At 52.5% G+C, this 461,373-nt stretch carries 379 protein-coding genes, 9 pseudogenes, 1 riboswitch and 2 other annotated features (1 of these 391 only partly in view); of the genes and pseudogenes, 169 read left to right on the forward strand and 219 right to left on the reverse strand.

What is annotated here, in order from left to right; all coding sequences use genetic code 11:
• Positions 1-7: 7 nt before the first annotated feature.
• The 3 genes and pseudogenes from SK3146_RS00005 to SK3146_RS00015 form a co-directional block, all read left to right on the forward strand.
• Positions 8-124, forward strand: a pseudogene (locus SK3146_RS00005) (low molecular weight protein-tyrosine-phosphatase); the annotation flags it as partial.
• Positions 125-295: 171 nt separating this feature from the next.
• A complete protein-coding gene (locus SK3146_RS00010; protein ID WP_249863127.1) occupies positions 296-550 on the forward strand; it encodes a YkgJ family cysteine cluster protein in 255 nt (84 codons plus the stop codon).
• A gap of 159 nt (positions 551-709) precedes the next feature.
• Complete coding sequence (locus SK3146_RS00015) at positions 710-1,384, forward strand: HAD family hydrolase (protein ID WP_249863128.1); 675 nt, start codon at positions 710-712, stop codon at positions 1,382-1,384.
• 86 nt (positions 1,385-1,470) lie between these two features.
• On the opposite strand, the gene SK3146_RS00020 is transcribed toward SK3146_RS00015, so the two are convergent.
• Positions 1,471-2,610: an AI-2E family transporter gene (locus SK3146_RS00020; RefSeq protein ID WP_249863129.1), complete on the reverse strand. Its 1,140-nt coding sequence runs from the start codon at positions 2,608-2,610 to the stop codon at positions 1,471-1,473.
• A 72-nt stretch (positions 2,611-2,682) separates the two neighbouring features.
• On the opposite strand from SK3146_RS00020, the gene SK3146_RS00025 reads away from it, so the two are divergent.
• The 7 genes from SK3146_RS00025 to SK3146_RS00055 all read left to right on the forward strand — a co-directional run bounded on the left by SK3146_RS00025 (position 2,683) and on the right by SK3146_RS00055 (position 15,868).
• A complete protein-coding gene (locus SK3146_RS00025; protein WP_249863130.1) occupies positions 2,683-2,853 on the forward strand; it encodes a hypothetical protein in 171 nt (56 codons plus the stop codon).
• Positions 2,837-5,221: a helix-turn-helix domain-containing protein gene (locus SK3146_RS00030; protein WP_249863131.1), complete on the forward strand. Its 2,385-nt coding sequence runs from the start codon at positions 2,837-2,839 to the stop codon at positions 5,219-5,221. Before SK3146_RS00025 ends, SK3146_RS00030 begins: the two co-directional genes overlap by 17 nt.
• 273 nt (positions 5,222-5,494) lie before the next feature.
• Positions 5,495-7,111: a type 2 periplasmic-binding domain-containing protein gene (locus SK3146_RS00035; protein WP_249863132.1), complete on the forward strand. Its 1,617-nt coding sequence runs from the start codon at positions 5,495-5,497 to the stop codon at positions 7,109-7,111.
• A gap of 86 nt (positions 7,112-7,197) precedes the next feature.
• Positions 7,198-8,130, forward strand: coding sequence for an ABC transporter permease (locus SK3146_RS00040; protein ID WP_249863133.1), 933 nt, complete (start codon positions 7,198-7,200; stop codon positions 8,128-8,130).
• Between the two features lie 12 nt (positions 8,131-8,142).
• Positions 8,143-9,018 (forward strand): carbohydrate ABC transporter permease, encoded by an 876-nt coding sequence (locus SK3146_RS00045; RefSeq protein WP_249863134.1) that lies wholly within the window; start codon positions 8,143-8,145, stop codon positions 9,016-9,018.
• Positions 9,019-9,030: 12 nt separating this feature from the next.
• On the forward strand, positions 9,031-12,138 hold the full coding sequence (locus SK3146_RS00050; RefSeq protein ID WP_249863135.1) for a glycosyl hydrolase family 95 catalytic domain-containing protein: 3,108 nt from the start codon (positions 9,031-9,033) through the stop codon (positions 12,136-12,138).
• A 163-nt stretch (positions 12,139-12,301) separates the two neighbouring features.
• Positions 12,302-15,868, forward strand: a complete 3,567-nt coding sequence (locus tag SK3146_RS00055) for an OmpL47-type beta-barrel domain-containing protein (RefSeq protein ID WP_249863136.1) — start codon at positions 12,302-12,304, stop codon at positions 15,866-15,868.
• A gap of 72 nt (positions 15,869-15,940) precedes the next feature.
• Here SK3146_RS00055 and SK3146_RS35225 read toward each other — a convergent pair whose 3' ends face one another.
• Positions 15,941-16,126, reverse strand: coding sequence for a putative quinol monooxygenase (locus SK3146_RS35225; RefSeq protein ID WP_434006925.1), 186 nt, complete (start codon positions 16,124-16,126; stop codon positions 15,941-15,943).
• Positions 16,127-16,303: 177 nt separating this feature from the next.
• On the opposite strand from SK3146_RS35225, the gene SK3146_RS00065 reads away from it, so the two are divergent.
• The 16 genes and pseudogenes from SK3146_RS00065 (at position 16,304) to SK3146_RS00130 (ending at position 35,182) form a co-directional block, all read left to right on the forward strand.
• Positions 16,304-17,206 carry a LysR family transcriptional regulator gene (locus tag SK3146_RS00065; protein ID WP_249863138.1) on the forward strand — a complete coding sequence of 301 codons (903 nt, stop codon included), beginning with the start codon at positions 16,304-16,306 and terminating at the stop codon, positions 17,204-17,206.
• Positions 17,207-17,501: 295 nt separating this feature from the next.
• The gene (locus tag SK3146_RS00070; RefSeq protein WP_249863139.1) at positions 17,502-18,251 is read left to right on the forward strand and encodes an SDR family NAD(P)-dependent oxidoreductase; all 750 of its coding nucleotides are present in this window, start codon (positions 17,502-17,504) and stop codon (positions 18,249-18,251) included.
• A 210-nt stretch (positions 18,252-18,461) separates the two neighbouring features.
• On the forward strand, positions 18,462-20,474 hold the full coding sequence (locus tag SK3146_RS00075; protein WP_249863140.1) for a preprotein translocase subunit SecA: 2,013 nt from the start codon (positions 18,462-18,464) through the stop codon (positions 20,472-20,474).
• Between the two features lie 209 nt (positions 20,475-20,683).
• Positions 20,684-20,989 carry a hypothetical protein gene (locus SK3146_RS00080; RefSeq protein ID WP_249863141.1) on the forward strand — a complete coding sequence of 102 codons (306 nt, stop codon included), beginning with the start codon at positions 20,684-20,686 and terminating at the stop codon, positions 20,987-20,989.
• A gap of 32 nt (positions 20,990-21,021) precedes the next feature.
• Positions 21,022-22,401 (forward strand): DUF1254 domain-containing protein, encoded by a 1,380-nt coding sequence (locus tag SK3146_RS00085; RefSeq protein WP_249863142.1) that lies wholly within the window; start codon positions 21,022-21,024, stop codon positions 22,399-22,401.
• A 92-nt stretch (positions 22,402-22,493) separates the two neighbouring features.
• Positions 22,494-24,995 (forward strand): WG repeat-containing protein, encoded by a 2,502-nt coding sequence (locus tag SK3146_RS00090; RefSeq protein ID WP_349655181.1) that lies wholly within the window; start codon positions 22,494-22,496, stop codon positions 24,993-24,995.
• A gap of 159 nt (positions 24,996-25,154) precedes the next feature.
• A complete protein-coding gene (locus SK3146_RS00095) occupies positions 25,155-26,726 on the forward strand; it encodes an FAD-dependent oxidoreductase (RefSeq protein ID WP_249863143.1) in 1,572 nt (523 codons plus the stop codon).
• 116 nt (positions 26,727-26,842) lie between these two features.
• Complete coding sequence (locus SK3146_RS00100; RefSeq protein ID WP_249863144.1) at positions 26,843-27,235, forward strand: acyl-CoA thioesterase; 393 nt, start codon at positions 26,843-26,845, stop codon at positions 27,233-27,235.
• A 173-nt stretch (positions 27,236-27,408) separates the two neighbouring features.
• Positions 27,409-28,059 carry an AraC family transcriptional regulator gene (locus tag SK3146_RS35100; protein WP_349655182.1) on the forward strand — a complete coding sequence of 217 codons (651 nt, stop codon included), beginning with the start codon at positions 27,409-27,411 and terminating at the stop codon, positions 28,057-28,059.
• Entirely contained in the window at positions 27,987-28,433 is a 447-nt protein-coding gene (locus tag SK3146_RS35105; protein WP_349655183.1) for a helix-turn-helix transcriptional regulator, read from the forward strand. Before SK3146_RS35100 ends, SK3146_RS35105 begins: the two co-directional genes overlap by 73 nt.
• Before the next feature lie 184 nt (positions 28,434-28,617).
• Positions 28,618-29,595: an ABC transporter substrate-binding protein gene (locus SK3146_RS00110; protein WP_249863145.1), complete on the forward strand. Its 978-nt coding sequence runs from the start codon at positions 28,618-28,620 to the stop codon at positions 29,593-29,595.
• A 19-nt stretch (positions 29,596-29,614) separates the two neighbouring features.
• Positions 29,615-30,478, forward strand: coding sequence for a helix-turn-helix domain-containing protein (locus SK3146_RS00115; RefSeq protein ID WP_249863146.1), 864 nt, complete (start codon positions 29,615-29,617; stop codon positions 30,476-30,478).
• Between the two features lie 45 nt (positions 30,479-30,523).
• Positions 30,524-30,619 (forward strand): helix-turn-helix transcriptional regulator, encoded by a 96-nt coding sequence (locus tag SK3146_RS35230; protein ID WP_434006850.1) that lies wholly within the window; start codon positions 30,524-30,526, stop codon positions 30,617-30,619.
• 307 nt (positions 30,620-30,926) lie between these two features.
• Positions 30,927-32,726, forward strand: a pseudogene (locus SK3146_RS00120) (ABC transporter ATP-binding protein); the annotation flags it as partial.
• Between the two features lie 11 nt (positions 32,727-32,737).
• On the forward strand, positions 32,738-34,501 hold the full coding sequence (locus tag SK3146_RS00125) for an ABC transporter ATP-binding protein (protein ID WP_249863147.1): 1,764 nt from the start codon (positions 32,738-32,740) through the stop codon (positions 34,499-34,501).
• A gap of 156 nt (positions 34,502-34,657) precedes the next feature.
• On the forward strand, positions 34,658-35,182 hold the full coding sequence (locus SK3146_RS00130) for a hypothetical protein (protein ID WP_249863148.1): 525 nt from the start codon (positions 34,658-34,660) through the stop codon (positions 35,180-35,182).
• A 29-nt stretch (positions 35,183-35,211) separates the two neighbouring features.
• Here SK3146_RS00130 and SK3146_RS00135 read toward each other — a convergent pair whose 3' ends face one another.
• Positions 35,212-36,513, reverse strand: a complete 1,302-nt coding sequence (locus SK3146_RS00135; RefSeq protein ID WP_249863149.1) for a helix-turn-helix domain-containing protein — start codon at positions 36,511-36,513, stop codon at positions 35,212-35,214.
• 137 nt (positions 36,514-36,650) lie between these two features.
• Between SK3146_RS00135 and uidA the strand changes: the two genes are divergently transcribed.
• Positions 36,651-38,447: a beta-glucuronidase gene (gene uidA, locus SK3146_RS00140; protein WP_249863150.1), complete on the forward strand. Its 1,797-nt coding sequence runs from the start codon at positions 36,651-36,653 to the stop codon at positions 38,445-38,447.
• Between the two features lie 89 nt (positions 38,448-38,536).
• A complete protein-coding gene (locus SK3146_RS00145) occupies positions 38,537-39,949 on the forward strand; it encodes an MFS transporter (protein WP_249863151.1) in 1,413 nt (470 codons plus the stop codon).
• Between the two features lie 82 nt (positions 39,950-40,031).
• Here SK3146_RS00145 and SK3146_RS00150 read toward each other — a convergent pair whose 3' ends face one another.
• Both SK3146_RS00150 and SK3146_RS00155 read right to left on the reverse strand, forming a co-directional pair.
• On the reverse strand, positions 40,032-41,711 hold the full coding sequence (locus tag SK3146_RS00150; protein WP_249863152.1) for an ABC1 kinase family protein: 1,680 nt from the start codon (positions 41,709-41,711) through the stop codon (positions 40,032-40,034).
• Complete coding sequence (locus SK3146_RS00155; protein WP_249863153.1) at positions 41,708-42,055, reverse strand: phasin family protein; 348 nt, start codon at positions 42,053-42,055, stop codon at positions 41,708-41,710. The genes SK3146_RS00150 and SK3146_RS00155 overlap by 4 nt, the downstream gene beginning before the upstream one ends.
• A 339-nt stretch (positions 42,056-42,394) precedes the next feature.
• Here SK3146_RS00155 and SK3146_RS00160 point away from each other — a divergent pair, with 339 nt between their 5' ends.
• The 4 genes from SK3146_RS00160 (at position 42,395) to SK3146_RS00175 (ending at position 46,416) form a co-directional block, all read left to right on the forward strand.
• Positions 42,395-42,778 (forward strand): GIY-YIG nuclease family protein, encoded by a 384-nt coding sequence (locus SK3146_RS00160; protein WP_249863154.1) that lies wholly within the window; start codon positions 42,395-42,397, stop codon positions 42,776-42,778.
• Between the two features lie 52 nt (positions 42,779-42,830).
• Positions 42,831-44,210, forward strand: a complete 1,380-nt coding sequence (locus SK3146_RS00165; protein ID WP_249866534.1) for an MATE family efflux transporter — start codon at positions 42,831-42,833, stop codon at positions 44,208-44,210.
• 27 nt (positions 44,211-44,237) lie between these two features.
• Entirely contained in the window at positions 44,238-45,143 is a 906-nt protein-coding gene (locus SK3146_RS00170; RefSeq protein ID WP_249863155.1) for an NAD(P)/FAD-dependent oxidoreductase, read from the forward strand.
• A gap of 361 nt (positions 45,144-45,504) precedes the next feature.
• On the forward strand, positions 45,505-46,416 hold the full coding sequence (locus SK3146_RS00175) for an ATP-dependent DNA ligase (RefSeq protein WP_249863156.1): 912 nt from the start codon (positions 45,505-45,507) through the stop codon (positions 46,414-46,416).
• Between the two features lie 56 nt (positions 46,417-46,472).
• On the opposite strand, the gene SK3146_RS00180 is transcribed toward SK3146_RS00175, so the two are convergent.
• From SK3146_RS00180 to SK3146_RS00205, 6 genes are all read right to left on the reverse strand, one after another.
• Positions 46,473-47,624 (reverse strand): Ger(x)C family spore germination protein, encoded by a 1,152-nt coding sequence (locus SK3146_RS00180; protein WP_249863157.1) that lies wholly within the window; start codon positions 47,622-47,624, stop codon positions 46,473-46,475.
• On the reverse strand, positions 47,621-49,099 hold the full coding sequence (locus SK3146_RS00185) for a spore germination protein (protein WP_249863158.1): 1,479 nt from the start codon (positions 49,097-49,099) through the stop codon (positions 47,621-47,623). The genes SK3146_RS00180 and SK3146_RS00185 overlap by 4 nt, the downstream gene beginning before the upstream one ends.
• A 2-nt stretch (positions 49,100-49,101) precedes the next feature.
• The gene (locus SK3146_RS00190; RefSeq protein ID WP_249863159.1) at positions 49,102-50,196 is read right to left on the reverse strand and encodes a GerAB/ArcD/ProY family transporter; all 1,095 of its coding nucleotides are present in this window, start codon (positions 50,194-50,196) and stop codon (positions 49,102-49,104) included.
• A 205-nt stretch (positions 50,197-50,401) separates the two neighbouring features.
• Positions 50,402-51,091, reverse strand: a complete 690-nt coding sequence (locus tag SK3146_RS00195) for an AIM24 family protein (protein WP_249863160.1) — start codon at positions 51,089-51,091, stop codon at positions 50,402-50,404.
• Positions 51,088-51,507: a hypothetical protein gene (locus tag SK3146_RS00200; RefSeq protein ID WP_249863161.1), complete on the reverse strand. Its 420-nt coding sequence runs from the start codon at positions 51,505-51,507 to the stop codon at positions 51,088-51,090. Before SK3146_RS00200 ends, SK3146_RS00195 begins: the two co-directional genes overlap by 4 nt.
• Before the next feature lie 109 nt (positions 51,508-51,616).
• The gene (locus SK3146_RS00205; protein ID WP_249863162.1) at positions 51,617-52,381 is read right to left on the reverse strand and encodes a sulfite exporter TauE/SafE family protein; all 765 of its coding nucleotides are present in this window, start codon (positions 52,379-52,381) and stop codon (positions 51,617-51,619) included.
• A gap of 147 nt (positions 52,382-52,528) precedes the next feature.
• On the opposite strand from SK3146_RS00205, the gene SK3146_RS00210 reads away from it, so the two are divergent.
• From SK3146_RS00210 to abc-f, 6 genes are all read left to right on the forward strand, one after another.
• Positions 52,529-53,443 carry a LysR family transcriptional regulator gene (locus SK3146_RS00210; protein ID WP_249863163.1) on the forward strand — a complete coding sequence of 305 codons (915 nt, stop codon included), beginning with the start codon at positions 52,529-52,531 and terminating at the stop codon, positions 53,441-53,443.
• Positions 53,444-53,571: 128 nt separating this feature from the next.
• Positions 53,572-55,134, forward strand: coding sequence for a hypothetical protein (locus SK3146_RS00215; protein WP_249863164.1), 1,563 nt, complete (start codon positions 53,572-53,574; stop codon positions 55,132-55,134).
• Between the two features lie 162 nt (positions 55,135-55,296).
• A complete protein-coding gene (locus SK3146_RS00220; RefSeq protein WP_249863165.1) occupies positions 55,297-55,731 on the forward strand; it encodes an NUDIX hydrolase in 435 nt (144 codons plus the stop codon).
• A 71-nt stretch (positions 55,732-55,802) separates the two neighbouring features.
• Complete coding sequence (locus SK3146_RS00225) at positions 55,803-56,630, forward strand: sugar phosphate isomerase/epimerase family protein (RefSeq protein WP_249863166.1); 828 nt, start codon at positions 55,803-55,805, stop codon at positions 56,628-56,630.
• A 100-nt stretch (positions 56,631-56,730) separates the two neighbouring features.
• The gene (locus tag SK3146_RS00230; RefSeq protein ID WP_249863167.1) at positions 56,731-56,883 is read left to right on the forward strand and encodes a hypothetical protein; all 153 of its coding nucleotides are present in this window, start codon (positions 56,731-56,733) and stop codon (positions 56,881-56,883) included.
• A 215-nt stretch (positions 56,884-57,098) separates the two neighbouring features.
• Positions 57,099-58,985 (forward strand): ribosomal protection-like ABC-F family protein, encoded by a 1,887-nt coding sequence (gene abc-f, locus SK3146_RS00235; RefSeq protein WP_249863168.1) that lies wholly within the window; start codon positions 57,099-57,101, stop codon positions 58,983-58,985.
• Positions 58,986-59,139: 154 nt separating this feature from the next.
• On the opposite strand, the gene SK3146_RS00240 is transcribed toward abc-f, so the two are convergent.
• Positions 59,140-59,970: a polysaccharide deacetylase family protein gene (locus tag SK3146_RS00240; protein WP_249863169.1), complete on the reverse strand. Its 831-nt coding sequence runs from the start codon at positions 59,968-59,970 to the stop codon at positions 59,140-59,142.
• Between the two features lie 140 nt (positions 59,971-60,110).
• On the opposite strand from SK3146_RS00240, the gene SK3146_RS00245 reads away from it, so the two are divergent.
• Positions 60,111-60,785 carry a YoaK family protein gene (locus SK3146_RS00245; RefSeq protein ID WP_249866535.1) on the forward strand — a complete coding sequence of 225 codons (675 nt, stop codon included), beginning with the start codon at positions 60,111-60,113 and terminating at the stop codon, positions 60,783-60,785.
• A gap of 64 nt (positions 60,786-60,849) precedes the next feature.
• On the opposite strand, the gene SK3146_RS00250 is transcribed toward SK3146_RS00245, so the two are convergent.
• Both SK3146_RS00250 and SK3146_RS00255 read right to left on the reverse strand, forming a co-directional pair.
• Positions 60,850-61,563: a response regulator transcription factor gene (locus SK3146_RS00250; protein WP_249863170.1), complete on the reverse strand. Its 714-nt coding sequence runs from the start codon at positions 61,561-61,563 to the stop codon at positions 60,850-60,852.
• A 91-nt stretch (positions 61,564-61,654) separates the two neighbouring features.
• Positions 61,655-61,909 (reverse strand): hypothetical protein, encoded by a 255-nt coding sequence (locus SK3146_RS00255; RefSeq protein WP_249863171.1) that lies wholly within the window; start codon positions 61,907-61,909, stop codon positions 61,655-61,657.
• Here SK3146_RS00255 and SK3146_RS00260 point away from each other — a divergent pair.
• The gene (locus SK3146_RS00260; protein ID WP_249863172.1) at positions 61,902-62,135 is read left to right on the forward strand and encodes a hypothetical protein; all 234 of its coding nucleotides are present in this window, start codon (positions 61,902-61,904) and stop codon (positions 62,133-62,135) included. The two genes, SK3146_RS00255 and SK3146_RS00260, sit on opposite strands and share 8 nt — an antisense overlap.
• A gap of 195 nt (positions 62,136-62,330) precedes the next feature.
• Here the strand turns inward: SK3146_RS00260 and SK3146_RS00265 are convergent, their stop codons facing one another.
• From SK3146_RS00265 to SK3146_RS00275, 3 genes are all read right to left on the reverse strand, one after another.
• Positions 62,331-63,278 (reverse strand): helix-turn-helix transcriptional regulator, encoded by a 948-nt coding sequence (locus SK3146_RS00265; protein WP_249863173.1) that lies wholly within the window; start codon positions 63,276-63,278, stop codon positions 62,331-62,333.
• A 21-nt stretch (positions 63,279-63,299) separates the two neighbouring features.
• Positions 63,300-64,337, reverse strand: coding sequence for a HoxN/HupN/NixA family nickel/cobalt transporter (locus tag SK3146_RS00270; protein ID WP_249863174.1), 1,038 nt, complete (start codon positions 64,335-64,337; stop codon positions 63,300-63,302).
• A gap of 297 nt (positions 64,338-64,634) precedes the next feature.
• Positions 64,635-65,138, reverse strand: a complete 504-nt coding sequence (locus tag SK3146_RS00275) for a GAF domain-containing protein (protein ID WP_249863175.1) — start codon at positions 65,136-65,138, stop codon at positions 64,635-64,637.
• Positions 65,139-65,335: 197 nt separating this feature from the next.
• On the opposite strand from SK3146_RS00275, the gene SK3146_RS00280 reads away from it, so the two are divergent.
• From SK3146_RS00280 to SK3146_RS00365, 19 genes are all read left to right on the forward strand, one after another.
• Positions 65,336-66,172: an amino acid ABC transporter substrate-binding protein gene (locus SK3146_RS00280; protein WP_249863176.1), complete on the forward strand. Its 837-nt coding sequence runs from the start codon at positions 65,336-65,338 to the stop codon at positions 66,170-66,172.
• Positions 66,173-66,184: 12 nt separating this feature from the next.
• Positions 66,185-66,853, forward strand: a complete 669-nt coding sequence (locus SK3146_RS00285) for an amino acid ABC transporter permease (protein WP_249863177.1) — start codon at positions 66,185-66,187, stop codon at positions 66,851-66,853.
• Between the two features lie 14 nt (positions 66,854-66,867).
• Positions 66,868-67,617, forward strand: a complete 750-nt coding sequence (locus tag SK3146_RS00290; RefSeq protein WP_249863178.1) for an amino acid ABC transporter ATP-binding protein — start codon at positions 66,868-66,870, stop codon at positions 67,615-67,617.
• A gap of 296 nt (positions 67,618-67,913) precedes the next feature.
• Complete coding sequence (locus SK3146_RS00295; protein WP_249863179.1) at positions 67,914-68,414, forward strand: hypothetical protein; 501 nt, start codon at positions 67,914-67,916, stop codon at positions 68,412-68,414.
• Positions 68,415-68,494: 80 nt separating this feature from the next.
• The gene (locus tag SK3146_RS00300) at positions 68,495-69,796 is read left to right on the forward strand and encodes an IS1380 family transposase (protein ID WP_249860363.1); all 1,302 of its coding nucleotides are present in this window, start codon (positions 68,495-68,497) and stop codon (positions 69,794-69,796) included.
• A 195-nt stretch (positions 69,797-69,991) separates the two neighbouring features.
• A complete protein-coding gene (locus tag SK3146_RS00305; RefSeq protein WP_249863180.1) occupies positions 69,992-70,810 on the forward strand; it encodes an extracellular solute-binding protein in 819 nt (272 codons plus the stop codon).
• A 173-nt stretch (positions 70,811-70,983) separates the two neighbouring features.
• Positions 70,984-71,820 (forward strand): prohibitin family protein, encoded by an 837-nt coding sequence (locus SK3146_RS00310; RefSeq protein WP_249863181.1) that lies wholly within the window; start codon positions 70,984-70,986, stop codon positions 71,818-71,820.
• Between the two features lie 323 nt (positions 71,821-72,143).
• Entirely contained in the window at positions 72,144-73,340 is a 1,197-nt protein-coding gene (locus SK3146_RS00315; RefSeq protein WP_249863182.1) for a GTP-binding protein, read from the forward strand.
• A gap of 24 nt (positions 73,341-73,364) precedes the next feature.
• Entirely contained in the window at positions 73,365-73,514 is a 150-nt protein-coding gene (rpmG, locus tag SK3146_RS00320) for a 50S ribosomal protein L33 (RefSeq protein WP_249863183.1), read from the forward strand.
• Positions 73,515-74,093: 579 nt separating this feature from the next.
• A complete protein-coding gene (locus SK3146_RS00325; RefSeq protein ID WP_249866536.1) occupies positions 74,094-75,212 on the forward strand; it encodes a slipin family protein in 1,119 nt (372 codons plus the stop codon).
• 351 nt (positions 75,213-75,563) lie between these two features.
• Positions 75,564-77,741, forward strand: coding sequence for a helix-turn-helix domain-containing protein (locus tag SK3146_RS00330; protein WP_249863184.1), 2,178 nt, complete (start codon positions 75,564-75,566; stop codon positions 77,739-77,741).
• Between the two features lie 417 nt (positions 77,742-78,158).
• A complete protein-coding gene (locus SK3146_RS00335; protein ID WP_249866537.1) occupies positions 78,159-79,058 on the forward strand; it encodes an ABC transporter permease in 900 nt (299 codons plus the stop codon).
• 5 nt (positions 79,059-79,063) lie between these two features.
• Positions 79,064-79,987: a carbohydrate ABC transporter permease gene (locus SK3146_RS00340; RefSeq protein ID WP_249863185.1), complete on the forward strand. Its 924-nt coding sequence runs from the start codon at positions 79,064-79,066 to the stop codon at positions 79,985-79,987.
• A gap of 48 nt (positions 79,988-80,035) precedes the next feature.
• On the forward strand, positions 80,036-81,766 hold the full coding sequence (locus SK3146_RS00345; protein ID WP_249863186.1) for an ABC transporter substrate-binding protein: 1,731 nt from the start codon (positions 80,036-80,038) through the stop codon (positions 81,764-81,766).
• A gap of 25 nt (positions 81,767-81,791) precedes the next feature.
• On the forward strand, positions 81,792-83,903 hold the full coding sequence (locus SK3146_RS00350) for a DUF5703 domain-containing protein (protein WP_249863187.1): 2,112 nt from the start codon (positions 81,792-81,794) through the stop codon (positions 83,901-83,903).
• Positions 83,900-84,133 (forward strand): hypothetical protein, encoded by a 234-nt coding sequence (locus SK3146_RS00355; protein ID WP_249863188.1) that lies wholly within the window; start codon positions 83,900-83,902, stop codon positions 84,131-84,133. Before SK3146_RS00350 ends, SK3146_RS00355 begins: the two co-directional genes overlap by 4 nt.
• 180 nt (positions 84,134-84,313) lie before the next feature.
• A complete protein-coding gene (locus SK3146_RS00360; protein ID WP_249863189.1) occupies positions 84,314-85,267 on the forward strand; it encodes a D-2-hydroxyacid dehydrogenase in 954 nt (317 codons plus the stop codon).
• Between the two features lie 239 nt (positions 85,268-85,506).
• Positions 85,507-85,638: a hypothetical protein gene (locus SK3146_RS34955; RefSeq protein WP_283942801.1), complete on the forward strand. Its 132-nt coding sequence runs from the start codon at positions 85,507-85,509 to the stop codon at positions 85,636-85,638.
• A gap of 174 nt (positions 85,639-85,812) precedes the next feature.
• Positions 85,813-86,931: an N-acetylmuramoyl-L-alanine amidase family protein gene (locus SK3146_RS00365; protein ID WP_249863190.1), complete on the forward strand. Its 1,119-nt coding sequence runs from the start codon at positions 85,813-85,815 to the stop codon at positions 86,929-86,931.
• Positions 86,932-87,011: 80 nt separating this feature from the next.
• Here the strand turns inward: SK3146_RS00365 and SK3146_RS00370 are convergent, their stop codons facing one another.
• Complete coding sequence (locus tag SK3146_RS00370) at positions 87,012-89,114, reverse strand: LTA synthase family protein (protein ID WP_249863191.1); 2,103 nt, start codon at positions 89,112-89,114, stop codon at positions 87,012-87,014.
• A gap of 205 nt (positions 89,115-89,319) precedes the next feature.
• Positions 89,320-89,418, forward strand: a riboswitch (TPP riboswitch).
• Between the two features lie 137 nt (positions 89,419-89,555).
• Between SK3146_RS00370 and SK3146_RS00375 the strand changes: the two genes are divergently transcribed.
• From SK3146_RS00375 to SK3146_RS00395, 5 genes are all read left to right on the forward strand, one after another.
• A complete protein-coding gene (locus SK3146_RS00375; RefSeq protein ID WP_249863192.1) occupies positions 89,556-90,830 on the forward strand; it encodes an acetylornithine deacetylase in 1,275 nt (424 codons plus the stop codon).
• A gap of 13 nt (positions 90,831-90,843) precedes the next feature.
• Positions 90,844-91,512 (forward strand): thiaminase II, encoded by a 669-nt coding sequence (gene tenA / locus SK3146_RS00380; RefSeq protein WP_249863193.1) that lies wholly within the window; start codon positions 90,844-90,846, stop codon positions 91,510-91,512.
• 278 nt (positions 91,513-91,790) lie between these two features.
• Entirely contained in the window at positions 91,791-92,534 is a 744-nt protein-coding gene (locus tag SK3146_RS00385; protein ID WP_249866130.1) for an AzlC family ABC transporter permease, read from the forward strand.
• Entirely contained in the window at positions 92,525-92,851 is a 327-nt protein-coding gene (locus SK3146_RS00390; RefSeq protein ID WP_249863194.1) for an AzlD domain-containing protein, read from the forward strand. Before SK3146_RS00385 ends, SK3146_RS00390 begins: the two co-directional genes overlap by 10 nt.
• A 129-nt stretch (positions 92,852-92,980) precedes the next feature.
• Positions 92,981-93,967, forward strand: a complete 987-nt coding sequence (locus SK3146_RS00395) for a cation diffusion facilitator family transporter (RefSeq protein WP_249863195.1) — start codon at positions 92,981-92,983, stop codon at positions 93,965-93,967.
• 107 nt (positions 93,968-94,074) lie between these two features.
• Here the strand turns inward: SK3146_RS00395 and SK3146_RS00400 are convergent, their stop codons facing one another.
• Both SK3146_RS00400 and SK3146_RS00405 read right to left on the reverse strand, forming a co-directional pair.
• Entirely contained in the window at positions 94,075-95,331 is a 1,257-nt protein-coding gene (locus SK3146_RS00400; protein ID WP_249863196.1) for a sensor histidine kinase, read from the reverse strand.
• On the reverse strand, positions 95,331-96,008 hold the full coding sequence (locus tag SK3146_RS00405) for a response regulator transcription factor (protein ID WP_249863197.1): 678 nt from the start codon (positions 96,006-96,008) through the stop codon (positions 95,331-95,333). Before SK3146_RS00405 ends, SK3146_RS00400 begins: the two co-directional genes overlap by 1 nt.
• A 232-nt stretch (positions 96,009-96,240) precedes the next feature.
• Between SK3146_RS00405 and SK3146_RS00410 the strand changes: the two genes are divergently transcribed.
• The 6 genes from SK3146_RS00410 to SK3146_RS00435 all read left to right on the forward strand — a co-directional run bounded on the left by SK3146_RS00410 (position 96,241) and on the right by SK3146_RS00435 (position 101,673).
• On the forward strand, positions 96,241-96,981 hold the full coding sequence (locus tag SK3146_RS00410) for a polyphosphate polymerase domain-containing protein (RefSeq protein WP_249863198.1): 741 nt from the start codon (positions 96,241-96,243) through the stop codon (positions 96,979-96,981).
• On the forward strand, positions 96,978-97,655 hold the full coding sequence (locus tag SK3146_RS00415; RefSeq protein WP_249863199.1) for a DUF4956 domain-containing protein: 678 nt from the start codon (positions 96,978-96,980) through the stop codon (positions 97,653-97,655). The genes SK3146_RS00410 and SK3146_RS00415 overlap by 4 nt, the downstream gene beginning before the upstream one ends.
• Positions 97,656-97,677: 22 nt before the next feature.
• Positions 97,678-99,696 (forward strand): carbohydrate-binding domain-containing protein, encoded by a 2,019-nt coding sequence (locus SK3146_RS00420; RefSeq protein ID WP_249863200.1) that lies wholly within the window; start codon positions 97,678-97,680, stop codon positions 99,694-99,696.
• A gap of 50 nt (positions 99,697-99,746) precedes the next feature.
• Positions 99,747-100,241, forward strand: coding sequence for a PepSY-associated TM helix domain-containing protein (locus SK3146_RS00425; RefSeq protein ID WP_249863201.1), 495 nt, complete (start codon positions 99,747-99,749; stop codon positions 100,239-100,241).
• Positions 100,242-100,328: 87 nt separating this feature from the next.
• Entirely contained in the window at positions 100,329-100,655 is a 327-nt protein-coding gene (locus SK3146_RS00430) for an antibiotic biosynthesis monooxygenase (RefSeq protein WP_249863202.1), read from the forward strand.
• A gap of 103 nt (positions 100,656-100,758) precedes the next feature.
• Positions 100,759-101,673, forward strand: coding sequence for a phosphotransferase family protein (locus tag SK3146_RS00435; RefSeq protein ID WP_249863203.1), 915 nt, complete (start codon positions 100,759-100,761; stop codon positions 101,671-101,673).
• Positions 101,674-101,805: 132 nt separating this feature from the next.
• On the opposite strand, the gene SK3146_RS00440 is transcribed toward SK3146_RS00435, so the two are convergent.
• Complete coding sequence (locus SK3146_RS00440) at positions 101,806-102,888, reverse strand: ParB/RepB/Spo0J family partition protein (RefSeq protein WP_249863204.1); 1,083 nt, start codon at positions 102,886-102,888, stop codon at positions 101,806-101,808.
• 254 nt (positions 102,889-103,142) lie between these two features.
• On the opposite strand from SK3146_RS00440, the gene SK3146_RS00445 reads away from it, so the two are divergent.
• The 9 genes from SK3146_RS00445 to SK3146_RS00485 all read left to right on the forward strand — a co-directional run bounded on the left by SK3146_RS00445 (position 103,143) and on the right by SK3146_RS00485 (position 114,946).
• Entirely contained in the window at positions 103,143-103,940 is a 798-nt protein-coding gene (locus SK3146_RS00445) for a squalene/phytoene synthase family protein (protein ID WP_249866131.1), read from the forward strand.
• A 163-nt stretch (positions 103,941-104,103) separates the two neighbouring features.
• On the forward strand, positions 104,104-105,135 hold the full coding sequence (locus SK3146_RS00450) for a response regulator (RefSeq protein WP_249863205.1): 1,032 nt from the start codon (positions 104,104-104,106) through the stop codon (positions 105,133-105,135).
• Positions 105,132-106,916, forward strand: coding sequence for a sensor histidine kinase (locus tag SK3146_RS00455; RefSeq protein ID WP_249863206.1), 1,785 nt, complete (start codon positions 105,132-105,134; stop codon positions 106,914-106,916). Before SK3146_RS00450 ends, SK3146_RS00455 begins: the two co-directional genes overlap by 4 nt.
• A gap of 172 nt (positions 106,917-107,088) precedes the next feature.
• Positions 107,089-108,444 (forward strand): IS4 family transposase, encoded by a 1,356-nt coding sequence (locus SK3146_RS00460; RefSeq protein WP_249866132.1) that lies wholly within the window; start codon positions 107,089-107,091, stop codon positions 108,442-108,444.
• A gap of 81 nt (positions 108,445-108,525) precedes the next feature.
• The gene (locus SK3146_RS00465; protein WP_249863207.1) at positions 108,526-110,022 is read left to right on the forward strand and encodes an extracellular solute-binding protein; all 1,497 of its coding nucleotides are present in this window, start codon (positions 108,526-108,528) and stop codon (positions 110,020-110,022) included.
• A 51-nt stretch (positions 110,023-110,073) separates the two neighbouring features.
• The gene (locus SK3146_RS00470; protein WP_249863208.1) at positions 110,074-110,991 is read left to right on the forward strand and encodes an ABC transporter permease; all 918 of its coding nucleotides are present in this window, start codon (positions 110,074-110,076) and stop codon (positions 110,989-110,991) included.
• A gap of 1 nt (position 110,992) precedes the next feature.
• The gene (locus SK3146_RS00475) at positions 110,993-111,862 is read left to right on the forward strand and encodes a carbohydrate ABC transporter permease (RefSeq protein ID WP_249863209.1); all 870 of its coding nucleotides are present in this window, start codon (positions 110,993-110,995) and stop codon (positions 111,860-111,862) included.
• A 28-nt stretch (positions 111,863-111,890) separates the two neighbouring features.
• Positions 111,891-113,375 (forward strand): sulfatase, encoded by a 1,485-nt coding sequence (locus tag SK3146_RS00480; RefSeq protein WP_249863210.1) that lies wholly within the window; start codon positions 111,891-111,893, stop codon positions 113,373-113,375.
• A gap of 26 nt (positions 113,376-113,401) precedes the next feature.
• A complete protein-coding gene (locus SK3146_RS00485; RefSeq protein WP_249863211.1) occupies positions 113,402-114,946 on the forward strand; it encodes a sulfatase family protein in 1,545 nt (514 codons plus the stop codon).
• 109 nt (positions 114,947-115,055) lie between these two features.
• Here SK3146_RS00485 and SK3146_RS00490 read toward each other — a convergent pair whose 3' ends face one another.
• Both SK3146_RS00490 and SK3146_RS00495 read right to left on the reverse strand, forming a co-directional pair.
• Positions 115,056-116,057 carry a hydroxyacid dehydrogenase gene (locus tag SK3146_RS00490; protein ID WP_249863212.1) on the reverse strand — a complete coding sequence of 334 codons (1,002 nt, stop codon included), beginning with the start codon at positions 116,055-116,057 and terminating at the stop codon, positions 115,056-115,058.
• A 368-nt stretch (positions 116,058-116,425) separates the two neighbouring features.
• Positions 116,426-116,737, reverse strand: coding sequence for a hypothetical protein (locus SK3146_RS00495; RefSeq protein WP_249863213.1), 312 nt, complete (start codon positions 116,735-116,737; stop codon positions 116,426-116,428).
• 151 nt (positions 116,738-116,888) lie between these two features.
• Here SK3146_RS00495 and SK3146_RS00500 point away from each other — a divergent pair, with 151 nt between their 5' ends.
• On the forward strand, positions 116,889-118,580 hold the full coding sequence (locus SK3146_RS00500; RefSeq protein ID WP_249863214.1) for a M3 family oligoendopeptidase: 1,692 nt from the start codon (positions 116,889-116,891) through the stop codon (positions 118,578-118,580).
• Between the two features lie 81 nt (positions 118,581-118,661).
• On the opposite strand, the gene SK3146_RS00505 is transcribed toward SK3146_RS00500, so the two are convergent.
• Entirely contained in the window at positions 118,662-119,162 is a 501-nt protein-coding gene (locus tag SK3146_RS00505) for a metal-dependent hydrolase (RefSeq protein WP_249863215.1), read from the reverse strand.
• A 495-nt stretch (positions 119,163-119,657) separates the two neighbouring features.
• Here SK3146_RS00505 and SK3146_RS00510 point away from each other — a divergent pair, with 495 nt between their 5' ends.
• The 3 genes from SK3146_RS00510 (at position 119,658) to SK3146_RS00520 (ending at position 123,797) form a co-directional block, all read left to right on the forward strand.
• On the forward strand, positions 119,658-121,421 hold the full coding sequence (locus SK3146_RS00510; protein WP_249863216.1) for an ABC transporter ATP-binding protein: 1,764 nt from the start codon (positions 119,658-119,660) through the stop codon (positions 121,419-121,421).
• 128 nt (positions 121,422-121,549) lie between these two features.
• Complete coding sequence (locus SK3146_RS00515) at positions 121,550-123,502, forward strand: ABC transporter ATP-binding protein (protein ID WP_249866133.1); 1,953 nt, start codon at positions 121,550-121,552, stop codon at positions 123,500-123,502.
• 85 nt (positions 123,503-123,587) lie between these two features.
• Entirely contained in the window at positions 123,588-123,797 is a 210-nt protein-coding gene (locus SK3146_RS00520) for a CLC_0170 family protein (protein ID WP_249863217.1), read from the forward strand.
• On the opposite strand, the gene SK3146_RS00525 is transcribed toward SK3146_RS00520, so the two are convergent.
• From SK3146_RS00525 to SK3146_RS00550, 5 genes and pseudogenes are all read right to left on the reverse strand, one after another.
• Complete coding sequence (locus SK3146_RS00525; protein WP_249863218.1) at positions 123,790-124,944, reverse strand: Ger(x)C family spore germination protein; 1,155 nt, start codon at positions 124,942-124,944, stop codon at positions 123,790-123,792. The genes SK3146_RS00520 and SK3146_RS00525 overlap by 8 nt on opposite strands.
• Positions 124,941-126,032, reverse strand: a complete 1,092-nt coding sequence (locus SK3146_RS00530) for a GerAB/ArcD/ProY family transporter (protein ID WP_249863219.1) — start codon at positions 126,030-126,032, stop codon at positions 124,941-124,943. Before SK3146_RS00530 ends, SK3146_RS00525 begins: the two co-directional genes overlap by 4 nt.
• Before the next feature lie 2 nt (positions 126,033-126,034).
• A pseudogene (locus SK3146_RS00540) lies at positions 126,035-127,443 on the reverse strand (spore germination protein).
• Positions 127,444-128,034: 591 nt separating this feature from the next.
• Positions 128,035-128,712: a class I SAM-dependent methyltransferase gene (locus SK3146_RS00545; protein WP_249863222.1), complete on the reverse strand. Its 678-nt coding sequence runs from the start codon at positions 128,710-128,712 to the stop codon at positions 128,035-128,037.
• A gap of 186 nt (positions 128,713-128,898) precedes the next feature.
• Positions 128,899-129,120 (reverse strand): hypothetical protein, encoded by a 222-nt coding sequence (locus tag SK3146_RS00550; RefSeq protein ID WP_249863223.1) that lies wholly within the window; start codon positions 129,118-129,120, stop codon positions 128,899-128,901.
• Positions 129,121-129,314: 194 nt separating this feature from the next.
• On the opposite strand from SK3146_RS00550, the gene SK3146_RS00555 reads away from it, so the two are divergent.
• The 3 genes from SK3146_RS00555 (at position 129,315) to SK3146_RS00565 (ending at position 132,246) form a co-directional block, all read left to right on the forward strand.
• Positions 129,315-130,376, forward strand: coding sequence for an FUSC family protein (locus SK3146_RS00555; protein ID WP_249863224.1), 1,062 nt, complete (start codon positions 129,315-129,317; stop codon positions 130,374-130,376).
• An 82-nt stretch (positions 130,377-130,458) separates the two neighbouring features.
• On the forward strand, positions 130,459-131,271 hold the full coding sequence (speD, locus tag SK3146_RS00560) for an adenosylmethionine decarboxylase (RefSeq protein ID WP_249863225.1): 813 nt from the start codon (positions 130,459-130,461) through the stop codon (positions 131,269-131,271).
• A 171-nt stretch (positions 131,272-131,442) separates the two neighbouring features.
• Complete coding sequence (locus SK3146_RS00565; RefSeq protein WP_249863226.1) at positions 131,443-132,246, forward strand: AAC(3) family N-acetyltransferase; 804 nt, start codon at positions 131,443-131,445, stop codon at positions 132,244-132,246.
• Between the two features lie 85 nt (positions 132,247-132,331).
• Here the strand turns inward: SK3146_RS00565 and SK3146_RS00570 are convergent, their stop codons facing one another.
• Positions 132,332-132,508, reverse strand: coding sequence for a YjfB family protein (locus SK3146_RS00570; RefSeq protein ID WP_249863227.1), 177 nt, complete (start codon positions 132,506-132,508; stop codon positions 132,332-132,334).
• Positions 132,509-132,790: 282 nt separating this feature from the next.
• Between SK3146_RS00570 and SK3146_RS00575 the strand changes: the two genes are divergently transcribed.
• From SK3146_RS00575 to SK3146_RS00595, 5 genes are all read left to right on the forward strand, one after another.
• Positions 132,791-135,139 carry an ATP-dependent DNA helicase gene (locus SK3146_RS00575; protein ID WP_249866134.1) on the forward strand — a complete coding sequence of 783 codons (2,349 nt, stop codon included), beginning with the start codon at positions 132,791-132,793 and terminating at the stop codon, positions 135,137-135,139.
• A gap of 174 nt (positions 135,140-135,313) precedes the next feature.
• Positions 135,314-136,789: an amidase family protein gene (locus SK3146_RS00580; RefSeq protein WP_249863228.1), complete on the forward strand. Its 1,476-nt coding sequence runs from the start codon at positions 135,314-135,316 to the stop codon at positions 136,787-136,789.
• A gap of 126 nt (positions 136,790-136,915) precedes the next feature.
• Complete coding sequence (gene spoIIP, locus SK3146_RS00585; RefSeq protein ID WP_249863229.1) at positions 136,916-138,226, forward strand: stage II sporulation protein P; 1,311 nt, start codon at positions 136,916-136,918, stop codon at positions 138,224-138,226.
• 18 nt (positions 138,227-138,244) lie between these two features.
• Complete coding sequence (locus SK3146_RS00590) at positions 138,245-138,961, forward strand: GNAT family N-acetyltransferase (protein ID WP_249863230.1); 717 nt, start codon at positions 138,245-138,247, stop codon at positions 138,959-138,961.
• Positions 138,962-139,522: 561 nt separating this feature from the next.
• On the forward strand, positions 139,523-140,392 hold the full coding sequence (locus tag SK3146_RS00595) for a tyrosine-type recombinase/integrase (RefSeq protein ID WP_249863231.1): 870 nt from the start codon (positions 139,523-139,525) through the stop codon (positions 140,390-140,392).
• A gap of 31 nt (positions 140,393-140,423) precedes the next feature.
• Here the strand turns inward: SK3146_RS00595 and SK3146_RS00600 are convergent, their stop codons facing one another.
• The gene (locus SK3146_RS00600; protein WP_249863232.1) at positions 140,424-141,971 is read right to left on the reverse strand and encodes a sensor domain-containing diguanylate cyclase; all 1,548 of its coding nucleotides are present in this window, start codon (positions 141,969-141,971) and stop codon (positions 140,424-140,426) included.
• A 302-nt stretch (positions 141,972-142,273) separates the two neighbouring features.
• Between SK3146_RS00600 and SK3146_RS00605 the strand changes: the two genes are divergently transcribed.
• The gene (locus tag SK3146_RS00605; protein WP_249863233.1) at positions 142,274-142,522 is read left to right on the forward strand and encodes a hypothetical protein; all 249 of its coding nucleotides are present in this window, start codon (positions 142,274-142,276) and stop codon (positions 142,520-142,522) included.
• Between the two features lie 219 nt (positions 142,523-142,741).
• Here SK3146_RS00605 and SK3146_RS00610 read toward each other — a convergent pair whose 3' ends face one another.
• From SK3146_RS00610 to SK3146_RS00620, 3 genes are all read right to left on the reverse strand, one after another.
• Entirely contained in the window at positions 142,742-143,035 is a 294-nt protein-coding gene (locus tag SK3146_RS00610; protein WP_249863234.1) for a hypothetical protein, read from the reverse strand.
• Positions 143,036-143,112: 77 nt separating this feature from the next.
• Positions 143,113-143,289, reverse strand: coding sequence for a hypothetical protein (locus tag SK3146_RS00615; RefSeq protein WP_249863235.1), 177 nt, complete (start codon positions 143,287-143,289; stop codon positions 143,113-143,115).
• Between the two features lie 81 nt (positions 143,290-143,370).
• Complete coding sequence (locus SK3146_RS00620) at positions 143,371-145,014, reverse strand: S-layer homology domain-containing protein (RefSeq protein ID WP_249863236.1); 1,644 nt, start codon at positions 145,012-145,014, stop codon at positions 143,371-143,373.
• A 265-nt stretch (positions 145,015-145,279) separates the two neighbouring features.
• Here SK3146_RS00620 and SK3146_RS00625 point away from each other — a divergent pair, with 265 nt between their 5' ends.
• Positions 145,280-148,513: a DEAD/DEAH box helicase gene (locus tag SK3146_RS00625; RefSeq protein ID WP_249863237.1), complete on the forward strand. Its 3,234-nt coding sequence runs from the start codon at positions 145,280-145,282 to the stop codon at positions 148,511-148,513.
• Between the two features lie 8 nt (positions 148,514-148,521).
• On the opposite strand, the gene SK3146_RS00630 is transcribed toward SK3146_RS00625, so the two are convergent.
• Positions 148,522-149,415 (reverse strand): cation diffusion facilitator family transporter, encoded by an 894-nt coding sequence (locus tag SK3146_RS00630; RefSeq protein ID WP_375295489.1) that lies wholly within the window; start codon positions 149,413-149,415, stop codon positions 148,522-148,524.
• Positions 149,416-149,701: 286 nt separating this feature from the next.
• On the opposite strand from SK3146_RS00630, the pseudogene SK3146_RS00635 reads away from it, so the two are divergent.
• The 6 genes and pseudogenes from SK3146_RS00635 to SK3146_RS00660 all read left to right on the forward strand — a co-directional run bounded on the left by SK3146_RS00635 (position 149,702) and on the right by SK3146_RS00660 (position 156,883).
• A pseudogene (locus SK3146_RS00635) lies at positions 149,702-151,272 on the forward strand (glutamate synthase-related protein).
• A 234-nt stretch (positions 151,273-151,506) separates the two neighbouring features.
• On the forward strand, positions 151,507-152,934 hold the full coding sequence (locus tag SK3146_RS00640; protein ID WP_249863239.1) for a S1C family serine protease: 1,428 nt from the start codon (positions 151,507-151,509) through the stop codon (positions 152,932-152,934).
• 198 nt (positions 152,935-153,132) lie between these two features.
• Positions 153,133-153,708 (forward strand): PadR family transcriptional regulator, encoded by a 576-nt coding sequence (locus tag SK3146_RS00645; RefSeq protein WP_249863240.1) that lies wholly within the window; start codon positions 153,133-153,135, stop codon positions 153,706-153,708.
• A 76-nt stretch (positions 153,709-153,784) separates the two neighbouring features.
• Positions 153,785-154,996, forward strand: a complete 1,212-nt coding sequence (locus SK3146_RS00650) for a macrolide family glycosyltransferase (protein WP_249863241.1) — start codon at positions 153,785-153,787, stop codon at positions 154,994-154,996.
• Positions 154,997-155,025: 29 nt separating this feature from the next.
• A complete protein-coding gene (locus SK3146_RS00655) occupies positions 155,026-155,283 on the forward strand; it encodes a VOC family protein (protein ID WP_249863242.1) in 258 nt (85 codons plus the stop codon).
• Between the two features lie 487 nt (positions 155,284-155,770).
• A complete protein-coding gene (locus SK3146_RS00660; RefSeq protein ID WP_249863243.1) occupies positions 155,771-156,883 on the forward strand; it encodes a glycosyltransferase in 1,113 nt (370 codons plus the stop codon).
• Between the two features lie 67 nt (positions 156,884-156,950).
• Here the strand turns inward: SK3146_RS00660 and SK3146_RS00665 are convergent, their stop codons facing one another.
• Positions 156,951-158,279, reverse strand: coding sequence for an IS3 family transposase (locus SK3146_RS00665; RefSeq protein WP_249863244.1), 1,329 nt, complete (start codon positions 158,277-158,279; stop codon positions 156,951-156,953).
• 265 nt (positions 158,280-158,544) lie between these two features.
• Between SK3146_RS00665 and SK3146_RS00670 the strand changes: the two genes are divergently transcribed.
• The gene (locus SK3146_RS00670) at positions 158,545-159,192 is read left to right on the forward strand and encodes a hypothetical protein (protein ID WP_249863245.1); all 648 of its coding nucleotides are present in this window, start codon (positions 158,545-158,547) and stop codon (positions 159,190-159,192) included.
• Between the two features lie 104 nt (positions 159,193-159,296).
• Here the strand turns inward: SK3146_RS00670 and SK3146_RS00675 are convergent, their stop codons facing one another.
• Positions 159,297-159,968, reverse strand: a complete 672-nt coding sequence (locus tag SK3146_RS00675) for a glycosyltransferase family 2 protein (protein ID WP_249863246.1) — start codon at positions 159,966-159,968, stop codon at positions 159,297-159,299.
• Positions 159,969-160,189: 221 nt separating this feature from the next.
• On the opposite strand from SK3146_RS00675, the gene SK3146_RS00680 reads away from it, so the two are divergent.
• The 12 genes from SK3146_RS00680 (at position 160,190) to SK3146_RS00735 (ending at position 171,974) form a co-directional block, all read left to right on the forward strand.
• Positions 160,190-161,185 (forward strand): CgeB family protein, encoded by a 996-nt coding sequence (locus tag SK3146_RS00680; RefSeq protein ID WP_249863247.1) that lies wholly within the window; start codon positions 160,190-160,192, stop codon positions 161,183-161,185.
• A gap of 154 nt (positions 161,186-161,339) precedes the next feature.
• Positions 161,340-162,317 (forward strand): phosphotransferase family protein, encoded by a 978-nt coding sequence (locus tag SK3146_RS00685; RefSeq protein ID WP_249863248.1) that lies wholly within the window; start codon positions 161,340-161,342, stop codon positions 162,315-162,317.
• Positions 162,318-162,646: 329 nt separating this feature from the next.
• The gene (locus SK3146_RS00690) at positions 162,647-163,672 is read left to right on the forward strand and encodes a molybdopterin-binding protein (RefSeq protein WP_249863249.1); all 1,026 of its coding nucleotides are present in this window, start codon (positions 162,647-162,649) and stop codon (positions 163,670-163,672) included.
• Entirely contained in the window at positions 163,638-164,663 is a 1,026-nt protein-coding gene (gene moaA, locus SK3146_RS00695; protein WP_249863250.1) for a GTP 3',8-cyclase MoaA, read from the forward strand. Before SK3146_RS00690 ends, moaA begins: the two co-directional genes overlap by 35 nt.
• A gap of 353 nt (positions 164,664-165,016) precedes the next feature.
• Complete coding sequence (locus SK3146_RS00700) at positions 165,017-166,057, forward strand: hypothetical protein (protein WP_249863251.1); 1,041 nt, start codon at positions 165,017-165,019, stop codon at positions 166,055-166,057.
• Positions 166,044-168,215: a molybdopterin oxidoreductase family protein gene (locus SK3146_RS00705; protein ID WP_249863252.1), complete on the forward strand. Its 2,172-nt coding sequence runs from the start codon at positions 166,044-166,046 to the stop codon at positions 168,213-168,215. Before SK3146_RS00700 ends, SK3146_RS00705 begins: the two co-directional genes overlap by 14 nt.
• The gene (locus SK3146_RS00710; RefSeq protein ID WP_249863253.1) at positions 168,212-168,775 is read left to right on the forward strand and encodes a 4Fe-4S dicluster domain-containing protein; all 564 of its coding nucleotides are present in this window, start codon (positions 168,212-168,214) and stop codon (positions 168,773-168,775) included. The genes SK3146_RS00705 and SK3146_RS00710 overlap by 4 nt, the downstream gene beginning before the upstream one ends.
• A gap of 27 nt (positions 168,776-168,802) precedes the next feature.
• Complete coding sequence (locus SK3146_RS00715; protein WP_249863254.1) at positions 168,803-169,339, forward strand: Rieske 2Fe-2S domain-containing protein; 537 nt, start codon at positions 168,803-168,805, stop codon at positions 169,337-169,339.
• Between the two features lie 183 nt (positions 169,340-169,522).
• Positions 169,523-171,037 carry an MFS transporter gene (locus tag SK3146_RS00720; RefSeq protein WP_249866135.1) on the forward strand — a complete coding sequence of 505 codons (1,515 nt, stop codon included), beginning with the start codon at positions 169,523-169,525 and terminating at the stop codon, positions 171,035-171,037.
• A gap of 2 nt (positions 171,038-171,039) precedes the next feature.
• A complete protein-coding gene (locus SK3146_RS00725; RefSeq protein WP_249863255.1) occupies positions 171,040-171,372 on the forward strand; it encodes a hypothetical protein in 333 nt (110 codons plus the stop codon).
• Between the two features lie 7 nt (positions 171,373-171,379).
• Positions 171,380-171,670, forward strand: a complete 291-nt coding sequence (locus SK3146_RS00730) for a hypothetical protein (protein WP_249863256.1) — start codon at positions 171,380-171,382, stop codon at positions 171,668-171,670.
• A 76-nt stretch (positions 171,671-171,746) separates the two neighbouring features.
• On the forward strand, positions 171,747-171,974 hold the full coding sequence (locus tag SK3146_RS00735; RefSeq protein ID WP_249863257.1) for a hypothetical protein: 228 nt from the start codon (positions 171,747-171,749) through the stop codon (positions 171,972-171,974).
• A gap of 79 nt (positions 171,975-172,053) precedes the next feature.
• On the opposite strand, the gene SK3146_RS00740 is transcribed toward SK3146_RS00735, so the two are convergent.
• Entirely contained in the window at positions 172,054-173,046 is a 993-nt protein-coding gene (locus tag SK3146_RS00740) for an acyltransferase family protein (RefSeq protein ID WP_249863258.1), read from the reverse strand.
• A 237-nt stretch (positions 173,047-173,283) separates the two neighbouring features.
• Here SK3146_RS00740 and nirB point away from each other — a divergent pair, with 237 nt between their 5' ends.
• Positions 173,284-175,734 carry a nitrite reductase large subunit NirB gene (gene nirB, locus SK3146_RS00745; RefSeq protein WP_249863259.1) on the forward strand — a complete coding sequence of 817 codons (2,451 nt, stop codon included), beginning with the start codon at positions 173,284-173,286 and terminating at the stop codon, positions 175,732-175,734.
• Positions 175,735-175,755: 21 nt separating this feature from the next.
• Positions 175,756-176,106, forward strand: a complete 351-nt coding sequence (gene nirD / locus SK3146_RS00750; RefSeq protein WP_249863260.1) for a nitrite reductase small subunit NirD — start codon at positions 175,756-175,758, stop codon at positions 176,104-176,106.
• A 209-nt stretch (positions 176,107-176,315) separates the two neighbouring features.
• Here the strand turns inward: nirD and SK3146_RS00755 are convergent, their stop codons facing one another.
• Complete coding sequence (locus tag SK3146_RS00755; RefSeq protein WP_249863261.1) at positions 176,316-176,663, reverse strand: ADP-ribosylglycohydrolase family protein; 348 nt, start codon at positions 176,661-176,663, stop codon at positions 176,316-176,318.
• Positions 176,664-176,740: 77 nt separating this feature from the next.
• On the opposite strand from SK3146_RS00755, the gene SK3146_RS00760 reads away from it, so the two are divergent.
• Both SK3146_RS00760 and SK3146_RS00765 read left to right on the forward strand, forming a co-directional pair.
• Positions 176,741-177,277 (forward strand): DUF6431 domain-containing protein, encoded by a 537-nt coding sequence (locus tag SK3146_RS00760; RefSeq protein WP_249866136.1) that lies wholly within the window; start codon positions 176,741-176,743, stop codon positions 177,275-177,277.
• A gap of 37 nt (positions 177,278-177,314) precedes the next feature.
• Complete coding sequence (locus tag SK3146_RS00765; RefSeq protein WP_249863262.1) at positions 177,315-177,719, forward strand: helix-turn-helix domain-containing protein; 405 nt, start codon at positions 177,315-177,317, stop codon at positions 177,717-177,719.
• Here SK3146_RS00765 and SK3146_RS00770 read toward each other — a convergent pair.
• From SK3146_RS00770 to SK3146_RS00800, 7 genes are all read right to left on the reverse strand, one after another.
• Entirely contained in the window at positions 177,641-178,060 is a 420-nt protein-coding gene (locus SK3146_RS00770) for a GNAT family N-acetyltransferase (protein ID WP_249863263.1), read from the reverse strand. The two genes, SK3146_RS00765 and SK3146_RS00770, sit on opposite strands and share 79 nt — an antisense overlap.
• 123 nt (positions 178,061-178,183) lie before the next feature.
• A complete protein-coding gene (locus tag SK3146_RS00775; RefSeq protein ID WP_249863264.1) occupies positions 178,184-179,299 on the reverse strand; it encodes a hypothetical protein in 1,116 nt (371 codons plus the stop codon).
• 318 nt (positions 179,300-179,617) lie between these two features.
• The gene (locus SK3146_RS00780) at positions 179,618-181,243 is read right to left on the reverse strand and encodes an extracellular solute-binding protein (RefSeq protein ID WP_249863265.1); all 1,626 of its coding nucleotides are present in this window, start codon (positions 181,241-181,243) and stop codon (positions 179,618-179,620) included.
• An 89-nt stretch (positions 181,244-181,332) separates the two neighbouring features.
• The gene (locus SK3146_RS00785; RefSeq protein ID WP_249863266.1) at positions 181,333-182,193 is read right to left on the reverse strand and encodes a carbohydrate ABC transporter permease; all 861 of its coding nucleotides are present in this window, start codon (positions 182,191-182,193) and stop codon (positions 181,333-181,335) included.
• Between the two features lie 13 nt (positions 182,194-182,206).
• Entirely contained in the window at positions 182,207-183,175 is a 969-nt protein-coding gene (locus tag SK3146_RS00790; RefSeq protein WP_249863267.1) for an ABC transporter permease, read from the reverse strand.
• Between the two features lie 123 nt (positions 183,176-183,298).
• Positions 183,299-184,411: a mannonate dehydratase gene (gene uxuA, locus SK3146_RS00795; RefSeq protein WP_249863268.1), complete on the reverse strand. Its 1,113-nt coding sequence runs from the start codon at positions 184,409-184,411 to the stop codon at positions 183,299-183,301.
• A 27-nt stretch (positions 184,412-184,438) separates the two neighbouring features.
• Positions 184,439-185,125 carry a GntR family transcriptional regulator gene (locus SK3146_RS00800; protein ID WP_249863269.1) on the reverse strand — a complete coding sequence of 229 codons (687 nt, stop codon included), beginning with the start codon at positions 185,123-185,125 and terminating at the stop codon, positions 184,439-184,441.
• Positions 185,126-185,374: 249 nt separating this feature from the next.
• Here SK3146_RS00800 and SK3146_RS00805 point away from each other — a divergent pair, with 249 nt between their 5' ends.
• The gene (locus SK3146_RS00805) at positions 185,375-186,274 is read left to right on the forward strand and encodes a helix-turn-helix domain-containing protein (RefSeq protein WP_249863270.1); all 900 of its coding nucleotides are present in this window, start codon (positions 185,375-185,377) and stop codon (positions 186,272-186,274) included.
• A 179-nt stretch (positions 186,275-186,453) separates the two neighbouring features.
• Here SK3146_RS00805 and SK3146_RS00810 read toward each other — a convergent pair whose 3' ends face one another.
• From SK3146_RS00810 to SK3146_RS00820, 3 genes are all read right to left on the reverse strand, one after another.
• Positions 186,454-187,194: a GNAT family N-acetyltransferase gene (locus SK3146_RS00810; RefSeq protein WP_249863271.1), complete on the reverse strand. Its 741-nt coding sequence runs from the start codon at positions 187,192-187,194 to the stop codon at positions 186,454-186,456.
• A gap of 40 nt (positions 187,195-187,234) precedes the next feature.
• Positions 187,235-188,314 (reverse strand): sensor histidine kinase, encoded by a 1,080-nt coding sequence (locus tag SK3146_RS00815; protein ID WP_249863272.1) that lies wholly within the window; start codon positions 188,312-188,314, stop codon positions 187,235-187,237.
• 160 nt (positions 188,315-188,474) lie between these two features.
• A complete protein-coding gene (locus SK3146_RS00820) occupies positions 188,475-189,146 on the reverse strand; it encodes a response regulator transcription factor (RefSeq protein ID WP_249863273.1) in 672 nt (223 codons plus the stop codon).
• Between the two features lie 140 nt (positions 189,147-189,286).
• On the opposite strand from SK3146_RS00820, the gene SK3146_RS00825 reads away from it, so the two are divergent.
• The 4 genes from SK3146_RS00825 (at position 189,287) to SK3146_RS00840 (ending at position 192,697) form a co-directional block, all read left to right on the forward strand.
• The gene (locus tag SK3146_RS00825; protein ID WP_249863274.1) at positions 189,287-189,709 is read left to right on the forward strand and encodes an FMN-binding protein; all 423 of its coding nucleotides are present in this window, start codon (positions 189,287-189,289) and stop codon (positions 189,707-189,709) included.
• Between the two features lie 26 nt (positions 189,710-189,735).
• Complete coding sequence (locus SK3146_RS00830) at positions 189,736-190,623, forward strand: FAD:protein FMN transferase (RefSeq protein ID WP_249863275.1); 888 nt, start codon at positions 189,736-189,738, stop codon at positions 190,621-190,623.
• Complete coding sequence (locus tag SK3146_RS00835) at positions 190,624-191,436, forward strand: RnfABCDGE type electron transport complex subunit D (RefSeq protein ID WP_249863276.1); 813 nt, start codon at positions 190,624-190,626, stop codon at positions 191,434-191,436. It begins immediately after the preceding gene.
• 70 nt (positions 191,437-191,506) lie between these two features.
• Positions 191,507-192,697: a chromate transporter gene (locus SK3146_RS00840; RefSeq protein ID WP_249863277.1), complete on the forward strand. Its 1,191-nt coding sequence runs from the start codon at positions 191,507-191,509 to the stop codon at positions 192,695-192,697.
• Positions 192,698-192,755: 58 nt separating this feature from the next.
• Here SK3146_RS00840 and SK3146_RS00845 read toward each other — a convergent pair whose 3' ends face one another.
• From SK3146_RS00845 to SK3146_RS00905, 13 genes and pseudogenes are all read right to left on the reverse strand, one after another.
• Entirely contained in the window at positions 192,756-193,274 is a 519-nt protein-coding gene (locus tag SK3146_RS00845) for a manganese efflux pump MntP (protein WP_249863278.1), read from the reverse strand.
• A gap of 293 nt (positions 193,275-193,567) precedes the next feature.
• Positions 193,568-196,684, reverse strand: a complete 3,117-nt coding sequence (locus SK3146_RS00850) for an ATP-binding response regulator (RefSeq protein ID WP_249863279.1) — start codon at positions 196,682-196,684, stop codon at positions 193,568-193,570.
• A gap of 118 nt (positions 196,685-196,802) precedes the next feature.
• A pseudogene (locus SK3146_RS00855) lies at positions 196,803-197,113 on the reverse strand (MFS transporter); the annotation flags it as partial.
• 136 nt (positions 197,114-197,249) lie between these two features.
• Complete coding sequence (locus SK3146_RS00860; RefSeq protein WP_249863280.1) at positions 197,250-197,708, reverse strand: DUF2269 family protein; 459 nt, start codon at positions 197,706-197,708, stop codon at positions 197,250-197,252.
• A 14-nt stretch (positions 197,709-197,722) separates the two neighbouring features.
• On the reverse strand, positions 197,723-198,451 hold the full coding sequence (locus SK3146_RS00865; RefSeq protein WP_249863281.1) for an NAD(P)-dependent oxidoreductase: 729 nt from the start codon (positions 198,449-198,451) through the stop codon (positions 197,723-197,725).
• A gap of 254 nt (positions 198,452-198,705) precedes the next feature.
• Positions 198,706-199,038, reverse strand: a complete 333-nt coding sequence (locus SK3146_RS00870; protein ID WP_249863282.1) for a winged helix-turn-helix transcriptional regulator — start codon at positions 199,036-199,038, stop codon at positions 198,706-198,708.
• 19 nt (positions 199,039-199,057) lie between these two features.
• Positions 199,058-199,804, reverse strand: a complete 747-nt coding sequence (locus tag SK3146_RS00875; RefSeq protein WP_249863283.1) for an alpha/beta fold hydrolase — start codon at positions 199,802-199,804, stop codon at positions 199,058-199,060.
• 113 nt (positions 199,805-199,917) lie between these two features.
• Positions 199,918-200,364 (reverse strand): pyridoxamine 5'-phosphate oxidase family protein, encoded by a 447-nt coding sequence (locus SK3146_RS00880; RefSeq protein ID WP_249863284.1) that lies wholly within the window; start codon positions 200,362-200,364, stop codon positions 199,918-199,920.
• A 4-nt stretch (positions 200,365-200,368) separates the two neighbouring features.
• Entirely contained in the window at positions 200,369-200,809 is a 441-nt protein-coding gene (locus SK3146_RS00885) for a MarR family transcriptional regulator (RefSeq protein WP_249863285.1), read from the reverse strand.
• A 125-nt stretch (positions 200,810-200,934) separates the two neighbouring features.
• Positions 200,935-201,411: an arsenate reductase (thioredoxin) gene (gene arsC, locus SK3146_RS00890; protein ID WP_249863286.1), complete on the reverse strand. Its 477-nt coding sequence runs from the start codon at positions 201,409-201,411 to the stop codon at positions 200,935-200,937.
• Between the two features lie 29 nt (positions 201,412-201,440).
• Positions 201,441-202,745, reverse strand: coding sequence for an arsenic transporter (locus SK3146_RS00895; RefSeq protein ID WP_249863287.1), 1,305 nt, complete (start codon positions 202,743-202,745; stop codon positions 201,441-201,443).
• Between the two features lie 13 nt (positions 202,746-202,758).
• Positions 202,759-203,073: an ArsR/SmtB family transcription factor gene (locus SK3146_RS00900; protein WP_249863288.1), complete on the reverse strand. Its 315-nt coding sequence runs from the start codon at positions 203,071-203,073 to the stop codon at positions 202,759-202,761.
• A gap of 170 nt (positions 203,074-203,243) precedes the next feature.
• Positions 203,244-203,687 carry a cell wall hydrolase gene (locus tag SK3146_RS00905; RefSeq protein ID WP_249863289.1) on the reverse strand — a complete coding sequence of 148 codons (444 nt, stop codon included), beginning with the start codon at positions 203,685-203,687 and terminating at the stop codon, positions 203,244-203,246.
• Positions 203,688-204,096: 409 nt separating this feature from the next.
• On the opposite strand from SK3146_RS00905, the gene SK3146_RS00910 reads away from it, so the two are divergent.
• The 3 genes from SK3146_RS00910 (at position 204,097) to map (ending at position 207,058) form a co-directional block, all read left to right on the forward strand.
• On the forward strand, positions 204,097-205,341 hold the full coding sequence (locus tag SK3146_RS00910; RefSeq protein ID WP_249860219.1) for an IS110 family RNA-guided transposase: 1,245 nt from the start codon (positions 204,097-204,099) through the stop codon (positions 205,339-205,341).
• A gap of 362 nt (positions 205,342-205,703) precedes the next feature.
• Positions 205,704-206,303, forward strand: a complete 600-nt coding sequence (locus SK3146_RS00915) for a TetR/AcrR family transcriptional regulator (RefSeq protein WP_249863290.1) — start codon at positions 205,704-205,706, stop codon at positions 206,301-206,303.
• Between the two features lie 8 nt (positions 206,304-206,311).
• Positions 206,312-207,058, forward strand: coding sequence for a type I methionyl aminopeptidase (map, locus tag SK3146_RS00920; RefSeq protein ID WP_249863291.1), 747 nt, complete (start codon positions 206,312-206,314; stop codon positions 207,056-207,058).
• 117 nt (positions 207,059-207,175) lie between these two features.
• Here the strand turns inward: map and SK3146_RS00925 are convergent, their stop codons facing one another.
• Complete coding sequence (locus tag SK3146_RS00925; protein ID WP_249863292.1) at positions 207,176-207,514, reverse strand: hypothetical protein; 339 nt, start codon at positions 207,512-207,514, stop codon at positions 207,176-207,178.
• Between the two features lie 180 nt (positions 207,515-207,694).
• Between SK3146_RS00925 and SK3146_RS00930 the strand changes: the two genes are divergently transcribed.
• Together SK3146_RS00930 and SK3146_RS00935 are read left to right on the forward strand one after the other, a co-directional pair.
• Positions 207,695-208,555, forward strand: coding sequence for an AraC family transcriptional regulator (locus tag SK3146_RS00930; RefSeq protein WP_249863293.1), 861 nt, complete (start codon positions 207,695-207,697; stop codon positions 208,553-208,555).
• A 153-nt stretch (positions 208,556-208,708) separates the two neighbouring features.
• Complete coding sequence (locus tag SK3146_RS00935; protein WP_434006851.1) at positions 208,709-209,050, forward strand: CBS domain-containing protein; 342 nt, start codon at positions 208,709-208,711, stop codon at positions 209,048-209,050.
• Positions 209,051-209,132: 82 nt separating this feature from the next.
• On the opposite strand, the gene SK3146_RS00940 is transcribed toward SK3146_RS00935, so the two are convergent.
• Entirely contained in the window at positions 209,133-209,324 is a 192-nt protein-coding gene (locus tag SK3146_RS00940; RefSeq protein WP_249863295.1) for a hypothetical protein, read from the reverse strand.
• A 260-nt stretch (positions 209,325-209,584) separates the two neighbouring features.
• Here SK3146_RS00940 and SK3146_RS00945 point away from each other — a divergent pair, with 260 nt between their 5' ends.
• From SK3146_RS00945 to SK3146_RS00960, 4 genes are read left to right on the forward strand one after another with little or no spacing between them, the layout of a single operon-like run.
• A complete protein-coding gene (locus SK3146_RS00945; protein WP_249863296.1) occupies positions 209,585-211,114 on the forward strand; it encodes a spore germination protein in 1,530 nt (509 codons plus the stop codon).
• Positions 211,107-212,312, forward strand: coding sequence for a Ger(x)C family spore germination protein (locus SK3146_RS00950; protein ID WP_249863297.1), 1,206 nt, complete (start codon positions 211,107-211,109; stop codon positions 212,310-212,312). The genes SK3146_RS00945 and SK3146_RS00950 overlap by 8 nt, the downstream gene beginning before the upstream one ends.
• A gap of 2 nt (positions 212,313-212,314) precedes the next feature.
• The gene (locus SK3146_RS00955; RefSeq protein WP_249863298.1) at positions 212,315-212,548 is read left to right on the forward strand and encodes a hypothetical protein; all 234 of its coding nucleotides are present in this window, start codon (positions 212,315-212,317) and stop codon (positions 212,546-212,548) included.
• The gene (locus SK3146_RS00960) at positions 212,545-213,654 is read left to right on the forward strand and encodes a GerAB/ArcD/ProY family transporter (protein WP_249863299.1); all 1,110 of its coding nucleotides are present in this window, start codon (positions 212,545-212,547) and stop codon (positions 213,652-213,654) included. Before SK3146_RS00955 ends, SK3146_RS00960 begins: the two co-directional genes overlap by 4 nt.
• A gap of 73 nt (positions 213,655-213,727) precedes the next feature.
• On the opposite strand, the gene SK3146_RS00965 is transcribed toward SK3146_RS00960, so the two are convergent.
• From SK3146_RS00965 to SK3146_RS00985, 5 genes are all read right to left on the reverse strand, one after another.
• Positions 213,728-215,281: a SagB family peptide dehydrogenase gene (locus SK3146_RS00965; protein WP_249863300.1), complete on the reverse strand. Its 1,554-nt coding sequence runs from the start codon at positions 215,279-215,281 to the stop codon at positions 213,728-213,730.
• A gap of 53 nt (positions 215,282-215,334) precedes the next feature.
• Positions 215,335-217,278, reverse strand: a complete 1,944-nt coding sequence (locus SK3146_RS00970; protein ID WP_249863301.1) for a TOMM precursor leader peptide-binding protein — start codon at positions 217,276-217,278, stop codon at positions 215,335-215,337.
• On the reverse strand, positions 217,275-219,206 hold the full coding sequence (locus SK3146_RS00975; RefSeq protein WP_249863302.1) for a putative thiazole-containing bacteriocin maturation protein: 1,932 nt from the start codon (positions 219,204-219,206) through the stop codon (positions 217,275-217,277). Before SK3146_RS00975 ends, SK3146_RS00970 begins: the two co-directional genes overlap by 4 nt.
• 175 nt (positions 219,207-219,381) lie before the next feature.
• A complete protein-coding gene (locus SK3146_RS00980) occupies positions 219,382-219,660 on the reverse strand; it encodes a heterocycloanthracin/sonorensin family bacteriocin (protein WP_249863303.1) in 279 nt (92 codons plus the stop codon).
• 373 nt (positions 219,661-220,033) lie between these two features.
• Positions 220,034-221,446 carry a sulfatase family protein gene (locus SK3146_RS00985; RefSeq protein WP_249863304.1) on the reverse strand — a complete coding sequence of 471 codons (1,413 nt, stop codon included), beginning with the start codon at positions 221,444-221,446 and terminating at the stop codon, positions 220,034-220,036.
• Positions 221,447-221,637: 191 nt separating this feature from the next.
• Between SK3146_RS00985 and SK3146_RS00990 the strand changes: the two genes are divergently transcribed.
• Positions 221,638-222,459, forward strand: a complete 822-nt coding sequence (locus tag SK3146_RS00990) for an AraC family transcriptional regulator (protein WP_249863305.1) — start codon at positions 221,638-221,640, stop codon at positions 222,457-222,459.
• Between the two features lie 36 nt (positions 222,460-222,495).
• Here SK3146_RS00990 and SK3146_RS00995 read toward each other — a convergent pair whose 3' ends face one another.
• Positions 222,496-223,239, reverse strand: a complete 744-nt coding sequence (locus SK3146_RS00995) for a class I SAM-dependent methyltransferase (protein WP_249863306.1) — start codon at positions 223,237-223,239, stop codon at positions 222,496-222,498.
• A gap of 409 nt (positions 223,240-223,648) precedes the next feature.
• Here SK3146_RS00995 and SK3146_RS01000 point away from each other — a divergent pair, with 409 nt between their 5' ends.
• Entirely contained in the window at positions 223,649-224,893 is a 1,245-nt protein-coding gene (locus tag SK3146_RS01000) for an IS110 family RNA-guided transposase (protein ID WP_249860219.1), read from the forward strand.
• A 203-nt stretch (positions 224,894-225,096) separates the two neighbouring features.
• Here the strand turns inward: SK3146_RS01000 and SK3146_RS01005 are convergent, their stop codons facing one another.
• A complete protein-coding gene (locus SK3146_RS01005; RefSeq protein ID WP_249863307.1) occupies positions 225,097-225,591 on the reverse strand; it encodes a MarR family transcriptional regulator in 495 nt (164 codons plus the stop codon).
• 164 nt (positions 225,592-225,755) lie between these two features.
• Between SK3146_RS01005 and SK3146_RS01010 the strand changes: the two genes are divergently transcribed.
• Complete coding sequence (locus SK3146_RS01010; RefSeq protein ID WP_249863308.1) at positions 225,756-226,499, forward strand: NADPH-dependent oxidoreductase; 744 nt, start codon at positions 225,756-225,758, stop codon at positions 226,497-226,499.
• Between the two features lie 450 nt (positions 226,500-226,949).
• On the opposite strand, the gene SK3146_RS01015 is transcribed toward SK3146_RS01010, so the two are convergent.
• The 3 genes from SK3146_RS01015 to SK3146_RS01025 all read right to left on the reverse strand — a co-directional run bounded on the left by SK3146_RS01015 (position 226,950) and on the right by SK3146_RS01025 (position 234,420).
• Positions 226,950-228,323, reverse strand: a complete 1,374-nt coding sequence (locus SK3146_RS01015) for a UDP-N-acetylmuramoyl-tripeptide--D-alanyl-D-alanine ligase (RefSeq protein ID WP_249863309.1) — start codon at positions 228,321-228,323, stop codon at positions 226,950-226,952.
• Between the two features lie 127 nt (positions 228,324-228,450).
• A complete protein-coding gene (locus SK3146_RS01020) occupies positions 228,451-229,596 on the reverse strand; it encodes a winged helix DNA-binding domain-containing protein (RefSeq protein ID WP_249863310.1) in 1,146 nt (381 codons plus the stop codon).
• 402 nt (positions 229,597-229,998) lie between these two features.
• Positions 229,999-234,420 carry an Ig-like domain-containing protein gene (locus SK3146_RS01025; protein ID WP_249863311.1) on the reverse strand — a complete coding sequence of 1,474 codons (4,422 nt, stop codon included), beginning with the start codon at positions 234,418-234,420 and terminating at the stop codon, positions 229,999-230,001.
• A gap of 208 nt (positions 234,421-234,628) precedes the next feature.
• On the opposite strand from SK3146_RS01025, the gene SK3146_RS01030 reads away from it, so the two are divergent.
• Positions 234,629-235,612 (forward strand): ATP-binding protein, encoded by a 984-nt coding sequence (locus SK3146_RS01030; RefSeq protein ID WP_249863312.1) that lies wholly within the window; start codon positions 234,629-234,631, stop codon positions 235,610-235,612.
• 66 nt (positions 235,613-235,678) lie between these two features.
• Entirely contained in the window at positions 235,679-236,677 is a 999-nt protein-coding gene (locus SK3146_RS01035) for a hypothetical protein (RefSeq protein WP_249863313.1), read from the forward strand.
• 98 nt (positions 236,678-236,775) lie between these two features.
• Here SK3146_RS01035 and SK3146_RS01040 read toward each other — a convergent pair whose 3' ends face one another.
• The 4 genes from SK3146_RS01040 to SK3146_RS01055 all read right to left on the reverse strand — a co-directional run bounded on the left by SK3146_RS01040 (position 236,776) and on the right by SK3146_RS01055 (position 241,697).
• Positions 236,776-237,693 (reverse strand): aminoglycoside phosphotransferase family protein, encoded by a 918-nt coding sequence (locus tag SK3146_RS01040; protein ID WP_249863314.1) that lies wholly within the window; start codon positions 237,691-237,693, stop codon positions 236,776-236,778.
• A 200-nt stretch (positions 237,694-237,893) separates the two neighbouring features.
• Positions 237,894-238,469, reverse strand: coding sequence for a dihydrofolate reductase family protein (locus SK3146_RS01045; RefSeq protein ID WP_249863315.1), 576 nt, complete (start codon positions 238,467-238,469; stop codon positions 237,894-237,896).
• A gap of 345 nt (positions 238,470-238,814) precedes the next feature.
• The gene (gene larA / locus SK3146_RS01050) at positions 238,815-240,083 is read right to left on the reverse strand and encodes a nickel-dependent lactate racemase (protein ID WP_249863316.1); all 1,269 of its coding nucleotides are present in this window, start codon (positions 240,081-240,083) and stop codon (positions 238,815-238,817) included.
• Positions 240,084-240,476: 393 nt separating this feature from the next.
• Complete coding sequence (locus tag SK3146_RS01055) at positions 240,477-241,697, reverse strand: cytochrome P450 (RefSeq protein ID WP_249863317.1); 1,221 nt, start codon at positions 241,695-241,697, stop codon at positions 240,477-240,479.
• 399 nt (positions 241,698-242,096) lie between these two features.
• Between SK3146_RS01055 and SK3146_RS01060 the strand changes: the two genes are divergently transcribed.
• Positions 242,097-242,750 carry a TetR/AcrR family transcriptional regulator gene (locus SK3146_RS01060; RefSeq protein ID WP_249863318.1) on the forward strand — a complete coding sequence of 218 codons (654 nt, stop codon included), beginning with the start codon at positions 242,097-242,099 and terminating at the stop codon, positions 242,748-242,750.
• Between the two features lie 63 nt (positions 242,751-242,813).
• On the opposite strand, the gene SK3146_RS01065 is transcribed toward SK3146_RS01060, so the two are convergent.
• Genes SK3146_RS01065 through SK3146_RS01075 form a run of 3 tightly spaced genes read right to left on the reverse strand, consistent with a single transcriptional unit; the run spans position 242,814 to position 245,736 of the window.
• Positions 242,814-243,968 carry an HlyD family secretion protein gene (locus SK3146_RS01065; RefSeq protein WP_249863319.1) on the reverse strand — a complete coding sequence of 385 codons (1,155 nt, stop codon included), beginning with the start codon at positions 243,966-243,968 and terminating at the stop codon, positions 242,814-242,816.
• A gap of 14 nt (positions 243,969-243,982) precedes the next feature.
• A complete protein-coding gene (locus SK3146_RS01070) occupies positions 243,983-244,999 on the reverse strand; it encodes an ABC transporter permease (protein ID WP_249863320.1) in 1,017 nt (338 codons plus the stop codon).
• The gene (locus SK3146_RS01075) at positions 244,996-245,736 is read right to left on the reverse strand and encodes an ABC transporter ATP-binding protein (protein ID WP_249863321.1); all 741 of its coding nucleotides are present in this window, start codon (positions 245,734-245,736) and stop codon (positions 244,996-244,998) included. Before SK3146_RS01075 ends, SK3146_RS01070 begins: the two co-directional genes overlap by 4 nt.
• Positions 245,737-245,980: 244 nt before the next feature.
• Between SK3146_RS01075 and SK3146_RS01080 the strand changes: the two genes are divergently transcribed.
• Positions 245,981-247,282, forward strand: a complete 1,302-nt coding sequence (locus SK3146_RS01080) for an IS1380 family transposase (protein WP_249860363.1) — start codon at positions 245,981-245,983, stop codon at positions 247,280-247,282.
• 251 nt (positions 247,283-247,533) lie between these two features.
• Positions 247,534-248,112: a TetR/AcrR family transcriptional regulator gene (locus SK3146_RS01085; RefSeq protein WP_249863322.1), complete on the forward strand. Its 579-nt coding sequence runs from the start codon at positions 247,534-247,536 to the stop codon at positions 248,110-248,112.
• Here SK3146_RS01085 and SK3146_RS01090 read toward each other — a convergent pair.
• A complete protein-coding gene (locus SK3146_RS01090; RefSeq protein WP_249863323.1) occupies positions 248,090-249,031 on the reverse strand; it encodes an NADP-dependent oxidoreductase in 942 nt (313 codons plus the stop codon). The genes SK3146_RS01085 and SK3146_RS01090 overlap by 23 nt on opposite strands.
• Before the next feature lie 235 nt (positions 249,032-249,266).
• Between SK3146_RS01090 and SK3146_RS01095 the strand changes: the two genes are divergently transcribed.
• Genes SK3146_RS01095 through SK3146_RS01105 form a run of 3 tightly spaced genes read left to right on the forward strand, consistent with a single transcriptional unit; the run spans position 249,267 to position 253,795 of the window.
• A complete protein-coding gene (locus SK3146_RS01095; protein WP_249863324.1) occupies positions 249,267-249,917 on the forward strand; it encodes a TetR/AcrR family transcriptional regulator in 651 nt (216 codons plus the stop codon).
• 31 nt (positions 249,918-249,948) lie between these two features.
• Positions 249,949-251,133: a YhgE/Pip domain-containing protein gene (locus SK3146_RS01100; RefSeq protein ID WP_249866137.1), complete on the forward strand. Its 1,185-nt coding sequence runs from the start codon at positions 249,949-249,951 to the stop codon at positions 251,131-251,133.
• A gap of 40 nt (positions 251,134-251,173) precedes the next feature.
• The gene (locus SK3146_RS01105; RefSeq protein ID WP_249863325.1) at positions 251,174-253,795 is read left to right on the forward strand and encodes a phosphoenolpyruvate synthase; all 2,622 of its coding nucleotides are present in this window, start codon (positions 251,174-251,176) and stop codon (positions 253,793-253,795) included.
• Positions 253,796-253,867: 72 nt separating this feature from the next.
• Here the strand turns inward: SK3146_RS01105 and SK3146_RS01110 are convergent, their stop codons facing one another.
• The 6 genes from SK3146_RS01110 to SK3146_RS01135 all read right to left on the reverse strand — a co-directional run bounded on the left by SK3146_RS01110 (position 253,868) and on the right by SK3146_RS01135 (position 262,929).
• Positions 253,868-255,295, reverse strand: a complete 1,428-nt coding sequence (locus SK3146_RS01110) for a sulfatase family protein (RefSeq protein ID WP_249863326.1) — start codon at positions 255,293-255,295, stop codon at positions 253,868-253,870.
• Positions 255,296-255,300: 5 nt separating this feature from the next.
• Entirely contained in the window at positions 255,301-256,827 is a 1,527-nt protein-coding gene (locus SK3146_RS01115) for an extracellular solute-binding protein (protein WP_249863327.1), read from the reverse strand.
• Positions 256,828-256,866: 39 nt separating this feature from the next.
• Complete coding sequence (locus SK3146_RS01120) at positions 256,867-257,745, reverse strand: carbohydrate ABC transporter permease (RefSeq protein ID WP_249863328.1); 879 nt, start codon at positions 257,743-257,745, stop codon at positions 256,867-256,869.
• Positions 257,745-258,338 (reverse strand): ABC transporter permease subunit, encoded by a 594-nt coding sequence (locus SK3146_RS35235; RefSeq protein WP_249863329.1) that lies wholly within the window; start codon positions 258,336-258,338, stop codon positions 257,745-257,747. Before SK3146_RS35235 ends, SK3146_RS01120 begins: the two co-directional genes overlap by 1 nt.
• 458 nt (positions 258,339-258,796) lie before the next feature.
• Positions 258,797-260,299 carry a response regulator gene (locus SK3146_RS01130; protein WP_249863330.1) on the reverse strand — a complete coding sequence of 501 codons (1,503 nt, stop codon included), beginning with the start codon at positions 260,297-260,299 and terminating at the stop codon, positions 258,797-258,799.
• Positions 260,296-262,929, reverse strand: a complete 2,634-nt coding sequence (locus SK3146_RS01135) for a cache domain-containing sensor histidine kinase (RefSeq protein WP_249863331.1) — start codon at positions 262,927-262,929, stop codon at positions 260,296-260,298. Before SK3146_RS01135 ends, SK3146_RS01130 begins: the two co-directional genes overlap by 4 nt.
• A gap of 217 nt (positions 262,930-263,146) precedes the next feature.
• Here SK3146_RS01135 and SK3146_RS01140 point away from each other — a divergent pair, with 217 nt between their 5' ends.
• Positions 263,147-263,887, forward strand: a complete 741-nt coding sequence (locus SK3146_RS01140) for an AraC family transcriptional regulator (RefSeq protein ID WP_249863332.1) — start codon at positions 263,147-263,149, stop codon at positions 263,885-263,887.
• Positions 263,888-263,943: 56 nt separating this feature from the next.
• On the opposite strand, the gene ppsA is transcribed toward SK3146_RS01140, so the two are convergent.
• The 4 genes and pseudogenes from ppsA to SK3146_RS01160 all read right to left on the reverse strand — a co-directional run bounded on the left by ppsA (position 263,944) and on the right by SK3146_RS01160 (position 270,921).
• Complete coding sequence (gene ppsA / locus SK3146_RS01145; protein WP_249863333.1) at positions 263,944-266,538, reverse strand: phosphoenolpyruvate synthase; 2,595 nt, start codon at positions 266,536-266,538, stop codon at positions 263,944-263,946.
• A 214-nt stretch (positions 266,539-266,752) separates the two neighbouring features.
• The gene (locus SK3146_RS01150) at positions 266,753-267,355 is read right to left on the reverse strand and encodes a nucleotidyltransferase domain-containing protein (protein WP_249863334.1); all 603 of its coding nucleotides are present in this window, start codon (positions 267,353-267,355) and stop codon (positions 266,753-266,755) included.
• A 103-nt stretch (positions 267,356-267,458) separates the two neighbouring features.
• Positions 267,459-269,389, reverse strand: a pseudogene (locus tag SK3146_RS01155) (TOMM precursor leader peptide-binding protein).
• Complete coding sequence (locus SK3146_RS01160) at positions 269,386-270,921, reverse strand: hypothetical protein (RefSeq protein WP_249863335.1); 1,536 nt, start codon at positions 270,919-270,921, stop codon at positions 269,386-269,388. The pseudogene SK3146_RS01155 and the gene SK3146_RS01160 overlap by 4 nt, the downstream one beginning before the upstream one ends.
• A gap of 274 nt (positions 270,922-271,195) precedes the next feature.
• On the opposite strand from SK3146_RS01160, the gene SK3146_RS01165 reads away from it, so the two are divergent.
• Positions 271,196-271,309 carry a YjcZ family sporulation protein gene (locus tag SK3146_RS01165; protein WP_249863336.1) on the forward strand — a complete coding sequence of 38 codons (114 nt, stop codon included), beginning with the start codon at positions 271,196-271,198 and terminating at the stop codon, positions 271,307-271,309.
• A gap of 48 nt (positions 271,310-271,357) precedes the next feature.
• Here SK3146_RS01165 and SK3146_RS01170 read toward each other — a convergent pair whose 3' ends face one another.
• From SK3146_RS01170 to SK3146_RS01200, 7 genes are all read right to left on the reverse strand, one after another.
• The gene (locus tag SK3146_RS01170; protein WP_249863337.1) at positions 271,358-272,041 is read right to left on the reverse strand and encodes a class I SAM-dependent methyltransferase; all 684 of its coding nucleotides are present in this window, start codon (positions 272,039-272,041) and stop codon (positions 271,358-271,360) included.
• Positions 272,028-272,861 carry a nickel import ATP-binding protein NikE gene (gene nikE, locus SK3146_RS01175; RefSeq protein ID WP_249863338.1) on the reverse strand — a complete coding sequence of 278 codons (834 nt, stop codon included), beginning with the start codon at positions 272,859-272,861 and terminating at the stop codon, positions 272,028-272,030. Before nikE ends, SK3146_RS01170 begins: the two co-directional genes overlap by 14 nt.
• 43 nt (positions 272,862-272,904) lie before the next feature.
• A complete protein-coding gene (locus SK3146_RS01180; protein ID WP_249863339.1) occupies positions 272,905-273,705 on the reverse strand; it encodes an ABC transporter ATP-binding protein in 801 nt (266 codons plus the stop codon).
• Positions 273,706-273,710: 5 nt separating this feature from the next.
• A complete protein-coding gene (gene nikC / locus SK3146_RS01185) occupies positions 273,711-274,538 on the reverse strand; it encodes a nickel ABC transporter permease subunit NikC (RefSeq protein ID WP_249863340.1) in 828 nt (275 codons plus the stop codon).
• A 16-nt stretch (positions 274,539-274,554) separates the two neighbouring features.
• Positions 274,555-275,493 carry a nickel ABC transporter permease gene (gene nikB, locus SK3146_RS01190; protein WP_249863341.1) on the reverse strand — a complete coding sequence of 313 codons (939 nt, stop codon included), beginning with the start codon at positions 275,491-275,493 and terminating at the stop codon, positions 274,555-274,557.
• Positions 275,494-275,510: 17 nt separating this feature from the next.
• Positions 275,511-277,142, reverse strand: a complete 1,632-nt coding sequence (gene nikA, locus SK3146_RS01195) for a nickel ABC transporter substrate-binding protein (RefSeq protein ID WP_249863342.1) — start codon at positions 277,140-277,142, stop codon at positions 275,511-275,513.
• A gap of 173 nt (positions 277,143-277,315) precedes the next feature.
• Positions 277,316-278,092, reverse strand: a complete 777-nt coding sequence (locus SK3146_RS01200) for an SDR family oxidoreductase (protein WP_249866138.1) — start codon at positions 278,090-278,092, stop codon at positions 277,316-277,318.
• Positions 278,093-278,284: 192 nt separating this feature from the next.
• On the opposite strand from SK3146_RS01200, the gene SK3146_RS01205 reads away from it, so the two are divergent.
• Together SK3146_RS01205 and SK3146_RS01210 are read left to right on the forward strand one after the other, a co-directional pair.
• Positions 278,285-278,668: a MerR family transcriptional regulator gene (locus SK3146_RS01205; protein WP_249863343.1), complete on the forward strand. Its 384-nt coding sequence runs from the start codon at positions 278,285-278,287 to the stop codon at positions 278,666-278,668.
• Entirely contained in the window at positions 278,665-279,429 is a 765-nt protein-coding gene (locus SK3146_RS01210) for an SDR family oxidoreductase (protein ID WP_249863344.1), read from the forward strand. Before SK3146_RS01205 ends, SK3146_RS01210 begins: the two co-directional genes overlap by 4 nt.
• On the opposite strand, the gene SK3146_RS01215 is transcribed toward SK3146_RS01210, so the two are convergent.
• The 8 genes from SK3146_RS01215 to SK3146_RS01250 all read right to left on the reverse strand — a co-directional run bounded on the left by SK3146_RS01215 (position 279,426) and on the right by SK3146_RS01250 (position 289,250).
• Positions 279,426-280,883: a sulfatase gene (locus tag SK3146_RS01215; protein ID WP_249863345.1), complete on the reverse strand. Its 1,458-nt coding sequence runs from the start codon at positions 280,881-280,883 to the stop codon at positions 279,426-279,428. The genes SK3146_RS01210 and SK3146_RS01215 overlap by 4 nt on opposite strands.
• A gap of 57 nt (positions 280,884-280,940) precedes the next feature.
• Positions 280,941-282,620, reverse strand: coding sequence for a type 2 periplasmic-binding domain-containing protein (locus SK3146_RS01220; RefSeq protein WP_249863346.1), 1,680 nt, complete (start codon positions 282,618-282,620; stop codon positions 280,941-280,943).
• A 43-nt stretch (positions 282,621-282,663) separates the two neighbouring features.
• Positions 282,664-283,545: a carbohydrate ABC transporter permease gene (locus tag SK3146_RS01225; protein ID WP_249866139.1), complete on the reverse strand. Its 882-nt coding sequence runs from the start codon at positions 283,543-283,545 to the stop codon at positions 282,664-282,666.
• A gap of 16 nt (positions 283,546-283,561) precedes the next feature.
• The gene (locus tag SK3146_RS01230) at positions 283,562-284,512 is read right to left on the reverse strand and encodes an ABC transporter permease (RefSeq protein WP_249866140.1); all 951 of its coding nucleotides are present in this window, start codon (positions 284,510-284,512) and stop codon (positions 283,562-283,564) included.
• A gap of 191 nt (positions 284,513-284,703) precedes the next feature.
• Positions 284,704-286,206, reverse strand: a complete 1,503-nt coding sequence (locus SK3146_RS01235; protein ID WP_249863347.1) for a response regulator transcription factor — start codon at positions 286,204-286,206, stop codon at positions 284,704-284,706.
• Positions 286,203-288,056: a sensor histidine kinase gene (locus SK3146_RS01240; protein ID WP_249863348.1), complete on the reverse strand. Its 1,854-nt coding sequence runs from the start codon at positions 288,054-288,056 to the stop codon at positions 286,203-286,205. The genes SK3146_RS01235 and SK3146_RS01240 overlap by 4 nt, the downstream gene beginning before the upstream one ends.
• Positions 288,057-288,256: 200 nt before the next feature.
• The gene (locus SK3146_RS01245) at positions 288,257-288,688 is read right to left on the reverse strand and encodes a universal stress protein (RefSeq protein ID WP_249863349.1); all 432 of its coding nucleotides are present in this window, start codon (positions 288,686-288,688) and stop codon (positions 288,257-288,259) included.
• A gap of 148 nt (positions 288,689-288,836) precedes the next feature.
• Positions 288,837-289,250, reverse strand: coding sequence for a winged helix-turn-helix transcriptional regulator (locus SK3146_RS01250; RefSeq protein WP_249863350.1), 414 nt, complete (start codon positions 289,248-289,250; stop codon positions 288,837-288,839).
• Positions 289,251-289,381: 131 nt separating this feature from the next.
• On the opposite strand from SK3146_RS01250, the gene SK3146_RS01255 reads away from it, so the two are divergent.
• Positions 289,382-289,801, forward strand: a complete 420-nt coding sequence (locus SK3146_RS01255) for a cupin domain-containing protein (RefSeq protein ID WP_249863351.1) — start codon at positions 289,382-289,384, stop codon at positions 289,799-289,801.
• 121 nt (positions 289,802-289,922) lie between these two features.
• Here the strand turns inward: SK3146_RS01255 and SK3146_RS01260 are convergent, their stop codons facing one another.
• The 5 genes from SK3146_RS01260 to SK3146_RS01280 all read right to left on the reverse strand — a co-directional run bounded on the left by SK3146_RS01260 (position 289,923) and on the right by SK3146_RS01280 (position 296,555).
• Positions 289,923-290,264, reverse strand: coding sequence for a DUF1801 domain-containing protein (locus tag SK3146_RS01260; RefSeq protein WP_249863352.1), 342 nt, complete (start codon positions 290,262-290,264; stop codon positions 289,923-289,925).
• Between the two features lie 266 nt (positions 290,265-290,530).
• On the reverse strand, positions 290,531-291,409 hold the full coding sequence (locus SK3146_RS01265) for a carbohydrate ABC transporter permease (protein WP_249863353.1): 879 nt from the start codon (positions 291,407-291,409) through the stop codon (positions 290,531-290,533).
• Positions 291,410-291,423: 14 nt separating this feature from the next.
• Positions 291,424-292,395 carry an ABC transporter permease gene (locus SK3146_RS01270; RefSeq protein WP_249863354.1) on the reverse strand — a complete coding sequence of 324 codons (972 nt, stop codon included), beginning with the start codon at positions 292,393-292,395 and terminating at the stop codon, positions 291,424-291,426.
• 108 nt (positions 292,396-292,503) lie between these two features.
• The gene (locus SK3146_RS01275; RefSeq protein ID WP_249863355.1) at positions 292,504-294,159 is read right to left on the reverse strand and encodes an extracellular solute-binding protein; all 1,656 of its coding nucleotides are present in this window, start codon (positions 294,157-294,159) and stop codon (positions 292,504-292,506) included.
• 128 nt (positions 294,160-294,287) lie between these two features.
• A complete protein-coding gene (locus SK3146_RS01280; RefSeq protein ID WP_249863356.1) occupies positions 294,288-296,555 on the reverse strand; it encodes a helix-turn-helix domain-containing protein in 2,268 nt (755 codons plus the stop codon).
• Between the two features lie 196 nt (positions 296,556-296,751).
• On the opposite strand from SK3146_RS01280, the gene SK3146_RS01285 reads away from it, so the two are divergent.
• From SK3146_RS01285 to SK3146_RS01295, 3 genes are all read left to right on the forward strand, one after another.
• On the forward strand, positions 296,752-299,637 hold the full coding sequence (locus tag SK3146_RS01285; protein WP_249863357.1) for a galactose-binding domain-containing protein: 2,886 nt from the start codon (positions 296,752-296,754) through the stop codon (positions 299,635-299,637).
• 216 nt (positions 299,638-299,853) lie between these two features.
• Positions 299,854-300,279, forward strand: a complete 426-nt coding sequence (locus SK3146_RS01290) for a MarR family winged helix-turn-helix transcriptional regulator (RefSeq protein ID WP_249863358.1) — start codon at positions 299,854-299,856, stop codon at positions 300,277-300,279.
• A 63-nt stretch (positions 300,280-300,342) separates the two neighbouring features.
• Positions 300,343-301,539 carry an MFS transporter gene (locus SK3146_RS01295; RefSeq protein WP_249863359.1) on the forward strand — a complete coding sequence of 399 codons (1,197 nt, stop codon included), beginning with the start codon at positions 300,343-300,345 and terminating at the stop codon, positions 301,537-301,539.
• 51 nt (positions 301,540-301,590) lie between these two features.
• Here SK3146_RS01295 and SK3146_RS01300 read toward each other — a convergent pair whose 3' ends face one another.
• From SK3146_RS01300 to SK3146_RS01385, 18 genes are all read right to left on the reverse strand, one after another.
• Positions 301,591-303,846, reverse strand: coding sequence for an ATP-binding cassette domain-containing protein (locus tag SK3146_RS01300; protein ID WP_249863360.1), 2,256 nt, complete (start codon positions 303,844-303,846; stop codon positions 301,591-301,593).
• A gap of 221 nt (positions 303,847-304,067) precedes the next feature.
• On the reverse strand, positions 304,068-304,490 hold the full coding sequence (locus SK3146_RS01305) for an SRPBCC family protein (RefSeq protein WP_249863361.1): 423 nt from the start codon (positions 304,488-304,490) through the stop codon (positions 304,068-304,070).
• Positions 304,487-304,816, reverse strand: a complete 330-nt coding sequence (locus SK3146_RS01310; RefSeq protein WP_249863362.1) for an ArsR/SmtB family transcription factor — start codon at positions 304,814-304,816, stop codon at positions 304,487-304,489. Before SK3146_RS01310 ends, SK3146_RS01305 begins: the two co-directional genes overlap by 4 nt.
• 264 nt (positions 304,817-305,080) lie before the next feature.
• The gene (locus tag SK3146_RS01315; protein WP_249863363.1) at positions 305,081-306,013 is read right to left on the reverse strand and encodes an NAD-dependent epimerase/dehydratase family protein; all 933 of its coding nucleotides are present in this window, start codon (positions 306,011-306,013) and stop codon (positions 305,081-305,083) included.
• Between the two features lie 42 nt (positions 306,014-306,055).
• Complete coding sequence (locus SK3146_RS01320) at positions 306,056-306,937, reverse strand: sugar phosphate isomerase/epimerase family protein (protein WP_249863364.1); 882 nt, start codon at positions 306,935-306,937, stop codon at positions 306,056-306,058.
• On the reverse strand, positions 306,934-307,884 hold the full coding sequence (locus tag SK3146_RS01325; RefSeq protein ID WP_249863365.1) for a sugar phosphate isomerase/epimerase family protein: 951 nt from the start codon (positions 307,882-307,884) through the stop codon (positions 306,934-306,936). Before SK3146_RS01325 ends, SK3146_RS01320 begins: the two co-directional genes overlap by 4 nt.
• 28 nt (positions 307,885-307,912) lie before the next feature.
• On the reverse strand, positions 307,913-309,565 hold the full coding sequence (locus SK3146_RS01330; RefSeq protein WP_249863366.1) for an extracellular solute-binding protein: 1,653 nt from the start codon (positions 309,563-309,565) through the stop codon (positions 307,913-307,915).
• A gap of 87 nt (positions 309,566-309,652) precedes the next feature.
• Positions 309,653-310,549, reverse strand: coding sequence for a carbohydrate ABC transporter permease (locus SK3146_RS01335; RefSeq protein ID WP_249863367.1), 897 nt, complete (start codon positions 310,547-310,549; stop codon positions 309,653-309,655).
• A gap of 12 nt (positions 310,550-310,561) precedes the next feature.
• Positions 310,562-311,533 (reverse strand): ABC transporter permease, encoded by a 972-nt coding sequence (locus tag SK3146_RS01340; RefSeq protein ID WP_249863368.1) that lies wholly within the window; start codon positions 311,531-311,533, stop codon positions 310,562-310,564.
• A 51-nt stretch (positions 311,534-311,584) separates the two neighbouring features.
• On the reverse strand, positions 311,585-312,913 hold the full coding sequence (locus SK3146_RS01345) for an ABC transporter substrate-binding protein (protein WP_249863369.1): 1,329 nt from the start codon (positions 312,911-312,913) through the stop codon (positions 311,585-311,587).
• A 64-nt stretch (positions 312,914-312,977) separates the two neighbouring features.
• The gene (locus tag SK3146_RS01350) at positions 312,978-314,780 is read right to left on the reverse strand and encodes a sensor histidine kinase (protein WP_249863370.1); all 1,803 of its coding nucleotides are present in this window, start codon (positions 314,778-314,780) and stop codon (positions 312,978-312,980) included.
• A complete protein-coding gene (locus SK3146_RS01355; protein WP_249863371.1) occupies positions 314,780-315,601 on the reverse strand; it encodes a response regulator transcription factor in 822 nt (273 codons plus the stop codon). The genes SK3146_RS01350 and SK3146_RS01355 overlap by 1 nt, the downstream gene beginning before the upstream one ends.
• 417 nt (positions 315,602-316,018) lie before the next feature.
• Entirely contained in the window at positions 316,019-317,389 is a 1,371-nt protein-coding gene (gene gdhA / locus SK3146_RS01360) for an NADP-specific glutamate dehydrogenase (RefSeq protein ID WP_249863372.1), read from the reverse strand.
• Positions 317,390-317,611: 222 nt separating this feature from the next.
• Positions 317,612-318,505, reverse strand: a complete 894-nt coding sequence (locus SK3146_RS01365; RefSeq protein ID WP_249863373.1) for an ROK family protein — start codon at positions 318,503-318,505, stop codon at positions 317,612-317,614.
• A gap of 518 nt (positions 318,506-319,023) precedes the next feature.
• Positions 319,024-320,178: a serine hydrolase domain-containing protein gene (locus SK3146_RS01370; protein ID WP_249863374.1), complete on the reverse strand. Its 1,155-nt coding sequence runs from the start codon at positions 320,176-320,178 to the stop codon at positions 319,024-319,026.
• A 202-nt stretch (positions 320,179-320,380) separates the two neighbouring features.
• The gene (locus tag SK3146_RS01375; RefSeq protein ID WP_249863375.1) at positions 320,381-321,652 is read right to left on the reverse strand and encodes an FAD-binding protein; all 1,272 of its coding nucleotides are present in this window, start codon (positions 321,650-321,652) and stop codon (positions 320,381-320,383) included.
• 291 nt (positions 321,653-321,943) lie between these two features.
• Positions 321,944-323,383 (reverse strand): LamG-like jellyroll fold domain-containing protein, encoded by a 1,440-nt coding sequence (locus SK3146_RS01380; protein WP_249863376.1) that lies wholly within the window; start codon positions 323,381-323,383, stop codon positions 321,944-321,946.
• Positions 323,384-323,414: 31 nt separating this feature from the next.
• A complete protein-coding gene (locus SK3146_RS01385) occupies positions 323,415-324,698 on the reverse strand; it encodes an ABC transporter substrate-binding protein (protein WP_249863377.1) in 1,284 nt (427 codons plus the stop codon).
• Between the two features lie 185 nt (positions 324,699-324,883).
• Here SK3146_RS01385 and SK3146_RS01390 point away from each other — a divergent pair, with 185 nt between their 5' ends.
• The gene (locus SK3146_RS01390; protein WP_249863378.1) at positions 324,884-325,726 is read left to right on the forward strand and encodes an AraC family transcriptional regulator; all 843 of its coding nucleotides are present in this window, start codon (positions 324,884-324,886) and stop codon (positions 325,724-325,726) included.
• A gap of 189 nt (positions 325,727-325,915) precedes the next feature.
• On the opposite strand, the gene SK3146_RS01395 is transcribed toward SK3146_RS01390, so the two are convergent.
• The 27 genes and pseudogenes from SK3146_RS01395 to SK3146_RS01525 all read right to left on the reverse strand — a co-directional run.
• On the reverse strand, positions 325,916-327,670 hold the full coding sequence (locus SK3146_RS01395) for a glycoside hydrolase family 2 protein (RefSeq protein WP_249863379.1): 1,755 nt from the start codon (positions 327,668-327,670) through the stop codon (positions 325,916-325,918).
• 162 nt (positions 327,671-327,832) lie between these two features.
• Positions 327,833-328,627, reverse strand: coding sequence for a DUF817 domain-containing protein (locus SK3146_RS01400; protein ID WP_249863380.1), 795 nt, complete (start codon positions 328,625-328,627; stop codon positions 327,833-327,835).
• Between the two features lie 209 nt (positions 328,628-328,836).
• On the reverse strand, positions 328,837-330,036 hold the full coding sequence (locus tag SK3146_RS01405) for an MFS transporter (RefSeq protein ID WP_249866141.1): 1,200 nt from the start codon (positions 330,034-330,036) through the stop codon (positions 328,837-328,839).
• 199 nt (positions 330,037-330,235) lie between these two features.
• The gene (locus tag SK3146_RS01410; protein WP_249863381.1) at positions 330,236-331,576 is read right to left on the reverse strand and encodes an ABC transporter substrate-binding protein; all 1,341 of its coding nucleotides are present in this window, start codon (positions 331,574-331,576) and stop codon (positions 330,236-330,238) included.
• A gap of 44 nt (positions 331,577-331,620) precedes the next feature.
• A complete protein-coding gene (locus SK3146_RS01415) occupies positions 331,621-332,781 on the reverse strand; it encodes an efflux RND transporter periplasmic adaptor subunit (RefSeq protein ID WP_249863382.1) in 1,161 nt (386 codons plus the stop codon).
• 33 nt (positions 332,782-332,814) lie between these two features.
• The gene (locus SK3146_RS01420) at positions 332,815-333,708 is read right to left on the reverse strand and encodes a carbohydrate ABC transporter permease (protein ID WP_249863383.1); all 894 of its coding nucleotides are present in this window, start codon (positions 333,706-333,708) and stop codon (positions 332,815-332,817) included.
• A 19-nt stretch (positions 333,709-333,727) separates the two neighbouring features.
• Positions 333,728-334,600, reverse strand: coding sequence for a carbohydrate ABC transporter permease (locus SK3146_RS01425; protein ID WP_249866142.1), 873 nt, complete (start codon positions 334,598-334,600; stop codon positions 333,728-333,730).
• 149 nt (positions 334,601-334,749) lie between these two features.
• The gene (locus SK3146_RS01430; RefSeq protein WP_249863384.1) at positions 334,750-335,856 is read right to left on the reverse strand and encodes a sensor histidine kinase; all 1,107 of its coding nucleotides are present in this window, start codon (positions 335,854-335,856) and stop codon (positions 334,750-334,752) included.
• Positions 335,849-336,544 (reverse strand): response regulator transcription factor, encoded by a 696-nt coding sequence (locus SK3146_RS01435; RefSeq protein ID WP_249863385.1) that lies wholly within the window; start codon positions 336,542-336,544, stop codon positions 335,849-335,851. The genes SK3146_RS01430 and SK3146_RS01435 overlap by 8 nt, the downstream gene beginning before the upstream one ends.
• An 87-nt stretch (positions 336,545-336,631) precedes the next feature.
• Positions 336,632-337,498 (reverse strand): VanY-A/VanY-F/VanY-M family D-Ala-D-Ala carboxypeptidase, encoded by an 867-nt coding sequence (gene vanY, locus SK3146_RS01440; RefSeq protein ID WP_249866143.1) that lies wholly within the window; start codon positions 337,496-337,498, stop codon positions 336,632-336,634.
• Positions 337,499-337,762: 264 nt separating this feature from the next.
• Positions 337,763-338,449, reverse strand: coding sequence for a TetR/AcrR family transcriptional regulator (locus SK3146_RS01445; protein ID WP_249863386.1), 687 nt, complete (start codon positions 338,447-338,449; stop codon positions 337,763-337,765).
• Positions 338,450-338,456: 7 nt separating this feature from the next.
• The gene (locus SK3146_RS01450; protein ID WP_249866144.1) at positions 338,457-339,662 is read right to left on the reverse strand and encodes an FAD-dependent oxidoreductase; all 1,206 of its coding nucleotides are present in this window, start codon (positions 339,660-339,662) and stop codon (positions 338,457-338,459) included.
• A 240-nt stretch (positions 339,663-339,902) separates the two neighbouring features.
• The gene (locus SK3146_RS01455) at positions 339,903-341,408 is read right to left on the reverse strand and encodes a sulfatase-like hydrolase/transferase (RefSeq protein ID WP_249863387.1); all 1,506 of its coding nucleotides are present in this window, start codon (positions 341,406-341,408) and stop codon (positions 339,903-339,905) included.
• Between the two features lie 72 nt (positions 341,409-341,480).
• A complete protein-coding gene (locus SK3146_RS01460; protein WP_249863388.1) occupies positions 341,481-342,383 on the reverse strand; it encodes a carbohydrate ABC transporter permease in 903 nt (300 codons plus the stop codon).
• Positions 342,384-342,394: 11 nt separating this feature from the next.
• Positions 342,395-343,342, reverse strand: coding sequence for an ABC transporter permease (locus SK3146_RS01465; RefSeq protein ID WP_249863389.1), 948 nt, complete (start codon positions 343,340-343,342; stop codon positions 342,395-342,397).
• Between the two features lie 14 nt (positions 343,343-343,356).
• Positions 343,357-344,949 carry an extracellular solute-binding protein gene (locus tag SK3146_RS01470; RefSeq protein ID WP_249863390.1) on the reverse strand — a complete coding sequence of 531 codons (1,593 nt, stop codon included), beginning with the start codon at positions 344,947-344,949 and terminating at the stop codon, positions 343,357-343,359.
• Positions 344,950-345,060: 111 nt separating this feature from the next.
• Positions 345,061-346,665, reverse strand: a complete 1,605-nt coding sequence (locus SK3146_RS01475; RefSeq protein ID WP_249863391.1) for a response regulator transcription factor — start codon at positions 346,663-346,665, stop codon at positions 345,061-345,063.
• Entirely contained in the window at positions 346,640-348,391 is a 1,752-nt protein-coding gene (locus SK3146_RS01480) for a sensor histidine kinase (protein WP_249866145.1), read from the reverse strand. The genes SK3146_RS01475 and SK3146_RS01480 overlap by 26 nt, the downstream gene beginning before the upstream one ends.
• Positions 348,392-348,448: 57 nt before the next feature.
• Positions 348,449-348,685, reverse strand: coding sequence for a hypothetical protein (locus SK3146_RS01485; RefSeq protein ID WP_249863392.1), 237 nt, complete (start codon positions 348,683-348,685; stop codon positions 348,449-348,451).
• Between the two features lie 260 nt (positions 348,686-348,945).
• Entirely contained in the window at positions 348,946-350,472 is a 1,527-nt protein-coding gene (locus SK3146_RS01490) for a hypothetical protein (protein ID WP_249863393.1), read from the reverse strand.
• Positions 350,473-350,504: 32 nt separating this feature from the next.
• Positions 350,505-352,064 (reverse strand): leucine-rich repeat domain-containing protein, encoded by a 1,560-nt coding sequence (locus SK3146_RS01495; RefSeq protein ID WP_249863394.1) that lies wholly within the window; start codon positions 352,062-352,064, stop codon positions 350,505-350,507.
• 162 nt (positions 352,065-352,226) lie between these two features.
• Entirely contained in the window at positions 352,227-352,658 is a 432-nt protein-coding gene (locus tag SK3146_RS01500; protein WP_249863395.1) for an immunity 22 family protein, read from the reverse strand.
• 70 nt (positions 352,659-352,728) lie between these two features.
• Positions 352,729-354,393: a DUF6138 family protein gene (locus SK3146_RS01505; protein WP_249863396.1), complete on the reverse strand. Its 1,665-nt coding sequence runs from the start codon at positions 354,391-354,393 to the stop codon at positions 352,729-352,731.
• A 382-nt stretch (positions 354,394-354,775) separates the two neighbouring features.
• Entirely contained in the window at positions 354,776-356,305 is a 1,530-nt protein-coding gene (gene ahpF, locus SK3146_RS01510) for an alkyl hydroperoxide reductase subunit F (RefSeq protein ID WP_249863397.1), read from the reverse strand.
• A gap of 13 nt (positions 356,306-356,318) precedes the next feature.
• A complete protein-coding gene (gene ahpC / locus SK3146_RS01515) occupies positions 356,319-356,882 on the reverse strand; it encodes an alkyl hydroperoxide reductase subunit C (RefSeq protein WP_249863398.1) in 564 nt (187 codons plus the stop codon).
• 575 nt (positions 356,883-357,457) lie between these two features.
• Positions 357,458-358,828 carry an MBL fold metallo-hydrolase gene (locus SK3146_RS01520; protein WP_249863399.1) on the reverse strand — a complete coding sequence of 457 codons (1,371 nt, stop codon included), beginning with the start codon at positions 358,826-358,828 and terminating at the stop codon, positions 357,458-357,460.
• A pseudogene (locus SK3146_RS01525) lies at positions 358,828-359,727 on the reverse strand (ABC transporter permease); the annotation flags it as partial. The pseudogene SK3146_RS01525 and the gene SK3146_RS01520, both read right to left, overlap by 1 nt.
• 85 nt (positions 359,728-359,812) lie before the next feature.
• On the opposite strand from SK3146_RS01525, the gene SK3146_RS01530 reads away from it, so the two are divergent.
• Complete coding sequence (locus SK3146_RS01530) at positions 359,813-361,300, forward strand: IS1182 family transposase (protein WP_249861671.1); 1,488 nt, start codon at positions 359,813-359,815, stop codon at positions 361,298-361,300.
• A 117-nt stretch (positions 361,301-361,417) separates the two neighbouring features.
• Here the strand turns inward: SK3146_RS01530 and SK3146_RS01535 are convergent.
• The 3 genes and pseudogenes from SK3146_RS01535 to SK3146_RS01545 form a co-directional block, all read right to left on the reverse strand.
• Positions 361,418-362,200 (reverse strand): annotated as a pseudogene (locus SK3146_RS01535) (ABC transporter permease); the annotation flags it as partial.
• Between the two features lie 9 nt (positions 362,201-362,209).
• A complete protein-coding gene (locus SK3146_RS01540; RefSeq protein ID WP_249863400.1) occupies positions 362,210-363,307 on the reverse strand; it encodes an ABC transporter substrate-binding protein in 1,098 nt (365 codons plus the stop codon).
• A 19-nt stretch (positions 363,308-363,326) separates the two neighbouring features.
• Positions 363,327-364,301 (reverse strand): ABC transporter ATP-binding protein, encoded by a 975-nt coding sequence (locus SK3146_RS01545; protein WP_249863401.1) that lies wholly within the window; start codon positions 364,299-364,301, stop codon positions 363,327-363,329.
• 184 nt (positions 364,302-364,485) lie between these two features.
• On the opposite strand from SK3146_RS01545, the gene SK3146_RS01550 reads away from it, so the two are divergent.
• Entirely contained in the window at positions 364,486-365,382 is an 897-nt protein-coding gene (locus tag SK3146_RS01550; protein WP_249863402.1) for a LysR substrate-binding domain-containing protein, read from the forward strand.
• Positions 365,383-365,556: 174 nt separating this feature from the next.
• Positions 365,557-366,666 carry a glycoside hydrolase family 88/105 protein gene (locus SK3146_RS01555; protein WP_249863403.1) on the forward strand — a complete coding sequence of 370 codons (1,110 nt, stop codon included), beginning with the start codon at positions 365,557-365,559 and terminating at the stop codon, positions 366,664-366,666.
• A 172-nt stretch (positions 366,667-366,838) separates the two neighbouring features.
• Here the strand turns inward: SK3146_RS01555 and SK3146_RS01560 are convergent, their stop codons facing one another.
• The 3 genes from SK3146_RS01560 to SK3146_RS01570 form a co-directional block, all read right to left on the reverse strand.
• Complete coding sequence (locus SK3146_RS01560; RefSeq protein ID WP_249863404.1) at positions 366,839-370,117, reverse strand: glycosyl hydrolase; 3,279 nt, start codon at positions 370,115-370,117, stop codon at positions 366,839-366,841.
• A 27-nt stretch (positions 370,118-370,144) separates the two neighbouring features.
• Complete coding sequence (locus SK3146_RS01565) at positions 370,145-371,119, reverse strand: aldo/keto reductase (RefSeq protein ID WP_249863405.1); 975 nt, start codon at positions 371,117-371,119, stop codon at positions 370,145-370,147.
• Positions 371,120-371,213: 94 nt separating this feature from the next.
• Entirely contained in the window at positions 371,214-372,299 is a 1,086-nt protein-coding gene (locus tag SK3146_RS01570) for a Gfo/Idh/MocA family protein (RefSeq protein ID WP_249863406.1), read from the reverse strand.
• Between the two features lie 241 nt (positions 372,300-372,540).
• On the opposite strand from SK3146_RS01570, the gene SK3146_RS01575 reads away from it, so the two are divergent.
• Complete coding sequence (locus SK3146_RS01575; RefSeq protein ID WP_249863407.1) at positions 372,541-373,470, forward strand: aldo/keto reductase; 930 nt, start codon at positions 372,541-372,543, stop codon at positions 373,468-373,470.
• Between the two features lie 82 nt (positions 373,471-373,552).
• Here SK3146_RS01575 and SK3146_RS01580 read toward each other — a convergent pair whose 3' ends face one another.
• The gene (locus SK3146_RS01580) at positions 373,553-375,610 is read right to left on the reverse strand and encodes a methyl-accepting chemotaxis protein (protein WP_249863408.1); all 2,058 of its coding nucleotides are present in this window, start codon (positions 375,608-375,610) and stop codon (positions 373,553-373,555) included.
• A gap of 184 nt (positions 375,611-375,794) precedes the next feature.
• Here SK3146_RS01580 and SK3146_RS01585 point away from each other — a divergent pair, with 184 nt between their 5' ends.
• The gene (locus SK3146_RS01585; protein WP_434006852.1) at positions 375,795-376,328 is read left to right on the forward strand and encodes a cupin domain-containing protein; all 534 of its coding nucleotides are present in this window, start codon (positions 375,795-375,797) and stop codon (positions 376,326-376,328) included.
• Positions 376,329-376,615: 287 nt separating this feature from the next.
• Here SK3146_RS01585 and SK3146_RS01590 read toward each other — a convergent pair whose 3' ends face one another.
• The 9 genes from SK3146_RS01590 to SK3146_RS01630 all read right to left on the reverse strand — a co-directional run bounded on the left by SK3146_RS01590 (position 376,616) and on the right by SK3146_RS01630 (position 388,222).
• Complete coding sequence (locus tag SK3146_RS01590; RefSeq protein ID WP_249863410.1) at positions 376,616-377,788, reverse strand: MFS transporter; 1,173 nt, start codon at positions 377,786-377,788, stop codon at positions 376,616-376,618.
• Between the two features lie 291 nt (positions 377,789-378,079).
• The gene (locus SK3146_RS01595; RefSeq protein WP_249863411.1) at positions 378,080-378,541 is read right to left on the reverse strand and encodes a sulfatase/phosphatase domain-containing protein; all 462 of its coding nucleotides are present in this window, start codon (positions 378,539-378,541) and stop codon (positions 378,080-378,082) included.
• Positions 378,520-379,437, reverse strand: coding sequence for a sulfatase-like hydrolase/transferase (locus tag SK3146_RS01600; protein ID WP_249863412.1), 918 nt, complete (start codon positions 379,435-379,437; stop codon positions 378,520-378,522). The genes SK3146_RS01595 and SK3146_RS01600 overlap by 22 nt, the downstream gene beginning before the upstream one ends.
• Positions 379,438-379,486: 49 nt before the next feature.
• On the reverse strand, positions 379,487-380,368 hold the full coding sequence (locus tag SK3146_RS01605; RefSeq protein WP_249863413.1) for a carbohydrate ABC transporter permease: 882 nt from the start codon (positions 380,366-380,368) through the stop codon (positions 379,487-379,489).
• 11 nt (positions 380,369-380,379) lie between these two features.
• Positions 380,380-381,270, reverse strand: coding sequence for a carbohydrate ABC transporter permease (locus SK3146_RS01610; RefSeq protein ID WP_249863414.1), 891 nt, complete (start codon positions 381,268-381,270; stop codon positions 380,380-380,382).
• Positions 381,271-381,334: 64 nt separating this feature from the next.
• Complete coding sequence (locus SK3146_RS01615) at positions 381,335-382,660, reverse strand: ABC transporter substrate-binding protein (RefSeq protein ID WP_249863415.1); 1,326 nt, start codon at positions 382,658-382,660, stop codon at positions 381,335-381,337.
• 179 nt (positions 382,661-382,839) lie between these two features.
• Positions 382,840-384,462 (reverse strand): response regulator, encoded by a 1,623-nt coding sequence (locus tag SK3146_RS01620; RefSeq protein ID WP_249863416.1) that lies wholly within the window; start codon positions 384,460-384,462, stop codon positions 382,840-382,842.
• Entirely contained in the window at positions 384,459-386,249 is a 1,791-nt protein-coding gene (locus SK3146_RS01625; protein ID WP_249863417.1) for a cache domain-containing sensor histidine kinase, read from the reverse strand. The genes SK3146_RS01620 and SK3146_RS01625 overlap by 4 nt, the downstream gene beginning before the upstream one ends.
• A 203-nt stretch (positions 386,250-386,452) precedes the next feature.
• Positions 386,453-388,222, reverse strand: a complete 1,770-nt coding sequence (locus SK3146_RS01630) for a glycoside hydrolase family 2 protein (protein WP_249863418.1) — start codon at positions 388,220-388,222, stop codon at positions 386,453-386,455.
• A gap of 148 nt (positions 388,223-388,370) precedes the next feature.
• On the opposite strand from SK3146_RS01630, the gene SK3146_RS01635 reads away from it, so the two are divergent.
• A complete protein-coding gene (locus tag SK3146_RS01635) occupies positions 388,371-389,276 on the forward strand; it encodes an ArsR/SmtB family transcription factor (protein ID WP_249863419.1) in 906 nt (301 codons plus the stop codon).
• A gap of 53 nt (positions 389,277-389,329) precedes the next feature.
• Here SK3146_RS01635 and SK3146_RS01640 read toward each other — a convergent pair whose 3' ends face one another.
• From SK3146_RS01640 to SK3146_RS01680, 9 genes are all read right to left on the reverse strand, one after another.
• A complete protein-coding gene (locus SK3146_RS01640; RefSeq protein ID WP_249863420.1) occupies positions 389,330-391,270 on the reverse strand; it encodes an alpha-L-arabinofuranosidase C-terminal domain-containing protein in 1,941 nt (646 codons plus the stop codon).
• A 78-nt stretch (positions 391,271-391,348) separates the two neighbouring features.
• On the reverse strand, positions 391,349-392,869 hold the full coding sequence (locus SK3146_RS01645) for a sulfatase family protein (protein WP_249863421.1): 1,521 nt from the start codon (positions 392,867-392,869) through the stop codon (positions 391,349-391,351).
• A gap of 32 nt (positions 392,870-392,901) precedes the next feature.
• The gene (locus SK3146_RS01650) at positions 392,902-393,801 is read right to left on the reverse strand and encodes a carbohydrate ABC transporter permease (RefSeq protein WP_249863422.1); all 900 of its coding nucleotides are present in this window, start codon (positions 393,799-393,801) and stop codon (positions 392,902-392,904) included.
• Positions 393,802-393,811: 10 nt separating this feature from the next.
• Positions 393,812-394,765 carry an ABC transporter permease gene (locus SK3146_RS01655; RefSeq protein WP_249866146.1) on the reverse strand — a complete coding sequence of 318 codons (954 nt, stop codon included), beginning with the start codon at positions 394,763-394,765 and terminating at the stop codon, positions 393,812-393,814.
• Positions 394,766-394,879: 114 nt separating this feature from the next.
• A complete protein-coding gene (locus SK3146_RS01660; protein WP_249863423.1) occupies positions 394,880-396,475 on the reverse strand; it encodes an extracellular solute-binding protein in 1,596 nt (531 codons plus the stop codon).
• Between the two features lie 123 nt (positions 396,476-396,598).
• On the reverse strand, positions 396,599-398,221 hold the full coding sequence (locus SK3146_RS01665) for a response regulator transcription factor (RefSeq protein ID WP_249863424.1): 1,623 nt from the start codon (positions 398,219-398,221) through the stop codon (positions 396,599-396,601).
• Positions 398,214-400,013 (reverse strand): sensor histidine kinase, encoded by a 1,800-nt coding sequence (locus SK3146_RS01670; protein ID WP_249863425.1) that lies wholly within the window; start codon positions 400,011-400,013, stop codon positions 398,214-398,216. The genes SK3146_RS01665 and SK3146_RS01670 overlap by 8 nt, the downstream gene beginning before the upstream one ends.
• A 194-nt stretch (positions 400,014-400,207) precedes the next feature.
• Positions 400,208-401,695, reverse strand: coding sequence for an IS1182 family transposase (locus tag SK3146_RS01675; RefSeq protein WP_249861671.1), 1,488 nt, complete (start codon positions 401,693-401,695; stop codon positions 400,208-400,210).
• A gap of 212 nt (positions 401,696-401,907) precedes the next feature.
• Entirely contained in the window at positions 401,908-402,762 is an 855-nt protein-coding gene (locus SK3146_RS01680) for an AraC family transcriptional regulator (protein WP_249866147.1), read from the reverse strand.
• 112 nt (positions 402,763-402,874) lie between these two features.
• Between SK3146_RS01680 and SK3146_RS01685 the strand changes: the two genes are divergently transcribed.
• Positions 402,875-404,410, forward strand: a complete 1,536-nt coding sequence (locus SK3146_RS01685; RefSeq protein ID WP_249863426.1) for a sulfatase family protein — start codon at positions 402,875-402,877, stop codon at positions 404,408-404,410.
• Between the two features lie 247 nt (positions 404,411-404,657).
• Here SK3146_RS01685 and SK3146_RS01690 read toward each other — a convergent pair whose 3' ends face one another.
• Positions 404,658-405,863, reverse strand: a complete 1,206-nt coding sequence (locus SK3146_RS01690; protein WP_249863427.1) for a multidrug efflux MFS transporter — start codon at positions 405,861-405,863, stop codon at positions 404,658-404,660.
• Between the two features lie 81 nt (positions 405,864-405,944).
• Positions 405,945-406,505, reverse strand: coding sequence for a cysteine hydrolase family protein (locus tag SK3146_RS01695; RefSeq protein WP_249863428.1), 561 nt, complete (start codon positions 406,503-406,505; stop codon positions 405,945-405,947).
• 107 nt (positions 406,506-406,612) lie between these two features.
• On the opposite strand from SK3146_RS01695, the gene SK3146_RS01700 reads away from it, so the two are divergent.
• Positions 406,613-407,221 (forward strand): TetR/AcrR family transcriptional regulator, encoded by a 609-nt coding sequence (locus SK3146_RS01700; RefSeq protein ID WP_249863429.1) that lies wholly within the window; start codon positions 406,613-406,615, stop codon positions 407,219-407,221.
• 278 nt (positions 407,222-407,499) lie between these two features.
• Here SK3146_RS01700 and SK3146_RS01705 read toward each other — a convergent pair whose 3' ends face one another.
• The 18 genes from SK3146_RS01705 to SK3146_RS01790 form a co-directional block, all read right to left on the reverse strand.
• Positions 407,500-408,114 (reverse strand): DUF2812 domain-containing protein, encoded by a 615-nt coding sequence (locus SK3146_RS01705; protein WP_249863430.1) that lies wholly within the window; start codon positions 408,112-408,114, stop codon positions 407,500-407,502.
• A gap of 16 nt (positions 408,115-408,130) precedes the next feature.
• The gene (locus SK3146_RS01710; RefSeq protein WP_249863431.1) at positions 408,131-408,442 is read right to left on the reverse strand and encodes a PadR family transcriptional regulator; all 312 of its coding nucleotides are present in this window, start codon (positions 408,440-408,442) and stop codon (positions 408,131-408,133) included.
• Between the two features lie 207 nt (positions 408,443-408,649).
• A complete protein-coding gene (locus tag SK3146_RS01715) occupies positions 408,650-409,489 on the reverse strand; it encodes an amidohydrolase family protein (protein WP_249863432.1) in 840 nt (279 codons plus the stop codon).
• An 18-nt stretch (positions 409,490-409,507) separates the two neighbouring features.
• Positions 409,508-410,410, reverse strand: coding sequence for an aldo/keto reductase (locus tag SK3146_RS01720; RefSeq protein WP_249863433.1), 903 nt, complete (start codon positions 410,408-410,410; stop codon positions 409,508-409,510).
• Between the two features lie 103 nt (positions 410,411-410,513).
• On the reverse strand, positions 410,514-412,505 hold the full coding sequence (locus SK3146_RS01725) for a DUF8034 domain-containing protein (RefSeq protein WP_249863434.1): 1,992 nt from the start codon (positions 412,503-412,505) through the stop codon (positions 410,514-410,516).
• Entirely contained in the window at positions 412,502-414,376 is a 1,875-nt protein-coding gene (locus SK3146_RS01730; protein ID WP_249863435.1) for a heparinase II/III family protein, read from the reverse strand. Before SK3146_RS01730 ends, SK3146_RS01725 begins: the two co-directional genes overlap by 4 nt.
• A gap of 72 nt (positions 414,377-414,448) precedes the next feature.
• Positions 414,449-415,960 (reverse strand): ABC transporter substrate-binding protein, encoded by a 1,512-nt coding sequence (locus SK3146_RS01735; RefSeq protein WP_249863436.1) that lies wholly within the window; start codon positions 415,958-415,960, stop codon positions 414,449-414,451.
• Positions 415,961-416,010: 50 nt separating this feature from the next.
• Positions 416,011-416,913, reverse strand: coding sequence for a carbohydrate ABC transporter permease (locus tag SK3146_RS01740; protein ID WP_249863437.1), 903 nt, complete (start codon positions 416,911-416,913; stop codon positions 416,011-416,013).
• A 15-nt stretch (positions 416,914-416,928) separates the two neighbouring features.
• Complete coding sequence (locus SK3146_RS01745) at positions 416,929-417,930, reverse strand: ABC transporter permease (protein WP_349655185.1); 1,002 nt, start codon at positions 417,928-417,930, stop codon at positions 416,929-416,931.
• Positions 417,931-418,201: 271 nt separating this feature from the next.
• Positions 418,202-420,532 (reverse strand): AraC family transcriptional regulator, encoded by a 2,331-nt coding sequence (locus SK3146_RS01750; RefSeq protein WP_249863438.1) that lies wholly within the window; start codon positions 420,530-420,532, stop codon positions 418,202-418,204.
• Between the two features lie 146 nt (positions 420,533-420,678).
• Complete coding sequence (locus SK3146_RS01755; RefSeq protein WP_249863439.1) at positions 420,679-421,191, reverse strand: hypothetical protein; 513 nt, start codon at positions 421,189-421,191, stop codon at positions 420,679-420,681.
• Positions 421,192-421,451: 260 nt separating this feature from the next.
• A complete protein-coding gene (locus SK3146_RS01760) occupies positions 421,452-422,000 on the reverse strand; it encodes a GNAT family N-acetyltransferase (RefSeq protein ID WP_249863440.1) in 549 nt (182 codons plus the stop codon).
• Between the two features lie 165 nt (positions 422,001-422,165).
• Positions 422,166-423,662 (reverse strand): copper amine oxidase N-terminal domain-containing protein, encoded by a 1,497-nt coding sequence (locus SK3146_RS01765; RefSeq protein WP_249863441.1) that lies wholly within the window; start codon positions 423,660-423,662, stop codon positions 422,166-422,168.
• Positions 423,663-423,744: 82 nt separating this feature from the next.
• The gene (locus SK3146_RS01770; protein ID WP_249863442.1) at positions 423,745-424,839 is read right to left on the reverse strand and encodes a Ger(x)C family spore germination protein; all 1,095 of its coding nucleotides are present in this window, start codon (positions 424,837-424,839) and stop codon (positions 423,745-423,747) included.
• Entirely contained in the window at positions 424,836-425,942 is a 1,107-nt protein-coding gene (locus SK3146_RS01775) for a GerAB/ArcD/ProY family transporter (protein WP_249863443.1), read from the reverse strand. The genes SK3146_RS01770 and SK3146_RS01775 overlap by 4 nt, the downstream gene beginning before the upstream one ends.
• 27 nt (positions 425,943-425,969) lie before the next feature.
• The gene (locus tag SK3146_RS01780; RefSeq protein WP_249863444.1) at positions 425,970-427,361 is read right to left on the reverse strand and encodes a spore germination protein; all 1,392 of its coding nucleotides are present in this window, start codon (positions 427,359-427,361) and stop codon (positions 425,970-425,972) included.
• 124 nt (positions 427,362-427,485) lie between these two features.
• On the reverse strand, positions 427,486-429,144 hold the full coding sequence (leuA, locus tag SK3146_RS01785; protein ID WP_249863445.1) for a 2-isopropylmalate synthase: 1,659 nt from the start codon (positions 429,142-429,144) through the stop codon (positions 427,486-427,488).
• Positions 429,145-429,221: 77 nt separating this feature from the next.
• Positions 429,222-429,480 (reverse strand) — a binding site (T-box leader).
• Positions 429,481-429,600: 120 nt separating this feature from the next.
• Positions 429,601-430,317, reverse strand: coding sequence for a GntR family transcriptional regulator (locus SK3146_RS01790; protein WP_249863446.1), 717 nt, complete (start codon positions 430,315-430,317; stop codon positions 429,601-429,603).
• Positions 430,318-430,580: 263 nt separating this feature from the next.
• Here SK3146_RS01790 and SK3146_RS01795 point away from each other — a divergent pair, with 263 nt between their 5' ends.
• The 7 genes from SK3146_RS01795 (at position 430,581) to SK3146_RS01825 (ending at position 436,932) form a co-directional block, all read left to right on the forward strand.
• Positions 430,581-431,558: an SIS domain-containing protein gene (locus SK3146_RS01795; protein WP_249863447.1), complete on the forward strand. Its 978-nt coding sequence runs from the start codon at positions 430,581-430,583 to the stop codon at positions 431,556-431,558.
• Positions 431,559-431,739: 181 nt separating this feature from the next.
• Entirely contained in the window at positions 431,740-433,044 is a 1,305-nt protein-coding gene (locus tag SK3146_RS01800) for an ABC transporter substrate-binding protein (protein ID WP_249863448.1), read from the forward strand.
• Between the two features lie 125 nt (positions 433,045-433,169).
• A complete protein-coding gene (locus tag SK3146_RS01805) occupies positions 433,170-434,036 on the forward strand; it encodes a carbohydrate ABC transporter permease (protein ID WP_434006881.1) in 867 nt (288 codons plus the stop codon).
• Between the two features lie 3 nt (positions 434,037-434,039).
• Positions 434,040-434,867: a carbohydrate ABC transporter permease gene (locus tag SK3146_RS01810; RefSeq protein WP_249863450.1), complete on the forward strand. Its 828-nt coding sequence runs from the start codon at positions 434,040-434,042 to the stop codon at positions 434,865-434,867.
• A 29-nt stretch (positions 434,868-434,896) separates the two neighbouring features.
• Positions 434,897-435,727, forward strand: a complete 831-nt coding sequence (locus SK3146_RS01815) for a PfkB family carbohydrate kinase (protein WP_249863451.1) — start codon at positions 434,897-434,899, stop codon at positions 435,725-435,727.
• Between the two features lie 237 nt (positions 435,728-435,964).
• The gene (locus tag SK3146_RS01820) at positions 435,965-436,330 is read left to right on the forward strand and encodes a c-type cytochrome (protein WP_249863452.1); all 366 of its coding nucleotides are present in this window, start codon (positions 435,965-435,967) and stop codon (positions 436,328-436,330) included.
• A complete protein-coding gene (locus tag SK3146_RS01825; protein ID WP_249863453.1) occupies positions 436,327-436,932 on the forward strand; it encodes an SCO family protein in 606 nt (201 codons plus the stop codon). The genes SK3146_RS01820 and SK3146_RS01825 overlap by 4 nt, the downstream gene beginning before the upstream one ends.
• A gap of 1 nt (position 436,933) precedes the next feature.
• On the opposite strand, the gene SK3146_RS01830 is transcribed toward SK3146_RS01825, so the two are convergent.
• The 8 genes from SK3146_RS01830 to SK3146_RS01865 form a co-directional block, all read right to left on the reverse strand.
• A complete protein-coding gene (locus tag SK3146_RS01830; protein WP_249863454.1) occupies positions 436,934-437,785 on the reverse strand; it encodes a cytochrome c oxidase assembly protein in 852 nt (283 codons plus the stop codon).
• A gap of 18 nt (positions 437,786-437,803) precedes the next feature.
• Positions 437,804-438,472: a response regulator gene (locus tag SK3146_RS01835; RefSeq protein WP_249863455.1), complete on the reverse strand. Its 669-nt coding sequence runs from the start codon at positions 438,470-438,472 to the stop codon at positions 437,804-437,806.
• Positions 438,473-438,536: 64 nt separating this feature from the next.
• Complete coding sequence (locus SK3146_RS01840; RefSeq protein WP_249863456.1) at positions 438,537-439,094, reverse strand: redoxin domain-containing protein; 558 nt, start codon at positions 439,092-439,094, stop codon at positions 438,537-438,539.
• A gap of 28 nt (positions 439,095-439,122) precedes the next feature.
• Entirely contained in the window at positions 439,123-439,860 is a 738-nt protein-coding gene (locus tag SK3146_RS01845; protein WP_249863457.1) for an ABC transporter ATP-binding protein, read from the reverse strand.
• Positions 439,853-440,671: an ABC transporter permease gene (locus SK3146_RS01850; protein ID WP_249863458.1), complete on the reverse strand. Its 819-nt coding sequence runs from the start codon at positions 440,669-440,671 to the stop codon at positions 439,853-439,855. Before SK3146_RS01850 ends, SK3146_RS01845 begins: the two co-directional genes overlap by 8 nt.
• 2 nt (positions 440,672-440,673) lie before the next feature.
• A complete protein-coding gene (locus SK3146_RS01855; protein WP_249863459.1) occupies positions 440,674-441,228 on the reverse strand; it encodes a nitrous oxide reductase accessory protein NosL in 555 nt (184 codons plus the stop codon).
• On the reverse strand, positions 441,225-442,592 hold the full coding sequence (locus SK3146_RS01860; protein ID WP_249863460.1) for a right-handed parallel beta-helix repeat-containing protein: 1,368 nt from the start codon (positions 442,590-442,592) through the stop codon (positions 441,225-441,227). Before SK3146_RS01860 ends, SK3146_RS01855 begins: the two co-directional genes overlap by 4 nt.
• Positions 442,589-442,969 (reverse strand): FixH family protein, encoded by a 381-nt coding sequence (locus SK3146_RS01865; RefSeq protein ID WP_249863461.1) that lies wholly within the window; start codon positions 442,967-442,969, stop codon positions 442,589-442,591. Before SK3146_RS01865 ends, SK3146_RS01860 begins: the two co-directional genes overlap by 4 nt.
• Positions 442,970-443,224: 255 nt before the next feature.
• On the opposite strand from SK3146_RS01865, the gene SK3146_RS01870 reads away from it, so the two are divergent.
• Genes SK3146_RS01870 through SK3146_RS01875 form a run of 3 tightly spaced genes read left to right on the forward strand, consistent with a single transcriptional unit; the run spans position 443,225 to position 445,085 of the window.
• A complete protein-coding gene (locus SK3146_RS01870; protein ID WP_249863462.1) occupies positions 443,225-443,698 on the forward strand; it encodes a MarR family transcriptional regulator in 474 nt (157 codons plus the stop codon).
• A complete protein-coding gene (locus SK3146_RS34960; RefSeq protein WP_283942802.1) occupies positions 443,699-443,830 on the forward strand; it encodes a hypothetical protein in 132 nt (43 codons plus the stop codon).
• A 19-nt stretch (positions 443,831-443,849) separates the two neighbouring features.
• On the forward strand, positions 443,850-445,085 hold the full coding sequence (locus SK3146_RS01875; RefSeq protein ID WP_249863463.1) for an MFS transporter: 1,236 nt from the start codon (positions 443,850-443,852) through the stop codon (positions 445,083-445,085).
• 111 nt (positions 445,086-445,196) lie between these two features.
• On the opposite strand, the gene SK3146_RS01880 is transcribed toward SK3146_RS01875, so the two are convergent.
• Genes SK3146_RS01880 through SK3146_RS01890 form a run of 3 tightly spaced genes read right to left on the reverse strand, consistent with a single transcriptional unit; the run spans position 445,197 to position 448,862 of the window.
• Entirely contained in the window at positions 445,197-446,342 is a 1,146-nt protein-coding gene (locus SK3146_RS01880; protein WP_249863464.1) for a Ger(x)C family spore germination protein, read from the reverse strand.
• Positions 446,339-447,784, reverse strand: a complete 1,446-nt coding sequence (locus tag SK3146_RS01885; RefSeq protein WP_249863465.1) for a spore germination protein — start codon at positions 447,782-447,784, stop codon at positions 446,339-446,341. The genes SK3146_RS01880 and SK3146_RS01885 overlap by 4 nt, the downstream gene beginning before the upstream one ends.
• Entirely contained in the window at positions 447,777-448,862 is a 1,086-nt protein-coding gene (locus SK3146_RS01890) for a GerAB/ArcD/ProY family transporter (protein ID WP_249863466.1), read from the reverse strand. The genes SK3146_RS01885 and SK3146_RS01890 overlap by 8 nt, the downstream gene beginning before the upstream one ends.
• A gap of 237 nt (positions 448,863-449,099) precedes the next feature.
• Here SK3146_RS01890 and SK3146_RS01895 point away from each other — a divergent pair, with 237 nt between their 5' ends.
• On the forward strand, positions 449,100-450,938 hold the full coding sequence (locus SK3146_RS01895) for a cation:proton antiporter family protein (RefSeq protein ID WP_249863467.1): 1,839 nt from the start codon (positions 449,100-449,102) through the stop codon (positions 450,936-450,938).
• A gap of 263 nt (positions 450,939-451,201) precedes the next feature.
• Here the strand turns inward: SK3146_RS01895 and SK3146_RS01900 are convergent, their stop codons facing one another.
• From SK3146_RS01900 to SK3146_RS01925, 6 genes and pseudogenes are all read right to left on the reverse strand, one after another.
• Positions 451,202-454,237 (reverse strand): family 43 glycosylhydrolase, encoded by a 3,036-nt coding sequence (locus SK3146_RS01900; protein ID WP_249863468.1) that lies wholly within the window; start codon positions 454,235-454,237, stop codon positions 451,202-451,204.
• A 348-nt stretch (positions 454,238-454,585) separates the two neighbouring features.
• Positions 454,586-456,000: pseudogene (locus SK3146_RS01905) on the reverse strand (arsenic transporter).
• Positions 456,001-456,099: 99 nt separating this feature from the next.
• Positions 456,100-457,185 carry an aspartate-semialdehyde dehydrogenase gene (asd, locus tag SK3146_RS01910; protein ID WP_249863469.1) on the reverse strand — a complete coding sequence of 362 codons (1,086 nt, stop codon included), beginning with the start codon at positions 457,183-457,185 and terminating at the stop codon, positions 456,100-456,102.
• Positions 457,186-457,309: 124 nt separating this feature from the next.
• Positions 457,310-457,575: a binding site (T-box leader), on the reverse strand.
• Positions 457,576-457,678: 103 nt separating this feature from the next.
• Positions 457,679-459,415, reverse strand: coding sequence for an ABC transporter ATP-binding protein (locus SK3146_RS01915; RefSeq protein WP_249863470.1), 1,737 nt, complete (start codon positions 459,413-459,415; stop codon positions 457,679-457,681).
• 127 nt (positions 459,416-459,542) lie between these two features.
• On the reverse strand, positions 459,543-460,247 hold the full coding sequence (lepB, locus tag SK3146_RS01920; RefSeq protein ID WP_249863471.1) for a signal peptidase I: 705 nt from the start codon (positions 460,245-460,247) through the stop codon (positions 459,543-459,545).
• A gap of 202 nt (positions 460,248-460,449) precedes the next feature.
• Positions 460,450-461,373 carry the 3' portion of a protein adenylyltransferase SelO gene (locus tag SK3146_RS01925; protein WP_249866149.1) on the reverse strand. It continues 552 nt past the right edge of the window, so the window shows 924 of its 1,476 coding nt (coding positions 553-1,476); the start codon falls outside the window, past its right edge; it ends in the stop codon at positions 460,450-460,452.

Raw genomic sequence — 461,373 nt, forward strand, 5'->3', positions numbered from 1 at the left:
GCCTAGCGGGCGAAGCGATGTGCCCGATCCGTATTATACCGGGAATTTTGAAGAAGTATTCGAGCTGGTCAGCGCCGGCTGCGATAACCTGCTCGCCTTTATCCGCGAGCAGGAGAGCATTTAATAACCGTTTTTTCAAGCTTAATCGTTCTTCCCTGCGGGAAGAGCGGTTAAGCTTTTTCTTGCTGGGCAGGCTGCCCGCTTGACTTACCGGACGAACAATGGCTTAATGATACCAACGCCAGCGCAGTAACGCTGCGAAAGCCGATATTGAGAACAAGGGAGCGAACCGACCATGGAATGCCGTTTGGGGTGTGCCGCATGCTGTATTGCCGTATCGATTTCATCGCCGATTCCCGGCATGCCGAAAGGCAAGCCTGCCGGGGTACGCTGCATCCAGCTGACGGACGATAATCGATGCACGCTGTTCGGTAAGCCGGAGCGTCCGGCGGTTTGCGGCAGCCTGCAGCCGTCGCCGGACATGTGCGGGCAGACGAATGAAGAAGCTTACCGCTATCTGGCCGAGCTGGAAGAGCGGACGCGCCCGTAAACCGGCTGGTGGTTTCATCGGCCATACAACAGACTGAAAGCCGTTTGTTTCGCGACACCGTTCTTTACAGATGATGGAAAGGGGGATATAATAATCCGTATACTGCGATATTTTAACTAATTAAAGCAGTAATTTGATAATGTGATAAAGGGTGATAGGATGATTCGGGCCGTATTATTTGACTTCGACGGACTAATTCGCGATACGGAAACGAAGGAGTACGAATCGTTTCGGATGTTGTATCGGGCCTATGGAGCCGAGCTGCCGTTGGAACGATACCTCGTGCGGATCGGAGGAGAAGCGAATTCGTTTAATCCTTACGACCATTTATTGCAAGGAATGGGCAGCCGGACCGGGCTTGATCTGGAGACGGCCAGGCGAGAGCGCAGGAGCTACTACGATCAGCTGATGGAGCATGAATTTGCCCGCCCCGGCGTTGAGGAATATTTGAGCGCGGCCAAGCGGCTCGGGCTGCTCACGGGGCTTGTATCCAGCGCTCCGCTGGATTGGGTCATGCCCAATCTGGAGCAGCTGAAGCTCACGGAGCAGTTCGACTGTATCCTCACCCACGAAGACGCCGTCCGCGTGAAGCCGGACCCCGAGCTGTATATCAAGGCGCTGGCGTGGCTGAATATCGGCTCGGCGGAAGCCGTTGCCTTTGAGGATTCGCCGAATGGAGCGGCAGCGGCGAAATCGGCCGGACTTTATACCGTCATTGTGCCCAACGATTTGACGCGGCCATTGCACTTCGCGGCGTACGATATGCGGCTGAATTCTATGCTCGATCTGAGCCTTGATCAATTGATCGGCCGTTTGCATCATGCAGTCGGGTAGAGCGTTACCGCTATGGCCGCCGAACGATTCGGCCTTCGCAGCAGCCGCGCTTCGCAAGCGGTTAGCCGCAGGCGTTTGCTGCGGAGTTACTTCGGAGCTTCATATAGACCGGAGCGCGATTTGAACCAGAGAAACAAATGGGTGACGATAACCTTAAGCACGGCATAGCCGGGTACGGCAAGAATAATTCCGGCGATCCCGAACAAGTTCCCGGCCGTCAATATGACGAAGATAATCGTCACAGGATGAATATGTAGTGTTTTGCCCATAATTTGCGGCGAGATGAATTTGCCTTCGATCAGTTGAACGATCGTCCAGATGGCGATCATTTTGAGCAGCATAACCGGCGAAGTGACGCTGGCTACAATGAGCGCAGGCGTAATGGCGATTGCGGGCCCGAGGTACGGCACGATGCTGGTGCAGGCGGCCATTACCGCAAGCACAAGAGAGTAGTCGAGTCCGATCACTTGGTAACCGATGAACAGCAGGAAGCCGATGCAGAAGCTGACGATAATTTGTCCGCGTATGTAGGAGCTGATCTGATGGCTCATTTCTTTCATAACCCGGAACGTTTGATCGCGAATGACGATCGGCACGAATTGCAAGATGTACGGGGGAAGCCGTTTGCCGTCAATGAGCAGGTAGAACAAGATGAACGGCACGGTGACAATAGCCAGAATCGTTTCGGTCAGCGCCCCGAGAAATCCGCTCAAGCTCGACCACGTATGATTCAGCATAGAGCTGGCCCGCTGCGAGATCGAATTAATAAGATCGTCGGAGTTATAATTGATCGCTTGCGCAAGCTGATTGATCAGCTTCATACCCATAAGCTGCTCGAATTGAAGCTTGATAACCTCGCTGTAAGCCGGCAAATTTTCCACGAGGCTTAAGATTTGCTGGCGGATCAGAGGAATGACCGTGACGATAATTAAAGCGAGAATGCCCAGAATCAGCAAATACAGCACGATAATCGAATAGACGCGGCGAACTTTTTTGCTCTCCAGGTAAGCGACGACCGGATTCAGCAAATAGTACATAATTCCGCTCAAAATAATCGGCAGCAGGACGGTTTTAACCAAAACAAGAAAAGGTCTGAATATAAAGTTAACTTTTGTCAGCACCAAAATATTTAGGCCGATCAACAGCAGGATCAGCAGAAAAAATACGAATTGGTTGCGAAACATCAACGACTTGAACCGCTCCGCCCAAACCCCTGAATTTCTCATGACAGTTCCTCTCCCTGTTCTCCGCTTATTTTTCCAGTATTGACAAGAACGGCGGCAAATAACAATGTATGCATGAAAAAGCGAATCCATATCCTGGCATTTACAGAATTTTTTTATGATGATAAGATTTTGATAGCACTTTTATTGGAAAATGGGAACCGCCGGGGCGAAGGCCGCAGCTTGCGCAAACGGCGAAACGGAACTTCAGGATTGGACGTGAAAGGCTTTGAAATTACGGCTTAATGTACGCATGTTTGGCAATCGCAGAAACGCGCTTAAGACACTGATCGTCTCCAACCTGTTTATTCTGCTTATTCCGATGGCTATGGGGCTGTTTTTATATGCGAAGGTGGAGGAGAGTCTGGAAAAGAGCACGAACCGCTCCAATGCGGCCATGCTGGAGCAGCTGAGGCTTTTGCTCGACAACAAACTGTCGGAAGTGGATAATCTAACGCGCCAAGTCGTGTTCGATCCCAAGCTGGATTATATGCTGAAAATTTCCGATCATGCAAGCAGCGCCGACGATTACCAGTTTGTCGAGTTCATGCGGGATAAAATGACGCGTTACCGGAGCATGACCAGCAGCTTTATTTTCGATTATTTCGTCTATTTCGCGCGAAGCGATAAAATTGTCAAGGCCGATTTGCTCACCGATTCGCACACGTTTTATTCGACTTATTACACGTTTCAAGGGCAGCCGTACGAGCAGTGGAAGCAGGGGCTTCTGACAGGCTTACATAAAGTGTCCTACTTGCCGGTCGCTTCTCTGGCCCGGGGATTGAATCCGATGGCAAGCATCGAAACGTTTCCGAAGGAAGCCATCGTATATGTGAAGACGCTTCCAGTCAGCTCGCCGGCCGATCACCTCGGCAATTTCGTCGTTTTGATCGATGTCGATCAAATCAAGGGGATGTTCGCCCAGCTGGAATCGGCCAGTCACAGCGCCATCTATATTATCGACAACGACGGCCAAACGATCATGAGCACGAGCGCAACGCCGTTTCCGGGAGAGCTGCTGAAGCGGATGGAGCATACCGACGCGCCGTTCGGCTACAAGCTCGGAGGCGTCGATCAGATGGTATCGTTCGTGTCCTCGCAAAAAGCGGGCTTCAAATATGTATCGATCACGCCGAACGATGTGTTCATGCAGCAGGTCAATCAAATTCAAACATGGTCTCTCGGCTTGTTCATCTTGTGCTTGATCGCCGGTCTGCTAGCTGTAATCGCCGGGGTATACCGCAGCTATAAGCCGCTGCAAAAAACGGTGAACGCGATAATGCGCGGCAAACGTATGAGCGGACGGCCTTCCTTCGACGAGTACGAATTTATCAGGCAGACGTTCGAAGGCTCGATTCATGAAGAAAACCATTTGCGCAGCACGCTGACCAAGCAAACGCCGTTCATTCGGGCGAACTATTTATCCCGTCTTCTGCACGGGCACATGGATGTGGACGTATCTGAGGAGAACGAAGATTCGTTGCGATTTATGGATCTGGCGTTAATCAGCGACCGGTTCGCCGTAGTGCTGATTCAAATCGAGGATATTCAGCACTTGTCCGAAGACAGCGAGCAGCAGTGGGCGCTGGCGAGATTTATCGTATCCAATATAAGCGTCGACTTGATCATGCCGCCCCACAAAGGGTTTCCCGTCGAGTTGGACCGGGAACGGCTGGCGCTTCTCATTAATTTGCAGCCGGAACCGGAGGAGAAGGCGGAGACCGACATTCGGGATATCGTCCAGTCGCTATATGACCTCGTTTCGCAAAGGTTCAAAATCGGCATCACCGTCGCCGCCGGAGGTATTCACCAAGGACCCAAAGCGATCCGTGATTCCTATCCGGAGGCGCTTGCGGCTCTGGAATACCGATTGATCTTAGGGAAGAACGCGATCATTCATTTTCAGGATATCGCCGGCACCAAGCAGCATTATTATTATCCGCTTGAAATGGAAGTCCAGCTGACCAACTTCGTGCGCAGCGGCGATGCCGATAATGTCGGAAAACTGCTCGATAAAATATACTCGATGAACTTCGATTCCGGCGGCTTTACGCCGGAGCTCGGCAAATGTTTATTTTTCAATGTGATAAGCACGTTTCTGAAAATCGTCAACTCGACGAATACGAATCAGCAGGAAGTGCTCGGGGAGGATTTCGACCCGATCAAAGCGGTGTTCAGTCACTCGACGGCGGAAGGGATGCAGCTGAAAACGAAGGAGCTGTATGAAACGCTCACCCGCACGTTCAATGTCGAACGATCCGATCATCGCACGCAATTGCTCCAGGACATGGTCGCTTTCATCGATCGCGCTCTTGACGATCCGAATCTCGGCCTTGCGATGATCGCGGATCGTTTCCATATGACGCCGCAATATATTTCGACGTTTTTTAAGAAAAATCAAGGGCAAACGCTGCTCGACTATATCACGAACAACAGAATCAAGGCCTCGAAGAGGCTAATGGACAATCGTGACCTGACGATCGCGCAAATCGCGCAGCTGATCGGTTATAACAACGACGTTGTCTTCATCCGCGCGTTCAAGAAGCTGGAAGGAGTTACGCCCGGGAAATACCGGGAAACGATCGCCCCGGACACGGCCGTGCCGGACGAATAGAGGCAGTCTCCATGAGGCTGCCTTTTTTCTTGCCTCTTATGCGGAGGCTTGCATCGGAGAAGCGCTCTGAAGCGGGGGGGGTTCCCGGGCGCCGTCTACCGACGATTTTTAATGTCGGACCGATTTTTTTTATGCAAAACCGGATTTCTTACGAAAGTACAACGCAGATGAAAAGGAGAGAGTAGGCAGTACCGGCTTTCGGAGCTTACACTTGGAATCGAAAGCTGCAACGACAAGTTTCGGTTTCAGCCATTTTACGAGGGAGGCAAAGCAATGAACCAAAAAATGAAACAGGCAAGCTTGATCCTGTCGGTTTCCGCGCTCGCCGTTGCGGTTGCCGCATGTAGCGGACAAAGCGGAGAAACGCCGCAAACATCGGCACAGGACGGCAAGGAATCGCAGCCGCCGAAGCTGACTCATCTGACCTATTGGGTGGCGAATCACCCGGCGGCCGCAGCGCAGATGAAGACCTATGCGGATATGGAAATGTATAAGGAGCTGGAGAAAATAACCGGAGTGAAGGTCGAATTCCAGCATCCTCCGCTCGATACCGCGCAGGCGAAGGAGCAGTTTAACCTGATGATCGCCTCAAGCGAGCTGCCGGATGTGATCGAATACGCATGGACCGATTACCCGGGCGGTCCGGAGAAAGCGATTCAGGATAACAAAATCGTGAAGCTCAACGAGCTCATCGATACGTATGCGCCGAACCTGAAGAAGCTGCTTGCCGATCATCCCGATTGGAAGAAGCAGATTACGACGGATAACGGAAGCCTCTACGCGTTCCCGTTTTTGCGAGGCGACGATAAGGTTCGAGTGTTTTTCGGCCCTGCGATTCGTCAGGACTGGCTCGACAAGCTCGGCTTGAAGATGCCGACGACGATCGACGAATGGTACAGCGTGTTGAAAGCGTTTAAAGAGAAAGACCCGAACGGCAACGGCAAAGCGGATGAAATTCCGATCAACCTCGATAAAGATTTGCTCAACACCGATGCGCCTTTCCTCGGAGCATGGGGCATTAATAACAGCTTTTACCAGGATAACGGCAAGGTGAAGTTCGGCCCGATTCAGCCGGAATTCAAGGATTTTCTCGCTACGATGAACAAATGGTACAAGGAAGGGCTGCTCGATAAAGATTTCGCGGCGCCGAACGCCAAGCTGCTCGATAACAAAATGACGACGAATGTGCTCGGCGCGACGGCCGCGTTCAACGGCGGGGGCATCGGCAAATATGCCGGCCTGATGAAGGATAAAGATCCGAGCTTTAATCTGGTTGCCGCTCCTTATCCTGTTCTCAAGCCCGGAGACAAAGCGATTTGGGGTCAAAAGGACTTCGCCTTCAACGGTGTCGGCGCGGCTATTACGACAAGCGACAAAAACCCGGTCGAAACGGTTAAATGGCTGGATTACGCTTACGGAGACAAGGGCGAGCAGCTGTTCAACTACGGTATCGAGGGCGAAAGCTATACGATGCAGGACGGCAAAGCCGTATTAAAGCCTGAAGTATTGAACCCGCCGAACGGCATCAGCTCTCAGCAAGCGATCGCCAAATATACCCGTGCGACTTGGAGCGCGCCGTTCGTGCTCAGCGACAATTTCCAAGTGCAATATCTTGCGCTTCCGCAGCAGAAGGACGCGCTGTCCGTTTGGGCCAAACCGACCGCCGAACGCAAGATGCCGCTCGTGACCCCGACGCAGGACGAGAGCAGCAAATTCGCCTCTATCATGACGGATATCAATACGTACAAGGATGAAATGCTGCTCAAATTCATTATGGGCGTGGAGCCGATCGACAACTTTGACCAGTACGTCAAAAAAATCCAAAGCATGGGCATTAACGACGCCATTCAAATTCAGCAAACGGCGCTCGAGCGCTTCAACAAACGCTAAACAGGAGGGCGAGGCCGGGAGAGAGCGCACATATGTCTGCTTTCCCCGGCAAGGCCCATTCCGGACGGAAAGGATTGGGAGCAACGATGGCGAGAGGCAACGGCAACCCGGCAGTACTGCAAACGATACGCGCCGATTGGAAGCGGCATTGGAACATTTATTTGATGGCGCTTCCTGTCATCGCTTATTATGTCATATTTCATTATGGGCCGATGTACGGCCTGCAAATCGCTTTTAAAGACTTCCAGCCGGCAAAAGGGATTTGGGGAAGCCCGTGGGCCGGATTCAAGCATTTTGAAAGCTTCTTCAACGGAATTTATTTCGGACGGCTCCTCAAGAATACGGTATTGATCAACTTGTATGAGCTGCTGTTCGGCTTTCCGGCGGCCATCGTGCTCGCGCTGCTGCTTAATGAAATCCGCAGCAGCATGTTTAAACGGCTCGTACAGACCGTCTCCTATTTGCCTCACTTCATCTCGATCGTCGTAGTGGCCGGAATGATGATCGATTTCTTGGGCCGCACGGGCCTTATTAACCAACTGCTCGCCTCCTTCGGCATAGAGCCGATCGACTTCCTGAAAGAAGCGGGCTGGTTCCGGTTTTTGTTCGTATCATCGGGTATTTGGCAGGGCATCGGCTGGGGCTCGATCATTTATCTCGCGGCTATCTCCGCTATCGATCCGACGCTGTATGAAGCCGCCCGGATCGACGGGGCGGGCCGTTGGAAGCAGACGCTGCATGTCACGATTCCCGGCATTATGCCGACGATTGCCATCTTGTTCATTTTGCAGATGGGCAGCATGCTGTCGGTCGGCAGCGAGAAGGTGCTGCTGCTTTATAATCCGCTCACGTATTCGACGGCGGACGTCATCTCGACGTATGTATACCGCAAAGGGGTGCTGGAGGCGAGCTACAGCTTTACGGCGGCCGTCGGCCTGTTCAACTCGGTCGTCAGCTTTATTCTGATCGTGGCGGCCAATAGTGTTACCAGGCGGCTCAGCGAGAACAAACTTTGGTGAGGAGCTACGTTTATGAAACCAACCGCGGGGGAAAGAGCGTTCGGCTATTTGAACGCGCTCCTAATGATCGGTTTATGTATAGTCACACTCTATCCGTTCTTATACGTTTTGTTTGCATCGCTTAGCGAAGCGACGTCCTTTCTGCAAAATCGCGGGCTGCTGCTCGGCCCGGCCGGTTTTGATCTCAGCGCTTACCAGGCGGTGTTTCGCAATCCGATGATCATAAAAGGCTACGAAAATACGCTTCTATACGTCGTGCTGGGGACGGCAATCAATCTTGTCATGACGGCGATCGGAGCTTATGTGGTGTCCAGGCCGAACTTATATTTCAAAGATGCCATTATGTTCTTCATTGTAATAACGATGGTATTTAGCGGGGGGTTAATTCCGAGTTATCTGCTGGTCAATCAACTCGGCATGATGAACACGATGTGGGCGCTTCTTATTCCCGGCGCGATCAATACGTTCAATATGATCATTATGCGAACCTCGTTCCAAAGCGTTCCTGTCAGCCTGGAGGAATCGGCGAGAATGGACGGCGCCAGCGATTGGACGATTTTATTCCGCATCGTCATTCCGCTGTCGATGCCCGTCATCGCCGTTATGATTTTGTGGTATGCGGTAGGCCACTGGAACTCTTATTTCAGTGCGCTCGTTTATTTGCGCAATAGCGAGAAGTACCCGCTCCAGCTCGTGCTCCGCGATATATTGATTGCCAACAGCACCGATTCGATGATGGTCGGCTCGGCCAGCGACGACAAGTATGCCATCGGGGAGACGATCAAATACGCGACGATCATCGTGTCGACGCTGCCGATCATTTGCCTGTATCCGTTCCTGCAAAAATATTTTGTCAAAGGCGTCATGATCGGGGCGATTAAAGGGTAGGAGGAGCTTAGTGTGACAATCGTTACGTACGACAACGCGCCGAGCGGCTGGAATGAAGCTTTGCCGCTCGGCAACGGACATTTTGGCGGGATGATTTATTTCGAAGACCATAAGCTGACGTTCGCGCTCAATCATTACGAGGTGTATTACCGCAAGCTTCATCGGTACAGCAAAAAATATGCGCACGGGGAAGAACCCGATTACGGCAGCCAATATGGCCGTACCTTCGAACAGCTTAAGCGGAGGGCGGAGGAGCTGTACCGCGATCCGGGAGAGGAGCCGATCTTTCTGTACGGGGACGCCTTGTCGGACAGCAGCATGCACCGCCAATACGGCAAGCCGCCCGGAGGCGTCTCCCATTATCCGACCGGCGAAATCCGTCTGCATCCGTCGGCGGAGCTGGAGGAGCCGGATTCGTACGCTTTGCAGCTTGATACGGAGCGAGCGGACGTGCGCTTCATTATGGAGAAGCAGGGCAAGAAGCTGGAGGTTAGCACGATCGTTGCGCAGGATAACGATATCGTCGTGACCGAAATCAGACAAACTGCCTGTACGCTAGCAGACACGGTCGTTCTGACGATTCCGGCGCGGCGGTATGCGGACATGAGCGTGACCTATCATTCGTATGACGAGTCGGCCTTTTACTACACAGGCTCCTTCTATCCCGACGGGGAGGACCGGGACCGCTACGGACCGTTCTCGTTCATCGTGATGATGAAGCTGATCGGAGCGAAGGGAAGCCCGGAATGCGCAGCGGACGGCATCCGTATACAATTCCGTGAAGCAGGGGAACGCATAACGCTGCTTACCGCGGTGGTGACGGAGGAGCAGGCGGACGATCTGCTGCATACCGCATTGCAGCGGTTGAATCGGGCCGCCGGGCGGGTTGCGGACATGAAGGCGCATCATCGGGAGTACTGGCGGAGCTTCCGGCGGCGTTCGTCTGTGGAACTGCCCGACAAGCTGCTGGAGGACTTATGGCATATCAATCTGTACGCGATCGCCTGCAGCAGCGGCAACGGAGGCGCGATGCGCGAGCAGGCATGCGGACTAAACGGGTTGTGGGACATCAAGCAGCCGACCAAATGGGGCAGCATGTGGTATTGGGACGTCAACATTCAAGCCGCTTTTTGGCCGCTGTATACGGCCAATCATTTGGAAATCGCGGAAGCGTTCCATGAAGGGCTGTTTACTTATGCGGACAATGCCGAGCGGATGGCGAAGCAGTTTTACGGACTGGACGGCTTGGCCGGGGATTACCCGCATGCGCTGTATTTCAGCATATGGCCGTGGTGCGCGCAGTTGGTATGGGATTATTACCGTTACAGCATGGACGAGAGCTTTTTGCGGGAGAAGGCATACCCGCTGTTCGCGCGGATTGCGCGGTTTTTCGAAGGCTATCTGCAATATGACGCCGGGAGGGACCGGTATGATGTGTTCCCGGATATTTCACCGGAGCAGGGACCGCTCACGCGCAACTCGACATGTACGCTGTCGTCGGTCAAGTATTTGCTGCATATGGCGGCTGAGGCGAACGAGCGGCTCGGTGAGGCGGCGGAAGACCGGCGCCGATGGAAGGCGATCGCCGAGCGGCTCGCCCCTTATCCGACCGCCGTTTCCGCGCGTTACGGCGACGTGCTGCTCGACTCCGAGTGGGCGCCGGCCGACTTGCATCTGCGCCATCCGTCGCTGCTTATGCCGATTTATCCGATCGGGGAAATCAATCGTTACAGCGCGCCGGCGCTTCGGCAGCGGGCGGCCAATACGCTTCGCTATGCTGAGGAAAACACGGAGTTCGGCATGTTCCAATTCGGCTGGCTATCCTGCGCCGCCTCGCGTCTGGGCAAAGGAGATACCGCGCTTAGACTGCTGTACGAGCAAGGCATCGACCTGTCGCTGAGATGCAACGGATTGTTCGCGGAGGAGACGGAGCGCTGGATGAATTATTGCAACATCACGAATGAACCGCTGTACCATCCGCACATGATGGAGGCTTCCGGCGAAATCGTCGCCGCCGTAAACGAGATGCTGTTGCAAAGCGTCGGCGGCGTGATCGAGGCGTTTCCGGCAGTTCCGAAAGGCGTGATCGAGCGGGAACGCACAGCCGGCCTGTACGATCATCATGCCGGGGAGAAGTCGCGTGCTTACGGACCGTGGACAGATTGCGCCTTCAGGGGATTATTGGCCGTCGGAGGGTTCGAGGTTAGCGCCCGGATGACAGACGGACGAACGGCCTGGGTTGGAATACGCAGCCGAGCCGGCGGCGAAGTCGTGCTCCGAAGCCCGTTCGGCGAAGAAGAGGACGTCATCGTTATGCGTCTGAACGGGATGACGCGAGCGGCGGCGGAGCATGTCCGCAAAGACGGATGCCTGCGCTTCGATACGGTTCGGGACGGCGAGTATTTGGTTTATTCTCGGGCGAATGCAGTCCTGTTCGACGAGCCGTTGGCGCGAACGGATAACGGCGCCGCCGCAGCAGTAGGCAGCCGCCCGCGCGTCTGCGAGGCGCACACGGGCCGGAGAGTGTTTCTCGGCAAAGACCGGGACACGCATCACTATCGGGTGCTCGATCATTTCACGTTCGATTATTATGCCGGAAACGCCCGCGTGTCGAAGCTCGCCGCCTATCGGCTCGACTTTGGCCTCAAGCTTGTCAAAGATTATAACCGGGCGTTGCCGCGTCAAATTCACGTGGAAGGCGTGCCCGGTCAAACGTTTCGTAAAATAACTGCGGAAACCGTCTTTACGCCCCGCAGCGGCATCGGCTGGGAAAGCGCGGATAAGATCACGGCGACGGACCGCGGAGAACCGGATTTGCTTCGCCGGGATTTCATCGGCGGAACGGTCGAAGCGGCATTAATAATCGAGCTGCCGAAGGGCAGATATGATCTGCTGATCGTGTCCGGGGACAACGCCGAGCCGTCTTATACGATGGCGGAGATCCCGGGGCAGATGGTTTGGAAGCCGGACAAAGCGTTGAAAGCGGGCGAGTATGCGACGGATATGCTGCCTCTTACGCAGCGGAATGACGGTTTTGCGGTGATACGGTTCCGATCATGCGAGGGTTTGCCATGGAGGGTAAACGTGCTCGTCATCAACAGGAATTATCCTTATTTGTGATTTGAAGCGCCGAAAGGAGGTGATGCGGAAGGACTCAAGCAAACAGGGCATAGCCGGCCGTGTCTGGACAGAGACATTTGGAGCCGAATTATGCTCCGCCGGAGGAACGAAACGAAGGACGACGAAGGCGCCTTCGACAATGACTGTACGAGGAGGTAATCGTATGCGTATTCCGAAACAACTGAAATTGGCGGCACGATGGGCGCTTGCCGCATTCCTAGCGGTTCCGGCGGCGGGAGGGCTGCCCGCCGCTTATGCGGCGGCGGAGAAATTTCCGACTTACGTGCAGCAAGCGACAGTTCCCGGTCTCGCTTCAGGGAAAGCCGATATTGCGGGCTCGGCTTTCGTCGACAAGGACGGAGAGTTTCATTGGATGTACTCGGTAGCGAATTACGAGCAATCGGATAGCGGGGGTTCCTGGATCAAATCCAACACCCATACGGACTTGGGAGCATTGAATACCGATTGGGGCGCTGCCACAACCTATAATTCCTACTGGAACAGACCGGGAACGATCAATTACAAACTCGACGAAACATACGGCATTCCGACCCCTTATCAGGATGACCATAACGACGGGATCGGCGTCTGGATCGACCCGGATACGGGGTATTGGTATGCGCTGACCAACGATGAATACCAGTTCAACCCGTTTGCCGCGGGCAATCCGACGACGAACGAGAGAATTGCCTCGGGCCTCCATAACAACCGCGTCTTGGCCGCCTACTCGACCGATAAAGGCAGCACCTGGAAGCTGATCGGCCAGGTCGCCACTTCGCCGTGGAACGACGGCAACGAAGCGGCCACCGCGAGTAATTTTCCGGGCTCAACCTGGTCTTACGGCGTAGCGGGCACCCGCTTTTTCGTCGACAACGTCAACGGGTACTTCTATGTTCTCTACAATAACCATATCAACTGGAAACCGGGCTACAGCAATATTCTGACCTATTTCAGCCTCGCCCGTTCTCCGATAAGCGCCAAGATGGCCGAAGGCTCATGGGATGTATGGTATAACGGGACATGGACCCGCTCCGCGCTGAAAGGGTACGCAGGATGGATCGGAAGCCCGATGGGCGCCGGCAGCGACCATAATCTTACAGTCAACTATATACCGGAGACCGACAGTCTTACGCTTACGGGGACCGGAATGGACGGCTCGCCTCTTGACATCAGCTACGAAAAAATTCCGAGCGGCGGAGTCTTTACGTTCAAAGATGCCGCAGGCAGCGCGTATACGGCCAATACCGTCAGCGGCACGATAAAAAATGCGAACGGAGACAGCGTTCCTTCCGTTTCTTACTCCGACCCCGCTCTGGACGCTGCCGTGACCGTGTCCGTCGACGGCGGCAAAATAAGCATCAAGCAAGAAAACAACTCGACCGGCTACCTGGCTTCCGTAACGCCCGGCGGCAGCACCCCGATATTTAAAAATACGGCGACCCAAAGGCTGTTCGTTCCGGTCAACACGCAATACGAGAACGCTTTTTCCTTTAACGTATACAGCGGCAAATACCGCTCCGTCGGCTATGACGGATACGTATACGAGACCGACGATTTGGGCGCTCCGGATACGTTCAAAATCGTAGGCAAACTTCCCGCGACCGTAGGCAGCTACTTGTCACAAATCGACACGGGCAGCTTGACCAATCAGCAAGTCAGCGGTTACTCGTTCAGGACGATCTCCGATCTGTCCGGCAAACAAATCAATTATTCCATCGCCGATCCCGGCCCCGGACAGACGTACTACTCGGCTTACAATCCGCCGAAGGACCAGGATGGCGCCGCTATTACTCCGTCTGCCGCCTACACGCTTTCGATTGGCGGACATGCGCTCAAGGACGGTTTGTCCGACCGGTGGCAATTCATTCCCGTCCCCGATGAATTCGACCCTTCCAAGCCTAGCGGGTTTTACAGGTTGCAGAACGTCGATACGGGAATGGTTCTGAAGGTGTCCGGGACTTCGGCGGCTACGACGCGGGCGATGGGAGCGGCAGTTATTTCCGGCGCGCCGGACGCGGATGCCGATCCAGGCGCCAACGGGGGCAACGGAGCGGCAGCCGGCAGCGATCAGTGGTATCTTCTTCCAGTCGGCAACGCCGCTCCGGCCTATCTTACGCCTGCGTCTTCTTCTTCCGTGATTGCTGCGGCCACGAACACAAGCTTGAGCGGGATTGCCCAATACAGGCTGGTCAATCGCGCAAGCGCGTTGGGCGTCGAATTTGTCGCGGGTCAAGCCGCTCTGCAGGGCATGAAGTTCGGCGCCGGCAATCCTCAGGTCGTTACGATCGCTCCGGCGGCATCGAATTTGCCGTCCGCGCCGACCGGTTTGACGGCGGCGCCGGCGAGCATGTCGCAGATTAATGTTAGCTGGAACGCGTCGGCGGGAGCCGCGGGCTATGACTTATTGGTTGACGGAGCGGTAGTCGGCGGCGTAAGTAGCCCCTATGCGCATATGGGGCTTGCGGCCAACTCCGCCCACACGTATCAGGTAAGGGCCACAAACAGCGCCGGGGCGGGCATATGGAGTGTGCCGGTCAGCGCGGCGACCCGGTCGGGTATCGTATCGCAGGGCAAGACGGCTACGGCCAGCTCGGTGCAAGCGGGCAATGCTGTCAGCAACGCCAACGACGGCAATGCCGCTACCCGATGGGCCGCGGTTACGAACAGCTATCCTCAATGGTGGAAGGTCGACCTCGGCAGCAGCATGAATATAACGAAGCTCGAAAGCTACTGGTATAACAGCACGACTTACCCTAGGTCGTACCGGTATATTATCGAGGGCAGCAACGACGATGCGACCTATACGACCATTCTGGACAGGACGGGGAATACGACCCAGGGCTTGACGACAGATAGCTTTGACGAGACTTACCGGTATGTCAGAGTGACCGTAACCGGCTCCAGCTACAGCGGAGGAAGCGCTTCCTGCTATGAGTTTATCGTCTATGGAGACGAAGGACGGCAAGATCTTACGGCTCCGCAAACGACGGCGGTTATCGCGCCAAGCGGCTCCGAAGGGTTGAACGGCTGGTATGTGAAGCCCGTAACGGTCAGCCTTCAGGCCGAGGATGATTTATCGGGGGTGCAATCCACCGAATATACGATCAACAATGAAGCGGAATGGACCGCTTACCGCGATCCGCTTACATTCAGTCAGGACGGTACGTATCACGTATTTTACAAATCTTCCGATGCCGCGGGCAATGCGGAAGCGGTCAAGGAGTTGACGGTCAACCTCGACACTGCGCCGCCGAACATCGATATCGCTTCGACCGTTACAGACTCGGTGTACGTTAGCGACGCCTCGGCGGCAACGTTTCAGGTCAGCGTGCAGGACAATTTGTCCGGCGTACAAGAAAACGGCGCCCTGATTCAACTGGACGGCCGAAATGTTCAGAGTCTGGATAATATAGAGATGTTCGCGCTTCCGCTAGGAGAGCACCTGTTTACCGTCCACGCGGCCGATTCTGCCGGCAATGAAAGCATCAAAAGCGTAAGCTTCAAAACCGCCGCAAGCCGGGAGTCGATTCAAGCCCTCATAGGCAAGTTCGTCGATAAAGGCTGGATCAAAGCGAACGGAACTTCGGACAGCTTAAGCCATAAGCTGGATCGGGATGATTTGAGCGGCTTTATCCAATTTGTGAAAGCTCAGCAAGGAAAGCATATATCGAGCGAGGCCGCTTCCTATCTGATTCGCGACGCAGAAGCTTTACTCCATGAGATGAATTAACGTACGGGGAATATCCGCCTGCCGCCACGTGCGGCGGGCGGATCGAACCGGAGCCCGGCTTGCGGAAACTATTTAATGTCGGACCACATGAAAAATTTCGGGTTGGAAGGGCCCCGCCAGATCGGCTTGAACCGATTGGACAAAACCGGTAAAATGCGAGCTTCGGGCATGGCGTTCCAGCGCCGCCGAATCGGCCCATGTTTCTACAAAAAGAACGGCGTTCTCCTGATCGACGGCTTCAAACAGCCGATATCCGATATTGCCTTCCTCTTGACGGGAGCATGAATGACGACCATAGTTTAAGTCTCCTCTCTGAAATGCCGAATGAACGAACTGCGTATAACGTTCTTGCTATCAGTGTACAACTGATTTATAGTGAAGTGACAGTTAAACCTGCTGATCGTATATTAAGCTAGGCTAAAGGGTGAGGCTAGAATGCACTTGGAACAGCTGGAATGTATAGTGGAAGTGGCCAAGACGGGCTCCTTGACCGGGGCGGCGAACAATCTTCACGTGACGTTATCGGCAGTCAGCCAGTCGATCTCGAATCTGGAGGCCGAGCTGGGAGTTGCCCTGTTTACCAGATCCCGCCTGGGAGCGGCTCCTACGGCCGAAGGAGAAGTTATTATCGGCAAGGCGCTTGAGGTGCTCGGCAAGCTTCAAGAGCTGAAAGAAGAGGCTGTCAGCTATTCGAACGTGCAGCGCGGGGAGCTTCGTCTGGCTACGATTCCGGGGCCGCTGACGTTGTATATGAACGCGATAATCGGCTACAAAAAGGATTACCCGCACGTGCGGCTGGAGCTTTTCGAGAAAGGCACGCAAGAGATTATCGACGATATTCGCCATAACAAGCTGGATATGGGGCTTATTATTATGTTCGAGGAGCACGGGGAGAAGCACGCCGGGTTAACGATCGATCCGCTTCTGGAAGGCAGAATGGTTGCGTGCGTCAGCCGCAAATCCGCGCTTGCCCTAAATAAAAGCATCTCTCCCGAAGAATTGAGCAAGCATCCGCTGGTGCTGTATAACGACGATTATTTAAAGTGGTACATGGAACGCATCGAGCAGCGTTACGGACCGGTGCAAATCCTGTTTTCGACCAATAATAAAGACGCCATCCGTATTGCGGTACAGGGCGGCGCGGCGATTACCGTCGGGATCGATTTCTCATTTTATAATCAGCCGGAGCATCTGCGGGACGATTTCGTCATCATCGAGCTGGAACCGACGCTTCAAGTGCCGATTCATTTAAGCTGGGTCGGAGCCAAGGACAAGCGGTTGTCCAACACGGCCAAAATTTTCGTCAACAAATTAAAGCACGAACTGCAGAAGCTGTAATCGCGCTGATTCATAGAATCCCCGGCCGCCGCTGCCGTTATTCGTTTACGAACAGATCCGCCGAGGGTCTGTTTTTTTTGTTGTTTAGGAAATGATGCGCAGCAATATCCTGTGGGTATCCGGGGGCTCCCCCGAAAGTAATTGGAATAAGCTTCAGAGCATCACGTCACGTTTGGGGGATTTGTTCACTTAAATATAACTTAATGAATATTAACTAAGCATAAATTTACTTAAATTGTGATCAGGGATACAATGTAGCCATAATCACATAACGATTTGAAGGAGGCGTCGCAGCATGGCAACGCAGCGTGTAGCGGTAATTACAGGGGGAGCCAGCGGGATCGGGCGGCAAGCTTGTCTGACCTTCGCGCGAAAAGGAGACCGAGTCGTCGTAGCCGATTATAATGAAGCCGGCGGAGCGGAGACGGCGGAAATGATCAAGCAGGCAGGCGGAGAAGCTCTATTCGTTCAAGTGGACGTATCGAAGCAGGAGAGCGTGGAGGCCCTCGTTCAGCAAGCCGTCGCCGCATACGGCCGTATCGACGTCATGTTCAACAATGCCGGGATCGGCGGAGCGGGCCCTGTCTTGGAGCAAAATATGGATTTGTACCACCGCACGATCAATGTCAATCAGCATGGAGTAGCCTACGGCATTATAGCGGCGGGCAAAGCGATGAAGGAGCTGGGTATCCGCGGGGTCATTATTAACACGGCGTCGGTATTCGGGTTTCTGGCGTCGCCGGGAACCTTCGCTTATCATGCGACCAAAGGCGCTGTCATCATGATGAGCAAGTCGGCCGCGCTGGAATTGGCTCCATACGGCATCCGCGTCGTAGCGGTAGCTCCGGGCGCCGTAGATACGCCGATCATTCAAGGATTCAAGGATAAGGGCATGCTTGAAAGCATGAAGCAAAAAGTGATGGGCGGCGAGCTGACCCGGCCGGAAACCGTAGCTAATACCGTCTACCTGATCTCAATGGACGAAGCGGAAGCGATTAACGGAAGCGTCGTTATGGCTGACCAAGGCTACGCTTCGTTCAAATAATCGCAAGGTAAATCCCCGCGAACCCAAGGTTTAACGAAACAGCAAAACAAGAATGGCGGCCGCCTCAGATTATAGGTCTGAGAAGCGGCCGCCATTTCGTTATCCGCTCGCTTCTCTAGTTTCAGAATTTGTTTAGAAACGGTTGTTATAATGAAAAGCAGACCGCAATATCAGGCAGATCAATAAGTAGAAAGTAGAGATGGTTTTTTCATGCGAGCATGGGTTAGACAGACAGCGGGGTTAAAAAAGGAAAAAATCGACGATCATCTGGACCGGATTCACGAGCAGCAGCTTCGTTTGAAAATCGTCAACGACAGAGGATTGTCTCAGCTCGTGACCGGTCTCAGGGCCGTGCTTCCCGACAGCAGGGCTGTGTTGGAGAACAAATACGTTCTGTTCGCTTCGATCCAGGAAGCGATGCGCAGAGTATGGCAAACCGAGCTGCAGGAGCAGCAGCTGGCCGCAGGCTGGATGCTGTCCCTGGGTTACTGCGCCGAGCTTCCCGCGGGAATGAACAGAGCGCTCACGGCGACCCTTCCCGCTTCATGGTATTCTTTGTTGAACTGCGGCGTCCATGTCATGTCGGAAAGCGAGTGCGCGGCAAAGCGGGATTATGCTCAGGCGAGCCCGGTTTATGAACTGCTCGGGTTGACGGCGGGTCTGAACGGCAAGGAGCTGTCCCCGGCGGATAAGAAGAACGCATACAGGCAAAGCATGACGTACGGAGACTGGCGCCAGTTCGGACTTGATTATTTGCGCGATCATCTGTCGCTTACGCTGCTCGGGCGCGTGCAGCGGCCGCCCGCTTTTGCGATTATTCACGAAGCGGACGCGGTTCTGCTCGACGAGGCGCTCACGCCCGTTACGGTCACGGAGGCGTCCCCGGAGGAAAGCCCGTCCGCGATCCGGGCGGAAATGACCGCTTATCAATATATTACGCAGTATAAAAAGGCGACCGGACTGACAGGGCCGCTCGGAGAGGGAACGGAAGAGATCAGCGGCTGGTACAAGCTGAGCTGCGTCGCCATTCCGTCCGAGTCCGGCTGCAGGATGGAGGAAGATCCCGAGCGGATCTTCGTGACTGCGCAGGAGAAGCGCTCCGCGCTTGTGGAGGAAGTCGCCGGGCGCCACGCCAGCGGACAGCCGGTGCTGATCGGGATCGCTACGCTGAGCGAAGCGGTGCTGCTGGCTGAGCGGCTGCGAGAAGCGGAGCTCCCGTTCGCAGCGCTCTATCCTTCCGGCGCTGCCGATAATGCGGCATGGCTTAAGACTGCCGTCAGGGAGGGCGCGATTACGCTGGCAGCCAGCGAGGCGGTCGGAGGTATCGCCGCGGCCCCGGAGGAGGAAGCGGACGCCCCGGCGGGCGGTTTATTCGTCATAGCCGCTGAAATGCATGCAAGCGCCAGAACGCTGCAGAGGCTGAAGTCCTGTTCGGGTGGACCGGATACTCCCGGGCGATTCTGCAAGTTTCTGTCGCTCGAAGACGCGCTGATCGAAGAGCGGGCCGAGGAGGAAAGAGAGATGTACAAGCAATCGCGCAAACCGATCCGCAAAGCGGAGAAGGAAATCCGGCAATTATTCGACCGGCTTCATGCCAGTTTGCATCATGCTTCCGGGCGTTCGCGCAGCCGTCAAATATGGTTCGACGAAGTGGTCCGTGAGCAGATGCAGACCGTCTACTCCGTTCGCGACGAGCTGTGGCTCAAGGAGCGAGTGCTTCCGTTGCTCGACCGGTATGTTCAGTTCGGCATATCGGAGATGAAGCGGCTCGGTTCCCATTCCGTTCAGAAGGATTTGGAGCATCTGCGCAAGCTGGTTGAACGGAGCGGTTCGCCTACCCCCGAAGATCGAAGAGGGGCGCTGCACGGGGTACCGGGCCTCTTGCAGATATGGGGAGACATCTGGCATGCGGTGACCGCCGATCCCGCCGCCGCAGAGCGTCTTCCCCTGTGGCGGCAGACGTATATGGACATGCTCGACCGCTATTGGGCCGAGCATCTCGATCAAATGAAGGATGTGCGGTGGAGCGTTGAGCAGCATGTGTACGGCAAGGAAGACCCTGCGGCTGTTTTCCAGCATGCTGCCTACACGTTGTTTCAGCAGATGGAGACGGCTCGCCGCAAGTGCTTCATCACCTGGCTGCTGCGCGAGGAGCTGCCTTCTTTTCTGCTCTCCGCGAAGTCGGAGGAGCCTGTGCCTGCGCTGGAACGCTCCCGCCGCTAAAAAAACGGCGATAAAGCAAAATCGCTAAGCGAGCACAAGCTGGTGAAGAGCAACCGTTCGCCGTATGGGTATAAGTCAGTGTCCAGCCTCCTGCGCATTAGGCGGTCTTATGCGGTTCAAATGACGCTTCGCCAACTCACCAACCCATTTCAACCGGCGTATGATGAGAAGGAACCATCGAGGTCATTTTGAATCAAAGGAGAGTCGCTATGAACGTACGTCTCATTCTGTTCACCCTTGCTCCCGGCAGCAAAGAGTCGGCGGAGAAGCTGTTCGACGAATTGAACGTCATTTCGCGCAAGCAAAAAGGATTCCGGGGCAACGTCTATTTTTCCGACGATTCCAAAGGGGAGTATGGAGCCATTAATTATTGGAATTCCGCCATGGACGCCGATGCCGCCAGCTTGATTCTCGGTCCGATGTTCGAGCAAAAGGTCGAGCCGGCGGTTCAAGAGACGCCCGTCGTCAAAATATTCGAGGTGTACGATCCGCTGGAAAAAAATCCGGTGAATTGATCCGGACGAAGAGCGGAGGCGAATGCACAAGTATGTTGACGAACTGGCAAAGACAAGTTGCGGCAGCCCATCCGGCGCCGCCGGCGCACCCCCAGGATGAAGCGCTGTCCCAGGAATCGCTGGATTCGATGGCCGTGGACGCATATATTTACGGCTTCCCGCCGGTGCTCATGGACGTGACGCGAAGAGCGGGAGCGGTCAGTACGGCAGAGAAAAATCGGTTTGTTCACCAAAAGGAACCGGCTTCCCCTAAATTTACGCAAGTGGTGCGGCCCAATGTCGATACGCTGTATTCGTCCGCCTGGCTGGAACTGGAGGGAGGGCCGATGCTGCTGCACGTCCCGAATATGAAGGGTCGTTATTACATGCTGTCGATGCTCGACGCCTGGTCGAATGTGTTCGCTTCGATAGGCTCCCGCACGACGGGCGGCGGGGAGCAGTACTTCGTCATAGCGGGACCGGGAGGGAAGGATCGGCTTCCGCCGAATATTCCCGTCATCCAGGCGCCGACCGGGACCGTCTGGATCATCGGGCGCATCCAGACGAACGGTCCGCAAGATGCCCCGGAGGTTCACGCGCTGCAGCAGCAGCTTGATATCGTCCGGCTGCAGCATTCCGCGATCTCGCATCCTGCGACCGAGGGGCATATGATTATAAGCCGTCATCCGCCCAAAGAGCTGGTGGCATCGATGGATGCCGCATCGTTTTTCAACCTGATGATGTCCGTTATGGATCGAAATCCCCCGTATCCGGCTATTCAGACGGCACAGATGACATCGAAGCTGGCGGCGCTGGGGCTTGTTCCTTCGCCCGATTTTCACATGAGCCGTCTTGACCCGGCAAGGCAGCAGGCGCTGCGCCGCGCGGCGGAGAAAGCGCCCGAAGCGTTGGAGGAAGCGGCCCGCAAATGGGTGAAGCAGAGTCAGACCGGCGGCTGGAGCATGCCGCTGAGCGCTATAGGCACTTACGGAACGGATTATTTGGCCCGGGCGGTGGCGGCGGATCAGATTTTCGGCGCGAACGTGCCGCAGGATGCGGTATACGCTTTCAGTTTTATCGACGGCAGCGGCAATCCGCTCAACGGAAACAACCAATATACGATGCGCTTCGAAAGCGCAGAGCTCCCTCCGGTATCCGCCTTCTGGTCGCTAACCCTATATAACGAGCAGGGCTTTCTCGTCAAAAACGGCATCGGGCGCTACGCCTTGAGCCCGCATCTCGGCAGCCTCCGGTACAATACGGACGGGGCGCTTGAGCTGTACATCCAACATGCGGAGCCTGAAGCGGATATGAAATCCAACTGGCTGCCTGCGCCTAAGGGGCCGTTCAATTTGCTGCTGCGCCTTTATTGGCCGCAAGCTTCGGTATTAAGCGGACAATGGCATGCGCCGCCGGTTTCCCGCAGCTTTTAGAAGTTTGGGCCCGCTTGTCGCCGCTCCAATGCATATATCCCCCATACCCGCATACTATTAGCAGAAATACGGGAAATTTGCAGAGGGGTGCCATGATGAACGCGAACGAGAAGCAAATCGAACAGCTCGTCAGAGCGTACTTGCCGCAAGGCGCCGAGCTTGTGACGACCCAACGCTCCTATCCTCTTCCTGCGATATGCGCTGCGGATTTGGACGGAGACAAGATGCAGGAAATATCCGCGGTATACCGTCTGGATCATGAACTGCATCTTTTGGCGTTGAAATATTTGGGTTACGGCTGGGGAGCGGCCGACGACGTCGCTCTTCCGTACAGCCGGGTCAGCGTTCTGACCGCCGCTCCGGTGCTGAGTCTGGACCGAAGCAATTTGATCGTCGGCTGGCAGGAAGAGCCCGATTCGGATCTATCCAGGCTTTCCGTCTACGAATGGACGGAGGAAGGGCTGAAGGATACCGCCGGCAAAGACGTCTATTTCAGCTTCATGGAAGTGATGACGACGCCCGAGAGGGACGGACAGCCCTCGCTTGCTGATTTGGCGCTCTGGATACGCGACAGCGAGGAAGCGTACAGAGTGGATATCATTCGGTGGAGGCGGGGACAGCGGATATCGGCGGTGGACAAATACCCGCTTTATTATCCGAAGGTTGTCCGCTATTACGAACAATTGGTCCGCAAGCAGCCGGATCATCCGCTGTATTGGTATTACTTGGCGGAAGCCCAGCACTGGACCGGAATGACCGAGGCGGCCCTCGTCTCGGCAGATCGCGCTTATCGGCTGGGAGGTGCGGCCGTCGCCGGAGAAAAACTGCAGCAGCTTGACCGGGATATCCGGCTTCAGCTGGAAGCGTACAGGCAGACTCGGCGGATCGAACGGTTTCCGGTTTCGTACAAGACGATTCACGGGACGAAATGGGGATATATCGACGGTCTGGGGGCTACTGCGATTCCGGTGCAGTACGACTATGCCTCCGATTTTCAAGAGAACGGCTTGGGACGCGTGCAGATGCGCGGCCATAGCGGGGTTATCAATGCTGCCGGGCAATACGTCGTGCAGCCGATCTACGATTCGATCGGCGAGTTCTCCGAAGGACGGTCGGTTGTCATCGACAGCCAGGGCTTCAAGCTGATGGACGAATCCGGGCGCATCGTCACGAAGAAGGCTTACTCATATATCGCCTCGATGCAGAACGGCCGGGCGATGTTTACGCATGTGCCGCAGGCGGGCGTCGAGGCAAGTACATACGGTTATTTGGATGCCCAAGGCAATGAAGTAATTCCCGCGCAGTTTCAGGATGCGGGGGATTTCTACCGCAACAAGGCGGTCGTCAAAATCCGCGATAACGAGTATGCCTTGATCGGGCTGAACGGCAACCGGATTGCGACGTATCCTTACGCATTCGTCGGAGGGCTGGGGGACGGCCTGCTTCCGTTTCAGCAGACGGTCAACGGCAAATACGGCTATATCGACGAGCAGGGCCGGGTCGTCCTCCAGCCGGCTTATACCGGAGCGCTGCCATTCCAGGAAGGGCGCGCGGTCGTCAATACGGGGGAGAACTACACCGCCCGCTACGGCGTGATCGATAAGCAAGGGCGCTTTGTCGTCCAGCCCGGCTACAACGACATTCGTCAGCCCGGCGAGGGGAGGCTGGCGCTCGGCAAGGCGATCGATCCCAACCGGACTTTTATTGGTTCGATCTATGCAATGGCCGATTTGAACGGCCGGATGCTGACCGACTTCCGTTACTACGACGTGGAAGATTATCATCAAGGACTTGCTTCCGTATACGACCGGAACCAGACGTTCTTCATCGACCGCAGCGGACATGCGGCGCAGGGCTACCCGCGCCTGAACGGCAGCGGCACCGTCTCGCTTCAGGACGATCTGATCCAGGCGAACGTAGACCGCAGATTGTCGTACTTGAACCGCGCGGGGCAAGTGATTTGGCGGACGAATACCGTTATTCCGTTAAGGGAGCCTTACCGGGTACGGGAGGAGAAGTATAAACCGAATAAAGATTATCTGGTTTATTACCCTCAGGTGGAAGGAATGGGCGATCAGCATGCCCAGCAGAAGGTTAACGCGAGACTGAAGCAGCTGGCTCAGGTGAAGCCGGTTCCTGCGCATACGCAGCTGGATGCTTCTTTTAACGGCGATTTCGATGTGGCGTTCTTCCGCAAAAATCTGCTCGTGCTTGAGATCAACGGCTACAATTTCCCGTTTGGGGCCGCCCACGGCATGCCGACAAAAGTATATTCGCATATCAATCTGACCGACGGCGCGATATACGATTTGAAAGATTTGTTCAAACCGGGCAGTCCGTATGTGGAGGTGCTCAGCGGAATCGTCGGCAGGCAGATTAAGGAAGACCCGCAGTACTCCTATGTATTTCCCGATACGTATAAAGGCATCAAACCGGATCAGCCGTTTTATGTCACCGAGCACGCTCTGCATCTTTACTTCCAGCCTTATGATATCGCTCCGTATGTCGCCGGCTTCCCGACGTTCACGATTCCGTTCAGCGAGATTATGGATATGATCGCGGTTAACGGCTCCTTCTGGAGATCGTTCCACTGAAGCACTTCAAGTCCGGGGAGCACGGCGCGGCGGCCGCAGAGCCCCGGATTTGGCTTCGAATTCATCCGGACTTCGGACTTGTGCAACCTTTACCCGACTGCTTGCGTCTAAAAATAAGGAAGGATGAAATAACCAAAATTGGGATAAGGAGGAGTTGTGATGAACAGTGAAGTACATGTCGACATCGCGATCATCGGAGGCGGCGTCGGCGGCTGCGCGGCCGCTTTAGCGGCCTGCAGCATGGGCAAGAGGGTGTATCTGACCGAGGAATATCATTGGATCGGCGGTCAGTTCACGAGCCAGGCCGTACCGCCGGACGAGCATAAATGGATCGAGCAGTTCGGCTGCACCCGAAGCTACCGGTTGTTTCGCGAGCATGTGAGAAGCTATTATCGACAATATTTTCCCTTGTCCGATTCCGGCCGGGCAGCCTTCTATCTGAACCCCGGCAACGGGGGAGTCAGCCGGCTTTGCGCCGAACCCCGCATTATGTTGGCCGTGCTGCAGCTTATGCTCATTCCTTACCTTAACAACGGCTTGCTGACGATTCAAACCTTAAGTAAAATCGTCAAAGCCGAGACCGACGGCGACGCTATCCGGTCCGTGACGGTCCGCAGCGGCTGCGGCGACAAGCTGACGATCCATGCGCCGTATTTCCTGGACGCGACGGAATGCGGCGACATGCTTCCGCTCGCCGGGGTCGAGTATGTCACGGGGGCGGAAGCGAAGATCCAGACCGGCGAGCCGCATGCGTTGGACGGGAAACCCGATCCCCGGGATATTCAGGGGTTCACGTACTGCTTCGCGATGGATTATTTCGAAGGAGAAAACCATACGATAGACAAGCCCAGAGATTATCATTTCTGGCGAACGCACCAGCCCGACATATGGCCGAATCCGCAGCTGAGCTGGATATCGCCCGATCCCCGGACCTTGGAGCCGACCGAAGAAACGCTGTTTCCGGGCACGGATAAATATCCGCTGTTCAATTATCGGCGTGTAACGGATAAAAGCAATTTTGTTTCCGGAACGTACTTATCGGATATTACGCTGGTCAACTGGGCGCAGAACGATTATTTTCGCGGCAACATTTACGATGTGCCGGCAGAAGAGAGGAAGAAGCATCTGGAGGCGGCCAAGCAGCTGAGCTATTCGCTGCTGTACTGGCTTCAGACCGAGGCTCCGCGGCCGGACGGGAAGCTCGGTTATCCCGGGCTGCGGCTGCGGCCCGATGTCGTGGGCAGCGAGGACGGGATGGCTCAGGCCCCGTACATTCGAGAATCAAGACGCATCCAGGCGGAATTCACCGTACTGGAGCAGCATGTAAGCACGGAGGCCCGCGGCGAGCTTGGAGCCGAGCCGTTCCACGATACGGTCGGCATCGGCTGCTATCGGATCGATCTGCATCCGAGCATGAGCGGACGCAGCTTCCTCGATATTTCGTCCGTACCGTTCCAGATACCGCTCGGCAGCCTCATTCCGAAAAGAGTGGACAACCTGCTGGCGGCATGCAAAAATATCGGGACGACCCACATCACGAACGGCTGCTACAGGCTCCATCCCGTGGAGTGGAATATCGGCGAAGCGGCCGGTTATACGGCGGCCTATTGCCTGGATAACGGATACACGCCGCGAGAGGTGCGCGCGGACTCCGGCAAATTGGAGGGGCTGCAGCAGCTGTTGACGGCCAAAGGAATCGAGCTTGCGTGGCCCAAGGTCGGACCGGTGTGAGGGAGGCTTTCGGCTGCGACTTTCCGTTTCGGCTCCGTTCGCAGTACAATAAGACAGGTAGGCGGCCGAACGGTCGAATACTACTCAACTATCAAGTCTCGAAGGAGCAGAGAGCGATGAAGGTCAGTCTGGAAATCATAGTCCGCTCTACGGAAATCGATGTAAACGGACATGTCAACAACGCCAAGTATTTGGAATATTTGGAGTGGGGGCGCGAGGAATGGTACGATACGGCCGGGCTGCATTATGAGGTGCTTAAGGAGCTCGGCGTTCAGACGGTGACGGTCAATATTAATATCAATTACCGCAAAGAATGCAGGCAAGGGGACAAACTGACTATCGTTACGGTTCCCGAGAAAATAGGAAGGACGAGCTTCGTCCTGAAGCAGGAGCTTTATAATCAGCATCAGGAGCTGTGCGCGGATGCCGCCGTGACGATAGTGACGATCGGGGTCGAATCGCGCAAAAGCAGCGAGGTTCCGGAAGGGCTGCGCAAGCTTTTCGCTTAGAAAGTCAGACGGAAAGGCACTGAAAAGACATCGTTCGATCAAGCTGAAGTTCAGCTTGCGAAGATGTCTTTTTTACCGTTAAGGCAAATCGATTTCTAGTCAAACCGAAATGGATTCGATATAATGAAAAAGAATGAGAATCATTCTCAAATAAAAACCTGGAGTGAACCCTATTGGAGCAAACTGCGGATTTTCATCATAATTTTAACCGCTTTTTTGACAGCCTCGGGCTGCAGCGCCGTCATACCGGCCGCACGGAAACGATGCCGATTGCCCCGAAACTCGGAGAGGGGGCGATATACCGCTATGTGCCCCGCTGCGATATGGAGCTGATCGTCTCCGATTATACGTTGCATCAGGACCATACGCTTCAGCTCCAGACGGATTCGCCCATGGTCGAGCTGAGCTATTGCTTTCAAGGGGAGCGGACCGCCCATATTACCGGAGAGCGCTACGAATATGCGCAGGACAGCTGCATACTGCAATTTGTCGATTCCGCCGAGGCACGCTTCGAATTTGGCGCCGGCGTCCCGTTTTCGATGGTAGGAATCGGCATTCCGGCTGCGACCTTCCATCATTTTATCGATGGAGCGGACCGAGGCAGGACGCTCGATTTCGGGCGAATTACGGGTGGCGGCTCGTACAGGATGTTCAGCGGGCCGATCGAGCCAACGCCTGCGGTCGTGCTCAGACGGCTGCTGCAAGCGGTGAGCGCGGGGAGACTCGGAACCTCGAACTGGAGATCCGCATATTGGAGCTGTTATCGTCGGCGTTCGGCCGCTTTTTGTTCGACGGCAAAGAGGAGGCGCAAGCCGCGGGTCTGACCAAGACCGATATGGCAAAAATCCGGCAAGCCCGCGACATTTTGCTGCGCCGCATGACCGAACCCCCGAAGCTGCTTGAGCTTGCCCGCATGATCGGCATGAACGATTTCAAGCTGAAAGCCGGCTTCAAAGAGATGTTCGGCACGACCTTGTTCGGTTATTTACGGGAAAAACGGCTGGAAAAAGCTTATTATTTGCTGCAGCAAGAATCGATGAGCGTAACCGAAGCGTGCTGCGAGGTAGGGTATTCCAATCCGAGCTATTTTGCCGAGGCATTCCGGGAAAAGTATGGAATCAACCCTGGCGCTTTCGTCCGGCGGCGTCACTGCGGCGAAGGCTCTCCAAGCAGACCGGATTTTCCTTCCGTACGATAAGCGCGGCTCCGTATAACCGTCACGGCTCTCCCTCCAGCGGTAGAACGCTTCAGGCGCAACGTAGTAAGCTAATAAAGCCGTCTTGAATGAGAACTATTCTCGATTGCGGCGTTTCGCTTGCTGTGAACCGGGCGCGAACCCGCTGCAACAGCGGTGATAACATACAGAAGGAGCTGCGTGAACAATGCGGGGGAAAAGAACGAAATGGAGCGGCTTGACGGCGGTTATAATCGCCGCAGGTTTGGCGGCAGGCTGCGACGGAAGCGGCGTCCGCGATACGGGGGCCATGGCCGATCGGGAGGTCTCGGCGCCGAATTCGGAAGCGTCTGCCGATTCTTTTGCAAGGACTATTCACCATCTGAACGGAGATACGAAGATCGCCCAAAGACCGGTCAACATCGCCGTGCCTTACGTCGGCTTCGTCGATTATTTGGCGGTGCTTGATACGTACCCGGTCGCGGCGCAGGGAATGACGGCCGTAAGCCGTAACTTTCCCAATCTGAACAAACGGCTGGCCGGCCATTCCATTATGGATCTCGGTATGGAGGTCGATATGGAGAAGCTGCTGGCATCGCAGCCGGATATCATTATAGCCGCCGACGATATGTCGGACAAGTACGAGCAGCTGAGCCGGATCGCGCCTACGGTCGTACTGCCGCAGGCGGGAGAATGGCGGGAGACATTGAAGCAGATCGCCCGAGTGATCGGTCAAGAAGCCAAGGCCGACGACGTGCTTGCCGAATTCGACCGCAAGTCGGAGCAGTATAGAGCGAAGCTCGCTTTCCGCAGCGACCAGTCGGTGCTGTTCGTCATGTACAACGGCAAAGAGCAGTTCGTCAGCTGGCCCGAGGAGCGTTTCGAGCCTTTTTACCGCGGGCTTGGATTGAAACCGGTTCCCGGCGCTGCGAAGGGCGGGACGTTATCCCTCGAAAGCTTGTCTTCGCTCCGGCCCGACCATCTGTTCGTCATTAACAATTGGTCGAATCCGATCCAAGGCGGCGTCAAGGAGGCGCTAAAGGACAACAAAGTATGGAACAGCATCGAGGCGGTTAAAAACGACCGAGTCTATTATTTGAGCGATCCGTCGATCGCAGGTCCTATGGCACTGGCCAAAATCGACGGGATCGAAGAAATCGTAAACGCTATGGGAAAACCGGATTAAAGACAGGAGGCGAAAAGCCATGAGCGCCGCAGTAACTCATTCCATCTACGATAGCTATTTCGACGCATTGTCGCTGCCCCGTTTGTCGGACGAGGCGATGCAGCGGATAGCCGTCGGCACCCGTGTCGGCGAAGGCTATATGAATTGGCAGGTGACGCGTTCGGGGCTGATCGTCATAGAATCGGACTGCCGTTTTAGCAGCGACCGCACGATAGAGCTGCAATCGGACGCCTCTATGATGGAGCTGAGCTTTTGCATGCAGGGAGAAGGGGAGTTCGAGGTTTCGGGAGCGAGGCACGATATTCGGCCGGGCAGCTGTTCTCTTCATTTGATGAGCAATTTCGAAGCTTCTTTTCTGTACAAAAAAGGAAAGGCCGTTCAAAGCTTGGCCATCGGCATCCCGGTGCCGCTGTTCGACGACTACATGAAGCAGGCGGTTTCCGGATTTCCCGGCCCCAGGGGACAAGTTTCCTTTGCCGGGCTGCTCGGCTCCTCCGCTTTCCGAACTTTTCGGACCGCGCTTGGGGAGCGGACGCTGGCCATCCTTCGTCAGCTTAAGGATTGCCCCTATTCGAATGCGATGCGCAGCATGTATGTCGAGAGCAAAGCTTTGGAGCTGCTTGCTTTCTATTTGCAAGCTTTTTTATTCGAGCGTCCCGCGGATTCTCCTTCCTCGCGCCAAGCGGCATTATCGAAAAGCGACAGGGAAAAGGTGCGGCAGGCGAAGGAGACGCTGATCGGCAGGATGGCGCATCCTCCTTCGCTTATCGAGCTGTCGCGTATGGTCGGTCTGAACGATTACAAGCTGAAGATCGGCTTCAAGGAAGAGTATGGAAAAAGCGCCTTCGCCTATTTGCGCGACAAACGATTGGAAAAGGCCTGAGATCTTCTGCTCTCCGGGCGTCTTCGCGTCAGCGAAGCGGCAGGTATGGTAGGATACACCAATTTTAGTCATTTTGCCGAAATATTCCGCGAACGGTACGGGATCAATCCTTCCGATCTGGTCCGCGGTTATTACGAGTAATCTCATAAATGATCCGTCAAACCGCAATGCGATCTGCCGCGCGGTAGCGGCTTCCCCGTCAGATCAAGTATGCTCTGTTATGTTCAAATGAGAACCATTATCGATCGAACGAGAGGGGATACCATGTGCAGCTTGGAACATGCTGGAAGGTTTGTTCGGCCGTCGTGCTGCTCGTTTCATTGTTCGGCTGCGCGCCGAAAGGAGGCGGGAGGGGGTGACGCTCCGCTGATGCGAACCGTCATCGATGCCAAAGGTCGTGTGGAAATACCGCTCCAACGGATGCGAGGATAAGAAGGGGATGATGCAGATGAACCATCGAAAGACGGGGATGGCCAGACTTCTGGATATTGCAGGAGAACGACGGGGGCTGCTGATCTGCTCCGGCATACTCTCTGCCCTAAGCGCGCTGCTGATGCTACTGCCGTACGTTTCCGTTTATTTTATCTTGAAGGAGCTGCTGGAGCATGCCGCCCGGCCGGAGGCTGCGGACGGAGAGCGGATGATCCGCTGGGGCGTCGCCGCTTTGCTTTCTTTGATCGGAAGCTTGCTCATGATGTACGGGGGCGGCCTATCGGCGCATATCGCGGCGTTCCGGATATTGTTCGGGCTTCGCGTCAAGCTGGCGGCCCACATTGGACGTCTGCCGCTCGGCTGGCTGAACGGGACGTCGACGGGCGCCGTCAAGAAGACGCTGGAGCATAACGTCGAGAAGGTAGAAACCTTCGTAGCCCATCAGCTGCCCGACCTGATTCACGCCATAGTTACCACGGTCGTCATGATCGGCGTGATGCTGTACTTGAACGTCTGGCTGGCGCTGGCGTGCATTTTGCCGATCGTTCTCGGGTTCGGCATTCAGATGCGGTTGATGTCGGGGGAGAAGACGAAGGAAAACTTAAAGCGGTATTACGATTCGCTGGAGAGAATGAACGGTTCGGCGGTGCAGTACGTCAGAGGGATGCCGGCGGTCAAAGTATTCGGACAGACGGTCCATTCCTTCCGCAAATTTTATGCCGATATGATCAGTTACCGCGATTATTGCCTGAAGTACACCGATCAATTTCAAAACGGTTACCTGCTGTTTAAGGTCACACTCGGTTCTTTCGCCGCTTTCGTTCTTCCTGTCGGCGTATATTTGCTGAGCAGGGAGCCGGGCAACATCGCTTTTGCTTCGGTGCTGCTGTTCTTTCTCGTCATGAGCCCGGGCATATCGGCTCCGATGTTCAAATTGATGTATATGGCCTCTTCCCTGCGCGACATTAACGAAGGGGTGGAGCGGATCGACCGGATATTGGCGGTCGAGCCCGTCAAGGAACCGGAGCAGCCGGCCGTTCCCGAAGCTTACGATGTATCGTTCGACAATGTTTCCTTCAGCTATGCGACGGAAGGAGCCGGCTCCGCCTCGCGTACCGAGGCGCTCTCCGGAATCGCGTTTACCGCTGAGCAGGGCAAGGTAACGGCGCTGGCAGGGCCGTCCGGCTCCGGCAAATCGACGGCGGCCAATCTGATTCCGCGGTTCTGGGACGTGGAGAAGGGGGCGATCCGGATCGGAGGCGTTGATATTAGGGACATGGAGACGAAGGCGCTGATGAACACCGTAGCTTTTGTTTTTCAAGAGACGTTTCTGTTCTACGATACGATCTATAACAATATCGCGGCGGGACGGCCGGATGCCCGCGCGGAGGACGTGATTGCGGCGGCCAAGGCGGCTCAATGCCACGACTTCATCAGCAAGCTGCCTCATGGCTATCAGACGCTGATAGGCGAGGGGGGCGTCTACTTGTCGGGCGGCGAGGAGCAGCGGCTGGCCGTAGCTCGGGCGATCCTGAAGAACGCTCCCGTGCTCGTGCTCGATGAAGCGACGGCCTTCGCCGATCCGGAGAACGAGCGGGAAATGCAGCTGGCGCTTAAAGAATTAATGCAAGACAAGACCGTCATCGTCATCGCTCACCGGCTGTCGACGATTCGGGATGCCGATCAGATTTTAGTGCTGAGCGAAGGGAAGCTGGCGGAGAGAGGCACGCACCCGCAGCTGGTCGCTGCCGAAGGTTTGTATTCCCGAATGTGGCATGCGTACACGGATGCGGCAGAGTGGCAGATTGAAGCCGGAGGTGTCCGGCAATGAGCATGCTGCACTTCATTACGGCGGGCAACCCCCGCAAGCTGATCAAGCCGGTGCTGTATACGCTGCTTGCCAACATAGCGGGCATATTGCCGTTCGCACTGCTGGTGGCGGCGGCGAGACTGATCTTCGCCCCCTTCATGCATCCGGGAGAGCCGCTGCAAACTGCGGCGCTATGGTGGCTGTGCGCGGGCATGGTTCTCGCGCTGCTCCTGCTGTACGGGGCGGAGATTCCCGCCTACCGGTCGCAATTCCGCGAAGCCTACGGCGCCGCCGCGGAGGGGCGCACCAATTTGGCCGAGCATCTGCGGAGGCTGCCGCTCGGCTATTTGAACAAGCGAGATCCCGGCGACCTCGCCAATATGATGATGGGCGACTTCACCATGGTCGAACACGGCATCTCTCATCTGGTGCCGCAGATGATCGGCGCGCTGGTGCTGCCTGTCCTGGCCTTCGCGGGACTGGCGTTCATGGATTGGCGAATGGCGATAGCCATGTTCGCCGCGCTGCCGGTCTCGGCCCTTCTGCTCGCATTCACCTCGCGCTTTCAAAGGCAGCTCGGCGCCCGCCACATGCGCGCCAAGATCGATGCGGCCAACCGGCTGCAGGAATATTTGAACGGCATCCGTGTGATCAAAGCTTATAATATGACCGGGGACAGCTTCGTCCGGCTGGAGATGTCCTTCAAGGAACTGATGCGCCACAGCATCCGGATTGAAGGATTGCTCGGCCCGATTGTGCTGAGCGCTATCGCCTGCCTCAGGGCCGGGCTGACGGTGATGGCGCTGACCGGCGTTCACCTGCTGATGGGCGGGAGTCTGAACTTGACGGTGTTCGTCACGTTCCTGATCATCGGGACGCGGGTATTCGACCCGCTCACGACGGCGCTCGTCAACTATGTCGAGTTTCGCTATCATGAGCAGGCGGGCGAGCGGATCGTCCGTTTGCTCGAACAGCCGGTTATGTCCGGAGAACGGACGCCTCCTTCGAACAAGCATGATGTAGAGCTTCAAAGCGTGACGTTCGGCTATAACGAGAACGTAACTTTACGCAGCGTTAGCGCGCGGATGCCTGAGGGATCGCTTACGGCATTGGTCGGGCCGTCGGGCAGCGGGAAGAGCACGCTGCTGCGGCTTATCGCCCGGTTCTACGATCCTGCGGAGGGAGAAGTGCTGATGGGCGGCGAGAAGGTCAGAGACATGGAGCCGGAAGCGCTATTGAGAAATATATCGATGGTATTCCAGGACGTTTACTTGTTCCAAGATACGATCGGCAACAATATCCGGTTCGGCAAAAGCGATGCAACCCGCGAGGAGCTGGAGGAGGCCGCGAAGCAGGCTTGCTGCCACGAATTTATTATGCGGCTGCCCCAAGGCTACGATACGCCCGTAGGAGAGGGCGGCAGCACGTTATCCGGCGGCGAAAAGCAGCGGATTTCCATCGCCCGCGCCATTCTAAAAGATGCGCCGATCGTCCTGCTGGACGAGGCTACGGCGTCCCTCGACCCTGAGAATGAGGCTGAGATTCAAAAGGCTATCGACCGGTTGATTAAGGGAAGGACCGTCATTGTCATTGCCCATAGGCTGAAGACGATCAAAAAAGCCGACAACATCATCGTGATGGATCAGGGCCGCATCGCCCAGCAAGGCCGGCATGAAGAACTGCTGCTTCAAGACGGTTTGTATGCAAGGCTGTGGCGGCTGCAGCAAGAGACGGGAGGCTGGAGCCTCGCCTCGGAGACGGCCGTGTCCCCGCGCAGGTAGCCCGACAATCGCGCGACAGACGCCGTCTTCCATGAGCTTCCAATTCGCTTTGATTGCGATTGGAAGCTTTTTTTCAAAAAAAATGACAATGTGTACAAGAAGTCCTCATATATTTTTAACCATGAAAGCAGATTCCAAGGAATGGATGTGACCAAGATGAGTGATTTCCCATTCACAGAGCAGGTTGAACGCGGAGTAGGACATTGGGGCGGCCACGGCACTGGAACTACTGGGGGCAGTCATGGAACCGGCCAAGGCGGCAGTCAAGGCGGAGGCTGGGGACAGCATCATCCTAGCGGAGGTTGGGGACAACAGCATCATCCCGGTTGGGGTGGAGGCTGGGGACAGCAGCACCCCGGTTGGGGCGGAGGCTGGGGACAGCAGCAGCCCGGTTGGGGCGGAGGCTGGTGGCAGCACCCCGGCTGGGGCGGAGGCTGGGGACAGCAGCAGCCCGGTTGGGGCGGAGGCTGGGGACAGCAGCAGCCCGGTTGGGGCGGAGGCTGGTGGCAGCACCCCGGCTGGGGCGGAGGCTGGGGACAGCAGCCCGGTTGGGGCGGAGGCTGGGGACAGCAGCCCGGCTGGGGCGGAGGCTGGGGACAGCAGCCCGGCTGGGGCGGAGGCTGGGGACAGCAGCCCGGTTGGGGAGGAAGCTGGGGACAGCAAACTGAGAGGGAAGAATAATTATCGGCAAACCGCGAATGGGAGGGCCTTCAAGGCTCTCCCTTTTTGTTCTTTTCCGAATTTCGGAATTCGGTTGGAGATATTCCTTCCTGCTTTTTAAACACGCGCGAGAAATAGCTCGCGTCCTCGAAGCCCACCTGCCATGCGATATCGTCAATAGAGCAAACCTCGGTCTTGAGCAAAAATTTGGCCTCGTTCAGCCGCAGCCGATGCTGGAATTCGGTTAAGGTCAGACCGGTCTCCCGCTTGAATATCCGCGAAAGATGAGAGGGGTGAACTTCGCAAGCATCCGCCAGCCGCCGCAGCTGCAGCGGCTTGTTATAATAGACGGCCAGATGCTGGACCGCGGTTTGCACCGTAGGGGAATACCGGGCCGTCGAGTGGGTTTGAACCAGATCGCAGTATTCGTCCAGCATTTGCCGGTTCAGCAGCTCCAGCACGGCGATCTTGTCGGCGCTCTCAATCCGGATGGCGAAATATTCGGAGGTCAGATGCAAATACAAGGAAGGGACTCCGCCTTTCTCCGCTGCGATTCGCAGTAAAGTGTTGTTGACGATGCTCGTATTTTTCAGGGCCCGTACAGGTTGTCCGGGAAAACGTTCGGAGAAGTCGAACAGATGACGGCTGCGTTCGATAATACGCTGCGCCTCCGCTTTATGACCCGATGCTACCGCATGGCTCAGCTTTTTCTGAATCCGGTAGCGCAGCCCGATCAGCTCCACTTGGTTATCGTCAGGCTCATGCAGCCGCGAAGCGCGACGGGCCCCTCCGCCGCTGGCCGCAGCGCTCCCCGGTGCCTCGACGACGTGCAGGGGCGCGTGCTCTATAGCATCCAACCGGTACAGCAGATTGGCCACCGTCTGAATTTGGGACGAGCTCATGATCTTCATATTTTGCATCAGTTTGTTCAAAACGATGGCGTTGGTGCGGTCGATGGCGCCGCCTTCGGCTGTTATTTTATCAGGAAGCTGTCTGAGGAACGGCCCGACGACTATAAGCGAGCTTTCGGCTTCGCATGGGCGAAGCGGAGCTGCAATGTACGTCAGTCCAAGCGATCCGGCATACAGAGAACAGCGCGAGGGTCCGCCTTGCGCAAGCGCAAGCTGCGCGTCGTCTCTTAAAGCGCGGTAACATTCCTCCTGTTGCTCAAGCAAAAAGTCGGGAAGCTCGATTCGCTCCAAATGAAATTGGACGGCGCCTTGCAGCGAGAGGACGCTCGTATTCATATCCGTCAGCCGGAATACCGTCATTCCGGCCAGCGACAATCGGGCTTCATGCCGGACGGTTTCATCCTCCCGTTCTTCCGAAGCTTCCGTCATTTTATGATTCATCCTATTTGCTCCTCTCGATCGGCATATTAGAAAGGATCAATATCATCCTATTATTGCAATTATAGTCCTAACGGATGTTTCCCAGGTTCAACTATAATACAAAAAGTAAGCACTTTCAAATAAGGAGTGGTGAGCTCATGTTATATCCGATCGTAACGGAGTCCCGCGCGGTTATCGACTTAAGCGGGATTTGGAACTTCAAGCTGGACGACGGCAAAGGATTCGAACACAAATGGTACGAAGCTAAGCTGGACAATCCGATTCGTATGGCGGTGCCTTCCTCTTATAACGATTTGGCCGTAGGCAAGGAAATCCGCGATCATGTCGGCTGGGTATGGTACGAGCGGGAATTCGCGGTCCCGGCGATGATTTCCTCCGAGCGCGTTGTACTGCGATTCGGCTCGGCGACGCATACGGCCAAGGTGTATGTGAACGGAATATTGGCGGCTGAGCATAAAGGCGGCTTTACCCCTTTCGAATGCGAGATCAATTCGCTGCTGGCTGCCGGCAAAAACCGGCTTACCGTCGCCGTCAACAACGTTTTGGACGAGAGCACGCTGCCGATCGGCATCTATTCGGAGAAGGAAGTGCCTGGACTCGGCAAAGTGGTTAAAAACTCGCCTAATTTTGATTTCTTCAACTATGCGGGTCTGCACCGGCCCGTTAAAATTTATACGACGCCGCGAACCTATGTCCGCGATATTACCGTTGTGACGCGTTACGAAGGAGATACCGGGTTCGCCGATTACGAGCTGGCTATCGAAGGCGACGCCGAAGCGCGGGTAAGCGTTCTGGACGAGAACGGCGCCAAGGCGGCGGACTTCAGCAGGGGAGCGCAGGGCACGGTCGAAATTGCCGGCGTCAAGCTGTGGGAACCGCAGGAAAGTTATTTATATACGCTAAAAGTCGAGCTGATGAAGGAGGAGCGTATCCTCGACGTATACGAGCAGCCCTTCGGCGTCCGTACCGTCGAAGTGAAGGATAGACAGTTTCTGATTAACGGCAAGCCGTTTTATTTCAAAGGCTTCGGCAAGCATGAAGACGCTCCTGTGCACGGGAGGGGAATGGACGAAGCGGTGAACGTCAAAGATTTCCAGTTGATGAAATGGCTTGGAGCGAATTCCTTCCGGACGTCTCATTATCCGTATTCGGAAGAGCTGATGCGGCTGGCTGACAAGGAAGGGATTGTCGTTATCGATGAGACGCCGGCCGTCGGCCTGCATTTGAGCTTTATGACCATGTTCACCGGAGGAGAACGGCGCAGCACCTGGTCGAATGTAACGACCTTGGAGCATCACAAAGATGTGATTAGGGAACTGATTGCCAGGGATAAAAATCATCCGTGCGTGGTGATGTGGTCGCTGGCGAACGAGGCGGCTACGGAGGAAGAAGGAGCTTACGATTATTTTGCGCCGCTCGCCGATTTGGCCAAAGAGCTCGATCCGCAAAAAAGACCTATTACGATCGTCACCCACCAAATGGCGACGCCGGAGAAATGTCAGGTCTCCGACCTCGTCGACGTGCTTGCCTTGAACCGGTACTACGGCTGGTATTTCGAACCGGGCAGCCTGGATACGGCCAAAGCTTATTTGCGTCAAGAACTGCAGGGCTGGCAAAGCCGCTGCCCCGGCAAACCGGTTATTTTCACCGAGTACGGCGCGGACACGATCGCCGGTTTCCACGACGTCGATTCCGTCATGTTTACCGAGGAATATCAGGCCGAATATTTGCAGGCGAATCATCAGGTATTCGACGAATTCGAGCATGTGATCGGCGAGCAGGTATGGAATTTTGCCGATTTTCAGACGAGTCAGGGAATCATGAGGGTTCAGGGGAATAAAAAGGGGATTTTTACCCGCGAACGCAAACCGAAATATGCGGCTTACGAGCTGCGCAGCAGATGGTCGTCGATTCCCAATTACTACTATAAATAAGCAGTTCCATTGCGGGGAGCCTAAGCCATATCTAAAAGTATGGTTCCCCGCAAAAACTCTATACTAATCCGACACGGGGGAACACACATATGAAAACACAGATGGAGTCGAATCGCCCGCAAGCTATATCACGGCAGCGGCGCCCGTTCGGCATGCGGGATAAGATCGGATATATGTTCGGGGATATGGGCAACGATATGTTTTTTGCTTTTATCGGCGGGTATTTAATGCTGTTTTATACCGATGTAGCCGGTATTGCAGGGGCGACCGCGGGGATCATTCTTCTTGTGGCCCGGGTGCTGGACGCGTTGTTCGATGTAGGCTGGGGCGCCTTCGTCGATTCGCGAAAGCCGGGACCCCGGGGGAAGTTCAGACCTTATTTGCTCTACAGCGCCCTGCCGGTTACGGCGCTTGGCGTACTGACGTTCATAGCGCTGCCGCACTTAAGCGCGGGATGGAGGCTTGCCTATGCGGCGGTCACCTATATCGTATGGGGCTTCGCTTACTCGACGATCAATATACCGTACGGCTCGCTCGCTTCGGTCATCACCTCCGACCCGGTGGAACGGACTTCGCTGTCCACCTTCAGGATGCTCGGCGCCTGCATCGCCAATTTGATTATTTTGGCGGCCGCTCCGGCTATCTTGTTCAGCCACGGGAAGACGCCTACCGCAGGAGGTTTTGTAACCGCTGCCGTTTTATTTGCCGTCATGGCGATTGTTTTTTATTTCTCCGCTTATGCTTTGACGACGGAACGGGTGCAGCCGCGCAAAACGACCTCTCATGAACAAGCAAGCTTAAGAAGCATCGTCAAAAGCTTTATGCGAAACCGCTCTCTGCTCGGACTGATGCTCGCTTCCTTCGGACTGCTGGTATCCTCGATGCTGACCTCCGCACTGCTGCCTTATTTGTTTAAAGATTATTTTCATAAGCCGGGTCTGATCTCGCTGGCCGGTTTCATGACGATGGGGGCCATGCTGGTCGTTATGCCGGTCTTATCGCCTCTGGTTAAGCGGTTCGGCAAAAAGGAATCCTCAATAGGAGGGCTTTCGATTGCCGTTATTGTAAACGCTTTTTTATTTATGCTGCCTATTTCTAATCCTTATGTGTATATTGCGCTCAGCTTCGTCTCGGGGATGGGAATGGCCTTCATGAACGTAATCGTCTGGGCCATGGTGTCGGATTGCATCGATTATCACGAGTATTTAACCGGCAAGAGAGAAGAGGGGACGGTTTACGCGGTGTATTCGTTAATGCGTAAAATCGGCCAAGCGGCGGCCGGAGGATTGGGAGGAGGATGTTTGGCGCTGATCGGATACGTGTCCGGAGCCGATGCGCAATCGGCGGAAGTAGCCAGAGGAATAAAAAGCGCGATTACGCTCGTGCCTGCGCTGGGCTCCTTGTTGTCGCTGGCCGCGATGCTCTTTATTTATCATTTGACGAAAAGCCGGGTAGCGGAATTAAATAAGCAGTTGACCAAACAAAGAGAAGCGCTGCGGTAGCGGCTTATATGAAATGAAAGCAGAACCGGGAGAGGGGCTGGATAGGGGGAGCGAAGCTCCCTGCCTTTTCCCTCTCTATGCATCAAAAACGGCCCGATTTGAAGATCGCATAGATCAGCCACAAAAACATCAGCGCCGCAATGCTGAATCCGATCTCGATAACCGGGAAATCCCATAGCAGCGTAGATTGCCGTCCAAGCGACGAGCCTATGATCAAACCGACCATAATAATGCTGAAGGCAAGCAGGACGATGCTGAAGGACAGCCGGTTGCTGATACGGTCAAGCTTAATCATCAGAGCGTCCAGCTCGGAGATCGAAATGTCGAGGTGAAGCTTGCCCTTCTTAACCATCCGAAGCAGATCGCGCAGCTTCGACGGCATGTCGGTCAACAATTCCGCGTATTGCCCGAGCTGCTGCCATACGTTCTCGGCCACATTGCCAGGGCTGAACCGCTCCGCGAACAGCTTGCGGCCGAACGGCTCGGCGATACTGACGACGCTGAAGGAAGGATCAAGCGAAGTAACTACGCCCTCCATCGTCAGCAGGGTTTTGCCGAGCAGCGTCAAATCCGAAGGAATGCGGATTCGATGCTCGTAGGCGACGCTGAGCAGATCGCTCACGGCTTCGCCGAGACTTAGTCTGCTCAGCGGCACATCGTAATATTTCTCCCGCAGCTCGTCGATATCCGCACGCAAGCTGTCCATGTCTACTTCCTCCGGGATGATGCCGATGCCGTCGATCGCCTTGATAACGCCTTCCGTGCTGTTGCGCCGCAGGGCGATGACGAGCGAGGCAAAATGGTATTTGATCATCGGCGTCAGCCGGCCGACCATTCCAAAGTCGATAAGCCCGATCACTTCCCCGGGCAGCACCATAATATTCCCCGGATGCGGGTCCGCATGAAAATATCCGTCGACGAAAATTTGCTGAAACAGCGTCCGCGCTATCCGCTCCGAGATCGTCTTGCGATCGTAACCGTGCTTCTCCAGCTGCTCCGTCTCCGTTATTTTGACCCCTTCAAGGTAATCCATCGTCAGAACGTTCCTGCTCGTAAAGTCCCAGTAAATATTCGGAAACCGGACATGCGGGTTCCGCTCCGCAGCCTTGCCCATCCGCTGGGCATTGCGGCCCTCATTCGTATAATCCAGCTCGGCCCGCAGCGATTGAGACAATTCGTACACCATATCCCGCACCTGATATTTGGCGGCCCATTCGATACGATGCTCGGCGAGCCGGGCGAGATCCTCCAATATTTCCAGGTCCGTCTCCACGACGGAGCGGATGTTCGGTCGCTGAATTTTGACGGCGACTTTCTCCCCGCTGTGCAGCCGGGCAAGGTGAACTTGTCCGATTGAAGCGGCAGCCATCGGCGTCTCCGCGAATTCGGCGAACAGCTTATCGAGCGGATCGCCGAATTCGTTCTCAAGCACCTCGCGCGCCTGCTCGAACGGGAAGGGAGGGACCTGATCCTGCAGCTTGATCAGCTCGGCGATAATGTCCGCGGGAATCAGGTCCGGGCGCGTGCTGGCGATTTGGCCGATTTTGATAAACGTGGGACCAAGCTCCTCCAGCGACATGCGGACCCGCTCGCCGATAGAGCGGGAGCGGGTATCGCGCCTTTCCTTGAGCCCGATGCGGGTTCCTGAAAGAAGATCGGGAAGTCCGAGATCCTTGATCAGGAAGCCGAAGCCGTTTCTGCCGAACGCCTTGGCGATGTCGTGGTATCGCTGCAGATGCCGGAATTTACGACCCAGACTCATAGCTCGGACGGAGGAGGAAGCTGTCCCGGACCTTTGGTCTGCCCTTCCAGCTCGGCCACTCTTCTTTCGAGCTCGCCTATACGCTGCGTCAGCCGGACATAGTCGTCTTTGGTCGTCAGATTCATCTCGTGCAGCGCCTGCCGGATATATCCGCGAACCTTCGTTTCCAGGGAAGATTGCGCTTCCTGGCCTTTACGGACCAGCTCATCGACGAATTGCTGGGATTCCGCTTTGTTCAGCTCTCCTTTTTTCACAAGCTCGTCAACGAATTTCTCCGCTTGCTCTTTGCTTGCTACGGCAAATCCGAGTCCAAGGGAAACCGCTTTTCCAAACAGATCTTTCATCCCAAATCCCTCCTGCGAATTGTATGTATAGGTTGATTTTACCACAGTGAAATCGAAACGCCAAAGGCGATCCCGGGCATCCGGCGAAGAGCCCGAAAATAAGCTTGCTCCGATATTGGGCGGGGAGCGCTGCCGGATGGATGCCTGCGGCAAATCCCCGGCGGGACCGGCGGAGGAAAAATGCATAAATGAGAAAAATGTTGTAAAATTATAAACAAAAATATATAATGTCTAGGTAATTATAGACGTATGTCGAAAATGGTTGTGATGAATTGCGCGGCTGCATGACCATGAGTACACGCGAGCTGTAATAATGCCAGGAACCGGGAGGGGACCGCAATGGATCAAAAGAAAAAGAAAGAGCTGGCCAATCAATATGTCCAGACACATCGTCAAATGGGCGTCTACCAATTAAAAAATAAGGCAAACGGCAAAATATGGCTCGGCAGCAGCATGGATTTAAACGGCATGAACAACCGGCTGCAGTTTCAACTGAATATGAACACCCACGTTAACAAAGCGCTTCAGGAAGACTGGAAGCGTTACGGAGCGGAGCAGTTTTCCTTCGAGATTGTGGAGCAAATCAAACCGCGCGAGGAATTTGTGCAAAGTCCGGACGAATTGGAGAAATATAAAGAAGAACTCGCCTGTATGGAACAGCTGTGGTTTGAAGAGCTTCAGCCTTACGGGGAACGGGGCTACAATAAAAGGCCGGTAAAATAATGAAAAACGGCAAACAGAAAAGGAGCTTTTGAAAGTGAACTCGGATCAAGCGATGAAGCAGCCGCAGGACGCGGGGAAACCCGCACCGTCCTTATGGCGTTCCATATCGATATTTTTAATCCCTTTGATGCTCAGCAATGTGATGCAGTCCATCGGGCAGTTGGCCGGCAGCATTATTGTCGGCCGCTGGCTGGGCGTGGACGCGCTTGCAGCAATTTCGGCGTTTTTTCCGTTATTTTTTCTGCTTATTTCCTTCTGCATCGGCATAGGGTCTGGCAGCTCGATTTTGATCGGCCAGGCGTATGGAGCCGGGAACATGGAGCGGATGAAAGCGATCGTCGGGACGACGCTGACCTTCACTTTTATCGTCGGCGTCGTGCTGGCTATCCTCGGCGGCGTATTTACCTGGGATGTGCTGCGTCTCGTCGGGACGCCTGACAATATTATCGCGGTTAGCGTACATTATGCACGGATATTGCTCTTGTCCTTACCGGTGATGTTCTTATATTTCGTGTACACGACCTTCATGCGCGGAACAGGGGATTCCAAATCGCCGTTTTATTTTTTGATCGTCAGTACGGTTCTCAATTTGGCGCTGCTGCCTATCCTGATCTTCGGCTGGCTGGGACTGCCCAAACTCGGCATCTACGGCTCCGCCTATGCGACCGTGGTATCCACGCTGCTCACTTTCGTCGTCATGCTCGTCTATTTAAGCAAAACCGGGCATCCGCTGCAGTTCGACGCCTCGGTCCGCAAGTATCTCCGTATGGACGGCGCTCTGCTGAAGCTATTATTGCGTCTAGGGATTCCTTCCAGCGTCAATATGGTGTTGGTTTCCTTATCCGAGATCGCCGTTATATCGCTGGTTAACGGATACGGGTCGGATGCGACCGCAGCATACGGAGCCGTCAATCAGGTTGCCAGCTACGTGCAGATGCCGGCGATCAGCCTCGGAATTACGGTATCCATATTCGCCGCGCAGGCTATAGGAGCGAACCGGACGGATCGGTTGAAGCAGGTAATTAAGGTCGGCATTCTGCTGAATTATCTCATCGGCGGCGCGGTTATTTTCCTCGTTTACGTATTTTCGCAAACCATTTTGTCCTGGTTTTTGACCAGCGAGCATACAATGGAAATAGCGCATCATTTGCTGATGATCACGTTATGGAGTTACCTCGTTTTTGGCCATGCCCAAATTATTACCGCGACGATGCGAGCCAGCGGCACGGTGCTGTGGCCGACGCTGATCAGCATCGTATCGATCTGGCTGGTCGAGGTGCCGGTCGCCTTTTATTTATCCCGTTACACGGGACTTGGCATACAGGGGATATGGATCGGTTATCCCGCGGCATTTATCGTCAGTCTTATCCTCCAGTACGCATACTATTTGACTGTATGGAAGAAGAAGCGGATTTCAAGATTGATCGAATAGACGGGGGGCAAAGGGGAGAAACGCTGTATGCTGCTCGATTGCGTTATTGTCGGCGGAGGCCCCGCCGGCTTGAATGCCGCTCTTGTGTTGGGAAGGGCGCGTCGAAACGTCTTGCTGTTCGATAATAACAAGCCGCGCAACGCGGTGACTCATGAATCGCACGGATTTCTGACCCGGGACGGCGTCAAGCCGGAGCAATTTCGTAGAATCGCTCACGAGGAAATTATGAAATATCCGTCCGTGCGCATGAAACAGGCGACCGTAACGGACATTCGGCATCATGGCGGCGGGTTTGAAATTACGGCGCAGTCCGGAGAGCGCGCAGCCGCCCGCAAGCTGATATTGGCTACAGGGCTTAGAGAGGAATTTCCGCCTATTGCCGGCTTTACCCAGTTCTATGGCCGCAGCCTGTTTAATTGTCCTTATTGCGACGGCTGGGAGCTTCGGGATAGGCCGCTTGTCGTCGTATCCGAGGGCGCCAATCTGTTTCACAGCGCCATGCTGATTTATAATTGGAGCCGCAATCTTCTCTTGTGTACGAACGGCCGCGCCGTGCTTTCTTTCGATCAGAAGCAGGCTTTGGAACGGAAAGGGCTGCTGGTGATCGAGCAGCCGATCGCCGCCTTTGAAGGGACGGACGGCCAACTGGAGAAGGTGCGGTTCCAGGACGGCAGCGCCGTGGCAAGAGCGGGCGGCTTCGTCACGCCCCATTGGATTCAAGCCGCTCCTTTCGGCGCCAGACTCGGCTGCGCTACGAGCGAGCTGGGCGGCTTCGTCACCGACGCCTTCGGCCGCACCAACGTAAAAGGCGTGTACGCCGCAGGAGATACTTCTGTCGTCGCGCCGTCGCAGCTGGTCATTGCCGCGGCGGAAGGCAGCCGGGCTGCGATCGGTGTGAACGGGGACCTGTCGTTCGAGGAATATACCTATTAATTAAAGTACTGGATTTTACAAGTCTGAAGCGTTTGCCGCTTGAGGCTTTTTTTGTTGTTTAGGAAATGATGCGCAGCCATTTCCTGTGGATATCCGTGGGCTCCCCCCTAAAGTAATGTCTACCCATAGAAGATCCCAGCGGAATGGTTAGACGCCGATCCAGCTTAGGCTGGATGCGGACGGAATAAGCTTCTGAGCATCACGTCACTTTTGGGGGATTTGTCCCCGGTTTCCGCATGCCGAAACCGGTGAGGGAAGCGGATGGGCGTGGCAGCGCTTCAATCGTTGCCAACCGCCGTTTTCAAAGCGCGGGGTTAAGATCATGAACTTTTTGGAAAAATGAAAGGGGGAGGTGATAACTGTGCTGTTATTCGCGCCGCTCAAGCCTATGACCGCCGGAAGAGTGCCGGAGCCGTTCGATGACGAGAATACGATTTTCGAGCCCAAATGGGACGGGCAGCGAATACTGCTGCATAAGCAGGGGAAGCGTATCGAAGCTTTTACCCGCAGAGGAATGAATGTCACCGCGAAATTTCCCGAGCTGCAGGAAGCGTGCGCATCCATCCAATCGGATACGGCGATTGTGGACTGCGAAGGCATCGTGATGAGAGGAGAACGGGCGGTCTTCGACGATTTCACCTACAGGCTGCGGATCAGTCAAGCCGCCAAAATCCGTACGGCAGTTCTTACTCACCCGGTAACATTCGTAGCATTCGATCTGCTTATGTCTGCCCGCGAGCATTTGAACGAACCGTTAACGGAGCGCAAACGGCGTCTCGGCGATATCATTAAGTCTAGCGGCTTGCTGATGCCGACATTGTCAGTACCTGTCAGAGGAAAAGCCTTATTCGAGCTGACGGAACGCCAGGGGATGGCGGGTATTGTCGCCAAACGGATGAGTTCGCGGTATCGTCTCGGGACGAAGAGCGAGGACTGGCTTCAGATCAACCATGTCCGAACGATCGACGTCATGATCCTGGGATACAGAACGAGCCCGTTCACGCTTGTCGCCGGGCTGAATTTCCGCACGGTGTCCAATAAGCCGGTCGGCCTTGTGGAACAGGAGATCGACGCGGAGGACAGGCAGAAGTTTTTGGAGCTGGCGGCCTCGCTCCATACGCACCGCGACGCCTTGACCCAGTGGATAGAGCCTTGTATCTGCTGCCGGATTCAATATGCGGAGAGAACGGACGCCCATCAGTTGATCGGAACCGTATTCCAGCAATTTCTGTGGAATAAGCCGGCTTCGGAATGTGTGTGGCAGCCGCGATGAGCCGCGGCGCATGTTCCATGCACAACCGCCGCGGCTCATGCGGTTTTTTGTCATTGTTAATTTTGCCTTCCCTTGTATTTGCCCGTATGAAGCAGCTCTACCTGGACGTGAATTTGCTTCAAGGAGTCCTCCTCCAGGATAAATTCCCGGCTCTGGTGCAGCTCATGCCATTTATCGGGATACTCGCGGTACAGCGATTGATCAAGCTTTAGCACGTCGGACCGGATTTGCAGTCCCTTTTTATAGGTGTATCGGATTTGCTGTTCGACGACCTTGGACGCTTGCTTCTCGATTTCCTTCTCCGGTATTTCCTTGGCGAGCTCGTCCAAATAGGCTTCGATTTTCAATCGGATGTTGTAATACGGCTTGCCGTTTTCGAACACCGGTTTAATTTTGGCGGTAGGATGGAGAAGAACGACGGCCGCGCTGGGATTGCGCTCGTTCGGAATCATTATAGGGGAGCGTTCCAGCTTTCGTTGCAGCCACCGGTATCCTTGGAGATCGCTCTCCGATAACCAGCCTATCATCTGCTGTTTCCGAAAAAAATAAGCCCCGTTAATTTTCAGCATCGACTTGACCTTATAGTCTTCTCTCCAGCCTTCTTTATCGATAGTCAGGGAGGGAAGCATCGCCGGATTGCCGGCTTCGTTGTATTGGGCGATAAGCTTGAAGCCGTACACAGGCAAAATATAGGAGCGCTGAGAAAAAATTTGAGCCGGCGTATACATGATCGTATCCAGCGGGGAAAGGTTCAAGATCGATTTCTGGGCAAAAATGTCCTGCAGCGGCTCCTTCGTTCCGTAAAGCAAAATGTTATATCTGATTTCGCGGTACCGGTTGAGCATGTCATAGGCTTCTTTCATCCGATCTCCGCGGTGAAGGATGTTTTCGGTGCACACGATCGCCTTGACATGACCCCAGAAAACCCGGATTTGCGAGGTGGCGTAAATGGCGTTGAACGATTCCGTCACGGTCTTGCCTTCTCCCCGGCCGATCCACACCGGTATCACGTTGCCGATCTGGGAATTTTCCGTTTTGGCGACGTTGGAAAAGTTCAGCACTTGCACGTAGGTGATATACTTGCCATCTTGATAGTCCAGCCCGAGCGCCGTCACATAGGCCATATTTTGAATATCCTTGGAATTCCAGCATCCTGTCAGAGAGAGTACGCACAGCAGACATCCAAGCAGCAGTTTCAGTTTGCTCACTTATGTTCCTCTCCTTGATGATCGGAGTCCTGCGTGTCCAAGGTTTGCGGCCTGGTGCGCATATGATTCCACGGTACCCTCATAAAGGCTTTGAACAAATCCTTGACATGCAGCGGCGATATCGGCGCGAGATAGGGAACGCCGAACGACTGCAGCTTGGACAAGTAAAACATCAACAGGATGATGCTGAGGATCAATCCGAACATGCCCAGCACCGAAGCGATGATAAACGATCCGATACGGATAATTCCCACCATCGTGCTCAGCGTCTGATTGACCAAGGTCGATCCGGATACGGCCGTAATCGCGCCGACAACAACGACCGAAGGCGAGACCAAGCCCGCTCTGATAGCGGCGTCCCCGATAACCAACCCGCCGACGACGGTAAGGATTTGGCCGATGGAGCTGGGGAGCCGTACGCCCGCTTCGCGGAATATTTCGAGCAGCAGCAGAAGGACGATCATTTCCATTTGTGCGGAGAATGGCAGCCCCAGACGCGTTACGGAAATGGTGGCCATCAGTCGGAACGGAACCTGATCTTGATGAAAGGCGGCTATAGCCACCCAAAATCCGGGCAAAAAAATCGACAGCCAGAAGCAGAACAGCCGGATGAGCCGCGCGAAGGAAATATACTGGAAGCTGAAATGAATGTCCTCCGGCGATTTCATGATGAGAGAGAAGGAAGCCGGGCCGATAAGAACGAACGGGTTGCCGTCGACGACGATAACGAATCTTCCCGCCAGCAGGGCGCTTACGACGTAATCCGGCCTCCCGGTGAAATCAAGCAGAGGCAGCAGCGAATATTTCACATCGGCCAGCTTGTCCTCCAACTGACCGATGCTGTATATACCGTCGACATCGATCTTATCCAGCCGTTTGCGCACCTCGCCCAGCACTTGCGGCGAGATAATATCGTAGATGTATAGCAACCCGACTTTGGTTCGCGTCCTTCGGCCCATGATCCTCGTCTCGTAATGAAGACAATTGCTGCGGATCCGCTTGCGAATGAGCGCGACATTGGTCGTAATATCCTCGACGAAGCCGTCCTTCGGCCCCTTGATCGATATTTCCGTCGTCGATTCCTCCGGCGTTCGTCCCGGCGGGTTGCAGATGTTGAGCTTGTATAAGGACCGGGTATGCTGGAAAAAAAGCAGAAGGTCTCCCTGGAAAACCGCGTCCGTCAATTGTTCTTCGTTCATATTGCGATCGAGCGCGATTAAGGGCAAAGAGCCGTAAAAGTCCCCGCTGTGCATGGAGTTGAAGCTGGAGGAGCGATAGTAGGAAAGCAGCTCCGGGAGCACGGTTTTGCCGATCTGGACCGCATCGCACAGTCCCTCGGCATAGATCATCATCATACGCGAGCCTTCACTTGGGTCCACCTGATGGATCTGGACCTGGACATCGGCCGAATCGGCGAATAGATCGCGCAAGGCTTGCTCCGTCCATGCGGAAGAAGCTTCTGAATTTTGCGGCATCCTCATGTGCGATTCTCCTTTACTCCTTTGCTGAGCAATGCTATGACCGCCCATATAATGGTGATAACGAGTATGACGGACAGGGAGCCGGGGAAATAGAAATGATACATCCACATGTAAAAATCGTTTTGATTCAACGGGACGAGCGACATTAGAATGTAGCAGAGAGAAACTCCCATGATGAAGCGGTTGCGTGTCTTGGGCTTTTTAAGCGGCATCAGATCGGCCAGCAGGAAGAGGGCGAGACTGATTCGTACGCAAGCGCCCGAAAGCCATTGATAGACGGACAGGAAATCGACATGCTCGAAATAATTGCCCAATTTCACAAGACGCCATTGCTCATAAGGAGAGATCATCTGCTTGGCGGCCTCGACGGGACCGAATTCGGTAATGCCTCCAACGAGGGGGCCGAGCATTATATATACCATCAGGAAAGCGAGAATCAGAAACTTCCATGTCTTTACTGCGCTCTTCAACTGATGCTGCATAACGAGAATGACGATCAGCTCGGCAAAGCCCCCTCCAGCGAACAGCATGCCGTCCATAACCGGCTTCCAGCCGAATTCCAGGATAGGCTTCAGCAGATTGTAGTCCTTCTCGGGGGAGTTGGAGACGGCGACGAATATGCCGAGCAGCACGACGGTAGGCAGCAGTATTCCTGAGCCTATGGCAATCGCCCGGATGCCGATCGTCGCAGGGTACATACAGACGAGCACCAGCGAGGCGTTCAGAACGATTTTGGGAGTTGCGGGCAAATAGTTGGTAATGGTCCAAATGGTCGTATGTACAGCGGTCAGTCCGCCGATTATAAACAGCTGCAGGGCGATGGGAATAATCAATATCCACGAAATAAAAGAGTTGGTTTGCCGGGCAAGCCAGGGTTGGAGCTTCTGCTGCCCGGATTTTTTGGCGATATAGGTGACCAGCAAACACCAGGGAAAGAACAGGAATGCAGTGACGATTACGCTGATCCAGGCGTCACGGCCGGAAGCGTCCAAAATCATCGGATTCACGATGACGTGATTCGTCAGCCCGTTCATAAGCATCAGGATCATAGCTGCTTGTAAGAAAGTAATTTTGCCGTTGTTAGCATTCATATCCGTTTCCCGCCCGCAGAGTCTTGTACTGCTCCGTATGTCCGAAATTCCAGCAGTCATTTCGAGTAAAATCGTTCCAGTTCACCCGTACCTTATAGTGTCCAGTTGGCACGGGGGTATTCAGGGAAGGAAGGGAGCGATGCGGAAAAAGCCGCGCAGAGACTGGCTCTGCGCGGCTAATCGTCATATGTCCGTTAGACGGAGTTTACTTGATAAAGACGCTGCCGAAGGGGATCACTTCCCGCAAAATGCGTTTCACCACATTATCGTCCTGCAGACGATCGATCAGCTCGGCATCCCTGTGGCCCGTCTGAATGAGAACCGGTCCGCTGCCGGTCAGCCGCCACTGCACGTTCATATGCTGGCTGGCCAAGGGATTGCCATAAACGGACAACTCAATCGAGGCGGCTTGCGGATAAGCGACCAAGGCGCTTTTGTCTACGAATATCGGCTTATCGGGATGCAGCTGAAGCACGGCCAGATCGCCCGCGGTCAAAATTCCGATGCTGCCGATGCCTGAGAAGCGAATGCGCACGAGATCCTTCGTAATCCAGGCGGTGCGCATTTTTTGAACGACGCTTTTGGTTGCCAGCGATTCGGAGAAATACATGATGTTTCGCAGATCGAACAGCAGCTCTTCCCGATCCGCAATATCGACGGTAGTTAGCGAACAGCCCGGCGGGAGCCCCAGAATCATATCGCACGGGCCTTGCAGCAAAGAACGAATCCATCTCTTTTTATGATAGGCGCTCGATAAGTTCATAAGCTGATCCTGCCGCTGATGCGGCATTCCCCGATAAGCGAGGATAGACTTGGGATGCAGCACGATCAGCGATTCGTCGGACTCCAGAGCGAGGCTGACATGGCCGAGAGGCGGGGGAGCGGACACTCTCATGATCCGAACATCCCTCCGTTATGCTGCTTTTGCTTGCGCCATGCGCTATAACGCCATAAGCGGATCGACAGGATGTAGGCGGCAATCAGACCGGCGACAATGGCCGCCGCACCGACGGCATTGCGCTTGAGCGATGCGCGTTCTTCGCTCATCTGCTCCAATTGCTTCGTCAATTCCGAATTTTTCAATGCGAGCTCTTCGGAATACCGCTGCATGTCCAGCAGCTTCTGCTGCTGCTCACTCAGCTTTTGGGCGGCCTCATCGTATTGATCTTGAAGCTCGTTCAGCTTATCAGGCATGTTATAAATATCTTTCACTTTGTCGAAAATACCGGCTTGGACAGGGCTCGCCGCACAAAATCCGAGAGAATACACGAGGAAACCGATCCCGCATAGGAAAGGAAACAGCTTACGCATAGGTCCCTCCTTATGAATTAGATGAATAACACTATTTTACAGCATTCTTCGACAAAGCGCCATGCTTGTCCCAGGACCGCTCTGCAAAAAAAAGGAAGGGACGAGTCCTTCAAGAGCGTATCATGAGCAGCAAAGCGCCGATGGAAGGCATGGCGATCATAGCGGTCTTCAGCACGCCGAGCGGAACGCGGCTCGTGAATTTGGCGCCGATGTATGAGCCTATCATCGATCCGACCACAACCTGAATCAGCAGCGGAATATCCAGGTAGCCCATCTGATAGTACCCGGCGCCTCCGGCCAGCGCGATCGGTATAATGACCAGCATGGTCGTGCCCGCCGCTTGCCGGATGGAGAGGCCGAGCAGAATGATCATTCCGATCTGGATAAAAGGCGTCGAACCGATTCCGAAAAAGCCCGACATCGCGCCGGTAACGGCTCCGATGGCCGCCGATGCAAGCCAGAAGCGGACACCCGATTCCCGGAGAGGCCGTCCGCCGTTTTGGGATGCGCGGCTCGTCATCGTCATGCGAATCCAGAGCAATAGCGACGAGAGAAACAGCATCCCCGCGGTCATCCACATCAGATGCTCGGCAGGGACGTAGGCGGAATAGCCCGAGCTGATCCATGCTCCCGCGGCTCCCGTAATGCCGATAACGATACCCGGCTTCACAGCAACATTCCCTTCGCGGTAGTGACTGAATGCGCCGGATAACGTCGTAAACACCATCGCGGCGAGCGACGTGCCGAGAGCCGTATGAATCGAAAAGCCGAAAGCGGTGCTGAGCATCGCTATAATAAAACCGGAGCCGCCCGCTCCGACAAATCCGAGCAGAAGTCCGACGACAAGCATGGACAATATAATTGAAATTCCCATCCCAGCGTTCCTCCAAACCGTGTAACGTGTTGTCATATCCTCCCACTATTAAATCACGTCTGATAATGATGCGTCTAATGTATTAAACTCAATATAATCATGATATTATGTAATGACTATATTGCGGGATAAGGAAGTGCAAATGCCGTGGAATGGCAGCAGATCGAATATTTTCAAGTTGTCGCGCAAATGCAGCATTTTACGAGGGCGGCGGAGCGGCTAGCCGTGTCCCAATCGACTCTAAGTCGTTCGATTGCCAAGCTGGAGGAGGAGCTTGGGGTGCCTCTATTTGAGCGCGTCGGCAGGGGCGTGACGCTCAATCCGTACGGGGAGCTGTTTTATAAACGAACGTCGCGCGTACTGCAGGACCTGGAAGAAGCCAAGCAGGAGATATGGGATTTGCTCAAACCGGATTACGGAACGCTGTCTTTCGCTTTTTTGAAATCGCTGGGCGGATTTGAAGTTCCGCAGCTCGTCAGCCGCTTTCTCGCCGAGCATCCTCACGTTCAATTTCAGCTGTATCAAAAATCGTCCAGCGAAATGATGGAGCAGCTGCTCAGCGGCGAGATCGATTACTGCTTGTCTTCCATGACGGAGGAACGCCCCGACATTGAATGGGAATACCTGTGGAGCGAGGAGCTGTACGTCTATGTCGCAAGGAGCCATCCTCTGGCGCTGCGCGAAAGCATCGCTCTTCATGAAATTGCCGGCGAACGCATCGTCGCCCTGAAGAAAGGATACGGGACGAGGACGATTTTCGAGGAGCTATTCAGGGAAGCCGGTTTGCCGCCGAATATTACGTTCGAGGGAGAGGACCCCGTTACGGTCATCGGGTTTGTTGCCGCGGGACTCGGCGTAGCCTTGCTGCCGCAGCTCAAGCGGGTCGATACGTCCGAGGTCGTCTTGCTGCAGGTGAAGGAACCGGCTTGCCGGAGAAGCATCGGCATCGCCTGGAACGCGAGGAAGTATTTAAGTCCTGTAGCCAAGCAGTTTTACGGGTTTCTGGTCGGGTATTACCGGGAAGGCGGCGGGGCGGGCTTGGGCCGAAAAGAAACTTTTTAGCAAGGAACGGCGTCTATAGTTTGGCAGTGATACCTCCTGCGCGAGCTTGACCGCCGTCTCGCCGTACCGCAATGACCGGCCGCCGGAGATTCGTGCAAGTTCAAAATACATATGGAGGATGTGAGAGAGTGAAACGATGGTTATCCGCATGGCTTGTATGCATGATGCTTCTGCCGTTATTTCCGGCAAATTCCCATGCGGCCGCAGGGGAAGTGCAGGTTCGCATCGCCGCTTTCCCGATTCAGGTCAACGGGCAGCTTATTAACAACCGGCAGTCGGAATATCCGTTCCTGGTCTATAACGACGTTACCTACGTCCCGCTCAACTGGGATACGGTTCAGGAGCTGGAGCTTCGTCTTGACTGGAGCCCAGAGGAAGGGTTGCAGCTGTATAGAAGCTGCTGCACGAACAGGGAGTGGGAGATTTCCGCTCTGGATAAGGCCCCTTATAAACCTGTTCTGACGGCGAGCAACGCGCTGAATCGTTCTTATACCGCCAATGTCAGCACTTATCCGATCCAGGTTTATGGACAACAGGTTAACAATGCGGAGGCGCCGTACCCTTTCCTGGAGTTTCGCAATATTACTTACTTGCCGCTGACTTGGGATTATGCGCACCGCCGGCTGATGATGGATTTGCAGTGGAGCGCAGAGGGCGGCTTGGCCGTGTGGAGCGGGCAGGATCAGGTATTAGGGCAAATCCGGTACGACGATGACGAGGCGCTGTACATAGACGCTCAGGCTGCGGAAGATTCGCCGCTAGCGATGGTGAAGGTCGCCAAGTCGATGAGCGAGGCGCCAGTCTGGCTGAGCCCGGAGCAGGCGGATGCGATCCGGCGGCAGGCCGAAGAAGCTGCCGGGCAGCGCAGTCGCGGAGGCAAGGAAGTGCCTGTTGAGCGTGACGGGGATATGCTGGCGTATCAAGGAATGCCTCTCGCGAAGCTGCGCGATACGGAGACAGGGGAGCTGGGAGGAACTCAGCTTGAGGCGAAAGGGTATTTGTACGAAATTGACGACAAGCGCCGGCTTCTCGGCGTCTATACCTATTACCCGATCGCCAAGATCGGGCCGGCGCCGGGAGCCCGTTACCAATTGTTTTCGATCATCAACGGCAAAGCGAGTGCGATTGAGCAGTTTCCTTTTTTACCGGAGCTGGTGTCCCTGAACCCGGACGGCACCGTCTGGATAGCGCGGGATCGGCTGCCGTTCAGAGATTTATACTATGCCGGTTCCGGCCTGCTGGCCCTTATGGACCGGGAGGGCGAGGTAAGAGTGGCCAATGATGTCTGGAACGAGCAGGATGTGTCTCCTCTCGGACTAGACAGCCCGTCGGCGGAGCCGGTGGACGGCAGCGGCAAGCTGCTGGTTCGCTTGTACGGCAAACCGCTTAATACGGAGCAGGAAGCGGCTATGAGGAACGGGAATTATCCGGTCGACCCGACTTCGGGGAGACATCCGTTAGAGCTTCCGGCCGCAGCGGGGGAAACGGACGGATTGTATGAAGCGGGAGCGGACTTCACGCTAAAGAAATTGTCGGCGGCGCCCGATTCCAGCGATGATCTGCACATGTATAAAGACAAGCAAGGCGATCTGTATACGATCGGCCGATACAGCAATGCGCTGACGAATTGGAGCCGCAACGAGCAGCGGACGTGGACCGATCTGGAGCTTTTGCAGAGTACGACGAAATAACCGCCTTTCTGGGAAAGCCTGAGCGATCAGGCTTTTTTTGTATTGGAAGCCCGCTAAAGCAGTCGTCTCCCGGCTTTACGAATTTCCAAAGTAAAATAAAGGAAAACGAAGCTGCGCACCGAATACGTAAATAAAATATCGTATTGGAGGGGAGGAACGGAGTTGAAAAGAATCGATGTCGCTTCCGCGCAAGTGTTCAACGATAAGGGGCAGCTGCTGCTGGTAAAAAATGTTCGCGGAGCTTCGTCGTACTGGGGGCTTCCCGGCGGCGCGGTGGAGGCGGGAGAAACGCTGGAGCAAGCCTGTATCCGCGAGGTTCAGGAGGAGACGGGCTACACGGTCGGGCTGGTTGGCTTAAGCTCGCTAAGGGAGATGTTCTTTACGGAAGCGGGGCATCATGCTCTTATTGCGACGTTCTTTGCCGAAATCGTCGGCGGTTCGCTTCAGATCCAGGACCCCGACGGCGATATAGCGGAAGTCAGATGGGTCGATCTTCCGACCGCACGGGAGCTTATGCCGGAATTTGCGGAGCGGTTGAGGCTGAGCGAGGCTGACGGCAAGACTCCGGCTTTTTACTCGTTCGAGGGCGCGCTATAAACCGGGCGCCGCGGAACGGTTACATGAATGCGGCGAGGCGATATTGATCCTATTTGGGGGAGGCGTGGACGATGTCATATTTATCTGTCAGTACGTGGAGCTTGCATCGGCTGCTTGGTCCGCTTCGGTGGACGGTTTGGGATGAGGAGGCGGGATCGCATCGTACCCGCGAGCAGGAACAGCCGCAGGTTCTGACTTTGCTGGAGCTGCCGGCCGAAGCGGGGGCGAGGGGTTATAAAGCGGTCGAGATTTGTCATTTTCATTTCCCTTCGACGGATAGCGCTTACCTGCAGCTGCTGCGCAATCGGTTCGAAACGGCCGGAGTGTCGTTCGATACGCTGCTGCTCGATTACGGAGATTTATCGACGCGGGACGAGAAGAGACGCGAAGCGGATTATCGCCTCGTTCAAGAATGGATCGAAGTGGCTGCTCAAGCCGGCGCGAAGCAGATTCGCGTCATCGCCGGGGATGCTTCGCCCGAGGATAAGGAAGCGCTGTATCGTTCGGCGGCGAGCTTGTCGGAGCTGCACGAGTATGCGGCCAAACGCGGTGTAAGCGTCATAACGGAAAACTTCAAGCCGCTCATGTCCCGCGCGGACAACTGCCTGGAGCTTCTGGATCGGACGAATCATCAGGTTCGCATGATTACGGATTTCGGCAATTTCGCAGCTCCCGCCAAATACGGCGAGTTCGCATTGACGCTGCCTCACAGCCTCTCGGTCCATGCGAAGGCGCATTACGACGAGGCGGGCATGCCGGACGAGCCGGAATTTCGCCGCTGCCTGGATACGCTGCATGCGGCCGGCTATAACGGTTCCGTCGTACTGATCTATGACGGTCCGGGCGATATGTGGGAAGGACTCGCGCGGATTCAGAGAATCGTCGAGCCTTATTTGTAGCTTCTGAATATGGCGGTTGTGGAATCCTTTTCCATATGCTATAGTACTATTTATACGTCATTCCACATTTCAATCGTTTATCGATAAAGGAGGTGTCAACATGCTGCAAGTTGCCTTAAGTAGTCAGTGGTCCCATTATTGGGTGCATCTAACTACGATCGTATTTCGCTCCGCCATCGGCGGGAGAGGTCTGTCTTTTTACGGCGACTGCAGCATTTTGACCCATATAGAGCGTACGGTGAGACCGGTATAATCCATGCCGGCCACGGTAAGGTTTCTACGGCTAACGAAAGCCGCGGGTAAAAGGTTGCCTTTTGCCCTGCGGCTTTTTTGTCGTTGTCGGGAAACGAGGGACGGCGCTGTCTTACCGGTAACCGGGGACATGCCGATCGTAAACCCGTACGCCCATTATCGACCTATCGAATGAAAGAGAGAGTGATGACCATGATCATCTGCGCTTTAGATAAAATGAACAAAGGCTGGGGAGGAGCCCCGGTCCTTCAAAATTTGACGGTAGAAATTCACGAAGGCGACCGAATTGGATTGGTAGGGCCTAACGGCTGCGGCAAAACGACGGTGTTAAAGCTCATAGCCGGTCTGGAACCGCCGGATAGCGGCGCCATTCATTGCAGGAAGGGAGCCCGTACGGCGCTGCTGGCGCAAATACCGGACTACGGTGCGGACACGACGGCGGAAGAAGTGCTTCAGAAAGCATTCGCAGACCTGCTGCTAATGCGCGAGCGGATGACGGAGCTGGAAGCCGGAATGGCCGATGCCGCATTTACGGACAGAAGGCTGAAGGAGTACGGTGAGCTGCAGGACCGGTTTGCCGAGATGGGCGGGTATGAGATGGAGGCCCGAATGCTGCGGGTGGCCGGCGGTCTCGGCTTGACGGCTTTACTTGGGCAACCGTTCAGCAGCTTAAGCGGCGGGGAGCGCACGAAGGTATGTTTGGCCAATATTTTGCTGAGGGAGCCGGACCTGCTGCTCCTGGATGAGCCGACCAATCATCTCGATCTTCAAGCGCTTGAATGGCTGGAGGGCCATTTGCGGGATTACCGGGGGAGCGTGGTGATCGTGTCCCATGATCGTTACTTCCTCGACCGTGTCGCCGGCAAAATCATCGATTTGGAAGGCGGCTCAGGCGAAGTGTATCACGGGAACTATTCTTACTTCGTAGTGGAGAAGGAGCGCCGGCTGCTGGCGGAATTCGCGGCTTTTCAAGAGCAGCAGAAGAAGATCAGGAAGATGGAGGAAGCGATAAAGCGATTGCGGATATGGGCGGCGCAGGCGGATAACCCGAAGATGTTCAAGCGGGCGGCAGCGATGCAAAAAGCGCTGGACAGGATGGATAAGCTCGACCGCCCCATGCTTGAGCGCAAGAAGATCGGGCTGTCTTTCCAGGCGGGAGAACGCAGCGGGAACGACGTGATCACGCTTAAAGACGTGAAAATGTCCGTAAGAGCGGGGCAGGCGCCGGGTTCAAGCGAGGCAGCCGCATCTCGGGTGTTGTATTCCTCGGTGAATATGCTGGTCCGCTATCGCGAATTTGCTGCGATTGTAGGCGATAACGGAAGCGGCAAATCGACGCTGCTCAAGATGATTGCCGAAGGGCTCGCGCCGGATCAAGGCACCGTACAATTAGGAAGTCAGGTCAAGCTCGGCTATTTGGCCCAGCAGGACGGATTCGTGAATGACGAGATGACGATCTTGGACGCCTTCCGCGACGCCGTGATGGTAGAAGAAGGGGAGGCGCGCCATCTGCTTGCCAAGTTTCTCTTTTACGGTGCGGCCGTTTTCCGTAAGGTCAAAGCTCTGAGCGGCGGCGAGAGGATGAGATTGCGGCTCGCTCAGCTGATGTATCAGGACGTCAACGTGCTGATGCTGGACGAACCGACCAACCATCTGGATATTGACGCCAGAGAGGCGCTCGAAGATACGCTCGCTCAATTCGAGGGGACGATCCTCTGCGTGTCGCACGACCGCTATTTGCTAAACAAGCTGTTCCCGATTACGTATTGGATCGAGCGGGGGGAGCTTGCGCGCTATGAAGGGTTTTACGATGAAGCCAGGAAGAAACGCGACGAGCTTCGGTCCTCCGCTACGATCGGGCGCGCCGAACCGGCCAAGCCTGCGCGAAAGCAAGAGATCGCCACCGCCGCAGCGGAGAGCATCCGCCAGACGGAGAAACAGTTAGCCAAGCTGGAAGCGGAAATTGCAGCGGTGGAACGCAAAATTGCGGTGCTGGATAGCGTGATGCTGCAAGAGAACATTCCGGAAAAGTTGACGGAGATGTACAACGAGAAGCTGCTGCTAGAGGCGGAACGGGAAATATTGTATCAACGAATGGAATAAATGTGGTAAAATCAGGGAGGCAGGGGATGAGAGGCATTGGAAAAAATTTGAATCGGATGACACAGACGAAGGCTGCTTCCAAGGGAACTTGGAGTGGCATAAGCCCGGGGCGCAGCAGGCCTTCGTCTGGTCATTCGGATAATCGTGGTTCGGTTTAAGGAACAAGGTTGGAGACAGTCACCATTTCATACCCGTGCTCCTTTAAATAATGGATAAGCTGAGGGAGCGCTTTGACGGTATTGCTCAAGTTGCCGTTTTTCCCGCCGGCGGAATGCTGCAAAATGATCGCGCCGGGCTTGAGCTCTTTTTTGAACGTCTCCATAATTTTCTCGCTGGTGTAGCCCTGCCAGTCTCTTGTGTCCACCGACCAGAATATAAGCTTGTGATTGGATTCGGCGTGATCGACGACTTGCTTGGATATCGCTCCGTAGGGAGGGCGCAGCAGCGTTGAAGGCCGACCGGTAAAGCCTTGAATGACGGCATCCGTTTTATCTATTTCATCCTTTAATTGCTGTTCGTCCATCTTGGTCAGATCCTGATGATCCCAGGAATGGTTGCCGACTTCATGGCCGTTTTCCACGATGCGCTTCATGACATCCTTGTGTGCGGACGCATGTTCTCCGGTGACGAAGAAGGTCGCGACGACTTGTTCCCTTTTCAAAATGTCGAGAATTTGGTTCGTAAATTTGGCGTCGGGTCCGTCGTCGAAGGTGAGCGCTACTTTTTTCTCGGAACGCGGTCCCGAATAGATGACATGCTCCTTGACGTTAAAGGCTGCGGCAGCCGGTTCTTGGCCGGAAGCGAGCGGTACTGCCGGATTGCCGCCGATATTGCTTCCGTTGGCATTAGCGGAGACAGGGTTGATTACGGTTGAAACGGGCGCCGTCTGATCGGTTCCCTGGGCTGAATCCTGCGCTGCGGGTTTCGCTCCGCATCCGGCCACTACCATAATGATGAGTGCGAGTGCAAACATTTTCCGATACATGTCGATCCTTCTTTCTACATTTCGTATCATCATTATAATAGATTCATAGATTTTTGTCGTTCGAAAAGAGAAAATGTCGAAAATAAAATAGCGGGAAAAGGAGTGGATGCGCCGTGACCCCGGCTACTTGTCGGAATGTGATGATCATTCTGCTTTGTTTAACCTCCGGCATTGTCGATGTGATCGGATACTTAAGCCTCGGGCATGTATTTACGGCCAATATGACGGGGAATATCGTATTGCTCGGACTGGCCATAGGCCATGAGGAGGGATTTGCCGTGCTTCGGTCGCTTGCGGCGCTGCTGGGCTTTATTGCAGGCACGGCCGCGGCCGCCGTTATCGTGGGAAGAAACAAGACCAAATCGTTTTGGCCCCGGGAGGTCACGCTCGCGCTTGGCATCGAAGGGCTGATATTGCTCGGATTCGCGCTGCTGTCAAGAGCGGAGGCTTCCGATACGATGGTGTATGCGCTCATTATTCTGCTGAGCGTAGCGATGGGAATGCAGACTACCGCCGCACGTCGTCTGGGAATTGCCGGCATCTCGACGACGGTGTTAACGAATAACTTGGCCAATGTAGTCGAGGATGTCATGAGCAAGGCAAGAGCATGGCTGCGCAAAGATAAGGCTTCCGGCTTCAGCCTCGATTCGGCGCTAAGACTGCTGGCTATCGTCATTTATGGCTTGGGCGCGATCGTCGGCTCCATTGCGGAAACCTCGCATCCGCTTGCGATCATCTGGGTTCCTATCCTGATTGTGGCGGGTATCGTAGCCGTGTCCGCTTCATTGTTCCGCAGCGCGGAAACCTCTTCGTGAATCGGTAAAATGGCAAAGAAGCTTCCTGGCGCCGCCGGGAGGCTTCTTTCATCTTTCAGCCTGTTCAATAACACTGTGCGTCAAACCGGTACCCAATCCCCCACACGGTATGGATAAATGAAGGGGACGAAGGCGCGGCGATATTTATTTTTTCCCGGATTCGTTTGACATGCGTGTCCACCGTCCGGTAATCCCCGTATGTCTCGTGATTCCAAATTTCTTTAAACAACGTTTCACGGGATAACGATCTGCCTTCATTCCTTGCGAAAAAACGAAGCAGCTCATACTCTTTAAGCGTTAACGGGACAGTATGTCCATCTACCGTTACTCGCCGGGCGTCATGATCGATCACGAGCCGGGGGTAAATGAAGCGGTCCGCCGAGGCCCGTTCCCGGACGGAATGACCGTTTTTCGTGCGCTTCAAAATCGCGTGGATTCGGCACAGAAGCTCTCTCGGGCTGAACGGCTTGGAGACGTAATCGTCGGCCCCGGCCTCAAATCCTTGCAGCCGGTCCGTTTCCTCTCCCCTCGAGGTAAGCATAATGACAGGCGTCGATTTCATGCTTTTGAGCATTTGGCATACATCCAATCCGCTTAAGCCAGGCATCATCCAATCGAGCAGCACCACATCGTAATCTTGGGTCAAAGCCAGATTCAAGGCTTGCTGCCCGTCCCCAGTCTCTTCTACGGCTGCGCCGTCCTTCTCCAAATACATACGAACCAGCCGGGCGATGCGCTCTTCATCGTCGGCGACCAATACGGTGTAGGATCGGTCCATGCTGCGTAATCCCTCCTTCACCTCTAATTGTAGGCCTGGAGAGGAGGGATTGTCATGACTGCCTGGTGTCATTTTACCGTCAGTTTCGTGGCTAAACGATGGCTCCTTTGTGACGAACAGATGAAGTCCGGGGCGCCAGCACTTCGATCCTGGCTAGATTCTCATGCTGTCTGATGCGAACTTGACGGAAGCCCAGCTGAATCAGGAAATCTTTGGCCTGAGCGATCATTGACAGCTTCGCCGCCGTGATCGCTTCTCCGTACGGAATGCACAAACCATTTTCTAAACCGAGCTGGCCGAGATGCTGCAAATTATGAAGTATAACGAGCAGGGAAAACTTGTACATAGCGGATTTTACTGCGGCGATGACCGACGGCGGAGAACTTATTATTATCGGCCCGGGGCTTAAACGCTTCGGGGAGCAGGACAGCGTAGACCGAATCATCCGCAAGTACGGATATGCGGGTACTTCTCGCGTGCTGGAGCAGTGGAGGGAGAACGAAGACTTGCAGGATTCGACTCATGCTACGGTTCATCTGATTCACGGCGATAAAGCTCTTTCCTCCGGATAAACTGAAAAACGGTTTTAACGTATTGGATAACGGGGAAGAGATTTATTTATTCTATCCCTTCAATAATTAGTTTGAAAAATGCCGCTGCATACAACGGCTCCCGATTCATCGAAGGTTTATGCCAGACGCCGACATGTCCATCTCTTTTAACCCTCTTGCCTCCGATTATATAAAAACGCTACTGACAACAGCGTGTCAGTAGCGTTTCAACATATTTTCGGCTTCTTCACGAATGCGATTTCGCAACGATTCTGGCTCTAATACGGTTACATCCGCTCCCCAGCCAAGTACCCAGGACAGCAATTCTTCCTGCCGACGAACGCGCAAGATCGCATGCAGCCCATCCGGCTGTTCTGTCATGCTTTCCATATAATGATAGTTGGATTCCTTTACCTTATCCGCTATGTCATCGTTAAATCGAAGGCGAACTTGCAAGTTCCGATCATCTGGGGGCGCGTACTCTCTTAGATTAAAATGAGAGGGCAGCTCGAACCGGTCTTCCGAATCGATAAGCTCCGTCATACGGGACAAGCGGAAATGGCGAATGCTTTGGCGCAGATCGCAATGGGCCACGAGCATCCACGACCCTTGAACGAGCGCCAGCCCGTAGGGAGCAACGGTACGAGCGCTATGGCGTTGGCCGTTGGAATCCGCATGTCGTTTTGTATAATGAAAGCTGATCTTTCGCTGGTCCAATATCGCCTTCCGGATCGTTCCGAGATGCTCCGTTTCTTTGGTCGGTGCGATCCGTTTATCGGACGGGAGCAGGCGCATCGATTTGCTTACGCGAGCGGTTTCATTGCGGACGTTCTCCGGCAGAATGGCTTCGATCTTACTGCGAGCGGCTTGAGCCTTGACACGATAGTCATGATCAAATCGCTGTTCGATAAAATCGGTGCCGATAAGTAAAGTCACGGCTTCTTCTACCGTGAAGCTGATTGGCGGCAGGAAATAGCCTTCCATCAAGGAATATCCCGTTCCGGGCGTTCCTACGATCGGTACGCCCGCTTCGCTTAATGCCTGAATGTCACGGTAGATGGTCCGCACGCTGGTTTCGAATAGGTTCGCCAAATCTTCGGCTTTTACTACATCTCTGCGCTGCAGCTCCAGCACGACGGCTAACATACGGTCGGATTTATTCATTGGCGCTCCCCTTACAACCTATCATGGTGTGGCTTGATCGCTACGCGTGTAACGCTGCTCAACCTTCATCACCTTCCAGACGGTTACGGAAACGATCCACGCCAGAAGGAACAGGGCGACCAGCAAATAGCCGAAGTCCCCGAAATCCAGCTCGTTGATCCATAAGAAGAAAGACCCTTCCAATTGCAGCTTGTCGCTCAATACTTGGATCAGCTCGACCATGCCTATGATTAACGCCGCTATGACGGACACGGTGGTTACGGTGACATTGTAATACAGCTTTTTGATCGGCGAAGTAAAAGCCCAGCGGTACGCCTTGGTCATGAACATGCCGTCCGCAGTGTCCATCAGGCTCATCCCGGCGGCGAACAGAAGCGGCAGCGCAATAATTCCGAACACGGGAATAGACGTTTTGGCCGCGCTGGCGGAAATGGCGAGCAGCCCGATTTCCGTCGCCGTATCGAAGCCGAGACCGAATAAGAAGCCTAGCGGATACACATGCCAACTGCGGTTAATAAGCCGGAACATGGGCTTCAGCAGGCGCGAGAAAAGTCCGCGGGAGTCCAGCATGTCTTCGAGCTGCTCGTTATGGATTCCGGTCGAGCGCAGCTTGCGGAATACTTGATACAAATTGAGCAGAATAACCAGATTGATCAAGCCGATGATGACGAGAAAAGCCCCGGACACCGTCGTGCCGATGATGCCTCCGACCTCCTGCATGACCGGCATTCGGTCCTGCAGCCATTTGATGGACAGCGCAATCGCCAGCACCATCAGGAACACGACGGAGGAATGCCCCAGCGAGAAATAAAATCCGACACCTAGCGGATTTCGCTTTTGCTGGATAAGCTTGCGCACCGTATTGTCGATAGCGGCGATATGGTCGACGTCGAAAGCATGGCGCAAACCGAAAGTATAGGCTAATAATCCGAGGCTCCAGAAAGCCGGGTCCGTTCGGGCCGCCGACACCAATCCGACGATGCCTACGGCATGGAGGACTAGGATGACGGCGAAATAACCGCCCCAGGATGATCTGATGGCCCAAAGGTTCTTAAACATACTTGCTCCTCCTTCATTGCAGCACCGTTTGTGACTTTAATGATGTAAACTATTATCACACGTGTTACTTCCATAACAAATAGTAGCACAAATTCCGGAAATGTATAGTCCTTTTACGAAAAAAAACTCAACGGAGGAGCGGAGGAGGATTGCGCCTGTATTCAGGCAGTTGTGCGATAGAAGAGGGGAGATTCGGCGGCGTACCGAGACGTCGATGGGCCGCCGGTTAGGCGCGCATGCAATAAGCCAAGTCGGCTCCTATCAAGACAAGAAGGACTTGGCTTATGGTCGTTTCATTTATAACGGCGGCGTTTTTTCGAGCTGCAAATGCGCGGCCAGCTCCTCGGCGAACGCTTCAAGACCGCGCTGATCCGCTTCGTCGAACCGGCTCGGCAGCGGACTGTCAATATCCAGTACGCCCAGCAGCTGTCCCTGCTTAATAATCGGAACGACGATTTCGGAACGCGATGCGGCATCGCAGGCGATGTGCCCTGGAAATGCATGCACATCGTCCACGCGCATCGTCTCCATCCGCTGGGCCGACGTTCCGCAGACGCCTTTTCCGAGCGGAATCCGGACGCAGGCAGGGAGGCCTTGAAACGGGCCTAACACGAGCTCCTGATGCTTTAATATGTAGAAACCTACCCAGTTTACATCGCTAAGAAATTGATGAAGCAGCGCCGAAGCGTTGGCCAGATTGGCGATCCGGTCGGTTTCTCCTTCCAGTAAAGCGGCAAGCTGCCGCACCACCGATTCGTAGCGTGCTTCCTTCGTGCCTGTATAGCTTTCAGCCTTAAACATGATGCATCCCTCCGATAGATCCGTAAACCGTTTCTGAAGTCAGCTATTATATACGCCAGAACGGAATGTGACTTTACTATAGGATTGGCGGCGTTGGTTTGTCAAGAAATGCAGCGCTCATAAATAATATTCGGCAGAACAAGCCAATAATAGGAATTAGAACTGGAAAATGGATTTCTACGGAGGTTGAACAAAGAATGAGACAACGGCTTTGCTTGATTATCGGCTTGACGCTCGCATTGGGGCTGCTTGGCGCCTGCGGCAAAAAGGAAGCGATCCCGCCCGAAGCGGCGCCGACCCCGTCGCCGTCCGGCGGCGCCTCGGCAAGCCAAGGCGCATTGGCCGCCATCAAGAGCAGCGGGAAAATCCGTTTCGGAACGGAGGGCACTTATTCGCCGTTCAGCTTCCACGATAAGGACGGCAAGCTGACGGGCTTCGATGTGGAAGTCGCTCAGGAGGTGGCATCGCGGCTCGGCGTTCAGCCGGAATTTATTGAAACCAAATGGGACGGCATGGTCGCCGGGCTGGATGCCAAACGATTTGACGCCATTGTGAATGAAGTATCGATCAATGAGGATCGTAAAGCCAAATACGACTTTTCCGACCCGTATATCGTATCCAAAGCCGTTCTGATCGTGAAGGCGGACAACCAGAGCATCACGAAGCTGGCCGATTTGAAAGGGAAGAAGTCGGGGCAGTCGCTGACCAGTAATTTGCGCGCCATTGCGGAATCGAACGGCGCTTCCATTGTCCAAGTGGACGGCTTCAACCAAGCGGTCGATCTGCTGCTGTCGAACCGGATCGATGCGACGGTTAACGACAGCTTGTCTTATCTCGATTTGAAGAAGCAGAAGCCGGATGTGCAGATCAAGGTCGTCGATGAAACGAAGGACGCTTCCGAGAGCGCCATAATGTTCAATAAAGGCAATGAGGATTTGGTCGGGGCGGTCAATAAAGCGTTGGCGGATATGAAAAGCGACGGCGCTTATTTGAACATATCGCAAAAATATTTCGGGCAAGACGTTTCCAAGTAGAGGAAGACGAAGATGAGCGACAGATCCGTTCACATCGTTCTCGATTCGTTTCTTCCGCTGCTGCAGGCCGGCATCGCCTACACGGTTCCGCTCACGCTGATTTCGTTTGCGCTCGGCATCGCGCTGGCGTTCGTCACTGCGCTCGTCCGGATTATCGGAAAGGGGCCGCTGGACTGGCTGGCGCGGTTTTATGTGTGGATCATAAGGGGGACGCCTTTATTGGTCCAGCTTTTCATCATATTTTACGGCTTGCCGTCCATCGGTCTCACGATTGATGCGTTCACAGCGGCGGTCATCGGATTTTCGATCAGCGTAGGGGCATACGGCTCGGAAATTTTCCGGGCGGCGATCCGCTCGATTCAGAAGGGGCAATGGGAGGCCGCCTATTCCATCGGAATGACCCGCTGGCAGGCGCTGCGCAGAGTGATCGTGCCCCAAGCGATCCGGGTGTCGATTCCGCCGCTGTCCAATTCATTCATCAGCCTGGTCAAGGATACGTCTCTCGCCGCTACCGTGACCGTAACGGAGCTGTTCCAGAAAGCGCAGCAAATTACGGCGGTCGTCTACGAGCCGCTCCTGCTGTACTCCGAAGCGGCGGTCGTCTACCTTCTTTTCAGTACGATTTTATCGGCATTGCAAAGCAGGCTGGAGAAGCGCTACGACCGATTCGTCGCCCATTAGAAGGGAAGTCAACTATGATTGAGATCGTTAATCTAACCAAGTCGTTCGGCTCGTCCGAAGTGATCCGCGGCGTCGATTTGTCTGTGAAGCAAGGGGAGGTGCTCGTCATTATCGGCCCTTCCGGTTCCGGGAAATCGACGCTGCTGCGCTGTATCAATGTACTGGAAATTCCTACCGGCGGCAGGTTGACCGTAGGAGGAAGCTCTCTTGAATTTCAGGAGCGCAGGAAGCCGAAGCCGTCGCAATTATTGGAGATTCGCAGAAAAACCGGCATGGTCTTTCAAGCCTATCATTTATTCCCCCATCGGACGGTTTTGCAAAATGTGATGGAAGGCCCGGTTACCGTGCAGAAGAAAAAGAAGGGCGAGGCGCGCGCCGCGGCAATGACTTTATTGCAAAAGGTAGGGCTGGAGCAAAAAGCGGACAGCTATCCGCACAGTTTGTCCGGCGGACAGCAGCAGCGGGTCAGTATTGCCAGAGCTATGGCGATGGACCCGGATGTGCTGTTGTTCGACGAGCCGACATCGGCGCTTGATCCCGAACTGGTCGGGGAAGTGCTCAAGGTCATCAAGCAGTTGGCCGTCGAAGGGATGACGATGGTTATCGTCACTCATGAGATGAAGTTCGCCAGAGAAGTGGCGGATCGGGTGATCCTGCTCGCCGACGGCGTTATTGTAGAAGAAGGCCCGCCGGAGCAATTGTTCAGCCGGCCGAAGCACGAAAGAACCGTGCAATTTTTGTCTTTAACGTACAGGGAGATGTAATTGGCCCAACAACCCAAAGAATCTGACTTTAACTTGTGAAGAATGGCGGTAAGAGATAGGCGACGATGTCAGTTTGTTGAGCGATTGTTTAGTAAAAAACATTTGAATCTATAATTGACTCCTTGCTGTGCCGGATGCTATGCTTGGGCTGCATAGGTGCAGCGGACGTTCGGTAATAAGATCCGTTGTTTTGTAAGCGATTACCTATGCGCTGATCCGGAAGTTCCGATTACTAAACTTTGTATTTTGTTTAGCAGCTTCGACGGTTACAGCTTCTATTCAAAAGGAGGGTTTACATGAGGAAGTATTGGTTGAGTTCTTTAGGGTTATGCTTGCTCGCGGGATCGATGACGAGCGCCTGCTCGCAGCAGGACGGAGAATCGTCCGCCGTTGCGAAGACGGAAGCGGATCAGCCGGTGGAGCTGTTCTTTTATTCGGGAGGCGGGGATACGATGGAGGCGTTCGATGCCCGCTTCGGGGATGCCATTCGCCGGAAGTTCCCCGGCTATGACATTAAGTACATACCTGTTGACCCTAACAATCGGATTCAGCAGCTGGTTACGGCAGGACAGCGGATTGATCTGTACTATGGTTCGATCGGCGTATTCAATGAATCGATCACCGCGGGATTACAGCTGGATTTGACCGATCTTCTCAAAAAGCATAATGTGGATTTGAACGCTCTGGAGCCAACGCTGCTTGAAGCGGCCAAGACGGTTTCGGACGGCAAGCTGTACGGGCTTCCGGTGTTTAACAATATGATGGTAACCCTGAATTTCGAAAGTACGATCGTCTAAAAATATAAAAAGGGCTCCAAATCTTTGGTAGAATGGTGTTTGCGAAGACAACATCACCCAAAGAGAGGAGCACCCTTTAGATGAAGTCTACCACAGACGTCAGCAAAATCAAGAGTGAATTTTCGCTACAAAACGCCACGAGTTTCGGAGGCGTCAAAATCTTCCTGGCCTATCTTGAAAAAATCAAGCTCGCCGAGGCCATGCAGGACCTCTCCGGTGGTAAAGCGCACAACGCCATTTTCCCTGTTCATCGCATCCTGCTCTATCTCATCATTGGTTGGACGCTCGGTTGCGAGCGAATGTTTCATTTCCGCAAACTGCAGCACGATGCGCTGCTCCGTCGCTTTCTTGGCGGTCGCCTACCGCATCATAGCTTGCTGTATAAGGAGCTTGGGAGACTTGGCCGGTCGTGTCCATCACTGCCGGATGAACTGCGGAAGCTGAATCAAGGGATCATCGCACCTTGCTTGCCCCATGGCCTTATTCTCGATCTGGATTCCACGGTGGAAACGGTCTACGGCGATCAAGCCGGCGCGGCCAAGGGCACGAATCCGCACAAGCCCGGACGAAAAAGTTACCATCCACTGCTGGCCTTTGAAGGAAAATCCCGCTTGAATCTGAATGCCGTCCTGCGGCCAGGTAACACGCACTCTTCTACGAACGCCGCTGACTTTCTAAAACAAACTTTCGATCTGCTCGGCGAACGCAAAGTGAAGTATGCCCGATTTGACAAGGGCTTCGGCGGCGAAGACTTCTACCGACTTTGGGAAAGCAACAACATTGGCTATGTCGGCAAACTCAAGTGGACAAAGCGTCTGGCTAAAGAAGTTCGGGCCTGCCGCTATTGGACTCGCTATGTCGACGAAGAGTGGATCATCGAAGGCATTACCCTAATCTACAAAGCGACGTCTTGGACAAAGTCTCGGTGTATAGCGATTATTCGCAAAACCCAGGTGTTCGAACACGGCCAAGGGCGCATTGTGTTCGATGAGGACTGGCAGTATGAAGCCCTTGTAACCAATCTGGAATGGGCACCGATTGATTTGTGGCGCTTCTACAACCAGCGCTGCTGTATGGAAAACTACATTAAGGAAGCGAAGAACGGCTTTTCCATGGACCGCATCGCCACCAGCGAATTTGAAGCCAACACGCTCGACCTCCTGATTAAGCTGCTGTCCTACAACTTGTTCGAACGCTTCAAAAGCGATTGCTGCGAACCGGTACATCAGCGCTATACGATTGCCAGATTCCGCTTGGAGTTTTTTCATTGCGCAGCAACGCTCGTTCGGCACAGTCGATCAGTTGTGCTCAAGCTGATCAAGGATTTTGGCAACCAACACGCTTGGAAGCGTATCGAAGCTAAAGTGGTTCAATTAGAATGACACTTCCCAACATTTCACATGGAAAACGAAAGTGCCTCTTCACTGGGGAGGGGGCACTTATCCTCATGTGGCTAAGTCGTTCAAATCCCGCTGGCACTATCTCCATTTTTTTACTTTCAGTGAACCGCTCATCGAAATTTTCCGCCGCATTCTTATGCGCTTTCGAAATTCAGGGTAACTTATTATAATAAAGCGTTGTTCCAGCGGTTCGGCGTTCCTTTTCCTACAGACGGCATGACATGGCAGCAGACGCTGGAGCTTGCCCGAAAGCTGACGCGCAATGACGGCGGCAAGCAGTATACGGGGCTTGTCGTATCCCCGACCCATGTGCTGCGGATGAACCAGTTTTCGCTGCCGTACGTTGATCCCAAGAACGAGAGAGCGACGATTAACAGCGATTTGTGGAAAAAAATGTATGAAACTTACTACACGGAGCCGGCAAGAGATCAGGTATACAAGGATCGAATTGCGGCCTTAAATAATAAACTCCCTTACAAGGACGATTTTTTGAAGGAACAGAGCCTTGCCATGTTCGTCTATTTATCCGATCTGCAGTCCATTTTGCCTGCGGAGATGGCTAATCTGGATTGGGATATCGTATCGATGCCTGTGTTCGAGGAGCAGCCGGAGGTCGGATCGCAGCCTTATCCTACATTAATGAGCGTAACGAATATGGCGAAAAATAAGGACGCGGCGATGGAGGTTTTGAAATTCCTGGTATCGGAGGAGTATCAGACCTATGCGGCGCAAAACGCCACCGTCCCCGTCCTGCAAAGCGCCGCCGTGCAAAATGCGCTGGGTCAAAGCGCGGCCTTTAAAGATAAAAATCTTAAAGCGATTTTCTACAATAAGCTTGCTCCGTTATCGGCCAAAAGCAAGTACGATAATGCCGTCGAGAAGGCTTATACGAAGCCGCTGGTGGACATTTCGACCGGTAAGCTCGATTTGAATTCGGCGCTGCGAACCGCGGAAGAGGAAGCTAATCTTGCCATTGCTCAAGAAAAGGCGAAGTAGCGGCGCTTGAAAAAACAGGAACAACACCCGATTCGTTTCGCGCAGGCGAAGCCGACGGGTGTTGTTTATCGTTGCGTGCCCAAAAGATCGCTGGCAAGAAGCGGGAAATTGAAACATAACCTGAACATAAGCGTATTACCAAGTAACGACATAACCCAAGGGAGGTTGACTTCATGGATGCAGAAGTAAGCAAAAGCCCGAAACGAACGAATATCAGCTTCGTTATTTCCAGCCTGCTGATAGCTTTTATCGTCGTCGTCGCCGGTTTGAATAGCTTTGCTTCCGTACAATACGGACATGTGGGACTGTACAAAACGTTCGGCAAGCTCAACGACGAGATTCTCGGACCGGGCATACATCTGAAGATGCCGTTCGTACAGACGGTCATTCAAGTCAATACGCAGGTCACGAAAGCGGAAACCGATACCTCGGCCTCATCCAAAGATTTGCAGCCCGTATCGACTCATGTCGCGGTAAACTATTCGGTGAATAAGGAAGCGGCGTTTAATCTGATGAACAATATCGGCGGTTCCTTCGATACGGTCATTATTTCTCCGGCCATTCAGGAAATCGTCAAAGAAGTGACGGCCCGATACCCGGCCGAAGATTTGATCGCCAAGCGCGACGTCGTCGCAGGGGAAATCAGCGACCATTTGACTAAGCGGCTTGCCAAGTACGATCTCATCGTCAACGACATCAACATCGTCAATTTCAAATTTTCCGATGCGTTCAATCAATCGATCGAAGCGAAGCAGGTTGCCCAGCAGCAGGCGCTTAAGGCGGAGAACGACCTGAAGCGGATCGAGATCGAAGCGAAGCAGAAGGTGGCTCAAGCACAGGCGGAGGCCGAAGCCTTGAAGCTGAAGAAGCAGGAGATTACGCCGGATCTGGTCCAATTGAAGCAGATCGAGGTTCAGGAGAAGGCGCTTGAGAAGTGGGACGGCCGCCTCCCGACCGTAACCGGCGGAGCGACGCCGTTCATAGACCTGGATTCTCTTGGGAATAAATAGGAGGGCGGCGGAATTCGGGCAAATCCCGCCGCCATCGGCAGCTTCAATGCAATGACGCCTCTGAAGCGCAGGCGTGAGGCTGCTCCGTCATCAATATTCGGCGGAGCAGCTTTTTCATTGTTAAGCTTCAGAGCATCACGTCGCTTTTGGGGAATTGTTCAGTCCGGCCGACAGGCGACGGCATGCAGCAATCGGTGAATGCCAAGCGGCGAATTTTTCCCGGTAAAGCCGAGGCTTTTTAATCATGCAGAGAGGGGACTTTTCAAATGAGCAGGATTCTGTTATTATTTAATAGTAATAATTACTATTAGAGAGGTGCGTAAATGGCAACGCAAGCGCTAAGCGACAAAATTCCCGTAACGGTATTGAGCGGTTACTTGGGCGCAGGCAAGACGACGGTTTTGAATCATGTGCTTCATAACCGTCAAGGGCTTAAGGTGGCGGTTATCGTGAACGATCTGAGCGAGGTCAATATCGACGCCGGGTTAGTACGCGACGGGGGAGGACTCAGCCGGACGGAAGAGAAGCTGGTGGAGATGTCGAACGGCTGCATTTGCTGCACGCTGCGCGACGATCTGCTGGAGGAAGTCGAACGGCTGGCCAAGGAAAAGCGGTTTGATTATATTTTGATCGAATCGACCGGAATCGGCGAGCCGCTGCCCGTCGCCCAGACGTTTACGTATGTGGATGAAGAGAACGGGATCGACTTATCCCGACTAACCCGGCTCGATTGTATGGTCACAGTCGTCGACGCCTATCATTTCTGGCATGATTACCTCACCCGCGAAAGCTTGAAGGACCGCGGGCAGGAAGCGGGAGAAGGCGATACGCGAAGCGTCGTTCACCTGCTGATCGATCAGATCGAATTTTGCGATGTGCTGATCGTCAACAAATGCGACATGGTGTCCGAGGAGGAGCTGGAAAAGCTGGAGACGGCGCTGCGCGGGCTGCAGCCTAAGGCCAAGCTAATCCGTGCCGTGAACGGAAACGTCGATCCGAAGGAGATACTGAACACGCGCCGCTTCAACTTCGAGGAAGCAAGCCGCTCGGCCGGCTGGATTCAGGAGCTGCAGAAGGAACATACCCCGGAGACCGAGGAATACGGCATCGCCTCCTTCGTCTATACGCGCAAAATCCCGTTCCATCCGAAGCGGCTGCTGAAATGGCTTTCGCGATGGCCCGCGTCCGTCGTTCGTTCCAAAGGCTTGATGTGGATTGCGACGCGCAACAAGACCGCCATTTCTTTCAGCCAAGCCGGCGTATCCCGGCAGCTGGCGCCCGCCGGTGTGTGGGTAGCGGCGTTAACCGAGAAGGAGAGGCGCGCCTATTTCGGCAGAGAGGTTCCCAAATCGGCGGATTGGGACGAGACGTGGGGCGATCGGGTGACGAAGCTGGTTTTTATCGGGGTGAATATGAACCGGGACGACATCATCCGGACGTTGGACGAGGCGCTGCTGACGCCGGAGGAGATGAACGGCAATTGGAGCAAGCTTGAAGATCCGCTCCCGGCCTTTCGTTAATTACATAAAAGGAGATGAATGATCATGAGAGTAACTGTAACGCTGGCTTGCACGGAAACGGGAGACCGCAATTATACGACGACGAAGAATAAGAAGACGCATCCGAGCCGATTGGAATTGAAGAAATACTGCCCGCGCTTGAAACGGCACACTTTGCATCGGGAAACCCGCTAATATCGATATACAACGCAACGAATCCGCTTTTGTGCCAAAAGCGGATTTTTTTGCGCGTCAAGGACCGGCACATTGTAATACTTCCGCCATGTTCGTCAAGCCCCGCATCGGCGATAATAGCATTTGTAAGCAACGGCGAAGGCCATGTTCTTACAATTTGAAGTGCGAGGGGCAGAGGCACCAGGGCTTGGATTTCAGACAATCCGGCAGTGCTTGCGTCAGGTTGACGCCGGTATGCTGTGCGCTCTTGCCGCCGTGCTTCCTGCTGATGAAGGGGTTCAACTCTTATTGAAAACGTTAAACAGTGACCGGCACAGGGAATCTCTCATGGCTTAGACAGCATACTGCGTGTAAGGCTATGCAATCCGTGGATACCGGATCGGGGACCGTGCGGACGGCGGATGATCGGCGGCAGGCTGGCGGCAGCGGGAGCAAGTTCGGCCCGCTCGCCCGGCCTCCATGCATCCGGTTGCTCAAAGCCCAGGCGTCCCCGTCCTTAAACGGGATTCCGCCCGAACGCGCGGTGAGATTCCTATGTTCAGGTCGACTAAGGAGGATGTCATGAATTTGAAAAAATGGATGTGGACGACGATAACGGTTCAAAACGACGAACGCGGTTTGCTGTTTCGCGACGGAAGCTATATTAAGCCACTAATGCCCGGTACCTACCGGCTGTCGCCTTTTTCCAAAGAGCGGGTAACGATTCTCGGCGTAACGAAGCCGTTCGCCGTTCCGGGCAAGGATGTGCGGCTGTTTCTGCACGACAGCCTTCTGCTGGAGGAGCTGGATATCGTCCAAGTAGCCGATCATGAATATGTGCTTCATTACGAGGACGGCAATTTCGCCGGTCTGCTGACGGCGGGCACTTACGCGTTCTGGAATGTGCTGAGGAAGCATGAGTATATTCGCGTCGATACGCGTGCGCCCGAGCTGCCGGATACGATAGAAGCATCGATTTTGCCGAAGCTGTCCGCTTACTATCAAGTGTTCGAGGTCGCAAGCCACGAGACGGGCGCCTTATTTTATAACAACCGGATGATACGGGAGCTTGCGCCAGGCAAATATTATTTCTGGAAAGGGCCGGTATCCGTGCAGGTTCAGACCGTCGACCTCCGCCAGCAGCAGATGGATATGACCGGACAGGAGATAATGACCGAGGATAAAGTGACCTTGCGGCTTAATTTCGTATGCCAATACCGGATCGTAGATCCGCTGCGCGTGCTGCAGATCAAGTCGTTTCAGGAACAGCTGTACATTCAGCTGCAGCTGATTTTGCGCGAATATGTAGGCAGCTTGAAGCTGGACGATCTGCTGAAGATGAAGCAGGAGATCGCCGCTTACGTGCTGACGCGTTTGAACGGCAAGAGCGAGGAGTACGGAGTCCAGTTTATGTCCGCCGGGCTTAAGGATATTGTGCTTCCCGGTGATATTAAGGATATTTTGAACACGGTGCTTCTGGCGGAGAAGAAAGCGCAGGCGAACCTGATTACGCGCCGGGAGGAGATCGCTTCTACCCGCAGCCTGCTGAATACGGCGAAGCTGATGGACGAGAATCAGACGCTGTTTAGGCTGAAGGAGCTTGAATTTCTGGAAAAAATTTGCGACAAGATCGGGAGCATTTCGCTGACGGGGGGAGGCAACTTACTGGAGCAATTAAACTCGCTGCTGGGTGAAAAGACCCCTGGAAAAGGCGCATGAAAAACGCCGGGCGACGGTTTTTCAAAGATGTCCGGACCGCGTTAAAAAGGATCGAGAGCCGTAGACGGCCGTCTATGGCTTTTTGGCATGGAGAACAAGCTGCGGCGCATCAGGGAAGAAACGCTATTTCTTTTCACCGTTCGCCAAAAAACAAGCCGCAATTCGACTGACTTTTACATAACGTTTTTTTATGATGAAATGTAAGCGCAATCTATGCAGGGTCGGGTGATCGAATTGAATGTCAAAAAGCTGCTGCTAATGCCCTCCGGGGTATTTAGGCGATTTCTTGTATCCTATGTTTTGATTCTTCTCATTCCTTTGTGCACGGGGCTCATCTCGTACTTGACTTCGGTGAATATCATCAAAGCGAATGCGTTCGAAGCGTCGGACATGATGCTGAACCAGAGCAAGGATGTGCTCGAGCATCGGATGAAGGAAGTGGAGGCGTTCGCCAGGCAGGTTGCGTTGAACCAAAATTTGAATTACTTGCTGAGCGAGACGAGCCCGGACCCGGCGCAGCAAAACATTTACGGCATGTGGAAGGCGTGGAGGGACCTTGCGCCCTACAGCTTGACCAATAATTTCATGCTGGACTTCTACATCTATTTAAACGATTCGAAAATTATCGTCTCCGCGGACGGCGCCTACGTTCGTCCGGACGATTATTATGAGCTGCACCGGCTGGACGGCTGGACGTTCGAGCGGTGGCGCGATACGTATTTGCAAAAGGCGCAAAATCGGACCGTGCTGCCTTCGCACGCATACAGCCGCGCCGGGCGCGATATGCATGTCATTACTTATTTGCAATCGCTGACGCTTGAAAGCGCGGCGTCGACGAAAGGCACGCTGGTCGTTCATATCGACGAGAATCAGATCAACAGCCTGCTGCGCAGCATTACGGATCAATACGGCGGCTGGGCGTATATCGTCGACCGCGACGGCCGGAGCATCACATCGCTGGGGCTGGATGCTGCGCAATCGGAGCGCCCGAAGTATGCGAGCGGGCAATATATCGAGCGCGATCATCTGATCATCGCCGCCTTATCCGATTATAACGGCTGGACGTATGTCGTCGGCTTGCCGCAGCATATCGTGATGAAAAAAGCGATCTATATCGAGAAGATTACGCTGCTGCTCGTCGTCCCGACGCTGCTCTTCGGCCTGTTGATCGCCTTGTTGTTTGCGTACCGCAACAGCGCGCCGATCATCGCCCTGTTTTCGTCGATCCGCGAGCATATAGGCCAGGGCGCTTATTACGGCAAGAACGAGTACGACTCGCTGCAGGGCAATATATTCAGCCTGATTTCCCAGACGAAAGCGATGCAGGATGAGCTGCAGCAGCACTTGCCTTTGCTGAGAGAGGCCAGCTTGAAGAGGCTGGTGCGCGGGGAGTTCGCCTCGGTGCAAGAGGCGTCGGCGGCGATGACGCAGACCGGTGTCGAGCTTCAGGGCGAATTCGGTTATGTGTGCATCGTCCGCATCCAAGGCTACGAGCGGGTGGACAGCGCGGAGACGATGAAGGAGCTGCACGGGGCGCGGCTGCTGATCCGGCGCATGCTGCTGCAGCTTGGCCGCAATGAAACGGTCGTTACGGATTTGGATTCGGATAAGCTGGCCGTGCTGCTGACGTATCCGCAGGAGCCGGACGAGCGGACGGCCGGGCGGGTGGAAAGCCTGTTCGATTCGCTCGCCCGGACGTTAAAGGCCGAGTTTCGCATCTGCGCAGCCGTCTCGATCGGGGGGATGTTCCGGCGGTTGGCTGACATTAGCCGTTCCTACGACGAAGCCAGAGAGACGCTGGACTGTGCGGTATTCGCCGAAGGGGGGAGTACGAGGTGGTTCCGGCAGATGATTCCGAACGCGAATACCTACTATTATCCGATCGATCTGGAGCTGCGGCTTATGAATGCCGTCAAGGCAGGGGAAGAGAGCGAGGTCGAAAGATTGCTGGAGCAAATGTTTACGCAAAATTTCGGCGAGCGCAGCTTGTCCGCGGAGATGGCGCAGCAGCTTGTGTACGAGCTGCAGGGAACATTGTTCAAGCTGCTGGAGCAGCCGGTGCAGCGCAGCGGCCCGGAAGCGGAACAGCTGAAGGCGAAGATCGAAAGCGTCCATCATACGGCTCATATGGAGCAGCGCAAGGAGCGCTTGCAGCAGCTGTTCCTTGAGTTATGCCATCAAGTCATTCGGCGGAAAACCGACGGGGAGGAAGAGCTGCAGCATAACATCATGGAGTTTCTGCACAGTCATTACGACGACGCCGATTTGAACTTGTCCCGGATCGCCGACCGGCTCGGGGTTCCGGAGAAAACCGTCTCCCAGGTATTCAAGGAACAGACGGGGGAGAATCTTTCGGACTATTTGGAGAGCATTCGCATGAAAACGGCGGGGGATTTGCTGCTTGGCAGCGAGCTGACGATCGACGAAATCGCCGCCAAGGTCGGGTACAACTCCGCGCACGCCTTCCGCAGAGCGTTCAAGCGCGTTTCGGGAGTGTCTCCAAGCATGTATCGCAGTTCGCTGGGGTAAGGGGGCGAGCAGCGTCTCGGCTTGTCCGCTTATCTGATATCCGCCCGTAGAAGCTCTACCGATAGCGGCGGCCCGAAGGCTGCCGCGGACGACGTCGAAGTCAACAATAGCGGCCGATTGCGCGGAAAACCGCGCCCGTCAGCCCATTGCCGGCAGGAGCGGTTCGCCATGAACGGCTCCTTTCGCTTGGTCCGGCACGCCTGTTGTACCCTCAGGACGCAAGTGTACCCTGCGCCGCAGAGAAGCTGTACCCTACGGCCTCAAGTGTACCTTTACAGCCCGAAGCCGCCTGTGGTTTGCTTAGAGCAGTCAGCCGGCGCCGCCGGGAACATAAAATGAAAGCGTTTTAAGGAGGGGTGATGATTGGATGATTCGGTATTAGTCAATAAGAAGCCGGCTTCGCTCGTCAGGCGTAAAATCGTCTGGAAGCAGATCAGAAGGCACTGGCAGTTTTACCTGCTTATTCTGCTTCCCCTGCTCTATTTGATCACATTCAAGTACGTGCCGATGTTCGGAGCGCTGATCGCCTTCAAGGAGTACAACGTCATCAAAGGCATATTGGGCAGCCCTTGGGCGGGGATGAAATATTTCGAGCTGTTTTTCAAAAACCCCCAATTTTGGACGCTGATCAAAAATACGCTGGCCATCAGCTTCTACGGGCTCGCCGTAGGCTTTCCCGCGCCGATTATTCTCGCGCTTGCGCTAAACGAAATTCGCGGCGGCCTGTTCAAGCGCACCGTGCAGATGGTCACCTATGCGCCGTACTTCATTTCCACGGTCGTCATGGTATCGATGATCATTTTGCTGCTGTCCCCGAGACTTGGCGTCGTCAATCATCTCCTCGGCCTCGCGGGAATCGGCGAGATTAACTTTCTGGGCGATCCCGGCTTGTTCCGCTCGATCTTCGTCTGGTCGGACGTATGGCAGCATACGGGGTATGCGGCGGTTATTTATTTGGCGGCGCTGGCCGGGGTAGACCCGACGCTCTATGAAGCGGCCAAGGTCGACGGAGCGTCCCGATTGCAAAAAATAGGGCATGTCGATCTTCCCGGCATTCTCCCGACGGCGGTCATCCTGCTTATTCTTAACGTAGGCAACATCATGTCGCTCGGCTTCGAGAAAATCTACTTGATGCAAAATCCGCTCAACCTGATGACCTCGGAGATTATCGCGACTTATGTGTACAAGATCGGACTGCTGAACGCCAACTTCAGCTTCGCGTCGGCCGTCGGGTTGTTCAATTCGGTCGTCAATCTGCTGCTGCTCGTCACGGTTAACGCTGTCGCCAAGCGAATCAGCTCGTCCAGCTTATGGTGAAATACATGTACCCGGGGAGGTGGGGCCAAGTGAAGTCCGCCGGAACGTCCATCCGCGAGCCTATGGGGGATCGCCTGCTGTTAGTTGCCATTTACGCCTTTCTGGCCGTTTGTCTGCTCTGCGTGCTGTACCCGCTCGTCTATATCGTAAGCGCTTCCTTCAGCAGTCCGTTGGCCGTCTCGTCGGGACGAGTGTGGCTGCTGCCCGTCGAGCCTACGCTGCGCGGCTATCAGGCCGCCTTAGGCAACAGCCAAGTCGTGGTTGGCTATGCGAATTCGGCGTTCTATGCGTTGTTCGGCACGCTGATCAGCACGACGCTGACCGTTATGATGGCTTATCCGTTGTCGCGCAAATCGTTCTACGGGCGCAGCGTGCTGACCTTTCTGCTCATTTTCACGATGCTGTTCTCCGGGGGATTAATCCCGCTCTACCTGGTCGTCAAAAATCTCGGGCTGGTCGACAGCCGCTGGGCGCTGCTGCTTCCCCAGGCTATGGCGGTGTGGCAGGTTATCATTGCCCGCACCTTCTTCCAGCAGAACATTCCCGACGAGCTCGTCGAAGCGAGCGAGATGGACGGATGCAGCGACTTCCGGTTCATGCTGCAGGTCGTGCTGCCGCTGTCGAAGCCGATTGTCGCCGTTCTGGTGCTGATGTATGCGATCGGGCAGTGGAACGCCTACTTCGATGCGCTCATTTATTTGAAATCGCAAAGCTTATTCCCGCTCCAGCTGGTGCTTCGAAATATACTGATTCTCAATACATCCGGGGGCGGCAACATGGATGCCGCAGAAATGCTGCGGCGTCAGGAGCTCGCCGATCTGCTGAAGTATTCCTTGATTGTCGTCGCCAGCCTGCCGGTTCTGGTCATTTACCCGTTCGTTCAGCGCTATTTCGTCCAAGGGATGCTGATCGGCTCGGTCAAAGGCTAGACATGCCGCAATATCGTGAAGGTTTAACCGAAAAAGGAGGAGTACACGATGGATCAAGCTCACGTTACGCATTCGATCCCCGCTGCCGCCATGCGGCGCGAGGCGTCGCCCGAAACCCGCGCTCCGCACAGGCGCAGAGGCAGAAGAACGGCTCTTGCTTTAGCCGCTTTGTCAATGTCGATGTCCGGGCTGCTCGCCGCCTGCACCGGCGGGGAGAGCCCCGCCGCGCCAAACCAGAGGGACGGGGGAGCAGCCGGAGGCCCTGTGCAGCTCAGCGTCTTTTCCCCGCAGGATGCGAACACCGATCTGAAGACGAATACCTACTCCAAGCTGCTGGAGCAGAAGCTGAACATTCAGTTCAACTGGCAGGTGGTGCCCTATGACGCCGCCAAAGAGAAAAGGCAAATCGCGCTTTCCAGCGGCGATTACCCGGACGTCTTTCTGATGATTCCTTGGGTCGATCAGTTTTCGCAGACCGATATGCTTCGCTACGGCAAACAGGGCGTGCTGCTGCCGCTCAACGACCTGATCGACAAATATGCGCCGAACGTGAAGAAGATGATGCAGGATAAGCCGTATTTTAAAAGCTCGATAACCGCTCCCGACGGCAATATATACGGCCTGACACAGGTGGTGGAATGCTATCACTGTTCGTATCCGAGCAAGCTGTGGCTGAATACCAAATGGCTCAAGCAGCTCGGGCTGGAGATGCCGAAGACGACGGACGATTTCCGTAAGGTGCTCCAGGCGTTCAAGACGAAGGACCCTAACGGAAACGGCAAAGCCGACGAAATTCCGCTCAGCGGCGCCAACAACGCGAGCGGCGGGCGGCATGTGCTGCCTTTCCTGATGAACGCTTTTATTTATGATGACGATACGACGTATTTCATCATGAAGGACGGCAAGGTAGATATGGCGGCGAATAAGCCGGAATGGAAGCAAGGGCTTGCTTACGCTCGTTCGCTCGTCAAGGACGGCTTGATCGATACGGGAGCGTTTACCCAAAACAGCGATGCTTACAAGCAGCTCGGCGACAAGGCCGACGCCCAGCTCCTCGGAGCCGGCGCGGCGATGCATCCCGGCATTTTCGTCACGACGGGCACGGAGCGGGATAAGGACTACAATCCGCTGCCGCCGCTCACCGGCCCCGGAGGGGCGCATAATACGCTGTGGAGATACGGCGACGTCGCCGGGGCGACCTTCGCGATTACGAATAAGGCAAGCGAGGACAAACAGATTGCCGCGATGAAGCTGATCGATTATCTATTCTCCGAGGAAGGGACGACGCTCGGGTACTTCGGCGAGAAAGGAGTCAGCTGGAAGGATGCGGGGCCGGACGACGAAGGGCTGGGCGTGAAGGGCAAAATTACGCCGATTGCGCAGGCGCCGAATTCGCCGCCGCTGAACAACAAGTGGGGAGCGCTGGCCCAGTATTACAATACGGCGGAATACCGCGCCACCTGGACGGCGGCCAAAGATATTTACACTGCGGAAGGCTACGAGCGGCGGTTGTTCGAAGCGACGAAGCTCTATGAGGGCAACCAGCCGAAGGAAGTATACCCTTACTGGTCGGTGTGGGTGGATACGGCGGTAGCGGATGAAGCGGCGATGCTGCGGCAGAACATAACGGACTATATCGAGCAAAATATGCTTCAATTCGTTACCGGCACGAAGGATCTGGACAAAGATTGGGACGCCTACGTGAGCGGCTTCAACAACTTGAATTTGCCGCGGTATTTGCAAATTTATCAGGAAGCGTACGCTAAATCGATGAAATAGTCTTAATAAAAAGGAGGGAAGCGAAGTGGCGCAATGGCTGGAGCAATGCCATATCGCATGGGATACTCCGAGCAGACACTCGGGCGAGAGCATGCCGGTGGGCGGTCACGATATCGGTTTGAACGTATGGGTAGAAGGGGAGGAGCTGCTCTTTTATATGGACCGCAGCGGCAGCTTTGATGAAAACAACCAGATGCTGAAGCTCGGGAGAGTGCGGCTGCGGCTGCATCCGAGCCCGTTCGGAGAAGGCTGCGGCTTTCGCCAGGAGCTGAAGCTCAGAGAAGGATACGCGGAAATTACCGGCACGGCGGCGGACGGCGGGCAAACCCGCATTGAAGTGTGGGTGGACGTTCACCAGCCGGTCGTCCACGTCGAGGTATACGGGGATCAGCCGACGCTGCTGGAAGCCGTGTATGAGAACTGGCGGCTCCAGGAGCGCGAGGTGCCGAAGGACCGGCGCATGTCGGCGCTCAGCACCGTCGGTTATCCGGGGACGGTTACGACGAAGCCGGATCAGGTCGCATTTGACGGAGAGGGCGTCTTGTTCTTCCATCGGAACCGCTCGGAGGAGCTGTTCTTCGATAAGGTGGTGCGGCTGGAAGGTCTCGGAGAGGTGGAGCGGCAGCTGTGGAATCCGCAGAAAAATTTGACCTTCGGCGGCATGATGACGGGAAGCGGCTGCAAGCCCTCAGGCGTCGAGGAGGGCAGCTATATCCGGACGCCGTATCGCGGGTGGAGGCTGGAGAGCAAGCGGGCTGAGAACAATCACCGGGTGGCGGTATACTTGCATACTTCGCAGGCGGACAGCGAAGAGGAGTGGAGGCGGGGGCTGGATCGCTTGATCCGCCATGCGGAGAAGGACATAGTCCGGGCCAAGGCCGATTCCCGCGAATGGTGGAGAGCCTACTGGGAGCGCAGCTACATCCATATCCGCCCGGAGCGGCCCGACGCGGACGATCCGGTATGGCAGGCGGGGCGGAATTATCAGTTGTTCCGCTACATGCTGGGCTGCAACGCCTTCGGAACGTATCCGACCAAATTCAACGGCGGGTTGTTTACCGTCGATCCCTGCTTCGTTCTAAGCGGCGACGACAGCTGGCAGAGCGAGTCGGCGGATTTCCGCCGGTGGGGCGGCGGCAGCTTCACGGCGCAAAATCAGCGGCTCGTCTATTGGCCGATGCTGAAGAGCGGCGACGGCGATCTGATGAAGCCGCAGTTCGACTTCTATCTCCGGGCGCTGCCCAATGCGGAGCTTAGGACCAAGGTGTATTGGGGACACGAGGGCTGCTCGTTCACCGAGCAGTTGGAGAACTTCGGCCTGCCCATCGGTTGGGGATGGGGGTGGCCGGACAGCCACGACCGGATTCATTGCCGGAAGCCGTTCATGGACCCGACCGAACAAGTAGCTCCATGGATCAAATATTTGTATTTGAATCAGCTGGAGTTTTCCTTCATGATCATGAAATTCCGCGAATATTCCGGCGCGGATATTCGCGAGTACATGCCGTTGATCGAAAGCTCCATCCGGTTCTTCGACGAGCATTACCAATATATGTATTCGCTTGAAACGACCCGCAGGCTCGATGAGCAAGGTAAGCTCGTCCTGTTCCCGTCCACCGCTTGCGAGACGTATAAGCTGGCGCTGAATCCGGCGGATCTGGTTGCCGCCTTGACCGCCGCCGTAAGCGCCGTGCTGGAGCTTCCCGGGGAATGGCTCGACGGGAGCGAGCGCGGCGGTTCCCGAACCTACTACCGCGAATTGCTGCAGCGGCTCCCGGAGCTGCCGTACCGGTACATCGACGGCCGCAAGACGATTGCTCCCGCGCAGAGCTGGAACGGAATCCTGAACGTCGAGATTCCGCAGCTGTATCCCGTCTTTCCTTACGAGCTGTACGGAATCGGCAGAGAGAAGCTGCAGGTGGCTATCGACACCTGGCGGTACGGCGTCGATACGCCGGAGCAGAAAAACCATGTCAGCTGGCATCAGGATAATATTTTTTGCGCGAGAATGGGCTTGACCGAAGAAGCGGCCGCCATTACCGTGAATAAGCTCGAAGACGGTCCGCTGCGCTTCCCGGCCTTCTGGGGCCGGGCCATGACTGGCTGCCCGACCATAACTGGGGCGGCAGCGGCATGATCGGATTGCAGGACATGCTGCTGCAAACCTCGGGGGAAACGATCTATTTGCTGCCGGCTTGGCCGCGGGAGTGGGATGTCGACTTCAAGCTCCATGCCCCGGGGCAAACGGTCGTTCAAGGGCAAGTGCGCGGTGGAAAGCTCATCGGCTTGTCGGTGACGCCGGAATCGCGAAGCGGCGACGTCGTGAATATGTGGGAGACGGAGGGCGGTGCGGACGCCGCGGGTTAGAACTTAACATCACATAGGGATCGAACCGGCAATCGCCGCGTTTCTTGCTTGAACAGCAGGAGGCGCGGCGATATTTGCTTTGCCGGACGTTTTACACTTCGGGCGGAAATAAGGTACAATGGGCTTCGTATTGTACAAACGTACACAGTAACCTGCATAAGATCGGGAGGCATCGCAATTGTGAACGGGAACATTCCGAATATTTTGGTCTACCATACGAGCGAAGCGGACAAATATGCCGATTTTCTTAGAGAACGCGGCGTCGCTTCCGTGCAAACCGCATCGACGCCGGAGGAGGCGATGGAGCGGCTGCCGGGCACCGACTGCATCATGGCATGGCGCTTTCCGACGGAGCTTCTGTCGAGGCCGGAGGCCGCTGCCGTGCGCTGGATACAGTCGATTGGAGCGGGCATCGAGGATCTCATGTCCGATCCCGCGATACCGCGCCATATCGCGATCACGAGGATTGTCGATCAATTCGGCGGCTTGATCGCGGAATACGTATTCGCCTATTTGCTTCTGATCGGCAAAGAGCTGCCGCGCATGATGAAGGCGCAGTCCGAGCGCCGGTGGTCGCCTTTTCGCGTCGATGCCCTGCAGGGCAAAGTGATCGGCGTCGCGGGGCTCGGCTCCATCGGCTCGGAAATCGTGCGCAAAGCACGCGCCTTCGACATGACCGTCTACGGGCTGAGTTTTAGCGGCGCACGGTCATCTCTTGTGGACCGGCATTTTGACGGGGCGCAGTGGTTGGCTTTCGTTAAGGAACTCGATTATTTGGTGCTTACGCTGCCGTTGACGGAGCAGACGAGACATGCGGTCGATCGCCGCATTTTGCATGCCATGAAGCCGGAGGCAAGTCTGGTCAACGTCGGTCGCGGGCCGCTCGTCTCCGAGCCGGATCTTATAGAAGCGATGACGGAAGGACGGCTTCGCGCCGCCGTGCTGGATGTGTTTGACCGGGAACCGCTCGCCCCGGACCATTCGTTCTGGGGATTGCCTAACGTCTATGTCACTCCGCATTTGTCGGGCCAAAGCAAGTTTGACGCAGTCGGGCAATTTTTTATGGACAACTTGCGGCTATTTGCGGCCGGCGAGCCGCTTCGGGGAATCGTAAACCGGGAGCGGGGCTATTGAGCTAGAGTCTGAGGGAGACAGAAGCGCCGACAGGCCGATGATCGGGTGATCCGGCCGCGGCTTGTCCGCCGCTGGCAGCGCAGGGAACGGGCTGAGGCTTCGCCTTCGTACCAAAGCAAAGTTTGCCGACAGGTTTGTTTATCGATTTCCGGGCAATGCCAGTTCAAGTTTACATAATTATAATTATGTAAAATTGAATCCCCCCTGGAAGTGTGGTGAAAAAAGAGCGGAGGGGCCATTTGAATCCGGAGAAGCGTCAGCGTTCGCCTAAGAAAAACGGATTGGAGGATCAAATGGGCGCCGCCGCAGACTTTTTTTCCATCACGTTTCTCGGTAAACGGGGAGGACAGCGTCCGGAATATCCTCAGTGAGCTTGGGGCAGCCTCCGCCTCTAGTTAATTAGCCCTAGTAGAACGCTGGAGGTCCTATGCTGTCAAATAAGATCAAAACGATGCGAAAATGAGAAAATATACACTTTAGATGGAAGGTTGTTCCTGCTATAGTATACATAATGCGACATCGAATCCAATGAATGAGGTACATGGATGAAACGAACATTTCTCAAGGCAGCCATAATAACCATTTTGGCGATGAATTGGATCGGTACGGTTCCGGCGCAAGCCCAGCCGAATCTTGCCGGCAGCGCAAAAGTGGCTGCAACTACGCTAAATGTCCGCAGTCAGCCCGATGCCGGCTCCAAGGTCGTCGGAACCTTATCGAACAATACGGTCGTCGCCATATCCGATGAAGCCTACGGCTGGATCAAAGTGAAATCCGGCAATATGAGCGGATGGGTAGCAGGTCAATATTTAATTAAGCAGACGGGAAGCACGGCGGCCAATTCAAGCGGTAAATCCGGCTCCGTCACAACGGCCTCGGGCAGCTCCGGCAACGCCAATGTCCTTGTCGACTCCCTGTATATGCGCAAAGGTCCGGGTACGGAGCATACGGCGCTGGGCGTCTTGTCTCAGGGCGACAAGCTGCAGGTGATGGAACGCAATCAGGATTGGGTTAAGGTGAAGGCCGCGAACGGCCTGAACGGCTGGGTATTCGGCAAATACATAGGAAGTCAGCCCGCCAAGACGGCGGCGCAGCAGCTGGGGTCTTCTTCGAAAGGGCTGCAGGGCAAAGTCATCGTTATCGACCCCGGACACGGGGGCAACGATAACGGCGTGATCGGCAAGAAATATGCGTCCAGCGAAAAAACGCTGAACCTCAAGACGTCGCTTTACTTGGCGGACAAGCTGAGGTCGGCGGGGGCGCAAGCGATTTTAACGCGCACGAGCGACAAGGAGAAGCCTGAACTAAGCAAACGGGTCGTCATTAGCGAATCCAAGCATGCCGACGCTTTTATAAGCATTCATTATAATTCTTCTCCGAAACCGGTCAGCGGAACGTTAACCTTCTACTACTCGAAAACAAAGGATATGCCGCTGGCGAGAAAGATCGAGTCTCGGCTGGATCAGTCGCTGGAATTAAAAAGCAACGGCATCTCCTTCGGCGATTATCATGTGCTTAGGGAAAACGCCCGGCCGTCGGCGCTCGTCGAGCTCGGGTTTCTATCGAACGCCAAGGATGAGGGCATCGTCCGCACCTCGGCCTATCAGCAAAAAGCCGCGGAGGCCATCGTGAGCGGGCTGAAGGATTATTTTAACAGCATGTAAAATACGAAGCAAACAAATAAGCCGCGCCTTGGGGATTCCCTAAGACTGCGGCTTATTGCGTTATACTGGCGCGGCCGCCGTTACTTGTTCAATGCAGCCGACTGCGAGAATTGAAATTCGTTGGACTTGGCAATGACCTTATCTCTGGAGTCCTTCACGATCACTTGGACTTTGGCGGGAAGCTGCTTCTGCTTATCGGGCTTCAGCAGGGCGATAACCTCTCCGGTGTTCACCCACTCCGTTTCCGCAGGCTGCCCGTTAATTTGCACGATGCTGTTGTAAGGGAGATAATGGCCCGAAATTTTGAGCGCCGTTCCTTCCTCCGCCGACTCCTTCTGAACTCCGTCAATGGACATCGGGCCCAGGCCGAGCACATAATGCTCGTCTTTGATCTCGTTCTTCATTTCCCCGTAGCCGTATTGTTCCCCGAAAATAATGTCATACTGCAGTTTCTCGTATGTTTTCAGCGCTTCCTTGTCGATATGCATCTGATCGTATAAATTTTCCGGCGGCAGCACGGGCATACTTTTATAAAGCTGAGCCAAATAATCCGTATAATAAGTGCCGGGTCTTTGCGCCAATTGAAGCAAATAAGGAGTCATGAACGAAGGGCTCATATGAATATTGTCCTTATGCTCGGGCAAGTAATTATTCCAAATCAGGACGGGCACGCGATACATTTTGTCCAAAAATTGCGGATCGTTTTCCTGTAAATAACCGCTGTCCTTATAAGCCTTGTAGTTGTCGCCGAGACTCGGCAGATGATCGCCGAAAAACAGCAAAATCGTCGGCTCTTTAGTCGTTTCGTAGTGCGTCACCAGAAGCTTCAGCATATCGTCGGCCCCGACCAAGCCTTGAGCGTACGTTTCGAGCAGCCCTTGCGATTCGCCGCTGACGCCGGATACCTGGATCGTATTCTCTTTGAACTTGCCCGGATAGTAGTGATAATGATTTTGCATCGTATTGGCAAAAACAAAATCGGGGCCGTTCGTCGATTCGCTGGCGTCGATAATTTGCTTCGCCACCTCCCGGTCGGCCAAGTACGGTCCGTCGTATTCAGGCTTGAAAAATTCCTGGGAGATGAATTTCGAGAAACCGAAGTTCTCGTAAACTTTCTTACTATTATAAAACCAGCTGTGAAACGGGTTGATCGCCGTCGAATGATACCCCTGCCTTGTTAAAATGCTGGCTATCGAATCGATCGGCTTATTGACGTATTGATTGTACGGGATGGAGCCCTGCGGCAGAAAGCGCATGGAATTGCCCGTCAGCACTTCGAACTCGACATTGGCGGTTCCGCCTCCGAATTGCGGAGACAGGAAGGTGCCGCTCGTATATTTCTTTACCAGCTCGTGATAGAACGGGAGCGGGTCGCGGCTAAACGTAATGCCCTTAATTTGCGTTGCGTCCCAGAACGATTCGCTCAGCACGATGATGACGTTCGGCTTGACGGCGCCAGGCGCCGGCACCTCGGGTACCGTAGAAGCGGCGGCGGAGCGGATCGCCTCCTTATTATACCCGTCAGGCTGACTCATGAATAAAAACTTCAAATTCATCATCGTCGTCAGCAGAAAGCCGTTCGTCTTGACGTTTTCGGTCTGGTCCCAAGCGATGTTTTGGATATGAACCCAGTTTTTCATCGATGCCGTGCTGTCGGAATAAATGTTGGAAAGCAGAAACAGCGCGATGATTCCGACGCCGAGCCGGTGCTTCCAATTCAGCCGGACCGCGATGCGCGGCAGCTTGTAGAGAAGCAGCAGGCTGATGACAATGAAAGCGATAATTCCGGAAATGACGGTGAAGTTCAGCAGACCCGTCACATATTGCGCCATATCCTTCGTTTCGCTGGTGAGCAGCAGGTCCCAAGGCAGGAACGGAACGCCCAGAATATCCAGTTTGACCCCGCTAATGAGACCGAAGATCAGACAGACCGCCGAGACGAGCCAGAACGATAGCCGTATCCGTCCGGTCACGGCCGCAAGCAGAAACATAAAGCCGAGAACAAGCAATGTGTTCAATAAGAGCTCGGGCATCGCATGAAACGTCCATTTGAACGTATCTCCCCATTGCCCACGGCTCAGCAGCTCTACCAAAAATACAATCCAGATGGACCACAAGAGCAGCGGCAGCCGCCGCAGCGCTCTCCATCCGTGATTTTGAATTGCCAGCTGCAATTCCCCCATGAGATCACCACATCTTAATATGAATTTAGTGTAAAGCTGTCAAACGCCTATCATAGTATAGCATACCTATGAAGCCCGGTGAATAAGCAGCGAATTAGGCAAACGCTGGTCGTATGCGGAAGCCGGTAGAGAAGGGCCGGGCCGCGTTATCGGTTGAGTCCGCAGGACAGGTGTGGTACTATTTAATGGAAAGAAATATAGCAAACTTAAACACTAGGGGTGCGTTAAGCTGAGAGAGGCGGGAGCCTCAACCCTTACACCTGATCTAGGTAATGCTAGCGAAGGGAAGTGGACGATGCCCGGGACTTCATACATGCGCAGGCAGACCGCTTCGACAGGAAGCGGTTTTTTGTTTTATCCGGATAGGGTTCGCGGCTTCCTTCCCGAGAGCGGCGGGGGGACGTTGCTCTGGTGTTCAAAAACGAAAGGAGACAAATACGGATGAGCGAACCGTTGGAATCGTTATTAAAGCAGGTGGAAGCAAGGGCGGAGGAGCTGGTCGGGCTGGCTTCGCGATTGATCCGCTTCCAAACCCCGGCGCCGCCGGCAAGAAATACGGCGGAGGCTCAGAGCTTTATCGCATCGTTTCTCGAAGAAAAGGGCTTCGCCATTGACCGCTGGGACGTCTATCCGGGCGATCCCAATGTGGTAGGCGTTCTGCGGGGGCAAGATCCGGCACGGTACAAAAGCTTGATTATTAACGGTCATGTCGACGTTGCGGAGGTTAGCCAAGGCGAGGCTTGGGATACCGATCCGTTCGATCCGTTCGTGAAGGACGGATCGCTGGTCGGGCGCGGTGCGGCGGATATGAAGGGCGGTTTGGCCGGCGCGCTGTTCGCCGTCCAACTGCTGCACGAGGCAGGAATCCGGCTCCCGGGAGACGTGCTGTTCCAATCCGTCATCGGGGAGGAAGTAGGGGAGGCGGGAACGCTCCAGTGCTGCAAGCGCGGGTACAGCGCGGATTTCGCCGTTGTGGTCGATACGAGCGACCTGCATATTCAAGGTCAGGGCGGCGTCATCACGGGCTGGGTAACGGTGAAAAGCAAGGAAACCTATCACGATGCGACCCGCAGAAATATGATCCATGCCGGAGGCGGCCTTCACGGGGCGAGCGCCATTGAGAAGATGATGAAGATTATTCAGGGCTTGCAGGAGCTGGAGCGGCATTGGGCGGTGACCAAAAGCTATCCCGGATTTGCGCCGGGGACGAATACGATCAATCCGGCGGTGATCGAGGGAGGCAGACACGCCGCGTTCATCGCCGACGAATGCCGGCTTTGGATTACGGTGCATTTTTACCCCAATGAAACATACGAAGGGGTGGCGCGCGAGATTGAGGACTGGCTGGGCCGGGTTTCCCAGGCCGATCCGTGGCTTAAGGACAACCCTCCGCAATTTCGCTGGGGCGGCGCTTCCATGATCGAGGACCGCGGCGAGATATTCCCTTCGCTGCAGGTCGACCCGCAGCATGAGGCCGTCCGCCTGCTCGGCGGCGCCCATGAGAGCGTACTTCTGGAACCGGCTATCGTGGACGTATCCCCGACGGTTACCGACGGCGGCTGGTTCTCCGACGCCGGCATTCCGGCCGCGATCTACGGTCCCGGCAATTTGCGCAACGCCCACTCCGTCAATGAGCGGGTTTCCGTGGAGCAATTGGTACGGTTTACTCAGGTGATGCTGAAGTTTATATACGAATGGAGCCATACGCTCAAATAAGGAGGAACGAACGATGACATTTTCCGAATATTTAATGGAGAAGCTGCAGCCTGTCTGGCGCAAAAATCACTCTCATCCGTTTGTCCGGGAGATGGGCAGCGGAGAGCTGGAGCTTGCGAAATTCCGGTTTTACATGATTCAGGACTATTTGTATTTGATCGATTATGCCAAGCTGTTCGCTCTGGGCGCCGTCAAGGCGGGGGATTTGAAAACGATGGGCGAGTTCGCGGGACTGCTGCACTCGACGATGAACGAAGAGATGTCGCTGCATCGCGCCTATGCCGCCCGGTTCGGCATATCCGAAAATGAGCTGGAGCAAGCCGAGCCGTCGCCGGTTACGCTCGCTTACACGCACTATATGCTGCATGCCGCCCAGAACGGCTCGCTGGCCGAACTGGTTGCCGCTCTGCTGCCGTGCATGTGGAGCTACTGGGAAATCGGCAAGGAATTAGCGCGGATTCCCGGGGCCGCGGATCATGAATATTACGGAGAGTGGATTCGGATGTACAGCTCGGAGGAGTTCGGTTCGCTCGCCAAGTGGTGCATCGGGCTCTTGGATCAGCTGGCCGAAGGGAAACCGCAGCGGGAGCTCGACCGGCTTGAAGAGATTTTCCTGCATACGACGCAATTCGAGTATTTGTTCTGGGACATGGCTTACCGCGAGGAGCTGTGGCCCGAATAAGCCGCTTGTCCGGCAAGGAAGCGAGAAGCGAGTAATCGGAACGACAATGCATGACCGTTTCATCTGCAGGACCGCGCCTTCGTCGGCATGGCGATGAAAACGCGCGACCCCGCCCTCGTATGGGCAGCGGTCGAATATATTCGACAAGACATGATGTTCGCTGAGATCGCGAAACAGCTGGGCCCGGATAAAGTCGAGGCGCTGTGGAGAAGCAGGCCGGACTCGTATCATGTCGTCACAGGAAGAAGATTTACATAGGAGAGATCGGTATGAATCCAATGACGAAGCCCGAACATCTAAGAATAGAGCCACTGGCGGCTTCGGGCCGGGCGGAAGAAGAAAGCTTCCTTCAGGGCGTGAAGGACTGCATTCCGACGCTGCTCGGCTATTTGAGCATCGGGCTGGCCGCCGGAGTGGTGGAGAAGACCGCCGGGCTCAGCATTGCCGAGATTGCGCTGATGAGCATATTGGTCTATGCCGGGGCCGCCCAATTCATCGCATCCGGCATGATTGCCGCAGGCACATCCAGCACGGCTATCATCGTTACGATATTTCTGGTGAACCTTCGCCATCTGCTGCTCAGTGCGGCTTTATCGCCGTACTTCCGGCATCTGTCCCCGGCGAAAAACATGCTGCTGGGCACTCTTTTGACCGACGAGACCTTCGGCGTGGCGATCAGCCGGGCGGCGGCCAAGCATCGGCTCAGCGAGAAATGGATGCACGGCTTGAACGTGACGGCGTACTTGAACTGGATCGCCGCCAATATCGCCGGCGCCTTCTTCGGGCAGTGGATCACGAACCCCGAGCAATTCGGGCTCGACTTCGCTCTTCCGGCCATGTTCATCGGACTGCTGGTGCTGTCCGTCGCCGCCCGCAAACGGTTCGCGCTCGATACGTTCGTTGCGGCCGCGGCCGTCCTCGTCGCCATAGCCGTGAGCTGCTATATTTCGGACAGTCTCGGCATTATTATTGCTGCCGTGATTGCATCGACGATAGGTATGGTGTTGGATAAATGGAAATAAAATGGTATATTTTGATCGTTATTATAGGGTCGGCCGTTGTGACGTTCCTCCCGCGGGTCATCCCGCTGATGGTGCTCAGCCGTCTGCAGTTGCCCGAATGGGGGATGCGCTGGCTCAAATACGTTCCTATTTCCGTTATGGCCGCGCTTGTCGGCCAGGAATTGCTGATGAAGGAAGGGGATTTAATTCCATGGACCCGCAATATCGAATTGCTGGCGGCGCTGCCGACTTTCCTCGTCGCCGTGTTCACCCGCAGCTTGCTAGGGACCGTTGTGACGGGCATCGCGGCGATGTTCGTTTTGCGGTGGCTGTTCTGACCGTTTAGGCGGTCGCCAGGCTCCGTTTTTAGCCTGAATTTTTTGAAACCGATCGTTTGGGCGGCCGTATAGTTTGAAGAATCCTTTTTTTATTTAAAACCATACATTAATAGGAGTGATTTTTCTTACATGGACCCCGAGCCCGAACGAAATACGTTTAGAAGTTTGATCCGAAAAGGAAATATGTCGTCCGCGACCGCGGCGGCAGGCAACACCTTTATCGCCCTTATTAAAGGGGCGGCGGCTGTCATGACAGGCAATGGCGCGATGTTCGCTTCGACGATGCACTCGGTAGCGGACGCCGTCAATCAAATGTTCGTCTTCGCCGGAAGCGTGCTTGCAGAGAAAAAGCCGACGAAGCGATTCCCGGCCGGTTTCGGCCGCGTCATCAATTTGTTCTGTATGGTCGCTGTAATCGTCGTCACGATTATGGCGTACGAGACGATCAAGGAAGGAATTCATCTGATCCAGCATCCTATCCATTCATCCGGCTTCTGGCTCAATATAATCGTATTGGCGGTTTCTATTCTTATAGACGGCTTCGTGCTTGTCAAAGCGATGAAAGAAGTCGTCCGCGAATCCCGCAGCGATGCGAAAGGGTTGGCAGTCGTATCCGCCGCGTTCCGCAATGTGAAGCGGGCGGCGCCTCCGACACGTCTTGTCTTCTATGAAGATCTGGTGGCAACCATAGGCGGTTTGCTTGCTCTTCTCGCCGTTATCGTCACCTCGCTTAGCAGCTTTGCCGTCTTGGACGGCGTCGTCACGGTTGCGATCGGCTGCTTGATGGTGCTAATCGCCTTTCGCGTAGGCTATGACAATATGGCGGGTCTGATCGGCGTAGCTGCTCCTCTCGAAGTAGAGGAGAGGGTCGCGGGTATCATATTAGCCGAAAGCTTCGTGACCGACATCTACCAGCTGAGGGTGCTTCAGGAAGGACGCTATTATCACGTGGAAGGCTTGATCGAGCTGCAGCGCGGCTTAACGCTGGCCGATGCGGACGATATCAAATTTAAAGTGAGAGACCAACTGCTTCAGGACCCGGATATTACCGATGTCACTTTGGGAATACTGGAAGACAACGGGGTAAGAAACTGGGTTCCGGCCGAAAGCAGCTAATATAATAAGGCATGGCCAAAAAAAAACGTTTCAGGCTTATCGCTTGAAACGGTTTTTCGTTGTTGCCGCTGCTTGCTGCCGCCGCCGATGTGTGAAAAAGCAAGAAGCTAGCGCTCGTTCAGCTGAACTTCAAACGTCGTCGTCCCGTTCGGAACGCTTTTTGCGGAAATTTTGCCTTGATGCTGCACGACAATGGATTTCGCAATGGCAAGCCCTAAGCCATAGCCGCCGTTTTGCCGCGAGCGCGAAGGATCGGCCCGGTAGAAACGGTCGAAAATTTTATCCAGATGCTCCGCCGGTATGCCCGGTCCTGTATTGCTTACCGTCAATCGTACATGGTTTTGATGCTTTTTCAACGCAAGAACGATAGAGCCCTTAGGATTGGAATATTTAATGGCGTTGTCCAGCAGGATCATCGCCACTTGTTTCATCTGTTCGCTGCTGCCGGTGACGGTTAGCTCAGGCTCAATGTCGTAATCCAGCGCAAGATCCTTCTCGAATATGACGGCCTCCATGGTCAGAATGACACTCTCTACGGCTTCGCTCAGATCGAAGGGGACGTAAAGCATCCGCGGCTTGGCGTCATCCATTTCGGTGAGATAGAGCAAATCCCTCGTCAAAGTCTTCATGCGCTCCGTCTCCGCCTTAATATGATGCAGCCATTTGGCCTGCCCGTTGACGGTGTCCTCGCCATTGGCCAGTAGAACGTCGGCATTAGTATTAATGACGGCCAGAGGCGTCCTCAGCTCGTGAGAAGCGTCGGCGATAAAACGCTTTTGCTTCTCAAAGGCTTCTTTGACCGGCTCGATAGACCGGTCGGCGAAATAGCGGCTGGTCAAATAAATGATCCCCAGCATGAAAAGCGCGACGGCGGAGAAGGTGTACACGAGATTGGTTAGAATCGTTTGCCGGTCGGTGACGTCCATATATACGATGAAATACCCCGATTGATTATTGATGACACTGTAGGCCCAGCGGGTTCCGTTGAGGGTGAACTGGCTGATTTTTTCGGGATGCTCGGCAGCCTTCTTCACCGCGGCGGCATAAAAGTCGCTGCTCATATCGAACCGCGAGTTCGTTTCGGTTATACTCCATTGCTTGTCGGTTTGCAGCGAGAAGGAGACGGAACGCATATGATCCTCCCCCGGCATATCCCCGCCCCTCGGTCCTGCGGGTCCGCCTTTTTTGCCTATGGGTCCGTCCTTTTTATTCGACGCATCCGCCGTGTGCTGAAGATCCATCATAATATCTTTGCGCACGTTTTGATACGTAATCGTATAGATGATGGTGAAAGCGCCGAGCATGATGATCGAAATGATGACCATATTCATCAAAAGAAGCCGGTTGCGCAGTTTGTCGAACATCAGGAGGATACCTCCAGTACGTAGCCGACGCCCCGAATCGTGCTGATCTTGACCGAGGAATGCAGGAAAGCCAGCTTCTTTCTTAGAAACGAAATGTACACTTCTACGTTATTGTGCTCGGCGTCCGAGTCAAATCCCCACAGCTTCTCGATCATTTGCTCCTTGGAAGTTACCGATTGCTTTCTCGTCATCAAGAGCTCGAGCAATTCGCTTTCTTTCAGAATCAGCTTCAGTTCCTTGCCTTTGCACGTAAGCTTCAGCGTTGAGGTATTCAGCTCAAGATCTTCGAATCGCAGCCCGTCCTCGGGCACGATCTCTCCCTTGCGTCTGAGCGCCGCCCTAATGCGCGCCAGAAGCTCATCGGTAGAGAAGGGCTTGGCTACATAATCGTCTGCGCCGTAGTCGAGCCCCGCGATTCGGTCCGGAATCTCCCCTTTGGCCGTAAGCAGAATGACCGGCGTGTGGATGCCTTGCGCGCGAATCGTCTTCAAGATCGTCATTCCGTCCATGCCGGGAAGCATGATATCCAGCAGAAGCAGGTCATAGATGCCGCTCAGCGCGTTATCCAATCCCTCCTGGCCGTCATGAACGGCGTCGACGGAATAGTGCTGCTTCTTCAAAATTTGCGAGAGCGCCTCCGCCAAATTGATCTCGTCCTCCACAATTAATATTCTCATGGCTGCAACTCCCTTCGCGTCTTTATATTTCTATTATGGCAGGAGAACCTTTAATCAACCTTAAGCCGCTCCCGGTTCGGTTCGTCTGCTTCGGTTATAACATAAAACCCCATGCGGTTTCCAAAAAATTTTCGGCTCGTGAAGGAATTTAAGATTCGTTAAAGGTTCGCCTCCTAAGATACAGACATGCGAAATACGAGACAGTCGCTAACAGAGAAAGGAGCGTTGAACGATGGCGATCGAAGTGTTCAACCGATACGAGAACAAATACTTGATGGATACCGAAGCGTTTCACCGGCTCTACAGCAGCCTGATGGAATATATGGAGCCGGATGCGTACAACAAGGACGACAAGTTTTATTCCATCAGCAATCTGTACTACGATACCGAGTACCACAGCTTGGTGCGCAACAGTCTCTCGAAGCCGAAGTACAGAGAGAAGCTGCGGATCAGAGCTTACGGCGTCCCCGCTCCGGATGCCAAAGTCTATCTGGAGCTGAAGAAAAAGGTGTTCGGTCTTGTCAACAAGCGGCGCACCGCGATCCGGCTTCAGGAAGCATACGAATTTGTCCGGACCGGGCAGCCACCGGCATACCGGGAAGGAATGAACCGGCAAGTGATCCGGGAGATCGGATACTTCCTGTCAAGATACGAGCTGCAGCCGATGACGTATTTGGCGTACGACCGGATCGCGATGTTTTGCAAGGGGAACCGGGATTTGAGGATCACGTTCGACACGAACATCCGGACGAGGCGTTACGATTTGTCGCTGGAGTGCGGCGATTACGGCGAGCAGCTGCTGGAGCGCGGCCAGTGGCTGATGGAAGTGAAGGCGGAGAAGACGATTCCGGTTTGGTTGTCCAAGCTGCTGTCGGCTCATCAGATGTATCGAACGAGCTTCTCCAAGTATGGCAACGAGTATAAAAAATCGATCCGTTACGCGGAACCAGTAAAGGAGCAGGTGTTTCTATGATCGAGTCTATCTTCAATTCAAGCGCAACCGTCTCGCAATTAACGATGTCCCAGGCGTTGCTTACCTTCGCGGTCGCTATCCTTCTCGGCGGTATGATCAGCTGGACCTATATGAAGACGCAAACCTCGCCTTCGCCGAGCTTCACGCTCACGATGACGATTTTACCGGTAATTGTCGCCGTTATTATTTTGCTGATCGGCAGCAATATTGCGCGCGCCTTCAGTCTTGCCGGCGCCTTCTCGATCATCCGGTTCCGCAGCGCCCCCGGCGATTCGAAGGATATCTCATACGTCCTGTTCTCGATGGCGTCGGGCCTTGCCTGCGGCGTCGGGGCTTACGGCTACGCAGCGCTGTTCACCGTGCTCTTGTGCGCATTGATGTTTATTCTAAGAGCCGTCAAGTTCGGCGTCAGCAAGGAGTCTATGAAGACGCTGAAGGTCACTATCCCGGAGAGTCTCGGTTACGAGGAAGCGTTCGACGACATTTTTCGGAAGTTTAACATCGATTACGAATTGAAAAAAGTACGGACCACCGAGCTCGGCAGCCTGTACGAAGTCATTTATGCCGTGAAGCTCGGCCCGAATACGGATCAGAAGGAACTGCTCGACGCCGTCCGTACGCGGAACGGCAATCTCGATATTACGCTGACTATGAATCCTGCTTTGCAGGAATAACCCAAAGAGGAGCTGATTGCTTATGAAACGTTACAGTAAAACCAAAAGGATCGCCGCCGCATTGCTGGCTCTTATCCTTGTCGCAGGATGCAGCGCAAATACACCCGATATAGCCGCCACAACCGCCGCTTCGTCTTCCGCCTCCGCCGCGGTTCAGTCCGGCGGCTCCGCTTCGGCGGCCGCCGTACAGCTGGCGGATGCGAGCGCTTCGGAGTCGGCGGGCTTCGACGAAGACGACGCGCTGACAAGCTGGAGCGAGGACAGCTCGACCGCGATTGCGTTGAACGGCTCCGGCGCAAACGTAGAAGGGGCGGGAGCTAAGGCCGAAGGGAATGTCGTAACCATTACGGAGGCCGGCACTTATGTAGCGAAGGGCGCGCTCGACGGCCAGATTGTCGTTAATGCGCCGAAGGATGCGGTCGTGCACCTGGTGCTGAACGGAGCCCAGATTCATAACAATGACGGCCCGGCCGTTCATGTGAAAGCGGCGGATAAAACGATCGTCACATTGCCGGAAGGCACGGACAATACGTTAACGGACGGCGCGGTTTACGCGGATACGTCGGACGACGCGCCGACGGCGGCGCTGTATAGCAAAGGCGATCTGACAATCAACGGCGGCGGCAAGCTGTCCGTTCAAGGCAATGCCAACGACGGCATCACCAGCAAGGACGATTTGAAAATTATGGGCGGCACGATCAGCGTGAAAGCCGCGGACGACGGCCTGATCGGCCGCGATCTGTTCGCCGTACAAGACGGCTCGATCACGATTGAAGCGGGCGGTGACGGCGTAAAGACGACGAATGATACCGGTGAGGACAAAGGGAAAGTCGCCATTGCCGGAGGGACGTTGAACATTACTTCCGCGAACGACGGCATTCAGTCGGCGGCTTCCCTGATTATCGACGGTGGAATGTTCCATATCGTCTCAGGCGGCGGCAGCGCAGCCTCCATCAAGACGCATCAGGATCAAAACCAAGGTCCGCGAGGCTTCAACAGGCAAGCGGCGGAGCAGAGCCAGAGCGCGGCCGCGGCGCAGACGCAGCAGAACGATAGCGATTCCTCCAGCGCCAAAGCGTTAAAGGCTGCAGGCGATATGGCGATCTCGGGCGGAGAGTTCGAGATCGATGCGGCGGACGACGCCATTCACAGCAATGCCAATATCGCTATCCTCGGAGGGACGTACAGGCTGGCATCCGGAGACGATGGAATCCACGCCGACACCTCCATCTCCATCTCGGACGGGACGATCGATATCAGCAAGAGCTACGAGGGGATTGAAAGTATGAATATCGCGATTTCGGGAGGCACGATTCATCTTGTCGCCAGCGACGACGGCTTGAACGGCGGCGGCGGCAGCAGCGGCAGCGACGCGTCCAAAGGAGGGGCCGGCTCCGCGAACGGTATGCTGACGATCAGCGGCGGCTATGTGTATGTCGATGCGGAAGGCGACGGGCTCGACTCCAACGGCTCGATAGCGATGTCCGGCGGCACCGTCATTGTGAACGGCCCGACACGCGACGGCAACGGAGCATTGGATTACGACGGCACCTTCGATCTGTCGGGCGGCACACTCATCGCCGCCGGAAGCTCGGGCATGGCCCAAGCGCCGTCCGAGACTTCGCCGCAGCGCTCCTTCCTGATGACCTTCCCGAGTACTTTGGAAGGCGGCACACTGGTGACGATCACGGACGGATCGGGGGCGGAGGTCGCAGCATTCGCGCCGGCGAAAGCTTTCAGCAGCATCGTCGTATCCGGGGCGAATTTGAAAGCCGGAGAAGAGTATACTATCTCCACCGGCGGCGCGTCCTCCGGCACGGTGCAAGACGGCATGTACCAGGGAGGAACGGTTAGCGGAAGCGCCAAGGTCGTCACCTTCAAGCTGGGCGACACAGTTACTTATGTCAACGAATCGGGTGTTACTACCGCGAATACCGGCATGGGTCCCGGCGGAGGTCGAGGGCCGGGAGGCGCAGGCGGCCAAGGACGCCCGGCGGGAGGCGGCAGAGAGGCTGGACAGCCTGGACAGCCTGCCAAATGATTGGAATTCTTAAAATATAGAGCGCCTGCGCTCGCAAGGAGAAATGGGCTATGAGAAAATATCGCCAGCTTCATTTATGGATCGGATTGCTTACCTCTGTACTTATTTTGATCGAAGCCGTAACCGGCTTGCTTCTGTCGGAACCGGCGCTTATGGGGCAGGGACAATCGTCCCGCACGGAAATGAGAGTGCCTGCGCAAAACTCCGGCGCCGCGGCAGCATCCCTCCCAAGCGGCGTCTCCGCCGACGCTGCGGGTGCGGTTCAGGTTCAAGGAGGAGACAATATGAAAGGGGCCGCGTCCAGCGGCGGCGGACAGCAAGGGAAGCCCGCGGGCGGTTTCGGGCAGCAGGGAAATTCATTCGTCGGATTCATTCACGGTCTGCATGAAGGACGAGTCGGATCTGTCAATGTCAAATGGCTTGCCGACGTTACGGCCGTCGGATTAATTATATTAACCGTCACCGGCATTTCGCTGTCGCTTCAGACGTTAAGAGCGCAAAGAAGAAGCAGGATTAAAAGAGCGGCTGAAAGCCTCCATCGATAAAATGTCATATTGACCAAATACGATATATCGTTATAAAATAGCGATATATCGTATTATTTTTTTCATACACTAAGAGGAGGTCTTCCTATGTTAATTCAAACCAGAACGATCGTTGTGCAAAAAGGTAGCGCAGATTTGGTCGTTGAACGCTTTACCAAAGAAAGTCCGATGGATGCTATGGAGGGATTGATCGACAAAACCGTCATGGTCAACCGTAAAAAGCAGGACGAGACGGAAGAAGTCGTCGTAATGATTCGCTGGAGATCGGTAGAGGACTGGAAAAATTGGGAGAAGAGCGACGTTCATATTCAAGGGCACCGGCAAAACCACGGCAAACCGAAGCCGGAGTACGTGATCAGCACCACCGTGAATATGTACGAAGTGAAGGCGGTAAAAGAAGGCTCGGGCAAGTAAGTCTCCGCCCCTCTGCATACTTCGGCTGCCGTAACGGCTGCCGGCGGGCGTTACGCAAAATAACGCACTTGAAGGAATAATCCGTCATAAGGGAGGAAGAGCGATGCGCAAGGATAAGGATAGAGATATTGCGGCAGACCCGGTGCTCAGTAACGAGATCGTTCTCGGCTTGGTGCAGAAACACGTTCCGGAGGCCCGGGAAGTCAGACAGGTTGATGAAACGGGAAATCGAGCCCGCACTTATATGATCGATGAGGACATTGTGCTAAAAACGCAGCGCCCGTCCAAAATACGTCCTCAAACCAGCTTACATAAAGAGGTCTTCTTTCTTCTTCAGCTGCAGGCGGATGAACGGATACGGGTTCCCCGGGTACTGGGCTACGGAACGGAGGACGGCGTCGAATACACCGTTATGACGCGAATGCCGGGGGTCGCGGCGCGCTGGCTTGATCTCCAAGGCGAGGAACGGAGCCGGGTGATGCGCGATTTGGGACAAATGCTGCGGTATATTCATCAGCTGGACCAAGCACCGTTTAAAGAAAGCCCGTTCTTTCAGGGAAGTCTTCGCGAAACCGATATCAAGAGCTCGATTGAGCAGCAGCTCGCCGCCGCGGTGGAGCGTTTGGGGGACAGACCGCCCGGCTGGACGCTGACGATCACGGTGGAGCAAGCGGCCGGTCAAATTCTCGATTCTCTCCCGTCCCATGCGGAGACGGTTGCGCTTCACGCCAATCCGGGACCGTCGCATACGTTTGTTTATCCGGAAAGTAAAGCGTTCTCCGGATTGATCGATTTTGGCGACGCCTACATCAGCCATCCCGCATTTGATTTGGTATCGTGGGGTTCGAGCGAAGATCAACGGCATATTTTTGAAGGGTATACTTTGGAAGTGCCTGCAAGCGGCGAGTTCCGGGCCGTGTGGCGAGCTGCGGCAATGCTTCGCCTGCTGCGGTCGGCCGGTCGGAATGGAGCGGCGGCATTTCATGAAGACTTGACGCATTGGCTGAGCCAACGTTAAGGGGTTCATTCATCCGGCTTGGACAACAAAGGGGTTTCTGCAAGTCCTAAGAAGACTTGACAGATACCCCTTCTTCTCCGTGATAAAACCCCGGCATCGAAGCTTTGCGGCGGAAGACGGCCGCTCTAAGCTTTACTCCTGCAGTCCGGCGGCGACCGGAGCGGAGGAGTAAAGCTCCTTGACTTGCCTCCATTCCTTGAGCTGCTTCTCCAGCGTGTCGATCAGCGTGTGCACATCGCCCAATAGCCGCTCCTGCGCCTCCGGAGGAAGCTGTGTCCAATCCGCAGGAAGCGGGGTGTTGGCCGGCAAGGCGGTCAGCAAGGACCGCAGCTTGCTTTCGAGAGGAGACGGAGAAGCCGAAGCTATCTCGGACGATCTGATCGAAGCGGCGGTTGCAGTCGCTGCAGCCGCCGGGGGCGTTGCCGGCAGCTCGGAGTTCTGTGCCTCTTCCGTTTTCTCCTTCTTGGCCGCGGCAGCTTTCGGCTGAGACGGCTTGGTCCGCTCGGCTTTATTCTGCTCGAAGACCGACCACGTTTCGATCAGCTCCGGTCCCGATTTATACAGCAGCTTATCCTTCGTGCTGGAGGAGATGCTCTTGTCCTTGAAAAGGCGGGCGATTTTCTTGACGTCGCTGACGGGAAGCTCGTCGCGGGCGATAATTTTGGCGAGCGGATCGCGATGCTCCAGCGGCAAATCCTTGATCGGCAGCAGCTGCTCCTCGGTTAGAGCATCCTTGCGGATTTCCGTACCGCCTACGATCATTTTTTTCACGGCATTGCCGAATTTGAGCAGTTCGCATTTATTCTTGATATAAGACTCGGGTTTGCCGAGCTTGCTGGACAAATATTTGACAGAGCTACTGAATTTCGGGTCGTTCATCAGCTTGTGGAACGCCTCGGCTTCTTCAATCGGAGAGAAGCCTTCCCGCGTCAAATTTTCCGCAATTTGCTCCAAATAAATATCCAGCTCGTTGGTAACGGCGGATACGATACACGGGATGGAGGCGCGGCCCAGAGCTTTGCAGGCTTTGTAGCGGCGATTGCCGTAAATGATTTTGTACCGCCCGCCGTCGAGCGCCCTGACTTTTATCGGGGACAGCAGACCCAGCTCCTCGATGCTATTCATTAATTCCTGCAGCGATTCTTCGGCAAACTGATATCTGGGCTGTTCCTTATCTTCATCGATCAAATCCGTTGCAATATTAATAATTTCCATATGTATTCTCCTATCCTTGATTCTTGGCTCCACGCTTCCGGCGGAGGAAGTATAAGTTTATTATATAACACGATCGCATCGGTGGAAATGATTGCTTCCCGCAAGGGCCCGCAGCAGAAAATAAAAATGACCGTATATTTGCCTCCATAAAGAAGAAAAGCTATGATATAAAGAGGTCATAGTTGCTATCTTACGACATTTAACATTATCGGAGGTCATCGGTGAACAGGACGAAAGATTTAACGAAGGATTCCATGGATATGTTGGCATCAACTAGCAGAACGTTTTATATTCCGATCAGCCGCTTGGTTTCCGGTTTGAAGGAGGCCGTCGCTTCGGCTTATTTATGTATGCGGGCGATCGATGAAATAGAAGACCATCCGGAGCTGGCGTCCGATCTTAAGGTGAAGCTGCTGCTCGGCGTCGGCCGCATCCTGCGGGAGACTGAACGCGAAGCGCAATTGCAAGCGCTTTTTGCTCCGTACGGGGACACGCTGCCTGAGGTTACGCTGCGGTTGAACGATTGGGTTGCGATCTGCCCCAAATCGATTGCGGACACCGTTCTGCAAAGTACGGCCGTCATGTCCGAAGGCATGGCCGAATGGGTCGAGAAACGATGGGCGATCCGGACGGAAGAGGATTTGGACCGCTATACGTATTGCGTGGCGGGAGCGGTAGGGGAATTGCTTTCCGATCTGTGGATGTGGTACGACGGAACGCAAACCGATCGCGTCAAAGCCGTAGCGTTTGGCCGCGGGCTTCAAGCCGTCAATATTTTAAGCAATCGGATGGACGATTCCACAAGGGGAGTCAGCTTCTTCCCGGAGCATTGGGGCATGGAAGAGATGATTCAATATACGCGCAAAAATTTGCAGTTGGCCGACGAATATATCGCCGACCTGAAGCGCGGCCCCGTGCTGAACTTCTGCAGCATTCCGCTGGCGCTGGCGCACGGCACGCTGAAGGCGATCACCGCCGGCAAAAGCAAGCTGAACCGGGCGGCCGTTCTGGAAATCGTAAGCCGGGTGGTAACCGGCAAAATCACGCTGTAACGCTAAAGCGAAGCGCCCTTCCTGAAAAGACGTACCGATCCGGCAAGATGCCGATGACGGAAGTCTCGCGGGAGGGCGCTGTTTTGTCGTCTTCCGTTATGGAAGCCGAATGAAAAATCCGGTTCAAATCGGACGGACGATATGATAGACTTCACCTTATCGAATGATTAAATGGGGTGAATCCATGTACCATGTGCTGGTAGCGGAAGACGAAGTTTGGATTCGGAACGCGATTGTGGAGATGATCGAGCGTTTCGATCTCGGCTTTAAGGTGGTAGCTCAAGCGAGCGACGGTATGGAGGCTTGGAACTTGATTAACCAGTGTTGGCCTAACGTTGTCATTACGGACATCGTGATGCCGCAACTGGACGGGCTGTCGCTGCTGCAAAAATGCGACGAATATCATATATCCATGGTTCCGATCGTGATCAGCGGCTATGAAAATTTCAAATATGCCCAGCAAGCGATGCGATACGGCGCGACGGAATATTTACTGAAGCCGGTGCCGGCCGAGGACTTGAAACGGGCGTTGACGCGTTCCGTGGAACGGCTGCAGCAGTTTCATTCCAACCATGAGCCGCTGCATAAAATTCAGCATTTTATTGAAACGATGGAAATGATGAACCATCAGCAGCTGGTGAAGGATGCGGTGCAGCTCATCTTATATATCGGAAAAATGAAAGCGGATACAAGAGTGAAGTCGGGGCTGTACCGCATTTTTGCCAACAAATTGAACGATCAGCTCGACAGCGTCATCCGTAATTACCGGAAATTGCCGCTGGACAACGATAAGGACGCAGAGGCGATCCAAAGCTACTTTGTAAAGCTGCTGGAAGAGTGGTCGCGCCATCAGCACCGGGATGAGCAGAAAAACCGCGCGCTGCTGAAAAAAGTCAACGAATACGTGCAGAAAAATTATCATAAGGACATTACGCTATCGCAAATTGCCGACTATACCGATCTGAGTATTTCCAGATTTTGTGTGCTGTTTAAAATGAACAGCGGCGATTCCTTCATCAATTATGTAAATATGTTCCGCATCGAGAAGGCCAAGCATTTACTGCTGGATACGGATCTTAAAGTATACGAAGTCGCGGATATGGTCGGCTTCTCGTCGCTGCCGTATTTCAACCGCCTCTTCAAAAGCGTCGCGAATCAAACGCCGAACGAATACAGAAGGAGCTTAGGGCTATGAAGCTTCCACGGCTGCAGGTCAATTCCATCAAGCACAGAATGATTATTTTATTTTTGGCGCTAAGCTTATTGTCTATCGGATTAATTACCTTATTTTCCCATTATTACTACAGCAAGGCGGTCAAGGAAGATTTCAAGCTGATTACGACCGAAGCGACGAACCGGTTGAACCATCATATGGAGTTTTATTTTAAACAAATGAAAAATTCGACGAATACGCTGATCAACACCGCTTTGACTCAGCAATGGCTCAGGCAGGAATACGTCCCCGGGCCGGAGGACATCAATGAAATTGAAATGGAGATGAAGACGTACGTCTCCTTCAACTTCCCGGAAATCGTCAACATGTATTTGGTGTCCAACGACAAACGGGTTCTTCCTTTGTTTAACAATAAAAGCCGTAACCAGACGTATGCCAACGAGTCATGGTATTCGGCCGTGCCGTTGACCGCGGTCACCGTGCTGCCTACGCAGCGGCTGGACGGTACCGGGCCTCTCGTATTAAGCATGGTCATTCCCATCTACAGTACGATCAATCTAGAGATAATAGGCAACCTGGTCGTTCAGTTCTCGCTGTCGGAGATTGAAGCGACCTTCGCCAAGTCGAAGCTCGGCAAGACGGGCTTCTTCTTTATCCTCTCCGGCGATAACACGTTCGTCTATCATCCGAACAAAGAGTGGATCGGCAAGCGGATCACGGATACGCCCCTTAAGGAGCTGGATTGGGAGGGGGCCGCAGAGAAAAATATGTACGATGTGAACGGCACCGCGTATCTGGTCTCTTACGGCGTATCAAGCGATACGGGCTGGAAGATCGTTTCGATCGTGCCGTATGCGGAGATGGCCCACAGCCTGCAATCGGCCGTTCAATCGACGCTGATTACGTTCGTCGTCATCTCGCTTCTCATTATGATCGTCATTCCTCTGCTGCTGCGCCAATTTATTCATCCGATCAAGCAGCTCAAGTCGCTGATGGAGGCGGTGGCGATGGGGAACTTGAGCGTCAGAGCGCATAAAGTGTCGACCATTAACGAATTTCAAATCTTGAATTACAGCTTCAATAAAATGGTCAAGCAGCTGATCATCTTAATGGATGAAGTATCGTATTACAAGGTCAAGGAAGTGGAGCTGCAATTGAAGCAGAGCGAAGCGACGATACGCGCGCTGCAAAACCAGATTAATCCGCATTTGCTCTACAACACGCTGGATATTATTAAAAGCATCGCTTTTCTGGAGGACGTCCCTCTGATCGAGAAAATCACCCAAAATTTGGCCGACGTCTACCGCTATGCGTCGAAATGGTCTTACGACGAAGTAACGCTGGAGGAAGAACTAAGCTCGTTGACCAAATATTTGGACATCATTCATATCCGTTATCCGAAGAAATTCGAGAGCGGCGTCCGCGTCAACGAAAAGCTGCTGAGCTGCCCGATCATCAAGCTGAGCATTCAACCCGTCGTCGAAAATGCGGTCAAATACGCGGTCGAACCGAAGGGAGGCGAAGCGGCGATCATCGTAACGGCGTATAAGGAGCGGCAAGATTTAATTATCGAGATTGCCGACAACGGCCCCGGCATATCGGACGAGAAGCTGGCAAGTCTGGAAGAGCAATTCGCCAGCCAATCGTCGAATGAAGAAACGCTGATGAGCGGGACGATCGGCCTGGCCAACGTACATGCGCGCTTATCGCTGAAATACGGGCAAGGCTACGGCGTCTTCGTGCATAGTTTCCCCGGACGCGGCAGCGTCATCAGCATCCGCATTCCGTATCGCGGCCCGTAAAAAAATCCGATTATAAATAACTCAAGTTTCGCACCTTGAAAAACACGCTTAGATACTGCTGCTACTGAAAATCTTTTGAAAAATTAGCAAGCTTGACAGAAAAACACCCTTCATGTTTGGTAAAATGGAAATTGTCCAGATAACCATTCCAAACCGAAGGGTGCGTAACCTTATGTTACACCACAACTCCCAGTCTGAAAAGGGTGAAGAACGTTTTTCTGCCCTGTTTTCCACTTTGAAAGTAGGACACTTTCTCCGTCAAGCTGGCATTCGTAAATCGTTTGGCTTTCCGGCTTTTACTGTCTTCCAGCTTATCTTTACGTTAATTTTCCAGCAACGAAGTTGGTCCCGTTTACTCCAAAGCAACCGTTCTTCACTGCCGGGTAAAGATGTTGTCTATCGTTTTTTGAATCATCCCGGTTTTGCTTGGAGACGGTTCTTTCATAGCTTTAGCCTGAAAATCATTGAACACTTTGAATCCCTTACTTCCTCTTCACGAGTTCGTGCGTTCATCGTTGACGACTCCGTCCTGAAGCGGAATCGTTGTAAAAAGGCTGAACTGTTGGCACGGGTTCATGACCACACGACAGGTCGTTTCGTACGCGGGTACAACATGCTGACTCTCGGCTGGTCGGATGGTTTTAGTTTTGCTCCCATCGATTTTGTCATGCTCAGTTCAGCTAAAATAGCCAACCGTTTCTGCGAAATGAAGGAATCGTTGTCCAAACGTACGCAAGGCTACAAGCGGCGTCTTGAGGCGTTTTCTCGCAAGCCCGATGCGGTCGTAGCTATGCTGGACCGTGCGATTCAGGCTGGCTTTGCAGCCGATTTCGTCTTGATGGATAGCTGGTTCACCCAAGCTCCCTTGCTACGCAGCTTGATGGCTAAAGGCTTGCACGTCATTGGGATGATCAAAGACATGAAGCAGCGCTACCGATTAGACGACAAGCGAATGACTCTGAAAGAACTCTATGTGAAGCTTTCACGATCCTCCAAAACGGAGATCTTGGGATCGGTTCTTACCCGAACCGATTGTGGGTTGCCTATCAAGTTAGTTTTCGTCCAAAACCGGAATTGCCGTAGAGAATGGCTCGCTATTTTGAGCACAGATATCGAACTCGCAGATGCCGAAATTGTCCGTATTTATGGCATCCGCTGGAGCATTGAAACCTTCTTCAAGTTCACCAAATCTTATTTGAAGCTGGGAACCGAGTTCCAGGGTCGCTCTTTTGACATGTTGATCAGCCACACCACCCTTGTTTTCACTCGTTACCTGGTGATGGAATGGGAGCGACGCGAGCATCAGGATCAACGTTCTTTGGGCGGGTTGTTTTTTCTGTTTTCGGATGAAGTCCGTGATCTGGATTTGAAAGCCGCGTTACAACAAATCGTCAGCTTTTTCATTGAGCTTACTCAAACGAAGACCAAACAGGGGAAGTCGGCCATTTTAAGTCAAGTCCAGCAATGGATTTCAGGTTTACCCAGCTACATCAAGGCTTTAATGCCAAATTTGAGCTGCGAAACTTGAGTAAATAAAAAGATTGTGTAAGGAAAAAAAGTCCGGCTGGCTGTATTGTTAGTGGTGAAAGAAGACAAAGGGGGATTAGCCATGAAGACATGGACGCCATTATTGCTTGCCGGGGCGCTTGCGGCGGGAGCGGCCGGCTGCTCGCAAGGAAACAGCGCATCCGGCGATGCGCCGAGCGGAAGCAAAGAACCGCTGACGATCAATATGATGACGACGAGCTACGCCGGGGGCGGCTGGCCGGAAGATCATCCGATTATTAAGGAAATCGACAAGAAGCTGAATATTAATTTGAAGGTGCAGTGGGTTCCTTCAGACACCTACTCCCAGAAGCTGAACGTGATGGCGGCTTCCAACGATTTTCCCGACGTATTCTACGTTCCGGAGGCGGAGTTCAACAAGTGGCGGGATAAGGGCGTCTTTATGGACGTGAAGCCTGAGCTCGGCAACTATGCGAATTTGACGAAGTACATTCCGGCCGACGCGATGGCTAAGATGAATCCGAAAGACAAATATTACGGGTTTCCTTATTATGTAACCGATACGCGGGATACATTAGCGATTCGCAAAGACTGGCTCGATAAGCTGGGGCTGAAGATGCCGACGACGACGGATGAATTTTACGAGGTGGCCAAGGCGTTCGCAACGAAAGATCCGGACGGCAACGGCCAGGCGGATACGCCGGGATTCTCGTTCGGCATCGTCAATAACAAGTTCTCGCAAATCGAACCGATTATGGGCGCCTTCGGGCTGGGCAATGATTGGGCCGAGATCAACGGCCAACTGGTGCCGATGCAGGTGCAGACGGAGGAATTGAAGCAGTTCGCCGCTTTCATGCAAAAAGCTTACGCCGAAGGCGTCATGGACAAGGATTTTCCGGCCAATAAGCTGAAGGACAGCGTAGCCAAGCTGGAAGCGGGCAAAACGGGCATCGCGATGATCGTAACCAACGAATTTTTTAACGGGACGCTGCCGACGCTGAAGAAGCTGACCCCGAGCGCCGAGCTCGTGCAGCTGCTTCCTCCCAAAGGCCCGTCGGGAAAGCAGACGAGTCAGACGCTGCAGATGACCAATAAGATCGTCATCAACGCCAAAATCGACGCGGCCAAAAAGCAGCGTATTTTGCAAATGCTGGACTATATGCTGTCCGACGAGGGCTACGATCTGATCAAGAACGGGATCGAAGGCGTGCATTATACGAAGAGCGGCGACGGCAAGTTCCAGAAGCTGGAGGCGTTCGATAAAGACCGTCCGCAGCTGTTGTCCACTTGGTTTTTCCGCAGATTTGATCCGGGCATTCAAATTCGCAAGTGGGACGATCAGGAAGTCGCGCAAAAAATTAAAACGATTATCGACGCCAACGAGAAGTTCCGCTGGACCAATCCCGCCGAAGGGTTCTTTAGCGAAACGATGACCAAAAAAGGTGCGAATCTGCAGCAAAAGTGGATGGAAACGATGACCAAGGTCATTGTCGGCCAAGCTCCGCTTGCGGCGATCGACGATGCGGCGGCCGCCTGGAAGCGGGATGGCGGCGACGAGATTATTAAGGAAATCAACGCGCAATACCAGACGCTGAAATAACCGGTTGCGCGATGCTACAGGGCAGGCGGCGTGCCAAGCCCGCCGGCCCTTATGAACGAGGGAGTGATCGACATGCAGAAGGCCGTCAAACAGGGAATCCCTTTATATATTATGATTTTGCCCGACCTGCTCTATTTTCTTCTGTTTCGTTATGCGCCGATGGGGGGCATCATTCTGGCTTTTAAAGACTTTGATCCTTTCGAAGGCATATGGGCGAGCCCATGGGTTGGTTTCAAGCATTTCCAGGTTTTGTTTAGCGAGCCCGACTTTTGGCGGCTGCTTACCAATACGCTGATGTTAAGCGCTCTCAATTTATTTCTGTATTTTCCCGTGCCGATTGTTATTGCCGTGTTATTGAACGAAGCCCGGATCAAATGGTTTGCCAAAACCGTTCAGACGGTCGTCTACATCCCGCATTTCGTATCATGGGTAGTCGTCGTCGGCATTACGGTCGTGCTGTTCGCTTCGCAAGACGGCGGCGTCAACAAGCTGCTCGCCGAATACGGATGGTCCCGCATCGATCTGCTGACCGATCCGGGCTACTTCAGAGCTCTGTATGTGCTGCAAAGCATTTGGAAGGAGACGGGCTGGGGAACGATCATCTTCCTGGCGGCGCTGGCTTCGATAGACCCTACCTTATATGAAGCGGCCGTTATGGACGGGGCGGGAAGATGGAGACAGATGTGGCATATTACGCTGCCCGCGCTCAGGACGATTGCCGTGCTGCTGTTCATTCTCAGACTCGGACAGGTGATGGATTCCGGCTTCGAGCATATTTACTTGCTGCAAAATTCGCTGAACCTGGCCGTATCGGACGTATTCGACACGTATGTGTACCGCCAGGGCGTTCTTCAAGGGGAATACAGCTTCACTACGGCGATCGGGCTGTTCAAATCGATTGTCGGGTTAATCTTCGTACTTGCGGCCAACAAGCTGGCCAAACGATTCGGCGAGGAGGGCGTCTACTGACATGAATAAACTAGTGGCCGGAAAACGCGACATATTGTTCAATCTGCTCATCTACGGGCTGCTTGCCTTTTCGCTGCTCGTTGTCCTTTTACCGTTTCTTTACGTGCTGTTCAGCTCGTTTTCCACGAAGGCGGAATATTTATCGCGAGGATTTTATTTGTTCCCCCGGGAATGGACGTTCAACTCGTATGGGTATTTGACCAATAATAAAGGCTTCTTATCGTCCTATGCAAATACGCTGTACATTACGGCCGTCGGCACCGCGATCAATGTTTTCGTCACTTGCTTAATGGCCTACGGCTTGTCCAAAAGCTGGCTGAGAGGAAGAAGCTGGCTCAACTTTATGGTGCTGTTCACGATGATTTTTAACGGAGGGATGATTCCTACGTATCTCGTATTGAAGGAGCTTTCGCTGATCAACACCTACTGGGCGCTGTTTCTGAGCGGGGCGGTCGCTCCGTTCGTGCTCATCATCATGAGAAGCTTCTTCTCCACCATCCCGGCGGAGCTGGAAGAGTCGGCGCGCATCGACGGATGCAGCGAATGGCGGCTGTTATTCAGCATCGTCATCCCGCTGTCGCTTCCATCGATCGTCACGGTGACGCTGCTCTACGGGGTCGCCCATTGGAACGCTTATTTCCAGGCGATCTTATACTTGAACGATTCCGCCAAATGGCCGGTGCAGGTGTTTTTGCGCCAGCTGCTGCTGGAAACCGACTCTTCGATGGAGCTGAATATCGGCGACTACGAGTATGGACCTCCCGTCCGCATGGCCGCCGTGATCGCAACGGCGCTGCCGCTGCTGCTATGCTACCCGTTTCTGCAGAAATATTTTAACAAAGGCATGTTCGTCGGTTCGGTCAAAGGATAAAGCTTGGGGAGAAAGGGGCGCATTAGCGATGAAAGCGATCGTTATATTAATGGATACGTTAAACCGGCAATTGCTTGAGATGTATGACCCGGCGAGTTGGGTACGGACGCCGAACTTGTCGAGACTGGCGGAGAAATGCGCGGTCTTCGACCAGCATTGGTCCGGCTCTCTGCCGTGCATGCCGGCGCGTAGGGATATGTTCACAGGGCGGCTCGGGTTTCTGGAACGCGGCTGGGGCGGTCTGGAGCCGTTCGATGTGACGCTGCCGCAGGTACTGAAGCGCCATCGCATATTTTCCCATATAGTGACCGATCACTACCATTATTTTAAAACGGGCGGGGAAAATTACTGCCAAGCCTTCAGCAGCTGGGATTTGCACCGGGGGCAGGAGAGCGATCCCTGGGTTTCCCGGGTTCGCGATCCGGCATCCCTGCAAGAGCCGCACTATGGCAGAGTGGAGCCGCAATACGAGAAAAACCGCGCCGCCTTTCGGCGCGAGGAGGATTATCCGGGGCCGAGAACGATGAGCGCGGCATGTTGCTGGCTGGAAGATAATAAAGAGGCGGAGTCGTTCTTCCTGATGGTGGAAGCCTTCGATCCGCACGAGCCGTTCGATTGCCCGCAGCATTATTTGGCGATGTACGGCGACGACTATACGGGTCCAAGGATGGAGTGGCCCAAGTATTCCAGAGTAAGCGAGCCGCCGGAAGCGATAGAGCATCTGCGGAAGCGTTATGCGGCCAATCTGACGATGATCGATCATTGGCTCGGGAAACTGCTCGACACGATGGATCATAACGGCCTGTGGGACGATACGCTGCTGATTATGACGACGGATCACGGCTTTCTGTTAGGCGAACATGACTGGACGGGCAAAAATATCATGCATGTGTACAACGAAATCGCCCATCTGCCGCTGATGGTTCACGTGCCGGGAACGGCTGTCGCCGGCACGCGGATTTCGGCGATAACGCAAAACATCGATATAATGCCGACGATCCTCGATTATTTCGGCATCGATATTCCGCCGTCGACAAGAGGGAAGTCCTGGCTGCCGCTGCTTGACGGCACCGCGCAGAAGCTGCGCGATTGCGCACTCTACGGCATGTTCGGCATGACGGTGAATATAACGGACGGCGCCTACACCTATCTGCGCGCTCCCGTCCGCGAGGATAACGTCCCGTGCTATGCGTATACGGCCATGCCGACGACGTTCGGTTCGTTTCTCGGCGCTTCCGTCCCTGAGCAGATCGAGACCGGCAGATTTCTGTCTTACACGGCGTTTCCGGTTTACCGGATTCCCGTCAGCCAAGCGGGCGTTCCCTTCAAGATGGCGCAGCACGGGCAGCGCTCTCTGCTCTATTCTATGGAAGCCGATTACCGTCAAGCCGCGCCCGTCGAGGACGAAGGGCTGATCCGCTCGTATACGGAGCTGCTGATTCGCGCCATGGAGCTCGAACAAGCTCCCGAAGAGCAGTATGAGCGACTCGGATTGAAGCCGGGGAACCGGTAAAAAACGATGAATACGGAGGATGAACGATGAGAATGTTATTTCTGGATTTGGATTCCACCAGCCCCGACCATTTGGGATGTTACGGTTATCATCGCAATACGTCGCCTAACATTGACAAAATTGCGGCCGAGGGTATCCGCTTTACGAATTATTACACTTCCGACGCGCCCTGCGCCCCGTCGAGAACGGCGCTGATGACCGGACAGTTCGGCATCCGCAACGGCCTGGTCGGCCACGGCGGCACCGCCGGCGACATGAAGCTGGAAGGGGAGAAGCGCGAGCTGATGGGCAGGCTGACGCGAGGCGGCGCCCTGCCTTCGTATTTGAATTTGGCGGGCAATCTGAACACGGTGCTGATCAGCCCGTTCGCCCAGCGCCATTCGACCTTTCACTTCTATGCGGGCTTTAACGAAATTATCAATACCGGCAAATACGGCAATGAATCCGCCGAGCATGTAACGCCTGTGGCGCTGGACTGGATCGAGCGCAACGCGAAGAAGGACGACTGGTTCCTCTATATCAACTATTGGGACCCGCATACGCCTTACCGCGTGCCGATGGAGTACGGCAATCCGTTCGAGCACGACCCGCTGCCGGAATGGCTGACCGAAGAGGTGCTGGAAAGCCATAAGCAGATGGTCGGCTCGCACTGCGTGCATGAGCTAAATATCGATTTCGTCAATAAAACGTACGATAACCGGACGCATCCGAACTTCCCGCGCCATCCCGGCGACATTCGGGATATGGACGGGCTCCGGAGAATGATCGACGGCTACGACTGCGGAATCCGCTATATGGACGAGCATCTCGGACGATTGTTCGCCTCGTTGGAGCGGCAGGGCGTGATGGACGAGCTGATCATTATTATTTCGGCGGATCACGGCGAAAATATGGGGCAGCTCGGCATCTACGGCGAGCATGCGACCGCCGATCAAGGCACTTGCCGCCTGCCGATGATTATCCGCTGGCCGGGAATGAAGCAGGGCGTCGTCAACGACGATCTCCATCTGCATCTGGATTTGCTGCCGACGCTGGCCGAGATGATCGGCGGACCGTTGCTGCCGGACTGGGACGGCGTGAGCTATGCGCCGGTTCTCAAGGAAGGAGCGAGCTGCGGGCGCGATTACGCCGTCGTATCGCAATGCGCTCACGTCGCCCAGCGAAGCGTCCGCTTCGGCGACTGGTTGTATATCCGCACGTACCATGACGGGTTCCATTTGTTTGACGAGGAGATGCTCTATAACCTGGTCTCCGATCCCAAGGAGCGGCGTAACGTCGCCGCCGACAACCGCGCCGTCTGCATGGAGGCCGTCTATTATTTGAATCAATGGCATGACGAGATGATGCGCCGTTCCGGCGACGACCGCGACCCGCTCTGGACCGTCATGAAGGAGGGAGGCCCGTTCCATGCGAGGGGCTACCTGAAGGAATACGCCAAGCGGCTGAAAGACACAGGCAGAGGAGAAGCCGCCGATGAGCTGATCCGCCGCCATCCGCGCGAATTTCCGCAGCAAGCTCATCCGGCCGCCGTCATGCTTCAGCAGTGGCTGTCGAAGAACATGCAAGGATAAGCCGGCGTCTCGCATTTCGCCGCTTCTCGAAGAAGAAGGACGGAGCGATACGCACCGTGAATGAGAACAGGCCGCCTGCGGGCGGCCTGTCTGTCGTATCCGAGGCGGACTACGCCATCGTTTCCAGCATTTTCAGCGATACCTGGTACTGCAAAGCCTCCTCGTGCAGATAGCGGCGGAATTCATCGATGACATACTCGGCCATTCGCGCCGCCTCCACCGGATTGCTCCCGGCGATATGCGGCGTCAGAATGACGTTATCGAGCTGCAGCAGCTCGCTGTCCTCGGGGACCGGCTCGGGATAAGTCACATCGAGAACCGCCGTTCTCGTAGGTACGGCGCGCAGCGCTTCAATCAAGTCCCGCTCCACGAACTGTCGGCCCCGGCCGGTATTAATGAGAGTCGCGTAAGGAAGCATCCGGCTGAAATGCTCCTTGTTCACCAAGCCCACCGTTGCCGGGAGGTTGGCCAAATGGTTCGAAATGGTGTGGCATTGCGAGAAAAGCTCGATCAGACCGGCTTTCTTTACCTGCATTTGTTCGGCGGCCGCATCGGGCAAATAGGGGTCGAACACATAGATGTCCAGCTGATACGGCTTCAGCAGCTCAATGACCTTTTTGCCGATCATGCCGGCTCCGAGAATGCCGACCTTGGCGTTATAATTGCCGGGGAACGCCCTTGCGTGCCGTGCGGCCGCTTGGCGCCGCTCCTTGCACAGCAGCGCGCTCTGGTAGAAGCCTTTGTTCGCCAGCACAATCTGAGCTGCGGTGTATTCCGCCACCGGAACCGCGTTGGCCGCCCAGGCGCTCACCACGATGACGTCGTTGTACAAGAACGGCTTGGCGAAGTTCTGGACGCTGCCTGCAGCATAAAAAAGCGCTCTCAAATTAGGGAGAAAGCGCTTAATTTCCTCTTCGGTCAGCGCAGGCATTCCCCAAGTGGAGAAGAGAATCTCGGCGGTCTGAAGGAAGGGGGCGTGCTGCTGCAGACGGTCTTTGTTCACAATTTCCGGATACACATCGGCAAGCGTTTCCAATTCCTGACGAAGTTGAGGCTGATACACATTGCGGATCCGCTCAGGATCTCCCAAAAATACGGCTCGTTTTTTCATATAACCCACCACCCCGGCGATTGTTAGGTTCACAGAGCATCGGTCTTAGCTGCCTTATTGCCTTCATTATACGATACTTTGCCGCCTGCGGGTGTAAAAAAGATGCGATCGGGGCAACGCTCCGTCTGCTATCCGGTATTTACAAGCTAAACGGCCCCCGCATTCGCTTTTCCCGGATCACCGATCCGTAACCGGCCGCCGCTTGCCTCCGACTTCATCTTGTTACGGGTTCACCGTTCAAGAAATCGGAGGCAGCAGCGATCGGAGGACGTTTCCCGTTTCCGTATGTGCAATCGTCTCATTTCGCTACGCGTTGCTTTTAAAGGAGCAGTAAATGCGGGCGTCCGGCGTTATGCGGCCAAACGGATTCAGGAGGAGCTCATTTCCTGCGAAGAATCGCTGCCTTCCTGCCCGCCCCCGGATTGAGGTTGGGATTGGCTGGCCGATTGCTCGGCTTGCTTCACCAAATCCTGAGCCTCCTGAAGCTGCTGCTGGGCATCTTGCAGCTGATTGGCGGCAGCGGTCGTTTGAACCTGCTGAGCGATTTGCTTGGTTTCCTCCGCCGTTTTTTGCGCTTCTTGAGCCGCTTGTTGAACTTGCTGCAGCAGATCCCCCTGATTACCGCCTTGATTGCCGCTTTGATTACCGTTTTGATTTCCGTTTTGGTTTTGTTGTGCCAAAGGTGAAACCTCCCTGGGTAATAAGTAAATTCCTTCCTCAGTATGCCCCAAACCAAATCGATTCATGAACTGAAAATGATTGGACTTCCTGCGCCCGTTTCCTGATATACTAATTACGAGGACTGAAATTTATAGGGAGAGAAGGCTGCCGATGAAGTTTCAAGATTATGTCTATGAACGCCCCGACATGGAGCAATTCCGTCGCGAGTTCACCTCGCTGCTGGACCGGTTTGCTTCCGCAGCTACGCTGGAGGAGCAGGACGCGGCGATGGAAGCGATCAATGCGGCCCGAACGAAGGTTTCTTCGATGCTCGCCATCGCCCGCATCCGTTACTCGATCAATACCGCGGATGCAGGCTACAAAGCGGAGCAGGATTATATCGACGAGCAATCGCCCGTCTATCAAGGGCTTATTACAGATTATTACAAGGCGCTGGCCGGATCGCCGTTCCGTAAGGAACTGGAAGACAAGTGGGGGAGGCAGCTATTCGCTGCGGCGGAGCTGTCCGTCAAAACCTTTTCGCCGGAAATCGTCGGCGATCTTAAGGAAGAAAACAAAAAAACAAGCGAATACATAAAGCTCGTAGCTTCTGCCAAAATCGAATTTGACGGGCAGGAGAGGACGTTATCCCAGCTCGCCCCCTATATGCAGTCGACCGACCGTCAGACCCGCAAGCGGGCGACGGATGCGCGTTACTCCTTTTTCGAAGCGAACGAGCATACGATCGACGCCATCTACGATCATCTCGTCCATCTGCGGACGCGCATCGCCCGCAAGCTCGGCTACCGCAGCTTCGTCGAGCTCGCTTACGACCGGATGGACCGGACCGATTACGGCCCGCGTCAAGTCGCCGAATTCCGCAAGCAGGTAATCGAGCATATCGTCCCGGCGGCCTCGGAGCTGAGCGAGCGGCGGCGCGTTCGTCTCGGTCTGGACTCGCTGAAATATTACGACGGTTTGTCGTATTTGACCGGCAATCCGAAGCCGAAGGGCGGGCCGGAATGGATCGTCGGCAAAGCGAAGACGATGTATACGGAGATGTCCCCCGAGACGGATGAATTTTTCCGTTTTATGCTGGATAACGGCCTGATGGATCTGGAGAGTAAGCCGGGCAAGCGCGTAGGCGGGTACTGCTCTTATATTTCTGCTTATAAAGCTCCGTTCATCTTCTCCAATTTCAACGGCACTTCGCATGATGTCGACGTACTGACCCACGAGGCGGGGCATGCGTTCCAAGCTTATATGAGCCGGGGGTTTGCGGTACCGGAATACATTCATCCGACGCTAGACGCCTGTGAAATTCATTCGATGAGCATGGAGTTTTTCGCTTGGCCCTGGATCGATTCCTTCTTCGAGGAAGATACGGATAAATATAAGTTTTCGCATCTTAGCGGAGCGATAACATTTATCCCGTACGGCGTGGCCGTCGACGAATTCCAGCACCGGATTTATGAAGAGCCCGATATGACTCCGTCCGAACGCAAGCAGGTATGGCGCGAGATCGAGCGCAAATATATACCGACCCGCATTTACGACGACATGCCGTTCCTGGAACGGGGCGGCTTCTGGCATCAGCAGCAGCATATTTTCAAAAGCCCGTTCTATTATATCGACTACACGCTTGCGCAGATTTGCGCGCTGCAGTATTGGAAGTACGCCCGGGACGACCGCGCGGCCGCATGGGCGAGCTATCTGAAGCTTTGCCGGGCCGGAGGCAGCGGATCGTTCACCGAGCTCGTGAAGCTCGCCGGTCTGCGTTCTCCGTTCGAGGACGGCTGCGTATCCGCCATTATCGGAGATATTCGCGGCTGGCTTAACGCCATCGACGATAAGAAGCTGTAGCCGTACGCTTCACACAAAAAAGCACCGCGTTCACAGGGGATGTCCCGGGAATGCGGTGCTTGTCTTGCCGCTTTTATGCAATCATCCGGCGGCCATCGCATAGCGAACGAGCAGCCAAACGCCTATACATACAAGCGCGATGTGAAAGGCGTCTTCGGCCTTGGAGCCCGTATCGATTGCGAGAAATTTGGGCAGCAGCCGGAATTTCCGGCGGATCGGCCACAGCAGCGCGACACCCTGCTCATTGAGCAGGTCGATCAGCGGATGCGAAGCGTAAGCCCATACAAACGTCCAGCCGTATAACGGGGGAAGCGGACTTAACGCGGCCGCGATCAGTGCGGTGAATAGGATGGAATGCGTCATCGTGCGATGATGAATGCGCAGCAGCTTCAGCAAAGCCGATAGCGGAAAAAACAATTTGGCCATCACCGAGCCCGGCTTGTCGATATCCGCAAGCGGCCCGGCAAAACAGCCGAGCAGAACGGCTCCGGCCGTCTCCCAGGACCAAATGGGTACCTGAAAATGCTGCAGCACGAGCTCTGCCGCCACGACTCCCGCCAATCCATGCGTTCGTTGAAGCATAATCCTCTAACCTCCGATTGCTCTAAGTTGCCTTCACCCAAAAACGTACATACGTTCGCATTCGGGCGATTTAATCAGATTACCATAAATCCGGGATCGCTGCATCGTTCCAAAGGCTTAAGTTTTATAGGCGGAAGGGAAATTTGATTATAATCAAATAATCGACTGTAATTCATTGACAGCGCGGGCGGAGGCGTGCTAACGTTCTGATGTACCCCAATCGTCCGACCGGACCGGAAAGGAGAGCAAACGTATGCTTACTATGGAATTCGTTCAAGCGCCGCAGCTTGCCATACGTTTTTCAAAAGTTTGTCATTGCTCCTGCATCCGGATAACGGATTGGAGAGCGCGTTAGGCGCTTCCAGGCTGCCGTATATCGTGGCGCAGGACACTTGCCCCCAAGTGGCGTGCGCTTATAGTGACCCTATAGAAGCACATCGCCCCCGGGCTGTGTGTTTTTTTATTTTATATAGCATAGAGAGGAGAGAGGGAAGCATGTTAACCGTTATGCGCAAGCTGAGCTGGTTTTTCCGAGAGGAGTGGAAGCGGTATTCGCTTGCCGTCGTTTTGCTTGTCGCGGCGGGCATTCTGGAAATATTTCCGCCGATGCTGGTAGGCCGCTCCATCGATGCGATCGCCTTGGGACACTTAACCTTCGGTTACGTGGCGAAAACGATTGCCGCTCTGGCTGCGATTACCGTGACCGTCTATTTTATATCGTACTTATGGGGATACAGGCTGTTCGGAGGCGCTTTCGTCATGGAGCGCACGATGCGCAGCCGGCTGATGCGTCACTTTTTAAACATGACGCCTTCCTTTTATGAGAAAAATCGGACCGGAGATTTGATGGCGAGGGCAACGAACGATTTGCAGGCCGTGGCGCAAACCGCCGGCTTCGGCATATTGACGCTGCTCGATTCCACTTTGTGGATGGCGACGCTGCTCGTTACGATGATTTTCTTCGTGTCGTGGAAGCTGACGCTTGCGGCGATCGTGCCGCTGCCGGTAATGGCCGTGCTTGTCAGCTATTACGGTAATTGGATTCATAAGCGCTATATGGCCGCTCAGGACGCATTCGGCGATATGAACGAGGGAGTGCTGGAGACGATCTCCGGCATCCGGGTCATCCGCGCCTATACCCAGGAGCGATCCGCCGAGCGCCAATTCGCCGAGGTGACGCAGGATGTGCTGGATAAAAATCTGGCCGTCGTGCGCATCGATTCGCTGTTCGAGCCGACGATCAAAATTTTGGTCGGGTTAAGCTACATCATCGGCCTAAGCTACGGCGCTTATCTCGTATTTCATAATGAATTGACGATCGGCGGACTCGTTTCGTTCAACGTCTATCTCGGAATGATGATTTGGCCGATGTTTGCGATCGGAGAGTTAATTAACATCATGCAGCGGGGCAACGCCTCTCTGGACCGGGTCAACGAGACGCTGCAATACGCTCCGGACGTCCCTGAACCCGAGCAAGCCGCAGATCCCGCGCTGCCGGGGAGCATTGAATTCAGGAACTTGACGTTCCGTTACCCGTCTTCGGCGGTAGACAATCTGAAGGAAGTGACGTTCAGGCTCGAATCCGGCAAAACGCTGGGCATCGTCGGCCGGACCGGATCGGGGAAGTCGACGCTGATCAAGCAGCTGCTGCGCGAATATCCGGCAGGCCGGGGAGAGGTGACGCTGTCAGGCGCTCCCATCGAGGAGATTAATATGGACCGGCTAAAATCATGGCTCGGGTATGTGCCGCAGGAAGCGTTCCTGTTCTCCCAGACGATTCGCGACAATATCCGTTTCAGCAATGAACGCGCTTCGGACGAAGAATTGGAGCAAGCGGTGCGCTTATCCGCATTTCATAAAGATTTGACAATGCTGCCGGACGGCATGAATACGCTGGTCGGCGAAAAGGGGGTCGCCCTCTCGGGAGGCCAGAAGCAGCGAGTATCGATGGCGCGGGCGCTGATTGCCGATCCGCACATCCTGCTGCTTGACGATTCCATGTCCGCCGTCGATGCCCGCACGGAAGCCGAAATTATCGCCAACATTTATAAGGCGCGCGTCGGCAAAACTACCGTCATCGCCACTCACCGTCTGTCGGCCGTGCAGCATGCCGATCTGATTCTCGTGCTGGATGAAGGGGCCGTTGTGGAGCGGGGGACCCATGAAGAGCTGCTGCGCGCCGGAGGCTGGTACCGAGAGCAGTTCGTCCGCCAGCAGCTGGAGGCGCAGCGAACGGAAGGAGATGTGCAGAGCCTATGAGCGAATATGAAGAAGAATACGGCAATGAGCTCGGCCTCGATCAGGCTCCGGGGAGCAAAGAACGGATTATTAAGCGGCTGATCGGTTATGCGGCCCGGTTCAAGCGGCTGTTTCTGGTCGCGCTGCTAATGCTGGCGATAGCCGTATGCACGGATCTTGCCGGCCCGCTGATCGCCAAACGAATTATCGACGTCCATATTTCCGGCATCGAGAAGCCGTGGTACGAAACGAGCGATAGCGGGAGCTATTCCGTTCTCTACGATGGCAAGCGGTATAAAAGAGAAGATCACTGGGCTCCCGGAGAAACGCGGGGCGGCGAAGTCCGCGTGCTTCAGATCGACCGCGCCTATTATTTCATCGCATCGCCCGTCGCCTGGGACGGGGAACGCACCGTGAAGGACGGCAGCGTTATAATCGCCAAGGGCGGGCAAACGGCGTCCTACCCGAGCAAGCAGTTGAATCTGGAAGAGCTGTTCGGCTTCTATAAGCCGGAGCTGGACGGAATGCTTAAGCTGTGCCTGTATTATTTGGGGCTTGTCGCCGTGTCGGCCGTATTCACCTACGGACAGCATTACTATTTGCAGTCGACCGCCAACCGGATCATCCGCTTGATGCGGACGGACGTATTCGCTCAGCTGAACCGTTTGCCGATCCGCTATTTCGACAACTTGCCGGCCGGCAAGGTCGTATCCAGAGTCACGAACGATACGGAGACGATCCGCGATCTGTACGTCAACGTGCTGGCCAATTTTTTCACCGGGACGATTCACATGCTTGGCATTTTTATCGCTTTATTCGTGCTGGACGCCAGACTCGCAGCGATCTGCCTGTTCATTATTCCGGCATTGGCCGGATGGATCTATGTTTACGGACGGATCGCCAAAAAGTATAATCGGATGATCCGCAAAACGGTCAGCGATATTAACGGCATGATCAACGAATCGATTCAGGGCATGACGATCATCAAAGCATTCCGCAAAGAAAAGCGGGTGCAGGAGCAATTCGAAGTGCACAATACGCATTTGTTCGCTTACCAGAACAAGCTGCTGAGCCTGAACTCATGGACCGGGTACAATCTGGTCGGGGTGATCCGCAATACGGCTCTGGCCGCGCTGATCTGGTACTTCGGCGGAGCCTCCTTAAGCGGGGGAGAGGGCATGGTGACGCTCGGAGTACTGTACGCTTTCGTCGATTATCTCAACAGGCTGTTCCAGCCGATGGTGAATATCGTCAACCAGCTTCCTAATCTGGAGCGTGCGCTCGTATCCGCCGAGCGGGTATTCGCGCTGGTCGACCAGGAAGGCGAAGACGTGTCGGACCGGCGCATAGCGCGCTACAAGGGCGATGTCCGCTTCGAAGACGTCTTCTTCTCGTACAAGGACAACGAGCCGGTGCTCAAGGGAGTGTCGTTCGCCGCGCGTCAGGGGCAGACGGTAGCTCTCGTCGGCCATACCGGCTCCGGCAAGAGCTCGATTCTCAATCTGCTGTTCCGCTTCTATGATCCGGACCGCGGGCGCATTACGATCGACGGCACGGATACGCGGACATTGCCGCGGCAAACGATACGGCAGCATATGGGCATCGTTTTGCAGGACCCGTTCCTGTTTACCGGCACGATCGGCTCCAATGTTTCGTTAGGCGATCCTGCGATCAGCCGGGAGCGGATCGAGAAGGTGCTGGCCGACGTAGGCGCAGGCGCTATGCTCAAAGACTTGCCCCTCGGTATCGACGAACCGGTTATTGAGAAGGGCAGCACGCTGTCCGCAGGCCAGCGGCAATTAATCTCGTTCGCGCGGGCGTTGGCCTACGATCCGGCGATTCTCATTCTGGATGAGGCGACGTCGAATATCGATACGGAGACGGAAGCGGTCATTCAGCAGGCGCTCGATGTCGTGAAGCAGGGGAGGACGACGTTCGTGATCGCCCACCGCCTGTCGACGGTGAAGAACGCCGATCTGATTCTGGTGCTGGACCGCGGAGAAATCGTCGAGAGGGGCACCCACGAACAACTGATGAAGCTGGAGGGCAAGTACCGGCAAATGTACGAAATTCAGCTGGGCAAGGTTGCCGCTGGCCAATAGAAAGACGAGGCGGGGTGTAAGCCCGCTTCGGGAGGGGAAAGCTATAAGCATATCAAGCTATGCACTGCGAAGGAAGGAACAACGGATGACCATTGTCATAGGTTTCGTAGAATCGCTTTCCTCTTATTATCTCGTCGCATTGTTTGTTGGTATTGGTCTGTTTCTTAGATTGCGTTATTACATTAGCTACAAGGACCGCAAGCTATCCAAGGACGCCGCTTTCGCCAAATACGGCGGGTACTGCTGCATTCTGCTGTCCTGCGTCGTCCTGGTCGCTCATTTCATTATTATTTGACGTGCCCGATGCGGCGGATGGAGGTATCTACATGGATATCGACTTCCGCCGTTTTGAATATGTCATCCCACTCCTTCTCATACCGCTTCCAATACGCGTGTTCATGGCGCCGCATTTGTTCCCCGAAGCCGAATATGTCCAGACCGAATGGCTTTTGCATTTTCCGTACGATTCGCTGCGTATCCTTTTTTATTTGCAGGTTCAGCATCTTCTCGATTTTCTTTATTTCATCGTTCGTCGGGTTCGAAGTCAAACCGTCTTCGCCTACATGCCCTTCCGAACGGATTAGCACGTTGAAGTAGGGTTTGCCGTTTCTGACGCCGGGCTTAATGATAGACCGCATATTTTTCACTTCATACGTCGTATGATTGACCGGATGCTCCAGCTTGCTGTTCTCCCCGCTGTTAACGACCACATAATTGCCCGCCTGAACCGACCCGACAACCCAGCGGTAGCCTCTGATGTCCGAATCTTCCAGCCAGCCGACGAATTTATCCTTGTTTAAAACGGCTCCGCCGGCCATTTTCACTTGATTCTTATGCGGCTCCACTCTTGTCAGCACACTGTTACGATTGGCGCGGTAATTGGAGGAAAAGGTGCCGATGGTGGAGTGACGCGGCATTTTCGCCGTTTTCAAAATCGATTCCTTGGTCAATCGGCTAAGATACATTCCTGTTACCGGTATCAGCTTGTGATGAACTTTCAGAACGTCCTTCGCTTTTCCTTCAGTAATGATTAAGGAGGTTTTGCGGCGGAGCTCATGATCGCGAAGAAACAGGTCCATAGGCCGTTCCACTCCTTCTTTGGCCAGTTCCTCGCTAATAATGACCACCTGCAAATGCTCGTAGAACGGAACCCTCGCTACTCTAGTAGCCAAGGTTCGCATACAGTCGAACAGGGAGGGTCCCGTTACGCTGACATTCCAGACGGGCTGCACATTGTTCGAAGGCGTCTTGCCGGATAATGCTTTGGGTTCGGCCAACTGGACGGTAAGATCGTAATCCGAGAGACCTTGATGCCGGGTCTTGCCCTTATCGACGGAAACGGCGAGGACGAAGATCCGCTCCTCAATCTCCAGACGATCCCAGCAGCCGGTCAGCAAGAACAGCAGCAGCACGGCGGCTCCCGCCCGTATAAAACGATTCACAGCCTTCGCCTCCTTTTGTTCCAGGCATAACCCAGCCATAGGCCGATAGGAGAGAGGATATTAAGGAGCATTCCGCTCATTCCGACGATCTGGCTCCATGCGTCCACCTGCAATACGTTACGCGGCAAGACCGCGAGCAAGAATACGAAAGGAATGAACAGTAAAGAGACGACGCGGTGCTCTTGCAGCCCTAATAATCGGGCCGCGACGAAGCTCGCGCTGTAATGGTACAGCACCATCGTCGTAAGCGCAAACGGAATCCAGCTGAGCATCATAACCGACTCCAGCCGTTCGACGAAAGAGCCGGGGAGCTCGATATTTTTGGCGATGGCCAGCGTCGGATAATTCACATAAGCGACTTCCTTGGCTCCTAATACGCTTACACAGGTGATCATAATGAACACATAGATAACAACGACCACACTAAAAGAGACGATAATCGTTTTCCCCGCCTGCTTGGGGTTTTTCATGAACGGCAGAAGAAACAGGCTCACCTCGAACCCGAGAAAGGAAAAGAAGGTGGTCGGCAGACTCCTCAGCACAGGCTCGATTCCTTCTCCTAATACCGGCAGATTGTTGCCCAAATCCGAATCGCTGTAAGTGAGAAACAGTACCGTTATAAGCAGCATGACGGCAATCGGCTGAACGAATTGATTGAAGCGGGCGATCGGATTGATGCCGTGCTGGATCACATATATGCTGGTCAGGAAGGTGCTTAAGATGATGACTTCCACCGGCGTATTATCGAGCAGAAACAGCTTGGTTACATCGGCGGATATTCGTACTACGATGCTGACGAATGCGAGAAAATAAACAATGAAAAGTATGCACAGCAGCTTGCCGAAAATATTTCCGATAAGCAGAGGCCCGTATTCGATCAAGCTTTTCTCCGGGAATCGTCCGCCGAGCTTGGCCATAAGCAGAGCGGAACCGGCAGCCAACATACCGCCCAAAATAATGGCGATCCATCCGTCGACCCCCGCTTTACTGGATACCGCCTGCGGGAGGGATAAGATGCCTACGCCGACCATGATGGAGAACAGCAGACAACCCATTTGCGAGCTTGTAATTTTATCTTTGATGACCATGGCTACCACCCTTTTTTACGCTTATCTTTCAATAAGCGCTTATTTTTCAAAGGCTGAAGAACCGATGGACGAGTGTCCAGCAGGGGAAGCGGAGCCCGAATTACGGTATCCTTCCAATCTTTCCCATGATAAGGGGCGAAAGGGGAGAAGTAATTGATGCCGAATGACTTTAGCGAAACGAGATGGGCCACGATAATGAGCACGCCCAGAATCAGGCCGAGCAAGCCTAGCACGCCGACAAGGATCATTAGCGGAAAGCGCAGCAGCCGGATGGCAATGGCCCCGTTATAGGCGGGAATCAGGAAGGAGCAGATGGCCGTGAGCGCAACGACGATCACCATGATCGGGCTTACGATTCCCGCTTCAACGGCGGCTTGGCCGATCACAAGGCCCCGACGATACCGATCGTCTGGCCGATAAAGCGCGGCAGGCGCAGTCCCGCTTCGCGCAGCATTTCCAAAGTCGTCTCCATCAGCAGTGCTTCCACAATGGTAGGGAACGGTACTTCGGCGCGCGTCGCCGCGATGGACAGCGTAAGCTGGGTCGGTACCATGCCGGGATGGTAGGATAACAGAGCGATATATAATGACGGCAGTACCAGAGCGATGACGGCGGCAACCATGCGGATGAAGCGAATCGCCGTACCGACCATCCAGCGCTCCGAGTAGTCGTCCATTGCTTGAAACAGCATGGCGAACGTGACCGGGACGAGCAGCACGATGGGGGTGCCGTCCACAACGATGGCGATGCGCCCTTCCGACAAGGCGGAGACGGCCCGCGCCGGCTGCTCGGTATATTGGACCTGAGGGAATGGAGAGTACCAGCTGTCCTCAATCCACTGCTCGATCGTCCCGCTGTCCAGCACTTCGTCAATTTGGATGGAATCGACCCGCTGCTTGACTTCCTCCAAGATGTCCGGATTCACGACGCCGTCGATGTATACCAAAGCGACCTGCGTTTTGGTGCGAGTACCGATCTTGGAGATGCGAACCTGCAGGCTGATATCGGGATACCGCCTCCGGATAAGCGACAGATTGGTCGCGATGGATTCGACGAATCCGTCCCGCGGGCCGCGAACCGTGTTTTCGCTGCTGGGTTCTTCGATGGAACGTTTCTCCAGACCCTTGCCCGGCAGCGTGTAGGCCAGCTCATTTCGCTGTGTTATAACCAGAGCATTCCCGTAAAATATGGCCTCGATCGCTTCTTCCAGCTGCTCAAAACGATACGATGGCAAGGTGTTGAACGTCGCCTCATGAAACAAAGAAGGAATGATTTGCTCTTGCACGTATCCGTCATCGACGAGACCGGCGATATATACGATGACCAAGGTTTCGTTATTGGCTACCATAGAACGAAAGTTCACATCGGAGTTTTGCGCAAGCCTGTTACGCAATTTTACTTCCCACTTCATGCCTCATCCCCCATAAATTATGATGGGGTTTAGTATGGCGAATGCCATTTCGTTTTATGTAGACAATCGCGATGAACAATTCCGCGGCCCGGATGCATATCTTAGAAGCTCCCGGACATAATAACTTCAGCGGTGAAAAGAGAGGTGTGGTTCCGTTGGGCGATCTGACGAGAAATACCGGTGATGGTTTAGAATCTAGATAGAAGCGAGGGGATGTGCCGCAGAGACGTTATTGTAGTACCCCATACTGCATTAGTGTTGTTTGTGGATAAACCTAAGGTTCAAAAGAGGTTCAAGACATAACCAAAAATCAATTCACCGCAAAAAGGACTCCTAGCGAGTCCTTTTTTCATTGTTTAGGAAATTGATGCGCAGCCATATCCTGTGGAAATCCGGGGTTCCCCCCCGAAAGTAATGTCTACCCCTAGAACGATCCTAGCGGAATGGTTAGACGCCGATCCAGCTTAGGCTGGATGCAGACGGAATAAGCTTCAGCGCATCACGTCACTACCCTGGAAATTACTCTTGGTACCCCATTTCCATTGTCTGTGGTGCCGCGTAGCGGCATGGATGGCTTTTGAGGGATTTGTTCTACGATCGGCCGGGCTGCCAATGAATCAGCGCGACGTCGTGAACCATGCCGTTTTTGCGCTGGACCGGAAATAACTCGCAGCGGTGCTCCAAACCAAGCTCCGTCAATATATCGCTTAGTACCGACGCCCGCGTGCGTTCTTCGGTCCGTCCCTCCAGCGTAACTGCGAGCGGTCCTGCGAACGGCCTGCCAACGCTTTGTACGAGAAATACGCGGCGGCTTGCCGTACGGTTCATTCGGAGCAGGCTGTCTTTCATATCGCGAATGCGGTACATCGCGTTGGCGGCAAAGACGATATCCGCGGAAGCACCCTGCAGCTCTTCCCATTTCTCCGCATACACATGCGGAAGAGGGTAGGGGAGGCGGGCCCAGTTATTCTTGAACACGGCGTACATCGCAGCGGACGGCTCGACAATGGAGATGCTGCCGACATGGGGGGCCATCAGCCGGGTAAATCCTCCCGTGCCCGCCCCGATCTCCAGGAGGTGGTCGCCAGGCGACAAATGTTCGAATACGGCGTTCATTAATGGCTCCGTATAGGGAGCAAGCGGATGACGCTCATCGAAGGAAGCCGCATTATCCAGCCAAAACCGCTCTTCTGCCGTGTCGTCTCCGGTACGCCGATCGGTAAAAAAGGCCTGCTCCCAGGCAAGCATCCAAAATTCGGATGGCTTCAAATGTTCGAACGGATTATTCACTGGCGTCACTCTTTCTTAAAATAAAATAATCGTTGAAAATAAGGCATATTTCTGCCGGTTCATAACGGTTTCGGCTTGACCCCATATTATACAGGGCTCGGGCCGCCGAAGCAATCGTGGCGCTCCAAACGTCCGCATCGGCGTGCGCATATTTAAAATAAATCTTTATTTTTCTTGTAAAAAATCCATCCCGCAATAACCATCCCTATCATTAATACATGAACTCCGATCAGCATTGTCCATATTCCAAACGGACTTCCCATGGCTCTCATCCTTTTCTTGATCTGTCAAATGTGATTCTGCAAAGAACGTTTCAATAATGTATAGCATAATGGCGCCGCTGTAACCATCCAATTGTCCGCCTAACGCACCATCCAATTTCCCCATATACCGCGAAGCCCTTCCGCAACCGCTATTTGCGCGGATTGCACGAAGCTGCTGTCACAAAACCGATATTTTTTTGGCCTGCGTCTTGAGCCGGGCAAATCTTCGTTGATCGAATCGATTAAACTTTCTTTTTGCATCCGGGGGCGGTCCCGTGTAAGATAGGACATGAAAACAATGAGAAAAGGAGGGGCCTTGTGGTTTTTGGAGCCCGCGTCTGGAAGACAGGAATAGCAGTAACCTTGGCATTATACATCAGCGCTTTTTTGAATTTTACCCCTCCGGTCATCGCGGCGGTGGCGGCGATCTTTGCGATGCAGCCTTCCATTTACCGCTCTTGGCGTTATTTTCTGGAACAGCTGCAGACGAATGTGCTCGGAGCGGTCTTGGCGCTGCTGGCGGGCATGTTCTTCTCGAACAATGTGATAGCGATCGGCATCGTCTGCATTCTCGTCATCATCATCTGCTTAAGAATGGGCATGGAGCAAACGATCGGTTTGACGCTGGTTACCGTCGTGGCGGTGATGGAGGCGTCGGCCGAATGGCAGTTCGCCGTCAACCGTTTCTTGTTGAGCTTGATCGGCATCGGCTGCGCTTTCCTCATCAACATCTTGTTTTTCCCGCCGAAGCCGAAGGAGCAGCTCGGAATGCAGATTCACTCCGTATTCAGCCGAATGTCGCTGCTCTTGCGCACCGTCATCTCCGACGAAATGAAAGAAACCGTGTTTCGCGTGGAGAAGAAGGCGCTGCAAACCGCGCTGCAGACATTGTCGGAGAAATACAAGCTGATGGAGGAAGAGGTGCGCAAGGTACGGAAGGCCGGCTTCAGCCGAATTCGCCATCTGGTCATTTACAAGCAGATGCTGCACGCTCTGTATAAAGGAATGCAAGTGCTGGACGCTGTGGAGGAGCATTATTTTCAGGCGACCCGCAGCTCGCAAACCGACGATTATTTCGATCAGCATCTGGAGAGGCTGATTAAATTCCATGAGCATGTGCTGCTGAAATTTGAAGATAAGCTGAAGGCGGATAGTTCCGATGGCCTCGGTATCGAAGCGGAAAACGAGCGTTTTATGACGACGCTTATCGACCGCTATAACGAGAAACCAAGCGGAATGTTGCGGCTCTCCGTCGTTGCGGCGGCGATGTTCGACTACGGGCACCAGGTGGCCCGGCTGGATAAGCTCGTAGACCACTATCATCGCGGGGAAGAGAAGGAGCCGCTTGACGCTCTCATGAAGAAGCTGGGATGGAAGTAGCGGCGGAGGCGGAAATGCCCCGGCAAGAATCAAGACGGCGGAAGAAGGAAAGATTAGTAACGGAACCAGGAGGAGGATGCTTATGAAACTGACGCCGGAACAGCGTATTACCCTGCACGGGTTTAACAATTTGACCAAGTCGCTGAGCTTTAATATGTACGACATATGCTATACCAAGACCAAGCAAGAGCGGGAAGCCTATATCGAATATATCGACGAGCAGTATAACGCCGACCGGCTGACCAAGATTCTCAAGCATGTATCGGATATTATCGGCGCCCATGTGCTCAATGTTGCCAAGCAGGATTACGAGCCGCAAGGGTCGAGCGTAACGATGCTCGTGTCGGAAGGACCCGTCGCCGGGGCTCCGACCGAATCGTTCGAGGAATCGCCGGGTCCGCTTCCCGACTCCGTCGTTATGCATCTGGATAAAAGCCATATTACGGTTCATACGTATCCCGAATATCATCCGGACGAAGGGATCAGCACGTTTCGCGCGGATATCGACGTATCGACCTGCGGGGAAATCTCTCCCCTCAAGGCGTTGAATTACATGATCCGTTCCTTCGATACGGACATCATGACGATGGATTACCGGGTCCGCGGCTTCACAAGGGATATTAGCGGTCATAAGCTTTTCATCGATCATGAGATCAGCTCGATCCAAAATTACATACCGGCAGAAATCAAAGACCTGTACGATATGATCGATGTGAATGTATATCAGGAAAATATTTTTCATACGAAATGCAAGCTTCGCGAGTTCGATCTGAACAATTACTTGTTCGGATATACGAAGGACAAGCTGAGCGCCAAAGAACAGAAGGATATTACCGAAAGCCTCAAGTGGGAAATGGACGAAATATTTTACGGAAAAAATATTGTCTATTCCTGATGACGGCGATCACAAGCGAGCCTTCGGGGTATGGCCTTAAGCCGTGCCTGCCGGGGCTTTTTTTTGTCCCGTCAGGAAGATCCGGCCAAAATGATTGTCGTACGAATCCGACTTGTCTGCTAGAATAGAGCTTGCAGCAGTCACTTAAGTATATTGGCAGGAGGTTTCGTTTTGCATACCAAGCTTAGTTTGATTCGGCAATTGGAACAACTGGGACTGAACCCGAAGGGGACGGTTCTGATGCACTCGTCCATGAAAAGCATCGGGGAAGTCGACGGAGCAGCAGATACGGTGCTGGATGCGCTCTCCGAGTATATGAAGGAAGGTCTTCTCGTTCTTCCGACCCATACGTGGTCTTATATTCGCGCGGATAATCCGAAGTTTTACGTCGAATCCTCGCCTTCGTGCGTGGGCATTTTGCCGGAGCTGTTCCGCCGGCGCGAGGGCGTGATCCGGTCGCTGCATCCGACGCATTCCGTCGCCGCGTTGGGAACGGATGCGGCCGAATTTACGGCAGGGGACGAGCGGTTCGATACGCCTTGCCACCGCGGCTCGGCTTGGGGCAAGCTGCTGGACCGGCGGGCCCAAATTTTGCTGGTGGGCGTGGATTTGCGCAGAAACACGTTCATTCACGGAATCGAGGAATGGCTGGACATTCCGGGAAGGCTAACCGACGGTCACGAGGAGCTGTTTACCGTGCTTCCGGACGGCACGCAGATTCGGGTTCCTTCCCGGCGGCACTGCGGTTTATCCTGGTCCATGCATTTTTGGAAAGTCGAGAAGGTGCTGGAGCGGGGAGGCGCGATTGCTCAGGGCAAGTTCGGGGACGCCAAGGCTTGGGTATGCGATACCGTGCGGATGTACGAGATTTTATCCGTTATGCTGAGCGCTGACCCGGATCTGTTCTCGGATAACGAGCCGCTGACGGAAGCGCAGGCCGGAATTATTAATGGCGTTAACAAAGAATATGTTTAATGTGATTAACTATTATGTTTAATGCCATTAACTAATTGCTTGAAACAAACTCTTCTGATCCGGTCAGAAGAGTTTGCCGTGTTTCTTAGATTTTGATATCCAGCCGTTGTCCCAGATGAGGCTGAGCGCTCTGCTGCATCGCCTGGATCAAACCTTCGCTTTGCTGTACAGCGCCTTCTTGAGCTATTTTCAATACGCTGATCCCGACGGATTGGGCGAGCTTGGCTTGCGACATATTCATAGAAAGCATGGCAATATCCATAGTAGTACACCTCCAATCCTATGTACTATATCGGCGCGTATCATCCGGATTGTTAGGTTCAGGAATCCGGACCGCCTGCCAAAGGGGTCCGGTTTTTTGATGGAGAAAATGAATCCCGAAATTAGTTTACATAATAAATATTATGTAAACTAATAAGCGTACTTTTTTTATTTTCTAATTTATCCCAAAGTTTACCTTTCTTTATAGCTTGTGATATAATAGGAACATATGTTTGATATTATGGGGTGTGAAACTTCAACTAAGCCGTAAAGCAGGTGCATGATGACTTATATCGTTAAAGTATCCGTAAGATCTTTAGTAGAATATGCGCACCGTGCCGGGAGTATCGACGCAGAGTTTCGGACTAACGTATCTTTGCAGGAAGGAACCAAGGCGCATCAGCAGATTCAGAAATCGTACGCCGAGCATGACCTGAAGGAAGTTCATCTGGCAGGCATACTGCGCTGCGGCGAGCTGGAGCTGCATATGGAGGGCCGATGCGACGGGATTCTGCAGGATTCGGACGGGGTGACGATAGATGAAATCAAGTCTACGGCGGGCAGCCTTGAACGCATTGACGAAAATACATCTCCTGTTCATTGGTCGCAGGCTTATTGCTACGCCTACCTGTATGTTAAGCGGGAGGGATTGCAGCGGCTAAGCGTGCGTCTTACTTATGTTCAGGTCGATACCGGACAGCAAAAACGGTTCCTGAAAACCGTATCGGCAGCGGAGCTTGAGTCTATCATGCAGTCGCTGGCTGCCAAGTACGCACCTTACGCCAAGCTGCAGCTAGAGCATGAGGAGAGACGAAACCGCAGCATACGCGAGCTGTCGTTCCCGTTCGACGAATATCGCCAAGGACAGAGAAAATTGGCCGGAGCCGTCTACCAGGCGATTATCGAGCGGCAAAAGCTATTCGTTAAAGCGCCGACGGGAACGGGAAAGACGATATCGACCTTATTCCCGGCGGTTAAAGCGATCGGGGAGGGCAAGCTTCTGCGCGTGTTTTATTTAACAGCTAAGACAATTGCGCGGACAGCGGCTGAACAAGCCGTCGGCTTCATGCAATCGAGGGGGCTGCATCTGCGCTGCGCAACGCTCACCGCCAAGGAGAAAATTTGTTTCAAAGAAGAAACCCGCTGCCGGAAAGAGTATTGCGAGTACGCAAACGGATATTACGACCGGATTAATGCGGCCGTCCTGGATCTGTTGAACAATGAAACGATGTTAACGCGCGGCACGTTCGAGACGTATGCCCGCAAGCATACGGTATGTCCTTTTGAATTTTCGCTCGACGTTTCGTACATAGCGGATGCGATCGTTTGCGATTACAATTATGTGTTTGATCCGCGCACTTCGCTCAAGCGGCTGTACGAGGAGCAGAAGAAGCAGACGGTTCTTCTGGTCGACGAGGCGCATAATTTGGTCGACCGCGGCAGGGAGATGTTCTCGGCCGAGCTCGGCAAGGCTTCTTTCCTGCAGCTGAAGAAGGAGTACAAGGGGCGCAGCCGTTCCGTCGCCGACGCGGCCAAAGCCGTGAACGATTATTTCATCGGCTGGCGCAAAGCGCATGCCGAACGCAAGACATTCGTTCAGCCTGCCTTGCCGGAACAGCTGCTTCCTCTGGTGGAAGCGTTCGCTGCCGCTGCGGAGGAGGAGCTGGCTTCCGCCGAGTCCGCAATTCCGGCCGGCCCTTCTTCCGGCGGGGAAGCGCAGCGGGTGCTTCTGGAGACGTATTTCGCCGCGCAAAGCTTTATTCGCATCGCCGGTTATTATAACGATGCTTATGTCACCTACGGAGAGACGACCGGAAGCGATGTGCGGATCAAGCTGTTTTGTCTCGATCCGTCGGCGCTGCTGAACCAAATAAGCAAAGGCTACGGCTCTCAGGTATTCTTTTCGGCGACACTTTCGCCGTTATCCTATTACCGCGATATGCTGGGCGGGACAACGGAAGACTACGCGTTGACGCTTCCGTCTCCTTTTCGCAAGGAACAGCTCGACGTGCTGCTGCTCCCGCTGTCCACCCGCTATCGCGACCGGGAGCTGACCAAAGGCCGGATTGCCGACGGGATTCATCGGCTGCTGCGGGAGAAGGAAGGCAATTATTTGCTTTTCTTCCCGTCCTACGAATATATGAACGAAGTATACGAACGGTTTATGGAGCGCAGTCCTTGTGCGGAGGTGCTTGTCCAGCAGCCGGTTATGGCGGAGGAGGAGAGGGAAGCGTTTCTGGAAGCGTTCCAGCCGAGACGTGACCGGCGGTGCGTAGGATTCGCCGTCATGGGAGGGATTTTCTCCGAAGGGATCGATTTGACGGGCGAGCGGTTGACGGGAACCGTTGTGGTCGGAGTCGGCCTGCCTCAGGTCGGGCTGGAGCGGGACATCATCAAAGACTATTTTGACGCAAAAGGACGCAACGGCTTTGACTACGCCTATGTGTATCCGGGAATCAACAAAGTGCTGCAGGCCGGCGGCCGGTTGATCCGAACGGAAGCCGATCGCGGAACGCTGCTGCTCGTCGATGACCGCTTCGCCCAGGCGAAGTACGGACAGTTGCTGCCGGAAGAGTGGAAGCCGCTGCGGCTTATGGAGCTTACAGGCGAGCAGCGGGAAACGGCGCGGTGACGCTGTAAAGTCTGGTTGAATCCTTAGGGCGGCGGCTTATTTCTCCCAACAAACGGGGTTATTAGCCTCTACGGTTCGTTTAGACAAAATACGGTTATAGTCAAACTCTCCGTGTCGGGCCGCGAACGGATTATGATAAGCTAGCCTTAACATATAAAAAAAGGGGAGCGTTCAGTGACCATCGAACTTCGAAAGTGGATTATTGAAGCGGATATAACAGCAATGCAGGACGCCATGGAGGCAGGGAGCCTGACTTCGGAGCAACTGGTTCAAGCTTATCTGGAGCGTATCGAGCAATACGATTCAAAATTGAATTCCATATTGGAAGTCAACCCGGACGCAATCCGGATCGCAAGAGAGTTAGACCGGGAACGTCGAGAGCAAGGCAGCCGAGGCAAACTGCACGGGATTCCGATCCTGCTTAAGGATAATATCGATACGCGCGACAGCCTGCATACGAGCGGAGGCTCCGTCGCTTTGGCCGGATCGATCGCCGAAGCGGATTCCTTCGTTGCTGCGAAGCTGCGCTCGGCCGGCGTCGTTATTCTGGGTAAGGCGAATATGGTGGAATGGTCCAATTTCATGTCCAGCACGATGCCGGCGGGCTACAGCTCCCGGGGAGGAACGGTTCTGAATCCGTACGGGCCCGGCGAGCTGTTCGTAAACGGCTCCAGTTCCGGCTCGGCCGCCGCGGTTGCGGCCAATTTGGCGGCGGCGGCAATCGGAACGGAGACGGCAGGGTCCATTGTAGGTCCGGCCTGTTCAAACTTTCTCGTCGGGATCAAACCTACCGTTGGACTCGTTAGCCGTTCGGGAGTAATTCCTATCTCTTGGAGCCAAGATACGCCGGGGCCTTTGGCGAGAACGGTGGCCGACGCCGCAATTTTGCTGGGTGCATTAACCGGGATCGATCCCGACGATTCCGCTACGTTAGCGAGCGAGAATCGTTCTTTTGCCGACTACACCCCGTTTTTGGATCGCGGCTTTATCAAGCGTGCCAGAATCGGCGTGCCCAGACATTATTACAAGCATTTGGATGCTGAACGGCTTGCTATCATGGAAGAAGCTATCGCACTGTTGAAAAGCAGCGGCGCTGTCATCGTGGACCCTGTCGAGCTCTATGTGGAGCAGCAGGATTGGAACAACGATGCGATCTGCTATGAATTCAAGCACGGGCTGAACCGGTATTTGTCCCGGCTTCCGGCTTCGGCTCCGATTCATTCCTTAAAGGAATTGATCGAGTTCAATCTTGATCATGCCGAGGCCGCTTTGCGTTACGGACAGGACACCCTAATCCGATCCGAGGAAAACGGGCTTACGGAGCAAGTCTACCGTCAGAAGAAACAACAATACGATGAGCCGGCGCATACGCAGGGCATCGATTACGTCATTGATCAATATGAATTGGACGCCTTGCTGCTGCCCGGAGACGTAGACGGGATGTATGTTGCGGCGCGTTTAGGCTATCCGTTGATTTGTGTTCCCGCCGGCTATTCGGCTCACGGGGTGATCGACCGGGACGGCGACTCGACCAAAGGGCCGTTCGGCGTCGTCTTCTCGGGCAAGGCGTTCAGCGAACAGACGCTGATCCGAATCGCGTACGGCTTCGAACAAGCTGCACAGCGCAGGTTTCCGCCTCCGCTAGATTAATCGCGTGTCGTTTCCTGTTTGTATTCTCGTCAGCACGAATGTCGCATTTCCTGGTAGAGGAAGGAAATTCGTCCGCCTATGTCGAATGGTATATATTATATTATTGACATAGGAGTTGTAGAGCCATTGTTACGTTATAAAATGATAAGCGCGGCCGCAAGCTCTTTTTTGCTTATCGGCGCGCTTCATGCGCCCGCTGCTTTCGGTCAGGAGGCGGCAGAGGGACAATCCGCAGGAGTTCGGATTTATAACGTCCAGCCCCATTCGGAAGCAGATGCGGTCGCAGCAACGTATGCCAGGAGTACGGTGGACCGGTTGAACGTTCGCACCGAAGCGGATCTGTCTTCGCCGGTCATCAGGATGATCGGGAAATCGGATCGGTACGAAATTTTAGGCGAGCAGGGCGATTGGGTACATATCAGGCTGACGGACAAGCAGGACGGCTGGATTTTCCGGGAATATATCGAGTTGGAGAGCGTCGCCCCTCCCAAGGCCGAAGCGGATGCGCCGAAGCCCGAGGCGGAACGGCCGGATGAGCCTGATGCGGCTGATCTCAATCAGGCAACCGTTGTTCATATGGACGATATTACGAATTTGCGCAGCGGGCCGGGCATCGAGTACGATGTCATCGGCAAAGCGAAGCCCGGCGATTCCTACCCGATCCTCGATACCAAAGGAGATTGGTACGTCGTATCGCTTCCCGACAATAGCAAGGCCCATGTCGCAAGCTGGGTCGTGCAAACCGATGCTGCGAGCCAGCATTCGAATCCGGCATCATCGCTTCCTAATGGAATTGCGCCTGAATTATATATTTATCATACTCATAATCAGGAATCATGGAGCAATGTCGCTAGTCTGAGGGCCGGCACATCGGTCGACGATCCGAAAGTCAACATTACGCTGGTCGGAGATCGATTGGCGCAGCAGTTGCAGGCAAGCGGGATACCGGCGCTTGCCGGGGATGTGAATGTGGCGGAGAAGCTGAAGCAGCAGAAATTGAATTTCTCCGAATCGTACACCGTATCTCGTCAAGCCGTCGACAAAGCGATTCAAACGTATCCTTCGCTTTCGTATTTCTTCGATATTCACCGCGACGCCGACGTGCCGAGGGAAAAAACGACGGCAAGCGTTAATGGAAAATCGTATGCGCGCGTGCTGTTTGTCGTCGGTACGGCCCATGCCGGTTACAAGGAAAATAAGGCGTTCGCCGAGGCGCTCAATAAGCTTCTGGACAAGAAGTATCCCGGATTATCGCGGGGGATTCTCACGAAAAGCGAGCATCAAGGAAACGGGGAATATAATCAATCCGTCTCTCCGGGCAGCTTGTTGATGGAAATAGGAGGCACGAATAATACGCTGCAGGAAAGCTTGAATACGGCGGAAGCGCTGGCCGACGTATTTGCGGAATATTACCGTTCGGTCCAAACAAAACCTTAAAGCGATGGGGGGGCGGCAATGAACGAGCAGAATGAAACGCTATCGGCTGCTCATCAGCTGATGGAGCTCCATGTCGAAGCTTTGTTTACGTATGACGAGCGGCTGCGGCTGCATACGATCAATGAACCATGGCCCGGGAGCGGTCCGGCTCCCCGCTTTTTCTTAGGCAGGACGATAGCGGGGACGTCTCTCTGCCGGATTCGCCATGATGTCGACGATCATCTCGCGGAGCAACTGGAGCTGTGGTCCGCCGAGGAATCGATGGGGATGGACGTGGAGCGGAAGCCGCGGCATTTTGAGAACTATCGGCAGCTCTTCCAAGGGCAACGGTTTACGATGGGGCCCTGCTTTCTTGTTCGGGAAGAAGTCTCGCCGGCTGCGGACGCGGTTATCGTTACCCGCGACAACGCGGAACTGCTGCGCGGAGGCTTCGAATGGCTGCTCTCGGAAATCGACTATGCGCAGCCGTGCGCAGCAATCGTACGCGATAACCGCGCCGTATCGGTCTGCCGAAGCGTGCGTATCACCTCCCGGGCTCATGAAGCCGGGCTTGAAACTCTCGAAGCTTACCGGGGCAGAGGACTGGCTTCCGAAGCCGTGGCCGGATGGGCGAAGGCTGTGCGGAATAAGGGCTGTCTTCCACTGTACAGTACGTCCTGGGAAAATCGATCTTCCCGCAGAGTGGCGAGCAAATTATCTTTAGCGTTATACGGAGCTCATTTCTCGATCATTTGATCGTTCGAAGAGATTGCGGGGGATTAGCATAAAAACAGTTTACATAATTAATATTATGTAAACTTTTTTCTCGCTGTTTAGGAAAATATGCGCAGCAATATCCTGAGGAAATCCGTGGGCTCCCCCGAAAGTAAAGTCTACCCATAGAACGATCCCAGAGGAATGGTTAGACGCCGATCCAGCTTAGGCTGGATGCGGACGGAATAAGCTTCAGAGCATCACGTCACTTTTGGGGATTTGTTCAAGAAGAAGCGGGCACAATTACACATCCTATTCCAATGCTTCCCAATGATCGCTTCGGCTGATATAATAATAAGCGTAATTTATGTTGGATATTTGTGACGAAGGACAGCTGAAATAGCCGTGTCCCTCAAAATGGAAAAAAAGGACATAATAGCAAGTCGACGGCGGCAAAATCATCGATTTTGCTCCTTTTTTTCAGCTAAATAAATTACGCTAAATACATATTTAACGTAATTTCAGATATAAAGGACGGAGAGAGTGCGAATGCAGCCCAAGATAGCTACCGAAGATGAATGTTTGGACCTGTTTGACATATGGATGAAGGATCAGGGATTCACTCCTCGCACGCAAAAAGCGTATCTCGGCGATGTCCGGCTGTTTTTGGCCTCAGTGTATCCGAAATCGCTTGATGAGCTGGAGGCGCTGGATGTGATGCGGTTTTTGACCAAGGTGCGCCAAGGAGGAGCGGGGGACTCGACAAGGAATCGGTATTTGTCTTCCATCCGCACTTTTTTCACTGCGCTGATCGAGCATAAATATGCGCAGCACAATCCTGCGCTTCATCTCAAAAAGTCGAAGGTGGAGAAAAATCCGCTGCCCTCGTATTTGAATGAATCGTTATTGACGGCATTTCTGGAGTCAATCGAAGGCAAATACCAAATCCGCAATGTCGCGATGTTTCTTCTGATGAGCTATGCGGGATTGCGGGTAAGCGAGCTGCATCAGCTGAATGTAACGGATTATCAGAGGCAGAACAAGCTGCTGCAGGTGTACGGGAAAGGGCGTAAATGGAGGACGGTGCCATTGCCGGACTCTCTGACGCACATTCTGGATATGGCGTTGAACGAGCGGATTGCTCCGCGGAAGCCGTCGGAGCAGGCTTTCTTCGTATCCCAGTTCGGACGGCGCATTTCAGCGCGGATGATTCAGAAAATAGCCGAGGCGCATTTTGCCGAGTTAAAGGAGAAGTACAGCGAACTGCGCGGCCAAGCGCTGTCTAGCCATAAGCTGCGCCACACGTTTGCGACGATGCAGGTTATAGCGGGGACTGATATACGTACGCTGCAGGAGCTGCTCGGCCATTCGAGCATTCAAACGACGCAAATTTATACGCATGTCGGGGACAAGCAGAAGCAAGAAGCCATGAACCGGGTGGTGCCGTACTTGCCGAAGGCCGTGAAGCGATAGGATGATGAACAGGGGAGGGGCGAAAAACGGACTAACAACGCAAAAGCCCCTGAGCGGCCGGCGCATGCCGGGGCAGAGGGGCGTGGGAAGGGAAACAGGAGATGCCGAGCGATACGGTAACAGGACGATCGATAGGCGCCTTGCTTTGCTCTATCGTTGTGCGAATGCGCTCGGCGCAAATGCCGGCATCCGTCAAGCTCGAATGAGGGAGCAGCACGACGAATTCCTCGCCTCCGAAACGACAGCAAATGTCTACGTTTCTTACGGATTGGCCGACCATCCGCGCTACATGCTTCAGAACCTCGTCTCCCGTTTGATGGCCGTACGAATCGTTGATCGTTTTGAAGCGGTCGATGTCCAATAAAACGAGACAGAACGGGCATTGCTCGGAAGTCCACTGCTGCAAGATCGCTTCGAGCGTTCTCCGGTTCGTCAGCCCTGTCAGCGCGTCGGTCATGGCGGCATGCGTGAGCTGATCGGTTTGCTTTTGTAAATCCTGGAACGTGCTCGCCACAGCCCGTGCCAGCAAATCGGCCTCGCGGTTCCAATGTCCCGTCAAATCGGGGATCGGCGTTCGGACGCCCCGCCCTAGCCGGTTGACAAGATCGGCCAGGGAGACGAAGGGACCGGCCAGCTTGCGAGCGAGCCATATTGCAGCGGCCAGCAGCAGTACAAATGGTGCCAGCGTATACAGTACGATCGAACGGATCAGCCGGTGCAGCTGCTCGTACACGACGCTGATCGGAGAGTTGACGATCACTCCCCAGCCGACTTCCGTGACCGGCGAATAGCCGGCGAGCAGCGGAACGCCCAGCGTATTGACGACGAGCTCATGCCCGCTTTGTCCGCGAAGAACTTTCTGGACGACCGAATTGGCGCCTACATCTTCCCCTAAACGGCCGGGGATCGGGTGAAATAACAGTTGCCCCGTCGTGTCGACGACATAAAAATAAGAGCCGGATTCATCGATATCGTTTTTGCCGAAGATCATATTGAGTACATTGTTATCGCCAAGATAGAGCGTGCCGCCGACAAAACCGCGGTAATCCCCGTTCTCGTCGTACAGCGGCTCGCTCATTAACACGATGAGGCGGCCGGTTGGGGAAGTGAACGGCTTGGAAATATACGATTTTTGCGAATCCAGCGCTTCCCGGGTCACGGGCGATGCGATCGGCTGACCGGCCGCTGCGATGCTTGCAGGCGCGATGCTGCGGAACATTCCGTCCTGATCTACGACCATAATAGAGTTGAAATAGCTGCTGTTATGACGAAGCAGGTCCAGCTGCTTCTGCACCTCCGTCTCGCTCATATGGCAGTTTTCCGATAAATAGGCGGCGGTATATTGGAGACTGCTGCGCATCGATTTGAACAGGGAATCCATCGTCTGACTCATTTTTTCGGCGGTTGAATAATTCAACGCTAGCGTCGTTGTAAAGAGCGATTGCTTATTGGATTGATATGAGGCAATGAGCAGGATCGTTAAAGTCAATAAAACCGAGACGGAAACCAGCCCGGTTAACAGCGTGGCAAGGCTAATTTGCTTCTTCCCGGTTGGTAGGTCGTTATGAAGTTTAGACATGGCGGACCCTCTTTTTATCTATAAAATCATCTTTGTCGATACATTTCGACATAATTCCCTAAAATCCTCTTCAGTCTCTTTGAGAATTGGTTTTTTTGCTAAATACTTGAAAAAATAAATATTAGTATCATTGAATATTAATATCATTAATTAAAAGAAATGAAAAGGATGCCCTTTATTTGCATTTGAGCCCAAAAGGTACTAATTTAAATATAGACGGGGCAGGATAGTGAGAGTGCGGCGGGGTGCCGCAGAGAGACTGGAATGCGCCGGCATGATTATACGACGAGGAGGTTGATCCGATGGATTCCAAACAATTGGAGGAACAACTGGCCAAAAATTTGACCGAAGGTGAGATGGAGCAAACCGATACGGAAGAAGCGGCGCGCAAGCGTTTGCCGATCAAAACCGAGATTCGCATTCAGGCCCAGATTGATCCGATCATGGAAGAAACCCGCAAATACCGGCAAATGGCCGAAGAGGTTGACGATCGTTACGCCAAGTACGACCGCACGCTTGAGAACCGTGAATCGGAGAAAAAAGATTCGTGAAAAACAAGGTCTCGCTCGAGGTCAGGCAGAAGCTAATGCGGATGGAGTAAATCTGCGTTAGCTTTTTTTCATTAGGACGGGAGTGGAAAAAGCCTATTTTATAGTTTACATAAAATATATTATGTAAATATAAATAATAAGAAGCTGCAAGGAGAACCGGCAGGAGAGGGCGGGAGAGAGACGCCGCAGCATCTTCTCCCTGCCGGGGTTTCCAACCGGTTATTTCACATAGTACGCTCCGATAGGGAGAGCGGTGGCGGAGTTAACGACAACCAGACCCACGCCTCCGGGAATAAAAGCGGCTTTGGAATCTTTGGTTACGAGATAATAACCGGGCACATAGATGCCGTTCACATTCGTCTGCGGTACCGATCCTACGAAGATGATATCCGGTTTGTCCGGCGCTGCGCCCGATGTCGTCGAAGCGGAGGCTGGCGCGGCACCTGCAGCTGCCGGAACCATCAAAGCTGCGGCCATAGCCAATACGGATACTTTGGTTTTGAACATGTTCATCCGTCATCACTCCTCATGCTTTGGAATTGGAAGTAACGCTGCCATCCCTTAGTAAACGTATGTGATACCTCCGCAATCTATTCATCCGATGTCAGATTATCTGTAATTTTGCGTTTAGGGCCACCGCCGATGACGTCGGCTCGTGCGACGATACCGGACTCCAAATCGCCCTTGGACGCGTAAGCGATGCCTTCAAGCTGCTTCTCTAGCGTTTGTAGCGCCAGCGCTCTGCGGACCGATAGCTGCTCCCTCACCTGCTTCAGATGCTCTTCGTATAAACCCGAATAAAAACACCCCGGAACGATCCCGTTCCGGGGTGCTGGCGTACATCAGCGTTATGATTTTTTACGGACGGTGACGTAAACGGAAGCTTCCTTGCCGTTCGGCAGGGCGGCCGTCAGCAAGAAGGAGGTAATGTCTCCGGTAATTTGCACGATACCCGCGCTGTTCACCGTCACGGTCCCGCTGCCGTCGTCGCTTGCGCCTCGGACGATATCCTTCGGATTAAAGAAGACGTTCAAAGCAAAGTTATAGCTTTGCACTTCGCCCCGTTTGTATTCGATACCGAAGTTGTCGGTTACTTTCATGTCCATCTTCTCGTAAGCGTTAAACGAGCCCGAATAAACGCCATTCGTTACCGTCGTATCGCAAGTGATGCCCGTGTCTCTTACTTCGATCAGCTGCGCGGCGACCGCTTCATGCTTGACCGTAACGGGGATCGTGAGCTGCTTCATATCTCCGTTCAGAGCTTCGTAGATGACGTTGACCGTGGCCGTCCCCGCTTGGTTTCCGAGGATAAACCCTTTATGGTTGGCGGAAACGCCCGTTTTCACGACGCTCGGATTGGAGGAGCTGACGGATTGCACGATGCCCGATGTCGCCACTTCTTCTCCGGCAGAGTTGGTGACGGTAATTTCAATTTCCTTGGCAAATTTGCTGAATATCGGATCTTCCGCTTCGGCTCTCGAAGCGTTGCCGTACGTTCCGCTGGCTCCTCCGGTCAGCCCGCTGTCGATAACATCGCTCAGTTCAAAGGAGCTGTCGGTCGTGTAGTTGTACTTGCCGATCGCTACCGTAGCGCCTATGTTCAAGGTGCCGGTTACCGATTGCGCTGCGGAGCCGTTCGGGCCGCTCAATGTGACGAGATAGCTTCCGGTAGCTAGCTTCTCGTCGGATAGCAGCGTTAGCGTAGCGGATGTTTTATCGTCGGACCAGATGGTACTCGTGTCGATGACTTTGCCGTTTCTGCTCAGCGTCAGCACGGGTTTGGCCGTATCGATCGCGCGGCTCAGTTTCACCTCGACGGTCTGGTCTCCGGATGCCTGCACGGAGGATATGGAGACGGGTTCCTGCGCTTGTCCCTGCTCCTTCTCCGGATGGGCGGCCTGCCAGGCGGCATAAGCGGCTTGCACGAGATCTGCGCGCGTTGCAGGAGCGTCCCCGGCCTTGCCGGAAGGATGGATGCCAAGCCCGGTTGCCTGCTTGACCGCATCTTCATACCAAGGCGTTGCCGATACATTGACCGTTTTGCCGAGTCCTTTGACGAGCACGGCGTCGAGCTGACCGATCGTAACCGGGTCGCCCGGGGCGAAGGTCGTGTCCGTCATTCCGTCGATCATACCGGCTTTCTTGGCCGCCTCGATATAAGGAATGGCCCAGCCGTTAGCCGGATCGTCGGATGTGACGTCGGCAAAGCCGGAAGTTTGAAGCGAAGCGTCCGCCTGAAGGCCGAACACTAAAGAAGCTACCTTGGCGAACTGAGCCCGGGTCATGTTCTGCGCAATGCCGAAGCTGTCGTCGGATACGCCTTCGAAAATGCCTTTGGCCAGCAAGCTGTCAATTTGCGTTTGCAGCTCGGGCGACAAATTCGTCAAATCTTGGTAATCGGCCGCCGTTTTGGGCGATTCCGCCAGTGCGGACGGCGCTATCATCGATAGAGCCAGAGCTGTGGCGGCGATGAGCGATATGCTTTTATTCATAGGTTCGGTTCCCCCAAGAAAAATGGATTTCATCGTAAACTATCCTATAACGATTATAGATAGATTCTTCTAAATGATACTATTAGTCCGTTGAAATGCCAAGTCTAATGAATAGGCGTAAAATTTAACAGCGCTAAAGATCAAGGCGGTCTGTCCGGGCCGCCCTCGGAACATTTGTTCTTTTTTACCGTGATCTGGTATGATTAAAGGTACAGACGAGCGATCCTAAGCGATTGCAAAAGGAAATATGGAAAGGAGCCGGGGCATGGATGTTGCATTGACCGCCAAGGTCATTAAATCGTTATGCGGCCAGCTTGCTTACGAGAAGGGCGAGGCGTTATGGAGGTCCGGCAAAGTGTCGGTTACTCATTACGACCCTATCGGCATGAAGTACGAGGCGAGCGTCATTGCCGACCGCAAGAGCCGGTACGACGTCACCGCGTCCTTTGATACCGGCGGAAACATCAGTGCGGAGTGCGCCTGTCCGAGGCTCTCTTCCTACGATAAATATTGCAAGCATATTGCCGCGTCGCTGCTCGCCGTCCACCGGCTGCAGCAGGAGTTCGCGGGGAACCGCCAGGAAGATGCGAAGCTGACGAGAGGCATGCTGCGCCTGTTCGGCGAGCGGACGATTCGCACAAGCCCGAGCCGGGTTGTGCCGGAAGCGAGAAGCCTGCTCGAGGTCGAGGTTATATGTCGGCTGCTTCCTTACGGTTATCGCAAACATATGTTTGGAGTGGAGCTGAAAATCGGCCCCAAGCGGCTGTATATCGTGCAGCAGATTCGAGATTTTTTGGAGCGGGTGGATCGCGGGGAAGCTTATGCTTTGACCAAGCAGTTTACGTACGATCCCGTGCTGCACTATTTCCAGAAGGAGAACGACGATCTTTTGCGTCAATGCATCCGGCTGTATCGCAACGAGCAAATGTACCGGGAAAGCGCCCGGACGTTTTCAACGGCAGCCGCCCCTGTAGGCGGAGAACGGATACTGCTCATCCCTCCTTACGGATGGGATTCGCTGCTTCCGCTGCTGCTCCAAGCCCCTTCTGTCCGGCTTGAACTCGGAGAAGCCTTCTACGATAAACTGGAAGCGGCGGAGGGGCCGCTCCCGCTTCGCTTTGCCTTCGACACGGCGGGCAGCCGAAGCTACCGGCTAGAGGTCGACGGGCTGGAGCGGATGGTCGTTCTGGATGCGTACGGCGCCGTTTTGGCAGGCGGCAAGCTGCTCAAGGTGCCGCATGAGGAGGCCAAGCGCCTTGCGGAGCTGAAACTGATGCTCGAAGGAGCGGAGGGACGGCAAGTGACCATTTCCCGGGATGAGATGGAGCCGTTCATGGAAAAGGTTGTGCCCGGACTGATGAAGCTGGGCAGCGTTCATCTATCCGAGGCCGTATCGGAGAGAATGTCGAAATACCCGCTGAAGGCGAGGCTGTACTTGGACCGGGTGCGGGACCGTCTGCTCGCGGGGCTTGAATTTCAATACGGCGATGTGATCATTAATCCGCTCGCCGGAGGCGGACGGGATCGAAAAAGCACGGAACGTATTCTGGTTCGGGACGGAGAGCAGGAACGGCGCATTCTGGAGCTGATGGAGCAAAGCGCCTTCGTCAGAACGGAGGAAGGCTACTTCCTGGACGAAGAAGACGGCGAATACGAGTTTCTGTACCGCATCGTCCCTGAGCTGGAGAAGCTGGTAACGATCTATGCGACCTCCAGCGTAAAACCGCGGCTGGCCGCCGGGCCCATTGCTCCGAAAATCACGGTGGAGGTTGATGAGAGGACGGATTGGCTGGATTTCCGCTTCGATATCGCCGGGATTCCCGAAGCGGAAATCCGCAAGGTGCTTCAGTCGCTTTCGGAGAAGCGCAAGTATCACCGGATGCCGGGAGGCGCTTTCGTGCCGCTGGAGAGCGAAGCGTTTCAGGAGATCGTCCGATTTATTAACGAGATCGGCATCCGAATTAACGATCTGCCGGGGACGCAGTTTCGGCTGCCCGCCGCGCAAGCCGCGCGTCTGCTCGATTCGCCTTCACACGGCCATGCGGTCAGGCTGGGCAAATCGCTGCGCCGCCTGCTTGAGCATATCCGGAATCCGGACGATCTCGAATTCCCGGTGCCCGCCTCGCTGTCGCCCGTGCTTCGCGATTATCAGAAATACGGATTCGGCTGGCTCAAGACGCTGGCGCATTACCATTTTGGCGGGATTCTTGCGGATGATATGGGACTCGGCAAGACGGTGCAAAGCATCGCCTTCCTCGTATCCTCGCTGGCGGACATCCGCGAAATGCAGCTGCCGGCGCTGATCGTATGTCCCGCTTCGCTGATGTACAATTGGCAGCAGGAGATCGCCCGGTTCGCTCCGGAGCTGAAGGCGGAGATCGTCGACGGCTCGCGGTCGGAACGCAGTCAAACGCTGAAGCGGCTAACCGAAGCGGACGTGTTGATCACCTCCTACCCGCTGCTTCGCCGAGATGTGCTTCTGTATGCGCAGTATGCATTCCATACGCTGATTTTGGACGAGGCGCAAGCGTTCAAAAATCATGCGACTCAAACGGCCCAAGCCGTAAAGACGCTGCAAGCCAGACACCGGTTCGCGCTGACCGGGACGCCGATAGAGAATCGGCTCGACGAATTATGGTCGATTTTCCACGTTGTCTTTCCGGAGCTGTTTCCGGGCAGGCAGGCGTTCGGCGAATTGACGCGCGAAGCCGTCGCGAGAAGAGCAAGGCCGTTTCTGCTCCGCAGGCTGAAAAGCGACGTGCTGAAGGAATTGCCGGAGAAGATCGAGACGCTGCATCCGTCCGAGCTGCTGCCGGAGCAGAAGAAGCTGTACGCCGCCTATCTCGCCGAGCTGCGCCAGGAGACGCTGAAGCATTTGAACGCGGACAGCTTCAACAAGAACAGGATCAAAATATTGGCTGGCTTGACGCGGCTTAGGCAGCTGTGCTGCCACCCGGCTTTGTTCGTCGAAGATTACGCGGGCGGCTCGGCGAAGTTCGAACAGCTGCTGGAGATTATCGAGGAATGCCGGGGGGCGGGCAAGAGGATGCTCGTCTTCTCCCAGTTTACCGAGATGCTTGGGCTGATAAGCAGGGAGCTCTCCGACCAGGGAATCCCCTACTTCTATCTGGACGGACATACGCCGGCGGCCGACCGCGTGGCGCAGTGCACCCGGTTTAACGAGGGGGAGCGGGACGTGTTTCTCGTTTCCTTGAAGGCCGGCGGCACCGGTCTCAATCTGACCGGAGCCGATACCGTCATACTCTACGATCTATGGTGGAATCCTGCGGTGGAGCAGCAGGCGGCCGACAGGGCCTACCGCATCGGACAGAAAAAAGTGGTTCAGGTGATTCGGCTATTGGCCCAGGGGACGATCGAGGATAAAATCTACGAGCTTCAGCATAAAAAGAAGCATTTGATCGACGAAGTGCTTCAGCCGGGGGAGACAGCCACGTCCGCTTTAAGCGAACAAGATATTCGCGACATATTGATGATCTGATTCATGCTCTATTCTCCGGGGTACCACGGATTAATATGAATCAAGACCTCGCCCACGTCGGAATGGCGGGACATGATCGTTTGCTTGATCCGGCGGGAGATGTCGTGTCCTTGCTGAATCGTCATATGGCCGGGAATGCTGAGCCGGATGTCGACCAATATGTAATGGCCGTGTTCGCGCGCGCGAATCCGATCGATGCGCTTCACTTCGGGAGCCGTCCATACCAGAGCCGTATATTCGCTTAGCTTCTCCTGGTCGACGGCTTTTTCCATCAGGACATCGAACGCTTCCTGGCCCATATGGTAGGCAAGTCTGAGCACAAGCACCGAGACGATGATCCCGGCTACCGGATCTCCGTAAGCGAGCATATGCCATCCGTAAGCCTCCCCGATCAGGGAAAGGCCGATGCCGAGAACGGCGGCGATCGAGGCATAGACGTCGGCGAGATGATCGTATGCGGTAGCGAGCAGCCCTTTGCTGTTCATCTTTTTGCCGATGCGAACGGTGTAAATATAGAGCGCCTGCTTCCAGACGAGCGATACGAAGGCCGCGCCCAAGGCGACGAAGCTGGCCTGATGCGGCTCCTCGAAGAACGCGTTGACCGCTTCGTATGCGATATACAGCGCCGCGATGGTCAGAATGACCGAGACGACGGCTGCGCTCAGCACCTCGGCTTTGCCGTGCCCGTACGGATGGTCTTCATCGGCGGGCCGCTTGGAAATATGCATTGAGGTTAACGATGCCGCGGTAGCTATGACGTCGCCGGCATTATGAATGCCGTCGGCCAGCAGCACCTGGCTGTGAAATAGAAAGCCGACGGCGATTTTAAGTACCGTCAGCGCGACGTTGCTGATCAAGCTTACCCATGCCGCCATCATGGAAGAACGGTTATCCGAATTCATCATTTATGACCCCCGCCAGAACTTTTTCCCCAAGGAAACAAAAACCCTTGACCCGCTCCGGTCAAGGGAATGCTATTATGCAGTATGGACAATCCGCTCATTATTATCACCACTTGTCAAAAAATAACATGGTTTATTATAGCATTAGGCTGCATCGGATGCAAAGGGAATGGATCTTTGCTTTGCCGGCAGTGTGCATCCTGCATTGGAGAAGGGCATGTCTTCAGGCAAATTGTGGTATGATAGTATTGTTTTTTAATACACTGCCGCTGAAGGAGGCCGCACTATGGTGCCTGTCATTTTACTTATCATTTTGCTCGTTATCGTCGTCGTTCCGCTGCTTGTTTTTTTCGGTTACATGTACGCTTTGTCCAAAAAGCCCAAACATTCCATTATCCGCTCGCATCCGTTTCTCGGGTGGCTGCGATATTTGCTTGAGAAGCTCGGACCGGAGTTTCGCCAATACTGGTTCGACAACGATACGGAAGGCAAGCCGTTCTCGAGAGCCGATTTTATCGGTCTGGTCTATGCGGCGAAATATCGGACGGATCTGATTTCGTTCGGGGCAGACGAGATTACGAGAAGCCCGGCTTCTATTTATCCAATGCCATGTTCCCGAAATTAACGAGCGAGCTTAAGGTCGATAATGAGGCGCCGGTGCCCGGGAAAAAATATGTTATCACCGACGAAGGATTGTTTACTAGAAAGGAAAAGCTGGTCGAGGAGCGGGTCAAGCCTTGGCTGCTGCATGACGAGGATGCGATCGTCGTTGGCGAGGGACGTAAGTTTCCTTGGCGGCTTAAGGGCATGTTCGGCGCTTCGGCCACCTCCTTCGGAGCCGTCGGCGAGCGCTATATTCAATCGACGGGAAGCGGCGCCTGTATGGCGGGCGGGTCGTGGATCAATACGGGCGAAGGCGGGGTTGCGGATGTGCACCTTGCGTCGGGCGCCGAGGTGATCTCGCAGATCGGTCCCGGTCTGTTCGGCTTCCGCGATGAGGAGGGCCGTTTTTCCATCGAGGAATACAAGCGCAAAGCCGCTCATCCGAATATTAAAGCGTTCGAGCTGAAATTTCATCAAGGCGCCAAAATTCGCGGCGGCCATCTCGAAGGCGCTAAGGTGACGGCACCGGTCGCAGCGGCACGCCTAGTCCCGATAGGGAAGACAGTCAACTCCCCGAACCGCTTCGAATTTCTCACCAATCCGGAAGAAGCGCTGCGCTTCATCGCTACCTTGCAGGAAGAGGGCGGCAAGCCGGTGGGAGTGAAGATCGTCGTCGGCGATCCGAAACGGTTGGAGCCGTTTTTCCGGGCGATGCTCGAGCTGGACATTTACCCGGATTTCATTACCGTCGACGGCTCCGAAGGCGGTTCCGGGGCGACGTTTAAAGCGATGGCGGACGGCATGGGGCTGCCGCTCTTTACCGCCTTGCTGATTCTCGACGATACGGCAAGAAAATTCGGCGTGCGGGACCGGTTCCGCATTTTTGCTTCCGGCAAGCTCGTTACTCCGGATAAAGTGGCGATCGCGCTTGCGCTCGGTGCGGATTGCGTCAACTCGGCCCGCGGCTTTATGATGGCCAACGGCTGCATTATGGCGATGCAGTGTCATACCGGCAAATGCCCGACCGGGATTACGACGACGGATTCCAAATTCCAGGAAGCGCTGGTGCCGGAAGAGAAACAGTGGCGCGTAATGAACTATATTTTGCAAATGAGGGAAGGCTTGTTTTCGCTGGCGGCCGCTTGCGGTCTGGAAAGTCCTCGCGGGCTAAGACGGGAGCATGTCGTGTTTACAAATGAAAGCGGGCAAAGCATCCGCATTGCCGATTTGTTTCCTTATCCGAACCTAGATTAACCAACATCATATTTTCCAGGACGAGTCGCCTTTCTGCATCAGAAGCGGCTCGTCCTTTTTGGCGCGTCCCGATGAAACCTTAAATGAACCTTAGTTTTTGCGCCCAAATCTTTTAGATTGCTTTTATACTATTTTAAAGTGATTTTAAGGTTGAAGCCTCATGATTAAAGCATGAACAACAGCAATAATAACATCGCTAATCCAACCAATTTCATTCATAGGAGGGCTTTTATTATGGATAACAACAACAATAAAAATCAATATGATGGTTATAAAACTGATGCCGAGCGTGAAGAGACTGCACAACATCGGATGGACGATGAAATCGAGGTCGTTTCGACGCCTCCAAGACGAAGCGGGTCGTTCTTCAAATATTCCGGCAGAGTATCTCTGAACACACCTGAGAACATGGATATGAAGAAGGGCAGTTCCATGAAAAGCACGTTTGCCGCTTTTATGGCCGGGGCTTTGGTAGTAGGGAGCCTGATGTTTGCTTCGGACAAATACAATTTGTTTACGGGTCCGCAGCTCGCGGCGGCACCGCAAACATCCTCGGTTTCCGGCAATAACGGCGCCAAAACCGCATCGTTGAACAACGTAGTGTCATCGACCAAAAGCGTTGCGGATATCGCTAAGGAGGCAGGACCGGCTGTCGTGAAAATCGAAACGAAAGTAAAGAGCAGCAAAAACGGCAATTCAATGTACAACGATCCGTTTTTCCAACAGTTTTTCGGTAATCAAGGCCGGGGAAGCGGGAAAGGCTCCACGCAAAATCAGGATGACGGAGCTTTGCAATCGAGCGGATTGGGCTCCGGATTTATTTTCCAATCGTCCGGTTACATTCTAACCAACGAACACGTCATTGACGGCGCCGACGAAATCGATGTTACCGTTCAAGGATACGATACGCCTTTTAAAGCCACGCTACTCGGTAACAGCTACGATCTGGACTTGGCCGTGCTGAAAATAGAAGGGGACAAAGACTTCCCGACGCTGCCTATCGGCGATTCCGATAATACGCAAGTGGGCGACTGGGTTGTCGCCATCGGTAACCCGTACGATTTCGACTACACCGTAACCTCCGGCGTGATCAGCGCCAAGGAGCGTCCGATCAGTATCCCGGATGACAAGGGGACAAGAGAATACAAACATCTGTTCCAAACCGATGCGGCTATTAACCCGGGGAACTCCGGCGGTCCGCTGCTGAACATGAACGGCGAAGTGATCGGGATCAATACGGCGGTAAGCTCCGAAGCGCAAGGTATCGGGTTCGCCATTCCTACAAGCACGATCAGCTCAGTGCTGGAAAATCTGAAAAACAACGTTGAAATTCCGAAGGAACCGTCTCCGTACATTGGTGTTAGTGTTGCCAATATTACCGAAGATATGTTAGGCGATCTGAACTTAAGCAGCACTAAAGGCGCGGTTGTCGCCGATATTCAACCTAAAACGCCGGCCTTTGAAGCCGGGTTGCGCGAATATGACGCCATTGTCGCCGTAGACGGCGCAGAAATCTCCACGGCGGACGAATTAACCAAAAAAATTCAGGCGCTAAAAGTCGGCGACAAAGTGAAGCTGACGATTGTGCGCAACGGCAATAAACAAGACATTACAGTCACCGTCGGCGACCGCAACGCGGCGCAATCGACTTCGAAAAAATAATAGATTCCGTGTTACAGCGGGCATGGTTGGGTCTTTCGTAAAGACGCAGCCATGTCCGTTTTTTTATGATCCCGCCAAAACTAACGATTGCGATTTCCAGCAGCTTCTATTGAGATTTATATATCGAAAAAATATATTGAATAAATATATCTTTTTGATATAATATAAATGAATCAACCTTTAAGGGAGGACTTATGCTTGACCGAATTATTTATACTCGGCGAATTGACGGGTGCTCCGATGCATGGCTATTTGCTGCATACGATCTTGAACGGAGCTATTGGACCTACGCGAAAAATCAGCTGGGGGGTGCTTTATCCGCTCATTCATAGCCTGCTTGCAGATGGGCTGATCGAGCAGGTCCCCGATGAACAACAGGAGGGTTCCCGGCAAGGAAGAGGAAAGAAGAAAAAAATGTACAGAATAACCGAGGATGGTAAGCGTCGTTTTTTTCGTCTGATGGAAGAACCGATTCCATACTCGCCGGACTATGATCTGCACTTTTACGCCAAGCTTTCGAATTTTGACATTATCAGCAGAGAATTGCAATTTCTGATTTTGCACCAGTACAAGGATTACTTGCGGTTTGAGCTTCGCCATGAGGAAGAACGGGTGGAGTATATAAGCAAAGACGAAATGATGCCCGATGAGGAACGACAGTACAATCTGATCTGGTTCCGGCATCGGTTGGACAAGCTTCGTTTGGACGAGGCTTGGATTTTGCAGTTAATTCATAATCTTCAAATGAATGGAGAAGGGACGGTGTATGAGTAAGTTTGCGATTGCCGAAGTAACGGCCGCTAGCGGCGGACGCTTGGAACGGTGTACTTAATAATATGAGGTGATGATTATGGCGCGTGTATTACTGATCAACGGAGGTTCCGAAGGACATATCAATCCAACGCTTGGCGTTGTTCAAGAACTGATCCGTCGCGGCGAACAGGTGGTTTACTTTACAGCGGATCAGTATCGTGATCGCGTAGAGTCAACGGGCGCAGAGGTGATCACGTTCGATAGCGGCAAATTTGTGGAGGCGTTCCTGGCCGGAGGAAGAAATCCTTGGGCAAGGGCGGGCGGACTTTTGCGGACTGCCGACATTATCATTCCCAGTGTCCTCGATCAAATCAAAGGAAAGCATTTTGACTACATCATTCATGATTCGATGTTCGGCTGTGGACGCTTGCTTGCGCAAATACTCGACTTGCCGGCAATCAATTCATACACAAGCTTTGCACTTCAGCAAAACAGCTTTGACATGATGCACGATCACCTCTTGCGCCAGTTTCCGGCCGACGTGAACGAACAAGCGCAGCAGGAGTTTCAACGCCTTGTCAGTCAAGTGGAAGCGAAATACGATGTACGAGTGGGCTCCGCTTACGAGGTATCCTGTAATCCTGCGCCGTTGAGCCTTGTCTACACGTCGAAAAGCTTTCAGCCCGATGGTGAAAGTTTCGACGAGACGTTCAAGTTTGTTGGACCGTCTGTAGTGCCGCGTTCGCACAGTCATTTTGATTTCTCTCATGTGGACACGGATCGATTGGTTTACATTTCTTTCGGTACCGTTATCAATCAAGCGGCGGAATTTTACAAGCTCTGTTTTGCGGCGTTTGCCGAAACGAAGTACACCGTGATTGTATCCGTAGGCAGACAAACCCAGATTGCGGAATTGGGAGACATTCCCGATAATTTTATCGTTCGTAACTATGTACCGCAACTCGAAGTATTGCAACGCGCCAAATTGTTTATCACGCACGGCGGCATGAACAGCGCCAGCGAAGGATTATATTATGGGGTGCCGCTGATTGTGCTTCCCCAAGGCGCAGACCAGCCTATGGTGGCGCGGCGTGTGGCTGAAATCGGTGCAGGCATCCACCTGAAGCAAGAAGGGTTAACCGCTCGGGATCTTCGAGAGGCGGCGGAACATGTGTTCGAGGATGCATCGATTCGAGAGGCTTGTGTTGAAATTGGCGATTCGTTCCGAACTGCGGGCGGGTATCATCGAGCCGTGGAGGAGATCTTCGCATATAAACGAAATCTAGGATTGGGAGACAATTTTACGTAGAGACGCTCGGATTACAATTACAACACCAAGTGGAAGGGCATTTTGCGCAAGTTGCGGCACCGGGACTGACAATCGGGCTCTTGCATCCCTCGGGTGAACAAGGTATTCAACCCGGAAAATCAGAGAGCATTTCTATTGGATTTGAAGTACAGGAATTAGAGCCGGCGATCGATGTGCTGAAATCTCGCGGCGTTGAATTCCAGCATATTACTGAAAACAATGGAACCCGGCTGGCACACTTCAATGATCCTGATGGAAATCCTCTTTATTTGATTTGCACTCGTTAAGCCGCGCGCATATTATCATGGTAGCAAGCAAACAAAAACCGATTATCCTGCCTCGGAGTAGGAAAGTCGGTTTTTTGCCTTTTGACCAACCTATGGTAACAAATGTGCATTAATAGGTTAGTCAAAGTTTTTTCCAAAAAAACAAGCGAATATACCTTACCCAAACGTCCCTCTGCACATAGCATTATCTATAAGGGAATACGAAGCGTTGCTTTGTGCTCAAGACCGCTTGCTTCCGTTCGGTGCACAGCATACGTGAATTCAGATAAGGAGATGGTCGAAGGTGGCTTTGAAACGAGCGGGGAAATCGAAACCGGAAAAGAAGAAATCCCTCAGGAAAGAGCCCTTAAAAGTTATCATTCAGGGTCCTTTAGTACCGCAGGATAAAAGAAAGCATGAATTTCATTTCAATTGCCCGCTCCATCCCAGAATCGGAAAAACCGCTCACCCTTATAAGCAAAAAGAGACCGCCGACGCCCGAGTTCTGATGGTTCTGGATCAATTTAATATCGGAGGTACGGAAACCCACTGTTTATCGCTCGCGCGAGAGCTGATAAAGAAAGGAATCTATGTTGCGGTTGCCGGCAAAAACGGGCGCATGCTGGAGACGTTTTTAGCGCTGGGCTGTCCGGTGTACGAAATCGATTTCGTAACCGATTCCTACAGATCGAACGAAGAGAACAAGGATGAAATTATCCGACAAGTAAAAAAAATTATACAAAACGAAAATATATCCGTTGTTCACGGTCATCAGGTTCCTTCCGGAAGTTTCGCAGCTAAGGCGGCAAGCCAGGTGAAGGTACCTTTTGTCTATACGGTACACGGTCTTTATTACGGCAACGACTTACTGCCTGTTCTTGATATGGCTTCGGTTGTCATTACCGTTACGCCTCCCGTTCAGCAATTCGTCAAAAATTATTATAACTCCCCGATATTGATTCCGAACGGTATCAATCCCACGGAGTATGCGAACCGCCCATCGCTCAAATCCGACTTTAGAGCCAGATACGGTATACCGGAGGATGCGCCTCTCGTGCTTTACGTAGGACGTTTAACATGGGAAAAGGCGGATATTTGCTTAAATATTGTCGAAGCATGCCAGCAGTTGAGAGAACAAGCGTTTGCTTCTCTGCGCCTTATGATTGTGGGAGCGGGGAGTGAAGCGGGCAAAATCGAAGCGTTGGTCGAACAAACCAACGCCGCGGCAGATGAACCGTTCATTCATTTACTTGGCGATTCATTGAATATGTGCGCTCTTTATTCCAGCAGCGATTGCGTGATCGGCACGGGCCGGGTTGCAGTAGAGGCGTTGGCTTGTAAAACGCCGGTTATCGCAGTAGGCACGCACGGTTATTTCGGCATCGTACAGCCGGAAAATTACGAGTCCGCCTGGCGGCTTTGGTTCGGAGATCACAAATCTAAGCACCCGTTATCGCAATGGATGCTGAAGGAGCATTTAAACGAGGTACTGAATTTGGCTCCCCAAACCAGGGAAGAGTGGGGCTGGGTTGGCCGCAAATATATCGAAAGTTATTATCATATTGAAGCTGCGGCTTCGAGCACATTGAATGTATACGATCAATTGCTTGCTAGCAAATAAAAAAGAGGGCGCCTGTAAGATTTTTTTTAAACTGGACCCTTAGTCAAGGACACTTTTAAAAAAAGAGTTAGGCCGCACTTAAGAGATGATTTCTGTATTGTACAGGAGTCATCTTTTTTAACCCCCACTGGTATCTGTAATGGTTATAGTAATGAATATAGCGCTTAATTTCTTGCTCTAGTTCAGAAAAGGATTTGCAATCGCGACTCTTCACATGGTCTTTCATATGGCCGAAGAAAGACTCCTGAGGGGCATTGTCCCAGCAGTTCCCCCGTCTAGACATAGATTGTCCTAACCCGTTATCTTTCAAAAGCTTCTGATAGACAGGACTCGTGTAGTGGCAGCCTTGATCCGAATGAATGAAAGCGTCCTGATGTAACTTCAACCGTCTTTGCCTCATCAGTGATTTGATCGTGTCTGTTGCAAGAGGGAGGTGGAGGGTCGTGGACAAGTTATGAGTGAGAAGCTCGCCTGTAGAAGCATCTAGAATGGTTGACAAATAAGCCGTCTGGGAATGGCCATATGGCAAGTACGTAATATCTGTTAGCAGAGCGAGACCTGGCGTACCTTTCTTAAAGTCTCTCTGTAACGTATTCTCAAGCGTGCGGTGTTCTTGCGTGGCTTTTGCCATCTTTCGGTAAGGATTAGCCTTTCGATGTGGACATACGAGGTTAAACTTGCGCATTAATCTTCGAATTCGTTTCAGGTTATACACGATATGGAATTCATTTTCTAACGTCATCTTAATGGAGCGAGAACCCTTCTTGAAGCCTCTTCGATGAAATGCCTTCTTAATCAAAGCACCGGCCTGCTCATCCGCTTTGATGCGTGCGAGCCGTTTGTCCGAGCTTTGAAGGTAGTTGTAGTACCCGGAACGAGACACACCAAGTAATTGACAGAAGTAACGCGTCATCCGTTCTAGGCCTTGCTTTACTGCATTTTGAATAAGCTCGAAACAGTCACTCTTGGGTAGGTTTTGTCCGTTTGCTAACAGCCTCCTTTCGTTCTTGTCTAACTTTTTTACGTATGCCAATTGAGCCTCCAAAAGTTTAATCTTCGCTTCCTGCTTCGCGATCATCTCTTCCTGGGATAAGGGGCGTTGTGAGGGGCGTAATGCTGCTTCTTTACGTGAGTCCGCTAGCCCCGTGATTCCGTCCTTCTCGTAAGCTTTCTTCCAACGATCCGCGCACTGCTCCACTCGCTTTATCCCGAGCATCTCCACATCAAACCCACTCGCCTCGAAAATCTCTCTAGGTGTTCGACCCGACATATATTGATCGATGAATAGACGTTTGAATTCATCGGCATAAGTAATCGATTTTTCGCTCACCCGCAAAACGTGCGGATTTAGCGCTAGTCGTTCACGTTCATATTTATTAAAATGCTTTTTGCTCATTTTGTTCGCCTCCACTGTTGTCTCCAGTATACAAAAAGGTACCCACACACTAAACACTTTTTTTGAAGTGTCCAGTGTATGGGTACCAGTTTATTTAAAGGGGCCCTCTTTTCCCGTATTATGCTGTATCTCGTTAAGAGCCTGAATATAAGAATATACGAGTAACTAGCGTCATTCATCCAAGCTATTGCTATAGAGAAAGAATACTATGAAAGTATAATCACGGAACCAGCGTGATAATAAACAAAGGAGTGTGGTATTAGATATGCCGCTATCAAGATTAGCTTCCCTTACCAGCAATTCCGGTACGACCTGGTACTCGACGGCAAGCAGGACAGATGCGATTACTGCAGCCATCACGGGAACTGCAACCGCAACCAGCGGACTGGCTACGAATATCGGTCAAGCCGGCGCATTCTGGCCGAACCTGGAGTATTATGCCGCGGAAGGTTTGGCTAACCCAGAATATGTATGGAACGATGCGTCTCCTGCGGCATCGGAAACCGTCTATTTTGCTCAAGCCTATCAGTACACGGATCTCATCGTCGCCGGTATTACCCGTCTGGCCGTGGCCGATACATTCACGGATAATGCCCATACGCTATTTATTGAAGAATATTTGAACATTCCTCTTGTCGGGATTACGCTTGAAACCTCCGTTACGCCTGCCGGAGGCGCGCCGGACGGCAGCCTGAGCGATGCGGGACAGGCTGACTCTCCGCCGTTCGGATGGCAGAATATATCTAAGTTTTCCGGTATTTACGTCCCGACACTTCCGGTTACTATTCCTGCACTTACCACTTACTTCTTCGTCGTATCTTATGAAGTAGTGAACTACTCGACGAACGGTGACGTAAATCCGGCCGGTCTTCAATTCATCGTCGAGCTCTACAATGATCTGGTCGAAGTCTAATTCTAAAGGTTCAACCCGGTTTCATCTATGATGCCGAAAGGGCCCTTCCTCAGCCATACTGCATGTGGCTGTTGGAATGGCCCTTATTTTCTTTCTTTTGGCGGCTAAGGATAAAATAGTCTCGAATGCTGCTTGGGATGCAGCCGGTAGAAATATAGCGGTTCCCGCAAATTGTCCATTTGAATTCCGGCAGCTGCGCACTTGGCGAAAAATTCGAAGTCTTCCGCCCCCGGGATTTTGCGAGTATGACCTCCGATCCGGTCAAACGTGCTTCCTCGGAGCATGACCGTCGGATTCGAAATACAATGAAGCCCCTCATCATACTTTTGCGGAATATCGCTTCCGTAAGCCAGCCACTGAGGGATAACGGTTTTATGGTAATTCTGGTCCTCGAAGGCAATGTAATTGGTGCCGACCAATCCGAACTCCGGATGCTCGCTCAGAAATTGCACCTGCTTCTCCAGCCGTTCGGGATGGGAAATATCGTCGCAGTCGTGAATAGCGATAAACTCGCCGCGAGCGAGAAACATGCCGATCGTATAACTGCCGGCTGTTCCAACATTGCTCGGAAGAGGGAGGAAAACGACTCTCGCCAATCGCTCCGTCTCGGAGCGGTAGTCATGAAGCCAGGAGTTTATCGTGTCCACCGTCGAATCGGAAGAAGCGTCATCCACTAAAATCCATTCCATTTGCGTATAGGTCTGCTTAAGTAAGCCGTCCAGGCAGCTCCTTATGAACGCAGATGCGTTATAGCACGGGACCACCACGCTAACCATGCCGTTTACTCTGTTCAAATGTCATTGTCATCTCCTTTTCCAATGAGAGTTAAACTTGTTCGTTATACTATATGATGCTCGGGAAGGTTCAGTCAGAGGCATCTGGTTATGGCCCGGCAAAAGATAGGGGATTTGTTCCGTATCAATCGTATAGGATTTCTTCCCAAATCAACATATGATGAACTAACACTTGGAAATGAGTAGGAAAGGAAGATGCTCAGATGAAGGCTCCGCTGCACGTTCACTTCATAACCTCCGGCGTGGGCTCGCCTTATCCGCCTCTGGAATCGGCGATCATTCATGCGCTGCGGGAGCAAGTACAGCAGGTAACGGTTGCGCATCCCAAAGAGGAATTGCCGGCTGGAAGCGGGAAGCCTGATCTGCTGCTTGTATTTCATGCGTTGTTTATGCCGAGACATCGGCTTTCCCAATTGAAACGAGCGGCTGCCCAAACAGCCGTCTGGTTTACAGACGACCCGTATTACTCCGATTGGTCGAAAGAAATCGCGGTCCATTTCGATTTTGTTTTTACGCAGGATCGCAATTCGGTACAGCGGTATGAGCGGCTTGGGTGCAAGCGCGTGTATCATTTGCCTTTAGCGGCGGACACGAGCGTGTTTCATCCCGTGAAGGTGCCGGATTCCTATGCCTCCGATCTTTGTTTCATCGGCAGCGCCTTTTGGAACCGGGTGCGTTTCTTCGAGCAAATAATAGCCAGGCTTGAGGATAAAAAGGTTACGATTCTGGGGCTTTGGTGGGATCGATTGAAAGCGCCAGAAGGCTCACATGTCATGCTAAGCCGCTCTCACGGGGACGAGGGATGGATATCGTCTGAGGAAGCGGTGCGCTATTACAATGGCGCAAAGATCGTTTTAAATATTCACCGGTCGATCGACGATCCGTTTAATCAGAACAGCTCCGCGCTGGATGCGCATTCCATCAACAATCGGACATTTGAAATCGCTGCCTGCGGAGCGTTCCAATTGCTCGATATCCGCAAGGATCTTGGGGAGTACTATACTCCGGGGAAGGACATCATTCCGTTCGCCTCTGTGGAGGAGTGTGTCCGGCTGATTAACCTGTATTTGAGCAAGGACCGGAAACGCCGGGCTATTGCGGAGCGGGCGCGGAGGCGCACCTTGTCCGAACATACGTACGGGAAGCGGATAGAAGCCTTGTTGAAGGCTATCGGCCTGGCCGCTGGAGAAGGAACGTGACGTGATGATGAGATTGTATAATAAGGGGCAAGCCGCTTAGAACGCGGCTTTTTCTATTGGCATAAAATTTTGTTATAGACAAAGTATCAAAGGCTTTTTGGCAGCCGTTTATGTATGATGATTGTAAATCCAAATTCAGGAAGGAAACAGGCTATTGAAAAAAAATGATGCGCCGCCTATTGATCTGGTCGAACAAATCGCAAGCGAAAGTCTCAATAAGACAGTAAAAACGATAGAACGAGAATTAAGGGGAGTTTCTACCTATGTTTATCGCGTGCAACTCGAAGATCGTACCGTTTATCTCCGAATTCTCCCGGAGGAAGACTGTAGTTTTGCGGTGGAAGTGCAGGTGCATTCTTTACTGAGGGAAAAGGGAGTCCTTGTTCCCGAGGTCATCTTCTTCGCTCCCCATCAACATATCTCAGGGATGTCATTCATGATCGTCGGTGAAATCCCCGGAGAAAACGTTATCAATTGCGGCTCGAAAGACATTTATCATGGCATACTCGTTCAGGCGGGAAAACAAATTGCGGTTATCAATCAAGTAAGCGTGGACGGTTTTGGTTTCGTTAAGAGGGGGAGGGAAGAAGATGCGCGGCCCTTGCAGGGGCCAAAGAAATCGATGCATGATTACCTCTATGAAGTTCTTGAGGAAGGGCTCGTATTATTATCGGAGAATGGATTCAGTCGGAGGGATGTCTTCCAAATCAGCAGCCTATTCGATGCGGGAGCTGATTTGATGGGAAGGCACGGTTCTTGTTTAGCTCACGGCGATTTTGACGATGATCATATTTTCCATTATAACGGAACATTTACGGGGATTATTGACTTTGGCGAAATCCAGGGAAGCAGTCCGCTGTATGATTTGGGGCATTTCAAATTGCATGATGGACAGTATAATCAGATTACTCAGGGATTCCCTTCCTTGGCAATGGGGTATAACGAAGTGGTAGAGCTTTCGGATGATGACTATACCGAAATTGACCTTTGGGCATTGTGGATCGGCGTCGGAAGGCTAGCGCGGAAATACAAGTACAATCGTCGAAATAGCAAGGGGAATTGGGGCCGTTATCATGACCATCTGTTGAAAACGGTAAAGATTGAAATGGAACTGCTCGCTAACAAAATATAGCAGGTGAATGACGACGATGTGGAGATTCGCTGCGGCCGCGGCGTCTTTGTCAGCAGGAACAATTCCCCTGATGCATACGCTATGATGAACTTTGTAATGGCTTGCGGTAAAAAACCACTTTGAAACTAATGATCACAAAACTCAAAAGATTTCCTTAGCGACATACCGGTTTAATGCAGGGATTCGTTATAAAAAGATAGACGATTAGGGAATAATTCGGTTATCTAATAAACTAAATATTCGCGGCAGTGACGAGGATCACATCTCTATCCGTTGCAAAGCTTTATGATTCAATCAACGACATCGGGCTTACGAAAGGATCTATACCTATGATAAACAGAAGCGGCAGGTTTGCCCGAAGGGCGGTCAAGGTGGATCAGGCTCAGCATATGATCATGCAGCATGTACAGAGGCTAGGCAGCGAGTATGTGCCTCTGGAATCATGTCTGCTTCGAAGAACCTCGGAAGCGTTGTATGCGAAGGAATGCATGCCGCATTTTCGCAGATCGGGGCTGGACGGGTATGCGGTTATGAGTGCAGACGCTGCAAGCGCAGCTCCGCAGCAGCCCGCGCGGCTGCGGGTAATAGATGAAGTTCCTGCCGGGAGCGTTTCGGATAAGCAGGTCGAATCCGGGACGGCCATTCGCGTAATGACGGGCTCGGCTGTGCCCGAAGGGGCTACTGCTGTGGTGATGTTTGAGCAGACTGAAGAATTTCAAGAGGATGGACAAGTTTTTATCCATATTAAACATAACGTTTCTTTTGGACAAAACATTGCCAACATTGGCGACGAGGTAGCGATCGGCCAACTGCTTATGGGGGCCGGCACCCGCATCGGGCCAGGACAGATTGCGCTGCTTGCTTCGCTGGGCCATGACAAAGTCCCTGTCATACGCCGGCCGCGTGTCGGCGTATTAACGACGGGAAGCGAGCTGAGCGATGTCGGTCAGCCGCTTCTGCCCGGGAAAATCCGCAACAGCAACGCCTATATGCTCGCGGCTCAAATCGGGCAGTACGGCGGACTTGCCGTTCATTATGGAACTGCCCCGGACCGCATCGATCAAGTTGCCCGCATCATTCGGGAGGCTGTACAGGAATGCGACATGCTGCTTGTCAGCGGCGGCGTGTCGGTCGGCGATTATGATGTTATGGCCGAATTTTTTACGGTTGGCAGCGGCAGCGGCGAATTGGAGCTGCTCTTCAATGCGAACTGTCAGATCCGAATCCCCTCAGGCTCCAAGGGAGTAAGCGCCGGCCAACAGGTGGGGGTTATCCCGCTTCCCTATGAAACGACGATATACGGAAAGGGAGGAGCCATCGATGGAACCGCGAGACTACCCGACTGCACCGGTTGACGCTCTCGGAAGGCCGCTTCGGGACTTGCGCATATCCATAACGGATAGGTGTAATTTTCGCTGCCGTTATTGTATGCCGGAAGAGATATTTGGAGCGGACTTTCGCTTTCTGTCTGAGGAGAAGCTGCTCAGCCTGCCGGAATTGGTAAGGCTGACGCAAATATTTGTCTCGCTGGGCGTCGAGAAAATCCGCATTACAGGCGGCGAGCCGCTGTTAAGAAAAAATATCGGCGACATCATCTCCCGAATCCGCAGTATCGAGGGCGTTAAGGACATTGCTGTTACAACTAATGGATCGCTGCTTAAGCAGAAAGCGCAGCAATTAAGGGAAGCGGGACTGGAACGCATCACCGTGAGCCTGGACAGCCTGAACGACGAACGATTCGGCAGGATGAACGGAAGGGGATTCCCGGTCCGGACCGTGCTTGAGGGCATCGATGCCGCGGCTTCAGCCGGGTTATCCGTAAAGATCAATATGGTCGTTCAAAAAGGCGTTAACGATCAAGACATCATTCCTATGGCCCGGTACTTCCGCGAGCGCGGGCACACGCTAAGATTCGTCGAATTTATGGACGTTGGGAACAGCAGCGGCTGGAATCTGCAGCAGGTCGTGCCCAGCAAGCGGATTATCGAAATCATTCATGCCGACATGCCGCTTGAACCGGTGGCGCCGAACTATTATGGCGAGGTCGCGACGCGTTACCGCTACCAAGGAACACATACGGAGATCGGCTTGATTTCTTCGGTAACGCAAGCTTTTTGCGGCAGCTGCACGCGGGCCCGTCTATCTGCGGAGGGGCATTTGTATACGTGCTTGTTTGCTTCGGATAAAACGGATTTGCTGAGTGTAATGCGGGCCGGCGCCAGCGATGATGAAGTAAGGCAGCGGATCGTTCAAGTATGGAGCGAACGTCAGGACCGTTACTCGGAAACGAGACTCGCGCAGACATCTCCTAGGCGCATGGTAGAGATGTCCCATATCGGCGGATAGAAATAAGGTTTTCAATAGCAATTCCAGCAGAGCCTCTGGCGAGTGTTGAAGCCGGGGGCTTGTTTTTTTGCTGCCGATTTGTGAAAACAAATGAGATTGATTTTCAAAATGTGAGGGGGATCACAATCCCCTTGGATTCGCTGAGGTATATTGAATAATGACATGGGCCTGATCGCTCGCGTATTCGCCTGGTAGCTGCTTCCAGTGACTTCGGCGAGAGGGCCGGGGCAGCTGGTCATTTGCTGAGTCTTTTCGATATTAAAGGGCTCACAATGACTTTTATCACGGAGGACGGACGGCCGCTCATGGTTTAATACAAACATCAGGTCAATAAGCGAGGGAGCAATGATAACATGGATCGAGCATTCGCATCAAAATTTGCCAAATGTGTGTTCCTCACCGTATGCGGTTTAATTATTCTGATGGGCATTGGATCAAGAATGTTCACACACGTGGATTTGGCTTTGTATGGGTACATGGTAGGTACCGTTGTTTTCGTCGGAGGTTTCTTTTATCGATTTATTGCATGGGGAGAGCGGCCGCCGACCAAAATCATTTTGAAAAAAGGCATCAAGCTGCTGTTCCGCAAAAGCACGCCGCAGACTGCAACGGAGCATCTGATTACTTACCGGTTTATATGGAACCGAGGCTGGTACCGTTGGACGCAGCACGTGCTGCTGGGCTGGGGCTGTATACTGTCCGCCTTCGTAACCTTTCCCCTCGTATTCGGCTGGATGTACTTCACGATGAGCGAGAACGGAACGTACACCGTAGTCGGCTTCGGGATCGACATTATGAAGATTAAAGCGGACGGCATGCTCGGATTTCTGTTCTACAACGCTTTGAACATTACGGCGTTCATGGTCATAGGCGGCGTATGCATGGCTTTGTACCGCAGAATCAAACATATGCAGGCCCGCGCCGAGCAGACCTTGATTTACGATTTTCTACCGCTGTATATGCTGCTTTTTGTAAGTATCACGGGGCTGCTGCTCACATTCTGCAATATTTTCCTTCACGGGTACGGACATTCGGTTGTGACGCTGATTCATCAATGGTCCGTGATCGTAACGCTGATCTATATACCTTTCGGAAAATTGGCGCATATCCCGTTCCGTCCGATGAGCGTATTTGCCCGAAACTATCGCGAGCATTACGCCGAGCAGGCAACCAAAAGCTGCAAGGTATGCGGAAACGGCTTCGTATCGGAGGAGCAGTCCAATGATGTTATCGCTGTGCTGAAAGTAAACGAGATCGAATTCAAAACCGAAGAGGGCTACCACTTGGCCGAGCTGTGTCTGCCATGCCGCCGTAAATATAGAATGTCTCGTTTTACCGGAATACCTACGCATCAGATTCACGTGAAGGAGGCTAACCAGAATGCCAAAGGATAAGTTTTTTAAAGTCATTGCCAATAAACAGCACCCGAACGAAGAGCTGGTGCCGACACATTGCTCCTACTGCGGCATGCAGTGCGGCATGAACCTTCGAGTCGATAAATCGACCAACAAGATTATCGGCGTTGAGCCGCGATACGACTGGCCTGTTACACTCGGCAAGATGTGTCCGAAGGGCGTAACGGCTTACCAGCAGACGAACCATGATGACCGGCTGCTGCGACCGCTGATCCGTGACGACGCAAGTCTCAAAGGAACGAAGGAAGGCTTTCGTGAAGCCAGCTGGGATGAAGCTTATGCGTTAATCGTGAACAAATTCCAAGAGCTTCAAGGGAAATACGGTAAAGATTCGCTATCCGTATTCAGCGGTGTCTCGATGACCAATGAAAAATGCTATCTGACAGGGAAATTCGCCCGGGTTGCTCTGCAAACCCGCTACATCGACTATAACGGCCGGTTCTGTATGTCAAGCGCAGCCGCAGGTTTTCTTCGCAGCTTCGGAGTAGACAGAGGCTCGACGCTCCCTTGGACGGATCTGCATGAAACAGATTGCTTGTTCATCGCCGGAAGCAATACGGCCGAATGCCACCCGACCTCCATGTTCCGGGTATGGGAAGTACAGAACCGCGGCGGCTATCTGATCGTAGCCGATCCCCGCGAGACGCCGATTGCCCGCCGCGCGGACGTTCATCTGGATCTGCGTCCCGGCACAGACTTAGCGCTGGCTAACTGCATGCTCCACCTGCTCATTCAAAACGGTCACGTTGACACTGAATTTGTGCGTAATCACACCAACGGCTTCGAAGAAATGCAAGAGGTCGTGAAAAAATTCACTCCTGCATATACCAGCGAAATCACGGGAGTCGCGCCTGAGAAGCTCATTCGGGCAGCCGAAATTTACGGCAAAGCGCCGAACGCCGTCGTCATGTTTGCCCGCGGGATTGAGCAGCAGCACAAGGGAGCGGACAACGTTTCGGCCTACACCAATATGTGCCTGGTGACCGGCAAAATCGGCCGTCCGAAATCCGGCGTGGCGACGTTCACCGGGCAAGGAAACGGCCAGGGCGGCCGAGAGCATGGGCAAAAGTCGGACCTTCTGCCCGGTTACCGCAAGCTGACCAACCCGAAGCATGTAGAAGAAGTGTGCAAAGTGTGGGGCATCGCGCCGGAAGAAATGCCTCAGCCCGGCGTATCGGCATACGAGATGTTCGAGCTGATGGAGCAGAAGACGATTCGCGGATTGTATCTGTTATGCTCCAATCCCGCCGTTTCGGCGCCGAACCAGAATTATGTCCGCGCAGCGCTGAAGAGTCTGGATTTTATGGTTTGCGCAGACATCTATCTGTCGGAATCGGCGGAATTTGCAGACGTAGTGCTTCCGTCCGTTACTTGGTCGGAGGATGAAGGCACCGTGACCAATCTGGAAGGGCGCATTATTAAAATCAATAAGGCGCAAGAGCCTATAGGCGAGTCCAAGCCTGATTGGCTGATCGAGGTAGAATTGGCGGAGCTCCTCGGCAGAGGGCAGTACTTCCGCCATCTCAAGACAGCTAGAGACGTAGCCGACGAATTCCGTCTAGCTTCCAAAGGCGGCTATGCCGACTATTACGGAGCGACTTGGGAGAAGATAGAGAAGCTGGACGGTGTCTTCTGGCCTTGCCGCAGCGAGGAAGATCCGGGTACGCCGCATATGTTCCTGGATCATAAGTTCTACCACCCGGACGGCAAAGCGAAGCTATGCGCGCTTCCTTACAGACCGCCTGCCGAGGAGCCTTGCGATCAGTATCCGCTTCGGCTGACAACGGGCAGGGTTGTTTATCACTACCTGTCGGGGAATCAGACGAGAAGAATTCCATTCCTGCGGGATATGTGCCCCGAGCCGTATGTCGAGGTTCATCCGGAGACGGCAGCCAAATATAACATTCAACACGATGAAGTGGTTCGTTTATATACTCGGCGCGGAGAGGCGTTTTATAAGGTTAAAATTATTGAAGCGATCCGTCAGGATACTGTGTTCGTTCCTTATCACTTCGGACATGAGCAGTCTATTAATCTGCTTACCATTCCGGCGCTGGACCCGATGTCCAGAATGCCGGAATTCAAAGCCTGCGCGGCCCAGATCGAAAAGCAACCAGAGAGGATAAATGTCCGATGAAACAACATTTATATATCGAAATGGACAACTGCATCGGCTGCCGCAGCTGTTTGGCTGCTTGTACCCAATGCGGAGGCCACGATCAAAGGAACCGCAACTACGTATATGACGTGAATCCGCTTGTCACGCGACAGACGATCCCGCTGATGTGCTTGCACTGCGTAAATCCGGCTTGCGCCCGAAGCTGTCCTGCGCAAGCTATCCAGATAACGGAGGAGGGCGCAGTGCTCTCGGCTCTGGTCGAGAAATGCATCGGCTGCCAGAACTGCACCATCGCATGTCCTTACGGCATTCCGAAATTCGATGAAGAGCAAAACTTAATGTATAAATGCGATCTTTGCTATGACCGCACGAAGGAAGGAATCCCGCCGATGTGCGCCTCGGTTTGTCCGACGAACACCTTGCAGTGGCTGACGGAAGAAGAGCTTGCTGCCAAGAAAGAGCAGCATCGGTTAGGGAAATGGACGGCCAGCCATGAGCTCCCCGATCCTCTTGAAGGGGAAACGAATGTGAAGATCAGCCTTCCGGGCATTCTGCAAGGGAAGCAAAAATTGTTCTAATCTATTTTGGTATTGGAGTGAGGCTGTATGGAACAGGACAACAAGCGCGATAATAACCATAGTCCTTTTAATGAGGATAATTATACCCATAATATACGCAAAAACAACGAACGAAAGCTGGATCGCCGCAGCTTTATGAAGACGCTGGTCGGGGCGGCGGGGGTCTTCGCCGTTTCTACTCTTCCATGGGGAGCGCTTGCGGCTAAAGAACTGACCGGCCTCAAGAAGAAACCGTATCAGCCGCTAAAGATTGCCGATATCCGATCGCTCAGAGTGGGGGACGCCGTTGAATTCGCGTACCCTGGCGAACACGACTCCACGCTGCTGATCCGGCTGGGCGAGAATGAATACAAAGCTTATCAGAATGCATGCACGCATCTGAAATGCCCCGTATTCTGGAGCAAAGAACAAAGCGAAATGGTATGTCCGTGCCATCACGGCATATTCGATGCCAGAACAGGCGCTCCAACCGCCGGACCTCCGAGAAGACCTTTGCCCGAAGTGCTGCTCAAAGAGGATCAAGGCGCGATCTATGCGATAGGAGTGAAGCGCTATGAAGCGTAGCTATGTAGGGGTGCTCCTGCTTTGCGTCGTGTTGTTTCTGAATATTATCTGCACGCAGAAAGCCGTGAATGCGTACTTTTTTGAACAGTATCGTACGGTTATTGTATATGCAATTTGCAATATATTATTATTTCCATTCGCTATTTGGATTTATCGACGGGAGTGTAATTCTCAATGAATACGATGATAAAAAAAATACAATTGCCGCTGCAAACCGTTAACCTGGTGCTTGGCTTCATGGTTTGGGTCATACTCTCATCTTTGATGCCGTTTATTAAAGAATCGATTTCATTGACGCCTTCTCAGCTTACATGGGTAACTGCCATTCCCGTATTATTCGGCTCTGTTATGAGGGTGCCTGTAGGGTACTGGACCAATCGGTACGGAGCACGAAAACTATTTGCCATCAGCTTTATTCTTCTGCTGGCTCCCGTGTACTGGGTCAGTCAGGCCGACTCTTTCACGGACCTGATTATCGGCGGATTCTTCTTGGGGATCGGCGGAGCCGTATTCTCCGTAGGAGTAACTTCTCTGCCTAAATATTATCCGAAAGAAAGACACGGTTTCGTTAACGGGATTTACGGGGCGGGTAATGTGGGTACCGCGTTGTCGACATTCGGCGCGCCGATCGTCGCCGACCATTTGGGATGGTCCAAAACCGTCATGCTGTACAGCATCCTGCTTATCATTATGGCGGCTCTCAATTTTTTCGCAGGCGACCGTAAAGAACCGGCCGTAAAAACGTCCCTCGTCGAGCAAATTAAAGGGGTATCGGGCAACTCCAAGCTTTGGTTCTTATGCTTATTTTACTTCCTTACCTTCGGTTCTTTCGTTGCGTTTACCGTTTATTTGCCCAACTTTATGGTCAGCAGCTTTCATTTGACCAAAGTGGATGCGGGCATGCGTACAGCCGGATTTATCGTTCTTGCAACGGCTATGCGGCCTATCGGGGGATATCTGGGAGATAAATTTAACGCTTTCAAAATTCTTATCTTTGTTTTCGCCGGGTTAACCGTTTCCGGAATTCTGCTTTCTTTTGCTCCGTCGATGACCTGGTATACGATAGGATGCCTGACGATTGCGCTTTGCGCAGGCATAGGCAACGGGACTATTTTCAAATTGGTGCCTATGTATTTCTCGAAACAAGCCGGTATTGCCAACGGTATCATATCGGCGATGGGCGGCCTGGGCGGTTTCTTCCCGCCGCTTCTGCTTACATTCCTGTTTAAACTCACAGGCCACTACGCCATTGGCTTCATGGCTTTATCCCAGGTGGCTATGGCAAGCTTGATTCTTATTGTGTGGATGTTCTATCAAGAAAAGCTGGGTCTGTCGTCCAAAATCATCGAAAATACGGTTGAAGGCATCATGGTTACCGATACTAACGGCAATATCCGCTCGGTGAACGGGGCATTTACTCAGCTTACCGGTTATGAATCCGATGAGGTCATCGGCAAAACGCCAAGCTTGTTGAAGTCAGGCAAACAAGACCGCCATTTTTACAATGCCATGTGGGATAGCATCCGCGCGCTGGGCTTCTGGCAGGGCGAAATTTGGAATCGAAAGAAGAACGGCGACATTTATTTGGAATGGCTCACGATTAGCGCGGTTAAAAATGATGCGGGAGATATCGTGTACTATGCCGGTATGTTCAGCGATATTACCAAGCAGCGGGGGCTCAAGCAGGAAGGAAGATGAGGATGCCTACAGAGTTTGCGTTGGACCTGTGCTTTATCCGGGAGCATGGGCAGCTTCCCTTGCCGACGCTGATCGACCGGGAGCTGCAAAAACTGTTTGCCGGAAGAGGGAGCTGGTATATCGATTTCAAGGTAAAGGAAGGTCTCGATATTGCGGTCGCTGAAGTCAAGGGGCTGGGGACATGGGAAACTGAGGATGAACTCCTTCAGTATATCGAAGAGAGCATGGAGCAGGACTCTGATTCCGCTGAAGACAGCTGGGAATATCTGCAAGGGTATCAAGTGAAAGTATGGCCAAAAATAGATGCAGGCTCCTGCCGCATAAAGACGAGGTGAATGCGAGATGAAATGGGAGGATAAGCTGTCACAATGGATGGGGTCCCAGATCGAGGTGCATATTGAGGATCAAGCAGGTCTTGATCCCGTTGCTCCTCCTAAAAAAATAACGCTGGAGAAAATAAAAATGACCGACAACAATGAATATATGCAAATCTATATGAACGAACATCAATTTCTGGCCATACCTATTCTAGGCGAGGACAGCACGAGCTTGGTCACAACAGACGACGGCGCAGTGCTCTGTTCCTCCGATGCGGCGGCGCAGCTTGTGTATAAGGTTTATTTCGGCGTGTAATCTTTATTTTTCCATACCTCCGTCCGGATAACTGCCGTCATTCCGGTGAAAATAGAAAAAAAGGGAGGTAGAGGAAATGGACTGCGATGAAACAGGAGCGAAGTGCGGCATAGATGCTGCTGAACTCAAGAACGAGCTGCAGAGGACTTTGGCCTATGAAACGGAATTGCTTCGCACCTATACGATCATGTCGGAAAGATTGCACAGTCGGGAGCAGCTCAGGGAACGGCTTCAAAATTTTGCGGAAGGAAACGCCAAGCGTTCCCGGCAGTTAATAGATGAAATCGAACAATTAAATTCGTAATTGGTAAGAAGGGACAGTCGCGATATCAGCGGATACTGTCCCTTATGCATGAGCGGATCGTTCAATTGGATGTTCGGCCCTAATGATGCGACAACAGCTTCTTCATCTTTCCTAGCAGCAGTTCAGGGTCCGGATGAATGAAAGGACGGGTCCATTCAGCTACTCTCCTGTGCGATAACAAAAGAGTCAAGATTAGTCCGGTTCCAAGCAGCAGCCACAAGTGTCCGAAATGTGCGGCGCCCCGGTATACGCCCGCCGCGGTAAGCAGCTTTAATGCCGCTCCATGCATCAGGAAGACATACACCGTCCGCTCGCCCCATTCCGTCACGATGCTTTTCTTATCCGTCTGCAGCAGCAGGAACGCAAGAGAAACTACGGCAGCGAGTGCATATACGGCGAGTCGGAACAATACCGCGTACCATTCAAGCATATTAAGCTCGGTATAGGTTCGGCTGCCGAGGAGCCAGCCCAGTTGAAGCCGGAAGATGCCATTGTAAAAGAGTGCAAGGAGCAAAGCAAGCACGGCGGCTGCCATAAGCTTTACCGAAACATGACGGGCAGCTTTGCGTAGGCCGGCCCCGTTATAATAATATCCGGCAAGAAAGAACGGAAAAAAAATAAATGTCCTCCCGGCGCTCAGCCAAAATCCATCGAAAGGCAAGTAGCCTATAAGCGCCCCTAGCAGAATGGCTGCGACAATCGGGTGCTTCAATTTGACAAAGCCGAGCAGCAGCAATTTCCAGAAAAGATGGCTCAGGAGAAACCAAAGCATCCAATAAGGCGCCCAAAACGAGTAGATGTAGCCTTCCGTATGAAAGCAGAAGAAATCTAGCGTCGAATAGATCGTTTGGAAGACGACATATTGTAAAAAGATTCTCATCAGCACTTGGAGATAATGCGGGTCCTCCGTAAAGCCTCTCGAAAAATATCCGGTCACAAAAACAAACACGGGCATATGGAAAGTAAATATCGTCAACACGACGGCATTTGCCCCGGAATCATGCGGAATGACCGGCATAAGGAGGTTTCCGAGCACGACCGTCACAATGAGGACGAAGCGAGTGTTTAGCATAAAGATATCATTTTTGTTTATTTCCGCTGGTCTGTTCATTTAAATCACGGCTTTCTTAAAGGATTGCAGGCATAAAGCCCGATGTCATATTCATTATACGTTGCACAAGCAGCAAGATATGTGATTGTTTTCACAATCAAGCAAAATTCGGCGGAATGATTTTTATCACACCATCCCGCGACGATCTATCCTATAATCAAGAGCAAGCTAGAGAGAGGTTATACAGGAGGGATTGGAATGGAGCGGCAGAGAAAAAAACTCGTTCTTATTGGGAATGGTATGGCTGGCATGAGTGTCATCGAACAGGTACTGAAGCTGACTGACCAGTATGAGATTACCGTGTTTGGCAGCGAGCCTTATCCGAACTATAATCGCATTCAGCTGTCCTATGTGCTGGAAGGCAGCAAAACGATAGACGACATTATTTTGAACCCAAGAGAATGGTATGAAGAGAACGGGATTGCACTTCGAACAAGCACTACGGTTACAAAAATCGATACGATCAATAAAAAAGTGTACGCGGACGGGCTTGAGCCGGCGGCTTATGATGCCCTCATTATAGCAACGGGCTCCAAGCCATTCGTTCTCCCGATTCCCGGGTCCGACCTGGCCGGTGTCATCGGATTTCGCGACATTCAAGACTGCGAAGTCATGCTGGATTCTGCAGCAACGTATCACAAAACGGCGGTCATCGGCGGGGGACTGCTGGGATTGGAAGCGTCCAAAGGCCTCGTGCAGAACGGCATGGATGTCACCGTTGTTCATTTGATGGACACGTTAATGGAACGGCAGCTGGACAAGACGGCGAGCGACATGCTGAAAGCTGAACTGGAGGCCCAGGGCATCAAATTCCGCATGAATGTGAAAACAAGCGAGCTAATAAACGACGGCAGCGGCCGGGTCGGCGGAATCCGCTTCGAAAACGGAGAGACCTTGGAGGCGCAGCTTGTGGTCATGGCCGCAGGCATCAAGCCCAATACCGATGTCGCGAGGGCCAGCGGCATTCAAACCGGTCGCGGTATCGTCGTCGATGATCTGCTTCGTACAAGCGCTCCGGACGTCTATGCGGTCGGCGAATGCTGCGAGCACCGCAATGTTTGTTACGGTCTTGTCGCACCGCTGTTTGAGCAAGCGACCGTGCTGGCCAAAGTTCTGGCCGGCCAAGATACGCAGCCGTATGAAGGTTCCTCCGTTGCAACCAAGCTGAAAATTTCCGGTGTAGACGTATTTTCCGCCGGCGAATTCCTGGAGAAACCGGAACATCAGGTGCTTACGCTCTGCGATTCCTGGAAGAAAACATATAAAAAGATACTCCTTCAGGAGGGTCGAATCGTTGGAGGCATCTTATTCGGCGATGTCGCACATGCCCAGAAGCTGACCAAGTGGGTGCGAACCAATGCCGTTTTGGATGAAGAGATTCATAGAGAGCTTTTTGGCGGCGGCGGAGGTTGCTGCGGCAAAGAGAATTCAATGCTTTCGGTAGCCTCCATGGACGACAGTGAAATCGTATGCGGTTGTAACGGAGTTACGAAAGGAACCATCGTTTCGTGCATTCAAAGCGGCTGTACAACAATCGACGCGATCAAAATGTCGACAGGGGCGACCCGCTCCTGCGGCGGGTGTAAGCCCGTTGTCGAGCAGATTCTGAAGTATGTGCTTGGAGACAATTACGACGGAGTTGCAGCGAAGAAGGAAGGCATCTGCGGATGTACGAAGCTTGATCGCGACGAGATCATCGCAGCGATCAGGGAGAAAGGGCTCACCCATGTGCGTGAGGTCATGCATGTTCTGAATTGGAGCAACCCGGAAGGATGTTCGAAGTGCCGGCCGGCGATCAATTACTACCTCGGTATGCTGCTGCCTGAAGAATACGAAGACGAGCCGGAATCGCGATTCGTTAACGAGCGATTGAACGCGAATATTCAAAAAGACGGAACCTTCAGCGTCATTCCGAGGATGTACGGAGGCGTAACGTCGCCTGAGGAGCTGCGTAAGATTGCGGATATAGCAGAGAAGTATCGAGTACCGATGGTGAAGCTCACAGGCGGCCAGCGAATTGATCTCCTGGGCGTAGATAAGGCGGATCTGCCGAAAATCTGGGAGGAGCTCGATATGCCTTCCGGCTACGGCTATGCTAAAGCGCTTCGTACCGTAAAAACTTGCGTTGGCTCTCAATTTTGCCGCTTCGGCACGCAGGATTCAATCGGGATGGGCATTGCCCTGGAGAAAAAATTCGAGCGGCTGAATATGCCGGCCAAATTTAAAATGGCAGTCAACGGCTGTCCGCGCAATTGCGCAGAATCGGGAATTAAGGATCTCGGAATCGTCGGCAACGATGGCGGGTGGGAACTCTACATCGGCGGTAACGGCGGAACGAAGCTGCGTAAGGGGGATTTACTCTGCAAAGTAAAGTCGGATGAAGAATTGATTGCGATCTCCGGCGCATTTATCCAATATTACCGAGAAAACGGCAAATACGGCGAAAGAACAAGCGAATTCGTAGAGCGAGTCGGGCTAGAAGAGATTGAGAACGCCGTCGTGAAGGATGCGGAGAACCGGAAGTTGCTTGTCCAAAGGGTAGAGGAGGCGCTTGCCCGCTTGAGCGACCCATGGCAAGCCGTATTGCACGATCATACACAACGCGATCAAATGTACGAAACGATACAAATTCCGGCGAAAGTAAAATAAAGGTACAGGAGATGGTTTACAATGGAGCTGAATACGCTGGAATTGCGATATGTCGAAATTGGCGCCTTGGCGCAATTCAAGCCGTTCATCGGCAAGGAGGTTCGGATCGGAGAATATAGCCTTGCCGTGTTCCGTACAAGCGATGGCAAGCTATTTGCGCTTGAGAATAGAACCCCGCACAAGAAAGGCGGACCCTTGACGGAAGCTATTGTCAGCGGACATGCCATATATTGTCCGCTGCGGGATTTGCATATAAGCTTGGAGGATGGCAAAGTGCTGGAGCCGGACACAGGCGAAGTTCAAACCTATCCTGTTGTTATTGAAAATGAAGTTGTGAAGATCGGACTTCCAGAAACTATTGCGTTGGGTTGAAAGAAAGAAAAACCACTTTATACGAGATACAATCCCAATGGTATAAATAAACGAAAAACGAAAAACGATAATAATTTCGAATACATGAGCACTTACAAGTATATGTGGGTGCTCTAAAATATTTTATTAATTGAAAGGTACAACAAAGGGTTTACTAAAGTCCGCCTTACATTTGCACAAAACCCGTATTTTGTACATATGTCTATAAATCATGAAAAGCTATGGCTGAGGGGTGTACCATTTGCAATCACCCTAGCAATGGAAATAGATTGTTCTGTATCGTCTGTTGTCTCCCCAAACCTCCATAGATAATGTTTTCCATCGTAACGAGGCATGACGGTATTTATAGCGCCGTGAAGTCCACTAATCCCTTCAGGAAACCATTCTTTTATTTCTTCGAACTTCAATGACTCTGTCTGTTTTCCAATAGCATCACCTATTGCTAAACCCTTGAATGTTGCCGCTGAAAGATAACGTCCAATTACTGACGGGATTGCCTGTCCGCGAGTTGCTGAATATAATGACCATATCACAGAAAAGGAAAAGGATGCCCCCATGTATGTGGGCCTGCGGCAACAGGCTCACGGGATGCATCCCCTACCCAACATGGTCATTGTATCAAAGTATGAGCTGGATGAGAAGTCACCCGGCGTTTTTCGTTAGATGTGCAGAAGTGGTCCCATCTCCCTGCTGTGGAGAAGCGCTTAGCGTCATTGGCAGCCGGAAACGGAAATTAGTGGATGAGGGCGGGGATTGCCGCCTGCTTGTCATTCGCCGGTTGCGTTGCATAGGGTGCCGGAAGATTCACCACGAGCTTCCGGATTGTGTTGTACCGTACAAGCGGTACGACTCGGCATGTGTGGAACAAGTCGTTTCAGTATCGGAGGCACCCTCCACAGTGGCAGCAGACGATGCTACCCTGCGGCGCTGGAAGATTTGGTTTCGGGAGCAAACCGTGTACTTGCTCGGATGTTTGAAGTCCATCGCCATTCGCTTTCACCAAGACCCTGTAGAGAAAACGTCCGTACCCTCACAGTCTGCACATCACCCCATCGGACACGTTGTCGGGGATGCCTCCGGCTGGCTGGCTCGAATTGTCCGACCCGTCGCCAATTCAAATTTGTGGCTACATACCCGTTCTGCATGTTTGTCCACCCCTGCCTTGCGGTAGACTCATCTCGAAGTCTACCAAGCGAGGTGTTGAATAGATGAAAGATCAGAAGAAAGCCGAAGCGATTGCATCGGAACGCGTACAGCTGTTGTCGCCGCTGCTCGCTGAGGGGCTTGACCCTGCTAGAGCTAGAGAGATCAAGCAGAGGATCTGTGAACAGACCGGGCTCTCTGAGCGGACACTGCGACGTTATTTGGCGAAGTATCGCCAGGGCGGTTTTAGCGGTTTACAACCCAAAGGCAAAGGGCGCCAGCCGGCAGAAGCGACCATTGCGCCAGAAGTGCTCGAGCAGGCCATTCTGCTGCGACGGGAGGTACCTGGCCGAAGTGTTGCGCAGCTCATTCAGATTCTGGAATGGGAAGGTCATTCATATACCATAACCCAATATTTTTCTTCTGGCTTACCTTCTTCAACAACTTTCTTCCAACCATTATTTTCATAGAACTTCATTGCCTTTTGATTCTCAGACACACACTTCAATCTTATTGGTTTATTCATTTTTTCTATGGAGGCATTAACCAACCGCCCACCAACACCCTTACCTGAGAAATCAGGATGGACAAATAAATTGTGTATAAAATTATCTGGCAAGTACAAAGAAGCAAATCCAAGAATTTTAGCATCTTCCTCTGCTAAAATTATATACTCTCCTACAGTATGCTTATCAAAATCTTCTAAAGTCATTTCTTCTATATCCGCCCAATAAAAACTTTTACGACGTGATTCTAAGTATATACATCTTAAAGCAGGGTAGTCTATTTCACTCGCTACTCTAATATTCATTTTCACTCTCACTTTCTTTTACAAAGATAAATAATAGCATCTTGGATGATCACATATCCGGCTAACTGCGGTGCACATTCAACTATTCGTTCGCCTTAGAGCGTAATAATCCGGCTCTCAGTACTAAACTTTACTTTTATAATAAGTTTCGAATTCAGCAACAGAGTCAAACTGGTTTAATGATACACCTTCTGCTTTGAGGTGATTCTCTAACTTTTCAATAAGCTGCAGAACGGCTATTCGCAACGGTTCAAAGTCGGTTGGATCCAAAAGCGCGACAAGATCTGGATACCCATAGCGAACGTAAAACTCACGATGCTCACCCAAGTCAACAAAACTAGGCCAACGTCCCTTTTCTGCAGCGTACAAAATTCGGGCTAGCCCATCTTGTACGCCAATTGCTACGAAGAAAGCTGTTTCGTAATGTTCTTTATCGCATGCGGTTAGCAGTTTGTTCAGCATTCCCCTTTCCTCTTCGTAATACCCCTCCATTCGTCTGCTGAAAGAGCGAATTTCTTCTCGTCTTTTTTGTCGCTCCGATATAAGTAGAAGCGTATCTCCAGTTAGTTTCTCACACGCTGATATTATTTCATTTGGAGTACGGCTGAACATAATGGTATCAAGGTATTGATCCAGTTGATCCGGCTTAATGGGGAGATTTCTGACTTGCTCGCGATAATGCCCCCAACTGCGCTTATAGTAAATTTGGTTCAAGAAGCCAAGCGACTTAAAAATGTTTGCCGCGATCTCTTGAGCCTGGGTTCGACAATAGACCAACTCCTTGTAGGCTTCGGTAAGCCGCATTTTAGCCAAGTTGATCAGGCAATCCTTTAATACGGATTCGGCTTTGCTGATCAAGTCAGCTGCTTTGGACTCACTGCACATGTTGGATATTATCTCACGGAGCCCCATGAACCTCGCAAGATCATCTTCTGATCGAACATATAACAGCTCACAGTCTGCAATAATCGTCGTGCTCCACTCTTCAGATGTTGCCATTCTTTCAGCACGTTCCCATCCGATTGGCCAGAAATCAAAACTTATACCGTCGATTATAAACTGGCACTCTACTTCTCTTCCTCTGGCCGTGGCCGGAATGAAAAAGAAATCCAAATCTGATCGTTCAGTCGCTCGACCCTGCAAATATGATCCGTAGTATCCGACAATGGCAACATCTTGAGGAAAATGGGTCTTAATATGTTTTACAATAATGTCAGCTACAGCAAAAACATCAACCATCAGATAACCTCCTTGTTGTACTTCAAGTTTTGGTAGTCATCCCGTAGAACATAAAAAATTATATATAGCGTGTGTATATACATTTTGAACCTCCCCTACAAATCCTCACTTTAGATGATTATATCAAATGCAAAACCTAATTTTTGGGAAACATTAATTTTAACTATTCAAATCATCAACGCAAAAAATGCTGCCAAGTTGTTCATTAACACGAAAAGCGATGGACAAATACCACCGCTATCTTGTACATGTTTTGCTTTATTGAAAAAAAAGAAACCGCTTCATAATGAAGCAGTTTCTAAATTATCAATTATCTGATTATTTACCATTCTGAGCCTTGTAATTCTTTATATATTCGTCTTGCACTGCCTGGCCACCCTGACTCATGTACTGTTGAACCAATGTTTTATACAGGCTATCCACTTCGGCTGGCTTAGCAACAATTAGTTTTGCAAGCATTTGAGCTGAAAGATTTTTAAGCTCTGTATTGCTTTTGGCATCCGCTGCATTCGGCAATGAATAGTAGTATGTAGTGTAGCTGTCCACCATACCTACCTTTAAAGCATTCTCTACATCCTTTTCATAACCGGGATATCCTGCAGAAATGGCTGCCGTATTCTTCTGCTGATCACCAAGTTCGATACCGTTTGAAAGTATATCGTAGTCGAGGTTGTTAGCAACAGTCATCATCTTATCGCCTGAATTGGTCGTTCCTGTCTGTTTGGGAACATCATTAACCATGTTGTAGTCCACGCCTTCCTGGCCGTTCTGGAGGAAGAGGGTTACTTTGGGATCAGCCATCCAGTTGAGGTACTGTATGGCAAGGTCAACATTTTTACTTGTTTTAGGTATAATGATATACATACCATTTGGGCTGTACACGTTCTTTGGATGTTTGCCTGCATCGTTCTGCCATGGATCGATAGGAATAAGCTGAGCGCCAGGAACGTTCTTGGCAAGGTTGGCATAGGTGCCGGGAGCTGTCCTGTACGGACCATCCCAGTTCGTCTGGAATGCACCGACTTTTCCATTGGAAATATCTGCGTCGAGCAGTTTTCCATCCTTGTCAGTTGCGAAATTTGGGCTAATCAAGCCTGCATTATACATCTTGTTCATATATTGAACCGCTTTATCAAACCCTGGCATATTCCAGTTTGTCAACCAGATCGATTGCGGCTGAAGCGTAGCAAACTGTTCTTCCGTAAGGCTAGATGGCTTAAAGGCTTCGGGTATATAGTTCAACCCTGGATTTGAAGGCTGCAGGGAAAAACCATAAGGAATGACTCCGCTTACATTTCCAGGATTCTTCTCTTTAAATGCAACCATGGTGTCATAGAATTGTTCCGGTGTAGTAGGAACAGGAAGACCCAGTTTATCGAGCCAGTCTTTACGGATAAACGTATTCGAACCTGCGAGAACAGTCCTCTTCCCCGGTATAGAAAATTGTTTGCCATTAAATTTGCCATACTTTAATACATCATCGCCAAGATACTTTGTAAGAGTAGGTCCATACTGCTTAAGAACGGAATCAAGCTCTGCCAAACCACCCTGCTGTACATAATTATAAACAACACCCTGGGTGTATGTGAAGGAAATGTCAGGTGCCTGACCAGATGCCATCAATACGTTCAACTTGTCTACTTCCTGGGCTCTAGGTACTGAAACAAAATTGACTGTGGCATTAAACTGCTTGCCGAAATTATCGTTAATATACTTGGTCCAGAAGTTATTATTCAAATCCGGCTGTCCGGGCTTGCCTCTGTCGAAGACTTCGACAGTTAAAGTACGATGTTCTTTTGAAGCGTCTGCTGTAGTGCCTGCTGCCGTGCCTGCCGTACCGTTTTGTGTGCCGCTTGACGAATTACTTGAACAAGCGGCCAATGCGGACGCGAATGTTAGCGCTACCAAAGAAACGCAGATAGATCTTTTTCCCTGTCCCTTCAAAGAAATCACTCCCTTTAGAATTTGTATTTAGCACATTTACTTATATAAATTCGCGAAATAGATACAACCATCCATTTCACAAACCCATATCAGCCTTTCACAGCACCAATCATAATGCCGGATACAAAGTATTTCTGGAGCCATGGATACACGAGAAGAATCGGAACCGTACCAAACATAATACTTGCCGCTTTTAATGCTTCTGAAGGGAGATTTACATTGACATTCTCGCCGGACATTTGCTGCGAAATGTTGATAACATTGTATAGCTTAAGCTGTATCGTATATAAATTCTGGTCTGTGATGTAGAACAGCGCATCCTGAAAATAATTCCATCTGAAAACGGCATATAATAAACTGATTGTGGCAAGCGCCGGCTTGGAAAGCGGCAGCACAATCTTAAGCAGGATCTGCAGTTCGTTGCATCCGTCCAGATGCGCGGCTTCCTCCAGGCTTTCAGGTATGCTCTGAAAGAATGATTTTAATATGATCATATAGTACACGCTCATCATACCCGGAAGAACCAGTGCCCACGGAGTGTTCAAAAGACTCAGATTTTTTACATTCAGATAATCCGGAATCAAACCGCCGCTAAAGTACATGGTAAACAGCATCATGAGCAATAAAGCATTTCTGCCTTTGAGTCTTTTTTTAGTCAGCGGATACGCTGCCAATATAGTCACGATCAATGCAAGGAGCACGAATACGGCCGCCAGGATCACCGTATAGAACAAGGAGAACAACATACTGGTATCCCCGAGTACAACTTTATAGGCTTCTATATTAAAGTCGATCGGATAGATGGTAACTGCCTGGGATATAATCGCCCTATTAGAGCTCAGTGATTGCGAAAGAATATAGAGAAAAGGAACAAGGCATATAAAAACCGCAATTAAGACAATAAACGCTGCTATATAGTCGGCCATTCTATGTTTTAAATTCAGTGACATTGTCAGTTCCTCCCTACCATATTCCATTTTCGCCTAATTTGCGGGTAATAAAATTGGAACCTAACAAGAAGATTAAACAAATAACAGACTGGAACAGGCCGACGGCAGCGCCAACTGAAAAGTTCGCAGATTGAATGCCTACGCGATAAACATAAGTGCTGATAACGTCGCCGAAATCCATAACAAGGTTGTTTTGAATGTTGAATGGACGGTCGAAGTTAATCGCCATAATATTGCCGAGCTGCAGGATCAGCAGGATCGCAATGGTTGGTCGGATACCTGGCAGCGTGACATGCCAAATCTTCCTTAATCTTCCTGCCCCATCTGCGTCGGCAGCTTCATATAACTGCTTGTCAATTCCCGTCATTGCAGCAAGATACAATATGGTCCCCCACCCTGCGTTCTGCCATACTCCAACAAAAGAATAGGTTGCAACCCATGCATATTTATTCGTGAGGAACGGTAACGCTTGACCGCCCATATGAGTAATCAAGGAGTTTAACATGCCGGTAGGAGAAAGCAATTGAGCGACAATTCCGCCGATAATAACCCAGGAAAGGAAATGCGGCAGATACAGTATGGTCTGACTTACCTTTTTAAACGTATTCCAGACCAGTTCATTAATTAAAATAGCCAAAATGATCGGCGCTGGAAATCCCACGAGCAAATCCAATCCGTTAAGCACCAACGTATTTCTAACAACCTGGAAAAATTGTTGCGATGAAAAAATTTGCTTGAATGTTGCAAAATGATTCCATGGACTCATGTTGACGCCCTGAAAAATGTTGTAATCCTTGAAAGCAATCTGTATGCCATATATGGGAGCATATTTAAATGTCAGTATATACGCAACAGGGATAATCAACATAAGGTAAAGGATAGAATCACTTTTTATATAGGAAAACAATCCTTTTTTTCTTACCAACGGCTTTCCAACGCTTTCCTGTTTATCCAGAGCAACACTGCTATTCATCGCTTTCATAAACTACAACCTCCATTTTACTAGTTTCTCAACTTGCTCAGGACGTAAGCATGAAATTAGAATAGCCATCAACCCACCGTCTACTGGCACCGCGCGATTCCGGTTACAACCTTCCGAATCTTTTCATTGACGTATGTACTGCAACCTGCTCTCCTGTTTCCTCTGCCCCTCCCGTTTTGCGCTTTCGAGCGAGTCCCAAATTCCCCACAAATACATAATGCCGAGAGCCCGGTCATACAGCCCGTATCCAGGACGGCACTGTTCATCCCAAATATGTCTTCCGTGATCCGGCCTGGCATAACCCGTAAAGCCCTTCTCATGATACGCCGTAACAATATCGCAGATGCCGACCGTACCGTCCTGGGATCGGTGAGACGTCTCGATGAAATTTCCGTTATCGTACAGCCTCACGTTTCGGATATGGGCGAACGGAATACGGTCTGCAAATTCCCTCACCATGTCCGCTATATGGTTGTTCGGGTTTACGCCAAGCGACCCGCTGCACAACGTGACGCCGTTATAAGGGCTATCGACCAATCTCAGCAGCCTGCGGATATTATCCCGGTTCGTAATGATTCTCGGCAGCCCGAAAATTGGCCACGGCGGATCGTCCGGATGAATCGCCATTTTGATGTCGTTGATCTCGCAAACCGGAATGATCTGCTCCAGAAAGTATTTGAGGTTGTTCCACAAATCCTCTTCCGTAACGTTCTTGTAGGCCTCAAAAAGCGCGGGCAAGCGTTTCATTCGCTCCGGCTCCCAGCCCGGCATCGTGAAGTCCGGATTCTCGTTGATGACGCGGACCAGCTCCGCCGGATTATTCATGCTGTCGATCTGAGCCTTTTCATAAAAGAGCGCAGTAGATTTGTCCTCCAGCGGCTCAAATAAATGAGTGCGGACCCAGTCGAAAACCGGCATAAAGTTATAGCAGATCACCTTCACGCCGACCTTTGCCAGCCTCTCGATCGTTTTTTTATAGTTGTCGATATATTTGTCCCTAGTCGGTAAGCCCAGCTTGATATCCTCATGTACGTTAACGCTCTCTACAACCTCAATGTGAAAGCCGTATTCGTCAGCCTGCTTCTTGATCTCCAGCATTTTTTCGAGCGGCCATTCTTCCCCTGCGGAGATGTCGTGAAGCGCCCAGACAATGCCTTCCACGCCGGGAATTTGTCTGATTTGGCCTAAGGTTACCGTATCATTGCCTTCACCAAACCATCTGAATACCATTCTCATCGCCGATTCCTCCAAAATGTCTTAGATTCATTTGAAAAATTTGGCGTATTTCTGTTTTAAGTTTTCTTTTTCAATCACTACCAGCTCCAGATGATCCCTTAGCATTTTTTCCGCTTGGTCGGGGTCCTTCTCCTTGATGGCGCGAACAATTCCACGATGCTGGGCAAGGATGATTTGCCAATCGGAATCGGAAGCAAGCCGTAAAAACCGGATGCGATTGTCATGCGTTGCCATTTGTTGAATAAGTCCCCACGTACGGGCCCGTCCGCAGCCGATCATAATCGATTTGTGAAACTCTTCATCAAGCTCAAACAGACGCCCGTAATTCTGCTCGGATTCGCACAGCTCCTGCAGCGAGACGAGATTTTGCAGATGAAGCACCTGTTCCTTGCCGAGCAGCTCACATGCTTCCCGAACAACGGCGGATTCCAATGTTTTTCTGGCAAACCGGGATTCTTCAGCATGCTGCAAATCGATAAGCGATATGATGGAGCCCTTTTGAGGAGTGGTAGCGATTAATTCCTCCTGAGTGAGTTTAACCAATGCTTCACGAATCGGCGTCCTGCTCACTTGGAGCATTTCGACCAGTTCTTTTTCCGAGATAAATCGCCCCGGCTCGAGTCGTAGCTCCATGATGTTCTTCTTCAAGGTTTCGTAAACGAAATCCCGTATGAGTCCTCTTTTGTCTCTTAAAGTGTCAATCTGAATACTCATAAGATCCTCCCGCCCGCGGATAACGAGCCGTTCGTTATTCATCCTTCAAGCGCTTACAAACAAAATCAGGATGGATAGATTTTTGCTGACTTTGGTTAAGTGATAATACTAACATACCACGACTACAGCGGAGTTGACGATGCACTAATCGCAAATAAAATTACCCATTTCTCGCATTTACTTGAAAATGAAAGCGCTGTATAATTAGTTTAGTAATAGATTGGATGAGCCAAGGGGGAGGTAATTGTTATGATCGCCGATTCCGTTGAACTGGGCAGGCTTCCCGACGTTCGAATGTCCTTTCATCTAATGGGGCTGCATGTTCGCCAAGTGGATTCCCGCTGGACATATCCATCCCATGAGCACCCTATGTACGAGCTTCATTGGATGATCGAGGGGGATATGCAGATGGACGTCGAAGGCCAAATTTATGACCAAAAAAAGGGAGACCTGCTTTTCATCCGTCCGGGAGTCATCCATTCGTGCAAGTCGGCAGGCTCGCATGGTTTCACTTATTTTTGCGTGCATTTCAGCATAGCCGATCCCGCTTTCTCCAAGGAGCTGGAGCGCCATCAAGCCACCTGCTACAATGCAGCCTCTCCCCTTGTCAAGGAATTGTTCCCCTTCCTAACGGACTTATGCAATCTTGCGACTGAAAACAGGAGTCGACCGCTTTCCGCCGCAAAAAGCATGAAGGTGTACGCAGCCGTGTTTGAGCTTTTGGGAACGTTGGTGGAGCAGCTGTTACAAACCGGCAACGTAGTGCTAACGAGAAAGGAACTGCTGGCCGGCCGCATCGCCGAAAATATTGAGGATTCGATCCGCAGCAGCCTGTTACACGGCCAAATGGAAGACAGCGAAAGAACACTCGTCCAAGATATAGCCGAATCCTTAAAATTGAGTCCATCCCAGGTGAATCGGATATTTCAGCAGGTTTACAGGAAAGCTCCCCGCCAATATATGTCGGAAGTTTTGTTAAAAGAGGCCCAGCGCCTGTTGCTTCAGACGGATCTGTCCGTAGATCATATAGCCATGCTGCTTGGGTATAAAACAAGCGCCCATTTCAGCCGCCAATTTAAGCGTTGGACAGCCATGACCCCGAGCGGGTACAGAAGCGGCGCGGAGCGTGAATGCCCGAACGATCGATAAAGCGTCCCCGGTTCGGAGACGCTTTTTTTTCCGGGTTCCGGAGCTAAACGATCCGTTCCACATCGTAGACGTTACCTCTCCCATGCGCCGCCGGCTGACCGACTGCAGTGCGGCACACAGCCTGGTATCGTCCCCCAGTTTTGAACACGCCCGTCCATTTGCCAACGGAGGTACAATTACTATTCAAGTCCTTCAAAATTGCATCGCCAATCAGACACCCATGCGGGAAAATACCCTAATCGGTAAGCTACTCTCTGGGAAGCAATGTTGCTTGCGATTACGTCATAACTCGGTATCTCTCCACGTTCCAGTATTTCAAAAGTTAACCTGTTTACAAGATAACTAGCTAATCCCAAATTACGATATTTAGGTAATACCTCTATGCCAATTTGCCACAGCTTTGTACAGGTTTTGCTTGCTCCTGCCACACCAACAATTTCCCCATCTTTCTTTGCAAGCATAGCCAGATCCGTCTGCCAGGGAAGATTCGTATCATATATAATAGCTTGATTGAATTTTGCAGCATCCAATAAACCGACCACTTCTTCTCGCTCCATCCGTTCAAACGAAAAAAGCTTCGGCGGTGACATCGGCTTAATTTTTTGTACATCAGGCAGAAAATGCAAGTAAAGTCCTCGGATAAACGGTAAGGAGAATACGGTATCCCTGTTTTTGCCCTCCATCTGTGTTTTGGCAATGATCAACCGTTCGGGTGTAGCCGATACTACAATAGATTTTCCCATAGACAGGATTTCGAAATAACGTGCCTTCCTCGGAAAGGGTCTGCATCCAGGATTTTTTTTAGCTTCAACAAAAATAATGCTATCCTTTTCGCCGTTCAGGTCATCGATAGTGCAATTCAGGTCAATCGCAAGCTGTGATTGCACACTGAACAGCATTTCTTTTTGGGTCATAATCATCGTTACCCTTCCTTTCGTTTCTGGGACGCAAGAATCTGTTTTATTTTTTCCTTGGGAACAGCAGCTCGATTTGGGTGCCTGCGTGAATGGCGGATTCAACACGGATGACGCCCCCGTGCACGTTCACGATCCATTTGGCGATGGATAAGCCAAGCCCGGTCCCGCCTTCTGCGCGGGATCTCGCTTTATCCCCGCGGTAGAAACGATCGAATATATGAGGGAGATCTTCCGCAGCGATGCCGACGCCGTTATCTTTTACACGAATGCAAACGAAATTTCCTTGATACCGGCCGCTGATTTCGATTGTTCCGGAGGGCGGAGTATTCTTTAAAGCATTGTCCAAAAGAATGATCAGCAGTTGCCTGATTCTTCCCTCATCTCCCCACAGAGTCAACGGCTGTATAACATCGTTTACAATATGAATGTCCTTCGTACTTGCCAACAGTTCAAACCGTTCCGACAATTCTTCTATCAATGCATCCAAGGATATTTGGGATGAGGAAATTTCCAGTTGATTCGAGTCAGAACGGGCCAGCGTCAGAAGATCGTCCAGCAGCTTGCTCATTCGCTTGCTTTCTTTTAATATCACGACGATATGAGAGCTTTCCTGTTCGATGGAGTGATTCGGATACCGGAGAAGCAGCTCGGTTTGCGCGTGGATGACAGCCGTCGGGGTTCGCAGCTCATGGGAGGCATCCGCTACAAACCGTTGTTGTTTTTCCCATGCTTGCTGGATTGGAATTAATGCACGGCCGGCCAGAAATAACCCCGCAAAGGCAGATATGACCGCGCCGACAACCATTCCGGCACCTATATCCCAAAGCAGAGAACGAAGGGTATGCTGCAGGTCTTCCAGACTTCGGACAATTTCGACGGAGGCTATCGAGCTGTGGCTCTGGCTTTGGACCGTGAACTGCATCGCACGGTAGCTGCGTTGGTCCACTCGTACCGTTCGTACGGCTGCTGAATCGGAAGGGGCTCTAAGCTGATCGGCCAATTCGCCGGAAAAAGCTTGCTTGGGCGATTGCCCTACCAGCTGTCCCTGGGCATCCCAAAAAAGGTACACCGTTCTTTCATCCTTCTGAAGATCGGCCCGGTCCGAACGAAGCAGATCATTCAAATTCCGATAGGAATGGATTCTTTTTTCCGCTTGATGTAAAATTTCATCCGTTTCGTGGAACAAGCGAGATTTCATGTGCCAATAGAATAAGGAGCTTAACAGACACAGAATAATCAAAAAAACCACCGTGTTAAGAATAACAAGACGCCTTCTTGTGTCCTTAAACATGGAATACATAGCCGACCCCCCGTACCGTTCTAAGCAGCGAGTCTGCGCCATGCGCCGCAAGCTTTTTGCGAAGATGATGGACATATACGTCGATCGCCGATGTGGCCGCTCCCGAATCAAAGCCCCACACACGGTCAAAGATTTGCTCGCGAGTTAAAATGCGGTCCTTGTTGCATAGGAAAAATTCCAACAACGCATACTCGGTCGCCGTCAAATGCAGCGGGATTTCCCCGTTAAAAGCATCGCGCAGCCCGGGAACCAGACGGATCGGTCCGCAGATCAAATCTCCTTCCTGTCCGATCGTGCCCCGCCTTCGGAGGACCGCCCTAGTCCGTGCCATAAGCTCGGAGACAGCAAAAGGCTTCGTCAAGTAATCGTCGGCTCCCGCATCCAAACCCGACACTCGATCCTCCACCGCATCCTTTGCCGTTAGTAAAATGATAGGCACCAGCATCCCTTGCGACCTTAGCCGCCGGACGATTTCGATGCCGCTCATCCCGGGCAGCATCACATCGAGCACTATTAAATCATGTATGACTTGTTGAGCCAAATAATATCCTTCGTCGCCGCTTTCGGCCGTATCCGTCAAGAAAGACTCGCCTTCAAAAATGTCTCGGATGACGGCAAGCAGGGATACATCGTCTTCCACTATAAGCACACGCATACCGGCTTCTCCTCTTATTAGTATTCTTTATATCCATACTATCAGAAAGACCGATTTTAAGAAAATTTAAATAATTCCCCATTATAATAAAGCTCATCGGCAGAGAAAAATGAATGACAATCGGATTGGAGCGATTCCCAATGGCCAAATTGAATAAGAAATGGGTAGTTCTGTGTTCAACAGCGATAGCTGTCGTATATGCGGCTGGATATGCTGCGACGGAAACCCAAGCCTCGATAGATCAAACCGCGACTTATGTCCGGACGGATCAACCGTATACAAATGTATCCAGCAGGAAATACAAGGACGGCACATATACAGGGATGGGAAGAAACCGCAGAGGCTCCATTCAAGTTGCGGTAACAGTGCAGAACGACAACATCACGGACGTAGAGATCAGTGACTTTGCCATGCATTATTCGGAAAGAGACGTGGCCGGGCTGCCCAAGGAAGTGCTGCAAAAGCAAAGTGCCCAAGTGAAAAACGTTTCGGGTGCGACTTACAGTACGCAGGCATTCCGGGATGCCGTTCAGGATGCACTCGCCCAGGCCATGAATGCTTAAATAAGATCTATTAATGAGGTATTAACATGAAGAAAACCAAGCTATATATGGATACCGTAGTTGATATTCAGGTTGTTGCCGAGGGGGCGAAGGAATCCTTGGCGGTCGAAAGAAGCATGGATCGGGCTTTCGAGATGTTTCGGCAAGTCGAGCTTGCTTGCAGCCGGTTTGATCCTGACAGTGAGTTAATGAGAGCATGCCGACATGTCGAAACCTCCGTTAAAATAAGCCCGTTCTTGTTCGAGCCTCTAAAGTTTGCTCTGGAGATTGCTGAATGGACGAACGGCGTATTCGATCCTACTGTTGGCAAACTGATGGAGGAACGTGGGTTTAACCGCCGCTACTTGACTGGGGATATCGTGGATAGTACTGCATCCGGCTCCGCAACTTTTCGGGATATCGTCTTGAATGAGCTCGAACAGACCATCTGCTTGCTGCAACCGGCCGTGCTTGACCTTGGAGCGGTAGCCAAAGGGTTTGCCATCGACTTGGCAGCGAAGGAATTAAGCTGCTTCCCCGGTTTCTTAATCAATGCCGGTGGGGATATTTATGCGGGAGGACAGGATGAGTCCGCGGAACCGTGGACCGTAGGAATCCGTCATCCCCTGAATCGGCAAGACGTTATCTATATGGTATCCATGTCCAATGAAGCCATTTGCACCTCGGGAAGCTATGAGCGCAAGAGTCCCAAAGAGGCAGGACAGCATCATTTGATTCATCCTCAAACCAAGCTTTCTCCATCCGGCCTGGTGAGTTGCAGCGTTATCGCGCCTTATGCCATGTTGGCCGACGCCCTTTCCACGGTATCGTTCCTTCTAGGGAGTGATGGCGCGCGGCAACTAATCGAACAAGAGAAGCTAAAAGGCATTTTGATCAATTCATCTATGCAAATCATAAAAGCAGGTGAGATATAAGTGACGGCAAAGCAATGGCTTCAATCCCCCAAGGGCTACGTAACAATGGCTATGACCGCCTATCTTGTTATTGCGTCCCTAGGCTCTCATAGCGCCGCGGGCATCATGAACGGACTTATCGCTGTAGTTGTTTCGCTGCTTATCGATTATTTGTGCTCCCGGGCGGAGAAGCGCAAGCGAATCGTGCTGGACGGCGCAGTGATCACCGGGCTCATTGTTTCCCTGGTGCTCAGCAGTACGGCTTCTTGGCTTATTCTATCGGCTACAGCGGCTATGGCTGTGATCTCCAAGCATCTTATCGCGTATAAGAAAAAGCCGGTATTAAATCCGGCGGCGCTAGGGTTGCTCCTCTCTATTCCGCTGTTTCATGCTGGGCAAAGCTGGTGGGGAGCCTTCGGCGACCTCCCTGTCTGGTACATCCTCTTTTTGCTGGCAGGAGGCTATATCATATCGAACCGAGTACAGAAGTATCCTCAAGTTTTCGCATTTTTTGCGGTATTCTTTCTTTTGCTGCTGGTAATGGGAGTTCTCCACATAGGAGAGGCTTCTGACGCGCTCCGGCCGCCTTTTATCAATGCAACATTGTTTTTCGGGTTTTTCATGCTTACCGATCCTCCTACTTCCCCCGCCAAAGTCAAGGACCAGATCGTTTTTGGTATTGCGGTGGCAGTGACGGGAGCTGTCGTGTATGCGATTTTCGGCGGATTGACCTACTTATTCATCGGACTGCTTGCAGGCAACATATACCACTGGCTTAAAGCGCGCTTACCGCTGCAGCTGTCGAAGGAAAACCGATATAATCATTTCAAGTGAATATGACGATATTTGTAGAAGAGCGGTTAAAGCTACCATCGAAATCATTAAGTGATGAGGTTGAAAAAAAATGACGCAACGAACAAATTCCAATTCGCCTATACTTGAAATCCTCGGAGCCTCCGCGAAACTTGGTTTGACTTCATTTGGCGGCCCTATCGCTCATTTAAGCTATTTTCGTGATGAATATGTCAACCGTAGAAAATGGCTCGATGAAAAAAGCTATGCAGATTTGGTCGCCTTATGCCAATTTCTGCCGGGACCTGCAAGTAGTCAAGTTGGAATATCCATCGGCATGATGCGTGGTGGGTTGCTTGGTGGGATCGCTTCCTGGATTGGTTTTACATTACCTTCCGCTTTGGCGTTGATGATTTTCGCATATGCATTAAAAAACTACGATGTAGGCAATGCCGGTTGGCTTCATGGGTTAATGATCGTCGCTGTTGCCGTGGTTGCACAAGCGGTTTGGGGAATGGCTCGGAGCCTTGCTCCCGATCGTACTCGGGGGACGATTGCTATCCTCACCGCGGTCGTCACCTTATTATGGCCTTCCGCTTACGGCCAATTGATACTCATCGCCGCCGCGGGGCTGTTCGGCCGATTTTTTCTGGCAACATCCGAAGTGCCGGAAACTCCTCGTATAGGCATATCCATCAGCCGCCGCGCAGCAATGTTCGCCTGGATTTTGTTCTTTGGATTGCTGATTGGGTTGCCGCTATTGCGAGCGGTTTTTCCCTCCTATTGGTTAGCGGTTTTTGACAGCTTTTTCCGCGTGGGTTCGCTTGTCTTTGGCGGGGGGCACGTGGTACTTCCAATGCTTCAGGCCGAAGTCGTTCCTCCGGGCTGGCTAACGGATTCTCAATTTCTTGCCGGCTACGGTGCAGCTCAAGCCGTCCCGGGTCCATTATTTACCTTCTCTGTTTATCTGGGAACCGTCATGCACGGATGGATTGGAGCGATGATCGCCCTAATCGCAATGTTTCTTCCGTCCTTTCTGCTCGTCACAGGCGCATTACCGTTTTGGGATGCGGTTCGCCGTCGCCCAAATTTCCAATCGGTCTTAAAAGGAATAAATGCCGCTGTTGTTGGCATTTTGCTCGCTGCCCTGTTTAATCCCGTTTGGATGAAGGCAATACATACACCTTACGACTTTTGTCTTGCTATTGCTGCGTTCGGTTTGCTTATGCTGTGGAAACTTCCTCCGTGGTTGATCGTGTTGTTCTCGGCAGCAGGCGGTTACTTGATCTCCGTATTTTCTTAAGTTTTGTCAGTCTGAAAGCAGACTCTTGTGCGATTGCCGCCGTCTGTACAACGATAGTTCAGCCGTGATGATATAAATGCAAAATTGCATCGAACAGAATCCATAAACCTAGTAAGCCTAGAATGATTCCAGCTAATTTCTCTGCCCATTCGCCAAGGTATCGCTTCAACTTAGAACCAAATGCGAGTCCCAAAAACGTAAAAACAAACGCTTGCAAAGCAACTAAAATAATGGTCAGCGCAATAGGTATACCAATAAGTCCAATTGAAAATCCAATAGCTAATTCATCCAAACTAATACTTACTGCGGTTATAATTAAGGTCCATCCCACCAAATTCCGTTCCAGCTTGTCTTCTTCATCCTCGTCCTCAAAGAAGACAAGCCAGACGGCTACTACCAACAAAGCAATTCCTCCAATTAACGAAGCCCACTCCCCAAAAAGCTGGCCTGCACCTTTTCCGATGAATAAGCCAACCAAAGGCATCAAAGCTTCAGCAAAAGCAAAAATCAATGCGATTTTGACTTTACCCTTCGTTTTAATAAAGCCCAATGAAATAGATATCAGCAGCGTATCCATTCCAAGCGATACAATAAGTAAAATCATTTTCAAGGCTACCAATAAATCCTCCTCCAATTTTGAGTTATTGTATAATAATGAAACAATATGTAACCGTGATTTTTTTCAAGCTGAATATACTGCAAAAAGTCAAAAGAAACTGGATGACTGCGTGGCTTCACTTGAGCATTTTACGTGTGGCAGCTAAGGACAAAAAAGTCCAAGACTGCCACCCATAACTGCGTCTATCTGTTCCGCGACAGGCTCGGAAGCGCCTCGTCGGCCGCGTGAACGGGCTCTTGGCGTTGTCGCGCTCACGGCTGCTGCGGGATGGTAAAAGAGACGACGGTTCCCTCTCCCGGCACGCTCCTGATAGACAGCCCTTGGCCGTACATTTGGAGCAGACGGCGGTGCGTGTTGGCAATGCCAATTCCGGAACGCGATGGATCGGATCGGTTCAGCAGCCGTTCAATCAGATCGGAAGCCATACCGACACCGTCATCCTGTACTTCAACGGACACGCCGTTAGCCGTGCGCCCCACTCGCAGTCGCAGTGTCCCCCCTTTTGCCCTCTTCAAAATTCCATGCCGGACGGCGTTTTCCACCAGCGGCTGAATCGATAGCGGCGGGAGCAACAGGGAAATGCCCGGTTCGATCTCTTGGACGACCGACAGTCTCTCCCCGAATCGTTCCTGCTCGATATACAAGTAAGAGCGAACAAGCTCTAGTTCATGCTCCAGATCGACCATGGCGCGCGTATTCGAATAATCGAAGCTGATTCGCAGAAAGGTCGCGAAGGCATCGCCGATCTGGCGCATTTTCTCCGTATCAATATCCCCGAGGGCAATCAGAGAATTTATCGTATTAAACAGGAAATGAGGCTTGATCTGCGCCTGCAGATAGGCCGCTTCCATCCGAAGCCGCTCCGACATCGACCGCTTCAACGCAATGAGCGAGCGGATTCGGTATTTCAGCTCCATCGCATCCGCAGGCTTGGTCACATAGTCATTGGCTCCAACGAGAAAGCCGGTATACATATCCGCCGGCTGGCCGCGCGCCGTCAACAGCAGCACCGGCAGCTCAGAGACGGAACGGCGTTCCCTCACCTTCTCCGTCAGCTCATAACCCGACATGCCCGGCATCATGACATCCGCAATCAACAAGTCCCACTCGCCTTCCGCCAGCAGCTCCAATGCCTGATGCCCCGACAACGCCTTCGTAACGCTATACGGCTCGGTTGACAATATGCCTGCAAGCACATCCAGGTTCACTAGATCGTCGTCGACAATCAGAATATGAATCGGGTTGTCCGGCGAATGAAGCCAATCCGATAACGTGAACCGGGCGTCCGTTTCACCGGCCGCATCATCCGGAAAGCGATATTCGGCCTCTGCTACCGGCATGACTGTCGCTGCTGCCTCCAGCGCAAACGCCTCGTGCCACCCCGCATCTGCCGCCCTCTCCGCCGCTCCGTCCGCCACAGGCAGTCGGAAGAAAAAGGTTGAGCCGCAACCCGGCTCCGATTGCACGAACAGTTCGCTTCCGTGCAGCTCCACCAGCTCCTTGCAAATGTTCATGCCAAGGCCGAGGCCCCTGCCGTCGCCTCTGTTGTGCGTTCCTTGCATATATGCGACGAACAGGCTGGATAGCGTCTCTTCGTCCATGCCGATACCTGTGTCGGCTACTCGTATCTCGATCTGCCCGTTCAGCAGCTCCGCCGAAACCACGATTTCGCCTTCTTCGGTAAATTTGAACGCATTGTGCAGCAGGTTATAGAGAATTTGCACCAGCCGCTTCTCGTCCGCCCATACGGGGGGCAATGATGTAGCCAGCGCAAGGCGAAACCGAACGGGCTTGCTCTCGGCTATATATTTGAGCATGCTGGCAACGCCTGGCACGATGGCGTGAAGATTGAGAGGCTCAGGATGGAGTATAATGCGATGCTCCCGAAGTTGCGCCAAATCCAGCAGATCGTCGAGGAGCCTGGACATGCGCCGGCTTACCTTTCCGACCAGCTCCAAAGCCTGCCGGCTATCATCCTCCAACTTGTCCAGTTCCCGCGTATACACGCTGTTCGATAAATTCATGATGCCGTGCAGCGGCGTTCTCAGTTCATGCGAAGTATTCGCCAGGAATTGGTCCTTCATCCGGTCGGAGACTTTCAACTGCTCGTACAGCCGCTCCACATCATCGGAATTGCGGATATATTTCTTGAACCAATACACGGAGAACGCGATAAGCGCAATAGTCAGGTCAAACGGATAATAAACGCTCGACACTTCCACGTAATTGTCCAAGTTAGTCCACATCAAATTGGACACTATGCACACGGCGGTAATGAGAATAAAATGAATATCCTGATCATCCGTTTTGCCAAATACCATTTTCCACACAACCCCTACAAACCAAACAAGCGGGATCAGATAAGAAAGCAAATAAACGCCGGTATCCAGCATCCGGTTCACCATCGAGATTGGCAGGAACAGAGTGCCAAAGCCGAGGCACAGCAGCATGACCGTGTAAGCCTTGAATCCGACACCGACTCTCTGAATACCGGCGAACTTTCGATGCAGGTACAAAACCGCATAATTTTGCACCATCACCGCAAGAATACGTATTTTAATGTTCCAAGTATAATTGAGCGGCAGCCACATGGCCAACACCTTGTCGTGACTATTGGCTACAACAAGGGCAACCGCCACATAGATAAGACCGCTGACCAACAGAGAACGGTTTTGCGGCTTATACGCATAGACAATGCTTCCGTACAAGCCATGCAGCAGCATAATCAGCACCGTCATCATTTGGAAATCGATCGAATAGGTTCTGGTTGACTCTATGCTTGACTGCAACCCGAACAGCACGGGTTGCACAAGCCCGCCCGACATCGGCGAATCATAATTGGCCACGCGCAGCAGCAGTTCGATCTCTGTGACATCCGCTTTATAGTAGACCGCCGTATAAGGTATGTTGTCCGGCTTGTATTCCTCCGGATCGGCCGCTACCGTCCCGGACATTCCTGCTGCCTCCCCGTTTACTTCAGCTTCGGAGGAGCTTTTGATGCTGCGTATCGAGAACGCAATCGGACTCTTCAGCGGATCGATAAGAATCCGCAGCCTGTACGTGCCGTATCCGTAGGCGCTATCGTCTCCCGCCTTTTCCAGACTAGACGGCATTCCCCAGTTGCCGGGAACCTGAATGGTTTGCCGCGGCAGCTCCTTCGATTGAAGCTCCTCGTGAGACAACAGCCGCCCCGGATACCAAGCCCATTCCCCGTTCAGTGTCATCGGTCCGGCTTTCTCCCAATTCTGCCCGCGCAGATCGATCACGCCGTCCTCAGCCTGCATGGTTCGGTCCACCGGGAACAGCAGCCCGGACCACAGCAGCCCTCGCAGACTGAACAGCAGGCCAAACAGTAGTATACACAGCAATAAATTTCTATATTTCCTAATGATCAATACGATAGTGTCCATATATCTATCTTAGTTCGACAGCGGCTTCGCATAATCCTTGTACTTCCCAGCTGCAAATGGTGCCTGACGTTATTTAGATGATAACGGGATAAGACTGTTCTATCCACCATGCGCCTAAACCTGAAATCAGCCCTCCTATTCCCGTTATGATGAGGCTGGGGATTATAACTTTTTTCTGCCGATTCTGTCGGATAAGTAACCTGCAATTGGAATGAGGATAATCGCTATGACAGAATATACCGTAATTAGCAAGCTCACTTGAAGGGATGAAATTCCGAGCTTGCTCCGAATGGATGGCAGAGCCGGTATTAGCATGGAATTACCGAGTGTTATTATAAGCGGTATAGACGCAATGGAAATAAGATCCCATTTTTTACCCTCTTCCATATTTCCCGCACCTTACCCCGTTTTTTTGATTGAGCATACAATGGAGATGCTGTATACTAACGTTCCCAGAAAAAAAGCCCTCTATTCCGACAGGAAAAGGGCGAAATGGATGTGATACACAAACGGCAGGAGTTAATTAAAATGGCTTGACGACCATAAGGACCAATATGGCAATCATCAGCAGCTGCGCTGTCGTCTCGATGGGTACGATCTTTTTTAGCAGCCGTCCGAACTCGGCGGGTATTTCATTACCCTGGTCTTGACTTTCGGATAGGATCTTTACGATCTTTTTCAAACGCGGCTCGATCCATCCGTCAATCATGACGACCATAAGCAGTGATAAAAGGATGGATACATTCAGCCACATTTGGGATAACCCCATCTTCGTTATGATCATAAGCCAAACCCCGGTTAAAATAAGTACGAATCCGCCAATTTTAGGTATTACGGCGAGCTTGGTCGTTATATTAACAGCAAAGTGCAGCTGGCTGACGGTTCTGGCGGATCTGCGAATGACGGGCATTACGAAAGCGGGGCCAATGATGGCGATCGAAGCCAATATATGCAAAGCGAGCAGTAATCCAAACAAACCCATTATCCCCCTTCTCCTCAGCGCGCGGCAATACTGCTTCGATAGGCTAGACCGACTCTTTTTCTTTTAAACGCTCCTCCGAGCTCAAGATGGTCCAGCATGCATTTTGCAACATCGTCATAAGCAACATTCAGTTCTTGAAGTCGGCTGAACAAGTGACCGGCTATATCTGCCTCGGAATATTCCTTGATCGTCTCCGGAATCGGAACGGGCAAGGTTTCCGTCGTTACATGCAGATGAACCGGATCTGGATACTCTCTCGAATCAGTCATGGTTCCCGGACACATAATGGACCAATCGAGCGTAGTCTGCTGCAGCCTTTGGAAATTCCGGTTATGGTTTTTATATTCAGGCGGGAAGCCGGGCAAATTGTTGCCGATAAGATCCGTATAGGGAATATCCAGCAGGCCGGCTCCTCCCATTACCCATACCCGCCCGGAGAAACTAGGCTGGAATTCACATTGGCTTATAATGTTGTCAATGATACGAACAAACTCTTCTCCCTGGCCTGCATGACCGGCTGCGATAATAGCGGCGTCTTGATGCGCGAGCGCCTCACCGACGCTGACCGGGTCCATCATATCGTCCGCGATGACCTTCACCTGTTTCGCGGAATGCTCCCCTAGCTGTTCATAAAGCTTCTCGGCATTTCGCACAAATGCGGTCATTTCATGCCCCATTTGTAGCCCTTGCGCCAGCACTCTTTTCCCTGTATTCCCCGTCGCTCCGAAAACAATAATTTTCACTGTTCGTTCCTCCTCTTTAGTGGCCCAATATTTGGTTGACTCAAGATTAACATCGCTTCAGGGTTATGTTAAGAACCCACTTTAAAGTAGGGTACTTACTTAAAAGTAAGTATGACCCACAGGGGAAATGCGGAGGTCAGGGAGGACAGGAGTTCTAAGACAGTGCGCAGGTAAACACAAAAGCTGCCCGGAATCCCGTAGCAGCTTTTGGATTTAAGTTGATTGAATTAGTGTCCAAGCCCATGGAACCAGCTTTATGACGCCGGCTCTTCATGTTTCCGCTTATTATGATTTTCTCCCCAAGCACACATGACTTCTGCTACAGGAATTAACGTTCTGCCGTATTCACTAAGAGAATATTCGACCTTTGGAGGGATAGAAGGATAAACCGTTCTATCGACTATGCCTTCTTGTTCCAAATCTCGGAGATGCTGCGAAAGCATTTTTTGTGAAACATCAGGTATTAGCTTTTCCAGATCGTTGTATCGCCGTTTGGATTCAATCAAATGCCATAAAATCATTGGCTTCCATTTGCCGCCTAAAACATGAATGAGCGTCTCAACTGGACATTCTCGCTGATGAATCATAGATAAATCCTCCCCTTAATTACTCGATAACAAGAAACTGAAGAATCGTATCATTTACTAAAATAGGGTTTTCCCTAACCATATGTGGTCTATGGCTCCCGCCCGGGACAACAAAATAATTCGATCCTTTGACAAGCGAAGCCAGACGTTTGACTCTCTCCTCGCCGGCAAATGGATCATGTTCCCCTGTAATAAATAATGCTGGACATTCAATGCTGCTAAGCTGGTTCTCTGTAAGCTGCGGGTATAATCGCCAATCTTGCGCCGATTGTCTCATGTGTTCTTCCCAATTGCCTTTATGCGCTTCTTCATGTCTTTCGATCATTTGATTGATCATATCGTGCAACCCTTTTTCAATCATCCATTCCGGCTCGAACTCTTCGGCACCAGTTGGATCGCAAAAACCGCCGGTGCCTATTGTTGTGAGCGTACTCACTCTTTCAGGATGGTTAACAGCAAGGTAAAGCCCGACATTCGCCCCTAAGCTATATCCGATAAAATGAGCTTTTATTATACCTAACTGATTCATGAATTCGAGGATGTCGTCTGAAATTTGAGGTGTAGACCATTCGAGACTTGCGCATCTTGTTCTGCCATGTCCTCTGAAATCCGGGAAGTAGCAGGTATACTTCTTTTGAAAATCCAGCATTTGGCCAGCGAAAGCCAATATACCGCGTGAGTAGCCGCTGTGCAAAAAAATGATATTATCCCCATTGCCCATTTTTTCGTAAAACATTTCCAGATCTTTAACCTGGATATAAGGCATTGCACTTCCCCCTTTCTTGTCAACGTTTACAAACACAGGGTTTTCTCGACTCATATGTGGTCTATGACTTCCACCAGGTACTACAACATAACGCGGGTTAGTAATTAGACTTGTTACTCTTTTAAGCACTTCCTCTGGTTATTCAACTCCTCAATCGTAAATAGGTGCTTTTCCAAATTGTAGTAGTAGTTGCCGCTTATTGAATTAAACTCGTATACGCAGTAGTCAGGATCATCTACTCCAAGTGAATAATACTTCTCGTCCCCTTCTGTCCAAAGCATTCTTCTGCTTTCACGATCTTGGCATACCTTCATATCCCCAATCAGCATAAGGCCATTACTTTTGCCTGCAAAATAGAGGCATGCCTTTGAATTCACCAAGAATTGTCTGGTACGAATCGAGGAAGTGTTTGTTGAAAACCAGAATTTAGTTAGCCCTTCATGTACTTTTTTGAACATCTGTTTCGTATTGGGATAGCCATTTTCATCAGTAGAACTGACTATGATCGTACGAGCCTCTTCCACCAGAGACATGATTTGCTTCAAGGTAACGGAATCCATAAAATCACTCCTCGTAATGTTTTAGATTATTAAGTACTTTTGCAAGCATGCTGTCGAACTGCTCCATTTCCTTATCCGAAAATCCCCGGTAAAACAATTCATTCATCTGCGCTGTGACTTTATCGTAGTTATCACTAAGAGCTCTAGCTTGCGGTGTAAGCGCAATCAATATTTGTCTTCGATCGTTTGGATCTTGATTGCGTTGAATATGACCTTGCGCACACATTCGATCAAGCATGCCAGTAAGTGTCGTTTTTGCAAGCGAGGTCTTCTCACCCAGTTCAGTAATTGTTATATTATCTTTCTGCCAGAGAACAAACAAGATACGTCCTTGAGCGCCATTGAATTCCTCGATAGCATTTTCTTTAAGTAATTTTTCGAAAATTCTATTGCTAAGCTGTTTAATTTGGGATATGTAAAACCCCCCACGAGTTTCTCGATTCATTAAACACCATCCTCATATTACTATATAGGATAATACTATATGGTACTAAATGCAAGCGGTTATTCTTATTAAACTCGAGTCATTTTCCGTCAAAGTACGGAAAATGACTCCTCGTTACACTCCGCTCACACGCCCTCCTGTCCTTGGACAAGTTCCTCTCTTTTACAGCTATATGGATGGTCGATGTCGAACACGAACTGCTCAATCCGGGACTTGATTGCATCGCGAACCTTCCGGAATTGGCTCATAATCTCATCCTCTGTGCCAGTTGCTTTTGCCGGGTCATCAAACCCCCAATGCCATTTCTTTACATTCTTATTGGAAATGACGGGGCAATTTTCATCCGCATGGCCGCATAGTGTAATGACATAATCGGCTCTGTTCAACACATCCGGATCGATCACATCCGAAGTATTTTGACTAATATCAACACCCGCTTCCTTCATCACTTGCACCGCATAGGGATTCAGCCCGTGCGCTTCAAGTCCTGCGCTCTTCACTATATATTTATCGCTTCCTAGAGCAGTTAAAAACCCGTCTGCGATTTGGCTTCTGCAGGAATTGCCGGTGCACAAAAAGTAAACTAACGTTTTTTTCTCCATGGCGAGCATCTCCCTTTTGATTGAATTCGTTATATCCGCAGCGTTTGCAGCACATAGAGCCATATAAAAAGCCCGGAGAGTGTAATGAACAACGTAGGTACTGTCAAAAGGATGCCAACTTTAAAATAATAGCTCCAACTAATTTTCACGTTTTTTGCGGAAAGCACGTGTAGCCAGAGCAAAGTAGCCAGTGAGCCGATCGGTGTAATTTTAGGCCCCAGGTCGGAACCGATCACATTGGCATAAATCAGCGCTTCACGGATAATTCCATTCGTTGGCGTACTCTGGATCGCCAGCGCGTCAATCATGACAGTCGGCATGTTGTTCATAATGGACGACAGGATCGCGGCTATAAACCCCATACTAATCGTAGCCACAAACAGCCCTTGGCCTGCAATCGCTTGAATGACATTGCCTAGCGCGTCGGTCAGTCCGGCATTTCGCAAGCCGTAAACAACTACATACATGCCAATCGAGAAAATCACCACTGCCCAAGGAGCACCCTTCAGCAGATTCTTTATATGAATCTCATGACATGTTCTCGCCGCGAAAAAGAACGCAATTGCGGCGATACCCGCAACAACGGATACAGGGATTGAGAAAAATTCACAGACAAAATATGCGGCAAGCAAAGCGGCTAAGATCGCCCAAGACAATTTAAAAAGCCGCAAATCTTTTATAGCTTCATGGGGCTTTTTTAGTTGAGTTACATTGTAGCTGCCCGGAATGCGTTTCCAGAAATAAATGTAGAGTACAATAAGGCTCGCTGCAATGGAGAAAAAATTCGGAACAATCATCCGACTCGCATATTCCGCAAAACCAATTTTGAAGAAATCGGCGGATACGATGTTAACCAGGTTGCTGACAATTAACGGTAAGGATGCGGTATCGGCTATAAATCCGCTGGCCATAATAAACGGTAAAACCATTTTTTCGTCGAACTTCAGCGCTCGGACCATGGCAAGTACAATCGGCGTTATGATCAAAGCTGCCCCGTCGTTTGCAAAAAAGGCGGCGACCGCCGATCCAAGCAAAATGATAAATATAAACATGAGCAGACTGTTCCCACGCGCGAGCCGCGCCATATGTAGAGCTGCCCATTCAAAAAATCCGATTTCATCGAGAATCAATGAGATTAAAATAACGGCTACGAATGCCAGGGTAGCATTCCATACGATGCCGGTGACGGTGCCGACGTCCGCAATGCTGACTACCCCGAACATTAGGGCAAGAAGTGCTCCCGCACTCGCCGACCACCCGATATTTAATCCCCGTGGCTGCCAAATGACGAAAATTAAAGTAACGAAAAAAACAAGAAACGCAATGACGGCCATGTTGTCCTCCAGCTTATTCGCAGCAATCGTTTTTCATTGGATCAATTTTTTGTTTTAACGACGGAATATAATCCAATACTGCCTGAATATAAATTTTGCCTTCAATATTTAAAGAATAATAAATCCACTGTCCCTTTCTTGTTTCACTAACAAGCCCAGCCGATTTTAATTTTCGCAGATGCTGGCTTGCATTAGGCTGGGACGTTTCCAATATATCCACGATGTCGCAGACACAAAGCGGCCGTTCTTTTAATAAAGCCAGTATCGTTAACCGTGTTTTGTCTCCGAGCAGTTTTAAATTTTCCGCCAATTCATTTATTTGTTCCATAGAATCCCTCCACTTAACCACTATCCAAGTTTTGTCACCCACCTCAACTCAAATAAATTATATAATAGTATAATTATATAATCAATTGATTATATATAAAGAAATTGTAAACGAGCTATTGTCAGACAAAAAAACATCGTCAAAATTAGACGATGTTTTTGTTTACAAAATTAAAACGTATTGTATACATTTTCGCATTCTTCCCCAGTCGGTTCATAAAAACAGTGCTTCCTGAATCGTCCTACGAGCGGCTGATTATACCAAGTATCCGGACATGGTCCGGGATTTTCGAATGATCCTGGACGGAAATACCATAGGGAAAATTTAGCTGGCCAATTCCGCTCCCCATTCACCGCCCGTTGCGCCAGACGGCGTTCTCTATCTCTTGCTCCTTGATAGTACAAACCATGCTGCAACGCTTCGAACGCATGCGGCTGGTTGATCATTTGGGGAATGGTCCGGATTCCTTTGAAATCGGAGCAATTCGCTCTTATTCGGTTAATGCCAACATTTCCTACAAGGAGCATGCCCATTTCGCCTTCGGTCTCAGCTTCAGCTCGAAGCAACCTTGCCAGCATATCAATATCCTGTTTCCTGGCTTTTACGACTGCCATTGACTCACCTCCTCGTATAGTATTTCTAGAACCAAGTTTTAAGCCGATTTCCAGTTCCCATGGGAACTGGCCGCAAACTTTTCGATTTCCAGTAAATCGCACCTTGAAAATTGCAAAAGGGACTGGACTTTCCCGCATGCCTCTGGACAATAGATCATAGGGATCTATCGGGGAAATTCTTTCTCCTCCTGTAGCACGTCTACATTTCTAAGTCTGTTTCTCCGGTACGTGTCTGAGCTTCTGACCCGCTGGCCGTTCCCTTCGGCACCCCATGCCTGGCCTAGCAAGCCAGGGCAGCTCATGGACCGAAGCGTGTTCTTATAGGCGAGGGTGATTGATCTGCGCGTGCGCCGGAGGCATCCCGGAGAGTCTATTCCCTGCATCCCTCATCGAAAGGAGGAAATTCCATTTGACGCTTTTTGTCGGTATTGACGTCAGTTCGAAAGAACTGGAAACGTGTTTCATGAACACAGACGGGGATAAGCTCGAGACCCTCACAGTGAAAAACAATCTGGAGGGGGCTGCTCATCTGCGAGATCGCATCGTTGCCTTAGCGGACAAGCACGCGGTCTCCGAGATTCACATTGGGCTTGAATCGACCTCGGTCTACAGCTGGCATCCCGCCATGTACCTGCATAGTGACCCTACACTCCAGGAGCGCCATACCAAGGTCTTTACCATGAATCCAAAGTTGGTCAGCAAGTTCCGAGAAACCTATCCCGACCTGAATAAAACCGACCGGCTTGATGCCTGGGTGATTGCGGACCGTCTGCGCTTCGGGCGGCTGACAACCACCATTGTCATGCAGGAGCAGTATGTTGCGCTCCAGCGTTTAACGCGCATGCGGTTTCACTTGATCCATAACCTGACGCGCGAGAAACAGTACTTCTTGCAAAACCTGTTCTACAAGTGCAATGCCTTCACGACCGAAGTCGAGAGCTCGGTGTTCGGCCATGCCATCCTTGAGATGCTCTCCGAAAAGTACAGTCTGGACGACATCGCGACGATGGATGTCGGCGATCTGGCCGACTACTTGCGGGACAAGGGGCGCAATCGCTTCCCGGATCCCGAGAACGTCGCGCGCTGCATTCAGAAAGCGGCCAGAGCCTCTTACCGGCTGTCCAAAGTCGTCGAGGATTCCATTGATCTTGTGCTGGGTACATCCATTCAAGCAATCCGGAGCATCCAGGCTCAGCTCAAGGATTTGGACAAGGCGATTGAGCAAATTCTCGAGACGATCCCTGGCTCCCTGTGCCTGCGTTCTGTTCCCGGCATTGATCGCGTCTATGCCGCTGGCATCCTTGCCGAGATCGGTGACATCGAGCGCTTTAGCGACCAAGCCGCTGTCGCCAAGTATGCTGGCCTCACCTGGCGCAAGAGCCAGTCTGGCGCCTTTGAAGCCGAAGACACCAAACGGATTAAATCCGGCAACCGATTCCTTCGCTATTACCTCGTTGAAGCTGCCAACTCGGTAAAGAACCGCGATGAAGAATTCGGCGAGTACTACCGGAAGAAATACAAGGAAGTGCCCAAGCACCAACATAAACGCGCCCTCGTCTTAACCGCAAGAAAGCTTGTGCGTCTGGTCGATGTGCTGCTACGCAACGGCCAACTCTATACGCCACGGAAGAAGGTGACGCCTGCGAAGGATTAACGCCTCCTTTGCTAAAGTCCCTGGCATAATTCCCAGTTAAAATCTGGATATTATCTCGATTTTTCGCTGGGTTTAGTTTGAGCTGTCCTTTTTTCGGCACTCCCAGCTGTTACAGCCAAGAAAATTTCCAATTCCACCGATTCGGGGACTTGACATCATACCGCTGGACTTAGATTGTATTTCTAGAATTATGATATTGTAGGCGAAGCGGATGTATTACTCTGGCAGCAAAATAGTGAGCGAAAATAAATAGCTGTTCCGTAGTCCATTGGCATTCGGCTTTGGAAAGTTACTTGATCCTTGCCTCCAAATGATGTATATTTTACATTGACATTATAGCAGGTCTAAAAAAAGGGGGAGCCATGTCACCACGTACTAAAGAACAGAATGACGCGATCCGTGAAATGCGGATGAACCAAATTATGCAAGCGGCTGCGGAAGTATATTTGGAGAAAGGTATTCAATTGGAAATACGCGATGTTGCGGTCAAGGCAGAGCTCGGTTACGGAACCGTATATCATTACTACAAAAATAAGCACATGCTTTTGGAAGATTTACTGTGGGATGCCCTGAATCAGACGGAGTCGGCCGTGCTGTCCGCTTTGACGGGAGACGCCGGCAGTTTGCTTAAAGCTGAATCGTTCTCCAGATTGCTCCTGCAGAAGTGCATCCAAGATCCTTCTGTGTTTATTTTGCTTAAAACGGTTGCGGATAATTTTCAGCACTTCCCGGGAAACCGCTTCATCAAGCTGTTTGCCGATTTTCAGGAACGAATCTATTGGCCGTTTGTGGAAACGGTTCGTGACGGAATCGATTCCAAATCGCCTGAGAAAACAGCTAATCTGATATTTGGCTCGCTAGTTGGCTGCACAGCATTGAACATTCACCATAATATGCGAAACGAGATGGATGTGGAAGGTATCGTCAATATGATTTTTTCTGGTATACAGCCAAAGGAGTGATGAATGGAATGGTCATCCTGAAATCGAGAGCAGAAATTGAAGAAATGAGAAAAGCCGGTCGAATTGTCGCTGCTTTTCATCAAGCAATCGCAGGTATGATCCGGCCGGGTGTCACGACGCTCGATATCGAGTCGTTCGCGGTGCGGTTCCTGAAGGAGAATGGCGCCAAGGCTTATACGATAGGCTATAACGGCTATCCGTTTGCGACATGTGCGTCTGTCAACGACGTCATTGCGCATGGTTTTCCGAACCAGAAGCCGCTCAAGGAAGGCGATATCGTCAAAATCGACATCGTCGCGGAGGCGGATGGCTGGATCGGCGACTCAGCTTGGTGTTATGCGGTCGGCGAGGTGTCGGAAGAAGCCCGCAATCTGATGCGGGTAACGAAGGAATGCTTATATCTTGGCATCGAAAAAGCTGTCGTCGGAAACCGGATTGGCGATGTGATGCACGCGGTTCAAACCCATGCCGAGCGAAACGGATTCTCGGTGGTGCGCGATCTGCTCGGTCATGGCGTAGGAAGAGAAATGCACGAGGAGCCTAATTATGCCCACGTCGGGAATCCGGGCAAAGGGTTCCGCTTGAAGGAAGGGATGGTTTTTACGATCGAGCCGATGATCAACGCCGGGAAAGCGTTAATGACGGTTGATGCCGACGGATGGACCGCCAGAACCGCTGACGGCTCGCTTTCCGCCCAGTACGAACATACGATCGCTATCACTGAGGACGGCCCGATGATATTGACCGCACAATAGCACTTTTATTTGGTCGTCTTCTTGAAATACAAGATGCTGCATCCGAGCTGCCCCTGCCTCCCCCTTCTGTGCCGTACCGGCAGCCGGGAGCCAGGGAGTTGGCTAACATTCTGGTCACTAAAAATGATTGGCCTTATTCTTATAAAACCGTCTTATACATTCAAACGCATGCCATGCAGCAGCTTCATTAACCATTTTCAACACTATTATCCCTTCCTGATCCACTCGATTCAGATGCTTATCCAGCGTGTTCCTGATTCCGTCACTAAGTTCATGGATGGAATGTACATATGGGAAATAATCGAATATCAGCCCTTCCGATCGTTCGCTCGCCCTATTCATGATCAAATTTGCCTCATTTTCAGAAATGTGATAGCTTTCTTTTAATAAACTCTTAATTCCATCCATTATTACTGGGTTTTCCCTTTCTTTTATAATCTCTACAGGAATCCACATGCTCCCGCCTCCAATCAGGGTATATTTAATTTCAGTTTTATCCAACACAACAACGTGTAATTATTTTGTATCGACAAGCTTAATATAGCTTTTATTTAAAACAAAAAGTTGTATTTATTCGTCAAAAAATATCACTCAATTGATATAATTAAAAATAATATCTCTTGGGGAGAGAACTGGATGGAAACGGTTGACAAGGGTTTTCATATTTTAAATAAAAGAGCAGTAGAACTTCGTTATAGAAGAGTAACTACAGAAAAGCCTCGTGTTTTTTACCATTATCACAAAGGCATTGAGGTATTATTTGTCCATCAAGGCACAGGCACTCTGACGCTCAACCGCAAAATTTACAATCTGGAATCGGGATGTGTCGTAATATTCCAGCCTTTTCAGTTACACCGTGTTCAATTTGATACTAATCCATGTCCTTATGAGCGCACGGTTTTGAATTTCGAACCTTCCGCCTTTGCGCCTTTTCTTAAAAACTTCCCGCTCCTCTTCCGTTTTTATGAACAGGTATGGAAGGAACAGCTCTCTAATCAGGTGTTTCGCATGGATCGCAGCACGGCTTATATTTCAGGCGTTCTCGAACGTTTTAATGATTTGTTATCGCGAAATGGGGAGGTTGACCTTGAAACAACCTCTATGCTGATTCTCAACATTTTCGATTATCTCAAATCTTTGCATAATAGCCGTTTTTTCGGTGGAGTCGTACGTCCTGAGAGCCATGCCGAGAAAATGATGAACTGGGTAGAGGAGCACTACACAGAGCAATTTGACCTTAGCGCTTTAGCCGCAGAACTTCATCTTTCTAAGCACTATGTCTCTCGTCTGTTCCGATCCGAAACAGGGGGCAACATTACGGAATATGTGATCGCCCGAAGAATAAGACAAGCCTGCTGGCTGTTAAAAACAGACTCGAAACCGGTAGAGCATGTCGGTTCGTTAGTCGGCATCCCTAATTTCCCCTACTTTTGCCGCCTCTTCAAAAAGATAACTGGGTTAACTCCAATTCAGTACCGGAACAGCAATTTAAATTAATGGAATCAAAATCCGCCTGTAAATACCTGTAAATTCCATGTGCGCCGCGTGGGAAAATATGTTTTAATATATTAAAGGAGTGTGATAACTGTGGACATTAAATCTTTTCTATATCCAAAGAATGAGGTCTCTTACATCACGACATCTTCCAATATGAAAGAAGCCTTGGACAAATTGGAGGCATGCCACTATTCGGCCATTCCGATCCTGCAGGACAATGGAGTATATTACGGAACGCTTTCCGAAGGAGATCTGTTATGGAAAATGAAAGCCACACCCGGCCTCAATTTCGATACGATGCATGAAATTTCCGTCGTCTCCATCAATAAGCGATTAAAAATCGAATGCGTCAAGATTGGCGCCGATTTGGACGATATGCTCGCGCTGGCGGCAGATCAGAACTTCGTCCCGGTCGTAGATGACGAGGGCGTCTTCCTTGGTATTATTCGGCGCAAAGACATTATCGAATACTACACACGAAATATTACGGATTAATTGCGAAAGAGCCGATGTTTCTCCCGACAATAACAGCAACAAGAAAACACCGTCTATTTTATGACGGTGTTTACTAAAGATTTTAGAGCCTCCCCGGCGTTTTTTTAACTTCAAATGTAGTAGCATCGGTATAGCTAGTGGTCGATAAGTTCTCATAATTGGAGGGGACTTCCCCGATCTGATCCGCAGATGCTTCCGTTTCTTCCGTCTCCGGCAATTCCCAGCTTGCTTTTTCGAAATTCATCTTTTCTTCTATTACTTTATCTTCGGGCATAAATGTTCAGACCTCTCATTATTTGATGGTTTAATCCATTAATACTTTTTCCTCGCTGTAAAGGATTTATTCTTCGCCGCAACGCCGGCCCTTCCCTCGGTGCCGGTTTTCGCGTGGGCTCTTAATCGAATCATGAACTGGTTTAAAATAGCGATAAATGGAAAAGTTATTTAATACCGATAATCCATCAGCGCGAGGTATTTATGACCTATTTCCATTGGTTTATGAAACGAGGCCCTGAGATCCATGAAGACAATGAAATGAACAACCGTCAAAAAGAACCGGTCCCTGTAGAGGACGAGACGTATCCCATTGAAAAACGGGTGGCTTGGCTTCGTCAGCAATTGACCGACAATTCGGATGTAGCTTTTCACAACTTTATTGCAGGTCCGGCGGTGGCATGTGCCATTGTTTATTTGCGCGGTATGATCGATCTAGCGACTTTACAGGAGGATGTTCTTAAGATTGTTCTTCGTATGGATGCGCCGAATGCCGATGAATTCCGCAGACAGCTGTTCGACCGCAAGCAATTGTCCGTTTCGGACTATCGATTCCTGCTCACGCTTTCGGAAGGAATATCGTCTATTCTGGATAGCAAAGCCATTCTTATGATAGACGGCGAACAGAGAATCATTGAGCTTCCTCTAACTAAGCATTCCAAACGTGCCATTGAAGAACCACCCAATGAATCCGGTATAAAAGGTCCACGCGAAGCTTTTATTGAAGATGCGGATATTAACCTGACCTTAATTCGCAAACGCTTGAAAACGCCAAAATTTAAGACGGAGACGCTGCGGATTGGAACATTAACCCAGACGAAGGTTTTGGTTGGTTACATTGACGGCATTTGTAAGAAAGACTTGCTGGATGAAGTGAAATTTCGGTTGTCCAAAATTGACGTCGATAGCGTTCTTGGAAGCAGCACTGTCGAAGAATATTTGGACGACACTCCCTTCTCACCCTTCCCGCAGCTGCAATATACCGAGCGGCCAGATATTACGGCTGCCGCGCTTCTTGAGGGGCGCGTGGCGATTATTGTCGACGGGACGCCGATAGTGATTATCGCTCCGGTTACGTTAATGATGCTGCTGCAATCCTCTGAAGATTATTACCAGCGCTTTATTGCTTCAACCTGGATTCGCTGGATCCGATACTTCTTTTTGTTCGTTTCGCTGCTGCTGCCGTCTACTTATATCGCAATTACGACCTTTCATCCGGAGATTATTCCTTCGAAGCTGCTTGTCACCGTGATGTCTTCCAGAGAAATTGTCCCGTTTCCAGCCTTAATCGAAGCTTTTATTATGGAAATTTCTTTTGAGGCCTTGCGGGAAGCGGCCATTCGTATCCCCAAATCAATCGGGCAAGCGGTATCGATTATTGGAGCGCTTATTATTGGCACTGCAGTTGTACAAGCAGGTATCGTGTCAGCGGCAATGGTGATCATTGTATCTTTAACAGGCATTGCTTCATTCATCAGCCCGCATTACGATCTGGGCCTTGCTTTTCGTTTATTGCGCTTTCCTATCATGATACTAGCCGGCTTCTTTGGTTTGTTCGGAATCGCCTGCGGCATGTTATTTCTTTACATTCACCTTATCAATCTGCGTTCCTTCGGAATGCCTTATTTATCCCCGATCACCCCTTTGATTCCTAGCGATCTGAAGGATACTTTAGTTCGAGCACCTTGGTGGCTTATGAAAAAACGTCCGATCCAGGCCGCGCCGAATAAAACGAGACAAGGAAAGGTGACTCGAAAGTGGTCGTATTCGGAGGAGGATAGCAATGATTAAGTCCAAATTTCCCGCTTACGCTGCTTTGTGGCCTTTGCTAACCCTATTCCCTTTATTGCTGTTAACCGGCTGCTGGAATTCAATCGAAATTAACGACCGGGCCTTTGTTCGAATGATGCTGCTGGATAAATCCGAGTCTGGAATTGAAGTTACTCTTGGCTTCCCCCTGCCTAATCGCCTCATTCCAGGACAAACCGGCGGTTCCGGCGGACAAACCGGCAAACCCTATACCTTTGTTACGAAAACAGGGCGTGACATCGGGGAAGCCTATCGTTTCATTCAATCGGACCTTTCAAGAACAATTACATTTGGACAGACGAGTATCATTGTTATTGGGAACGCTTTGGCTGAAGAAGGGATTTTGCCCGTATTAGAATTTATCGCCCGTGAGCCGCGCTTTCATATCAATGCCAGCATGTTCGTTACCGAGGGCAAGGTGAAGCAAATGACCGCAGTTCCTAATGTATTCGAACGATTTCCCGTAGATATCCTGGTTGCTTATGTGAGACAGCATATCACTGTCCGAGCGACCGTTAAGGATGCCCTCATGGCTGCCTATTCAGGTGGAGATTTATTCATACCAATGCTTGACTTTGAACTAAAAACCATGACCAGTGAAAACAATAAAACTCAGCAATGGATGGGTACCGATGGAGCTGCTATTTTCAAACTTGGAAAGATGGTTGGAACATTAAATACGAATGAAATGCGCGGCGCAATGTGGGTACAGGAGACGGTGAGGGATTCAGAAATTACGGTTCCTTCCACCATAGACGGGAAGGATGTTAGCTTCATCGTAAAAAATAATCAAACATCGATAAGACCGGTTTTATCCGGTGATCAAATCGCCATAAATATCCAAAGCAGGGCCAACGCCGATCTCATCTCGTCCGAATCGGATATCAACTTTCAGGATGCGAAGCAGCGGGCCATTCTTGAACATGACCTCGAGGCTTTTGTTCAGGATCGCATGTCCAAGGCTATCAGAAAATCACAAGAAGCAGGCTCCGACGCATTCCAATTCGGCCAATATATCGACTGGAATTATCCGAACAAATGGATTGCCCTCGAACGGCAATGGCGTTACCTCTATGCCAAGAGAGTCAAGTTTAACATACAAGCACGTATAATCATAAAGCATTTGGGTACGGAAAAGCATCCTCTCCGAATACGAACCATCAAGGACACGGGGGCCTGATCATGATACTAATCGGGATCGCTTTTGGATGCATTATTGGCTATGAATGGCTTTATCTGAAACGAAAACAACGAAAGCAGCGAACTTACTTTATCGTGCTGGGGACGGCGCTATTCCTCTTTTTAGGAACGGAAACGCTATATATATTCAAAAATGAATTTACAATGGCTCAACTCCTTCAAAGCATCTTCATGTCCATTGAAAACTATATCGTTGGGGGTGGTACGAAATCATGACGAAATATTTGGGACGAGTATCCCAATTACAGATATACATGCTCTTTTCGCAATATCTATTTACAACCATACTCGGTTTCTTATTGGGTACATTAATCGAGAAAGCGGGCTTTGCTGCATGGCTGTCTTTACTTGCGGGCGCACTTGGAGGTATTGCATTTACCTATTTTTCGTTTCGCTTAGGTTTAAAACGCCCGACCCAGTTTTTTGGTCATTACGGGCATACAATTATCGGAAGGTGGATTCATTATCCGCTCGCTGCCCTAATGATATTCTCTTTCTTGTTCTCAGCATCATTTGTAATGAGGGAACTGCTGGATTTCGTCAGCGACGTTTATTTACCGGATACCCCGAATTGGGCTGTGGCCTCTGTTTTCGGCCTTTGCGTGGCTTATGCTGTACGGTCGGGGGTAGAAACTATTTTTCGTGCTGCGCAAGGCATCTTTTTCTTTAGTGTTGTTGGCGTTCTGTTTGTCCCTCTCTTCGTCGGCAATACGATGAATCCTGACATGTGGATCGCATTGACGAATCATTTTAAACCAAAAGGTATATGGAGCGGCATGTACATTGTCATGGCACTGTACGGCCAAATGAATTTTATTCTGTTCCTCTTCCCCTACTTTGCCGAGAAGCACAAAACGATGAAGTCGATGATTTGGGCCGTGATAACATCCTTATTCATTATTTTGGCTAATTTGATACCGACATTATTGATTTTTGGAACCGAATTATCAGCCAATATGTTCTTTCCGGAGCTCGAATTAATCAGTTACGTACGAATTGGTTCGTTTCTAGAAAATTTGGACCCGATCCTCATATCCGTATGGCTGTCAAGCCTATTTATCAAAATTAGCTTATTCTTATTCGTGTCTGTCATCGCACTCACCCATACATTTGCGTTAGAGGATCATAAACCGTTCTCGTTCTCTATGACTGCGACAATGATCGCATTATGCTTGCTCATGGCGCGATCCGCTCCGGAGCTAACGGAATTGCTTAAACATGGAGAAATGACTTTTCTCATTTTAACCGAATGTATACCCATTATTTATTTCCTGGTAGATGCTGTCCGCTTTAGGCGGTTGGGGATAAATGAGAAAAAGTAGACTGCTTGTGACAAGTGTCACATTATATAAAAAAAGCCGCAATATATGCGACCACGAAAAGGAAAATGTTTAACTAGCTATGCAAGCCTCCCTCTAGCCGGGGGCGGGGAAGGTAGCGACCGACAGGGATTTGGACGAGGCTGGTTCGCCCTTGCACAGACATCTTGTAGAGCTCGTCGCACGATCCGGCCTGAAAGCCAAGAAGCGGTCGCCCGCCCATGCCGAGAGCGGACGCTGCTAGCAGCAGGCGCTGCAGGAGCATGCCAGCTTCCATCTGCTGGATGCGGTATCCTCTATACCCCAATTGGGGAATCAAGTGATCGTCATCACCGGCTATGTGCAGACAGATAGGTACTTGAAACAAATTGACGTTATGAAGGGTCATCCCCTCTTGCAGCCGGAGCCGATGATCACCGGGAAGCTCGCGTCGGAGCGCATGGGCAGCTGCGTCATAGCGATAAGCGCCGTCCGGTATGCCTTCGACGTTATAGAAGCATCCATATAACGCAACACGAAGCGCAGGCGACTCCCCTACGCCGTCCAAATCGTTGCGATACGTGAAGGAAGCCGTAGCCTCCCGCAATAGGGCGGCTAGCTGCTGGCCCGTGATACGGCTCAAGACGAATTCGCTTTCAGGCGAATGCCGCACACGGCTGGTCGCCGCCAGATCGATGCTCAGCCGCTTCACGGGCGGTAAATACACAGTCTGAAGTCCGCTTTCCTCTCGATTGGCGGGCTCGAACCGGTGAAACGGCAACAATGTATTGAGCGCCGAAGCTTCGTTCATCTGAGTCAGCCCCGGAACCTCCTTCACGGATTTCGATCGCACGTAATAATCATGCTGAATAGCCGGAAGCTCGCGGCACAGCTCATCCGCTGCGACTTGCTTCTGTGTACCGTCAGCACCGTCGAGCCAAGCGATGACGCGCTGCACCGAAAGAGGTATGATCGCATAAACGTTCTCTTCTGGGCCGGATAGCCCAAGCAGATGGCCCACGGCTCGGTCCAGAAACCGGAAATGTACTCTTGATGCATAACCGAACCGTTTCGCAGCTTCCAGCAGCTGCCCGAGCAGCACGCCTGAATCAAGGCCTTGCAGACGATAGGAAAAGGTATTGTATTTAAAAGCATTTTTCCAAACCATCGCCGATACAAAGACAACGCCGAAGCATGAGGATAGATCACAGCGGTTGCCGAGTGCCCGGGCTAAGTACGAATCGTAATCTCCCTCGCGCAGCATCACCAGCCGGTGATGCGCTGCATCGTAATGATAAAGTCCGGGAGTGCCGGATTCCGTGCGAAGATATACGTACAATTCGTTCGGGTACAGCCCTCCGCCGGAAGGGACGAATCTGCGGTACGTCCGTATCGGAACCGCAAGAGAATCGCTTACTTGCGTCAGCCCGTAGACGTACCAAAGAAAATGGCCGATGTCTTTCAGACTCGGTCGGGCATGCATTTCCGCCGCCTCCAGCGCCATCGGGATATCCGAGGACAGCGGAAGTGTCGGCAGGCCGCGATACAGCTTATAGGCAAGCGGCGCATCGTCCCAATCGACCTCCCAGCCGGGCAGCCCGCCCCCGTTGCCGTCGGCATGAAGCTGGCGAATAAACGATTCCAGACTCATTCTGCTTCCTCCAATCGCCCAATAATGATACCGCACACATCGATCCAGCCCATTTATGGGAACGGATGCGGATGAGCATTGAGCTCTTCCGGACGTAAAGGACGCTTCGTGTACCCGAGCTCGGCCGGCACTCGAAGCGCCCTTTCCAGTCCCGTCAACCGGGTAAAATGGTAGCCGAAGGTCATTGGAAGCATGCCGGGCATCAGCACTTTCACGCAGTGCAGCCCGTTACGCCTCAATTCCGGTGTCGACTGGTCAACCACGATCACGTCCAAATGCAGCCGAAGGAACTTGCCGATCATCGCCTTCAGATCATCGGTCAAATCCGGGTGCTTCGGAGTAGGCCCAAATTGTTGAGAGAACGCCCGCATCGGCCGGTTTTCCTCCAGCAGAAAGTGCAGCCGCGGCTCCGCCTCCGGCAAGCTATACAGCATGGAATGGTCCTCCATGCCCCGAACCAGCGAAGGATCGTGGAGCATCCGCACATAGTCGTCCCGATTCGCCTCGAATTTGTGGTCAAGTGTTAGCATCATCCCCGAAAGCTCGTGAACCGCCCCTTTCGCTGCTTTTACCGGATCCGGATGCGCTCCGGCCGCACAAATAAGATTCACTCCAGTAGGCTTTCTGTTTTTCGCTACTGCCCAAATGCTGGGAATGCCATTTTCCATCGTCGCGTTAAACAAGAGCACATCAAATCCGGCAACGGCCCGCAGCCGGTCCACCATAAGCTTCAGTTCGCGGTCTCCGGCAGATTGTGGATCTAAGCGGGGAAGCGGTAGCTGCGCGTACCAGGTCAGCAGGAACGAATCGCGCTCCACCACCTCCAGCATTCCGTACATGATCGCTTCCTCCAGGCTCCCGCCCAAAGCGCAGCCGTTGGATGTCTCGTACACGAAGCCGTGCCGGCAGGGAGAGCTGTAATACGCAAGCCACTGCGGCACCAATATCGGGCGTCCATGCCCAAACGAGTACCCCCAGACCCAGTCGGTCTCGGCATCAGGATCGAATGGCCGGAAAGGAAATCCGGGCAGCTCATACTGCTCCTTCGCATACAGCCCGACTGTCACAGGATCGAGCGCTTCCCCCGCCAGTTGCCGGTAGCTGCCGCGAACAACCGGTCGCTTGCCGCGCGGTGCCATGCCGCAATAACGCTCCAAGCCCTCCAGAATAGCAGATAGTTCACTATCCGCATAGCTATTTGTTCGACCCGCCGTCACCTCGTCCTGCTCCAGCATCGGAAGATTCACAGTCGCATCGGCCAAGGGTGAAACCAGATCCAGCATTTTTCCGTTCAGAAATCCGATCTTGTAATCGAGATAGTCCCTGGCCAGAAAAGCTTTCAGCTCTTGGAGCGACCGAGTGCGGTATATATTTTCTCCGGCTTTTGGGGACGGCTTGAGCGATATCCGGGCCGCATCCCGCGAATCTGCGGGCAGACGTCCACATATAGGACACAACGGGTCCGGCAGGAAGAAATGGCTTGAGCAATTCAACGTCTTGAGGTTAACCAAAACCACGCGCTCTTCCGTATGGGAGCGGATGCGCCGCAGTACGTTTCGCGCTTCTGCTGTAAGCAGATGCGCCATCTGCAGCAGTCCCGTGCGCGATGCCCATGTGTCGGACAGGATTCCCCCGGTCTCCGTGAAACGCTGCTGCAGGCCCCACATTTCCCGGCGGTCGCGCCCCGCTATAAGCAACCGGGTATCGGCGCACACGGAGCATCCGGACTGGCCTGGCCTTACAAGCGGCCCGATGATACCTTCACCGAAGGAGACGAATCCGCGAAGCCATGGAATACCGGCAGCCTGCAGCTTCTCCTCCGCCTCACGGTGAACGGCCGGATGCCAGGCATCGTTCAGCACCAGGGCAAACTCTGCATCTTTCGGCAACTCCTGCCTAATAGTGGTCAAATGAACGATTCGGCTCTCGGAGCTCAGCTCCCGACACACCAGCTCCGCTAGCACCCCTTCTCCGACAACGGCTACAACCGCGCTCATCCCGCTTCCCCCTCTCCCAGCAGCACGCCGAAGACAGCAGCTGGACCTTCATGCAAGAACGGCTCTGCCGCCAAATCGATGACGAAAACTTCCCGGCCGCTTTTTTTCAGCTTCTGCAGCGCATTCCTGACTCCATCCAGCTTCGACTTGGGCTCCTCGGCCGGGACGGGCAGCTCCAGCGGGGCGCCCGAATCAAGCAGTACGCTCTTCACCTCTAAAGCCTGCGGTGCGCGGTATATAGAGGCGTTTTGTGCCCTCATCAGCGACGCCTGCAGTGCCCTGCGCAGCGCTGTTGTCACGCTCAGGCCGGTGGCTGCGAACCATCCATCCTCCGTGCCTGCCCATACAACGGGAAACCCGAACACTTCCTCTCCAAGCCCAATTATGGGTGTACCCCGCATTGTGGTCAGCGCATGTAAATAAAACCGGCATGGCTCATCGTCAATCTGGTCGAGCCGAACCCGAACGACAGACGGCTTCCGGTCCGTCAGTCGCGCCTCCAAGTGCTTCGTCAAACAAGCCTGCAGTCCGCGAACCATACCTTCTGCGGCCGTCTCCCCGATACCGACGCCAATAAACTGCTCGGTGTTCACGAGAGCCCCCGCAAGCCTCGACACATACGCCTCAAGCCCGGCCAGCCCCGCTTCACGCCTAGCCTCCCCGTGTGTCAGTCCCGAACATACGATGTCCGGAAGCAGACCGGCTGGCCCTTCCGATAGCGGATCGGCTGCCTGAACACGGCACTGTGACAAGGGCAGCTGGCCAAGCTCCCCTTCCTCCCAGCTATGGAAAATTCCCGTTCGGTCCGATGTCAACTTGCTGAAGTACGGAAACAGTCCGTTCACGGCGCCTCCCGCCGGTCTTTCCTCGAGCCTCAGATCCACGTCATCTACCCAGTTCACTGCAGCATCGACTTTTCCGTCAACAAGCGGATGCGGCAGTACTGGGTGCGAGCTTCCTTCCAATGTCTCCAAATCAAGCAGATACAGGGAGTTTCTAAGCTCCGGTTCGGCGGCGCCCGACACCGTCTTGAACAATTCGAAAACAATCGCATTCGAAAGCAGCGCCCCCGCAGTTGATGAAAAGGCAAACCGCTCCGGATCATCCTTGAACACTTCGGACTCGTGGATACGCCGCCATGCCGATTCCCAACAGACCGCACTCTCCGGCTGTACGATTGGGCCTGCAATGCCAGCCTGGTGTAGTCGCACGGCGGGAAGTAATGTTTTGCGTTCGGCTTGGCATGCCTTATGTAGAAGCCGCAGTTCTTCGCTATCGCCCTGCTCAGACACATAGAGAACCGTTTGGAACGTCCGCACGGCTTCCCTCCAACCGTCAGCACCTTTGTTCGGCAGTACAACTTCCTCGATCTCCACCTCGGGGTCCGTCAAGCGAGCGTGCTCCGCCAAAGCCGTAAGCCGGCGCCGATCCGTCGGCAGTGAATCGGTAATCAGTATACGGAACCTGGGCAGGCCCGACTCAAGCAACGACGACACAAGTGCGGAAAAGATCTGACCTGAGCCGACCGCGAGTACCTTGGCCTGCCGGTAACACTGAAACCGGTAAGCGCCGGAATCGCCAAAGCTGTTGAGAAAAGCGATTTGCCCTGCATATCTGCGAACCGTTTGCTCCGAGAGAACGTGCGGGCGATCCTGGCTCACATCGCGCGCAAAGCCTTTTTCCCTCAGCACTTCCGCGATTTCGTACACCCGCTCCCGGTATGAGCCGGATAGACCGTCCGTCAATTCCGCCAGCGTGTGCTCTCCGTTGAACATAGGAATAAGTTTTTCCAACCAGCGGTCAATCATCTCACCTTTCATTTGGAACGTGCCGACGTTGTTTCGGAAATAGACGCCTTCATGTACAATCGGCAAATAAAATGAATCCGCCTTTACCTGAAGACGAGCAGTCGGGGTCAACTTGGACATCTCAGCCCTCCTAGCCGGAAATGCTATTCTCCAATACGCGATCTTCGTTCTACATCTTATGTACTTCTATTTGTCCCTCATGTCAGTCATCTCTTTAAGGGATAAAAAATCTCCCCCGCACAAACCGTGCAGAGGAGATCGATTTGCTGCAATTCGGAAGAGAAGCCGAAAAGCGTCAGCGGCAGCGATGGCAAAAGCCCCCGCAGCGGTTGCAGCGGAAGCCGCCGCAGAAGCCGCCGCAAAACCCGCCACAAAATCCGGCGCAAAACGTACCGCAAAATCCCGTACAAAACCCTGCACAAAATCCGACGCAAAGACGCGAAGGGTCCACCGGCACCTGGCCGTTCGGAAACTGGCCGGCAAAATACTGAGCCTGCTGATCCCACGGCGTCATTTCGGTTGCTTGGAACTGCGAAACATTCAACTGCTGAAGCTCATTTTGAAAATTGGTCATGTGATAAACCTCCAATAACTTTTTTCGTATCGACATGATTCCAATTTATGGTCGGAGCTCCGCATTTGTTCTTGAGTCGAAAGACTCATTTATTAGGCGTTTGTACATCGCGATATGACCTCATCAGTGGTTTAAGTCGACCGAAAGCAGAAATACACGATTTCATATAATCGAATGTGATGCTCTTTTTCCCTGAACTAGCTCGGTTATGGCAAATACCTATGTGGTGTTCCGAGGAGTAAAGACTGCCTTTTAACGCAACAAAGCTGCCGTTCAACACGGCAGCTTTGTTGCGATGTCTATTTTTCCGGGAGCCAGTCCGCTTTGGTATACGACTTGCGGTTATCGAGCGGCGTGCCGTGCCGGTTCAAAGTCATTTAATCGGGTTAAGCGTGGCGGTTCTCAGAATAATCCGGTCCTCGGTCCAATGCTCCCGGTACCAGCTGCAGCTTTCAAAGGTATCTCCGATTTCGTTCATCTTCTTCTCGAGCATCGTCCTGAAGCCGCTTATGACCGGCTCGAAGTCCGGGCACTCCGCCAAATTGTTCATTTGGAACGGGTCCGCTATATTATCGAACAGCAGCTCCTTCTTATCCGCCCGATATACGGCATAGGTGAACCGCTTGCTTCGGAGCGCCCTCCATTCATGTCCGTCCGACCAGTTGGCCGTCGCCCCGGTCCCTTGCAGGAAAGCCGCTTCCGGCTCCTCGCCCTTTTCCCCGAACGCGAACGGGCTTAAATCCATGCCTTCGACTTCGGCCGGTACGGGCAGCTCCAGCATCGAAAGCAGCGTCGGCATAATGTCGCAGGTGTTCAGGCAGACATCCGACTCACCGCCCTGCGGAACATGCCCCGGCCAGCGAAGCAGGAATGGAATGCGAACGGCTTCCTCGTAAAAAATATTTTTCCCTTTTCTGCCGTGGGCTCCGAAAAGCTCCCCATGATCCGATGTAAAGATGAATATCGTGTTATCCCTAAGCCCAAGCTCGTCAACCGCCTGCATCAGTCTGCCCACATTCCAATCCAAATTGGCCGTCATCGCATAATACACCTTAAGCCAGTCGGTAATCCTCTCTCTTTCCTCAGGACGGAGCTTGGCCCAATTGTCCGCATACGGATCGTTGTGTTCCAGGTAATTCGGCGGCAGGGAAAACTCCACATCTTTGAACTTCTCGTAATATTCCGGCGGAACGTTGCTAATATCCCACGGGTCATGCGGCGTGCCGAGCGATAAAAACATAGCGAACGGCTTTTGCCCGGCGGCTTTCTCCTTGAGCTGCTCGATCGCCATGCTGGTCTGACCGTCCGGCTCGTAGCCTTCCATCGGAATCTTGGCTTCCGTGTCCGTGTGATAGTACATGTTATAGTATTCGTGATGGAAATTGTAAGCCGCCCAGAAACCGTCGAAGCCGAGCCGATGCTCTCCCGGAGGTATAAAAGAATTTCTCGGTTCGTAATGATGGCCGAGCTCATTGGCCCATAAATGCCATTTACCGATGTATGCGGTATCATAATCATGTTCGTGAAGCACATGAGCGATACTGCGATGGTTCGGATTCATGCGGATTTCGTTGATGACCATGCCCGTGCTCGTCGTATATTTACCGGTAAACAGCGTTGCCCGATACGGGGCGCAAACCGGATGGCCGGAAATGGCGTTCGAAAAACTCAGGCTTTCCGTTGCGAGTCTGTCGATGTTGGGCGTTATCGCTTTACTGTCGCCGGCAAAACCGCAGGAAGACAAGCGCAGCTGATCGGCAAATACATAAACCAAATTGGGTTTCAAATCCATCACTCCTTGTTGGCGGAATACATACGGAGTATGCAAACTCGTATTACCCCTATCATAATTGGACTCCATACGGCTTGTTAATATCGAAAAAGGAATTGTTGGTGTGCAATAAGGACATTTCATTCGAAACATGCCCGCCGATATGCTATAGTTGACATATACCTTCGCCGGAAAAAGGGGATTCTATGAAGCACGGAGATTTGTACTTTAACCCGCTGGACATCGAAGTTCCGATGCATATTCCGATGTTCGGCATTAATTACTGCCATTCCGATTACCGGAACATTCGTAAAAATTCGGAAATTACGGTGGTCGCCTATGTGCTGAACGGCCAAGGCTCGATTCAAGTGGATTCGCTATGCTACTCCCCGAAGCAAGGGGATGTATTTATTTTGCCTAAGGGAAGCTACCACGAAGTGAGCGCCGACCCGAACCAGCAGCAGCACTGGACCTACTTATGGTACAACTTGCGCGGCAACAGCTTGCGGCTGCTTGAAACCTTCCGGCTGCAGTCGACCATTCTTGTGCCGGACGTCCCTTTGGAGCCTTTATTTCGCAAAAGCTTTGAGCTGATGCAAAACGAAAAGCCGGACAATGAGCAGCTGCATATTCAACTGCTGATGAATTGTACGGAGATTATGGCCCATCTGGCGAATATTTTGGAAAAAAGAAAGTCGATTTTGCCTTTCCGCGTACAGCAGATGAAGCAGTATTTAGACCGGCAGGACCTCGAATCGTTCCACTCCGGCCGAATGAGCCGGCATTTTGCCATGTCCTTCAAACAAATGAATCGTTTGTTTAAAAAAGAAATCGGAACGACCGTATACGATTATATCATGATCAAAAAAATGAATACCGCTAAATTACTTCTGATGGACACTGATCTATCTGTCAGTGAAATCGCTTACCGGATCGGTTATTCCGAACCGCATTATTTCTCCAATTTGTTCAAGAAAAAAACGGGCTTCAGCCCCACCGATTACCGGAAAAGTATGACGACCGAGTAAATGGCTGCGGTAAAGCCCGCTATCCTTTGAGCGGGATCATTGTAAAAATTGGGCAATGCATACCTCTGTTTGATAATGAACGGTTACTTCTCCGCCCTCTTGATATTTCAAAAATAGATTGCGAAGCTCTTGAACGAATTCGTCGTAATGCATATCCAATTTTGACGGCGTATACGATAAGGATAACGCGTTGCCAATAATGCCTTCTTGATTGAACCGCTGCCAGTTATCATAATATTGTATCGAATACCCTTGTCCGAAAAAGTTTAGCTTTTCTTTATCAGGATCAATGTTGGCATTCCCGGCTGTATGTTTCACTGTGTACTTGCCAAGAGTTTTCACGTATTCTTTTGCGAACTCGCTGTTTTTTTGCATCATGTTCCATAAAAGAATAACGTAGCCGTCTTTTTTGAGAATCCGTTTGAATTCAGCTTTGGATAATTCCTTATCAAACCAGTGAAACGCCGAAGCGATCGTAATTACATCGATACTGTGCTCAGCTAATGGAGTCCGTTCAGCAGTTGCATGGATATATTCAATATTCTTGTGGGCCGAGCAATACTGCCTGCACTCATTAAGCATCTGTACATCGGGTTCTACGGCTATAATTTTGCAATCCAATTTGCACAGCAAGTTAGTTAGCAATCCCGTCCCCGCGCCAATATCTGCAATTACAGAATCTTTTCCAATTCCAAGCTCCTGGATTTTGCTTAAAATCTCCTCCGGATAAGTCGGTCTACCTGCCGCATACGCTTTCGCCTTGTTCTCAAATTCATTCATAACCATTCCTCCTCGTATAGTATTTCTAGAACCAAGTTTTAAGCCGATTTCCAGTTCCCATGGGAACTGGCCGCAAACTTTTCGATTTCCAGTAAATCGCACCTTGAAAATTGCAAAAGGGACTGGACTTTCCCGCATGCCTCTGGACAATAGATCATAGGGATCTATCGGGGAAATTCTTTCTCCTCCTGTAGCACGTCTACATTTCTAAGTCTGTTTCTCCGGTACGTGTCTGAGCTTCTGACCCGCTGGCCGTTCCCTTCGGCACCCCATGCCTGGCCTAGCAAGCCAGGGCAGCTCATGGACCGAAGCGTGTTCTTATAGGCGAGGGTGATTGATCTGCGCGTGCGCCGGAGGCATCCCGGAGAGTCTATTCCCTGCATCCCTCATCGAAAGGAGGAAATTCCATTTGACGCTTTTTGTCGGTATTGACGTCAGTTCGAAAGAACTGGAAACGTGTTTCATGAACACAGACGGGGATAAGCTCGAGACCCTCACAGTGAAAAACAATCTGGAGGGGGCTGCTCATCTGCGAGATCGCATCGTTGCCCTAGCGGACAAGCACGCGGTCTCCGAGATTCACATTGGGCTTGAATCGACCTCGGTCTACAGCTGGCATCCCGCCATGTACCTGCATAGTGACCCTACACTCCAGGAGCGCCATACCAAGGTCTTTACCATGAATCCAAAGTTGGTCAGCAAGTTCCGAGAAACCTATCCCGACCTGAATAAAACCGACCGGCTTGATGCCTGGGTGATTGCGGACCGTCTGCGCTTCGGGCGGCTGACAACCACCATTGTCATGCAGGAGCAGTATGTTGCGCTCCAGCGTTTAACGCGCATGCGGTTTCACTTGATCCATAACCTGACGCGCGAGAAACAGTACTTCTTGCAAAACCTGTTCTACAAGTGCAATGCCTTCACGACCGAAGTCGAGAGCTCGGTGTTCGGCCATGCCATCCTTGAGATGCTCTCCGAAAAGTACAGTCTGGACGACATCGCGACGATGGATGTCGGCGATCTGGCCGACTACTTGCGGGACAAGGGGCGCAATCGCTTCCCGGATCCCGAGAACGTCGCGCGCTGCATTCAGAAAGCGGCCAGAGCCTCTTACCGGCTGTCCAAAGTCGTCGAGGATTCCATTGATCTTGTGCTGGGTACATCCATTCAAGCAATCCGGAGCATCCAGGCTCAGCTCAAGGATTTGGACAAGGCGATTGAGCAAATTCTCGAGACGATCCCTGGCTCCCTGTGCCTGCGTTCTGTTCCCGGCATTGATCGCGTCTATGCCGCTGGCATCCTTGCCGAGATCGGTGACATCGAACGCTTTAGCGACCAAGCCGCTGTCGCCAAGTATGCTGGCCTCACCTGGCGCAAGAGCCAGTCTGGCGCCTTTGAAGCCGAAGACACCAAACGGATTAAATCCGGCAACCGATTCCTTCGCTATTACCTCGTTGAAGCTGCCAACTCGGTAAAGAACCGCGATGAAGAATTCGGCGAGTACTACCGGAAGAAATACAAGGAAGTGCCCAAGCACCAACATAAACGCGCCCTCGTCTTAACCGCAAGAAAGCTTGTGCGTCTGGTCGATGTGCTGCTACGCAACGGCCAACTCTATACGCCACGGAAGAAGGTGACGCCTGCGAAGGATTAACGCCTCCTTTGCTAAAGTCCCTGGCATAATTCCCAGTTAAAATCTGGATATTATCTCGATTTTTCGCTGGGTTCAGTTTGAGCTGTCCTTTTTTCGGCACTCCCAGCTGTTACAGCCAAGAAAATTTCCAATTCGACCGATTCGGGGACTTGACATCATACCGCTGGACTTATCCTGGCTCGGATATTTGATGATCAGCGTCATTAAAGCTGCCGCAAACGAGCCAGCTTCTCCAGAAAGTTTGCCACGATTTCCAGTGACGTTAAGTCGAAGCTCGCTAACAGTTCCATTGCTTTTTGATCCTGCTCCCGGTGAAATAACCGATGCAGTTCAGCCAATTCGACGCCAAGCGGAGTCACGGAAAAATAAATTTCTTTCAGGTTGTCCGGCAGCTGGGTTTTCCGAATCAGGCCCTGCTCCAGTAATTTACGGGTAATTTTGGAAACGGTCCCTTTCGTTATATCCATCTCTCGGGCGATATCGACCCCTTTAATACCGTCATGCCGATGGATGACGTCCAAAATATGCAGGCTTGAGACGGACAGCCGGGGCACCAGCTTTTTCAGCCTGTCGTCGGTAATACGCTCCACGATCCAAGCCCGGTCATTATCCTCGTCGCTCTCGCTGATGAAAATCCGGTACATGGATTTTTCGATGCGGTTTTTGAGCTTAAGCAAATCGTCATTCATCTCTGTCATAAGACAAGCCTACCTTTTTTTCTTTTCATTATAGCATAGTTTCCGCAGAAACCATTTGACAAAGCATCATTTTCTTGCTATTGTAGTTTCCACGGAAACCATATTTTCAAATTTTTTTATTCATATAGTTTCCGTAGAAACCATATTGTCTGGAGGAACATTTTATGAATGAGGTCCTACAATTAATTCATCAGCATCGCTCTATTCGTAAGTTTAAAAATATTCCGTTGACCGCCGAGCAAATTGAAGCCATTGTCGACGCGGCGCAAATGGCGCCGACTTCTGCGCATATGCAGCCGTTTTCGATCATCGGCGTCACGGATCATGAGCTTCGCAAGAAGATCGCGGTGCATTCGGAAAATCCGTCGATTGAGGAATGCGGGTACTTTTTTATTTTTTGCGCCGATCTTCATCGCATGATGCTGGCTGCGGGACCGGAGCAGCAGGAAAAAATGAGCCGCAACCTGAGCTTCTCCTATTTTTACCAAACCGCTGTGCTGAGTGCGGCGCTTGCTTTGCAAAACGCCAATTTGGCGGCGGAATCGATGGGGCTCGGAGTTGTAATCATCGGCGGCATTAACAGCGCTCTCCCCTCCTTGGACGAATGGCTGGACCTGCCGGACTTCGTTATTCCTTTGGTCGGTTTTGCGGTCGGCGTTCCCGATGAGCACCCCGAGCAAAAGCCGCGTTTGCCGCGTTCCGCCGTATTTTTTGAAAACCGGTACGATCGCGATCTTAAAGAACAGGTTGAAAGCTATGACCGGGACTTGGAGGCGTATTACGGCGCGCGAACGAATAACAAGCAGAAGGCGAGCTGGTCGGGGAAATTCATCGCCATGCTGGATAAGGATTTGCCGTTGGAGGGGTATACGGAATACGTGAAAAGCAAAGGATTTGATCTGAAATAGCGCGAATATATGTCAACCGCTGGAACAAATATTTAATTATGGCGGAACATTAAATTATACAACTTAACATGAATAAAATTAGGGGTGACTGCCCCTAATTTTTTCATTATTATCTAAGTAAATGACCTGCCTTCGGAAGAAATAAAATATCTTGCTTATCATGGTTATACAATGTTTTACGCTGCCTCGTTGCAGCACTGGACAATGTTGAAAAAAATAAACTGGCGCCACAAGCTGCAGCGCCAGTTTATCCCCCTTCCTTTCTCCTATCGCTGCTGCATTTTCCTCAATACCTGCTATTTGAATTCTTCCGTTTTTCTGCCGGATGTATGGCTTCGATGGCGTCTCAGTGTATAATCAAAAAAGTTTTTATCGTGATCAGCATACGTATCCTTATGCAACAACAAACAGACAGCTGCGGCAGTCTGTTTCGATCACTTTGGATATCGCTCAACACAGAAGCTCTGGTATGACGAACTCCAACTGCATTCCCCTTGATCCCTTGAGTAGTACAGCGTCATTTGGCTTTACCCTTTTCTTCAAGACCTGCGTTAATTTTTCTTTATCTAAAAAAGATTGGACATGGCCTTCAGGGAACCGTGCCTGTGCTTCCTCTGCTATATGCCTAGCAAGATTGCCGAAAGTATAAACAAAATCAATTTTGCCGGAGTCGACGATGCGACCGATCTCCCGATGAAATTCCTGTTCTTGATCGCCTAATTCGAGCATATCTCCCAGGACTAGAAACTTTCTTGCATAACCTGTTAATTCCTCGAATGTTTTGATTGCTGCGGACATGGAGACTGGACTCGCATTCCATGCATCGTTTATAATGGCAATTCCTGAGGAAGAGACGATCTTCTCCATTCTCATGCCCGTTACTTGCAAAGCCCGGAAACCACTGTCTATTTCAGTTGGACTTAGACCCAGTTTGGATGCGATAGCAATAGCTGCAAGCGCATTTGAAATATTATGTGCGCCAAGAAGCGGTATAAAAAACGGATGATCTTCCACGGTGAAAAAAGAACCTTCCGGGTTCGTTACGCTTGAAGTAACATGAATACCATTCGCTTCACCTTCGCCGAATGTAATGGTAGATAGCGCTTGTTTGCTTGTGATCTCTTTAAGCCTGTCGCTCAGGAGGGGTTCGTCTCCATTGTAGATCAGCACGCCATTATCCGGTAATCCGTTGACGATTTCCAGCTTCGCGGCGGCAATTTCTTCACGTGATCCAAGTGTCGATAAATGAGACACACCAATCATGGTTATAACGGCAAGGTCCGGCTTAGCAATCTCTGAAAGGCGCTCGATCTGGCCTCGTTCGCTCATCCCCATCTCTAAAACCGCAATTTCTGCGTTTTTTTCCATTTCCAATATAGTTAAAGGCAGTCCTATCTGGCTGTTTAAATTACCCGTTGTCTTGTGGACCCTGAACGTTGTTCCCAGCACGGAATTAATCATGTCTTTGGTGGTTGTCTTGCCGTTGCTGCCGGTAACTCCAATTACTTTTACGGATAGTTCTTTCCGATAATGAGCTGCGAGAGCCTGCAATGCTTCCAAGCAATCATCTACATAAATAAGCGGAATATGTTGGGGCGGGTTTGGATGATCCTTTTGCCAAAATGAAGCTGCCGCTCCTTGAGAATATGCGGCTTCCACGTAATCATGACCATTGAGCTGCCGTTGTATCGGGATAAATAAATTGCCTGTTTTTACTGTTCTTGAATCAATGGACACTCCTTGGACGGTAATATCTTCATACACGGCTTCTAGCCCATTTCCTTCGGACATTTGTTCAATCATTTTCAGCTTACAGTTAATCATCGGACTACCGCCTCTCGAACCCAATTAGCATATTTATTATAGTTCTCGAAAAATAAGGATATTCCTTTTAACGGAAGCTTGAGCACGGAATCGATTTAGCAGTGTTTGCCTTCGATACACTAACTGTTTAATGAAAAATAATTTCGGAGATCGCCGCATTCGAAACTGCGAAATGAAGCATACGAGCCCCCTCCTCAGATAGAGCATCTAGCTCTTGTTTGGGAAGCTCATGAAATGGTTCGATATGCAGAACAGCCCGCTTACGTCCGCTTATCAGCTTCCAGGTTCCGGCGACGAATCCGTCGATGAGAATGGTTGCACGGATGATTCCGTTCGACGTGAACACATGTTTGCGGTACGTCTCATCCATGATTCTGCTGCGGTCCGCATAGGACAGCAGCATATTATCGAACTCGCCGAGGAACCGCGGAACAGACAGCGTATCTGCATCAGGCCGAGGGGCATCCGGTAGATCGAACAGCTCCTCGCCTCGTTCGTTGCGGAATGTGATTAGATGGGGACGAAGAGATCTTATATCTTCTTGAATGCGTGTAAGTCCCGACCAAACCTGAATATCCATAACTGTAGCCGGTCCGAACGCAGCCAAGTAACTCCGAATGATCCACTCCGGCTCCGGCGATGAGCATAGAGGCTGGCCAAGCCATGCTTCAATTGACGTATGTATAGCCTGGCCGCTTTCCCCCCATATGCCCCGCGGCGGTATTTGCACTAACGGCACCCTATTCCGAACCGCTCCCGCTGCAGCTTCCGGATCGAGACCGGACCAATGTTCACAAAGCCGCATACCCAATTCACTGAACGTCAGGGGCTCCGTTTCAACCAGTTTCCTTCCATCTGAAGCAAGCGTTTCTTGGTCTATTCCCTTAAGCTGCTTGCCGAAGGCTCCGTTCAGGCTGCGGTTCATGACGGGCTGCAGCAATGGGCGCAGCCGCAAAGCGTCACGGGCAGAAACCAGATGCAGAGTCGAACGCATCAGCGCCATGCGCACAACCTGCCTATCCCGCAAAAGCTCCGACAGTTCTTCATGCCGAAAAGCTTCTATCCGCGACCATAAGCCGAAATAAGGGGCGTTCGGGGATTGTGCCTGCATCCCAGCCAGCTTCTCAATGGCCTCCAAGACGGGGAGCTTCACACGGCTAAGCAGCATTTGCCTTGCCAGCAGTGCGCGATTTAACTCGCGGTTACTGAGTACTTTACCGGGTTCTTTATCGGTCACCGACTTTTGGATTTGCGCTTTTTTGGCTGCATTCATGTGAACATCTCCCATCTTTTATAACCATCATTATAGTTTAGCGTTAGCGGAATCTCCAGAAGAAAGCCCGGAATGTCAAGGATTATATTAAACCATGCACCCTGACAACATTATGTCAGGGTGCATGGGGTACGAAACTTTTTTTAAGATGCGAACCCGTACAAGCTTCATACACGACATCTAACCCATTTCTTCCGGGCAGTGTTCAACCGCTTTTAGCTTGCATCCAATCACCGGAACATCGCATCCCGAACCAAATTAACATCATCATTATAATTCTGGGAAAATAAGCATATTCCTTTCAGCGGCGGAAACTTAAGCACGGGAACGATTTAGTTGATGGAATAAGAAATCCCCCAAGTTTGTACCGGTGAACGGCACGCAGCTTGGGGGGTTCTCACGTTAATCGATAAATTTCAAATATTGCAGCAATCGTTTCAGCAGAACGGCGCTTTGGGCGCGCGTGGCAGGATCTTGCGGATTGAACGTCGTTTCGGTGGTGCCTTCGATGATGTTCGCAGTCAGCAACTGCGCTGTCGCTTGCTCAGCCCAGCCGGCCAAGCCGGCCTTGTCGGAAAATCGTTCCAGCGCCGCAACATCCGCAGGCGGAAGCTCCCCGGCATATCGGATCGCACGGGCCAGCATCACCGCAAGCTGTTCGCGGGTGATGAGTGCATCCGGTTGAAATGTTCCGTCTTCATAGCCCTCAATGAGTCCCGCTTCCGAAGCCGCCGCGACCGCTCCGGCATACCAGGCCGCTTCCGGCCGCACATCTTTATACAGCGCTTTGCCGGGTTTTTCGGCCAATCCAAGCGCGCGTACGAGCATCGCCGCAAACTCGGCTCGAGTCACTCTGCGTTCCGGGTCAAACGAATTTGTGTTCACGCCTTGAAGGACTAGCTTGCTCGCCAGCAGCTCAATATCGCCTTGGGCCCAGTGTCCCTTTACATCCTCGAACGTTCGATCCGAGCGAATCGCGGTGTACAAGCTGTTATGCGGTGCGAAGAACGTCGCTTCCGCGCGATGATCCCCCGTTCCGAATACGGAAGGAACAAAATACGGCCGTCCATCCGCGCCCACCCAAACGACGGTGGATTGGTCCGGAATTGCCGCGGCATCCAACGCGATCGACCGTTCCGTGTAAATGCCGTCGTTATCCGTCATTTCGCTGCCGTTGATGGAAAGCGAAAAGTCCATCGGCTGCGCGAGCATTGTGTAGCCTTGCCGGGTCAAGTCGGCATCCAGCTTGCTCCGTGCCGCGTCGGATGATTTGGCGATAGCTACCGTGACAGTCGCATTATTCGGCACGCTGGCCCAGATACGCAGCGGCAGACTGTAGCTGGCGCCGTTCACTTGGATGCGTATTACAGCTTCCGGCTGCGTACGGAGCACTTCCTGCATCGTTCCTGCGTGAAGGTCGACCTTCACGATCGGATCGGCGTTATCTATCTTGATGACGGCTGTCCCTTCTGGGGCAAACAGCGGCTTCAAAACTTCCGCGCTCAGTCCGAACCGAATCACCGACCGGCCGTCGCTTGCCTGTTCTTTTACCGCGATGACCCGAACGTCTTGACCGTTCATGTTCACCGTAATCTCCATGTTCGGATTTGATACCTGAATCGGACCCGAGCCTTGCGAAGAATCGGAACTGTCCGAGGAATCCGAGCTATCTGAAGAGTCCGAGCCGCCAGAGGAGCCCGAAGATTCGACGGCCTTCAGATCGATGCGGTCTGCGGCGATGGCATTTCCGGCGATGACGTTTACGATTGTCGTAAACGTTTGGTATCCAGAGGCTATGACGGTTAATGTATGGCTTCCGGCCGTCACGCCCGCCAGTGTAAATTGGCCGTTAGTATCGGTTATGCCACTTATTTCATCTATCGATACTTTTGCACCGGGCAATGGAACGTTCCCTGCGCCATACACCGTCCCCGTCACGGTTCCGGTGGTCGGAGGAACCGGCTGTACCGTAACCGTCGCGCTCGCCGTATACGAACCATCAGCGGTTGTGACCGTGATTACCGCCGTTCCTTCGGCGACCGGCGTCACTTCACCGTCTCGGTTCACCGCAGCGACCGACGAATCGCTCGAGCTCCAGCTCAGCGATTGGTTGCTCGCGTTCGCAGGCTGGACGGTCGCCGTCAGCTTCTGCGGCGGTTGGCCCGCCGTAAGGTTCAGCTCCGTAGAATCCAGGCTGACGCCCGTTACCGCAACCGGAGCGAGAGTCAACTCGATTCGCCCTGCATCGACGGTCTTTCCGGCGACAACGGTCACCGATGTCGTATAGGCGTTATATCCCGCAGCCTCTACCGTCAAGGTATGGCTTCCCTCTGCCACATCCGCCAGCGTAAACTGACCTAGAGCATCAGTTGCTCCTCGGATTCCGTCTATCCTTACCTCTGCATCCGACAACGGGGCATTTCCAGTTCCATATACCGTTCCCGTCACGGTTCCGGTGGTCGGAGGAACCGGCTGCACCGTAACCGTCGCGCTCGCCGTGTACGAACCGTCGGCGGTCGTAACCGTGATTACCGCCGTTCCTTCGGCGACCGGCGTCACTTCTCCGTCTAGGTTCACCGCAGCGACCGACGCATTGCTCGAGCTCCAGCTCACCGCTTGGTTGCTCGCATTCGCGGGTTGAACCGCAGCCGTCAGCTTCTGCGGCGACTGGCCCGCCGTAAGGGTCAGCTCCTCCTTATCCAGGCTGACGCCCGTTACCGGAACCGGAGCGAGAGTCAGCTCGATTCGCCCTGCATCGACGGTCTTTCCGGCGACAACGGTCACCGATGTCGTATAGGCGTTATATCCCGCAGCCTCTACCGTCAAGGTATGGCTTCCCTCCGCTACATCCGCCAGCGTAAATTCCCCTTGACTGCCGGTGATGCTGCGGATTTCGTTTATTTTCACCGTCGCACCGGACAACGGAGCATTGCCGATGCCATATACCGTCCCCGTCACGGTTCCGGTGGTCGGAGGAGCCGGCTGCACCGTAACCGTCGCGCTTGCTGTATACGAACCGTCGGCGGTCGTAACCGTGATTACCGCCGTTCCTTCGGCGACCGGCGTCACTTCGCCGTCTCGGTTCACCGCAGCGACCGACGCATTGCTCGAGCTCCAGCTCACCGCTTGGTTGCTCGCATTCGCGGGTTGTACCGCAGCCGTCAGCTTCTGCGGCGGCTGGCCCGCCGTAAGGGTCAGCTCCGTAGAATCCAGGCTGATGCCCGTCACACGCACTTTATCTTGAATATGACCCGCTTCTAAGCGAATGCTGCTCCATGCCCGAATCTTATGAGCCTCATCGAGCTCGTAGATTTCTAGAACCTGTCCTGCGCTTACGGCGGGGATATCCTCTCCGAGCGAGTATGGTATCGCACCGTCCGGAACCGCGGCTCCGACTATAGGGCGTGCGCCCGCTGCTTCACCGAGGGTATAAGCGAAGGTAGAATCTGCTCCGAGGGGAACAGCCGTCGCTTTCGTCGAACCGAGCGTGCTGCCCGGTGCAACGCCGAGCCCGGCAAGATCCGGCGCCAATTCGTCAACGCTCAAAATTAGAAGCGAAACGGCGGTTTTCAATCCTGCGTCGATTGCCGTAACGGTTATAGGGAACAAACCTGCCTGGGAAGGCACGCCTTCCAGCACACCGGAGCCGCTCAGCCGCATACCCGCCGGAAGCCAGGAAGCGCTCCAGCCCAATTCGGCCGGCGTATCCTTGAAAGCTTCGAGCTGCAATGAGTAAGGAGCATCCTTCCTCGCCCTCGGCAGCTCGGTCGTCAGGATGACGGGAGACAGATAAGGGTAGCCTCCATTTATAAGCGGGTTCATGCTCCAGGTATTGACGAAATCCCATCCGCCGTAATTCGTTTGCTGCCGCATGTCAGCCGTTGCCCGTCCTGTGAGATCCGGCGATCCGTTGATGAAACCACCTCCTATACCTGCGGTTTGTCCGGTACTCTGTTGATCGAAGAACGAATCGTCGATAGAGGCAGATTCTGTGAAAGCTCCCACAAAACCGCCCATCAGAAGATAATCCGATCCTCCGCCCGATGTAACGGCCCCGGTCGCATAACTTTTTTCGATCGTTCCGTAAATGATGTGTCCCGCCAAACTGCCGGCATTGAAAAAAGAGCCGGAGAAGGATGAATTGGTAACCGTTCCGGCCGCGTAAGCGCTGCTGATCTTACCCGCGCCTTGCGATCCGACAAGACCGCCTGCATATTGATTGGAGGCGGCGCCGCTTTTCACGGATGCGGACGAGCGGGAGCGTTCTATGGTCGAATTAAGCGCCGTTCCTACCAGCCCTCCGGCCACACTCACACCGCCGATAGAGCCGGTATTTCCGCCGATAACAGTGCCCTGCGTATACGAACGGAGAATATTTCCCCCGTTCAGGATGCCGGCCAGGCCGCCCGTGGAGCTGCCGCCCTCCGCTTGGACCGAGATGCCCAAATCTCTAACGCTCCCCGATATTTGACCAAAGAAGCCTACATTTTGCCGTGCGTCATCATGAATCGTAAGTCCGGAAATGCTGTATCCCCTGCCGTCGAACGTTCCGCTGAAAGCCAGGTTCTCGTTGCCCCCGAATGGAATCCAGTCGAATCCGGTCATATCGATATGATTCGTCAGGCGGATGTTGCGGTCGAGATACGAGGCTTGATTTTGATCGATATAAGCCAGCTGTTCCGCGGTGGAAACCCCCACCCATCCGGAAGCTTCAGGCGGGACGGAATTGGCATCGGCCCGCGCGATCGGTGCAAAAAGAGCCATTGGGCCGATAAAAACCGAGATCGCAAGCAGCATGGCTAAGAAAGTAGATAACCGTTTCATGCAGTACAAATCTCCTTTTATTAATGAAATCGTTTATTTGAACGCTTGTTCTAGTGTAAAATAAGAAGCGAAATGGTTGTGTTTCATTTTTGTTTCAATTTTTCATGAGGAAAGAAGTGTATAGGATGGAATCCTTATCAGCAATAGAAAACTCCGCGTCCCGCCGCCCTGTGATCGGCTTCGGCCGGGAATTGGACCGCTTGGAACAGTGGCTCGCCGATCCTTTGGCCGAGGCGCAGCTGTTTTCGGTTTCGGGGATCGGGGGATCGGCAAGACGACGCTGCTTATGGAGATGGCTCATCGGGCGAGGCGGGCATCCGCGCTCACTCTATGGCTGGACGGGCAAGGCGAGCTGGCCACATCGAGCGCATTCCTGTCGAGCCTCGAGATGGGACTGGAGAGCGAATACGGCAAATTCAGAGCGGCGGGGGCGCCTCTTCTGCCTTATATCGTTACCGAGCTATCGCGGCAGCGAACCGTATTGATACTGGATAACGGAGAACGTCTCGATCGTCTGGAAGGCTGGCTGCTGTCAAGCTTCCTGTCCCGGCTCCGATCGGCCGGCGTGCTGCTCATTGTCGCCTCGAGAAGCGGTCTTCCCGTAAAATGGCAGACAAACCCGGATTGGGGCGGCAGCAGCCGGATCGAAACCTTCGCATTGCAGCTGTTCAACCGGGAGCAGGTGCTGGATTACTTGCGCGGAAGCGGTCTGGAGGCGAAAGCGCAAATGGAAATCGCTCAAAAAACGGACGGGCATCCTCTGCTCCTCGCGCTGACCGTCGACTTGCTTCGCTCCCATGAGGGAGAGGGAACAAGCCGGTGGAATGACATTCCGGCCATACTGAGCGCCGACTGGCTGCGGGAAGCCGCTTCACCGGCCATGCACCGGGCTTTGACGGTTCTGTCGCTGCTGCCGGCGGCGGATCAGTTCACGCTGAACGCATTGCTGGACAAGCCTCTTGAGGCGTCCGACTACTACGATCTCGCCAAATTATCGTTCATCCGGTCAACATCCCAAGGCTTGTCCTTGCATCATGTGGTGTCCCGCCTGTTAAGAGACGATTACAGCCGCCGCGATCCGCAGCAGTTCGGGGCGCTGCGCCATCGGGCGTTTCGGCTGATGGCCGATCGGTTTCATACTGCGGACCGGCGAACGCAAATGCGCATTGCCGCCCATGTGCTTGAACTGTAACGCGAATTTCTGCCTTCCGCCCATGCTTATGTCGACTTTTCTTCGACTCTTCAGGCGGGAGAGCCTATGCCGTATCGGCCGGAGGATTTGCCTTATCTGCACCGGTTTTTGGCCGATTCGCTTGCACGCGCCGACTGGCAGTCCGAACTGGTCCGGTCGGCGGAATGCCACGCCGTTCTTGACGAGATCGCTAGGCATAGTCCCGAAGGAATCTGTATTGTGCGCAGCGACAGCGGCACACCGCTCGGTTTCTGCGCAGGCCTCCGGCTGCACGCGCTGTCCGCCCCTCTGCTGGAGCGGTACGCCCCCTCGTTCTTTCCGTTACTCGGAGAAGAAGGCCCTGTCTATCGCGATGTTTCTCCGGAAGCGGCAGACACCCTGTGCGTGCTTCTGGCTGCAGTTGACGTGGACCAATCCTTATATAGTCCCGAAGAGCTGGGCGCCCTGCTCATGCAGCAATGGCTGATCCATATGACCGGCGGCTGGCGGGGAATCATCGTCACGGCCGATCCGCAGATGAGCGCTTTGCTGCCGATACTTGGATTTCAAGCCAAGAATGAGAACTTGCTCCGGCAGGCCGATTCGGCGGCAAACGAAATGACCCGATGGGAACTGGATTTCCGGCATATTACCTTCGACGAATGGGTGCAGCTCATTATTCGGCAAACGGGACCAGCCGGGACGATCGGGGGACACGGAGAAGAGGGTCCCCGATTCGGACGCGGGATGGAAATAAAGATCGATGCGAGTGAGGCGAAACAAATTTTGCAGCAGTTGTTTCAAGTCGAGGAGCTCGAGCAATTACACGTTATCCGGCAGCTGCACATACCGGGAGCAGCCGTTCGGGCGTGCGTTCAGGCGGTTCTAACTGCCGAAAACCCGCCGCTCCCGCTGACGCAGCTTGAGCAGCGAATATTGCGGGAGAGTTTTCTCCACAAGGCTCTGAACAAAAATCAGCTGGCCGAAGCGTTCCATATGAGCCGGACGACGTTTTACAGGCAAACGCTGCAAGCGGTGAGTCATCTGGCGCATGTACTGACGCAGCTGCTTGCTTCCAGCCGGTAGCTACGAACAAAGAGTGCCGGTCTCGGAATGAGCCGGCACTTTTGCATGATGTTGCTGCTTCTCTTGTCTCTCATACTGTCCGATTGCTGCCCGAATGTTCACTGATCCGACGGTTCGTTTGTCAGCTTTTCATATATACGTTTTCGCAGATCATCAATGCAGTGAAACTCTTCTGGCTTACCAAGGTGCTTGCTGACAACATCTCCGCCGAAATCGTGGATAAGCAGGCCATCCGTGATGATTCCGACAAGCTCTTCTTTGGAATAATCACCGAAATAACCGCGCAGCAGCGCAGAATCGAATTGGAACAATTCGGCCGCAATGTACGCATCCTCGTAAACCTTCGGCGCAAGCACGGCATCTGCAAAGTCAATCATACAGAGCTTGCCTTCATCGGTAATGATAATGTTGTTGCTGTTTAGATCGCCGTGAACATATACTTTCTCGCCGTAATCGCGAGAAGTGATGTAAGTAAGTCTATCCGATCTAAAGTCATCTGGATAAATATCCCATCTCTCAGCACGATCTTCATCGGCGATGGCATCAATGTCATTGAACCGTGGGCAAGGGGTGTTCATTATATCCGTGATTTTGCGAAGCTGCTTTGCTGCTTCAGATTTTTCAATGTGTGTCATGCTTTTCACGGCTTCGCCGAATCCGATCCCATGAACATATTCCATTATCATGTAAGCAAAACGGTATTTATCCTCCACAAAACCATGTGCTATTAGTTTAGGGGAGCGAATTCCGAGCCGATTTGCTCGCTGCATGGAAAACTGTTCTGTCTGTATTTCCGCTGTCTGGTCCATTCCTCCTTCGCGCGGAACGAATATTTTTATAACAAAGTCGCCAGATTTGAAAACAGCATTCGTTGCCGGCGGCAGGTTTTCGAGTTTTGCGGGCGGCAAATTTTCTTTTTGGAATATGAAATTAACAAGAGCAGTAAAAGCGAATAATGACTGAGAGACATGGCTCCAGTCTTGCCAGTTTCCGATTTCTTCATTAAATAGATTCATGGTTCATAGCCCCCTCCTACACTAAAGGTTACTGCTCAATCCTTTAAGGATTTTCCCGCCTGAGTAATGCCCCCGCTATTAATAAGGAAACTTTGTCTTTGCGGGGTCCAGTAATTTGTGACTATAAGAAAACCGCCTTTGTGAAAAGGCGGTTAATTGAGCTATCATCTCCCGTTAGCTAATCACTATAAGCGACAAGGTCATCTTACCGTCTGGTAAACGAGACCTATGGCTCCGGAATCAAAGGTCTTGTTTTCGATTAACTTCAGATTGACCCTCTCCTTGAGCCCTTGGAATAACGGCAATCCCTTACCGATCAGGACGGGAGAAACCGTAATTTTATACTCATCAATTAAATCAAGCTGCATAAGGTGGTGTGCGAGTCTAGGACTGCCGAGGATGACCATATCCTCGCCTGGCTGCTGTTTGAGATTATTGATTTCTTCCTCGACATCTTCTTTCACGAGTCTGGAATTATTCCATTCGACTTTCTCCAGCGTCGTGGAAAAAACGACTTTGGCTGTCTTTTCGATCCACTCGGCATGATCCCATTCATGCTGCGAAGCTGATGGATTCGAGGGCACAGATGGCCAGTAACTGTGCATCATCTGATAAGTCCCGCGTCCCCAAATGACTGTATCGGCGGTACTCAAAATTTCTTTCGCATGTTTCTCCAAATCCGCATCGTAGGAAACCCAGCCAATGTCCATTTCACCATTCGGCCCTTCTACAAAACCGTCAAGCGATGCGTGCAAAAATAGAACGAGTTTTCTCATTTTCAGTTCTCCTTTATTGCTGTGGGATATTACATTACACACTGCATTTTAGCAGAATTCAACTTAGGTTGTTTCTTATGGATTGCTAATCCCATTAACAAGAATAAGCGGAAAGCCGAAGCTTTGTATTCGTGTCGGTGACAGTAACAAAGCGCATTTTACATATTTTTACTATTCGATGAGGTATTCCCGTAGTTCTTATTGTCTATATAACGGAACCAAGCCAAATAATGTTGCAAATGGTTGCAAATATTGGGTTGCAACGCCATTGAAGCGAAGCGGTCCATCCATTTCTTCATTCGGAAAGATATCTTCATCGCTTCACAAGCTTTATGACGAACTTTCCTACTCCCCTTGCACGTAAGGAATCGTCAAAGGTCCCAGCGGCAGCACGGCGACGCTCATGTCGCTGCCGTACCGTTGTCCGAGCCGGATCAACAATGACTCGATATCGTGCACCGGGGTAAACATCGCTTTCCGGATGTCCTCATCCGGGAGAGATGACAGCACATGCACGTCGGCCCACACCTGCACGACCGCCTGCTTCTGTACCTGCCATTGATCGAACTTCTGAAAAGCGCCTTCGTTAATCAGCTGGAGAATTTCCCGCGGCGTCTTCCGAAGCTGAAGAATCTCGGCATAGTTCCCGTGATTGGGAATGCCGTCCGAGCATTCGGCGGCGCAAATAATCGCCCCTCCCTGCTTGACGATCTTATGAGCGGCGCTAATTCCTTTGACCGCCTGATACAAATTCTGGTCGAGAGGATAACCGGAATTGGATGTAATGACGACGTCAAAACGCGCCGGCACGGGAGCCATGGCATGTCTTTGGACAAAAGCGCAGCCTGCCGCATGCGCCTCGAATAATTCTCCCGCAAAGACGCCGGTTATCTCCTTATCCTTATTCAGCGTCACGTTCAGCATGAAATCCGCCGGACACATGCGGTTCACCTCGCCGGCCATTTGCTGCAGCGGGTTCCCCGTCATATTGCCCCAGGTGGCCAAAGGATCTCCGATCATCCGGGCGTTATGGAACGTCATAATCGTTTCAATGCCCGCAATGCCGGGCATGATGCCTTTGGGACCGCCGGAAAACCCGGCGAAGAAATGCGGTTCGATAAACCCGGTTACGATGCGGAAGTCGGCCTCTGCGTATTCCTTATTCAGGTAGACGTCGCAGCCGAAGGAGCATTGTCCCAGATTAACCAGCTCCGCCTTCTCGTGACAGTGGTGATTGATGACGCGCACACGCCTCACGACATCTTCGCCGAGCATCCGCACGAACTCTTCGCGCGTTTGATCGCGGTGCGTCCCCGTGCCGTTAATGATGACGAACTGCTCCGCCGGAACATGAGCAAGCTCTTCCAGCAGCCAGGGTACCAGCTTGTGATTCGGGGTTGGGCGAGTAATATCGCTGATAACAATGACGACCTTATCGGTCCGTTTCACCATGTCGCGAAGAGGACGGACGGCTCCAATCGGCTGACGCAGAGCGTTCAGCACCGCCTCCTTCTCATCGGGCAGCCGACCCAGATGAACCGGTTCAATGACCGTCGCCGTGTCCGGCACCTCCACCTGAAGCTGCCCTCTCCCGTATTGCAAGTAAGCTTTCATGCGAGCGCCTCCTTATTAAAGAATCATCATGATCGCTGCGCCGGGATGCTGCACAACATTTGTTCTCAGCTCGAATCGCTTGAAAGCGCATCCAACTATTTATATTAAAAAGTAACACAACCCATTAGTGAATGTAAACAATTTTTCCAGCTGCAAATAAGTCATAATCACGGCTTAGACTGTAGATTACATCGGCCCTGGTGCTCACGTAACTCCCGGATAATCTTTCCGATCTCATCTTTTCAAGTTCCTATAGATTATTTGGCGTCTCTGCTTTGGTGCTAATTGGGGTCCGCTGACCTAAATAATACGAAAGATCGCCATTTTCTTGATCATGATGAGCGGGAACCGGCGATCTTCTTTACACTATGCGTTAATGGGTAATGAATGGCATTACCTATTACGGTCAAACAATATAGGTAAGTTCTTAAGAGATTGGCCCAACACCGAGTCGGTCAAGTGTTCGGTGACATCGAAACCCTTCACCGGCTGAATATCGGCAAACTGGTTCACAAATGCGGTCAAAGCGATGCGCGCTTCCATACGAGCTAACGGGGCGCCCAAGCAGAAATGCGGACCATTTCCAAAACTGAGATGGTGTTGACTATTCGGACGATGGATATCAAGCTCTTCCGCATGGGCAAATTCGGATTCATCCCGGTTGGCGGCGCCAAGCCATGCAACGACTACTTGCCCTTCCTTCATCTTAGGCCCAAAGACACTGGTATCTTGAGCTACCCTGCGATCCATACTAGCCGTGAAGCGGAAGCGCAACACCTCTTCAATCAAGTTGGGAACTAATGATACATCGGTTCTCAACTCCTGATAAACGCCAGGCTTGTCAAACAGCATACAATAGAATATATTGGAAATTAGTTTTGTCGTCGTTTCATTTCCCGCACCGAGCAGTCCGATCGCAGACATGACCACTTCTTCATCCGTTAATTGTTCTCCATCAAGCTCAGCTTTAGTCAAGTCAGAGATAATGTCATCTACAGCCCGCTTCCGTTTTTCTTGAACGATGGGCAACAAATAGTCGTGAAATTCCTTCATTGCCTGCCCTTTTTGTTTGTCGATATCGACATAAGCTTCTTGATTATAGGGGAGAAAGATGATATCAGACCAGGAGCTAATGAGCCCGCGATCTTTGAAAGGAACACCGAGCAGTTCTGCGATGACAGTCACCGGAAGAGGGATCGCCAGCTTCTCCACAATATCCACAGTGGATTCGCCCTCCAAATCCGCAATCAATTCATCAACAATAGCCTTGATTCGGGGTTCCCACTCTTTAAGGCTGCGGGGAGTGAACGCTTGGGATTGAAGAGCACGGCGTTTTCGATGTTCCGGTGGATCGACAAGATTGATATTACTTCGGTTATCAAAATGCTCTCTGGGAACGGGAATGAGGCTTCGCTGTTTTTTGTTGGAAAATAATTCGTGATCAGACAGTACTCGCTTGGTATGTTCATATAAAAACACATTCCAGACATCCTGCTCAGCATCGTAATAGACAGGGTTGTTCTCCCTCATATCTTTGTACCAAGTAAAAGGTTCCCATTGCGACTGCTTCGACTTTAGTTTCGAAATTTCGTTCAAAATGATATTTTGATTCATTGAACCAGCCCCTCCTTTAAAGAATGAATGTTTTGTTCGTTTTTCTCACTGTTTTGCATGTTCTCATCTTAGACACACGAAGGGCTTGAGGCATTACAAGAATATCCTTACATCTTTTCACTTACATGGAATATCCTTAGCCACATTGTAAGTTATTATGCATTGAGTTTTCGCAAAAGTTCAGCGCCAGTGCGGCTGGTCAGCCCGCTTCTTACTATTCAGGTAATTTTTGAATTTGTTTTCTACCAAATGGGCATACATTATATGAATTCCTATTGCAACGCTATGATTATTAGTTGACGAAGACCGACTTCATTGGTATAACTGTTTTGTCTGAGTAATTACTTACTCTAATGTGAGCTTCCAACTGCTCCAATATTCATTGAAAGGAGAGTTACATTGCAAACTCATAATTTGTTCAAAGAACTTCAATCGCTGCATTCCGGGAAACAAACTGTGAAGCAGAAAAGAATTATAGAAGCAGCCATTGCATTGTTTGCCGAAAAGGGCTACTCAAACACCTCGACCGCTGAAATCGCCAAAGTTGCAGAAGTTTCGGAAGGAAGCATTTTCAAGCACTATGGCAAAAAAGATAAATTATTGATCTCTCTTATTGCTCCTCATTTAAAGGATCTCTTTGCTTCTCAAGCCGATGTAGTGCTTAGTCAATTCACGATCAATGATGGTACAAGCTTTGAAGGAGTCCTAAAGGGAGTTCTAAAAAATCGGGTTGAATTTATTTCGGAGAACAGAGAACTTTTTCAGGTCATTATAAAGGAAATCATATATCAAGAAGAATTAAAAAACGAAATCCTACCATTTATATCAGAGATCATTACACCGCGCCTGACGCTCTTAGTTGAATCGGCCAAGGAACGCGGAGAGCTCGTTGACCTTCCCACCGATAGAATCTGTAATATGCTTTTCACATTCATAGGCGGATTGTTGGCTTCCCGCTTCGTGATATTGAATCAACATTCTATCAGCGACGATGAAATCGAAGATGCCGTACGTTTTGTGATGGAGGGTATTGGGAAGTCTGCGCGGAGCTGATGAAGCAAGCCGACCCCGCATCCGTTGAAACATCAACGTTTGCAGGGTATCAGCAGTTGAAGGCTACGCCGCGGGAAGATGGACGGTAACAATCATTCCCGGGTTGAACTGGATGTCTTCCCCTTTGATGGTGATCTTCACCTTGGTTGTTACATGATTGCCGTCTGCATTCGATTGTAAATCTTTTGGGGTATATTCGTGTTTAAGAGCGATGTAGCTGACCGTGCCTTCGATTGTTTTCTGGCCTGCAGTGATTGTGATTGGCTGATTATAGCTGATTTTGTCCAAATAGGAATCCGGGACATAACACAGCACATAAATATCGTCCGTTTTTGCTATATCAGCAAGATTGGTTCCTATATTAATCACATCGCCGAGCTCAACGTTCTTGCTAGTGATAATTCCGTCCGCCAGCGCCTTGATCGTGTATTGCTCCAGCAAATTTTTGGCCTGATTCCACTGAGCTGTAGCTTGATCCAGATCCGCTTGAGCCATGGCAATGCTCTCCTTCGTATTCCCGCTTTGCAGCAGCTCCAGTTGTGCCTTGGCCGCTTCGTAGCCCGCCGTTGCGGCGCTGATTTCTTGCGGTCGCGGACCTTTTTCCAGCTGAGCTAACTGGTCTTTTGTCGCTTCCAACTGAAAACGGGCCACGGCGGTTTGTTTCTGGGTCGTGTTCAGCTTGTAGGCGGAGCTATCCAGATCCTCCTTGCTTAGCTGTCCCTCTTGATATAAATTCAAAGCTCGGTTATGCTGGGCCGTTACGTAATCCAGTGTGATTTGCGCGGCATTGAAGGATTCCTCGGCAGCTGAAACATTGGCTTTTCCTTGTTCAATCTGGTCCGCCTGGCTGCCTGCCAGCAGAAGCTCCATCTGCGCTTTGGCCGCATCGGCCTGAGCCTGAGCCTGCTTTATTTGCTCAGGTCTTGTTCCTGCATTAAGCTCTTCCAGCTTGGCTTTCTTCATAGCGACTACGGCTTCTAATTGCTCGGCAGCATATTTTTGGTTCGCCGGATCGATCACAGCCAGGATGTCTCCTTTTTTAACCGGCTCTCCCTGCCCTTTATTCATCTCGATAATTTTGCCGGCCACCGTGCTGACCGCGGACATTTTATTGAATTCGACGCTTCCTTTAATCTCCGTTCCGGCGCTGCCGGTTCGCAATGAGCAGCCTGACAGCAGCAGAACCATAACGATACTTAACGCCGCTCTTTTTTTCATTCGCGATCCTCCTCTTAGATTGAACGATATCTTTTGAGAACCAATACATTAGCGACGATAAAGAACAGACAGATCCCCGCGAGCACGAACACATCATTCTGTATGTCGTACCATCCTTTACCACGAATCATAATGTTTCTCAAGGCATCCGCTATATAAGTCAGCGGCATGAAACGGCCCAACGCCTGAAGCCAGGGAGCCATAGTACTAACGTCAAGCAATCCCGAGAAAAAAACTTGCGGAACGATGACAATAGGGATAAACTGAATCATTTGCAGTTCATTGTTCGTAAACGCAGATATGAAAATGCCGATAGTCAGCGAAACCATAGCGGTCAGCACGGTAATCAGCAGCACAAGAGCAAACGATCCGACCATAAATAGATGAAGCACATAGACGGAGTACAGCGAGATCAGCGCCGACTGTACAATGGTGAACACGCCAAAGCCCAGTACGTACCCCACTACGATTTCCCATCTCCGCAGCGGCGTCGCCAACAGACGTTCCAGCGTGCCGGTAGTTCGTTCTCCCAGGAATGAGACTCCCGCAATTAAGAAAACAATAAAAAAGACGAAAAAACCGATAAGAATAGGGCCGAAATTATCAATAGAAGACATGTTGGCATAGCCGTAGACATAGGTAATATCCGGCTTCATTAACGGAAGGGACTGCTGCGTGAGCTTTTGAACCAGCATAAGAACGGCTTTGCTCTTGCTCGGATCGCTTCCCTCCAACAGAACATACGGAGCTCCGTTCTTAAAATTGATGACCGCATCCAGCTGCGAATCGCGAATGCTTTCTTCCGCCTCCCCTTCCGAATAAAATGTTACCTTCGCATCCTCATTTTCCAGAATCGTAACGAAGCTCTGCGGCGCATTGACGATTCCGATCTTGGGGTGGTAATCCGATCCGCCGAAAATGAGGGTCATGAAAGTCATGATGAGCATCGGAGCGAAAATCATCAATGCCATCGTTCGCTTATCATGCTTGAGCTGAATCAGAATGCGAATCATGATTGCGCGGACTCTCATTTGGCCGTACCCCCATAATACAAAAACGCTTCTTCAATGGTGTTGGAGGCTGTTGCGTTCTTTAATTGCTCCGGAGTACCGAACGCGATCAACCTTCCCTCTCGAATCATGCCGAGTGTGCTGCAGTTCTCTACCTCATCCATGACATGAGTCGTAACAATAAGAGTAGTTCCCTGCTGGTTCAACTTCTTGAGCTCCTCCCAAATGGCCCTTTTTAGAATCGGATCAATCCCGACGGTCGGCTCATCCAATATCAGTATGGGAGGCTCGTGCATGAGGGCGATAGCAAGGGAAAGCCTGCGCTTCATCCCCCCTGAATAATGCTTGACTTGTTTTTTGAGGTGGGCGGATAAATCGACAAGCTCCATGACTTCGTTCATGCGTTGTTTTTGCTTCGATCTGGAAAGTTTGTACATGGACGAAAAGAACACGATGTTCTCCGCGGCCGTCAAATCGCCGTACAGCGCATCCGATTGGGCCATATAACCGATCTGATTCATCACGGCAAGCTTCGGCATCTTTTCGCCAAGCACATAGACCTCGCCGCTATTGGATTGATCGACGCCGTTGATCAGCTTGATAATGGTGGATTTGCCGGAGCCGGATGGCCCTAGCAGTCCAAGAATGTCTCCCTCCGATATTTGTAAGCTGATATCGTACAGCACCTGCTTGCTCCCGAAGCTTTTATTCACGTTCTTCAGCAGAACACAAGAGGATATGGGATTCGCGTTGTCCATAGGTCCCTCCTTAGAAATAGGCAAAATGAATAAATGAAGGCAAAGTGAGTATGTACTCATTATTCAATATTAACATAGGACAACCGCTTTTGAGAAGTGAGTAATTACTCAAAGTAGTGCATTGATTGTTTTTTATCCTGAATTTCGAAAGTACGATCGTCTAAAAATATAAAAAGGGTTCCAAATCTTTGGTAGAATGGTGTTTGCGAAGACAACATCACCCAAAGAGAGGAGCACCCTTTAGATGAAGTCTACCACAGACGTTAGCAAAATCAAGAGTGAATTTTCGCTACAAAACGCCACGAGTTTCGGAGGCGTCAAAATCTTCCTGGCCTATCTTGAAAAAATCAAGCTCGCCGAGGCCATGCAGGACCTCTCCGGTGGTAAAGCGCACAACGCCATTTTCCCTGTTCATCGCATCCTGCTCTATCTCATCATTGGTTGGACGCTCGGTTGCGAGCGAATGTTTCATTTCCGCAAACTGCAGCACGATGCGCTGCTCCGTCGCTTTCTTGGCGGTCGCCTACCGCATCATAGCTTGCTGTATAAGGAGCTTGGGAGACTTGGCCGGTCGTGTCCGTCACTGCCGGATGAACTGCGGAAGCTGAATCAGGGGATCATCGCACCTTGCTTGCCCCATGGCCTTATTCTCGATCTGGATTCCACGGTGGAAACGGTCTATGGCGATCAAGCCGGCGCGGCCAAGGGCACGAATCCGCACAAGCCCGGACGAAAAAGTTACCATCCCCTGCTGGCCTTTGAAGGAAAATCCCGCTTGAATCTGAATGCCGTCCTGCGGCCAGGTAACACGCACTCTTCTACGAACGCCGCCGACTTTCTAAAACAAACTTTCGATCTGCTCGGCGAACGCAAAGTGAAGTATGCCCGATTTGACAAGGGCTTCGGCGGCGAAGACTTCTACCGACTTTGGGAAAGCAACAACATTGGCTATGTCGGCAAACTCAAGTGGACAAAGCGTCTGGCTAAAGAAGTTCGGGCCTGCCGCTATTGGACTCGCTATGTCGACGAAGAGTGGATCATCGAAGGCATTACCCTAATCTACAAAGCGACATCTTGGACAAAGTCTCGGTGTATAGCGATTATTCGCAAAACCCAGGTGTTCGAACACGGCCAAGGGCGCATTGTGTTCGATGAGGACTGGCAGTATGAAGCCCTTGTAACTAATCTGGAATGGGCACCGATTGATTTGTGGCGCTTCTACAACCAGCGCTGCTGTATGGAAAACTACATTAAGGAAGCGAAGAACGGCTTTTCCATGGACCGCATCGCCACCAGCGAATTTGAAGCCAACACGCTCGACCTCCTGATTAAGCTGCTGTCCTACAACTTGTTCGAACGCTTCAAAAGCGATTGCTGCGAACCGGTACATCAGCGCTATACGATTGCCAGATTCCGCTTGGAGTTTTTTCATTGCGCAGCAACGCTCGTTCGGCACAGTCGATCAGTTGTGCTCAAGCTGATCAAGGATTTTGGCAACCAACACGCTTGGAAGCGTATCGAAGCTAAAGTGGTTCAATTGGAATGACACTTCCCAACATTTCACATGGAAAACGAAAGTGCCTCTTCACTGGGGAGGGGGCAGTTATCCTCATGTGGCTAAGTCGTTCAAATCCCGCTGGCACTATCTCCATTTTTTTACTTTCAGTGAACCGCTCATCGAAATTTTCCGCCGCATTCTTATGCGCTTTCGAAATTCAGGTTTATTACTTATACTACAATATAATAAAAAAACGGCTAGACTATCATTGCAGCGTTTAAGAAAGGTAAGATTATTTTATGACAGAAACCATGCATGACCGGATGGTTGCAAGAACACGGCAACTACTTAAAGAAACCCTGCTTCTCATGATGGAAGAAACAGGGTTCAGCGATGTAACCGTCCGAGACTTGACGCTGAAGGCAAACGTAAATCGGGGTACGTTTTACCTTCATTATCGGGATAAATACGACTTGATCGAACAAATGGAAGATGAATTACTTGTTGGATTGCAGAAGAACATGAACTCCCTAAATTATCAAGAAATGCTGGAATGCTCTAAACTAAATATTCCCTATTCTCCTTTAGTGGAAGTTTTTCAGTATTTGAAAGCGAATGGACGGATTTTAAAAAGCTTATTGGGCACCAAAGGAGACCCTGCTTTTTCACACAAGCTGAAGCTGTCTTTGAATAACGGCATTTTTGAAGTGTTGAATGATCGTATCCATGATCCCTCCATCCCTAATGCCTATGTTTCTGCTTTTGCAACTTCAGCTCTTCTCGGTATTATAGAATATTGGCTGAATAACGAAATGCGGCAAACCCCCGAAGAAATAGCGCTTATTTATTTGAAGATCAAATTTTATCATCTACAATAACGAGGACTTTTCCGCGCGTTTGTCCCACTTTCTCATGGGCAGCCGCAAGATGAAGTAATGGTAGTTTTTCCGTGATCACCGGCTTAACATGTCCCTCGTCTACTAGCTCGGCGATTTGGGCCAGTTGCCGTGCATTTCGTTGTACGGCCATTCTCACCGTATTGACCGTTAATTTCTTGGCAAGGTCTTCATCCGCCGGATGTAAAGCTGTGACAAGCGTGCCGCCTTGTTTGAGCACATGCAGCCATTTCGTCACTTCGTCTGAACTCAGTGGTGAAAGATTGAAAATCACATCCACCTTCTCGGTTAGTTTCTCTTCAACGGATTCATGGTTATAATCGATGATCTCGTCGATCCCCAGCTCTTGAAGGGTGGAGAAGCTTCTTTCGGAAGCCGTACCAATAACGTAAGCGCCCTTCCATTTCGCAAGTTGAACGGCCATAGACCCGACACCGCCGGCGGCAGCTGTAATCAGCACACGTTGGCCCGATTGAAGATGGCCGTGATCGAACAGACCTTGCCAAGCTGTCATCGCCCCGCTTGGAATGGCGGCAGCAGCTTGTAAGTCTATATTTGCAGGTGCAAGAGCAACATCCGCAGCCTTGCTGACCACATACTCTGCGGCTCCCCCGTTTCTCAGCATGTCGAGAAAAGCAAACACCCGATCCCCTACTCGCAGTTCTGTAACCGATCCCCCTATTTTCTCAATGACGCCGGATACGTCTACGTTTGGAATAAATGGCAATGCTAAAGGCAGAACCTCTTTCAGAGCCCCCATTCTTAACATGGCGTCTGCCGGATTAAAAGCGGTCGCCGAAACTTTAATCAACACTTCGTCTGACTTGACTTCCGGAATTGGAGCTTCCTCGTAACGAAGAACTTCCGGTCCCCCATATTGATGATATCGCACTGCTTTCATAACATGCTACACCTCTGCTTTTATCGAATTTTTCACTCAACAACATGTTGATTATTACTCGAAGTTCATTTTATAATGCTTGCTTTTCCAGTTCAATCAACAATGTTGCATGAAGTGTTGATTGGATGTTTAAGTTGACATAAAGCTAGGCGCGATGTTATAACATTATTGAGTAAGTAATTACTTACTTTTTATTTTTCGACATAAATATAACCTATAAAGAGGTGAAGCCGATTTGTCCAACAACATGTTCAATGAATTCCTCTCGTCGGAATCGGTAAAACTAACCGTAAAACAACAACGGATTGTTCAGGCCGCCATTCGATTGTTCGCCGAAAAGGGTTATTCCAATACTTCAACTGCCGAAATTGCCAAGCTGGCCGAGGTTTCTGAAGCAAGCATTTTCAAACAGTACGGGACGAAAGACAAATTATTGCTTGCCCTTATTATTCCTCAATTTAAGGAATTTTTTCCTTCTATGGCGGATGAGGTCCTCGGTCAACTTAGCCGATCTCAATCGACCTTTGAAGGCTTCTTGAGGGAGTTTCTGAGAAATCGTATTGAATTAGCCTTGAAAAACAAGGAAATTTTCCAAATTATCATCAAGGAACTTATTTATAAAGAGGAATTGAAAAAAGAACTCATCCCTTATATTTTCGAGGTAGCTGCTTCTCGCCTCACCCAAGTTATCGAGTTATTTAAAGAACGCGGAGAACTCACGGACATTCCGACCGGCAAAATGCTGAAATCGTTATTTACGTTCGTCGGCGGATTTTTTGCTTCGCAGTTTGTGTTGTTGAATAAGGAGTCTATTGATGAACAGGAAATTGAAGATGCCGTTCGTTTTATGCTTCACGGCATAGGAAGCTCATCTTCCAATAACTAATGAGTGGAAAAGGAGTGGGTCCTTTATGAATATATTTAAAAACAAGCTCGTCCTGTTGTCGCCTATTATTGCTTTGTTGGTCATATTTATTTTTTTGCTTACACTTTTTCCATCTGTCCAAGTTCAGCCCAAAAATTTACCGATCGCCATTTTCAATGAAGATCAAGGATTAGAAATCCCAAATCAACCAAAGATGAATATGGGGCAGACTATCGTTGACATGATGCAGAAAACGGCATCTTCAACCTCTGGCGAGGAACCCGCTGTTAAATGGGTGGAAGTAAACAGTGCCGAAGAAGTACAAAACGGTTTAGATAATCAAGACTATTACGCAGCGCTTATGATTCCGAAAGATTTCAGCGAAAAACAAGCTTCCTTGCGCACTCCAACGCCTGTTTCTCCGAAAATTCACATCTTTATTAATCAAGGAATGAACCCTGCGGCATCTACAATGGCAGGCCAAGTCCTGAATGGAATCGTCGATAACATGAACAATAATATTCGCACCCAGCTCTTTGAAGGATTTACCAATCAAGGCGTCACACTGACACCGGACCAGGCTTCCAAATTGGCAAGTCCTATTATCAAGGAAATTACTAATGTCAACGAAACAGGTACAAAAAGCGCAAACGGCAATGCCCCTGTATCTTTATTCCAACCTCTCTGGATGGCATGTCTGGCAAGCGCGGCGGTTCTCTTTATGGTCACCAGCAAGACAACGACTAAAACTCGAACAGAGAACCTTATTGCGAAGTTAATGCAGGTTGTAGCGGGTGCGGTTGTTGCGGTAGTCGTTGGATTCGGGTTAACTTGGCTCGCGGAAAACATGGTGGGGCTTCACATTCCGCAGTTTGTGGATACAGCGTTTTTCTTAACGATTACCTTTTTCAGCTTTTTCCTTCTGATATCTGCTGTAATGTCATTGTTAGGAATGAAAGGAATTGCCGTCTTTGCCTTATTGCTTTTCTTTGGTGCGCCGTTACTCGCTTTAGCTCCTGAGATGATGTCCCCGTTCTACCGGGACTGGATTTACTCTTGGCTGCCAATGCGCTTTATGATAGAAGGTCTTCGTGAGCTGTTCTTCTTCGGTAAAGGGTTAAGCTGGAATCATGCAGTATCGTCGCTTACTTGGATTGGTGTAGTGAGCGCGATTGTAATATTTGGTTCCGTGCTGAAACCTCAGTCAATGCACAAACAGCAAAAGCTTGATGCATAAAAATAAGTGCGTGCGAATCGATAGCTTAGGAGGCTATACTATGAAACCCTATGTGCTCTTTTTTCATCAAATAGATCGCTCCAGTCTTCCCTATGTCGGCGGAAAAGGCGCAAATTTGGGCGAGATGACTCAGGCCGGCTTTCCTGTACCGGGCGGGTTTTGCATAACGACGCATGCCTATAATGACTTTTTGCAAACCAGTACAGAAATGGATAGCTATTTTGCTGAACTGGACCGGCTCGAACCGTTGCAATTAGAACAGGTCCATCAAATCGGCGAGCGCATCAGGACCCATCTGCAGCAATTGTCTATCCCCTCTCCTATTATGGATGCCGTCATTCAGGCATGGACCAAAGAAGGGTCGGAGAACTTTTATGCAATCAGATCCAGCGCGACAGCGGAAGATTTGCCTAACGCATCCTTTGCCGGTCAGCAGGACACTTATCTGAACGTAAGAGGCCGGGAAGAGCTGCTGCAGCATGTCAAGCACTGCTGGGCATCGCTTTTTACAGATCGCGCCATTGTGTATAGAGCCAAGAACGGCTTTGATCATCGCGAGGTCTATTTGTCCATAGTCGTTCAGCAAATGGTCATACCGGATACGTCGGGGATCATGTTCACAGCCGATCCTGTCAACGGGAATCGTGCGGTTGTTTCGATTGATGCCAGTTTTGGCTTGGGCGAGGCATTGGTTTCCGGTCAGGTGACTGCCGATCTGTATAAAGTGAAGAACAATCAGATTATCGATAAAAAAATATCGAAAAAGAAGTTAGCGATCTATGCTCTGCCTGAAGGCGGTACAGTAACCAAAGAGCTTTCCGCTCAGATGCAGGAACGGCAAGCTTTAACCGATAAGCAGATTATGGAGCTTGCCGCTCTGGGCAAGAAGATTGAGCGTCACTATGGCGCTCCTCAGGATATCGAGTTCTGTGTAGCGGACGATGAATTATTTATTGTCCAGAGCCGGCCCATTACGACCCTGTATCCTTTGCCGGATATACCGCAACGGCCGTTGAGAATCTTGCTATCTTTCGGCCATGCACAAATGATGACGAACGCAATGAAGCCGCTCGGCTTATCTGTACTACATCACATATTCCCTTCCAATCTGCTAAAGGCGGCCGGAGGAAGAATATTCGGCGACATCACCGGTATTCTGCATCATAAGATAGCGCGCAAAGGCGTCCTGGCATTGCTTGGGAATGTCGATGAAGGTATGAACCGGTCCGTAGATGCTATCGTTTCGCGTCCCGAATTTCTCGAGGATAATCCGTCTTCCCAAAGCATTTCACTCTCATCCGTTAGAAAAATGGCGGCGCCCGTCGTAGGCAAGGCGTGGAACATTCTTCGAGCAGGCGATCTGGAGGCAGCTATAGCCGAGGTGGAGAGATATACCTTGGAATATAGAGAAAGTGTAAAGCGGTCCCTCCACAGGAAACACGGCGCGGAGCGAATCCTCATCGTTCAGGAGCAACTCGGACACGTGCTTCGCGATATTATAAATAACGTGATTCCTTACGTCTGGCCCGGATTAGTCTCTAACGCCTTGCTTAAAAAAACGATTATCCGGAGGTTTGGAGACGAGGCCGAGCTTAATAAATTGAATAAGTCTCTGCCCCATAATGTAACAAGCGACATGGGGCTTGAGCTGGGCGACCTGGCAGATATGCTGCGGGAACTTCCCGAAGTTCAACAATATCTTAAACAAGCTGACGATCGAACCTTTTACTCCGGCCTCGACCGCGTGCCGGGCGGCGAAGCGTATAGACATGCTTTTGCAAAATTTATCGATAAATACGGGATGAGATGCCCGGGTGAAATCGATATGACTTCTCTGCGCTGGTACGAAGCGCCTACGCAATTGAATTCTGCATTGTTCAGCCACATTCATAGTCACCGGCCCGGCGAACACCGGCAGCGATTCGCCGAGGGCAAGAAAGAAGCGGAATCCGCTAGTCACGCTATTTTGGATTCGGTAAAAGGAGACTATTTCAAAGCCAAAATCACTAAACGGCTGATTTCGGTATATCGCCATTTAGGCGGGCTGCGGGAACAACATAAATATATTCTCATTACCGCCATGGGCGAATGCAAGAAAGCTATTATCGAGGAAGCTGAGACGCTCGTACAAAAAGGACATCTCTCGCAAGCCGACGACGTCTATTTCCTGGAATTGAGCGAGCTGCTTGATATTTTGCTGGGGCGCTTTGAAGGGAACCTATCTCAGCTGATTGCCCAGCGCAAAGAAGAGTTTCAAAGGTACCAAGGCTTGAAGCCGCCAAGAGTTATGACAAGCGAAGGGGAAATCGTTATCGTTCCTCCCAAAAAAGACAATATCCCGGAAGGGACGATCATCGGCAGTCCCGTTTCTGCCGGCATTGCGGAAGGGATTGCCCGGGTAATCCTAAGACCTGAGAACGCTATGCTGAAGGAAGGGGAAATTCTTGTGGCACCTCACACTGATCCGGGTTGGACCCCGCTGTTCCAATCCGCGGTTGCAGTCATTACGGAAGTCGGCGGATTAATGACGCATGGCTCGGTGGTTGCCCGGGAATATGGCATTCCGGCAGTCGTAGGAGTCGATGATGCCACAACGCTGATTAAAGACGGCGACAGAATAAGGGTTAACGGCGATCTCGGGTATATTGAAATATTGAGCTGAAAACTTCAGACCCTAAGGAAGACAGCGGCAGTCCGGAATTTGCGAGTCCGGACTGCCGCTGTCTTCTCCTCACTAGACAAGTCTGCGTATGCTCATTCGGAACGATAAATGATCGCCCGTCCGTTCCATATGCTTCTCCAGCATAGCCAGAAGCTGATTCAATTCATGATCATGTGTGCGTAAAGCGGCCAGATTGGTCTTCTCCTGCGGATCGTCCACCACGTCGTACAGCTCCAGGAAAGTCTCATCCTTGAATATATCCACGATAAGCTTATATCTCCCCTTGACGACGCACCTCTGAAAATATCCCAATGAGCCGTTCCCGTCATACTGTATATATACGGCTTCGGCGTTCCGGGCCTCTCCGCGAAGCAGCGGCATAAGCGATTGGCCGGACAAGGATGCCGGACTATCCAAACCTAGGAATTCGCATAAGGTTGGCAATATGTCGATCGAGCTGACCGTCTCATGGATTTCATTCTCCGCAGGAGTAAACCCGGCAGGGAATTTGATCCACAACGGCGTTCGCACCGATTCCTCGTACATGCAAAATTTTTGCCATAGCCGATGCGAGCCCAGCATTTCTCCGTGATCGCTGGTGAAGAGGATAAGGGAATTATCGTAGATGCCCTGTCTTTTCAGCTCTTCAATGATTCGTCCGATGCCCTCGTCCAGCAGATGAACTAGCCCTAGATATTTGGCCCAGATTGAACGCCATTCTTCACGGGAATAGCGGGTTCCCAGCACTCCCGTCACATTATACATTTGCAGCGGCGACTGATCCGGATACCAGACCCCGACATTATCCGGCAGCTCGATCTCTTCTTCTCCGACCATGGAGTACCAAGGCTCCGGAAGGTGGAACGGCGGATGAGGCGCCAAATACATTGCGCTCAAGAACAAAGGTTTATTGGGGTCTCTGGACGTTAGGGCCTCCAGCGTACGATTGGTGATGTACCCGTCAAAAAAATAATCCACATCTTCCGTGTAGCGGTCTGTAACGGGTACGGAATAGCTTTTGACGGCCGTATGCTTGCCGGATATCATCTCGGGCACGAGTCCTTTGAATTTCGGGCCGCCCGGAGCTTGTTTTCCGTGTTCTTTCAAGAAAGCCTTATAATTGGCTTCGGTATCCCAATGGGTTTGCGATTCAGGCTGTGCTTCCGGCTTCAACGGATAAAATAAATGCTGTTTACCGGTATGCCAGCTGTCCCAATGCTCCTCCATCAGCTGATACAGATGAGGAGTTCCTTCCTTGACCATCCCGTGCATCCGATCCTGCTCCGCCCAAGGGTTAATTAAGCATCCGGTTTCGTTGGGAAATTTTCCGGTGAAGAACGCCCCCCGGGCGGGAACGCATAAGGGGGAGGCGCAGTAGGCTCTGTTGAAAACAACGGATTCATTTTTCAATTCATTTAAATGTGGAGTCCATCTCCCGATCGCATCATATCTCAACTGATCGGCCATAATGATAATTACGTTAGGCTTTGGATTCGTCATCCGATTTATTTGCTCCATTTCTTCGTATTTTGTTCGACGGCCGAAGTCAGCTTGCCGAGCCCGGCATCGTTCATCTCTTTCACATATTGATCCCAGCTTGCGTTAATATCCTTAGCGCCGGTCACAAAATTGATCATCCACTCATTGTATTTTTTATCAATCGCCGGCACCGAATCCTTGGAGTCTCCGTAGGACAGCGCCGTAACCGGAGGGGCAATACCGGAGGTTAGGGAATATTCGAAGTTTTCCTTTAATGCGCCTTCTACATCCCCCGACGCTAACGAGTAATCTGTGGTCATGGCCAGTAAGTGTCCCAATGACGGAATAATATCCCGATCATAGAGCGCGGTTTTGACCATCTTACCGTTTTCCGTTTTATAGTGGACACCCTCGATCCCATAGTTGAGCAGCTTGATGCCTTCTTCGCTGTGAGTATAATCGATGATAGCGGCAACCCTTGCAAGGAAATCTTCATCCCGGTCTTTTTTAATGACTACGATAGGCTCGGTAAAGCTCGTGGAAGCTCTGCCCGAATTTCCAGCCGGTCCTTTAGGCAGCGGAATGATCAACGACAGCTTGGCCTCTTTGTTGGATTCCGATAAATCCTTTTCAAGCGCCGCATATCTTTCCGTAGGAGCCACGATGACCCCGGAGCTCCCGGAGAGAAATTTGGCTTTAGCCTGAGCCTCATTCGCTGTAAACACCTCCCGGTCGATTAAGCCCTCCCGGTATAACTCGCCGGCAAATTGCAGGAATGTTTTGTACTGCGGCATGACCGCTTCATACATCCATTTGCCGTCCGCCTTCCCCCAAGTGTTGGCGCCGGTGTAAGCGGTGGAGAATCCAAGAAGCGCGGACGATCCGAAGGCAAACGTGGCAGGGACTGTATTCGCGCCCCCCATTTTATTATCCTTGAAAGCTTTCAGCATCGCTTTGAATTCATCCATCGTCGCCGGCTTCTTCAGTCCGAGCTTATCCAGCCAATCTTGCCGGACGACGATCACGCTGGGAATGACTCCGGATTTACGGGACGGAAGCTGGAAAATTCCGTTTTCTTCGCGGAATTCCTCGGTCCCCGGCTGTTTCATGTAAGCTTGTAATCCTTTTAAATCATATTTATCGGCATACTCCTTGAAATCCATCAAAAAATCGTCTTCATACAGCTGGTTATAAATATGCGTTCCTGTGCTAAGCGAATAGCGAAATACATCAGGCACATCACCTGCCGCAATTTTCAACTCCAGGTTCTTTTGATATTCTTTGGCCAAGATCCGCTCCACTTTAATATTCACATTAAATTTATCATTCAAATATTGGATAATGGCATCATCGGGGGCAATATCGCGGGGACCCCACTGAAACCACTTGATGTCATATTTTTTCGCCAAACTTATTTTACCGGGCGCCGCAGCGGAATCCGGATTCGCGTCTTTCTTGGAATCGGTGCTGTTCCCGGAAGGATTGGAACACCCGAAAACAGCGATCGTCAGAACGAGAATAAGGATTAACACGGTCATTTTTTTGAACAACATACTTGAACCACCCTTTCATGTCTCTAAGCTTTGAATCATTTAGCCTTTCAAAGAACCCATCATGATTCCGCTCACAAAATATTTTTGCAAAAAAGGATATACCGAAATAATTGGCAATAAAACCATAACGATATTCGCTAAACGTACCGTTTCCGTACTAAATCCCTCTTCCCCGGATTCAGCCAGCATGACGGATTCCAAATCCTGCGTACTGTTAATCATTTTTTGCAAATATTCTTGAACCGTCTTCAACTCATTGTCGGTAATAAAAAATACCGATTGCATATACGTGTTCCAGAAGCCAACCATAAAAAACAAGCCGATGGCCGCCAATATCGGTTTGGATAACGGCAAAACGATAGTGAAGAAGATCCGGAAGTCATTGCAGCCGTCGATGCGGGCGGCCTCTTCTAATTCTTTAGGAAATTCCATAAAAGTCGATCTCATAATAATTAAATAAAACGTATTGATCATATAAGGAATAATATATACCGCAAAATGATTGATCAGCCCGAGCTCTTTATAGTTCATATAGTCAGGAATGAGGCCGGCATGCATGAACATCGTCATGACGATCAGAAACATGACGACTTTTGACCCTTTGAACGGTTTGGATAATCCGTAAGCCGAGTAGGCCGTCATAAATAAGGCGACAGCAGTGCCTATGACCGTAATCAAGAACGTCACCCGGAGATGAATGAAGATCGTACCGTCTGCAAATATTTGCTTATATGACGCTAAAGTAGGCGCCGTCACCAGCACTTTGAACCGAGAGGTCAAATATTCGGAGTCCGACATGAAGGAAGCGACTACCGTCTGCCAAAACGGATAGAGCATAATGACGCATAACAATATCATGATTGCCGCATTCAACGTATCTCCTATCGGGTGTTTGCGATCGCGAATGGTATTCGTCATCAAATAATTCCCCTCTGCCCTATAACTTTGGCCAGCCGATCCGCCGAATAGACGAGGACGGCCGCCACCAACGTTTTAAATAGTCCTGCCGCCGTAGCCAAGCTGTGCTTGCCTTCTTGGAGCCCTACGCGAAATACATAAGTATCGATAATGTCCGCTACACTCGTTACCATGGGGTTGCTCATGACCATAATTTGTTCAAAACCTACATCCAGCAAATGGCCGATATTAATGATGAACAGCACCACGATCGTAGTGGATATGCCCGGAAGCGTAATATGCCACAGCTGCTGCGAACGGGAAGCGCCGTCGACACGGGCCGCTTCATATAGGGATACGTCGATCCGGGTCAAAGCCGCCAAATACAAGATGGTTCCCCACCCCATCGTTTTCCAGATTTCCGATGCAACCAGAATCCCCCGGAAATAGGCTTTGTCGCCTACAAAATAAATCGGCTCGAAGCCAAACCATTTCACAATCTCGTTGACCAAGCCGTCATGGACGGATAGCAAGCTGTATATGATGCCTCCGAGCACCGACCAGGAAATAAAATGAGGAAGATACAGGATCGATTGGCTGATTCTTTTAAACATTGCATTTCTCAGAGCATTCAGCATTAGAGCCAACACGATAGGCGCCGGAAAACCGAACAAAATTTTATAAAAACTGATAATCAAGGTGTTGACTAGAGCTTGTTGAAAGTCGGTTGAACTGAATAGCGTGACAAAATGCTCGAAACCAACCCAGGGGCTCTTCTCCAGCGGCCGTGTTATTCTGAAATCCCTAAATGCAATCTGAACAAAATACAACGGCTTGTATCTGAAAATCACATAGTAAATGAGCGCCGGAATAATAAAAAGAATAATTTGGTGTTTTGAATACAGCATTCGAATCTTGTAAAAAAACTGGTTTGGCTCCATCTTATCTCCCCTTTTTGAAATGTAATCGCATACATTTGATGGTTTTAGTATACGATTACACCCCCATGAAAAACAGAAGGTGAAAAACAGAAAAAAGGTGGGTTATTTTCCACTGCGGCACACAGCATTCCTTATTTATTATGTTTGCGGTACTCCCTTGGCCCCGTGTTCATGATTTGAGTGAACAGCTTGCTAAAATGCTTTTCATCCGAATACCCGACTTCGCTGGCAATCTCATAAATTTTCATGTCGGTTCTAACCAATAATTGGCAGGCGGTTTCGATTCGTTTCGTGATTACATATTTGGAGAAAGTCATGCCGGTGTACTCTTTAAACTTGGAAGATAAGTAACCGGGGCTGAAATAAAATTGCCGAGCGACATCCTCCAGGTTCAAATTGGTTCTATACATCTCATCCACATACTCTTTAATGAACGATATATTTTCGTTCTTCTGCAGCTGTGCTCTATGATGGATAAGCTCGCATTGCTCTTGGACGATCGGCAGCATATAAGCTTCCAAGTCCATAATCGAATCAAATTCATTCAAAGTAAGAGCTTTATTCTCTTGGACTTTCGTCATTTTCTCGAATTGCGCAGCTATTTGAAGGCAAAAGTACTTCATATCTGAAACGCTCAGCTTTTTATGTAAGCAGCCTTCGGCAAATACCGTTCTCATCCAATGCACTAAATTCACGGCATCCCCGGTATAAACCCAATTGACCCAGTGCATGCTTGAAACGTTGTTAAATTCAATGCACGTATCCTGTCCCTGCCAATCTTCGTACAATAAAACCGATCGTGCCGAATTATCCGGATCTTCCGCTCTTAGGAAATCGATCGTCTTCATCGCTTCTTTATACATAAGGGGGATTTGCGATAGGCAGCGTTGAATGGAGCCAATTCCGATTTTATACGCATCGGCGGCGATCTCGCGCAAGTGAGCCGTTATCATTTGAATACAATCCGCTAACTTCTTGTGAAAGTGCTGAAATTCTTCCCCTTCCTCTAAGAAAATAAAGTGAATATACCGGTCATCCTGTTGCAATATCAGCTTCAAGGGAAATGCGGTTTGGTAGAAACCAATCACATCCAATGGATAGGGCGACGGAAGCCAGAGGCTTGCCACACTGTAATACGACGGCTTCCCAGCTTGATTAAGCTCTGAGGGAGGGGAACCCTTCATATATTGTTGAAACGTATAATCGTTTTTGAGCAGCAGAAGCTGATTGTATTGCCGGTTTTCCTCTTGCTTATGGGACAAGACCCGATACAGCCTCGCCAAGGCTTCTTCCAGCTCCGGGAACATATTAATTTTAACGACATAGTCGAATGCGCCTTGCTGAATGCCTTTTTTGGCATAAGCGAATTCGTCGTAGCCGCTAAGCAAAATAATCTCCGTTTCGGGACGCAAGCCTTTCATCTTCTCCAGCACTTCCAACCCGCTTAAGACGGGCATATGAATATCCATAATAACGGCCTCCGGCTTATAGGCTTGGAATAGCTCTAACGCCTCTTCGCCGTCAGCGGCGACGGCTACCAGATTAAATCCCAGCGAATCCCAATGGATGGAGTGTTCCAAGCCGTCTCTAATGATCTTCTCATCGTCCGCAATCATAAGTGTAAATTTGTTCATGGTTCCAGCTCCTTCTGCAGGCTGATCTTCATTCTGATCTGAGTGCCCGTCCCCTTGACGCTTTTGAGCTCCAGTCCGTAGCCCTCGCCAAATTCAAGGCTCAGCCTTTCGTGAACATTGGATAACCCGCAATGAATGGACTGCGTTTTATTGTTCATCGTAATCAATGTGCTCGCTAATTGTTCGGTATCCATGCCTTTCCCGTCATCTTCAATTATGATGATCAAGTCTTTGTTATCCACGGCGCCGGATATTTTGACGGTTAAGAGCCGATTTTTTTCCATCGCATGATGAATGGCATTTTCCACAAGAGGCTGAAAAATAAATTTAGGAAGCAGCACTTTATAACAAGCAGCGTCTACATCAACATGAAAAGCCAGCTGTCGCTCGAACCGGATACTTTGGAGCTGCACATAATTGTGCACATGCTCCAGCTCCTCTTCCAGCGTAATTAAGTCCCTGGAACCGGATAAACCCGTTTTCAAAAATTTGGCTGTCGCCACAAGCATCATACTCGCCTCCTCCGGCTTCCCGGTTTTGAGAAGCAGCAAGATGGAGGTGAAAATATTTTGCAGAAAATGCGGCTTGATTTGCGATTGCAGCGCTTTAAACAAGAGCTTGTTGATGCGTTTTTCCATTTCCAGGTTTTCGTTCTTTTTCGTCATTAACTCCATCGACAACGTTTCCAGCCGGCTTAGCATATGGTTAAAATTGTGGGCAAGAACAACAAATTCAAAGTCATGCTCGGTTCCGCGCAACCGGATCGATTGGTCATGCGGATAGGCCTCCATCAAATGGATCGCTCGGCGCACCGGAGCAGTCATCCGTTTCCCCAATAAGGTAGAGGCGATAATAATAATGCATAACATGCAAAACATTTCGAACGAATACAGGAGGATAAAAATGTATTGCTGCTCTTCCCAAGATGCCGGAGCAAATAAACCTAAATTCCACTTTTCCTGCTCCATGACGATAGGGATTGTGGAAAACAACGTTTTCTGGCCTTTCACGGTTATATATTGATGGTCAATGGGCTCGCCTGTCATATCCGGAATGTGCGCCTCCATGTATTCCATATAAGGATGATCTATGGGTGAGCTGATCGTTTGGAGACGGCCGCTTCCGCTGTCACGATTCATAAGAATGACGGCCGACATCCTGTTCGTATGCAGCTGATTATCGAGAACGCCGTTGATTCCGAATTCGATATATCCCATATATTTAAACAAGTTCGATTTATCGACCGTATTGCCTAAGTATTTGATCTCCTTTTTCATTACCAATAACGGCTGCCTGGGCTCCATCGCCGGTTTATTTTTCGCATTGGAGAACACAAGCCGGTTATCGGCATCGTAGATGGATATATAACTTAAGCTTTTATCAATGATTCCCTTCCTAATTAAGATGTCCGCAAATTCCCGATTTCGTGGCAATGAGTCGCCGTTCTCTTTCATCATTAGTTCTTGAAACTCTCCGTTAAGGGTCAAATACCGCATATAGGAATGGTACGATTGCAAGTTATTTTCGATGTTTGTGGCAGTCTGCTTGAAAATTTGAATATGATCTTGCCGTGAATTCTCTTCGATCATACGGTCGAATTGATGATATGAAATAAGGATCATGCACAGAGTAGGAATAATCATCATGGAGAAAAAAAGGAACAGCTTCTTATAGGCGCTGGAGTGCTCTTGATAGGTTGCAATATAGCGGTGGATCGATTCTCGCTGTTCAAACCCTTTTACCTGCTTCAGCTTGTGAATGAAATCATATACTGGCTTCAATATCCATCCCGTAGCGACATGGGAAATCGCGGCAAATACAATGAATATTATCAACCCATAACCGACAAGATTACGCACGATTCGATCGATACTGCGGTCGATTTGACTCATATCCCTCAATAAAATGTATCTGTCTCCCTGTTTATTCTTTATAGAGACAATCTGATTTTCGAATCGGGATGTGACCATAGCCCCGGAATCGGGTCCCACACTTTCTATAATGTGATTGTTAAACAGTTCTTTTATCTTTTGTTGATCTCCATAGATCACCTGATTTTTCGCGTTGAGTTTGATTAATCCGAGATCGCTCTGGTCGATCAGCTTCTGATAATCCAATACGGCAATCATATAGGCTCCGTCTTGGAGCGGGGCAATGAATAAATTTTCTTCAAAAAAGTCGCTCTGCCCGTATTTCCAATCTTCCTTCAATTGAGTCCACAAGTATTCTTGGATCGATTGGCCGGCCGCTCTCTCTTCCATAGTATCTGTATATGAAATCACTTCGTTCGCCAGTGAAGTTCCCATTAATACTTGATTTTGATACAAAAAAATGCCCTTGAATTCTTTATTGGAATACAGAAACGTTCTCAGCTCGGAATTGAAGTCAAAGGCCTTTCTTAATAGGGTATTGTCGTCTTGGATATCGCTGTCAAGCGTAAATTGGAAGTCGTCCATAAACAACTGAAACTTTTCCTTGCTCTTATAAATGGAATCTTCCATCGTTTCAAGGTTGATCGACAGTTCGCTTTCATTCGAGAGTTTTACGTTATCGATAATTAAATGCTGGGAAACAAAGTAAATAATCAAGGAGGAAATGACCATGAATGCGAGCAAAAGTCCTAAAAACATTCCATTTAATTTCATTCTGAATGACATTGTAAGCGTTCTCTCCTTGTTGCATGATTGTGCCGGAGCCTGTGCTCCTCCTCTTGTTAACGCATACATTTTATTCTATAATACTTTTAAAATAACATGGGCGTTATGTAAATTGAATGTCCAAATCGTCGTAATACTTGTATAAATGCCGTTTTCTATCATAATTCCTGCACTTATAGAGAGGATGCCTATGAAATCCCAAGTGCTCTCCGTCGGCTTCGGCTCGAAGCTATCCCCGTCTAAGGTGCTGCCGCATACGCATGATTATTGGCAGCTTGAGATTGCAACAGAAGGAGTCATTACATGCAATTTGCTTGGTGAGATGCGATCTCTGGAGATTGGCGATATGCTCCTGGTTCCCCCAGGCGTAGAGCATGGATTTGGGTACAATGAGCCGCCTGTCGCCTGGATATCGATCAAGTTTGAGCGCGAAACAGGCGATCTTCCCCATTGGACCGGGATTATTCACAGCAATATGATTACGAGGAAGCTCATCTCCGCGTTCAAGACGGCCATTCATGCATCGCCTTACATGCAATACGAAAAAGTATTTGTGGGCGGCTTTCTTGAAACGATACTTCATTACGTTCACTCCGGCGAATTCCGGGAAATTAACGATTCGTCCGAGTTGTTAGTCAAGCGAATGATGGACAGCATATATAAACGAAACGGAAAATCGATGACGATCTACGAACTTGCTGAAGAATTGTCGTATTCACGCAGTCACTTATCGAAGAAGTTCAAGGAGAATACCGGTGAAAGCTTGAAATCGTTTATCGATCATATTCGGATTCAGAAGATAGAGGAATTGCTTCGCTATAGAGAACAAAGCATTTCCGAAATCGCTGCGGATCTCGGGTTTCATGATGTATTTTCGTTTTCGAAATTTTTCAAAAAACATACGGGCAAAAGCCCGCGGCAATATAAATAAGAAGGACTTTGTGTCGCTTATTGGCGAAACAAAGTCCTTCCGATGTTTATCCGAGGTTACAGTAGCTCGATATACCCCTCTGTTCCGTTCACGCGGATTCGCTGTCCGTCTTTGATCCGTTTGGTGGCATGATCTACCCCGACAACGGCCGGCAAGCCGTACTCGCGCGCGATCACTGCTCCATGGGTCATCAGTCCGCCGACTTCGGTGACCAGTCCTTTAATGGAGACGAACAGCGGCGTCCAGCCAGGGTCAGTGAAGGGGGTGACCAATATATCCCCTTCTTCCAGATCGGCGTCCTCCATCTTTAAGATGACGCGTGCCCGCCCCTCAATCACCCCGGAAGAAACAGCCAGACCTGCGATCGCTCCGGCCGGGAGATGATCCCGGTCGTACTCACCGGTAATGATTTCCCCGTCCGACGTAATGACACGCGGGGGAGTCAGTTTTTCATATAATTTGTACTCGTCCTTTCGTTTGTTGACGATCTGCTCATCCAGTTTGTTTGCGCGTACGACTTCGTGAAGCTCTTCAAACGTGAGATAATAGATATCTTCTTGTTCATGAATAACGCCGGCTTGCACGAGTTGTTCGGCCTCTTTCAGTAAAGCTTGCCTGTACACGAATAAGCGGTTAATCATGCCGTATTTCGGATATTCGCGATAGCCGATAAAATTCCGGATTAGATCGATCCTTCGTTTGGTTTCCTCGGCTTTTTGTTCGCCATCCGGCAATAACTTCAATCGCTCCAATAGCTCTTGTTCTTTTTCCAACGCTTCCCGGAGGCCTTGCTCAAATTTCCGTTTCCCGGCCTGCGGCTCGAAGTTTTTGATGTTACTAACAATCATCGGGACCAGTGTAACTGGTTTTTCCTTCCACCTGGTTCTCGTAATATCGATTTCTCCGGTACATCGCATCCCGTATTTATGGAGATAAGCCTCGATAGCGTCTCGGGCTTCCTGTCCACCCTCCAGTTGAATCAGTTCGTCCAGGAAGCGATCGTCTTTAACCTGCTGCAAATAATTAACGACTTCCGGGTAAGGGCGAATCGCATCCGCGACATTGAGCAGCGCCAGCCCCATCTCCGAAGTAATATTGTTCGGTACGGATTGAGAAAGCGTATCTGCTGCGTTTTTTTCCCCCAGCCACTTGTTCATATTTTCATTGATCCATGCTGAAGCGTTTATGGCGGACATAAACACAGCCGAGCTTTGCGGGTCAAATAAGATCTTCTTTAATTGCTGGATATCTTCCCGAATAAAATCAAATAAATCCGCTCCCGATTTCGTTTGGATGTTTTGTTGCAACTCTTCTATCGAAGCTTGGCTACGTTTAATCAAATCGGAAACGATTGCCGGACCGTTCTCGAATGGTGTCGGCATATCCGTATTCATTCTGTTCGGAATCGGCGCTGTTGGATCATTTGGTAACAATTTTATAAAATCCCGCTCTATGATGGTCACGAGTGCGCCTTTTATAAGCGGATCGGAGCCCAAATTTTTTAATAGAGCTTCCCGGCCGGCAGGTGTAGCCAGCATCGGTGCAACATCAATAAACAACCTCCCGCCGGCTTTGCGCATAGGTGCGGGAGTAATTAACAGGAAAAAAGACAATCCTAACGGTTTGATGGGATCTGTCATCATTTGTTGATGGCCAACGGATAAATAGACGTGATTGTCCCCATCATTCGCTTCAGGGATCGGGTATAACGTCGTAATCGGCCGACTTTGAAGAATATAAAATGCATCTTGATCCAGGCACCATTCGATATCCTGCGGCTGGCCGAAGTAAGCTTCGATCTGTCTTCCGATGTGTGCCAGCTGTACAATTTGCCGTTCGGTAAGTGCCGGAGTCTTTTGCCGGTCAGGATCGATCTGCTTGGTCGCTGTTCCGCCCTCTTCCCGTCCATAGATAGCCAATGTTTTGGCCGCTATCCTCTTATCGACGATAGTCTCATCCTGTACTTTATACACATCGGCCGAGACCAGGCCGGAGACGAGCGCTTCTCCAAGGCCGAAACCGGCATCGATCGTCAGCAGCTTGCGGTTCCCGGTCATCGGATCGGCGGTGAATAAAATGCCCGAAGCCTGCGGGAACACCATTCTTTGAACGATGACCGATACATACGCTTGGCTGTGGTCAAATCCGTTCTGCATCCGGTAGATGACCGCGCGATCCGTGTAGAGGGAGGCCCAGCATTTGCGAATATGCTGCAAAATCGCGTCCAGGCCGATAATATTTAAGTAGGTGTCTTGTTGGCCGGCAAACGAGGCATGCGGCAAATCTTCGGCCGTCGCGCTGGAACGAACCGCATACGCATGTTCCTCGCCAAACCGGGAGAGATAGCGACTAACGGCTTCCGTAACATCGGAAGGCATTTCCGCTTCGATAATGACTTGCCGAATCTTCCCGCTAATTTCACCGATGGACTCGCGGTCTTCTGCTTGCAGCGTGGTTAGTCTATGGAGCAGAGCGTGATACGTCTCGTTTGGTTCGATGGCTTGTTGATATGCCGCTGTTGTAACACAAAATCCTTCCGGTACTCGTATTCCCTCAATTTCAGATAATTTCCCTAAATGGAATCCTTTCCCGCCAACGAGCGAAAGCTGCGTTTTTTCCATTTCTTGAAAATCGAGAACCAACGAATGCATCCAACATCTCTCCTAACCATTCATTTGAGAAAAACATTTGACAAGAGCTTGACTGGTATGCTACAATTAAATTGTAAGATAGATTAATTATGTCCACATAAAATAAAAAGTCGTAAATTGATTATAGCACTGTGCCTGCTCATATGCAATATAAAGAACCTGATTCAATTGAATCAGGCTTTTTTGATTGTATTCGAGCTTCTTGGATCAGCATTTACAAAAAACGGACCCAATCATGACCTTGCGGGAACTGCCGGAGTAAAGAAGATTTCAGCCATACTTTTTCTTGTTCCTGAAGCGACGGCAGCATCGTTTGAAAATCACGGTAATCTTTCTCCCTTACTTTCGAACTGCCTGCTTTATGCAGAAGCTGGATTTCGGGTCTCAAATAAGGTATGCCTTCTTCCGTTTTCAAAATAATGTCCGCTACCGGCCTTCGAATGGATCTGTCTCTCTTATAAGTCCAATAGGGTTCTTCGGTATCAATGATCATCAGCTGAAAAGCCCAAGGCGACTCGTCGCTCTTACTAATCCATACGTCATTCGTCGAGTTCAAATACTCCCCGTCTTCCCACAAACTTAGCTTGCCGTCCTCGGCCCTGTATAATATCCAATCCTCTTTTAAATACCGATAAGCGGTGAGCTGCTCTTCACGGGTAATAATAACGTCAACATCGCTATGCTCCCTGGTTTGTTTGCGCAGATGCAAGTCCAAGGCCCAGCCCCCGGCAATACACCAACGTATCGGAATAGCCGAAAAAATTTCATTGATTTCCTTAACACTAAGCGGCATCCAATTGCTTATATCCGTCCTCAAACCGGTTCCTCCTTAACAACCTCGAATTGATTGTTTGCTCTGTATGTAATAACATACAAGAATTATCTTCGAAAGTATAGGCTGATAATGGAGCCTTACGGGTCTACGGAAACGGATGCGGGTAAGGATTCAGCTCCTCCGGCGACAGCTTGTGACCGGTATATCCGAGCTGCATCGGCACTTCCAACACTCTGTTCAAACCTGCCAAGCGGGTAAGCGTATGTCCGAACGTCATCGGCAGCATTCCCGGTATCAGCACTTTGAAGCAGTACAGCTCGTTGCGGAGCGTCTCGCTCGTTGACTGGTCGACGACAATGACGTCCAACTGCAAGCCGCGAAATACCTCAAGAACCTGCTTCAGATCATCCGTTAAATCGTCATTAGACGCTGCAGGGCCGAATTCTTCGCCGAATGTCCGTAGAGGACGCCGTTCATCCAGCAAAAATCCTAGCCGCTCCTCCGCTTCCGGCAAACTATACAGTATGGAATGATCCTCCATATATTCCACCAGGAATGAATCATGGAACATCGCTTCGGCATCATCTCGGCGTTCGTTCCAGCTTGCCTCCACTCTGGTGATCGTTCCAGCCAGCTCATACACGGCGCTCTTGGCTGCACGGATAGGGTCCAGATGGGCTCCTGCGGCGCAAACAAGGTTCAATGACTGATTCGCTCCCCCTTCGCTATAGCCCAGATGCTTGGAATGCCGTTTTCCATCGTCGTATTGTACAACAGCACTTCATATCCCGTTACGGCTCTTACGCGTTCGATCATCGTCACCAGTTCTTTGTCGCCCGACGAACGATAATCGAGCCGTGGAACGGGCAGCTTGGCGTACCAGGTCATCAAGAACGAATCGCGCTCAACGATTTCCAAAATGCCGTGCAAGATGGCTTCTTCCCGGCTCCCGCCTAACGCGCAGCCGTTAGAGGTCTCATAGACAAAACCGCCTCCATAGCCCAGGCTGTAATAAGCCAGCAGCTCGGGAACCAAAATCGGCCGTTCCTGCAGTAACGAGTATCCCCAAACCCATGAAATATCGGCATCGGGATCGAACCGCAGATAGGGAAAATCCGGCCGTTCCATGTGCTCCTGCGCATGGAGCCCCACCTTCAACGGATCGATGGCATCATCCTTCAAGTTAACGAAGCTGTCATACACAACCGTTCGTTTTCCTCTGGGGGCGATCCCGCAATATCTCTCCAATCCTTCGAGGATGGCTGCCAGCTCGCTGCCTGCAAACGAATGCGAATGACCTCCCGTCAATTCATTGGCCATAGGCAAAGGAAGATTCACAACCGCGCATGCAAAAGTGGACAGGAAGCTAAACTCCCTGCCGTTGAAGAGCCCGGTCCGGCTGTCCCAATAATCCTTAACCAGAACCTTCTGCAAATCGCTCATCGAGCGGCTGCGGTAGGTATCCCTGCTGAGCTTTTTGCAAGATCCAAGCGTTAGCTGAGCCGCTTCCTTCGAATCCTCCGAACATTGGCCGCAAACAGGACATGATGCGTCCGGCAAAATGTAGTGAATTGTCGTATTCAGATCAATCAGGTTAACCAGATAGATGCGGTTTTCCGAATGCGGTTTATCTCCTTGAAGCGCTTTAGCCGCTTCTGCAGAAACTATAGACGCCAGATGCCGCAATGCGAAAGGAGATACCTCCGGAACCGATATAGGGAGAGAATCGGAGGAGGTGAGTCTCATGAGCAGGTCGCCTATATCCTCCTTGCTGTTCCTTGCCATGGAGTACCTGTTTTCCGCGCATTGCGAACAGCCCGCCGTCCCGGGACGGACTAGCGGCCCCACCACTCCTTCTCCATCGGATTCATAACAGCGCAGCCAAGGGATGCCGAGCGGCTGCAGTATCTCTTCTGCCTGGAGATGAACGGAGGTGTTCCCGCCCAGCACCAATACCAGCCTCGCAGGCGGCAAATCCTCGCCGAAAGCGGATCTGCGCACTATCGGGAATTCCGACAAATACTTGCACACCGTATCCGCCAACGGCCCCTCTCCGATAATAACGACGGTATTCATAGGGATTCCTCCTCACCGAGCAGTACGCCAACGACTTCAAGCAGCCCTTCTTTCAGAAAAGGCTCGCACCGCATGTCGAACACCTCCAGCCGTTTATGATGCTGCTTCAAGGTCTTTATCGCTGAAAGCATTCTAGCGGCGTGACCGATGGAGGCTGCAGGAAAAACGGCGATGCGCTGCGGCTTATCATCGCTCCAAGCAACGGAACGAACCGCGGCGCTTTCCGTTTTCATCAATGCATTTTGCAGCGATCGGCGAAGCGCCAAGGTTATGTCAAGGCCTACTGCGCCATACCAGGATTGATCCGAGAGGACCCATACGACCGGAAACCCGAGCAACGGCTCTTCGGATGCTACGAGAATCTCGCCCTCCTGAATATTCAGAGCTTGCAAATAATACCGGCAGTGAGTATCTTCGATTCGGCCAATTTCCATGCGGGTGAGGACCCTCTCATGATGAAGGGTCCGTCTTTCCAGCTCTTGGGTCAAACAAGCGACCAGCCCGCGCCCGACCGCTTCGGCGAACGTGAGTCCTGCTCCGATGCCGATGTCCTCCTGGCTTGAGGATAGCCGAGGTATCCATAGCGGGGTCATGCGAGCGGCATAGGCTTCCACTCCTGCAAGCCCGGACTCCCGCCGGGCCTCTACATGCGTTAAAGCGCTGCAGATGATGGCCGGCAAAAGCTGCGCAAAGCCTTCGGATAGCGGGTCAACGGGCTGCACGAGACATTGCGCCAGCGGAAGCTGCTTCAACGCACCTTCCTCCCAAACATGGAAAATACCCGACACCTTGGAGGTCAGCCCTTCAAACCAAGAAAACCATTGCTCCACATCCGGTTCCTGATCCGATTCGAGATTTCGCTCCAGCTCCGTCGTCATGACGACCGCCTTGCGAGCCGATAAGGAAGGATGCGGGAGAACCTGATGCCAGCTTCCCTCCAGCGTGAGCGGATTCAAGATATAACAATGATTATTGCGATTCGGCTCGCCCTCTCCGGCAAGCCGTTTATGGTATTCATATACGACAAGATTGGATAAGAGGGTTGCGGTCGTCCTATATAAAGGATACGTTTCCCATCCAGGAGGGAATACGGACGCGTGAATGCGCCGCCATGCACTCTGCCCGCCCCCCTCTCCGTCCGGATGAAGCAGCGGCCCGGCCATGCCTATTCCTCGCAGATTCGTTGCAGGAAGGAGCGGTTTCTTTTCTGCCGTGCAGGCGGTCTGAAGCTTTTCAAGCTCCTCCAGGTCGTTGTGCTCAGCAGCATACAAAATAAACGAAAACGGCCTGATCGCCGCGGCCCAATTCACTTCGACTCCCTCCGCTTCGGCTAGAATAATATTCGGAGATGTTTCCGGATTGCCCGTAAGCGCCTGTTCCGAGGCTTCCTTAAGCTGCTCCGCTTCGGCTCGCGACATGTTGACTGCCAACACGGATAGCTTCGATAAACGCGATTCATACCATGCTTTAACCAGCTCGATCAAGATGGTTCCTGAACCGACTGCCAGTACCCCTTCACCTTGAGAAGACATTAGTCTACCTCCATCCATGACATTACACGGTTCGAGAACCCGGTCATACCGTTATCCGCAAACCCAAAATCTACTGTAAAAATATGTCGGAATCCTTATTTTTATTACGTAACCAAAGCAAGGCAGCGTTAAATTCTTCGGCAGCAAGTCCGTGAAAGGTTGGGGGTGCAATTAAACTTAACGCTCTAATATTTAAACAATTTTCCGTTTTGCCCAGTCCATGAGCGGCACAAACACATACAATACCTTAGAACTCGGGAGGGAGGAAGTCGCAATGGGATTAGGAGTAGCAGGTAGCTGCAGTTGTGGAGGTTTGTTTACTTCTACGGGTGTGATTCTCGTACTTTTCATTCTGCTCGTCATTGTTTCTCGCGGATTTCTCTACTAAGTAGGTAAGCATAAACGCCCGACTATTCAAATAGTCCGGGCGTTTTTTTTACATTTTCGTAAATCGGAATATATAACCGTTCTCATAGACGGACATCAATTCGTCGTTCAAGTTCCTGAAATATTTCTCCTTGCCGGAGACTGTAATAAAGTCGGTCGGCACTCTTCGCTTGATTTCCACCCGAAACCCCTCGTTACTAAAAGCGGAGGCAATATCGTCGAGGGTATGCATATTAGCGTTCAAATGGCTGTACTTTTCAATCTCTTCTTTAAAAAAATCGCGGCTGGGGTTCGCCGTTAAATCCGTGTAGGTAACATAATAAACGCCGCCGGGCTTTAGCGCCTTGCTCAACTTCCAGGCATGCGTCTTTAAATCATCGATCAAATAAATGACGGACAGACAAAAAGCAAGATCGAATTGGCCTTCGAGCTGTTCAGGAGATCCAGATACCCTATAATCGATAGGTAAGCTGCCCTTTCTTTCATTGGCAATGTCAATGGACTGCCGTCCCAAATCGATGCCTGTCGCTTTCTTGTACGGCTTGATTTGATGCAGCAGCCTTAAAAAGCCGCCCCGATTACAACCGAAGTCCAGAACGGAATATTCCGATAAATCTTCTTCCTTTAAGGCTGCGATCAGCTGAAGCCAGCCCTTCAGATGCCCTTCTTCCATTAGAGCTTCGCGTTCGTTGTTGTTCCACCATACCTCATAACTTTGTTCATTGGCTGTCATTGCTTACCCACTCCTTATTATTATGAATATTTGCCCGAGCTCTCGGGCGGCTAGGGAGAACGGATTCCAAAAGCTGCTTGGATGCAGGATGCTTCATTGAAGACAGCGGGTCGGAACAATGTATTGTTTCGACAATTTGTCCTTTGTGCATGACCGCCAATCGATCCGAGATTGAACGAACGGCCATTATATCGTGGGAGATAAACAAGTAGGACAACAAATACTGCTCTTTCAACTCATCCAGAAGCTTCAGAATTTGATGCTGGATGAGCACGTCAAGACTGCTGACGGCTTCATCCAGGACTATTAGCTTGGGCTTGAGCGCGATGGCGCGGGCAATACTTATTCGTTGCAATTGCCCGCCGCTAAATTGATGAGGATACTTAGCCATATCATCCGGGCTTAAGCCTACCGATACCAGTAATTCTTGAACGGTTCTCTTTTCCTCGCGCGCGCTCAGTTTCTCGAAATTTTTTAGAGGTTCTCTTATGGATTCATAGACAGGCCATCTAGGATTCAATGAGCTGTAGCAATCTTGAAAAACCGTTTGAATTTTGCGGCGAACGCTCTGGCGTTCTCTCCTGCTCATGGTTAACAAGCTTTTGCCTTCAAACCAAATTTCGCCGTCATCCGGCTTCTCCAGACCCAAGATCATCTTACCCAGCGTACTCTTGCCGGAGCCGCTCTCGCCGACCAGCCCCAGACACATGCCTTGCTCCAAGGAAAGGCAAATGTTGTCCGCCGCTTTCAAGGTTTGCTTATTCAACAAGGTTGAGGCACCTATAGTATAGCTTTTACTTACATTCCTTAATTCAAGCATACTCCCACCCCTAAGAAAGCTTCCTGTTCGCAACACGAGCATTTTAAACGAGACCGATACCCGGTCTTGCTTCCAGCAGCATACGGGTATACGGATGCTCTGGACGATCGAACAACCGGGCGACCGGGGCTTTTTCTACAATGCTCCCCTCTTGCATGACCATCACCTCGTCAGCCATATAGGCAATAACGCCAAGATCATGGGAAACGAGGAGCATAGCCGTTTCCTGCTCCTCACACAGACGGCGCATTTGCTCCAGCAACCGCATCTGATGAACCGTATCCAAAGCCGTGGTAGGCTCATCGGCGATCAATACAGCCGGCTGCAACGACATCGCGATGGCGATCATCGCCCGCTGAAGCATCCCTCCGCTCAATTGAAACGGATACTGCTTCATGATTTCAGCCGGGCGAGGCAGACCGGTTTTACCGAGATACGTCTCTGCCAGCTCGCGAGCTTCCGCCCGCGACAATGAACGTTGGGCTCGAAGCGTCTCCATAAAATGACTGCCTATCGTCACCGTAGGGTTAAAGGCGCTCATCGGATTTTGCATAACGACCGCGAGACGCCCGCCTCGTATGCTTCTCATTTGAGCTGGGGTCGCCTGCAGCAGATTTTTGCCTTCCAGAAGTATCGATCCCTCTTCTATGATGGCGGACTCCTGGAGCAGGCCCATGATCGCCAGGCAAGTCATCGTTTTCCCGCTCCCGCTGGCCCCCACAAGTCCTAGTACCTCTCCGCGGTTTAATCGGAAGCTGACATCGTTCACTATTTTCTTCATTCCATGAGGCGTTGACACGCTAATATGCAGATGATCTACGCTTAAAACGATGTGCTTGTCCATGGACACTATCTCATCCTTTCTTGACGTGGATCTAACGCATCCCTCAAAGCGTCTCCGATAAAATTAAAGGCCATGACGACCAGCATAATACATAAGCCCGGATACAGCATCAGCATCGGATTGCTTTTCAGGAATTGCTTGCTGTCATTCAGCATGGCCCCCCACTCCGGCATAGGAGGCTGAATGCCCAGTCCCAAAAAGGAGAGGCCGGAAATGCTTAAAATCATACTCCCCAAATTTAAAGTGGCCAATACGATTGTAGGAGGCCATATATTAGGAAGAATGTGGAACCAAATAATTTTATAACCGGGAGTTCCGGCGATTTTAGCGGCTAAAATAAAATTTTGCTGCTTGGCCGTCATGACCATACCGCGAATCCAGCGCGCATACCACACCCAGTAAGACATGACCATCGCAAAGATGACGTTGACCAGTCCGGGTCCGAGAATTCCGAGCATGGCAAGAGATAGAATGAGACTGGGAAATGCCATTAACAAATCGCAAAAACGCATAAAGATGCGATCGATAACGCCGCCGCTATATCCCGATAACGTTCCGATAGCTACACTGATGATAATAATCAACACCATCACGATAAAAGAAATCCCTAGTGAAATTCTTGTCCCGTAGATCAATCGGGATAAGATGTCTCTGCCCAGATGATCCGTTCCAAGCCAATAGGCAGCCGAAGGCCGTTCCAGCTTATGCTCCAGACTAACGAAGTTAGGGTCGTGCGGCGTGAGCCATGGCGCGAACAGGGCAAGAACGAGCATGAGGATAAGCATCGTGCAGCTGAGCAATGTCAATCTGTTGCTTGTTAACTTTTTCCACATAACGGAATCCATGCTGCTACTGCCCTCCATTCCTGCGCACCCGGGGGTCGATCATGGCATGAAAAATATCTATCAGTAAATTGCAAATGACAATAATCGTCGTAACAAGCAGCACGTAGCATAATATGACCGGATAGTCCCTGCCGAACAGAGCATTGACAAAATGGCGCCCGATGCCCGGCCATGCAAATACATTTTCCACAATAATCGAACCGCTTAATTTATGACCGATATGCATGCCCATCGTGGTAACCAGAGGGGTTATCGCATTCCTCAGCACATGCTTTCCGATGACCCATTTCTCCCGAAGTCCTCTTGCTCTGGCATAGAGAACATACGGCTGATGCAATTCGTTTAATGTACTGCCCCGAAGCATCCGGGTGTAGACCGCCACGGACGCCAAGGCCAAAGTGAGGGAAGGCAGGATCAAGTGCAGTAGACTCCCCCTCCCCGATACAGGAAAATAGCCTAGCTTTAATGAAAAAATATAAATAAACAGGAAGCCCAGACAAAAGCTCGGCGCAGCCGCTCCGATAAAGGAGAGCGTCCGGCTAACATGGTCAACCCATCGGTCTTTATACAGCGCCGACAAGATGCCGATAGGCAGACTGATCACAAAGGCCAGAACAATCGATGAAAACGTAAGCTGCAGTGTCGCCGGAAGATAATGCAGCATCTCATCCCACACCGGCTTCTTGCTTATATAAGAGCTGCCGAAATCGAGTTTCACTGCACCGCTTAGCCAATGAACATATTGAACATATAACGGCTGATTCAATCCGAGCTCTTCTCGGACAAGCTGAACCGCCTCATCCGTTACGGGAATTTTCGATAACCTCAAGTATGCTTCGGCCGGATCGACAGGAAGCAGGCGCACGATCAGGAAAGTGATGAGCGAAACGCCGAATAAAATGGGTATGATGCCGAGCACGCGCTTTACGATGAACCAGGCCATAGTTCCCTCATTGACTCCTATTCTTTATCCATTTTCTCAAAGGGAATCTCGCTATTCATTTGTCCGAACTCCAACCCTTTAATGTTTTTATGATACACGGTCAAATTCGTGCCGTACGATATCGGCAAATACACGGCTTGCTCGTGCAGCGTAGTGAGAATGTAATTGTATAGCTGCTGCCGCGTATTCTCATCCGTACTGAGCAGCGCTTCCTCAATTTTTTGGTCCAGCTCTTTTTTCATCGGCAATCCGGCTTGCGCCTGGTAGTCGGCATGTGAAGGCACGCGCATGGAGGATACCATCGCATGCGGATCATACGGTATGCCGAACGTATCGCTGAAAATCATATCGAAATTGCCGTTGGTTTGCCGCTGTCCGAATAACTGGCTTTCTTCGCCGATAAGCTTTACATTGATTCCGATTTTTCGCAAATCCCCTTGCAGCACTTCCGCGATGGCTTTATGTACATTGTTGGCACTGTCAAAGCTCAGCTCCAATTCCAGCGCCTTTCCGTCTTTCTCCCGGAACTCTTTCTTCGCGGGCAGCATCCAGCCGGCATCATTCAGCAGCTTTTCCGCTTTGCTTACATCATACGTATATGGCGTTAACTTCACGTTAGAATAAGGAAAATTAGCCGGAAACAGCGTATCGGCCAGCCTATCCGTGCCGTAGAAAACATTGTCGATGACCGATTTTTTATTGAAAGCATATTCGACGGCTTTTCTGACGTTAATATCTTTCAGCGGTCCCTTGTTGGAATTCATTGCTATGGATTTGGTAAAAAGGGGATCGGAAATAGCTGTTTCGTACTTTCCCGACTCCTTCAAATATTTAAACGAATCCAGGCTGATGCTCCCATCGCCGTAAATCACATCGAGCTCGTTATTTTCAAATGCAAGCACTCGAGATTCGCCGTCGGGAATAACGGCAACGCGAATTTTATCTGCTTTCGGCTTTGCTCCCCAGTAGTTTTCATTTTTACTAAATTCGGCGTATTCATTGATCTTGTAATCCGTCAGCACCCAAGGCCCGGTTCCGATCGGCGCTTTAATCTCTTCGGAAGTATTGCCGCTCTCGGGAAAACCCGCTTCTCCCAAAAACCGGATCGGCCGAATTAAGGCCAGTTCCTGCAGCATAGGATAATAGGGGTTGTTCAATATGATTTTCACGGTGTAGTCGTCGACCTTTGCTGCGTCGTTAATCTGATTCACCAGCTCCAGCCAGCTATGACGCTGTTTGTTAGCCAAGACCGCATGAATATTTTTTACCACAATGTCAGCGTTGAAGACCGATCCGTCAGAGAATTTGACGTCTTTGCGAAGAAAGAACGTATATTCTTTTCCGTCGCTCGACACTTCCCATTTCTCGGCAAGATGAGGAACGACTTTTCCGTCAACATATTTAACTAGCGATTCATACACCATATTTTGCGCGAACATTTGGTTCGGAGCATACATATGAGGATTTAACGGCCCGATATCGTTAGCGGACGAGAATCGAATCGTTTTCCCCCCCGCTTCAGACGATGTGCGATGCTCTGCTGCCGAATCGGAGGTGCTCGAACTGCAAGCGGTGTAAAGAAGAGGCGCAGCGAGCAGGATGACGAGCAGGTAAGACGATTTCAGGAAGCGTTTGGATAAAATGGACATCTGTATAACTCACCTCGATAATGAATTCGTATCTTCGGAATTTCGTGACACGTTATTATTAGAAAGTAACACAATATATAAGTAAATGTAAACCATTCAATAAAAAGAGGCCAGCCGTTTTTTTAGCCGGCTAACCTCATCCTCATTATATGATAATTGCTGACCAACTTCGATTATATGCAAGTATAGGCCCCGTCAATAACAAAATCCGATCCTGTTGTAAAGTGGCTTGCATCTCCGGCCAAATATACGGCAATCGCTTGCAGCTCCTCCGGGCGGCCCATGCGGCGCAGCGGGGACATCGCATTCCATTGTTCGATGAGAGGCTTCAGCGTAGGCGAGTTCAATGTCAGTTCGGTGCCGATATACCCGGGGCTAATGCAATTGACGCGAATATGCTGCTGAGCCCATTCGACGGCCAGCGATTTGGTTAGCTGGATCACGCCCGCTTTGGATGCATTATACGAGCATTGCGGCTGGGGAGTATTGACCACATGAGCCGACATCGACGCGGTGTTAATAATCGAGCCGCCGCTGCCTTGCCGGATCATCTGTCTGCCGGCTGCCTGAGCGGTGAGAAATACACCCGTAAGATTAATATCCATCACTCTTTTCCACTGCTCGTAAGTCATTTCCGAGGCCGGAGCATTGATGCAAATCCCCGCGTTGCAAAAGGCAATATCCAGTTTCCCGAATCTTTGCACAATCTCTGCCATCATGGCATCCACTTGCTCGGGCACGGTGACATCCGTCTGAAGCGCCATAGTGCCCGCGCCGAGCGCAGCCAGTTCTTCCGCCGTTTTCCGGGCCTCGTCCAGATCGACATCGACGATAGCCACATCTGCCCCCGCTTCAACTAAAGCGATTGCAATGTTCTTTCCGATGCCTCTTGCGCCTCCGGTAACGAACGCTTTCTTCCCGTCCAATCTCATTTTTTCCAAAATGCCCATCATCCGACGCCTCCCGCTTTTTATACCTATTAAATCATTATAAGCAGACCGATATCAAGGCATAATCTTCCGGAAATGAACGATAACCGATTCTCGCATCCCGATCATGCTATATTTGTTGTTGACTTAAACCATGGTTTAAGTTGTATCTTATATATGTCGACAAGGCAACAATAATTTGGAGGTCTTCAAATGAAGTATTGTACGATTAGCGAAGCTGCAGCCAAATTCAATATTCCGGAATCAACGATACGATATTATGAGAAAAAAGGCTTGCTGCCGTTAATCGAGCGCGATGAAGCAGGCAGGCGGTTATTTTCGGAAGATCAAATGACGCTCCTCAAAATCATTATTTATCTAAAAAATACCCATATGCCGATCACCGTGATTAAGCAGTATGTCGATTGGGTCATACAAGGTGACAGCACCATCGAGCTCAGGCTTCAAATGATGGAAAATCACAAGCAAGCCGTGCTGGATAAGATTTCGTTGATGACGGAATCCCTGCAAGGAATTGAGACAAAAATCACGCGTTATAAACATCTAAAAAATAAAGGAAACGAGGAACTCAAATGAAACTTTCCGGAAATACTATACTGATTACAGGCGGAAGCGCCGGCATCGGACTCGCTTTTGCAGAACGCTTTCTCAAAGCAGGAAATACCGTCATCGTTACCGGACGACGCGAACAGGCGCTTCAAACCGCAAAGGAACGGCTTCCTGGCCTAATCACTTATGGTAATGATTTGACTAACGAGTCCGACCGTACGGCCTTATTTGATTGGGTAACGGCGAACTATCCGGAAGTGAATGTGCTGGTGAACAATGCGGGAATCCAGCAGCGTTTTAACGTTTTGAAAGCCGACGCCAAGAACGACTGGCACTATTTCAATAACGAATTAGTAACGAACATCGAAGCTCCTATTCATCTCTCGATGCTATTCGCTCCGTATTTCGCTGCCTGGGAAGCGGCGGCGATCTTGAACGTTACGTCCGGATTAGCGTTTACGCCTTTTGCGATTGCTCCGATTTATTCGGCGACGAAAGCGGCGCTTCACTCATTTACCATGAGTCTTAGGCATCAGCTGTCGGATACGTCCGTTGAAGTGATCGAGATTGCTCCTCCGGCCGTGAACACCGATTTAGGCGGACAAGGCTTGCACGTGCATGGAGAGCCTTTGGATGCCTTTGCGGACGGCATTTTTCAAGGGTTAGCGGGAGGCAAGAAGGAAATCGGATACGGCACTTCCGCGGCTCGCTTACGTATGACGCGCGATGAAATTGACAAGTATACAGCAGATATGTATCAGGCAACGAAGAACATGGTGGAAGATTAACGAAGACCCATTCTAGCGAACTGCCATTCCGGCGCTTGGTACTGCATCAGCAGTTGACGCAGCTTGGAGGCATACTGATCCTCTAGAGCGGGATTGCGAATGGCTGACGTTTGTTCAGGATCTTGTTCGATGTCGTACAATAAATGATGCTCCGGCGCGTTATAATGTCTGCGCGATGCTTCCGCTACTCGATAGACCGGCATGGACGTTTGCGGCAAAAAGGTCCCGAGCTCGGCGTTGTCGTACCCGGTTTGAGCCGGATCGGATACGACCGGCGTCGCCGTATGATGGTATGCGACGGAATCGCGAACCGGCTGGCGGGTATAGGTGTACCGGCCGTCGGTTAGGGTTATGTCTTTGGCGAAGTAACCGTACAGGACGGCGTCATGGTGCTTTCCGTCTTTTTGCAACAGATGCGCCAGCGATTTCCCCTGTACATGCCCGGAAGGAACGGCTCCGTGCAGCTCCAGCAGCGTAGGCATCAAATCGACGGTAGACGTGAGCGCCTCTACCCGCTTCCCGTTCATCGGCGAGCCGGGACGGTATGCGATAAGCGGAATATGCGCCAGCTTCCGGTAATCGAACATGTAATTTTTAGCCCAATACCCGTAATCGCCGAGTAAATGTCCGTGATCCGTCGTCAGAATAACGGTCGTGTCCTTCCATAAGTCAAGCTCGTCCATCTTGTCGAGCAGCTTCCCCAGCCACACATCGGCCATCGTCAGCGTACCGGCATAGCTTTTACGAATATGCTCTATCGCATCGGGTCCTTCGTGCTCCGGGTCGACAGGCGCATAATTCGGCCAATCGAAATGATAGGCCCCGCTCCACGTATCGGCATAAAGATCGCGGTATTTCTGCGGACAAACGAACGGCTCGTGGGGATCGAACACTTCCAAGTGCAGCAGCCAATTATCCTGATCGTGATTGTTTTGCAAAAAATTGATTCCTCGCATAAAGCATTGCGTCGTAGGATAATCCTCATCTCGCTCAAGGTTCATGCAGCTGCGGTTGATCCAGTCCTGCCGGCGGTTTTTCCCTCGATAGACGGGAATCTCAGGGTCCTTCACGCGCGGCTGCCAATGATCGCCCTCCTGACCGCGAATAAATTCCCACGTGCGAAAAGGGGTATGATAGCCAAAGCCCGGCGCCTCAAAGTAATGATAATGATCCGTGATCATATGGCAGTAGGTCCCGGATTGTTGGCTCAGCACCTTCGGGTACGCCTCATCAAAAGGCTGCAGCGGGCACCAGCGCGATTCCAGGAAATTGAGACGGCCCGTCATGATCTCCCTGCGCGCAGGCATGCATGGCAGAGAGCCGGCATAATGGTTGTCGAAGACGACGCCTTTCTTCGCCAAGCGGTCGATATTCGGCGTTTGTACCCAAGAAGGTTCATACGCATTCAAGTAATGACGATTCAACGAGTCCATTAAAATAAATACGGTTTTCACGGATATCCCTCCAATGTGGTGAAAAAGGATGGAGAAAAACTCTCCATCCCTTCGCATTTACTTCAAATCTTGCACAATTTTTTTATACTGCTCATTTTGCTTTTTGGCAATATCGAAAATGTCGTTGGCCAATATGGAATTGTTCCGGTCGGTTTGATACCAATTCTTGTACCATTCCTCCACTTGCGCGCCGCCGGCCTTGGACCAAGCGTCCTGCGCATCTTTGAGCGCCTGCTCGATGCTGTACTTGCTTCCGCTAACCGTCGCCTTGAGCCAAATGTCGCCGACGGCTTTGTCGGCATTCGTTTCAATAGCGTTAAGATCCTTCGGAGGCGTAGGCATATGCTCGGAATGCGTCAGCTCCGGGTAGCTGCGATCGAACGTCATGTAGGTCGACCGGAACGAATCGTACGTGTTCTGATACTCGTCCTTGCGCGGGTCGCTCTTGAACGCCACTTCGGGTACATCGCATTTATTATAGCTGATGCCGACGTTTTCCAGCATTCTCATATCCAGCGTAAGATCGGATACCTGCTTCTTCGACGTGGCCGCGTCGATAATTTCCGGGCAGCCGTCGGTCATTTTATAATGCGTCCCTTCAATGCCGTAATCGAGCGCTTTCGTCGTCGTGTCCTTCAGCGAAAAATCGATGTACTTGACGACGGCTTCGGGGTTTTTCGCCGTTGCGCTGATCGCCGCGACCATCTGCACCGGGTTTTTGAAGGTCGGTACGAAGGCTCCGAAAGGACTCTTCGGATACGGCATGAACGCGACATCGGCTCCGGATACATTTTTCTTAAGCGGATCGATGGTCCCCATCAGCGTATCCGTGACAACATCGGAAGTAAGGAAACCGTAAATGCCGACCTTGCCGGTAATAAAATCCTGCTTCGCCTTGGCCCCGTTGGTGTCCGTCGTGAAATCCTTATCGATCAAGCCTTCGTCATAAAGACGCTTGGCAAAAGTATAATATTCCTTCTGGCGGTCCCAATCGAGCGCCAGCTCGTTGTTGTGCACGACCCATTTGGAGGTGGCTCCGAACATTTGCTTCAGACTGAAACTGGAGTTGCTGCTGAGCGATATGCCGTAAGTATCCTTCTTGCCGTTGCCGTCAGGGTCCTGCTCTGCAAACGCTTTTAACACTTTGTACAATTCGTCGGTTGTCTGCGGTGCGGAGAGCCCCAGTTTCTTCAGCCAGTCGGTGCGGATCAACAGACCGCGGTTAGGCTCGACCCAGTTGATTTTTCCGAAATAGTACAGCTTGCCGTCGCTTTTCGTACCCGCTTTTTTCAGCGCGGGATTATCTTGCAGCACCTTCTTATATTCCGTACTGTATTTGTCAATGAGTTCGTCAATCGGCATAAACTGCTTCTGCTGCTGAAGCGTGTCCTTGATCTTCGGAGAATATTCGAACAGCAAGTCCGGAGCGCTGCCGGAGGCGTACAGCACGTTAATCTTCTCCTCCGGCTTGGCGCGAGGAATGGCGACGAATTTCGCGTTGGCCGGCCCGTTCTCGTTCATCCATTGGGTCCAGCGGTTGTTCTCAATCGTCCCTTCATCGGGCGACACGTTGCCCCGGTCATAGATGGATACCGAAATATCCTTCTTCGGTTCGGTCTTCGAGCCGTCCGCTCCGCTCTGCGCCCCATCGGATTTGGAGGACGAGCAGCCCGCAAGCAGAGTGCCTCCCGTCATCGTAAACAGCAGCACCCCGGTTACCAATCGTTGCTTTTTCATACTGAAACCCCTCTCCATGTATATAGATGTGTATATGATGATCTCAGCCCTTAACGGAACCAAGCATAACACCTTTGACAAAAAATTTCTGCAGAAAAGGATAGACGGCAAGCATCGGTAGCACGACAACCAGCACCCCGGCGGCTTTTAGCGACTCAGGCACGACATTGGCCTGCACGCCCGAGGTTATGCCGCTGTTTACGAGCTCCTGCAGCAGATTTTGACTTTGAATCATATTCTGTACAAGAACCGTCAGGTTGAATCGGCCGGTGTCCTGGATGTAGATAAGTACGGGCAAGAACGTATTCCAGTAAGCGACGCCATAAAATAAGGTCAAGGTGGCAATGACCGGCATGGACAGCGGCAGCACGATCCGCAGCAGGTAAGCGAGCTCGGAGCAGCCGTCGATTCTCGAGGCGTCGTCGACTTCGCTCGGAATATTTTCGAAGAAGGTCCTCATGACCAGCAGATTGTACGTGCTCACCAGCGATGGGAGCCAGATCGCAAAGTATGAATTCATAAGTCCGAGCGACTTGACGACCAAATAGGTCGGAATAAGCCCTCCGGAGAACAGAATCGTGAATACCATCGCCAGCGTAAAAAATCGCCGGCCGTAAAAGATGCGGCGGGAAATCGGATAAGCGGTCATGATCGTCGCAGCCATACTGAGTATGACGCCGATGACGGTGATGACAACGCTATTCTGGAAAGCGCCTACAATCGGCGTCCCCGTAAACAGCGAAGTAAATGCTTCCGTATTCCATCCTACCGGATAGAAGCTGACGCTCCCCGCTTCGATTGCAGCCGTATCGCTGAAGGCAATCGCAATCGTATTGATTAACGGAAACAGACAAGTTAGCCCGAGCAAAGCCAGAACGATGTTGTTGATCACGTAAAACCATTTTTCTCCCATTGAAGCCCTCATCATGATTCCTCCTTCTCTACCAGAGTCCCCGGTCGAACTTACGGGCCAGCGCATTGGCGCTGAGCACGAGAATTAAGCCCACGATCGATTCGAACAAGCCCATAGCCGTCGTCAGACTAAACTGCGCTCCTTGCAGACCTACCCGGTACATATAAGTGCTGATTACGTCCGCTACATTGGAGACGACGGCATTCTGCAGCACGTAGACATGATCGAAGCCGACCTCCATAATGCGTCCCATGGCGAGAATGAACAACAGCACGATCGTCGTACTGATGCCGGGGAGCGTGACATGTCGTATTTGCTGCAGCTTATTCGCCCCGTCCAAGCTGGCGGATTCGTACAGGCTGGGGTCAATCGAAGTGAGGGCGGCCAAATAGATGATCGCGCTGAAGCCCATCTCCTTCCAGATGCCCGAGCCGACATAGATGGCGATCCATGATCCGGGATTGAACAAAAACGGGAAAGGCTCTTCCATCCATCCTTTCAGCAGCTGGTTGATCGTCCCGGATTCCGTGGCGAACAGCGTAAAGATAAAGCCCCCGATAATGACCCAAGAGAAGAAATGAGGCAAATACACGATCGTCTGAATCCATCTCTTATACCATGTTCTTCTGACCTCGTTCAGCAAAATCGCAAGAACAATCGGAAACGGAAAGCCGACAATTACGTTCAAGAGACTGAGCACAATCGTATTGCGGATAATGTTCAGCGTCTGCGGCTGCTTGAAGATCGTCTCGAAGTTATGCATGCCGATCCAGGGACTGCCCAGCACCCCGTCAAAAAAATTGTAATCCTTGAAGGCGATCATCAGGCCGCCCATCGGGAGATACTTGAAGATGACATAGTAGAGCAGTCCGGGAATAAATAGCAGCATTAACGGAATATTCGCTTTCCATCTTCGGCGGCGCGACGCCTGTCTCATCCTTCGCTGCAGCTCGGCGTCGGATGCGGATTGCTCGGTCATGACAGCGGGGTTCCCGGAGGTTGGTACGGTTGCCATAGCATGGTTGCTCCTCTCTGTTTCTTTCGCATCTTCATTGTAAATCGAAATTCGCCGGCGATTCCTTCATTCTCTACGGGCAAATCTTGAATTTTTACAGAAGTGAAAAAAACAAAGACCCTGAACGGCTCGAATCTCCGTCAGGGCGCTATAGTTTAAGTACGAGGCTGCTTGCGGTATTCGCTCGGCGAACAGCCTGCCGACTGCTTGAAGGCCGTAGCGAAGTAATTCGAATCCGCATAACCGACCGCTTCGGCGATCTCGATAATTTTCATATCCGTATTCGTTAAGAGCAGCTTGGCTTTCTCCATACGGAGCCTGGTCAAATAGCCGCTGAAGCTCTCGCCTGTCTGCTTCTTGAACAGGTTGCTGAAGTAGTTCGGATTCAAATGAACGTGGGCCGCTACAGCCGCGAGACTGCATTCCTCCATGTAATGCTGCTCCAAATAACGGATGGCCCGTTCGATGAGCCCGCTCTTGCGCTCCTCCAGCCACTGCGCGGTAGCGCGCTCCAGCGAGCTGATCCGCTCCGAAATCCATTCGTTGACGGCATCGGTCGATGACAGACCCAGGAGCCCTTCCAGCTCGGAGGCGATGTCTCCCGGTTCCGCTTCTTTCTCCAGCTCCTTGCGCTGCACCTCGCGGATGACCGCTGCGAGGCAGAGCGCATCCGCTTTCCGCTCGGCCAGCGGCACCTCCGGCCGGCTCTCGAAGCTTTGCCGAAGGATGGCGCCGATCTCCGAATGCTTCCCCAGCAGCAGCAGGGAAGTAATTTCCGCATGAAGCGCCTGCACCTTCGCTTCGTCGATCCGACTGTACTTGCTGTCGGAAGCTGCGAGGAGCGGCGAAGCGGCGCTGTGCATAACATACAGCCGCTCGGCATCCGCTTCCGTCTTGACCGGCCCGAGTCGCATCGCCTTTAGCGGAAGCCCGAGCAGACGCTGCACCGTCTTCAGCAAATGCTCGAAGAATGCCCCGTCCTCGGAATCCGGCTCGAGAAAAAAGGCAAATCTCCCGTATTCCACCGTCATCCAGCGTCCGCCGCTCCCCCGGCTCGACATAAGCTCCGCTGCGATATTGCTTATCGCGAACTGCAGCAGCTCTACATCCTCGGCCCGGTATTGTTTGCCTTGGGGGAGAAACGTCTCTACGCTGACCAGCCAGAAGTCCCGTCCGTTCAGCCAATCCATCGACTGAAGCGGCTCCCCTGCCGGCTGGGGCAATCGCAGAAGAACCGAACGCAAGGCATGATCCTCTCGGACTCGCCTCTGCTCCGTCTTCACCCGCAGCTGCTCGCAGGCTTGGCGAAGCACGCGGCAAATCTCCTCCTCGGGGCACGGCTTCAGCAAAAAATCTTTCACGCCGTACCGCACGGCCGCCTGAGCATATTCGAAGTCCCGGAAGCCGGTCAGAAGAATAACCGCCGTCCCGCAGCTGCGCTCCGATATGTGCCGGGCCAGCTCCAGCCCGTCCATCAGCGGCATCCGAATATCGCTCAGGATCAGATTCGGCTTCAGCTCCTCCAGCTGCAGCAGCGCTTCCTGCCCGTTACTCGCTTCGCCGGCCACGCGCCAGCCCAGGTCGTTAGTCTCGATCAGCTTCCTGAGCCCTCTGCGGATTAACGGCTCGTCGTCTACGATCATGATGCTGCCTGTCATCTGCTTATGTTCCCTCCCAGTGGTATATACATTCTGAATGTCGTTCCAGCTCCATTCAAGGATTGGATCTTAAGTCCGTACGGCTCGCCGTAGAGCAGATCGAGCCTTCGGATCACACTGCGAATCCCGATGTGAGTGCGTCTTCTCTTTTCGGTGACGGAAGCGGTTTCACCCGGTTGGATCTGTCTTCGGGCGCCCCGCGCTGAACCTAGGATGGAACGGATCTGCTCCGCCGTCATGCCCTTGCCGTTATCTATAATCTCGATGACGATCGCCGGCGCCGCTTCCGTCGTCCGAGCATCAGATGCATCAGACGTCATCCCCCGGTAGGCGCGAATGCTGAGCATCTGACCGTCAGGCATGTCCGTGAAGGCGTGAACGAACGCATTTTCGACCAGCGGCTGAAGAATTAACCGCGGCACAGGAATGCCCGCGAGCTCTTCCTCCATTTCAACGATCGTCTCGAGCTGGTGGCCGAACCGGTGATTTTGAATCGTCAAATAACTGCGAATTTGGTTCAGCTCGTCTTCCAGCGTCGTGTCGGTCTCAACCGGCTCCAGAGCGTAGCGCAGCATATCGGATAGCGATACGACGAGCGTGGCGGTCTCGCGATCATCCTTCAAATAAACCATCCAATAAATAGTATCCAGCGTATTATGAAGAAAATGGGGATTCAGCTGAGCCTGCAGCGCGGTAAGCTCCGCCTCGCGTTCACTTAACTGCCGTTCGTATACTTCCTTGATTAACGTATCCACATGCTCCGCCATCGAGTTGAAATTACGCGCCAGGAAGCCCAGCTCATCGTCCGTGCGCACCGCAAGCCGGGTCTTCATATCGCCTTCCCTCATCCGGGCCATCCCCCGAACGAGCTCGCGCAGAGGACGGAGCAGCCGGCTGCCTGTCCAAGCGACCAGCAACCCGGCGAACAACAAGCTGATAATGCCGATCAGCAGATTCACTTGAACAATGATGCCGCTGCGCGATTGCAGCGAATCCAGCGATACGCGGCTGATTAGCGTAAAGTCGACTTGGCCGGAGCGGCTCTTCGCGTACAGATACGGTTTACTATCCACATCCATCGTGCTGCGGTTCCCCACGTCTCCGGGCTTCGGCGCCGCCCCCGCATCCGATATATCGCTATAGACGAGACGGTCCATTTTATCATATAGAAATACATTGGCCTGCGCATCCTTGACAAGATCGTCCAAATATTCGGAAATGAGCGATTGATCGAACAGCATCACCATCGTTCCGTACGGTTCCTGCTGCACCGTCTTCATTTGCCGGGCCGCCGCAAAAAAAGTCTGATACCCCGAATCCGCATTGCGGCTGGGCAGCTGAAGAGGGAACCAGATCAGGTTGCCGAAAGATCCTTCCAGCGAAGCTTTGATCTGTGTGAACGCTTCCTTCGGCAGCTGAGCAGTAAAGGAACTATTCGTCCCGCTGAATATAAATCCGTTTTCCATCGTGTCGTAAAGATACATCCCGATCAGCTTCGGCTCGTCGTATTTGACCTGAAACAACAGCTTGTTCAGCTCGTCTTGATCCGAAAGCTGCGTATACGTCTCCCGCTGCTCGGTCTGTGCCGAACGCTCAAGCACCTGCTGTACATATGGGTGGAATACAATGAAATTGGAAATACGGTAAATATCGCGAATTTGCAAATCGAGCCGGGCCGCCGCCTGCTCGTTCGTCTTGGAGAACTGCTCGCTGATCTCGTCCGTAAACAAGTTGAGATGAATTTTATAACTAATATAGCCCGATACGGCAAAGGTGAACAGGATAATAACGGCCAGACTGGCGATTAATTTTTGCGAGAAGCTTTTGCGGGTTAAGCGAATCGGGCTCACATCGGTTCCTCCCGGGCGGTTGCAAATTAAAATAAACCATATCATATCACATTTGGCCTTCATATTCATAAAAAAATGGTCTCGCCGTTCGCCGGAACGGATGTCCACATGCATAATTTTATTGCCCCGATCGAAAGAAAAGCAGCGACAGACGAAGAACCGAATGGCCCTAGTCTGCCGCTGCTTTGACTTTACTTATTTTACTTAATTACCAACACCGGAACCTTGGCATGCTGAACGACATTGTGGCTGACGCTGCCGAGCACAAATTCGCCAATGCCGCTAAGTCCTCTGCTGCCAATCACAATCAAATCCGCCTCGATTTCGTTGGCATAGCCCAAAATTTCTTTCGTTATAACGCCCTGTCTTACCTCGATATGTATATTCGTAAAATCGTTTATTTTCTCTTTGATCTTGGCTACGACTTGCTCGGAATATTCCGCATCGTTGTTTTCTACCGCAACGGGGGCAATGAAAACCGCGCCGCCTACGACGTAGGTTGGGGGACTGTAAACATGAATGATATCCACTTTCGAATAATGGTTCAATTTGGCTAGCTTTATTGCGGAATCGAGAGCTTTGTCTGCAGCTTCCGAGCCGTCGTAAGCAACAAGAATTTTAGAGTACAGCATCGTCCATCACCTCATACGTTTGATAGTTACATTATAGCGCTCAGGAAAATAATAGGATGTGATATAAATCACTACTTGAGCGAACACGGCCGGCGGAGCACTCTTCCGCCATGATCAGTATCAATGCTCAAGAGAAATACAGCGGTTACTATGGAGCAATATCGTCGAAATTCCGCCTTAGACGCTGCTCCAGCCCTTTTTCGTCGGTTATCAGCTCCTGCATGATCGGTATACTCATATCGGTATTCGGATTGTGTTTAAGCCCCCAGTGCATAATGGCAAATACGACCGGAAACAGATCAAGAGCTTTTGGCGTCGGACGGTACATCGTTTGTGCGCGATTCGTCTCTCCTTCGATCTTAACGAGCAGGCCCGCTTCGACGAGCGATTGGAGCCGTGCGCTCAATATATTGGTTGAGATCCGCTCGCGCGAGGCAAGAAACTCGCGGTAATACCGCTTGTTGTGAATGAGGACGTCTCGCAAGATGACCAGGCTCCAGGGATCGCCCCAGATGTCGAGTGCATATACAATGGGACAAACGGTGGAAGTTCGCTTTTTCATAATTTAATTATACAATTCACGCTTGCATTCTGCAAGTTTGTAATTGCAAATTGCAAGTACATAGAATATACTGAGTGTCAGGCATGATTCTTCATGCGCCTACTTAACTCCACTTGAAAGGAAGTTTACAAATGAATGGTAATCATTTCAGCGTTGTGGAAGCCGGTCCTTTGAGCAATCTTTTGAATATGTCAAAGGACCCTGCTCCCGGTAAGTACTTTCTGAAAGACAGGCTTGGACTAACCGGTCTGGAAGTTTCATTGAACCAACTGCCGGAGGGCGGCTCTATTCCGTTCTATCACACCCATCGCGAGAATGAGGAGCTATATCTTTTCATCGGCGGACGAGGTCAGTTTCAGGTGGACGGACAGATTTTTGATGTGCAGGAAGGAACGGCTATTCGTGTGTCGCCTGAAGGCGAACGTACGCTTCGCAATAATGGTGCCGGCGATTTGTATTTCATCGTCATTCAAGCCCAAGAGGGCAGTCTCCGTCAATGGGTGCAGACAGATGGCGTCATACTCGATAAACCAGTTACCTGGCAGAGATAGGATAAGAAGAAGAGGGGCTCGCCGCCCCTCTGTGCTATTTCCGCCCATACATCGCCGATTTCATTGTCCTTCCGTACCAGGCGCGGGATTAGGAAGCCGACACGCTTGCAAAATCTTTTATCTACAGCGTGCCGGAAGCCTGTCCGACCAGTGACACCAATTGCTCGGAATCAAACGTATCCCCTTTGCGCAGCTTCAATGTTTTTCTTTCCGGAGGACCTTCGAACATGCCTTCAGGAAATTCTAAAGCCGAACAATTAAATATGGTAAAACTTACCGCTTCTTTCGATGTCGAGATGGCTGCGGCGTATTTTCCGTTTTTCAAAAAATGGGGCTTCTTATATTGGATGCGTTCATGTACATTTGGAATCGCTTGACGGACCACTTCACGCAGACCGGTGGAAAGCTCCTTATGCCACGGTTCTTTTAACGCTTCGATAAAATCGGTTACTTCCTGATTCATTTTTTATTCGCTCCTTTAATGTAAAATGAAGGTCTATGAGGCGCATAGCGGCCTTCCCGCTTCCCTCCCTGAACTTCGCCGCTATATAGACGACGAACGGGAGACGGTTTAATCGACATCCATGCGATTTTTTTTTGGGCAATTTTTTGCTAAATCAAACAATGACAGCTCCGGGGCATTTCACCCGAGAGCTGCCTTCTATCAATTGTCTATGATTTCGCCTTGCTTCGTTCCGGTGAGTTTTCTTGTGATACCATCTGACAGGCCTAGCCCTTTATCGCACCGATCATGACGCCTTTGATAAAATATTTTTGCAAAAACGGGTAAATGAACAAAATCGGCAGCGTCGATACGATAATGATCGCATATTTCACCTGCATGATGGCGAGACTCTTCTCTTCCCCCATCGTAACCGAATCGGCCAAGCTTTGCGTATTCTCGACGAGCACCTTCACCAGATAAAGCTGGAGCGGCTGCAAATCCTTGTCGGGAAGGTAGATCAGCGCGCTGAAATAACTGTTCCAATGCTCGACGGCGTAAAATAAAATAAGCACCGCCGTGATCGGCATGGCCAGCGGGATGATGATGCGCCACAAAATCCCCATATCGCTGGCGCCGTCCAGCTTCGCCGACTCGATCAGCGACTCCGGGATCGACTCGAAGAACGTGCGGGCAATGATGACGTACCATACGCCTACCGCGCCGAGCACAATCAATATCCATCGCGTGTTATACAGCCCGAGCTGGTTCACCAGAATGAACGTCGGGATCAGGCCTCCCTTGAAAAGCATCGTGAACACGATGAACAGCGTAAGCGGCTTCCGAATGACGAAGCTGCGGCGCGACAACGGGTAGGCGATGAGCAGCGTCACGACGACATTGACTGCGGTCCCGACGACGGTGTAAAAGATCGTATTGCCGTACGCCGTCCATACGTCGGGATTGCTCATGACCAGTTTGTAGGATTGCAATGAAAAGCCTTTCGGCCACAGCCATACTTCCAGCTTCGCGGCTGCGAGCGGATCGCTGATCGACATACTGAATACGTATAAGAGCGGGTACAGGCAGACGGCGATCACGACAAGCATGATGCCGGTAATGAACGCGTCGATCCACCTGTCCGCGGAACTTCCGGTCGTAGACAATGGCGTCCTCCTTCTTACCATAATGAGATCGCCGTCCATTTTCTCGCCAGCCGGTTAAACGCGACGATCAGCATGAAATTGATGACGGCGTTCATCAAGTCGATCGCGGCCGCAAAGCTGAATTCGCCTCCCACGAGCCCGATCCGGTACACATAAGTCGATATGACGTCGGCTACATCGTATGTAGCCGGATTGTACAGCAAAATAATTTTTTCGAATCCGACGCTCATCATTCTCCCCAGCTGCAAGATCAGCAGGATGACGATCGTAGAAGCGAGTCCGGGCAGCGTGACGTAGACCATCTGCTTCCACCGTCCCGCGCCGTCGATTTTCGCCGCCTCGTACAGCTGGGGATCGATCGCGGTGATGGCCGCCAAATAAAGGATGGAGTTATAGCCGAAGCTTGCCCAGATGTCCGTGCCGATATAGATGGTGCGGAACCAGCCGGATTCGCTCAGAAAGTTGATTTTCTCCAAGCCGAGCTTCACCAGGGCTGCGTTGACGATGCCGCTGTTCGGAGACAGGAACGTCACCGTCATCCCGACAATGACGACGACGGAGATGAAATGCGGCATATAGCTGACCGACTGGACGAACCGCCTGAACGCCTGCCTCCTGACTTCGTTAACCAGTAAAGCGAAGGCGATCGGTATCGGGAAGCCCCAGATCAGATTGTACAGGTTGAGCAGCAGGACGTTTTTAATCAACCGGAACGCGTGAATGGAGCCGAAAAACTCCTCGAACCAGCGCAGCCCGACCCACGGGCTGTTCCAGATGCCTCTCGACGGCGAGAAGTCTTTGAACGCCATCAGCAGGCCGTACATCGGCATGTAATGAAAGATAAGAAAATAGAGCACGGCCGGAACCGTCATAAGCAGCAAATATTTGTCTCTTCGGTATAATTTCGCATGCCGTCTCCAGTATGACTCGCGCTGTATCGTCCCCGCTTTGGCCAGCGGGGATGGAAATCGGGTGTCGTCAATCATGGAACGCTTCTCTCCTCGGCACGGTCGGGCGCGAAAACGGCTGCCGGCCGCAGTGTACGATCGCCGACTCGCGGCAATCCGCGCCGCCATGCAATTTATGCTGGTTCGTCACTTGGCCTTGCCCGCCATAAGGCGGTCGTACTGGGCTTGTCGCACCGCAAGCACATCGTCGATGCCGATGTCCCGAATTCTCTTGGTGAAGCTGTCCCACTTATCGATCGGCTCTTGACCGAGAATGAACTTGGCGACCATCTCGTCCTTGTACGTCGTAATGTCCGTCAGTTTCCGGTTCAAGCGGCTGGATTCCTCATTCGTCGGGGCGGCGAATTCCACGACGGGCACGATATACGGCTCCACCAGCTTCGCCCGCTCGGCCAGCGTCTCATCCGTCAGCTTCAGCATCGACACATATTCCTTCTTCATTACAAGACTGTTCAGCTGCCAGGCGCCGATCGAGCGCACCGCCTCGACCGGACCGAGCCCGTCCGGGTTGTGCAGAACGAAGTCCGTAAACACGGGCTTCCCATCCTTCATCGTATACGTCTTTCCTTCAACGCCCAGCGTGGAGCGCTTGGAATTTTCCATGCTGTAGATAACGTAGTCAAGCCAGCGCAATGCGATATCGGGATATTTGGAGTCCTTGGTGATGGCTGCGTTGCCGTTGGCGAGCCACGTCGTCTCGATATGTCCTTTGTAATTGTTCGGCCCTGCGGGCGGCTTCGTCATAACCCACTGCGCATTGGCTTCGCCCGCTTCCTTGAGCTTGTTGATCCACAGCGGATTCGATTCCTGCCATCCCAGAACGGCGCCGGACAGGCTGCGAATAATTTTCGAAGTGGCCTGGTCCTTGTTGTTCACGGCGAATTCCATGTCGAGCAGGCCTTCTTTTACAAGCTTGTTCAGGAACACAACCATTTCCTTGGCCCGCGGGTCCAGCCATTCGTATTGAATTTTGCCGTTTTTGTCCGGGTAGAAACCGTCGCTCGTCCGCAGATGCAAACCCCAGGCGTTGCCCCAGTAGTAGAGCTGCGCCGTCCCGTCGTAGTTGGTCATCGGGATTTCGTCGGCTTTGCCGTTCCCGTTCGGATCTTTCTCCTTAAACGCTTTCAAAACGCTGTACCAATCGTCGACCGTCTCGGGCTCCTTAAGTCCCAGCTTGTCGAGCCAATCTTTGCGAAGGAGCCAGCCGTACGGACCTGCGGCCACCTCCTCGTCCCTGGCTCCGGCCAACCGGTACGTATTGCCGTCCGGCGTCTTAAGCAGCGCAGGCAGCAAAGGCTTCTCCTTGAATACCGCAGCGGCGTTCTCTCCGTACTTCTTCAGCAGATCGTCCAGCTGGAGCAGCAAGCCGTCTTCTCCGTATTTGCCCAAATCGAATCGGGTGAAGATGATATCCGGCAAATTCGTTCTTGCGGCGAGCCGGGTTTGGATCGCCGTCGTGAACTGGCTGTTCGGCACGACCTCCCATTTGATCTTCACCCCGGTCACCTTCTCGATCTCCTGCCATACAGGCAAGTTCTGGGTCAGGCTTGCCGCCGCGTACGGATTGTCGGGCATCGCCACCGTCAGCGTTACGGAGCCGTCCTTCACGATAGGCATCGGGTTGGAAGGCGAGCCTGCGGTTTTGGCATCCTCTGACGGGCGAGGAGACGGGACGGGCGTTGCATCCATCCCTTCGGTCCCGGCGTTCGAACAGCCGGTGGCCGCGATAGCGCATGTCATAATAAAGGCAAACGCTGCTGTTGCTGATCTTGTTTTGTTCATGGGAACCCCCTTTTCGTATTCGCCGGTTTTATGCACCGGCTGGCCTTAGTATAGTCGGCGGCGGCGATAGCGGTCTACGAACGATGCTTGCTCTATGCCATACAAAATTTGTTTTTTGCCCAACTGGCCTACGGGTTCCCCTTATATTGGCTCGGCGTAATGCCCATATATTTTTTGAACAGCCGGCGGAACGTAATGTCGTTGTCGAAGCCGACTTTTTGCGCGACCTGCACGATCGTCGTCTCGCCGGTCAGCAGCCGTTTCGAAGCCTCGATGCGGCGGCGATTCACATAGTCGACGAAGTTCGTGCCGGTCTGGCTTTTGAAGTAACGGCTCAAATACGAGGGAGAGATTCCGAACGTATCCGCGACCGAGGTAAGCGACAAATTTTGATCGGTATAATGCTGCTCCAAATACGTCCGGATTTCCCGAATCAAATGGTCGTTGCGGCTTTGCCGCTCCTCCGCGGCGAGCCGGGCGGCTTCCTCGTACAGCCTGCGAATCGTATCGAGCATAGTACCCGGCTCCTCCTGCTGCAGCAGCTCGTTCGGACTGACCGACGGCGTCCGGGCGATATTGAGCTCCTCCAGAGCGGCGAGGGCGCATGTAGCTACCCGATAGCACAAAAACCGGATTCCGCCGAGCGGCAGACGGCTTGCTTGCAGCTCGGTCCGAACGACCCGATGCGCCATCTCGACCGCGCTCGCCGCATTGCCGTTCCGGATCGCCAGCTTCAGCTCCTCTTCCTCGCCGATCGTTCCCTTCCATTCGTGGGTATCGGAGAATCGCTCCGCATACAATATAGCGCCGTCCTCCTGAATGAACCGGTACTCCAGCGCGCGAAGCGCCTCGGCGTAGGACAAGTGCAGCTCAACAAGGCTCCGGTACTGCCTCCCGGCGCCGATCGCCCGGTAGGCGACGGACGCCCCCCGCAGCCCTTCCCGCAATAGCCCAACCGCTTCTTCCTCGGCTTCGCCGCTGTCCGCATTAAGAATGAGCGCCTTGCTTCGCCCGTCAAGCTCGACCCAATACATCGCGACGAGCCGCTGATCCAGCTCGGGCTTTAGCTGCTCGAGCAGGGCTTCCGGGTTCAACTGCCCTTCGTCCAGCAGCATAACAAGGCAGCGGTAATATTCGTGCGGGAACGAGATATCCAGCAGCTCCATCGTGCGGGCCGTCTCCGCATAGTCCACGTGGTCCGATTCATGCTTGAGCAGCTTGCTTAAGCATGTGTTTCGGGCGAGCGGCTTGTACAGCAATATTTCGCTCTCGCTGCGGTCCGCGTCATTCAGCATGGCGTAGATCGCATTTTGCAAAATCGCATATTCGTTGCTGCCGTTCTCGGCCGGCCGCAGCCGGGCTCGCACCAGACTGAGCATCTGCTCGATCGGACGGTAGTCCCGCCGCGCCAGCAAGTGAGAGACGGTCACGCCGATGAGCAAATAAAACATCATAAGCGCTATCGCCATCAGCCGGACGCTCTTCAGCTTGGCGGTCAGCATATTGTCCGGCACGACCAGATGATACGTCCAACCGTTCGCCCCCTCCGCAGATTGGACATGCGCGTAACCGGTTCCGTCCTCAGTGCGCATTGATTGCACGGAGCCGCTCGTACCTTGGGCCAGCTGCCGCTCCAGCGCCGCCCGGATAGCGGCATTGCCGCCGTAGCCGGTAACGTAGCGCCCTTGCCGGTCGGTTACATAGACGCTGCCGTTCTGCTTGACCAGGGCCGATTTGCCGAGCAGCTGCTGAATCGTCTCCTCCTTAATGAAAAGCAGCAGCGTCGCCTGGAACACGGAATCTCCGGGAGGCAGCGCATGCAGGTAGGTAAGGAGGCGTTTCGACTGATTCAGGACGCTCGCCTCCTCCGGCAGCAGCATCGTCCGGTTGTTCAGCTGCGACAGCCTATCCGACCAGTCTCCCGCCGTCAGCCGCTTGTAGCGGATCAGGTCGGAGAAGAACCGCTCACGGCTGTCTTTGCCGACGGTCGAAATGATCGTATCCTTGCCGCTGAAATCGATTGCAATCTCATCGACGAACGGGTACGTCGCCTGGAAAATGCGAAGCTCCTGCAGAATGCCGAGCAGCACCCCGATGTCGAGCCGGTCATAGCTTAAGCTGCTGCCCTCCATGTTCATCAGCTTGACCGCCCAAGGCATATAAGACAGTTGAACCGCAAACGAGTCCAACGTCTGAAAGTTCCGGTCGACTTCCGTGCGAATATCTTCCGCGATGCCGCTGTAGGTCTTGTGCGTTTCCTTCTCGATCGCATTCGTCAGCCAATAATAGGTCGCCACACCGAATACGATCAGCGGCAAAGTAATGATTAGTATGTAGGAGTACAGCACCTTCGCGAATATGGAACCCGAACGGCCGCGGAAGATGAGCTTCTTCATGATGGACCCTCCCCGTTGTTTTGAATGGTTGCTTCATCGTCGATCTTTCGAACAACACTATTCGCTTTCCGGTTCGCAATTCCTGCCTTGCAAAAATGATATGGGTCCGATCAATTTTTGATCGTTGAACAAGCGCCGCCTTCGGGCATGATGGGAATATCCCGCCATGCGAGTGGCACAAAGGAGGCAGTAAGCGATGAGTATAGCAAGAAACATACGCGCGACGCTGGTCGTCGTATGGGCGGCCGCCATTATTTTTGCAACCGCTGTCATCTTCACATTTTCCCCCGCAACGGTATACGGTCAGATCGGCAATGGGCTGAAGGGCGAGTATTTCGACAACGCAGACTTTACCGATTTGAAAATAACCCGAACCGATGCGAACGTCAACTTTAACTGGGGAGCGGGAGCTCCCGACCCGTCCATGGGCGCGGATTCGTTCTCGGTCCGCTGGACCGGGCAAATTCGGCCTCAGTATTCGCAGAAGTATCAGTTTTACGCCGGCTTCGACGGCGGCGTCAGGCTGTGGGTCAACGGAGAACTGCTGCTGGATCAATGGTCTGACCAGACGGCGGCGGAATGGACTTCGTTCATTACATTAACGGCTGGCACCGACTACGACATCCGGCTCGATTACTATTCCAATACCGGGAACGCCTCCGTCAAGCTGTACTGGTCCAGCGCGAGCCAAGCGAAGCAGATCGTGCCGCAGAGCCGCCTGAGCGAGACGCCGCCGCTCATCAGCGCCGGGAAAACGGCAACGGCCCAAACCTTCGAAGCCGGTCACGGTCCGGAATACGGCAACGACGCCGATGCGACCAACTCCAGCTACTGGTCCGCGTATCCGTATCCGCAGTGGTGGCAGCTCGATCTCGGCGCGAGCTACGACATCAAGACGGTCCGCATCCGCAACTACGTTGACGGGACCCGCTATTACCGGTATACCGTTCAGACGAGCGCGGACGGGACGAGCTGGACGACCGTTGCGGCGAAAACGAACAACGATGCGGCGGCCGATGCCGGCGACACGTATGCGGTCAGCGGAACCGGCCGATACATAAGGGTCAACGTCACATATGACTCCGCCAATCGGGGCACGCACATCAGCGATGTTAAAGTTTACGGTTATAAAGCGTGCACGTTGGACCCGATCTTGCTCACAACCGGCAAAACGGCCGAGGTGGAAGCGCTGCCCTCCTCCCCCGGCGATCCGATCACCACTTACACCCAGACGGGCCACGAACCGCAATATGCGATCGACGGCGACGCCTCCAACAGCAGCTACGCCAGCATCTCGCCGTACCAGCATTATTGGCAGGTCGACCTGCAGGACAATTACAAGATCAAGCAGCTGAACATCCGCAACTACGCCGACGGAACCCGGTATTATCAATACCGTATTTATGTCAGCAAGGATCAGTTCAACTGGACGGAAGTTGCGGCGAAAACGGACGAAAAGGCGGCCGTCAACCAAGGGGACTCGTATGCCGTCGACGCCGTCGGGCGTTATATCCGTGTGATGGGAACGTATAATTCGGCTAACGCGGTGTTTCACATTTCCGATTTCAAAGCGTACGGCTACAGGGAAAATGTGCCCGTTCCCGAGCCCGTCGCAAACCGCAGCGCATTCAGCATCATCCAATCGTCCGATAACGATGCGGCAAGCGGGATTACATTCATTCCCAGCCCGGATTCGACCCATGAATACGGAATCGGCAGCGACTCGGACGCTTCCAGCGCCACCGTCGCCGGTCGTTATCTGCGCTTCGACAATGTGGATTTCGGCTCCACAGGGGCGAATCAATTTATTGCCCGCGTATATACGCCGAACGCCGATGCGGGGCAGCCGCAAGAGACGGTCCGGCTTGAGGTGCGGCTCGATTCGCCGACGGGGACGCTGGCCGGCACGCTTCCCGCCTTCAAGCAGTGGACGAGAAACAGCACCCTGGCCTGCGACATGGCCAACGTGACAGGCGTGCACAACGTCTACTTGGTCATCGGCAACAATTCGGCCAAAGGGCTCGGGATCAACTGGTTCCAATTTGCGCGTAAGACAGCGCTGCCGTCTCCCGCGCCCAGACCTGCCCCGCTCCCGGCTCCGGTCGCTTACAACGTCTATTTCGGCAATTTGCACAGCCATACCGCGTTCTCCGACGGCAAGAGCGTCCCGGATACGGCGTTCAATTACGCCAGAAACACGGCGCATCTCGATTTTCTCGCCGTAACCGACCATTCCAATTTATACGATCACGACCTCGCTTGGGATCAAAGCTTGGAATGGCGGGATTTGAAAGCATCCGCCGACCGCAATACGGTGAACGGCAGCTTCGTCGCCATCGCCGGCAGCGAAACGACCTGGTACCCGCCGGGCGGGTTCGGCCATATGAATACGTTCGCGATGGAGCATTTTAACACGTATGAAACGGAATATAACGATGCGAACCGCTTCTATGCCGCAGCGAAGCAGTATCCGGCGTCGATCGTGCAGTGGAACCATCCGTGGGACGCCGACTTTAACGGCTTTACGCCCTACGATGCGGATGTCGACAACGTCATGGACTTAATAGAAACGGCGCAATCCGGGCATCCGAGCATCGACAATTTGAGTCATTACACGACGGCGCTTGATTTGGGCTGGCATGTAGCGCCGAGCGGCAATCAGGATAATCACGCGGCGAACTGGGGGACGCTCGATACGCGCAGAACGGCGATACTGGCGGAGAAGCTGACGAGGGAAGACATCTATGACGCGATTCGCAGCCACCGGGTGTACGCGACGACGGATGCGAACATGAAGGTTATGTTCAAAATCAACAATCAAATGATGGGGTCGACGCTGTCCAATCCGTCCGCTTTGAATTTTACGATCGGTGCGGCAGATCCCGACGCAGGCGACACGATCAAAAAAATCGAGGTATATACGGAGGGCGGGCAGCTGGCCGGTTCCGCCAATTTCAACTCCAACAATGTGAGCTGGACCAGCTTTTCCGTGACGAACAATACCAAGAAATATTACTTTATCAAGGTAACTCAAGCCGACGGCCAAGCCGCGGTCACAGCTCCGATCTGGACCGGTTTGTAGAAGCTGGCTAGTGCTGCCGGGAAACGCGCGCGTATTTTAAATTAGACGGAAACAAGCCTTCCCCTCAACCGAGCTTTTGCCGATTATAACTGGCTACTCCAAGGAATCCTTGGAAGTAGCCTTTTTCAACCGGTTTGACGATTTCGATATTGACAAGAAATTTATTCCATGTTAATGTTTGTATGTACAAACAACAACTTGAGAGGGTGATTACAAATGATAGCTGATTTATTAAATGGATGCCTTTACTTTACGGCGAATCAACTCGCTCGTGAAGCTGGAAAAATAGCCGATGAAGAATTTATGTCCCTTGGTCTGTCCCCTACTTACGCCTTTTTGATGCTGGCAGTGAAAGAGGAACCCGGGATAACCTTGACTGATTTATGTAAAATTTTGAACATCGCACCTTCTACCGGTACTCGCTTAATCGATAAACTGATTCATAAACGGCTAGTAGAACGAAGAACGGAAGGAAAACTTGCAAAAATCTTTCTCACCGAAAAAGGCGCAAACTTACATGGCGACATCAAGCTTTGCTGGGATCGGCTGTATGAACGGTACTCCTTGATTTTCGGGAAAGAAGCAGGCGACGAGCTCACCAAGCAAGCGCTGCTTGCAAGTGAACGTATTAAAAATCACTAATTTTTTTAATATTATATTTGTATGTACAAACAAATAACAATAATAGATAGGCGGATGATTAAAATGAACAAAAAAATGATAACCCATATTCCTCTCATCGCTTTAGCGCTCAGCACCTTTGCCATTTGTATGGCAGAATTCGTGATCATGGGGCTGATACCGAACATATCGAACGACTTGCATATTTCCCTCCCCTCGGCCGGATATTTAATTTCAGGCTATGCATTGGGGGTTGCCGTCGGTTCTCCTATTATGGGGATTCTCATTAAACGGATGTCTACGAGAAACCAGTTATTTTTGCTAATGGGAATCTTTGTTGTCGGGAACGCGATTTCCTTGATCGCTTCAGATTACAGCTTTTTACTGCTCGGGCGCATTGTCGCTTCCTTTACGCACGGTTCATTCATCGGGCTCGCTACTGTCGCCGCAACCAAAATCGTCTCTGCCGAAAAACAGGCGGCCGCCATCTCGATCATTTTCGGAGGGTCTACGATTGCCAATGTGCTAGGGGTTCCGTTCGGCACCTTCATCGGTCAACAATTTGGATGGCGTGCCACCTTTGCCGTGCTCACTTGCTTGGGAATTATCGCGGTGCTCGCGCTTCTGCTCTTTATTCCCAAGATAGAGCTGGGAGAACGACCTAAATTAAGTACGGAATTAGGGGCCTTGGTTCGACCCCGTATTATTCTCTCGTTGGTGATGGCTATTTTCAGCTTTGGCGGGATCTTTGCTACCTTCACTTTTATCGCACCCATGCTGGAGCAGTCTATTCACGTTTCTCCGAATCAAATCACTTGGATTTTTCTAATCTTCGGTATCGGCCTTACGGTAGGCAATATGTTAACAAGCCGATTGGCAAAATGGAAATCGGGAAATGTGCTGCTGGGAAATGCTATCTTTCTTGCAATTGTGCTAGGTACGATGTACTGGTCCGCCGAAAATATCGTCACGGCCTTCCTCAATGTATTCTTACTAGGGGCTGCGATGATGGGAATGATCAGCTTCTTGCAGCTCAGCATTATCAATAAAGCAAAAGATGCCCCCAATCTCGTTTCCATCGTCAACGTCTCCGTGTTGAATTTAAGCAATGCGGCAGGAGCGTTCGCCGGAGGATGGGTCATTGAAAGCTCGCTTGGAATGAGAGCTCTTCCCGCCGTCTCTTTACTTATTACAGTCATTGGCATCGCCCTTATCTTATATATTAACTATCGGGATCATAAAGGTGCGGAACGTATTTCCATCCGACAATATGCGAAGTAACACAGACAAGGCCCTCTTGAGAAGAGAGGCCTTGTTCTTTGTATATCCAAATTACTTCAAATATCTTCCCGTGATCGACTGCTCCGCATGGATGATCTGCGCAGGTGTGCCTTCGAACACCACCTGACCGCCCTTGCTGCCTCCGTCCGGTCCCATATCGATGATCCAATCCGCTTGGCTGATCACATCGAGGTTATGCTCGATGACGATCACCGTATTGCCGGCATCCACAAGGCGGTTCATGATTTCCAGAAGATGGCCGATATCGGACATATGCAGGCCGGTCGTCGGCTCGTCCATCACGTAGATGCTGCCGTTTTTATGCAGCTCGCTGGCCAGCTTGATGCGCTGGCATTCCCCGCCCGAAAGCGTGCTGAGCGGCTGGCCGAGCGTAATATAGTTCAGCCCCACATCGCTCATAGCCTGGAGCTTGCGCACAACCTCTTTGATTTGGAAAAAATCCAATGCCTGCTCTACCGTCATCTCCAGCACTTCCGCAATGGATTTGCCGTTCAGCTTGTACGCCAGCACCTCTTCCTTAAATCGTCTGCCTCCGCATACTTCGCACGGCAGCTTCACGCTGTCGAGGAAGGCAAGGTCTGTATATACGACGCCGAGCCCTTGGCAGTTCTCGCATGCCCCCTTGGAATTGAAGCTGAACAAGCCTTGGTTCACCTTGTTCGCGGAAGCAAACGCCTTGCGCACGTCATCCATAATGCCCGTGTAGGTCGCGGGATTCGAGCGTGTCGACACGCCCACCGCCGATTGGTCGATGACGATCGCATCCGGATGCCGGCCGAGGAACACTTCGTTAATCAGCGTGCTTTTGCCTGAGCCGGCGACCCCCGTTACTACCGTCAGCACTCCGGTTGGAATATCTACACTTACGTTCTGCAAATTGTGCAGATTCGCATCCTTGACGGACAGCTTGCCGGACGGCTGCCTGCAATCGCGTTTCAGCCTGATCGGCCGCTTCATATGGGTGCCTGTCAGCGTATCCGCCGCAAGCAAGCCTTGGAAGCTTCCTTCGTATACGATACTGCCGCCGCGGCTGCCGGCGTAAGGCCCGACGTCGACGATATGATCCGCCACCTTGATCACATCGGGATCATGCTCGACAACAATGACGGTATTGCCCTTGTCGCGCAGCTTTTGAAGCAGTTCGTTTAACCGGTGCACATCGCGGGGATGCAGGCCGACGCTGGGCTCATCGAAAATGTAAGTCACGTCCACCAGGCTGCCGCTTAAGTGCTTCACCATCTTGACGCGCTGCGACTCGCCGCCGGACAACGTATCCGTCTCGCGGTCCAGCGTCAAGTAATCCAGTCCGATATCCGCCAGATGCTGCAGCCGTTCGGTCAGCGACCTCACGATCGGCGCAGCGACCGCGTCGTCAATCTCCCGGATGACGCGGATGAGCCGCCCGACCTCCATCGAGGACATGTCCGCAATGTTCAGTCCGTTGATCCTGCAGCCGAGCACGGCTTGGTTGAGTCTTGCGCCGCGGCAGCTTGGACAAACCCCCTCGGAGATGTACGGCGCAACAGATTGCTGCGTACGTTCGGACATCGTCTTCAAATCCCGCTTGATGTACTTATTGGTAAACTTCTCGATGCAGCCTTCCACCGTAATGTTCACAGTCTTGCCGCCAAACTGAGTACCCACTTTCTTCGCCTTGCCGTGCAGCAGCTGCTCCAGCTCCTCCTCCGGATAATCGCTCAGCTTCTTATCGGGATCGAAGGGCCCGGCCTGCACGAGCATCGCCCAATCCAACCCGTCTACCGCATAGCCGGGCAGCATAATGGCCCCTTCGCGCAGCGACTTGGACTTATCCAGCGCCTTGCTCATGTCGACGCGCAGGCTGCGGCCGATCCCGCTGCACTCGGGACACATGCCCTGGGGATCGTTAAACGAGAACATATGCGCTTGTCCGACATAGGGCCGGCCGACTCGGGAAAAGAGCAGACGGAGAATGGGAGAAATATCGGTAATCGTGCCCATCGTGGAATGGGACCCGCCGCCCAGCCGCTTCTGATCCACAATGACGGCCATGCTCAGGTTCTCGATCGCGTCCGCATCCGGCTGCGGATAGCGCGGCAGAAAATTGCGCACGAACATGCTGAAGTTCTCGTTCAGCAATCGCGTCGATTCTGCGGCAATCGTATCGAAGACGATCGATGACTTGCCGGACCCGGATACGCCGGTGAAGATCGTAATCTTCCGTTTGGGAATGCGCAACGATACGTTCTTGAGATTGTTTTCTCTCGCACCTGAGATGACGATATATTCCTGATTTGCTTCGCTCATGTTTAACATCCTCCGATCATGTCAATTTAGGCTTATTCACTCATTGTACCATGCATCGTGATGGAATGCCGGACAGCGCGAGCTCCGACAAGGTATGATTCTAATTACACGACAAAAGCTTGTCAGAGTGGTCCAAATGAGCATAAACCGGCCGCATGTAGGCTGCAGCCGGTGTATGCTCATTCGGGTACGGCATTTCGGGTATTTCGTACCGAGTGCGATTACTGTACCAACAACTTTTCAAGCTCGCCGCACCATTTCGTCCAGCCGTACTTGGCGCCTTCGACACCTTGCGGGTTTGAGAATCCGGTTTGATCGAGATGAAGGTTTACCTTTCCGTCTCCTAAATCCTGCAGCGTCCAGGTGACCGTATGCTTCTCTCCTCCGCTGGCCCAAGTATAGGAAAGTCGGTTAGGTTCGTCCACAATAAGCACTTCGCCGTCAATAATCCCATCCCACCATTCGGACGGCTGAGTGCGAAATTGAAAACGGTGCCCTACGACAGGCTTAAAATCGTTATCCATCGCCTGGCCGCTGTGAATATTAACCACCCACTTGGCGAGCTTGCTGGAATCGGTTAAGGCGGACCAAAGCTTCTGAATCGATGTCGTAAATTGAAAATCCAAGGCTAATGATAAACTCATATTTCTTCCTCCTCTAATAATTGGTTCAAACGCAGCATATTCGCGCTCCAGAATTTTCCGTAGAAAGCTACCCAATCTTGTATTTCTTTAAGCGGGGCGGCGTTCAGCCGAAATCGCGTTTCTCTGCCGACTTTTCGTTCCAGCACCAGTCCCGCCTCTTTGAGAACGTTCAAATGCTTGGATACCGCTGTACGGCCCATTGAAAATTGCGCCGTTAGCTCATGAAGCGGCTTCTCCTCTGTTTCTGCTAACAAACGAATCAGCCGGCGCCTAGTCGGGTCTGCAATAGCGTCAAATACATCCCGTAACTGGTTATTCTTGCTCACAACACCCTCTCCTACATAGTATTGCCAAAGGGCAGCCTTTCATATCGCCTTCGCCTTGCACGAGGCGATGCTTTGATATGCGACACCGTTTGGTGTCTGTTTGAATTATAGGACACCATTTAGTGTCGTGTCAACTGTATTTTAAAATTTCACAGGCAATCCGGTGGCAAACCGGGAAATCCAATGAAGAAAGACGCTGCCGTCCCCACTGAACGTGGTTTGGGAAGCGTCTTTAAAAGTCATGCCACCCGGCTCTCCGGCGGCTTAGAAGTCGTGCGGCGGATTTCGCCACGAATATTTTGGCTCGTAGCCCAGCTTTTCGCGCAGTTTCCTGCCGGTGATCACGCCGTCCGTCCCTTCCAAATGGCCGGCGAGCTCCTTCAAATCCGGCCAATGCCGTTCGACGACCGTTTTCGTATCCTCCCAATGTCTGCTATCCGTGTGGAGATAAAAGGCCTCAAACAGCTCCAGGTTGGTCGCCTCCAGCGCCAGGGCAAACGCTTGCGCCGCATCGCGCGGGTCGATATATTGATGCGTCGTGCCGATCGGGCCGCCCGTATGATTCGGACGCGCCTCGGGCGTTATATTGTATTTATACGTATCTCTTTGGAACGGATAATCCACCCCGTTGAGACGAAACGCTACGGTGCGGATGCCGTACGCCAATCCGAATGCCTTCAAGGTCTCCTCATTGATCAGCTTGGAAAGGCTGTAGGAATCCTCCGGCTGCAGCGGATGTTCTTCGTCAATCGGCAAGTAATGAACCCGGAACGGCCTGTCGCTGATGCGAAAGCCAAGGCCCAGCACATAGTAGGAGGAAGCGGCAACGACGGTCTTGACATGGAATCGGCGCGCCGCATCCATCAAATAATAGGTTCCCATCGTATTGACCCGCATCGTCTCGTCTTCCGGCATCCGCTGAATTCTGCTGCGCCCGGGCTGCAACGAAGTATCGTGCGTAATGGCGCCGAGATGAACGATGGCGTCCGCTCCGGACAGGTGAAGCGCGCGCATATTATCCTCAAGCGAGGTTAAGTTGCCTTTGACGAACGGAACCCCCTTCGGAAACGAGTCCGGATCGGGCGTAACCATATCGAAGGCGGTCACTCGATAGTTGCGCTCCAACAAATAATCGATCGTATACCGGGCCAACCGCCCGGCTCCTCCGGTTATCAATACGTTCTTATTGGTCGACATCGTCCCTAGCCTTCTTTCCCTTGATTTGACTGATGCATTCCCTTATACCGTGCGGAAGTTGCGATATCCCAGCTGCTCTAAATAACGCTTGCTTGCTTGAATCGCTTCCAGCGGCGGCATCATCGGACGGCCCTTCCGGGTCGGGCTCCACTGATTGCCGTCGAGCTCAACCAGCGCATAGTGGCTGTAATCGCGCTCCTCCAAATAGTCAAGTATGCCTTGAATATTGACCGTCCCCATACCGAGCGGCGTGTAGCCGAGAAATCCGGTTTTGTCGATTTCGCGCCCCTCCGCATCCCTCTCGACCGGGCCGCCGATATAGTCTTTGATATGCACCATGCGAATCAGCTCGTAATATTCCTTGACCAGCTCGAACGGGTCGGAGCCGCCCTTGGCGATTTGGCCGAGGTCCGGCGCGAAGGTAACCGCATCCGCATCCACCCCGTCCATCACCCTGCGTATTTCTTCCTCCGTTTCAACGGGCGTTCCGGTATGCGGATGAAAGCAGCAGAGCAGCCCTTGATCGCAAATCCGCCTGGCGAGCTCGTTTAACGTTGTCGTAATATGGGAATCATACTCCGTAATGTCGAAGCCGCTGCGCTGTATCATCATACCGCCGATGACGACAACCGGCCCGTTAAATTGCTTATACAGCCGTACCCAATCCATCACCTGCCGGATGCCTTCCTCGCGTTTGCCCGGATCGACGAGATCCAGATGACAATATAACGAGGTTAATTGCAGCCCGCTTCGCTGAAACCGTTCCGGCAAATCCCGGCCGCTCTTCTCCCAATCATCCAGAACCCAGCCGAACGTTTCCGTTCCCCAATAACCGCAAGAACCGATGGCTTCAATAGCTTGATCCACTTCATGGTTATCCCAAGTAATCGCTGTATGTCCGATTCGAATCCGCCGCTTCGTCATGGGCGCTCCTCCGATCCGTTCGCTTTTTCGTCCAGCAATGCTTGCAAATAGCGGATGCCTTGCGCAAAATATTCATATTCCTGCTCCCACTGGTCCCGGTTCGGGTCCCAAGCCATCCATCCCGGCTCTATCAGCAGATGCAAGCCGTCGGCGCGCGGACTATGCCTTGCGAGAAGATCGATCGCCCGCGACAAGTCGACATGACCTTCCCCCAGGCCGCATCCTTGCGCCGTCATCGGAATGTATCCCCGGACCGGCATATCGACAACAGCCATATCCTTCATATGGGTCGTGAACGCATAGGGGGCCAGCGCTTCGATATCGTCCTGCGGATCGCAAAACACCGTAAATCCGTTAGCCGTATCCAGAGCGGCGCCGACATTCGCCAAATCCGTTTGGTCCAACAAATAACCCATTTCCCGTCCGGTAAAATCGCAATGATTTTCCACGGCCAGCCCCACTCCCGCATCCGCAGCGATATGGCCCGCTTCGCGCAAAGCAGGAACCAGAGAATCCAGATGCTCGCGAACATTCATGCTTCGATTGAAGCGGCTCGTACTGACATTCAACCGTCCGTAGCCGGTCCGCACAACCGGCACACCCAGAAGCCGTGCCTGCCCGACGGCTTTCAAGAAACGCTGCCTGGCCTCGGCATCCGCATAAGGGCCGCTTACCCCGAAAGCGCCGGGGGCGGTCAGCTCCAGCTCTACGCCAAGCGAATCGGCCAGCGCCTTGATGGCGAGCAGCTTGCCTTCGTCGTCCGGCAGCACGCCGAATCCGATCTGGTGCGCCGTGCAGCCTAGAGCGGCCAGCCGGCGAATTTGCCACTCCGTGATGTCTTCCTTGGGCATATCCGGCGGCGCTGGATAAAAGCTGCCTTGTACCCCGATTTTCATGGAGCGCAGCTTGGCGCTCACATCCCGGTCTATTTGCAGCAGATCGTTCATTCCTTTCGCCCTCCTTCCGGTTGATAGGTTATTTACCTTTCCAATTTTTGTCGTATTCGCTTTGCTGAATGCTGATAAATTCATCGTTTCCGATTTTTTTCAGCTCGCCCAAATACGTATCCCAATCTTTATCGATGCTCCGGTTGCCGACGATAAAATCCGCCGTAGCCGCTTCATAATACTTTTTCAAGTCCTGCCGGAGCTGATTGTATTTCTGTGCGGTGTCCGGGCTAAAGAAGAACTTCGGCACGGAAACTTTTTCCGCGTATTTATCGTACAGTTTGGCTGATTCGAACAACGAGGTCTCCAGGTCGAACTGGCCCGCCTCCAGCTTCGCCCGCGCATCGGAGCCCCAGCGCTGCCATACGCTGTTTGCGCCGTGCCAATGCGCTTTCTGCGGGTCCTGCCAAATGTCGTGGCCGATGATCGCGAATTGCGCGTCGCCGCCGTTGGCCGCAATCGTCCCGGCCTTCGGCTTCTCCCAGTTCACGCCCGGTGTACCGTAACGTCCTCTGGCGCTCGCATCCGGCGTGAATTGAAAATCGATCCACTTGATCGCAGCGACCTTGTCTTTAACCGATGCGGGGATCATGAACTTGTAGCTGGCAATAATGCCGTAGTCGTTGCGGTAAGCGTTCTGGAAGCCGTTCGGCCCTTTAAGCGGCGGAACGATCTCATACTTCAATCTCGTGGAATCGTTGGCTGCGAATACATGCTGCCCGCCGCCGGCGACTGCGGCAACGGTCAGGCCGCCGTTCAGCTCGACCGTTTGCTTCATTTGATTTTCGTCGTTCGTGAATGCCGAAGGATCGATTAAGCCTTCGCCGTACAGCTTGTTCAGATAGCGCAGCCCCTCTCGCCATTCCGGCGTTGCATAAGCGGCCGCAACCTTGTCGTTTTTAACGTAGAGGCCGTCCCCGTCAAAATAAGTAAACGCATGCAAAACGAATTGATGAACGTTGGCGTACCAGCTTTTCGGCGATCCGGTGATGCCGATCTCATCGGCTTTTCCGTTGCCGTTCGGGTCCTTTTCTTTGACCGCCCTCAAGTACTGCGCCAGTTCGTCCGTCGTTTCGGGCATTTTCATATTCAGTTTTTTGAGAAAATCGGAGTTGATCCAGAAGCGCATCGCCCGGTCGCAGTTATAGCAAACCCCCAGCTCCCGAAGTCCGTAAATATGTCCGTCCGGCGCGGTAACCGACTTTTTTAAATCCGGATACTGCTCGAACTGCTGCTTGATGTTGGGCGCGTACTTCTCGATCAACTCTTCGAGCGGAATGAGCGCGCCTTGGGAGCCGTAGGTCGCCAGGAAGGAGTTGTCGGCGCCGAAATCGCCCATAACCACATCGCCCAAATTACCGCCGGAGGATAGCTCGAGGTTCAGCTTCTGCATCTTGTCGGCGTCGGGAAACAGATTCCATTTGACCTGAATATTCGTTTGATCCTGCTCCCAAGTCGTCAATTCGTTTTCACCGTATTCGTACGATAAAGTATTCGGCCAACGCGGTGTCGTGACCGTCAAGGGGGTTAGTTTCTTGGAGCCGTCCTTAGGTTGATCCGTCTTGTTGCTGCTGTCATTGCCGGTTTGCGAGGAGGAAGCCGACTCCGGGTTCGAGCAGGCGCTGACAACCATCGTTACTGCAAGAAGCGACGTTAGAAAGCCGATGAGCCCTTTTCTCACATACATTCTCCCTTCCATTGGATCTTATATAAATCAACCGGAACCCCGAATAAAGGGCTGCGGTTGGCTATATCCAGCGTGCTGCGGTCAACCTTTAATAGATCCGATCATCACACCTTTAACGAAATGCTTTTGTACGAACGGATAGACCAGCCAGACTGGCAGGCTGGCAACGACAACGATGGCATATTTGACCAGATCGGCTAGCCCCTGCTTGCGCATCATCGATTCGGGATCGGTGATCGTACTCGGATCAATGTTGTTCTGGACGAGAATATCGCGCAGAACGATTTGCAGCGGATAGAGCGTGTCGCTCTTCAAATAAATAAACGCGTTGAAATACGAATTCCAATGATAGACGCCGTAGAACAGCACCAGCACGGCCGTAATGGCTTTGGACAACGGCATGACGATATGCCAAATGAACTTCACATGCGAGCACCCGTCTATCGCAGCCGCTTCATACAGCTCCTGGCTTATGGTCGTCTGGTAGAACGTCCGGGCGATAATCACATTGAATACGCTCAGACCGGCCGGCAGCAGCATCGCCCATCTCGTGTCAATCATATGGAGGTTTTTCATCAGCAAATAGTTCGGAATCAGCCCGCCGTTAAACAGCATGGTGAACGCAAACAGATACATGATGATATTCCGCCCGACCATCGTCTTTCTCGATAAAGGATAGGCGGCCATAATCGTTAACGTAATGTTGATCAATGTGCCGGTCACCGTGTAAAATAACGTATTCGTATAGCCGATCACAATGCGCGGGTCGCGGAACACCGCTGCATAGCCTTCCAGGGAGAAATCGACCGGCCACAGAAACACTTTTCCGGTGACAACCGCTTCTCTCCCGCTGAAGGAAGCGCTGAATATATAAATCAAAGGGTATAATACGATCAAGAGAGCAAGCAGCAGAAGCAAATCGTTGCAGAAGTAAAACATTTTATCCGACCGGGTCAACGCCAATTTCGATTCCTTCATCGCTTCGCCTCCTCACCATAAGCTGGTTTCTCCGACTTTCTTGGCAATCTGGTTCACCGTCATAATTAGGAATAAGTTAATAAAGGAGTTAAAAAATCCGATCGCCGTCGCGTACGAATAGTTCGGAGCCGACGAAGCAAGGCTGACGGAGTACACATAGGTCGAGATAACCTCGGATGAAGCGATGTTCAGCGGATTTTGCATCAAATAAATTTTCTCGAAACCGATCCCCATAATATGTCCCATGTTCAAAATCAGCAGCGTAGTGATGGTCGGCGCGATACCGGGCAAATCCACATTCCAGATGCGCTGTATCCGGCTTGCCCCGTCGATGGTCGCCGCCTCGTGAATTTCCTGACTGATCCCGGACAGGGCGGCCAAATAAATAATCGTTCCCCAGCCTGCGTGCTGCCATATGCCGGACCATACGTAGATCGACTTGAACATGGAGGGGTCCCCCATGAAGTTCATCGGCTCGATCCCCAATTGCCCAAGAGCGAGATTGACAATGCCGATTCGCGGATTCAGAAATTGCAGGATAATTCCGACCATCACGACCGTAGATATAAAATAAGGCATGTACGTAATGAATTGGACGGCTTGCTTGAATTGGGTCCGCAGGGTGGCATTCAAGGCGAGCGCCAAAATAATCGGAATCGGAAACCCGGCAACCAGCTCATAGACGCTGATCAAAACCGTGTTTCTGACGACGCTGATAAACTGGTACGATTCGAAAAACTTGGCGAAATGCTTAAAGCCTACCCACGGACTGCCCCATATTCCCTGAAATACATGAAAATCCTTAAACGCCAGCTGCAAACCGTACATAGGGCCGTATTGAAAAATAAGAAGCCAGGCGAACGGAAGCAAAATAATGACATAAAGCTGGTAATCGATTTTGATTTGTCTCCAGAGTCTCTTGCGGCGAGTTGCAGTCAGCTGGGCGGAATAATTCATTTTTACCGAATCTGCATCAAAACCCATAGGAATCCTCCTTATCGTAGCGCTTACATATGGATCGGCGGAAACCTCACATCAGTTGCCCCGATGAAGATTTGTAAACGTTTCTAAATTCGCGAACGCTTCCTCCGGCGGCTTCCCGGCCAAAATCGCTTGAACGGTTTGATTGTACTCATCGCCGATGACCGTGCCGAGTCCCACATCATAGAAGATAAACAGCCGTTTCATACCCGTCAGCTGCTCTTGCAGCGCCTGCGTGAGCTGAGGGGTAAGGCCGGGATCAAGCTCCAGCTTGATGACCGGAATATCTCCGCCTTTCTCGGCGATCTTCCGCTGATACTTCTCGCCGGTGAACATCTTCAAAAGCTCGATCGCCGCCGCTTGATCCTTCGCCTCGGCATTGACCGCAAAATTAACGGAGGTTTGCCCGAGCCAGGTGTCCATGTCTCCCTTGCCGTTCGGAAAAGCGGGGAACGGGATGACGCCGACCGAGTCCTTGATCTTGGAATCATCGGCAATCATCTGATTGATCGCCCAGCTGCCCGTCACCAGCATCGCCGCTTGTCCCTGTTTGAACATTAAGTTAACGGCATCGTTGTCGAGCTCGAGGAACGATTGCGGAAAAGCGCCGTTATCCCGCAATTGCTGCATCACATGGCCCGTTTCAATGAAAGACGGGTGCAGCCAGCTTCCTCTGCCTTCCATGATCGCATCGTACGGTTCATTGCCCCCGATGCGATTGGCCACCATCTCGCTGAACTGCGCGGCCGTCCACGGCGTTTTCGCGCCGAAGGCCAAAGGAGTCACCCCGTTCGCTGCCAATACCCGGACGACCGACAGCAATTGCTCGTACGTCCGCGGGGGGACAAGACTGTGCTGCTCGAAAATGTGCTTGTTGTAAAATAAGGCTACGACCGCAAAAGAGCTGGGAACCGCGTAAATCTTATCCCGATAGGACAATAGATCGAGCACGCCGGGATTAAAGCTCTCCTTCCATTTCGGATCGACAGCAAATGCATCGTCCAGAGAAAGAAGTCTATCCGCAGCGGCATATTTCCCCAATACGCCGGCGGCATGGCTCATAAAAAGATCCGGTCCGTGGTTCGCCGCAATTCCCGCATTGAGCTTCGCGTAGTATGGGGTGCCGGGAATGTGGCGAACGGACATGGACGCATGCACATCCTCTCGGGCATTGAACTCGGCTACGACTTCGCTGTAGATGTCGGTGATCGGGTTGCGCTCCCGCATCCAGTCATACATAACCATTCTTACCTTTTCTTTCTCCGCATGCCCGACGGACGGCATCCTGCCCGTTTGGAACTGCGTGTTCGCGCAAGCGGTTACTGCGGTAAAGAAGACGAGCATCAAGAGCAACGCTATCGATTTGACCATTCCCAATCCCACCCCGGTCCTCCTAAAATTAGGATAATCGTAAATTGCACATGACACCATGCGGTATTTCTGACATTTAGGTTGAAGATTCTGACTGTCTTTCCCCGGGACCTCCGTTGCCCGGAAGGGTCAGCTGCACGAAAGTCCCGCTGCCGGGGATGCTTTGAATAGAGAGCCCGTACGCCTTTCCATAGTGGAGTTGGATACGCTGATGAACGTTGAGCAGCCCGATACCCGTTTGCGGGTTTTCCGCCTTCCCGGATAGCGCCGTCTGAATGTCCGCTAGTTTGGACGGCTCTATTCCCTGGCCTTCGTCGGTTACGCTCAGCACCAGTTGATCGCCCCGGAAGCAGCTGCGGATCGCTATTGTCCCTTGGCCCATCTTCAATTCCAGGCCGTGTACGATCGCATTTTCAACCAACGGCTGCAGAATAAAGCGCGGAACAACCACTCGAAGCGTATCCGGATGCATCTCGATAACCATATGAAATTTGTCGGCATAGCGATAGTTTTGGATATATACATACTTATTAACATTCGTGATTTCCCGGTCGAGCGTCACCAGCTCCTTCCCTTTGATGGCTTCGCGCATGAGATCCCCTAACGCCTTGGACAGCCTGCCGACATCGGGAGCCCCTTGAATGCGCGCCAACCAATTAATCGTTTCCAGTGTATTAAACAGAAAATGCGGGTTAATTTGAAACATAAGGTATTTTAACTGGGAGCGCTGCTTTAACAGTTCTTCCTGATATACCTGATTGATCAGATAGCTGATCCTTTCGATCATACGGTTAAAATTGCGGCTTAAAACGCCAATTTCGTTGCGCGAATGGTAATGGAAGCTGACATCGAGGCGGTCGCGTTCGACATGCTTCATCATCTCCGACAGCTGCCGAATCGGCCTGGAGATGCCGTTCGACATGCAGTAGGCAAGAAGGATCGCCAGCACGAATACGGACAAGAAAATAAGCAGCATCCAATTTTTCAAAATGAGCGACTGGATCAAATAGTTTTCTGCAGGAATGACACTAATTATCTTCCATCCCATGTTACCTATTTGCTGGTAAGTAATGATTTGCCTGCGTCCGTCCACTTGTTCCGCAAAGTTGCCCTGCTTCCCTCCGCCGAGAATACGATCAATGTACGACGCGTCCGGTCGGCTGTTAATCAAGGATTCGTTTTCATGTGAGATAATTTGACCGTTCTGATCGATAATATATAGATCTCCTTGCTCAATCAGTTTAATCTGATTGTAATACTTGGATATTGCTGTTTTCTTGTAATCCAATATAAAATAACCGATCTTCTTTAAATTATCGACATCATAAATCGAGCTGCCCCCTGCGATAAATAGAGGATCGCTCTCCAGATTGATCCAGATCAGATCGCCCTTATTGCTTATAATCTGATCCCAGTCGTCCCTATTCAAGCTTGTCTTAAACGGCCGGTCTCCCGTTTGAAATACTTGTCCGTTCAACGAAATGAGATGAACGTTCTCCACATCATCGCGGTCGATAATAGCCGCGTACAATATTTGACTTACCGCGTTAGACAGCGATAAGTAATCGACCATGGACAGTTGTCCCGTATTGGCCTGCATCAGAGCGCGGCGCACTTCGGGATTAGTAAAGATGGCGTAATACAGTCGGTCGATCTCACGCAAATTCAGTTCAATATTTTTGCTGACTTCGCTCAGAAGATCGATCGTATAGTCATTGGTCTTTTCTTGAATGAGCAAGTTGGATTTTTGGTAAGTGAGTGTGCCGATAATGGCGAGAGGAATGAAATTTAACAACAGGAAGGCGATAAAGAGCTTATTGCGAATACTTAGGTCGGCGCTGATTCTCTTCAGCTTCGACAGCCATGCGGCTTCGCGCATCAAGATTCCTCCGTTTCGTCCTGCCCGGAATGAAGACGCTTGCGAAATTCATGCGGCGTGACTCCGTAATGCTTTTTGAACAGCTGGCCGAAATAACGCGAATCCCGGATTCCGACGCGCTCCGCAATTTCATAGATTTTAATCGAGGCATCCGCCAACAAATGAACCGCTTGCTGCATCCGGATACGCACCAGGACGTTCACGAAGTTATCGCCGGTTTCCTTTTTGAACAAGCGGGTCAAATAATCGGGATGAAAATGATAGCGCTGCGAAAATAGCTGGAGCGTAAGGTCTTCCATATAGCGGGTTTCCATCTCGCGCAAAATATCCACAATCACGCTGCTCACACTGTTGGAAGAAGCATCCGCTTTAACCTTGCTCTCCAGTATGTACTGATATTCCTTCAACCGCTCCTCTATGTCTTTGGCGGCTTTCTTCCGTTCGCGTTCGCTGTCGATCGATTCCTTTACTTTTCTACATTCGTTCATGATCTCATCCGGATCGGTCGGCTTCAACACGAAGCCTGAAGCTCCCAGCTGAATCGCCTTCAGGGCATATTCCAGCTGATGATAGGCGGTAATAAAAATGACTTTGAGCTGAGGATGCTCATGTCTTGCGCATTCCATCAGCTCAAGTCCGTTCATGCCGGGCATGCGGATATCGGTCAATAAAATATCCGATCTGCAGGAACGGATTAAGTCAAGCGCCTCCACCCCGTTGCTTACAAGTCCTGACAGAACGAACCCTTCTTCCTCCCAGGGCAACATCGACAAGCCTTGCCTTGTAATCGGCTCGTCGTCGGCAATAATGATGCTTACCACTCCACCGCCTCCTTAGTAAACGTTTTCATTTTACTGCGAACATTTTACGTAAATGGCATGTGCATACAATTATATTACTTCGATCCATCCCGGTAATCAATTCCATTTGTGCAGGAAATCCGTTCCGGTCAAGCTGTCCGAGCAGAACAAATCCCCCAAAAGTGACGTGATGCTCTGAAGCTTATTCCGTCCGCATCCAGCTTCAGCTGGATCGGCGTCTAACCATTCAGCCAGGATCGTTCTATGGTTAGACATTACTTTCGGGGGAGCCCACGGATATCCACAGGATATGGCTGCGCATCATTTCCTAAACAATTAAGAAAGACCGCCCGGTTGCCCGCGGCGGCCTTCATCATCTCCAAATGAATGAAACTGGAGTATTAGTCATATGGCTTAAAATTGTATCGGCAGAGGTTTTTAAATGACCCCTTGCGCGATCATCGCATCTGCTACTTTAATGAAGCCGGCAATGTTCGCTCCAACGACAAGATTTCCCGGATGGCCGTACTCTTCTGCCGCTTGAACGGAGCTTCTGTAAATATTTTTCATGATAGCGTGAAGTTTATCGTCTACTTCATGGAAGTGCCACGAGTATCTCATGCTGTTCTGGGACATTTCGAGTGCGGATACCGCAACGCCGCCTGCATTTGCCGCTTTGGCCGGTCCGAACAGAACGCCTGCTTCCAGGAAGATTTCGATCGCTTCCAGTGTGGACGGCATATTGGCTCCTTCGCCGACGGCTTTGACGCCGTTGCGCACAAGCGTTTTTGCGGCTTCAGCGTCGATCTCGTTTTGCGTTGCGCTTGGGAGCGCGATGTCGCAAGGAATCGTCCAGATGCCGTTGCAGCCCTCGTGATACGTCGCATGCGGATGCTCTTTCACATACTCGCTGATCCGCTTTCTTTCGACTTCCTTCAAGCGGCGGACGGTGTCCAGGTCAATTCCGTTTTCATCGTAAATGTAACCGTTGGAGTCGCTGCAAGCAACAACTTTGGCGCCCAGCTGCATCGCTTTTTGGATCGAATAAATAGCCACGTTGCCGGAGCCGGACACGACAACCGTGCTGCCGTCGAAGCTAAGACCTTGAGACTGCAGCATTTCGTTAACGAAGTATACGCAGCCGTAGCCGGTAGCTTCCGTACGCGCCAAGCTGCCGCCGTAGATAATGCCTTTGCCTGTCAATACGCCCGCTTCATAAGCGCCGCGGATTCTTTTATATTGACCGAACATGTACCCGATTTCACGTGCACCGACGCCGATGTCCCCTGCAGGCACGTCGATGTCTTGCCCGATATATTTATTCAGCTCTGTCATGAAGCTTTGGGTGAAACGCATGATTTCGTTGTCGGATTTGCCTTTGGGGTCGAAGTCGGAGCCGCCTTTACCGCCGCCGATCTGCTGGCCTGTAAGCGAGTTTTTGAATGTTTGTTCGAAGCCGAGAAATTTAATGATGCTTGCATTTACGGAAGGATGGAAGCGCAAACCGCCTTTGTACGGTCCGATCGCACTGTTAAACTGGACGCGGAAGCCGCGATTGACGCGAATGACCCCTTGGTCGTCGACCCAAGGTACCCGGAACGTAATGAGGCGCTCCGGCTCTACAAGACGCTCAAGAATACCGTGCTGCATATATTTCGGATGCTTGGCGAAAACGGGAGTCAAAGATTCCAAAATTTCTTTTACCGCCTGATGAAATTCACTCTCATTAGGATTACGCTTCACTACAGTTTCATATACGGATTGTACGTATGCTTTTGCCTGGGTTTCGTTATCTACTTGCAAAGTCACTCAGCTCAACCACCCTTAACTTAGTATGGGATAGACAAATGTCTAATATATATTAGTTTTACCTCATTTTTATTCATAGTTCAACAAAAAATTTACATGTTATGTAACCTGACTAACCGTCGTCATTAATGGATCATTTGTTGGTAACTATGCTCAAGGAGCCTGTTGACATATGTCATTTTTCCTAATCTATAAATGTGAGAAACTAGAGAAATACTCGTTTTAATCCGCCTTCGTGTTACATTTGGTCAAAGCCGCTATCCCCAGTGCCAGCGATCCGGTCAAGCCTGCATTAGCTCCAAGAGCGGGAGCCACGATATAATGGTCTATATCCGATAAAATGACCGGGCTGCTGACATAACCGTTTAAATTGCGCAGTACCTCGGAGCGGATCATCGGGAATAACTGCTTCTGCTGCATGACGCCGCCTCCCAGGATGATTTTCTTCGGGGACAGCGTCAGGATGGTGCAGGTTATCGATTGCGCAATATAATGCGCTTCGATTCTCCATGCCGTGTGATCCGCCGCAAGCTCGCTCCCTTTGCTCCCCCATCGCTTCTCAATGGCAGGGCCCGAAGCCATTCCTTCCAGACAATCCATATGATACGGACAGCACCCTTCAAAGGGATCGTCCGGATGTCTGCGAACCGGAATATGCCCGCCCTCAGGATGAACAAGACCGTGAACGAGCCGGCCCTCCGCGTAAATGCCCATACCGATGCCGGTGCCGATGGTGTAATAAACGCAGCTGTCCAACCCTTTAGCAGCTCCCCATTTGGCTTCGCCGAAGGCGGCGGCATTGACGTCCGTGTCCCATCCGCAGGGAACGTCGAAAACGTTCTTCATTGTCCCCAGGAAATCATACCCGCCCCAGCCGGGCTTCGGCGTTGTGGTCACGTAACCGTACTGCGGGCTTTGGGGATCGATATCAATAGGGCCGAAGGAGCCGATGCCGATCGCGTCAACCTGCTTGTCTTGAAAATAGCCGATTACTTTGCTCATCGTTTGTTCGGGTTGCTCGGTCGGAAAGCTGATGCGATCCAGAATCACGCCATCCTCGCTGCCGATCCCGCAAACAAATTTGGTGCCTCCTGCTTCAATTGCGCCAATGACCATTGTTGTCCTCCTTCATTTACGACAAAAAGTTTTTGTAATCGTTCGGCGTAATGCCGTAACGTTTTTTAAACGTTTTGGGCTTTTTCCCGCAAAAAAATCTAGCGATCAGTCTTCCATGTAAGACGGCTCAATATAATTGATTATACTAGAAACCGACCTGCTGTGGTTCGATAATTTGGATTGATTGACGATTTCCGTGATTCTCGTCATGATAAATTGACATTGCGCGAAAAGCTGGTTGATTGTCATATAGGGCGGAAGTCCGTCTAAATACCTAACATGATATGTCATATGAACCATTAATGCAGAGTGAACTTGAACAATGTTCCGCGACATTCCCCATTCTGATCTTATTGATGATCATGTCTCAAATAAAAATGATGATTCAGAGCCTCCCCCGACTCCAGATACGCTTTATCGGCAAGGCAAACACCGGGCTTAGTCCATGTAGTCGAACGGCAAACAGCCCGGCTCTAATAAGATGCCGGGCTATTCGTTCCAAATCGTAAAAATTATGTTTACGTTAAACTCAATCTCTCGCGGATCAGATCGGTGACAAGCCGATCGGGGGAACGCTTGCCTCTACCGACCTTCATGCGGTTGCACAGCACCGCCGCAGCCAAACGGTTCTCCGGATCGGCATACCCGATCATACCGCCCAAACCGGAATAGCCGAAAGCTGTCGGTCTGCCTCCCATCGCATCCCCTTCTTGGCCGAGGCTGTAGCCGAGCCCCAATCGATTGGGAGCCAGCCCCACTTCGTCGATGCCTTCGAACTGCAGCGCCGCCGCCGCCGCTATGGCGTCCTGCCCGAGCAGGCGCCTGCCGTTCACGCCCTGGCCGATCAGCGAAGCATACATGCACGCTAACGCCTGCGCCGTAACGACGATATTCACGGCGGGAACGGCTGCAGCATGGAACCACGGCGAGTTCCATTCCGGATTGGCGACGGGAACCAGAGCGGGGGGAAGAACACGTTTGAACAGCATGTCATCCGGCAGGGAAGCAATCTGCACGGCTTCGCCGCTAATTTCGGCGATACGGGCTTCTGCTTCCGCGGGAGCGCCCAAGTACAGCCCCTGTTCGATGCCCAAAGGCTTGCCTATCTCGTCTTGGATAATTTGAGCAATTGTCCGGCCGTCCGCTCGGGATGCGGTCTCGCCCAATATCCAGCCGAAGGTCAGCCCATGGTAGCCTGACTTGCTGCCCGGCTCCCAGATGGGCTCCAGCTTCTCCATCTCGCAGACCATCGCTTGCCAGTCGGCGACGAGCCGCATATCCGCGTACGCAGGCATCAGAGGGATTCCCGCCGTATGCGTAAGCACCTGGCGGAGCGTAATGTTTTCTTTGCCGTTCGTTCCGAATTCGGGCCAGTAATGGGCAATCTTCTCATCGTACGCCAGTTTGCCCTGCTGCGCGAGAATATGAACGGCCGTTGAAACGACGCCTTTGGAGCAAGATTGGATCACGAATAACGTATCCGCAGCAACGGGCCGCCGTCCTGCGGCATCCGCGCTTCCTGCAACAACATTAAGAATCGGCTCGCCGTGCCAGTAAGCCGCCGCCTGGAAGCCTGCGCCTGTATCTTCTTCCGCAAGCTCCTCCAGCAGCCGTTTGACTTGAATCTGCAAATCGATAAGATCTTGACGTTTGCTAATCAATGGATTGGTCAATGCGCTTCACTCCCTTATTTGAATTGAACTATAAGGTGCAAAGCCCATCCTGTGAGTCCGGCAGGCGAACAGGGTTTCTTATCACCGCCCATACAAAGGTTCGCCCTAAGAATAGGCTTTGCATGAGCCGCGTGTCATCCCGGCAAAATGATTTGCCATCCCAATCGACCCCCTCTCTATGAAAATGATCGCTCTCGCCGGCTTAAGGCTGCGCTTTCATCACATAACGATTCAAGTAATCGTTTCTGAATTTGCCTTCCGGATCGAACTGAAGCAGCAGCTCCCGGAAGTCGGGCAGTTTATCATAAAGCGCCTCCAGTCGCGCCGCCGGCATCGTGAACAGCTTGGCCCAATGCGGGCGCGCTTCGAACGGCGCAAGCGCCTCCTCGATGAACGGCAGTAATTGCAGCACGGAATCCGTATTCAGCTTCCAGGTGAAATGAATGCCGACCGAATCGCGTCCGCAGCAAGGGCTCATCCACAAGCTGTCTTTCGCTACCGTACGCACTTCGGAAACGTACAGCAGCGGAGCAATCCGCTCCCTCAGACGGTCGAGAGCGCATAGCGCTTCATAAGCGCGCTCGCGCGGCACGAAATATTCGCTCTGCAGCTCCTCCCCGGCGCTTGGCGTAAATTCCATGCGAAAATGCGGCAGACGTTCGTACGACGGCCCCGGAACCCCGAGCTGCGGACTGCAGCTGTCGGCCGGGTAGCCCTTCACCGGGTGACGGTTTGCGTCAGCCTGCCGGCAGCCGAAAAATTCCGCCGCCACGGAGCCGGAGCTGCCGTCTTCAAGCTTCTGCTTCACCCACACCTGATTGAACGCCGGCTGTTTCCAATCCGTAAACAGGCTGACGCTGTAAGCGCTTGATGTGATGTCGTCAAAATGGTCTTGAAGACGCTCGAATGCCAAATCATCGTACACGGATTGGCTTATCTGAAATGCCGGTACGATGTCCAAAGTAAGCTTCGTCACAACGCCCAAGCCGCCGAGATTGACCACGGCCCCTTCCCAGATGTCTTCGTGCTGATCGCGGGAAAGCCGGACGACGCTCCCGTCCGCCTTCACAATCTCCATAGCGCTTACGGCGGTGGCCAGATTGCCGCAGCTATCGCCTGATCCGTGCGTCGCAGTCGCGATGGCGCCGACAACCGAAATATGCGGCAGCGAGGCCAAATTGTGCAGCGCATAGCCGTGATCGTGCAAATACCGGCTTAGCTCCCCGTAGCGGATGCCGGCCTCGACCGTAACTTGACCGGCGGCTGTGTCCAAGCCGATCACCTTGTTCATATTTTGCAGCGATAACAAACACTCACCGGAGTCGGCTATGCCATTGAACGAATGGCGCGTGCCGAGCACCTTCAGCCTGCTGCGGCTCGCTACCGCCTGCTGCACCTCTTGCACGCTGCCCGGAGTCAGCAGCTCCGAAGCGCGGTATTCATAGTTTCCTGCCCAGTTTCGATGATTAGCCATGCGTACACCTCTTTCGTCAAGTCGCGTTTCAGTTGAAAGGCTTGCTCTCTTTCGGTTATACCACAAAATGATCGCCATTGCGTTAAAAATTTACAATGTATATTCACATTTTCATATGAAAAGCAAAAAGCCGCCGATCGGCGGCTTTTTGACTGCATCATAAAGGGCGGCATTGGTCGTTTTGCCCGGTTTATCCCGCGTTATTTACACGACCGGCGGCAGATGGCAGATGGCAGACGGCTTGTCATCCGACGGTTGCCGGCTCGTCTTGCAGCCCGCGATACGTATCGCCTATCGGCCGCGAATCATCATCGCGATATCCGCTTCCTGAAGCGGAACCGAATACAGCTTCACTTGACGGATCACGCCGTCAAACGCATCCGCGCCGCAAGCGTCACCAAACGCATCGCCGCCGAAGCGCCCGCCATATCCTCCGGCTCCCGTATGCGGTCCGACGATGCCGAAACCGGCTTGAACGCTGCCCGCCAGCTTCCCGTCCAGGTATAGAGAAACCGCGCCTTCGGCAAAGCTGAGCGCCGCATGACGCCATGTATCGCCGGCATGCGCCTGTACCGGGGTTTGAAGGATGATCCGCTCCCCCTCGGACGCGACGGCCGCTTCCAGCATCCCGTCGCGAAGCCGCAAAGCCCAGCCGTTCTTCCCGTCCCCTTCGTCAAATAACACTTGCGTGCCTGCGAGACGGTTCGGGCAGAACTGCATCGTCATCGTGCGCAAGGAAAACGCGTTGTGCAGAAAGCCATCCGCCTCCTCCGCAGCCAAACGTACGGGAGCATAGGTCGGCGTGCCGTATTGGGCCAACAGCGTGTACGTGTCGAGCAGCCGGGCCAGCTCAGATTCGTTTACCGGGAATACCGTATTATGTCTTGCGCGGTACGGAATGCGGAACTCGTCCTGGTCAAGCTCTCTCCACTCGCGGAAATCGGTTGTCTCCATCATGCCGAACTTGCCGTAGGACCAATAATCGTAGAACAGCAGCCAGCGATTCGTTCCTTCCAGCTTCAGAAACTCGGGCCCTTCCGTGTGGTCCGGCGTGCGCACGCCCGGAACGACCGTATACGGCCCCTCCAGCCGGTCGGCAACGGCCAGAACGTTATGGCAAGGATGCTTGACGCTGCGGTCGTATACAACGCTTTCATCTTTCACGGCCATATAATATTTGCCCTCATGCTCCGCCAGCGAAGCGTCGATTGTCTGGTAGCCGGGATCGAAGAAGAGCGACGGCTCCGTCAGCGTAAGCCAATCCGGCGTCCAGGCCGCATAATGCTTGCTGCTGCCCAAATCCGGTCCGCAGCTGGAAGCCCAATACAGCAAATATTGATCGCGCCCGTGATCGTAAGTAAATTCCGGCGCCCAGCTGTTCTTTGCATCGTCTATACCCTGCATGACCGGAAGCTTCCTCTCGTCCTCCCAGACGATCAGATCGGTTGAACGGCTATACCCGATATGGATTCCCCTCGGGCGGATGGTGAACACCATATGCCAGCAGCCGTCTGCGCCCTTGGCGATGAATGGATCGCGCAGGACGCCTTCCCCCACCGATGTTGTGAAGACGGGGCGGTTTTCGTTCAGCTCGTACCAGTGGAGCCCGTCCCTGCTATAGGCGTAATGCAGCTTTTCCTCCTTATGCATCTGATTCGGTCCGGACCGAAAGTATCCCATGACATAGGCGGGAGCTCCTCCTGCGGTTTCCGGTTGGTTGAATTGAGACATTGATGGTTTCTCCTCCTTTTCGAATATCCGATTATCTTTTGGCTTCCTCGATTCGTTTGTTCGCTTCATCCTCGGCCTGTCTCAAAACCGTGTTGACATCCAGCTTCCCTTTCAAATACTCGTTCATCGATTTATTGATGACGTCTTTAATAATTTCCTCATACTCGGTAGGAGGCGGATTTTGACCGATCTTCATTTTCAGCAGCGCCGGTATGTTTTTGCCTTGCAGCGAGGCCAGATCCGCCCCGAAATCCTTCGTCGCGTCTTTATCTTGGATCACCGGGATCAGCCCTCTTCGCGCCATGCGAGCTTGACTATCCATCTCCGTTAAGAAGGCCATCACCTTGAACGCCTCTTCTTTATGCTTGCTCTGCGTGGACAGCAGCAGGCCGGACACGTCGGTTTCCTTCACCAGCGGAGCCTCTTTGCGGCTTGGGAACGTAACGATATCCCAGTTCGGCTCGGTACCGGCCTGATGCAGCTCCTCCAGCTGATTGAGACGGTTATAGGCGACCATCATCGCCAAATTTTTGTTTTTCTCGAAATCGTTGAATATGCCTTTCGTTTGATTGCCCGGTATATCCTTGATCGATTTGTACATCTCGAAATATGACTTCCAGGCGTCCGACGTCAGGAACGCTTTGCCTGTCTTCGGATCGTGAAGCGGAAGCATCATGGAGGCCGAGATGCGCGGAGACGCGATCAGATCCAGCCCGTAATACTGCTGGCCGCCGTCCGTTTTGCTCAGCTGGCGGGCGAGGTCGATCGTTTCGTCCCAAGTAATGCCGTCCTTCGGATAGGGAACGCCGAACCGGTCGAATATATCCTTGTTGTAATAAAGCGCCGCAGGATTGCTGTACAGAGGCAGCATATACAGCTCGCCTTTGCTTCCGTAGCTTTGCAGAGTTTGAATAATGTTCGGGTCGAATTTGGACATGTCGAGGCCGCTTTTCTTAATATAAGAGTTCAAGTCCTCGGCAAGCCCGAGCGGCGTGTACTTATAAATGTCAAAATTGGCCTGCAGCATCATGTCGGGAAACGTGCCGGCGGTGAGCATATCTTCGAAAGACTGATTGGCCGGCTTGCGCACTAATTCCATCGTAATGTTCGGGAACTTCGCTTTGACCGGCTCGGCGATCAGCTTATTGAAGTCTTCGTCGGTCACATTGAGCAAATATTGAAGGACGGTAAGCTTGATCGGTTCTTGCTTCTCCTCCTCTTGAGCCGCTTGCTTCGGCGTATCGGAGCCGGAGCAGGCGGAGGTCATGATCAGCATAGCGGCAGAAGCGAGCAACAGTGCTTTTTTTCCTTTCATCGGAAAACACCCCTTAATTTATTTTTCATAATGATCATACAAGGCAGCGCATTCGGTTTGAATACAGTTATGGGATGAAAAAGTGAGTATTCCAGACATCGCAGCGATTCATTTTATTATGGTACAATACTTTCATCACGCCTAAGAAAAAAACGGTCTTTACTGCCAATAAAATTTCAAATGAAATGGTGAGGATAATGGACAAGTACGGGCCAATTTATCATATTCCGTCAATCGGCGAAATCTCTCCCCCCATCAGCGTGCCGTTTATCGGCATCAACTACTGCAGCCCTGCTTACCGCAATGTGAGAAAAGTGGCCCAAATTACGGTCATCGGCTGCGTGCTGTCAGGCCGCGGGAAAGTTCGCGTCAATGAGCAAACAAGCCGCGTGCAGCAAGGCGACGTCTTCCTCCTGCGAAGCGGCTGCTTCCACGAGGTCATATCCGAAGCGACGCCGGAGGAGCCTTGGGTGTTTATATGGTATAACGTTCACAGCCAGTGGGCGCTCAACGTTCTGGAGGCTTACCGTCTGCTCTCGACCGTCGTTGTTCCGAATGCGTCCATAGAATCGTTATTCAGACAAGGGATTGAATGGGCCGAGAGCAAGACGATCGAGGAAATGCAAGGAGCCATGCAGCTGTTGTTCATGCAGATCGTCATCCGGCTATCGGAAATCCAGAGGAGCCGGGGCGAGCTTCTATCCATGCTTGTTCGGCAAATTAAACTGCACCTGGATAACCAAATACTGCAGCCGTTTCATACGGAGCAGCTCGTCAAGGAGCTCGGCATGTCGGCCAAGCATTTGAACCGGGTGTTCAAGAAAGAAATGGGGACGACCATTTATAATTATGTACTGACCAAAAAGATGGAATCGGCCAAGCTGATGCTGATCGAGACGAATTTAACGGTCAACGAAATTTCCGAGCAATTGGGCTATTCGGACGCCCACTATTTCTCCAATCTGTTCAAGCAAAAAAACGGCGTTCGCCCTACCGCTTTCCGCATCCGATTCAGCGAACACCGATAAGAGCCACTCTTATTTGAAGCGGTTTCACAATGGATTAACCCTGCGTCAGGAGGCGGCTTTTCATGCGATGGGTACCGCAAGAAAGCCTTCCTGCAAGCGCGGTGAACAACGAACCGCCGGCGGCCAACAGAGATTTCCGCTCGCTGTTGTCGCTCCTATCGACTCGCCGGCCGCCTGTTCGCTGTTCTTTTAAACGTTCGGCCCCTCCGCTTGCTCAATAGCCGCCGGCTTCATATTGATTCTGCGAATCGCTTCCCTTGGAAACTTCAGCTTGCGGTCGTATGTATATAAGCCGTTCACCTCTTGCTCTACGTCATACAGCTGGGTATAGCACAAGCCGCTAATATGCGGGTTGTCTAATATTACCGTCATCAGCCCCTCGTACCGGGCGAGAAACTCCTCTTCGCTCTTCGGACGGTCGCCGTATCCCCAGCCTTCTTCGTGAGATTGGGCAGGGTCCCACCAGATGCCTCCATATTCCGCCACCTGATAAGGCTGTCCCTCGTACTTTTGCCGTTTCGGATGCCGCACGTACACTTCGCCGCCGTTTTTCATCGTCTCCAATCGAGCGGCAAACGATTCGGGATCTTGATCGTAATCATGCAGACTGAACAGATCCGTCTTCACATGAAAATGTCCGCTCGTATCTTTCACCGGACGGGTCGGATCGACGCTCTTGCTCACCTCGTAAGTGATGCGCAGCACTTCGTTGTCCTGCTTCGTCCCGTCGCGGTCCCAGGTTTCGTTGAAGGGGCACCAGCCGACGATGGACGGATGATTGAAGTCGCGCTCCATCCCTTCGAGCCATTCCGGCAAAAAGCTGCTTAGCCCTGCCGGCGTTGTAATGTCGAGCCCCCAGTTGGCGTGCTCCGCCCATACCAGATAGCCGAGCTTGTCGGCCCAATACAAGAAGCGGGGCTCGAACATTTTCTCATGCAGCCGCGCTCCGTTGAACCCCAGATCCATCGCAAGCTCGATGTCCCGGCGGAGCGCCTCGTCGGTCGGCGCCGTATAAATCCCGTCCGGATAAAAGCCCTGATCCAGCACGAGACGCTGAAATACGGTCCGTCCGTTTATCAATACCGCTTTATCGGTCAGCGTAATCTCCCGCATGCCGAAATAACTGGTTACTCGATCGATCGCACGGCCATCCTCTTCCAGCGTAAAACAGAGATCGTACAGCCTGCCCTGCCCCGGCTCCCACAGATGCACCTCGTCCAGCGATACTTGCGTGTGAAGCTGATGGCTGCTCACTTGCGCCGTCCGGCTTCCTGCGAGCTTTCCGTCGTAATACGCGTCGATTCGCAGCGAAAGCCCCTTACGGTAGCTTCCCTTAAAGCGAATCGCCAAATTGGCCTGACCGTTGGCAGGGTCGGTTACGTTGCGGTACGAGTCGATATGGAAATCCGGAACGCATTCCAGCCATACGGTTTGCCAAATGCCGGTAGTCCGCGTGTAGTAACAATTATATGAATGATACTTCCCGCTTTGCTTGCCTCCCGGCTGCCTTCCCGTTCGCACATCGTCCTCCGCGCATACGGTCACGACGTTATCGCCTTCTCGAACCAGCTTCGTAATATCGAGCTGAAACGAGCTGTACCCGCCGCGGTGCGTACCCGCCGATTCGCCGTTAACCCATACTTCCGTTTCGTAATCGACGGCGCCGAAATGCAAAAGAACGCGCTTGCCCGACCAGTCCGTAGGCAGCGTAAAGGTCTTCCTGTACCAGACGGCAGGCATGAAATCGGTATATCCTATACCCGATAACGGGCTTTCCGGGCAGAAAGGGACCAGGATCGACTGCTGCAGCCGATCCGCCCGGTGAAGGTCGCGTCCTCTGCCTGTTCGTCCAAAGTCCATCTCAAACTCCCATGATCCGTTCAAATTGATCCATTCCTCGCGAACGAACTGCGGACGCGGGTATTCAGGTCTTGGAATGAGCATTGCGTTACTTCCTTTCGAATAGGTATTGTTCGATCCAAGGCTTACCATGTAATAGTAATCCTTTCCGCAGGAAGCCGTAAATACAATTAACGGATCAAAAAGTGAGGAATAAGGACAATGCGTTCGCATCTTCGCCGCCTCACGATCACCAAGACAAGCAAGCTAGATGAAGCTGCTGAACCATGAATCCTTTGCAGCCCGGCGAGCTTTCACATATTTGAGCTGGGCCACGATGATGACGCTAATAATGACGAGCAGGAACCACGAGCTGATTTTGCCGAAACTAACGATATGCCATGTTTGGTATTGATCGGGATATTTCCAAGCCCCGAGAAACGTGGCCACATTTTCAGCCAGCCAGATGAAAAAACCGACAATGAGAAAAGCGAGCGTTAAAGGCATTCGATAAGCGATCGTCCGCACCCGATAGATGATCCATGTTTTCCGGAAAACGATAAATACAAGCGCCGTCAGCCACCAGCGAAAATCCGGCATAACATGATGCGTGAAAAAATTGAAGTAAATGGCTCCGCCCAACAGCATCGACGGCATGAACCCGGGCCAGCCCGTCATGTCCATCCGCAGCCTCCGCCATACCTGGCACATAAAGCTGGCTACGCTTGCGTACATAAATCCGCTGTAGAGCGGGACGCCGAGCAGCTTCGTATACGCGGGCTCCGGATACGACCACGAGCCCATCCGCACCTTGAATATTTCCAGCGCCAACCCGATGAAGTGAAATACGCAGATCACTTTGATTTCATCGCCTGTCTCTAATCCGCTGCGGTACATGAAGAACTGCACTCCAAGCAGTATAAGTAAAATGGCATCGTAACGATGTATGAACGGGATCTGCACGACGCTAGTAATTGCCAAGGTACCGAAGATAGCGACGGGAAATAGGCAGCTCATCGCCTGATGATAGCCGAAATGCAGCAGTTGAATGATCGGTTTCAATTGGATGGATCTCCCTCCAAGGCGCTCCGTGTTGTACTTCGGTTGTGATAAGCGCCTTTTCTTTTACTAAGAATATAGGCGCGCCCGCCTTGGAAAAAGAGCAAATAAAGCATGGAAACTTTCCTGTTTTTGCCCGCCCGCCGAATGCAATGAGAACAAGGCCGCCGGCTTTATGCCGACAGCCTCGAAATAGCTCGCCGTCCCGCAGTCTAAATGATTTCTTTGCGCTTAAGCAAATAGCGGAATAAAATCATCCCGCTGACCGCGCATAACGCAGCGCACAAGCCGATGACGCCGTATCCGGCCTGGAGCCCGCGGAGCAGCCCCGTTTGCGATTCTGCGCCGAAAAGCCGTTTGACGGCTTCGATGACGCCCCCGATCACGTAATTGCCGATCACGCTGCCTAATCCCATAAGGGTCACCGTAAAAGTAATGGCCGTATCGCTGCCCTTCGGATATCTTCTGGCTATGAAAGCCATAACCGTCGGATAGATCATGGCAATGCCTGCGCCGGATGCCGCAAACAGAAAGGCGAAAGGTTCTCCGCCCCAAACGGCGGCAAACGTACAGACGGCCGAAAATCCCGAGAACAGGATCAGCGATAAGATAAACCCGATTTTATCGGTTAACGGTCCCAGCAGCAGCCGCGCCAGCGCAAAGCATAAGAAAAAGGCGGACAGCATCCCCGAAGCGGCAACCGTATCCCAGCCGTAAGCTTTCTCCAGAAAGTTCACGAGCCATCCTCCGACGGCCATCTCCGATACGACGCCGAACGACAAAATAAAGACCATGAACCATAGCACCGGATCTTTGAGCAAAGCTTGCAAAGGCACGCGTTCTTCATGATGAATGTCGTCCCCGGGGAACGTGCTGAACCATGCGGAAATCATCGGCAGCACGGACAACAGCAGCATAACGAGATACATGCCGCGCCAGTCCAACGCATGGCCGTAGACCGTAACCTCCATCAGTCCCGTGGCGATCAGCGGGGCGACCGTCGAGCTGAGGCCGTAGAAGCCATGGGACAAATTCATCATCGTCCCTGTGTTTTTCACAAAAATGCGCGCGCCGAGAATGGCCAGGCCGATTTCCAGCATGCCGTTTCCGATGTACATCAGGAAGTAAGAAGCCGAGAACATAGGATAATAGCGCGAGCAAAAAATAAATACGCCCGAGACGGCCATCACCGCAAATGCCGTCACCGTTACCGGCTTAATGCCCCATTTTCTGGTTAAATAAGCCGTAAAGGAGCAGGCGATCAAATAGCCGAGGGCGTTAAGGGATAATAAGGTGCCCAGCTGCGATTCGTTCAGCATAAAATCGAATTGTATGCGCGGAATGGCCGGTCCTTTAATATTTTCCGAAAACCCGAAGATGACGAATCCTAAAAAAATCGTAACCAGCTGCATAGCGTAAATCTTATTGAATGTTCCCGTACGCTTCCCCACTCTATGCTTTCCCCTATTCGTTATCTTTTTTTCGACCCCTATCGTCCAACATACTGCCCCTTAGCCTGTAAGTCAATACGATCGTTCGGCTGCCCACCTCGTTAAGCGCCCCAAATAAGCTGCCGCTTTAAGCCGCGACAGCCTGAGGCAATCTGGAATCTTATTCGTTCAAATAGGTGGTCGTCCGGTTCTGGATCAGCTTGGCCACGGCCTCTGCGGACTTTTGACCGGCGAAGAACGCTTCGGATTCCTCATAAATAATGGACAGCACCTTCACATCCATCTCCGAGTAACGATCGGCCGTATTCAGAAACTGTTTGAATCGGGCGAAGTAGTCGTCCGGCACCTTGACCGTTTGACCCGTGGAGAGCTTATACGACCCGTTTCGGACTTGCTTCTGCATCTCGCCGAGCCTCTTCTCGTTCACCGATTTAAGCAGCGCAAATCCCTCCCTGTCGGGAAGCGACTGCGCTTCCTCGGACAGCAAAAAGGCGATGACCTCCCATGCTTCCTCTTTGACGGGGGAGTTGGCTTGTATCGCCAGCTCACTGAAGGGAATGATACGGATTCCGCCGGATGAGCCTTCCGGATGCGGCTTTTGGAGAAGCCGGGGATTCGTAAAGACGCGGTAAGGCTCATTGATGATGTCTTCCGGGGACATAAACCGCGCGGAGTAAAATAGCTGCTTCCCGTTGTCGATCGGCTCGGAAGTCATCATTTTCTCGTCGTATAATTGTTTGATTTGACGCAGCAATGCCGTGAACGCGGGAGAATCGAAGCTCGCTTTCCGGGAGGCGCGGTCAATGAATTCTCCGTAGCTGTCCGCTACCCATTCTTGCAGAATAACTTCCGGCGGGTCATCCGCCAAGGCATAGCGGCGGTCCTTGCCGCTCCCCGTCTTCTGCACAAGCTTGCGGGCTGTATCTTCAAATTCATTCCAGCTCCAGCCGGCATCATCGATCTTCACGTCCGGCTTGTTCAGCACGTTTCCATCCCCAACGAACGCTCTTAGCATGAAACCGCCCGGTATCGTATATAAGCCTCCGTTCATTTTCAACGCATCCAAAATATTCGTTTGCAGATCGCTCTTATTGAGCGATGGATCCTGCTCCAGCATGTCGTTCAAGTTCAGAAGCAGCTTTTTATTCGCATACGCGCCGACGGGCAGGTCCGTCATTTCGAGCAGATCGGCGCCGCTTCCCGAGAGTACGGCCGTGTTCGTCGCCTTTGCATATTTTTCCATATCGCCTCCGCCCCATTTCTCGCCCGGCGGCTTAAAGCTATGGATTTGCAGTTCGATGTCCGGATGCTTTTCGTTGAACTTCTTCGCCGCCGCTTCGTAGTAAGCCGTCTGTTCTTTGACAGATAAGGCGACGATCGTCTTGCCGTCCTTCGATTTCGGCTTCTCCCGGCCAACGGTTTCTCTGCCGCCTCCTGCTTGGCATGCGGTCCCTGCAGTCAGCAGCAGGCAGATGAATACAAGCTCCAGTCGTTTTCTCATCGCAACATTTCCCCTTTTCTATTCAACGTTTAGTTTGTGCTTCCTCACTGCAGCCGTACCCGGTTGCCGTCCTGAAGAGGCTCGCTGCTTTCCACAATAATCTGCTCGTTTCGGCTCACGCCATCCTCCGCAATCAACGTTTCGATTCCATTCGTTTCCAATGGGCGAATCGGAATCTTTCGCGCGATAAACACATTGCCCCAAGCTCCTTTTCTTTCTTCCACCGTATAAATAAACGGGTCTGCGCGGTCTTGGCGGATAGCCCCGTTAGCCAGCTTGATGCCTTCCCGGCCGGATCGTTTGACGATCTTGACATGCGCCTGCTCACCTCCTTTCAGCCCGGGAGCGGATACGTTCACACGCACCGTTTTCTGCGCGACCGCTGTGCTCTTGCCGCCTGCCCCGCTTGACGGGCTGTCCGCCCGCGGTTCCGCATCCGCCAGCTCGGCAACGACCCCGTCCATAATATCGGCCTGCCGGTCCGCGGCCGCCGTTACTTCGACTTGGATGCTGTCTTCCGGAGCCAGTCCCAGATTGGATAGCAAGAGCGCATCGGCTGCAAACTCGAACCGGTAGCCCCGGCTTTCGTTCGACAGCACGATATCCGGCTCTCCCGCGGAGGCTAAGCCTGCGACCGCATTCACTCTCGTCACGATCCCGTCGAACGGAGCGGTCAGCTCCTTTTGGCTGGCCAGCATATCGGTCCATTGCTTGATTTTGCGTTCCTGCACGCTCAGATCGATGACGCCTTTCTCCAGATCGCGGCTTGCGCTCCGCCGCTTCGCCTCATCCCCCTCCTGAGCCGCCGCGATGAAGCGTTCCCGCGTCGTCTGCAGATCGATCTTTTGTTTTTCCCGCTGCGCCGTTTCATCCTCCAGCTCCCGTTCGGCGGCAGAGCTGTCATAGGCGATCAGCAGCTGTCCCTGCTTCACGCGCTCCCCCTCCTTCACATGAACGGCCGCAGCCTTCCAGCCGGCAGAGTTCGTTAACGGAACTTGAACCGCCGGTTTCAATATCCCGCTTCCCTCCAGCGTATAGGTAAGACTCCCCGGAATCGGCGTTTCCGTTCTTACTTTCGGCAAAGCCAGCGACTGCAGCGTATTGCCGAATAACGTGAGCAGCGCCAGCAGCCCCATAAACAGGCCGAAAGCCGTTCGGACGATTCTTCTGCGGCTGCTTGCTTCAGCCTCTTCGTACGGTCCCATTTCCCCGTCCTCCGCCTCCTGTATGTATTTGCATTATCCTTTGATCCCGGATAGCTGAATGCCTTCGATGAAGTACGTTTCCGCATAGAAGAACAGCAGCACCATCGGGGTCATGTACAGCATCGACGCGGCGAAAGCGATCCCCCGTTCTCCTTCGTTCGCCTGCGATAAATAAACGGACAACGGCTGCTTGAGAGGATCGCTCAGAAAAATAAGCGGCTGCTCCACCATATTCCAATAATCCGCGAACAGCAGCACGGCGAGCGCGGCCACACCCGGCTTGATCATCGGCATCATAATCGAGCGGAAAATCCTCAGGTGCCCGGCTCCGTCCATCTTGGCCGCTTCGATATAGGAGTAAGGAATATGCAGCGCGAATTGCCGGAGCATAAATACCCCGAATGCGGCGAAAATCCCGGGCCCTATGATCGCGGACGGACTGTTCAACAGCCCCAGCTTGCCGGCCATGATATAATTGGGTACCAGTGTCACTTGGAACGGCATGAGCATCGTCAAGACATACAAGAGAAACAATGAGTCCCGCCCGCGAAAGTGCAGCTTGGCGAAGGCGTAGGAAGCGAGCGCGCCGACGAGCGTCTGTCCTGCGACGATCGGCAGCGCCATCCCTACGGAGTTCCAGAACATTCGCAGATAGCCTGCGTTCAGAACCAGTACGCTCGCATACTGCTCCGGCGTCACTCTGTCCGGCAGCAGCTTCATATTCACGAAACGGCTCGTACCGCCTGCGGAGGCGTCGCTCATCTTGCCGATCCAGCCGTAATTGATCCCGATTTCCTTCTCGCTCATGAGCGAATTGGTAAAAGTAATGATAACGGGCATAAGCATCGCCGCCGCGATGACGGCCAAGATGAACGTAATCGCCATCTTTTGCCCTATTCCCGAACGTCCTCGTCCTGTACGCTGCATAGACTTTCCTTCCCCTCGGTTAATCGATAAACTGCCGGAACCGGCGTTCGAGCGCGAACAGCCCGAGCGTCAGCAGCAGCATGCAGCCCGCCATTAACGCCGCGGCCGCGGTCAATTTCTGAATATCCATGGACATGAACATATTGTTCATGTAATGCTGCAGCATATAGATGCTGTCATGCGGGTAATCGCCCGCGATCAAATACGCTTCGCGAAACACTTTAAACGAATTTATGATGGACATGATGACGACCAGAAACATCGTCGGCGTCACATACACGAGCGTAATGCTGCGAAACTGCCGGAAGCGGCCGGCCCCTTCCATACGCGCCGTTTCGTAATAGTCCTTCGGAATTTGCTGCAGTCCCGCCAAAAAAATAATCATGTTATAGCCGATGTTCTTCCACAAGGAGACCGCGGCTATCGCATAACGGGCCGTGTCGGTTTTCATCCAATCCACACGGGCGATTCCCAGATGGCCCAGCCATGCGTTCAGCGAGCCGTTCCAATCGAGCAGCATTTGCCAGACGAACACAACCGAGGCTACAGGAACGACCAGCGGGAGCACATAAGCCGTCCTCAGCCCGTTTCGGGCGAACAAATCCCGGTTCATCAGCAGCGCCAAGCCCAGAGACAGCCCCACCATGGGCGGAACGCTAATCATAGTAAAATAAAACGTATTGGATGCCGCTTTCCGAAAGGAGCCGCTTATCAGCAGCTCGCGGTAGTTTTCCAAACCGACGAACCGGTTCGAAGCCGCACCGTTTATGAAGGAGTCATAGACGGCCATCGCAAACGGAATCAGGTAAAACAGCGCAAACCCGATCCCGCTCGGCGCAAGAAACAAGAGAGCCGCCGCCGCATCGCTTCGGAGTCGCCGCTTCGCAATCATCGAATCATCCCCGCTTTCTGTTTCGTCATGTTCGTCAGGCAAGAAATGAAAACAAAAAAACCTACTTCCTTTTCCCAGTTTTTTCTGCCCTTGATGGATAGGGTAACGAAAACTGTTTAAAAAGAAGTAGGATAAACTTAAAATTTTTCTTAATTGTCGGACGGCAGGATTCGCGGAAGACGAACTTCAAATATGGTGCGCTGCTTGCTGCTTTCGGCTGCCACCGTTCCGTCGTGCTGCGTCACTATGTTCTTCGTAATGAACAGCCCGAGACCGGTGCCGCCCTCTAGATGAGAGCGCGCCTTGTCGCCGGTATAGAACATATCGAAAATATGCGGCAGCTCCTCCGGCGGAATAGGGCTGCCGTAATTGACCACTTGAACGACGGCCGCCTCCGCGTCCGGATGCGCGTTCATATCGATAAACCGGCCGTCTCTTCCGTAACGGACGGCGTTGGTCAGCAAATTCTCAAAGACGCGGGCCAACAAATCTCCGTCGCCCGCCACAAGCAAGCCCGGAGCCACGTTCAGCCGGGTCTCGAGCCGATGCTTCTCGAAGATCGGGTACAGCTCCTCGTTCAATTGGATCAGCAGCTCGCTGAGATCGATCGTTTTTTTCTCGAAGGCCAGCATGCCGTAATTCATTCTTGTAATTTCGAACAGCTCGTCGACCAGCTTCTCCAGCCGCTGCGACTTTTGAAATGCAATCACCGCATACTGCCTGACCTGCTCACGGGTCAACTGCTCGTCGTTCAGAATAAAATCGAGGTAGCCTATCACGGAAGTGAGCGGAGTGCGCAGATCGTGAGCCAAATTCAAGACTAGCCGGTCCTTGCTTGTTTCCGCGAAGTCGCCTCTTTCCACGGCTTGCTGCAATTTCTCGCTGGCCAGATTGATGTCCGTCGCAATGTCCTCGAACTCGTCCCCGGACGGAATATGCACCCGCTGTTGAAAGTCGCCGCTTGCGAGATGACGAATACCGCTCGAAATTTCATTAAAATACATGGCGTAGGGCTTGGTCAAAAAAAAGAAAAACAAGGTCGCGAGCGGGACAAAAAACAGTAAGAAAAAGTTAATATCCCCGACCTTATTTATAAACAGACGCACATACGCAAGCGGCTCTTCGAATTTGACAAACGTGTGGTAATAAAGCTGAAGCACCTTATAGAACAAAAAAGTAATGAGGCCCGAAAACAGCATGCTCAGCCCCAATAATACGAGCATTTTGGAACGGAAGCTTCGTACCATGCTAGCCATTGAACGTATACCCCACCCCCCATACGGTTTTGATCAGCTTCTGCTTGCGTTCGTCTTCCTCCAGCTTTTTTCGCAGCTTCCGGATATGCACCATAACCGTATTGCCGCCTTCGTAGTAGTCTTCGCCCCACACCTGCTGAAAAATATTTTCCGCGCTGAACACCTTCTTCGGATAGCTGGCGAGCAAATACAAAATGTCAAATTCTTTGGGCGTCAGCTCCACCGGCTCGCCGTATAAGGTAACCGTGCGCTGGTCGGGGAAAATCGCCAGCCCGCCCGCTTCCAGCACGGGCTTGGCGTCGGACGACAACTGATTCAGCAGCATGGAACGCCTCAGCTGCGCGTTCACGCGGGCGATCAGCTCCATCGGATTGAAAGGCTTGGTCATATAATCGTCCGCACCCTTCACCAGCCCCGCGATTTTATCGAAATCGGACGTCTTGGCGCTCAAGAAAATGATCGGCATGGGGCTCTGTTCCCGAATTTGCCGCGTCACTTCATATCCATCCGCTCTGGGCATCATAATATCCAGAATCGCTAAGTCGACGGAATTCGTCTGCACGGCCTTCAGCGCTTCCTGCCCGTCCGACGCTTTAATGACATGATAACCCTCTTTGGTCAAATGCAGGCCGATCAGATCGGCAATTTCCTTCTCGTCATCCGCAACTAAAATCGTGATACGTTTCATATGTACCCATCCCTTGCATGAAGTTAACCATTCTATTGTACAAAATTTTGACGTCCGTTAACACATTTGGCGATTCATTCCAAGCTGTCAAGGAAATACGGTGACGATGACGCCGTCCGTGTTGTTCCCCGACAGCTCGTAGCGGCGGCCCGCCGGAACCTGAATCGATGCGTTTCGGGACACCGGATAGTAAGAAACTTCATACCGCTTCCCCTCTACCGTCGCCGTAATCGTCTTCTGCGTTTTCAGATAGTCCAAATATTGTTCCAGCGTAAACTGCTTCTCCTGCATAATCGCACTGTGCGGCAACCCGACATAGCGAAAATGCCACGGCTCGTACTGGATGCCCGTAATCTCCGTTTTATCCTTCGGATAACGCAGAATAAACCCGTAAGCCCAGGCATGTTGCGCCAGCCACTTTCCTTCGGGAGCGCGATTCATCTCCATCTGGCTCGACCCGATATCCAGCGACAAGCCCAAGTTATGCTCGCTGTAGCCTGCGGGCAGTGCGTAATCGGCGCCCATTTCCCGGTAAAGCTCGTCTTGTTCTTTCTTATCCCGGTAGCCGCTGCTGATCAAGAAATGGGTCACCCCGTCTTTGGCGGCCGCATCGATCATCGACTCAAACCGCTGCGCCACGCTTTGCGACAAACGGATCGTGTTATCGAGCAAGCCGTATCCTTGTACCAGTTCCTTGTGCTGAAACAGGTTCACGATATCGGATTGGACGCCCTCCTGATGTACCGGATAATCTTTATTGACCAAGATGAGATTTCCTTGGTAGATTTGTTTGCTTTCCACTTTGATCGTCCGGCCGTTCTTCGGAGGAATTCCCTGCCCGGTCTGAACGTCCGCCTGCTTCTGTTTATCGCCGGCGACGATCGGTTTCAGCTGATAAGCTCCGTAACTTATTAGTCCAAAGATGACGATCCATGCCCACAACCACTTCTTCATCATGATTCCTCCCTGCCTGTTATACAGATAGGATAAGGAAATTCATTTAACAAAAAGCAGGGCAAAGATAAACTTTTTCTTAACTTATAAAAAGAGTGGTGATTGGTTCGTGTCCTGCGGTCGATAGAAGCCTCCACTCGCTGTTGTAAGGCGAACGCTGACGCTTCTCCAGATTGCCTTCGCTTAGCGAAGTCTGCTTTTTCACCGGGCCCTACAACACGCAAACGAGGCTGCCCCGTTAAGGACAGCCCCTTTGCGTCCAACCTATTCATTGTGCCGGAGAATCCCCTGCACAATCGACTCGAACCCCCAGCGGAAACGTTCCTTGCCGCCGTCGGGGCCGTCTCCGCCGGACAGCATCTCTTCCTTAAGACTCGTCAGCAGCGGATATCGCTGCGGGTCGATGGAACGGTACGAAGCGGCCAACAGGTTCAAGGTCGTCCCTTTGCGGTCGCGCGAAGATTGCTCGAAGGCCACGGACGAGGCGTACAGCAGCAGCAAATCCACTCCCCACGCCGCAGCCGCGGCGCGGATGCCGCCTTCGTACAGTCTTTGCAAAATGTACTCCGTCAATTCGAGCGAACGCGGGCCGACAGGAATCGTCGTCAGCGCGAGCTCGGCGAGGCCGGGCGCTTCGTACAGTACCTTCAAATAGGCATATACGGCATCGAACAGACGGGCTTTCCAGTCCCCCTCGCCCGGGTCGGGCCGCTCGATGGCGGCGAGTCCCGCGTCGAGAACGTAAGCGCATAGCTCCTCCAGGTTGGCTACATAGACGTATAACGAGGAAGGTCCCGTATCGAGCGCCTTGGCTACTTTGCGCATGCTCAGACCTGCGGGTCCTTCGTTCTTCAATAAAATCAGGGCCGTATTCACGATAATTTCCCGGCTTAACGGCTCCTTGGCCGGCCTTGACCGGCGGCTGACAATGTTTCGGTTTGAAGTATCCATAAGTCACTTATAGCATGTCCGCACCCGTTTGTAAATCTTCGGAGGAAGCGGTATGTTCATAATAATGGTCGAACAGCTCTTTCAGCTTTTGCGCGGCATTGTCCGCGAAAATAAGCTCCAAATTATCGGCCGATTCTTTTGCCGAACGGGACGAATATGCGAACATCTTCGCCTCGTAAGCGGCCGTCGCCAGGTTTACATCCTTGTGCTCGACGATGGCTAGCGCCAGCTCCGCTGCGTCCAGCATCGCCAGATTGACCCCTTCGCCGGCGAAGGGAGACATCAGATGCGCGGCGTCTCCGATCAGCGTCGCGCCGGGCTTATGCGGCCACTGCAAGCCGACCGGCAGCATATAAATCCGTCTCGGGAGCACCGTGCTGCCGGCATAGCGGATGTAATTTTTCAGCGAGTCGTCCCAGTCTTCGAAATAGCCCAGAAGCTGCCGCTTCGCTTCCTCCGGCCGGTCGAACGGGATGCCGCATGTATCGAGCCAGCCTCGATCCGTCTTGAAGGCGAGATACACCTTAATCCGCCCGTCTCCGTTCAGCTGGGCCAGAATCGCTTGGCCGCCGGACAAAGCGAACAGCTTGCCCCGCGCGTTCAATGCGGCGAGATCGGGATGAGCGGCGGCCGCATTCTCCACGTTCAGCTCGATGAAGCTGATGCCGGCATACTCGGCCTTGGCCTCCGTCAGCAGCGGACGCACCCGCGAGAAGGCTCCGTCGGCGCCGACGACGAGATCCGCGACGTCCGTAAGGCCGTTCTCGAAGCGGAGCTCATATCGTCCGTCCGTTAACGGCGCCGCATCCGTCAGCTTGCAGCCGTAGCGGATGCGGCCGGGGTCCAGCGCATGAAGCAGAAGATCGCACAGTTCGCCGCGGTCGATCTCGGGCCGGCTTCCCTGCTCGTCTTCCTCCGCCCTTTCATCCATATAGAGCGTTCCCGATTTGTCCAATAGCCGGAAATCCTCCCCTTCAAACCGGGCGACCGCCAAAAACGGGTCGAGCAGACCCGCTTCGCGGAGCGCGATTTGCCCGGAATCCTCATGAATGTCCAGCGATCCTCCTCTCTCCCGGTTCGTATCGTTCGCTTCGCGTTCATAGACGATAGACGGAATGCCGTGGCGCTGAAGTATTAAAGCCAAGGTCAGTCCCCCTGGGCCTCCCCCGATAATAGCGATGCGCGGTTGTTGTTTATCTGAAACGAATGTCATCATGATCAGCTCCTTTTTTGATTCGTTATACTGTAGCTTTTGCTGACCTCATTATACGACAACGAACACCGTTCGTAAAGAACGGTGTTCGTTGTTTTTTCTTCCAGCGGCGCGATGAACAAACACCGGCTGCTTGTTCATCGCATGTTCATCGCGCATTCAATCGCTGAAGCTGCTGTTATTCGTGTCTTTTTTCTAGCTTTTACAGCTTACGAATGGATCATTCCCCGGCTTCCCATACTATGAACAATGATATTTTTCGCGCATCGATTGCATGGAGATTTTGACGGTATGGTTTAACGGCAGCCGGTCTTCCTTGTCCATCGTCCATTGCAGCAGCTTGCGCTCCAAATCCGTGCGGACCCCCGCGCAGGCGGGATCGTCGAACCGGTTGCGCAGCTCATGCGGGTCCTGCTTCAAATCGTAGAGCTCGCCCTCCCCGTTGGCATAAACGCACAGCTTCCAATCGTTCGTGCGAATGGCCTTGCCTTTGCCGATCCACGCGTCCGCATACGCGCACCAGACAAAATACCGTTCGTCCAGCGGATGCTCCGGACGCAGCGTAATATCCGACACTTTCACCGGCGTTCCGTGCTCCCCGCTCTCTATGACGACAAACTCCCGCGGAATATACGACGGATCGCCTTGCAAAAACGGCGCGACGCTTCTTCCTTGGCAGCCCGGAGGGACCGGCGCGCCGGCCAGCTCAAGCAGCGTCGGCATGATGTCGATCAGCTCGACGGGATGCGCCGTCCGCTTCGGACCCGAATAGCCGGGCGCGGACATAATTAGCGGCACATGATTAAAGGAATCGTAAAAAAAGTTATGCTTCTGGATGACCCCGTGCGCTCCCATCGAATCTCCGTGATCGGAGGTGAACATAATTACGGTATTGGCCGTCAGTCCCAGCTCATCCATTTTGGCGAATATTTTCGCTAATATATCGTCGATAAAGCGGATCATGCCGTAGTGAATCGCGCGAATGCGCCGGATCAGCGCTTCGTCCGCCGTATCCATAGCATCCATCAAGTGAGCGACCTTCACCCGCTCCGGTTTGCCCTCCAGCGTATCGACGGGAGGCATCGGCACGTCCGCCGGATCGATCATGCTCGCATACGGTTCCGGCGTTTGATAAGGCGTGTGCGGGTCCGGAAACGACAGCCACGTGAAGAACGGCTTCGATTCGTCGCGCACGTTCTCCAAATAATCGAGCATCGTTTCTCCGAGCAGAAACGTGCCGCATTTCTCCGCCGGAGCCGGATTGATGCCATGGCCGAGCGGACTGCTCCAGCAATGCTTCACAGCCCATTCATGCGCCGCTCTGGCGCCGGGGTCGTCGCGGTAGCCGTCCACCATATGGCCGTGATCCGCAAGCCGGACATAATCGAATACCTCGCGCAGCGTGCTCGGCTGCTCCGGAACGCCTCCCGGATAATACGACTCGGCTTGATTCATGAAAGCATGATTTTTGCCGATAATCGCCGTCTGATAACCGCATCGCTTCAGCACCTGCGGCAGCGTCGTTTCGGCGGGATTGATCAGCATATGGTTAGCGTGAAGGTTTAAGGTCGAGCAATAGCGGCCGGTAAACATGGAGGAGCGCGACGGCGAGCAAGCCGGATAGTTGCAGAACGCCTGCTCGAATACAACGCCCCGCTGCGCCAGCGCCTCCAGCGCCGGAGTGGCGAGCGCCGGATTGCCGTACAAGCTCAGCGTCTCGGCCGTCTGCTGATCGGTTTGAATCAATAATAGATTAGGTTTATTCATCCCCGTATTCCCTTCCCTTTATGAATTTGAGAGGCGGTCTCTTCCTGATAGCTAGCCTTTGATCGAGCCGATCATAACCCCTTGCACGAAATATTTTTGCACGAAAGGATACAGGAGCAGAACCGGAAGGCTGGAAATAATAATAACCGAATACTTGATGCTTTCAGCCATCATAACCCGCTCGGTCATCCCCGCTCCGTCCAGTCCCATATTTTCCGACTGATTGAGAATGAGAATTTCGCGCAAAATCAGCTGAAGCGGGAACAGCTCCCGGTCTTTTAAGTAGATCATCGCATTGAAATAGGCGTTCCAGTGGCCTACGCCGTAAAACAGCACCATCACCGCGATAATCGGCATGGACAGCGGGAGCACGATCGTAAAGAGCAGCCGGAAATTGGACGCCCCGTCCATCCAGGCCGATTCCTGCAGCTCGAACGGCACTCCGTTCTGAAAAAATGTCCGCATAACGATAAGGTTATAGGTCGAAATCGCGCCGGGGACAATCAGCGCCCAGATCGTATTGATCATACCGAGCGACTTGATCAAGAGGTAAGTCGGAATCAGCCCCCCGCTGAAAAACATCGTGATCGTGATCAGGAACATCAGCGTCTTGCGTCCCGGCAAATCTCTCTGCGAAAGCGGATACGCCGCCAAAATCGTCAGCACGATGTTAATGAACGTCCCGGCGAGCGTATAAATTAACGTATTGCGGTAACCGCTCCAGATCGATTCGTTCTCGAATACGTGCAGATAGGCGTCAAAGGTGAGCCCCTGCGGAAGCAGCCAAATCTTTCCTTCGATCACGCGAACCGGATCGCTGAAGGATGCGCTGACGACAAATAAGAGCGGATACAGCACAATCAATAGCACAATGACGGCCAAGAGGCAGACGATCGTATCGAAGAGCTTGTCGTCCCGGGAGCGGACCGCTTTGGAATCATGAAGCGTCATCATCGTATCACCACCTACCACAAGCTGGTTTCTGTTTTTTTGCGCGCCCACGTGTTGACGGCAAGCAGCAGCGCGAAATCGATCACGGAATTGAACAGTCCCGCCGCCGCCGTGTAGCTGAACTGGCCTTGCTGAATCCCGTTTTTATACACGAACGTTGCCAAAATTTCGCCTTTGCTCGCATTCACGGGATTTTGCATCAGCAGCGCTTTCTCAAAGCCGACATCCATCAAATGTCCGATTTGCAAAATAAACATAATAATAATCGTCGGCAATAGCCCCGGCAGCGAAATGTTCATAAGCCGCTGCAGCCGCGTAGCCCCGTCCATTTTGGCCGCTTCGTACAAGGTCGGATCGATGCCGCTTAGCGCCGCCAAGTAAATGATCGAGCCCCATCCCATATGCTGCCACACATCGGAGGAGACGAATACCGTTTGGAACCATTCCGCTTTGCGCATGAACGGCACCGGATCGGCGCCGAACAGAGCGAGCAGCTGATTCACCTTGCCGGTGTCGGCATCCAGAAACACGTTCAGCATGCCGACGATTACGACCAAGGATAAGAAGTGAGGAATATACGTCGCGTTCTGAACCCACTTCTTCAGCCGCAGAAAGCGGATTTCATAAATCAGCAAAGCAAGCAGAATGGGTAACGGGAAGCCTACCAATAGCGAGTAGACGCTCAGCGAAAGGGTGTTCCACAGCAGCTCCCAGAAATACGACGATTCGAAAAACCGTTCGAAATGCTTGAGTCCCGCCCAGGGGCTGGCCATCATCCCGCGGCTTGCGGAAAAATCCTTAAAGGCGATCTGAATGCCGTACATTGGAACGTATTTAAACACAATGTACCAGATGACGGGGATGGACAGCATAATGTAAAATTCGTACTTGGCGTGCACTCGTTTCCATAGACGGCGGCGAGCCGTGCCCGCCGCCGTCGACATGATGACCTGCGATTTCATGAACAATCACGCTCCTAAGACTTATTCATGGCATCGAAGGCTTTTTGGTATGCCTGTTCCAGCTGATCGATTTTCATTTTTTTCAGCGTCGCCGTATATTCGTCCCATTTGTCAAAGCTCATTTCGCCTAAAATAAATTTGATGGCCGACTCCTGGACGAATTTATCGAGATCGGCTTTGATCGGCACAATCGTGTCGGTCGCCTCTTGATCGAAGATCGGAGCGCCGTACATCATTTTGGACGTGAACGGCTCGGAAACGGCGGATACTTCCTTCGTTCTCTCGCTTAACACGATATCGTCGACAATGATCGTAGGGAAACCGCCGCCCGGAACCAGATTGACCTGCCCCAAAGCGGCCATCATGCCGCGGGGATCGTTCTTGATGCTGTCGGCGAGCACGGGCTTGCCGCTTTGCATCGAATAAGTCTGCCCTTCCACCCCGTAGTTGAAAAAGCGGCTTCCCTCTTCGCTATAGAAGTAATCGACCCAGCGGATCGCCGCTTCCGGATTTTTGTTGACATTGGTAATAGCGAAGGTGCCGATCGGCGATGCCAGCGGGCTGCCCGTGCTGAGCATTTGGTCGCCGTGCGGCCCTTTGACGGGAGCCATGCCGGCAAATTGATTTTCGACCTTGGTGAACGGGTCGGATGCGTAAATAAAGAACATGCCGTACAACGCTTGCGACAAGTTGCTGCGCCATTTCGGCAGGTCCTGCGAATAAAAGTCCGCATACAGCAGCTTTTCGGCATACAGCTTATTCAGAAACATCAGAAGCTCCTTGTATCTGTCGTCGCCGACCCACAGCTTGACTTTGCCGCCGTCGATATTGGCGTTCGTTCCGAGCTGATGATCCAAGCCGAACGAGCCTGCGAAGGTGGTGAATACCATCCCCGGATCGCGAAGTCCGAGCGGAATCTCGTCCTTCTTGCCGTTGCCGTTAGGGTCCTGGTCGCGGAAGGCGCGCAGCACCGTGAGCAGCTCGTCGATATTCGTAGGCTCTTTCAAATTCAGCTTCGTCAGCCAGTCTTGATTGATCCAGATTTTATCTCCCCGGCCTGCCGCCTGAAGGCGCAGCACCGGCAGCGAGTAAATATGCCCGTCGGTCGCCGTAACCGATTTTTTGGCTTCGGGGTATTGGTCGAACAGCTTTTTCAAGTTGGGCGCGTATTTATCGATCAGCCCTTCCAAGGGGATCAGCATTTGCTCCTGCATCCCGTATTTGGAAATGTCGGTATTGCTTAGATCCGCCCTCAGGAAGACGTCGGGCAATTCATTGGACGCGAACAACAGGTTTCGTTTCTCTGCGCAGCCTTGCGTCGGCGTCTCTTCATACACCATTTTGATGCCGCTTTTCTTCTCGTACTCCTTCAGCACCAATACATCTTTCCATGCCGCTTGGTTCGGGTCCTTGCAGCCGAACACCCGCATCGACACCTCGGAGTTGACGATCGGGAATCCGCTCGCGTTCAATACGGAACCGGCATCGCCTCCGGCGGCGGACGGCTGCTTCGCAGCGCCTTGATCCCCCGACGAGCATCCGGCCAGCAGTGAGGAAAATGCCGCGACGGCCATAAACGAAGTTGACAGCGTTTTCATTCGATTCATATCCATTTCAGCCCCTTTTTCTTTTTGTTTTCCGAACTGAAATTATTATAAAATGCGCAACGCCGCGGCATCGTATCATATTTTTATAATAAACATCAAATTATTGCAATACTACTTCCCGTACTTGCCCGCGTAGACGTGAGGCGTCTCTCCGATATGCTCCTTGAACACTTTAATAAAATAGCTGTAGCTGTTAAAGCCGACCAAATGATAAATTTCCTTCACGGAGCAGGCTCTCGTGCGAATGAGCTGGGCGCTTCTGTCGATCCGGTACGCCGTCAAACACTCGGTGAAGGTCGTTCCATGCTCTTCCTTAAACAGCCTGCTGAGGTAAGACGGCGTTATACCCAACTGCTCCGCCGTTTCCTCCAGCGTAATCCCTTGTCTATAGTTTTGCTGGATTCTCCGAATGGCCTGGGCGACATACCGGGAATATCGGGCTGAGGTTTGGACTGCGCTCAGAGCTTCGGCCAGCTTGGCGAACAAGGCTTGGTACGTACTCTCCAGCTCCGCCCCATCCTTGGGGTCCGCAGGACCGCCGCTCAGCTCCCGGACGATCCACTCCGATTCGATTCCGGCTTTTTGCGCAATCTTGACCGCCAGATGCATCAGCTCCGCCCCGGCGCGCGCAATCCCGCGGGGATACGCCGCCCTGTCCGCGTCGCAAGCTTGGGCGACATCCCGCACGATTCGCGACAGCTCCTCGGCGTCGCAAGCTTCCGCGGCCGCGAGCAGCTCTTTCTCCTGGCTTATCGTCACATACGAGACGACAGCCCGTTCCGCTCGCTCCGCCTTCGGCGAATGCCCCTGCAGCTCGTCCAGCTTGCCCTGGAGCCGGACATATTGCGCCGAGATGGCCGCAAGGGTGCGGAATATCCCCGTCTGCACAAACAGCACGGAGCAATTAAAATACAGCTCAAGCGATTTTTTCAAGCGTGCTTTCTTGCCTTCGACCTGCTGCTGGATTTCATTCTCGCTGCGCCCATGCTCCATAGATAACAGGACGCCGAACGTGCCTCTCTCCAAATAAACCGCGCAGCCCGCGTCGGCTATAATCTGCAGCGTCATATCGGTAACCGAACGGATGAATAGGGTCAGCTCCTGCTCGTTCATTCGCATATGCAGCTCCTCGAAATTCATCAGCTTCATGAGCAGCAGCACATGCCGCTGGCTGTCCCTTCCGTAAGGCAGGTCCCGGAAATGCTCGACATACTTGCTCTCGTCGGCCGCGCCGGCGCCGATTAACAACTCCTTCAAATAGCTTTGATTGACGGCGGGCACCGCCGCTTCCCATTTGAGCCGCTCCCGCTCGCGGTCGGTTTGCTGCTTAAGCTCGACCCGCACCTTCTCTTTCACCTTGCTTAAAACCTGGACGAGCGTCTCCGGAGACAGCCGGTGCTTGAGCAAATAATCGACGGCGCCGAAATGCAGCGACCCCCGAACGTATTCATACGAATCATAGCTGCTGAGGGCAATCATCCGCAGCTCCGGGCAGCGTTCGGATAATTGCCGGATCAGCTCCACGCCGTCCATTCCCGGCATATTCATATCGACGATAGCCAGATGCGGGGCCGTGTCCCGGACAAGCTCCAGCGCTTCGGCGCCGTCTCCCGCTTCGCCGCATAGCGTAAAGCCGAACTGCTCCCAATCGATAAGCGACCTTAAATGATTTCGAACGAGCAGCTCGTCGTCAACCGCTATAACTTTCAACAACATCGCTACGCACCTTCCTTACTTGGGGAATCGTAATTTCCACGGTCGTAAAAGCTCCCGCCTGACTGTACACGGTAAGTCCGTAAGGCTCTCCGAAGGCCAGCTGCAGCCGTTCCCGTATGTTGCTTAATCCTATGCCTCCGGCCGAATCGGATTCCGCCCGCGCGGCGTTGGTGCTTATCGCCTGAAGCAGCTCCGGCTGCATGCCGATCCCGTCGTCCGTAACGCTCAGCTTCAGCAGCTTCGATGCGTCGCAATAAATCCGGATCGATACGGTGCCTTCCCGGTCCAGAGCGCCAAGGCCGTGGTTCATCGCATTTTCGACGATAGGCTGCACGATCAGCTTCGGGATGAGGCAATCCAGCGCCTCCTCCTCCGCGTTGATATTGACGGCGATCCGGTCCAAAAACTTGTACCGCTGGATTCGCACATAATGCTCCACCTGCTTCAGCTCCTCGCGAACGGGGATCATCTCCCGCTTCGGATCGATGGCGAACCGCATCAGCTCAATGAGCGATCCGGAAATTTCCTCGATATTGGGGGCGTGCTGGATGCGGGCCAAATATTTGATCGTGTTCAGCGTATTGTACAGGAAATGAGGCTTGATCTGCGCCTGCAGCGCCCTGTATTCCGCTTCGCGCCGCTGCCGCTCTTGCGTCTTGACCGTATGCAGCAGCTCCTGCAAATGATCCATCATCGAGACGAACATTTCGCTGAGCTGCCCGATTTCGTCCTCGTTCCTGATTCGCGGCCGCGCATTCATATGCCCTTCGCGGACGAGCTTCATGGCGCTGTGCAGCCGCTTAATATTTTTGGCGATTTGCCGGGAAAGCACATGGGAAATAAGCAGCACGGCGATCAGCACGGCAATGGCCAGGGTAAGCGTTTGAAGCTTAATGCCGTTCACCTCGCTAAGCAGCACGCGAAGCGGGACCATGACGATCGTCGACCAGCCGGTATATTGCGATCGGGTTTGCACGGCCAGATACGACTGGCCTTCCATATCGATCTTGCTGCTCTTCCATTCGCCGGGCACGGCTCCGGCCAATAAGGCCAGCGTCTCCTTATCCTGAAGCTGCGTATGAATTCGCTCGGATCTGGAATCGTAGATAATGTTTCCGCTTTCATCAATGACCGAGACGACCGTTTCCGACAACGGTTCAATATCGTACACCTGCTTGAACAGATTCGGATCGAAATGGACGATGCACAGTCCGATCATCTCCCCGCCGGACAGGACGGGACGAACAAGCAGAATCCTTCCGTTCCCCGACGGATCGTACAGCAAATGCCGTTTGTTCTCGCGAATACGGGGGTTCTCCCATAACGAGGCTGTGAATTCGGAGTTTCCGATCCGGTTCCCCGTATAGAATACGGTGTCGTCGCGGCCGATGACGGTGATCTGCTGCACGTAATTTTTGAAGGCGATCATCGAGCCGAGAAACTCCTCCACTTCTTTCTTCTCCTGAAACCATTCGATCGTCGGAGCTTCTTTGCGGCTGAGCAGACTTTGGTGAATCACATCGCGGATAACGATCGCCTTGGCGATGTTATCGACTTCCTCGACCATCGATTGCAGGTTGCCGTTGACCCCCTGAATCCTGTCGGAAATATAGGACGTCGCGTTGCGTTCAATGACTTTTGCCGAATAATAATAAGAACTGTAGGCAATGGGAATGATGGCGAGAAGCACGACCCATCCGAACGCGGAGAACATTTTTCCTTGCATGGTCTTCACGGAACAACCCCCTGTGAGAATCGGCTGGCAAATTCAAAAAACAAATCTCTATGCATAATAATATCCGTTAACGCTTTCCTTTTGTCCAGCGTTTTTACCGTTATTCCCCCTTATCCCATTGTTCTTACCGGTATCGGGCAGGGGATTGGCCGGTTTGCTTCTTGAACATTCTGCTGAACACCAAGGGGCGGCTATCAAGAACAAATCCCTCAAAAGTGACGTGATGCTCTGAAGCTTATTCCGTCCGCATCCAGCTTCAGCTGGATCGGCGTCTAACCAATCCACCGGGATCGTTCTATGGGTAGACATTCCTTTCGGGGGAGACCCCGGATTTCCACAGGATATGGCTGCGCATCATTTCCTAAACAACGAAAAAAGGCCGCAGCAAAGCTGCAGCCTCGTTCATTACTATCGCGAATAGCGGCGACACACTAAGGCCTTCCTCTCGTCAAGCTCCGACAAACGAGCGGATCGGACGAGAGCCGGAACGAACAGCGAGTACGCCTTTATTCACAGCTTCATCCCCTTTCCGCTGCTAACGGTTATCAATAATCGCGCAGGCTGTCGAACAGCTTCACCAGCACATCGATGTCCGCTTGGCCGCCCACCGCTTGAAAGTTTTGCAGCAGATCGGTCAGCACGGTATAAATTTCTTCCCGCTCCACCGTTTCGATGAAACTCCCCCGCCGGTCCATCCGGTTGAACGTCTCAGTGTATGCGGCAACCAGCGCTTCCAGCTCCTCCCGAACCGCCGCATCGCTCGGTCCGGCCGCAGCGGAGCGGAGAGCGAGACTTCGCAGCGCCGATTGCGTCTTCTTGTACAGCGAAGCGGCTTTGCGGGCGTTGGCTGCGGAGATATGCTCGCGCCCGTCCCAATCCCGGAACGGATTATCGAGATTTTCCGCCAGCCATTCGGGCTTGCGGGCCTTCGTGATGTGCAAATCGAGACCGGCCGCCGCCTGCTTCTTGTAGCACGCTTTGATCGGCCCGGCCGCTTCGGCCGGCAGGCTGGTCATCCACAGCCATTCCAAACGCGGCAGCTTGTCCGGCCCGGGGAACTGCTCGCCGGTAAAGCCGAACAGATCGTACGTGCTGAATCGCCGAAGCTCCGGCAGCGCAGCCAGGCTGTCCACGCCGGTCAGCGTGCCCGGCTTGCCCCACAGACGCAGCTCGCGCAGCGCCGGGAAGCGCCGCACGACGGCGGTCAAATCGAGCGACGCGATGCCGGTCAGATGCAGCCCGCCCAGCCGATCCAGACCGATCAACGCCGGCAGCTTCGCGGTATTGTGCACCGTAAGCCAGCGTCCGTTTTCTTCAGCGGCGATGCGCAGCTCCGGCGAAGCGGGACCGGTCAGCGTGAGCTGCAGCATGTCCCGGTTCAGTGTCAGCTGCCGCAGCCCTTCGGGCCGGATAGCGAGGCGATTCAAGCGGCAGGCGCTTAAATCAAGGTCCGTCCCTTCGACATGGCTGACTTGCAGCTCGATTATGAACGGGTTGCCGGCAATGAACGCAAGCAGCGGTTCGCTCAGCGTATCGGCGTGAATGCGCGTAAGGCACGGCAGCTTCTCCAATTCGGATAGATCGGACAGCTGCCGCAGCAAATCCTCGTCAGCCGCGCTTGTCGAACGCGACAATGACCGGCCGCCCACATCGACCTTCGCGCGGTCTTGAGCGGCTTCCTTGAAGCGCTGCCGCAGCTTGGGAGCGATGGCTTCCCAATTGCGCTGGCGTGCCATGCTGCCGCCCGTATCCCAGCTGCCGTAGCTGACCACTTCTTCCTCCGCCAGCGGCGGGAGGCTGCCGACCTTCGTGTACCCTGCCGGCACGACGGCATCGACGTACGAATGATCGATCCGGTCGTTCCAGAAAAAATAGTTGCAGATCAGCGGCTTCATCTGCCGCAACTCGCTCTCGGAGGGCGGGGCGTCGCCGAGCCAGTCAAGCTCGAGCACGGCCGCCAGCGGCTTTCCTTTTGCGGATTCGGGCTGCTTGATATGCGTGACCTGACAAGCTGCGTAGCTCCGCAGCCTTTCGACATAGACGCAGTAAATATCTCCGGCTTCAGGTATCAAAAGCGCCCCTCCTTTCGTTTTTTACCAACAAGCTATTCAGCGCGGGCGCGCTTCACATACTCGTACCAAATGTCGCTTTCCTCGTCCGTCATATCGCCGGTGATCGAAGAAAAATCGATGATCCTGTCGAAGCGATCTTTTAATAACGCAAATTGCCGGTAAGAGACCGTTATTTTGTTCAGCGAGGCCGAACGGGCCAGCTCCTCCAGCTTCCCGATATCAGGGGAGCCCGACAGCTCCAGGGAACGGAGATGGTCAAGCCGCGCCAATGCGGAAATATCTTCGACTGCCGAATCCTTTATAACCAACGTTTGCAGCTTCCGGCATGATGCCGCAAACTGCAAATGCGCTAGAGCGGCCCCTTCCAGCACCAGCTTCCGCAAGCCGGAGAGCTTGGCCAATACGGCCAAGTCATCCGCTGTGACGGTGCCCAATTCGGAAATCGTCAGCTCGCTGAGCTGACGAAGCTCGGATATACTGCGAAGCCGCTCCGCATCGGGAGCGGAAACTTGCAGAGAGCGCAAGCTTTGGACCGGCTTCAGCGGCGAGAAGTCGCGAACCTGCGTATGCTCAAGATCGACCGCCCTCAGTTTGGGAAGCGCGCTGAGCGGAGACAGATCGGTTACGGCCGTATCGGAAAGCACCAGTTCCTGCAGCTGCTCCAGATGCTGCAGCGGGTGAAGGTCCGAAACCGGATTTTTCGCCAAATACAGCACCTTCAACTGCTTGCAGCCGCTTAAGGCTTCGACGGAACGAATTTCGTTCGCGCTCAGAACGAGCTCGCGCACATCGCTGCATGCTCCGAGCGGAGCCGTATCCGTCAGTCCTTGATCGATCAAATAAATCCGCTTGGCGCGAAGAAACTCGTCCCGGGAGCCGAATGTCTCGATAATTTTCGCCTTCCAGCCGTCATCCAGCCCCTCGAACCATTGCTGCGCCTCCTGTACGCCTGGCTCCCCGAATCGGATCGGCTCCAGCACGGGCAGCTCAATCCTGCGAATCGCATCGAGAAAATGAACCTCCCCTTCCTTGCCGAAGGTCCAAGAGACGTACTCGTCCTCCTCGCGATTGACAGTGTACAAACCTTCTTGAGCCGTATCGCGGATAAACTGCAGCAAATGTGAGAGATGGCGTGCAATGACGTATTTGACCTCTTCATCGCGGCCAAAATTCATCACCTGTCCTGCCCTTCCTTGATCCGCAGGGTCCAGATCGATGCCGATGTGGTTGCCTCCCCAATCTTTGGCGATCGGCAGCCAATACCGGTTGATGTACTGCTCCTTGATCCAGCCGGCGGGAACGGAATAATGCTCCGCTTCCCAATTCTCAGTTTCGAGCCCGGTCCAAATTCTCCATTCCGCCATCATCCCGTCCAGCGATAGAAACGGCAGACCCATAAACAAGCCCGGGCCGCCGTCCTGCTCCCCGTTGTGGATCAGATAAAGCTCCCGCAGCTCCGGCGGCAGACCGAACCCCAATTCCGCTTCCGCGCTGCGAAGCTCCTCTTCCGATGCCGGCGGGTTTAACGATGCGGCCAGCTCGGGCAGATCGCTCTGCAGCAGCTCTGTGATTTCGTGAAGCAGTTGTTTCATCGTACCAAGCTCCTCCCTGCATGAACTCTCTCTCGTATTTCAAAAAGGGTGGTGGAAAACGCCCACTCCGCATGCGAAAGCATCTTCCGATCGCTCTTGTCCCCGGATTTCTTGAATAGATAAGCCCGTGAAACGGGGGAAATCCGGGAACAAAGGCGAACGCTAAAGCTTCTCCAGATTGCTTTCGTATTCGACGATCGCGAGAAGGGCGGCAGCAGAGCCTGCGGGCGGGCCTGCCTCGGCTATCGCAAGCAACGATTCGTTGATCGCTCCGTATGGCGAATCGTTGCCGTACAGGATAATGACCGAAGGATAGGCCCGGATCGCTTCGCCGATTGCCTCCGGCAGCCGCTCAGCGAACGCCTCGTGCGGAGCGTAATCCGACCGCAAATATTCAATAAAAGCCGTGCGTTCCTCCTCGTCCCCGAAATAATGTCTTTCCATAAAATCTTCATCGATCCATGAACAGCCTATCCCGTTCAGAAAGGGGGACAGAAGCGCTTCTCCGTCATCATCGTACACCGTCTCGGTAAAAGCATTCAGTTCCTTTTCGCTAGACGCAGGGGTTCCCCAGATCGTTACGATATGTTTCATCCTGACTCGCCTCCTCGTCGGATAACATCTCGACACTGTGCTTCAAGCTCCATCCCATGCTCCGTCCGTCTTACCTGCGCTTGTCCATTCGCGCCGACAGCGCGGTGAACAGCCGCCGCACCTCTTCGTCCTTTTCCTTCCGCGCCCGCGTCTCCAGGTTTTTCCTGCCTCCCCAGATCATATCGATCAAATGCTCGGCCTCGTAGGTATCGAACGGCTCCATCAACGCTAACAGAGCTTGTAAATTGGCTGCCGTTTCGAATCGGGCCCGCTCCTTGGCGAACTTCCCCTCATTGCAGCGCATAAGAGAAGCTGCGACGGTCGGAAGCGTCGATGCGTCGACGCCGTAATGCTGAATCAGCGCGAGCGCAAACGGCTGCTGTACCGATTGATGCTCCTGATCGACCAGGCTCATATAAGCTTCCACCAGCGGGAAATAGCGCTTGTCCGCCAGCCCGAGGCCGAATACGGCATAAGTGCCCGGCATGCAGTTCTTCTCCCCCTCCGTATCGCCGTACCATTCGAACTCTCCCATAGCTAGCTGCGCATAAGCTTCCAGCTTCGGGAACAGCTCGCGATATTGCAGCGCGTTGGCAAAGAACCGATGCGTCTGCGATTTGGCCAAGCCGGGGACGGGCAGCTGCTGTTTGGCCTTCGATTTCAGCTTGATTTGGTAACTTCTGGAGAAACCCTTGCTCAGCAGATTGCAAATAAAATCAAGAGCTTTTGCATAGCTGTCCGCGCTCTCCTCCCGGATATGAATCGTTACCGTCGCAAAAATATCGTTAGCGCTGCATTCGAGACGTTCGTCCTTGTAAGCGACGTCCGCCGGGTCGAACGTGCCGCTGCCTTCTCCGATGCACCGCTGCGCCTCGGCACTGCCGAGCTCCTGCAGCAGCTCCAGCAGCCCGATGCCTGTGCTTCGGCTGTAATTCGGTTCGTGCTTAATGATCAGGATCGCCGTCTGCAAAGCGAGCCGCATCTGCTGCGGGTCGATGACGGACAGATCGATGCCCTCTTTTTTCGTGTAGGAAGGGAGTCCCCATTCCGGTTTGGAGCAATGAAAATAGATCGGAAGAAATTCGTTTTCGGTCCAGCCGCGCAATGCGCGAATGAACGTAGCCCTATGCTCGTCCAGCTTCTCCTTGTTTTTCTTGTTCAGCTCCATAACCCTGTCGTAGATGCGCAGCCATTGGTCGACATCCATAGCCGGGTACAGACCGGGATCAAGCAGATGATTGGAGAGGAAAAAGCTTTCCAGCGGATCTGTCGGATACTCCTTGGCGTTGAGCTGATTTCGGATATATTGATCCATTCGCTCCAGCAGCTCCGTTTTCTTGCGTTCATTGATATAATCGACGACGATGACGTTTAGCGGGCCTTCGGCCGTCGTCCATTTGCCCGCAATCTTGAATCGGTAATGGAGCAAGGGACTGTCGTCGTAAGCTCGAATGCGGCTCGACAGCTTTTCTCTCAGCAGCGGCAGCAGCTCTTCCGTAATCTGTTCCGTGGTGAGCGGTTCCGTCGCTCTCGCTCCCTTGCGCTCGACTTCCGGCGAGCCCCAATCATCGTCGAACGAGAACACGCGGATGTCCCCCTCGTCATACTCGAACCGGGCATAATCATGGATGCCGATCTGCAAGGATGTGCGCCGCACGGTTTTGCCGGCATCCAGCTTTTCGATTTGATCGAACCATTCGTTCAAGCTATCGGATATTTCATCCGCAATTGTCATTATTATCGTTTGTTGTTCCATTGTTGTTCGTCTTCACCGCCAATACCAAATTATCGAACCTGTGATGCCGTCACGCCTTTCGGTTGCTTCCCATTGTAACGATCCCCGCGGCGGCCAGCAGGCAGCCGAACAGGAACGGCGGGATAAAGTAAGCGAGGGCTTCGGTATCTGATTGCCGATATTTGTTTCTATTCCCATCATAATGGAACTCGCCGCTGTCGAAAATACGCTCAGCAGCCTATAAACATAGGACTGTCGGTCTTCAACTAGGTCCGGGATCACATCAATGCCGGGTGGAAAAAAGCCGCTGCGGCAAAAAAAGACTCCCTCCTACCGAGGCAGATGTTAAATCTGCCTGCGGCAAAAGGGAGCCTATCCGTTATTAATTTCGAATGAGGTAATCGAATGCGCCTAACGCTGCATTGGCGCCCGATCCCATCGAGATGATGATCTGCTTATACGGGCTGTTGGTGCAATCGCCTGCGGCGAATACGCCAGGGACGTTCGTCGCGCCGTGGCGGTCTACGACGATTTCGCCGAAGCGCGTGCGTTCAACGGTGTCGGCCAGCCAATCGGTATTGGGAACAAGACCGATCTGAACGAACACGCCCTGCAATTCCACATGATGCTCTTGTCCCGATTCCCGATCGACATAAGCAATTCCGTCTACTTTGTCCGTACCGGTAATTTCCTTAGTCTGCACGTTTTTGTGTACCGTTACGTTCGGCAGGCTGTAAAGCCGCTTCTGCAGCACGGCATCGGCTTTCAATTCGGGCATGAATTCGAGCACCGTCACATGCTTTACGATGCCTGCCAGATCAATCGCCGCCTCGATGCCGGAGTTGCCGCCGCCGATGACGGCGACATGCTTCCCTGTGAACAGCGGGCCGTCGCAATGAGGGCAGTAGGCAACGCCTTTGTTCTTGAATTCCGCTTCGCCGGGAACGCCGACATTGCGCCAGCGTGCGCCGGTCGAGACAATGACGGTTTTGCTTTTCAGCACCGCGCCGTTTTCAAGTTCGACTTCGATGAGATCCTTCTTTTCCAGACGCTTGACGCGCTGAAGCTTCATGACGTCAATGCCGTATTCCTTCACATGCTCCTCAAGACTCGCTACAAGCTTGGGGCCTTCGGTATATTTGACGCTGATGAAGTTTTCGATGCCCATCGTATCCATAACCTGGCCGCCGAAGCGTTCGGCGACAATCCCGGTGCGGATGCCTTTGCGAGCCGCATAGATCGCCGCGCTGGCGCCGGCGGGACCTCCCCCGACGACAAGCACGTCGTACGGCTCTTTATCCGCAAATTCGGACGCGTCCGGAGCCGTCCCCAGCTTGGCAAGTATCTCTTCGAGCGTCATGCGCCCGCTGCCGAACGCCTCGCCGTTCAGATAAACCGACGGCACGGCCATGACGTCTCTGGTTTCGACCTCGTTTTTGAACGCGGCGCCGTCGATCATCGTATGACTGATGCCCGGATTCAGGATACTCATCAGGTTCAATGCCTGCACGACGTCGGGACAATTATGGCAGCTCAAGCTGACATAAGTTTCGAAGCGGTATTCGCCGCGGATGCCCTTGATCTGATCAATGAGAGGCTGTTCTACCTTGGGCGGTCTGCCGCTTGCCTGCAGCAGCGCGAGCACCAGGGAAGTAAACTCATGTCCCAAAGGAACGCCGGCAAAAACAACCCCTGTATTTTCCCCCGCACGGTTCACGCTGAAGCTTGGCGTACGGTACAGTTCGGTTTTCTCGACCGTGATTCTGGAGGACATGCCGGAGATTTCGTCCAGCAGCTCCAACATCTCACCGGATACGGCATCGGACCCTGCGCTCACTTGAATCTGCACGTCGCCTTCCATGAGCTGCAGGTATTGACCTAGTTGTTCCTTGATATCTGCGTCGAGTGCCATAAGCTTCCGCTCCTTAGATTTTTCCTACAAGATCGAGGCTTGGCTTCAGCGTTTTACCGCCTTCTTGCCATTTCGCAGGGCATACTTCGCCCGGATTGTTGCGTACATATTGAGCAGCCTTCACTTTGTTTACCAGAATGCTTGCATCACGGCCGATGCCGCCTGCATTGATCTCAAGAGCTTGAATGACCCCGTCCGGATCGATAATGAACGTACCGCGGTCCGCAACGCCGTCGGCTTCGATCAGCACGTCAAAATTGCGGGAGATCGTATGCGATGGATCGCCGATCATAATATAAGTAATTTTTCCGATCGTCTCGGAGCTGTCATGCCAAGCTTTATGTGTAAAATGAGTGTCCGTGGAAACGGAATATACTTCAACGCCAAGGCTTTTCAGCGTTTCATATTGATTTTGCAAATCTTCAAGCTCAGTCGGGCATACGAATGTGAAGTCGGCAGGATAGAAGCAAACGACGCTCCATTTCCCTTTGAAATCCGCTTCCGAAACGTCGATAAACTTGCCGTTATGATAAGCCGATGCTTTAAATGGTAGAACTTCTTTTCCGATAAGAGACATAATGATGTTTCCTCCTTAAATTTGGGTTTGATATAGGTTCATGTAAAATAATAACGCAAACCGTCGTTTTCATCATGAAGGTATGATGAAGAAATTATGAATTTATGATGAAGAAAGGGAATATTTCAAGTTGGCCCCCTTGCTTCTCGCTAAAACCTCGACTTCTCGCGACTCTTATATGCTGTGATGAAACGCGCCTGAGCATACATGCTCAATCCTTGAAGACCGATACGCCCTCCGGCGCTTCGATATCCGAATGAATGGCGCCGTCAGCCTGCTTTGTATGTTTTACCCTAACAATACCGTACGCGGGTCTTGCTGTACCTTCAAGTTTTTCCATGAATGAATCATGTTCGGGCTCCTTCCCTGAGAGATCAGGAAATATTTGCTTATATACAAATTCGAGAAGCTCCGCCCATATCCTTTTTATACAGCTTCAATTTTAAGTTTTAAAAGTAAGGTGAACAAGTTCGCTGCAGCTTCCGTTTGATCCTCCCAAACGCTGCTGAAATCGGATGTTTGGATGGCATGCCAATAGCCCGCTCAAGCAAAATCCCAGCTTGAACGGGCTATGTTTATTCCTTGGAATTCGCTTGCAGAGCGTCGCCAATAACTAGCGAATGAAGACCTGCATACCCTTCCCGCGCGAGCTCGGCGCTTAATGCGTCCGTAGTCTCTTTGCCCGCATGCACCAGCACGGTTTCCTTGCTCGGCAGCGCATCCAGCATCGCCCGAACGTCGGGCTTGCCCTGATGCACCTTGTACCGGACAAAACGCGCTGCCGGATCGCCGACTCCGCCATCTTGTCCGGTGATCAGACGGCGGCCCAAGCTTCCTTGGGCGAGATGTCCGGTCAAAATGACGCGGTAGCCGCCACGGCGCTTGAGCACCTCGTAATACCACCGGCATTTGGCGGATTGCATCATCCCGTCGCTTGTGAAGACGATGGCTGCGGCCGGCGCAGCGCCGATCGCCCGTTCCCGGCCGGCCGGATCGTCCACAACCGTCATGCAGCCGTGTTGAAGCCCCCGGGCGATGCGGCCCGCGGCATTCTCGCGCAGCCAGGCACGCCACTGCAGCATGTCGGCCAGTCCGTCGACAATCTCCTTCTCCGCGACGATGCGGACGTCCGGGAACGTCTCCTGCGCCCACAGCAAGAGCTCCTGCCCTCTTCCGAAGACCGGAACGGGCAGCAGCACCGTCTCGCCGCGATGCAGCGCTTCGCCGACTGCGGCCTTCAGCAGCGCCAGCTTCTCGCCCTGGGAATCGGGATCGCCGCCGTACGCCGCGTCGACGATCGCCAGGTCGACGGTCGGCCCGTTCGCCCGGGCCAAGCTCCGCCCCGCGCCGCCGAGGACCGGCTGCGCCTCTTCCCCGCTGCGAAGCTCCGCGGCGGGCAACGCCGGTATGTCGGCCGCCAGCAGCGCCGACTCCGACGTGTAATCGCCGGAGAAGAAGGCGAGCCGGCCTTCGATGTTCAGCAGCAGCCAAACCGAGCCGGGCAGATGGCCGCTGCGGCCCCAGCAGACGCTCAGCTTCGGCGAAAGCGCGAGCCACTCCCCGGGGCCGGCGGTTTCTTCCAAATACGCGTATTGAATCGCGTCGATATGTTCTTCCTCGTAGGGCAGCGGCGCTCCTTGCGCAGCGACGTACTGCTTCCAGGCGCGGAAATAAGCCGGCAGCTGCCGGACCGTTGCGCGCGTCGTCCATACGGCCCCGCGGTAGCCGAGCTTATAAAGCAGCGGGATCGCTACGGAATGATCCTCGTGGGCGTGGGACAAGAAGACCGCGTCGAGCCCGGCCGCGGTCTCCCCGACTAAGGAAGGATATGCTCCGGGCCCTTCCTTCTTCACCCCGCAGTCCAGCAGCAAGCGGGTTTGACGATGTTCGATCAAATAGCAGGAGCGGCCATGTTCTCCGGCTCCGCCCCATACGGTAACTTGCATTATTTCACACTCCACTTTTGTCTGGCGCTCAATAGGTTAATGCCGAGCAGCAGCAGCGTGGTCAGCCCGACGGAGACGACGGCCATCGCCATCCCGAGAGACACCTTGCCCTGCTCGAACTGTGAAAATATATAGGTCGCCGACGTTTCCATAGACGGCGGCAATATCATCAGCGACGCGACCAATTCGCGAACCGAGATAGTGAAAGTCATCATCCATCCGGCCAGCATCCCTGGAACGATCAGCGGCAGCAGAATGCGCCGGAAAATATACGCCGCGCTTCCCCCGAATACGCGTCCCGCCTGAAACAGCGATTCGTCCAATTGGGCGAAATTCGCTTTGACATACTGCACGGTATACGGCAGGAAGAAGACGACATACGTCAGCACGACCATCCCGTACGTATTGTACAGCGGAACCGGGTTCCACGGCGCGTTCCATAGCAATATTAAGCCGACGACGATGACGATGCCCGGCACCGTATTCGGCAGCACGCTGAACAGGTCGGCGATGCGCTGCGGCCATGACCGGGCGCGCCCGATCATCAGCGCGAAATAAGTGCCGAGCAGGACCGATATCGTCGCCGCCGCCAATGACAAGCCGAGGCTGTTCATGAGCGCTTCCATGCTTTTCGATCCCCAGGCCAAAAGCTCCGAGTAGTTGGCAAGCGTCATGTTGGACCATTCGAGGCCCGCGCCGCGCAGCTTCATCATCGAGGCGGCGATGATCGAAAAATACGGCACGCCGATGGACAGCAGCAGCAGGCCCACTACGTACAGCCAGACAAGCGCGCGCGTCCAGCCGTTCAGCCGGTACAGCTTGCCGCGCGTGCCCTTGCCGCCGACGAGCGAATAGGTGAACCGCCGGCTGACGACGCTCTGTACATACCAGACTAGGAGTCTGTCCGACGAAACAGGAAAAGCATAGTTTCGTCGCGAAACTTAACTGTAATCTGTTTATCTGGTAAAAAAGGGTGTGTGGTTTATGGCAAAATTTAAATCTTACTCCACGGAACAAGGTGAATTGTTTCCGATGTATTTGAGCGATTGGATCCCTGAAGATCATTTAGTGCGGCTTGTTAGCGACATCGTGGATCAGTTGGATCTCACGGTCATGACAAATCGGTATTCCCATCGCGGAGAAGAAGCCTATCACCCCGCCATGCTTTTGAAGTTATGGTTCTATGGCTATGCTACGGGTGTGTTCACCTCCCGGACCCTTCGTCAGGCTATGGATGAAAATATTCCTTTTCGTTGGCTATGTGGCGGCCATCGACCGGATTTCCGTACGCTCAGCGATTTTCGAAAGGATCACCTCGAATCATTACCGGGACTTTTCAAACAAGTGGTACACATCGCCATACAGCTAGGGTACGTGTCCCTCGGTCATGTCAGCATCGATGGTTCGAAGCTGAAAGCCCATGCATCGAAGCATAAGTCGATGTCGCGAGATCGGATGAACCAGGAAATCGAGCGTCTGGAAAAGGAAATCCGCGAAGCTCTCGAGCAAGCCGGCCAGATAGACGACCAAGAGAACGAAGAGCCCCTTTCGCTGTTGCCGGAATCGGTGACCAATCGCCAATCCCGACTTGAAAAAATCAGAGAGGCGCTCAGACAGTTGGAAACTCGCAAACCGGTAGAGGAATCGAAGACACCGGACAAAGATCAATTCAACTTTACCGATCCAGATTCCCAAATCATGGATACGAAAACCCAAGGCGTCATCCAAGGATATAATCCGCAAATTGCCGTAGATGCGGATCAGGGATTCATCGTCGGACTGCAGATGAACCCTAGCAGCAGCGACCAACACCAATTCCAGCCGGTGCTCGGTTCCATCCGCAACATAACGGGAAAGGTGCCCGAGAAAGTGAGTGCGGACGCAGGGTACTTTAGTGCGGACAACATTCAGGCGGCGACGAAGGCCGAGACCGACGCCTACATCGCGGCAACCCGTGAAAACAAGCCGCACGGGAATCCGTACGATAAAACCAACTTTACGTATATCCCGGAAACGGATACCTATGTGTGCCCAGCGGGACAAACGCTGATCCACAAGTACACATACTATGAAAAGGATCCTCAAAAAGCGACTCAATGGGTGTATATGAGCGATGCCTGCCTGACCTGCCCGTTTCAAAAGGACTGCGTTAAGTCCGGATCCGGTAAACGAAGGGTCAAACGCAATGAAGGCGATCCGATCCGAGAAGCCATGAGAACCAAAGTGCAAAGCGATGCCGGTAAAGACATTTACCGGTTACGTAAAGCCATCGTGGAACCCGCGTGGGGGCAAATGAAAGAATGTCAGGGCTTTCGTCAGTTTCACCTCCGTGGCGAAGATAAGGTTGAGGGTGAGTTCGTCCTTTTGGCTTTAAGCTATAATTTAAGAAAGCTTCATTCTGCCAAATATCCCAAACCATCCACGGTGTATAAACGGGAGAGGTCTGCCCAAAAACGTAAAAAAGCGGCGTAACTCCCACAAAGGCAAAGAAAGACACAGTGATTATACTCAAATCGTGATGAAAAATCATTTGAAAACCGAGTCTTACTCCGAAGGGACCTACAAAAGTAACTCCGTCGGACAGACTCCTAGCAGGCAAGTGCTCAGCAGCACGGAAGCCAGCGCCGTCGCTTTGCCGAAATCGATCGGCCAGCTCGAAATGTATTTATGAATTTCCGACGTAAGCACATAGTAGCCGATTTTGCGGCCGAAGGTCGCAGGCGTGCCGAACTCGGCGATCGTTTTGACGAAGATGAGCAGCGCACCCATCGCATAGCTGGATAGCAGCAGCGGCAGAACGATGCGCCGGAAACTGTACAAAAACCCGCCGCCGTGCACCGCAGCCGCTTCTTCCTTGCCGCCTCCGATCTGCAGGAGCGCGTTGCGCAAGATCAAGTACAGGAACGGGAACAGATGGAAGCTCATAATCGCGATCATCCCGACCTGGCTGAAGAAAACCGGCGTCACCGCAGCCGCCGCGGGCAGCAGCTGCTCCAGATAACCGTTCGTCTGCATGAACAAAATCCAGCCCATGGAACCGATGTAAGGCGGCGTCATAAACGGAATTAACAGCACGATGTCGAGCCAGCCGTGCCGTTTCAGCTCCGTCCGGGATAAAATCCAGGCCAGCGGCAGCGCCAGCATCGTCGCTCCGGCGACGACCCACAGCCCGAGCCAAATCGAATTCCAGAATACTTCGCCAAGTTCATTCTCCGCGATGGCGCGCAGCGGCGCGAGCAGGTCCAGCTTCTCTCCGGTGCGGACGCTCGTCATTAGGATGAAAAAAAGCGGGACGACCACAAGCATCGCCAGAAGCAGCAAGGCTAGCGTCATCCCAAGATGTTTATGCGAAACCGTCTTTGCTCTCTGCATCATTCGCCTCTACTTAAACAGCTGGGTAAATTTCTTTGTAACCGCGTCGCCGTTGGTATCCATCCAAGCCCAATCGACTTTCATTTGCGGAATTTGCTCGACGCCGGGACGATCTTTGGCTGCTACGTCTTTGCGGCCCGGCAGCAGGTACGTCTCGGCGACCATTTTCTGCGCTTCGTCCGACAGCAAGTAGTCGATAAACGCTTTGGCATTGTCCACATTTTTGCTTGTCTTGACGATGGCGGCCGGACGCGGGCTGATCACCGTGCCGCTCGCAGGATAGATCATATCGATCGGCTCGCCTTTGGCTTTTGCCTGATAGGTCATATAGTCGACGCCTGCGGCTACGATGCTCTTGGAGCCGGTAATGACCGGGTCGAGCGCCTCCTGGTTGGCGCCTGCCATGACCGCGCCGTTCTTCTTGTACTGGTCTAGCAGCTCCCAGCCGGAATCGCCTCTGGTGCTGAGGTAGCCTGTGACGAAGTCGAGCGCCGAGCCGGACAAGGCGGGATCGGGAATATTGATTTTACCCTTCCACTCTTCCTTCGTCAGATCGGCCCATTCCTTCGGAGGCGTTTTTACCAGCTTCGTATTATAGCCGATGCCGAGCGCAGAGGCGCTGTAGCCGAAGAAATTGCCGTCTTTATCGGACCATTCGGGAATCAGCTTATCCGCATTTTTCGCCTCTTTATACTCCAGCGTCATTCCGCTCTTCTTAAGCCCTTGGGCCGACGGCAGCGAAGCGAGGACGACGACGTCGACGACCGGATTCGCTTTTTCCGCTTCCATACGAGACAGAATTTTTCCTGTGGTGCCCTGGAACATCTCAATTTTGACGCCGGTTTTAGCTTCATAGCCCTTCTGGATGCTTTCCGCCAGTTCCTTCGGCCCTGCGCTGTAGACCACCAGCTTGCCGCTCAGCTTCTTCTCTTCCTGCTTCGCCTCCGTTTTGGCCGGCTCCGCGGCCGCCCCTCCCGCCTTCGGAGCCGCTCCGTTCGTGGACGCCGCTTGCTGCGTCGTGCCGCATCCTGCGATGCTGAAGCCTACCACAGCCGTTAGCAGCAGCAGCGCCCCGTTTTTCAAACCTGTCGTCATTCTCGTTTTCATTGATTAAGCCTCCTATAAATTATGAAATATGATGAATATGCTTTTCCGACACATACAGGTTCGCTTGTTCTCCATGCGGCAGCCTTCGCTGATGATAAGCCGTCCAGAGCCCCAGTTCCCCCATGTCGAGCTGCACTTCATAACGATCCCCCAAATAGCTGACACTGCGAATCGTGCCCGTATACCTTTGTTCTTTGTCTTCCGCTTCGTCCTCCGGCCGCCAGCGGATATGCTCCGGCCGCACCAGACTCCGGTCTTTCGCCAGCCAATTGGATTTGCCGATAAACTGGGCGACGAAAGGATGCTCCGGCGCGCCGTAGATGTCCTCCGGCCGGCCGATCTGCAAAATTCTCCCCTGCTTCATGACGACGATTTCATCGGACATAGACATCGCCTCGGTCTGATCATGCGTGACATACAGCGCGGTGAGTCCGATATCCCGCACCAGACTGATCAGCTCGAGCCGCATTTCGTCGCGGAGCATCGCATCGAGCGCGCTGAGCGGCTCGTCGAACAAGACGAGCCGGGGCTTCGTTACGACGGCCCGGGCGAAGGCTACCCGCTGCTGCTGTCCTCCCGACAGCTGATGGGGGTATCGGTCCTCCATCCCGCCGAGCCGGACCTGATCAACCGCTTCCTGCACCTGGCGCTTCAAATCTTTGGTCTTTCCCGACGCCCGCAGCCCGAAGGCTACGTTCTCGAACACGGTCATATGGGGCCATAGCGCAAAATCTTGAAAGACCATGCCGAACCCGCGCCGGTGAGCCGGCTGTTCGATGCGGCGGGCGCTCGAATACATGCACTCGTCTCCGACGGCAATTTCCCCTTGATCCGGAGTTTCCAGCCCGGCGATCATCCTCAGCAGCGTCGTCTTGCCGCAGCCCGAGGGCCCAAGCAGCGTCGTGAAGCGGCCTTGACGGATGCGCAGATCCGTAGCATGCAGCGCCTGCACGTCATCGAACGATTTTTGTAAACCTTGAATTACGACATCCATGGATTTCCCTTCCTATCTGTCAGTCAATCTATTCACAGTGTACAAGCTCAAATGCAGAGAAATATTATCGCCACGTAAAGATTTTGTTAAAAATATCAATGGATTCTATTCAAATCCATAGATTTTTTCTATACTGGTTGCGTACGGTTTACCGAATGGAAGGAACGGGAGGACAGCCAAACCTATGAATATAAATCTGTTGAAGCTGCAAATCGTAGAACTGCTGGAGAGGCATAAAAAGATTACGGCGGTTGCCGAAGCGCTCGGTTTAAAGCAGCCGACGATCACTTTCCATATGAAAAGCTTGGAACAGGAGCTGGGTGTATCGTTATTCGAGCACCGCTCGGGGAAAGTGCATTTGACCGAAGCCGGCAAGTCGTTGTTTCATTACTCGGTTAAAATCAATTCACTGGCGCAAGAAGCCGCAAGAGTCGTCAAAGAATTCGATCAGCTCGGCAGAGGCAGTCTGAAAATCGGCGCGAGCTACGTGCCGGGAACGTATATGCTGCCGCGCATTTTAAGCGAATTCGCCAGAGCCTACCCGAGAATCAGCCTGTCCCTTATGATCCGGACCGCGCCGGTGATCAAAGAGCTGATCCTTAATCACGAGATCGATCTCGGGATCATTTCCTGCGAGCCGTTCCAGCTCCCCCCGCTGCTGTCCGAGACGCTTTGCGAGGACGAGCTCGTGCTGATTATGTCGCCGCAGCACGGACTGGCCCGTCAACCGCAGCTGTATCCCGACCAGCTCGAGCAGGTTCCTTTTCTGCTGCACAGTCCGGAGTCCAGCACCCGCCAGCTGACGGCGAAGTGGGCGCAGAGCAACCGGATCGAGCTGCGGGGACAGATGGAATTCGATTCGCTGGAAGCGATCAAACAAACCGTCATGCTCGGCGAAGGCGTCTCGTTCGTATCCCGCCTTGCCGTTCGCAAGGAGGTCGAACGCGGGGAGCTGCTGGTCCGGCAAATTCCGCAAAACAGCTACAACCGCTACGTCTACGTCGCTTTCAACGAGGACCGCAGCCAATCCGCCGTTTTGGACGAATTTATCGGCCATTTGCGCCGGGAGGTCCCGGAATAAGCGAGGAAGAACGCGATTTATTTGCAGGAAATGATATTTTTCGTTGCCCGAAAGATCGAAAGAAGATACAATGACAAGTGAGTTCTGTCTTTATATTGTTTTACACCCGGTTAAGCGCTTTGCTTGTTCCGGTAATCGCAATAAAACAAACATAAACAAAAAGGAGCTGCCGTCATGCAGGAAACGATCCAACGCGAATTAAAAAAAGTCATCAATCAGCTGCTGAATTTAAAAAGACCCGATAACGAGAGCCAATTAAAGGAGTTGTCCGACGAGGGCAAAGCCTTGGGGTACTTCCCTCGCGACTTCGGCATGGACGAGTGGGACTGGCCGCAGGGCATCGGCTTGTACGGCTTAAATAAACTGACCAATCAAGAAGGCTTTGACGGCGGTTACCGGGAATTCTTCTTGAACTGGTCCAACGAACAGATCGAGCGCGGGCTGCCGCTCAAAAACGTCAACACGACGGCCCCTTTGCTTACGCTGATGGATTTGCCGAGCATCGAGAAGCTGGCATTGGAATGGATGCAATGGGTTGAGCGGGAATGCCCGCGGACGAAAGAGAACGGAATTCAGCACGTCACCTCCGGCAATACGTCCAAATTCGAATTAAACCTGCATGACCAGGAAATTTGGATCGATACGTTGTTCATGGTGGTGCTGTTCACCGCCAAAATGGGCAAAAAATATAATAATGCGGCATGGATGAACGAGGCGGCTTACCAATTCGCGCTTCATATCCAATATATCTTCAGCCCCGAAAATTCCTTGTTCTTCCATGGCTACGATTTTAATAATCTAAACAATTTCAGCGCAGCGCATTGGTGCCGCGGCAACAGCTGGTTTACACTGGCCGCTCCCGAATTTTTGGAAATCATGCAGGATTCTATGACGGCGGAGTCCCGCGAGCTGATTTTCGGCACCTACAAAGCCCAAGTGGACAAGCTGGTCGAATTGCAGCATGAAAGCGGCCTGTGGCATACTCTGCTCGACGATCGGGACAGCTACACGGAAGTATCCGGTTCGGCTGCGATTACGGCGGGCATTCTGAAGGGAATCCGCCTCGGCCTGTTGGACGCAAGCTACCTGGAGCCATGCCGCAATGCGGTTGCCGCGGTGCTGAAGAACATCTCCGAAGACGGCACGGTGCTGAACGTTTCCGCGGGAACTCCGATTTGCGAGAGCAAAGAGGATTACAAAAAGATCGTTTTCGCGCCGACCGCCTACGGACAAGCGTTAGTGATCGTGCTGCTGGCCGAAGCGCTGTATCATCCTGAATTGTAAGAACGAATCCGCGATAAAGCTTGAGCAATCAAGCTTTATTGCGCCCCTTTTTTTAAAGCGCTTTCATTTGAGGCAAATCGAATCCTCCCCGCAGGTAGTACCGCCAATGCTTGCTGTCGGCCGCACCTCCATGCTGAAGGCGGCCCGGAACGGGCCGCCTTGGATCAACTTGTTATTCCGCGCTCCTGACGTCGCGCAGCACATGGGCGCTGTAATCGAAATATTTGCCTTCCAGCAGTCCTGCCAGCGAAGTGCTTACCTTCACCTCGACGGTATTGCTTCCTTGCTTCCATACCGCGGCATCTCCGCTCCACCGGTAAGGCGACCAAGGCCTTACTCCGATCCGGTGTCCGTTGACATATACTTCTGCGCAATCGTGAAATGCCGGGTCCCAGCGGCTGAATGTCAGATGGAAAGTGCCCTTCTCCGGCAACTTGCTCAGCTCAAACGACTTTTTGTATATCAACGTTCCTGCATAGTAAGGATATTCCGGGCAAGGTCCCGCCGCAAGCGGTACTCTGCCGACGGGACGCGCAATGACGGGAACCGTTTGCCCGTTAAACTGAACGGCGAAGTCGCCTTGCACATACAATGCGTCGATCACGCCGTCCCAATCGTGCCGAACGGTCATATCCACCGTCAGCCGGTTCACGCCGGATTTTAAGTGCCTCCTAATCGGGCAAACGATATTGAGATGATCGTAGATAAACGCCGACTGAAAATCGGATTGCAAAAGCGGCGTTCCGTTTATCTTGATGACGTAATCTCCGGATATCGCGCCTCGGTCCATCATCAGCTCGCATTCGCTGGGCATCTCCTGGACAATAAACTCCGTTTCATACGTGCAGCGAACCGGATATTGGATCGACAATTTCTTCGGCGTGCCGAACAATTGATCGAACTGAAGCGGAAGCCGGGCAGCGGATGACGCCGCCAGATCGTCGCATTGGTCGATAAACGTCTTGACGTCAACCGTTCCTTCGCCCGCCTTGTTATTTTCAGCATTGTATAGACTTAATTGGAAGCGGTCGAACCGGATCGCATTATGTCCCTCCGCCTTCACCTCCCAGACGCCGGAAGCATCCAGCTCTATATCGCACCGCTCTGCGGATGCGGCCGAATCTTCTTGACCGCCGGAAAGCCGGCCGAGCTCCAGTAAATGCGACTCATAAGGCGCGAAGCTTAAAGCGACGGTCCAGCCGTTATCGTCCGCCTCGCAAGCGACGGGCTCCGCTTCTCCGGTTTCCAGGTTCAGTCTGCGGATTTGGAACGACTCTCTATCCATGTTCCCGGTTAGCTCCGCACCCAGCTGCAGCTTGATCTTCTGCGTCTCCCCTTCCTGATTGCTGACAAACACGACACGATGATCGCCGATAGCGCGAACCTGCATCAAGAAATTGCGGTATGTCCGGCCGTCGTCGCCAAACCGCACCGCCGGTTCCTTCAATTCGCTGAGCAGCGCGAGCAATCGCCCGCTCAGCTCGCCGCCTTCCGCTTGAGAAGGAGGTATAAAATAAAAGCTGTTCCCGCCTTTGATCCACGGATCTTGCGGCCGCTCATCGCCCGCGTTATTCCAATAGTTCTCTTGATACGTTTCGCTCAAGCCAAGCAGCGCCGCAACCTCCGCCTCGGAAGGACTGCCCTCTTCAATCTTTTCGTAAGGCAGCAGCCCGGTGAAGACGACCTTGCCTCCCGCGCGGGCAAATTCGTTGATTTTGGACCAGGCGGCCGCTTCCAGATTGCTTATAGGCGGTATAACCAAAATAGAGTAGACGGCAGAGCCGATAACCAGCTTGTCCTCTCGCACCTCGGCGCGTTCCAGCAGCTCCGTATCCAGGTGATCGTAATCCCGCTGCGCCATCAGCAGCTCCTTGCCGATTTGGCTCCAGTCGGCTTTGAGCCGCTCCAGCCGGAGCTTCTCTTGTTCCTCGCAGCCGACGTAATCGAATCCTTTGACCGTCGCATGGATCGGGTTGCCCAGATGGGTCCAGAGGCTGGTCGTCGGGTCCAGCAGCGCGATGTCACGCACCGCGGAGCCTCGGCTCATCATATAGCTGATTCGTCCGGCATAATCGCTGAGCTCGCCGAAATGTCTCCAGTACGGATTTTGCATAAACTGCGAGGGCGGAGCATCATGCTTGGCAAGCCCGTCCAGCGTATAGAAGAAGGAATGGAAGTTGAAAAAGTTGATGCCCATGGCCGCCATCCGATCGATCATCCATTTGGCGTCCTGCAGCGTCATCGACCAGCCGACGCTGTGGAAGCACTCGCACAGCACCCGTTCATGGCCGAGCTGTCTGGAGAGCGAACTCGCCATTTTCGGATTGGAGCGAAAATTGGCGTAATATTTGTCGATCACCCAGTCGAGCGAACGGCCGAGCTTCTCATGGGCGCTGTCCGAGCCGACCACATGACTGTACAACTGGGTCGTCATGCGAACCGCCGGCACCTCGGCTATATATTGAAGCCCGTTCTCGTCGCACCAATCGCGGCATTGCTTATGATAGCTTTCCCGCAATACGTCATTGGCCGCCTGAAACAAATCGTACCGGAATCGGGCCGCTCCTTCGTAGGCTGAATCGACCAGCGCGTTCAGACGGTCTTTCACCTCGTAACCGGCTTTGGCCGCAAACCGCTGCGGCATGCGGGAAGACCATGGAAGACGGCCCAAATACCCGGTTTCATCCGTAAACATGCCCTTGATCGTCGTGCCAAAATATTGTCCGACCGTCTGCTTGTACCGCTCATGGGTCAGCTTGATGAACGTGCGCATCGCTTCTTCATGGCCGAAATCGACGAACGTGCCGTAATATTTGTAATCCTGAATCTCCGCTTCCATGAATACGTGAATTTCCCAGCGGCCGGCTGGGGCTGTCCAGCGCAGCTTTTTGACGGTGCGGTAGGTGAAGAAACGTTTGGTGTTGTAGGCTGTCAGTCCGGTTTTCTGAAACACGGGGTCGGCTTGGGCATTGCCGATACGGGAGCTGACATCGATTTGCAGGTCCCACCGCTTCTCCCCGGTGCGGGGATCGATCGGTACGGCGGTGGCCGAAACCGTTCTGCCCCAAGGAAGCTCGAAATCGACGGCCTCTCCGTTCTCCGCAGTGACGCAGCGGTGCTCCAGCGTGCGATGCTTGGCGTCCGGATGCTCCAGAATCACTTCCCCTCCGGCAATGCCGCTCGGGTAAGGATACTCGTCGTACAGCCAGACGAGCAGACCGTGCCGCTTCGCTCTCTCGACGGCATAGGCCACCTTCTCGAACCAGGCGTCGGATAGGTAAGGAATCGTCACGCCCTGCCTGGCGCAAAGGAAAAAGCCGCCCAGCCCTTTATCGGCCATTTCGCGGATTTGCTCATCGATCTGCGCTTCCTCCATATCGCCGTTCCAGAACCAGAACGGGTAAATGCGGTATTCCGCAGACGGCGTTTTGAACTCGCTCGCATCGATCATTAGGAATCCTCTCCTCCCCTTATGATGTTAAGGATGAAACCGGATGTTTCGCAATTCGGCCAATACCGTATCGTCCAGAGCGCCTGCGGCGCATGAGCTTGCCAATTGCTCGGCCGTTTTGCATCCTATAATAGGGAACACCGGAAACTCGCGGGACAACAAATAGCCGAGTGCGACTTGCGTCATGGTGAGGCTGAGGCGCAAGGCCGTCTCCTCGACGAGCTTCAGCTTGCCGATGTTCGCCGCGGAAGCCAGCTTATGCGTCTTGACGGCATCGGCACCAGCCTGCAGCAAATCCGCGCTCCGGTAACGCCCGCTGAAAAATCCGGCCGCCTGCGAATTATACGGCACCGCGGGCAAGTCCGACCGCTCGTGATAGAGCAGCTCCTTCTCGTCCATCGCGACCATCGTAGGATCGTTCCCTGCGGGATACGAAGCGAGGCTCCATTTGATTTGGCTCGCCGCAAAGCCCTGCAAGCCGTGACGCATCGCCGCCTGCTGCGCGGCTTCAATCCGGTCCGACCGCCAATTCGAGCAGCCGAAGCAGCGGATTTTGCCCTGGCGGACCAAATCGTTCATCGTTTCCATAATGTCTTCTACCGAGCGCTCGCGATCGTCGCGGTGCAGCCAGTACAGGTCGATATAGTCCGTCTGCAGATGGCGAAGGCTCTCTTCGACATCGGCAATGATGTCTTCTCTGTTTAAACGAGGCACCTGCATTGTTTTCAGATGCGGGTGCGCCCCTTTCGTTGCGAGCACGACCCGGCTTCGCGCTTTGCGCGATGTCAGCCACTGCCCGATCGTTTTTTCGCTGAGACTCCGTTCGCCGGGCACCCAGTCCCCGTATACTTTGGCCGTATCGAGGAAGCTGCCTCCCTGCTCCAGAAAACGGTCCATCAGCTCGAACGAAGTGTCCCGATCCACGGTATCTCCGAAATGGGATGTGCCCAGACAAAGTACCGAAGGCGACAATTCGGTATTGGGAATACGCTTGATTCTCATCTGCTACCTCCATAGCTTTAACAGTGTGGTGAAACCGCTGCGGCGCCCATTTGATTCTCCAACCGTTTTTGAAACCGTTTGCAAATTCGATGTTTTAATGTTCTACTGTTCTAATGTTCTGTGGAGACGTCGGGAAGCTCCTGCTCCATGCGTCCGATGATGTCCCCGTGCAGCCGGCTCTGAAGCGGCAAATCGATGCGGGCGTGGTCGAGGGAGCTGGCGCAAATGGCGTACAATATTTCGTATCCGTGCTCGCTGATGTCGAAATTGCACGGGTGGAGCTTGCTGCGGTCATCCATCCAGTCGGCCAAATCTTTCGTGTAATCCGCCTGAATGGCGTCCTTGACCTCCGGCGACCAGGCCGCCTCCTGCCCTTCCAGCACTTGTCCCTGCGAATGTCTGGTGAAGGCCCCCATCGTCCGTCCGTTTCCGCCCAGGCGTAGCCGTGAGTCCCATGCACCGTCAGCCGGTTATCGGTCCAAAATCTGTCTTCGGACAAGTAGGGCGGGCTTAAGTAGCCGCATTCGATAATCCCGGTAACCCCGTTGCCGAAATGCAGCTCGCCCAAAGCATACTCCGGAGACGGATGGCTGTCCTCCAGCTTGCCTTTGCCGTGCACGTGGCCGACGACCCAATCGGCTTTGACGCCGCCGTTGATCCACAGCAAATAATCGACGAAATGGGTTCCCGAATTGTACAGCCATCCCCGCGTTTTCCCGTGAATACGGACGATCTCGCCGATATCTCCCGATTGTACAAACTGCTTTAATCTTACAAACGAAGGCAAATATTTATGCTGGTGACAAACGACGACTTGAATGCCGTGCTCGCTGCAAATCCGCGAGATTTCCCTAGCTTCCTGCAAAGAGCCCGCGATCGGCTTCTCCATCGCAATGGCCTTCACTCCATATCGGGCGGCCAGCCGCACATAGGACAGCCTAACGCTCGGCGGGGTGGCGAAGCAAAACACATCCGGCCTTACCTCCGCCAACATCTTCTCGGTGTCGGAATATGTAAGACAGTCCTCGAAGCGGCTTTTTACGATCCTCAGCTTATCCGCGCTCGAGCTGCAAACGGCGCTGACCTGAAAGCGGTCCGCATGGGCTGCAAATCCTGCGAGGTGGGACCATCCCCTGTTGCCTAATCCCGAAATCGCGACCCGGTACAACGTCTTTTTCACCCTGCATCCTTCCTCTCGTCAAGTGTGATTTAATCATGGGCGTAGGGTCCGTTACCCACGATCATACACGAATTTTTCCAAATAGAACATACAAAATCTTTATTTTTGTTTGATTATTTTTATTTATTTCAGATTTCCCCTTTACTTACCTCGAAGTTACTAACGAAACAAAAATTCATCTCTTGTCCAACTTGCGGGCGTCCCCTATAATTCAGAGCATATGGAAAGGAGCTGAAGCAATATGAAATACCGCAGGCTTGGAAAAACCGAATTGAAGGTTTCCGTTGTAGGGGTAGGCACTTGGCAGTTTAGCGGAGCATGGGGCCAAGATTACGAGCAAGACGAGGTGGATGCGATTCTGGACAAAGCGCGGGATCTCGGAATCAATCTGCTGGACACCGCGGAATGCTACGGCCACCATCTCTCGGAAAGCTTTATCGGCAGCTATATCGAGCGAAGAAAGAACAGGGCGGACTGGGTTATCGCCACCAAATTCGGCCATAATCATCAGGACCGGGAGAACCCTTCGAAAAATTACTGGTCGGCCGAAGAGGTCCTTAAGCAGCTGGACGCTTCCTTGCAGGCTTTGCGAACCGATTACGTCGATTTGTATCAATTCCATTCCGGCTCGGACGAGGATTTCAACAACGACGATCTGTGGACGGCATTGGACAAGCAGGTGCAAGCGGGAAAAGTGCGCCATCTCGGCATCTCCATCGGCAGCAACGATAATGTGTATCAAACGGACGCGGCGACCCGGGTCGGCGCCGAGGCGATTCAGGTGATCTATAACCGGCTGGATCAGGTTCCCGAACGGCAGGTGTTTCCGTCGTGCGAGCGTCAGGATCTCGGCGTGCTTGCGCGCGTGCCGCTGGCCAGCGGTTTCTTGAGCGGCAAATATAAGCCGGGAGCCGTCTTCTCCGGCAACGACGTCCGCTCGCGGCGCGATCAGCAGCAATCTCAGGAAAGATTGGAAATGGTCCAGCAAATACTGCGCAGCGAAGTCCCTTCCGGCGTCGAAATGGCGACCTGGGCGCTGGCCTGGTGCTTGAAGCATCCCGCCGTCTCCTGCGTCATCCCCGGCTGCAAAAGCCCGCAGCAAGTCGAAATGAATGCGGCCGCTGCGAGCTTAAGCGAGGTTCGGAACGATCATCCCCAAGCGTGGAAATAATGCTCGGGACGGCAACAACTTGAGAAGGATGGCAAACATGCGCGGCAGAGCTGTCATTTTTCCGGATAAGCTTCAGCTGAAGCTAAATCCGGAATCGTTCCGCCAGCGCTTGCAGCTCTGCCGCCATCCGGGTCAAGTGCGCTGACGACGACGTAATCTCTTCCATGGAAGCCAGCTGCTGCTGCGTAGCGGCCGATACCGTCTGTGTCCCTGCCGCCGCTTGTTGCGATACAAGGGAGATGTCTTCCATCGCCTTCACGATATGCTTCGTCCCTATTGCAACCTGCTCGGCGGCTGCGGATACGCCGCGAACTTGGCCGTTGACCTCGCCGACGGACCGCTCGATCTCCGCAAACAATCCACCCGCTCTGCGCACGACGTTCAATCCCGAGCTCACTTCATTCGTAGTCCGCCGCATCGATGCTTCCGCGCTGCCGACTTCTTCGCGAATCGCGCCGATCAGCGCGGCGACTTGCTCCGCCGACTTCGCGGACTGCTCGGCGAGCTTCCTCACCTCCGAAGCGACGACGGCAAATCCGCGTCCCTGTTCCCCCGCTCTTGCCGCCTCGATGGCGGCGTTTAACGCAAGCAGATTCGTCTGCTGCGATAAATCCGAGATGACTCCGATAATTTGGCCGATTTCCGACGAAGTATGAACCAAGCGGTCGATAACCTCCGCCAACCCGCCGACGGAGCTGTTGATGGAATCCATCTGCTGCACGGCGCTTTGAATCGCTTGGCCGCCTTCCGCCGATTTTACCGCGACCTGCCCGGTCGTCACGGCGGCCGTGTGCGCGCCGTCCGCAATCTCCCCAATGTTCTCCGACGCCTCGCGGACGGTTTGCGAGCCGCCGTCAACCAGGCTTACCTGCGCATTGGCGCCGTCGGCCATTTGTTCGATCGCTCCTGCAATATGCTCCGCCGACGAAGCGGTCTGATCCGCGCTGGCCGACAGCTGTTGCGACGAGGCCGCCAATTGATTGGCCGAGAGCGTCACTTCCGAGACGACCATCCGAAGCGAATCGATCATCCGGTTAAAGGCGGCGCCCAGCTCTCCGAACTCGTCTTGCGATCTCACGTCCGCCCTGCGTCTCAAATCTCCCTGACTTATGATCCGGGATATGTCCGTTAAAGCTCTTAGCGGTCTCGTAATCGAACGGACGATGAAGAACATCAGGCACGAGCCGATCAGGATGAACGCTGCCATGACAACCAGCGTATTGTTCAATATAGGCGCCGCCGTGCGCGTCACCTCGCTCGGCGACCGGTCGCCCGCGATTTTCCAGCCGGTCAATGAATTCGTCATATAGATCAGATGCCGGGTATCGCCGTCCGGAGATACTTGCTCTATGTCGCCCGACTCGCCGTTAAACAATAACCGACCTTGGCCGGCAATATCGGCTGCCGACGTTCCGTCCGCTTCCGCTGTGACCGCAGACGGCATGACGCTGTCCATGTCCGCCCCTTCCAGGCCGGGTCCGGCTCCCCAAGGCGGAGCAACGATGTTCTCTCCTTTGGCGCCGAAAACGACGACAAATCCGGTTTCACCGATTTTCACATCGCTGACGATTTGCTTCAGCTCGGTCAAATTCAGCGCGACGGCGACTGCCGATTGGCCGTTATCGGCGGCTTTGACCAGCGCTACAACCGTATTTCCCGTCTCGGCGGACGTATACGGTTCCGTTATGACGACTTTCCCGTTGCTCTCCAGCGCCTGCTTGTAAAAGTCGTTTGGCCTCGAATCGTCCTTATCTGGCGCGGCCTTGAGACTGCCCGATGCATAGAGATGCGCCCCGCTGCTTTGAAGCATCGCGACGGCTTCCGCCTCAGGATGGTGCTCCGCGTATAACTGAAGCTGCTCTTCAGCCGATGGCGATGATAATTGATGGGATAAATTATTAACATCATTAATTTTAGCTTGTATGTATTGGTCGATCAGTTTACTGACAAGAACAATATCGGTCTCCGCCATGCTCTGAAGCTGATCGTCGACCCGATCTTTGGCGGTGATGTAGGAAAATCCTCCGATTGCCAAACTAGGCAGCAGCAGAATAAGCAGAAACGAGACGATGAATTTGTTTCTGACGGTGCCTAGCCTGAACTTAAACTTGGATTGGAGCGGAATGACTGTAGGGTCCATATAAGGGCCTCCTTGATGGTGGAATTGGAATCTGTTACCTGATTATAGAGAGCCAAAATGAATCCACGCTGAGTCCCGGCTAAATAAACACTGAAAATATACAAAGTACCTTCCCCGAAGAATACGAATAGCATAGTCTATAACCTAGAGAAGGGAATGAACGACTATGCAGTACGGTCTTTATATGTACCGATATCCTTACTATGCTGCACCGCTTGTTTATAACTACACGCTTACGCCCGTATACTTGGCCAGCACGCGAAACCCGTGGTACGCGCCGGTTCACCGGCAATCTTCCAATAAGAATGGCAGCGAATTACAGGATTACGGTAAAAAACCGTATGTCATTAACATCGACGAAGCCGCCAAGCAAAACCAAACCTATCGTACTGCCATATGGACAGGAGATCATTTGCAGGTCACTTTGATGAGTATTCGCGCCGGTGAGGACATCGGACTTGAGGTCCATCCTTCCGTAGATCAATTTTTGCGCATTGAAGAAGGCCAAGGGATCGTTCAAATGGGCGATGCCAAAGATCATTTACCGTTCGTTCAACAAGTACGCGAGAACGATGCGATTATGGTTCCTGCCGGTACATGGCATAATGTAACCAATACGGGCGATAAACCGCTTAAACTTTACACGATTTACGCCCCTCCCCATCATCCGTTCGGTACGGTTCACCGTACGAAGGCGGACGCAGCAGCTGCCGAATAGCCCCTCTCCCCGCTTAATGTGCAGGACTGCAGGACTGCTTGAATTATTCGGTCACCGCCCGGATTGCACCCACTTCTCAAGCCGGCGGACTTACGGATATGTTATCTGGGAGTGTCGTCACGGTACGGATCAGGGGGGAGTGTTTTTCCGGGTGCTGCTCCTCCCTGTTGAGGAAATCGGCAGCGCCGAGGAAGCCGGCGAATGGACGGCGATGGTTCAGTGCGGGGGCTTTATTATGGCAGGCCTGAGCCGGCCTTCATCGGGTGGATTCACGACAAGACGGGAAGCTATCCCGCTGCGTTTCTGGGGTTATCGGTATGCCCGGGATTTGCCGTCAGCGAACGCCGCACAACCAAAGCGAATACGAACAGGGATAAGACGACTGTCATCGCGCTAACCTGGAATAAGACGGAATAGCCGGTGTAACGGGAAATCCAGCCTAGAATCATCGCGCCTAATCCGATACCGAGGTCGGTGGCTGTCGCCAAAGATGCATTGGCAACGCCTTTCCGATCCGGACGAGCCAGACGTAACGTGGCCGATTGGAGAGCCGGATGCGCAGAACCGAAACCGATTCCGTACAAAACCGCCGATGCGAGCAAACCGAACGAGCCGGTCGAGAAGCTTAAACAAATCAAAGCGGCAATCGTTACTATTAGAGCCGGCACGATGACCGCTCTCTCTCCATACCGGTCGGACAGCTTCCCCGAAAGCGGGCGGCTTAGAGCAAGCGTTGCGGCAAAAACTAGAAAAAACAGGCCGGAATTAACCTTGATCGAGTCAGCGAACAGCGGGACAAACGTAGTTATGCCGCCATAGGCGAAAAACATGAAAAAGACCGATATGGAGACGGGCAGCACCGACTTTTCGAACAACTCGATTTTTCTTGTATCCGCCTGCGGACGGAAAGGAATTCGCGCGCCAAGTATAAGAAGCAGCGCCAAGGCGGACAGAACGACAGCGAAGCGAAACAGCGCGTGGTAAGACAAGTGCTGAACCAGCAGAAGCCCGATCATCGGACCGAATGCCATCGCCAGCGTCATCGACGTGCTGAACCACCCCATCCCCTCTCCCCGGCGGGAGGGCGGGATAATATCCGTTACGGCCGTGCTGATGGCGGTGCTGGACACGGCCCAGGTCATCCCGTGAAAGACTCTGAGCCCGATTAGAACGACGATGCCGCCGATCCAGTCGTACATATACATCGCCAGGATGAAGAGCAGCAGCCCCCAGACGATAAACCGTCTTCTGCCGTAGCGGTCGAGCAGCCCGCCGACGATAGGGCGAATGATCACGGAGGTCAGCATAAACGCGCCCATCGACAGCCCGACATGCGTTTCGCTGCCTCCGATTTGCTGGATGAACAGCGGCAGCGTCGGATACAGCATATAAAAAGCGTTAAACAGGAACAGCGTACCTGCGCTGATGAGAATAAAAGACTTCGTCCATAGACGTTCCACGATTGAGCCCTCCTCCAATGAAGTATTTATCAAATGATAAACGCATGTCTATGATTATAAAAAGGAATACAATGCTTGCAATGGTTAAATGGGTGCGCTTTGTTCATTTATGAACAATCTGCGGCGAATTGTTGATTATTCATAAGAAAAAACGCCTGTCGGCGTTCATTCAAAAATAAAAGCCTGTCGATAAGCTTGAGCAGGCTTTTTACTAACTTGCCGACGCATCTGACGCGCAGTTCAGGCAGCCCGGCCGTTCGGACATGGCGGAGGGCACATGCCGCAAGCGGATCAAGCTCCCGCTTCCGCAGCCGAAACGCGGCGCTGCCCGGCCGGAATCGCAGGCGCCCGTTCGATCCGTGGCACGGCTTCGCCCGCCTCCTGCATCCTTCTTTGCAATCTCGCCATCATCCGGTCCGCAGCCTCGCGGTGGGATTCCAGACCGATCAGGTTCGTCAGCTCGTACGGATCGCATTGCAGATCGTATAAATACGTCTCGACATAACGGTCGGAACCGGAATCCTTCTCCGGGTCTTTGCCCGGCGCGGTCACGCCGTACTTCCAGCGCTTCGTTCTTACGGCCCGCCCGACCTCGGTCTCGCTAATTTGCACGAAAACTTCCTCCTGCCACGCATCTGAAGAACCGCGCAGCAAAGGCATCAGCGACCGTCCCTGCATTTGTCCGGGAACGTCGATGCCCGCCGCATCCAGCAAGGTCGGCGGCAAATCGATCAACGATACGAGCTGCGGCAACTGCCGCCCCCGAAAAAGCCCGGTCCCCAAATGGCGGAAGGAACGCGAATGGAAGCGTCGTGCAGGCTCCGTTTGTATTCGCCGTTTCTCGTCTTGAAATGGCAGCCGTGATCCGAGGTGAACAATACGATCGTATTGCGGTCCAGCTGCAGCGATTTCAGCGCGTCGAGGATGCGTCCGAGCGCTTCGTCCAGCCGCTTGACCATGCCGTAATACCCGCCAAGATGCTGATGGGCCGTTCCTCCGAGCGCAGCCAAATCAGGCGGCATCCACCGTCCCGTATAGGCTTCGCGGTAGCCGTCCGGCGCGGGATAATCGTCCAGATGATTTTGGTGATGCGGCTCCAGGAACGATAAGAATAAATAAAACGGGTCGTTCTGGCTGCGGTCGATATAGCGAATCGCCGCATCGGTCATCGCATCCACCCGGTAGCCCGGCAGCTTGACCGGCCGATTGTCGTTGTCGTACAGAACGGTGTTATACGCGTCGGAGCTGAACTCCAGCACGTCCGCCGCCAGCCACTCCTCGTACCCGCCCCGCTTCGGTTCGGATACGGGCTCTTCATGGGCCAAATGCCATTTGCCGATATAGCCTGTGCGGTAACCCGCTTCGCGGAAATAATGCGCCATCGTCTTCGCGCTGTCGGGCAGCGGAATGCCGTTGACGAAGCAGCCGGTCTTGGTTGCATACATGCCGGTCTGCAGGCAGGAGCGGGCCGGGCCGCATACGGGCTGGCACGTAAAGGAATGGGTCAAATGCGTGCCCTGCAAAGCCATTCTGTCGAAGTTGGGCATCAGCCCCAGCGGGTTTCCGTGCAGCCCGGACGTATCCCAGCGCTGCTGATCGGTAAAAAATACGATTACGTTAGGTTGGTTCTTTTCCCGTTGACTCATCATATTCCTCCATATGCAGGACCTACTCCCGCCTTTATCGTGATTTCTTCATTTATTCCTTTACGCCGCCCGCAGTCAGCCCCTCTACCATATACCGCTGAAGAAACATAAAGACGATCAGCAGCGGGATCGTGGCCGTCGCAGCCGCCGCCGTGGCGCCGGACCAGTTCGCCGAATATTCTCCGAGATACGTTAAGGACAAGCCGGGACTGAGCGTTCTTTTATCGATGTCGCTGACCAGGGTCAAGCCGAACAGGAAATCGTCCCATGCTATCAAAAAAGTATAAATCGCAATCGCCATAATCCCCGGCTTGGAGAGCGGAACGATAATCGTAAACAACGTCTTGAACCGCGATGCTCCGTCGATTTCGGCCGCTTCCTCCAGCTCTTTGGAAATGCCGTTAAAAAACGTTCTCATCAGCATGATGCTGAAGGGCAGAGACGTCATCGTCGAGGCGAGAATAAGCACATACAGCGTATTGAGCAAATGCAAAGCCTGATATTGCGAATATAAGCCGATGACCAGAGTGACGGTCGGAAACATTTGCGCGGACAAAAAGATCAGCGTAAGCAAATTGCTGCCTCTGAACCGAAACCGGGATAGAGCATACCCGGCTAAAATCGATACGATGATGCACAGCACCGTAGCCCCGGAAGCGACGATAACCGTATTGCGGTAAAAGGTCAAAAATACCGATGAACGAAGCACTTCCGCGTAGCTGTCCAAAGAGATGTGAAACGGAAACCATTTCGGCGGAAGCTGCAGCAATTCGCTGTTGGTGCTAAGTGACGTAACCAGTATCCAGTAAACGGGAAACAGCAGGAAGATCAAGATCAGGCCGAGCAGAACATAGCTTGCTCCTTCTCTGCTGCGCAGCTCCTTCCTGCCGCCCCCGCAGGCCGCTTGTGCCAATGCCGGCGCGCGTTTATTCATTCCGATTCCTCCTACTTGTCGTCCCGATTCATGATGCGCGTAAAGATAAGGGAGAATGTAAACAGCATGACCAGCCAAATCACGCCGATGGCGGAGCCTTTGCCCATCTCATATTTGGAAAACGCGGTGTCATAGGTAAGGATCGCCAGCGATGAAGTGGCCCCGGCAGGTCCGCCGTTCGTCAGTGTAAAAAATAAAGTGAACATTTGGAAATTGTTTACAATCATAATCAACGTTACGCTGGAGATGACGGGCTTCAGCAGCGGCAGCGTAATGTGCGTGAACAGCCGCCAGCCGCTCGCTCCGTCGATTTTGGCCGCTTCGTACAAGCTGGCGGATATATTTTGCAGCCCCGCCAAAATCATGACGGCGACCAGCGGAGTTTGCCGGAATACGGCGACCACGATAATGGCCGTTAACGCATAGTCTACGCTTTGCAGCCAGTTGACGTTGCTTTCGATCACTCCCGCAGAGACGAGCGCATAGTTCAATACGCCGTAATCGCTTTGATAAATCCATAGGAAAATCAATGCGGTGACAATCGTCGGAATCGCCCAAGGAATCATCACGATACTTCTGAAAAAACCGCGGAAACGGATGTTGCGATTCAGAAGGAGCGCCAGCGTCAAGCCGAGCAGCAAATCCAGCGCTACGGCGCAGGCGACGTAGATCAGCGTAATTTTTAAGGAATGATAGAAATCGGGCGATGACAGAAGCTGCTTATAGTTGTCCAAGTGGTTCCACTGGCTTACCGGGGAAAGCAGCGAATAATCGGTAAAGCTCATGGCGACCGATTTGACTAGCGGGCTGACAATGGTTAACCCTAGCAGCAGAACGGCCGGCAGCAGCAGAATGACTGCAAACCATATATCTCTTTGATGTCTGGTCAAACGTAAGTTCATTGTTTCCTCGCTCCATTCCCCAGCCGTATCGTCTTAGGCGGGAGGAACGGCTGTAAGCCGGTCCTCATTTATACAGCTCCTTGATTTTGGGCATCACGGTCGAAATCGCCTCTTCGGGACTTTTGCCGCCCTCGGTAACAAGCACAATCATATCGGTGGACGTTTTCATCGCGTTATCGAATTTGGGATTGGCCGCCGGCAGAGGCGATGCGGTTTTCATCTGTTCGTTGAACACCTTGGCATAGTCGTCCTCATTCATCTCCGGAAGCGATGCAATCGATTTTCGGGAGGACATGACTCCATTGAGCTTGTGATAAATCGCCATTGCGTCTTTGGATACGAGATATTTGACAAATTCGGCGGCTTCCTGCTTGTGCTTGCTTCCGGCCGCTACCACGAGCTGATGCTCGGTAAATACGGTTTCGCTTTTGCCCGATTTGCCCGCAGGAACGGTCGTCACTCCCCATTCCTTGTCGAACGCTTCGCCCTTGCCGCTCATCGAACGGAAGTTGGTTCTGCCGAAGTCGCCGTCTACCAGCATACCGAGCGCATTGTTGGCGAACATCGGCCGAAGATCCTTCATCATCGCGCCCTTCGGCGAGATTTTATTGCCGATCATATCTTTGATATAAGCCAGCGAGTCCTTCAAGGCCGTGCCTTGGTCGTAGACGATCGCGCCTTTGTCGTCGACGAATTTGCCGCCGTAGGAATATGCGATTCTCATCAGCATGTTGCCCGTATACGATTCGGAGGCGCCGTTCTCCCCGATCCCGTAGATCGGATTTCCTTTTTCGTCCTTGCCCAGAGCGGCTATTTTTTTGGCCATTTCGATCATTTCATCCCATGTTTTCGGCGGTTTTTCCGGGTCGAGGCCGGCCTGCTTGAACACGGTTTTGTTCCAGAACAGCGCGCTCGGATGAGGCGCCCAAGGCATCGCCATGACTTTGCCGTTGAACGTCACGCCCGCCTTGCTACCGTCGACGATGTCGTTGATCATGTCCGCTCCAAGCAAGGCTTCCAGCGGCTCCGCCATTTTCGCCCCGTCGAACGCGGGCGTGAAATTTTGGTTGGACATGGCGACATCCGGAGGATTGCCGCCCGCGGAGCTGACCAGCACCTGATCCTTGAACTGGGCGAACGGGATACCGATCGACTTCACTTTAATGTTGGGATGCTTTTGCTCAAAATCGGCGATCAGCTGATTGTAAGCCTCCTTCGTGCCTTCTTCCACGGATATCCAGTTGGCAAAAGTAATTTCCACCTGCTTATTGCCGTCCGCCGGATTCGCGCTCTGTTCCGGCGAGCTTCCGCCGCCCGATCCGCAAGCTGCCAGCGCAGCCGCCAAGCTTACCGCGGTCGCGCCGGTCATCATCGTTTTCCATGCCTTCATCTGCCCATCCCCGCCTTTTCTATATTCGTCCCGACTTCGATATCGGATAGCTTTATTATAGATGAAGCCGTCAGACTCCCCCCGGTTATATCTTCGGGTCATTTAGTCCTATCTTTGGCTTTTCTTTAAAACCTTCCGATGTGGCGAGAAAAGAATGCCTGCCGTATGCTTTCCCGGTTTTATCTCATAGCATGAGCTTGTTTATATTCCAGCGGGGTCATCCCCGTCGCTTTCTTAAACACTTTCGTTAAATAACTGCCGTCGGGATAACCGACCTGCTCCGCCATCATCCCTATGGTCGAGTCGCCGGAGCGGATCAGCTCCTTGACCTTCTCGATGCGAAGATGCGTCAAGTAATCGTTGAAGCTGACGCCCATTTCCTTTTTAAACAGCTCGCTTAAGTAGGTTTTGTTCAAATGCACCTTGTCCGCCGCCTGCTGCAGGGAGATGCCTTCGGCATAAGACTCTTTGATGAACGCGCACACCTCGCGTATCGTCTTATTGTAAGAGCCTTGCCTTACTTGCGCTTCATCGATAAAATGAGCCGTCCTCAGAAGCAGCCACTGCTTGAGCCGCTCGAACGTCGACAGCTCGGCGATCTCCTGATGGATCAGCTCGGGCTCGTAAACGGCCGCTCCTTCTTTTAAGTCCCGCAATGCCTGATGCAGCGTGAAGGCGATTTGCAGACAAAGCGCCTTGGCTTCGGCTTCCGTAAACGGCTTGCGCTGTTGAATGCCGCCCATCAGCGCCTCCACGGCTTCGGCCGCTTGCTTATACTGTCTTTCGCCGATCCGCTGCGTAAATGTTTTCCAGAAGGCGGGAAGCTCCTTGTCTGCGAATCCGGTATCCGCCGCCTGTTCTTCCTTATGCCAGGCAATGGCCCGCTTCTCGTAAAATGTTTTGCGCTTTAGCGCCTCGCAGGCTTCTTGGAACTGATGCCCCAATTGGCTTAGATCGCCGTACGGCGGGCTGATGCCCACAGAGACGGAAACCTGGAGATATTCCGACAGATTGGAGATGATCCGGTGAGCGTACTGCAGCGAAGCTTCGCGTACGGACCTGCTGCCGGTTTGATTCGAGCCGATCAGGACGACAAGCAGATTCGCTTCATAGACGAAGCAGCAGCCGCTCCCCGCCTCCGTAACGAGCGTTTCGTCAATAATATTCACCATGGCCGATTCGAGCAGCTTATGATCCTTTATCTTCGCATGTAGACCGGCATCCGGCGCATCGTCCGGCCTGATCGTCATGACGATCAGATCGCGACGGGGAAGCCGAAGCTGGAAGGCGCTCATCTTGGCTTCAAATTCATGGATGGCGGACGGCTTGCCGCGGACCAGATCGGTCAAATAGATGGACCGCAGCGTATGATGATGATGGTTCAGCGCGCTTTTCAGGGAATACACCTCGTCATTGCGGTGCTTCTCCAGCGCCAGCTCGGACTGCAGCTTGTTCAGCGCTTCCCGGAGCTCGCCGACGGTCACTTCCGCCTTCAGAATATAGTTGCCGGCTCCGGCTTTGAGCGCCTCCGACGCATACTGAAATTCGCTGTACGAGCTCATGATCATGGAGCGGACGGAAGGAAATTCCTCCTTCAGCCGGCGGATCAGTTCTATGCCGTCCATCACCGGCATCTTGATATCCGTAATGATGACGTCGACCGGCTGGCTTCGGCAGGCGTCCAGCGCTTCCTTCCCGTTGCCGTAGGCGCCCGCCACTTCAATTCCGAGCTCCGTCTTGTGTACCAGCTGTTCGATCCAGCGGCGGATTTGCGGTTCATCGTCGACAATAGCTACCTTCATGTTCGTTTCAACTCCTCGATTCTCGTAAATACGGGCCAGCGGAGAACGACGGACGTTCCCCCCTGATCGGCGCGACGAATGTCAATTTTATATTTGCTTCCGAAATGAAGCTGTATCCGATGCTGCACATTTCTTAAACCCAGCCCGTTTGCCGAGGAGAGAACCTGCTCCGTCAAACCGGACTCTTCACCGTCTCCATACGCCGCGCCGATGCCCACGCCGTTGTCCGTGACGCTAAAGCAGATTTGATCGTGCTCGGTCCAGCCCCTGACTTCGATGACGCCCGTGCCCTCCTGCGGCTCAATGCCGTGGAAGATAGCGTTTTCAACAAGCGGCTGCAGCAGCAGCTTCAACGTCTTTTTATGCAGAATTTCTTCCTCAATATGAAATTCCACCTGCAGCTTCTCATCCTGCCTCGCGGATTGAATGTTGACGTAGTTTTGCAGATTATCGATTTCCTCGGCGATGGTAATATATTCGCTTTCCGCGGACAGCGTTTTTTTCAGCAGCTTGACCAGCGAAACGATGACGGAATCGATCGCCTCCGGCGTCCGGCTTAGCAGCATGGAACGAATCGACGCAAGCGTATTGTATAAAAAATGCGTGTTAATTTGCGATTGCAAATTTTGCAGCTCGACGCGGCGTTTCATTTCCTGCTCTTCAATCACATGATCCCGGAGCTCGCCGATCCGCGCCACCATCTGATTGAATCTTTTGGCCAGCTCGCCGATCTCGTCGCTTCCCTGAACGTCCGAACGGACGCTCAAATCCCCCCGCTCCACCTTTTTCATGCTGGCGTATAATTTTCTTATCGGAACCGATAATTTTCTGGCGATCACGTACGACACGATGATGGATAAAATCAGCACGGACGCAAACAAAATCAGATGCAGCCATTTCGTTTTCTCGACGTTCTGCAGCAGCGTATCGACCGGCGTGTAGCAGACGATCGTCCAGCCTGTGCTCTCCATCCGGTGATACGTAACGAGCATGTCTTTCCCGTCGATACGGCTGTTGAAGTATTCGCCGCCGCCGGCAAAGCGCTCATAATACGGGGCTGCGCTCAAGCTTTGGTCGACCTTGGCCTTATCCGTCGCCGAGACGATTTTCCCCTGCGCGTCGAACAGCAGCATATATTCGCCGGGCTGCAGCGCATCGCTGTACTGCTTGTACAAAAACTGCTCTCCGATATTAATCATCAGCAAGCCGATCGCCGCGTTATTCTCAAAATCCTTAATGAGCCGTATCGCCGACACGTAATGATCTTCGTTCACGGTCGGAATCAGCTTCGGCGAAGGATCGGCGTACCAGGCAACCCCGCCGTTCAGTTCGGTCACCTGCGTATACCACGGCTCCTGCTTCAGCGATTCGATGCCGATTTTGCCGCCGTCGTAAAACGTATGCAGCTCGATGCCGTTGAGGCCAATGATCGAGGTGTAGTAATCCAGCCACGTATACGCATAGCGGTAGGACACGATCATTTTGGTCAAAAACTGTTTTTTGGCCCGTTCCTGATACGCTTGATTGTCCGGCGGACTGAGCAGCAAGGAACGCAAATCCTCGTTGGAAAAATAAATATTCGAAATCGCCGTCAAATCCGAGGCCATAATGTCCAGCTTCTGAGAAATCAGACCGAGCGATTTTAGCTTTCCGGCAACGACCTGCTGCTCAATGCTCTGCTTCGTAATCGCCAGCGATACGTACCCGAACAAGCCGAGCGGAAACAGCACCAGGCAGCAGAAAGCAAGCAGCAGCTTGTGCTGCACGCTGCTTTTCTTGATAAACAACGTATTTCACATGAAACTCCCCCCTTCGATAGATCCACTATATCAATTCCGCTCCGAGCCGACAATATGACGCCTGCTCTTAAGTTGAGCGACCGCGCTTAGAGGTGGTTTTGAGCGCAAGAAAAAACGCAGCCGTACTCCTCAGAGTACAGCTGCGTTCGGAATGATCGTCCCGGCAAACGGCGGGCGCCGTCCGGCACGGATTAGTATTTGACTTCGCCGCCGAAAATCTTTTTGATCTCTTCAAGCGGCGCCTTAGGCACGCGGTCGTATGTCAGCAAGCCGTTAATTTCCTGCTCGACATCGGTCAGCTGCGTGTAGCAAATGCCCTGAACGTAAGGAGATTGCAGCAGTGGTTCCACGACGTCGGCAAGCTTCTTCAAGAAATCTTCCTCGTTCTCCGCCCCGGAATATCCCCAGCCTTCCCAGTCGCTTTTCTTAAAGGCAATGCCGCCGAATTCCGTGACCAGAATCGGCTGTCCTTCATAAGCTGTGCCACCGACGAGCACCTCACGGCGATGCGGCTTCGTTCCCAATGTTTTCTCCAGGGTCGAATACCGCTCCTCCAGGTCGTCCCGTCTCCACTCGTAGTCGTGAATCGTAACGAGATCGGAACGCATCTGCTCCCATCCGTCATTGGAGATGACCGGCCGGGTGTCGTCCAGCGATTTGGTCAAGTGGTACATGGCGAGCGCATGCTGCTGCTGCCGCTTGTCGATCAGAATGTTCGGCACGCCCCAGCTTTCGTTAATCGGAACCCACACGACAAGCGAAGGATGATTATAGTCACGATCTACCGCTTCCAGCCATTCCGCCGTCACTTTGCTTACGTATTCCTCGGAATATTGATAGGCGTTGGCCATCTCTCCCCATACCAGATAGCCCAGCTTGTCGGCCCAGTAGAGGAAACGGGGATCTTCGATTTTTTGGTGCTTACGGGCGCCGTTGAAGCCCATCTGCTTCGCCAAGACGATATCCTGCTTCAACGCCTCGTCGCTCGGAGCGGTCAGAATGCCGTCGGGGAAATAGCCTTGATCAAGGACAAGACGCATAAAATAAACCCGGTTGTTCAGCATCACCTTGCCCGCCTCAACCGCTATTTTGCGCATGCCGAAATAGCTGTCCAGGCTGTCGGCCTGCCGGCCGTCAACGAGCAGCGTCACCGTCACATCGTACAGGTTAGGCTTGTGCGGCGACCACCAGCGGCCCAGTCCGTGATCGTTGAAATCATGCAGCCCGATCGTTCTCGACTCTTCCTTATGATGAATGCTGAATGTCGTACTGCAGAAATATTCGTCTTTAAAGCGGATGTCGATGCGCGCCTCAACCTTGGCTCCCGCAGCGGGCGCTTCGTTCAGCAGCGTGCGGATTTGAATCTCGTTCTTATCGATATCGGGCTTAAACTTCAGCTTGTGAATATGCAGCTTGTTCACCGGTTCGATCCATACCGTCTGCCAAATGCCCGTCGTCCGGGTATAAAAGATCGAAGCCGAGTCTTCTTTCCAGAACTGCTTTCCGCGCGGAAGCGTCACATCGCGGCTGAAATCCTCGGCGCGAACGACCAAAACATTGTCTCCCGGCTTCAGAGCGGAGGTAATGTCCGCTTGGAACGGCGTATGTCCGCCTTGATGGAAGGCGACTTGCCGCCCGTTCACCCATACGGTCGCCTCATAATCTACCGCTCCGAAGTGAAGCAGTATCGTTTGGCCGGACCAGTCGGCCGGGATGGCGAAGCTGCGCCGGTACCATACCAGATCGTGAAAGCCCGTTTCCCCGATCCCGCTAAGTGCGCTTTGGTACGCGAACGGAACCTGAATCGCTTGGGTAAAAGCTCTCGTTCCCGATCCCCATTGCTCTGCATCCCCGATACGGTCATCGTCGAATTCAAATTCCCAGGTGCCGTTCAAATTAAGCCACTGTTCTCTTACGAGCTGCGGGCGGGGATATTCCGGACGTGCTATCGATTGTGTCATGTCAGAAGTCAGCCTCTTTTCATTAATCATATAGTTAACTTGATGACTTTCTAATTAAATGATAAACAGACTCGCTCATTATGTCAATCATTAAGTTGATTATTTAACCAATAGGTTATATAATCAAAGCAAGTTAGGGGTGTTGGTTATGAAACTGGATGTAACGACGAATAACATGAAGGTGCTGGAATGCTTTTCTTCCGAAACCCGGGTTCGGATCATTGAATTGCTGAACGGGAAACCTTACAACATTGGAGAGCTGGCAGAGGCGCTGGGCTTGTCGTCGGCGATTATTACCAAGCATATTCAAAAACTGGAGGAGGCGGGCATCGTATCCACCGAGAATACGGTCGGCAAGCGCGGGACGCAGAAGCTCTGCTCCTTGCACGTCGATCAGCTGGTGCTGGTGCTGCGAACCGCTGCAGCGGACAAACCCGCCGATCATGGCGGGTTCACGGTTGAGCTGCCGGTCGGCCAATATATCCGGTATGAGGTTCATCCCACCTGCGGGTTGGCGTCCTTCGACAAGCGCATCGGCATGATGGACGATCCCCGCTATTTCGACGACCCGGAGCATACGCAGGCGGAGCATCTCTGGTTTGGCAGCGGGTTTGTCGAATACCGGATTCCCAACTATCTGGTCGGTCAAGCCGAAGCTTCAAGCATCGCGATTTCGCTCGAAATCTGCTCCGAGGCTCCGCATTATAACGAGAACTGGCCGTCGGACATTACATTTTCGATTAACGATACGGCTGTCGCTACATGGACTTGTCCGGGCGATTTCGGCAGCAAACGCGGCCTGTATACGCCCCCGTGGTGGAACGACACCCAATACGGGCTTCACAAGACCGTATCCGTTACCAAGGAAGGCACGCATGTCGACGGAGTGCGGTTTTCCGACGTGCAGATCGGACAGCTGAATGTAAAAGCGGGACAAGAGCTCCGGTTTCGGATCGCTTGTCCCGCATCAGCCGCGAACTGCGGAGGTGTCAGTCTATTCGGCAAACGATTCGGCAACTATCCGCAGGATATTCGCGTGACCGTCACCGTCTAGGTGAAAAAGTCCGCTACGGTTCCGTCGAGCCGCCGGCAAGCCGTCAGCCCGCATCATCGTCTGAATTCGAACGCATAGACGGAATGAGCCCCCAGCTTGAAGATCAGCCGTCCTTGCTGCGCGGACACGGATTGTTCCCGGGCGACGATGCGTTCGGGCTCGAATACCGAGTTAATCGCTTCATAGTCATCCCCGCTTATTTCCCATACCGTTACATTCGAATCCGCCGGGAAGGAATCGATGCTGATTTCCGTTTCGGCGGCTTTAAGCCCCCGGTTTACCGCAAACAAAGTCAGCGTATCGCCGGCCTCGCTCACGCAGGCTACGACGTCCAGCACCGGCAAATCGCGGAGGCTCTCGCCATGGCGGTTATCGGCGCCGTCGGCGCTGTAAGTTTCGCATTCGGTTTCGCTGTGTACGACATGGTCGATGCTCCGGTTCGCGTAGAGCTTCATCAGATGATACGTCGGCGTACCGTACACCGTCTGGCTCCTTCCGCTCCAGCCCGGGAGCTTGCCGCGGTATTGATCGGCGTAGTGATCGCCCACGCGGATGCAGCCGCCGAGCCAGCCGTTGACCAAATCCGAATAGCTGCCGATTTCAATTAAATCCGATTGGCGGATAAATTCGTTCAAGTTGGCGGCGTTAGCTACCGCAGCTTCCAGCGTATGCTCCATCGGGAGCCCTTGGCGAATCGTGTTCGGATAATACATCGTCGTATATTCCGTGACGGCCAGCTTCACATGGCGGTGCTTGTCATGACGGTCGATAAGCTCTCTTGTCGTATCGATGATCCGGCGCGTAATCTCGGGATAGGAGACGATCGCCTTGTACCGCTCCTCCTTCGGCGTATCGGGCCGGATGCCGACCGTGCCGAAGCCGTGATAAATATGCAGCGTCAAATAATCCATATATTCGCCCGCAATGTCCAGCACAATCCGGTTCCATTCCGGATCGACATGACCGCAGGCCAGGAGAACGGCGTCCGGGTCGGCCTCCTTCATCGCTTTGGCAAAGCGGATATACCGATAGGCGAACTCCTCCGCAGTGCAATGCCCGACCTGCCAAGGACCGTAAATTTCATTGCCCACTTCCCAATATTTGACCCCGTACGGCTCCGGATTCCCGTACTGTGCCCGCAGCGCGCCGTACGGCGTCTCCGCGCTCCCGTTGCAGTATTCCATCCATTGCACCGCTTCTTCCGGCGTGCCGGAGCCGGCATTGACGCAAATCAGCGGCTCGTTGTTCACATCGCGGCAAAACCGGATGAATTCGTCCGTGCCGAAATATTTGTTCGTCCAGCCGCCCCACGCTTCATTGATCATATTCGGCCGCTCCAGCTCCGGCCCGATGGCATGCTCAAAATGATAAGCGCTAATATAGTTGCCCGCAATGCGCATCATGCCGGCGTTCAGTCCGCGCGTCATATCGACGACTTCCTTCTTGACGATGCCCGCGCTGTCCGCAGGCAGCATCGAGACATGATCGAGCCAGAGGATTCCGGTCGCCGTGGAATCCCTCCACTCCGCGTCCTCCGAAGAGATCAACAGCCGGAATTGCGCGCCCTCCAGCGTACGCGAAGGCGTGAGAGAGAACGAATATTCCCGCCAGTTGTGGCTCGTTAATTCGACTTGAACCGAGCACAGGCTGTCCCCGCCGTGCGGGTCGGTTATTTCGCAAACCAGCCGTCTAATCTCGATCGCCGCCCGCGCCACGATCCGCACCTTATATTCCATGCCTCCGCGAACGGAGACCGATTGGCCAATGCCGGCTTCGCACCGGTCATTGCTGTAGATGCGGATTTTTTGGCTGTGCCCGGAATGCTTCGGCGCCGCAGGCTCCAGGGCGAACTCCGTATTTTTTCCGTTGTTGATCGGATGCCATCCTGCGGATACTCCGTTCACCGCTTCCTCTTCAAAGTCCATATCCTTCAATGCGAAAGCAAGCATCGCGTCCATATGGTCGCGGATATCTTCTACGAAATGGCCGAACAAATACGGATTAACGGTTTATGCTGCCGCTTGGCGGCGTCGATTCTGATTTTCGTCTTGCTGTCCACAGATCGATTCCTCCTATATTTCATCGCGTTTGCCGTAAATAGGTTTATACGCATAGGCGGCCGGATAAGGCAGCGGGTCTTCGCTGCGCATCATCCATACGGCCAATTCCCTGAGCAGCTCCAGCTCCGCCTCCCGGGCTTGCGGCTGTCCGAACAAATTGTGCAGCTCCAACGGATCATCGGCAAGACGATACAGCTCGCCCTGCCCTTGCATACTCATGTTCAGCTTCCATTCTCCTTTGCGGACCGTCCGCATAAAGCCGCTTTGCGTAACCGAGTTCAATTCGTCGAACCGAACCGTCCGTTCCCCATCGTCTTCGGATACGCTGCCGAAATTGCGGATGTCCAGCCCGTCGTCCTCCGTCAGCTCCTGCCCGCCGTAGCCGTGCTCCGCATATACGCTAGAAAATTCAGGATGCGGATCGGCGCGTCCCGTTAGAAGAGGCCACAGGCTTCTTCCCTGCACGCCCGCAGGAATGGGGGCGCCGGCCGCTTCGCATAAGGTAGGCAGCAGATCGACGATGGACACATGGGCCGGATGCGGCCGGGCGTCCGCCACAATCCCGGGGCCGGTAAACAGCAGCGGAATGCGCAATAAAATATCCGGCAGCCCCGGCCCTTTCTTGATCAGGCCGTATTCGCCCGTAAAATCGCCGTGATCGGACAAGAACACGATCACGGTGTTCTCCAGCGTTCCCGCAGCCTCCAGCGAGCCGATCAGCCGCCGGATCTGGTCGTCAATCAGCCGCAGCATGCCGAAATAGTTGGAGCGAACGCGGGGAATTTCCCGCTCGTAATCCGGGTTGAAATATTCCCCCTGCCTCCGGCACCAACGCCACTTGTAGCCTTTGCGGTCTCCGTCTTCCGCCGATGCCCTTAAGGGCGGCAAATCTTCCGGAGGAAACATCGAGTAATAAGGCTCCGGCGCTTGATAAGGATTATGAGGCTCGGGGAAGCTAAGCCAGAGGAAGAACGGCTGCTCCTCCGCCGATTGCCGCTCAGCCGGCTGCAGCCATTCCAGGGCGGACGTAACCGCCCGTGCCGGATTTTGGCATTCGGGCGGATAAGGCGCCGCTTCCAGGCTGCACTGGGAGCGGCGCCTCAACCAATCGACGAACGCCTTCTCCTGTTCCGTCCGGAAAGGCCCCGAATCGCCGAAATGATTCAAGGATACATAATGGTCGACGGAGGGGCTGTCCGCGCGGAGATACGTGTGATTTTTGCCGATCAGCGCCGTACGATAGCCTTGCCCCTTCATCACATCGAACAAATCTTGCGTATAGCTGACATGCCGGCTGCCCCCGTTGTCCCTGACCTTGTGCGCGCCGGGGTACCGTCCCGTCAGCATGCTGCACCTGGCGGCCACGCAGACGGGCGCGGCCGTATAAGCCTTGTCAAACCACGTTCCCCTGCGCGCCAAGCCGTCCAGGAAGGGCGTCGTATCAAGCGGAAATCCGTATCTGGCGGATACGTCGGCCCGCTGCTGATCCGTCATGATGACGATGATATTCGGTTTGTTTGTCCCTGTGCTCATTTTGTTCTATTCCTCCTAATGCCTCGCCGGTATTATCCTTTCAGCGAGCCGATCATCACGCCTTTGACGAAATGACGCTGCACGAACGGATACATGATCAGAACGGGAAGGCTCGCTACGATAATGAGCGCATATTTAATGCTTTCGGCCAAAAGCAGCTTCTCGTCCATCCCGAACGTCGAGCCGGATTGGTCGAGAATATTGCTCTGACTGACGATCAATATTTCTCTAAGCACCAGCTGCAGCGGATATAAATTGGAGTTGCGCAAATAAATCAACGCGTTGAAATACGAGTTCCAATGACCGACGGCGTAATACAATACCATTACGGCGATAATCGGCTTGGACAACGGCAATATAATATGCGTGAGCAAGCGGAAGTTGGAGCAGCCGTCGATGAGCGAAGCCTCCTGAATTTCCCAAGGGATGCTGTTTTGAAAATAGGTCCGCATCACGATCAGGTTATACGTGGCGATCGCATTCGGGATGATCAGCGCCCAGAACGTATTGACGAGCGCCAACCCTTTCACGATCAAATAAGTCGGAATCAAGCCGCCGTTGAAAAACATCGTAAACGTAATCAGAAACATGAACAGATTGCGGCCCGGCAAATCTTTGCGGGATAACGGATAGGCGGCAAGCGTCGTCAAGATAAGGTTAACGCACGTGCCTACCGTCGTATAGAGCAGCGTATTGCGATAGCCGGACCAGACGGCTGCATAATCGAAAATCTCTTTGTAAGCGCCCAAGGTAAAGCCCTTCGGCAGCAGCCACATCTCGCCGCTCATGACTTTGGTCGGATCGCTGAAGGAAGCGCTTAGTACAAACAGCAGCGGATACAGCACCGTCACGAGAATGGCGGCCGATACGGTATAAATGCCAGCATCGAACCAATGGCCGTCGGCAATGCGGCGTACGGCTTTATTATTCATGCTCTCCCTCCTACCATAAGCTCGTTTCCGCCTTCTTGCGGGCAAAACGGTTGATCAGAATAAGCAAGGCGAAATTGATGACGGAATTAAACAACCCGATCGCCGCCGTATAACTGAAATCGCCTTTTTGAATCCCGTTGGTATAAATAAACGTTTGGATGACGTCGCTGGCATCCTTGTTTAAATTGTTCTGCATCAACAAAATTTTCTCAAAGCCGATATTCATGAAGTGGCCGACATCGAGAATGAGCAAAATGATAATAATGGGCAAAATACCCGGCAGCGAAACATGCCATATTCGGCGTAACCGGCTGGCTCCGTCCATCTTGGCGGCTTCATACAGCTGCGGATTGATGCCGCTTAAGGCGGCGATATAGATGATCGACTGCCATCCCATATTTTGCCATATATTAGAGCTGATGAACACCGATTTAAACCATTCGCCGCTGTCCAAAAAAGCGATCTTTTCCGCGCCCGTCGCATGAAGCAGCACATTGATAAAGCCCGTTTGGGAACCCAAAAACAGCTGCAGCATGCCGACGATAACGACGACCGAAATAAAATGCGGAATGTACGTTACGTTCTGCACCCACTTCTTAAATCCTTGGCTGCGGATTTCATGGATGAGCAGCGCCAGCAGAATCGGAACGGGAAAAGAAAACAGCAGAGAATACAAGCTGATTGAAATCGTGTTCCACAGCAATCTTCCGAAATAATAGGAGGAGAAAAAGCGCTCGAAATGCTCCAAGCCGACCCATTTGCTCCCCATAATCCCTTTGGCGGGCTGAAAATCTTTAAAAGCGATCTGTACCCCGTACATCGGTCCGTATTGAAAAATCAAATACCACGCGAGCGGGATCAGCAGCATGAGGTATAAATCGTATCTGACGAGGATTCGCCTGAGCAGCCGGCGCCGGGCCAGCGAGCTTCCGCCGATCTGAGCTGCCGGTACGGCTTGGGCCATACCGGGAGACGGCGGTTTCCGTTCGGTTTGCATGTTTGTCACCCCTGTCATAAGGCTTCCCGGTTACGGCGGGCACAGAACCTTCCTGTACCCGCTGCGCTGCGGACTTATCGCTTACTTCTTTTTGTAATTCGTGTCGTACGCTTTTTGATAAATGGACTCGAGACGGGCCAAATCCATTTTTTCCAGCGTTTTCACATATTCATCCCATTTGTCGAATCCGACCGCGCCGGTAATCATTTTGCTCGTCGTTTCGGCTACGTAAGTATCGATATCCTGGCGGAGCGTATCGACTTCCTTGGCGGTTTTCTCGTCAAAGAGCGGAGCGCCGAACACTTGCTTAGGCATATACGGGTCCAGCTTCGTCTGCGCTTCTTGAACTTCCGCAGGATTGATAGCCGTAGCGTTTTTCTCGCTGATCAAATGAGGCGCGCCTCCGCCGGGCCATGGCGAGAATTGGCCGATCGTCGTTCCCGTGCCGCGCTTATCGTTCCAGATTTCGTCGGTATACTCCGGCAGGCCGTCTTTTTTCAAATTATAGGTTTGCCCCTCGATGCCGTAGCGGAAGAAAATGGAGCCTTCGTCGCCGTAAAAATAATCGATCCAGCGCATGGTCGCTTCAGGATGTTTATTGACCGAAGTAATGGCGAAGGTGCCGAAGTCTCTTGCTACGGGGTTCGCGTTCACCTTCTGATCTCCGTGAGGCCCCGCGAGCGGCGCAATCCCCATAAAATCGTCTTTTTTCTTGGTAAACGGGTCGCTCGCCTGATTATGGAAGAACCCTATATTGCCAGACGCCATTTTCCCGACAAACTGGGTCTCGGTCTGGGTGAACACTTCCTGGTCAAGCAGCTTCTCCTGATACAGCATGTGCAGAAATTGCAGATATTCTTTGAACCGGGGGTCGGTCACCCATATGTGAACCTTGTCGTCCTTCACTTCGAGCTGGTATCCCATCTGGCTTTCCAGACCCCATGACCCGGACATGGTGGCGATCAGCGCATCCCAGTTACGTTCGCTCATCGGCAGATCGTCCTGCTTCCCGTTCCCGTTCGGATCGTTATCGCGAAACGCCTTAAGCACTTGAACCAGATCGTCCGTCGTCTTTGGCTCCTTCAAATTGAGCTTCTCCAGCCACGCTTTATTGAGCCACGGCTTGTTCGTTCTTCCCGAGGTCAGCGTCACAATGCCCGGCAGCGCGTAAATATGCCCGTCCGGAGCCGTGATCGCCGGTTTGATTTCCGGGTACTGCTTAAACAGCGTCTGGAGATTCGGCGCATATTTATCAATCAAGCCTTCAAGCGGAGCAAGCATGCCGCTGCTGCCGTATTTCACCGCTTCGAGCGGCGTAATCCCCGCTTTATACAAAGCATCGGGAAGCTCGTTGGATGCAAACAGCAAATTTTTCTTCTCTGCAAATCCATCCTGGGGAACGTCCTCCCATTCAATCTTCATATTCGTCTTCTTCTCGTATTCCTGAAATACAAGCATGTTGGCATAGGGGCCGTTAGGCGGCGATTTTCTGGCGAAAAACTTGAGCGTGAGCGGCTGCTCCACGATGGGAAAGCCGGACGAGGCGACGTTCGAATCGGTTTTGGCGGCGGGTGAATTGCCGTCCGCTTTCTCTTCGCCGGACGTGCAAGCGACAGTCGCCGTCGACATCAAAGCGGCAATCGACATTAACGATACAGTTCTTTTTAATCTCTGCAATGAGGCGTCCCCCTTAACGGTATAGTAATTGTGAACGCTTTAATCTTATCAAAGAAAGCGATTACATAAGACTGCAATAATGCGTAAAAAAACTACAAAAATCGTAACTGGAAAAGAGGACTATCAGGAAGACGGGCCATCCGGCTCCTCCCTGCTTTTGGCGTATTGATGCGGCGTCATGCCGACCGAATCCTTAAACACCTTGAAGAAATAATTATAGCCGGAGAAGCCGACGCGCTCGTAGATCTGATTCACTTTATACCGTCCGCTGCGAATAAGCCGCTTGGCGTTATCGATCCGGATTTGATTCAAATAATCGGTGAAATAGACGCCGGTTTCCTGCTTGAACAGCCGGCCCAGATAAGAGGCGGTGATTCCCGCGCGCTCCGCAGCCAAGTCCAGAGAAAGGTTCTCGGCATAACGGCTGTTGACATATTGCATCGCCGAATAAACATACGGAGAATAGGAAGCTTGCTCCGGTTCGGGGCTTAATTTCCCGATTAATTGCCGGAACAGCTGCTTCACCCGATCTTTGGCGCTGCCGACCGTCTCCGGCGAAGCCGGATCGTATCTCAAGGGGAGATCGTCGTCAACATAATCCTGATCTTTACTGCCGGCTTTACGCCATATTTTATCCGCAAGCTGGACCAGCTCATTGACGGCGTTGGACACGGACGGCGAATCGTACGGCAGGCTTCCCAACGCTTCGAACAGATCGTCGAGCAGCATGTCCGTCTTGAACCGGTCGAATTGTTCGACGGCTTGAAGCAAGCTTTTTTCTTGATGAAGCGTCAGCGTGAACACCTCGGCTTGTTCGATATAAGAATCGGCGGCAGGCCATTCGCGGGCCAAATCCCGCAAAGCGGATGAATAACTAAGCGGAATTTGCGAGAACTTGTGGCATATCGGACCCGACGCGAAGGACACCTGAAGATTCAGGTACATCTCAAGCGAACTGGCGATTCTTTGCAGACAAGCATGGAGCCGCTGGTGAATGTCATTTTCGCTGCGTCCCTGCGGAAAGGCGGTCATCACCGCGAACTTCCCGTATTCCAGCTCTACGGCGATGCCGTTGTCCGTCTGGGCGATTCCTTGCTGAACCATATCCAGAATCGACCGCATTCTCTTATTGCGTTCCGATACCGTCTGGCCCTGTGCAGGGCCGCGCTGCTCGGAGGTTTGGATGACGGTGACGACCAGATTGCGCGCTCCGATCGGCGAAAGATGACGGAAGTAATCTTCAATCTTCGGGAACTGTTCTTCCAGGCCAAGCAGCAGTTCTTTAAAATAGTTGCGCGCCACATCCTGATTCAAGGCGGACCAATTTTTTTCGATATAGTTTAAATGCTGCGGCTTCTCCTCCGAATCGGTAATCTCCTGTTTGACCTTGCTCAAAATATCGAGCAATCCCGCGGCATCCAGACGATGCTTGAGCAAATAATCGACGGCCCCGTTCTTCATCGTCTCCCGCACATATTCATAGTTGTCGTAGCTGCTCAGAATGATCAATCTGATTCGCCCCGCCTGGTTGGCGCTCATATAGCGGGACAGCTCCACGCCGTCCATCCCCGCCATATTGATATCGGCAATGACGATATGCGGCTGTTCCCGCTCCATTAACTCGATCGCTTCCAGCCCGTTGCCGGCTTCGCCGCAAATGATCATTCCCTGCCCTTCCCAATCAATCAGATGGCGCATATACTGCCGGGCAATCAGTTCATCGTCCACCAACAGCACTTTAAACATGGCTCACATCCCCCCTGTTAACAGGAATTGTAATTTCGACTCTCGTAAAAGCCCCGGGTCTGCTAAAAATTTGCAGCCCGTATTCCGGCCCGTAAACCATCCGTATTCTCTCGTTTACGTTGCAAATCCCCATCCCTCCGGACCGGAACGGCTTCGTCCGTGCCGCATCGGCATCCTCCTCCAAGAGAAGCCTAATCTGCTCTGCCGTCATCCCGCCGCCGTTATCGGCGACCTCCAGCTTCAGCAAGCCGTTCTCTACGTACGCCTTTACGGTAATGATCCCTTTCTCCTTAATAACGCCCACGCCGTGCGTTACGGCGTTTTCCACCAAGGGCTGCAGTATCAGCTTAAGCACGGGAGTATCGAGCAGCTCAGGACTGATTTGATAATGAACGCTGAAACGGTCGATGTATTTATATTTTTGAATATTAATGTAGCTCTGAACGTAATGCAGCTCTTCCCTTAGAGGAATGAACTCCTTCGTGTTGCCCAGAACGCCCCTCAGCAGCTCGATAAGCGAGGACGACACTTCTTCGATGTTGCTCGCATGGTTAAGACTTGCCATGTATTTGATCGTATTGAGTGAATTGTATAAAAAATGAGGACGGATTTGCGCTTGCAGCGCCGTTAACTCGGCTTCTCGCTTTAACCGTTCCCGCTGCTTGATCTCATTCATCGATTCCCGCAGCCGCCTCAGCATGTTTTGAAACACAAGAGATAGCTGGCCCACTTCATCTTCGGCGGTAATATGGGTAGCCGCTATGAAGCTGTCTTCCTGCACACGCTCCATCGTATTTCTCAGACGGCGCAAGTTTTTCGTAATATGCGAGGAAACCGCAGCGGAAACGGCCAGAACGGCCATGTACACGAGAAGCACAAGATTGATGATTTGATTTCTTAATGCCAGCGAATCTTTTAGCAGGGTATGCTCCGGAATGATGCCCACCGTCGTCCAGCCGGTAAAATCCGAGGTAGAGCTGACCACCAGCTGCTTTTCCCCGCCTATGGCCTCCTCCCGCACTTGGCTGGTCCCTACGAACTTGTTCAATTGGGCCGCCATATCCGTGGGACTGTCTGCAGGCTCCATGCTTTTGGCTGCCGCGGACGAATATACGATATCTCCGTTATCGCCGAGGATATATACGAAGCTGTCGTCGGACGGACGAATATCATAATTGCTTTGGATGATCTGATAGTCCAAGTCGATCATAACGACCCCGATGGGCTCGCGGTTGTACCGGATCGTCCGCGCTATCGTGAGCGTCTCCTCCCGTCCGTTATGATACTGCTTAATAAACGTTTTTTGTTCGGGAGCTTGAATGATTTGCTGTACGAGCTCTTCGTTCAGCGTCGTTCGATCCAGGTACGGCACCCCTACCGAAAAAATTTTCCCGTTCGTCCCGACAACGGCAATCCGGCTGATCTGCGATTTATAGGCCGTTAAATAAGAAAGAAAGCTGTTAATCTGCTTCTGTTCCTTAAACCATTCCAGCGAAATTTCGTAATTGTCGCTGCGCAAAACATCAATTACATTTTCCTGATTTGTCACGACAAGGGCCAGCAGATGATTGGCGTCCTTGAGCACGGCATTGACATTTTCATCCGCCCTGCGAATGCTGTCGGTCACATAAACGGTTGCATTTTTCTTGATGTTGTCCGTCAAATGAATATAGATGACAAGTCCGACAAGAAGCAGCGCCACCAGCATTAATAAACCGAAAGCCGCGAACACCTTGGCTTGAATGCTTTTCCTGAACAGGGCGAGAAGATTAAATTTGCGGTTCCAACGCACGCTGCTCCCTCCTTTTCACCTGTATTTTGGAAGCGTTGCCATTCTTCGCCGCTTTGTCCGCTTTTCTCCCTCGTTTAGGAGTCTGTCCGACGGAGTTACTTTTGTAGGTCCCTTCGGAGTAAGACTCGGTTTTCAAATGATTTTTCATCACGATTTGAGTATAATCACTGTGTCTTTCTTTGCCTTTGTGGGAGTTACGCCGCTTTTTTACGTTTTTGGGCAGACCTCTCCCGTTTATACACCGTGGATGGTTTGGGATATTTGGCAGAATGAAGCTTTCTTAAATTATAGCTTAAAGCCAAAAGGACGAACTCACCCTCAACCTTATCTTCGCCACGGAGGTGAAACTGACGAAAGCCCTGACATTCTTTCATTTGCCCCCACGCGGGTTCCACGATGGCTTTACGTAACCGGTAAATGTCTTTACCGGCATCGCTTTGCACTTTGGTTCTCATGGCTTCTCGGATCGGATCGCCTTCATTGCGTTTGACCCTTCGTTTACCGGATCCGGACTTAACGCAGTCCTTTTGAAACGGGCAGGTCAGGCAGGCATCGCTCATATACACCCATTGAGTCGCTTTTTGAGGATCCTTTTCATAGTATGTGTACTTGTGGATCAGCGTTTGTCCCGCTGGGCACACATAGGTATCCGTTTCCGGGATATACGTAAAGTTGGTTTTATCGTACGGATTCCCGTGCGGCTTGTTTTCACGGGTTGCCGCGATGTAGGCGTCGGTCTCGGCCTTCGTCGCCGCCTGAATGTTGTCCGCACTAAAGTACCCTGCGTCCGCACTCACTTTCTCGGGCACCTTTCCCGTTATGTTGCGGATGGAACCGAGCACCGGCTGGAATTGGTGTTGGTCGCTGCTGCTAGGGTTCATCTGCAGTCCGACGATGAATCCCTGATCCGCATCTACGGCAATTTGCGGATTATATCCTTGGATGACGCCTTGGGTTTTCGTATCCATGATTTGGGAATCTGGATCGGTAAAGTTGAATTGATCTTTGTCCGGTGTCTTCGATTCCTCTACCGGTTTGCGAGTTTCCAACTGTCTGAGCGCCTCTCTGATTTTTTCAAGTCGGGATTGGCGATTGGTCACCGATTCCGGCAACAGCGAAAGGGGCTCTTCGTTCTCTTGGTCGTCTATCTGGCCGGCTTGCTCGAGAGCTTCGCGGATTTCCTTTTCCAGACGCTCGATTTCCTGGTTCATCCGATCTCGCGACATCGACTTATGCTTCGATGCATGGGCTTTCAGCTTCGAACCATCGATGCTGACATGACCGAGGGACACGTACCCTAGCTGTATGGCGATGTGTACCACTTGTTTGAAAAGTCCCGGTAATGATTCGAGGTGATCCTTTCGAAAATCGCTGAGCGTACGGAAATCCGGTCGATGGCCGCCACATAGCCAACGAAAAGGAATATTTTCATCCATAGCCTGACGAAGGGTCCGGGAGGTGAACACACCCGTAGCATAGCCATAGAACCATAACTTCAAAAGCATGGCGGGGTGATAGGCTTCTTCTCCGCGATGGGAATACCGATTTGTCATGACCGTGAGATCTAACTGATCCACGATGTCGCTAACAAGCCGCACTAAATGATCTTCAGGGATCCAATCGCTCAAATACATCGGAAACAATTCACCTTGTTCCGTGGAGTAAGATTTAAATTTTGCCATAAACCACACACCCTTTTTTACCAGATAAACAGATTACAGTTAAGTTTCGCGACGAAACTATGCTTTTCCTGTTTCGTCGGACAGACTCTTAGAAGGGTGGTGAAAAAGTCCGCTGCGGCGTCCATTTGATCCTCCAATCGCTGTTGAAATCGGGGAACAAAGGCGAACGCTAAAGCTTTTCCAGATGGCTCTCGCTTGCTCCACCTGCGTTTTTAGAGCCGGGAGCGAAACAAAACCGGGGCTATCTTGCAGTAATTTTTGAACGCTCTCGTGAAAGAAAACAAGTTCGGGTAGCCGAGAGATAAGGCAATCTCCGTAACGGTGGCTTCGGTTTCCCGCAGCAGCCGCTTCGCCTTCTCCATCCGGATTTTTTGCAGATAGCTGTGCGGGGACATTCCTACTTCGCGGGCAAATACGCCGGAGAAATAGGAGCGGTTCAGTCCCGCGAAGGAAGCGACCTGCTGTACGGACACGCCCTCCGTAGCGTGCAGCTCCATAAAATCAATGCATTCCTGAATCCATCCGGCGGGTTCTTCCCCGAAATGCCGCTCCCCGGCATCCGGAGTAATCCCGGCAAACAAGGCGAACAACAAGCTTTGCAGCTCCAGCGACACGGCCGCTCTCCAATCCGATGCATTGCGCATATGCCCAAGAATTTGCTCCATCGTTTGTTCCAGCGGAGCGCAATCGGCTTGGTACGTGTACGGGGTCTCGGGCGTCAGGCCGGCCAGCTCCAGCAAAGCTCTGATCCGGGGCCCGTCCATGGCCACCCAGCATAATCGAAGCGGCGAATTCGTCGCGGAAATGGAGTAATGATAAGTAACGCCGGGAAACAGGCAGAACAGATGATTGGGACCGAGCGTCACCTTATGATTTTGATACTCGAAGACAAGCTCCCCTTCCTGTACAAGATGAAGACTGTAGCATTCGATCCGCTTCGGGCCGACCTTATAGTTGGGCTTGCCCGTACTGCGTCCTCCCCGTATCGGCCAAACCTGGCTCTCCTTGTCCAAATTCCGCGGCGTATAGTAAATAAATTCGGCGTACTCGTAATCGAATTCCTGCATCACACACTCTCCCCTCCCCAAAAATAACAAAATGATAAATAAGATATAACAAGATGCCATATGAATTTCCCTATAGTTCTAATATTATCATAGTAGGAGGCGATTGAATACGATGACTAGACCTAACATATTGCTAATTACAAGCGATCAACAGCATTGGAATACGATAGGCGCGTTCAACAACGAAATCCACACCCCGAATATGGACCGCCTGGTTCGGGAAGGGACGGCTTTCACGCGCGCGTACTGCCCCAATCCCACCTGCACGCCGAGCAGAGCTTCCATTATTACGGGAACGTATCCGAGCCAACACGGCGCATGGACATTAGGCACCAAGCTGCTCGAAGACCGGCATACGGTCGGCGAAGATTTTAAAGCGGCGGGCTACGCTACCGCCTTAATCGGCAAAGCGCATTTTCAGCCGCTCAAATCGACGGAGGAATACCCGTCCGTAGAAGCATATCCCGTGCTGCAGGATTTGGAATATTGGAAAACCTTCAACGAGCCGTTCTACGGCTTCGATCATGTCGAGCTGGCGCGCAATCATACCAATGAAGCCCATGTAGGACAACATTACGCCTTATGGATGGAGGAGCAGGGATGCGCGAATTGGCGGGACTACTTCCGCGCTCCGACCGGTCATATGGACCCTGCGCTCACTTATAAGTGGCCGATTCCGGAAAAATATCATTACAACACCTGGATTGCGGAACGTACGAATGCCAAGCTGAGCGACTACAAGGAGTCGGGGGAACCGTTCTTCATGTGGGCGAGCTTCTTCGATCCGCATCCGGAATATTTGGTGCCGGAGCCTTGGGATACGATGTACGATCCGGATGCGCTCACGATACCCGAAGCCGCTCCGGGAGAACATGATCAGAACCCGCCGCATTTCCGGAAAACGCAGGAGGAGCATCCCGACTTCAGCGATCTGTATGAGACCGGCTTGGAAATTCACGGCTACCGCTCGCATCATTATTACGAGTACGGAACCAAGTTCCGCCTGACGGAGTACGACAAGAAGAAGCTGGTCGCCGTCTATTACGGAATGATCAGCATGATGGACAAATATATCGGCAAAATCCTCGACAAGCTGGATGAGCTCGGGCTCGCGGACAACACGATCGTCGTATTCACGACGGATCACGGGCATTTCTACGGACAGCACGGTCTGCAGGCCAAAGGAGGCTTCCATTATGAAGATTTGATCAAGCTTCCTTTCATCGTCCGCTATCCCGGACATGTACCGGCGGGACAGACGTCGGATGCGATTCAATCTCTGGTCGATTTGGCGCCCACCTTCTTATCCTTCTGCGGCATTCCCGTTCCTCTGGCAATGACGGGCGTGGATCAGCGAAAGGTATGGACCGGAGAAGCGAGCCAGGCGAGAAATCATGCGATCTGCGAATTTCGCCATGAACCTACCACTATTCATCAGAAAACCTATGTGGATGAAAGATATAAGATCACGTTGTACTACAACCAGACTTACGGAGAAATATTCGATCTGCAGGAGGACCCTGGCGAGCTTCGCAACTTATGGAACGAACCGGAGTTCGCCGCGCTCAAGACGGAGCTGCTGCTCAAATACGCGTGGGCGGAGCTGGGTAAAGAACCGATGCCGATGCCGCGCATCCATCACGCCTGAGCAGGACGCCAAAGAGGGTCTGAACCGCCGCCGGTTCGGACTCTCTTTGTACATGCTGGACGCGAACGGGATCTTCCGCCCTTATTCAGCTTGCCGGCCCGTAAAGGATCAGCAACGAAAAAGAGGCTGACCGCTCCAAGCCGATCAACCTCATCGTATCGTATCGCTTAGCCGGGATTCACATTGCGCAAATCCATCATATAGATCCCTCGCTGCCCTTCGTGGATCGAGTCAATTCCGCTTTGTTTCACGAGGCGGTTTCTTTCGGCGAACTCATGATTGTATACACTCGAAAATAAACCCACACGGCGTTAAGCATCAACAAGGCGCTTGTAACCAAAAATACGTATCGTGCGCCGAACCAGCCTGCTACCTGCCCGCCGAGCACGGAGCCGGCAAAAACACCCAAATATCCTGCGGACATGCTGAATCCGAACACTCTGCCCGCCAGCGCGGGCGGTGTGATTTTTTTGATCAAAATATGGACGGACGGCGACAGCCCAGCTACGGTCAAGCCCAGTAAAAAACGCAGGCCCATTAACTGCCACGGGCTTGAAACGAACGCTTGCGGAATAAAAATGATGCCGGCGGCGATCAGGGCGCCTAGCATGACTTTGTGCGCCCCGATCTTATCGGATAGCTTCCCCAACCTGGGAGCCGCGATAATATTGGCTAGGCCCGATGCGGAGAACGTAAGCCCGGCGATGAGCGCCACATGACTAAGATTATCCGATAAATGGGTAATATATACGGTAATAATCGGCTCTATGGAGTACAGAGCCACCGTTAGTATCAGAAACGTAGCAAATAAAGTCATCGTAAGACTCTTCTCGGGAGTTTGCCGCCACAGCTCTTTTAAGGTAAGCACCTTCTGCTCGCGTCGCTCGAACGATTCCGTCACGAAGAGAAGCGTGGTAATAAAAGCAACAAGAAGCAGCGCGCCGGTAATAAAAAATACGTTCTGCATGCCGAAGCTTTCCGAGATCAAGCCGCCGATCGTCGGTCCGAGCAAGGAACCGGCAATGCTGGCGGTGGAAAGCGTCCCGAGCGCCCAGCCGGAATGCTCTTGGTCCGTTTGCGTTGCGATCAGCGTGGTACAAGCTGTACCGTACCCCGTGATGATGCCCTGCAGCAGCCGCAGGCCGATCAGGACATGGACATTCGGCGCAAAGCCCATGCAGCCTACTATGAGCGCCATGCCGAGGCTTGCGCGCAGCAGCATCGGTTTGCGTCCGTATTTATCGGCGGCAAGCCCCCAGACCGGCGAGAAAACAGCCGAGATCATATAAGTGACTCCGAATGCGATCCCGGAATATTGAGCAATCGAAGACGCATCTTCAACGCCGAGCTGCTTAATAAAGAGCGGTAATACCGGGGCAATCTGACTCATGCCTACCCCTGACACAAACAGGCCGAACCAGCAAACAAGCAAGTTTCTTTTCCATAATGGCATAGGATTCAATCCCTTCATACAAAGGCGAGCGCCTGCCAGAAATCTCTGGAGGCGCTTGTTATGCGGCCGGTCGGTTTCTACTTAAGCCAATGTTTCTTTCCAGCCGCTGACGGTGAGCACATCGGCTTGGCGCGGGAATATTTTCTCGATCAAGACGCGGTGAACTTCAGGGTCCGGATCGAGGCAAGCATCCGAGAGCACCGTGATCGTATAATCTTTATCCGCAGCCTCCCGCAGCGTCGACAGCACGACTCCGCTCGTCGCAATCCCGCTAAGAATCAGCGTATCGATCCCTCGCGAGCGCAGAATCACTTCCAGATCGCTGCCGGTGAAAGCACTGACGCGGAGCTTGGTAACTATAGGCTCGCCGGGCAGGGGCCGAACGGACTCGTGGATTTGTACCGCCGCATCCGAAGCGGTCATGCTGCCGTGTGTGGAAATCGCGGAGAAGGCCTTATTTCTCGGACTCGCCTCGGGATAGCCCTCGCGAAAGGCCAGCCGGATATAAATAACGGGAATATCGTTTTGCCGAGCGGCTTCCACGGCTTGCTGAAACGGAACAATATTCTCTTCTCCTATCCGGTTTACAATACCATTTTGCACATCCATGACCAACAGCGCCGCTTTGCTTTGATTTTGCATCGGTTGTCCACTCCTCATGAGTATGATAATATAAACGGAGACTACTCCACTTAATATAAACGGAGAACTCTCCGTTTGTCAAATGGTTATAAATAAGGGGGATTTCCATGACTGAGGATGAAACGGTTTCCGCACGTCCGGAACGGCGGGATGCCGCCGAAAATCGGCGGCGCATTCTACAGGTAGCCATGCGTCTGTTTGAACAGCACGGAGTGGAACCGGTCAGCATGAACCAAATCGCTGCGGAAGCGAAACTGGGTCCGGGAACGCTCTACCGCCGCTATAAGAACAAAAGCGAATTATGCCTCGATTTAATAAAAGAGCATCTGGATTTGTTATTCGAGGATATGGAAGCTTATTTGGAGCGGCACCGCACAGAGCCGCCGGAGCAGCGGCTAAAGGGCTTAATTCGTTTATTTATCGGTTTTCGGGAAAAAAAATCGCAGCTGCTGGCGGGTGTCGAGGATGCGCCGCCGTCGAATCGAAGGCCGCGCTCCAAGAGCCCTATATATGAGGAGCTGCATCAGCTCATCCTCCCTCTTTTCGACGAGATGAACGAAAACGGTCCGGCTCCGGACCCTACGTTCCGAGCCGATATGCTGCTGGGCGCAATGAGCCGGGATTCCTACGTATTTCAGCGGGAGACGCGGGGCTATACGCCGGATGAAATTTGGGAGCAGCTCTGCCTGACCTTCATTCCGCAGCGGGAACGGTAATGTTCCTGTTGGCCGCGCGGCGGTTAATAGAACAAATCCCCCAAAAGCCATCCATGCCGCTACGCGGCACCACAGACAATGGAAATGGGGTACCAAGAGTAATTTCCAGGGTAGTGACGTGATGCTCTGAAGCTTATTCCGTCCGCATCCAGCCTAAGCTGGATCGGCGTCTAACCCTTCCTCTGGGATCGTTCTATGGGTAGACTTTACTTTCGGGGGTGCCCACGGATTTCCACAGGATATGGCTGCGCATCATTTCCTAAACAAACAAAAAGCTCCTATTCGGAGCTTTTCTTGTATTGCCGATTCGCTTTCGAGGCGAAGTACAGATAAATCACGATCATAATCGGAATGATAAGCCAGAATACGCCTCTGAACAGGGCAAATGGCGTTTCGAACAGAAAGGCTCTCCAGAAACCCGCCCCGCTTAGCTCCCACAGTCCCGGAGTGTAGTACAGCGCCTTCAGATCAAGCAGCACCCCCGGGTCGATCGCACCCGTAGAGATCAATACGGCCAGAAGAGGAACGAAGGAACACGCCAATGCCGCCCACATGTCCGACAACCGTTTATAACGCCCGGCTTTGGAATCGCCGTCGGAAAATATATCCTCTCTTCCCTGGCAGCCTATTTTCTTAAAATACTGATGTCCTGTGCTTTTCGTCCCCGCGATATGCTCCCATCCGCTATCCTCGAATAACGCGCAGTAATCCTCAAAGTCCCTTTGCTTTTTAAAGCTGCGATAATCGATTTTAATAACCGCATTCTCCGGCTTCGCGGATTCGAATTCGTAGCCGAACGGCGTCTTGCGCGCGAATCGCCAGCCCTGTCTTGCCATGTCGTTCAGCCAATGCTCTTCTTCGTCGAAGTTCGTAAAAAATTTATATTTTCTCATTCGCGTTCCTCCGTTCTTATTTCAATAAATCCGCCGTCACATCGATCATGTGCTTCATTCGCTCGCGGTCAAGGCGCAGCATTTCCAATCCTTTGTCGGTAATGGCATATACTTTACGGCGGCTGTCCATACTGGCCACAGGCTGAATGAACTTCAGCTTCACCAGATTCTCGACCGCTCCGTACAACGTTCCCGCGGCCATGCGAACCTGGCCTCCGCTCAGTTCCTCTACCTTCTGCATAATCAGATAACCGTGCGCCGGCTCGATTACAGCCAGCAAAATGTAATAAACGGTTTCCGTCAACGGCAAATGCTTATCTCTGTCCATACGTCTCCTCCTAACGGCATCCAGTATATCGCCCAACTATATATCGTCAAACTGTATAGTTATACTATATACAGTCCGACGATATATTGCAACACAAAAAAACGGCAAGCGTGTCCGCTGCCGTTCCCAAAGCTGCCGTTTGGCCGATCTGATATTGTATCTGATCGATTAGATTTGAAAACACAGGAGGCGGAATAACGGAAACGCCTACCGCGCTTCGGAAATCCGGTAAAAACGCCGGGCGCTGTCAAAGCGGACGGCGCTCCGTTCCCGCTCTGTAAGTCCGGCCGGCAAAACCTGCTCGAATAGCATCAGCACGTCGCGATAGCCGCCGTTTTGCGTCGCCACCGGCCAATCGCTGCCGAACATCAGCCGGTCCGGTCCGTACGCTTCCAGCAGATGCGCCGCATAAGGACGCAGCAGCTCCGGCCTGTTTCCGGCGGAGGTCAGCATACCGGAAATTTTCACCATAACATTCGGATACAGCGCAAGCGCGGACATCCGCCGCTCCCACGACAAGCGGCCCTGCTCGTCGCCATACGGCGGGCCGCCCAAATGATTCACCGCCGCATGCAGCTCCGGCGCTTGCCGCATGACCGCCAAGACATGCTCCAGCTGATGTGCGCGTACGAGCAGATCGACTGCGAACCGGTCTTCGGCCCAGCGCCGCAGTCTTCGCACAGCCTCTCCGCCGCAGCGGGCAATGCGTTCCAACTGCTCGCCGCCCAGCCTCACCCCCGAGAAACGACGCCGTTCACGCAGCCGCTCGTATCGGGCAGCGTACGCCGCCTCCGCTGCGAACGGGTCGAGCGATCCGACGACGCCGACAATCCACGGGTGGTCATCGGCCAGCGACAGCAGCTCGTCGGTCTCGGCATCGGTTGGAGCGGCTTGCACGGCGATGCAGCCGCGAACCGCTCCCGCCGTCAGATGGGGCAGCAGCTGCTCCGGAGTGAAGTCCCGATACAGGTTGCTGTTATCCGGTTTAAGCCAGCCGTAATCGCCGCGGGCCGGCCGCCAAAAGTGAACATGACTGTCGAGATACACCGGCTTCCCCCTCTTTCCTTAATATAACGGCTTCCCGGCAAACAGCTCCAGCACCCGCAGGAGCTCTGGCTCCTCCAGCCCCTGCCCGTCGCAATAAGCCGCATTTTGCGCGACGATGTCCGGGCTTGCCGCTCCGGTAAGCGTCACGGCGATGTCCGGGCACGTCAAGCTGAAGCGCATGGCCGCTTCTACCAGCCCGTGCGGTCCCGGCTTCCGCAAAAAATCTAGCATGCGCATGCGCCGTCCGGCTTCTTCGAGAAGCTCGGGGTTATTTTGCAGAAACGGAGCCGGCGTATCCGCGAGCACGCCCATATTCAGCGGGCTGCCGTTAATGACCGCTGCGCCGTATTCGCGCGCCAGCGGAAACACATGCTCCCGCGCCGAATGATCGATCAGCGTATAGCGGCAGTACGTCTGCGCCGTATCCAGCAAACCCGTGCGCAAATACTGCGCGAGAATATCCGTATTGCGGCCGTTCGCGCCGATCGCCCGCACCTTGCCGTCGCGCTTCAGCCGCTCGAAGGCAGCCAGCGTTCCCTCTCTCGCTTCCTCGAAGGTCGTCGCTTCCGTCTCGTGCAGCTGTATGAGATCGATCCAGTCCGTTTGCAGCCGCCGGAGGCTCATCTCCACCGACTTGATCGTGTTGTCGTAGGTGTAGGGCTCGCCCCGCATCACGGCTTTGGTCGCAATGACCGCCTGCGGCCGTTTTCCTTGCAGCGCGAGCCCGAGCCGACGCTCGCTTTCGCCGCGCCCATAGAGCGGCGCCGTATCGAAGAAGGTTACGCCGGCATCCAGCGCGGCGTGCACCGTATCGACCGCCTCCTTGTCGCTCGTCGCTCCGAAATCGCCGCCGAGCGGCGCTCCGCCGAGTCCGAGCCGCGATACGCGGATGCCGGTTCGACCCAGTACCGTATATTCCATCAGATTCGCTCCTCTCCGTATAAGGCCAACCTAATTCGCGTTTCACCATTATCTCCGCCGCGCATCGGGACGGCCTGCGACGTATCCCGCGAATTCGTCCGGCTCATTCGCTCCTGCCTCGCAGCACCGGCGCGCGATCCGCCTCCGCCGTCCACGGCGTCGCGTAGGTCGGCGCGTTAACGTAGCGCAACATCGTCAGTTCCAGCCGGACGCCGCTGCCGGGCGCGAGCTTGACCTCGAGCCAGCGGCTGCCGATCGGCACCACAGCGGTCCGCTCTCCCCGTTCGTTATAGCAAACCGCCTGTTCGAAGCGGTGCTCTCCGAAACCGCCGGCCTGCACGATTACCGTGCGCTCCGCAGTCAGGCCGACATTCACCAGCGTCACGGTCGCCCCGTCCTCCGTCAGCGCTTCTACCAGCGCCCCGACCTGTTCAGGCAGACCGGGCCTGCGTCCGTCGGCGTCGAAATACCGCAGCCGCGCATGCTGCAAGCCGCCGTGCGAAATGTGCATCGGCGCCCCCCAGGTCAACTGCACGAGACTCTCGAAGTAAAGCGGGCAATATTCCTGCCAGAAATGAATGCTCGATAAATCGTCCGTATTGTATGCGCCGTAATTCCAGCTGCGCGGATTGCCCGCATCGGATCGCATCTTCTCCAACTGCTGCCGGATCAGCCGATAGCCCGCATGCAGCGCTTGCCCGGGGTAATCCGGCGCCAATCCCTGCATATAACGGAACCATGGGTACGTGTTGCCGATAAAATGCTTCGTTTCCTTCCCCGTCGCCGGATTGCGTCCCGACACGGCCGGGACGTCGACCTCCCGGAAATGCGCGGCCGCTTCGATCCGGTTCGCCCGTTCCCGGTCCTCCTCCGCCATCGATACTGTCCACAAATAGATCGCGTATTTCGGATCGGGCTGCCGGTAATCCGTCCAGCCGGCGTCGAAGTGCCGGTGCGGAACGACCCAGACGCCGTCCTCGCGCTTTCCGAGCGACCAGTTCAGATCGAGCTGGCGGCGCGCCTCCCCGAGGCGCGACATGTCGCCGGTGAGCAGCGCTGCGTTCATGGCCGCGTTCGTCAGCGGCTCAATGACGGTCATAAAGCCGTGCGGCCAGCGCCAGCCGTAATAACCGCCCCACCATTTGCCGTCCATATATTCCCCGATTTCACCGGAAAGGCCGACATTATCGGGCATGATGCCGCCGTTGCGCGCCGCCCGTTCTTCCCACGCCGCATAATAGGTCAGCACCCAGCCGCGGAACCGCTCCTCGCCCGTCATCATAAAGGCGTGCGTCACCAGGGAGGTTGCGTTCAGATTAAGCGGCACGTCGCCCCGGGCCATCCGCTCGTTCATCAGCCGGATGATCTCGCGGTAGACGTTATCGTCCGACCACGGGCATTTGCCGCTCGCGAAATCGACGCCGGGGATGTCCTCGAACGGAGCTAGATAATCGTCCAGCACCCCGCGGTGCGTGCACCAGTCCTCCTCGGTCATCGTAAACCTCGGCCCCTTGCTGCCGGTGATCGGAGAGCGGATCAGCTTCTTCTCCTTATCGTAATTATCCGCTTCCGGATCGTCGCCGGTGTACATCCCGGCAAAGCGGACCGAGCGCTGCACCTGCTTCGGCAAATGCGGATCGGTCAAGCCGAGAAAGTACAAATATAAATAGCCTTCGCCGTGATGCATCCAATCGTAATATCGGTCGAATTCGTTGTAAATTTGGCCGTACTGCGTCCACTGCCAAGTAATGGCATCCCACATGTTCAGCGCCAGCGCGTGAACTTCTTCGCTGCCGCCGAGCGCATAGAGCAGCGCCAAATTCATGAACGCCTCGTACGGATCGTCCGAGCCGTCCATGCCCGGCCAGTTGTCCCGCCATATCAGCGTGCCGTCCGGATACGTATAGCGCCGGACGAATTCGGCCGCCGCATCGTTTAACGTTTCCAGCAGCAGCCTCTGCATCAGCGCCCACTCCGGCGGGCTCCAGCCATCCCGGGCCGCAATCTGCGGCAGAGCGCCGGATGGCGCGCAGCCGGCGGCGGCTCCTGCGTTTACATGCCCTGTTCCTTCCCGGCTTGTCGTCAACTCATTCACCCTCTCCCATTAATTTCAAACCGAACCTCGCACACTGTCCGGACGGACGGTTCGGATGCAGCCAGAACGAGCCGGTACGCCGTGCGCTCCTCGCCCGCTATCGTCCGGTAACGCTCCTCCGTCACCCGGCAGACGAACCGCTCCGCGTCGTAGATCATCGTCACGGGGCCGATGGCCGCGCAGCCCGCCCCCTCCAGCGCCGGAGGCAGGCTGCAGATGAAGGCGGATTCGAAGCTCTCCGCCTTCCCGAAGACGCATTCGTCGCGCACCGTCAAGCTATAGCGCGCTTCCCCTCCCGCCTGCGCCGGACGCTCCCATACGAACTCGCGATGCAGCCGTTCGAGCGCCGCGTCAGGGTACGCCCCGGTCAGATCGAGCCGGTATACGACGCGTTCGTCCGTCCGCTCATAGCCGAGAGGACGGGCGCGATGCGATGCTCCGGCCGTCTGCCCCGCCCCGGCTGCGACCGGCACGGAATGACCGTAGGAACCGGCCGTCAGCTGTTCGTAGCGGTAAGCCGGCTGAAAATACTGCCGCGTATATTCGCCGGCCCCGAGGTCGCACAGAACGCTCCGGCCGCGCACATGAACGATAAAATGGCCCAGGTCGTTATGGTTGTGCGGCTCGTCGTTGCTCCCTCCCTTGGCCGCAAAGGCGACGAGCCCGCCGGCGTCCGCCGATTTGCTGACGACCCAGCCGTGACCGGGAAAATAATAGTCTTCCCGGCGCGGGAGCCCGCCGTACCGGCCGGGAGCCGGCGCTTCCGGCTCCATCCACAGCAGCATGCGGGAAGCCATCATCCAGGAGCGGAACGCGCCTTTGTATACCGGCGCTTGCTCCGGCGATGCGGCCTCGGGAAAGCGGCGGCGCAGCCGGTCGTACAGCCCCGGCTGATAATCGATTTCCGCAGGCGCGTCGGAGAAGTTGATTACCTGGCTGCCGGTCAGCATGCAGCTGCGCGGAAAGCAGGCGATGCGGCGCAGCTTCTCTCCGGCCAGCAGATCGACCTGTCCGGCCGTGCGCGAATACAGCAGCTCGGCAAAATAGACGTAATAGCCGAAGCCGAACTGCCAGTAAGCGGCTCCTTCCGGCGTCGCCCCCTGCTCGTCGAAGCCCTGCAAATGCTGCCGCAGGGCGGCGAGCGTCCGCCAGAGCATCCCGGCGAGCTTCTCCGGGTCGCGGACGAGCCACAGCGCCGAGCCGCCGATGCATGACGCGCACACGGCGGGCCAATTATTCGTCTTAAGCTCCCAATTTTGCGGCGCCGGATCGGCGAAATACACGTTCAGCACGCGCCGCCCGATTTCATCGCGCGCCCGGCGGACGACCCACGGCTCCAGCCTCTCCTCCAGCAAACCGGTAATTTCGGCCAAGGCGAACGCCGTCTCTCCGGCGAACAAGTCCACCGTCTCCCGCGGAGGCTCGGGCCGATCCCAGATACCGCTTGGATAATCGTTATGATACAGCCCTACATGCGCCGGAATCACCCACGTATATTCGTCGCAAATCGCCCAGATGATATCCTGGAGCGGCGCGATCCAGCGTTCGCCCTCCTCGTCCGCAATCGCCAGCATCGCCAAGACGCACAGTCTGCGGCGGCGGTCGAAATAGCTGTCGTCATACCGGGTGCGGTCGCCGGTCCGATGGAACAGCGTAAATGCCGAATACGGCAGGGGCGGCGCCGCAGCGCTCAGGAACGATTCGCCCGCCGTGCGGATGTCGTTCCATACTTGCGCGCAGCGCGGGTCCTGCCTGCTGCGCCGCCAGCTTCGCGGATCGGCGGCCTCCGGGAACAGCGGCGCTCCCTCGTCTTGCGCTCGTTCCAGAGCGGATTTGAGCTGACGCAGCGTCAGCTGCTCGATACCTGTCATTTTGCGTCCTCCCGCAATAAGCGGACGCACGCAGCGGTCGCGCCAGCTGCCGCCCGCTGCGGCGGTCCGGGATTATTTTTTCGTCTTTTTCCATTCGTCCAGCTGCTTCTGCGCCTCGGCGACCACTTTATCCATCCCGGCTTTTTTCAGCTTTTCCTGAAATTCGCCGAGCTTGGACGGATCGACGATCCCGGTGTTAAGGCCCGGCCCGAATTCGTCCACGACCGCATTGATGTTAGCGACCTCGGCGGCTACCGGATCGGCTTTAAATTTGAAGCCCATAATCGGCGAAGGCTTGGCGGATTCGTTTTCCTTCTTCGTCTGCTCGAAAATATCCGGCGCTTTGCCCTCGATGGGAATGCCGTTAAACACGTTGCCGAACACCCAATCGGCCGCCGCATAGCCGGCATCTTTGTTGATTTTGATCGTGCCGTCGGCGTTCTTCGTATAGTGTTTGCCTTCGATGCCGAAGGACAGCAGATTGAACAGCTCTTTGTCCGTATTGACCAAATTAATGAACATCATCGCGCGTTCCGGGTTTTTGGAGGTGCGGCTGATCGCCTGCATCGTCGTAATGATCGTATTCGTTCCCGTATAAACCTCGGTCAGCGGAGCATAGACATGGTCGAGTCCGCCGGACGATACTTTGGCTTCCTGTTCCCCGCCCGGCTTCAGCACGTTATGGTAGCTGACGGCCGTTTTACCGACCTTCGTGTAATCGTTGCCGTTTTTCAGCGTTGCGGCGTCCTCGTTAATGTAGCCTTTGTTGTACCAGGAGCGCATAAGGTCAAGATATGCTTTATATTCAGGCGTATCGTACATGTTTACAATTTTATCCGGGTTGTTCAGATTAATGACGGCAATGCCGTTGATCACATTTTCCAGATTATAGGTGCGCAGCATGTTGCCGAATTTGCCTTTGCGGTCCAGCATAAACGGAATGACGTCTTTTTCGTTCTCCTTGAGCTTGGCGAGCAGCGGCTCGATATCCTCGATCTTCTTCAGCTGCGCCGGATCGAAGTTATACTTGTCGAGATACCGCTTTTGCAGCACGAAGCCCTCTCTGTTCGTCACGGTCTGATAGTTCGGCACGCCGTAAATTTTGCCGTCGATCTTGGTCGCTTCCCAGACAAAGTCCGGCATGCTTTTCTTCACCTCCGGCGCATACCGGTCGATCAGCTCGTCAAGCGCGATGAACGCGCCTTTGCTCTGATTTTGCACATAGTCGAAGTTCCAGTTAGATGTCCACAGAATGTCGAACTCTTCCCCGGAAGCGACGCTCGTGTTCATTTTCTGGTTGTAATCGCCGGACGATACGGCGTTCAGCTTGACGGTGGCGTTAATTTTCGCTTTCGTAATTTGGTTGACCGCATCCTCAATCATCTTCAGATCGGCCGGCACGCCGGCGGTCGCCGGATAATACCAGGACAGCTGCACAGGCTTGAGTCCCCCGCTGCCGTCTTCCCCGGCTTCCTTCGTTCCCGTGTCTCCGCTCCCTCCGCTGCTGCATCCGGCCAGCAGCAGCGAACCTGCGAGCATGGCGGGCAGCGTACGGAGCAGTACGTTTGACGCAAATCGATTCATAAGCAATGACCTCCCTCTACCATATATAATGATGCGGCGGCTGCGACGCCTTAGCTCTTCACCGAGCCGACGGTCAGTCCCGCCACGAAAAACCGCTGAAAAAACGGGAATACGAACATCATCGGTCCTGCGGCAAGCACCGCCATCGCCATCCGGGCCGACAAGCTCGGAAACTGCGACAGATCGATCTGCACATTGACCGTATTCATATTGTTGGTCATAAATTCGATCGTGCTCATGATCCGGTACAGCAGCAGCTGCAGCGGAACGAGCTCCTGGTCGTTGATGAACAGCAGGCCGAGCCACCAGTCGTTCCAGTAAGCGAATGCGATGAACAGCCCGACGGTTGCCAGCGCCGGAGTCGACAGCGGAAGCACGATGCCGAAAAATATGCGCCATTCGCTCGCCCCGTCCACTTTGGCCGATTCGAAAATTTCCCCCGGCAGCTTTTCCAGAAAGCCCTTCATGATCAGCACGTAGAACGGATTGACCAAATACGGCACGATGAGCGCCCAGATCGTATCCTTCAGATGCAAATACTGCGTGACCAAGATGTAAAAGGGCACAAGTCCTCCGCTGAACAGCATCGTGAACAGCACGTACATCGTGGTGATCCGCCGGTATCTGTAATCCCTACGCGATATCGAATAGGCGACCATCGAGGTAAACAGCAGGCTGGCTGCCAGTCCGACGACCGTGACGAAGATCGTGACCCCGTATGCCCTAAGCAGCTGGGCGGGATGCTCCAAGATGAGCGAGTACGCCGTCAAGCTGAATTTCTCGGGGATCAGGCGATATCCGCTCAGCACGAGCGATTTCTCCTCCGAAAGCGAGATGGAGACGACCAGCGCCATCGGTACGATCATCGCAATCGTCAGCACAATAAAGAACAGGTTGATCAGATGCCGGGCTATCGCAGGTTGGCTGCGGGTTCGGGTTGCAGCGGCATTCATTGTTTGGTTCGCCTCCTACCATAACGAGTTTTCCGAATTGATTTTGCGAATACCGTAATTGGCCGCGAGCACCAGCGCCAGCCCGACGACCGATTGGTACAGGCCGATGGCCGAAGACATGCCGATATCGCCTACGACGCGCAGCGAGCGGTACACATACGTATCGATCACGTCCGTCGTCGGATAAAGAAAGCTCGTGTCGTTCGGCACGAAGAAGAACAAGCCGAAGTCCGCGCGGAACATTTGCCCGACGGCGACGATAAACAGAATGACGATAAGCGGCGTCAGCAGCGGAATCGTAATGCTGCGGATCATCTGCAGCCGGGTCGCGCCGTCGATCCGCGCCGCCTCGTAATAGCTGGAATCGATGCCGAGAATGCCCGCGTAATAAATCAGCGCCGAGAAGCCGACCGATTTCCACAGATGAACGAGAATCAGAATGACCGGCCAATATTTCGCTTCCTGATACCACTTCACGGGCGCGGCGCCGAACTGCTGAAGCAGCTGATTCAAGAAACCGCTGGCGTTGTCGAGGAATCCGAGCGTAACGTAGCTGACGACGACCCAGGACAGAAAGTAAGGCAGAAACAGCGCGGTTTGATGCAGCTTCAGCCATCTTTTGCCCAGCTCGTTCATCAGGATGGCCAGCGCGACCGCGATGACCGTCGTCAGCACGATAAAGCTCGCATTGTATAAAATCGTATTGCGCGTAATGCGGAAGGCGTTGTCCGAAGCGAAAAAAAACTTGAAATTGTTCAGCCCGACCCATTCGCTGCCCCATAGCCCTTTGGCATAATTGAATTTCTTAAAAGCGATGATCAGCCCGACGAGCGGCAAATAGGCAAAAATAAATTTGAATAAAAGCGCCGGAACGGTGAGCATGAACAATTCGCCGTTTTTCCGAAACTGCTTCCATTCCGTCCGCAGCTTGAAGGCGATTCCCGCGCCCGCCGCATCCCTCTTCAAGGAGAGGCTGCGCTTTTCGTCCCCGGCTCGGACGCTGCCGTTTGGTTGCATTTCTTCAACACCTCGCTTGGCCTAAAAGTTAAGTGAGGCTGCCTCGCAGCCTATGATTGAATTATGCGGCAGCCGGCCTTCGCCACGATACTGTAACTGTCGCATATTCCTGTTTTTAGGGCTGTATAAAAGATACATTCCTGTTGTTTTCGCATATTTCAAGCGGCAGCGGCCTTGGGCGGCGGCCTTTCTGCACGAAAAAAAGCCTTGGCGATGAACCCCACCGATCCAAGGATACGGGTCAAGTCCAAAGCTTCGGCCTGCTGCATGTTTAACCGGAATCCCCATTCGCTTTTCGCAAACGGTATTCCCCGGGCGTGGCGCCCGTCTTTTTCTTGAAATGCTTAAAGAAATTGCTTTCGTTCGTGAAGCCGACGTTCTTCATAATAGCGGCAATGCTGTCGCTGCCGGCGCTCAGCATCTCCTGCGCCTTCGTCAGCCGCACCTCGTTGATATAATCGGCCACCGACTGCCCTTGGCTGCTGCGAAAAAACCGCCCCAAGTAAGCCGCGGACATCCGCAGCGCCGATGCGACGAACTGCAGGCTCAAGTTTTCGTCCGCATAGTTGTTCTCGACGATCTCCTTCACCGCTTCGATCAAGTACTCGTTTTTACCTTTGGCCGCCTCCTGCATTTGCCCCGCGACTTCGCGGAGCAGATCGTCCATGAGCCGCCGCATATCCGCCAGCGTCTCCTGCTCGAGCATCCGCCGGTTGTACGCGCGCAAGTCGACGGTCAAATTTTTCAGCTTGTTGGAGCTGACATCCCTTACTGTATGCTGCAATATGACCAGCAACTGCAAGATCGCAAAGTCGACGTTAACCGGACTCAGCTGCGCGATATATTGGAAGACCGCGTCCATGCGGGCTTGCATGGCGGCCGCCTCCCCGGAGCGAATCGCATCGACCAGCTTTTTCTCCAGCTCGTACGGGATTTCGTAGGCGTCGCCGCCTTGGCAGGCCGCGATATGTGCCGGCGTAATGACGGACATTTTGCCGTACACCATCCGGTAAAGACTGTAAGCGAGCGCTTGCTCGTAGCTTGGCGCGGCGTGCCGGTAATCGCCGAACGGCTCGCTGAACGCTGCGGTCAGCGATAAGTTGTAATAGCTGTCCATGGTGCTCATCACCAGATGGGTCAACCGGGTCAGCTCCGCATATGTCTGCTCGGTATTCCCCGGCGGCACCATCAGCAGCACGGCGGCATGGTCGTTCTTCATATCCGCCGGGACGTTCGGAAACTGCTCGCCGTACAGCTCCCCCGCTATGTTGGTGACGGCGAAGCGGCACAGCTTCTGCTCGCGCTCGCTGCGCGTCTGCGCGAAGCGCCCGTAATCGTCGAGCTTCAACACCGCGACGATAAACTGTCTGCCCTCGCCGGCGGAAGCTGCGGCGGGCATGCATTCGGCGAACTCCGCTTCCGTCGTGACGGCGCTGTCGGTCATCAGACGGCGCAGCCGGTAGCTCTGCCATATGTGCTGGTTGACGTTCTGGTCGGCCTGCAGCCTGTTCATTTTCTCCACGATCCGGTCGTACACGGCGGACATCAGGCTCAGCTCATCCTTCGGCGGCAGCTCCATCTGCGCTTCAGGCAGCCGCTGAATTTGGCTCATCAGCTTTCCGAACGGCCGGTACAGCCGCACTGTCGCCAAAGAGGATACGACGAAGGCCAGAACGATAAAGATCCCGAGAATGACGACCATCACCGTTAACAGCTGATTGACCTTGCCGAACACCTGGTCATACGGTTGAACGCTGACGACTTTCCAGCCGTTGAATTTGGAGGCCATGTAGGTCACGATTTTCTTGTCTCTGCCCTGTCCGGTCATCAGGTAGCCCGAAGAGGTCGAAGCCGTGCGCAGGGCGCTGTAGATGCCTTCGTCCCGGGCCGCCCCGCTCTCGCCGGGACTGAACACTTTGCCGTCCGCATCCATAATGAACAGGTCGCCGGGCGCATTGTCCCCGAGCTCGTTTAAGGTGCGAATGTTATCGAACAGCCATTTCGCTTTGATCGACATCATCAGCACGCTGCTGCCGGGCACGTAGGCGTCGAGATTTTTGTACATAAAATAAGCGAACAGCTCCTGCTTGCCCGCTTCCGAGAAGCTGGGCGCAATCGGCAGCAGCGTCAGCTTGGCCAGCGTATTCGGCGAGACGATGAACGGCTTGAGCAGATTGCTCGCGCTATCCGGTTCCTTGCAGGAAACCATCGAGCTCAGCGCCGTCGAATAGTAGCAGCCGTTATACCCGTTGTAAATCCAGATCGATTGGATAAACGGATTGGAGCTGACGAAGAGGTCGAGCTTATACAGCTTATTGTACAGATCGAACACTTCAATGTCCTGATTGTTCATCAGCACGGTCATATCGCGGTCGTTGAACGCCGTCATCATCAGACTGCGCACGGTTTCATTCAGATTGTCGATATTATAGTTAATCTGATTGAGCACCTTGCGGCTTGCTTCCTGCTGCATCTCCAGCGCCGTCTTGCGGGAGAATGCGTACAGCACCGACGACAGGATCAGTAAAAAAACGACCAGCACCAGTGCAATCGTGCGCAGAATACGGATGAAATAGGTGCGGGAGCGAAATATACCGGTCATTCGGAACACGCGGAACGGCCTCCTTCCCGTCTATTGGCAAACGCTTACAAACTTAGTATACAAGAGGAGGCCGTCAGCGTAAATATACGATCCGCAGCTTGCGCTTGCAATGCACCACCATCGGCCGGCCCTGGGGAGGATGCGGCTTAGGCGGTTTTGCGGCGTTTCCGCGCCCCTCCGGGTTTGAATACCGAGAGCGCAGTCATCGCGGCTAATGACACAATCTGGATGATAATACCAATCCATAGCTGAACGCTGTTCACGATGTATTGCGAATCGGCCCCTGCGCTCCATCCGTACGCCGACGTCAGTTCGACCGCTTTTAGCGTCCAGAAGTACATCCCGACCGGACCTATCACGATACAGACGGCCGTGAGCGCTTCCTTGGCGATAATCCAATGATATTTGAAAAGCCCCCACTGCGTCATGACCGACAGCATAATGCCGGTTGCCAGCGTCCCGATCGTCGAAGCCCGGACTGACGTTCGGGCTAACAGATGCATCACCGTATAGCATGCGCTGACGATGCCCTCGTCGCTGCTCGTGGCAACGATAACGCTTAGCACGAGAAAAATGACCGCGCCCCCGAACATAATCGCCGAGAACAGCACATGAAGCGTAAGCAGCCATCTTCTCGGAGTTAAACTCAGCTTGAACATAAGCCTATCCCCCTTCTTCTCTATGGATCACATTGATCCGCTCCTCGCCGGCGTCTCCCGCGCGTTCGGTTTTATCATACCCGGAATCTATAAACTGCCTCTAAAGCAAATCTAAAATAAATCTAAAAAAACCGAAATGCTTACAATAAGCATTCGGCTTTTGAAGTTCGTATTCCCATACTTGAAGCTCGCTTCGCGCCTAGTCCGCGAGATCGGAGGCTCGCCCGCCTCCGCCGCACCGCCCGCGCCGGTTCCAAGCGCTATCCTAATATGTTCCGGTCTAACTGTCGTTCGACGATACGCCAGCCTTCCAAGCATTCCGGCTTCGTAATCAGCGGTTCGAATCCGTAATTTAAATATAAATTGATCGCCCGATAACTGGTCGTTTGCGTCGTTAAATAGGCTTTGTCATGGAACCGCGACAAGATTTGAAGCGCGCTGCTAAGGAGCGGTTTGGCGAGTTTTTTTCCCTGATATTCCGGCTTGACGGCCACCCAGTGTATTCGTCCCCACGTATCCTCGCCCCGCAGCGATCCATACCATGCGGTTGTGGTTCCTACCGACTCTCCGCGCTCGTTCACGATAAACAAGCAGCGATCCTCCATGTCCTGTAGATGCGAGCCGAATTCTTTATCGAAATGATTTCGTGCGGCCGCTTTGTCGGCAAATTCGTCCACACTGGCTTCAATCTCAGCCCAAACAGCCTCTTCACCGCGTTTAAACGTGACTATGCGATAATTGGAAGGAATTGTAATATTCGGGATGTGGTTCAGGTCGTTGCGCACCATAGTGAGCGAAACTAGTTTCATCGCCTTCATCTCCTAACGATATTTATTTCACCGCTCTGACCGTCATGCCTTTAAGCAAACGTTTTTACGTCGGCAATCCGAACAGCAGCATCGGGACCATGATGAGATTGAAGCCGTAAGAAGAGCCGCATGAAGCTGCAGGCCCTTCTCCGGTTGGCGTTATCGTTAACGGTTAATTCTGCGCAGACATAAATAGTCGTAGTCGAACACGATTATGTTTTCATCGGCGTCAAAAGCCATGAGCGAGATGTTGTTCAGTGGGCCCACCTGCTCCGCGCTTACGTTATACGTCGGCGTATGCATTCCCGCTGCAGCGTCCGCTGACGGCTGCGGCTGGTTCAATTCACTGCCTGCAATGAAGGTTGACCAATGACCATCGGTGGTCAATTCATAGATGCTGGCGCCTTTGGCTACATAGAACTTGCTTTGGTGGGTGGTTGAACCGCTAACGGCGAACTCTTTATTTTCATACACCTTACTTATGTCGCTGCTCGCCGGGTCGAGCTTGTACAAGGTGCAATTGCCCGTATCGAGCACATAAAGCTTCTGATCGTTCCAGACGGCCTCCAGCTGCTTACCGCTTAATTGCAGCGATTGCTGGGCATTGTTGAAGGATAAGGGCTCAGGCGTTTTCCCCTTTTGCAGCCGGTAGATGGTTTTGGTCATCATCTCGCTGTACAAAAGCGTATCTTGATCCATAAAAATAGCAAAATTAGCTTCGTTCGTCGGAGTCGTCTTATAATTCAATTGGTAACCGATCAAGTCGCTGTTCGGGTAGCGAGTGGAGATTGAAAGCATCGTATCGCTTGCCTCCGCGTTAATCCCGCCTACGGCCAATTTATCTGTCCATTCATTGTAGATCAGCCATCTAGGGTAAAAATTGTTGGATTGCGATTTAAGCTTATTTCCTTTCCAGTCCGTATATTCAAACGAATAGTTATCTTCGGCCGGCTTTTGTGACAGCTGGTTTCCGTTTTGGGTATTAACCTTGATCATATCGACTAATGACTGATTGTACCCGCTGCCAATATTGCGGTCCTCTAGCAGGTAGGCCGAGCCGTTGCGATCCACCGCTAAGGAACTGTAACTATAACGGTTAATACCGGAGCCATTGTTCTCATAGCCGTAAAATTTCATAATCGTATCGACTGCGTAGGAGGTTTTCTTCGATTTTTCCGGTATACCGGCTTCCTTCGTCGTACTAGCGGAAGAAGCCGCTGCCGGACTTCCGGATTGAATGGTAATCAGCTGCGCGTCCGCATCCCATTTTACTTCAGCGTTCATTGTTTCGGAGACGAATCGCAGCGGCACAAACGTGCTTCCATTGATGATGACGGGAGCTTTTTCCAATAACTTGGATTTTCCGTTTACGGTAGCCGTTGTATTATTGATTTGCAGCACAAGTTTCTGGTCGCCTTTGAGCGCGGTAATTTGGCTTGCCGCCGCATCCCAATCAATCGTCGTCATCCCCAATTTTTCCATAAGAATCCTGAAAGGAACCAAGGTCGTTCCATCCTCGATACGCGGAGGGTCCGCGAATGGAAGCGGCTCCCCGTTAAAATATACCCGGATTTGTGATTCCTCGGCCTTAGCCGCCTGCGCTCCCAAACTAAGACTGATGGAAGCCGCCGCCGTAATAAGGCATAAACGCTTCAAGAACATATTGCAACCCCTTTGAATGTATTTTATTGCCAGCCCATTGTAACATGAGCCGCATCGGGGTTAAACATGTTTTTTCAATCGGTCACCGCTCCAAAAATTGAAGCCCCGTATTTCTCATATCGATATGGAATTCGACGTTGATCCTGGCCTTCTTAAACATCTCCGGCCACTTGGCATACTGCGAAGGCTGCAGACGGCTCCGAAAATGATTGCCGAAGCCGAAAACATCGGCCCCTTGCTTCTGGGTCTTCTCGAACATGGACCGGGAAAGCTCCGTCAACTCGGCTTTCAGATCTTCAACAATTTGCGGTATTTTCTGATGAAGCGATTGTGAGCTGTCGATTAAGGTCGTAATCAGCGAGCAATCGATAGAAATGACCGGCGTATCTCCCTCAAACGAGGTGGCGATACGGTTATGGTTGTGCACGATGCGAACATCCGACCGGTTCATCAGCGCCATCTCTGCATCGTGAAATCGATGAGTAAAAATTTCATACATAAGCGACTCGCTCTTGTTTAATTCCCCGACAATTTTTCCGTTGATAAGAATCGCATTGCCGGCAAAGATAAACGAATTCAGGGTCCCTTCGCTTAACAGCGGGATCAGATTGGCATGAAGCGGATTATAGAGCTTGGCGTAGACTTCCCATAGCATCGTTTTGTTTTTCCTTGGGGTACCGCCGGAATAAGGTTCAAAAAACAGCTTGGTGTAAATGCCCGAAAGCTCTCCTGTAGGATTGGGACTGGTGAAAATCCGCTCCATATTGCCCCGTACGACCGCTACGATGGCGTCTAAAGGAACGGATCGCTCTCTGACGGCGAATTCCAGATAAGGATTAATTCCCGACTTGGCCATTTTTTCATCGAGCAGAATAGCGCGGGCGGTAGAGGATTCGAGCGCCTTGGGCAGCTTATATTTCGCTTTATTCATCGCATCGGGGACCGTCAAGCCGTCCTGACTTACGGTAAAAAAATCTTTCCCCGCTTCGCCCAAGGTCGCTTTGGGCAGCGGAAACCGCAGCCAGAGGCGAAGCGAGGTGTCCTTAGGCTGTTCCAGGCCAATGGCTCCGACCATCAGCCGGTTGTCGATGTCCTTGGAGTCCCAGCAGCCTGACAAGATCAGCGCGATCAGTCCGCATGCCGCGGACGCCTTCCAATGATGCCGTTTCCCGCTCATGCCGCACTCCCCTTTGCATTCCGCCTTCGTGCCAAGAAGAAGATGCCCAGAGCGAGTAACGGAAAGGCGAACATGACATAAAACCGCAAGCCCACAGTCACGAAAATGAGATGCTCCAGCTGTCTCCAGGAAGATAAAACGGTAGCCGCCGCATAAACGATAATGAAAATAAAAGCATAGATCCAACGGGCGTTGGCGCGCGGGAACAGCAATTGGAACGTCTCTCCCAAAGCATGCATCTTCAAGGCCATAATGAACAAAGCATAAAACATGGTGGCCGAGACAAAGATAGCGGTCAAATTCTCGAACAAAATCCAGTAGTGATAGATCGAATCCATCTTGGATACGAAAGGAAGCGTCAAATTACGGCTTAAATCTCTGCCGAAGGTCATCACAGGCAAATAAATATAACTTGCGATCAAGGGAATCGCACACAGCAAAGCAAGCGTATAGCTTCTCCAGGCGCGGCGGGCCGATTCCCGCGTATAAGGACCGATGAACGATGTAATCGCAAAGCCCATCCACATAAACGACCCTGCATAAAATTGCTTGTCCAGAAAAAAGTCCCCGTCCGACTTCAGCCATGGCGACCCTAACGTCCAGTTCACATCGCTGAGTCCGATAACCATCAGCGTAACGGTGAGCAAATGAGCCAGCAGGAAGAACACTCTTGCCGCGCGTATAATTGGCGCCATCCCTGCCAAGGCCAGAGCGGCCGGAGCGATCAGCATGCCGTTCAGAAAGGATATCGGCGTTGTGGGAAGCATCGTCATTGTAACGATCTCGGAATAGGCTCGCAGCGTAATAACGAGAACTCCCACGAGAAACAGCATAACCGGCAAGCAGAGGATCGTTGCGCCGATACGGCCGATCGAAGCTTTTATCTCGGCGAGCAGCTTGTTGCCTTCCAGCCGCGCCAGCATTTTGCTGTACAGCCATGAGCTCAGCATGGCGCCCGTCATCCATACCGCTAACGGTATCCAGTAAGCGCCGGCGGTACTGCGAATCAAAAAGCTCGGATAAATGAAGCCGGCCGCTGCGCCTGAATAGAGCATTTGAATGGCAAGCATTTCATAGCTGGTAACGGCCGATGAGCTTTTCATGATAACGCTCCCTTTGCTGTTTTCTATTCACCTGTCTCCGTCGGATTCTCCACTCCGCTTCGTCGGAGACCACAGAGATGTCAGGTACGGAACTCCGAACGTTTCCAGGCAGCTGAGATAAATAATGAGGCAAGATAAACAGAATACGATACCCAAAACCCCGGCCACTGCCGCGCCGGCCATAATAAAATATTTCAAAATTCGCTGGATCAAGCCCATTTGATAATCAATAACGAGAAAATTGGTGATGGCCGTGGCCGCCACGACGATAACGAGCAAATTACTCACGATATGAGCCTGGATAATCGCTTGGCCCAGAACGACGCCGCCGACCATCGTCACGGTTGAGCTTATCGTCTTGGGCAGCCGGATGCCTGCTTCGATAATAAAATCCATCATGATCAGCATCAGCAGCGTTTCCACAAATACGGGATACGGAACGCCTTCCCGACTCGCCGCCGCCGCAAGGCTGATTTCCATCCGATTGACATCTACATTGACAGAGGTAAGCGCGACATACATGCCCGGCAGAAACAAGTTGATGAACATCGCCAAAAAACGGAGAACAAGGAGGAAGTACGCGACGTACGGATTCACATATTGATCCTCCGGCGAATGCCAAAAATCCGTGTAAACCGACGGTAAAATCAGAGCAAACGGAGAGCCGTCCACCATCACCGCCGCCTTCCCCGACAGCAGATTGGACGCAACGCGATCGGGCCGTTCGGTAGATACGGCCATGGGAAACAGTGGCATCCTCCACTTGCCTTTGAACAACAATCGCTGCAGTTGGCCCGTATCCAGCAAACTGTCGGTCTTCAGCCCTTTCAGCTCTTCCTTCAGCTGCGACAGCAGACGGACATCGACGGACCCGGAATAAGAAAATATGGCGACACGGGTTAAGCTTTCTTCGCCGATCATCGTTTCCCATAGCTTTAATTGCGAAGAGCGGATCTGCTGCCGTATCAGCGCCGTATTGACATCGAGGCTTTCATTGAAGGCATTCATCGGGCCTTGAAGCACGTTTTCCGTTACTGGCGATCCGACAGCCCGATTTTGACTTTCCGACAAATTCAGTATAAGTCCGGAAGAAGAGCTTCCTTTGCACACAATGGCCGATCCGGCGCATATAGCTTGCTGACAGCGGGTGAAGGTCCCTTCGGCCAAATGGGTGCCGATGAACCGGTCAAGCCGTGCCGATACGTCTGCCTGCCCGTCCATGCTGAGCAAATATTCCAGTTTCTGTGAAGAGCATAGCGACTTGAGGAAGCATAGATACACCTCTTGAGTATCATCCGATCCGATCTGTGCCGCCGCATAATCAGCCGCCCCCTCGAACGCTTCGTTGAGCAGATCCAATAAAGGCGGACTGTCGGCTTGGTCCGGCAAACTGTAGACTGAGGTAAAAGTTTCGGACATGTCGCCCTCCTGTGGCTACCGATGTCAGGCATGATAGGTTATTTTGCACATTTTTAACAATATTATGTATAATTTGGACAAAAAAAGAGCGCCCTATCACAAGGATAAGGTGCTCCATTAACGATTAACGGCTCATATTGTTCAAGGCGCTGAACAGAGCTTTGACGGAAGAAGTCATAATATCGACGTCCATCCCGCAGCCCCAATGCACGCTGCCGTCCGCCGCCGTAATTCCGATATAAGAAACGGCTTGCGATTTCGATCCAGCTTCCAATGCATGCTCCGTATAGGTCAGGTCTCTGTACTCGATGCCGAGATAGGTTTGCACCGCGTTGCTGATCGCATCCAGTCTGCCGTTCCCGGTGCCGGTAATTTCCTTTACATCGCCGCCGCTGCGAATGGTGACGACGGTTTGAAAATCCGCATCGTCGACGGCGCGGTATTTGACAAATTCGACCGGCGCTTTGATGTTCACGTAGGCTTTCAAGAAAATGTCGTGGATTTCATCGGGCGACAGCTCTTTTTGCTGATGGTCCGAGACGTTTTTCACACAGTAGCCGAAGTGCTCGCGCATTTTGGCCGGAAGATCGAGACCGTACTTTTGCTGCAAAATATATCCGATCCCGCCTTTGCCCGATTGGCTGTTAATCCGGATAATATCCCCTTCATACTCGCGGCCGATATCCTTCGGATCAATCGGCAAATAAGGAACCGTCCAGTAGCGGCATTCCTTCTCCTCGCGCCATTTCAATCCTTTGGCGATCGCATCCTGATGCGAACCGGAGAAGGCGGTAAATACGAGCTCGCCGCCGTAAGGATGCCGCTCGCCGACTCTCATCTTGGTCAGCCGCTCATACACGGACAGGATCGCCGGGAGATTCTCGAAGTTCAGCTTCGGGTCCACCCCGTGGGAATACATGTTCAAGGCCAGCGTGACGATATCTACGTTCCCCGTCCGCTCTCCGTTGCCGAACAGCGTGCCTTCCACTCTCTGGGCTCCGGCCAGCATGCCGAGCTCCGCGTCCGCTACTCCCGTGCCTCTGTCGTTATGCGGGTGAAGCGACAAAATGACATGCTCCCGGTAATTCATATGCTCGCTCATATATTCGATCTGACTGGCGTACACATGCGGCATCGACATGGACACCGTAGCCGGCAGATTGATAATGACGGGGTTCTCCGCCGTCGGCTGCCATACGTCGAGCACGCGGTTGCAAATTTCCAGCGCGAACTCGATTTCCGTGCCCGTAAAGCTTTCCGGCGAATATTGGAACTGGAAGTTGCCTTCCGTTTCCTCGGCGCATTGCTTCAGCAGCTTGGCTCCGGTCAACGCGATGTCGATAATTTCTTCCTTCGATTTGCGGAACACCTGCTCCCGCTGCGCGATGGAGGTCGAATTGTACAAGTGGACGACGGCTTTTTTCGCGCCTTCCAGCGATTCGAACGTTTTGCGGATAATGTGCTCTCTCGATTGAGTCAGCACCTGGATCGTGACGTCGTCCGGGATCAAATTTTGTTCGATCAGCGTGCGCAGGAAGGTAAATTCCGTTTCCGACGCCGCGGGAAAGCCGACTTCGATTTCCTTGAATCCGATGTCCACGAGCATTTGGAAATATTCCAGCTTCTCCTCCAGATTCATCGGTACGATCAAGGCCTGATTGCCGTCGCGAAGGTCGACGCTGCACCAAGTAGGCGCTTCTGTAATATATTCCTTGCGGGTCCAGTTTAAGCTCGTCTTCGGAGGCATGAAATAGCCTCTGGCGTATTTTTCGTAATTTTTCATCTGATGATCATCCTTTTCATTGTTATGTGTTGCACTTGGTTGCGCTGTTTCGGAATGCAAAAAAGCCTTTCATCTCCAGAAGAGACGAAAGACTTTGACATCTTACGTGGTACCACTCTAATTCACACCTTGTCGGCATGCACTCAAACGGATACAAGCCTGCATAGCAACGGCTATATCCTCCTGCGTGATAACGGTTAGGCTCCGGCTCAGCCTACTTGCTTTCGGTGAGCTACTCCAAGGCGAGTTCGGATTTTCCTTCGCGTCTGTTTCGCACCACCCAACAGCTCTCTGATCGGATTGGAAAATCGTACTATTCCTTTTCAATGTATTTATGATTTATACAGTATTTTATCGGACATGAGCGATATTATCAAGTGCATACTGAAAATTTTTCGTTAAGCCGCTTACATTGCTCCCAAACCGGGCTTCTCCAGCTCCCGTTTCATCAATAGCTCAAATGTAAAATTTGATTTTATCGCCGACGATATATTGATCCCCGTAATGAACGACTTTCATGTCGGGCGAGTATACCGCTCCCTGAATCATCAAGAGCGGATAACCTTTCTTGACCTGCAAATGTTTCGCCTGGAAGGCGTCGGCGAAAACAATTTGAATCGATTTGCGGTTCCGCGTCAGCACCACGTTGAATTGATCCCGCAGCGTTGCGTACAGCGACTTGTTCGCAAGCTCTTCGTCAAGCAGCGATATATACTCGGGAGGAAGAACCGTGTAGTCCAGCATGACGGGAACGCCGTCAGCCATCATGACCCGTTTGATCGATGCTACAACCGTATTCGCCGGCACCCCCATCGCCGCAGCGAGCGTCTGATTGGCGTTCATGCGTTTTTGCTCGATGACCTCGGAAGTGGCGGTAAGACCGTTCAGCCTGCATATTTCCGAAAAGCCTAATGCAGGGCCGAGCTCTCTCTCGATTTTATTGGAATGAATGAAGGTTCCCTTCCCCTGTTTCCGGGTAAGCAGCCCCTCCTCTATAAGCTCGTTAATCGCGGACCGGACCGTTCTCCGGCTGATGGAATACATTTCGCACAGTTCCAGTTCCGTAGGAAGCTTTTGTCCGGGCTTAAGCTTGCCCGCGGCGATTTCATCCTTGATGATTTGCATTAACTGGACATACATGGGCACCACATTGTCCTGCTCCAATTTGTACATATATGACCCCTTCTCGGACATTGAGATAATGACAACTTTAGAAATATTATAAACCATTTATCAAGCGGATTGTAATAGCCCTAAGGTCGAAGGCTCTTTCCGGCGGTTCTCGTAAACTGCGGAATCGGCAGCGCCGGGGCGTTTCTTTTTTTCGTTGAATTCGCGTTAAATCTATAGTATCATAACAATACATCACGTTACAATACGGTACAATATGATACATAACGTGATGATTATACATTTTAAAGGAGGCTTTTCTTTTCATGAATCAAGAGCATGCGCATCAACTCCAGGTAGGTATTGAAGCGGTCAAATCCCGTGAAATCAGCAACTTCTACTTTGTGGCCTGCGGCGGCTCGATGGCTACCCTCACACCGGCTCAATACATTCTTGACAGGGAAATCGAGATTCCTTCGGCAGTGTATTCATCGAACGAATTTATACTCCGGGCTCCGAAAGCGCTTGGCCCCACATCCGTCGTCATCTCCTGCTCTCATTCCGGCACGACTCCCGAAACCGTCCAAGCGACCGAATTCGCCCGCTCGAAAGGCGCTTTGACGATCAGCCTGACCCATCTTGCCGACTCCCCGCTTTGGAACGCCGCCGAATACAAGCTGCACTATGACTGGGGAACCGACGCGCGTGCGGAAGATAACAATTACGGCATCTTGTATCGGCTGATCTTCGGCATCCTCGACGCGCTGCAGCCGCATGAAAAATATGCGCGCGCCATAGCGTCCGTCGAGACGGGGCTCCATGATGCGTTCGAACGAAACAAGGCGATGACGCTTGAAGCCGCCAAAGCCTTCGGCAGCCAATTCAAGCGGGAGCCGCTCATCTACACGATGGCCAGCGGCATCAACTACTCCCACGCTTACTCCTTCGCCATTTGTCTGCTGCAGGAAATGCAATGGATTCATTCCAGCGCGATTCACGCCGGCGAATATTTCCACGGGCCGTTCGAGATTACCGATTACGATGTGCCCTTCATCATCATCAAAGGGATCGGCGAGACGCGCTCGATGGACGACCGCGCACATGACTTCTGCCGTAAATACTCCGACAAGATCGTGCTCATCGATGCGGAAACGTTCGATATGGAGGGCATTTCGGCCGATGTGCGCAATTATTTCGCCAATTTGATCGCAGGTGTCGTGCTCAGACAGTATGCTCAGTATCTTTCCGAATTCAGAGGCCATCCTCTTTCCGTTCGCCGTTATATGTGGAAAATGGAGTATTGATTGCCGTTTTTGAAAATGAGATGAAATGACCTCATAGTCAACCGTTTTGGTTATGGCGCTTCGCTTCCTGGTTCATCCGGTTCAGACCATGCCGCCATAACTGAAACGACGGCGCCCGCAGGAACCATGGATTGCGATTGATTTGGCAAACGACATTAATGATAAACGGGGGAAACAACCGATGAAACGAACTATAGCTGCGATTTTCGTAAGCGTTATCATATTGCTGGCGGCAGCTTGCAATAGCTCGACTAGCGGCGGCAGCCCGGATGCGCAAGCGAACGACAAGCAGGCGGACACGGTTACGCTCAAATTTTTCCATCGCTGGCCCAGCGAGCCGAGAAATTCGTACTTCAACTCCATCGTCAAGGAATTTGAAAACCAGAACCCCGGCGTGAAGATCGAGATGGAAGCGGTATTGAACGACAGCTACAAAGAAAAGATCAAGGTTCTCGTTTCTTCCAATAACATTCCCGACGTCTTCACCTCCTGGTCCGACACCTTCGCGGAAAACCTCGTATCCTCGGGAAAAGTGAAGGATGTATCATCCATGTACAGCTCCGATCCGAACTGGGCCAATGACATCATTCCATCGCAAATCAAACCGTTCACGTTCAACGGCAAAACTTACGGCGTCCCCTTCACTATGGACGGAAAGGCGTTCTTCTACAACAAGAAAGCGTTTGACAAAGCGGGCCTTCAGAAGCCTAAAACTTGGGAGGAATTGATCGCTGCGCTCGACAAGCTGAAAAGCTCCGGCTACGATACGCCGCTCATCGAAGGGCTGCAAAATACATGGACCATCTCCCACTATCTCGGTACTATGACTCAACGGATGATCAGTCCCGATGTTATCGCGAAGGATTATCAAGCGCAAACCGGCCAATTCACCGATCCGGGATACGTTAAAGTGCTTGAATATTGGGATAAGCTAGTATCTTATATGGGGCCCAATGCGACTTCTATCGATCATGAAGCGGCCCGTAACCTGTTTATTGCGGAGAAGGTGCCGGTCATGTATATGCAATTTGCCGAGCTCGGCTATTTGACGAAAAACGCCGATCTGCAGTTCGATTTCTTCAACTTCCCCGCGTTCGCCGAAGGCAAAGGCAATCCGGCCGCATTAACCGGCGCTCCGGAAGGATTTATGATCAGCAATGTCGGCAAACATCAGGAGCTTGCCGAAAAGTTCGTGAAGTTTATCGTATCACCGGACAATGCGGCGAAATTCCAGAAAGATGCGGGAGCGATGACGGTCGTTAAGGGCTCCGCTACCGCCGACAACTCGCCGAAGGGAACTTTGCAGGCGATCGACGTCATCCTGAACGCCACCGAGACGAGCCCTTGGCAGGACAATGCCTTAAACATTACGGTGGCGGACGCGTTTATGAAAGGCGGACAATCGATGGCAGCCAAGTCGAAAACGCCGCAGCAAGTGATGGACGATGTGCAAAAAGCGGCTAAAGCGCTCCATAACGCCAAGTAGCTCACAAGAGACGGGGGATTTTACGCGCTTGCCCTGAAGACATTGAAGGGCGTCTGATCCCCCCATTTTTTTGAAAAGATCAGTCTTGAAAGATCGGAGGAGGCTTAGTGAAACTGAACAAGCGGATGGCTCCTTTTCTGTTTATTCTCCCTTGCGTGCTTATGCTGGCGGCGTTCGTTTATATGCCGCTCATTCAAAATTTTGCGTACAGCTTTCAGGATTTCTCCATTCTTTCCGGAAAAAGAAGCTTTGCCGGATTGGACAACTACAAGACGCTTCTGTCCGACTCCGTCATGGTCACCGCCTTGATCAACAATGCGAAATACGCGATCATCTCCGTCATTTTCCAGGTGGGCCTCGGATTGATCCTCGCCGCGCTGCTGGAGGACGAAGCGCTCCGCAAAATATCTCCGTTTTTACGGACCGTTTATTTTGTCCCGGTCGTCATTTCGATCACGGTGGTCTGCCTGCTGTTCACGTTTATTTACCATCCGACCGACGGCCTGCTCAATCTGTTTCTGAAGGCGATCGGACTCGAAAGCTGGGCGAAGCCTTGGCTGGGAACAGGCTCCACGGCGATTTACGCCGTCATTGCGGTATCGCAATGGCATAGTATCGGCTACTGCATGATGCTGTTCATCGTCGCCATTCAGAAAATACCCGCGGATTTGTACGAGGCCGCCAAAATCGACGGCGCGGGAAAAATCCGCAGCTTCTGCAACGTTACCTTACCACAAGTAAAGGAGATGTTATTTGTCACCTCGGTCATCACGGTCACCGGCGCGTTCATGGTGTTTAACGAACCGTTTATTATTACCAAAGGCGGAGGGCCCGGAACAAGCTCGATCACAATTGCCGTGCATATGTACCAATCCGGATTTTTCAAGGACAATATGGGATATGCCTCCACCATTGCAATGGTCATGTTTCTGATAACTGCTGTTCTGGCGCTCGTACAGACTGTGCTCTTTAGAACAGGCAAGGGGGACTAATCCGTGGTTACGAAATTCGTTATCGGCAGAAGTATTGTCACATTATTGCTTTTTGCAGGAGTTGTCCTTATCTTCTATCCGTTGTTCTGGATGGTCGTCTCGTCGTTCAAAAGCTACGATGAAATTTTCGGATCGGTTTGGGGGCTGCCCAGCAAATGGCTGTTCTCCAATTACGTGACCGCCTGGAACAAAGGCGTGGCCGGCTATTTTCTGAACAGCGTGATCGTAACGGCGAGCACGGTCGCCGGCGTGGTTCTGATCGCATCGCTATGCGCTTTCGGCTTAAGCAGGTATTCGTTCAAGCTGGATAAAGCGGCGCTGCTGTTTATCATGGGCGGGATGATGCTGAATCCGCAAGTTTGTCTGATACCGCTCTACGTTTTACTGCAGCAAACGCATCTGCATAATACGTATTTGGCGCTGATTCTCACTTATATCGCGTTCAGGCTGCCGCTGATCGTGCTGCTCATCCGTTCGTACTTTCTCGGGGTGTCCAAAGAAATCGAAGAATCGGCGAAGATGGACGGCTGCTCGGCGCTGCAAATTTACTGGCGCATCTTCATGCCCATGTCGATCCCAATTCTATTGACCTCCACCATATTGATTGCCTATTATGCGTGGAATGAATTTTTATTCGCGATCATCTTCATCGATTCCGACAAATACAAGACGATTCCGGCAGGGCTGATGAGCTTCAAGGACGCATTATCGACCGACTGGGGCGTGCTCCTGGCAGGCTTGGTCATCTCGGCGCTGCCGCTGATCATATTATTTATTTTTATGCAAAAGTATTTCATTAGAGGAATTGCCGCAGGTTCGGTGAAAGGATAAATGAGCTTGACTATGGGAGGAGAATCGGTATGAAAATGATCGCGATTGGAGATAACGTCGTCGATTGCTATCTGGATCAGCAGCTGTATTATCCGGGGGGAAATGCAGTCAACGTGGCGGTCCATTGCAAACGCAACGGCTTTGAGGAGTGCGCATACATCGGCATATTCGGAAACGATAAAAAAGCGGACCATATTCGACGAACGCTTGAGCTTGAGCAAGTGACCTATGAGCTTTCCAGGCAAGTATTCGCCCGCAGCGGCGCGCCCGGCGTTCAGCTCGTCGAAGGCAACCGCGTCTTTGTAGCCGGTCCGAAAGACACGGCGCAGCATATCGTCCGGTTAAGGCTGATGCCGTATGATCTGGAATATATCGCCACCTTCGATGTATGCCATACGAGCTGCTACTCGAACATCGAAGGGGAGCTTGGCTCGATCAGCAAGCATTGCGACATCTCCTTCGACTTTTCGACGAATTACAGCACGGAGTATTTGCAGGCGGTATGCCCTCATATCCGATACGCTTTCTTCTCCGGCGCCGAGCTTCCGGAGGAGCGGCTTGATCTGCTGATTGAAACATGCCATTCCTCGGGCACCGCAATCGTCGGCATTACGCTGGGCGAGCGCGGCGCCTTGTTCTCGAGGAACGGCGAACGCTATGTTCAGGCCGTCAAGCCGACGACGGTTGTCGATACGATGGGTGCGGGCGACAGCTTTATCGCCGGATTTCTCACCTCGTTCATCAAGCACGGCGATATGGAGCAAGCGCTCGATTATGCGGCCGATCGCGCGGCGGTAACATGCACCTTTTACGGCGCTTACGGCTACCCCCATCCTTTCGAAACGGAAGAAGCGTGGTGAACAAGTCCGCTTCGGCGCCCATTAGCATAACGAGCAACATAAGCGTTCCAAGACATCTTTCCATTTCAACATCGTTTTGACAGCCTCCACATCATGAGTCATTATGATAACACTGCATTCACGCTTGCCTCTATCTGTCCTAATCGCACACGGCAAAAATAGACTGACTCGAAAGAGCTATATACAAGCTTTACCGCAAAATGCTACTATGATTCCGATATTTTAAGGAGGGATCATATGTATAAATGGACCATGTCCGTCTTAATCGGTATTGCCTGTGTCTTCGGGATTACCGTTCTGTTTATGACAACCGCGCAGCATCAAAGTCAAACGAAGCAGGAGGCCTCCGCACCGGCGCTTCCCGACACGCCTCTCAACAGCCAAGCTGCCGAAGCCATTTATAAACAATCGTGCATAGCTTGTCACGGCAACGACCTGGAAGGAAAAATCGGCCCCAATCTGCAAAAAATCGGCGGCAAATATTCGGATAAACAGCTGTACGGCATCGTGCAAAACGGACGCGGCGGCATGCCCGCCTTCAAGAGCACGCTAAAGGATGAAGAAATTGTAAATCTGGCCAAATGGCTGGCGGAAAAACAATGAAGCAGCATCGCTTCAAGCTGCTGGTCAGCCTCTTGATGTGCTTGATGATCGCAAGCGTATACAGCTGGATGAAGCAGGAGCAGCCGGCGCTTCCTGCGATCAAGCAAGCGCCCGATTTCAAGCTGTCCGGCCTTGACGGCAAGCCGGTTCAGCTTCATGAAACGGACGGAAAAGTCCGGCTCGTCGAGTTTATGTTCACCAGCTGCCCGGACATATGCCCTATGACGACCTATAACATGGTCAAAATTCAAAACGAGCTTAAGCAGCAGCAGCTTTGGGGGACCAAGGTTCATTTTATGTCGATCACCTTCGACCCGCTGCAGGATACCCCGGAGGTGTTCAAAGCTTACGGCGACAAAATGGGGATCGATTATAGCGGCTGGACCTTGCTGACCGGCACAGAACAAGAAACGGCCGACGTCGCCAAAAATTTCGGGGTGATGGTTCAAAAAATGCCCGACGGCACCTTCGTACATACGGTCACTTCCTTAATGCTTGTCGACACGCAAGGCAAAATCCGTAAAATATACAAAATGGGCGATGAAATGAATAACGATGAAATAATAGAAACGATCCGGCAGCTGGCCGGATCGTCATCATAAACTATTCCTGGAGCAGCGGATCGTAACCATCCTCTGCTCCGTCTTTTTCTTGGCGATACCATTGAAAAAAAATATAGCCCAGCATACAGCCGTAGGATACTTCCTGGACGATTTTCATCACGACGCCTCCCAGCTGTTGATCGTTTAACGGCGTCAGCCAGTCCAGGCTAAGCGGTAAACGCTCGACGGTTACCGAATAAAACGGCAAGCACAGCAAATGCGTGCTGCCGGTATACGTCGTATACAGCAGGTCGCCGGCAAAGATAATCAACGCGCAAGCCGGCGTCAGCATAATGCCGTTGATGAAAATATATGCCATTTTTTTAAGCGGACTGAGCGAATATAATCCGGCCGGATTATATACAGGCCACCAAAGCCCGAAGGCGGTCAATAACAGCAGCAGGTGGAGCATATTATGAAGCGCATAGTTCGACATCGTCGCATCGAATATAAACGGAATATGGTAGAACGACAATGCCCCGTTAAACAAAAATATTGCGATGAGCGGATTCCCGATGACAGCGATGACGGCTTTGCAGACTTTGTTTTGCAAAATATGCTCAAACCATTCGGCAGGCATCCCCCTATAAATTAGCGGCGGAGCAACCAGATACAATATCGACTGCTGAAGCATGTGAACGCTGAACCAGAAATGACCGAATAAATTGAGCGGCCCTCCCAAAGCCAGGTAGAACAGAAATAACCCCAGCAAGAAATAAGCCGTTTCCGCACGTGAATTCCCGCCCCTTCGATATTTCACATAAAAATAAGCTACAGCCGCAATACCGATCAGCAGTTCGGGGCTGAAGACGGCCCGGAATCCGTAAGCCTTGACGATGGTCAGCAAATCCATGGGTATCGTAAAACTCCTTCACCTTTTTTCATAGCCCGCTTTGTTTACGCGAATCCATCCTTTTTCATAGGCATAGCGGGTCAGTTGAACCCGATTGTTCAGATGCAGCTTTTGCAGAATGTTTTTCAAATGGTTCTTTACCGTATGCTCCGATATGAATAGATCATTAGATATTTCTTTATTCGATTTCCCGCGGGCGACGCATGTCAATATCTCTTTTTCCCTCGATGTCAAGGGGGATGTCTCTTGAGCCGTCGTTTGCACGGAAGAAAATTCCTTCAGCAGGCGCACGGCCAGCTCCCGGGACATCGGCGCTTCGTCGAAGGCGACCGCCCTTAAATATTCGTGCCAGGAGGCCGGATGAAGGTTCTTGAGCAAATATCCCTGGGCTCCCCGCTTAATCGCTTCGAACAAATGCGTGATGTCGTCCGACACGGTCACCATAATAATTTTAATATGCGGGAACCGTTCTTTAATTTGCTTGGTTGCCTCCAGACCGTCCATGTCAGGCATCGAAATATCCATCAGAATCATATCCGGAAGCCGCTCTTCCGCCATACGAACCGCTTCATACCCGTTCACGGCCTCGCCTGCGATTGCAAAGGAATCGTCCGTCAATATAATCTCTCTCATCGCTTCCCTGGCCAGGGCATGGTCATCCGCAAGAAGAATTCGTTTCGGATTCATAACTGGCCTCTTCTCCCCTCTTCAGCATCGTGCGTTCAGTCTGTCATTAAGAACAGCCGACCGTTTACGGCCCCGGCTGTGGCTGCGGCTGAACACTCTCCATTAACGAACGGATTTGCTGCGTATTCGTCAACTCTCCGGGAATGATCCGCTTCACCAGTCCCTGGGCGTTGATCAGGAATGTGGCGGGAAGCCCGTTCACCCGGTAAGCATTGGCCGCTTCGCCGCTCGGATCGGTCATAACGTGAAAAGGAATCGCGTGCAGCCGGATAAATTCCATAATCGTTCCCTTGGATTCTCCGACGTTCACAGCCACTATTTCTACCCCGTGAATGTCTTCCGATTCATAAGCCGCTTTCAATCTGGGCATTTCGCTTACGCAAGGGACGCACCAGGAGCCCCAGAAGTTCAGCAGTACACCTTGTCCCCGATAGTCCGACAGCTTGACCGGCGAACCGTTCATATCCGTTACCTGAATATCCGGTGCAGGCCGGCCAACCTGGACCGGTTCGTCCGTTTTATGCCGGTTCGCTGTAACGAGCGTATACGCCAGCAAGATTAATAACGCCGCTCCCGCTATCCGCATCCTGCCGCTTTTCATTCCATTTTGTTTGATATGCATCTTCAATGGAGTCTGGCTCCCTCCTTGTCTAATCCTGCTTCTCGCCGGCATGCAAACCGAACAGACGTTGAAAAGCGCCTTGAAGACCGTGACTTCCGTATTTATGATTGAACGAGTCTACCGTTCCTTCTTCCATGATTCGGCCTTCTTTCATAAATACGACATGATCGGCGACGACCTCGGCGATCGTAAGCTGATGGGTCGAGAAAATAACTGCATGCCCTTCCTGCCTGGCCGAACGGACCAGGGCCATGAACGATTCCAGCCAATAGGGGTCCAATCCGTTCGTCGGCTCATCCATAATGATAAGCGGAGGCTTCGTAAGCAGCGCCTGAGCGAACAGAAGCCGCTGCCGCATACCTTTGGAGAAGGAAGAAACGGCGCTGCCCTTCACATCTTCAAGACCGACGATCCGCAGCGTTTCTCTGACTCTATCCTTGGAAACTTTGCGCAGCGCTCCCCAGAACGCTAACGTTTCTTCAGCGGACAAACCTTGACCGAACAAATAGTCATCCGGCATATAGCCGATTTGCTCCGCGTAAGTTCGGCGATTGTGCTTCCAGCTTACTCCGCGCACCTCGATGCTTCCGCCCGTCGGCTGCAGGATGCCGGCAATCATGCGCAGCAGGGTGCTCTTGCCTGCGCCGTTGCCCCCGCACAGCGCAAGTACTTGGCCTTGATACACCGTAAGATCAAGCGGATAAATAATCTGCTTCCTGCCGATTTGTTTGGTAACTTCCCTGACTCTAAGCACCGGCTTATCCACGGACCCGCCCCCTTTCCCATACCCAGTGTGCCAATCCGATAGCCGCGCTTACCCAAATCAGACAAATCGCCAGAAAGCTGACAGTCCCCGACGGAGCCTGAATCCAGCGAACCCATTCATAATATTCCGGTCCGAGGGCCGAGCCCCCGCCTAACTTCACTACGACGAACAGCCGCACCAGCTCGGCCGGATTAAGCACGGTTAATGCCGTCAGCAGCGGCTTGATCCACATATAAGGCAGCAGACCTAGCACGGCAACGAGCAGCGTCGGCCAGCCGATCACTGCAAAAAACCAGATCGCGACCCCGATCGTCAGCGCCTGCCACCGGTTGCGAACCCATGTGCCGACGCATAGAGCGACGGCAAGGAATAATATTATAAGTCCGGCGGAAAAAGCTATAAATAATCGATACGTCTGAAAATCAAGCCCCCTGCCGAACAGAGAACCGGCGATACCGGTTACTCCGTAGCCGAAGGCGATAATGATCAGCAGTACGACGGCTACACCGGTATATTTGCCGACGATGAACGAAAAGGTGCTTATAGGATACGTCGAGAGCAGCGTCCAGCTCCCCTCTTCCTTCTCGGATGTCAGGGAGAACGACCCGATCAGCAGCGTCATTAACGGAAGCAGATATAGTATGAAATTCAGCATTGTCGAGGTGCCGCTGGAATAGCCCTCGATAAAGCTTTGCGTGTTGATCAGCAACAACGACAAGCTGAAGACGGTGAATAGTATCATGAAGGAGTAAGCCCACGGATTACGGAATCCGAGCTTAACCTCCCTCACCGCAATATGGAGAAGATTCATAATTAATGCTTCCCGCTGTGATCCGTCTTCATATCACTTCCGGATTCCGAAGGGGCGCTGCTGTCGTGACTGTGCATATCGCCCATATCCATCGCGCCCTTGGCCCGCTCCCAAGTATGATTTTTCAAATCGGCGGCGCTCATCAATTTTCCTTTTTTCTGCTCGTCGATAAATGTTTGCGCAGTGCTTTTATCCTTGAAGGAATAAATCCCGTAGGCCATCGGAGTTTTGAATGAAGCGTCGTACACGTAGGTTGCCTTATCATAGTTGATCCATTCCTTCGTATTGTAATCCCGCACGAACTCCGCTCCTACGGTATCGATTCCATATTTGCCGACCCATTCGTTCATGCAGCCGAGATCGTCGAATTTGTAGTTTTTCCCCTCTTTCGTCGTCAGCTGCGTAGCAAAGGCATCGTCTTTGACCTGCATATTGCAAATCGCGCATTTATCCGTCGCTTCATTGATCGGCACGGCGGCGTACTTTTCTTTACCGCATCCGGACAGCATCACAATCAGAATCATTAAAAATACCGAAGCCGCTGCAAATTGTTTCATGTTCTTTTTACCCCCATCATGGTTATTATCGTTAGTGAAAATAATGTAAACAGCAAGCCTAACATCAACACGCCCGTCGTTCCTCCGCCTCTCCCGTCCCCTTGCCGTTGTTCTTCAGCTGCAGGGTTCATCAGCGGCGCCGTGTCAATCGTCCATTCATCTTTCCCGGACGAATACATGCCTTCCAGAAATTGCATACCGGGGGATTGGAAAAACAGCTGAAACGCGGGAGTCGCCGAGGTCAGCCGCTGGAAGAACGGATTCATCGCATAGGCGATATCGCTGATCCCGTCTCCGTCGGCATCAATTCCGTGAAATTCATCCCAATAATTGCGTTCGAAACGGTTGTCGCTGCTTTCGTTGGCTTCCGCCTGAATCACGTTACCCGCCAAGCGATTATGGGTAAACCGGTTTTGATTGGACTCCAGAAACTGAATTCCGACGAAATTTTGAACGACAACATTGTCAATAAATTCATTCTTATCCGATTGCTCGATATACAACCCTACTCTATTACCCTCCACTTTATTATTCGCAATGCGAGACGTCTGTACGTCAAAAAATAACAGCCCTTGCGAATTGACATTCTCGCTTTGTTTCATAAACGTATTCCCCGTCACTAAGGCATCGCGAACTCCCATCACCATGCCGCCGGTTACATTGAACTCCCCGTAATTGTCTTTAACTACGGTACCGTCCGTATACATACAGTGAACGCCGTACCGGGAACGATCTATCGAATTGTGTTCTACGACATTTCGGTGGCTGCTCTCCAGATAGATTCCGTCGTTCATCCGGGAAATCCGGTTATCGTGAATCCGGTTGTCGTGCGAATTATACAGATCGATGCCGTTTCGCTTCAGCGAGGTTTCATCGGATGGCTGTGATGCATCGACCGGCTCCCAATCAATGGTCGTTCCGGAGATGTCATGCTGTCCGCTGTCGCGCAGGACGATGCCGTAAGAGCGGGTGCGGATCGTTAACGCATCCAGCACCGCTTGATTCCCCGCAACCAGCACTGCGGCGTTATCCCCGCCCGACGGTTGAATAACGGCTACGTTGCGCAGGCTGACACGAGCCGCTTCAATCCGGATCACGGGCGAGTCGCTCCCGTCTCCGGTGATGACGACATGGCCTGCGCCTTGTACGGAGATCGCTTTCCTGATCACGAGCGGGCCTTGGTAGCTGCCTTCCGGAAGCTTGAGCGTGCCTCCATCCGGCGTGTTGTCCGCCATCGTCTGAAGCTCGTGGTCTCCACTTGGCGCTGCAATAACGCTGCCGGGAATCCAGATCCATATCCACGCTAAGACGAGCAGGCCCATCGCCGTTAAGAAGCGCGTCCACAGCTTCGGTATCCTTCTCATGACACCTCCAGCTCTTTCTTCTTCGTAATGTGCAGATCCCCTTGATACAGATGAATATAAATCGAGTACGTTCCCGGTTTATCGAAGATTTTTTCCGCTGAATATTGCCCGTTTCCAACCGTTTGTGCATCCTTCGTATCAGGAAGAAGACTGTTGTCCGATTTGCGGATGTCAATCTGCACGTTAGCTCCCTCCTCTTTCACCAGACCCGCGATTGTGGCCGTCAGCTTGACCTTCTGCCCTGCTTGCACCGTGACCGGATCTGTCGACAGCTCGACTTTGATCTTGGCCGGGTCCTGCCCTTGCTGGCCGGAGGAACACGCCGTAGCGATTATCCAGAGCCCTGCGAATACCAATAAAATGATAGCTCGTCTCAACGCCGCCGCCCCCTTTCTTTTTATATCCATGTCTTATTTTACGGATAATCGCCCCTATTCCTATCACCCGATAGGGCTATTACGGTTACTATCATGTGAAAAATTTGCAACAAGATTAGGAAGCCAATTGGCTTGTACTTTTGTCAAATTGATCGCCAATCCGGTTAAAGCAGGCGTTTTATTGTACAATTGTTGAAATAGAAATAAAAATTTAATATAATATTGTCGCCGCACCAGCGGGTGGGAGGACACGCCATGAACAAAGAAGATCAGGTCATACTGGGTTTCAGGGACTTATACAACAAGATGGTTTGGCTTAATAAAGATAAGATGGAGAACAGTCTTAAGGGTTATAAGCCTTCTGAAGTACATTGCATTGAATACATTGAAAAAAATGCAGATTCCAACGTGACAAAACTTGCGGAATCCTTTTATATGACTCGCGGTGCCATAAGTAAATTAACTAAGAAGCTCATCAAAAAAGGCCTTATCGAAAGCTACCAGAAGTCGGATAACAAGAAAGAAATCTATTTCAGGCTTACCGAGCAGGGGAAAGTCATTTATAAAATCCATGAGGATCTGCACAAAGAGTTTCAAGAGCGGGATAAAGCCGTATTTGAGCAGGTAACCGAGGAGCAATTTGACAGTATGCTTAGATTCGTGGAAAAGTATAATAAGCATTTGGATGCGGAAATAAAGAAACTGGGTATAGATTTTAAGGCCGAATAAATGAATACTGAAAATGAAATCACGGGGCAGCCCAGTTCTATCGAGAGCGGGCTGCATTTTTATCGCCATCAATTTGTTGACAAGGAAACAAAACAGCGTTATTATTTTGTTGCCAAGGAAATAAAACCGTAACTCTTGAGAGGAGAATTTAATGTTCAAATTTAGATCACACTATGAACAAAGCACAGAACAAACCGTCGATAAACATGCTTTACTATTCGGTCTTATCTCTGTGTTTCTTTGCGGAATAGGCTTCAGTATCATCGCACCAGTCGTCCCCTTCTTAGTGCAGCCTTACACAAGCAATCCTGAAGAACAAGCTATAGCCGTTACTCTGCTGACCTCTGTTTATGCAATCTGCGTATTTTTTGCGGCCCCCGTGCTTGGTGCTTTGAGCGACAAATACGGCCGCCGTCCATTGCTCTTAATATGCCTTCTTGGTTCCGCAATCGGGTACTTCGTTTTTGGCATAGGGGGTGCTCTATGGGTGCTGTTTACCGGGCGCATAATAGAAGGTATAACGGGCGGGAGCATCAGCACGATCTTCGCCTATTTTGCCGACATCATTCCTCCCAATCAGAGAACCAAATACTTTGGATGGGTAAGTGCGGTTGTAGGCGTAGGCACCGTCATCGGCCCAACTCTAGGCGGGATGCTTGCCAAGTTTGGTTATTCCGCACCTATGTATTTTGGAGCCATAATCACTTTACTGAACGTTATTTACGGATTGTTTTTTATGCCTGAGAGCCTCAGCAAGAATAATAGACTGAAAGAGATTACCTTTGTAAGGCTGAATCCTTTTACACAGCTTGCCAATATACTTTCCATGAAAAACTTAAAATGGCTGCTTGTCTCGGCGTTCTTACTTTGGATTCCCAACGGGTCTTTACAGGCCGTTTTTTCACAGTTCACAATGGATACATTCAACTGGAAACCCGCGCTAATCGGGCTTATGTTTTCAATTATGGGTGTCCAGGACATCATTTCACAAGGCTTCATTATGCCCAAACTTTTGAGGAAACTTAGCGATAAACAGATAGCGATTCTTGGAATGGTATCGGAGATGATTGGCTACAGTTTCATTGCGCTATCTGCGTTGTTCACATTCTACCCTCTTCTTATCGCTGGAATGTTTATATTCGGGTTTGGCGATTCGATCTACGGGCCTTCATTCAACGGAATGCTCTCCAAGTCTGTCGATGCCAGCGAGCAAGGAAGGATTCAAGGAGGCAGCCAATCCATTCAGGCTTTGGCAAGAATGATTGGGCCTATCGCGGGAGGTCAAATCTATGTATCGTTCGGTCATGCCGCACCCGCTTTTATGGGGATGATCCTTATAGCGGCGGCAATACCGGTTTTATATAAGAGGAAGCATGTCAATATGTGATCTACCTGCTTTATTGGGGCAAGCACCCCTATAATAATAAGAGTTCAGAGCTTAAGGACAAGTTCTGAACCCTTCTTCGTCTACAGTCAGCCCCTATCCCTATCGGCGGGACTAATCTTTTTTTATTTTGGAGATGCCCCCGCTGTACAGCTTCGCGTCGACTTCGACCGATGCCAGAGAGTTTTCGTCCAGCGGAATGGCTCCATTGTTCTCCAACCGGTGCCAATCCTGCGGTTTCGCACGGAATAAAACCTCCGACAGATTGAGGGCGTCGATCCCTTTGGACAATCCTTTGGCGTACGACTCCCTGATTTCTTTTTCGATTTCCTCCGAAGCCAGCCGGTTCAGCTGCTTTTCCGTCAAGTTTTGGATCAATTGCGGAATATTGCCCTGAGCCGACACTTTGATCCGAAACTGGGCCTTCCCTTCCTTCATCTCCGGTTGAATTTGAAATTTCACCTTCTCCATCACCAGCATCACTTGGGGAATATTATCTTTCCTGACGAATACGTTGGTCCTTTTCAATTTCGCGTTAAACCATCGCAGCCCGCGCGTCTGCGCTCTCGGCAAATCCCCCAAATACCGGTTGTTTTGAAAAAAACCTATACCGTTCATTTCCAATTTGGGCGAAACCTTTTGATTTTCGGTCCAATTGTCGGTCACTTTTAAAAACGGAACTTTAAGCGTCTGGCTCTTATCGTACCAGCTGCGCATGAAATCGAATAAGTAGAGCGGTTCGATCACCGAATTTTGCGAATACGTATCGTTCGGGTCGTTCAGCTGCGAATACACTACGGATATGTTTTGTACCGGAGTAGCGTAAAACACGGATTCAATGGAATCTTTTGTCGCATATACCCAATTCGTATAGCGAAATTCGTAGTAGCGGTCCCATACGTCCAGCACCTGGTTAATGATCTTTTCATTTAAAGCCGCTTCGCTGAACAGTACGGTCTTGACATGACTCCAGGCGATGCGCTGCTGGGCGGTTGCATACAGATTAAAGATCGCCTTATCGAAGGTTTCTCCTTCTGCTCTGGCAACGGAGATCACCTGCTGTTCGTCCTGAGCTCCCGCTTCCTTTTTGGCGATATTGAAGAAGCTTGCCAATTGCACGTAAATGACGATTTTATTGTTGGCATAGTCGATCCCCACCGAATTGACGTAAATCAGATGCTCGATTTCCCGGAGTCCCCAGCAGCCGGTCAACAGTGAAGACAGCATGACGATCGCCAGCATGGAGCGAAGCCACCTCATCGTTTTTTATCCCCTCCGTTTTGTTTCAGAAACGTCGGCACGTTGACGATCTTGCCCCAAGGAGTCCGTACCCAAGCCGCCCAGATGCTCTTGATCGAAGGAGGAGCGAGCGGCTCCATATAATAGACGCCGAAGGAACGCTGGTTGACCAGGTATACGACCAAACCCATGAGGCATACGAGAAAACCGAACAAGCCGAGCATTCCGCTTATAATGAGGACGATCATTCTAAGGATGCTGACCATGCCGACCATACTCTGATTAGTCAAGGTAAACGTCGATAAAACGGATAGAGCGATCACGACAAGTATCCCCGGCGCCGTAATTCCCGCGCTGATGGCGGCTTGACCGATAATTAGTCCTCCGACTACGGACAAGGTTTGGCCGAAGGTGGACGGCAGGCGCATCCCCGCTTCGCGGAACAGTTCGAATAGCAGCAGCATGACCAGGGCTTCCAAAGGAACCGGGAGCGGAACCCCTTGTCTTGATATCACGAGCGTTGCAAGCAATGAAAAAGGGAGCTGATCTTGATGAAAGGTAAGCAGCGCAATCCAGAACCCCGGCAGGAACAAAGAGAATAACAGACCGAGCATTCTCATGCAGCGGGTGAACATGACGAATAAATTGAAATTATAGGAGTCCTCCGATGAGTTTAGTATGAATGTTAAATTCACCGGAGCGACCGAAGCCGTAGGCGAACCGTCGATAATTAGCACAAAACGCCCGTGCAGCAGCGAGCTTACGATGTAATCGGGTCTGCCGCTGTACACGAACATTGGAAATAGCGAAAATCCGGCAAGCGCCTCCTCCAGTTGAGTAGAGGTGGTAAGTTCCTTGATGCGCAGTTCGCCAAGCTTTTGCTCGATTTCTGCGAGCGTTTCCTGTTTAATGATGTTTTGCATAAACAGCAGGCTGACTTTCGTTTCGGTCTGTTCGCCGAAAGTATAGGTACGCACGGCCAAACGGTTCGTTTTCAAACGTTTGCGAATCAGCCCGATGTTGACGATGCGCTCCTCCGTGAAACCGTCCCGGGGCCCTTTAATAGAAACCTCCGTGTTGGATTCCTCGGTTCCCCGGCTCGGCGGATCTGCCAGATTGACGCTGTAGAGCTCCTGCATCGGTTCAAAGAGCATCAGCAGATCGCCTCTAAACACACGGTTCACGATATCCTCCGTATCGGACCGGTCCGTTATGCGCTCCAATCTCATCGCGGCATGCCGTTCCAATGCTTCGCTGCCGGCGATTTCGCTCCTTTGATACATGTCCAGCAAACTGGGAACGACAAAAGAATTCATTTGTTTGACATCGCACATGCCTTCGCAATAAATCAATAACACTTTGGCGGTCTGCGCTTGATTAGGAAGATTGAGCGGATCGAACATCACGTCGTCGCACCGACCGAATAACTCGCGAAGCCTGCATTCCGGCGACGGATCATTCATGCGGGACTCCCCCTCTTTTTTTCCAATGAATAAGAGCTATGACGATGAGGCTGTAGATGACCATGGACAGTACCGACAGGGGTAAAATAAGGTCGCGCAGCATGTCCAGAAAGTAGTTATCGCTGAAGGGAAGCATGGAAAAAGCGACCGATAGCAAAAAGACGCAGGCCATAATCACCCGCTTTTGGCGATAACTGCGGATCATCACAATATCCGCTATCAGAAACATCGTCAGCGAAATGCGCACGAATGCGCCGGAAAACCATTGGTAAATGCTTAAAAAATCGAGATGCTCGATGTAGCGCCCTATCGATACCAGCCTCCACTCCTCATAGGCCGGATATCTCAGCTTAGACAGCTGCTCCGGTCCGAACTCCGCTATGCCGCCCATGATCGGTCCCGCCGTCAAGCCGATAAGTATAACCGTCAGCAGAAGCACGCTGACCAAGGAATATTTATTGCGTATATGCGGTTGAAGAAACAGCAGCATAATCACCTCGATAAAGCCGGCTCCGGCGTAAACCATGCCTTCCCAGACGGGATGCATGCCCATTTCCAAAAACGGCTTCAAGAGAGCGTATCGTTTGTTGGGGAGATTGGCAAGGCTGACAAAAATACCGAATAAGATCACGAACGGAACCAGCAGCGCAGATGTGTTCGCGATGGATCGGATGCCGCAAGCCGCGTTAATAAAGCACAGCAGACCGAAGATAAAGGCAAGAGGCAGCATAGGCACTCTCGGCAAAAAGGTCAGATGAATCCAAGTGGAAGTGTCCCGCAGCGTGACCGCGCATAAAACGAGCATGTATAACCCGGCGATCCCAGCGAGCGCATGTCCCAAGACGGGCGAATAAGCCTGTTTGATCCATTGGAAAATATGCACTCCCCGCGTCTTGTTCAAAGCGGTGTATAACAAACCGACCCAGACGATTCCCGCTAATCCGGCCAGGCCTACGGAAATCCAGGCATCCCTCTTCGCCGCATCCAGCAGAATCGGAATGACAATCACGTGATCCATTAAACCGATGGCTAATAGCAGGATCATCACAGTCTGGATAAATGTAATGGTGCCGTTCACCGCTCCTCCCCCCGTTCCGATGTTTTATTTCCTGAAATGGCATTTAATAGTATGCCTGTTGTTCCGGGAAAACATGTGTACCGGGAGATTATTCATCATGATCATACCGGGAACCCTTGACGATAATTCGTATGGTGCATAGTATTGCCAATTCATGTATCTTTATAGTAAGGGCAAGCGTTCAAAGCTTGCACTGCGGGCGTCCTAGCGCACGCATAACGGAGGAGGTGGATGTTCATGGAGCATAATGGAGGTTCGCTTGGCAGTTTGATTCTTGTCGTGTCCATCTCGTTTATCATTCCCGTGCTGTTATACCAGTTAAGACTGAGAGTAGTGCCTGTCGTTGTTGCGGAGATTTTTGCCGGTCTTGTCATAGGAAGAAGCGGATTCAACCTGGTTGGGGACGATCCGTGGGTGGAGCTTCTCTCCCTGCTTGGATTTATTTACCTGATGTTTCTAAGCGGCTTGGAGATCGATTTCAGTTCGTTTACGAAACAGAAAGGCGGAAAAAAAAGGAAATACGAACCTTTGACCGCGGCCGCCGTGATTTTCTTGGGAATTTTTATCCTTTCCGGCATATTGTCGTGGCTGCTCGTCGCCGCCGGATTCATCGACCGAGTTTTTCTTACCACGTTGATTATCGGCACTATATCGCTCGGCGTTGTCGTTCCTGTCTTGAAGGAAAGAAAACTGCTGGCGACCGATTTGGGACAAACGCTGCTGCTGGTTACCGTTCTCGCCGATTTTTTCACAATGATTCTTCTTTCGTTTTACGTAAGCTTTCTTTCTAAAAGCATGTCAAAAATGCTGCTGCTCTTGTTATTTTTCTTTCTAATCACCTTCATCTATATGTTCGTCAAGCGATTTGCTTCCGGCAAAGCGTTTCAAGTTCTGGAGGAAGGCTCGATCCAGTTCGGCACCAGATTTATATTTACCTTGATTATGGTGATCGTGTTTATTTCGGAGCGGCTCGGTGTGGAAAATATTTTGGGAGCTTTTTTGGCCGGTGTCATCGTCTCCTTGATCAAGCCCAAGAAAGAATTCGTTCATCAACTCGAATCGTTCGGCTACGGCTTTTTAATTCCGATTTTTTTCGTTATGGTCGGCGCCAAGCTGGAACTGAAGTATTTGTTCGCAGACTATAAAATTTTGTTATCCATCCCCCTGCTCTTGATCGTGATGTTCGTAGCCAAGCTCGTTCCGTTGATTTTATTAAAAAAATGGTATAACTGGAGGGACGTGATTAGCTCGGCCATACTGTTATCCTCCAAACTGAGCTTGGTTATAGCTGCGGCAACGCTCGCCCTGGATTTGCATCTGATCAGCGAATCGTTCCACGGAGCGTTAATCTTGGTCGCCATTCTCAGCTGCTTGATATTTCCCATTCTCTTCAATAAATTGGCCCCTAAGCAGCAGAATAAGAAAATATCGATCTCCATCATCGGCCTGAACCATATTTCGTTGCCTGTGGCGCAAGACCTGTCCCATGAAACGGTGTATAACATCCGTATATTCACCAAGGCCAGCTCAGAGAGAAAAGAAATGGATATTCAGCCGTCGTCGCTGCTAAACATATACCATCTGCAGCAAATGAACGAAGCCGCATTAAAGGAACGGCAAGCATTCGAAGCGGATATCCTGGTCATCGCGACAATGGATGATGCATTCAATGCGAGCCTGGCCAAAGAAGTAAAGGCGCAGTATAACGGCAGAATTCTCGTGCGCATAGAATCGCCAGAGCTGCAATCGGACATGGTTCACTACGGATTCGAAGTATTTTCTACCCTATATGCCGCCCGTACCGTGCTGAGGGCGCTTATCGACAGTCCGGGCGCGCTTAAACTGCTCTCCGAAGACGAAGGCATGATTTTTGAAGTGACGATTCAGCATCTGCCTTACCGGACAACCTATCTCCGGCAATTGCCAGGGCTGGAACATATATTGATTTTGCGTATATATCGCGGACAATCTTTTATCATTCCGCACGGCAATACGGAAATTCGGCTCGGAGACCGTCTGCTGATTAGCGGCAGTGCGGAGCAAGTTGATTTCTTTCGTTCGCTGGTGACGAGCTGAAGCTTGACCTCCTGCAATTCAATGCATCCAACCGCTGCTTGCTGCCGGTTCCGGCAGCGTACATCATCGATAAGGATAGAATCATCCGTCACTCCTATGTCAACCCCGACTTCATACAGCGGATGGAGCCGCAAGAGATCGTCGCTCAGCTGAACAAGCTTTCCGGCTCGAATTAGCGCTCTAGTATTAACGCAGCAAGGCTGCCGGTCGATGCCGGCAGCCTCCCCTCATGCTGGATTCTCTCATTTTCCGAATATTTGGCCTTACTGAATGATCGCGCTTGCTATCGCCGCAAGATCGGCAATATCAATGATGCCGTCATGGTTGCTGTCCATTTTTTCGATCGAGCTCCAATCCGGACTTGCCGAATTTTTGCCGTAGTTCGCTGCGACAAGCGCAAGATCCCCGATGGTCACCTTGCCGTCCGCGTTAATATCGCCCGGTACGGAGCCGTTGACAGACTCTTTAAATTGCTGCAGCGCTTGATTCAAGGCGATAATCGCCTGATCGATTTCAGCCTGGGTATTGGCGTTTGCGGATACTGCCGCAGCAGCATCGATGGCCGATTGCAGAGCCGCTTTGGAACCTGCCGGATATTGCCCCGGCGCGCTGCCTTCCACCGCCGCATTTAGAACCGACCGCGCTTGATCGATCAACGCATTCAACGCTTCTTTGTTCAAATCCTCCTTGCCGATAATTTGCACGTTATACGCAACCGGATCGAGCGAAGTCTCTTCGCCCGCAGCATTGGCAAGCAATAACCGTGAGAGCGTAATGCCGGTTCCGGCCGTCTTCTGGACCGCTCTCCAGTTTAATGTAAGGAGTTCTCCGTCCGAGGTGACGGAATGATCCGCGCCTTGGCTGGCAAGCAGAATGCGCACCTGGCCGGGAATATTCTTCTTCACCGCCAGGATCATAAGACCTTCCTTCAAGGGTTCGGCAGACACGAAATCAAGCTTATCCGGGTCATATGTGAACTGCAAATCCTGGGCGTAGATAGCATGAGCCGCTCCGCCCGGCACACGGGTTAACCCGTAGCGCAGCTCGAAGCTTTGTCCCGCCGGAATTTCAGAGACGCCTGCCAGCGTTCCGGACAGCTTGGTCGGCACGACCGGATTCGGCACATCCGCCTTGTACATCGTTATATAGTCCAGATTCACATTGCCGATGGAACTGTTGTCAATCCGGTAGCTGATGACATTTTTCCCTTTCTTCAGCGCCAGCCGCTGCGAATCCGTAAACCATTCATCCCAGCTGATAGCCGTTTTATCCGGTGTAATCGATTTGACATGAATCCCGTTGACAAATACGTTGATCAGCGCTCTTGACGGAAGCTGCACCGTAGGATTATTGGTCGACTCTCCTTCTGCCTGCTCGCCGTAAGCATATCTGGCTCCTACGATATAATCTCCTTGCTCCGCCGCACTGACGACAAAGCTGGCTTCGGCGCCGGCCGTTTTGGACAAGTGAACATACCCCGTCCCTTGATAATTGGCATGGCTGTTATCTTTGGCAGCATCGCCGTACAACACGGCATCCTCGGCTTGATACATATCGCCTTGTCCCAAATCGCCGGATGGCAGCTGCTGCCAATCGTAAGGAGAAGCCGGCTGGCCGAAATTAGGCGTTCCATCGGCATTCCAATCGAATTTCTTAAGATTGACTTCGCGCCACCAGTTACGATTTGTATCCTTATATACCCGCGAATGATAAATCATCCAATCCTCCGTACCGTCCACCGATTTGACGAAGCCCGCTCTGCCGGGGCCGGATACGTCGGCAGTCGACACGAAAACGTTATTGGTACGGGTCCATGAACCGGGGTTCAGGAAATTGCCGTCCGTATTCATAAAATAAGATAACCGGTAGCCGTTGGACGCATAATCGCCTTCCGACACGGTAACGAATACTTTGCCGTCCTTCTGCAGCACGCGCGGGCCTTCTCCGCCGCCGCCGGGCAAAATCGAACGGTCCGCCGTAATCGTATAAGGGTTATCCATCGGAGCTATGGCAGGCCCTGCCGGCTCTCCGGAGCCCAAAGTTCCCCAAATCGCATAGAGCTGGCCGTTATGTTCAAATACCGTAAAATCGTTCGCTTGCTTGTACTCGCCACGTTCGCCGGTATACAAAGCGCCTTTGTCCACATAAGCCCCCTGCGGATCGGAGGTAACGGACTCCAGCACGGTAGCCATATGCTTGTACCCGTAATCTTTCAGATCGGCGCAATAATAGATATACCATTTACCGTTAAAGAAGAAGATTTCCGGAGCAAAGATCCGGGTTTGCGTGCCCTTCGAATCAAACACCATGATCTTTTCCCCTTGATCCGTCAAGGTGCGCGATTTGGATACGTACACTTTGTTGTTCGAGTCCAGATTGCTCGAGGACACGAAATAGTAGAAGCCGTCTTTATACGTTACGAACGGGTCTTGTCCTTGATAGAGCGGATTGCTGAATTTGCTAAATACGGATGAGCTTGTCACTCCCATCTCTTTCATGAAATCGGACCGGGCAGCCGACACGCGATTCATCGTTCCCATTAATAATTGCACTTTCTCTTCGTCGCCGATGCTTTGGCTATCGATGGTAAGAAGCAGCTGCTCCGCGTCGTTTTTAACGGCAATGAAGCCGTTCAATGCCGATGGGTCGACTTTATCGGCGAAGTTGTCGGCCAAATAAGCCGCCTTTTGAATTTCTGCGGTCAAATCGGCTTTTTTCGCCTTCATAACGCGGTCCAGCGGCAAATAAAGCGCGGATTCCGGCACGATTTCCCGCTTTTGGCTTGCGCTTTCCCATTCCATGCGAAGCCAAGTGCCGCCCCAGCCTTGCAAATATTCTACTTTGATATCGTAATGCTTGCCGGCTTCCAAACTAATCGGCTTGCTGACTTGCGGAACTTCCCAAACCTGCTGCCAAAAATCGATGATCAGCTCCCCGTTAATCCACAGCCGAAACCCGTCATCCCCTTCCATATGAAACGTGTAGTCTTCCGTGTATTTCGGTACGATCGTACCGGTAAACCTTGCGGTATTATAATCGGGAGTTCCGGAAAATTGCTTGAAAATGCTTTCAAAAGAATCGCCGTTTAAATTGGCGACCGCTCGTTCTCCCCGAAAATCGTCAAACTTAAATACATTAATATCGCTCCGGTTATCAGGGTTTTTCTCGCATTTGAAAAACTCCCCCATCAAGCCGTGGCCATCCATCGTCGGGTCTGCCGCACGAACATTCGCAGGAATATTCCATGCGCTTACCATGAGGATGACCGCCATGACCAGTATTCCGATCGTTCTTTTCATTGATGCGCCTCCCGGTTTCCAAATTCGTTTTCGTCTCTTCGCTCCGCCGCCATGCCGATTTTCGCTTATTGTCCGTATGGTTGTAGCCCGATCCCCCCTAACCGAATGCATTCAGACTGCATAACTCCAAGGATAGCTTTCTTGCTGCTTGACCAGTGTCGATGCGAGCGAGATGATCATACGCTGCATTTGTTTCTAACTTACCATATTTTTAAAATTATAGATTTGTAATAACCGGACCTTTTTTACGTTTTTCTCCCCTTCTTTTCTATCGGAAACCGCGCGCTCGCCTTCCCGGTAAACGCAGCGAGGCCGCCGTTAAATAACGGCAGCCTCTATTGATTGACACTATTTAATTAAAGCTTTTCCGTGCTTCCTTCTGCTTCCCCGCAAGGAGATTGCAGCGATCCAAGCGGCTGCCGCAGCGATGACCACAACGGCAACCCACAGCCAAATGCGGACATGGGCGTGCTGCTGCAGCAGCATCAGCCATACATAAAGCCCTGCAAGAGTAATAAACAGCGTAGGGACGGTCAGCAGAACGCCCGTTTTAAAATAATATCCCCAGGTGATCTTCACTTTTTTGGCGGACAATACGTGCAGCCACAATAAGGTCGCCAATGAGCCTATGGGCGTCATCTTCGGACCCAAGTCCGACCCGATCACGTTGGCGTAAATCAGCGCCTCCCGGACGAAGCCCTCGGTCTGCGTTCCTTTGATCGCCAAAGCATCGATCATGACCGTCGGCAGGTTGTTCATGATCGAGGAGAGAATTGCCGCGATAAAGCCCATACCGACCGCTGCGGCGAACAGCCCACGGTCTGCGACAGCTTGAATGACTTGGCCTAGAGCATCGGTCAAGCCCGAATTTCTAAGGCCGTACACCACCACGTACATCGCGATGGAAAATATGACGATGGTCCACGGAGCGCCTCGGACAAGCTGCCACGTCTTAACGGCCGGGCTTCTTCTCGCGGCGATCAACAGAGCGGCCGCTGCGGCCCCCCGATCACGCATACCGGAACCGGTAGCAGCTCGCTGCCGAAATAGGCGGCGAGCAGCGCGGCTAATATCACCCACGATAATCGGAACAGCCTCGGATCTTTAATCGCTTCCTCCGGACTTTTCAGCTCAGCGAGAGAATAGCTCCCGGGAATACTGCTCCGGAAATATAAATACAGTACAAGCAGACTGGCTGCGATGGAAAAGCAATTCGGCACGATCATCCGGCCGGCATATTCCGCAAAGCCGACGCCGAAATAATCCGCGGAGACGATATTGACCAAATTGCTAATGACAAGCGGCAAAGAAGCCGTATCCGCTATAAATCCGCTCGCCATAATAAACGGGAGGATCAGCTTGCCGTCAAACTTGAGGGCGCGTACCATAGACAAAACAATCGGAGTCATAATCAAAGCGGCGCCGTCGTTGGCAAACAAGGCGGACACCGCCGATCCGAGCAGAACGATCAGGAAGAACATGCGCAGTCCATGGCCGCGCGCAAGCCTCGCCATATGTAGAGCCGCCCATTCAAACAATCCGATTTCATCCAACACTAGCGAAATAATAATAATGGCGACAAACGTTAACGTTGCATTCCAAACGATACCGGTGACCGTACCTACATCCTCTAGGCTGACTACACCGAACAGCAAAGCGAGAACCGCCCCCGCGCTTGCCGACCATCCGATGCTTAACCCCTTTGGCTGCCAAATGACGAAAACAAGGGTGAGCGTAAAAATTAGAAATGCTGTGACAGCCATAACATCCTCCTAAATAATGAATGACGCCAAAAAACGGCAAGCTTCCAAAAATAGGAATTCTTGCCGTCTCGATAAATGAAGCAGACGGGGTAAGCCGGATTACTTCGCTTGAATATAGCCTTCCGCTTTGAGCAGCTCGGCGATCAGCACGGCTCCGCCCGCCGCGCCGCGAAGCGTATTATGGGAAAGACCGACAAATTTATAGTCGTACACAGAGTCTTCGCGCAATCTGCCTACGGACACGCCCATGCCGCGTTCAATATCGCGGTCCAATTTCGTTTGCGGTCTGTTGTCTTCTTCGAAATAAGTAATGAATTGCTTAGGCGCGCTTGGCAAGCCCAGCTCCTGCGGACGTCCTTTGAACTGCAGCCAGCGGCTGAGAATTTCTTCTTTGGACGGCTTGTTCTCGAACGATACGAAGACGGTAGCCAAATGCCCATCCGTTACCGGAACGCGAATACATTGCGTTGTAATAAGCGGCGCGCTCGCTTTGACAATCTGGTCGTTCTCAATGCTGCCCCAGATGCGCAGCGGCTCCTGCTCGCTTTTTTCTTCCTCGCCGCCGATATACGGAATCACATTGTCCAGCATTTCCGGCCAATCGGTGAAGTTTTTGCCGGCGCCGGAAATCGCTTGATACGTCGAGGCGACCACCGTCGTCGGTTTGTAATCGAGCAGCGCGTTAAGCGCCGGAACGTAGCTCTGAATCGAGCAGTTCGGTTTCACGGCGATAAATCCGGTCGAAGTGCCGAGCCGTTTTCTCTGCGCCTCAATGATTTGGATATGCCCCGGATTAATTTCCGGAATGACCATCGGGATATCCGGCGTCCAGCGGTGAGCCGAGTTGTTGGAAATGACCGGCGTGCCCGTTTTGGCGTAAGCTTCCTCCAGCGCTTGAATTTCATTTTTCTTCATATCGACGGCGCAGAAAATAAAATCGACCCCGGCGGCAACCTCTTCCACTTTGGAAGCGTCCTGCACGACGATATGTTTCACGGCTTCAGGAATCGGGCCGGACAATTTCCAGCGGTTTTGCACCGCTTCTTCATACGTTTTGCCTGCCGATCCGGCGCTTGCCGCAATCGCCGTTACTTCAAACCAAGGGTGCTGATCCAGCAGCTGCACAAACCGCTGCCCTACCATTCCCGTTCCTCCGACAATACCTGCTTTTAATTTTTGCGTCATAATACCATTTCAATCCTTTCCGTAGGGTCTGATTAAGCGCTCTTTTTCATCATATACGTCTGGCTTCCGGGTCGTGTGTTACCTTGACTGCAATAAAAAAAAATCCCACCCCCAAGACTAATGTCTTGGGGACGAGATTCGTATGCTCGCGGTACCACCCCAGATTCGCCAATATGTCGCCATATTCGCCTCTTCAAGTACGGCATTACGCTGTAATGCTTATACTCTAGCTCTGTAACAGGAGCTCCTGGCGCACCATCCCCATCCTGATCCGGTTCCGATGTGCTGCTCTGAGCCTTTTTTCAATAAAGAAATCTTTACTCCTTTTCAGCTGCCGGAGCTCTCTGCAAAAGAATTTCATTTATCTACTCTTCTCATCATCGCATTTGAACGTGTTTGCGATAATAATACCAAATATCCGCGGTTCGGTAAACATTTTTTTTGAAAGTTCGATTTTTTGTTTCATTTCAGCTGTCCGCACGGCAGCTCTGCCCTACATTCTAAGCTGCATATGGTGTAAATTAGCGTAAACGCCGCTTCGGGCAAGCAGCTGTTCGTGCGTTCCCTGCTCTTCAATTCCGCTGTCCGTCAATACAACGATTCGCTGCGCGTTTCGGACCGTGGACAAGCGATGGGCTATAACCAGCGTCGTGCGATGACGGGTCAGTCTCTCCAGCGAATCCTGCACGGCCCGCTCGCTTTCATTATCCAGTGCGCTCGTCGCTTCATCGAGAATAAGAATCGGCGGATTTTTCAGGAACACGCGGGCGATGCTTAATCTTTGCTTTTGCCCGCCGGATAATTTCACGCCGCGCTGCCCGATATCCGTATCGTATCCGTGCGGCAGCTCCATAATGAACTCATGGGCGTTTGCCTGCTTGGCCGCTTCGAGGATCTCTTCCCTGGTCGCCTCCATGTTGCCGTAACGGATATTGTCCAGAACCGAGCCCGCGAACAAATAAACGTCCTGCTGAACGACGCCGATGTGCTTTCTTAACGAGCGCAAGCCGATCTTCCGGATGTCGCGGCCGTCAAGAAGAATCGTCCCCTCGCTGACTTCGTAGAAGCGCGGAATTAACGAGCAGAGCGTCGATTTGCCTGCGCCCGAAGGCCCGACGACGGCGACGTATTCCCCGGACTGAATATCGAGCGTGACATGCTTCAGAACATGGCCGTAATCTTCTTTATACTTAAAGCTGACATCGCGGAACGCAATATGCCCCCGAACGTCCGTAAGCTCCTCCGCGTCCTTGGCATCATGAATATCCGGCTCGATCTCCAGCATATCCATAAACCGGTCGAACCCGGTTATGCCTTCCTGATACAGCCGGGCGAAATTAACCAGCCGCTTGATAGGCTCGATAAGGATGCCGACGCATAAAATATAAGTCAGCAGATCGGCCATTTCCAATGAAGCCCCCACGATCGCGGCTCCTCCGAAGACGACCACGGCCGTCGTAATGAGATGCGTGAACGCATTCATGCCTTCGAAGAAATAGGCTTCGCTCTTATAGCCTTCGCTTCGGCTTTGAACGAAACGCTCGTTCGCGCAAGCGAATTTCTGCCGTTCCACCTGCTCGTTGGCAAACGATTTGACCACTCGAATGCCTGCCAGCGTATCTTCCACCTGGGCGTTGATATCGCCGATCCGCTCCTTGGTTCTTCTTAACGCGGCATTCATCCGCTTGTTCAAATAACATGCATAAACCGCCATCACAGGCAGAAATAAAAAGACAATCAGCGTAAGCTTCACATCGATCGTGAACAAAATGGCGAGCGCGCCAATCAATTTGAGCGCCGAAATGACAATATCCTCGGGCCCGTGATGATACAATTCCGCCAGCGACAAAATGTCGTTCGTGGCCCGGCTCATGAGCTGGCCTGTTTTATGCTCGTCATAAAAGCTGAAGGACAGCTTCTGATAATGATCGAACAGCTCGCTGCGCATATCGCTTTCCATCATCGCCCCCATCCTGTGTCCCTTGTAGGAAATGAATATGTCGCACACGGTATGAACGGCAATCAGAGCGAGCATAACGGCGCCCATCATATAAATCTTCTTCAGCGCGCCGGGCTGGCTCGCTTCCAACACATATATAGTAATGTACCTGACGCATAAAGGCAGAATCAGAGTAATCGCGGAAACGACGAATGCGCAGGCCATGTCGGCCCAGAACAAACCTAAGTAGGGCTTGTAATAAGACAAAAACTTCTTGGTTCGAGAATTCAAACGGTTCTCCTCCATATGACGGAGGGTTAAAGTATAGTCGCCCTCCGTGTCGGCTTGGCGATGGACGTCAAAGTTGTTTTCATAATCAACACCCGTTTCATATTGGATTGGTCCTGCTACCCTCCCATTATACTGATGAAGCCGCGGCGCTGCAGCGGGAAGATTCGGTTATAATAAAACAATACGGTTTATAACCGATGACCTTGCCCAGGATGCTTTCTTGCGGAATCGTTCCGAAATGCCGGCTGTCCGCGCTTCGAAACCAATCGTCCCCAATAAGGTAATATTGTCCATCCGGTATTCGAATCGGCTGCTTGCTCGCTTCTTCGCTCTCCAGAATAAACTTCACATTCGTTTTGAAATTCTCGCGGATATTGTCGGCCAGACCGGGCCGGCCGGAAGCCTCCTGCAGCTCCTGTACATTCATTCCAAGCCGGCGCGCTTGGCCGTAAAAGGTATCCAGTTTTCTTCCATCGATGTAAATCTGTCCCTTATCTATACGGATGCTCTCTCCGGGTAAGGCGACAATTCTCGAAATCTCCTTCTCGCTCCCATTGTCGGTTGCGCCGCCCTTTTTCGGATTTTGATAATAGACAACGTCCCCTCGTTGAACCGGATTCGCTTGGTAATAGGTTGGATCTACGACGACATCGACGTTATCGTATTCATGATGTCCGCGGTCCATATTGTCATAACCGTGATGGTATACTACCATTCCTGCCGTCGCTTCGATCGGCTTCACGTTCTCTTGCGTTACGTTATCCCGCAAAGGCTCGCGGGCGCAAGCCGCCAATGCAACAGCTATCGTCAAAATAAATACGCCAAAGCGCAATGAAAACACCTCCCCAAATAGCCGCTCAAATAACCGTTCCAATTCCCATTATACGCTAAAGCATGTATCCGGCATCCATAATTGGTGAATGATTCCTGAACTCTGGGGCGAACGGAGCCAAAAAAACGGAGTGCCGCAACTGGTTCCAGTTCGGCACTCCGTGTGTAAAGCATATGCGGTTCCGTCAGCCGCGGCGTTTGCTTCAAGTACCGCAGTAAGTTCGATAAGGATAGCTTGAAGGCACCGAAGGTGCAGCGTATTCCTCTTGTTCGGGAGAATACGAATAAGGGTCGGCGAGAGCTTCCAGAAGCCTCTCCATTACGGTAACGTCTCCATGCCGCTCCGCCGCTTCCAGCGCTTCTTCAACCCGGTGGTTGCGGGGAATGACCGCAGGATTGCTGCTTCTCATCAGGCGAAGCGAGTCTTCCTTCGTCTCCTGCTGGCGAGCGCGTCTTGCCTGCCACCGCTCATGCCACTCGGTAAATCCTTCAGCGCCGGAACATGCCGTATCCTCCGGCTTCTCCAAGGTCAATGCGCGGAACGTATTCGTAAAGTCCGCATGATGCTTCTCCATTAGAATGAGCAGATCTTGAATAAGGGCTTCGTCCTCCGGCTCTTCGTTATAAAGCCCCAGCTTCGCTCTCATGCCGGCAAGCCAGCCGCGCTGAAACTGCTTCGGAAACTCGGCAATCGCATCCTCGGCCAGCTTGACGGCTCGTTCCTCGTCGCTGTGCAGCAGCGGCAGCAGCGTTTCGGCGAAGCGCGCCAGGTTCCACGCGGCGATCTGGGGCTGATTGCCGTAAGCGTATCGCCCTTGACGATCGATGGAGCTGAATACTGTCGCCGGGTCGTAGGCATCCATAAAAGCGCACGGGCCGTAATCGATGGTCTCCCCGCTAAGCGCCATGTTATCGGTGTTCATAACCCCGTGAACGAAGCCGACAAGCTGCCATTTGACGATCAGCGCGGCCTGCCTTCCGATCACTCCCCGCAGCAGGGCGAGATAGCGGTTATCGTCCGCCTCCGCTTCCGGGAAATGCCTGCGCAGGGTGTAATCGGCCAAGGCGCGAAGCTCCTCTTGCGTCCCCCTGCCGGCAGCGTATTGAAACGTGCCGACGCGCAGATG

This window comes from Paenibacillus konkukensis (assembly GCF_023523925.1).
GTDB classification, from domain to species: Bacteria; Bacillota; Bacilli; order Paenibacillales; family NBRC-103111; genus Paenibacillus_S; species Paenibacillus_S doosanensis.

Coding starts and splice junctions, on each gene's coding strand:
- SK3146_RS00010 (WP_249863127.1), top strand. CDS start 296: ATGGAATGCCGTTTGGGGTGTGCCGCATGCTGTATTGCCGTATCGATT.
- SK3146_RS00015 (WP_249863128.1), top strand. CDS start 710: ATGATTCGGGCCGTATTATTTGACTTCGACGGACTAATTCGCGATACG.
- SK3146_RS00020 (WP_249863129.1), bottom strand. CDS start 2,610: ATGAGAAATTCAGGGGTTTGGGCGGAGCGGTTCAAGTCGTTGATGTTT.
- SK3146_RS00025 (WP_249863130.1), top strand. CDS start 2,683: ATGAAAAAGCGAATCCATATCCTGGCATTTACAGAATTTTTTTATGAT.
- SK3146_RS00035 (WP_249863132.1), top strand. CDS start 5,495: ATGAACCAAAAAATGAAACAGGCAAGCTTGATCCTGTCGGTTTCCGCG.
- SK3146_RS00040 (WP_249863133.1), top strand. CDS start 7,198: ATGGCGAGAGGCAACGGCAACCCGGCAGTACTGCAAACGATACGCGCC.
- SK3146_RS00045 (WP_249863134.1), top strand. CDS start 8,143: ATGAAACCAACCGCGGGGGAAAGAGCGTTCGGCTATTTGAACGCGCTC.
- SK3146_RS00055 (WP_249863136.1), top strand. CDS start 12,302: ATGCGTATTCCGAAACAACTGAAATTGGCGGCACGATGGGCGCTTGCC.
- SK3146_RS00065 (WP_249863138.1), top strand. CDS start 16,304: ATGCACTTGGAACAGCTGGAATGTATAGTGGAAGTGGCCAAGACGGGC.
- SK3146_RS00070 (WP_249863139.1), top strand. CDS start 17,502: ATGGCAACGCAGCGTGTAGCGGTAATTACAGGGGGAGCCAGCGGGATC.
- SK3146_RS00075 (WP_249863140.1), top strand. CDS start 18,462: ATGCGAGCATGGGTTAGACAGACAGCGGGGTTAAAAAAGGAAAAAATC.
- SK3146_RS00080 (WP_249863141.1), top strand. CDS start 20,684: ATGAACGTACGTCTCATTCTGTTCACCCTTGCTCCCGGCAGCAAAGAG.
- SK3146_RS00085 (WP_249863142.1), top strand. CDS start 21,022: ATGTTGACGAACTGGCAAAGACAAGTTGCGGCAGCCCATCCGGCGCCG.
- SK3146_RS00090 (WP_349655181.1), top strand. CDS start 22,494: ATGATGAACGCGAACGAGAAGCAAATCGAACAGCTCGTCAGAGCGTAC.
- SK3146_RS00095 (WP_249863143.1), top strand. CDS start 25,155: ATGAACAGTGAAGTACATGTCGACATCGCGATCATCGGAGGCGGCGTC.
- SK3146_RS00100 (WP_249863144.1), top strand. CDS start 26,843: ATGAAGGTCAGTCTGGAAATCATAGTCCGCTCTACGGAAATCGATGTA.
- SK3146_RS00110 (WP_249863145.1), top strand. CDS start 28,618: ATGCGGGGGAAAAGAACGAAATGGAGCGGCTTGACGGCGGTTATAATC.
- SK3146_RS00115 (WP_249863146.1), top strand. CDS start 29,615: ATGAGCGCCGCAGTAACTCATTCCATCTACGATAGCTATTTCGACGCA.
- SK3146_RS35230 (WP_434006850.1), top strand. CDS start 30,524: ATGGTAGGATACACCAATTTTAGTCATTTTGCCGAAATATTCCGCGAA.
- SK3146_RS00125 (WP_249863147.1), top strand. CDS start 32,738: ATGAGCATGCTGCACTTCATTACGGCGGGCAACCCCCGCAAGCTGATC.
- SK3146_RS00130 (WP_249863148.1), top strand. CDS start 34,658: ATGAGTGATTTCCCATTCACAGAGCAGGTTGAACGCGGAGTAGGACAT.
- SK3146_RS00135 (WP_249863149.1), bottom strand. CDS start 36,513: ATGAATCATAAAATGACGGAAGCTTCGGAAGAACGGGAGGATGAAACC.
- uidA (WP_249863150.1), top strand. CDS start 36,651: ATGTTATATCCGATCGTAACGGAGTCCCGCGCGGTTATCGACTTAAGC.
- SK3146_RS00145 (WP_249863151.1), top strand. CDS start 38,537: ATGAAAACACAGATGGAGTCGAATCGCCCGCAAGCTATATCACGGCAG.
- SK3146_RS00150 (WP_249863152.1), bottom strand. CDS start 41,711: ATGAGTCTGGGTCGTAAATTCCGGCATCTGCAGCGATACCACGACATC.
- SK3146_RS00155 (WP_249863153.1), bottom strand. CDS start 42,055: ATGAAAGATCTGTTTGGAAAAGCGGTTTCCCTTGGACTCGGATTTGCC.
- SK3146_RS00160 (WP_249863154.1), top strand. CDS start 42,395: ATGGATCAAAAGAAAAAGAAAGAGCTGGCCAATCAATATGTCCAGACA.
- SK3146_RS00165 (WP_249866534.1), top strand. CDS start 42,831: ATGAAGCAGCCGCAGGACGCGGGGAAACCCGCACCGTCCTTATGGCGT.
- SK3146_RS00170 (WP_249863155.1), top strand. CDS start 44,238: ATGCTGCTCGATTGCGTTATTGTCGGCGGAGGCCCCGCCGGCTTGAAT.
- SK3146_RS00185 (WP_249863158.1), bottom strand. CDS start 49,099: ATGCCGCAAAATTCAGAAGCTTCTTCCGCATGGACGGAGCAAGCCTTG.
- SK3146_RS00190 (WP_249863159.1), bottom strand. CDS start 50,196: ATGAATGCTAACAACGGCAAAATTACTTTCTTACAAGCAGCTATGATC.
- SK3146_RS00195 (WP_249863160.1), bottom strand. CDS start 51,091: ATGAGAGTGTCCGCTCCCCCGCCTCTCGGCCATGTCAGCCTCGCTCTG.
- SK3146_RS00200 (WP_249863161.1), bottom strand. CDS start 51,507: ATGCGTAAGCTGTTTCCTTTCCTATGCGGGATCGGTTTCCTCGTGTAT.
- SK3146_RS00205 (WP_249863162.1), bottom strand. CDS start 52,381: ATGGGAATTTCAATTATATTGTCCATGCTTGTCGTCGGACTTCTGCTC.
- SK3146_RS00225 (WP_249863166.1), top strand. CDS start 55,803: ATGTCATATTTATCTGTCAGTACGTGGAGCTTGCATCGGCTGCTTGGT.
- SK3146_RS00230 (WP_249863167.1), top strand. CDS start 56,731: ATGCTGCAAGTTGCCTTAAGTAGTCAGTGGTCCCATTATTGGGTGCAT.
- abc-f (WP_249863168.1), top strand. CDS start 57,099: ATGAACAAAGGCTGGGGAGGAGCCCCGGTCCTTCAAAATTTGACGGTA.
- SK3146_RS00240 (WP_249863169.1), bottom strand. CDS start 59,970: ATGTATCGGAAAATGTTTGCACTCGCACTCATCATTATGGTAGTGGCC.
- SK3146_RS00245 (WP_249866535.1), top strand. CDS start 60,111: ATGATCATTCTGCTTTGTTTAACCTCCGGCATTGTCGATGTGATCGGA.
- SK3146_RS00250 (WP_249863170.1), bottom strand. CDS start 61,563: ATGGACCGATCCTACACCGTATTGGTCGCCGACGATGAAGAGCGCATC.
- SK3146_RS00255 (WP_249863171.1), bottom strand. CDS start 61,909: ATGTACAAGTTTTCCCTGCTCGTTATACTTCATAATTTGCAGCATCTC.
- SK3146_RS00265 (WP_249863173.1), bottom strand. CDS start 63,278: ATGAATAAATCCGACCGTATGTTAGCCGTCGTGCTGGAGCTGCAGCGC.
- SK3146_RS00270 (WP_249863174.1), bottom strand. CDS start 64,337: ATGTTTAAGAACCTTTGGGCCATCAGATCATCCTGGGGCGGTTATTTC.
- SK3146_RS00275 (WP_249863175.1), bottom strand. CDS start 65,138: ATGTTTAAGGCTGAAAGCTATACAGGCACGAAGGAAGCACGCTACGAA.
- SK3146_RS00280 (WP_249863176.1), top strand. CDS start 65,336: ATGAGACAACGGCTTTGCTTGATTATCGGCTTGACGCTCGCATTGGGG.
- SK3146_RS00285 (WP_249863177.1), top strand. CDS start 66,185: ATGAGCGACAGATCCGTTCACATCGTTCTCGATTCGTTTCTTCCGCTG.
- SK3146_RS00290 (WP_249863178.1), top strand. CDS start 66,868: ATGATTGAGATCGTTAATCTAACCAAGTCGTTCGGCTCGTCCGAAGTG.
- SK3146_RS00295 (WP_249863179.1), top strand. CDS start 67,914: ATGAGGAAGTATTGGTTGAGTTCTTTAGGGTTATGCTTGCTCGCGGGA.
- SK3146_RS00300 (WP_249860363.1), top strand. CDS start 68,495: ATGAAGTCTACCACAGACGTCAGCAAAATCAAGAGTGAATTTTCGCTA.
- SK3146_RS00310 (WP_249863181.1), top strand. CDS start 70,984: ATGGATGCAGAAGTAAGCAAAAGCCCGAAACGAACGAATATCAGCTTC.
- SK3146_RS00315 (WP_249863182.1), top strand. CDS start 72,144: ATGGCAACGCAAGCGCTAAGCGACAAAATTCCCGTAACGGTATTGAGC.
- rpmG (WP_249863183.1), top strand. CDS start 73,365: ATGAGAGTAACTGTAACGCTGGCTTGCACGGAAACGGGAGACCGCAAT.
- SK3146_RS00325 (WP_249866536.1), top strand. CDS start 74,094: ATGTGGACGACGATAACGGTTCAAAACGACGAACGCGGTTTGCTGTTT.
- SK3146_RS00340 (WP_249863185.1), top strand. CDS start 79,064: ATGTACCCGGGGAGGTGGGGCCAAGTGAAGTCCGCCGGAACGTCCATC.
- SK3146_RS00345 (WP_249863186.1), top strand. CDS start 80,036: ATGGATCAAGCTCACGTTACGCATTCGATCCCCGCTGCCGCCATGCGG.
- SK3146_RS00355 (WP_249863188.1), top strand. CDS start 83,900: ATGATCGGATTGCAGGACATGCTGCTGCAAACCTCGGGGGAAACGATC.
- SK3146_RS00365 (WP_249863190.1), top strand. CDS start 85,813: ATGAAACGAACATTTCTCAAGGCAGCCATAATAACCATTTTGGCGATG.
- SK3146_RS00370 (WP_249863191.1), bottom strand. CDS start 89,114: ATGGGGGAATTGCAGCTGGCAATTCAAAATCACGGATGGAGAGCGCTG.
- SK3146_RS00375 (WP_249863192.1), top strand. CDS start 89,556: ATGAGCGAACCGTTGGAATCGTTATTAAAGCAGGTGGAAGCAAGGGCG.
- tenA (WP_249863193.1), top strand. CDS start 90,844: ATGACATTTTCCGAATATTTAATGGAGAAGCTGCAGCCTGTCTGGCGC.
- SK3146_RS00385 (WP_249866130.1), top strand. CDS start 91,791: ATGACGAAGCCCGAACATCTAAGAATAGAGCCACTGGCGGCTTCGGGC.
- SK3146_RS00390 (WP_249863194.1), top strand. CDS start 92,525: ATGGAAATAAAATGGTATATTTTGATCGTTATTATAGGGTCGGCCGTT.
- SK3146_RS00395 (WP_249863195.1), top strand. CDS start 92,981: ATGGACCCCGAGCCCGAACGAAATACGTTTAGAAGTTTGATCCGAAAA.
- SK3146_RS00400 (WP_249863196.1), bottom strand. CDS start 95,331: ATGTTCGACAAACTGCGCAACCGGCTTCTTTTGATGAATATGGTCATC.
- SK3146_RS00405 (WP_249863197.1), bottom strand. CDS start 96,008: ATGAGAATATTAATTGTGGAGGACGAGATCAATTTGGCGGAGGCGCTC.
- SK3146_RS00410 (WP_249863198.1), top strand. CDS start 96,241: ATGGCGATCGAAGTGTTCAACCGATACGAGAACAAATACTTGATGGAT.
- SK3146_RS00415 (WP_249863199.1), top strand. CDS start 96,978: ATGATCGAGTCTATCTTCAATTCAAGCGCAACCGTCTCGCAATTAACG.
- SK3146_RS00420 (WP_249863200.1), top strand. CDS start 97,678: ATGAAACGTTACAGTAAAACCAAAAGGATCGCCGCCGCATTGCTGGCT.
- SK3146_RS00425 (WP_249863201.1), top strand. CDS start 99,747: ATGAGAAAATATCGCCAGCTTCATTTATGGATCGGATTGCTTACCTCT.
- SK3146_RS00430 (WP_249863202.1), top strand. CDS start 100,329: ATGTTAATTCAAACCAGAACGATCGTTGTGCAAAAAGGTAGCGCAGAT.
- SK3146_RS00435 (WP_249863203.1), top strand. CDS start 100,759: ATGCGCAAGGATAAGGATAGAGATATTGCGGCAGACCCGGTGCTCAGT.
- SK3146_RS00440 (WP_249863204.1), bottom strand. CDS start 102,888: ATGGAAATTATTAATATTGCAACGGATTTGATCGATGAAGATAAGGAA.
- SK3146_RS00445 (WP_249866131.1), top strand. CDS start 103,143: ATGGATATGTTGGCATCAACTAGCAGAACGTTTTATATTCCGATCAGC.
- SK3146_RS00450 (WP_249863205.1), top strand. CDS start 104,104: ATGATTAAATGGGGTGAATCCATGTACCATGTGCTGGTAGCGGAAGAC.
- SK3146_RS00455 (WP_249863206.1), top strand. CDS start 105,132: ATGAAGCTTCCACGGCTGCAGGTCAATTCCATCAAGCACAGAATGATT.
- SK3146_RS00460 (WP_249866132.1), top strand. CDS start 107,089: ATGTTACACCACAACTCCCAGTCTGAAAAGGGTGAAGAACGTTTTTCT.
- SK3146_RS00465 (WP_249863207.1), top strand. CDS start 108,526: ATGAAGACATGGACGCCATTATTGCTTGCCGGGGCGCTTGCGGCGGGA.
- SK3146_RS00470 (WP_249863208.1), top strand. CDS start 110,074: ATGAACGAGGGAGTGATCGACATGCAGAAGGCCGTCAAACAGGGAATC.
- SK3146_RS00475 (WP_249863209.1), top strand. CDS start 110,993: ATGAATAAACTAGTGGCCGGAAAACGCGACATATTGTTCAATCTGCTC.
- SK3146_RS00480 (WP_249863210.1), top strand. CDS start 111,891: ATGAAAGCGATCGTTATATTAATGGATACGTTAAACCGGCAATTGCTT.
- SK3146_RS00485 (WP_249863211.1), top strand. CDS start 113,402: ATGAGAATGTTATTTCTGGATTTGGATTCCACCAGCCCCGACCATTTG.
- SK3146_RS00490 (WP_249863212.1), bottom strand. CDS start 116,057: ATGAAAAAACGAGCCGTATTTTTGGGAGATCCTGAGCGGATCCGCAAT.
- SK3146_RS00500 (WP_249863214.1), top strand. CDS start 116,889: ATGAAGTTTCAAGATTATGTCTATGAACGCCCCGACATGGAGCAATTC.
- SK3146_RS00505 (WP_249863215.1), bottom strand. CDS start 119,162: ATGCTTCAACGAACGCATGGATTGGCGGGAGTCGTGGCGGCAGAGCTC.
- SK3146_RS00510 (WP_249863216.1), top strand. CDS start 119,658: ATGTTAACCGTTATGCGCAAGCTGAGCTGGTTTTTCCGAGAGGAGTGG.
- SK3146_RS00515 (WP_249866133.1), top strand. CDS start 121,550: ATGCTGGCGATAGCCGTATGCACGGATCTTGCCGGCCCGCTGATCGCC.
- SK3146_RS00520 (WP_249863217.1), top strand. CDS start 123,588: ATGACCATTGTCATAGGTTTCGTAGAATCGCTTTCCTCTTATTATCTC.
- SK3146_RS00530 (WP_249863219.1), bottom strand. CDS start 126,032: ATGGTCATCAAAGATAAAATTACAAGCTCGCAAATGGGTTGTCTGCTG.
- SK3146_RS00550 (WP_249863223.1), bottom strand. CDS start 129,120: ATGGGGAAATTGGATGGTGCGTTAGGCGGACAATTGGATGGTTACAGC.
- speD (WP_249863225.1), top strand. CDS start 130,459: ATGAAACTGACGCCGGAACAGCGTATTACCCTGCACGGGTTTAACAAT.
- SK3146_RS00570 (WP_249863227.1), bottom strand. CDS start 132,508: ATGGATATTGCCATGCTTTCTATGAATATGTCGCAAGCCAAGCTCGCC.
- SK3146_RS00575 (WP_249866134.1), top strand. CDS start 132,791: ATGACTTATATCGTTAAAGTATCCGTAAGATCTTTAGTAGAATATGCG.
- SK3146_RS00590 (WP_249863230.1), top strand. CDS start 138,245: ATGAACGAGCAGAATGAAACGCTATCGGCTGCTCATCAGCTGATGGAG.
- SK3146_RS00595 (WP_249863231.1), top strand. CDS start 139,523: ATGAAGGATCAGGGATTCACTCCTCGCACGCAAAAAGCGTATCTCGGC.
- SK3146_RS00600 (WP_249863232.1), bottom strand. CDS start 141,971: ATGTCTAAACTTCATAACGACCTACCAACCGGGAAGAAGCAAATTAGC.
- SK3146_RS00605 (WP_249863233.1), top strand. CDS start 142,274: ATGGATTCCAAACAATTGGAGGAACAACTGGCCAAAAATTTGACCGAA.
- SK3146_RS00610 (WP_249863234.1), bottom strand. CDS start 143,035: ATGAACATGTTCAAAACCAAAGTATCCGTATTGGCTATGGCCGCAGCT.
- SK3146_RS00620 (WP_249863236.1), bottom strand. CDS start 145,014: ATGAATAAAAGCATATCGCTCATCGCCGCCACAGCTCTGGCTCTATCG.
- SK3146_RS00625 (WP_249863237.1), top strand. CDS start 145,280: ATGGATGTTGCATTGACCGCCAAGGTCATTAAATCGTTATGCGGCCAG.
- SK3146_RS00630 (WP_375295489.1), bottom strand. CDS start 149,415: ATGAATTCGGATAACCGTTCTTCCATGATGGCGGCATGGGTAAGCTTG.
- SK3146_RS00640 (WP_249863239.1), top strand. CDS start 151,507: ATGGATAACAACAACAATAAAAATCAATATGATGGTTATAAAACTGAT.
- SK3146_RS00650 (WP_249863241.1), top strand. CDS start 153,785: ATGGCGCGTGTATTACTGATCAACGGAGGTTCCGAAGGACATATCAAT.
- SK3146_RS00660 (WP_249863243.1), top strand. CDS start 155,771: ATGGTTCTGGATCAATTTAATATCGGAGGTACGGAAACCCACTGTTTA.
- SK3146_RS00665 (WP_249863244.1), bottom strand. CDS start 158,279: ATGAGCAAAAAGCATTTTAATAAATATGAACGTGAACGACTAGCGCTA.
- SK3146_RS00670 (WP_249863245.1), top strand. CDS start 158,545: ATGCCGCTATCAAGATTAGCTTCCCTTACCAGCAATTCCGGTACGACC.
- SK3146_RS00675 (WP_249863246.1), bottom strand. CDS start 159,968: ATGGTTAGCGTGGTGGTCCCGTGCTATAACGCATCTGCGTTCATAAGG.
- SK3146_RS00680 (WP_249863247.1), top strand. CDS start 160,190: ATGAAGGCTCCGCTGCACGTTCACTTCATAACCTCCGGCGTGGGCTCG.
- SK3146_RS00690 (WP_249863249.1), top strand. CDS start 162,647: ATGATAAACAGAAGCGGCAGGTTTGCCCGAAGGGCGGTCAAGGTGGAT.
- moaA (WP_249863250.1), top strand. CDS start 163,638: ATGGAACCGCGAGACTACCCGACTGCACCGGTTGACGCTCTCGGAAGG.
- SK3146_RS00700 (WP_249863251.1), top strand. CDS start 165,017: ATGGATCGAGCATTCGCATCAAAATTTGCCAAATGTGTGTTCCTCACC.
- SK3146_RS00705 (WP_249863252.1), top strand. CDS start 166,044: ATGCCAAAGGATAAGTTTTTTAAAGTCATTGCCAATAAACAGCACCCG.
- SK3146_RS00710 (WP_249863253.1), top strand. CDS start 168,212: ATGAAACAACATTTATATATCGAAATGGACAACTGCATCGGCTGCCGC.
- SK3146_RS00715 (WP_249863254.1), top strand. CDS start 168,803: ATGGAACAGGACAACAAGCGCGATAATAACCATAGTCCTTTTAATGAG.
- SK3146_RS00720 (WP_249866135.1), top strand. CDS start 169,523: ATGATAAAAAAAATACAATTGCCGCTGCAAACCGTTAACCTGGTGCTT.
- SK3146_RS00725 (WP_249863255.1), top strand. CDS start 171,040: ATGCCTACAGAGTTTGCGTTGGACCTGTGCTTTATCCGGGAGCATGGG.
- SK3146_RS00730 (WP_249863256.1), top strand. CDS start 171,380: ATGAAATGGGAGGATAAGCTGTCACAATGGATGGGGTCCCAGATCGAG.
- SK3146_RS00735 (WP_249863257.1), top strand. CDS start 171,747: ATGGACTGCGATGAAACAGGAGCGAAGTGCGGCATAGATGCTGCTGAA.
- SK3146_RS00740 (WP_249863258.1), bottom strand. CDS start 173,046: ATGCTAAACACTCGCTTCGTCCTCATTGTGACGGTCGTGCTCGGAAAC.
- nirB (WP_249863259.1), top strand. CDS start 173,284: ATGGAGCGGCAGAGAAAAAAACTCGTTCTTATTGGGAATGGTATGGCT.
- nirD (WP_249863260.1), top strand. CDS start 175,756: ATGGAGCTGAATACGCTGGAATTGCGATATGTCGAAATTGGCGCCTTG.
- SK3146_RS00755 (WP_249863261.1), bottom strand. CDS start 176,663: ATGGGGGCATCCTTTTCCTTTTCTGTGATATGGTCATTATATTCAGCA.
- SK3146_RS00760 (WP_249866136.1), top strand. CDS start 176,741: ATGAGAAGTCACCCGGCGTTTTTCGTTAGATGTGCAGAAGTGGTCCCA.
- SK3146_RS00765 (WP_249863262.1), top strand. CDS start 177,315: ATGAAAGATCAGAAGAAAGCCGAAGCGATTGCATCGGAACGCGTACAG.
- SK3146_RS00770 (WP_249863263.1), bottom strand. CDS start 178,060: ATGAATATTAGAGTAGCGAGTGAAATAGACTACCCTGCTTTAAGATGT.
- SK3146_RS00775 (WP_249863264.1), bottom strand. CDS start 179,299: ATGGTTGATGTTTTTGCTGTAGCTGACATTATTGTAAAACATATTAAG.
- SK3146_RS00785 (WP_249863266.1), bottom strand. CDS start 182,193: ATGTCACTGAATTTAAAACATAGAATGGCCGACTATATAGCAGCGTTT.
- SK3146_RS00790 (WP_249863267.1), bottom strand. CDS start 183,175: ATGAAAGCGATGAATAGCAGTGTTGCTCTGGATAAACAGGAAAGCGTT.
- uxuA (WP_249863268.1), bottom strand. CDS start 184,411: ATGAGAATGGTATTCAGATGGTTTGGTGAAGGCAATGATACGGTAACC.
- SK3146_RS00800 (WP_249863269.1), bottom strand. CDS start 185,125: ATGAGTATTCAGATTGACACTTTAAGAGACAAAAGAGGACTCATACGG.
- SK3146_RS00805 (WP_249863270.1), top strand. CDS start 185,375: ATGATCGCCGATTCCGTTGAACTGGGCAGGCTTCCCGACGTTCGAATG.
- SK3146_RS00810 (WP_249863271.1), bottom strand. CDS start 187,194: ATGATTATGACCCAAAAAGAAATGCTGTTCAGTGTGCAATCACAGCTT.
- SK3146_RS00820 (WP_249863273.1), bottom strand. CDS start 189,146: ATGCGTGTGCTTATAGTGGAAGACGATGTATCCCTGCTTGCCGTCATC.
- SK3146_RS00825 (WP_249863274.1), top strand. CDS start 189,287: ATGGCCAAATTGAATAAGAAATGGGTAGTTCTGTGTTCAACAGCGATA.
- SK3146_RS00830 (WP_249863275.1), top strand. CDS start 189,736: ATGAAGAAAACCAAGCTATATATGGATACCGTAGTTGATATTCAGGTT.
- SK3146_RS00840 (WP_249863277.1), top strand. CDS start 191,507: ATGACGCAACGAACAAATTCCAATTCGCCTATACTTGAAATCCTCGGA.
- SK3146_RS00845 (WP_249863278.1), bottom strand. CDS start 193,274: ATGGATACGCTGCTGATATCTATTTCATTGGGCTTTATTAAAACGAAG.
- SK3146_RS00860 (WP_249863280.1), bottom strand. CDS start 197,708: ATGGGTTTGTTTGGATTACTGCTCGCTTTGCATATATTGGCTTCGATC.
- SK3146_RS00870 (WP_249863282.1), bottom strand. CDS start 199,038: ATGATTCATCAGCGAGAATGTCCAGTTGAGACGCTCATTCATGTTTTA.
- SK3146_RS00875 (WP_249863283.1), bottom strand. CDS start 199,804: ATGCCTTATATCCAGGTTAAAGATCTGGAAATGTTTTACGAAAAAATG.
- SK3146_RS00880 (WP_249863284.1), bottom strand. CDS start 200,364: ATGGATTCCGTTACCTTGAAGCAAATCATGTCTCTGGTGGAAGAGGCT.
- SK3146_RS00885 (WP_249863285.1), bottom strand. CDS start 200,809: ATGAATCGAGAAACTCGTGGGGGGTTTTACATATCCCAAATTAAACAG.
- arsC (WP_249863286.1), bottom strand. CDS start 201,411: ATGGAGAAAAAAACGTTAGTTTACTTTTTGTGCACCGGCAATTCCTGC.
- SK3146_RS00895 (WP_249863287.1), bottom strand. CDS start 202,745: ATGGCCGTCATTGCGTTTCTTGTTTTTTTCGTTACTTTAATTTTCGTC.
- SK3146_RS00900 (WP_249863288.1), bottom strand. CDS start 203,073: ATGGAACAAATAAATGAATTGGCGGAAAATTTAAAACTGCTCGGAGAC.
- SK3146_RS00905 (WP_249863289.1), bottom strand. CDS start 203,687: ATGGCAGTCGTAAAAGCCAGGAAACAGGATATTGATATGCTGGCAAGG.
- SK3146_RS00915 (WP_249863290.1), top strand. CDS start 205,704: ATGTCACCACGTACTAAAGAACAGAATGACGCGATCCGTGAAATGCGG.
- map (WP_249863291.1), top strand. CDS start 206,312: ATGGTCATCCTGAAATCGAGAGCAGAAATTGAAGAAATGAGAAAAGCC.
- SK3146_RS00925 (WP_249863292.1), bottom strand. CDS start 207,514: ATGTGGATTCCTGTAGAGATTATAAAAGAAAGGGAAAACCCAGTAATA.
- SK3146_RS00930 (WP_249863293.1), top strand. CDS start 207,695: ATGGAAACGGTTGACAAGGGTTTTCATATTTTAAATAAAAGAGCAGTA.
- SK3146_RS00935 (WP_434006851.1), top strand. CDS start 208,709: ATGAAAGAAGCCTTGGACAAATTGGAGGCATGCCACTATTCGGCCATT.
- SK3146_RS00940 (WP_249863295.1), bottom strand. CDS start 209,324: ATGCCCGAAGATAAAGTAATAGAAGAAAAGATGAATTTCGAAAAAGCA.
- SK3146_RS00945 (WP_249863296.1), top strand. CDS start 209,585: ATGAACAACCGTCAAAAAGAACCGGTCCCTGTAGAGGACGAGACGTAT.
- SK3146_RS00950 (WP_249863297.1), top strand. CDS start 211,107: ATGATTAAGTCCAAATTTCCCGCTTACGCTGCTTTGTGGCCTTTGCTA.
- SK3146_RS00955 (WP_249863298.1), top strand. CDS start 212,315: ATGATACTAATCGGGATCGCTTTTGGATGCATTATTGGCTATGAATGG.
- SK3146_RS00960 (WP_249863299.1), top strand. CDS start 212,545: ATGACGAAATATTTGGGACGAGTATCCCAATTACAGATATACATGCTC.
- SK3146_RS00965 (WP_249863300.1), bottom strand. CDS start 215,281: ATGAGTCTGGAATCGTTTATTCGCCAGCTTCATGCCGACGGCAACGGG.
- SK3146_RS00970 (WP_249863301.1), bottom strand. CDS start 217,278: ATGAGCGCGGTTGTAGCCGTTGTCGGAGAAGGGGTGCTAGCGGAGCTG.
- SK3146_RS00975 (WP_249863302.1), bottom strand. CDS start 219,206: ATGTCCAAGTTGACCCCGACTGCTCGTCTTCAGGTAAAGGCGGATTCA.
- SK3146_RS00980 (WP_249863303.1), bottom strand. CDS start 219,660: ATGACCAATTTTCAAAATGAGCTTCAGCAGTTGAATGTTTCGCAGTTC.
- SK3146_RS00990 (WP_249863305.1), top strand. CDS start 221,638: ATGAAGCACGGAGATTTGTACTTTAACCCGCTGGACATCGAAGTTCCG.
- SK3146_RS00995 (WP_249863306.1), bottom strand. CDS start 223,239: ATGAATGAATTTGAGAACAAGGCGAAAGCGTATGCGGCAGGTAGACCG.
- SK3146_RS01005 (WP_249863307.1), bottom strand. CDS start 225,591: ATGACAGAGATGAATGACGATTTGCTTAAGCTCAAAAACCGCATCGAA.
- SK3146_RS01010 (WP_249863308.1), top strand. CDS start 225,756: ATGAATGAGGTCCTACAATTAATTCATCAGCATCGCTCTATTCGTAAG.
- SK3146_RS01015 (WP_249863309.1), bottom strand. CDS start 228,323: ATGATTAACTGTAAGCTGAAAATGATTGAACAAATGTCCGAAGGAAAT.
- SK3146_RS01020 (WP_249863310.1), bottom strand. CDS start 229,596: ATGAATGCAGCCAAAAAAGCGCAAATCCAAAAGTCGGTGACCGATAAA.
- SK3146_RS01025 (WP_249863311.1), bottom strand. CDS start 234,420: ATGAAACGGTTATCTACTTTCTTAGCCATGCTGCTTGCGATCTCGGTT.
- SK3146_RS01035 (WP_249863313.1), top strand. CDS start 235,679: ATGCCGTATCGGCCGGAGGATTTGCCTTATCTGCACCGGTTTTTGGCC.
- SK3146_RS01040 (WP_249863314.1), bottom strand. CDS start 237,693: ATGAATCTATTTAATGAAGAAATCGGAAACTGGCAAGACTGGAGCCAT.
- SK3146_RS01045 (WP_249863315.1), bottom strand. CDS start 238,469: ATGAGAAAACTCGTTCTATTTTTGCACGCATCGCTTGACGGTTTTGTA.
- larA (WP_249863316.1), bottom strand. CDS start 240,083: ATGAAAGCTTACTTGCAATACGGGAGAGGGCAGCTTCAGGTGGAGGTG.
- SK3146_RS01055 (WP_249863317.1), bottom strand. CDS start 241,697: ATGAATCAAAATATCATTTTGAACGAAATTTCGAAACTAAAGTCGAAG.
- SK3146_RS01065 (WP_249863319.1), bottom strand. CDS start 243,968: ATGAAAAAAAGAGCGGCGTTAAGTATCGTTATGGTTCTGCTGCTGTCA.
- SK3146_RS01070 (WP_249863320.1), bottom strand. CDS start 244,999: ATGAGAGTCCGCGCAATCATGATTCGCATTCTGATTCAGCTCAAGCAT.
- SK3146_RS01075 (WP_249863321.1), bottom strand. CDS start 245,736: ATGGACAACGCGAATCCCATATCCTCTTGTGTTCTGCTGAAGAACGTG.
- SK3146_RS01080 (WP_249860363.1), top strand. CDS start 245,981: ATGAAGTCTACCACAGACGTTAGCAAAATCAAGAGTGAATTTTCGCTA.
- SK3146_RS01085 (WP_249863322.1), top strand. CDS start 247,534: ATGACAGAAACCATGCATGACCGGATGGTTGCAAGAACACGGCAACTA.
- SK3146_RS01090 (WP_249863323.1), bottom strand. CDS start 249,031: ATGAAAGCAGTGCGATATCATCAATATGGGGGACCGGAAGTTCTTCGT.
- SK3146_RS01105 (WP_249863325.1), top strand. CDS start 251,174: ATGAAACCCTATGTGCTCTTTTTTCATCAAATAGATCGCTCCAGTCTT.
- SK3146_RS01110 (WP_249863326.1), bottom strand. CDS start 255,295: ATGACGAATCCAAAGCCTAACGTAATTATCATTATGGCCGATCAGTTG.
- SK3146_RS01115 (WP_249863327.1), bottom strand. CDS start 256,827: ATGTTGTTCAAAAAAATGACCGTGTTAATCCTTATTCTCGTTCTGACG.
- SK3146_RS01120 (WP_249863328.1), bottom strand. CDS start 257,745: ATGACGAATACCATTCGCGATCGCAAACACCCGATAGGAGATACGTTG.
- SK3146_RS35235 (WP_249863329.1), bottom strand. CDS start 258,338: ATGTTTAAAAGAATCAGCCAATCGATCCTGTATCTTCCTCATTTTATT.
- SK3146_RS01130 (WP_249863330.1), bottom strand. CDS start 260,299: ATGAACAAATTTACACTTATGATTGCGGACGATGAGAAGATCATTAGA.
- SK3146_RS01135 (WP_249863331.1), bottom strand. CDS start 262,929: ATGTTTTTAGGACTTTTGCTCGCATTCATGGTCATTTCCTCCTTGATT.
- SK3146_RS01140 (WP_249863332.1), top strand. CDS start 263,147: ATGAAATCCCAAGTGCTCTCCGTCGGCTTCGGCTCGAAGCTATCCCCG.
- ppsA (WP_249863333.1), bottom strand. CDS start 266,538: ATGCATTCGTTGGTTCTCGATTTTCAAGAAATGGAAAAAACGCAGCTT.
- SK3146_RS01160 (WP_249863335.1), bottom strand. CDS start 270,921: ATGTCTTCTCAAGGTGAAGGGGTACTGGCAGTCGGTTCAGGAACCATC.
- SK3146_RS01165 (WP_249863336.1), top strand. CDS start 271,196: ATGGGATTAGGAGTAGCAGGTAGCTGCAGTTGTGGAGGTTTGTTTACT.
- SK3146_RS01170 (WP_249863337.1), bottom strand. CDS start 272,041: ATGACAGCCAATGAACAAAGTTATGAGGTATGGTGGAACAACAACGAA.
- nikE (WP_249863338.1), bottom strand. CDS start 272,861: ATGCTTGAATTAAGGAATGTAAGTAAAAGCTATACTATAGGTGCCTCA.
- SK3146_RS01180 (WP_249863339.1), bottom strand. CDS start 273,705: ATGGACAAGCACATCGTTTTAAGCGTAGATCATCTGCATATTAGCGTG.
- nikC (WP_249863340.1), bottom strand. CDS start 274,538: ATGTGGAAAAAGTTAACAAGCAACAGATTGACATTGCTCAGCTGCACG.
- nikB (WP_249863341.1), bottom strand. CDS start 275,493: ATGGCCTGGTTCATCGTAAAGCGCGTGCTCGGCATCATACCCATTTTA.
- nikA (WP_249863342.1), bottom strand. CDS start 277,142: ATGTCCATTTTATCCAAACGCTTCCTGAAATCGTCTTACCTGCTCGTC.
- SK3146_RS01200 (WP_249866138.1), bottom strand. CDS start 278,092: ATGGGCATTTTGGAAAAAATGAGATTGGACGGGAAGAAAGCGTTCGTT.
- SK3146_RS01205 (WP_249863343.1), top strand. CDS start 278,285: ATGAAGTATTGTACGATTAGCGAAGCTGCAGCCAAATTCAATATTCCG.
- SK3146_RS01210 (WP_249863344.1), top strand. CDS start 278,665: ATGAAACTTTCCGGAAATACTATACTGATTACAGGCGGAAGCGCCGGC.
- SK3146_RS01220 (WP_249863346.1), bottom strand. CDS start 282,620: ATGAAAAAGCAACGATTGGTAACCGGGGTGCTGCTGTTTACGATGACG.
- SK3146_RS01225 (WP_249866139.1), bottom strand. CDS start 283,545: ATGAGGGCTTCAATGGGAGAAAAATGGTTTTACGTGATCAACAACATC.
- SK3146_RS01230 (WP_249866140.1), bottom strand. CDS start 284,512: ATGACCGAGCAATCCGCATCCGACGCCGAGCTGCAGCGAAGGATGAGA.
- SK3146_RS01235 (WP_249863347.1), bottom strand. CDS start 286,206: ATGACAGGCAGCATCATGATCGTAGACGACGAGCCGTTAATCCGCAGA.
- SK3146_RS01245 (WP_249863349.1), bottom strand. CDS start 288,688: ATGCTGTACTCTAAAATTCTTGTTGCTTACGACGGCTCGGAAGCTGCA.
- SK3146_RS01250 (WP_249863350.1), bottom strand. CDS start 289,250: ATGAAAAAGCGAACTTCCACCGTTTGTCCCATTGTATATGCACTCGAC.
- SK3146_RS01255 (WP_249863351.1), top strand. CDS start 289,382: ATGAATGGTAATCATTTCAGCGTTGTGGAAGCCGGTCCTTTGAGCAAT.
- SK3146_RS01260 (WP_249863352.1), bottom strand. CDS start 290,264: ATGAATCAGGAAGTAACCGATTTTATCGAAGCGTTAAAAGAACCGTGG.
- SK3146_RS01270 (WP_249863354.1), bottom strand. CDS start 292,395: ATGATTGACGACACCCGATTTCCATCCCCGCTGGCCAAAGCGGGGACG.
- SK3146_RS01275 (WP_249863355.1), bottom strand. CDS start 294,159: ATGAACAAAACAAGATCAGCAACAGCAGCGTTTGCCTTTATTATGACA.
- SK3146_RS01280 (WP_249863356.1), bottom strand. CDS start 296,555: ATGAAGAAGCTCATCTTCCGCGGCCGTTCGGGTTCCATATTCGCGAAG.
- SK3146_RS01285 (WP_249863357.1), top strand. CDS start 296,752: ATGAGTATAGCAAGAAACATACGCGCGACGCTGGTCGTCGTATGGGCG.
- SK3146_RS01290 (WP_249863358.1), top strand. CDS start 299,854: ATGATAGCTGATTTATTAAATGGATGCCTTTACTTTACGGCGAATCAA.
- SK3146_RS01295 (WP_249863359.1), top strand. CDS start 300,343: ATGAACAAAAAAATGATAACCCATATTCCTCTCATCGCTTTAGCGCTC.
- SK3146_RS01300 (WP_249863360.1), bottom strand. CDS start 303,846: ATGAGCGAAGCAAATCAGGAATATATCGTCATCTCAGGTGCGAGAGAA.
- SK3146_RS01305 (WP_249863361.1), bottom strand. CDS start 304,490: ATGAGTTTATCATTAGCCTTGGATTTTCAATTTACGACATCGATTCAG.
- SK3146_RS01315 (WP_249863363.1), bottom strand. CDS start 306,013: ATGTCGACCAATAAGAACGTATTGATAACCGGAGGAGCCGGGCGGTTG.
- SK3146_RS01320 (WP_249863364.1), bottom strand. CDS start 306,937: ATGACGAAGCGGCGGATTCGAATCGGACATACAGCGATTACTTGGGAT.
- SK3146_RS01325 (WP_249863365.1), bottom strand. CDS start 307,884: ATGAACGATCTGCTGCAAATAGACCGGGATGTGAGCGCCAAGCTGCGC.
- SK3146_RS01335 (WP_249863367.1), bottom strand. CDS start 310,549: ATGAAGGAATCGAAATTGGCGTTGACCCGGTCGGATAAAATGTTTTAC.
- SK3146_RS01340 (WP_249863368.1), bottom strand. CDS start 311,533: ATGGGTTTTGATGCAGATTCGGTAAAAATGAATTATTCCGCCCAGCTG.
- SK3146_RS01350 (WP_249863370.1), bottom strand. CDS start 314,780: ATGCGCGAAGCCGCATGGCTGTCGAAGCTGAAGAGAATCAGCGCCGAC.
- SK3146_RS01365 (WP_249863373.1), bottom strand. CDS start 318,505: ATGGTCATTGGCGCAATTGAAGCAGGAGGCACCAAATTTGTTTGCGGG.
- SK3146_RS01375 (WP_249863375.1), bottom strand. CDS start 321,652: ATGGCTAATCATCGAAACTGGGCAGGAAACTATGAATACCGCGCTTCG.
- SK3146_RS01380 (WP_249863376.1), bottom strand. CDS start 323,383: ATGTCTCAATTCAACCAACCGGAAACCGCAGGAGGAGCTCCCGCCTAT.
- SK3146_RS01385 (WP_249863377.1), bottom strand. CDS start 324,698: ATGAAAGGAAAAAAAGCACTGTTGCTCGCTTCTGCCGCTATGCTGATC.
- SK3146_RS01390 (WP_249863378.1), top strand. CDS start 324,884: ATGGTGAGGATAATGGACAAGTACGGGCCAATTTATCATATTCCGTCA.
- SK3146_RS01395 (WP_249863379.1), bottom strand. CDS start 327,670: ATGCTCATTCCAAGACCTGAATACCCGCGTCCGCAGTTCGTTCGCGAG.
- SK3146_RS01405 (WP_249866141.1), bottom strand. CDS start 330,036: ATGCAGCTGGTTACGATTTTTTTAGGATTCGTCATCTTCGGGTTTTCG.
- SK3146_RS01410 (WP_249863381.1), bottom strand. CDS start 331,576: ATGAGAAAACGACTGGAGCTTGTATTCATCTGCCTGCTGCTGACTGCA.
- SK3146_RS01415 (WP_249863382.1), bottom strand. CDS start 332,781: ATGGGACCGTACGAAGAGGCTGAAGCAAGCAGCCGCAGAAGAATCGTC.
- SK3146_RS01420 (WP_249863383.1), bottom strand. CDS start 333,708: ATGCAGCGTACAGGACGAGGACGTTCGGGAATAGGGCAAAAGATGGCG.
- SK3146_RS01425 (WP_249866142.1), bottom strand. CDS start 334,600: ATGATTGCGAAGCGGCGACTCCGAAGCGATGCGGCGGCGGCTCTCTTG.
- SK3146_RS01430 (WP_249863384.1), bottom strand. CDS start 335,856: ATGGCTAGCATGGTACGAAGCTTCCGTTCCAAAATGCTCGTATTATTG.
- SK3146_RS01435 (WP_249863385.1), bottom strand. CDS start 336,544: ATGAAACGTATCACGATTTTAGTTGCGGATGACGAGAAGGAAATTGCC.
- vanY (WP_249866143.1), bottom strand. CDS start 337,498: ATGAAGAAGTGGTTGTGGGCATGGATCGTCATCTTTGGACTAATAAGT.
- SK3146_RS01445 (WP_249863386.1), bottom strand. CDS start 338,449: ATGGATACTTCAAACCGAAACATTGTCAGCCGCCGGTCAAGGCCGGCC.
- SK3146_RS01450 (WP_249866144.1), bottom strand. CDS start 339,662: ATGACATTCGTTTCAGATAAACAACAACCGCGCATCGCTATTATCGGG.
- SK3146_RS01460 (WP_249863388.1), bottom strand. CDS start 342,383: ATGATGACGCTTCATGATTCCAAAGCGGTCCGCTCCCGGGACGACAAG.
- SK3146_RS01465 (WP_249863389.1), bottom strand. CDS start 343,342: ATGAAATCGCAGGTCATCATGTCGACGGCGGCGGGCACGGCTCGCCGC.
- SK3146_RS01470 (WP_249863390.1), bottom strand. CDS start 344,949: ATGAATCGAATGAAAACGCTGTCAACTTCGTTTATGGCCGTCGCGGCA.
- SK3146_RS01475 (WP_249863391.1), bottom strand. CDS start 346,665: ATGTTGTTGAAAGTTATAGCGGTTGACGACGAGCTGCTCGTTCGAAAT.
- SK3146_RS01480 (WP_249866145.1), bottom strand. CDS start 348,391: ATGCAAGGAAAAATGTTCTCCGCGTTCGGATGGGTCGTGCTTCTCGCC.
- SK3146_RS01495 (WP_249863394.1), bottom strand. CDS start 352,064: ATGAAACAACTGCTTCACGAAATCACAGAGCTGCTGCAGAGCGATCTG.
- SK3146_RS01500 (WP_249863395.1), bottom strand. CDS start 352,658: ATGAAACATATCGTAACGATCTGGGGAACCCCTGCGTCTAGCGAAAAG.
- SK3146_RS01505 (WP_249863396.1), bottom strand. CDS start 354,393: ATGACAATTGCGGATGAAATATCCGATAGCTTGAACGAATGGTTCGAT.
- ahpF (WP_249863397.1), bottom strand. CDS start 356,305: ATGGCACTCGACGCAGATATCAAGGAACAACTAGGTCAATACCTGCAG.
- ahpC (WP_249863398.1), bottom strand. CDS start 356,882: ATGTCTCTTATCGGAAAAGAAGTTCTACCATTTAAAGCATCGGCTTAT.
- SK3146_RS01520 (WP_249863399.1), bottom strand. CDS start 358,828: ATGCAAGTTACCGTATGGGGCGGAGCCGGAGAACATGGCCGCTCCTGC.
- SK3146_RS01530 (WP_249861671.1), top strand. CDS start 359,813: ATGGCAAAATTTAAATCTTACTCCACGGAACAAGGTGAATTGTTTCCG.
- SK3146_RS01540 (WP_249863400.1), bottom strand. CDS start 363,307: ATGAAAACGAGAATGACGACAGGTTTGAAAAACGGGGCGCTGCTGCTG.
- SK3146_RS01545 (WP_249863401.1), bottom strand. CDS start 364,301: ATGGATGTCGTAATTCAAGGTTTACAAAAATCGTTCGATGACGTGCAG.
- SK3146_RS01550 (WP_249863402.1), top strand. CDS start 364,486: ATGAATATAAATCTGTTGAAGCTGCAAATCGTAGAACTGCTGGAGAGG.
- SK3146_RS01555 (WP_249863403.1), top strand. CDS start 365,557: ATGCAGGAAACGATCCAACGCGAATTAAAAAAAGTCATCAATCAGCTG.
- SK3146_RS01560 (WP_249863404.1), bottom strand. CDS start 370,117: ATGATCGATGCGAGCGAGTTCAAAACGCCGTCTGCGGAATACCGCATT.
- SK3146_RS01565 (WP_249863405.1), bottom strand. CDS start 371,119: ATGAGAATCAAGCGTATTCCCAATACCGAATTGTCGCCTTCGGTACTT.
- SK3146_RS01575 (WP_249863407.1), top strand. CDS start 372,541: ATGAAATACCGCAGGCTTGGAAAAACCGAATTGAAGGTTTCCGTTGTA.
- SK3146_RS01580 (WP_249863408.1), bottom strand. CDS start 375,610: ATGGACCCTACAGTCATTCCGCTCCAATCCAAGTTTAAGTTCAGGCTA.
- SK3146_RS01585 (WP_434006852.1), top strand. CDS start 375,795: ATGTACCGATATCCTTACTATGCTGCACCGCTTGTTTATAACTACACG.
- SK3146_RS01600 (WP_249863412.1), bottom strand. CDS start 379,437: ATGATGAGTCAACGGGAAAAGAACCAACCTAACGTAATCGTATTTTTT.
- SK3146_RS01605 (WP_249863413.1), bottom strand. CDS start 380,368: ATGAATAAACGCGCGCCGGCATTGGCACAAGCGGCCTGCGGGGGCGGC.
- SK3146_RS01610 (WP_249863414.1), bottom strand. CDS start 381,270: ATGAACTTACGTTTGACCAGACATCAAAGAGATATATGGTTTGCAGTC.
- SK3146_RS01615 (WP_249863415.1), bottom strand. CDS start 382,660: ATGAAGGCATGGAAAACGATGATGACCGGCGCGACCGCGGTAAGCTTG.
- SK3146_RS01620 (WP_249863416.1), bottom strand. CDS start 384,462: ATGAAGGTAGCTATTGTCGACGATGAACCGCAAATCCGCCGCTGGATC.
- SK3146_RS01630 (WP_249863418.1), bottom strand. CDS start 388,222: ATGACACAATCGATAGCACGTCCGGAATATCCCCGCCCGCAGCTCGTA.
- SK3146_RS01635 (WP_249863419.1), top strand. CDS start 388,371: ATGAAACTGGATGTAACGACGAATAACATGAAGGTGCTGGAATGCTTT.
- SK3146_RS01645 (WP_249863421.1), bottom strand. CDS start 392,869: ATGAGCACAGGGACAAACAAACCGAATATCATCGTCATCATGACGGAT.
- SK3146_RS01650 (WP_249863422.1), bottom strand. CDS start 393,801: ATGAATAATAAAGCCGTACGCCGCATTGCCGACGGCCATTGGTTCGAT.
- SK3146_RS01655 (WP_249866146.1), bottom strand. CDS start 394,765: ATGGCCCAAGCCGTACCGGCAGCTCAGATCGGCGGAAGCTCGCTGGCC.
- SK3146_RS01665 (WP_249863424.1), bottom strand. CDS start 398,221: ATGTTTAAAGTGCTGTTGGTGGACGATGAACTGATTGCCCGGCAGTAT.
- SK3146_RS01675 (WP_249861671.1), bottom strand. CDS start 401,695: ATGGCAAAATTTAAATCTTACTCCACGGAACAAGGTGAATTGTTTCCG.
- SK3146_RS01680 (WP_249866147.1), bottom strand. CDS start 402,762: ATGCAGGAATTCGATTACGAGTACGCCGAATTTATTTACTATACGCCG.
- SK3146_RS01685 (WP_249863426.1), top strand. CDS start 402,875: ATGACTAGACCTAACATATTGCTAATTACAAGCGATCAACAGCATTGG.
- SK3146_RS01690 (WP_249863427.1), bottom strand. CDS start 405,863: ATGCCATTATGGAAAAGAAACTTGCTTGTTTGCTGGTTCGGCCTGTTT.
- SK3146_RS01695 (WP_249863428.1), bottom strand. CDS start 406,505: ATGCAAAATCAAAGCAAAGCGGCGCTGTTGGTCATGGATGTGCAAAAT.
- SK3146_RS01700 (WP_249863429.1), top strand. CDS start 406,613: ATGACTGAGGATGAAACGGTTTCCGCACGTCCGGAACGGCGGGATGCC.
- SK3146_RS01705 (WP_249863430.1), bottom strand. CDS start 408,114: ATGAGAAAATATAAATTTTTTACGAACTTCGACGAAGAAGAGCATTGG.
- SK3146_RS01710 (WP_249863431.1), bottom strand. CDS start 408,442: ATGGACAGAGATAAGCATTTGCCGTTGACGGAAACCGTTTATTACATT.
- SK3146_RS01720 (WP_249863433.1), bottom strand. CDS start 410,410: ATGGAATATACGGTACTGGGTCGAACCGGCATCCGCGTATCGCGGCTC.
- SK3146_RS01730 (WP_249863435.1), bottom strand. CDS start 414,376: ATGACAGGTATCGAGCAGCTGACGCTGCGTCAGCTCAAATCCGCTCTG.
- SK3146_RS01735 (WP_249863436.1), bottom strand. CDS start 415,960: ATGAATCGATTTGCGTCAAACGTACTGCTCCGTACGCTGCCCGCCATG.
- SK3146_RS01740 (WP_249863437.1), bottom strand. CDS start 416,913: ATGAATGCCGCTGCAACCCGAACCCGCAGCCAACCTGCGATAGCCCGG.
- SK3146_RS01745 (WP_349655185.1), bottom strand. CDS start 417,930: ATGCAACCAAACGGCAGCGTCCGAGCCGGGGACGAAAAGCGCAGCCTC.
- SK3146_RS01750 (WP_249863438.1), bottom strand. CDS start 420,532: ATGACCGGTATATTTCGCTCCCGCACCTATTTCATCCGTATTCTGCGC.
- SK3146_RS01755 (WP_249863439.1), bottom strand. CDS start 421,191: ATGTTCAAGCTGAGTTTAACTCCGAGAAGATGGCTGCTTACGCTTCAT.
- SK3146_RS01760 (WP_249863440.1), bottom strand. CDS start 422,000: ATGAAACTAGTTTCGCTCACTATGGTGCGCAACGACCTGAACCACATC.
- SK3146_RS01765 (WP_249863441.1), bottom strand. CDS start 423,662: ATGTTCTTGAAGCGTTTATGCCTTATTACGGCGGCGGCTTCCATCAGT.
- SK3146_RS01770 (WP_249863442.1), bottom strand. CDS start 424,839: ATGAGCGGGAAACGGCATCATTGGAAGGCGTCCGCGGCATGCGGACTG.
- SK3146_RS01775 (WP_249863443.1), bottom strand. CDS start 425,942: ATGAAAAGCTCATCGGCCGTTACCAGCTATGAAATGCTTGCCATTCAA.
- SK3146_RS01780 (WP_249863444.1), bottom strand. CDS start 427,361: ATGTCCGAAACTTTTACCTCAGTCTACAGTTTGCCGGACCAAGCCGAC.
- leuA (WP_249863445.1), bottom strand. CDS start 429,144: ATGAAAAATTACGAAAAATACGCCAGAGGCTATTTCATGCCTCCGAAG.
- SK3146_RS01790 (WP_249863446.1), bottom strand. CDS start 430,317: ATGTACAAATTGGAGCAGGACAATGTGGTGCCCATGTATGTCCAGTTA.
- SK3146_RS01795 (WP_249863447.1), top strand. CDS start 430,581: ATGAATCAAGAGCATGCGCATCAACTCCAGGTAGGTATTGAAGCGGTC.
- SK3146_RS01800 (WP_249863448.1), top strand. CDS start 431,740: ATGAAACGAACTATAGCTGCGATTTTCGTAAGCGTTATCATATTGCTG.
- SK3146_RS01805 (WP_434006881.1), top strand. CDS start 433,170: ATGGCTCCTTTTCTGTTTATTCTCCCTTGCGTGCTTATGCTGGCGGCG.
- SK3146_RS01815 (WP_249863451.1), top strand. CDS start 434,897: ATGAAAATGATCGCGATTGGAGATAACGTCGTCGATTGCTATCTGGAT.
- SK3146_RS01820 (WP_249863452.1), top strand. CDS start 435,965: ATGTATAAATGGACCATGTCCGTCTTAATCGGTATTGCCTGTGTCTTC.
- SK3146_RS01825 (WP_249863453.1), top strand. CDS start 436,327: ATGAAGCAGCATCGCTTCAAGCTGCTGGTCAGCCTCTTGATGTGCTTG.
- SK3146_RS01830 (WP_249863454.1), bottom strand. CDS start 437,785: ATGGATTTGCTGACCATCGTCAAGGCTTACGGATTCCGGGCCGTCTTC.
- SK3146_RS01835 (WP_249863455.1), bottom strand. CDS start 438,472: ATGAATCCGAAACGAATTCTTCTTGCGGATGACCATGCCCTGGCCAGG.
- SK3146_RS01840 (WP_249863456.1), bottom strand. CDS start 439,094: ATGCATATCAAACAAAATGGAATGAAAAGCGGCAGGATGCGGATAGCG.
- SK3146_RS01850 (WP_249863458.1), bottom strand. CDS start 440,671: ATGAATCTTCTCCATATTGCGGTGAGGGAGGTTAAGCTCGGATTCCGT.
- SK3146_RS01855 (WP_249863459.1), bottom strand. CDS start 441,228: ATGAAACAATTTGCAGCGGCTTCGGTATTTTTAATGATTCTGATTGTG.
- SK3146_RS01860 (WP_249863460.1), bottom strand. CDS start 442,592: ATGAGAAGGATACCGAAGCTGTGGACGCGCTTCTTAACGGCGATGGGC.
- SK3146_RS01870 (WP_249863462.1), top strand. CDS start 443,225: ATGAACAAAGAAGATCAGGTCATACTGGGTTTCAGGGACTTATACAAC.
- SK3146_RS34960 (WP_283942802.1), top strand. CDS start 443,699: ATGAATACTGAAAATGAAATCACGGGGCAGCCCAGTTCTATCGAGAGC.
- SK3146_RS01875 (WP_249863463.1), top strand. CDS start 443,850: ATGTTCAAATTTAGATCACACTATGAACAAAGCACAGAACAAACCGTC.
- SK3146_RS01880 (WP_249863464.1), bottom strand. CDS start 446,342: ATGAGGTGGCTTCGCTCCATGCTGGCGATCGTCATGCTGTCTTCACTG.
- SK3146_RS01885 (WP_249863465.1), bottom strand. CDS start 447,784: ATGAATGATCCGTCGCCGGAATGCAGGCTTCGCGAGTTATTCGGTCGG.
- SK3146_RS01895 (WP_249863467.1), top strand. CDS start 449,100: ATGGAGCATAATGGAGGTTCGCTTGGCAGTTTGATTCTTGTCGTGTCC.
- SK3146_RS01900 (WP_249863468.1), bottom strand. CDS start 454,237: ATGAAAAGAACGATCGGAATACTGGTCATGGCGGTCATCCTCATGGTA.
- asd (WP_249863469.1), bottom strand. CDS start 457,185: ATGACGCAAAAATTAAAAGCAGGTATTGTCGGAGGAACGGGAATGGTA.